This window comes from Pseudomonas sp. TE3644 (assembly GCF_056278815.1).
In genome coordinates this window covers 1,308,278-1,769,650 of sequence record NZ_JBWBQF010000001.1, presented here as the reverse complement: position 1 = coordinate 1,769,650, position 461,373 = coordinate 1,308,278, and the positions used below count along the sequence as shown (strand labels likewise).

The window sequence follows — 461,373 nt, the reverse complement described above, 5'->3', positions numbered from 1 at the left end:
TTCGCCGACTTCGGTGAGAGCATCCTGGGCGCCAAACTGTTCTTCGGCGAGCTGCTCAAGCACAGCAAACAGGGCTACCTGGCCGACCCCATCTACGGCGGCAACAAGGGCATGAAGGCCTGGATCGCCATCGGCTTCCCCGGTGCGCGTGCCAGCTACCTGGAATGGGTGGCGCAGCACAACGTCAAGTACCCCCTGGGTCCCGTCAGCCTCAGCGGCGAACGCGGCTGAACGCCCCCCTGCGCCCCACTTTATCGAGAGTTTTATGGCAACTATTACCAATGACGAAGTCGACGTCATCGTCGTCGGCATGGGCTGGGCTGGCTCGCTGATGAGCATCGAGCTGGCCCAGGCCGGCCTCAAGGTCCGCGCCCTGGAACGCGGCGAAGACCGCACCAACGCCGACTTCGGCTACCCCAAGCCTGCGGACGAATACGCCTACGGCGTGCGCAACAAAATCATGGTCACGCCCAAGGACGGCGCCCTGACCGTGCGCCACAGCATTCACGACACCGCGCTGCCGACGCGCCAATGGGGCGCCTTTGTGCCCGGCACCGGCGTGGGCGGCTCGGGGCTGCACTGGACCGGCGTGCTGATCCGGCCCACGCCCACCGACATCAAGCTCAAGACCTACGCCGACCAGGCCTACAAGCCCGGCCAACTGGGCGAAGGCATGCAGGTGCAGGACTTCCCGTTCACCTGGGAAGAGATCGAGCCGTACCTGGACCGCTTCGACAAGATCTGCGGCCTGTCCGGCAACACCGGCAACCTGCGCGGCACGATCATGCCCGGCGGCGACCCGTTCGAGGGACCACGCTCGTTCCCGCACCCGCTGCCGCCCATGGAAGACACGCTCAACAACACGATGTTCGCGGACGCGGCGCGCAAGCTGGGCTACCACCCCTTCCCCAACCCGTCGGCCAACGTCTCGCGGGCCTGGACCAACCCCTACGGCAACCAGATCGCGCCATGCAACTACTGTGGTTACTGCAGCAAGTACCCGTGCCTGAACTTCTCCAAGGCCTCGCCGCAAACGGCGGTGCTGGACTCGCTCAAGCGCATGGAAAACTTCTCCTACCGCACCAACGCCAACGTGCTGCGCGTGGACCTGCACGCCGACGGCAAGACCGCCCGTGGCGTGACCTACGCCGACGGCCAGGGCAACGAAGTGTTCCAGCCGGCCAAGATCGTCGTGCTGGCCGCCTTCCAGTTCGTCAACGTGCGGCTGATGCTGCTGTCGAAAATCGGTACGCCCTATGACCCCATCAGCGGCAAGGGCACCGTCGGCCGTAACTATGCCTTCCTGAGCAACGGCGGCACCACGCTGTTCTTCAAGGACAAACACTTCAACCCCTTCGCCACCGCCGGCGCCACCGGCCAGCTGTTCAACGACGTCTCGCCGGGCAACTTCGACGGCCCGGGCCTGGGCTTTCTAGGCGGCGCCAAGATCCAGAGCGCGCAAGCCACCGGCACGCCCATCGGCACCTCGCTGCCCAGCGGCACGCCCGAATGGGGCCAGGGCTGGAAAGACGGCATGGTCGACTGGTACGGGCACTCGATGAAGATCGGCATCACCACCAGCTGCATGTCGTACCGCGATCACTACGTGGACCTGGACCCTACCTACAAAGACCCGTGGGGCCAGCCGCTGCTGCGCATCACCTTTGACTGGAAGCAGAACGAGCTGAAGCTGCAGCAGTACCTGCGCAAGGTCGTGCTGGGCATCACCCAGGAACTGGCACCCGACAGCTACAGCGAAAGCTACTTGGGCATGGACTCGCACTGGGACATCACCAAGTACGTGTCCACCCACAACGTGGGCGGCGCGGTGATGGGCGATTCGCCTGAAACCAGCGCGCTGAACCGTTACCTGCAGAGCTGGGACGTGCACAACGTGTTCGTGCCGGGCGGCAACGCCTTCCCGCAGAACTTCCAGGCCAACCCCACCTCCATGATCGGTGCCCTGACGCTGTTCGCGGCCCAGGCCATCAAGGACCTGTACCTGAAAAACCCTGGCCCGCTGGTGAGCGCATGAGGAACGAGGTCATGAACAACACACGCCGTTTTCCCTGGCTGATGGTGGTAGCACTCCTGGTGATCCTGGCGCTGGCCGCGTGGGGGCTGAGCCTGGTGCTCAACCGCGCCGGCGATGCCCAGGCCAGCCTGTCGCAACCGGTGACGCCCGCGCTGATCCAGCAGGGCGAGTACCTGGCCCGCGCGGGCGACTGCGTGGCCTGTCACACCGCCCATGGCGGCAAGGCCTTTGCGGGCGGGCTGCCGATCGAGTCGCCGATCGGCACCATCTACTCCACCAACATCACTCCAGATCCTGATACCGGCATTGGCCACTGGAGCTACGGCCAGTTCGAGCGCGCCGTGCGCCGGGGCATCGGCCATGACGGCAACGCACTGTACCCGGCCATGCCCTTCCCCTCCTACGCCAAGGTCAGCACGGCAGACACCGAGGCGCTGTACGCCTACTTCATGAAGGGCGTGGCCCCGGTGCAGCAGGCCAACCAGGCCAATGGCATCCCGTGGCCATTGTCGATGCGCTGGCCGCTGGCGTACTGGCGCAGCCTGTTCGCCCCCGCGCCACAAGCCGACAACACCGTGGCCAACCGCGATGCCGTGATTGCCCGTGGTGCCTACCTGGTGCAGGGCCTGGGCCATTGCGGTTCGTGCCACACGCCACGGGCGCTGACCCTGCAAGAGCAAGGCCTGGACGACAGCGCCGCCAGCTACCTCAGCGGTACCGAGCTCAATGGCTGGGCCGTGCCGGCGCTGCGCGGTGTGAAGCACTGGTCCCAGGACGAGTTGGTGGCCTACCTGGCCGGCGGCCGCAACAGCACCGCTGCCGTGGCCGGCGAGATGAAGGACGTGATCGCCAACAGCACCTCGCACATGACCCCCGAGGACTTGCAGGCCATCGCGACCTACCTGCAATCGCTGCCCGCCACCGGTGAGCCGGCGTATCACGCCGACGCCGAGCGCAGCGCGGCCACCACCCGGCAATTGACGGCGGCCACCGACCTGTCCCTGGGCCAGCGTCTGTACCTGGACAACTGCGGGGCCTGTCACTTTGTCACCGGCCAGGGCGCGCCACGGGTGTTCCCGCATCTGGATGGTGCCTCGATCGTCAATGCGCAGAATCCCACGGCGTTGATCGCGGTGATACTGACGGGGGCGCAAACGCCTTCGACGGCGCAGGCGCCGTCTGTGTTGCCGATGCCGGGCTTTGGCTGGCGCATGAATGACAGCGAGGTGGCCGAGCTGGCGACGTTCCTGCGTGGCGGTTGGTCCAACCGTGCCGGGGCGGTGTCGGCGGATCAGGTGCGCAAGGTGCGGGGGCAGTTCAGCGCGGCTTCGCACTAAACGCCCGTGTGGGGGCCTTGGTGCCCCCATGCGGCGTTGATGCCAAACACACAACGCTGACAACCCAAAACCCACAGGCCATGGCACGGTGCAACAAAATGTGGGAGCGGGTTCTACCCGCGAAGCGCCGCGCGGGCGGCGCTCGATCTCAAGGCCGCTAGAAAAACATCGACTAGCCCTGGCAGCCATAACGCAATCCGCGTAGCCGCTGCCGCCAGGCTGCGCTGGCCAGTGTAAACCCCAGAGATTTTCAGTGAGGCACAGGGCCAGCGCAGCCTGTGGCAGCGGCTACAGGTCTTGCACGCCGCGCTTGTAGCCGCTGCCGCCAGGCTGCGCTGGCCGGGGTGAACCCTGGAGATTTTCAGTGAAGCACAGGGCCAGCGCAGCCTGCGGCAGCGGCTACAGGTCTTACACGCTGCGCTTGTAGCCGCTGCCGCCAGGCTGCGCTGGCCGGGGTGAACCCTGGAGATTTTCGGTGAAGCACAGGGCCAGCGCAGCCTGCGGCAGCGGCTACAGGTTTATAGCGTTCGCGGTATTGGGCGGCATGACCTCCTCCAGCAGCGCCCGTGTAAACGGATGCTCCGGCCGCTGGAACACCACCTCGCACTCGCCCTGCTCCACCACCCGCCCCCCTTGCATCACCACCACCCGATCCGAGATCTGTCGCACCACGGCCAGGTCGTGGGAGATGAACAGGTAGCTCACCCCCAAGCGCTGCTGCAATTCATCAAGCAACTGCAGAATCTGCCGCTGCACCAGCACATCCAACGCCGACAACGGCTCATCCAGCACCACCAATTCCGGCTCCAGGGCCAAGGCCCGGGCAATGGCCACCCGCTGCCGCTGGCCGCCCGAGAGGTTACCCGGGCGGCTGTCGATCAACGCGGCAGGCACCTGCACCTGGGCCAGCAGTTCAATCACACGTTCACGACGGCTGTGTGGAGTGCCCACGGCAAATGCCTGCAACGGCTCGCTGATGATCTGCGCCAGGGTCAGGCGTGGATTGAGCGAAGCGTAGGGGTTCTGGTAAACCACCTGGATCCGCCGGCGCAGGTCCCGCCATTCCCTCCGTGAAGCCGCCAGCAATTCGCGACCGTTGAAACGCACCGAACCCGCATCAGCCCGCTCCAGCCCCAGCAACAGCCGCGCTGTGGTGGACTTGCCCGAACCGGACGCCCCCACCAGGCTGGTGGTACCCCCGCGGGGCACATCGAACGCTACATCGTCCACTGCCAGGGGCCGGGGCTGGCGCCAGGTGGCGAAGCTCTTGCGCAGGCCGCTGACGCTCAGCACCGGCGCCTGCCCAACCTGGGCACCGGAACGCTGGCGCGGGCAAGCCGCCAGCGCACTGGGCGCCGCCGCCAGCAAGGCGCGGGTGTAGGGATGGCGGGGGGCGTTGAACACCTGCGCGGCGCTGCCGCTTTCCACGATGTGCCCGCGCTGCATCACCAGCACCCGGTCGGCGCGCTGCAAGGCCACGCCCAAGTCATGGGTGATGAGGATCACCGCGGCCTGCCGCTGCTGGGCAAGGCCTTGCAGGCAATCGAGCACCTGGCGCTGCACCGCCACATCCAGCGCGCTGGTGGGCTCGTCGGCGATGATCAGGGCCGGCCGATTGGCCAGGCCCATGGCCACCAACACCCGTTGGCGCATGCCGCCGGACAGCTCATGGGGATACTGCCGGGTCAGGCGCTCCACGGCCTCAAGGCCGACTTCACGCAGCAACGCCAAAGCTCGCAAGCGCGCCGGTTTGCGCGGCACGCCGTGCACGGTCATGGCCTCCGCCACTTGCTCGCCGATGCGCTTCACCGGGTCCAGGGACAAGCCCGGGTCCTGCGGCACAAAGCCGATCTGCACACCGCGCACCGACTGCCATTCACGCTCGCGCAGGCCCAGCAGTTCGCGGCCCGCCAGGCGAATGCTGCCACCGCGCACCTGGGCGCTGTCCGCCAGCAGCCCCACCAGGGCGGCCGCCGTGGTGGACTTGCCCGAACCGGACTCGCCGACTATCGCCAGCACCTCACCGGCCTGCAGGGTAAAGCTAACACCGGCTAGGCCAATGGCCGTGCCGTAGTCGATCCGCAGGTCAGTGACCTGCAGCAAGGGGACTGTACTCATGGACGAACTCCCTGTTGTGCCTGTAAGGCCCTGGCGACTTGGTTGGCCGCGACGACCACGGCGGCCACCACCAGCCCCGGCAGCCCGGTGTACCACCACGCCGTAACCATGTAATTGCGCCCCTCGGACACCAGCAGCCCCCACTCGGGCTGCGGCGGTGGCGCGCCAAAGCCCAGAAAGCTCAACGCCGACACCGCCAGCACTGCGCTGCCGAACTCCAGCGCCGCCAGCGCCAACACGGGCCCGGCCACCGGCGGCAGGATGTGCCGCGCGATCACCGTCCACGGCCGCACCCCGCAGGCGCTGGCCGCTTCAACAAAGGTACTGACCCGCCAGCGCAACACTTCGCCGCGCACCAGCCGGGCAAAACTGGCCACCGCCGACAGGCCCACCGCCAGGGCGATGTTCAGGGTGCCGAAGCCCAGCACGGTGATCACCGCCATGGCCAGCAGTAGCGCCGGGACCGCCATCAACACCTCCACCAGGCGCATCAATGCCGCGTCCAGCCAGCCGCCGAAAAAGCCGCTGAGCACGCCCAGCACGATGCCGCTGAGCAGCGCGATCAGCACCGCCAGCAAGGTCGCCCGCAACGACAGCCCGGCGCCGTGCACGGTACGGCTGTACAGGTCGCGGCCCAACTGATCGGTGCCAAACCAATGGGCCGCGCCCGGCGGCTGCAAGGCGTTGCCGGGGATCCCCAGCAACGGGTCAGCGTGGCTGAACAACCCCGGCCACAGCGCCCAACCCAAGGCCGTGGCCAACACGACCACGGCAATCACCACACGCCAGCGTTTCATCAGCGCCTCCCCAAACGTGGATCGAGCCACGGATACAGCGCATCCACCGCCAGGTTGACCACCACGAAGATCAACGCCGCCAACACCACCACGCCCTGGACCATAGGAATGTCCTGCACACTCACCGCCGCCTGAGCCAGACGGCCGATGCCCTCGCGGGAGAACACTGTTTCGGTGACCACGGAACCGGCCAGCAGCGAGCCGACAATCACCCCCGAGAGGCTGAGAATGGGCACCAGTGCGTTGTGCAGCACATGCGCGCACACCACCCGCGGCCAGCTCAAACCCTTGGCGCGCAGCGCTTCGACAAAGGGTTGGCGCTGCACCTGGGCCATCGAGCGCAACAGCACCTGGGCTATCACCGCCGAGGTGGGAATGGCCAGGGTCACCGCCGGCAGCACCAGGGCCGACACGCCACGGTTGCCCATGGCCGGAAACCAGTGCAGGCCGAACGAGAACGCCTGCAACAGCAACAGCCCCACCCAGAACGTGGGCAGCGACACCGCCAGGGCCGGCACGCCCAGCAAGGCGTCACGCAGCCACGGCACGCGGTTCAGGCTGGCCAGCAACGCCAACCCCGTACCCAGCGTCAGCGCCAGCAGCAAAGCGGCAAACGCCAATTGCGCGGTGGCCGGCAGCGCTTGCAACAAGGCCCCGGCCACCGGCTGCCCGGTCTGGATCGAGCGGCCAAAGTCCAGCTGCAGCGCCTTGCCCAACGCCAGGCCGTATTGCACCACCAATGGCTTGTCCAGGTTGTACTCCGCACGCAGGCGCGCTACCTGCGCAGCGTCGACGCTGGTCTGTTCGCCGCTCTGGTTGAGCATGATGCTCACCGGGTCGCTGGGCAGCGCGTACAGAATCACGAACGACACGCTGAACGCCGCCCACAGCACCAGCAGCGCCTGCCCGACACGGCTCAACCACGCCAGCAGCGCGGCGCTCATGGCTGCACCCAGGTGTCGAAGAACTGCAGCCGCGAGGACGCCTCATAGTGCAGGCCGTTGACGTTGGTGGCGTGGGCCAACACGGTGGCCAGTTCGACCAGGGCGATGGCATGCCCCTCCACCAGCAGACGCTGGCTGGCCTGATCGATCAGGGTTTGACGCTGGCCAGGGTCCAGGGTGGCCGCCGAGTCGGCCAGCACCCGGTCGATGTCCCCCGGCTGGCGCACGCTGACGTTGTAGCCCGGCGCCTGGAACACGGTGCGCAGTACGTCCGGGTCGGCGCGGGTCAGGTTGAGGAAACGCACGCTGTAGTCACCGCCCGCCTGGGTCGCCGTGACCTGGCTGAGGGTGGTCTTGTTCAGGCGCAGGTCGATGCCCACCTGGCGCAATTGCTGCTGCACCAGTTCCAGAATCGGCACCTGCTGCCAGTAATCGAGCTTGAACGACAGCCGCTGGCCGTCCTTGACCCGAATACCGTCACTGCCCGGCACCCACCCGGCTTCATCGAGAAGGCGCTTGGCGCCCGCATCGTCATGGGCCAGCAGGGTGGAGTAGTCGTGGTACAGCGGCGTGCTGCTGGCCAGCAACGCCGTGGCCACCTGCTGATAGCGCGAGATGATCGGCTTGAACTGCTGACGGTCGATGGCCTTGTTCAACGCCTGGCGCACGCGCACATCGCTGAACAGGGGCGTGGATTCATTGGGCGCCAGGATGAACACCACGCCGGGGTTGGCGCGGCTGAGGATCGGCAGTTTCTGCGCTTGCAGCGCCGCTTCGTCCTGGGGCGCAACGCTGGTGTTGACGTCGATCTGCCCCGACACCAGGCTGCCCAGGCGCACGCCCGATTCAGGGATGATCAGGAAGTCGAGGCCGTCCAGCCAGGCCTTGCCCTGATGCGCGGCCAGCGATGAAGGCCAGTGATAATCCTCGCGACGGGTCAGCGACACCACCTGGTTGTGCACGAACGACTTGACCACGAACGGCCCCGAGCCCACCAGTTCACCCTGGCAACGCTGGGCCGAGGGCAGCGCCAGGGTGCGGGCGGCGAACAGGCCCAGGCTCATGGTCGAGGTGGCCTGCAGGAACTGCGCATTGGGCTGGGCAAACCGCACCACCACGGTGTGGGCATCGGGGGTGTCGATGCCCTGCAGGCCGGCCAGATAGGTGGAGCCCAGAATCGCCTTGGCGCCCAGGTCGACGATGCCCTGCAGGTTGGCCTTCACCGCCGCCGCATCCAGCACCGAGCCGTCGCTGAAGGTCACGCCGTCGCGCAGGTGGAAGGTGAACCGCCGCGAGTCCGGCGACACCTCCCAGCGCTCGGCCAGCCACGGTTTGATGGCGCCGCTGGCGGGGTCCTGATCGGTCAGCGAATCCACCAGTTGCCGGCCGACGTTGAGCGCGGTGTTGTTGCCCGCCTGTTGCGGGTCGATGCACTGCGGGTCGCCGTCCAGCGCCACTTTTAATACGCCGCCACTGTGGGGCGAGCTGGAGGTTTGGGTGGCAGGTGCCTTGGCGTCGCCACAGGCGGTCAGCGCCAGCGCCAGCAAAGACAAGGCCAAGGGACGCATCAGGCTCATGAACGGCCCTCGGTTTTACGCGCATGGCGGTTGGCAATGAACGGCAGCCCCAGGTTGTCGCGCAGGGTCTGGCCTTGATACTCCTCGCGGAACAGACCACGGCGTTGCAGCTCCGGCACCACCAGTTCGGCAAAGTCACCGATGCCCTGATGCAACCCGGAGAACATCACGTTGAAACCATCGGCGGCGCCGCCCTCGAACCATTCCTGAAAGTCATCGGCGATGCTCTGCGGCGTGCCGATCAGGATGCGATGGCCGCCCGCCGTGAGCTTGTTGAACAGCTGGCGCACCGTGGGCCGTTCGCGGCGGATCAGTTCGAACACCAGCTTCTGGCGGCTCTTGTGGGTGTTGGTGTCGAACTGCTCGGGCGGCAGCGGCACCACCGCGTCGAACGGCAGTTCGGACAGGTCGAAACCCAGGCTGGTGAAGCGCGAGATGGAGCGCAGGAACGACGGTGCGTCCAGCAACGCCTGCTGCTGGTCGTAACGCGCCTGGGCCTCTTCCAGGGTGCGGCCGACGATGGGCGACACGCCCGGCAGCACTTTCAGGTGCTCGGGGTTGCGCCCCAGTTCAAGGGCCCGCTGCTTTATCTCGTCATAGAACGCCCGGCCCTGCTCCACGGTGTGCTGGGCGGTGAAGATCAGTTCACCGGCGCGCACGGCCAGGGCGCGCCCGGCATCGGAGGAACCGGCCTGGGCAATCACGGGGTAGCCCTGGGGCGAGCGCGCCGCGTTCAGTGGCCCGCGCACCTGGAAATGCTTGCCGTGGTGGTCCAGCACGTGCAGCTTGTCGGTGTCCAGGAAGCGGCCGCTGGCCTTGTCCTGGATAAAGGCATCGTCCTCCCAGCTGTCCCACAGGCCGGTGACCACGTCATAGAACTCTTCGGCGCGGTCGTAGCGGTCGGCGTGCAGCACGTGGGCGTCACGGTTGAAGTTCTCGCCGCCGCCCAGCGAAGTCACCAGGTTCCAGCCCACCCGGCCGCCGCTGAGGTGGTCGATGTTGGCGAACTTGCGCGCCAGGTTATAGGGCTCGTTGTAGGTGGTGCTGGCGGTGCCGATCAGGCCGATGCGCTGGGTGGCCAGGGCCAGCGCGGGCAGCAGGATCAGCGGGTCCCAGCGCACGCTGTTGGGGCCGTGGGCCAGCACGTCGAGGTCGGCATCGACGTTCACCGAGTCATTGAAAAACACCGCGTGGAAGCGCGCCGCCTCAAGCGTCTGCGCCACCCAGCGAAAGTGCTCGAAGTCGCGAAACGAGTCCTTGGCCGCAGAGGGATGGCGCCACGCCGCGCCCATGATGCCGGCACTGGGAATGAAGGCACCCAGGATGATTTGCTTGTGGGAAGTACCCATGTGCCGCTCCTTAGAAGTTGTAGGTCAGGCGCGTGTACCAGAAGCCGCCATAGGGGTCGAAGGGCTCGATGCTGCCGAATTTGGGGAAGCCGTTGACGTCGCCCTGGGGGTAGGCGTTGTTGTCGGCGCGCACGTCGAACAGGTTGTTGGCGCCCACCGCCACGCTGAAGTCCTTGGTGACCGCGTAGGCCACTTCCAGGTCGGTGAGCCACTTGGCGCCGTAGGTCACGTCGTACTGCGGGTTGGTGTCGCGGGCGGTGACCTTGTCGTAGCGGGTCACGGCGCCGGTCACGGTAAAGCTGCCGATGTCCCACACGCTGCTCAAAATCAGCTTGGTCTTGGGGTTGGCCACGGTCAGGTAGCCCTGGGCCACGCGGTCGAACAACACCAGGTTGCTGCCGGCGGCCGTGAGTGCCGCCGGGGTGGACTTGATGCTGTCGATCTGGGTCTTGTTCCAGTTGAAGGCCACGCCGTACTTGACCCGACCATAGGCGCCGTAGTCGACCTTGTAGTCGGTGACCAGGTCCAGGCCGCGGGTGGTGGTGTCGGCGGCGTTGGTGAAGTATTTGACCTGGTAACCGGGCTTGTAGCCGTTGGCGACCAGGATCTGGTTGACGCCGGCGCCCGAGAGGAAGCCGGTCAAGGCGATGCGGTCGTCGATCTTGATCTGGTAGGCGTCCAGGGTCACGCTGGCGGCCTGGATCGGCTGCCAGGTAAAGCCCAGGCTGATGTTCTGCGACTTCTCCGGTTTCAGGTCGGTGGCGCCCAGGGCCTGGGCCAAAGCCGAGTCGACGCGGGCGGTCTTGGCCTCGACGAACTGCGACACGCCGTTGACCGAGGTGTACTGGTTGGCGGTCTGCGCATACACCGACTGCGACAGCGATGGGGCGCGGAAGCCGTTGCTCAGGGTACCGCGCAGGGCGAAAGTCGGCGTCAGATCATAGCGCAGCGACAGCTTGCCGCTGGTGGTGGTACCCGAGCCATCGTCGTAGCCCTCGAAGCGCCCCGCCGCGCCCACGTACAGTTTCTCGAAAGGGTTGAAGCCCACGTCCAGGTAGCTGGCGTAGCTGTTGCGGCTGGCTTGCCCGGCGTCCTCCGGGGTCAGGGTGATCGCGCCCTGGGCGCCCACCGCCGCCGGCTGCCCGGCCAGCGGGCCGCTGGGGTAGATGTAGCCGCCGTTGATGTACGACAGCGGGTCATCGGACTCGGTCTTGTAGCGCTCGTGCCGGTGCTCCAGGCCCCAGGACACCTGCGCCGGTTTGCTCAGGCCAACGTCGAAGGCGCGGGTGAAGTCCAGGTTGTTGGTCCACTGGTCGAAGGTGCTGCTGTAGGTGTCGAAATGCGTGGGGCTGCTGGGGCCCAGGGAGGCGTTGAGGGTTTCGTCGGCGCCCGACTGGGCATCGTCGCGGCCGAAGGTGCTGCTCAGGTCCCAGTTCCAGCCGGCCACCTGGCCCTTGGCACCGGCGGCGGCCTGGTAGTCGTCCTCCACCAGGGTGTAGAACGGCGCGGTGCCGTCCGGGTAGATCTGCGGGATGATGTTGGTGGAGTTGGGCCGCCGGTAGTTCTGCCCGCCGCGCGCGTCGCGGTGGCTGTAGGTGGAGAACGAGTACAGGGTCACGTCCTCCAGCGGCAGCTCGGCGTTGTAGGCGACCTTGATGTCCTTGATTTTGGGCAGGCCGTTTTTCTGTACCTCGCGGTCGGCGGTGGCGTCGCGCGGGTCGGCGCTGCCGTCGGCCTGCCGGTAGTAGAAGCTGCCGGTGGCGTCGCGCGAGCGCACGGCGGTCTGCTGCGATTTGGCATCCAGCGACAGGTTGAAGAAACCGTCGTTGGGCAGTGTGAAACCCTGGTTGTAGGTTTGCCGCAGGATGGCCCCGTCACCTTTCTCCGGATAATCGCCATAGGAGGTGCTGACCGAACCGCCGTGGTCCTGCTGTTTGAGGATGATGTTGATCACCCCGGCGATGGCGTCCGAGCCGTATTGCGCCGACGCGCCGTCGCGCAGCACCTCGATGTGGTCCACGGCGCTGACCGGGATCATGTCCAGGTCCACCGGGTTGGTGCCGTAGGCGGCGGTGGAGTCGAGGTTGATCACCGCGCTGTTGTGGCGGCGCTTGCCGTTGACCAGCACCAGCACGTTGGAGCCGTTGAGGCCGCGCAGGCTGTAGGGCCGGGCAATGCTGTCGTTGGAGCTGCCCGAGGGCCGTTGCGAAAACGACGGCAGGGCTTTCTGCAGGGCGCCGCGCAGGCTGCCGCTGCCGGTGTTTTCCAGTTGTTGGCTGCTGATCACGTCGATCGGCGCCGGGCTGCTGGTCACGGTGCGCGACTCGCTGCCGCGCGAGCCGGTGACCACGACGGTGTCCAGGGTGTCATCGGCGCTGGCGGCGAAGGCCGGTTGCAGGGCGTAGCCGGCCAGCAGCAGGGGCGCGAAACGCAGCCCCGACAAAGAGGATTTCAGCTTCATGGGCATTCAACTGTTCAAAAGGTGATGGAAGTCGTCACGCCACAGCGGTCGCACGTCGACGGCCTGGCGCAGTAATTGGTTGGCGTAGAACAGGTCGGCGACCTGCTGTTGCGAAGCGATGGCCGCGTCGTCGATCGGCACCAGCTGCGCCGGTTGGCTGCGGCGCTGGAACTGCTGCAGGTACAGCTGCCGGTCGATGCCGGTGAGCTTCGCGCTGCGGGTGGCCCAGGCGTCAGGATGGTTTTGCACCCAGGCCCAGGTGGCGCGCTCGCGCTGCAGGTAGTCGGCGATGCGCGCGCGGCGCAGCGGGTCGGCCAGGGCGGCTTCGTTGGTGGCGATCAGGTAGTTGCCGGCGTAGAAACCCTCGGTGCCCGGCAACAGCTGGCCGTCCATCAGGGTCTCGGCCTGCAGGCCGCTGATGCCGCCGGCCACCAGCGCGTCGATATGGCCGCTGCGAAAGGCGAACAGCGCGTCCTGCATGGGCATCGGCACCGGCACCACGTCGGCCAGCGACAGGCCCTGGTGGGCCAGCAGGTTGAGCAGGTAGCACTGGGTGTTGGTGCCGCGCACAAAGCTCACGCGCTTGCCTTTCAGGTCGCTGACCTGGGCAATGCCGGCGTCCTTGCGCACCACCAGGCGGGTCTCGTTGGCGTCGCCCTTGACCACGGCGATCAACTTGATCGGCGCCTTGGAAGCGGCGGCGAACACCGGCGGGATCTCGCTCATGTAGGCGTAGTCCAGGTGGTCGCTGGCCAGCGCTTCGATGACAATGCTGCCACCGGCGATGTCGGCCCATTGCACCGGGTACGGCAGATCGCCCTGCCCCGCCAGGTCCATGAAGGAACTGGCCAGACCCTTGTAGCGCCACACGCGCAAGGCCGGCTCGGCGGCCCAGGCCATGCGCTGCCCGGCGCCCAGCAGCAGGCCCGCCTGCAACAGGCGTCGTCGAGAAAGATTCGGCATGGCTAAGCCTCAGTCCAGCAGGTCGGGTTGTTCCAGGCGGATGCGATCCCACAGCGGCAGGAAGTTCAGCCAGCTGAAGAATTCGTGGCGGGCTTTGTCGCCGGCGTCGCGCGGGTCGGCTTCAGGAACCACCGGCGTGCCAGCGCTGTAGGCCAACAGGTGGGCACGAGCGGTATCGTCGGCGAGGATGAAGCGCCAGGCCGCGCTTTCCACGCTGTGGCCCACGGTCCACAGGCCGTGGTTCTGCCACACCAGCAGGTTGTTGTCGGCGAAGGTCTCGACGAACGCCTGGCTGACCCGGTCGCGGTTCTGCTCCAGACGGCCGTCGGCGGCGCGCAGGGCGTGGCGATCGAAGATCACCTGGTCATCAATGAAAGCGCCGGACTCCGCGGTAATCGGCTGGAACAGTTTGCCTTGGGACGACCAGACGCGACCGTGAAAACCGTGCACATGGGCAATCCCGACCACCTCGGGGCGGGCCTGCTGCAGGTCGTAGTGCAACTCCAGGGCGCTGGTGTTGAGCACGCCCTCGCCCTCCACCACCTGGCCAGTGCCATCGACGCGCAGCAGGTGCGACACGCGGATCTGCGAGAACGGCACGCCCAGCGGGTTGATCCAGTAATGGTCGGTGTACACCGGGTCGCGCGCAGTGAAATGCCCCGCCACGCCGACCTCGAACCCCAGTTGCGCGAACAGCCGGTAGGAGGCGGCCAGGCGCTGTTTGCGGTGCAAGCGTTCGGCGATGGGGTCTTGCTGGGTGACGGGCTGGGTCAGGGTCAGGCGGTTGTCGGCATGGGGCAGGCCGTAGATGCTTTGGGGGTGTGCGTGGCTCATCGGACAGACTCGGGTTGTCTCCTGCCTGGGGGCAGGTGCTTTGAGTGGCGCAGCCGGGTTCGCTGAAGTGAGTCAGGGCGGCGGCGGTTTTCAGGGGGCTCGAAGCAGTCGGTGGGTCAGGTTTGCATGGGGTGTCCCTCACGGTTCAGGAAGCGAATAGGCTCTCCTCCACCGTGCGGGGGTCGGGATGGACGCTTGGGGTCAAGCGTGTATCAACATTATTCGTCTAAGTATCGGCTGTAAAATCACGATTGGTTATATTGTAATTATTTTTTATTAAAGTGGTTTTTGGTTATCAGGGAAATGCATTTTGTTGGGGTGAGGTGGGGGGCATGAAGGTGCTCGCCTGGAGGGTTTCTTCGTGCTTGAGATCGAGCGCCGCACGCGCGGCGCTTCGCGGGTAGAACCCGCTCCCACGTTTGTTTTGGGCCAGTTAGGTCTGGAGGATCACCTCGACCGCCTTGGTGGCACCACCACAAATCTGCAGCGAAAAAAAAAAGCGGACCAGGTGATGCCACAGACAAAATTGGCCCGAAACAAATGTAGGACCGGCCTCTGGCCGGGAAGCGCCGCGCGGGCGGCGCGCGATTGCATGAACACCCGAAAAACATCGGCATGCACCTGTCAGCCCTCATGCAATTTACCGCCTGGAGGAGCAGCTTGGCGGTGTGGCTTAAAGGTGTTCGCCTTGAGGCTTTCTTCGTCCTTGAGATCGAGCGCCGCCCGCGCGGCGCTTCGCGGGCAGAGCCCGCTCCTACATCTGTTTCGGGCCAGTTAGGTCTGGAGGATCACCTCGACCGCCTTGGTGGCACCACCACAAATCTGCAGTGAAAAAACAAAGCGGACCAGGTGATGCCACAGACAAAATTGGCCCGAAACAAATGTAGGACCGGCCTCTGGCCGGGAAGCGCCGCGCGGGCGGCGCGCGATCGCATGGACACCCAAAAAACATCGACATGCACCTGCCAGCCCCACCCCAATCCCCTGCCACCCCACCACAGCTACCCACCCCAGATATACCAGAATCGAATTACACAATACCCATTCAGTATTTAAGGTTCTAAGCCCATCCCGCTATCCTGACCCCACCCCGGCATTCGCCGCGCTGCCCCAAGGAACACACCCATGACTGCCCACACCAACGTGATCGACCTGACCCTGCACCGCAATCGAAAGAAAGCGCAGCACCTGGGCAAGCTGATGTGGGCCATGTACAGCGGCCAGACGGCTGTCATTCAGCAACAATGGGCGCAAGCGCTCAAGGCCGCCGATACCTCGCGCCAGGCTTGATCGATGGCCTTGCCCAGCGGTTTCCTCGACAGCTCGTTCGCGCTGCCCGCCGAATTCAACAGCCCCGAAAACACCGATGACGACCTGGTAGGCCAGCGCGTGGCGCTGAACCTGCAGCGCCTGCGCGCCAAGCGGCAGTTGTCGCTGGACGCCACGGCGCGGGCCAGTGGCGTGAGCCGGGCGATGCTGGCGCAGATCGAGTCGGGGCGCAGCGTGCCGTCGATCAAGGTGCTGTGCAAGATTGCCAAGGCGCTGAAGGTGTCAGTGGCGGCGTTTCTTGAGCAACGTGAGTTCGATGGCGTGGCGGTGTTGCCGGCGCGTGAGAGCAAGAGATTGGTCAGCGCCAATGGCACCTTCATCAGCCGGGCGCTGTTCCCCTTTGATGTGGCGCGGCAGGCAGAGTTTTACGAGTTGCGCTTGAGCCCCTTGGGCGAGGAAAGCTCTGAAGGGCACGGCCCCGGGGTGCAGGAGAACCTGGTGGTGTCCCAGGGGGTGCTGGAGATCAGTGTCAACGAGGAACGCTATCTGCTGTCCACCGGTGATTCGATTGTGTTCTACGCCGACCAGCCACACCGCTATCGCAACCCGGCGGACAGTGATGTGCTGGCGTACCTGGTGATGACCTATCCAGAACGCCTCGGCTGACCTGAATTATTCCAAGCGAGCAACACCTCTCCCCCAGTGCGTACCCTGTCGATCGCGTTGCCTGCATCGCGGCCAAGGCCGGCTCCTACCACGGACGGCGTAGGAGCCGACTTTAGTCGCGATGCAGACGACGCGGTTTCAAGACAGTTGCTCTACCGTGCTATCAGCAGGTGCAGCACATCATCGGCATGCCGTTGCAGCTCATCATCATCGGCATGCTGCAGTCGGTCATCATTTTCATCATCAGCATGCCGCCGTTTTTCATCATGTCCATGGTCATGCCCGGCATCGGCATCATCTTGCAGGTCATGCCGTCGGCCATCATGGTGCACTCCATCACGCACTTCATCATTGGCATCGGCATGCCCATCATCGGCATCATCATGCCCATCGGCATGGCCATGGCGGCCTGGGACATGCACATCATCGACATGTTGCCGCAATGCATCATCATCGGCATGCCGCAGTTCATCATCATCTGCATCATTTCGCAGTTGTTCTTGAACATGGCCATGTCCATGCCGGCGGCAGGCTTCATGGTGCACATCATGCAGTCTTCCATCATGTCCATGGTCATGGTGGCCATCATCATCGGCATGCCCATCATTGGCATCATCGGCATGTTGGCGCTCATGGGCATCTGCATTGCGTTCATCATGGTGAAATCCTCTTTCAATTCGATAGTGGGGTAGAAGCTGATGGGGGCGGATTCTACGGATCGATGGGCGGCGGACAATGGGCCGGTAAAGCGAAGCAAATGGCCGTTGCAGCGTTGTCTTTGGCCTGATGGCAAGCGCTATTGACGCTAGCACAGGGGAAGTGACGCTTTGGCGTCATTGGTCGGCGCCAGGCATTCAAAAGCGGCGTAATGGATATGCGATTGGACGATTAACTAATAACCCAGATGAATAATCGTTCTAAGGTGCGGCATTATTTTCTAGCAGGGGTGGCCCTGACGCAGCCTTCGGCAGCTGCTACAGGGTGTGCGCCAACCTGTAGCAGCTGCCGAAGGCTGCGTCAGGGGCCAACGCCGCATATGCCAAAACGCCAGCCCGGCGAGTTTTTGGTTCTTTTTCAAATCGATGGCCGACAGGCACAGTAGCGGGCCACCACCGCTTCTGGAACCTGCGTCACCATGCACCTGGATCTGCGCCAGCTTCGCCATTTCATCGCCCTGGTCGAATTTCGCAATTTCGGTCTGGCCGCCCAGTCGGTCAATATTTCGCAATCGGCGTTCAGCCGCAGTATCCAGGCGCTGGAGCAGAGCTTTGGCGCGCGGCTGATCGACCGAAATCGCAACCTGGAACCCACCAAGAAAGGCCTGATCGTGCTGGAGCACGCACGCCTGCTGGTGGGCAACGCGCATAACCTGATCAACGAGGTACGCCAGTTCAACGAGCGCGAGGCCGGCGAGTTGTCGTTCGGCTGCGGGCCGGCGCCCGCGGCGTGGTTGATGCCCCAGGCGATCGGCCAATTCACCCGGCAGTTGCCCAAGGTGCGGCTGCGTTTTCACGTGGACAATTGGCAGGCGCTGGGGCAGCGGCTGTTGGCCGAGGAATGCGAGTTTTTTGTCGCCGACGCACGCCATTTCGAGTTCGACCCCGACTACCGCGTGCAGCTGCTCAGCCCGCACCGCTGGGGTTTCTGCTGCCGCAGCGGGCACCCGCTGGCGCAGTTCGACGAGGTGACCGTGGAGCAGCTGTTCAGCTACCCCCTGGCCGGCACCGTGCGCCCGCCCAACCTGCGCAAGGCGCTGGTGGAGCTCAGCGGGCGGCCGGATTTCCAGACCAGTATCGAGTGCGACAACGGCTACAGCCTGGTGGCGGTGATCCAGCATTCCGACGCCATCGGCACCACCAACGTCAGCCGCAGCAACCCGTATTTGCAGCAAGGCCTGAAGCTGTTGACAGTGCGCGGGCTGGACCCGCAGGCGGCGGAGTTTTTTACCCATTACGGCATCGTCAGCCGCGCAGGCTACAAGCTATCGTTCCTGGCCCAGGCGCTGATCGACGCCTTTCTGGACGCCGACCGCGCCATGCAGGCCGTGGAAGCCGCCCTGCCCGCCACCCCGCCGGACAGCCTGCGCGACGTGCTTACAGGGCTTGCACAGTGAAGTCGCCGATGCGCTGGCGCGACCATACCGAGCGAAAGCCGAAGTAGCCCGGCGCGGGCAGGCCGTCCAGTGCCTGATGGAACACCCGCTCGCCGTCGACCCAGAAGCTGGTGCCGGTGGCCCGTACCTCGATGACGATGTGGTAATCGTGGCCGGCCTTGAGCAGGTGCCCGGCGTCCAGCCACTCGCCCAGCAACGGCCGCCGCTCGCTGCCGTCATAACGACGAAAGCGCGTGGTGGTGTTGCCGTTGCCGCCCATGCCCACGTACCAGGTGTCCAGCGAGTCGTAGCTTTCCAGCACGCCGTCGCGCGGCAGCAAATCCGTGCTGCCCGGCTCGTGGGCGGCCCAAAAGCAGTTGAGGTCCGAGAGCCGGTCGTTGGCCTGGCCCTGCACCAGCACCTGGCGCTGGAAGGCGATGCGGTAGGCGCCGCCCAGCGGCTGGTTCAGCCACAGGGTCATGCCGGCGCTGGTGTCCATTACCAGCCTGCCCTGCTCCACGCTGACCCGCGAATCCTCGCCGCGCTCCACTTCCACACGCCAGCGCTGTGGATCAAAACGTTCGAATCGGTCACGCACAATCTGCTGCATGCAAGCCTCAATGCTCATGGGGAACGGGCCGGCCGGCCAGGGCCAGCAGCGCCATGGCGGTCAGCCCCCACTGGGCAACCGCGTTGGTGGACAGGTTGGCTTCCTGAGAGGTGCCAGCGCGCTCGTCGATGATCGACACGGGCGCGGGCTCCTTGAGGTTGCGTACGTAGGCCGGCACCAGCACGTCGTGCAGCTGGCGATCGGGCTTGGGGATGCCGCCGGAGCCGGCGGCGAACTCGCGCCAGGCGCGCTGCTGCAAGCCCGAATCCTTCAGGCGCCAGCCGGCGAAGGCAGTCAGGCGCGCGTGGCCCTGGGCCAGGTTGAGGTTGCCCAGTGGCTTGCCGAGGGCCTTGCGCACCTGATCGGCGGGGGCGTTGTACAGGCGGCAGTAGTCCAGCCAGGCGCTTTCGAAACGTGCCGAGGGCAGCACTTGCAGCAGCTCGCTGCAGATTTCTGCCAGGCCAAACACGGCGGATAAATGCGACACGGTGAGCTTGCCGCTGGTGTCGATGTCGAAGCGGCCGCTGTCCAGTTCCATCTCGCCCACGCCGGTGAAAAAGCCGTGGGGCTGGGCGGCGATGCTGTCCATGCTGTTGCGCAGGCGCTGGGCCACGGCCGGGTCGCCGGTGCGCTCCCACTCGGTCAGCCAGGCGGCGGCGATGGCGCCCCAGTCGGTGCCAAAGGAGATGCTGGCATAACCCTCGCGGGCGTCGCGCTGCTGGCCCACCTTGCGGCCCGGCACCACCTCGCGCAGGGTGCGCAAGGCTTCGACCTGGGCACGCATCAGGTCACCGACGCGCTCGTCGGCGGTGAGGTAGTACAGGAAGCGGCGGTTGGCCACGGTGGAGATGCGCAGTTGCTTGGCGCTGTCGCCCCAGTGCTGCACGTTGTGCCGCGAGCCCAGCGGGGCGAAGCGCCCGATGTGGTGCACGTCGACTTCGCCAGTGTGGCGGGTCATGGCCTCGGCCATGCGGAACACGTCGTGGCGGCCGGTGCGCAGAAAGTAGAACCACAGCCACAGGTCGGTGCTCAGCTCGGAGTTGTCCCAGGCGTAGCCGCCCACGTCGTAGCGCCACACGTGGCGGTCTTCGTCGTAGGTGTGCATCACGTCGCCGTAGTCCCAGAAGCCGTACCAGCGCCGCTGCTCCACCTCATCGCGGTAGAAATCGAAGTAGAACGCCAGTTGCGCCTCCAGCGGCTTGGCGCCCTGGGCGCTGCTGTCCAACGGCGCCCAGTCGGGGCCGAACACCCCGGCACGATGCAGGCGCGTGGGGCTGGCCACCAGCAGGGCCGGGTCCTGGATGCGCGCGGCGATGTCGACCAGCGCGGTGTTGCTGGGGGTGGCGGCGACGAATTGCAGCTCGATTTCGCTGGTGCGGGCCACGCCCAATGGCGTGCCGAAGCCGGGTTCGTAGTCCTCGTAGGTGATCTCCAAGGCTTCACGCTGACGGGTGAAATCGGTCTCGCCCAGGCCGTCGTGGTAGAAGCGCAGGTCCATGGGCGCAGCCTGCGAAGCCCACAGCCATATCGTCACTTGAGCGAGGTCGGTGTGCGCGGCGCTGATGTCCAGTTGTGCCGGGTAGCTCTGCCAGAAGTTGCGCAGGCCGAACACCACACCGCCATTGGGCGAGCCCAGGTAGCCGACGCCCGCCGCGCGCTCGCCGGTGGCGCTGTTGAGCCAGCCGTGGCCCTGGGCGGTGCGTTTGGTGATCTGGTAGCCGTCGGGGTGGGCCTGCAGCAGGCGGTAGCTGCCGAAAGCCGGGATGTACTGCAGGCGCTGGCCGACTTCGGGGGCGAATTGGGCGACCGGTGGCGTCGGCCGGCCCTCGATCTGGGCCTTGCGCACCGCTTCGCCGGGGTCGCGGCGCAGCCCGGTCAGGCCGCGTACGGCTTCGGCGAACACACCGCCGTTGGCGGTGACGAAACGCACGTGACGGTCGTGCAAGGCGGCGGTTTGCGGCGTGTCGAAGCGCAGGGCGATGCCGCTGATGAAGTCGGTGTGTTCATCGGCGTCGAACACGAAGGAATGCACCAGGCGCAGGCGCTCGCTGTTGGCGTAGGCGTACAGGCGCACGGTGAAAGGCAGCAGTTTACGGCTGCCTTCCGCCGTCTGATGGCTGCCATGCACGGCGATGACCGCGCGCACCGGGCCTTTCTGCTCGACCACCACGCGTTCGATCTGGCTGCGCAGCGCTTGCACGGCAGCGCCGGGTTGATCCGGGTCGCCCTGCACGTGCAGCAACAGGTGGCCGTTGCGCAGGGTCGGTTGGCCCTGGCGCGCTACCAAGGCCAGCAGAACATCGCCTTGGCGCGGGATTTCGCAGCGCAGCAGGCCGGTGTCCAGTATCAGGCTGTCAGCCGTTTCCGTGACCAGGTCGGCGCCAGGCGCCGGGGCCTGGCTTACCGGTTGCAGTTCGTACTGCGCCGCCAGGCGTGCCTGCGGGCCCACGGCATGCCCGGTCCATTTCAGGCTGCCGTCGGGCCAATAGGCCAGCGGCCAGCTTTGCACCGGGGTGTCATGGCCGGCCAGGACGAAATGCCGATCGGCGGGCACCAGGCCCTGGGGCCATGGGGTGCCCCAGGTCACGCCTTCGAAGCTGCGCGGGGTCGCCTGCCCCAGCCAGCCCAGGGGCGTACGCAAAGGGCCAGGTTGAGGGGCGCTGTTCGCCAGAGCCGGGCCGATGAAGGGCGCAGCGCTGGCCAGCACCGCGCTGCCGCGCATGAAGCTGCGACGGTTGAACATCAGGGAAGTCATTGCCAGTCGCCCTCAGAAGTCATAGCCCAGGGTCACGCCCAGGGTGCGCGGGTCGCCCAGCACGCCGAAGGCGCTGCCGTAGTCGCCGGCGGTCATGGTCACGTAGTAGCGTTTGTTCAGCGCGTTGTTGACCCACAGCGAGGCGTTCCAGCGACCGTCGCCGTACTTGCCGCTCAGGCCGGTGGACAGGCCCAGCAGGCCGTAGCCGGGGATGCGCGTGAAGGCCGAATCGTCCACGGTGCCAAAGGCCCAGGTGCGGTACGACCAGCGCCCGGCGGCGAAGGCCTGCAGGTTGTCCAGTGCGGTCCACTGGTAGCGGGTGTTGAGGCTGTAGGTGAGTTTTGGCGAGCGGAACACCTGCTGGCCAGTCTCGTCGCAGGTGGCTGGGGCCCCGGCGGCCAGGCTGATGGCCGGCGGGCAGGTGGCGTTCTTGAAGTCCAGGTACTTGTTGTCCAGCACCGTGGCGTTGAGGTCGATGCTCAGGCCGTCGAGGGGCTTGAGGCCCAGGGTGGTTTCCACGCCACGCGAGCGCATGGTGCCGGCGTTGATCAGGTAGCTGCTCTGGCTTTCCAGGTCGTAGGCGGTGGTCTGGAACTTGGACACCTGGGACCAGAACACGGCCGTGTCGAGGGTGACGCGGTTGTCCAGCCAGTGGCTCTTGAAGCCCAGTTCGGCGCCTTTGGTGGTTTCCGGTTCGATGTACAGGCTGCCGGTGCCGGCCTTGGCGGCGGCACCGGAGGACACGTTGAGGCCGCCGGCTTTTTCGCCGTAGGCCACGGTCAGGTAGGTCTGCACATTGGGCAACAGTTGGTAGCTGAAATTGACCATGGCGGCGGGCAGGCGGCTGTACTGGTGCAACTCGCCGGAGTCGAAGTCGCTTTTGTTGACGCGGCGGAACGAGCCGGACTTCTGGTCGTAGGTTTCCCGCGCGCCGGCCGTCACGTCGAACTTGTCGGTGAGGTGCCAGGTGCCCTGGGCCCACAGCGAGAACACCTGGTCGTTGAGCTCGCCGAAGCGCTGCACCAGCTTGTTGGTGTTGGTGGTGTTGCCGTAATAAATGGTCGGGTACACCGCCGCATAGTGGTCGTGGGCGTAGGTGTCCAGGTTCTCGCCGAAGTAGCTGGCGCCCAGGGCGTAGTCAAAGAACTCGCCGCGCGGGGAGTCGAGCCGCAAGCTCTGTGACCAGGTACGGTCGTGCACGTCGGCGCCGCTGTCGCTGTACAGCGGCACGTCAAGGTTGTCGGCGGTCTTGGGCTTGAAGCCGAAGTAGCGGAATGAGGTCACCGAACGCAGGTTGTAGCCATCACCCAGGCGCCAGTTGGCCTCGGCCGACACCCCGCCCTGCTCCACCTTGGCGCTGCTTTCATCGTCCAGCGCCACCTTGCGCCCGCCCGTGACCACGTCGGCGCCCAGGGCGCTGGCGCGGTTGCGGTAGGTGTCGACGCCGTTGATGGCGTGGGTGCTGTCGAGCACCAGCACCGGGTTATTGCTGGCTTGGTTGTAATCGGCGATCAGGCGCAGGCTGAAGTCGTCGTCAGGCTTGTACAGCAGTTGCCCGCGGAAGCCGTCCTGGATGCTGCCGCCCAGTTCATGGCCGGTCTCGATGTTTTCCACGGTGCCGCCGCGCTCGGTGTGGGACAGGTTGATGCGCCCCGCCCAGCCATCGCCCAGGGAGCCGGAGAGCATGCCCTGGGTCTGGGTGAAACCGTGGCTGCCCAGCGATTGGCGCACCGAAGCTTGAGGGGTGAAGGTGGGCTGGCGGCTGTGGATGTCGATGGCACCGCCCGTGGTGTTGTAGCCGAACAGCGTGCCTTGCGGGCCGCTGAAGACGTTGGCGCTGTCGATGTCGAGCAGGTCGTTGGACAGCATGCCGGGGCGGCTGAGGTAGACGTTGTCCAGGAACAGGCCGACGCTGCTGGGCATGCCGATGTTGATCTCGCTGCCGCCGCCATCGCCCACGCCGCGAATGGTGACGCGTGTGTCATACGAATTGACCGTGGCGATGTCCAGGCCCGAGGCAACTTGCTGCAGGTCCTGCAGACGGTAGATACGCTGCTGTTCCAGGGTCTTGCCGGACAGCGTGCGGGTGGACGCTGGGGGCTGCTGGGCGTCGACGGTGCGCGCCGCCTCGACCTTGACGGTTTGCAGTTGGGTATCGCCGGGACTGGCAACCGTCTCGTCGGCCAGGGCGCTGGCGCTACTGATCATCAGGGCCAGCAACGAGGTATAGGGGTTCAGGGCAAAGTGCTTCATGGGGTGTCCATCGAATCGTGAGGCGGTTCGGTTCAGTGAGCGGCGGCGGTCTGCGCAGGTACGCCCGGTTCGGGGGAGGTTGAAAGGGGCGGTGGCACGCTGGCCAGCCAGTCGCGTACCTGTACATCGCGGCGGATCAGGCGGGCGGCCAGGGCCGTGTCGACTGACTGCTGCAGTTGCTCGATGAACGCGCTGTCCAGCGTGGGTGACAGCAGCACCGACAGGGGCGGTGCGCCCTCGAGGTCGGCGCGCAGGATGCCTTCCGGGTAGCCGGCCTGGGTGGCCAGCAACTGCAGGTAGGCATCGCGATGTTCGGGGGCGGCCGCCCAGTGCGCGGCCTGCTGTTGCACCTCAAGGATGCGCGCCAGCCAGTCCGGGTGGTCGTGGGCCAGGCCGCCGGTGACCAGCACCAGCCCGACCAGCTCGCCAGCGCCGCCCAGGGTGCGGGTGGACAGCGGCACGGCGGCCAGGCCTTTGTCGCGCAGGGCCAGCACGTTGGCGCCGCCCCAGGTAGCGTCGATCTGCCGGGCGGCCAGGGCGGCGCTGGCGGCGACGAAGTCGAGGTTGACCACGCGCACGTCCTTCTCGGTCATGCCGGCGGTTTTCAGCGCCTGGATAAACGACAGTTGCGCGGCGGTGCCACGGAACAGGCCCACGGTCTTGCCCTTGAGGTCGGCCAGGGTCTTGACGCTGGAGCCCGGCGGCACGGCCAGGTAGTGGCTGACGCCCCGGGCGGCGGCAGCGACGATCCGCGTGTCCAGGCCGTTGGCCTTGCCGACGATGCTGGCCAGGTCGCCCAGGTAGGCCATGTCCACCTGGCCGCTGGCGAAGGATTCGTTGATCAGGGGGCCGGCGCCCTTGAAGAACATCCATTTGACCTCGACCCCATCGGCCGCGAAGGCCTGCTCCAGCAGATGCCGGCTGTGGATGACGTCCACCAGCCCGCCACCCGACGGCGTGGTGCCGGCGCCGATGTCCGGCACGGCGATGCGCAATTGCGGCTGGGCCAGGGCGTGGGCGCAGCACAGGCTGAGGGCCAGTGCGCTGAACAGGGATCGATACATGGGGGCCGAGGCTCCGTGACAAGTGAACACGGCGCCGTTAAATCATGGCCAGGTTAGTAACCGTAAATACTAAAAATCGTTGCATACCAGTGGTTTTGGCATAAGCCGTGTAGTGTCTGGCTCTTATGGATTATTCGCAAAGCGCAAAAATACTTTGATGAATATGCATTGGCCGGCGGGCCATCCATTCGCGTTTACTGGCAGCCCCCTGCGTTCCCCCTCCCCTTGCCTTGCGAACCCGCCATGACCCTGCCCCTGCTGTTGCTGCTGGCCACCGCCCATGTGTTCAACGATCTGTTCCAGGCCGTGCTGCCGTCGCTGTACCCGCGCCTGAAAAACGATTTTGCCCTCAGCTATAGCCAGATCGGTTTGATCACCCTGGCCTTCCATGCCACCGGCTGCCTGTGCCAGCCGCTGGTGGGCGCACTGGCGGATCGCTTTGCCCTGCGCTGGCTGTTGCCGCTGTCGATGCTGTGCATGGCGCTGGGCATGGGCGTGCTGGGGCTGGCCCAGGGGTTTGCGGGGCTGGCCGGTGCGGCGGCGCTGGTGGGGTTGGGGTCGTCGCTGTTTCATCCCCAGGGCTCGCGGCTGGCGCGGCAGTTGAGCAATGGCCGGCCTGGGCTGGCACAGTCGGTGTTTCAGTTGGGCGGCAACGTGGGCTCGGCGTTGGGGCCCTTGTTGCTGGCGGCGTTGCTGGTGGTGTCGTTGCCGGTCGGCGCAGCGTGGCTGGTGGCCCTGGCGTTGCTGGGCGGGGTGCTGTTGGTGGTGCTGGTGAAGGCTGTGCCGCAGGCCCCGAGCGTGGCTGGTGTGGTCGGCACGCCTGCGCAGGTGCCTCGGGCGCTGATGCTGCTGGCGGTGCTGGTGATGTCCAAGTACGTGTACCTGGCGGCCATCGCCAACTTCTACACCTTCTTCCTGATGGACCGCTTTGGCCTGAGCACGGCGCAGGCGCAGGTGCAGCTGTTTATCTTCCTGGCCGCCATTGCAGCCGGGTCGCTGATCGGCGGGCCGCTGGGTGACCGCATCGGGCGCAAGCCGGTGATTGTACTGTCGATCCTGGGGGTGTGCCCGTTCACGCTGTGGCTGCCTTATGCGTCGTTGCCGGTGACCACGCTGTTGTCGGTGGTGATCGGGGTGACGCTGGCGTCGGCGTTTGCGGCGATTCTAGTCATGGCCCAGGAGCTGCTGCCGGGGCGCACGGGGTTGGTAGCGGGGCTGTTCTTCGGGCTGACGTTTGGTATCAGCGGCATGGCGGCAGCGGGGTTGGGGATGTTGGCCGATCAGGTGGGCGTGGCGATGCTGTTTCGCCTGTGCGCGGTGCTGCCGTTGCTGGGGGTGCTGGGCCTGGCGCTGCCGGGGCGGCGTCAGTCAGCGGGCTGAAGCCAGCGCTGGAAAAACGCTTCGCTGGCCTGCACGGCCTGGGTGACGGCGGCCTGCTTTTGCGCTGCGTCGGGGCTGGTGAAGCTGTGGCCTACGCCGGGGAGGATCAGCAACTGGCTGTCGTCGCTCAGTTGGCGCGCCATGGCCTGGGACTGGCGGTGCGGGATGACCTGGTCCTGGTCGCCGTGGATCAGCAGCATGGGCGGCGAGTCGGCGTTGAGCAGGCGCAGGGGGCTGGCGCTGGCGGCGTTCTGGCTGTCGCCCAGCCAGCGGCGGGCGGCGTCGGCGGTGGCGGGCGGCAGGTCGTCCAGGGTTTGCAGGTCGAAGGCGCCGTACCAGGCGACCACGGCTTGCACCGGGGCGTTGACCGCGCTCAGCGCTGCCAGATGAGCGCCGGCCGATACGCCCCACAGCCCGGTGCGCTGGGGGTCGATGGTGAGGCGTTGGGCGTTGGCGTGCAGCCAGGTCAGGGCGGCCTGGATGTCGTCGACCGCCGCCGGGTAGGGGGCCTCGGGGCTGAGGCGGTAGTTCACCGAGGCGACCACGTAGCCCAGGTTGGCCCAGCGTTGCAGTTCGGCGGGGAAGTCGCCGAAGGCGGCGTGGGTGCGGGCATCGCCGGCTTGCCAGCCGCCGCCGTGGATGAAGAGGATCAGGGGGTGGGTGGGCTGGGGGATGTGGGGGTGGTAGAGGTCGAGGGGCATGGTGGGGGATCTGGGTTGGGGGGTTACCTTTGCATGGCTTTTGGCGAACGTCCAATGATCAAAAGGCAAGATATATGGCTTGCCTGGCATAAGGGCGATGTGGATTAGGTGACCCCACAGGCATAACTGGCCTGAAACAGATGTGGGACCGAGGGAACCTCGGGAAGCGCCGCGCGGGCGGCGCGCGATCTCAAAAGCGCTGAAAAAACCAAGACATGCACCTAGGAACCCAACACAGTCCGCGTAGCCGCTGCCGCCAGGCTGCGCTGGCCCTACGCCTCGCTGGAGATCTTCAGGGTTCACACAGGCCAGCGCAGCCTGGCGGCAGCGGCTACATGGGCAGTGGTGTTTGTTGTAGGCGCATGTCTTGGGTTTTGCAGTGTTCTTGAGATCGAGCGCCGCCCGCGCGGCGCTTCCCGAGGTTCCCTCGGTCCCACATCTGTTTCGGGCCAGTTTTGCCTGTGAGATCACTTGGTCCGCCTTGTCTGCCAGGCAGGAGAGATGAAAACATCCAAAAATCTCACCCTTCGCGCGAACCCCGCCCCCCTTTCCACGGTCTGGATATTCTTCACCTGCAATCTTTGTTTAAAAATGGACGCTAAACGCCCATTCAGACTCGACTTGCGGTTAGGCTAGAATCGTCTTTCGCTGTCCCGACCCTGGAGCCCTCCATGCCCGACCTGTTGCCCGCCTTGCGCATGGCCACCCTTTCGCTGAGCCTGAGCCTGGCTACCCACGCCGCTGCCAGCGACGAGTCGCAGCTCACCGACTCGATCAACCAGTTCCGGGGCCAGGTGCAACGCTGTGACGGCCAGGCCTCCCACGAGCTGCCGCCCCTCAACCTGGACCCGCGCCTGGTGCTGCCGGCCAGTGGCGGGGGCGATTTGCGTGATGCGATGGCGCGGGCCGGGTACCCCATGGTCAGTGTGCAGGCCATCAGCCTGTCGGGGCCGCGCGATGCCCAGGCGGCCATGGCGGCGGTGCAGGAAAGCTTCTGCAAGGTGGTGCTGGACCCGCAGTTCATCGACATCGGCGTCAGCCACCAGGGCCAGGACTGGCGCATCGTGGTAGCGCGACCGCTGCTGGCCGGCGGGTTGGGTGATGCGGCGGCCGAGGGGCAGAAACTGCTGGTGCAGATCAACAGCGCCCGCGCGCAGCCGCAGACGTGTGGGGCCAAGGCGTTCAACCCGGCGCCGCCCCTGACCTGGAATGCCACCCTGGCCGGCGCCGCCCTGGCGCACTCCCAGGACATGGCCAACCACAACTATTTCGACCACCTGGACCACGACGGCCACACCCCCGGCGATCGCGCCGAACTGGCCGGCTACAGCGCCCAGGCCTTGGGCGAGAACATCGCCGCCGGCCAGGACGCGGTGCGCAAGGTAGTGGCCGGCTGGCTGGCCAGCCCGGGGCATTGCGCCAACCTGATGAACCCGCAGTTCCGCGACCTGGGCGCGGCCTACGCCACCGACCCAAAAAGCGACGCGGGCATCTACTGGACCGGGATGTTCGGCGCCCAGCAGTAAGGCCGGTTCACACCTGGCTGACCTCCACCCAGCGCTGTTCGCGCGCCGCCACACGGATGGCGGTGGCCAGGCGCTCCACCGCCACGGCTTCGGCGAAATCGGTGCCGGACTGGCCCTGCCCGGCCAGCGCCAGGATCAGCTCATGCACTTCCAGGGTCTTGAGCTCGTTGTAGCCCAGTTGATGCCCGGGCGCCGGGCTGAACGCCGCGTAGCCAGGTAGCGCAGGGCCGGCCAGCAGGCGCTGGAAGCCGCTTTCGCCCGCGCGGCACAGCCGCAGTTCATTAAGGCGTTCCTGATCGAACGACAACGTGCCCAGGGTGCCGCTGATCTCGAAACTGAGGTGGTTCTTGTAGCCGTGCTTGAGCCAGCTGGTGCTGAAGGTGCCGCGCGCGCCGTTGGCGAAGCGCAGCAGGGCCTGGGTGTGGTCGTCGACGAGGATCGCCTTGGTCTCCTTGCTGCCCGCCAGCGCCGGACGCTGGCGATGCACGGTCTGGCTGTCGGCGCACACCGCCTGCACATCGCCCACCAGGTAGCGGGCCATGGCCAGCAAGTGGCTACCCAGATCGCCCAGCGCGCCGCCGCCATGCTGCGGCTCACAGCGCCAGGCCCACGGCGAGGCGGCGTCGGCCATGAAGTCTTCGCTGAACTCGCCCTCGAAGCTGATGATCTGGCCCAGCTCGCCACTGCTGATCATCTGCCGCGCCCACTCGATCATGGGGTTGTGCTGGTAGTTGTAGCCCACGCGCGTCACCACGCCGGCCGCCTTGGCGGCCTGATTCATTTGCTCGGCCTCCTCCAGGGTGACCGTCAGCGGCTTCTCGCAGTACACCGCCTTGCCTGCGGCCAGCGCCGCCATGGCCATGGGGAAATGCAGGTGGTTGGGGGTGGTGATGGCGACCACGTTGACTGCCGGGTCGTCGATCAGGCGTTGCCAGTCGCTGTGCGCCGTCTCGAAGCCCCACGCCCGCGCGCACTGGCTGGCGCGCTGCGGATCGGCGTCGGCCAGCGCAGCCAGGCGCAGGGTGACGGGCAGCTCGAACACCGCGCTGACATGACGAAACGCCAGGGCGTGGGCACGCCCCATGAAGCCTGTACCGATGAGACCGATGCCGAGTTCGCGCATGGGGGGGAGCCTTTTGGAGTTGTTGTTGTGGGATGCACTATTTATGGAATATAAATTCTGTTTAATCAATATCGGAATTTTTTATTTTTTACCCCTGCACATCCAATGCCATGCGCCCAAGGCTGACAACCCAAATCCAACAGGCCATGGCACGTTGCAATAGATGTGGGACCGGGCTTGCGCGTGAGGCGGGGAAGCGCCGCGCGGGCGGCGCTCGATCTCCAGAACGCCACACACCCCAAGACATGCACCTCGAAAACCCAACACAATCCGCGTAGCCGCTGCCGCCAGGCTGCGCTGGCCCTATGCCTCGCTGAAGATCTTCAGGGTTCACACGGGCCAGCGCAGCCTGGCGGCAGCGGCTACGGGATTGCGTTAGGGCCTTTGGGTGCATGTCTTGGGTTTTAGGGGCTTTCTGGAGATCGAGCGCCGCCCGCGCGGCGCTTCCCGAGGTTCCCTCGGTCCCACATCTATTGCACCGTGCCATGGCCTGTGCCATTTGGGTTGCCAGCCCTGTTTGCATGGCCTGGCACCGCAGGGGCCGCCCGCTCTGGCACAATGCTTTTGACGTCCCCCCCCTCGCGAGCCCCCCCCATGCCCCCGCTCTCCCGCCTCACCACCTTCCTCGACCAGGCCCGCCGCGCCATCAGCCTGGTCTGGAGCACCTCGCGCCCTCTGTTCATCGGGCTGGTGCTGGCCACCCTCACCGCCGGCATGCTGCCGGCCCTGGCCGCCTGGATCGGCCAGCGCATTGTCGACGCGGTGCTGGCCGCCATGCAGGTGCACGCCAGCAGCGGCCAGGCGCCGGTGTGGCCGGTGTTGCGCTATGTGCTGGCCGAGGCCGGCGTGTTGGCACTGCTGGCGGCGGCGCAGCGTGGGTTGTCGGTGCAGCAGGCGCTGCTGCGGGTGCAACTGGGGCAGAAGGTCAACCTGCTGATTCTGGAGAAGGCCCAGACGCTGTCGCTGCTGCAGTTCGAGGATTCGGACTTTTACGACAAGCTGGTGCGCGTGCGTCGTGACGCGTCCACGCGACCGCTGGGGCTGGTGACCAAGGGCCTGGGGCTGGTGCAGAACCTGATTTCGCTGGTCAGCTTTGCCGTGCTGCTGGTGCACTTCTCGCCTTGGGCGCTGGCGATTCTGGTGCTGGGGGCGCTGCCGGTGTTTTTCGCCGAGGCGCATTTTTCCGGGGACGCCTTCCGCCTGTTCAAGCGCCGCGCGCCGGAGACCCGTCAGCAGGGCTACCTGGAGGCGCTGCTGTCCCAGGAGGCCCACGCCAAGGAGGTCAAGCTGTTCGGCCTGGCACCGCTGTTGCTGCAACGCTACCGCGACAACTTCGAGCGCCTGTACAGCGAAGACCGGCGCCTGACCGTGCGCCGCGACGGCTGGGGTTTCGCCCTGGGCCTGCTGGGCACCACGGCCTTTTACCTGGCCTACGCCTGGGTGGTGCTGGACACCGTGAACGGCCAGACCACCCTGGGCCAGATGACCATGTACCTGGTGCTGTTCAAGCAGGGCCAGAGCGCCATCAGCGCCAGCCTGGGCGCCATCGCCGGGTTGTATGAGGACGGCCTGTACCTGTCCGACCTGCATGACTACCTGGCCCATCCGGTGCAGATCGCGCGCGGCACGCTCACGGCCGGGGTCAAGCCGGGTGACGGCCTGCGCTGCGAACAGTTGGGCTTCCGTTACCCCGGCGCTACCCGCGACACCCTGAGCGACATCAACCTGCACCTGGCGCCCGGCCGCAGCCTGGCGCTGGTGGGGGAAAACGGTTCGGGCAAGACCACCCTGATCAAGCTGCTGACCCGGCTGTACACGCCGCATCAAGGGCGCATCCTGCTGGACGGCAGCGACCTGCAGGACTGGGAGGAACACGCCCTGCACCAGCGCATCGGAGTGATTTTCCAGGATTACATTCGCTACCAGATGACGGTGGGCGAGAACCTGGGCGTGGGCGACGTGACTGCGTTCGGCGATTCGGGGCGCTGGCGCGACGCTGCCACCCAAGGCATCGCCGCCGACTTTATCGAGCGCCTGTCCCAAGGCTACGCCACGCAGCTGGGCCGCTGGTTTGTCGGGGGCCAGGAGCTGTCCGGCGGGCAGTGGCAGAAGGTGGCGCTGTCGCGGGCGTACATGCGCCGGGATGCCGATATCCTGATCCTCGACGAGCCTACCGCCGCCCTGGACGCCGGGGCGGAAGCGGCGGTGTTCGAGCATTTTCGCGAGTATGCGCGGGGGCGGATGACGTTGTTGATTTCCCATCGCTTCAGCAGTGTGCGCAGCGCCGATCACATCATCGTGCTGGACAGCGGGCGTGTGTTGGAGCAAGGCAACCACGATCAGCTGATGGCCGCCCACGGCCGCTATGCCGAACTGTTCGACTTGCAAGCCCAGGGCTACCGCTGACCGTAGCCGCACATTTTCTTTGTGGGAGTGGGCTCTGCCCGCGAAAAGGGGTACGCGGAGCGTCTCATGTAACGCGTGATTCTTTTCGCGGGTAGAACCCGCTCCCACAAGGGCGGCGCCTACGATAGGAAGGTAATGGCAGCAGTCACGGCAATTGCATTCACACGGCGTGATTGGTTCAATGTCGCCCACCCTGCCCCAGCCTTCAGGCCCACCATGATCGAACTGAACCAGGTCACCGCCTTCCAACAGCAAACCCGCGTGTTCCACGAGTTGTCCCTGCACATCGGCTACAACGAACGCGTGGCCATCCTGGGCCCCAACGGTGCTGGCAAAAGCACCCTGCTCAAGCTGATCAACCGCGAGATCTACCCGGTGGAGCGCCCGGAAAGCTACCTGCGCCTGTTCGGCCACGAAACCTTCAACCTGTGGGACCTGCGCGCCAAGATCGGCTTTGTGTCCCAGGACATGCAGGAAGACTACACGCCCCACACCTCGGCGCTGGACGTGGTGATCTCCGGTTTCTTCGGCGCCATGGGCACCCACGCCCACCTGCAGCCCACCGCCGAGCACATCGAGCGCGCCCGTGAACTGCTGGGCCAGCTGGGCATGCAGATCGATGAGCAGCGCATGTTCCAGCGCCTGTCGACGGGGCAGAAACGCCGCCTGCTGCTGGCCCGCGCCCTGGTGCACAACCCGCGCGCGTTGATTCTGGACGAACCCACCAGCGGCCTGGACATGGGCGCCAGCCTCAGCCTGCTGAGCCTGATGCGCGACTTCTGCCACGATGACCGCGCCATGATCATCACCACCCACCACATCGACGAGATCATCCCCGAGATCGACCGTGTGATATTGATCAGCCAGGGCCAGGTTATCGCCGACGGGCCCAAGGCCCAGGTATTGACCAGCGAACGGCTGTCCGAGCTGTACCAAACCCAACTGCAGGTCAGCGAGCACGACGGCTGGTACCGTTGCTGGCACGGCTGATAGACCTCATGATCGACTCAGGACGCAGCCATGACTGACACCTCTCATACCCTGCCCATCGCCGTGACCCCGGAGCTGGATTTCAACCTCCAGGCCGCGGGCCAGCTGGGCGCCGTGCTGGCGGACCAGTACCGCCAGGCCGAACCGTTCCCGCACATTGTGATCGACAACTTCCTGCCCGATGAGCTGATTGCGCGCATCTGCCGGGAGTTCCCCGTCGAGGCCACCAACAACGAGCAGCTCTACGAGCGCGGCTACAAGGGCCAGCTCAAACGCCAGGTCGACCCCAACCACTGCGCGCCCTACCTGCGCACTGTGTTCGCCCTGTTCAACAGCGCGGCGATGCTCAATTTCATGGAGCAGATGACCGGTATCCAGGGGCTGATCCCCGACCCGTACTTTGTCGGGGGCGGCCTGCATGAAACCCGCGCGGGTGGTTTTTTGGGCGTGCACTCGGACTTCCGGCTGAACAAGAAGCTCAAGGTGCAGCGGCGCATTAACGCCATCATCTACCTCAACCCCGACTGGCAGGAAAGCTACGGCGGCCACCTGGAGCTGTGGGACAAGCCCATGACCCAGTGCCTGAAGAAAGTGCTGCCGGTGTACAACCGCTGCGTGGTGTTCAACACCGACGAGGACAGCAACCACGGCCACCCCGAGCCGCTGACCTGCCCGCCAGACCGCTCGCGGCGCTCGATTGCGTTGTATTACTACACCGCAACGCCCGCCGAGGTGGAGCCCGGCACACGCCAGAAAACCCACTACAAGCCGCGCCCCAAAGACCGCTTGAGCCTCAAGTATTATCTGGACAAGCTGTTGCGCAAAAAGCGCTGACCGTCCGGCACCTGCTGAGAAATACTGGCGTAGCCGCTGCCGCAGGCTGCGCTGGCCCTGTGCCTCACTGCAACTCTCCAGGGTTCATGCGGGCCAGCGCAGCCTGGCGGCAGCGGCTACAGGTATTCCATCCGGTGCTATGCAAGTAGCCCAATATGATTATTCGAACATAACCAGACTTGCTAAGGTGCGACCATTGCCCTGCCCCGGTCGCCTGCCATGCCTGCCTACCTCGACGCTGCCCATCAGCAGCACATCAACCAGCTTCACCGCACCTGGACCGCGCGCACCGACTGGCCCACCTGGCTGTTGCTGCTGGGCACCTACGCCGCCTGGTTCGCCCTGGTCAAAGCCAGCGCGCAGTTGGGGCAAGGCTTGAGCATCATCCTGCTGGTGCCGCTGATCACCCTGTGGATGTCGCTGCAGCACGAGCTTCTGCACGGCCACCCCACCCGCTGGCCCTGGCTGAACAAGGTGCTGGGCTACGCGCCCATCGCCATCTGGTACCCCTACACTCTCTACCGCGACGATCACCTGCGCCACCATCGCGACAGCGAGTTGACCAGCCCGCACCACGACCCCGAAAGCCGCTACAGGGGCCACCGCGACTGGGAGCAAAGCAGCCCCGTGGAGCGCGGCGTGCACTGGCTGAACAAGACCCTGTTCGGTCGCCTGCTAATAGGCCCGCTGCTGGCCCTGGGGCCGCTGATGGTGCAGCAAGGCGGTCGGTTGCGGCGTGGCCAAGGCTGGGGCATGTGGCTGTGCCATGGCGCCTGCGTAGCGCTGTTGCTCAGCTACGTGCAGGCCCAGGGCGGGTTGTCGGTGGCGGGTTACCTGCTGGCCAGCGTGCTGGCGCTGGGGTTGTCGATGGTGCGTTCCTATTACGAACATCGCCCCGCCGCCGAGCCGCAACAGCGCTCGGTGATCAACGAAGCGGGCTGGCCATGGCGCTGGCTGTTCCTCAACCTCAACCTGCACCTGGTGCACCACGACCTGCCCGGCCTGCCCTGGTACTACCTGCCCCGCGTCTATCACCAGCGCCGCGACGACTGGCTGCGGCGCAGTGGCCAGTTCCTGGTGCGCGGCTATGGTGAACTGTTCCAGCGCCACGGCTGGCGTCCCATCGACAGCCCTCGTCACCCCTGGCATTGAGGAGCACACCGTGACCGTCGCACAGATCGCCGAACTGCCCATGTACGTCGCCCCCACGGCGGTGCATGAAGCCAATGAACAATGGCTGGCCTTGACCCTGGAGTTGCTGGGCGTCGAGGTGCATGAGCGCTTTTTCGGACCGTTGGACGAACTGTGGCTGCACCCGCGCCTGTTGCTGACGCAGACCTGCGGCTACCCGCTCAAGACTCGACTGGGTGAACGGGTCCACGTGATCGGCAGGCCCTGTTTCGACCTGCCCGACGCCCGTGGCGGCGCGCATTGCAGCCTGCTGGTGGCGCATCGCGACGATGGCCGCCATACGCTGGCGCAGTGGCTGGGCAGCCACGGCGTGCTCAACAGCCGCGACTCCAATACCGGCATGAACCTGCTGTACCGCACGCTGGCACCCTACGCCGCGCCGGGACAGTTCTTCGCCCGGGAAAGCATCAGCGGCAGCCACCGTGAAAGCCTGGCCTGGGTGGCCACGGGCAAGGCCGACCTGGCCGCCATCGACAACGTCACCTTCGCCTACCTGGCCGGCCATGCGCCTGAGGAAGTGGCGAACGTGCGGGTGGTTGGCCGCACCGAACACAGCCCCACGCTGCCCTACATCACCCGCGCCTATGGCGTGGATGGCGAAGCCGTACGCGCGGCGATGAACCAGGCGCTGGCGGCACTGCCACAGGTGCGCGAGGTGCTGGCGCTGACCAGCATCCTGCCCGCCACCCTGTCCGACTACCAACACCTGTAGCCGCTGCCGAAGGCTGCGCTGGCCGGTGGTGCCCCTGAACATCTTCAGCGAGGCACAGGGCCAGCGCAGCCTGGCGGCAGCGGCTACAGGGATGCGCCAGGCTTGCAGTGGGGGGCGAGAGAGCTGAAGAACAACTCACTCCCTGAGAAAACATCTTCTATCAGATATTTCGTACTGGACAGTCAGAAATCCCGCGTCTCTTTTCGGAGTTATCCGATTCCTCGGCCCATCGATCACTATTACTCTCGGTTTATTCAGGCGGCACCCTCATCGAACTCTCCAACTGATTCCAACCAACCCCATAGCAGGATTCAAATGTTCACTATCTTGAGCGAAACTCCGCTTTGGGCTTACGCTGCATTTTGCATAATCAGCTACTACGGCATCCTAGCTTGCTTCAAAAACCAGGAAACTAAGCGCTCGCTAATTATCACACCAACGATATTCACCATTGCCTCCGTTAGCGCATTGAACTTCAGTTCTGGAATTTCAGTTCCCACTGCGTGCTATGCGTTCGGTATCCTGCTAGGCCGGATGTTTGCTGTGCGCTATTACCCTTTCCACGCAGTCATGATCGAAAAACACCGGCTGATCCTGGAGGGTTCACAGAGAATCCTTATCGCTTACTGGGGCTTCTTTGCTTTGCGGTACTGCATCGAGTACCAGACATCCATAGATCCCGGCCAACTTGATAACAGCTCATTCACGGCTTGGACTTCCTTCGCGCTCGGGATAGCAAATGGGATGGTCCTGGGGCGCAGTCTAGAACTGCTCAGCCTTCTGAAATCCTATAAAAACTAGCCGACCAACTCGATAAACACCTGTAGCCGCTGCCGAAGGCTGCGCTGGCCGGTGCTGAACCTGAACATCTTCAGCGAGGCGCAGGGCCAGCGCAGCCTGGCGGCAGCGGCTACGGATTGGGGTGTGCCCTGTGGGACCGGGCGAAGCTCGGGAAGCAGGCGACGCAGAGCGTCAGGCAGACCGCGTCGTGTTGTTCCCGAGCTTCGCCCGGTCCCACAGCCAGTCGCGGTGCAGCAAGATCCCCCCGTCTGTACGCCACCGCACAGACTCCGTCACCTCCCCCGCCCCACACTCATACCTCGCCGTTCCCCCATGGCAAGGACATTCATGGATCGCCCCTGGACCCGCCTCATTGCCGCCGCCAGGCGCCGCTGGCTGCCTGCCGCTTCCCGTGCGTTTACGTACGAGGCCATTCTGCGGGCCGAGTTGTTCAGCGCCGAGCAGATGGCCGACCACGGCATCCTGCTGGCGCGCCAGCATCAGCTCAGCCCGACCCGCCCCAACGATGCGCTGCTGTCGCGGCTGACCGACAACGCTGCCACCCTGGCCCACAGTTGCGCGATCCTGGCGCGGGCGCATCCGTCTACCCGGCGGGCTACGCCGGCAGCGGAGTGGTTGCTGGACAATTACTACCTGGTCGAAGAGCACATCCGCATCGCCCGCAGCCACTTGCCCAAGGGCTACAGCCGCGAGCTGCCGCGCCTGGCCAACGGGCCGTGCGCGGGGTTGCCGCGGGTGTATGACATTGCCCTGGAAACCATCGCCCACGGCGATGGCCGGGTGGATGAGGCCAGCCTGAGCCGCTTCGTGCAGGCGTATCAGTCGGTGACGCCGCTGGCCCTGGGCGAGCTGTGGGGCATCGCCATCATGCTGCGCCTGGCGCTGATCGAGAACCTGCGCCGCGTGGCCTCGCGGGTGATGGCTAACTGGACGGATCGCAACCTGGCCGACGACTGGGCCGACCGCCTCACCGACACCGCCGAACACAGCCCGCGCAACGTGGTGCTGGTGGTGGCCGACATGGTCCGCTCGGCGCCGCCGATGTCGCCGGCCTTCGTCGCCGAACTGACCCGCCGCCTGCAAGGCCAAAGCGCGCTGCTGGTGCAGGCGCTGACCTGGGTGGAGCAAATGCTGGCCGAGTCAGGCCTGACCATCGAGCACCTGGTGCACCTGGATGCCCAGCAGCAGGCCGCCGACCAGGTGTCCATCAGCAACAGCGTGGCCAGCCTGCGCATGCTGGCAGCCACCGACTGGCGCGAGTTCGTGGAGCGCATGAGCCACGTGGAGCGCACCCTGTGCCAGGACCCTGCCGGTGTGTACGCGGCCATGGACTTCGCCAGCCGCGACCATTACCGGCATGTGATCGAACGCCTGGCCCGCCATTGCCCCCACGATGAAGAACCCGTCGCTAGCGCTGCCCTGGCCTTGGCCACCGAGCATCGCCCGCTGGCACCAGCGCCCAGCCACATCGGTTACTACCTGATCGGCGCCGGGCTACCCCTGCTGGAGCAGCGCCTGGGCGTGCGGGCACCGCTGACAGAGCGCTGGCAGCGCCTGGTGCGGCGGGCGCCGCTGGCGTTCTTCCTGGCACCGGTGACGCTGCTGTCGGTGGCGCTGGCCTGGCCGTTGCTGGCGATGCTCAGTGGCGTGGCCCTGGCCCTGCTGGCGCTGCCCGCCGTGCTGCTGACCAGCCGCCTGGCCATGAACCTGATCAATGGCCTGGTGACGTTCACCATCGCCCCCTGCCAACTGCCGCGCCTGGACTTCAGCAGCGGCATTCCTGCAGCAGCCCGCACCCTGGTGGTGGTACCCACCCTGATCGCCGACGCGGCCGATGTGCAGGCGTTGGTCGAAGACCTGGAGGTGCGTTACCTGGCCAACCGCGACGAGCACCTGCACTTCGCGTTGCTGACCGATTTCCTCGACGCCCCGGCTGCCGAGCAACCCGCCGACGACGCCCTGTTGGCCCAGGCCACCCAACTGATCCAGGCCCTGAACCGCACCTACCCGGCGCTTGCAGGCGATCGCTTTTGCCTGCTGCACCGGCCACGCTGCTGGAACCCCGGCGAGCAGACCTGGATGGGCCTGGAACGCAAGCGCGGCAAACTGGCGGCGCTCAACGCCCTGCTGTTGGAAGGCGACCGCAGCGGCTTTGCGCTGATTGTCGGCAACCTTGAGGCCCTGGCACCGGTGCGCTACGTGATCACCCTGGACACCGACACCCAACTGCCCCGCGATGCCGCACGCCAGTTCGTCGGCGCCCTGGAACACCCGCTCAACCATGCCCGCCTGAACGACCAGGGCCAGGTGGTGGCCGGCTACGCCATCCTGCAACCGCGCATCGGCATCAGCCTGCCCAGCGCCGCCCGCTCGGCCTACGCCCGCCTGTTCGGCAGCGACGCCGGCATCGACCCCTACACCCGCGCCGTGTCGGACGTGTATCAGGACCTGTTCGACAACGGCTCGTTCATCGGCAAGGGGATCTACGACGTGGCGGCCTTCGAGGGGGCGCTGCAAGGCCGGTTCCCGGCCAACCGCATCCTCAGCCATGACCTGATCGAAGGTTGCTACGCCCATTCCGGCCTGCTCAGCGACGTGCAACTGTTCGAGCAATACCCCAGCGGCTACCCCACCGACGTCAAGCGTCGCCACCGCTGGATCCGTGGTGACTGGCAACTGCTGCCCTGGCTGCTGCCATGGGCGCGGGCCGGCGATGGCCGCTGGTGCGCCACCGGCCTGACCGCCCTGGCGCGCTGGAAACTGTTCGACAACCTGCGCCGCAGCCTGGAACCGGCGGCGCTGCTGACCCTGCTGCTGTGGGGTTGGCTGGGCAGCGCGCAGCCGCTGGCGTGGACGCTGACGGTGCTGGCGCTGATCTTGATCCAGCCAACCCTGGACAGCCTGCTGGGCATACTCCACAAGGCCCCCGAGGCCTCATGGCGCCAGCACCTGAGCGCGGCCACGCGCAGCGCGGCGCTGCATTTTGCCCGCAGCGGCCTGGCCCTGGCCTGGCTGCCGTTCGAGGCCGGCTTCAGCCTGGACGCCATCGCCCGCACCCTGTGGCGCCTGGCCGTCAGCAAGCGCCACTTGCTGCAGTGGAGCCCGTCGCGGGAAGTGGAGCGCCAGGCCACCCAGGACTTGCCGGGGCTGTACCGCACCTTCTGGCTGACCCCGGTGCTGGCCGGCGCCCTCGGCGCCCTGTTGCTCAACCGCCCGCTGAGCCTGGCCGTGGCGGCGCCGGTGCTGCTCCTGTGGCTGGCCGGCCCGGCGCTGGCCTGGTGGGTGAGCCTGCCGTCGACCCTGGCTGGCTTCGACCCCTCCGCCGAAGAGCGGCGCCTGCTGCACCGCCTGGCACGTCGCACCTGGGCGTTTTTCGATCAGTACATCGGCCCCGAAGACCACTGGCTGGTGCCGGACAATATCCAGGAAGCGCCCTACGCCCAGGTAGCCCACCGCACCTCGCCCACCAACCTGGGCATGGCCCTGCTGGCGCACCTGGCCGCCCATGATTTCGGCTACCTGGGCCGTGGCCGCCTGCTGACGCGGCTGGACCTGATGCTGACCAGCATGGAGGGCCTGGAGCGCCACCGCGGGCACCTGTACAACTGGTACGACACCCAGACCCTGGCCCCGCTGAAACCGCTGTACGTGTCGACCGTGGACAGCGGCAACCTGGCCGGCCTGCTGCTGACCCTGCGCCCCGGCCTGCTGGCCCTGGTTGACGCGCCGCCGCAACCGGCGCAGGTGGTGCGCGGCCTGCTCGACACCCTCGATGTGCTGCTGGCCGCCTGCCGCGCCGCCGACGCACAGGCGCAGGTGATCGAGGACCTGCACCGCGATGCACAGGCCTGGCAGCCAGCCGCCGAGGGTCATGTTCAGCCGTTGCTGGAGCTATTGCAGCGCGGCATCGACCTGCCCTGTCCGGCCGGTGACGATGACGTGGCGTACTGGCGGCAGGCGCTGCACGTGCAGTGCCTGGACCTGCATCAGGATCTGCTGGGCGGGAGCCCCGACATCGCCCAGCGAGCCAAGGCCCTGGCCGCCCGCGCCGCCGCCCTGGCGGTGATGGACTTCACCTTCCTGTACGACGCCCCGCGCGACCTGTTCGCCATCGGCTACAACGTCACCGACCAGCGCCTGGACAGCGCCTATTACGACCTGCTGGCCTCGGAGGTGCGGCTGACTCATTTCATCGCCATCGCCCAGGGCCAGGTGCCCCAGGCCAGCTGGTTCTCCCTGGGCCGGCTGCTGACCAGCAACGGTGGCGTGCCGGTGCTGCTGTCGTGGTCGGGGTCGATGTTCGAATACCTGATGCCGCTGCTGGTGATGCCGACCTACCCCGGCACCCTGCTGGACCAGACCTGCCGTGCGGCGGTGGCCCGGCAGGTGGAATACGGCAACCAGCTGGGGCTGCCGTGGGGGGTATCGGAGTCGGCCTACAACGCCCAGGACGCCGCCTTCACCTATCAATACCGCGCCTTCGGTGTGCCGGGGCTGGGGCTCAAGCGCGGCCTGGGCGAGGACAGCGTGGTGGCCCCCTACGCCAGCGTGCTGGCGCTACTGGTGGCGCCACAGGCCGCCAGCCGCAACCTGCAGCGCCTGGGCGAGCACGGCCTGAACGGGCGCCTGGGCCTGTACGAAGCAGTGGACTACACCCAGGCGCGCCTGCCGCCGGGCCAGCGCCTGGCCGTGGTGCGCTCGTTCATGGCCCACCACCAGGGCATGAGCCTGCTGGCCCTGACCTCGGTGCTGCTGGACCGTCCCATGCAGCGCCGGTTCGCCAGTGACCCGCAGTTTCAGGCGTGCGAGCTGTTGTTGCAGGAGCGCGTGCCGCGCAATGCCACGCGTTACCTGCCGCCCGACCAGGCCGGCGCCGACGAGGACAACGCCCGCCAGGGCGAATCCCTGCTGCGCGTGTTCAGCGACCCGGCGCACCAGCGCCCCGCCGTGCAGCTGCTCTCCAACGGCCGCTACCACGTGATGGTCAACAGCGCCGGCGCCGGCTACAGCCGCTGCAACGACCTGGCCCTGACCCGCTGGCATGAAGACAGCGTCAGCGACCAGCTGGGGATTTTCTGCTACCTGCGCGACGTCGCCAGCGGCACGTTCTGGTCCACCAGCCAGCAGCCCACACAGCATGTGCCGTTCAGCCAGGAAGCCATTTTCAGCGACGCGCGCGCCGAATTCCGCCTGCGCGAGCGGCATTTCGACTGCCACACCGAGATCGTCGTCTCGCCTGAAGACGACGTGGAACTGCGCCGTCTGCACCTGACCAATCACGGCCGCACCCGGCGCACGCTGGAACTGACCAGCTACGCCGAGGTGGTGCTGGCGCCCGCGCTGCCGGACGCACTGCACCCCGCGTTCAGCAAGCTGTTCGTGCAGACCGAACTGTTGCCGGCGCTGCAGGCCATCGTCTGTACCCGCCGCCCAGGCTCGCAGCAGCAGGCCATGCCGTGGATGTGCCATTTGCTGGCCGCCCATGGCGTGGACATCGACGCCATTTCCTACGAGACCGACCGCGCCCGTTTCATCGGTCGTGGCCGCACCCTGATGGCCCCCGCGGCCCTGGACCCGGGGGTGGAGCAGTTGAGCGGCAGCCAGGGCTCGGTGCTCGACCCCATCGTCGCGGTGCGCTGCCGCATCACCCTGGACCCGGGGCAAAGCGCGACCATCGACCTGGTGACCGGGCTGGCCGACACCCGCGACGCCTGCGTGCAGCTGATCCACAAATACCGCGACCGTCACCTGGCCGACCGGGTCTTCGACCTGGCCTGGACCCACAGCCAGGTGCTGCTGCGCCAGCTCAACGCCTCCAGCGCCGATGCCCACCTGTTCGAGCACATGGCGGCCTCGGTGATCTACCCCAGCGCCGCGCTGCGTGCTGATAACGCCGTGCTGATCAGCAACCGGCGCAGCCAGTCCGGGCTTTGGGGCCAGGCCATTTCCGGGGATTTGCCGATTGTGCTGGTGCAGATCGGCGAGGCGGCCAACCTCGACCTGGTGCGGCAGATGGTGCAGGCCCACGCCTATTGGCGGCAGAAAGGCCTGGCCGTGGACCTGGTGATCTGGAACGAAAGCCAGGCCGGTTACCGGCAGCTGCTGCAGGACCTGATCATGGGCCTGGTGACGTCCGGCAGCGAGGCCAGCCTGGTGGATCGCCCTGGCGGGATCTTCATCCGTCCGGGCCAGCAGTTGTCGGCCGAGGACCGCACCCTGCTGTTGTCGGTGGCCCGCGTGGTGGTGCGCGACAGCCTGGGCACGCTTGAAGAACAGGTGCACCGCCGCCGCGGCCAGCCACCGCTGCCGCGCTTCGACGCCAGCCTGGTGCAAACGCCTGCGCCCGCCCCGCCGCCCCCGCCTGATCCGACGCTGATGATGGCCAACACCTACGGCGGCTTCAGCGCCGACGGCAGCGAATACATCATCCACCACACCCCGGGCCGGCCGACGCCGGCGCCCTGGGTCAATGTGCTGGCCAACCCGCACTTCGGCACCCTGGTGTCGGAATCCGGCAGCGCCTACACCTGGGCCGACAACGCCCACGAATACCGCCTCACGCCCTGGCACAACGACCCGGTCAGCGACCCCAGCGGCGAGGCCCTGTACCTGCGCGACGAGGACAGCGGGCGCTTCTGGTCGCCCACGCCGCAACCCTGCCCCGGCACCGGTCGTTACCGCACCCGCCACGGCTTCGGCTACAGCGTGTTCGAGCATGAACAGGACGGCCTGCACAGCGAGTTGTGGGTGTACGTGGCGGTGGATGCGCCGGTGAAGTTTTCCCGGCTGACGGTGCGCAATACCAGCGGGCGGACCCGGCGGCTGTCGGCGACCCAGTACGTGGAGTGGGTGCTGGGCGATCTGCGCAGCAAGGCGGCCATGCACGTGGTGACCGAGGCCGACCCGTTCAGCGGCGCGCTGTTTGCGCGCAACGCCTGGTCGATGGAATTCGGGGGCCGTGTGTCCTTCCTCGACACCGACTCGCCGGGCCGCCGCATCACCGGCGACCGCGCCGAGTTTCTGGGCCGCAACGGCAGCCTGCGGGCGCCGGCGGCGCTGTCGCGCTCGCACCTGTCCGGACGCACCGGCGGCGGGCTGGACCCGTGCTCGGTGATGCAGGTCAGCCTGGAACTGGCCGACGGTGCCAGCCAGGAAGTGATCTTCCGCCTGGGCGCCGAGCAGGACGCCACCGCCGCCACCCGCCGCGTGCAGGAATACCGTGGCGCCCGTGCCGCCGGCCTGGCGCTGGAGCAGGTGCGTGCCCACTGGCGTGCCACCTTGGGCGTGCTGCGCGTGCACACGCCGGAGCCCGAGATTGATGTGCTGGTCAACGGCTGGCTGATGTACCAGGTCATCGCCAGCCGCTTCTGGGGGCGCAGCGGTTTTTATCAATCCGGTGGTGCGATCGGCTTTCGCGACCAGTTGCAAGACAGCATGGCCATGCTGCATGCCGCGCCCGAGCAGGTGCGCGCGCATTTGCTGCTGTGCGCCCGGCATCAGTTCCGTGAAGGCGATGTGCAGCATTGGTGGCACCCGCCGCTGGACCGTGGCGTGCGCACCCGCTGTTCGGACGACCTGCTGTGGCTACCGCTGGCCACCAGCCGCTACGTGCAGGTGACCGGTGACCTGACGGTATTGGACGAACGGGTCGATTATGCCCAGGGGCGCGTGCTCAACGAGGGTGAGGAGTCCTATTACGACCTGCCCACCTACGGCGGGCCGGCGGAAAGTCTGTACCAGCATTGCCAGCGCGCACTGGATCATGGCTTGCAATGCGGCAGTCATGGCTTGCCGCTGATGGGCAGCGGTGACTGGAACGATGGCATGAACCGGGTGGGCGAGCGCGGGCTGGGGGAAAGTGTGTGGTTGGGGTTCTTTGGCTATGACGTGCTGCAGCAGTTCGCCCAGGTTGCCCGGCGCCAGGGTGACAGCGCTTTCGCTGCGCGTTGCACCGAACGCGCCGCCAGCTTGCAGGTGCACTTGCAGGCCCATGCCTGGGATGGCGACTGGTACCGGCGCGCCTGGTTCGACGACGGCCAGCCGCTGGGCTCTGCCAGCAATGATGAATGCCGCATTGATTCCATCGCCCAGAGCTGGGCGGTACTGTCGCGTGCCGCACCGCCGGCACGGGCGCGCACGGCCATGGCGGCGCTGGACCGCTACCTGGTGCGCCGGGACATCGGCATCGTGCAATTGCTGACGCCGCCGTTCGACAGCGGTCAGCTGGACCCCGGCTACATCAAGGGTTACGTGCCGGGCGTGCGCGAGAACGGCGGCCAGTACACCCACGCTGCCGTATGGGCGAGCATGGCCTTTGCCGTGCTGGGCGATGGCGACAAGGCCTGGGAGCTGCTGCGCCTGATCAACCCGGTGCGCCAGGGCAATCCGGCGTTGATCGAGCGCTACAAGGTGGAGCCCTATGTGATGGCCGCCGACGTTTATGCCGCCGCGCCCCACGCTGGCCGGGGTGGCTGGACCTGGTACACCGGCTCGGCGGGGTGGATGTACCGTTTGATCGTCGAATCGCTGCTGGGCGTGCAGCGCGAAGGCGACGTGCTGCGCCTGCAACCGCTGTTGCCCAGGGACTGGCCGGGGTACCGCCTGGACTACCGCTTTGGCCACACCCAGTACCACATCACCGTCAGCCGCGGCAGCGGGCCGCCGTGTTGCCTGACGCTGATTGATGATGGCGGGGACCACAGCCTGGCGGCGTTCGTCGATCCGCTGCCCGTGCGTGGCGAGTCGGTGGCCAAGTAGCGTAGGCTAAAGCCTTCCCCTACGGTGGCTGCCATGTCCCCTGCACTTGAGCCACACCAGAACCACCTGCTGGCCGCCCTGCCCGCGCCCGTGCGCGAGCGCCTGCAGCCATACCTGAAACTCATCGACCTGCCGCTGGGCAAGGTGCTGTACGAGTCGGGCGATGCCCTGCGGCACGTGTACTTTCCCACCGATGCCATCGTGTCGTTGCTGTACGTGATGGAGAATGGCGCGTCGGCAGAGATCAGCGTGGTGGGCAACGAGGGGCTGATCGGCGTGGCAGTATTCATGGGCGGTGAAAGCACCCCCAGCCGCGCCATCGTGCAAAGCGCCGGGCAGGCCTGGCGTTTGCCGGGGCAACGGCTGAAGGACGAATTCAACCGCCACGGCGAAATGCTCTTGCTGATGCTGCGCTACACCCAGGCGCTGATCACCCAGATGGCCCAGACCGCCGTGTGCAACCGCCACCACTCCATCGACCAGCAACTGTGCCGCTGGCTGCTGCTGTCCCTGGACCGCCTGCACGGCAACGAACTGACCATGACCCAGGAACTGATCGCCAACATGCTGGGCGTACGTCGCGAAGGCGTGACCGACGCGGCGGGCAAGCTGCAGCGCTTGGGGGTGATCGAGTACAACCGCGGGCACATCAAAGTGCTGGACCGCGCGCGGTTGGAACAACTGAGTTGCGAATGCTACGCCGTGGTGCGTGCGGAGACCGAGCGGTTGTTGCCCTACATGCCAAACCGCGTGTAGCCGGTGCTGCTGTTGCGCTGGCCCTCTGCCCCCTGGAGATCTTCAGCGTACTCAGGGGCCAGCGCAGCCTGGCGGCAGCGGCTACGGCGCAGGCCTTGTGGGACCGGGCGTAGCTCGGGAAGAAGGCTACTCAGGGTGTCAGGCAGACCGCGTCGTGCTTTTCCCGAGCTTCGCCCGGTCCCACAGGGAAGGGCAGCGTTGCGGGTTGCCCAGGGCCGCGACGCAATCCGCGTAGCCTGGCGCGGACCCTGTGGGACCGGGCGTAGCTCGGGAAGAAGGCGACGCAGGGTGTCAGGAGGTCAGTGGAGTCAATGGGCGAACAGTGAGCCGCCCTGCTTGCCGGCCATTTTCTCCGGTTTGATCAGGAACCGCGCCAGCGCCGGCAGCAGCCACAGCGCGCCGAACATGTTCCACAGCAGCATGAAGGTCAGCATCAGGCCCATGTCGGCCTGGAACTTGATGGCCGAGAAGATCCAGGTACACACGCCAATCGCCAGGCACAGGCCGGTGAACAACACTGCCTTGCCGGTGGATTTCAGCGTCTGGTAATAGGCTTCCTGCAACGGTAAGCCAGCGCGGAGGAAGCTCTCCAGGCGGCTGTAGATGTAGATGCCATAGTCCACACCAATCCCCACCCCCAACGCCACCACCGGCAAGGTCGCGACCTTGACGCCAATGCCCATGAACGCCATCAGCGCGTTCCCCAGTACCGAGGTCAGCACCAGCGGCAGCACGATGCACAAGGTGGCAGCGAAGGATCGGAAGGTGATCAAACACATCACCGCCACGCACAGGTAGACCAACAGAAGGATTGCCATATCGGCCTGCTTGATCACCTCGTTGGTCGCCGCTTCGATTCCGGCATTACCCGCCGCCAGTTGGAATTGCAGGCCATCCTTGTCATGACTCGCCGCAAACTGCTTGATCACCGTCACAGCCCGGTCCAGCGTCTCGGCCTTGTGATCGTTGAGGAACACCAGCACCGGCGCCAGCGAGCAGTTGCCGTTGAACAGACCATCGGCCCGCGCCACCGAGCTATTCAGCACTTCAGGGTTGCGCGACAGGCTTTCCCATTTCAGGTTGCCTTCGTTCATGCCCTTGATCACCTGCTTGCTGACAGTGACCAGCGAGATGGTCGATTGCACCCCGGCGGTGTTGTCCAGCTGCCACATCAGGTCGTCGATCGGCTGCATGGTTTCGTAGTGCGAGCAGCCTTCGGCCGCCGTCTGCACCATCACAACCAGCACATCGGAGCTGGTGGCGTAATGGTCGATGATGAACTGGTTATCGCGGTTGTAGCGCGAGTCGGGACGCAGCTCCGGCGCGCCTTGGTCGAGGTCGCCGATCTTCAGGTTGTGGCCGTACCACAAGCCACCGCCCAGGGCGATCAGCGCCAGCACCACCGATACGCGCGCAACTTTCGGGTTGGCGAAGTTCGACAGCGCCCGCCAGAACGGGTGCTCGCGCACCGCGTCCTTCTTGCTGCGCTCGATGGCGCGTTTGCTGATGCCTACGTAGGAAATGGCCACCGGCAAAAGGATCAAGTTGGTGAAGACGATCACCGCCACGCCAATGGACGCACCAATCGCCAGCTCGCGGATCACGCCGATGTCGATGATCAGCAGGGTAATGAAGCCCACCGCGTCGGCCAGAATCGCGATCATGCCCGGCAAGAACAGCTGGCGGAACGTACGCCGCGCCGCGGTCAGGGCGTTGTCGGCATCACTGGACTGCAGCGCGATGCCGTTGATTTTCTGCACGCCGTGGGAGATGCCGATGGCGAAGATCAGGAACGGCACCAGCATCGAATACGGGTCCAGCCCAAAGCCGAATGCATGCATCAGGCCCAGCTGCCACACCACCGCGACGAGCGTGGTGCTGAGCACGGCGATGGTGCTGCGCAGGCAGTGGGTGAAGAAATACAGCAGCACCAGGGTGATGACGAAGGCGACGCCGAAGAACATCACCACCATGATCAGCCCATCGATCAGGTCGCCGACCTTCTTGGCGAAGCCGACGATGTGCACTTTGACGTTGGGGTTCTGGGCCTGGAACTTGTCGCGAATTTTCTCTTCCAGGCTGTGGGAAAACTGCTGGTAGTCGAGCTTGAGCAGGCGGCCTTGATCAGCCGGGTCAGGGTAGGACTCCAGCAACGGAATCTCGACGATGCTCGACTTGAAATCGTTGGCCACCAGCCGGCCGACCTGACCGGACTTGAGGATGTTGCTGCGCAAAAGCTCAAGGCTGTCAGCCGAGCCATTGTAGCTCTGCGGGATCACCTCGCCGCCGGCAAAGCCCTCCTCGGTTACCTCGGTCCAGCGTACGCTGGGGCTCCACAGCGACTTCATGCCCGAACGGTCGACGCCAGGGATGTAGAACGCCTCGTCGTTGATCTGCCGCAAGGTCTCCATGTAGTCCTTGTTGAAAATGTCGCCATTCACCGCCTCCACCGAGATACGCACGGTGTTGCCGAGGTTGGCCAAGTCGTTGCGGTGCTCGATCATGCGCTCGATGAACGGATGCTTGAGCGGGATCATTTTCTCGAAGCTGGTCGACGGGCGGATCTGCGTGGCTTGCCAGAACAGAAAGACGCTGACCAGCACGCAGAGGAAGATCACCGCAGGGCGGTTGTTGAAGATCAGGCGTTCAAGCAGCGTGCCCTGGGGCGCCGGGAATTTCTGGTGAATGCTCATGGCTGCTGGCCCTCGCTGCCGTTGTTGTCGGTGTGGTGCACGCCGTTCTCGCCTACCAGCAGCAGGCCGTCGCTGACCGCGATGGCGCTCGCCAGGGCCTGGCGGTCGGGGCGGGTCACGCGGCTGAAGCTTTGGCCGTCATCGACGCTGCGCAGTACGGTGCCGCCCTCGCCCACCAGCATCAACGTGCCGTCGTCGAGCAGGCGCGCGTTGGCCAGGCCGGCCTCCAGGGGGCCGCGCTCGCCTTGCACAGCGATGGGTTGCCAGCTGTCACCGAAGTCACTGGAACGGAACACATGGCCGCGCAGGCCAAACACCAGCAGGGTGCGCGACTGGGCCGTGCCGACAGCGCCGAACAGCGAGCCCTCGTAGGGGCCTTGCAGGCGCTGCCAGGTTTGCCCGGCGTCGGCGGAGCGGAACATCAGCCCCTGCTCGCCGACAATCACCAGGCCCGCGTCCTTGACCGCCGCAATGGCGTTGAGGTGCAACTGGTCGGGGTTGTCGAGGCGCTCGCTGACGTCCTGCCAGTGCTGGCCGCCGTCGTCGGTGCTCAGCAAGGCGCCGTACGCCCCCACGGCAAAACCGTGCTGGGCATCGAGGAAATGCAGCCCCAGCAGCGGTGCCTGGCGTGCCGGGTCCTGGAACTGCAGGCGCCAGGTGGCGCCGCCGTCGACGGTGGCGAGGATCTGCGTGTCGTGCCCCACCGCCCAGCCATGCTGGGCATCGGCGAAGTACACCGCCGTGAGCAGTTGTTGGCTCGGCACCTGCGCCTGCATCCAACTGCGGCCCTGATCATCGGACAGCAGCACATGCCCGCGCTCGCCCACCGCCACCTGCCGCGCCCCGGCGCTGGCGATGTCGGTCAACAGCCCCGTCACTGCCTTGGCCGGCGCCAACGGCCCCGCCTGCGCAGCGCCGCTGATCACCAGCGCCAAGATGCCCACCTTCAACCACTGCCTCGCCACCGCACACACTCCCATTTCCTGTTGCCGCCGCCTGTGGGCGCGGCCCTGGGGCCATTCTAGGGAGCCCCGCCAGCCCTGCCCTCTCGCGAGTTTTCATGGCTATACCCGGCGGGAATACCCCGCACCTTCCCAAGGCATCGCGCCCTCACTTGGGGCCTTGCGTGGGGCGCACTTCACCTTTGGCTATAGGCATAAGAATTTGCTGGAAGGCAGAACGCGGCGCGCTGCCTACCATGCGGCCTACCTGGAGCACAGGTGGTGTTACCAGCAGCCAGCGGGGCGACGACCCCGCGTCATCGACATGCAGGTTTTGGGGGAGAGCACCGTGATAACGATAAAACGCCTGGGGACACTGTATCCCCACAGCTTGGCCATCGCCGTGGCACTGGCCGGCAGCGCACCGGCCCTGGCCGTGGACTTCAACATCGGCGAGATCGAAGGGCATCTGGATTCGACCCTGTCCGTGGGCGCCAGCTTCGGCACCGCCAACCCGGACAAACAGTTCATCGGCACCGCCAACGGCGGCCACGCCGCCACCCGCACCAGCGATGACGGGCGCCTGAACTACAAGAAAGGCCAGGCCTTTTCCGAGATCTTCAAGGGCGTGCACGACCTGCAGCTCAAGTACGAAGATACCGGCGTGTTCATCCGCGCCAAGTACTGGTACGACTACGCCGTCGAGCATGGCAACACCCACCTCTACGACATCGACGACAGCGGCCGCGACGAGGCCGCCAAGGGCCAGGGCGCGGAAATCCTCGACGCCTTCGTGTACCACAATTACAGCATCGCCGACCTGCCGGGCAGCGTGCGCGCCGGCAAGCAGGTGGTCAGCTGGGGCGAAAGCACCTTCATTGGCAACTCGATCAACGCCATCAACCCGGTGGACGTCTCGGCCCTGCGCCGCCCCGGCTCCGAGGTCAAGGAAGGCCTGATCCCGGTGAACATGCTGTACGTCAGCCAAGGCCTGAGCGACAACCTGTCGGTGGAAGCCTTCTACCAGCTGACCTGGCAGAAAACCGAACTGGACAACTGCGGCACGTTCTTCGGCAGCGACGTGGCCGCCGCCGGCTGCACCCAGGGCATGACCATCAATGGCACCGACTTCGACCGCACCGGCAGCAGCTACGGTTACGTGCCGCGCCTGAGCGACGACGATGCGCGCAACAGCGGCCAGTTCGGCGTGTCGCTGCGCTGGACCGTGCCGCAACTCAACGACACCGAGTTCGGCTTCTACGCCCTGAACTATCACTCGCGTACCCCGGAGTTCAACTGGACCGTGGGCCGTGGCGCCCTGGCCGACCCGGTCGGCGGCCTGTCCGGCCAGGGCGGCGTGAGTACCGCGCGCTACTACCTGACCTACCCCGAGGACATCCGCCTGTACGGGCTGAGCTTCGCCACCAATATCGGCGCCACAGCGGTGTCGGGCGAGATCAGCTACCGGCCCAACATGCCCATGTCGCTCAACGCCAGCGACGTGTCCAACGCCGCGGTGCTGGGCTCGGCGGCCACCAACCCGCTGGTCAACGCCGGCCTGCCGATTTTCAGCACTGGCTGGGCCAGCTCGGCCTACGGTTCGACCATCCAGGGCTACAAGCGCATGCCCTACACCCAGGCGCAGACCACGGCGGTGCGCACCTTCGACCACGTGCTGGGCGGCGACCGTTTGAACCTGGTGGGCGAGATCGGCATGGGCTACATCAGCGGCCTGGGCGCCACCGACGGCTCGGACCTGCGCTTTGGCCGCAGCAGCGTGTACGGCAACGGCGAGCTGGCCGACGCCGGCACCGCGCTGTTGCTGGGCGGGCTGTCGGGCAACGACATCTGCAAGGCGCTGAACAGCTCCAACCCCAGCCAATGCAGCAGCAAGGGCTATTACACGCCGATCTCGTGGGGCTACCGCCTGCGCGCCGTGGAGGAATACAGCGACGTGTTCGCCGGGGTCAACCTCAAGCCCAACATCACCTTCTCCCACGACGTGCACGGCAACGGCCCGACCTTCACCCAGGGCAACAAGGCCATCAGCGTGGGCGTGGATGCCGATTACCTGACCAAGTACACCGCCAGCCTGAGTTACACCAACTTCTTCGGCGGCGATTACAACACCAACACTGACCGTGACTTCGTCGCCTTGAGCGTCGGCGTCAGCTTCTGATACTGCGAGGTACCCGATGAAACATCTGCATCTGTTTACCCTGAGCCTGTGCCTGCTGGCTTCCCAGGTCCACGCTGCCGTTTCCGCCGACCAGGCCGCGCGCCTGGGCACCGACCTGACGCCGGTGGGCGCGCAGAAAGCCGGCAACGCCGACGGCAGCATCCCGGCGTTCACCGGCGGCTTGCCGACCAACGCTGGCGCCATCGATGCCGACGGTTTCCTGGCCGACCCGTTCGCCAATGAAAAGCCGTTGTTCGTGATCACCCAGGCCAACGCCGCGCAGTACAAGGACAAGCTGACCCCGGGGCAACTGGCGCTGTTCGCCCGTTACCCGGACACCTATCGCATTCCCGTGTACCCCAGCCACCGCAGCGTCGGCCTGCCGGACAAGAGCCTGGCCGCCACCCGCCAGAACGCCACCGACACCCAACTGATCGCCGGCGGCAACGGCCTGGAGCACTACCACCCCGGCGCCGTGCCCTTCCCTATCCCCAAGGACGGCCTTGAGGTGATCTGGAACCTGATCGGCCGCTACCGCGGGGACACCCTCAAGCGCATCGTGATGCAGGCCTCGCCCCAGGCCAACGGTGATTTCACCCCCACGGTGCTGAAGCAGGAACTGGCGTTCCCCACCGGCCTGAGCGATTACGACGCGCAGGAGCAGGCCAACATCCTCAGCTTCTACCGCGAGGAATTCCTGGCGCCGGCGCGCATGGTCGGTGGCGTGCTGCTGGTGCACGAGACCGTCGACCAGGTGAAGGAGCCGCGCGAGGCCTGGATGTACAACGCCGGCCAGCGCCGCGTGCGCCGTGCGCCGCAGGTGGCCTACGACAGCCCGGCCGCCGAAGGCCTGCGCACCTATGACGACTTCGACCTGTTCAACGGCGCGCCGGACCGTTTCGACTGGAAGCTGGTGGGCAAGCAGGAGCTGTACATCCCGTACAACAGCTATCGCCTGGAATCACCCAAGCTCAAGTACACCGATATCGTCAAACCGGGGCACATCAACCAGGACCTGACCCGCTACGAGCTGCACCGGGTGTGGCACCTGACGGCGACCCTGAAGCCCGGCGAGCGGCATATCTACTCGCGTCGTGACGTGTACATCGACGAAGACAGCTGGCAAGGCGCCGAAACCGAGGCCTACGACGGGCATGGCGCGCTGTGGCGGGTGTCGGAGGGGCATGCGACGTTCTTCTACAACGTGAAGGCCCCGGCGTTTGCCGCCGAGGTGCATTACGACCTGCTGTCGGGGCGTTATGCGGTGAACTCGCTGCATAACGAGGAGAAGAATGGCTACACCTTCAACGTGCCGATGAGCCGCAAGGACTTTACCCCGTCGGCGCTGCGCGTAACGGGTATCCGCTAACCCCCTACCTCCCCCCTGTGGGACCGGGCGAAGCTCGGGAAAAGACCAACGCGGTGCATCAAGCCCTACGCGGTGTTCGCTTCCCGAGCTTCGCCCGGTCCCACAAAGGACTTGTGCGAAGCAGAAGGCCCGGTTTTTGCTTTATTTTCAAGAACATCTCTGACGTCCAGTGAGTTCTCATGAAGTTGCACCAACTGCGGGCCATGGTCTCCATCTGCGAAAGCGGCAGTATCCAGGAGGCCTCCCGCCTGCTGCATATCTCCCAACCGGCCCTGTCCAAGGGCATCAAGGAACTGGAAGCAGAACTGGGCGTGCCCCTGCTGATCCGCTCCAACCGCGGCATCACGGCCACCGAGTACGGTGAACGCCTGGTGCGCCGCGCCCGCCTGATCCTTGAAGAAGTACGCCGCGCCCGCGAAGAAATCGAGACGCTCAAAGGCGTGATGGACGGCAAGCTGTCGATCGGCGTGTCACCGGTGACGCCCGGGGCGCAGTTCATCAGCAGCCTCAACCGTTACCGCAAACGTTACCCAAAGGTGCACATTCAGATCCACGAGCTGCGCCCCTCGAAGTTGATGGAGGGGTTGCGCGAGGGGTTGCTGGACATGGCGCTGACGTCATTGCCACCCGCGCGCAGCACCGATGGCTTCCATTGGGTGGAGTTGTACGAGCAGCCTACCGTGCTGGCGGTGCGCAAGGGGCATCCGCAGGCCGATGCCACGTCGCTGCTGCAATTGCGCGAGCTGGACTGGTTGCTGCAGGACTCGCTGGAGCAGTCCAAGGTAGGCACCATGTTCGAGGACAACGAAATCCCGTGGCCGGAGAACGTGATCGAGTGCGCCTCGGTGGTGCTGTTTTCCGAGATGGCGACCTCGACCGATGCGGTCAGCTACTGGTCGCAGCGGGTGCTGGACCGCACGCAGAATTTGATGGATGGGTTGCAGGTGCTGAAGATTGCCGAGCCGGTGCCGCCGATGAATATATCGCTGGTGTGCCGTGATCAGGAGTTGATGACGCGCGAGGCCAAGGCGTTGGCCGATGAGTTGATCTATGTGTACAAGAGTCCGCATGCGGTGAAGGTGCCGGACCTGGTGTAGCCCATGATTTCAGGGAGGCTTCACGGGCCTCATCGCGAGCAAGCTTTGCTCCCACAGTGTCAGGCCATCCACTGTGGTCGGCTCGACACTGTGGGAGCAAAGCTTGCTCGCGATGAGGCCCTCAAGCACACCATCACCTTCAAGAAATTGAGGCGCCATAACCAGCCCTGATAAGCATGTGCAGAGGTGATTATCCAGCCGCAAAGGGCTGGGGCATGCTGTGTCCATCGTACCTCCATAGCACAAGGACACCCCATGACGCCTCCCGCGCCCCCGCGCCGCCCGCTGGTGATCGGCCTGCTGATGGCCGTGATGGTCATCAGCGTGCTGGACAAGACCATCTTCGCCTTCGCCGGGCCGCAGATTATCGATGAACTGCAATTGAGCGCCGAGCAGTTCGGCTTTGTCGGCAGTGCCTTCTTCTTTCTGTATTCGCTGTCCGGCATCACCGTGGGCTTCTTGGCCAACCGCTTCCCTACCCGCTGGATTCTCAGCCTGATGGCCCTGGTGTGGACCAGCGCGCAATTGCTGGTGACCTTCGCCAGCGGCCTGGGCGCGCTGACCGCCAGCCGCCTGCTGCTGGGCGCCGGTTGCGGACCGGGCACGGCGGTCACCCAGCACGCCAGCTTCAAGTGGTACGCCGCTGAAAAGCAGGTGCTGCCGGCCTCGCTGTTGCAGGTGGCGATCATGCTCGGCGGCCTGCTGGGGGCCATCGCCCTGCCCTTCAGCATCGCCCACTTCGGCTGGCGCTCGGCCTATCTGCTGCTGGCAGGCTTGAGCCTTGCGTGGATGCTGGCCTGGTGGCTGCTGGGGGCCGAGGGCACTCAGGGTGTGGCTACCGATGGCCAAGCGGCAACGGACAAACACGTGCCCTATCGGCACCTGCTGCTCAACCGCACCTTCGTGTGGATTTCGCTGATGTGCTTCCTGGCCTACCTGCCCAACGCGCTGTCGTTCAGCTGGTCGGCGGTGTACTTGCAGAAAGGCCTGGGGCTTAGTGCCATGCAGGCGGGCTACGTGCTGTTCGCGGCCACCTTGAGCATCATCGTCATCAACCTGCTGCTGTCGGCCTTGTCCCAGCGGCTGCTCAAAAGCGGCGCCAGTGCCCGTCGCAGCCTGGTGCTGCCGCCCATGGCCTGCTGCATGCTGGGTGGCCTGGCGTTCTGCGCGCTGGGCACCTTTACCCAGGAGCTGGCGATGAAACTGGGCTGCTACGTGCTGGGCGGCGTGTTGCTCAATGGCGTGTTTGCCTTTGGCATGACCATCACTTCGCACATCTCGCCCCAGCGCCAGCGCGGCGCCATGCTGGCCATTCACGTGGGCAGCATGACCCTGTCGGGCATGGTCGCGCCCTGGGCCGTGGGCCATCTGGTGACCCTGTTTGGTGGCGACATCGCCCAGGGCTTCGAGACCGCCTTGCATGGTATCGGCATTGCCGCCGTGCTCTGCGCGGCGCTGGGCCTGTACGTGATCACCCCGGCGCAGACCCGCCAGCGCCTGCAGGCGCGCTGGGCCAGCTAACGCCGCTCCCCCTTTCGTTTGCCTCAACCACCGCGCGCGGGCCTTGTCCGCGCGGCATGGCCGTGCGCGCGGCCGTTACCTTCATCGACCCTTCAGGACCCTTGCATGAACCTTTCCGTCTTTTCTTCCAGCTATGCCCAGGCGCGCCAACAGTTCCTGCTGGCCTGCGCCCGGCGCGGGCTGGCCGTGACCTCGCGCGTGCACCCGCTGCCCGGCAGCGACAACGAGACCCTGGCGCTGGACGTGGCCCGCGTGGGCTCGCCCACCGCGCGCAACCTGATGGTGATCAGCAGCGGCTGCCATGGGGTGGAGGGCTTTTGCGGCTCGGCGGTGCAGATCGATCTGCTCAACGATGACGCCTGGGCGGCGTCCATCGACCATCCGGACCTGGCGGTGCTGTACCTGCATGCGTTGAACCCTTACGGGTTTTCGTGGCTGCGGCGGGTGACCCATGAAAACGTCGACCTGAACCGCAACTTTCTCGACTTTTCCCAGCCGCCGGCGGCCAACCCCGGCTATGACGCGATTGCCGAGCGACTGCTGCCCGAGCAGTGGCCACCGTCGCGGCTCAATGAGCTCAAGCTGATGCTGTACGTGGCGCGCAAGGGCCGCAAGGCGTTGCAGGCAGCGGTGTCCAGCGGCCAGCAAAGCCACCCTGACGGGCTGTTTTTCGCCGGCACCGCACCCACCTGGAGCAACAAGCAGATCCGCGAAATCCTGCGCGAGCACGCCCAGCAGTGCCAGCGCATCGGCTGGATCGATGTGCACACCGGGCTTGGTCCGCAGGGCGTGGGCGAACGCATCTACAAAGGCCCGGCCAGCGCCGAAGACATCGCCCGCGCCAAGGCCTGGTGGGGGCCGCAGGTGACCAACAGCTTCGACGGCAGCTCCACCTCGGCCAACCTGAGCGGCACCCTGGACCTGGCCGTGATGGAAGAATGCCCCCAGGCCCAGTACAACGGCGTGACCCTGGAGTACGGCACCCAGCCGGGGCCCAAGGTGCTGCAGGCGTTGCGTGCCGAACAGTGGTTGCAGCGTCACCCGCGCACGGGCAGCCCGCAGCGCCAGCAGATCAAGCAGCAGATTCGCGAGGCGTTTTATGTGGAGACCGATGAGTGGAAACGGCGCGTGCTGGAGCAGTCGCGCGAGGTGTGCTGGCAGACGGTGGATGGGTTGTTGACGCGGTGATCATCATTTAGCGATCGCCCAGAGCTCATGTGGGAGTGGGCTCTGCCCACGAAAAGGACACCGCGATTGGTCTGTAAATCCGCGGCGTGCTGTTCGCGGGCAGAGCCCGCTCCCACATCAAACATCAGCGATCACGTCACCGGAGTTACCAGCTTTTTGCCCTTGTGGAACCAGCCATCAATGTTCTGCCACACCAAATCGCCCATGGCCTGGCGGGTTTCGGCGGTGCCGCTGCCCACGTGGGGCAGCAGCACCACGTTTTCCATGGCCAGCAGGCTGTCGGGCACATTGGGCTCGTCCTCGAACACATCCAGCCCGGCGCCCGCAATCACCCCCTGCTCCAAGGCCTGCACCAGCGCTGGCTGGTCCACTACCGAACCCCGGGCGATGTTGATCAGATAGCCCTTTTCACCCAGCAACTTCAGCCGACGGGCATCGATCAGCCGATCCGTGGACGCCCCACCCGGCACCGCCAGCACCAGCACGTCACAGGCACTGATCATCGCGTCCAGGTCGGCGTAGTAGCTGTAGCCCACGTCTGCCTTGGGCTTGCGGTTGTGATAAAGAATCTCCATATCGAATGCCGCCGCCCGGCGCGCGATGGCTTGGCCGATATTGCCCAGCCCGACGATACCCAGCTTCTTGCCGCCCAACTTCACCGCCACCGGGAAGCGCGCCTGGGTCCACTTGCCGGCGCGCACGTAGCGATCGGATTCGGTAAATCTCCGCAAGGTGTCCAGCACCAGGCCCATGGCGGTGTCGGCCACGCAATCGTCCAGCACCTGCGGGGTGTTGGTGACCACAATGCCCCGGTCGCGGGCCACGTCCACGGCGATGGCGTCGTAGCCCACGCCGAAACTGAAGATGGCTTCCAGGTTGGGCAACTGCGCCAGCAACTCGGCGCTGGCGCCGTAGACGCCACTGGTGACCAGGGCCTTGATGCTGGCGCCGTTGGCCTGCTGCCAGGCGTGCTTGTCGGCCAGCTCCCAGGCGCGGGTGGCGGTGAAGTGGGATTCCACGGCCGTTTGCAGGCTTGGCAGCAAGGGGCCGGCGATGAGGACCGGGGTGGGCTGTTGGGTCATGGGATGCTCCTGAGTTGTTTTTGTACTGCGAGTCAAGTCATCGTACAACTGTAGCGCAGTACTCAACAACCCTGGCGCCCCCTTCAGAAACCGATCCACCGCCTTATCAACCTGTGGGGCTGACCTCCCAGCCCCACAGTGCCCCGCATATTTCATGATCTAACAGTTACCGGACTTTAGCTCATTCCACAATCAAAGTTTTTTGTTGGGGGGTGAAGAGAAAAAACCTGAGCCTATGACAATCGTCGGCCCCATCTTTATTTCAACAACAATATCTTTTAACACCCCCTGAACGTGTTTTGACTCTCGATCAAAAACCTCCAGAATCACTTCACCACTCTTTATAAAGCAGGGATCTGGGTATCCTTCGGCGTCGCGAATCGCCAAATTCATCCAAACAGGAGGCTCATCCGATAACAGGTAACGCCCAGGTGCAAGATCACCTTCAAAATACAACTGAACCTGAGCAACTTTACTTTTCTCATTCCCTGCATTGAACCACGTGAATTCAAAAGGCTCTCGAATAGTGGTCAACGTGGCTTCAGGAACATCTAGTTGCCCGCCAAAGTAATCAGAGTTCAACCTCACCGTTGCAGGATAACTGTCTGCCTTCGCGCCGTTCGAATGTGCGATATTTTCAGCTTCAGCGCGGTCAAATTTTTTCCCAGTCATGTCAAGATCCACCGTAAGTTGGTTTCGGACTTTCGTGGCGCAGTGAAGAAAAAACACTAGGCCTAGAGCAGAGCAATGCTCTGCCGAATCAAATCCTATCGAAAGAAAAAAACATCACAACTGTCAGAAGTAACAGGGCAGAGATTGAAAAAAAGCAGACTAAAACAACAACCTCGTACAATGATCTTTAGCCACGCCGGCCTTGAAGCATTCACTTCATATCGGCCAGCGCAACCTTCAGCAGCGGCTACCTATCTCGCCTTTGCAGAATCAGCATGTTCGACCCAAGGACGTTTTTGCCGCTGTTCTTTCGCCACAAGGTAGACCTCGGTGCGTCCCGCATGACGGGTCCAGCGCAGGTTTTCAATCAAGGATTTTTCTTCGTCGTTAAGGCGCGTATAGCCCAAGCCACGAATAGTACGGAGTACGACGGTATCTAGCACGGTGTTGTCAGACATAGTGAAACCTCAACGAGAAATTTGCATGCCGTCACCCTGACGCCAATCAGGTGGACGGAGCCGTACGGGTTGGCGTACCGGTCTCGTTAGCCGGCGTGCCCGAAGGCACCCACGCACGGCTCCGCCCATAAAGGACGTTGCCATGCAGCGGGTACAGGAAAACCGCATGCGCGATTATCATGTTCCGCTTCGAGACCCAGGACGCCAATCCTGTGCCGCTGAATTTGCAGCGGCGGGGCGAACCTTAACGACATCCCGGGCGACAGACAACCCCTAGATGGTTGATGCCATTCAGCCTTGGCAACATCACACAATCACGAACTTCCTGCCCGCCCCCGAGTCGGTATTCTCATACGGCTCCCAGGAAGGTCCCCCCATGCTCACGCCCCAACCCCAGCCACAGCCCGAGCAGGCCGCGGCGGTTCATACGCTGCGGATTCTGACGGTCAACACCCACAAGGGCTTCAGCGCGCTGAACCGTACGTTCGTGCTGCCCGAACTGCGCGAGGCGGTGCGGGCGGTGTCGGCAGACGTGGTGTTTTTGCAGGAGGTGCTGGGCATGCACCGCCTCCACGGGCAGCGCTTTGCCAATTGGTCGGACGTGCCGCAGTACGAGTTCCTGGCCGACAGCATGTGGCCGGTGTACGCGTACGGTCGCAACGCGGTGTACCCGGACGGCGAGCATGGCAATGCGCTGTTGTCGAAGTTTCCGATCATCAGCCATGACAACCTCGACATCAGCGTCAGCGGCACCGAGCAGCGCGGGTTGCTGCATTCGATCCTGGCGGTACCGGGCCATCGCGAGGTGCACACGGTGTGCGTGCACCTGGGCCTGGGCGAGCGCCAGCGTCAGCAGCAGTTGCAGTTGCTGTGCGGGTTGCTGGACGGTTTGCCTATTGATGCACCGGTGATCGTGGCCGGTGATTTCAATGACTGGCGCAAGCGCGCCGACGCGGTGCTGGCCGAGTGCGGCATGAAGGAGGCGTTCGCCCACACCTACGGCGCCGTGGCCCGTACCTTCCCCGCGCGCCTGCCCATGCTGTGCCTGGACCGCGTGTACCTGCGCAACGCCACCGCCGTCACCCCCAAGGTGCTGGCGCGCAAGCCGTGGTCGCATTTGTCCGACCATGTGCCGCTGGCTGTGGAGGTGCGCCTGTGAACCGCCTGTGGCGGGACGACAACGCCGTGCAGTTGCTGATCAACGGCGAGGCGTTCTTTGACAGTGTGTTCCAGGCCATCGAGGCGGCGCGCGAGGAAGTGCTGATCGAGACCTTCATTCTGTTCGAGGATGAGGTGGGCCGGCCGCTGCAGCAGGCGTTGATTGCCGCGGCCCAGCGTGGCGTGCGCGTGGAGGTGCTGGTGGACGGTTACGGCACCGCCGACCTGAGCCGGCAGTTCTTGCATGAAATGGTCGAGGCCGGGGTACGGCTGCAAGCCTTTGATCCGCGCCCCAAGGTGATGGGCATGCGCACCAACCTGTTCCGCCGCCTGCACCGCAAGATCGTGGTGGTGGACGGCGAAACCGCGTTTATCGGCGGCATCAATTACAGCGCCGACCACCTGCTGGCCTCCGGGCCCATGGCCAAGCAGGACTATGCGGTGAAGGTGCAAGGCGCGATCGTCGCCGACCTGCACCAGGCCACCCTGACCCTGCTGGACGAAACCAGCCGCGTGCGCCGCGCCGCCCGCCCCTGGCTGACGCCGCGCCAGGCGATCGACGCCGACACGGCGAGGGCGCGCATGCTGTTGCTGATCCGCGACAACCAGCAGCACCGCACCGATATCGAGCAGCAGTACCTGCTGGCGATCCGCCGCGCGCAGGAACGCATCATCATTGCCAACGCCTATTTCTTCCCCGGCTACCGTCTGCTGCGCGAACTGCGCAACGCCGCCCGCCGTGGCGTGGCAGTCACGCTGATTCTGCAGGGCATGCCCGACATGCCCCTGGTGCGCCTGTGTTCACGGCTGTTGTACAACTACCTGCTGCGCGATGGCGTGCAGATCCGCGAATACACCCAGCGCCCGTTGCACGGCAAGGTGGCGGTGATCGACCGGCAGTGGGCCACGGTGGGCTCCAGCAACCTGGACCCGCTGAGCCTGTCGCTGAACCTGGAAGCCAACGTGATCATCGAGGACGGCGACTTCAACCAGTTGCTGCACGATCACCTGGCCGAACTGGCGGCTCAGCACTGCAAGACCGTGACCCTGCAGCGTGTGCTGCGCGGCTACTGGTGGCGGGCACCGCTGATTTTTCTGACGTTCCACTTGTTGCGGCACTTCCCGGCGATTGTCGGCATGTTCCCCGCCCACTCGCCGAAACTGGCGCCGCTTGGCCCGGTACTGCCGGAGCCGACGGAAACCGCCCAGGACAAAGCTTATGAGTAATCACGCCACCCTGTGGAAATGGCTGCGCCGGGGCTTCAACGTGCTGTTCCTGGTGCTGGTGCCCGTGTTGCTGGTGCTGCTGTTGCGCAACATGGACTGGCAGGAAGTGGGCCATGCCCTGCGAGCCTACCCCTGGCCGCTGCTGGCGGCCGGTGCGGGAATTGCCCTGGTCAGCTATGGGGTGTTCGCCAGTTACGACCTGCTGTCGCGGCGCTACACCGGGCATCGGTTGCCGGTGCGTCAGGTGCTGCCGCTGGCGTTCGTCTGTTATGCGTTCAACCTCAATCTCAGTTCGTGGGTGGGCGGAATCGCTTTGCGCTATCGGTTGTACGGCAAGCTGGGGCTGGATGTGCCGACCATCACCAAGATCCTCAGCCTGGGGCTAATCACCAATTGGTTGGGCTACCTGCTGGTGGGCGGCGTGCTGTTTGCCTCCGGGCTGCCCGATTTGCCCGACAGCGTGAAAATGGGCGAGACCGGCCTGCGCCTGATCGGCGTGGCGATGTTGGCTGTCGGCTGCGCCTATTTGCTGGCCTGCGCGTTCGCCAAACGGCGCACCTGGCAGATCCGCCAGCACAGCATCACCCTGCCCGGCATACGCCTGGCCGCAGCCCAGGCGTTGCTCAGTGCCGTGAACTGGTCGCTGATGGCGTCGATCATCTACCTGCTGCTGCCGGACAAGGTTGGCTACCCCAGCGTGCTGGCGATTCTGTTGATCAGCAGCATTGCCGGGGTCATCACCCATATCCCTGCTGGGTTGGGGGTATTGGAAACGGTGTTCATCAGCCTGTTGCAGGGCCAGTATTCACGCGGCACGCTGCTGGCGGCGCTGCTGGGCTATCGGGCGTTGTACTTCCTGCTGCCGTTGCTGATTGCCTGCGTGCTGTACCTGTACATGGAGCGCCAGGCGCGGGCTGCCGCGCAGGCGGCGCCGCAGCCCGCCAGGCGCTGACAGTCTCAGGCATCCAGCACCGCACGCACACGTTCAGTCAGAGCCTGCATGGCGAAGGGTTTGACCAGCAGGTGCATGCCCGGCTCAAGGTTGGAGCGCTCTATCACCGCCTGCTCGGCGTAGCCGGTGATGAACAGCACCTTGAGCCCCGGACGGATGCGCGCGGCGGCATCGGCCACCTGACGACCGTTGAGGCCGCCGGGCAGGCCGACGTCGGTGATCAGCAGGTCGACTTCGCCGGTCATCTGCAGCAGCGCCAACCCGGCTACGCCGTCGGCGGCTTGCAGCACCTGATAGCCCATCTCCTCCAACTGTTCGGCCACCAGCATGCGCAGGGTGGCCTCATCGTCGATCAGCACCACGGTCTCGCCCATGCGCGCCGGGCGGGCGACGGAAGCGGCGCACGGGTCGGTTGGCGCCTGGGGCGCACCCAGGTGACGTGGCAGGTACAGGCGCACCGCCGTGCCCTGCCCCAGGGTGGATTCGATGCGCACGCGCCCGCCCGACTGGCGGGCAAAGCCGTAGACCATCGACAGCCCAAGCCCCGTGCCCTGCCCCAGCGGCTTGGTGGTGAAGAACGGGTCGAAGGCGCGCTCGATGACTTCGGGGCGCATGCCGGTGCCGCTGTCGACCACGCTGAGGCACAGGTACTGGCCGGGCGGCAGGTCATCTTCGGTGAACGCACGGTGATCCTGCTCGTGATGGTGCACCTCAAGCACCAGGTGGCCGCCGTCGGGCATGGCATCGCGGGCATTGATGCACAGGTTGAGCAAAGTGCTTTCCAGCTGGTTGGGGTCCACCAGCACGGTCCACGGCGCGGCGCCTGGCTGCCAGTCCAGTACTACGGTGGGGCCCAGGGTCTGGCGGATCAGGTCGCGCAGGTCGTCGATCAGTTGCACCACGTCGGTGGGCCGCGGGTCCAGGGTTTGCCGGCGGGCAAAAGCCAGCAGCCGGTGCGTGAGGGTGGCGGCGCGGGTGGCGGCGCCGTGGGCAGCGTCGAGGTAGCGGTCCAGTTCGCTGAAGCGGCCTTGGGCGATACGCCGGCGCAGCAGTTCCAGGCTGCCGGTGATGCCGGTCAGCAGGTTGTTGAAGTCGTGGGCCAGGCCGCCGGTGAGCTGACCCACGGCTTCCATTTTCTGGCTGTGGCGCAACAGTTCTTCGGCCTGGCGCAGCGCTTCGGCACGCTCGCGGTCGACGGTGACGTCGCGGCCCACGGCGTTGAAGAAGCCGTCGCCCGGCACGGCGGCCCAGTTGATCCAGCGGTAGCCACCCTGGTTGTCGCGCAGGCGGCAGTCGAGGTCTTGCACGGGCTCGCCGCGGGTCAGCAGCGCGGCGGCGGCCAGCACCAGAGGGCGGTCGTCGACGTGCACCAGGTCAAGCACGCTGCTGCCCAGCAGCTGGCATTCGGTCCAGCCCAGCACCTGCTCCCAGGCAGGGTTGAGGGTGACCACGGCCAGGTCCGGACGGGTGACCAGGATGATGTCCGAGGACAGCTGCCACAGGCGGTTGCGGTCGGCGGTGCGTTCGGCCACCTGGCGCTCGAAGCTGGCGGCCAGCTCGTGGGTGCGCAGTTGGGCGAGGATGGACTCGGTGGTTTCCATCACGGTGTCGAGGAAGCCCACCACCTGGCCGTGCTCGTTGCGCACCGGGCTGTAGGAGAAGGTGAACCAGGCGGGTTCCGAGAAGCCGCGGCGGTTGACCATCAGCGGCAGGTCGCGGCTGAAGGTCGGCTCGCCGGCCAGCGCGCGGGCGGCGATGGGGCCTACGTCAGCCCAGATCTCGCCCCATACCTGGCGGAATGAGCGCCCCAGCGCCTCGGGCTTGTTGCCCAGCACGGGCACGAAGGCGTCGTTGTGTATGGCGATCATGTCCGGCCCCCACACCAGGCAGGTGGGGAAGGCATTGGCCAACACCAGTTCCACGGTGGTGCGCAGCACCTGGGGCCAATCCTGTATCGGCCCCAAGGGGGTGGCGGCCCAGTCGAAGTGGCGCACCTTGTCGCTCATCTCGCCGCCCGTGGCGGGAAAACTGCCCAGCGATACTTCCTGCATCGGCTGACTCACGTATGGCTAAGCCCAAGAGGATAGCGCCTGCACCTGGGGTTACGCCACCTTCAAGGGTTGTAGCCGCTGCCGCAGGCCGGTGTGAACCCCGAAGATGTTGGGCGAGGCACTGGGCCAGCGCAGCCTGGCGGCAGCGGCTACGGGGTTCGAGCTTGCGGCGCAGGTTTTTGATGTGGCTGTCGACGGTGCGGTCTGAAGGGTTGTAGCCGCTGCCGCAGGCTGCGCTGGCCGGTGTGAACCCCGAAGATGTTGAGCGAGGCACAGGGCCAGCGCAGCCTGGCGGCAGCGGCTACGGGGTTACCATTGCAGCTTGTAGCCCACGCCGTAGATCGACTGGATCGGTTCTTCGCCGGGGGCGGCCTGTTCGAGCTTGCGGCGCAGGTTTTTGATGTGGCTGTCGACGGTGCGGTCGGTGACCACGCGGTGGTCGCTGTACAGGCGGTCGATCAGTTGATCGCGGGAGAACACGCGGCCGGGGTGTTCGTTGAGGGCCTTGAGCAGCCTGAACTCCACGGGGGTCAGGTCCAGGTCGACCTGGTTGAAGCGCGCCTGCCAGGTGGCCTCGTCCAGTTGCAGGCCGGTGTCGTCGGCCTGGCGCGGGCGGCGACGCAGGATGGCGCGGGCGCGGGCCACCACCTCGCGGGGGCTGAACGGCTTGCAGATGTAGTCATCGGCCCCTAGGTCCAGGCCCAGCAGGCGGTCGACTTCCTCTACGCGGGCGGTGATCATGATGATCGGCACGTCGCTGAAACCACGCAGTTCCCGACAGATGGCCAGGCCGTCCTGGCCCGGCAGCATCAGGTCGAGCAGGATCAGGTCCGGCATGGCCGCGCGCACGGCGGGCAGCACCGCCAGGCCATCGGCCAGGCACTGCACCTGATGGCCGGCAGCCGTCAGGTAATCGCGCAGCAATGCCGCCAGCTTGGGTTCGTCTTCCACGACCAGGATGCGGGCGGGGGTATCTTCGACGCTCATGCGACCTCCAACGGCAGTTCGATGGCCAGCCACAGGCCGCCCAATGGCGAGGCCTTGGCTTCAAGGGTACCACCGTGGGCCTCGACAATGGCGTGGCTGATGGCAAGGCCCAGCCCTGCCCCGCCGCTGACGCGATTGCGCGAGGCTTCGCTGCGGTAGAAGCGCTCGAACAGGCGCGGCAGGAATTCGGCGGCTACGCCGGGGGCAGTGTCCATGAAGTCGATGTGCACACGGCCGCCGACGGCGATGGCGCTGATACGCAGCTCGCCCCCGGCGTGGGTGTAGCGCAGGCTGTTTTCCAGCAGGTTGTTGAACAGTTGCTGCAAGCGGCCTTCGTCGGCCAGCACCTGAAAGGGGCCGCGAGGCGGTTGCCATTCCAGCCGCACGTCATGGCTGGCGAAGCGTTCGCGGAACATTGCAGCGCCCTGGGCCAGCGTCTCGGCCACGTCCACCGACTGCTTGCGGTAGGACAGCGCGCCGACGTCGGCCAGGGACAGTTCGTACAAGTCGTTGATCAGCTTGCCGAGCATGCCCACCTCGCCCAGCAACGACTGCAGCGATTCGGCGTCCAGCTTGCGCACGCCGTCTTCCAGCGCCTCCAGCTCGCCGCGCAGCACCGACAGTGGCGTGCGCAGTTCATGGGAGACGTCGGCCATGAACTCGCGGCGCATGCGTTCGTTGCGTTCCAGGGTCAGCGCCAGCTGGTTGAAGTCGCGGGCCAGTTGGCCGACCTCGTCGTCACTGTCCACCCCTACCCGCTCGCTGTAGGTACCGGCGGCCAAACGGTGTGTGGCCGCCGCCACCTGCCGTACCGGGCCCAGCAGGCGCCGCGACACCCACCACACAATCAGGGCCGCCAGCGCCAGGGCCACCAGGGCGACGATCAGGCTGGAGGCCAGTTGCTGACGCATGAAACGCTCGCCGCCAGCTTCAGTGACACTTTGCAGGGGCGTGGTGGCCAGCCAGCCGACGGTCTTGCCCGCGACCACGATGGGCACGCGCAGGGCGTCTTCGCTGACGTCGTCGTAGCCCATGACGCGATGGCCGTCGGCGTCGAGCAGGCTGATGCGGAACACCGCGCCGGTGAGGTCGGAGATGGGCGTGAAGCGCACCACGTCGTCGGCGCTGGGCGCGTCGGGGCGCACCAGCTGGAACCAGACATGGGGTTCGCCGCGCACAAACTCCCAGCTGCCGTGGTCGCGGTAGGCATCGACGAACCGCGGCTGGGCGGCGCGGGTGCGTTGTTCGGCCAGTTCGTTGATGTAGCCCAAAAAGCCACGGGTGAAGCTCAGGCCGTTGGCGAAGGCCATGGCCAGCACGAGCAGGATCATGGTGCTCATCAGGGCCAGGAAGAGTTTGGTGGACAGGCGGGTTTTCATTGGCGCGGCACACGGCGGGCGGGGGATGCGGTGTATTAAGGCGCGTTGGGGGGTGGGGGGCAAGGGGTGGGGGTGGAAGTTCTTAATTGCTGCACATTTTGTTTTTTTTGGGGGGGGCAGATGTGCCAGGCGATGGTTCTGCGGTGTTCAATGTGCCAGACGAGGGTTCTGCGGTGTTCATTAAATCGCGCGCCGCCCGCGCGGCGCTTCGCGGCCGCAGGCCGCTCCTACCGTTTGTTTCGGGCCAGTTTTGTCTGTGGCATCTCCCGGGCCCGCCTTGTTGGCATTCACACAGATCTGCAGTGAACCCGCAGAGCGGTCCCGGGAGATGGCACTGACATAACTGGCCCGAAACAAACGGTAGGAGCGGACCGTGTCCGCGAAGCGCCGCGCGGGCGGCGCTCGATGGTGGCCTTGATGCAAACCCCAAGGCGGGCCCCTGGTAGCCTTGATGCAAACCTCAAGACAGGCCCATCGAAATCACCCCTTCAGCGTGGCCATGTCGATCACGAAACGGTATTTCACATCCCCCACCAACATCCGCTCAAACGCCTCATTGATATTGCGAATATCCAACATCTCGATATCACAAGTAATCCCATGCTCAGCACAGAAATCCAGCACTTCCTGGGTTTCAGCAATACCACCAATCAACGACCCAGCCAGCACCCTGCGCTGCAGCACCAGGTTGGCCGCATGCAATGGCGGCGATACCGGCTCGATCAGGCCGACCAGGATGTGCACGCCATCAAAGGTCAGGGTCTGCAGGTAGGGGTTCAGGTCATGCTGCACCGGAATGGTGTCGAGCAGGAAGTCGAAACGACCGGCTGCGGCAGCCATCTGCGCGTCGTCGGTGGAGACGATAACGTGGTCAGCACCTTGCTTGCGCGCTTCGGCAGCCTTGCTGGCCGAACGGGTGAACACGGTCACTTCGGCGCCCAGGGCCTTGGCGAACTTGATGCCCATGTGGCCCAGGCCACCCATGCCCAGGATGCCGACCTTGTGGCCCGCGCCCACGCCGTGGTGCTTGAGCGGCGAGTAGGTGGTGATGCCGGCGCACAGGATTGGCGCGGCGGCGGCCAGGTCCATGCCCTGGGGGATACGTACCACGAACTCTTCACGCACCACGATGTGGTCGGAGTAGCCGCCCATGGTGTTGGTGCCGTCGATGCGGTCCGGGGTGGCGTAGGTCATGGTCGGGCCGGCCTGGCAGTATTGCTCCAGGTCTTTGCGGCAGGCCGCGCACTGCTGGCAGGAGTCGACCATGCAGCCCACGCCCACCAGGTCGCCGACCTTGTAGTTGCGCACGGCCGGGCCCACGGCGGTCACCTTGCCGACGATCTCGTGGCCGGGCATCAGCGGGTACACGGCAATGCCCCACTCGTTGCGCGCCTGGTGCAGGTCGGAGTGGCAGACGCCGCAGTACAGGATGTCGATGCTGACATCGTTGGCGCGCGGGTCGCGACGGTCGAAGGCCAGGGGGGCCAGCGGCGTGGTGGGGGTCAGGGCGGCGTAGCCGAGTGCTTTGGACATGGGGGGTACCTGTTTTGCGATAACCGGGCAGAAGCCCTTAAAGCGGCGGCATTGTCCGGATTACAGGGTTGCCCGGCCATGGGTGATCCTGCGCGATGCATGCCTATTCCTCCGACACCTGCCGCACACGGGCAAAAATTTGCGATCATGGCACCCTGATCGTCATTACTGCGGAACCCTTCATGTCCCCCACTTGCCACCTGGACGCCAACGCGCGGCTGGTGTCCCTGCTGCAACCGCTGGCCCACAGCGATGGCTTCCTGCCGACCGCCATCGACGGCCTGCGCGTGGTCAGTTCCCACGGCAATGCCGCCCGCTGCCCGCAGATCTACGACCCCAGCCTGATGATCATCGCCCAGGGCAGCAAGATCGCCTACCTGGGCGAGCGCTCGCTGGAATATGGCGCCGGCCACTACTTGGTGCAGGCCCTGCCCGTGCCGTTCCAGTATGAAACCTTCGCCACCGAGCAATTGCCGCTGCTGGGCGTGAGCATCCCCATCGACCGCCTGGTGCTGGGTGAACTGGTGCTGGCCATGGGGCCGGGCGAGTATCAGGCGCAGACACCCTCTTCGATGGCCAGTGCCGAGCTGGACGAAGACATGCGCTGCGCCGTGGAGCGACTGCTGGAGTGCCTGCACGATCCGCTGACGTGCCGCATCCTCGGCCCGTCGCGGCTGCGTGAAGTGCTGTTCGCCGCCCTGCGTGGCCCGCAGGGTGGCGTGCTGCGCGCCCTGGTCGAGCAACAGGGGCAGTTCGCCCGCGTCGCCGCCGCCCTGACCTGGCTGCACAGCCACTACGCCCAGCCGTTGCAGGTCGATGAGCTGGCCCGCCGGGCCAACATGAGTGCCTCCACCTTCCACGAGCACTTCAAGCGCGCCACCCTCGCCTCGCCCATCCAGTACCTCAAGCAACTGCGCCTGATCAAGGCGCGCTCGATGCTGGTGGCCGAGGGCATCAGCGTCAGTCAGGTGGCCCACCGCGTGGGTTACCAGAGCAGTTCGCAGTTCAGCCGCGAGTACAAACGCTACTTTTCGCGCAGCCCGGCGCAGGAACGCCTGCCGCGGGATGCCGAGCTGGAGCTGTGAATTTTCCCCACGATTAAACGCAAGCTCCTACGCCTGACGCCGATCGCGGCTACAAAATGGCCGCACACACCCCCTTTATGCTGGATGGATGATTCATTGACTCCCCCCACTCAAGGACGTGTGCATGAAACTCTCTCCTTTCCTCTCGTCGCCGGTGCCGGGCATCCTGGCGGCGACGATCATTGGCCTGCTGCCCGTCATCAGCGGCCTGGCAGTGATGCACTGGCACGTGGAGCGCAGCCTGGCGCGAGAAGCGGACCACATTGCCGCCGAAGCGGTGCGGCAACTCGACAACATCATCGATCAGGCCGCCCAGAGCGCCATTCGCCTGTTCCCCCTGGCGGGAAAACCCTGCGATAGCGTTTTGCAACAGTTGCACACTGAAGTCACGCTGGAGCCGCTGATTCGTTCAGCCAACCTAGTGCGCGACAACCTGGGGTACTGCAGCACGTTTTATGGCCCCTACGACCGCACGGTGGACCCGGGCGATTACCTGAATGGCCACCTGTGGCTGCGCGCCAGCAATGCGGTGACCCCCGACAGGGCGTCGCTGGTGTACCGTCTGGCGGACGATGCCTTCGCGGTGCGTACCGTAATCGATGGTCGTACCCTGGCCAGGGCGCTGGAGCAGATCGAGGAAGACGCAACCCTGGTGCTGGAGGTAGGCAATGCCTTTTTGTGGAGCAATGGCAGCGTTGAAGGCGGCGAGATCCCGGATCATCCGGAACATCACACCTTGCTGGTGTCGCAGCGGCACGGGTATCGGGTCCATACCGGCTACCCGGTGGGGCACAGTTGGCGTGAGTTGAAGAAGCATGGGTTTGCGACGCTGGGGGGGCTGTTGTTGCTGGGGGTGCTGACCGGGGGCGTGTGCCATTGGTTGTATCGCCGGCCTCGGTAAACACCGCAGGCCTGATGGCGGCCCGCGCAGCCTGTAGCCGCTGCCGAAGGCTGCGCTGGTCCTGTGCCCCACTGAAGATCTGCAGGGTTCACGCCGGCCAGCGCAGCCTGGCGGCAGCGGCTACGTGGTAATCCGTAGCCGCAGCGGCGTCAGGTATCGGCCGTATGGGTATCAAGCACACCGCGCAGCACCTGGTCGCGTTCGATGGATTCGAACAGTGCCTTGAAGTTGCCCTCGCCGAAACCGTCGTCCCCTTTGCGCTGGATGAATTCGAAGAAAACCGGCCCCATCAGCGTCTGCGAGAAGATCTGCAGCAACAGGCGCTGATCACCAGGCTGCGACGAGCCATCCAGCAGGATACCGCGGGCCTGCAGTTCACCCACCGGCTCGCCGTGGCCAGGCAAGCGACCTTCCAGCATCTGGTAGTAGGTGTCGGGCGGTGCGGTCATGAAGCGCATGCCGATGGCCTTCAGGGCGTCCCAGGTCTTGATCAGGTCGTCGGTGAGGAAGGCCACGTGCTGGATGCCCTCGCCGTTGAACTGCATCAAAAACTCTTCGATCTGCCCGGCGCCGCGCGACGATTCCTCGTTGAGCGGGATGCGGATCATGCCGTCCGGGGCGGTCATGGCCTTGGAGGTCAGGCCGGTGTATTCGCCCTTGATGTCGAAGTAGCGGATTTCGCGAAAGTTGAACAGCTTCTCGTAGAAACCGGCCCAGTAGGCCATGCGGCCGCGGTAGACGTTGTGGGTCAGGTGGTCGATGATCTTCAGGCCCGCGCCTTCCGGGTGGCGGTCGACGTCAGGCAGCCAGTTGAAGTCGATGTCGTAGATGGAGCTGCCTTCGCCAAAGCGGTCGATCAGGTACAGCGGCGCGCCGCCGATGCCCTTGATGGCCGGCAGGTTGAGCTCCATGGGGCCGGTGGGGATCTCGATGGGCTGCGCGCCCAACTCCAGCGCCCGGGCGTAGGCCTTGTGGGCATTGGCCACGCGAAAGGCCATGCCGCACACCGACGGGCCGTGCTCGGCGGCAAAGTAGGACGCCACGCTGTGCGGCTCGTTGTTGAGGATCAGGTTGATGCTGCCCTGGCGGTACAGGTGCACGTCTTTGGAACGGTGCTCGGCCACGCGGGTGAAGCCCATGATCTGGAAGATCGGCTCCAGGGTGTTGGGGGTGGGCGATGCGAATTCGATGAACTCGAAGCCCATGAGGCCCATGGGGTTGTCATAGATGTCGGCCATGATTGGCTCCTCGGCAGTGCACGGATAACGAAAAGTGTCGTTGCGTCAGGCACGTGAACGAGGTGGCGCGCAGGGAATGCCGCGCACGCTGCGAGCGAGAAAATCGCCGAAAATCAGTTTGAACCCGAGTCGCTTCATGTGGACTCTTCCCCGCCGGTTTATTCTTGTATGCGTAAATTGATTCTACAACGCGTAATCGCGTTTGTCCCCCACGGCTTTTTCGCCCGCCGGTTTGGGCAAGCCGACAAATATTGCCTATGGTTGAGACTACCGCGTCCACTACAGGTGTCATGCCATGGAAATCGATACGCTCTTCGCCGATCTGCACAGCTTGCCCAGCATTCCCAAGGTGGCCCAGGACCTGATCCAGCAGTTCGACAGCCCCTCCACCAGCCTGGAAAGCGTGGCCCGCAATATCGAGAAAGACCCGGTGATTGCCGCCAAGATCCTGCGCCTGGCCAACTCGGCGCGCTTTCGCGGCGCCCGCGAGTCGGCAAGCATCGAGGATGCGGCCCTGCGCCTGGGCTTCAACACCCTGCGTACGCTGGTACTGGCGTCGGCGGTGACCGGGGCTTTCAAGGCCAGCGCCAACTTTGACCTCAAGGGGTTCTGGCTCAAGAGTTTCCAGGTGGCCGGCATCTGCCGCTTGCTGGCCAAGCAGGCCGGGGCCGACGCGGAAACCGCGTTCACCTGCGGGGTGATGCACAACATCGGCGAACTGCTGATCCAGACCGGCGCGCCGATGGTGGCCGCGCAGATCAACCATGCGCACAAGTCCGGCAACTCGGGGCGTGCGGCCAGCGAGACGCTGCACCTGGGCTTCGGTTACCCGGAAGTGGGCGCTGAACTGGCCCGGCGCTGGCAGTTGCCGGTGTCGATCCAGCAGGCCATCGCCTTCCAGGCGCGGCCCATGCAAGCGCCGCCGCCCGGTGACCTGCCGCGCCTGGTGGCCCAGGCCATCGCTATTTCCGATGCGCTGCAGGCCAATGACGACGATACCGAGGAGGCCCGCCAGGCCGTCAACGGCCCGCTGCTGGAGGGGGTGGACCTGGATGCGCTGTTCGCCGCCCTGCCGGCGGTGCTTGAGGCGGACAAGGCGTTTGCCGAGTTGTTGACCTGAAACGCCCCTTAGCCGCTGCCGCCAGGCGGCGCTGGCCCGCATGAACACTGCAGATGCATGGCGAGGCATGGGGCCAGCGCAGCCTGGCGGCAGCGGCTACGGGGGGTGCGCAATCTGCGCAAGGAATGTTTTGCCGGCCCCGGGGTCAGAACCTGTGACGACCACAATCACCGGGAGTACAGGATGAAAATCACGACATGGACCGCCATGGCGGTCGTGGTGGCAAGTCTGAGCGGCGTCGCGGGCCTGGCCCAGGCAGCGGAGCCAGCAGAACCTGCGGTGCATATACCGGGCACCGACACCGGCCAGTTCAACGTCGGCGACAAGATCCCCGACCACTTCCGCCGCGAGTCCGAAGAGGTCAAGGACTGGCACGCTCGCGGGTTGTCCGCGCCGGAGGAGAAGAAGAGCCATTGGGTACGGGTCAACGATAAATATGTGCTGGTGCAGCTAAGCAACAGCGTCATCGAGAAGATCGTACCGGTCAAACGCTAAACCAAAAGCCCCTGCGGGGGCTTTTTCGCAGACAACAAAAAACCCGCCGAAGCGGGTTTTCTTCAAGACCATCCAACTCCCTGTCGGCAGCCCTCCGGGCCAATGGTCGATCTTCCTTGATCCCGCTGCACTCCTGTGCAGCAGTTGATGGATCCAAGTTTACGCAGATGCCCGGGGTCGCCATAGAGGAGATCCACACCAGCGCGTGTAAGCTTTGGCTTACACGCCAAACCCTGCCAAGAAAGATTGGACGCTAACGATTCACTTCCCTAACCTTGCCGGCCTGGTCTGGCGTACAAGGTGTTTTGCTGCTCATGTCTTCCGTGCTCAACGTTCTGCTGCCCATTTTCGCCCTGATCCTGGTGGGGTTCATTTGCCGGCGCACCAACCGCCTGGGGCCCACAGCTGCGTCGGAAATCAACCGCATGGTGGTGTGGCTGTGCCTCCCGGCCCTGCTGTTCACTTCCACGGCCACGGCCACCTGGGAGCAGATCTGGCACCCCGGCTTCGTCGCCACCTTTACCCTGGGCACCCTGGCGATGTTCTTCATCACCCTGGCACTGCGCTGGAAGAAGGCCGGGCACTTTGCCGACGCCAGCATCGATGCGCTGAGTGCCTCCTACGCCAACACCGGTTACATCGGCATTCCGCTGTGCGTGATGGTGCTGGGCGGCAGCGGCCTGGAGCCGGCGCTGATCGCCTCGCTGCTGGTGGTGTGCGTGCTGTTCGGACTGGCGCTGGTGTGCATCGAGGTCGGGCTGCAGAGCGAAGCCCAGGTGCATCGCATCGTGTTCAAGGTGCTGGTGGCGCTGGCGAAGAACCCGTTGGTGATTTCGCCGATCCTGGGCGCCTGCTGGGCCATGACCGGTGCGCCGCTGCCGGCCCCGGCCAGCAAGTTTCTGAGCCTGCTGGGCGCGGCCACCACGCCCTGCGCGCTGATTTCCCTGGGGCTGTTTTTGGCGCAGAAACAGCAAGGCCCCCGTGAAGGGACCTCGCTGCTAGTGCTGATCAAGCTGGTGGCGCACCCGTTGCTGACCTGGTTTTTGGCCTACAAGGTGTTCCACCTGCCGCCGCTGTGGGCACATTCGGCGCTGTTGCTCAGCGCCCTGCCCACCGGCACCGGGCCGTTCATGCTGGCCGAGTACTACAAGCGCGAGGCGTCGGTGGTGTCCAGCACCATCCTGATTTCCACGCTGGGCTCGCTGGTGACCCTGTCGATCTGCCTGTACATCATCAACGGCTGACGCCTCAGCCTTTCAGGGCCACCGCCACCGCGTCGGCAAACGGCGTGGTGGGGCGACCGATCAGGCTGCTCAGGACCTTGCTGTCATCGAACAGCGCGCCCTGTGCGGCCGCCGCGTCGGAGTTGGCCAGCAGTTCGGCGATCGGCTCGGGCAGGCCCACTTGCACCAGCACCGCTTTGTATTCGGCTTCCGGCAGGTTGTTGTAGGGCACGGCCTTGCCAGCCTGACGGGAGATCTCGGCGGCCAGTTCCGTCAAGGTGTAGCTGCTGTCCCCGGCCAGCTCATAGGTCTTGCCCACGTGACCGTCAGTGGTCAGCACTACGGCAGCGGCTTCGGCGTAGTCGGCACGGGCGGCCGAGGCGATGCGGCCCTCCCCCGCGCTGCCCAGCAAGGCATCGTGGGCCACGGCTGCGGGCACGCCGGCGCTGTAGTTTTCGTGGTACCAGCCATTGCGCAGCAACACGTGCGGCACGCCGCTGGCGGCCAGCGCCTGCTCGGTCTGCTGGTGCTCGGCCGCCAGGCCCAGGGCCGAGCCGGTGGCGTGCAGCACGCTGGTGTAGGCCAGCAGCTTGACGCCGGCCTGCTTGGCCGCGTTGATCACCGCCTGATGCTGGGCGGCGCGCTTGCCCAACTCGCTGGAGGAGATCAGCAGCAGACGGTCGATACCTTGCAGGCCGATCACCATGGCTTCGGGCTGGTCGTAGTCGAACTCACGCACGGCAACGCCCAGGTCGCCGGCCTTTTCCGGGTGACGAGCCAGCGCGACGATCTGCTCGGCAGGCACGCGCTTGAGCAGGGCTTGAATGACCAGACGACCCAACTGACCGGTAGCACCAGTGATTGCGATCATGAAGATTTCCTTGGCAGGTGATGGAAGTGGAACCACCTTATCGCCTAGACTTACGAAAAGTAAGTACGTACGAAAAGGTAAGTATCGATGAGTGATTCCTTCACTGCCCAGGCGCGCCGGGGCGAATTGATGGACGCCAACTGCCCGTCGCGGGATGTGCTGAAACACATCACCAGCCGTTGGGGGGTGTTGGTGTTGGTGATTTTGTCGGGGGGCATGCACCGCTTCAGCGACCTGCGGCGCAAGATTGGTGGGGTCAGCGAGAAGATGCTGGCGCAGACGCTGCAAGGGCTTGAGGGTGACGGGCTGGTGTTGCGCACCTCGTTGCCGGTGGTGCCGCCGCATGTGGAATATCGGCTGACGCCGTGGGGGGAGGAAGCGGCGTTGCTGGTGGGGGACCTGGCGGACTGGATCGAGCGGACGTTGCCGCAGATCATGGCGCATCGGGGGGCCAGCGCTGAAATCGCGTAGCTGATCCCAGACGCTCCGGGTGTTGCTACCGGCCTCATCGCGAGCAAGCTTTGCTCCCACAGTGTCGAGGCTCGCATCGGTGGTTGCCTTGGGACCGTGGGAATTGGCTTGCCAGCGAGCTTTGAGGCCTTAAGAGCTCGCTGGCAAGCCAGCTCCCACAGTCCCAAGGCCTTGCATCGGTGGTTGGTCCAACACTGTGGGAGCAAAGCTTGCTCGCGATGAGGCCGGTACTGGGTTACGCGCCGGGGCAGGCCCAGCTGTTCGCCGCCTTGGCGATCTGGCTGGCCAGTTGACCAATGGCCTTCTGGTGGGCCAGTACCAGGTCGTCCATGGCCACGCCGCTGGCTTCACGAATGACGCTGGCGCAGGTCAGGCTGCGGCGCTTCTGGCCGTCGCTGCGCTGGCTGAGGCTCCACACCACGTCGATCAGGGCGTACTGCCCCGGCAGCGAGTCGAAGCGGCGTACGTCGGTCTGCAATGACACAATCGGCTTGTCGGTGGCCTTGGGCAGCCCCGCCAGGTCGCGGGTGCCCAGTTTCAGTTCCAGCTGCCCGGCCAGGGCGTCATGGAATTCGTCGGCCAGGGGCGCGCCCCAGCGTTCGGTTTCCAGGATCGCCAGGCCGCCGGTGCTCTGGCGCACCACCATCTGCGGCTGGTCGACCTGCACCGGCATGCGCACGCTGAGCATCTCGAACTGGAACGCCGGCGCCGGCACGGGCGCCGCAGTTTGCGGCGCAGTCGGCACCAGGGTGTAGTAATGGGTCGGCGCCGAGCTGCAGGCCGCCAGGCCCAGGGTGGCCAGCAAGGCCAGGGAACGTCGGGTCATGGCGCTCATTCCTGTTCAATTTCGCGAGAGGTCGATGTGGCCGGCTGGTAGGCGTCCGGTTTGCCGTCCTTGATGCGGCCACGGATCAGCGCCTCCGGATGACGGCCCAGGAAGTCAGTGAGCACGCGCACCGAGCGCGCCGTACGCTGCACTTCATCCAGGGCCTGGCCCAGTTGCTGACGCTGCGGCGAATCTTCGGCGAAGCTGTCGTTGGCGGTGGCCAGGGTTTTGCGGGTCTGTACCAGGGTGTCACGCATTTCCGGCAGCACTTGGCCGTTGACGTTTTCCAGGGTCTTGTTCAGCTGGCCCAGGCTGCCATTGAGGTTGTCGGCGATCTGGTCGATCGGCACCTTGCTCAGCTTGTCGACGAAGGCCTGCAGTTGCTCCTGCAGCTTGTCGAGGCTGCCTGGCACGGTTGGAATGATCATTGGCCGTGCGCTCATGTCGAAGGCCACGGGCTTGGCGTTGGGCACGAAGTTGAGCGAGATGTACAACTGGCCGGTCAGCAGGTTGGCGCTGCGGGCCTGGGCGCGCAGGCCGTGTTTGACGAACTGGCTCATCAGCAGCGCGCCCTTGGCATCATCCTCACCACCCATCTGCGCCAGCAGTTTTTCATGGGCCTTGCCCAGGCGGTTGGGGTAGATCACCGCACCGATCACGGTCGGGAAAGTCTCGGTCTTGGCGTCATAGTCCAGGTCCACCGACACCACCTTGCCCACGTTGACACCCAGGAACTCCACGGCAGCGTTCACCGCCAGGCCACGCAGGGACTGGTCGAAGCGCATCTGCACGTAGCGAGCCTCACCATCAGGCGGCGCCAGGGCGGTTTCCTGGTCGTCGAACAGGGTGAACTCGCCGCCCTCCTCGGCCTGGGTCTTGTCGGCGCTGTAGTTGGGCTCCACGAAGGCAATGCCGCCCGACAGGATCGAGGCCACCGACTGGGTGTTCACCTTCAGGCCGTTGGCGCCCAGGCTGACGTCCACGCCGCTGGCGTTCCAGAAGCGGCTGTCCTTGCGCACGTACTGATCGTTGGGGGCGTTGATGAAGACGTCGACGTCCACGCCCTTGCCGTCATCGGCCAGGTGATAGGACACCACCTGCCCCACCTGGATGCGGCGGTAATAGACGGCCGAACCGATGTCCAGCGAGCCCAGGTCGGCGGTGTGCAGGGTAAAGCGCTTGCCCTTCTGCCCGTAGGTGATGGCGGGTGGGTTTTCCAGGCCGGTGAAGTTTTTCTCGGTCTCTTCGGCGTTGCCAGGGTCGGCGCCAATGAAGGCGCCGGACAGCAAGGTATCGACACCCGACACGCCGCCGGCGCCGATGCGCGGGCGCACAACCCAGAAGCGTGCATCGCGGACGGTGAAGGCCTTGGCCGACTGGTCCAGGTCGATGGTGGCATCGATGTGGCTGCGGTCTTCGCTGAGGGTGATGGCGGTGACCTTGCCGATCACCACGTTCTTGTACTTGACCTGGGTCTTGTTGGCTTCCAGGCCTTCGGCCGTGAGGAAGCTGACCACAATCTGCGGCCCGGCCGACAGGGCCTTGTGCACCACCATCGACAGGCCGATCAGCGCGGCCACGATCGGCACCAGCCAGACCAGCGAGACGTTGAAACGTCGGCGCCGGATCTCGGGGCTCGAAGGCGTGAGGGTGGAACTCGGGTGTTCAGGCATCTTCAACCTCTGCGTCCCAGATAAGCCGGGGATCAAAACTCATGGCGGCGAACATCGTCAGCACCACCACCAAACCAAAAAACAGAATGCCCAGCCGCGGCTCGATAGTGCTCAGCGAATGGAACTGCACCAGGGCTGCCACCAGGGCCACCACCAGTACGTCGAGCATGGACCAGTAACCGATGATCTCGATAAACCGGTAAAGCTTGGAGCGCTCGCGCATGGCCCACTGGCTGCGGCGCTGGCAGGTGATGAGCAAGGTGCCCAGCACCACGAATTTCATGCACGGCACGGCGATGCTGGCGATGAAGATCAGCAGGGCGATGTCCCATGACCCGCCCTCCCAGAACTCCATCACGCCACTCATGATGGTGTTTTCGCTGCCGCTGCCGAACATGTTGGTGTACATCACCGGTAGCAGGTTAGCCGGTATGTAAAAGATCAGGCTGGCAATCAGGAACGCCCAGGTGCGCGCCAGGCTTTCGGGCTTGCGTCGGTGCACCACCGAGTCGCAACGCGGGCAATAGTGGACGCCTTCACTGCAGGCCTGGCCACAGGTATGGCACAGCACCAGCTTGAGCTCGTGGGCATAGGGCGGCAGGCTCACGGGATCACCCCTTCCAGGTCTTGCCACAACCGGCGAATACCCTTGCCCGAGATCAGGATGATCAGCACCGTGAGCATGCCCAGCGCCCACAGGCCAAGCCCCGGGTGCACATCGAGCATGCCGCCCAACTTGACGATGGCCACCAGTATGCCCAGCAGGCACACCTCCAGCATGCTCCAGGGGCGCAGGTGCTCCAGGGCGCGCATGCAGGCCTTGAAGCCAGGGGCGGCGGTGCCGACCACGGCGAAGCTGAGCACCCAGCACAGCAGGATGATCTGCATCATCGGCGCCAGGATGATGGTCAGCCCGGCGACCGCGGCGATCACACTGATACGTCCCTGGGCCAGGGCCTCAACCGACTGCCACAGGGTGGCTTCATTGCTCAGGCCCTGCAGGCTGATGGAGATGACCGGGAAGACGTTGGCGAAGCAGAAGACGATGGCGGCGCAGATCGACAGCGCCAGCAACTGCTGAGTGCTCATGTGCCCGCCCCGGTCCAGCACGGCGCCGCAGCGGGTGCAGCAGGACTTCTCGCCCTTGACCAGCGGTGTGGGCTGGTAGACGGAGTCGCAATGCTCACAGATGATCCAGTCGGGGTTGTTCATGGGTGCTTTGATACGGATAGGAGCGGCATTTTCGTTTGAATGGCAGGGCGGCGTCTAGTTCAGCGTAGGATACATATACAATTGCGCGGGTTCGGGGGTTGGGGGTGGCAGGTGCATGTCCATTGTTTTGGGGTGGCCATGGGCATGTCGATGGTTTAGGGGTGCCCATGTGCATGTCGATGGTTTTGGGGTGCCCATTAGATCGCGCGCCGCCCGCGCGGCGCTTCGCGGACACGGTCCGCTCCTACCGTTTGTTTCGGGCCAATTATGCCAGTGATATCTCCCGGGACCGCATTGGTGGTTCACTGCCGATCTGTGTAGGTGCCAACAGGGCGGTCCCGGGAGATGCCACAGACAAAACTGGCCCGAAACAAACGGTAGGAGCGGACCGTGTCCGCGAAGCGCCGCGCGGGCGGCGCGCGATCGCATGAACACCCGAAAATCATCGACATGCACCTACCTGCCCTCACACAATCCCCCCCGCCAACCTCACCCAGGCAACCTCCGATCCCCCTCCCCCAACCCCCGCTGCATCAACACCGTATCCACCCACCGCCCATGCTTGAACCCCACCGCTTCAAACACCCCCACCCGACGAAACCCCAACCGCTCGTGCAGTCTCAACGAGGCCGTATTGGCACTGTCACCCACCACCGCCACCATCTGCCGCCAGCCGCCTTTTTCGCAGTGTTCGATCACCGCGGCCAACAGCAACGCCCCCAAGCCGCGACCGCCCATGCCTTCCTTGAGGTACACCGAGTCTTCGCAAGTGAAGCGGTAGCCAGGCCTTGGCCGGTACGGGGTGGCGTAGCCGTAGCCCACTACTTCGCCATCGAGTTCGGCCACTTTGTACGGCAACCCTGCGGCGCAGACGGCGACCCACCGCTCCTGCATCTGCGCGACCGTGGGCGGCTCCAGTTCGAAGCTGGCGCTGCCGTGCAGCACGTGTTCGGCGTAAATACGTTGGATGCCCTCCATGTCGCCGGCCATGGCGTCGCGCAACCGCACTTCAGGTGTCATCGGCATCTCCTTGTGAAAGTACATGGCATATTGCCCACCCGCGCGCACTAAATAAAGCTATGATCGGCGCACCTCTGCATAAGAAATACTTTGCCATGGCCGCCCTCAATCTGGTTCACCTGCAAACGTTCTCGCATGTCATCGCCCTGGGCAGTTTTTCGGCCGCTGCGGCGCACCTGGGCTTGACCCAGCCGGCCATCAGCCTGCAGATCCGCCAGTTGGAAGCGCGGTTGCAGGTACGCCTGATCGAGCGCGTGGGCCGACGCCTGACGCCGACGGCCGCTGGCAACACCTTGCTGGAGCACGCCCGGCGCATCGACGCGCTGGTGGAAGAAGCCCTGCAGGACCTGGCCAGCCATGCCGATGGCGTGGCCGGGCGCGTGGCCATCGGCACCGGCGCCACCGCCTGCATTCACTTGCTGCCGCCGATGTTGCAACGGCTGCGCCAGCATTTCCCCGCCCTCGATGTACGGGTTGCCACCGGCCACACCGAGGCGATGCTGCGCGATGTGGAGCACAACCGCCTGGACCTGGCGCTGGTGACCTTGCCCGCCAGCGGCCGCAGCCTGGTGGTGACGCCGTTGCTGGAGGACCCGTTCGTGGCGATTTTCGCCGAGGGCGCCACCCTTCCCCCGAAATTGTCCGCAGAACACTTGGCTGATCTGCCGATGGTGGCGTTCGAATCAGGTAGCGGTACGCGCCTGGTGATTGACGACTGGTTCGCCCAGGCCGGGCTGCGCCTGCGGCCGGTGATGGAGTTGGGCAGTATCGAGGCGATCAAGGAGATGGTCGGCGCGGGGTTGGGGTTCAGCATTGTGCCGGCCATGGCGGTGCAGGCCGTGCATCACCGGCGTGGTTTGCAGATTCAGCCGGTGACGCCGATGCTCAAGCGTACCCTGGGGCTGGTGCTGCGCCAGGACAAGCCGTTGAGCCGGTCGTTGCAGACGGTGCTGGAGGCGATGCGGGCGCTGGCACCTTGAACGTCTGACAGTGCGCGGTGCCCGCATCGCGACCAAGGTCGGCTCCTACACCAAGCGTTGTAGGAGCCGGCCTTGGCCGCGATCGGACCAACCCCGATCACGCGCCAGGCGCGATGCTCAGCGCTGCTTGAGCCGGTCGATGATCACCGCGATCAGCAGGATGGTGCCGCGAATCACGTATTGGTAGAAGGTGTCGATGTTCTTCAGGTTCATCGCGTTTTCGATGATCGCCAAAATCAGCACCCCGGCAATCACGTGGCGGATCATGCCGATGCCGCCGCTCAACGACACGCCACCCAGCACGCAGGCCGAGATAACGGTCAATTCAAAGCCCTGCCCCACCATGGGCTGGCCGGAGGTCATGCGCGAGGCCAGCACCACGCCCGCCAGGGCACCCACCAGACCATGCACGGCGAAGATGATGATCTTGGTGCGGTCCACGTGCACGCCGGCCAGGCGCGCCGCTTCCTGGTTGCCGCCGATGGCCATGGTGTTGCGGCCGTAGGTGGTGTAGTTCAGCAGCCAGCCGAAGAAGATGAAGCAGACGATGGTGATCAGGATCGGCACCGGCACGCCGAACACCTGGCCGTTGCCGAACACGTAGAAGCCTTCGTTCATCACGCCCACGGCCTTGCCGTTGGAGAAGATGTAAGCCAGGCCGCGCACGATCTGCATGGTCGCCAGCGTGGCGATCAGGGCGTTGATGCGCAGCTTGGCAATGACGATGCCGTTGATCAGGCCCACGATCAGGCCCATGCCCAGGGCGGCGGAGACGCCCAGGAACACGCTGTTGGTGTCACGCATCACCACGGCGGCGATGACGCCTGCGCAGGCGATGACCGAGCCGACCGACAGGTCGAAATGCCCCGACGCCAGGCAGTAGAGCATGGTACAGGCGGCGATGCCGGTGGTGGAAATCGCCAGGCCGAGGCCACGCATGTTCATGGGCGACATGAAGTTGTCGATCACCAGGGTACAGAGCAGAAAGATGCCCAGGGCGGCCAGCAGCATCGCCCACTCATCGAGGAAACGGCGCATGTTGAGTCCTTGCCGTGGAGCCTGCAGGGTGGTGGGAGTGGTCATAAGCACCTCGTTTATTATTGTTCAGCCACGGGTGCGTGGCAGGGCCAGTTGCAGCAGACGGGATTCGTCGGCCTGTTCACGGTTCAGCTCGCCGGTCAGCGCGCCCTCGCTCATCACCAGGATGCGGTCGCTGATGCCCATAACTTCCATCAGGTCGCTGGACACCACGATTACCGCGATGCCTTTGGCCGCCAGGTTGTGGATGATCTGGTAGATCTCCGACTTGGCGCCGATGTCGATGCCGCGGGTGGGCTCGTCCAGCAGCAGCACTTTCATGGGCATCGACAGCCAGCGGCCGAGAATGGCCTTCTGCTGGTTGCCGCCGGACAGGAACATGATCTGCTGGCTGGGGCTGGGCGTTTTGACGTTCATGGCGCTGATTTGCTGGCGGGCGTTGTCACGCTCCCAGCGACCTTGCAGCAGGCAGCCCAGGTGGGCGTGGCGGCTGCGGGCGCCGATGTTGATGTTTTCGGCGACACTGGACAGCGGCACGATGCCCTCTTTCTTGCGGTCTTCGGGGCACAGCAGGATGCCGGCGTCGATGGCCTGGCGCGGGTTTTTCAGGTGCAGCGCGCGGCCTTCCAGTTCGATGTCGCCGGCGCTGTGGCGCGCCAGGCCCGAGAGCAGGCGCAGCAGTTCGGTACGCCCGGCGCCCACCAGGCCGAAGAAACCCAGCACTTCGCCTTTCTGCACGCTGAAGCTGACCGGTTCCTGCAGGCCGGGGCCCAGCAGGTTGTTTACCTGCAAGGCCACGCCGTGCTGCTGGCGGGGGCGGTAGTCGTAGATGTCCTGGATGTCGCGACCGACCATGCAGGTGACCAGTTGATCGTGGGTCAGTTGCGCCATGTCGTCGAAGGTGCGGACGAAGCGACCGTCCTTGAACACGGTGACGGCGTCGCAGATGCGGAAGATTTCTTCCATGCGGTGCGACACATAGAGGATCACCCGGCCCTCGTCGCGCAGCCGGCCGATGATGGTCATAAGGCGGTCGATCTCGCGGGCCGAGAGGCTGCTGGTGGGCTCGTCGAACGCAATGACGTGGGCGTTGCGCGACATGGCCTTGGCGATTTCCACCAACTGGCGCTGGCCCAGGGACAACTCGCCCAGGCGGGTGCTGGGGTCGATCTCGTCGGCCAGGCCCTTGAGCAGCTCACGGGCGCGGCGCAGCATGGCGCCGCGGTTGACCAGGCCGAAGCGCGCGGGCATGTGGCCCAGCAGCAGGTTTTCGGCGACGCTCATTTCCGGTACCAGGTGCAGCTCCTGGTGAATCACCGCCACGCCGTGGCCGATGCTGTCGGCGGCGGACTTGAACGCCATGGGCTGATCGCCGATCAGCACCTGGCCGGCGCTGGGCTGGTAGGCGCCACCGAGAATCTTGAGCAGGGTCGACTTGCCCGCGCCGTTCTCACCCATCAGCGCCAGCACCTGGCCCGGGTGGGCGGTGAAGCTGATGTCGGACAGCGCGCGCACGCCGGGGAAGTTCTTGCCGATGGCGTCGAAGCGCAGGCTGCCGTTGGCGGTGTGTGGTTGTGTTGCCGTGGATGCTTGCATAAAGAGCACTCTTCACCGTGACGATGTAGCCGCTGCCGAAGGCTGCGCTGGCCGGCGTGGACAGCGGAGATTTTCAGCGAGGCATAGGGCCAGCGCAGCCTGGCGGCAGCGGCTACGGGTTACCCGTGGTTATTTCCAGAGACCGATCTTGGTCAGCACGTCCTGGAAGTTGGCGCGGGTGATCAGGGTCACGTCGTCCATGGCCGTGTACTTGGCCGGCTCTTTGCCGGTGGTCACCCACTCGAACACCTGCGAGGCGGTGTTGTAGCCTTCCTTGTCGGGGCTGGGCAGCATTGAGCCGAAGAAGCCGCTTTTCGGTTTCTTCAGTTCGTCGATGGCGTCGGTGCCGTTGATGCCGATGCCGATCACGTGTTCAGGCTCGAAGCCGTTGGACGCCGTGGCCCGTACCCCACCCAGCACGGTGTTGTCGTTCATGCCGCCGATGATCAGGTTTTTCGCGCTCTGCGGCAGCTTGGGCAACGCGGAGTTGACCGCGTCCATGCCGCCGGGCACGTCGAGGGTTTTCTGCGGCGCGGTCAGGATGTGGTCAGCGGGCAGGCCGGCCTTTTTCAGCGCGTCGATCGAACCGTCGGTGCGCTTCTTGCCGGTGTCCAGCTCGTTGTAGGTGTTGATGATGGCGTAGGTTTCTTTCCAGTCCCAGTTGCGCTTCTTGGCCTCGTCGGCCATGGCGGCGCCCTGTTTCTGGCCCACTTCGAAGGCGGCCATGCCCAGATACGGCACGTCCTCCATGAACTTGCCGCTGGCATCGACGAAGCGGTCGTCCACGGCCATCACCTTGAGGTCGTTGGCCTTGGCCTTGGCGACGATGGCCGGGCCCAGGGACACGTCCGGCGGGCAGATGACGAAGCCCTTGGCGCCGTTGGCGGCCAGGCTGTCGATGGCCGACAGGGTTTTCTCACCGTCTGGCACGGCGATTTTGATCAACTCAAAGCCCTTGTCCTTGGCGGCTTTCTCGGCGAAGGCCCATTCGGTCTGGAACCAGGGCTCTTCCGCCTGCTTGACCAGGAAGCCGATCTTGACCGGATCGGCAGCATAGGCGGTGGAACCCAGGCCGAGGATGGCGGTGGATACGGCGGCACAGCACAGGGAACGAATCCCATGACGACTCAACATAGCTAACTCCTTGTTCTTATTTGATATAGCTACAGCGCCCAACGGTTTCACGTGGCGCCCTATCTGGGGCGATGTACAGTCTTAGCAGGTAATTCGATGGATCAATGTAACGTAGTGTCACCCGCCGAAACGCTGGCAGGGCTGGCCACGGATGCCGACGTCGGCCCACAGCACCGCGCCGTCGAGGGCGTTGGTGCTGCCGGCCTGGCGTGAACTGGTGACGTACAGCCGGGTCAGGTCGGGGCCGCCGAACACGCAACTGGTGGGGTGTTCCACCGGTAATTCGACCACACGGTCCAAACTGCCGTCAGGGGCGAAACGCAACAGGCAGTGGCCGCCCCAGCGGGCGTTCCACACGTAGCCTTCGGCGTCCATGGCCGAGCCGTCGGGCGCGCCGCGCGGGTGCTCAGCCGCCCATACCTGGCGTTGGCCGGGCAGGCCCTGGTGGTCGAGGGGGTAGCGATAGATCACGCCGTCGAGGGTGTCGGCGCTGAGCAATGATTGACCGTCATCGGTCCACAGCAGGGTGTTGACGATGCCCTGCCCTTCCAGCAGCGCGTCGACACGGCCCTGGTGATCAATGCGGAACAGGCCGCCGCTGCGGCGTTCCAGCGGCAGGTCGCCGCCTTCGGCATCAAGATTGTTCTGCATGCTGCCCAGCCACAGGTGCCCGTGGGGGTCGCAACGCGCCTCGTTGGCGCGGTTGCCGGGCACGGGGTCGGCCTGGCACCACAGGCTTACCTGCGGGGCATGGTCGGGGGAATCCAGGGCCAGGCGGTGCACGCCGGTGGCCAGGGTTACCAGGGCGTCACCCGCCCGGGTGGGGATGAACGCCGACACCGGCTGGTTCAACTGCCAGTGCCGCGTCTCGCCGGCCTGCAACCGGCACGCCTTGAAACCGGCGATATCCACCCAGTACAAGGCCTGGGTGGCGGCGTCCCAGAACGCCCCTTCGGCGAGCCGGTAACGCGTGGGTGAAAGTGCCTGCCAATTCATGTCACGCCCTTCTGTTTTTATTGTTGTCGCTGGTCGCCGTGGCTACCGATGGCCACAGCACCACTAAATAGTATTACCATTTATTTTTCAAGTGCTGTTTTTTCGACTATATAAGCTTGCCGCACCGAAAAAGAAGGTAAATAGTCTGACCAATAGATAGGAAATTTCCGAAAGCATCCGCCAAAACAACAAGAAGGAAGGCTTACCATGCAACCACGTCTTACCCTCGCCAGCCTGGGACTCTCGATCATGATGGCCAGCATCACTGCCCACGCCGCCGGCCTGAGCGCCGAACGCGGCAGCTTCGGCACCCTGCCCGATGGCACCGCCATCGAGAAGTACACCCTCAAGAACAGCCACGGCGTGCAAGCCACCATCATCACCTACGGCGGCATCCTGCAGTCGCTGCTGATACCCGACAAACACGGCAAGACCGCCGATGTGGTGCTGGGCTTCGATGACCTGCACGGCTACCAGTCCAACCCCACGGTGTACTTCGGCGCCACCATTGGCCGCTACGGCAACCGCCTGGCGGACGGCAAGTTCAGCCTGGATGGCAAGCCCTTCCAGATTCCGACCAACGATGGGCCGAATTCGCTGCACGGCGGTACCCAGGGCTTCGACAAGCACGTGTGGAAGGCCGAGCCCAGCAAGGCCAAGGACAGCGTCGGCGTGACCCTGACTTACGTGTCAGCCGACGGCGAGATGGGCTTCCCCGGCACCCTCAACACCCAGGTCACCTATAGCCTGAACGAGCGCAACGAGCTGCGAATCGAGTACCGCGCCACCACCGACAAGCCAACGGTACTGAACCTGACCAACCACAGCTACTTCAACCTGGCCGGCGCCGGCAATGGCGATATTCTCAAGCAGGTGGCCACGGTATACGGCTCACACTACACGCCGGTGACCGCCAAGCTGATCCCTACTGGCGAGCTGGCGCCGGTGGCGGGTACACCGATGGACTTCCTCAAGCCCACTGCGTTTGGTGCGCATATCAAGGAAGATCATCCGCAGCTCAAGTTTGCCGAGCCCAAGCAAGGCGGCTTTGACTTCAACTGGGTGCTGGACACCCATGGCGACGTAAAGCGTTTGGCTACCGAGGTGAGCGACCCTGATTCGGGGCGTGTACTGCAGCTGTATACCACCGAGCCTGGGGTGCAGTTGTACACCGCCAACTTCCTGGATGGCAGCATTCATGGCAAGGGCGGTACGGTGTATCCGCACTGGGGGGCGTTCACGCTGGAGACGCAGCATTATCCGGATTCGCCGAATCAGCCGAAATTCCCGAGCACGCGGCTGGACCCGGGGAAGGCGTATACGCAGACGACGATTTTCAGGTTTAGCGCGAAGTGACAGACCGCAGCGCCTGCATCGCGCCCAAGGGCGGCTCCTACGCCAATGGTGTAGGAGCCGCCCTTGGGCGCGATGGGCGCGACGCGGTTAGACGGGGGAATGCTTGGGATGCAGCGGCGCTGCCGCCACCGGGTCGGCCTTGGTGGCCGGCGTCGGGTTGGCGTACTCAGGTTTCAAGTGACCGTTCTGGTCCAGCAACCAGGCATCCATGATCTGCCGCACCACGGGGCCGGCGACGCGACCACCGGCCTCGCCGTTTTCGATCATCACCGACACCACGATCTTCGGATGCTCGGCCGGTGCAAAGCCGACGAACAAGGCGTTGTCGCGGTTGCGTTCCAGGGTCTTGAGGCGGTTGTAACGCTCACCCTGCTTGATCGCCACCACCTGCGCGGTACCACTCTTGCCGGCAATGCGGTACTGCGCGCCCTGGGCTGCGGCCCGGGCGATACCGCGCGGGTCGTGCATCACCATCTGCATGCCGTGGTTCACCTGTTCCCAGTACTGCGGGTTGCGCAGCACGATGTTGGGCATCGGGTTCTCGTCCACAGGGGCCACGCCGCCGACGGTTTCGGCCAGGTGCGGCCGGCGCCACACGCCCTTGGCGGCGATCAGGCTGGTGGCCTGGGCCAGTTGCAGCGGGGTGACCTGCATGTAGCCCTGGCCGATCCCCAGGATCAGCGTCTCGCCCGGGAACCAGGCCTGGCGGCGGGTAGCCCGTTTCCACGCCGGTGACGGCATCAGGCCAGGCGCTTCTTCGTACATGTCCATGGACACTTTCTGGCCCAGGCCGAAGCGGGTCATGTAGTCATGCAGGCGGTCGACGCCCAGCTTGTGCGCCAGGTCGTAGAAGTAGGTGTCGTTGGAGCGCATGATGGCCGCGTCCATGTCCACCCAGCCGTCACCGCTGTGGTTCCAGTTGCGGTACTTGTGGTCGTAGTTGGGCAGTTCATAGTAACCGGGGTCGAACACCCGCGACTGAGCGGTGGTGGCGCCACTGTCGAGGCCGGCGATGGCCACTTCCGGTTTGATGGTGGAACCCGGTGCGTACAGGCCGCGCAGGGCACGGTTGAACAGCGGCCGGTCGATGGAGTCACGCAGGCTGGCGTACTGCTTGAAGCTGATGCCGGTCACGAACAGGTTGGGGTCGAAGGCCGGCTTGCTGACCATGGCCAGCACCTCGCCGGTGTCCGGGTCGATGCACACCACCGAGCCGCGACGGTCGCCCAGGGCGTCCTCGGCGGCTTGCTGCAAGTGGGCGTCCAGGCTCAGCACAATGTTTTTGCCCGGGATCGGGTCGGTGTGCCTGAGCACCCGCATTACCCGGCCCTGGGCGTTGGTCTCCACTTCCTCGTAGCCCACGTGGCCGTGCAGCTCGGCTTCGTAGAAGCGCTCGATGCCGGTCTTGCCGACCGACTGGGTACCGCGGTACTCGGTCTGGTCCAGGGTCTTGGATTCTTTTTCGTTGATGCGGCCCACGTAGCCGACCGAGTGGGCGAAATGCGCGCCCAGCGGGTACTCGCGCACGAACTGCGCTTCCACGTCGATGCCGGGCAACAGGTACTGGTTGACGGCGATCTTGGCGATCTGGTCTTCGGTGAGCTCGTACATCAGCGTCACGGGTTCGAAGGGGTGGCGTACGCGCTTGAGTTCCTTGTCGAACTGTTTGCGGTCGTCCTCGGTCAGACTGAGCACCTGCACCACTTCGTCCAGCACGTGCTTGTAGTCCCCTGCCCGCTCGCGGGTCAGGGTCATGTTGAAGCTGGGGCGGTTGGTGGCCAGCACTACGCCGTTGCGGTCGTAGATCACGCCGCGTTCCGGCGGGATGGGCAGCACGTGAACGCGGTTGTTCTCGGAAATGGTGGAGTGATAGGCGAATTCGATGACCTGCAGGAAGTACAGGCGGCCGACCAGGGCAAAGCTCAGCGCCAGTACGAACACCGCGCAGGCCACCAGCCGGCGGTTGACCAGGCGTTTCTCTTTTTCGTGGTCTTTCAGGGGAATGGGTTGTGGCATTAAACCGCTCTAACGACAAAAAAATGAAAAAACAGCAGTCCCCGAACACCTCGACACGCCTGCCAGATTAGGGCAAACGCCGGTTTCAGGGGGTGAAACGCCCTCCGGGCGCGTAGGAAAGAGAGACAAATACCGTAGGTAATGAGCACGGCGGGCGTGATGGTAACGAATGCACCCGCCACGCCTCAAGGCTGACGTCCGACGGGCCGACGTAGCGCTTGCCGATGACGTGATTATGCCCTTTTCAGTGGATCCACTGAAGCCGTATCAATTGACAAAACATGAAACACTGACCATTAATGGATCCATACAAAAACAATAAACCTGATGTGGAGAACGTTCATGTACCCGAAAAATACCTGGTATGTCGCCTGCACCCCCGACGAAATCGCTGAAGGCCCGCTGGGCCGGCAGATCTGTGGTGAGTCCATGGTGTTCTACCGTGACGGCGCAGGCAAAGTGGTGGCCCTGGATGACTTCTGCCCACACCGCGGCGCCCCGCTGTCGCTGGGCCGTGTGGTGGATGGGCAGTTGGTGTGTGGCTACCACGGCCTGGTGATGGATTGTCAGGGCAAGGTCCAGTCCATGCCCGGGCAGCGGGTGGCCAGCTTCCCGCTGACGCGTACCTTTGCGGCCGTGCAGCGCCATGGATTCATTTGGGTGTGGCCGGGCGATCAGGCCCAGGCCGATCCCGCCTTGATCCCGCACCTGGAATGGGCCGAGAACCCCGAATGGGCCTACGGCGGCGGCCTGTATGAAATCGCCTGCGACTACCGCCTGATGATCGATAACCTCATGGACCTGACCCACGAGACCTACGTGCACGCCAGCAGCATCGGCCAGAAGGAAATCGACGAGGCGCTGCCCGTGACCACGGTCAATGGCGACGAGGTGGTGACCGCGCGGCATATGCACAACATCATGGCCCCACCCTTCTGGCGCATGGCCCTGCGCGGCAACGGCCTGGCCGATGACGTACTGGTGGACCGCTGGCAGATCTGCCGTTTCACCCCGCCCAGCCACGTGCTGATCGAAGTGGGCGTGGCCCATGCCGGGCAAGGTGGCTACGACGCCCCGGACAGCTGCAAGGCGTCGAGCATCGTGGTGGACTTCATTACCCCGCGTACCGAGACTTCGATCTGGTATTTCTGGGGCATGGCGCGGCGCTTCCGGCCGGACGATCAAGCGTTGACGAATACCATTCGCGAAGGCCAGGGGAAGATTTTCAGTGAGGACCTGGAGATGCTCGAGCGTCAGCAGCGTAACTTGAGTGCCCACCCTGAGCGTACGTTGCTCAAATTAAAGATTGATGTGGGCGGCGTGCGGGCGCGGCAGGTGATTGATCGGTGGATGGCGGCGGAGAGCAATCTGATTGCGACCAGTGCTGCCACGGCTTGATCCCCCCTGGATCGCGTCGTCTGCATCGCGGCCAAGGCCGGCTCCTACCCCGTACGGCGTAGGAGCCGGCCTTGGCCGCGATGCAGACGACGCGGTTTCAAGTCATTGCGCACGCAGCACTTTCATCCGCTCGCTGGCAGCTTCGAACACCTGGGCGTAGCGCAATGCTCGCGCCCTGGTGGCTGGCCAGGGCGCCGACAATGGAGTGATATCCGTAGCCGCTGCCGCAGGCCGCGCTGGCCCTGTGCCTCGCTGCAGATCTACAGCGTAAATGAGGGCCAGCGCAGCCTCCGGCAGCGGCTACGTTGCGGTGTAGGCGCGCAGCACTTTCATATGCTCGCTGGCAGCTTCGAACACCTGGGCGTAGCGCAATGCTCGCGCCCTGGCGGCTGGCCAGGGCGCCGACAATCGAGTGATATCCGTAGCCGCTGCCGCAGGCTGCGCTGGCCCTGTGCCTCGCTGCAGATCTACAGCGTAAATGAGGGCCAGCGCAGCCTCCGGCAGCGGCTACGGTGCGGTGTAGGCGCGCAGCACTTTCATTTGCTCGCTGGCAGCTTCGAACACCTGGGCGTAGCACAATGCTCGCGCCCTGGCGGCTGGCCAGGGCGCCGACAATCGAGTGATATCCGTAGCCGCTGCCGCAGGCTGCGCTGGCCCTGTGCCTCGCTGCAGATCTACAGCGTAAATGAGGGCCAGCGCAGCCTCCGGCAGCGGCTACGTTGCGGTTTAGGCGCGCAGCACTTTCATCCGCTCGCTGGCGGCTTCGAATACCTGGGCGTAGCGCAATGTGGCGTTGGCATGCTCGCGCATCAGCGCCTCGGCGCGCGCGCCCTGGCGGCTGGCCAGGGCGTCGACAATGGAGTGATGCTGCATGTGGGCGTAGTTGAAGCGCCGGTATTCGGACTTCAGGTCCTGGCAGTCCACGGCCAGCGCCGTCACCGACGCGAACGGCAGATGGTCGTTGCGCGCCAGTGCCTCGGCGATGGCCGGGTTGCCGCTGGCCTGCACGATGATCTGGTGAAAACGCATGTTGAGGTCATGGTACAGCTGCAGGTCGTCTTCGCTGACATGGCCCTTGTCGAACAACTCGTCACCCTCGACCAGGCACACCCGCAAGCCTTCAAGCTGTTCAGCCGACAGCCCCTGCTCCGCCGCTTGCCTGGCCGCCAGGCCTTCCAGCACGCCACGCACCTCGACCGCACCGGCAATGTCCTGGGCACTGACGCTGCGCACCTGATAGCCGCGGGCGCCATGCTGAACCAACAGGCCCTCCTGCTCCAGGGTGCGGAAGGCAATGCGGACCGGAGTGCGCGACACCCCCAGCGCTTCGGCCACCGAGGTTTCGAACACGCGCTCGCCTGCGGCGAGCTCCCCCGCCGCAATCATCTTGCGCACTGCAACCAGTACCCTTTGTCCGGGTTTACTCATGAACAGCCTTCCACCATTGGATCCTGCCCATGATAAACCAGATCAGAGCGGATCCTGCGGCAACTTCACCTGCGGTTTGGTGGCGGCGAAAATCGACCAGCTGGACATGAACAACGCGGCAATCAAGGGCCCGATCACGAAGCCGTTGAGGCCGAACACCGACAGCCCGCCCAAGGTCGACACCAGGATTAGGTAGTCGGGCATGCGCGTGTCCTTGCCCACCACGATAGGGCGCAACACGTTGTCGACCATGCCGATCACCAGCAGCCCGTAACCAGTCAGCAGTGCGCCCTGCCAGACCTGGCCATTGATGAGAAAGAACACCGCCACCGGCGCCCATACCACGCCCGCCCCCACAGCCGGCAGCAGTGACATGAAGGCCATGACCACGGCCCACAGTAGCGCGCTGGGGATGTCCAGGAACCAGAATATCGCGCCGCCCAATGCACCCTGCACCACCGCCATCAGCAGGTTGCCCTTGACCGTGGCGCGCACCACGCGATTGAACTTGAGTTGCAGGCGGCGCTTCTGGTGTTCGGCCAACGGCACGGCGCTGCGTACGCGGCGCACCAGATCCGGACCGTCGCGCAGGAAGAAAAACAGCAGGTACAGCATGATGCCGATGCTGATGATGAAGTCGAAGGTGCCCTGGCCGAAGTTGAACGCCTGGCTGGCCAGGTCCTGGCTACCCTGCATGGCCCACTTGGTAATCTTGTCCCTCAGCCCGTCCAGGTTGCCCATGCCCATGCGATCGGCCAGGTGTTGCAGGGACGCTGGCAGCGCATGTTTGAACTGGGTGATGTAGCCGGCGATGTCCAGTTGCCCGCTCTCGATGTTCTTGTACAGCGCCGCCCCTTCCTGAACCAGCAAACCGCTGACCACGATGACGGGGAGGATGGCGATGACCAGGCAGATCATCAGCGTGGCCAGTGCTCCCCAGTTGCGCCGGCGGTTGAATTTGAGGGTAAGGCGGCGCTGCAACGGCGCGAAGACGATCCCGAGGATGATCGCCCAGAATATCGCGCCATAGAACGGCAGCATGATCCAGATGAAGGCAAGGGTCACCAGGACCAGCAGCACCATCAGTGCCTTGTGTTGCAACAGGGTTTCATTCATGGGCGGTCCTTGTCATTCAATGCGTTACGGCGAGTGCCGTACAAGCATTAGGCAACACAACCCGCGCAGAGTTTAGCCGGCAGCGCGACGCGGCAGGCCAATGCGTACGCGCAGCCCGCCCTGGGGGCTGGCGAGCAGCGCCAGGGTGCCGCCCCAGGCGTCGACGATGTCACGCACGATGCCCAGGCCCAGGCCATGGCCACTGACTTGCTCGTCCAGGCGCGAGCCGCGGTTGAGCACCCCTTCACGCTGGGCCTGGGGGATACCGGGGCCATCATCGTCGACCTCCAGCACATACCCATTTGCGTGGCCGGTGACGGTCAGGCGCACTTCGCTGTCGGCCCATTTGCAGGCGTTGTCCAGCAGGTTGCCCAGCACTTCCAGCAGGTCCTCGCGGTCCCAGGGCAGCATCAGGCCCGGCGGCTGACTGCAGGTGATGGTCAGTTCTTCGCCATGGATCATCCGCAGGGTGGCCACCAGCCCCGCCAGCTCGGTTTCGCAGTCGAACAGCTCGCTGGGCAGCGCATCCCCGGCCAGCCGTGCGCGATTGAGTTCGCGACCCAGGCGCTGCTCGATCTGTTCCAGTTGCTCACGCAATGCCTTGGCCAGCTCGGGGTGGGCGGCCAGGCGCTCGCCGGCGACCAGGCTGAACAACACCGCCATGGGCGTTTTCAATGCATGGCCAAGGTTGCCCAAGGCGTGCCGGGAACGCCGCAGGCTGTCCTCGGTGTGGGCCAGCAGATGGTTGATCTGGGCCACCAGCGGTTCCAGCTCCACAGGCACTTGGGTGTCGAGCTGGGATCGTTGACCCTGCTGCAGTTGCGCGATCTGCTCGCGGGCGCGCTCCAGGGGGCGCAGCGCGCGTTTCACCGTCAGGCGCTGCAACACCAGGATCAGCAACAGCGCCGCCAGGCCCATGCCCAGGCCGATACGCTGCATGCGCTGGAAGCTGGCACGCACGGGCGTGTAGTCTTGCGCCACACTGATGGACAGTGATTGGCCGAGACGCTTGTAGTCCGAGCGCAGCACCAGCAGCAGCTGGTTTTCCGGCCCCAGGGTCAGGTTGGCGTGCAGGCCGGTGACGTCCGGTTGCGCAAACTCCTGGTCCCAGAGCGACCGTGAGCGCCAATGGCCATCAGGGAAATCAATGCGAAAGTAATGACCGGAGAACGGGCGCTCGTAGGCCGGAGAAATACGCCGGTCATCCAGTTGCAGGCCAGTAGGGCCGCGCACCAGCGCCACCAGCAGGTTCTCGCTTTCGTTACGCAGGCCAGCTTCCAGATAACGTTGCAGGCCCACCTCGAACAGCCACAGGCTCAGTTGCGCCACGGCCACGCCGACCACCACCAGCACGCTGATCAGGCCGACACTCAAGCGCCCCTGAATCGACTTCAAGGCGAGCCCGCTCCAAACAGGTAACCCTGGCCGCGACGGGTCTCGATGACCGCACGACCCAGCTTGCGCCGCAGGTGGTTGACGTGGACTTCCAGCACGTTGGAGTCGCGCTCGGTTTCACCGTCGTAGAGGTGTTCGGCCAGGTGCCCCTTGGAGAGGATCTGCCCGGGGTGCAGCATGAAGTAACGCAGCAGGCGGAACTCGGCGGCGGTGAGTTGAATATCGACACCGGCCTGGCTGACGCACTGGCGCCCTTCGTCCAGGTGCAACCCGGCCGCCTGCAGGGTGGGCTGGTTGGCCAGGCCACGGGCACGGCGCAACAGGGCCTGCACGCGCAGGTGCAGCTCCTCGGGGTGGAATGGTTTGGTCAGGTAATCGTCGGCACCGGCCTTCAGGCCCTCGATACGTTCGGCCCAGGAGCCGCGCGCGGTGAGGATCAGCACGGGCGTGGACAGGCCGCCGCTGCGCCATTGGGCCAGCACCTCCAGGCCCGGCAACCCCGGCAACCCGAGGTCGAGAATGATCAGGTCATAAGGTTCCACCGAGCCTTGATAGGCGGCGTCACGCCCATCCGCCAGCCAGTCCACGGCATAGCCCTGGGCCTTGAGCCCCGCCGTGAGTTCGTCGGCCAGGGGCACGTTGTCTTCAACCAGCAGCAGGCGCATCAATCATCTTCCTTGTCCTTGCGCAGGTGGCCGGTGGCCGCCTCCAGCTCGATTTCGCGGACCACGCCATCGGCGGTCAGCAACTCGACTTCATAGGTGTAGACGCCATCATCTTCCTCCAGCTCCGCTTCCAGCAGCTTGGCGCCCGGGTAGCGCGCCATGGCCTTGTGCAGCAATTGCTCCAAGGGCAGGATCACCCCCGCTTGACGCAGCTTGAGGGCTTCATCCTGCCCCAGGTCGTGGGCGCTGGCAAAGGTGCAGCAGGCGGCCAGGGCCAACAGCGGGCCTGGCCGTAGAGTCGGTTTCATCAGGTGTCCTGGTGGTCCTTGAGGATTTCGCCGGTGGCGGCGTCCAGTTCCAGGTCCCATTCGGTGCCCTTGGCGTCGCGCAACTCGACCTGGTACAGGTGCTTGCCGTAGCTTTCCTCAAGCTCGGTTTCCTTCACCGTGGCGCCAGGGTGACGGGCCAGCGCGGCGGCGTTGAGTTTTTCGAACGACTGGATGGTACCAGCATCGCGCAGGCGCAGTGCCTCGTCGGGGCCCAGGTCGCGGGCTTGGGCGGCGCTGGCGCCGAGGGTCAGGGTAACAGCGGTGATCAGGGCAGTGACGTGGTTCATGGCAGGCTCCATTGAGTCATCAAGTGGGTACGGAGCAAAGGCTATCCGGAACAACTTAATTGAAACTGAAATTGAAAGGCCATCATCGTAGCGGAGTGCGTTGCGGACGTCGGCCAGACTAGGGCAATGCTTCCTGTAGGAAAATTCCCAAGTTTATGAGGTGTCCCGTCGCCGCTGCCGCCAGGCGGCGCTGGCCCTGTGCCTCACTGGAGATCTCCGGGGTTCATACAGGCCAGCGCAGCCTGGCGGCAGCGGCTACGGATTCATGCGCCACGGTTGGAAATGCAGTAGATTGACCTGTCTGTTACGAGGTTTTTGCATGAGCGCCATCCATATCAAGTCCCCTTCCCTGAGCATCAAGGTCGGCCATCAGGCCATGGCGCGCATCCGCGAGCAGGGTCTGCAGGCCGCCGACGTCGGTATTTTGCCGGGGGCGGCCGGCGGGCCCAAGGCCTTGGGCATACAGGGGCTGGACTTGGCGCTGTTCGGCGAATGGCTGCCAGGGGCGGTGCGCGAGCGCTCGCTGATTGGGGCCTCGATCGGCTCCTGGCGCTTCGCCAGCGCCTGCCTGCCGGACCCGGTGCAGGGGCTGCGTCTGCTTGGCCAGCTGTATAACGAGCAGAGCTTTGCCAAGGGCGTGACCATGGCTGAAGTCAGTCAAAGCTGCCACCGCATGCTCGACGACCTGCTGGCCGGCCAGGACGCGCGCATTCTCGACAATGCGCATTACCGCCTCAACGTCATGGTGGTACGCAGTCACGGGCGCCTGGCCCAGGACCATCGCGGCCATCTGGGCCTGGGCCTGGGCGCGGTGATTGCCGACAACCTGATGGGCCGGGCGCGGCTGTCGCGGCATTTCGAGCGGGTGATCCTGCATGACCAGCGCCTGGCCCCGCCCTTGCACCCCCTCACCGACTTCCCCTCGCGCTGTCTGCCGCTGGACACCGGTAACCTGCGCCAGGCGTTGTTGGCCTCGGGCTCCATCCCCATGGTGATGGAGGGGGTGCGCGATATCCCCGGCGCGGGCGTTGGCACGTTCCGCGATGGCGGACTGCTGGACTACCACCTGGACTTGCCCTACAGCGGCGAGGACCTGGTGCTGTACCCGCACTTCACCGACAAAATCATCCCGGGCTGGTTCGACAAAACCCTGCCCTGGCGGCGCGGTGATGCCCAGCGCCTGCGCAATGTGGTGTTGCTGGCCCCCTCGGCGCACTACCTGGCCAGCCTGCCGCATGGCAAGTTGCCGGACCGCAGCGACTTCAAGCGCTTCATGGGCCAGGACAAGGCGCGCCAGGATTATTGGCGCACGGCCATGAGCGAAAGCCAGCGCATGGGCGATGAGTTCCTGGAGCTGACGCAAAGCGGCAAGCTGGCCGATGTGCTGCAGCCCCTCTGACAGCTGGGTCAGGTTACTGGTAGACTAGGCGATTGCATTGGCTTTTTCGGGTTCAAGACACGTGGAAATCTTCAAGGAATTTACTTTCGAATCGGCTCACCGGCTGCCACATGTCCCTGAAGGGCATAAATGCGGCCGCCTGCATGGCCACTCGTTCAAGGTGGCGCTGCACCTGACCGGCCCGGTCGACCCGCACACGGGCTGGATTCGCGATTTCTCGGAAATCAAGGCGATCTTCAAGCCGCTGTATGAGCAGCTTGACCATAACTACCTGAACGACATTCCTGGCCTGGAAAACCCCACCAGTGAAGTGCTGGCCAAGTGGATCTGGGAACAGGTCAAGCCGCTGTTGCCGGAGCTGTCGAAGGTCCGTATCCATGAGACGTGCACCAGCGGTTGCGAGTACTACGGCGACTGATGATCGCTGTTGTGAAAAAACCACCCTCGCGGTGGTTTTTTTATGCCTGGGAAATGTGTAGCCGCTGCCGCAGGCTGCGCTGGGCTTATGCTTCACAGGAGATCTTCAGCGTTCACACCCGCCAGCGCAGCCTGGCGGCAGCGGCTACGAGGTGGCATGCGGCAATATGTCGCAAATAAAGGTCGATTATCGCCCACTTGGCGGACTGGGGGCTAAAGCATGGCCAAAGGCTAGCGATATAGAGGAAGCGGACCAATCTGACAATAACAACCCAGATGCGCTTGATACCCCCTGCTGGAACGAGCGAAGAGTCCGCGCCCGACCTCGATCTGTGGAGTTGATCGCATGTTTCGTCACCTCAGTATTCGCACCAGCATGGGCGCGATCCTAGCCTTGTTTGTCGCTGCCCTGCTGTTTTCCACCGTCAGCGCCTGGCGCAACGCCGAACAAAGCGATGCCCAGGTGCAGGAGTTGCACCGCACGGCCCTGCAGGCGGACCGCCTGAATAACGCCTTGCTGCTGGCCATCCGCACCAGTGCCAACGTGTCGTCCGCGTTCCTGGAAAACCTGGGCGGCCAGCACGAGGCGTCGACGGCGCGGCTGGCCCGCTCGCAGGAGATCTGGCAGCAGTCGGCGCAACTGATCGACCATTTCGGCCAGACGCTGGAGCCGCATAATACCGCCCTGGGCCTGCAGCTGGAGCAATCCTTTGTGGCTTACGGCAAGACCATTGATGGTCAACGGGCTGCGGCGCGTGCCGGCGACCTGGCAGCCTACTTCACAGTCAACCAACAGGCGGCTGCGGCCATGGGCGCGTTGCAGGATCAGCGCAACGCACTGATGAAAGCCCTGAACGATCGCAGCTCTGCGTTGATGGTGCTGACCGATAGCCGCCTCAGGGAAGCCAAGACCATTGCCGTATTGCTGTTGCTGACCACGCTGTTGCTGGCGGGCTGCTGCTGGAGCTTTATCGTTGCCCGAGTGTTGCGCCCCCTTGGGTTGGCAGGCCAGCACTTCAAACGCATTGCATCGGGTGATCTGCGCGAACCTATTGAGGTGCACAGCCGCAACGAGATTGGTGAGCTGTTTGCCGAACTGGGTCGCATGCAGGACAGCCAGCGCCAGACGATCGCCCACATCAGCGCTTCGGCGCAGCAGTTGGCCGGGGCAGCGCAGCAATTGTCTGCGGTGACGGAAGAGTCCAACCGCGGTGTTCAGCAGCAAGATCAGGAGCTGGAACAAGCGGCCACCGCCGTCACCGAGATGACCACTGCCGTTGAAGAAGTCGCCCGTAACGCGGTCTCGACGTCCGAGGCGGCTGAAGCCTCCAATGCCCTTTCGCAGCAGAGTCGCCAACAGGTTCAGGACACCATCGACGGCACTCATGCCATGGCAGCCGATATCGAGGGCAGCTCACAGCTGATCCAGAAACTGGCCGGCGAGACCCGCGAGATTGGCAAGGTGCTGGACGTGATCCGCGCCGTGTCTGAACAAACCAACCTGCTGGCCCTGAACGCGGCGATCGAAGCTGCACGCGCAGGCGAGGCCGGGCGTGGGTTTGCCGTGGTGGCCGACGAAGTCCGTACCCTGGCCCACCGCACGCAGGAGTCGACTCGTGAAATCGAGCAGATGATTGTCCGCCTGCAGACCGGTACCGAGGCGGCAGTCAACTCCATGCGCTCGAGCACTGAAAAGGCCCAGGTCAACCTGACGTTGACCCAGGCGTGTGGTGATGTGCTGGAGCAGATCTATGGGGCGATCAGTGAAATCAACGAGCGTAACCTGGTGATTGCCAGCGCGGCGCAGGAGCAGTCTCATGTGGCGCGGGAGGTGGATAGCAATCTGATCAACATTCGCAATCTGTCGCTGCAGTCGGCCGAAGGGGCTGGCAGGACCAGTGCGGCGAGTCGGGAGATGACGGCGTTGGCTGGGGAGCTGACGGCGTTGGTGGCGCGGTTCAGGGCCTGATTTGTTGCTTCATGATAGCCACCCTGCGGGGTGGCTTTTTTGTGCCTGTTATTGGCGGTCTGTAGCCGCTGCCGCTAGGCTGCGCTGGCCCTGGTGTGCGCTGTAGATCTTCAGTGTGGCTTGGGGCCAGCGCAGCCTGGCGGCAGCGGCTACGATGCGGTGTGTCAGGTAGGGCCTCATCGCGAGCAAGCTTTGCTCCCACAGTGGTCACTTAACCTGAGATGTACACCTGTGGGAGCAAAGCTTGCTCGCGAGAGGCCAGCACAGCCAACCAAAATCCTGAAGCCCGGAAAAGACAAAACCCCCACCTGCTTTCGCAAGTGGGGGTTTCGGAATTTAATCTTGACGATGACCTACTCTCACATGGGGAAACCCCACACTACCATCGGCGATGCATCGTTTCACTGCTGAGTTCGGGATGGGATCAGGTGGTTCCAATGCTCTATGGTCGTCAAGAAATTCTGTAGCCAGGATGCCCTTTGGGTGGCACTCCAGCGAATCGGGTATGTGATGGTATTTGTGAATCGCAAACTTTCGGTTCGTATCATCTTCACAACACCGCAATCTGGCTTCCGCTCAAATTGCTTGGGTGTTATATGGTCAAGCCTCACGGGCAATTAGTATTGGTTAGCTCAACGCCTCACAGCGCTTACACACCCAACCTATCAACGTCGTAGTCTTCGACGGCCCTTCAGGGAACTCAAGGTTCCAGTGAGATCTCATCTTGAGGCAAGTTTCCCGCTTAGATGCTTTCAGCGGTTATCTTTTCCGAACATAGCTACCCGGCAATGCCACTGGCGTGACAACCGGAACACCAGAGGTTCGTCCACTCCGGTCCTCTCGTACTAGGAGCAGCCCCTCTCAAATCTCAAACGTCCACGGCAGATAGGGACCGAACTGTCTCACGACGTTCTAAACCCAGCTCGCGTACCACTTTAAATGGCGAACAGCCATACCCTTGGGACCGGCTTCAGCCCCAGGATGTGATGAGCCGACATCGAGGTGCCAAACACCGCCGTCGATATGAACTCTTGGGCGGTATCAGCCTGTTATCCCCGGAGTACCTTTTATCCGTTGAGCGATGGCCCTTCCATACAGAACCACCGGATCACTAAGACCTACTTTCGTACCTGCTCGACGTGTCTGTCTCGCAGTCAAGCGCGCTTTTGCCTTTATACTCTACGACCGATTTCCGACCGGTCTGAGCGCACCTTCGTACTCCTCCGTTACTCTTTAGGAGGAGACCGCCCCAGTCAAACTACCCACCATACACTGTCCTCGATCCGGATAACGGACCTGAGTTAGAACCTCAAAGTTGCCAGGGTGGTATTTCAAGGATGGCTCCACGCGAACTGGCGTCCACGCTTCAAAGCCTCCCACCTATCCTACACAAGCAAATTCAAAGTCCAGTGCAAAGCTATAGTAAAGGTTCACGGGGTCTTTCCGTCTAGCCGCGGATACACTGCATCTTCACAGCGATTTCAATTTCACTGAGTCTCGGGTGGAGACAGCGCCGCCATCGTTACGCCATTCGTGCAGGTCGGAACTTACCCGACAAGGAATTTCGCTACCTTAGGACCGTTATAGTTACGGCCGCCGTTTACCGGGGCTTCGATCAAGAGCTTCGCGTTAGCTAACCCCATCAATTAACCTTCCGGCACCGGGCAGGCGTCACACCCTATACGTCCACTTTCGTGTTTGCAGAGTGCTGTGTTTTTAATAAACAGTCGCAGCGGCCTGGTATCTTCGACCGGCATGAGCTTACGGAGCAAGTCCTTCACCCTCACCGGCGCACCTTCTCCCGAAGTTACGGTGCCATTTTGCCTAGTTCCTTCACCCGAGTTCTCTCAAGCGCCTTGGTATTCTCTACCCAACCACCTGTGTCGGTTTGGGGTACGGTTCCTGGTTACCTGAAGCTTAGAAGCTTTTCTTGGAAGCATGGCATCAACCACTTCGTCGTCTAAAGACAACTCGTCATCAGCTCTCGGCCTTAGAATCCCGGATTTACCTAAGATTCCAGCCTACCACCTTAAACTTGGACAACCAACGCCAAGCTGGCCTAGCCTTCTCCGTCCCTCCATCGCAATAACCAGAAGTACAGGAATATTAACCTGTTTTCCATCGACTACGCTTTTCAGCCTCGCCTTAGGGACCGACTAACCCTGCGTCGATTAACGTTGCGCAGGAAACCTTGGTCTTTCGGCGTGGGTGTTTTTCACACCCATTGTCGTTACTCATGTCAGCATTCGCACTTCTGATACCTCCAGCAAGCTTCTCAACTCACCTTCACAGGCTTACAGAACGCTCCTCTACCGCATCATCATAAGATGATACCCGTAGCTTCGGTGCATGGTTTGAGCCCCGTTACATCTTCCGCGCAGGCCGACTCGACTAGTGAGCTATTACGCTTTCTTTAAAGGGTGGCTGCTTCTAAGCCAACCTCCTAGCTGTCTAAGCCTTCCCACATCGTTTCCCACTTAACCATGACTTTGGGACCTTAGCTGACGGTCTGGGTTGTTTCCCTTTTCACGACGGACGTTAGCACCCGCCGTGTGTCTCCCATGCTCGGCACTTGTAGGTATTCGGAGTTTGCATCGGTTTGGTAAGTCGGGATGACCCCCTAGCCGAAACAGTGCTCTACCCCCTACAGTGATACATGAGGCGCTACCTAAATAGCTTTCGAGGAGAACCAGCTATCTCCGAGCTTGATTAGCCTTTCACTCCGATCCACAGGTCATCCGCTAACTTTTCAACGGTAGTCGGTTCGGTCCTCCAGTTAGTGTTACCCAACCTTCAACCTGCCCATGGATAGATCGCCCGGTTTCGGGTCTATACCCAGCGACTAAACGCGCTATTAACACTCGCTTTCGCTACGCCTCCCCTATTCGGTTAAGCTCGCCACTGAATATAAGTCGCTGACCCATTATACAAAAGGTACGCAGTCACAGAACAAAGTCTGCTCCCACTGCTTGTACGCATACGGTTTCAGGATCTATTTCACTCCCCTCTCCGGGGTTCTTTTCGCCTTTCCCTCACGGTACTAGTTCACTATCGGTCAGTCAGTAGTATTTAGCCTTGGAGGATGGTCCCCCCATATTCAGACAAAGTTTCTCGTGCTCCGTCCTACTCGATTTCATTGATAAGAGATTTTCGCGTACAGGGCTATCACCCACTATGGCCGCACTTTCCAGAGCGTTCCGCTAATCTCAAATCAACTTAAGGGCTGGTCCCCGTTCGCTCGCCACTACTAAGGGAATCTCGGTTGATTTCTTTTCCTCAGGGTACTTAGATGTTTCAGTTCCCCTGGTTCGCCTCTTGCACCTATGTATTCAGTACAAGATAACCATCTTATGATGGCTGGGTTCCCCCATTCAGACATCTCCGGATCACAGTCTGTTTGCCGACTCCCCGAAGCTTTTCGCAGGCTACCACGTCTTTCATCGCCTCTGACTGCCAAGGCATCCACCGTATGCGCTTCTTCACTTGACCATATAACCCCAAGCAATCTGGTTATACTATGAAGACGACATTCGCCGAAAATTTGCAATTTGAATCACAAATTTTACCTTAGCCTGAATAAACACCAGTGAAAGTGCTATCCAGTCTATCTTTCTATCACATACCCAAATTTTTAAAGAACGATTCTGATAAAGTTCAGAAATCAATATTCGATGCGAATATTCATTTCTAAGCTTTGGAAGCAGTTTATGGTGGAGCCAAGCGGGATCGAACCGCTGACCTCCTGCGTGCAAGGCAGGCGCTCTCCCAGCTGAGCTATGGCCCCATAACAAAATTGGTGGGTCTGGGCAGATTCGAACTGCCGACCTCACCCTTATCAGGGGTGCGCTCTAACCAACTGAGCTACAGACCCAATTTCGAGCGTAACTGTTAGCTAGTTCAGCTATCAGCTTGGAGCTTAAAGCTGCTTCTATCGTCTTCTTCAATGAATCAAGCAATTCGTGTGGGAGCTCATGATACAGCTGATGTCGTCGATTAAGGAGGTGATCCAGCCGCAGGTTCCCCTACGGCTACCTTGTTACGACTTCACCCCAGTCATGAATCACACCGTGGTAACCGTCCCCCCGAAGGTTAGACTAGCTACTTCTGGTGCAACCCACTCCCATGGTGTGACGGGCGGTGTGTACAAGGCCCGGGAACGTATTCACCGCGACATTCTGATTCGCGATTACTAGCGATTCCGACTTCACGCAGTCGAGTTGCAGACTGCGATCCGGACTACGATCGGTTTTGTGAGATTAGCTCCACCTCGCGGCTTGGCAACCCTCTGTACCGACCATTGTAGCACGTGTGTAGCCCAGGCCGTAAGGGCCATGATGACTTGACGTCATCCCCACCTTCCTCCGGTTTGTCACCGGCAGTCTCCTTAGAGTGCCCACCATTACGTGCTGGTAACTAAGGACAAGGGTTGCGCTCGTTACGGGACTTAACCCAACATCTCACGACACGAGCTGACGACAGCCATGCAGCACCTGTCTCAATGTTCCCGAAGGCACCAATCCATCTCTGGAAAGTTCATTGGATGTCAAGGCCTGGTAAGGTTCTTCGCGTTGCTTCGAATTAAACCACATGCTCCACCGCTTGTGCGGGCCCCCGTCAATTCATTTGAGTTTTAACCTTGCGGCCGTACTCCCCAGGCGGTCAACTTAATGCGTTAGCTGCGCCACTAAAGACTCAAGGTCCCCAACGGCTAGTTGACATCGTTTACGGCGTGGACTACCAGGGTATCTAATCCTGTTTGCTCCCCACGCTTTCGCACCTCAGTGTCAGTATCAGTCCAGGTAGTCGCCTTCGCCACTGGTGTTCCTTCCTATATCTACGCATTTCACCGCTACACAGGAAATTCCACTACCCTCTACCATACTCTAGCTTGCCAGTTTCGGATGCAGTTCCCAGGTTGAGCCCGGGGATTTCACATCCGACTTAACAAACCACCTACGCGCGCTTTACGCCCAGTAATTCCGATTAACGCTTGCACCCTCTGTATTACCGCGGCTGCTGGCACAGAGTTAGCCGGTGCTTATTCTGGCGGTAACGTCAAAATTGCAGAGTATTAATCTACAACCCTTCCTCCCACCTTAAAGTGCTTTACAATCCGAAGACCTTCTTCACACACGCGGCATGGCTGGATCAGGCTTTCGCCCATTGTCCAATATTCCCCACTGCTGCCTCCCGTAGGAGTCTGGACCGTGTCTCAGTTCCAGTGTGACTGATCATCCTCTCAGACCAGTTACGGATCGTCGCCTTGGTGAGCCATTACCTCACCAACTAGCTAATCCGACCTAGGCTCATCTGATAGCGCAAGGCCCGAAGGTCCCCTGCTTTCTCCCGTAGGACGTATGCGGTATTAGCGTTCCTTTCGAAACGTTGTCCCCCACTACCAGGCAGATTCCTAGGCATTACTCACCCGTCCGCCGCTGAATCGAAGAGCAAGCTCTTCTCATCCGCTCGACTTGCATGTGTTAGGCCTGCCGCCAGCGTTCAATCTGAGCCATGATCAAACTCTTCAGTTCAATACTGCAATTAGGTTTTGAGAAAACCTTATAAACTTGGCTCAGCAATCGTTGGTTACATCTTTGATTTCTCGCGGAGTAACTTGTGATGCTGATAATCTTGTTGACTATCAGTCTGAGTCACAAGCACCCACACGAATTGCTTGATTCAGTTGTTAAAGAGCGGTTGGTTGATTCTTTCGTCTCAACCGAGGCGCGCATTCTACGCTTTCCTCAGAGTCTGTCAAGCGTTTATTTTGAAGTTTTTCAGAATTTCTCGTTGAACTTCAAACACTTGGCTCGCTTCGATCTCTCGTTAGCGGGAGGCGAATTATAAGGAGATCTGGAAGGAGGTCAAGGGGTAATTCACATAAATGTCATGAAGATCAAAAGCATTCCTGCGGGGGGCGGTGTCAGGGCTACCAGGTGCATGCCGGAAGAGTTTCATGCCTCATGAGATCGAGCGCCGCCCGCGCGGCGCTTCGCGGCCACAGGCCGCTCCTACCGTTTGTTTCGGGCCAGTTTTGTCTGCTGGATCTCCCGGGACCGCCTGGGTGGCACCAACACAGATTTGCAGCGAACAAACAAGGCGGTCCCGGGAGATGCCACTGGCATAACTGGCCCGAAACAAACGGTAGGATCGGCGGGGCGGCCATCCGCCCGTGGCCGCGAAGCGCCGCGCGGGCGGCGCTCGATGTCACGGGGCATGCATCTCTCCAGGCATGCATTTGGTGGCCATCATGCGATGGCATGGCATGCACCTGGCGGCCCTCATGCAACCCCACGGCATGCCCCTAGCAGCCCCAACCCAATCCCCCCAAAAAAACCACCACCCATCTTTTCCATTGCGCACTATATTGCCCAATACCCACTTCCCGCGCATCATGTCCCCTGCTCCCCCCTTCCTATATATAAGACGGACCTGCCCCGCAATGACCGACCACCGCCGCAGCCTGGCCACCTCGTTGTTTCCCGTTGGCCTGCTGCTGATCGCCATGGCCTCCATTCAATCCGGCGCATCGCTGGCCAAGACCATGTTCCCCGTTATCGGCGCGCAAGGCACCACTACCCTGCGGCTGATTTTCGCTGCGGTGATCATGGTGCTGCTGCTACGCCCATGGCGCGCCACGCTCACCGCACGCTCCCTGCTGACCGTGGTGATCTACGGCATTTCCCTGGGCGGCATGAATTTCCTCTTCTATATGGCATTGCGCAGCGTGCCGCTGGGTATCGCCGTGGCGCTGGAGTTCACGGGCCCACTGGCCGTGGCACTGTACGCCTCACGTCGGCCGCTGGACTTTGTATGGATTGCCCTGGCGGTGGTCGGCCTGATCCTGTTGATCCCCATGGGCGACGCCAAGGCCGGGATCGACCTGGTGGGCGCCAGCTATGCACTGGGGGCCGGCGCCTGCTGGGCGCTGTACATCCTGTTCGGCCAGAAGGCGGGCGCTGACAACGGCATCCAGACCGCAGCGCTGGGCGTGGTCATCGCCGCACTGTTCATCGCGCCCATTGGCATCGTGCACGCGGGCACCGCGCTGCTTTCCCCCGCGCTGCTGCCGGTGGCGCTGGGGGTGGCGGTGCTGTCCACGGCCCTTCCTTATAGCCTGGAGATGGTGGCCCTGACGCGCCTGCCAGCGCGTACCTTCGGCACCTTGATGAGCATTGAGCCGGCGTTCGGCGCATTATCCGGGCTGTTGTTCCTGCATGAAGTGTTGTCGTTCTCGCAGTGGCTGGCCATTGCCTCGATCATCACGGCCTCGATCGGCGCCACGCTGACCATGCGCCGCGAGCCCCACGCCACGCCGGTGGCCGACTGAAGCAAAACCGTTACAGAAAAAGTGGCTTTGCCAATTGCGGCAAAGCGCCAGCCTGTTTAGGCTGTGCTCCTTCGTCAAACGTGAAGTTTTTCGACCGTGACAAGGATGTCCCATACGGGTCAGGTGATAAGCCGAGAATCAGACCTGGACGACAGATCCGGGCTTGCCAGTAAGGACATTAATGAAACAGTTGTTGATCATGGTGGCGGTTCTGGCGGTTGCCGGTTGCGCTGCCACTTCCAGTACCTCCATCAAGCACGGCAAGAAAGGGCTGCACATCAACTGCTCCGGCCTTTCCTCTTCGTGGGACAAGTGCTATCAGGCGGCTACCGACGCCTGCGGCGCCAAGGGATACAAGGTGCTCGCCAAGTCCGGCGACGCGGTGGAAGACCCAGGTGACTACCCTTTTGGTCTGAACCCGGCGGGTTACACCAGCCGCAGCATGATCGTGATCTGCAAGTAGCCCTGAAAAATAGCGGATTCGCCCTCCAGAAAGGGCCGGCCATCGGTTGCCGGCCCGTCGATACATCGCCTATGGTTCGTTCCATCGACACTCGAAGGAACCGCCCCCATGGCTTCTGCGCCCAATCATAAAGTCGTGCTGGTGATCGGCGCCGGTGATGCCACCGGTGGTGCCATTGCCCGACGCTTTGCCCGCGAAGGTTACATTGCCTGCGTGATCCGCCGCAGCGCCGACAAGCTGCAGCCCTTGGTGGACAGCATCGTGGCCGAAGGCGGCCAAGCGTTCGGCTTTGCCTGCGATGCACGCAAGGAAGAAGAAGTCATCGACCTGGTCGAGCACATCGAACGCGATATCGGCGCCATCGATGTCTACGTGTTCAATATCGGCGCCAACGTGCCGTGCAGCATCCTCGACGAAACCGCGCGCAAGTATTTCAAGATCTGGGAGATGGCCTGCTTTTCGGCGTTCCTCACTGCCCGGGAGGTGGCCAAGCGCATGGTCACCCGCAACCGCGGGACGCTGCTGTTCACCGGGGCTACCGCCGGCACCCGAGGCGCGGCCGGGTTTGCCGCCTTCGCCGGGGCCAAGCATGCACTGCGTGCCTTGGCCCAGAGCATGGCCCGCGAACTGGGGCCGCGGCACCTGCACGTTGCCCATGTGATCGTCGACGGTGCGATCGACACCGAATTCATCCGCACCCAATTCCCGGAAAAGTACGCCGAGAAGGACAACGACGGCATCCTCAACCCCGAACACATTGCCGACAACTATTGGTTCCTGCACTGCCAACCGCGTGATGCCTGGACCTTTGAGCTGGACCTGCGCCCCTGGGGCGAACGCTGGTAACCCCCCGACCGACTGCGAGGCACCACCATGAGCAAGACCGTGGAGTTCTATTTCGACCTGGGCAGCCCTGCCAGCTACCTGGCCTGGACCCAACTGCCGGGCATTTGCGCCGACACCGGCGGCCAGCTGGTGTACCGGCCGATGCTGCTGGGCGGCGTGTTCAAGGCGACGGGCAATGCCTCGCCCGCCAGCATTCCGGCCAAGGGGCGCTACATGAACCTGGACCTGCAACGCTATGCGACGCGCTACCAGGTGCCGTTGCGGTTCAGCGCGCACTTCCCCCTCAATACCCTGCCACTGATGCGCCTGATCACGGGTGTGCAGATGCGCCAGCCCGAACGTTTCCTCAGTCTGCTGGATTGTCTGTTCCCGGCGATGTGGGTACGCGGGTTGAATCTGGGTGACCCGGCCGTGGTGCAGGAGGTGCTGGCGGCCGATGGCTTCGATAGCCAGGCGTTGCAGGCGCTGGTACTGGATGATGAGGTGAAGGGGCAGCTCAAGGACGTGACCGAGCAGGCCTTGCAGCGCGGGGTGTTCGGTGCGCCCAGCCTGTTTGTGGATGACGAGCTGTTTTTTGGCCAGGATCGGCTGGAGTTCGTGCGCGAGGCCCTGCTGCGCGACTAAAGACCGCCCCGTAGCCGCTGCCGCCAGGCTGCGCTGGCCTTGATGTGCGCTGAAGATCTTCAGTGTACTCAGGGGCCAGCGCAGCCTGGCGGCAGCGGCTACGGGGGTGAGTGGTCAGACTGCTGCGGTGCGCGTTTGCAGCCAGGCCAGGGCCGCACCGTCAACCAGCGGTGCAACACGTTCCAGCACCTGGCGATGGTAGGCGTTGAGCCACTCGCGCTCCTCGGCCGTCAAGTGCTCCACCAACAGGCAGCGGGTGTCGATCGGGCACAGGGTCAGGGTCTCAAAGCTGAGGAACTCACCGAACTCGCTGCTGCCCGCCTCGCGGTTCATCGCCAGGTTCTCGATGCGCACGCCCCACTGCCCCGGCCGGTAGGTGCCCGGCTCGATCGAGGTGATCATGCCGGCCTGCATGGCGGTTTGCGGGCCGGGTGCGGCCTGGTAGGCGATGACCTGCGGGCCTTCGTGCACATTCATGAAATAGCCCACGCCGTGGCCGGTGCCGTGACCGTAGTCGACGTTGTCGGCCCAGATCGGCGCGCGGGCAATGGCGTCCAGCAATGGCGAAAGGATGCCGCGCGGGAACCGCGCGCGTGACAAGGCGATGACACCCTTGAGCACGCGCGTGCAATCGGCTTTCTGTGCCTGGGTCGGCGTGCCGACCGGCACCATGCGAGTGATATCGGTGGTCCCGCCCAGGTACTGGCCACCCGAGTCGATCAGCAGCAGGCCGTCACCTTCGATGCGCGCGTGGGACTCTTCAGTCGCGCGGTAATGCGGCATGGCGCCGTTGGCATTGAAGGCGGCGATGGTGGCAAAACTTGCCGACACGTAATTGGGCCGACGCTCGCGGGCAGCGGTGAGGTGCACGTCCACATCTACCTCGGTCACGGTCTCCCGGGCCAGGGCCGGCTCCAGCCAGGCGAAGAATTCGCACAGCGCCGCGCCATCCTGCTCCATGGCCTGACGGATATGCACCGCGTCGGCCTCGCTCTTGCGCGACTTGGCGAAGGTGCTCGGCGCAATGCCTTCCACCAGCACCACGCCGCTGTCCAGATTATCCAGCAGGCCGCAGGTGGCCTTCAACGGGTCGACCAGCAGGCGGGCGCCGGCCGGGACCTGGGCCAGGGCAGCGCCGACCTGATGGTAATCGCGCAGGCTCACACCTTCAGATGCCAACGTGGCGGACAGCGAAGCGTCGACCTTGCCCGGCGCCACGAACAGCAGCGCCTGGTCCTGGCTGATCAGGGCAAAGGACAGGAACACCGGGTTATAGGACACATCGCTGCCGCGCAGGTTGAACAGCCAGGCAATGTCGTCGACCGTGGCGATGAAATGCCACTCGGCGCCGCGCTCCTTGAGGGCTGCGCGAACACCGGCGAGCTTTTCCGTGCGGCTGACGGTGGCGTACGGCGGCAGGTGGGCATAGACGGGCGCATCCGGCAGCGCCGGGCGATCGCTCCAGACTTCCCCCAGCAGGTCCAGGTCGGTGCGCAGGCGTGCGCCGCGCGCACTGAGCTTTTCATCCAGGGTGCGTCGCGAGGCCAATGCCATGACGGCACCGTCCACAGCCACTACGCCATTATCGGGGGTCTGCTCGGCCAACCACTCCAGCGGGCCGGGTTTGCCAGGCCCCAGCTTGACCAGGGCGATGCCGCTGCCGGCCAGCTCTTTGTCGGCCTGCTCCCAGTAGCGGCTGTCGGCCCACAGGCCGGCGAAATCCTGGCTGACCACCAAAGTGCCTACCGAACCGTGAAAGCCCGACAACCATTGGCGCCCCTGCCAGTAACCGGGCAGGTATTCGGACAGGTGCGGGTCGGCGGACGGCACCAGCAGCGCATTGACGCCTTCGCGGGCCATGACGGCGCGGACCTGCGCCAGACGGGCCGGCACATCCTGGGGGGTTGAAGACTGCGTGCTCATGCTCACTCCTGGGCCACGGTGTAGATCGTTATAAGAATAGGAGGTGGATAATGAAGCAGCGCCGCCCAGGCGGCAACTGGGGCAGTGCTTGCGGGATGTTTCGCCGTAGCTGTCAGGCTATGGGTTTGCGGTGGGGCTTAGGGGGGCATGTCTTGGGTTTCTGTGGTGTTGTTGAGATCGCGCGCCGCCCGCGCGGCGCTTCCCGGCCACAGGCCGGTCCTACATTTGTTTCGGGCCAATTTTGCCAGTGGCATCACCAGGTCCGCCTTGTTTGCACCACCACAGATCTGCAGTGAAAAAACAAAGCGGACCAGGTAATTTCACAGACAATGGCACGTTGCAACAAATGTAGGACCGGCCTGTGGCCGGGAAGCGCCGCGCGGGCGGCGCTCGGTCTCGAGCGCGCCACAACAATCAAGGCATGCACCTGGCGGCCCTGACGCAAACCTGCTGCGGCTACGGGCGCTGCTGTCAACTGAACTATCTTCTGCCCCCGCCATTCAAACACAGCAAACACCCCACGGGAGCTGCCCATGCCCAGCACGCCACGCAAGTCCGGGGTTGTCCTGTTACCCGGCGCCAAGCCAACGCCTGAGCATGAGCACGTCGTGCACAAGCACTTGGCGATCCGTATTGCCGCGCTGCTCGGCACGCGGTTTCTGGAGGAGGACGAGCGTCAGGGCAGCAAAGGTGAAGACCTTTACTACCTGCCTGCCGACACGCTGATCGACCCGACGGCATGGCGCGAGCGCTGTGGCATCGCCTCGGTCAACGACTTCTTCGGCGGCCTGGTCAGCCAGCCGTTCATGGTGACCAAGGCCATTTCCCACCCGCGCGTGCCCGGCAGCGAGGCGCCCCAGGGGTGGACCGACGCATTTGCCACCCACGCCGGCGACGCGTTGCTCGACGGACTCACCGTGTTCAGCCTGGACGATGCCCGCACGGCCGCCGCGCTACTGTTAAAGGAGGCGCCCCTGCGCCTCAAACCCGTGCGCGCCACCGCCGGCCGCGGCCAGACCATCATTCGCGACACCCAGGAACTGGACCTGGTGCTCAACCATATGGACGAAGCCGAAATCCGCGTCTGGGGTCTGGTACTGGAACAGAACCTGACGCAAGTGCGCACCTACAGCGTCGGCCACGTGCAAGTGGGCGGCACTACGGCGTCCTATCACGGCACCCAGCAACTGACCACCGACCATCGCGGCGAGCTGGTGTACGGCGGTTCGGACCTGGTGGTGGTACGTGGCGATTACGCGCAACTACTGGCCCTGGACCTGGAGGACGACACGCGCCTGGCCATTACCCAGGCGCAGCGCTATGAACAGGCGGCGCTGTCGGCCTTCCCCGGCTTTATCGCCTCGCGCCGCAACTATGACGTGGCTCACGGCCTGGACCATCGCGGCCAGGTGCGCAGCGGCGTGCTGGAACAATCCTGGCGGGTAGGCGGCGCCAGCAGTGCGGAAATCCTGGCGCTGCAAGCCTTCGCCGCCGACCCCGCCCTGCAGTGCATTCAGGCCTCGACCCACGAGGTGTTCGACAACAGCCCGATCCCGGCCGACGCCACCCTGTTCTACCAGGGTGACGACAGCGAGCTGGGCCGACTGAGCAAATACGCAAGGATTCGTGACTATGAGCGTGCATAGCGAGACCATCGACATCCAGGTCAGCAGCGAGACCATTGCCGGCACCCTGCTGACACCCGCCAGCAAGGTGCCCGGCATTCTGTTCGTGCACGGCTGGGGCGGCAGCCAGCAGCGTGACCTGGCACGGGCCAAGAACATCACGGGCCTGGGCTGCGTGTGCCTGACGTTCGACCTGCGCGGCCACGAGAAAACCGAGTCCCAGCGCCAGAGCGTGACCCGCGAACAGAACCTGGACGATCTGCTGGCCGCCTACGACCGGCTGGTCAGCCATCCGGTGGTGGACAGCAACGCCATCACCGTGATCGGCAGCAGCTATGGCGGTTACCTGGCCGCCATCCTGACCCGCCTGCGCAAGGTGCGCTGGCTGGCATTGCGGGTGCCGGCGCTGTATTGGGACAACGAGTGGAACGTGCCCAAGTACGCCCTGGACCGCAGTGGCCTGCAGGTGTATCGACGGGAGAATCTGGGGCCGGCAGACAACCGTGCGTTGGCGGCATGCGCGGAATTCGAAGGGGATGTGTTGCTGGTGGAATCGGAGCAGGACGACTATGTGCCGCACACTACCCTGATGAGCTACCGCTCGGCGTTCGTCAACGCCCACTCGCTTACCCATCGCATTGTCGACGGGGCCGACCATGCGCTTTCAACCGATGCCAATCAAAAAGCCTACAGCTCGATCCTGACCCAGTGGGTCAGCGAAATGGTGATCGGTGCGCGGCTGGAAAAATACCCGCATCACTCACCGCGGTATTCCTGATCAACCTTCCCGCACGCCTGAAGTGGCGAGGGCGCGCTGGCCAATGACTTCCTGAGTCTGGGAGCGTTCGATGCGAGTGCGTTCGCGCTGGTATTCGTCGAACGACAGGCCGCGGCGGCTCAAGGCTTCCAGGGCCAGCTCGTGCTGTTCCTCGGCGCTGTAGGGGCGCTCTTCGGGGTGGTTGGCGGCGCAACCGGCGAGGGTGGCGGCAAGGATCACAATGCTCATGGCGATGGCGGATTTCATGGGGGGCCTCCTGCACCCTGCGGTGCGTCATATGGCTGATTCGATGGATAAAGGCTACCGCCCTGCCCCCCTGCTCGAACAATCACTGCTCTCAATAGTGGCTATGCAGTTTTTTGCGCCCGGCACCGGTCGCACCTGTGGCGCGGCTACAGGCCGCGCTACTGCCCCGGCGCTGGCGAAATCCGCGGTGCGTGGTAGGCACCTGTACGCAAGCCCCACGCAACCTTCAGCAGGTCCAGCAATACGCCAGGGGCAACCCGCAAGACGGCCCCGGCCGCCAATTTGCTGCCCTGCTCAACGTCGCACCAATCAGCAATGGGCAGCATCGACACCGGGTAGCCAAAATGCCGCGCCAGGGCCAGCAGCTCCAGATCGAAACCGAAGCCTTCGATGCGCTGCAGCGCGAACAGCTGCCGGGCCACGTCGCGACGCAGCACCTTGAACCCGCACTGCGTGTCGTCGATACCCGGCACCAGCAACCCTTGGGCAAGCCAGTTGCCAAGCCGGGAAATGCGTTGCCGCAAGCCACGATGCGCTCCCTGCAAGGGTCGTACACCGATGCCGATGGGCTCGCCGCGCTGCATCAGGGCGAACACTTGCTGCAGGTGCGGCAACGGCGTAGCCAGGTCGGCATCCATGAACAACGCATAGCGTCCACGTGCGCTCAGCATGCCCAGCGCCACCTGCCGCCCCTTGGTGAACTGGCCCGCCGGCTTGGGGCTGGCTTCGATCAGCCGCAGCATCGGGTAGCCACCCAGCAACGACCGCACCACGCCCGCCGTACCATCAGGGCTTTGTGCGTCGACCACGATGATCTCGAAGTCCAGTTCGGGCGCGTTGCCGTGCAGGTAGCCTGTGAGCTTTCTCAGCGTGCGCCAGATACGTGGCTGACCCTGGACCAGCAGCGCCTCGTTGTAGGTGGGGATGATGATGGACAAGTCGATGGCACGTGCAGTGGACATGGAACCACCCGCTCGATGTTGGCGTCGTGCAACCACATTGGCGAGCAAGGCAACGGTCTGTCCAGCGCTGTACAAAGGTATTCCCGGCAAGCGTGGGTGAGGCTTTTGGTACTTACGGGTGCAGGCGATCAGCCGGGGCGAATACCCAGTGCCGATACCCCAGATAGTTGAACAACATGACCACGGCGACGGCCACCAACCAGGCCAGATTGCGCAGCACAAATGGCTGCCCGGCCGAAGGCAGCCACTGCGCATGGCCCTGCCCCCACACCAGGACGATCGCCATCAGCCAGGGCCGAACCAGGTAGAGGCTGCCCGCCGTCAGCACCGCGAACAGCACGCAACGTCGCCATGGCGTGTGCCTGACCCTGAAGGTGAAACGCTGGTGAAGCACAAAGCCATTGATCATGGCCACGGTGCCGGACAGCACGGCGGCAGCAATCACCGGTACACCCAGCCAGTGCGCGGTCAGCAAGTTGAACAACAGGGCATCAAGCAGCGTGTTTACGACGCCGGCCAATCCGAAGCGGGCCACGCTCATGGCCGACCGGCACAGGCACTGCCGGGCGCCGCGTGGCGTACATACAGCCAGACGTTCAGCACGTCATGCGCAAATTGCTCAACCAGTTGCCACTGCTCCCGCCCCTGGATTGACTCATTGCCGTCGACGCCGGGGGCCACCCACCACAGCCTGCACGTTGCGTCGGGCACATCCTCAAGCGACGTGGCGACCGTCTGCTTGCTGTCGCGATAGAACAGCGCCTGACTGCCCAGCATTGAGGGCATGTTATCCGACGCAAACAGGCGCAATGGCACATCGGGCCGTAGATAGAAAAACAGCCGGGAGTAGTCGTAGGAGCTTGGGACGAGTACCTGGTCACCGGGTCGAAACCGCGTATTGATGGTCTGCGCCAGCGCGGCGTTGTGGTCCTCTGCCCGTTGATCGAAATCGATGCGCTCCCGGGCGCCGGAGACGTTGTACACGCCGACGGCCGACAAGCCGACCCAAAGGCCCAACCCTGTCAACGCGCACACGTTGAACCGCGGTATGCCACGGTCCACCGCCAGGGCAACCCATAAGGGCAATGCCCCGGCGGCATACATCAGATAGCGCGGATACAGCATGGGGATCTTCAGGGAAATCAAGCCTGCCACGAGCAGCGGCACCCCCACGGCCGCCAGCATCAATGCTGCCGGTTCAAGGGCCATGCGTTCCCTGGTCACCAGTGCCACCGCCAGCACGGCGGCCAACAGCGGCCACGCGAGCCACAGCCCTGTGGGCAAGGAACGGGCATCGGTGACCACGGAGAACTTCCAGATCAGCTCCGGCACCGTGCCTGGCGTCACGGCTGGCAGCCACCCCAGCGACAAGCCGGTATGCTGCAATTGCGCCAGCAGGCTGGGCAGCCAGGGCACAAACAACACGCCGATCATGCCAGTGGCCGCCCACCACGCCGGTGCCCACACCTCCGGCCGCCCACGCCGCAGGCGCAACCAGAGCAGATAGACCCAATGGGTGGCCAACGCCAGCCCGGCAAAATAATGGGTGTACAGCGCCGCAGTCATCAGGGCGGTATACAGCACCAGCCACAGCCAGCGCGCCGGCGACCGTACCCACAGCACCAGCACGAAAGTCGCCGCCCACAGCCACAGGGCCAGCCAGCTGTACATGCGCACGTCCTGGCTGTAGCGCACCGCAAACGGCGCGATGGCCATCAACAGCGCTGCCAGCAAGGCGGCACGGCGCCCGACCAGCACCTGCAGCAACAGCGCCTGGATCACCACGGTGATCACCCCGGGTATCACACTCAGCAGGCGCACCCCCGCCACACTGTGGCCCACCAGCTGCAGCCAGCCATGCAGCAACAGGTAATACAGCGGCGGATGCACATCGCGCGCGGTGAATTCGACAATGTCGCCAGGGGCGAACTGGCTGAGCATCAGGCTATAGCCTTCGTCATCCGTCAGCGAACGGAAGGAAAGATGCCAGCAGCGCACCCCGACCGCCAACAGCAGAATCAGCCAGAACCGATAATCACGCAGCAGCCCTCGCATGGCGGCACCCTTGATCGGCGATATGCCCATGACTGTGGCCGGGTGCGGCGAGGCTGTCCAGCGGTGTCGGAAAGTATTCAGCCGCAGCCAAGCGTAGGGCCGTTTTCATCCGGGGCTGCGGCTACCAGGGTTTTCGCCAATGCCTTGGCCTGCAGGGCTACGTCGGTGACAGCGGTGCTTTCCCACCACAGGCCACGCAGCGGCGGGCCCATGGCGAACAGGTGACGTGCCGCGTGACCATCGGCGTCGTGCACGGCGCCGTCGGGTTCGGCCGCAATACCCAGCGCCAGCGGCCCGGGACGGATCAGCCCGCGTGCCAGCAACTGGCGCGGCAAGGGCCGGTCCACACGGCGCCAGTCGTATTCAATGCCGGTGGAATTGATCAACGCCACTCCCGTATCGATACGCGACTGCGCCTGGCCACGGTGGCGCAGGCGGATGCTCACCTGCCCTGCTTGCGCAGGTGCCAGGCCCAGCAGCGAAGCCGCCGATATCTGCACCCGCCCCTCGGCCAGTAGCCGCTGCAACAACGCATCGCTGGGCGGCGGCGAGCGGTGGTGATGGCTCTCCCACCACGGCCGCGCGTGGCGCACAAACTGGCGCTTGTGCCAGTCGCTGGCCTGGCTCCACAGGCGGCCGACGTTGGCGCGCACGGTGTCCAGCGGCGCCTGCCAGTCGATGCCCGCCGCCATGGCCTCCCGGCACTGCTGGCGCAAGGCACGCCACACCTGCAACGGCGTGCGGATGGACGGGTCGGCGGCCAGAAAATCCGGCCAGGCCGGTGGCTGCCGGCGCACGTGGGGCAGCAGCCCGTGACGCGAGTAGACCTGGATCGGGCCGCGATGCCCGGCCTGCTCCAGGGACACCACGGCATCGACCATGGTCAGCCCCGAACCGATGATCAGCACCCGCCCCTCGGGGTCCAGCCCGCGCATGGCCTGCACGTCCCACGGGTCTACGGCCGCCGCATTGAGACCACTGGACTGCCGCTGACGCGTGCGCGCCGCCGGGAACATGCCGGTGGCCAGCACTGCCCGCGCGCCGCGCAATTGACTGCCATCGGCCAGGGTCAGCAGCACGCCGTCAGGGTCTGTCTGAAGGTCAACCACCTCACCTTGCACATGGGTCAGCGTCGAGCCCTGGGCGGCACCGACCGCCTGGGCTTCGGCCAGGCGTTGACGGGCGTAAACGCCAAACAGCCCGCGCGGCGGGAACAGTTCGGCCACCGGCACCTGCTGGGCGTCGGACTCGGGCCAGCCGCCAGCGGCGATGTGCGCGGTCAGCCATTGCGTGAGGTCATCGGGGTTGTCCGGGTCCACGCTCATGCGCGCGGCGTTGCCGTTCAGGGTATGGCCCAGTTCGGTGGCACTGTAGGCTTCGCCACGGCCCAGTTCGGCACGCGGTTCGATGACCTGGATGCTGCGCTGGCCGGGCTGGCGCAGCAGTTGCGCGGCCAGCAGGGCGCCGGACAGGCCGCCGCCGATGATCAGAATGTCGTTCATGAAGGCTCATGGTGGTCGGTGTAGTGGCCGGGACTATCTTAAACAGGTTGGCGATCTTAGGGAGCCCTCGCCATGCCGGTTGCCGGCTTGAAACGCAGCATCGCCGACAGGGCTGCAAACTGAACAAATATTCATCCACTCGATGAACCGCTCGTTGCACAGTGCGTCCCGCTCAAGCGCTGGCCCGGGCCCTGCGACGAAAATTTCACGGCCAGTGTTATACAGTTACTTTATGCGGGTAGACTGCCCGGTCGCCTGTGCGTCTGTTTTATTCAACCGTGTAACCGCAACGGCCCACGCCTGGGGCTGCGCACCTGCCTGTGCGAGCGTATGGAGATTTGATGAGAGTTGATCTGGATTCACCCGGCGCCGACCTGCACGGCCTGCCGCGCTTCGTGCGCGCCGGTTGGCAGGCACGGCGCCTGTTCGCTGTGTTCCTGGGGCTGGCCAGCCTGCTGGGGCTGGCGCTGCTGGCCGGCATCTTCATCGAGCTGTTCACCCGCGATACCCTGTGGCTGCCCCTGCTGTGCCTGGTCAGCGCTGCCAGCCTGACGCTGCTGGGCGTGACCCAGTGGGCCTGGCGCATCGCCCTGTGGCGCGAAGCGGCGCTGGCGGGCGAGCCGTTGGGTGCCCCGGTGGAGTGGGTACAGGACGAGCCCCAGGGCCTTTACGACCGCCTGTTGAACCGCGCCACCGACCACTTCGGCCTGTGGGTGGAACGCCTGGGCGTGGGCGCCCTGTGGCTGATGGGCAGCAGCGTACTGGCGCTGATCCTGGTGCGCTACGGCTGGAACCTGGCGCTGGCGCCGCAGGCCCTGGGCCAGGCCGCCTACGCCATGGCCGGTCTGGCCCTGGTCCTGGCCTTCGGCCTGCTGGTAGTGGAACGCCACCTGAGCGCGGCCGATGCCGTGGAGTGGCCGGAAGCCTCGGGCCTGGCCCTGCAGATGCGCGTGACCCTGGCCAGCCTGTTGCTGGCCGCCATTTGCCTGTTCTTTGCCGACAGCCAAGCCACCTGGCCGCTGCGCCTGGCGGTGCTGGCCGGGCTGATTCCGGCGCTGGCAGCGGTGGAATTGCTGGTGCGCGCCGCGCTCTCGGTGTTCAGCCCGCAGCGCCCCAGCCTGGAACCGCAGATCATCGCCGACAGCCTGTTCGCCGGCCTGCTGCAATGGCCGCCGCGCCCGCTTCGCCGTCTGCAGGATGAGATGCAGCAACGCTTCGGCATCGACCTGCGGCAGATCTGGGCGCTGGGCTTCATGCGCCGCGCCAGCCTGCCGGTACTGAGCCTGATCGCGGTCATCGGCTGGCTGCTGAGCGGCGTCACCCAGGTGCCTATGAACGGCCGCGGCGTGTACGAGCAGTTCGGCAAGCCTGTAACCGTCTACGCCCCCGGCCTGCACGTGGGCCTGCCCTGGCCGTTCGGCCAGGTACGCAGCGTCGAGAACGGCGTGATCCACGAACTGGCCACCAGCACCGAAGGCGGCGCGGGCGACGACACCAGCACCGCCGACGGCCCTGCCCCGGTCACCGCCAACCGCCTGTGGGACGCCTCGCACCGCGCCGAAAAGTCCCAGGTCATCGCCAGCAGCGCCGGTGACAAGCAAAGCTTCCAGGTGGTGAACATGGACGTGCGCTTCGTCTACCGCATCGGCCTCAGCGACCAGGCGGCCCTGGCGGCCACCTACAACAGCGCCGACGTACCGGCCTTGATCCGCAGCACCGCCAGCCGCGTGCTGGTGCACCAGTTGGCCGGCCGCGAACTGGATGACATGCTCGGCGAAGCCCGCGCGCAGCTGGGTGAGGAGATCGGCCAGCAGGTGCAAGCCGACCTCGATGGCTTGAACAGCGGCGTGGAGCTGCTGGCCACCGTGGTGGAAGCCATCCACCCACCGGCCGGTGCCGCCGACGCCTACCACGGCGTGCAGGCCGCGCAGATCGGCGCCCAGGCGCTGATTTCCCGCGAGCGCGGCAACGCCAGCATCACCAGCAACCAGGCGCGCACCGACGCCAGCATGGCCACCGACAATGCCCAGGCCGGCAGCGCCGAAACCCTGGGCACCGCCAAGGCCGCCGACCTGCGCTTTGGTGCCGAGCTGCAGGCGTGGCGCAGCGCCGGCCAGGCGTTCATCGACGAGCAGTATTTCAGCCAGCTCGCCAAGGGCATGGCCAATGCCAAGGCGCTGATCCTCGACCATCGCATCGCCCGAGACCAGCCGCCCACCCTGGACCTGAGAACCTTCGCCGCACCGGTTGACCCCGGTCAACCACGCCAGTAACGGCCCGCAGGAGTATTGAGTTTGAGTTCATCGCACAACCACGCGGGCCACGATCACGCCCACGACCACCATGACCACCATGGCCATGACCATCACGACCACGACGCCACGCCCTCGCGCCCGTGGAAACGCATCGGCATCGCCGCCGTGCTGGTGCTGTTCGCCGCCGCCACCGCCTGCCTGGTTCAGGTGCGCAGCGGCGAGGCGACGGTGATCACCCGTTTCGGCAACCCTTCGCGCGTGCTGTTGCAACCGGGCCTGGCCTGGCGCCTGCCCATCCCGTTCGAATCGGCCGTGCCGGTGGACCTGCGCCTGCGCACCACCTCCAGCGGCCTGCAGGACGTGGGTACCCGCGACGGCCTGCGCATCATCGTCCAGGCCTACGTGGCGTGGCAGGTGCAGGGCGACAACGCCAATGTGCAGCGCTTCATGCGCGCCGTGCAGAACCAGCCGGATGAAGCCGCGCGGCAGATCCGCACCTTCCTGGGCTCGGCGCTGGAAACCTCGGCCAGCGGCTTCGACCTGTCGGCGCTGGTGAACACCGACGCCAACAAAGTGCAGATCGCCGACTTCGAAGACCACGTGCGCCAGCAGATCGCCAAGCAGTTGCTCGACACCTACGGCGTGCGCGTGCTGCAAGTGGGCATCGAACGCCTGACCCTGCCGGCCGTGACCCTCAACGCCACCGTGGAACGCATGCGCGCCGAACGCGAAACCATCGCCACCGAGCGCACCGCCGAGGGCAAGCGCCAGGCCGCCGAGATCCGTTCCGCCGCCGAGCGCGATGCGCGCATCCTGCAAGCCGACGCCACGGTGAAAGCCGCCGATGTCGAGGCCCAGTCGCGGGTCGAGGCCGCACAGATCTACGGCAAGGCCTACGCCGGATCGCCCGAGCTGTACAACCTGCTGCGCTCGCTGGACACCCTGGGTACCATCGTCAACTCGGGCACCCGCCTGGTACTGCGCACGGACGCGGCGCCGTTCCGCGCCCTGGTGGACGGCCCGCCGCAATTGCCGGCGCCGGCGGCCGGCGGTGCCAAGCCATGAGTGGCACTGCCCCCACCCCCAGCCCGTGGATGCAGGCTGGGCGCCTGACCTTCCTGGCGCTGTACGGTGTGACCCTGCTGGCGGCGTTCGGCTGGGCCGTGTCCAACATCCGCCAGGTAGGCCCGGAAAGCCGCGCCGTGGTGCTGCGCATGGGCGCCCTGGAGCGCATCCACAGCGCCGGCCTGCTGCTGGCCTGGCCGCGACCGTTCGAGCAAGTGGTGATGCTGCCTTCGGCCGACCGGGTGATCGAACAGCGGGTGGAAACCCTGCTGCGCGAAAACCAGACCCGCGGCATCGACGCCAACACCTCGCCCAACAGCGACGCGGTGGCCGGTGCCGGCTACCTGCTGACCGGCGATGCCGGCGTGGTGCAACTGGACGTGCGCATTTTCTACAAGGTCATCGACCCGTATGAATACGTGCTGCAAAGCGCCAACATGACCGCAGCACTGGACCGACTGGTGTCGCGCAGCGCCGTGGCCGTGTCGGCCTCCCGCGACCTGGACACCATCCTGGTGGCGCGCCCGGAACTGGTGGGCAGCGACAGCCAGGCCGCCGAGCGCCGCGAGCGCCTGCGCGGCGACCTGATGCAAGGCATCAACCGCAGCCTGGAGGCCTTGCAGGCTCAGGGCGCGGGATTGGGCGTGCACATCGAACGCGTCGACCTGCAGTCGAGCCTGCCCGACGGCGCCGTCAATGCCTTCAACGCCGTGCTCACCGCCAGCCAGAAAGCCGAGCAGAACGTGGCCTCGGCGCGCAACGACTCGGCCAAGGTCACCCAGGCCGCCACCCAGGACGCCGACCGCACCCTGCAAGTGGCCCACGCCCAGGCCAGCGAGCGCCTGGCCAAGGCCCAGGCCGACACCGCCACCATCACCAGCCTGGCCGCCACCCAGCGCCAGCAGGGTGACCCCGGCCTGCTGCAACGCCTGTACCGTGAACGCGTGCCCGCCATCCTGCAAAAGGCCGGCAGCGTGACCACCGTCGATCCCCACGACGACGCCCGTCTGATTCTGCAAGGCAGCCAACCATGAGTGCGCATTCGCATCACCACCACGGCCATGCCCACCATGGCCACTCCCACGGTCATTTGACCGGCGGCATGCTCAGCGCCGACGAGCAGCGCAGCGCCGCCCGCCAACTGAGCCTGGCGATGATCGCCCTCGGCCTGCTGGCCCTGGGCCTGGGCTGGCACTGGTTCGACCCGCAGCAGGACGGTGTGGCGCAGATCCTGTTCGGCGTGGCCTCGTTGCTGGTCGCCATCCCGGTGCTGCGCTCGGCCTGGTTCAGCATTCGCCACCCCAGCCTGCACGGACTGACCGACCAGTTGGTCGCTATTGCCCTGCTGGGCGCCTGGGCCACCGGCGATTTGCTGACCGCCGCCCTGCTGCCGATCCTGATGATCTTCGGCCACGTGCTGGAAGAGCGCAGCGTGATCGGCTCGCAAGAAGCCATCGAGTCGCTGGGCAAGCTGACCCGCAGCCACGCGCGGTTGATCGACGCCGATGGCAGCATCCGCGAAGTGGACAACGCCAGCCTCAAGGCCGGCGACCAGGTGGAAGTGCGCGCCGGTGATCGCGTGCCGGCCGACGGCCGCGTGCTGGAAGGCCAGGCCAGCCTGGACACCGCGCCCATCACGGGCGAGTCGGTGCCGGTGCAGGCCGCGCCGGGCATGGACGTATTCGGCGGCGCGATCAACCTCGACGGCCTGTTGCGCATCGAAGTGTCGCGCACCGGTGATGATTCTACCCTGGGCAAGGTTATCGCCCTGATGCAGAAGGCCGAGCAGTCCAAGCCGCCGATCACCCGCCTGCTGGAGCGCTACGCCGGCCAGTACATGGTGCTGGTGCTGCTGATTGCCGCGGTCACCTGGTTCATCACCAACGACCCGCAGGCCATGCTGGCCGTGCTGGTGGCCGCCTGCCCGTGCGCGCTGGTGCTGTCGGCGCCGGCCACGGCCATCGCCGGCATTGCCGTGGCGGCGCGCCATGGCATCCTGATCCGCAGTTCGGCATTCCTTGAAGAGTTCGCTGACCTCAGCTCGCTGGTGATCGACAAGACCGGCACCCTCACCTACGGCGCCCTGCACTTGCAGCGCCTGGAGGCCGTACCGGGCAGCAGCGCCGACGAATCGACCCTGCTGCACCTGGCCGCCAGCCTGGGCGCTGCCAGCAGCCACCCGGTCAGCCGCGCGCTGGCCACCCTGGTGGCGCAGGACGCCTACCACCCGCTGGAACAACTGCGCGAGCGCCAGGGCCTGGGCGTGATCGCCCAGACGCCCCAGGGCGAAGCGGCGCTGGGCCGTGCCGAACTGTTCCAGCAACTGGGCATCGACCTGCCGCCGGTGCCGGTGCACGACGGCCCCATCGCCGGCCTGGCGCTCAACGGTCGCTTCCTGGCCTGGCTGCTGCTGGCCGACCAGGTACGCCCGGAAGCCGCCGCGGCCCTGGCCGACCTGCGCGAACTGGGCCTAGGCCGCCAACTGCTGCTGACCGGCGACCGCCGCCCTGTGGCCGACGCCCTGGCTGCGGTGGTGGGCATCAAGGACGTCGTCGCCCAGGCGCTGCCTGAAGACAAACTGCACCGCGTCACCGGCGAAATCCGCAATGGTTTCCGGCCGTTGGTGGTGGGGGATGGCATCAACGACTCGCTGGCGTTGAAGGCCGGTGTGGTGGGTGTGGCCATGGGCGCTGGCGGTTCGGACATTGCCTTGGCGTCGGCAGATATCGTGCTGATTGGCAGTGACTTGCGTCGGTTGGGCACGTGTGTGCGGTTGAGCCGGCAGTGTCGGCGGACGTTGCAGGTGAACGTGGCGATTGGGTTGGGGTGGACCCTGGCCATTGTGGCCGCGGCCGCGTTCGGTTTGCTGGGTGTGGCCGGGGCGGTGGTGGCGGCGTTGCTGCATAACCTGAGTACGTTGCTGGTGCTGGGGAATGCGGGGCGGTTGTTGAGGATTGAGGAGCCTTTGAAATAGGGGGCACTACAAATCTGCTGTCGAACAAACAAGGCGGGCCAGGCAATCCCCCAGACATAACTGGCCCGAAACAGATGTAGGACCGGCCTCTGGCCGGGAAGCGCCGCGCGGGCGGCGCTCGATTTCAAGAACGCCCTCAAAATCTCGACATGCCCCTGTAAGCCACACCGCGACCCGTAGCCGCTGCCGCCAGGCTGCGCTGGGCCCAAGCCTCACTGAAGATCTTCAGGGTTCACACCGGTCAGCGCAGCCTGGCGGCAGCGGCTACAGGATGGTGGGGGGGTCAGGAGGTGCCTGTCTCGGGAGGTGTGGGGTTCTTGAGATCGAGCGCCGCCCGCGCGGCGCTTCCCGAGCTTTGCTCGGTCCCACATCTGTTTCGGGCCAATTATGTCTGGGGGATTGCCTGGTCCGCCTTGTTTGTCTGGCTTTGGATTTTTAGGGGGCTCAAGGCCGGCCGCGCAGGGTTATTGGCCGGTAGAGGCTGCGCAGACCATACCTTTCGCGATACTCACTCAACGCGTACCCCGTCACACGCAGGAAGATCTTGCGCAGCGCCCCTACGTCCTGATACCCCACGCTCGTCGCGATCTGGTCGACATTGCGCTGGGTGGTTTCCAGTAAATGGCAGGCGCGCGCAATGCGCAGGTGCTGGCAATATTCGGTGGGCTTCAGGCCGGTGCTGGCGTGAAAGCGCCGCAGGAAGGTGCGCGGCTCAAGGCCGGCGCAGGCGGCCATGTCGTCCAGGGTGACGCCCATGGCGCGGTTGTCCTGCAGCCACAGTTGCACCTTGAGCACGGCGGTGTGGCCGTGGTCCAGGCGGGGCTGGAAGGGGCTGGGGGGCAGCGGTTCGTCGCGCAGCGGGACGTTGAGCAGGCCGTGGGTTTCCACCGCCAGCGAGGCGCCCCAGTAATGGGCCAGCACGGCCAGACCCAGTTCCTGCCAGGCCAGGGTGCCCGAGGAGGTGACCACGTCACCCTCGTCCACCGCCGGCTCATGGGGCAGCACCTTGATCTGCGGATAATGCACCGCCAGGCTCATGGCCTGGTCCCAGTGCAGGGTGGCCCTGCGCCCTTGCAGCAGTCCGGCCATGGCCAGCAGCCATGTCCCGGAGCACACCGCCATCAGCACCGCGCCTGCGGCGTGCCAACGCCTGAGCGCGGCCACCCACGGCGCCAGCGCCTGGGGGTCGGGTGTGCCCTGCCCCGTCAAGGCCGGCACGAAGATCACGCTGGGGGCAGCGTCCTGATCGTCGAGGGTCAAGGGCTCGACCTGCAGGCCTGACGTTTTCGCCATGCCCAGTTCGACCGCCACTTGCCGCGCGCGTGCGAACAGATCGGTCAGCCCGACCGTGCAGGAGGGTTCAGCGCCGGGGTACTGCAGCACGTACAGCCGCTGCGTGGAACGCTCGGGGGAATCTGTCATTTTTCACTGCCTTCTACGCGAATGCGCACATGCTACCCAAACACCCCGATGGCAGAGAAGCGCTTTAAAACACTACGTTGCGCACAAACCGCACCGCCACCTCACCCTCGTTACGATAGCCATGGGCGCGGTGGCTGGCGAACATGAAGAACTCGCCGGCCGCAATCTGTCGCAAGGTGCCATCGATTTCCAGGGTCAGGCAACCTTCGTAGACAAACAATTGCTCGCTGAAACCCTCGGCATCGCAGCTGCTTTGGTAGTGTTCGCCAGGGGCCAGGCACCACTCCCACAACTCCACCTCGCGCCGCGCCGGGGCACTGGCCAGCAACACCGCCTTGCTGCCCGGCTGGCTGCCGGCCCAGGCCACTTCGTTGATGCGGCCACGGTCGCCATTGTCAGGCGCGCGGATCAGGTCGCTGAACACCACGTCCAGCGCTTCGGCGACACGGTCGAGGGTGCCGAGGCTGACGTTTTTCTCGCCCGCTTCGATGGCCACCAGCATGCGTCGGCTGACCCCGGAGCGTTCGGCCAGGGTGCTCTGGCTCAAGCCTGCGGCGTGGCGCAAGCGGCGCACGTTGAGGCTGACGTGTTGCAGCACTGAAGCGCGAGCGGGGGAGTCTGGGGGCACGGGGAACGGCTCCGGGGGCAAATGTGCGCAGTATATTGCATCACAGCGCGCACAACACTGTAGCCGCTGCCGTAGGCTGCGCTGGCCCGCGTGAGCCCTGATGCTCTCCAGCGTGGCGTAGGGCCAGCGCAGCCTTCGGCAGCGGCTACGATGGGATCGGTCTTGTAAAATTTTGTCATGAAAAAGCTGGCAAATAGACCACTATTGTAGGGTTCTGCCACAGATTCATGGTTGGTGATGCCCGCCTGCCCCCGTATGATCCTTAATCCACTCCAGCAGATCAGACCACTATGTCATTGATAGTTCTACTGCTTCTGCCCTTTATCGGTAGCTGCCTGGCAGCCGTGCTGCCCCATGATGCGCGTAACCGCGAGTCCATTCTGGCGGGTCTTGTGGCCCTGACTGGCACTGTCGCCGTGGCCTTGATGTACCCGCAGGTAGCCCATGGCGGCGTCATCCGTGAAACCTATGCGTGGCTGCCCAGCCTGGGCCTGAACCTGACGCTGCGCATGGACGGCTTTGCCTGGTTGTTCTCGCTGCTGGTGCTGGGCATCGGCACGCTGGTGTCGCTGTATGCGCGCTATTACATGTCGCCGGACGATCCGGTGCCGCGTTTCTTTGCCTTTTTCCTGGCGTTCATGGGCGCCATGCTGGGCCTGGTGATTTCCGGCAACCTGGTGCAAATGGTGTTCTTCTGGGAACTGACCAGCCTGTTCTCGTTCCTGCTGATCGGCTACTGGCACCACCGCGCCGACGCGCGCCGCGGCGCCTACATGGCCCTGGCCGTCACCGGCGCGGGCGGCCTGTGCCTGCTGGCCGGCGTATTGCTGCTGGGCCAGGTCACGGGCAGCTACGACCTGGACACGGTGCTGGCGGCCGGCGAGCAAATCCGCGCCAGCCACCTCTACCCGGTTTTGCTGACGCTGATCCTGATCGGCGCCTTGAGCAAAAGCGCGCAGTTCCCCTTCCACTTCTGGCTGCCCCACGCCATGGCGGCGCCGACGCCGGTGTCGGCTTACCTGCACTCGGCCACCATGGTCAAGGCCGGGGTGTTCCTGCTGGCGCGGCTGTGGCCGTCACTGTCGGGCAGCGAGCAGTGGTTCTGGATTGTCAGCGGCGCCGGGGCCTGCACCCTGTTGCTGGGCGCCTACGCAGCAATGTTCCAGAACGACCTCAAGGGCCTGCTGGCTTACTCCACCATCAGCCACCTGGGGCTGATCACCCTGCTGCTGGGGCTCAACAGCCCGCTGGCCGCCGTGGCGGCGGTGTTCCACATCCTCAACCACGCCACTTTCAAGGCCTCGCTGTTCATGGCCGCGGGCATCATTGACCATGAAAGCGGCACCCGCGACATCCGTCGCCTGAGCGGGCTGTTCCGGCTGATACCGTTTACCGCCACCCTGGCCATGGTAGCCAGCGCCGCCATGGCCGGGGTGCCGTTGATGAACGGGTTCCTGTCCAAGGAAATGTTCTTCGCCGAAACCGTGTTTATCACCTCCACCGCCTGGGTCGAGGCCGCGCTGCCGGCGGTGGCCACCCTGGCCGGCACGTTCAGCGTGGTCTACGCGCTGCGCTTTACCGCCGACGTATTCTTCGGGCCGCCCGCCACCGACCTGCCCCACGTACCCCACGAACCGCCCCGCTGGATGCGCGCCCCGGTGGAACTGCTGGTGATGCTGTGCCTGGTGGTCGGTATCTTCCCCGCGCAATCGGTGGGCCCGCTGCTGGCCGCTGCCGCACTGCCGGTGGTGGGCGGCGAGTTGCCGGCCTACAGCCTGGCGATCTGGCACGGTTTCAATGCGCCGCTGATCATGAGCCTGATCGCCATGGCCGCCGGCATCGTGCTGTACCTGCTGCTGCGCGGGCAGCTGCGCCGCGGCCGCCTGCAACAGCCACCGCTGGTGGGCCGCCTGAATGGCAAACGACTGTTCGAGCGCAGCCTGGTGCTGATGATGCGTCTGGCCAAACGCTGCGAACGGCTGCTGACCACCCGGCGCCTGCAAACGCAGCTGTTCATGCTGGTACTGGTGGCCGTGGTAGCCGGCCTGCTGCCGTTGCTGCACTCCGGCCTGGCCTGGGGCACGCGCCCCAAGATCGCCGGCTCCGGGGTATTCGTCGCCCTGTGGCTGATCGCCATTGCCTGCGCCCTGGGCGCCGCCTGGCAGGCCAAGTATCACCGGCTGGCGGCGCTGACCATGGTCAGCGTCTGCGGGCTGATGACCTGCGTCACCTTCATCTGGTTCTCGGCACCGGACCTGGCCCTGACGCAACTGGTGGTAGAAGTAGTCACCACGGTGCTGATCCTGCTGGGCCTGCGCTGGCTGCCACGACGCATCGAAGACGCCCTGCCGCTGCCCGGCAGCGAAGGCCGGGCACGGCTGCGGCGCCTGCGCGACCTGCTGCTGGCGGTGGCGGTGGGCGGCGGCATGGCCGCGCTGTCCTACGCCATGCTGACCCGGCCCACGCCCAATGTGATTTCCGAGTTCTACCTGCGCCGAGCCCTGCCCGAGGGCGGCGGCAGCAACGTGGTCAACGTCATGCTGGTGGACTTCCGCGGTTTCGACACCCTGGGCGAGATCACCGTGCTGGTCGCCACCGCGCTGGCCATCTACGCCCTGCTGCGCCGCTTCCGGCCGCCCCGCGAAAGCATCCAATTGCCCGCCCAGCAACGCCTGCTGGCGCCCGACGTGGTCACCGACCTGGTCAACCCGCGCCACGCCAGCGATACCGCGCTGGGCTTCATGATGGTGCCCGCGGTGCTGGTGCGCCTGTTGCTGCCCATCGCGCTGGTGGTGTCCATGTACCTGTTCATGCGTGGCCACAACCAGCCGGGGGGCGGCTTTGTCGCCGGGCTGGTGATGGCGGTGGCGTTCATCCTGCAGTACATGGTGGCCGGCACCCAGTGGGTAGAGGCGCACATGCGCCTGCGGCCGCAGCGCTGGATGGGCGTGGGGCTGCTGTGCGCCACCCTGACCGGCATCGGTGCGATGCTGCTGGGCTACCCGTTCCTGACCACCCACACCGCCCACCTGCACCTGCCCGTGCTGGGCGAGGTGCACGTGGCCAGCGCGCTGTTCTTCGACATCGGCGTGTTCTGCGTGGTGGTGGGCTCGACATTACTGATCCTCACTGCCCTCGCGCACCAATCGGTGCGCGCCCATAAACCCACGGCGCTGCCCAAGCCCGTGACCCCAACGCCCGGGAGTGCCTGATGGAAGAAGTCATTGCAATCGCCATCGGCGTGCTCGCCGCCTCAGGGGTATGGCTGATCCTGCGGCCACGTACCTTCCAGGTGATCATGGGGCTGTGCCTGCTGTCCTACGGGGTCAACCTGTTCATCTTCAGCATGGGCAGCCTGTTTATCGGCAAGCCGCCGATCATCAAGGACGGCGTGCCCCAGGACCTGCTCAACTACACCGATCCCCTGCCCCAGGCGCTGGTGCTGACCGCGATCGTCATCAGCTTCGCCATGACGGCACTGTTCCTGGTGGTACTGCTGGCCTCCCGCGGCCTGACCGGCACGGACCATGTGGACGGCCGGGAGCGCGGCGAATGAGCCTGATGCCTGCGCTGCTGATCGCGCCCATCCTGTTGCCGCTGCTGACCGCCGCCGTGATGCTGTTGCTGGGTGAAAAACATCGCCCGCTGAAGGCGCGGATCAACCTGCTGTCCACCTTTGCCGGGCTGGGCATTGCCGCCGTGCTGCTGCACGGTGCGCAGCAGCAGGATCAGTCCACCGCCATCGGCGTGTACCTGCCCGGCAACTGGCCAGCGCCGTTCGGCATCGTGCTGGTGCTCGATCGGCTGTCGGCGCTGATGCTGGTGCTAACCGGGATTGTCGCCAGTGCTGCGCTGTTGTTTGCCACGGCGCGCTGGGACCGGGCAGGCGCCAGCTTTCACGCCTTGTTCCAGATCCAGTTGATGGGTCTGTATGGCGCCTTTCTCACTGCGGACTTGTTCAACCTGTTCGTATTCTTCGAAGTGTTGCTCGCGGCGTCCTACGGCATGCTGCTGCATGGTTCGGGGCGGGCACGGGTGTCGTCGGGTTTGCACTACATCGCCATCAACCTGCTGGCCTCGTCGCTGTTCCTGATTGGCGCGGCGATGATCTACGGGGTCACCGGCACGCTCAACCTGGCCGACCTGGCGGTGAAGATCCCGCAAGTGCCGGCTGCCGACCTGGGCCTGTTGCACGCAGGCGTGGCTATCCTGGCTACCGCCTTCCTGGCCAAGGCCGGCATGTGGCCGCTGAATTTCTGGCTGGTGCCGGCCTATGCGTCAGCCAGTGCGCCGGTGGCGGCGCTGTTCGCGATCATGACCAAGGTGGGCGTGTATACCCTGCTGCGCCTGTGGACCCTGCTGTTTTCCAGCCAGGCCGGCGCCTCGGCGCACTTTGGTGGCGACTGGCTGCTGGCCGGCGGCCTGGCCACCATCGCTGTCGCCGGCATTGCCGTGCTGGCGGCCCAGCGCCTGGAGCGCATGGCCAGCCTGAGCATCCTGGTGTCGGCGGGCACGCTGCTGGCGGCCATCGGTTTTGGAGTCACGGCCATTACAGCGGGCGCGCTGTTCTATCTGGTCAGCTCCACCCTGGCGCTGTGCGCGCTGTTCCTGCTGGCCGAACTGATCGAGCGCTCGCGCTCGGCCAACGACCTGCCCCTTGAGGATGACAGCGACCTGCTGCCGCGCCCGGTGGAGTCCCTGCACCCGCCCAAGGGCATCAACCTGGATGACGAACAGAAAGCGGTGGTCGGCCAAGTGATCCCCTGGACCATGGCCTTCCTGGGCCTGAGCTACATCGCCTGCGCCCTGCTGGTGATCGGCATGCCGCCGCTGTCGGGTTTCATCGCCAAGCTCAACCTGATCCGCGTGCTGTTCATCGATGCCAGTCCTGCGGCGTGGACCCTCGTGACGTTGTTGATCCTCTCCGGGCTGGGCACCTTGCTGGCCATGACCCGCGTCGGCATCCAGCGCTTCTGGACCCCGCAAGAGCGCCCCTCGCCGCTGCTGCGGCGGTTCGAATGCATTCCCATCGTCGTGCTGCTGGGGTTGTGCCTGCTGCTGACAGTGCAGGGCGAAGCGCTGCTGGGCTACGTGCAAGCCACGGCCGCCGGGCTGGATGACCCCAGTCACTACATCAACGCCGTGATGACGGCCCAGGTGCGCCCATGAATCGCCTGTTTCCTGCCCCGCTGCTGTCGTTGGCCTGTGCCCTGCTGTGGCTGCTGCTGAATGTGTCGCTGAGCGCCGGCAATCTGATCCTGGCGGTGCTGCTGGGGGTGCTGGCACCGCTGCTGATGCGCTCATTGCGCCCGCAGCCGGTGCGCATCCGCAAACCCTGGGTGATCCTGCGCCTGCTGGGCCGCGTCGGCATCGACGTGGTGGTGTCGAACCTGCAAGTGGCCTGGGGCGTGCTGAACCTGGGCCGCCGGCCGCCGCGCTCGACGTTCGTCAAAGTACCCCTGGACCTGCGTGATGCCAGCGGCCTGGCGGCGTTGTCGACCATCACCACGGTAGTACCGGGCACGGTCTGGTCAGAGCTGGCGCTGGACCGCAGCATCCTGCTGTTGCACGTGTTCGATTTGCAGGACGAGGCGCGCTTTATCGAGCACTTCAAGACCACCTACGAGCGTCCGCTGATGGAGATCTTCGAATGAGTGCCCTGCTCGACCACGCCATCGTCCTGAGCCTGGCCATCTTTGCCCTGGCCATGGTGCTGACCTTGTACCGACTGTTCAAGGGCCCTTCGGCCCAGGACCGGGTATTGGCACTGGACTACCTCAACCTGCTGGGCATGCTGACCATGCTGGCGCTGGGCATTCGCTACGCCAGCGAGACCTACTTCGAGGCGGCGCTGCTGATTGCCCTGTTTGGCTTTGTCGGCTCGTTTGCCCTGGCCAAATTCCTGCTGCGCGGCGAGGTGATCGAATGAACGAGATGCCGGTGTGGATTCAGCTGGCGGTCGGCCTGCTGCTATTGCTGGGCAGCCTGTTCGCCTTGCTGGGGGCCATTGGCCTGGTGCGGCTGAAGGACTACTTCCAGCGCATGCACCCGCCTGCCCTGGCCTCGACCCTGGGGGCCTGGTGCGTGGCGTTGGCGTCGGTGCTGTTCTTTTCCGGGCTTGCGCACGGGCCGGTGCTGCACGCCTGGCTGATTCCGATCCTGCTGGCGATCACCGTGCCGGTCACCACCCTGCTGCTGGCGCGTGCGGCGTTGTTCCGCAAGCGCATGGCAGGCGAGCCGGTGCCGGGTGAAGTCAGCAGCCGCGACTGAATCGCGGTTGTCTTGGGACCGTGTTGCCGGCATCGCGACTAAAGTCGGCTCCTACGCCGTGCGTGGTAGGAGCCGGCCTTGGCCGCGATGCTGACGACGCCGTCCTGTGGCAGCAACCGTCTTTGTGGGAGCGGGTTCTACCCGCGAAAAGGACACCACGGGGCGTCAGATACTACGCGGTGTTCTTTTCGCGGGTAGAACCCGCTCCCACAGTGTGTACCCCGCTTCTGTGGCAGCAACTGTCTTGAAACCGCGTTGTCTGCATCGCGACTAAAGTCCGCTCCTGCATCGTCCGTGGTAGGAGCCGGCCTTGGCCGCGATGCAGACGCCGCAATTGACAAGGCGTACGTGCCCTCGTAGCAGCTGCCGACAGGCTGCGTCACAGGCGGCGCGGTGAGTCTGCCACAGCGTGAATCCCTACAAGGCCGCCGCGACCTTGGCGGCGACAGGTTCCGGCACCCAGCTGCGCCACAGATCGGGATGGGCTTTGAGGAAGGCGGTGGCCGCCTGCCGTGGCGGCTGGTGAGCTTCGCTCATGCTGGCGAGCGCTTTGTTCAGGTCGTCGATGGGCAGTTTGACCTGCGCAAAGAACGTCGCCAACTGCGGGTAATCATGGGCGAACGCCGACGATACCCCCACCGACAGGATCGACGGAGGCGAACGCGTCGGCCGTGGCGTGGGGTTGTCGGCCTGGGTCAGGGTTTTCCAGGCCTCGGCGTCGAACGGCGGCTCCTGCAACTGCACCAGCTTGTAGCGGCCCAGCAACGGCGTGGGTGACCAGTAATAAAACAGCACCGGCTGGCCACGCTTGATCGACGAGCTGATCTCGGCATCCAGCGCCGCGCCGCTGCCGGAGCGGAAATTGGTGTAGCTGTCAGTCAGCCCGTAGGCTTTGAGCTTCTGGCCATTGACCACTTCTGACGTCCAGCCGATAGGGCTGTTGAGGAAACGGCCCTTGCCCGGCTCCTCGGGGTCACGGAACACATCCTTGTAGCGCGGCAGGTCGCTGACGCTGCTCAAGTCCGGCGCCAGGGGTTTGAGGCCCCGTGCGGGGTCGCCCTTGATCACGTATTCGGGCACCCACCAGCCTTCGGTGGCACCGTCCACCAGGTTGCCCAGGCCCTTGACCTGGCCGGCGGCCTCGGCCTTGACCCAGACCGGGCTGCGCCCCGCCCACTCTTCGGCGATGACTTGAATGTCGTTTTTCGCCAGCGCCGTCTCAAGCGTGATGGTGGTACCCGGCAGGGTATCCGTGGGCAAGTCGTAGCCCTTCTCCACCACCAGCCGCAGGATTTCGGTGATCAGGCTGCCGCTTTCCCAATTAAGGTCGGCAAAATGGATGGGGGCAGGCGCGGCGCGCACGGGAGCGGCCAGCAGCGTCAGGCACCAGAACACCACGGGGAGTATCACTTTCATCGGCAAGGCCTCTACAGTCAGCACCCACTGACTGTAGACCACCGCCCACGCGTTACTCGCTGGGTTTGAACGTCAACTCGCCCTTGCGAAACTTGGCCGCCTTGGAAGACGCTGCTTTCAAGGTTTTGGCCAGGCCGCCCTGCAATTGTTCCTTGGCGGCGAACACCATGACCACGGTCTGGCTTTCCTTGAAGACAATGCCTTCGCCGTCGGCCGTACTGACAAAGGCGTATTCGCCCAGGCCATACACCGCCAACTTGATCTCACGGAACTTGATTTCAAACTTCCCGCCTTCACGGCTGGGCAATACCGCGGCGCGGAAATGGTCGCCGACCTTGAGTTCCAGGCGGGGCTTGTCGTCCACCACCAGCGCACTCTCGGTGTCGATCTCGGCCATGTAAATACCTTCGGCCGTTTGTTCGGTGACATACACGAAACGCGATTGAAATAGTTTCACCAGTTTGGCGCGAAGATCGCCCAGCACGAACAAGGCGTGCATTTCCAGATTACTTACTGCCAATTAAAAAATCCTCGAAATGAAAACACTGTCTGGCGTGAGATAGACAGTTGAACTGAACCTGTCCACACCCGAAAACCAAGGCGCGGAACAACAAAAAACAAGTCCATGGGCAAGCCGTGCGGCGGCCCGCCGCTGCGCAAGACTAAAGGAAAGCATCCGCTGGGGACGCTCGCAGATAGCGACTGCCCTTGAAGGAAAAAACACCCGGACATGTCAGGCATTGCCCGATCACGGGAATCAGCAATACGCCGCAGACAAAAGTGCCTTTTCCTACATCGTGACGAAGTAAAAAGTGCGATAGCTATGCAACTCGCTCGACCATGGGGGTCAGCGTAGCAGGCAGTCGGTGCCCAGGGCGCCCCACGGGAAGGAACGAATATGCACGATTCAATGGAAAGCCGTCGAGAAAATATCGACACGCCGGACGCAACTATCGACTTCGGCGTTGCATTGTACCGGCTCAAGGGCCTGCGGGGCTACCGTTGTGCGCCGCGCTACCAAGTGATTCCGGCCGGGCGCGACTTCTTCCATATCCGCGAGGCTGCCACCGGGCGAATACTGGGGTTCAGGCAAAACCATCTGGCCGCATGCAACCTGGCCCGCCATCTGGAAACCTGCTAAAGGACTTTGTAGCGCCGCCGATACAATGGGCAAACTCCCAGGAAGTGGACGCCATGATGGACATCACCCCGGTCAACACGCTGTTCGGCCTGATTGGCGAAGATGCTGCCAAATTACGCGCCGATGCCGAGGCCGCCGCCAGCAAGGCTGCCGCAGCCAAGCGTCAGGCGGCCCAGCAAACGGCAGCCCGGCGCCGCACCCGCGAGCATAACCAGAAAGTCGCCCAACTCAAGAGTCAGGCGCGCCGGGAACTGCACGAGTTCATGGCCGCCCAGAGCGCCGAATATCACAGCGTGGCCGAGCGCAACCTGGCGCTGATCCGCGCCCGCGCCAGCATGATGGCGGCCAACATCGCCCGGGACCTGGCCACCACGGTGCCGGCGCGCCCGCAACAGACGGCGGATGTGCAGAACACCGATTCACGCAGCATCGATACCGACGCCTGAGGCGTCAGATCAGCTTGCGTTGCAGCGCCTCTTGCAGCGAGCTCTGCGCCAATTCCCGGATGACCGCGTCCGGGCCAGGATTGAACGGTGCCGCGAAGATCAACAGCGTCTGCATCCAGGTGGTGATCGTCTCGCTTTTGCGCACCGTGCCCAGGACCTTACCGTCGCGGTCCTTGTAAACCGTCTCCAGGGTCAGCACGTTGTCGAACTTCGACGGCACCAGGAACAGCGTGAAACCGGTGATGTAGGCCATGGCCAACACACCTTTCTCCTGGTTGAGCAGATGAGCCTGGGCATAGACGTCCGACTCGACCTTCTGCGTGGTCACCTGCTGGAACAGCCCCGAGGCGCTGTAGGTATCCACCAGCGCCTGCTGCCAGCGCACGGCATCGACGCCGCCCGCTGCTGGCGTACCGTTGAACTGATGCTCGGCGACCAAGCTGACGTAGACGCGCGGCTTGTGCGCCGAGTCAGGCGCCACCGGCGGCCACTGCCCCACCTGCGCCACATCATGATGGGCGTAGGACAGACAGCCGCCCAGTTGGGTCAGCATCAGCAGGCACAGCAGTCGCCACTTACTCATGGGCAGCGACCTCTGGCTTGGGCAGTTTGGCGGTGCCATCGGCCAACAGCTTGGCCACCAGTTCGCGCATTTGCGGCCTGCCCAGGGTCGGCGCCCAGTATTCGCGGTCGTACAGGCCAATGTTGCGTTTCAGGTCAACGCTGTCCTGCACCTTGGCCAAGGGCTTGCCGTGGGCATCTTCGATAGTGAGGGTGCCCGACAGGTCGAGCGTATCGGTATAGATCGGACCATCCACCCAGATCCAGATGGTCAGGGTCAACAGCGCGCCTGGCAGGTACGCCGGATGCATGCCGCGATGGCCGTACAGGTGGGTGAAGTCGAATTTGAGCACCACGTCGTCCCCCGCGGCCTTGGCCGGGAAGCTGACCACCTGGTGGAAGTAATCGCTCAAGCCCACGTACTGGGTAATCTGGTCAGTCAATTGCTGACCGATCACGCCACGCTTGGCGTCATTGAGCTTGGGCACGCTGACCACCACGTCGGCCACCTGGGCGCCCATGGGCAACGTGGCTGGCGCCTTGGCCAAGGGGGCGCCAATGGGTCCCGAGGGGGTGTAGGACACACAGCCCGCCAGCGATGCGATCACGGCCACAGCCAGCAGTTGAATCAGACTCTTCACAGCGAAAATCCTTATTCCATTTTTGAAGCCACCTTGTCGGCCGCTCTGGAATAAGGTTTAGAGCCCGATCGAACTCTTTTGCATGAAACTTTTCATAGCTTAAGCAGACCGCATTCAGCGTGCAGCACCGGCTGCCAAGGAGATGACATGGAAACCGAACAAACCAATCTGGGCACCCTGTTCGAGCAATTGGGACTGGACGGTGACCCCGCCAGCATCGACCGGTTCATCAGTGCCCACCCGTTGCCGGCGGACGTGAAATTGATCGATGCGCCGTTCTGGAACGAACGCCAGGCCAGCTTCCTGAAAGAAGAGTTGCGCGCCGATGGGGGCGACTGGGCCATTCCCATCGACGAATTGAACCTGCGCCTGCATCAGCAGGCGTAGCGGGTTTCCAGCAGGGTGGGATCGACGGCCAGTTGAGCCATCCAGGCAGTGCGGCATTCCTCGGCTTCAGCGCGGCTCGCGTAAGCGGTGCCGCGCCGCTCGCCGTTTACCAATACAACCCAACATACACGACTGCCAATGGCCTGGAGGCTGGCCGGTACGCCGCTGCCGATCATCACGGCAACGTCGACTTTGCTTTGCATGATTGCCCCCCGAGAGTTCATAAGCAAATTAACTGTATGGGCCATTATAGTGCCTGGCACTGCCCCACAAATACCCCATCCTGGTACAGCTGCGTTACCACAACGGTAACAAAGCGAGGTTAACCTCGCGCTTTTTGCGGCACGTAACCGAGCCGCAACCCGCCCCAATGCCGCCCTTTCACGGTGATCGGCACCGACAGGTCATGCATCAGCTCGCCCGTGTCACGGGTATAGGTTTGCAGCAGCATCGCTTGCTGATGGCTGCCGCAGCGCGACCCGGTGCGGTCATCGAAGCGGCGCTTGGTTCGGTTGTGCAGCGTGTCGTGGGCCTGGTCGCCGGTCAGCGGCTGGCTGAAGGCCTTGTTGTGCGTGGGCACGTAGCCTTGCGGCGTGCAGGCAATGGCGAACACCAGGCCCTCATGACGGCTGAGCAGCGGTTCCTGGATAGCGGGTAACACCTGGTCGGCGTAGCGATCGAAGCGGGTGTGGAACTTGGCTGGCTGCGTATTGGCGATCGGCTGGTAGGTGCGATCGAACAGGTCATCCAGGCTGACGCGCCCCTGCTCCACATCCCGCTCGAACTGGGCAGCAATCTGCACCGCGCCCTCACGAGCCAGGTCGTAGATACGCTGGTGATAATCGTCCAGGCCGACTTCGGCCAGACGCTCACTGATGCGCTCTGCCTGGGCTTCCATCTGCGCAGCGGCCTCGGCCAGGCTGCGGGTCTGGCCGTCGCTGACCGCAAGGTCCTCGCGCATCTGCTCCACCGCCTGGAACAAACTGGCCAGCTGCTCACGGTTGGTTTCGGCGCCCCGGGCGATCTCGCCCACCTGGGTTTCCACCCCCGCCGCCAAGGCCGCGATGGTCTCCAATTGCTCGCCCGTGTGCTCAACCTGCACCACGCCCTCGCCCAGGTCGGCGGCCAACTGCCGGATCTGCTCCACCACCTGGGCGGTGCGCAACTGAATATCGGCCACCATTTGCCCCACCTCCTCGGTGGCCGAGGCGGTGCGCCCTGCCAGGCCCCGCACTTCATCGGCCACCACGGCAAAGCCGCGGCCGTATTCGCCCGCCCGGGCTGCCTCGATAGCGGCGTTGAGCGCCAGCAGGTTGGTCTGGCTGGCGATGGACTGAATGACCGCGGTCACCCGCTGGATGTCCTCGCTGCGCTGGCTGAGGGCTTCGATCAACTCGCGACTGGCGGTGGCGCGTTCGCTGAGCTGATGCATGCGATGGATGGACTCGGCCAGCACTTCGCGCCCGGCCACGCCATGGCGATGCGCCTCGCTGGCGGCGCCCAGGGCTTGTTGGCTGAGCTGCGAGGTGGCCTGTTCGGTGCCGATCATCACTTCGGCGCTGCTGACGATCTGCGCTGCGGCCCCCAGTTGCGACTGCACCCGCGCCGCCAGTTGACGCACGGAGAAGGCCACGCCGGCGGCGGACAGGGCGTTGTGGCTGGTGGTGTGCGACAGGTCGCGGGTCAAGCGGGCGACGGGGTCGGGGCCAACGGCGGCAGGTATGGGGGTCGGCCTGCCCAGGCGGGGCAGCCACAGGCACAGCAAGGCGGCGGGTGCGGCCAGGTAGAACGGCAATTGGGCGAAGGCCGTGGCGGCAAGCAGGCCTAGCAGGGCCAGGCTTTGTAGGGCTGGAAGCCAGGAGAATGTGCGAGCTGGCGCTTGTGGCGGGGCAGTGTCGAGCAGAGATCCGTCTCTCGTCATGGCAGGTACTCCATAGCTATTGTCGTTGTTTTGACGTCATTAAACGTCAAGTAATGGCAATTGGCTATGATCACTTGGTAGCAAAGGACGAACGTATTATGCCGTTAGGCGCGGCAGCGAAAGCGCTCAGCGAGCGCACTGCTTTGGCTTTCGCTTTTGATCTTGCTGTTGCTCTGGCTTTTGATCTTGATCTTAGGCCCCGTTAGAGCCAAGGGCCGACCGAAGGCGTCGATCAAGCGGCCTTCAGCGCAGCTGAAGGAGACGGAACCGGAGACGCTTCTATTCCGGGCCGTCGTCCGCTTGATCGACGCCGTAGGGAGGGGACCCGGAGCGCAGCGTAGGGCCCAGGCTCGGGGCGAGCCCTTTTTGGTTACTTTTTGGGGCGACTGCCAAAAAGTGACTCGCCGTAAGGGCGAAACCGCCGGTGGTCGCACCCTAGATAATGGATATGTCCAGCATCCGCAGAAGCGGGATACAAACACCGTGAGCATATCCATTATCACCAGCGATGCTGAATCACCTTTCCGCCCTTACGGCGGGTCACTTTTTTTCAAACGCCAAAAAAAGTAACCAAAAAAGGCTTGCCCCCGAGCCCGGTCCCTACGCTTCGCTCCGGGTCCCCTCCCTCCGACGTCGATCAAGCGGACGACGGCCCGGAATAGAAGCGCCTCCGGTTCCGTCTCCTTCAGCTACGCTGAAGGCCGCTTGACCGACGTCTCCGGTCGGCCCTGGGCTCTAACGGGGGCACACAATCAAGATCAAAGGCCTCACGGAAGCAAAAGCAGTCCGCGGTACGGCAGGCATTTCTAGCCACAGCACAAACGCCTGTGGGACCGGGCGAAGCTCGGGAAGCAGCCGCCCGAATTATCGAGCCGTGCGCTTCCCCAGCTTCGCCAGGTCCCACAGAAATTGCAGCCAACAGCAGCGTAGCGTTTACGCCTGACGCTGGTGCTTGTCGATCTGCTCGTGACGTTCCTGCGCTTCAATGCAGTACTTGGTGGTCGGGCTGATCAGCAGGCGTTTCAGGCCGATCGGCTCGCCGCTGTCATCACACCAGCCAAAGCTTTCGTCAGCGATGCGACCCAGGGCCTGCTCCAGTTGCGGCAGGGAACGCTGGTCGCGGTCGATGACGTTCACCAGCCAGTGGCGCTCTTCTTCAACCGAAGCGGCGTCAGCCGGGTCGGCCGGGGTGTCCAGGCTTTCGATGGCAATGCGGCTCTGCTCAATGCGCTCGTGGGTTTCCACCTTCAGCGCCTGCAGCAGCCCGGTGAAGAATGCCAGTTGCTCGGCATTCATGTAGTCATCGGCCGGCATGGCCAGCAACTTTTCCTTTGTCATTGATTTCTCTATAAAAAATACGTGCATTAAGGCGAAGCAAGTAGTGTGACCGGGCAGCGCCCGACCTCACGGAATTCTTCAAGCGCCAACTGGCACTCAATTTATGAGGGGCGGCAGTCTAAGGCCGGTTTTCGCGCGCAGCAACTGAATTGAAGGTGGATTTGACCAATAACCGCTATATAAACGCAATCGGATGTATTAGGCAGCCGCAAAATACCTGACAAGCCGCTACCCAACCCGAAAAAAATGTTGCCATCACCTGCGAACGAGCTGGCATAAGCTTGCAAACACAAAAAAGCCCGCGCAGCACCAGGGTCGGTGCCACGCAGGCAAAAAGCCGCACGCCAATCAGCGTTTGAGTATGCGTTTATTACGGTACTGGTCGATCACCACCGCCACCACGATGATCAGGCCCTTGATGATGTCCTGCACATAGGCGTCGACACCGACAAAAGTGAAGCCAGATGCCATCACGCCAAGGATCAGCGCGCCGATCACCGTGCCACTGATGCGCCCTACCCCGCCCACCAGGCTGGTGCCGCCGATCACTGCGGCGGCGATGGCGTCCAGTTCATAGGACATGCCCATGCCCGCCTGGCCCGTGGCCGCCCGTGCCGAGGCCACCACCCCGGCCAGGCCCGCCAGCAGGCCGGCGATGCTGTAGACGATGATCAGGTGACGCTTGACGTTGATGCCGCTGGTACGTGCCGCCTGCATGTTGCCGCCGATGGCGTAGGTGTACTTGCCGTAGCGCGTATAGCGCAGGGCGATATGGAAGATCACCGCCACCACCAAAAAGATGATCACCGGCATCGCCCCGCGGCCGATGGCCGTGTAGCTGTCCGAGAGCATGCTGATGGGTTGCCCTTCGGTGTACAGCCGCGCCAGGCCACGGGCCGAGACCATCATGCCCAGGGTGGCGATGAAGGGTGGGATGCCGGTCATGGCGATGATGCTGCCGTTGATGGCCCCTGCCAACAACCCCACCCCTAGCCCCGCGATCACCGGCGCCCACACCGGCAGGTCGGTGAGATGCGGGAACACCGCCCGGGCATAGTCCGAACTCTGCGCCAGGCTGGCAGCCACCATGGCCGACAGCGCCAATACCGAGCCTGAGGACAGGTCGATACCCGTGGTGATGATCACCTGGGTAACGCCAATGGCGATCAGGCCGATGATCGACACCTGCAGAATCATCAGCACCAGGCGCTGGGAGTTCATCAGGAAGCTCTGGTCACGCACGATCCAGCCGAAGATCTCGAACACCAGGCCAATGCCGATCAGCACCAGCAGGATGCTCAGCTCGGTGGGCATGCGCCGACGCGAACGGTTGGGCGGCGCGACGACAGGTTTGTTTTCAGTCAGGGTAGTCATGGTCAGTTCCTTGTTCAGGCGTGCGCTGGCGCATCAAGGTGCGGGGCGGCTGCGGTAACGCCCGAGGCCAGGTGCATGATGCGTTCCTGGGTGGCGTCGGCGCGGTCGAGGATGCCGGTCATGTGGCCTTCGTGCATCACCATCACACGGTCGCTCATGCCCAGCACTTCAGGCAGTTCGGAGGAAATCATGATCACTGCCAGGCCTTCGTCGGCCAGTTGCGCGATCAAGCGGTAGATTTCAGCCTTGGCGCCGACGTCGACGCCACGGGTCGGCTCGTCGAGGATCAGCACGCGTGGCTTGGTCATCAGCCAGCGCGCCAGCAGGGCTTTCTGCTGGTTGCCGCCCGACAGGCTGTCAATGCACTGGTCCAGCGACGGGGTCTTGACCCGCAAACGCTTGCACATGTCCTCGCACAGCAGCCGCAAGGCTTTCTGATGCACGAAGCCATGGCCGACGTAGCTGGGCAGTACCGCCACTTCCATGTTTTCCAGCACCGACAGGCACGGAAACAGCCCGGTCAACTTGCGGTCCTCGGTGAGCAGGGCCATGCCCAGTTCGATGGCCTGGCCGGGGGCGTTCATGTGCACCGGCTGGCCGTCGACGAAGATCTCGCCCTGGGTGGCCGGGGTGATGCCAAACAGGGTCTCGGCGATGTTGGTGCGCCCAGCCCCCATCAGCCCGGCGATGCCCAGCACCTCGCCCGCACGCAGTTCGAACGACACGCCCTCGAACACACCCGCCAACCCCAGGTTGCTGGCCGCCAGCCGCACGTCGCCCAAGGGCTGGGTACGCTGGGGGAACAGTTGGGTCAGCTCGCGCCCCACCATCAAGGTGATCAGGTGGTCGCCGTCCAGGCTGCTGGCCGGGTACTGACCGATAAAGCAACCGTCGCGGAACACCGCCACCTGGTCGGCAATGGCAAACACTTCATCCATCTTGTGGGTGATGTAGACGATCGCCTTACCCTGGGCCTTAAGATCCTGGATGATGGAAAACAGGTGAGCCACTTCTTTCTCGGTGATGGCCGAGGTGGGCTCATCCATGATCAGGATGTCAGAGTTGTAACTCACCGCCTTGGCGATCTCCACCATCTGCCGCGAGGCGATGCTCAGCTCGCCCACCAGGTCGTCCGGCGACAGGTCGATGCGCAGCCGCGCCAGCAGTTGCGCGGTGGCACGGTGCATGGCCCCGTGGTCCACCAGGTGCCAGGGCGACAGCGGCTCACGGCCGATCCAGATGTTCTCGGCGATGCTCATGTGCGGCATCAGGTTGAGTTCCTGATGGATCATGGCAATGCCCGCTTCCAGCGCCGCCAGGGGGTTGTCCAGGGCAATGGCCGCACCGCGCAGACGCAGCTCGCCGCTGTCGGGCTGGTGGATGCCGGCGATGATCTTCATCAGCGTCGACTTGCCGGCGCCGTTCTCGCCCATCAGCGCCAGCACTTCACCGCGGTGAACGCTCAGGCGCACGTTGTCCAGGGCGGTCACGCCGGGGAAACGCTTGGTCACGCCCACCACTTCCAGCAGGCATTCATGTTCGGTTGGATCATTGGCATAGGCAAGCATCGAGGTGCACTCCACAGGCCGGGCGGGCAATCAGTGTTTGAACTGGTCGGCGTTGTCGGCGGTGATCAGCTGGTAAGGGACCATCAGGCGCGGCGCCACGGTTTCCTTGTGGGCCATTTTCACCGCGGCTTCCACCGAGGCGTCGGCCTGCCCCTTGGCGTCCTGGTACACCGAGACGGCCAAATCACCCTTCTTCACGGCGTTGAGGCCATCGGGAGTGCCGTCGACGCCGCCGATCAGCACCTTGCCTTTCTCGACACCGGCCTGTTTCAACGCCATGGCCGCGCCGATGGCCATCTCGTCGTTGTTGGACAGCACGGCGTTGAACTCGCGACCCTGGGTGATCCAGTCGTTGACCAGGTCCATGCCTTTCTGGCGCAGCCAGATGCCGGTCTGTTCCTGATCGATCTTGATGCCGGGGTACTTGGCCAGCACTTCCTTGACGCCCTTGGTGCGGTTCTGCGTGGAGTTGTTGGCCAGGTCGCCCAACAGGATCACCACACTGCCCTTGCCGCCCATTTTGTCGGCCAGGTACTGGGCCTGCATTTCGCCGGCCTTGATGTCATCGGAGGCCACCACGACCACGCCCTTGGGCTGGTTGGGGTCATCGGGGCTGCGGTTGACGTACACCAGCGGGATGCCGGCCTGGGTGGCCTCGTCGGTGATGCGCTTGGTGGCGGCGGTGTCCACGGGGTTGACGATGATGGCGTCGACCTTCTGGCTGATGAAGCTTTCCACCTGACTGAGCTGCTTGACCACGTCGCCACGGGCATCTTCGAACTGCAGCGAAACGCCATCGGGCAGGGATTTGGCCTTGGCCCCCATGGCCTCGCGCAGGTAGGTGAGCCAGGTGTCGTCGAACTGCGACATGGCCACCCCCACTTTGAGGTCGGCCAGGGCCGCGCCGCTGGCCAGTGACAGGGCCAGTGCAAGGCACAGGCGGCGGACGGGAGATGTGCGTGTGGAGCGCAGGCCGGAGGCATGCGGGGTAGAGGTTTGCATCGACGGCACCTTTTTATTGTTGTGCTTGGTATTTGCATGCGTCGCGCCGGGGGCGCGTTGCATGTGAAGTCGGAACCTGTAATTGACTCTAGTGGAAAATAAATTCCATATCAAATTAAATTAGAATTTAATTGCATCATCGAGTTTCACCACTTCGCGGCGCTGGGCACTGCGTCGCGCGGCGTCCAATATCACCAGGGCCTGCACCGCATCGCGGGCGTCCACGGGCAGCGCCTGGCCTTGGTCGACCGCCGCCTGCAACTGCTGGTAGAACCCCGGCCAGTTGCCGCGCTCGGAGGGGACCTTCTCGCGCTCACCGCCCTGCTCGAACCAGCCCCAGCGCCGATGCTCCTCCACGCCCCAGCTGTCGCCGGCGGTGGCCGGGGTCAGGCCGGCCTCGGCCTGCTCGCTCTGCACGTCCAGGCCTTCGACGCTGTAACTGCCATGCTCGCCGCTGACGCGAAAGCGTGGCCGTGGCGTGCTCTGCAAGCCGTTGCCGAACAAGTGGCTGACCACCCCGCTGGCGTGGGTCAGGGAGACGAAAAAGCCGTGATCCACGCTTTGCCCGGCTTGCTGTTCAAGCTCGGCATACACCTGCTGCACCGGGCCGAACAACTGCAGGGCCTGGTCCACCAGGTGGCTGCCCAGATCACGCAGCCAGCCACCGCCACTGTCGTTGCCCAGGTTGTCGGGCTCGAAGCGCTCCACTGCCGATTCGAAGCGGGACACCTTGCCCAATGCGCCGCTGTCCACCAGCTTGCGCACGGTGAGGAAGTCCGAATCCCAACGACGGTTCTGGTACACGCTGATGGGCACGCCCTGACGCTCGGCGGCCTGCACCAAGACCCGCCCCTGGTCAGCGTCGGCAGCGAACGGTTTGTCGCTGACCACCGCCACGCCGTGTTCGATGGCTTCCAGCACCAGGCCCGGGCGGCCCTTGAGCGAGGTGGAAATCACCACCGCGTCCACGCCCGCCTCCACCAGTTGTGCCAAAGTGTCGAAGGCCGGTACCCCGGGATAATCCGCCGCCAGTTGCGCGCGCCGCTCGGGCGAGCGCGTGACCACGCCGACCCAGGTGGCATCGGCCAGACTCGAGAGCATGGGGGCGTGGAACACCCGACCGCCGCGGCCGTAGCCTACAAGTCCTATACGCATGATCGTTTCCCCGTCGTCGCAAGTCAGTACTGGCGCGCCTTGGCCAGCTGTTCGTCGAGCTCGTGCCTGGCCTGGGCCGTGCGCGCGCTGGTGGAGACTTCGGCCACGCCCACCCGCCACCAGCTCAGGTAGCCGTGGACCATGGTCTTGGGCAGTACCTTGATGTCGATCAGGGTCGAGACCGTCTGCTGGCGAGCGTCCTGCAAGGCCGCGTGCAACTGTTCCAGGGTGCTGACCTTGTAGGTCTTGCAGCCATAGGCCGCCGCACTCATGGCGAAATCCACCGGCACGAAGCCGCCGTCCAGGTTGCCGGTTTCCGGGTTGCGGTAGCGGAATTCGGTGGCAAAGCTGTCCATGCCATGGCCCATCTGCAGGTTGTTGATGCAACCGAAGGTCATGTTGTCCAGCAGCAGCACGTTGATCTTGCGGCGCTCCTGGATCGAGGTGGCCAGCTCGGAGTGCAGCATCATGTAAGAGCCATCACCCACCAGCGCGTACACCTCGCGCGCCGGTTCGGCCAGCTTCACGCCTAGCGCGGCGTTGATCTCGTAGCCCATGCAGGAGTAGCCGTATTCCAGGTGGTAGCTATTGACGCTGCGGCTTTGCCACACCCGTTGCAGGTCGCCCGGCAGGCTGCCGGCGGCGGCGACAATCACCGCGTCGGGGTCGAGCTGACGGTTGATCACCCCCAGCACCTGGCTCTGGGTCAGGGCCGAGCCGGTCAGTTCGATGAACTCGCGCAGCACGGCCGGGTCCAGGTGGTCGCTGATCTCGGGGCTGAAGTCTTCGCTGCTGTACTGAGCGGCATACACCCGCTCGACCTCGGCGTGGTACTGGCTGCGCGCTTCGATCACCTGGTTGCCCCAGCCGGCCCGGTAGCCTTGGCGGGCCAGCGGCTCGGCCAATTGCTGCAAGCCCAGCTTGGCATCGGCCAGCACCTGCACGGCGTCGAGCTTGAGCACGTCGCCGCCGTTGACGTTGAGGTTGATGAACTGCACCTCGGGGTGCTGGTACAGCCACTTGGACGAGGTGGTGAAGTCGGTGTAGCGGGTGCCGATGCCGATGATCAGGTCGGCCTCGCGGGCCAGCAGGTTGGCGGCCAGGCAGCCGGTTTCGCCAATGCCGCCGACGTTGAGGGGGTGGCTGGAGACGATGGCGCTTTTGCCGGCCTGGGTTTCGGCGAAGGGGATGTCGAAGCGTTCGGCAAAGGCCTGCAACGTGTCGGCGGCGCCGGAGTACTTCACCCCACCGCCGCAGATGATCAGCGGTTTGCGTTTGCCGGCCAGCAGCGCCACCGCGTCGTCCAGCGATGCGGCACTGGGCTGACGACGGTCCAGGCGATGCACGCGGCGCGCCAGGAAGCTGTCGGGGTAGTCGTGGGCCTCGGCCTGCACATCCTGGGGCAAGGCCAGGGTCACGGCGCCGGTCTCGGCAGGGTCGGTGAGCACGCGTATGGCCTGCAGCGCGGCGCTGATCAACTGCTCGGGGCGGTTGATGCGGTCCCAGTACTTGCTGACGGCCTTGAAGGCGTCGTTGGTGCTGATGCTCAGGTCATGGAACTGTTCGATCTGTTGCAGCACCGGGTCGGGCTGGCGGCTGGCGTAGACGTCGCCGGGCAACAGCAACAACGGGATGCGGTTGGCGGTGGCGGTCGCGGCAGCGGTCAGCATGTTGGCCGCGCCCGGGCCTACCGAGGAGCTGCAGGCGTAGATCTTGCGGCGCAGGTGCTGCTTGGCGAAGCCGATGGCGGCGTGGGCCATGCCCTGTTCGTTGCGGCCCTGGTGGACCACCAATTGGCCGCGGTCCTGCTCCAGGGCCTGGCCCAGGCCCAGCACGTTGCCGTGGCCGAAAATGGTGAACACGCCTTCGACGAACTTGCTTTGCACGCCGTCGACTTCGATGTACTGATTGTCCAGGAAACGCACCAGGGCCTGGGCCATGGTCAATCGTGTCGTGCTCATGCTGTGCACCTTTTATTGTTCGGTGTGAGGGGGGGGCCTCGCTGGAATTTTTTGGCGTGTGCGCGGGCCAGCGCAGCCTTCGGCAGCGGCTACGGGTGGGGTGGCGTGGCCGACGCTAGCTGACGGCTGAGGTAAGCCATGCTCTGCCCCAATGCCTGGCGGATGTCGGTCAGGTCGTGAACGCTGTCGGCGAAGGGCTCCCACGACACGTAGCCGCCGTAGCCGGTGCTCAGCAGGCTGTCGATCTGCGCAGCATTGCCGAGGATGTCGGCGTCGCCGATCAACACCCGATGACCGTCGACAATACTGCCCAGCGGCGCCTTGGCATCCTCCACACCGCTGATGTGCACCAAGCCGGTCAGCGCCGGGAAGAACTCCTGCTCGCCGGCCAGGTGATGGTGGAAGGTGTCGTGCACCAGGCGGAACACGTCCAGGCCGCCGATGGCCTTGATGGCCTCCACCGCCGTACGTTTGCGGCGCAGGGCCGAGGTTTCGAAGCCCAGCGGTTCGACGAAGCCCAGCAGGCCATGGTCGCGCAGGATCGGTGCCAGGGCGGTCAGGGCAGTGCGCAGGCCGGCGGCGCGTTCGGCGACGCTGCGGCTGTCGGGTTCGTTGAACGGGCACATCACCAGCCCCTGGGCGCCGCAGTCGCGGGCATAGGCCGTCAGCTTCAGGGCCTGGGCGCGGCGCTCGTCGTTCCACACGTCGAAGGGGTATAGGGCGTTGATCGACAACACGGTGATGCCGTGGGCCTCACACAGTTGGCGGACGGTTTCGGGCGGTGTGCCGTTTTCGATTTCGACGCCCTTGAGGTCATTGCGAATTTCGATGGCGTCGGCCTTGAGGGCTACCGCCAGCTGGATGAACTCAGCCAGTGGCAGGCGGGGGGCGACCATGCGGTTGAGGGCGAAACGCAGGGGTTGGCGCATTGTTATTGTTCTCCTGAGTTGGAAGGGTGGTGGCCTCTTCCCGAGCTTCGCTCGGTCCCACACCGTTCGCGGCAGTGGTGTCAGGGGGGCAAAGCTCTTAGCTTTTGGCAGCTCCGCAGATGAGCCTGCAGTGCGACCAAAAGCTGAGTGCTTTGCCTGACTGATTCAACTGCCGCGAACGGTGTGGGACCGAGCGAAGCTCGGGAAACAGGCAACACACATCTATTTGGCAGTCGGCATACTGAATTCGGCACCCTTGGCGATGCTGTCCGGCCAACGCTGCATCACGCTCTTGTAACGGCTATAAAACCGCAGCCCTTCCTCACCATAGGCATGGTGATCACCAAACAGCGACCGCTTCCAGCCCCCAAACGAATGCCAGGCCATGGGCACCGGGATCGGCACGTTGATACCCACCATGCCCACCTTGATGGTGCGCGCGAACGCCCGGGCAATGCCGCCGTCACTGGTGAAGCACGACACACCGTTGCCAAACTCATGGGCGTTGATCAGTTCCACTGCCGTGGCGAAATCCGGCACGCGGATGATGCCCAGCACCGGCCCGAAGATTTCCTGGCGATAGATGCTCATCTCGGTGGAAACGCCATCGAACAGCGTGGCGCCGACGAAGAACCCTTGCTCATGGCCCGGCACTTTCAGGCCACGCCCATCCACCAGCAATTGCGCGCCCTGGGCCACGCCCTCGGCGATAAAGCCTTCAACCTTGGCCTTGTGCTCGGCAGTCACCAGCGGCCCCATTTCACTGGCCGCCTCCAGGCCGTTGCCAACCTTGAGGCGATCGATGCGCGGCAGCAGTTTCTCAATCAGCCGGTCGCCCACATCGCCCACCGCCACGGCGATGGAAATGGCCATGCAGCGCTCCCCTGCCGAACCGAAGGCGGCGCCCATCAGCGCGTCGGCGGCCTGGTCCAGGTCGGCGTCGGGCATTACGATCATGTGGTTCTTGGCCCCGCCCAGCGCCTGCACGCGCTTGCCACGGGCGCTAGCCTGCTGGTGGATGTATTCGGCAATCGGCGTGGAGCCGACAAACGAGATCGCTTCCACGTCCGGGTGCTGCAGCAGTGCATCGACGGCGGTCTTGTCGCCCTGCACCACGTTGAACACGCCGTCCGGCAGCCCCGCCTCGGTCAGCAACCGCGCCATCAGCAAGCTGGCGCTAGGGTCGCGTTCCGACGGTTTGAGCACAAAGCAGTTACCGGTGACCAGGGCCATGGGGATCATCCACAGCGGCACCATGACCGGGAAGTTGAACGGCGTGACGCCGGCGCACACGCCCAGGGGCTGGCGCAGGTTCCAGTTGTCGATGCCGCCGCCGATGTTGTCGCTGAACGAGGTTTGCAACAGGCTGGGCGCACCGCAGGCGAACTCGACGATCTCGATGCCGCGGGTCACTTCGCCACGGGCGTCGGAGAACACCTTGCCGTGCTCACGGCTTATCAAAGTAGCAAGTTCGTCCTGGTGCTGGTCCAGCAGCTCCTTGAACTTGAACAGGATGCGCGCACGGCGCAGGGCCGACTGCTCGGACCAGGCCGGGAACGCCTGCTTCGCCGACGCAATCGCCGCCTCCACGGTTTGCACACTGGCCAGGGCCACCTGGGCCTGGGGCTGGCCGGTGGCCGGGTTGAACACCGGCACGTGGCGCTCGGCTTCGGTGTTCAGGCGACCGTGCAGGTAGTGGCCGATAACGGGAACTTCGCTCATGGGGATTCTCTTGTCCGTAAAAGTCAGAGGTCCAGCAGCCATTCGTGCTGCGGGTCGTTATGGAACTGCCAAACGCGCTTGGGGCCGGCCATGACGTTGAGGTAATAGCTCTCGTAGCCGTATGGCACGCTGACCGGGTGGTAACCCTCGGGCACCACCACCAGGTCGTTGTTTTCCACGGCCATGGCCTGGTCGATGCGCCGGTCATCGGTGTACACACGCTGAAAGACAAAACCCTGGGGCGGGTTGATCTGGTGGAAGTAGGTCTCCTCCAGAAAGCTTTCCGCCGGCAATGCATCGCGGTCGTGCTTGTGCGGCGGGTAGCTGGAGCTGTGACCCGAGGGCGTGCGTACTTCCACCACCAGCAGCGAATGGGCCACCGACGTGTCCGGCAGGATGTCGCACACGTAGCGGGTGTTGGCGCCCTTGCCGCGGGTGCTGCGCTTCATGCTCTCGGGCGTGATCACCCGTGCCGCCAAGGCGCCCGACGCAGCGCCAGGGGCCGCGCACACCGCCACCTGCACCTCGCCAAGGGCCTGCAGGCGCGCCTGGCTGCCGCTGGGGAGGTACACCGCCCACGGCGACTTGTCCTCGAACACTGACTGGCGCTCGCCCAGGTTGTCCCAGCTGAAGCTGCCCTGCACGGGCGCCTCGCCCGCCAGGCTGGCGCGGCCGCTGAGCAGCACCACGCACAATTCCTGGCTGCCTGCGCTCAGGGGCAGGCTTTCGCCCAGGCTCAGGCGGTGGGCGCTGAAGCCCACGTATTCCAGGGTGCCGTCGGCCAGACGCACTACGTCCGGGCCCTGTTTCTGACTTTTGACCAGCAGGCTCATGCTGCACTCCTCCGTTGCCGGGCCTGGGCGAGCAAGGCGCTCAGGGTGTCGAAACCTTTCTTGGCGTAGACGTAGCTGGGGGCCACGGCCGGGTCCTGCTCGGCCTCCACCACCAGCCAGCCGCTGTAATCCACCGCCAGCAACTCGTCGAGCAGCGGCGCGAAATCGATGTCGCCGTCACCGGGCACGGTGAACGTGCCGTTGACGATGCAGTCGGGGAAGCTCCACAGGTTGTTGCGCGCCAGTTGCACCACCGGTTGGCGCACGTCCTTGAAATGCACGTGGCAGACGCGGCGGATATGCTTGCGCAGCACGGTCAGCGGGTCGCCGCCGCCCATGAAGCAGTGCCCGGCGTCGAACAGCAGGCCTACCTGGTCGCCGGTCAGGGCCATCAGCCTGTCGATGTCCTCGGGCGCTTCCACGTAGGCGCCCATGTGATGGTGGTAGGCCAGGCGCACGCCCTGGCTCAGGGTAAAGTTGGCCAGTTCGTCGAGCTTGGCCGCGTAGTCTTTCCAGGCGGCTTCGCTGTGAAAGCGCGGGCGCTCCACCAGGCGGATACGGCTGCCCTGAATCGAGTCGGCCACCTCGCCGTACACCAGCACCGTGGCGCCGTTGGCGGCCAGCAGCTGCACGTGGCTGGCGATGGCGTCGATCTCTTCGGCAGCCGAGCGGCTGGCCAGCCGGCCCGAATACCAGCCCGAGACCAGCGCCAGGTCATAAGGCTTGAGCACCTGGGCCACGCCCTGGGCGTCCTTGGGGAATTTACCGTTGAGTTCAAAGCCTTCGTAGCCGATGGCCTTGCCCTCGCTGAGCGCGGTGCTCAGCGGGGTTTCGCCGCCCAGGGACGGCAGGTCGTCGTTGCTCCAGGAAATCGGGTTGATGCCGATACGAATCGCGGATGGCATGGCTGCACCTGTTGTTGTTATCGGTGTGGGTGACGTTCAGCGCCCGTGACGGGCCGAGCGCCAGGCTTCGATCAATTGACTGAACCGCTGGCGCACCTGGGCCACCAGCCCGGCGTCGTCGATCTCGCCCTGGAACCAGGCGCGGCTGGGTTCGTGGAAAATCGTGCGGCCCACGGCGAAGCCGCGGCAGGTACGACTGTCGGCGGCCTGGGCGAAGCCTTCGGCCAAGTCAGCAGCCGGGGCATTGAGGCCCAGCAGCACCACGCCACGGCAATAGGGGTCGCGCTCTTCAATCAGAGCGTCCAGCGCTTGCCACTGCTCGGCGCTCTGCGCTTCGATCTTCCACCAGGCCGGGTAAATGCCCAGGTTGTAGAGGCGCTTGATGGCGCGGTACAGCACGTCGGGGTGGGCGCCGGGCAGGTCTTTGGGCGGTATCACTTCCAGCAGCAGTTCGTGGCCGCTGGTGATCGAGGCTTCGTACAGGCCGCGAATCTGCGCTTCCTGTTCCAGACGCAGCAGCGGCTCGTCGTCAGGATGGAATTGCACCAGGCACTTGATGATCTGTTCGCCAGGCCAGGCAATCAGGTTGCTGGCCACCGAGCGGCCGTGTTCGAAGGCCAGCGGCCGCGAGCCTTGCACCTCGACCGGGCGAGCGATCCACCAGCCACGGCCGGTGGCGGCGTTGAGGGCGTCCTGGCCAAAACGCTGGTCCGCCAGCAGGCCAACATCGGCAGCGATGCCGCGCTTGGCCAGGTCGCCCTCCACTTCCTCGATGGCCCGCAGGAACAACTGTTTGAGATGCGCGATAGTGTCCAGGTCACGCCCGGCCTGCTGGGCCAGCTCCACCAGTTGACCACGGTGGTCAAAGGCAAAGATGAACAGCTGCTGCCACTGTTTGCGCGGCACGGTCACGCGGTGCAGGCGCTGCAGGGTTTCGTCCTTGTCGGGCCGGGTGATGGGCACCGGGCTGTTGAACAGGTAGTCCAGCTCGGCCGGGGTGGGCATGGCCGGCGCGCAGGCATGGCGCGACACCACCAGGCCGCCGCAGGCATTGGCCAGCTGGCAGCAGCGGTCGTCATCGGCATCGTCCAGCCAGCCGCTGAGGAAGCCGGACATGAAGGCATCGCCGGCGCCCAGCACGTTGAGCACTTCGACGCGGGTGCCGGGGTGGATTTCGCCGTCTTCCAGGCGGGCCGGGATGGCGCCGTGGATCACCGTGCAGCCTTGGGCGCCCAGCTTGACCACCAGGGTGGCGGCGCTCAGTTCGCGTACGGCGCGCAGGGCAGTCAGCAAATCAGTGCTGCCACCGGCAATCAGGAATTCTTCTTCGGTGCCGACGATCAGGTCGAAGCGCGGCAGGATGCGCTGCACGTGGGCGGTGACCTTGTGGTCGGCGACAAAGCGCGTCTCGCCGTCGGCCTTGCCGGCCAGGCCCCACAGCACCGGGCGGTAATCGATATCCAGGACACGTTTGACGTTGTGCCGCTCGGCGTAATCCAGCGCCTGGCTGCTGGCCTGGAACACGCCGTCGGTGGAGAAATGCGTGCCGGTGATCAGCAGTGCCTTGCTGGAGGCGATGAAGTCCTCGCGCACGTCTTCGGCGCGCAGGGCCATGTCGGCGCAGTTTTCGCGGTAGAACACCAGTGGGAAGGTTTCACGGTCCTTGAGGCCCAGCAGCACCATGGCGGTGAGGCGCTCGGGGTCGACCTTGATGGCGTCGGTGTTGCAGCCTTCGCGCTGCAGCGACTCCACCAGGAAGCGGCCCATGTGGTCGTCGCCCACCCGCGTCAGCATCGCCGACTTGAGGCCCAGCCTGGCTGTACCGAAGGCGATGTTGGCAGACGAGCCGCCGAGGTATTTGGCGAAACTGGTAACGTCCTCCAACCTGGCGCCCACTTGCTGCGCATACAGGTCGACGCCCAGGCGTCCCAGGCAAATCAGATCCAATTGACGCCCAGTGGCAAAACGAGTCTGGCCCATGCTGGCTCCTGTTATTTTTATCAGCCTGCGCACCGGCCAAAGGTGGCCGATGTCGTTGTCTTGGCTCCAGACTAGAACGCCTTTTCTACGGAATCAACTTTTTTTCTATAAGAATTTTACTCGGAATTTATTTTCCATTTCCATTCCGTCATACTGCGCTTGAGCGCTTCTGGCGGGATTGGCCGTGGAACTGGACCTTTTGCTCAGGTTTTTTTCCTTGCCTACCCTGTAGACTGCGCCCATAACATTTAGAACAGGGACGCCCGTGCAAGGCCGGCCCTAGTGATTCCGCCAGAAGGATAAGACCATGTCCCGCCCTGATCAGCAGGCCCCCACCGAGCCGCAAGCCGACAGCGCCCCGGCCACCGCCGAGCAGCTGCTGCAACTGATCACCCGCGAATACGAAGGGCTGCCCCGTCAGCTCAAGCGCATCGCCAGTTACATGAACCAGCAGAGCGATCGCATCATGGTCGATCGCATCAGCGACATCGCCGGGGAATGCGAGGTGCACCCTTCGGCCATCGTGCGCTTCTCCCAACGCTTTGGCTTCAGCGGTTTCAGCGAAATGCAGGCGCTGTTCCGCGACGCCTATACCCACAAGGCCACGCCGGTACAGAACTACCAGCAGCGGATTCGCAACCTGATCGCCAACAAATCGCAGAAAGCCAGCGGCGCGGACCTGGCGCGCGAGTGCATCGACGCGACCTTGTCGGGTATCGAGCGTTTGGGCGGGGAACTGGATGACGTGGCCTTCGAGAAGGCCGTGGACCTGGTGGTCAATGCCGAGAACATCTACGTGGTGGGTGTGCGCCGCTCGTTCGCGGTGGCCGACTACCTGGTCTATAACCTGCAGCACACCAACAAGCGTATTCACCTGGTGTCAGGGCTGGGCGGCAGTTACCGCGAACAGATGCGCAGCGTGCGCCAGGGCGACCTGGTGATTGCCATCAGTTTCACGCCGTATGGCAAGGAGACCCAGCATTGCCTGCGCATTGCCCAGCACCATCAGGCCAAGACGCTGATCATCACCGATTCCAACCTGTCGCCGCTGGCCAAGCGGGCCAATAGCGTGTTGCTGGTGAATGAGGGGAGTTCGTTCGCGTTTCGCTCGTTGAGCGCCACGTTGTGCCTGTGCCAGGCGTTGTTCATTGCCGTGGCGTATCGGCTGGAATTGAAGGTGGATGAGATGCACGAGCAGGTGGGATTCGACGATTGAGCCCCCTCACCCCGGCAGATCGATCTGCGGTGGATGCATCGCGGCCAAGGCCGGCTCCTACACCAATCGTGGTAGGAGCCGGCCTTGGCCGCGATACGGGCGACGCAGATTAGACGGTTTTCTGCGCGCCTTCGAACCAGGCCAGCTTTTCGCGCAACTGCACCACTTCACCGACGATGACCAGTGTCGGGGCATGTACTTCATGCTCCGCCACCAACCGCGGCAGGTCGGCCAGGGTGCCGGTGAAGACACGCTGGTTGACCGTGGTGCCCTGCTGCACCAACGCCGCCGGGGTATCGGCGGCGCGGCCATGCTCGATCAGTTGCTGGCAGATGGTCGGCAAGCCCACCAGGCCCATGTAGAACACCAGGGTCTGGGCCGGCGCCACCAGGTCGCTCCACGGCAGGTCGCTGGTACCGTCCTTGAGGTGACCGGTGATGAAGCGCACCGACTGGGCATGGTCGCGGTGGGTCAGCGGGATGCCCGCATACGCCGCGCAGCCACTGGCCGCGGTAATGCCCGGCACCACCTGGAACGGGATGCCATGGGCCGCCAGCTCCTCGATTTCCTCGCCACCACGGCCAAAGATGAACGGATCGCCCCCCTTGAGCCGCACCACGCGCTTGCCTTGCTTGGCCAAGGTCACCAGTTGCTGGTTGATCTGGTCTTGCGGCACGGCATGGTCGGCGCGGCGCTTGCCCACGTAGATGCGCTCGGCATCGCGGCGGCACAACTCGATGATGGCCGGGGCCACCAGGCGGTCGTACAGCACCACATCGGCCTGCTGCATCAGGCGCAGGGCCTTGAAGGTCAGCAGGTCGGGATCACCCGGACCGGCCCCTACCAGGTAAACCTCACCCGGGGCATGGGGCGGCTGGCCGTTGATCTTTTCCACCAGCATCTTTTCCGCTTCCGCGCCCTGCCCCGCCAGTTGACGGTCGGCGATCGGGCCCTGGAACACCTCTTCCCAGAACGCGCGGCGTTGCTGCACGTTGGGGTAAAGACTTTTCACCTGGGCACGAAAGCGCGCCGCCAAACCGGCCAGCTCGCCATAGGCCGACGGAATCCAGGCCTCCATCTTGGCGCGGATCAGGCGCGCCAGCACCGGCGCGTCGCCGCCACTGGACACCGCCACCACCAACGGCGAGCGATCGACGATGGCGGGGAAGATCACGCTGCACAGGGCCGGCGCGTCCACCACGTTGACCGGCACGCAACGGCGCTTGGCATCGGCTGACACCTGAGCGTTGAGGGCTTCGTCGTCGGTGGCGGCGATGATCAGCTGGCAACCGTCCAGGTCGCTTTCCTGATAACCGCGAAGCACCGCTTCACCGCCGCTGCTGTGCACCAGTTCGTCCAACTGCGCCTCAATGGCCGGGGCCACCACGCGCAGCAGCGCGCCGGCATCGGCCAGCAGGCGCGACTTGCGCAGGGCGATTTCGCCCCCGCCCACGACCAGCACGCGGCTGCCCTTGAGCTTGTGAAACAGCGGCAGGAATTCCATTTAGCCGATAACCTCGAGGCCGCCCATGTAAGGCTTCAGCACGTCCGGCACGCGGATCGAACCGTCGGCCTGCTGGTAGTTTTCCAGCACGGCCACCAGGGTACGGCCCACGGCCAGGCCCGAACCGTTGAGGGTGTGCACCAGCTCCGGCTTGCCGGTTTCCGGGTTGCGGAAACGCGCCTGCATGCGGCGGGCCTGGAAATCACCGGTGTTGGAGCACGAGGAAATTTCGCGGTACTTGTCCTGGCTGGGGATCCACACTTCCAGGTCGTAGGTTTTCACGGCGCTGAAGCCCATGTCGCCGGTGCACAGGGCCAGCACGCGGTACGGCAGCTCCAGGGCCTGCAGCACGCGCTCCGCGTTGGCGGTCAGGCTTTCCAGGGCTTGCATGGATTTCGACGGCTCGACAACCTGCACCATCTCGACCTTGTCGAACTGGTGCTGACGGATCATGCCGCGGGTGTCACGGCCCGATGCGCCGGCTTCGCTGCGGAAGCACGGGGTGTGGGCGACCAGTTTGAGCGGCAGCTGCTTGGCGTCGAGGATTTCGCCGGCGACGATGTTGGTCAGCGACACTTCGGCGGTCGGGATCAGGTACAGATCGGCTTCGCCTTCGCGGCTGATCTTGAACAGGTCTTCCTCGAACTTGGGCAGCTGGCCGGTGCCTTTGAGCGCCGGGGCCTGGACCAGGTACGGGGTGTAGGCCTCTTCGTAACCGTGCTCGGTGACGTGCAGGTTGATCATGAACTGCGCCAGGGCGCGGTGCAGGCGGGCAATCGGGCCGCGCAGCAAGGCGAAGCGTGCGCCGGACAGCTTGGCGGCGGTCTCGAAGTCCAGCCAGCCGAACTTCTCGCCCAGGGCCACGTGGTCTTTGACTTCAAAACCGAAGTCGGCCGGGGTGCCCCAGCGGCGCACTTCGACGTTGCCGTCTTCGTCTTCGCCGACCGGTACCGATTCGTGCGGCAGGTTGGGAATGCCCAGCACGATGGAGTCCAGCTCGGCCTGCAGCTTGTCCAGCTCGGCCTTGCCTTCGGCCAGCTCGCCGGCCATGCGATCGACGTCCGCCATCAGCGGCGCGATGTCTTCGCCGCGCTGCTTGGCCTGGCCAATGGATTTGGAGCGAGCGTTACGCTCGGCCTGCAGTTGCTCGGTGCGGGTCTGTACGGTCTTGCGCTGGGCTTCCAGCGCTTCCAGGCGCGCCACGTCCAGGCTGTAGCCACGGGCTGCGAGGCGATCCGCGGTTTCGTGGAGCTTGGTACGCAAAATCAGGGGATCGAGCATGTCGGTCTCTCGTTATCAAATTAAGTCTTGGTCAGCCCTTGTTGCGGGCGGGACACCGGGCAGCCGACCATATTAACGGCCAGCGTACCGGGATAGAAGGGCTGTTTCCAGAACCCATTCATCTAAAGCGGGCAAACGGGGCTGACAACGCCGATCCATCAGGCCATGGTACGTTGCAACAAACTGTGGGAGCCGGGCTTGCCCGCGATGCGCCGCGCGGGCGGCGCTCGATCTCAAGAGCGCTGCAAAAACATCGACTAGCCCCTTGCAGCCATAATGCGATCCGCGTAGCCGCTGCCGCCAGGCTGCGCTGGCCGGTGTGAACCCTGAAAATCTCCAGTGGGGCACAGGGCCAGCGCAGCCTTCGGCAGCGGCTACGGGGTTTTGTGTGGCTGCTGGCTGCATGCCTTCAGTGAGGAGGCGGCCTTGAGATCGAGCGCCGCCCGCGCGGCGCGCGATCTCATGAGCGCTGCAAAAACATCGACTAGCCCCTTGCAGCCATAATGCGATCCGCGTAGCCGCTGCCGCCAGGCTGCGCTGGCCTGTGTGAACCCTGGAGATATCGAGTGAGGCTGAGGGCCAGCGCAGCCTGCGGCAGCGGCTACGGGGAGTTTTGTGTGGCTGCTGGGTGCATGTCTTTAGGGGTGTGGCGACCTTGAGATCGAGCGCCGCCCGCGCGGCGCTTCCCGGCCAGAGGCCGGTCCCACATCTGTTTCGGGCCTGTTTTGTCTGGGGGAGTGCCTGGTCCGCCTTGGTGGTTCGGCCTCAGGGTTTGCGGCGTTGGCGTGGGCTGAGGCGGTCGAGCTGGGATAGGTGCTTGAGCTTTTCGCCGATTTTCAGCTCCAAGCCTCGCGGCACCGGCTGGTAGTACGGGCGCGGTTCCAACTGGTCGGGGAAGTAGTCTTCACCGGCCGCATAGGCATCGGGCTCATCGTGGGCGTAGCGGTATTCTTCGCCGTAACCCAGCTGCTTCATCAGCTTGGTCGGCGCGTTGCGCAGGTGCAGCGGCACTTCCAGCGAGCCGTATTCGGCCGCTTCGCGCATGGCCTGCTTGAAGCCCATGTACACGGCGTTGCTTTTTGGCGCGCAGGCCAGGTAGATGATGGCCTGGGCCACGGCCAGTTCGCCCTCGGGGCTGCCCAGGCGCTCCTGCACATCCCACGCCGCCAGGCACAGGCTGAGGGCGCGCGGGTCGGCGTTGCCGATGTCCTCGCTGGCCATGCGCACCACGCGCCGGGCCACGTACAGCGGGTCGCAGCCGCCGTCCATCATGCGTGCGTACCAGTACAGCGCGCCGTCGGGGTTGGAGCCGCGCACTGACTTGTGCAGCGCCGAGATCTGGTCGTAGAACGCCTCGCCGCCCTTGTCGAAACGACGGCGGGTGTCACCCAGCAGGCTTTGCAGCAGTTCGGTGGCGATTTCTTCGCCGTCTTCGGCCAGGTCCGAGGCGTTTTCCAGCAGGTTGAGCATGCGCCGGCCATCACCGTCGGCAGCGGCCAGGAGCATGCCGAAGGCTTCATCGCCCAGGCGCAGCTGGCGCTTGCCCAGGCCACGCTCTTCGGTCAGGGCACGGTCCACCAGTTGCCGCAGCGCCGCCTCGTCCAGGCTCTTGAGCACGTACACCCGCGCCCTTGAGAGCAGCGCGTTGTTGAGTTCGAACGAAGGGTTTTCGGTGGTGGCGCCGATGAAAATCAGCGTGCCGTCTTCCACGTAGGGCAGGAAGGCGTCCTGCTGGGACTTGTTGAAGCGGTGCACCTCGTCCACGAACAGGATGGTGCGACGGCCGTACTGGCCCGCCTGCTGCTTGGCCACTTCAACGGCCTGGCGGATCTCCTTGACCCCGGCCAGCACCGCCGAGACCGTTTCGAAATGCGCGTCCGAGACTTCCGCCAGCAGCCGCGCCAGGGTGGTCTTGCCCACCCCCGGCGGGCCCCAGAAGATCATCGAATGCAGGGCGCCCTGCTCCAGCGCTTCACGCAGCGGCTTGCCGCGCGCCAGCAGGTGCTGCTGGCCAACGTATTCGTCCAGGTTGCGCGCCCGCAGACGCGCCGCCAGGGGCTGGGCGATGGGCTCACTGCGAAACAGGTCCATGACGGGCGGGGCTACCTCTTATTCCTGGATCACGTCGGTGCCCTTGGGCGCGACGAAGGTGAACTTGCTCTTGTCGACCGGGGCGTTGGCTTTGACACCGGTGAACAGGATATTGGTGCGCTGGCCGACACTGTCGATCAGTTGCATGTCATTGATCAGGCCCTTGCGGAACGACAGGCGCAGGGAGTCGAACAGGGTGTCCTTGGTCTTGGGCTTGAGCATGAAGTCGATCACGTCACCCGATTCCTTGGCGGTGATGTCGAAGCTCTGGTTGATCTTCGAGATATCGCCGGACAGCAGCAGCGCCGGGGTCTGGGTCAAACGCTGGTCGAGCTTCTTGATGGTCACCTGCTCAAGGTCCGGGTCGTACAGGCTGACCTTCTGGCCATCGGAGACCATGGTCTGCTCGTTAGGGGCATCGGTGTGCCAGTAGAACAGGCCAGGGCGTTGCAGGGTCATTTCACCGGCGGTTTCCTGCAACTGGGTGCCGCTGCCGTCCAGGGTCAGCTGCGAGAAGCGCGCGGTCAGGGTCTGGGAATTTTCCAGCAATTTGGTCAGGCTGGCCACGTCTTGATCGCCGGCATGGGCAGGCAGCGTGGAGAAGGCCAGGGCAGAAACCAACAGCATGCGAATCAGGCGCATGGGAATCCTCGTACAGGAGAAAAGGACCGGTCGCTGCGTGTCAGCGACCGGTGTGTCGATCAATCAATCGCGTTGCGGCCCGGGGGCGATGACTTCGCGCGAACCGTTGGTGTTCATCGGGGTGACCACGCCGGCCATTTCCATGGCCTCGATCATGCGTGCGGCGCGGTTGTAGCCAATCTTGAGCTTGCGCTGCACGGCCGAAATAGACGCGCGGCGGCTTTCCAGCACGAAGTTGACGGCCTCGTCGTACAGCGCGTCGGACTCGCTGTCCTCGTCGCCGCCACCGCCCCCGCCGCCGCCATCAAAGCCGCTGCCGGCCTCTTCGACGCCCGCCAGAATGTCTTCGTTGTAGTCCGGTACGCCACGCAGCTTCCAGGCTTCCACCACGCGGTGCACTTCTTCATCGGAGACGAACGCGCCGTGCACGCGGATCGGCAGGCTGGTGCCGGGCGGCATGTACAGCATGTCACCGTGGCCCAGCAGTTGCTCGGCGCCGCCCTGGTCGATGATGGTACGGGAGTCGATCTTGCTCGACACCTGGAACGCCATTCGGGTGGGAATGTTGGCCTTGATCAGGCCGGTGATCACGTCCACCGACGGCCGCTGGGTGGCCAGGATCAGGTGGATACCGGCAGCACGGGCCTTCTGGGCGATACGGGCGATCAGTTCTTCGACCTTCTTGCCGACGATCATCATCATGTCGGCGAATTCGTCGACGATGACCACGATGGTGGGCAGGGTTTTCAGCAGCGGCGCTTCGTCGTCCATGCTTTCGCGACGGTACAGCGGGTCGGTCAGCGGTGTGCCCTCCTCCTGCGCGTCCTTGACCTTGCGGTTGAAGCCGGCCAGGTTGCGCACGCCCATGGCCGCCATCAGCTTGTAGCGACGCTCCATCTCGGCCACGCTCCAGCGCAGCGCGTTGGCGGCGTCCTTCATGTCGGTGACCACCGGGCACAGCAGGTGCGGGATGCCTTCGTAGATCGACAGCTCGAGCATTTTCGGGTCGATCATGATCAGCTTGGCGTCTTCGGGGCTGGACTTGAACAGGATCGACAGGATCATGGCGTTCACGCCCACCGACTTACCGGAACCGGTGGTACCGGCCACCAGCAGGTGCGGCATTTTCGCAAGGTCGGTGATGACCGGCTTGCCACCGATGTCGTGGCCCAGGGCCATGGTGACCGGCGACTTGGCCTCGTCGTACTGCGGCGAGGACAGCACCTCGGAGAAACGCACGATCTGCCGGTCTTCGTTGGGGATCTCGATGCCCACGGTGGTCTTGCCCGGAATCACTTCCACCACCCGCACGCTGGTCACGGCCAGCGAGCGCGCCAGGTCCTTGGCCAGGTTGGCGATGCGGCTGACCTTGACGCCGGCCGCCGGCTGGATTTCGTAACGGGTGATCACCGGGCCCGGGTGGATGGAGTCCACCGAGACCTCGACACCGAATTCCTTGAGCTTGATTTCCAGCAGATGGCCCACGCCCGCCAGGGATTCAGGCGAGTAGTTGACCTTCTTTTTCTCCGCAGGATCAAGGATGGAGATGGGCGGCAGCGTGCCTTCCACGGCGCTGTCGACGAACAGCGGCGCCTGTTTTTCCTTCTGCACGCGCTTGCTCGGCTCCGGCGGCTTGGCCATGGCCGGGGCTGGCATGATCACCGGTGGCGCCTGTTTCTCGCGCTCGGCGGTGTGTTTGGTCAGCGACTGGTCGCGCTCGATGATGCGCTCGCGGGCCTTGGCCTGCTCACGGCGGTCCGGGGTGACCGGGGCCACCACGTCGTGCACGCGCACGTCCACCTCGCGCAGCTGCGCCACCAGTTCGCGGCGCTCGTTGCGCGCGGCCCACCAGCGGCCGGCGGCGCCCTGCACCAGTTCCAGCAGGTCGAGGGTGATCTTGCCGGTCAGGTCCATCACCTTGAACCAGGACAGGTCGGTGAACACGGTCAGGCCAAACAGGAACAGGGCGATGAACAGCAGCGTGCTGCCCTGGGCATTGAGGGCGTGATAGGCCAGGTCGCCCAGGCTTTCGCCCAGCGCGCCACCGGCCGAGGCTGGCAGGCTGGTGGTTTTGAAATGGATGTGCGCAAGCGCCGCACCCGACAGCACCAGGAACACCAGACCGATCAGTCGCCAGCTGAAAAGCCAGCCGCTCCACTGCCAGGGTTCATGACGCTGGCGGAAGATCTGCCAGGTCTTGACCGCCAGCAGCAGCGGGAAGATGTAGGCGAAGTAGCCCAGCACCATGAACAGGATATCGGCGGCGAAGGCGCCTACGCGGCCCGCGGCGTTCTGCACGTCGTGGGCGGTACTGGTGTGGCTCCAGCCCGGGTCTGCCGAGTCGTAGGTGAGCAGCGCCATCCACAGGTACAGGCACAGGGCGCCCATGGCAATCAGGGCACCTTCCTTGAGCCGGTAGTGCATTTGCTGGCGCCACAGGGGCACGGCTGGGGTGGGTATCGCGGTGGATTTCTTCAAAACAAGTCTTTTCCTGCGCCCATGGGCGCGACCAACAGATGATTGACCAAGAAATTACCAGCCTGGTATGGCCAGTCAAAAAAATAATGCAAATGATCGCTGCATTGTACGGGTTCGCCACAGCATAGCCCAGCGCCTCTGGCGTCAATCAATTGGAGCATGCATTGTCTTTTGTGACAAAGGCTTATGCAGGGTTTTCAAAGACATTATCGAAGGTTTACGACCGCGACATGGGCGTAGAGTTGCAGGGTGGGGGATTTTGCGGTTGTATGGCTTTGGTTTGGGGGTGGGGCGTTCCAGGGCAGAGCCCTGTCCTACACCGTTCGGCCCATGGGTGCCAGTAATGCAAAGCGGACCGCCTTTGAGCGCTCCGCAGGTCTATCGGGTATCCATCAAAAGCGGACCGCTTTGCGTGCCTGACACCACTGCCGCGAACGGTGTAGGACAGGGCTCTGCCCTGGAACGCCCCACCACCAAACCAAACCGCCCTCCCCTCCCCTGCCCAGATGGAACCCATGCTGACCTGGTTGAAGAAGAACGAGCTGACCTTCCCGCCCCTGGACAAGGCCTTGCGCGACCCCAACGGCCTGCTGGCCGCCGGCGGCGACCTGAGCGCCGAACGCTTGGTGCAGGCCTACCGCCATGGTTGCTTCCCCTGGTACCAGGACGGCCAGCCCATCCTGTGGTGGTCACCCGACCCGCGTACGGTGCTGTTCCCTGCCGAGCTGCACGTGTCGCGCAGCCTGGCCAAGGTGATTCGCCAGCAGCGCTACCGCGTCACCTTCGACCAGGACTTTGCCGCCGTGATCCGCGCCTGCGCCGGCCCCCGCGCCTACGCCGACGGCACCTGGATCACCGACAGCATGCAGGCCGCCTACATTGAACTGCACCAGCGCGGCCTGGCCCATTCGGTCGAGGTGTGGGACGGCGAGCAACTGGTGGGCGGCCTGTACGGCCTGGCCATGGGCCGGCTGTTTTTCGGCGAATCGATGTTCAGCCACGCCGACAACGCCTCCAAGGTCGGTTTCGCCACCCTGGTGCAGCACCTGCACGGCGCAGGCTTTGCCCTGATCGACTGCCAGATGCCCACCGAGCACCTGATGAGCCTGGGCGCACGCTCCATCAGCCGCGAGGACTTTGCCTGGCACCTGCGCACCTACCTTGACCAACCCAACAACGCGACCTGGGTTTGCTAGGCGAGTTGCTCATGCCTGGCTTACACTTATTCAAAGGTTTCGATCCGAGGGTTGATCATGACTGAGTTGGCGCGGTTGAAGTTCTATGCCACTCAACCCCATTCGTGCAGCTACCTGCCTGACGAACAGGCCACCACCCTGTTCCTGGACCCCAGCCAGCCGATGGACGTGCACGTCTACGCCGACCTGTCCGAAATGGGCTTCCGGCGCAGCGGCGATCATCTCTACCGCCCCCATTGCCAACGCTGCAACGCCTGCGTGCCGGCGCGCATCCCTGCGGCCAGCTTCAGCCCCAACCGCCAGCAGAAGCGCATCGTCAAACGCAACGCCGACCTGACAGTGACGGCCACCAAGCCGGCCTTCAGCGAAGAATATTTCGACCTGTACCAGCGCTACATCGAACAGCGCCACGCCGACGGCGACATGTTCCCGCCCAGCCGCGATCAATTCTCGACTTTCCTGGTGCGCGACCTGCCCTTCTCGCGCTTCTACGAATTCCGCCGTGAAGGCCAACTGCTGGCCGTGGCGGTCACCGACCTGCTGCCCAACGGCCTGTCGGCCGTCTACACCTTCTACGAGCCTTCGGAGGAGCGCCGCAGCCTGGGCCGCTTCGCCATTTTGTGGCAGATCGGCGAGGCGCTGCGCCTGCAACTGGACGCGGTGTACCTGGGGTATTGGATCAAAAACTGCAAAAAGATGAATTACAAGACCCAATACCGCCCCATCGAGCTGCTTATAAACCAGCGCTGGGTAACACTCAACTGAAGGGTCTTGGCGTTACGCCCCTTTTTCAGGCACAATGCACGCCGCTTTTGCCTGGCGCAGTTGCACCGGGCCATTAACTGGACACCGAGGGCTTTACTGCATGTCGAAAGAAGACAGCTTCGAAATGGAAGGCACTGTCGTCGACACCCTGCCAAACACCATGTTTCGCGTGGAGTTGGAAAATGGGCACGTCGTAACCGCGCATATCTCCGGGAAGATGCGCAAGAACTACATTCGTATTCTGACCGGCGACAAGGTGCGTGTTGAATTGACGCCCTACGATTTGAGCAAAGGGCGCATCACCTACCGCGCTCGCTAAGCGACACAAACGAAAACGCCCGGCATGTGCCGGGCGTTTTTGTGTGGGCGATACATTTGCATCGTAGCCGCTGCCGCAGGCTGCGCTGGCCCTATCTTCCACTGGAGATCTCCAGCGAACATAGGAACCAGCGCAGCCTGGCGGCAGCGGCTACAGAGCCTTACGCCATCTCCGCCGTGGTTTCGAAGTCGAAGGTCATCTCGCCGTCCTTCACATCGATATGCACCACGCCGCCATGCTCGGCCAGCTCGCCAAACAGGATCTCTTCGGCCAACGGCCGCTTGATCTTGTCCTGGATAAGCCGTGCCATCGGCCGGGCACCCATGGTGGCGTCGTAGCCGCCGGCTGCCAGCCAACTGCGGGCCGCGTCCGTAACCTCCAGCAGTACACGCTTGTCTTCCAGCTGGGCCTGCAGTTCGGTGAGGAACTTGTCGACCACGCTTTTGATCGTCTCGTGGCTGAGGCGGCCGAACTGGATGATGGTGTCCAGACGGTTGCGGAACTCCGGCGTGAAGCTTTTCTTGATCACTTCCATGGCATCGGACGAATGGTCCTGGTGCGTGAAGCCGATCGAAGCACGCGCCGCAGTCTCGGCACCGGCGTTGGTGGTCATGATCAGGATCACGTTGCGGAAGTCCGCCTTGCGCCCGTTGTTGTCGGTCAGGGTACCGTGGTCCATCACCTGCAGCAGCAGGTTGAAGACTTCCGGGTGGGCCTTCTCGATTTCATCGAGCAGCAGCACGCAGTGCGGTTGCTTGGTGATGGCCTCGGTCAACAGGCCGCCCTGGTCGAAACCGACGTAGCCCGGAGGCGCGCCGATCAGACGCGACACGGTGTGACGCTCCATGTACTCCGACATGTCGAAACGCACCAGCTCCACGCCCAGCGCCTTGGCCAACTGACGAGCGGCTTCGGTCTTGCCCACGCCGGTAGGGCCGGCGAACAGGAAGGAACCGACCGGCTTGTCCGGCGACTTCAGGCCCGCGCGCGACAGCTTGATGGCCGTGGCCAGCGAATCGATGGCTGCGTCCTGACCAAACACGGTCAGCTTGAGGTCGCGCTCCAGGTTACGCAGCAGCTCCTTGTCGGAACTGGTGACGTGTTTTGGCGGAATGCGCGCGATCTTGGCGACGATGTCTTCCACCTGCGGCACTTCGATGCGTTTGACCCGGTTTTCCACCGGCTGCAGGCGCTGGTAGGCACCGGCCTCGTCAATCACGTCGATGGCCTTGTCGGGCATGTGACGATCGTTGATGTAACGCGAGGCCAGCTCGGCGGCCGCACGCAGGGCCTCGTCGCTGTACTCGATGTTGTGGTGCTGTTCAAAGCGCCCTTTCAGGCCGCGCAGGATGCCAATGGTGTCTTCCACCGACGGCTCGCTGACGTCCACTTTCTGGAAGCGCCGCGCCAGGGCACGGTCTTTCTCGAAGATGCCGCGAAATTCCTGGAACGTGGTGCTGCCGATGCAACGGATGTCACCCGAGGACAGGAGTGGCTTGAGCAGGTTGGAGGCGTCCATCACCCCGCCCGACGCCGCACCGGCACCGATGATGGTGTGGATCTCGTCGATGAACAGGATGGCCTGCGGACGTTTTTTCAGCTCGCCGAGCAGCGCCTTGAAGCGCTTCTCGAAGTCGCCGCGGTATTTGGTACCGGCCAGCAAGGCGCCCAGGTCGAGCGAATAGACGACGCTGTTGGCCAGCAGGTCCGGCACCTGGCTGTCGACGATGCGCTTGGCCAGGCCTTCGGCAATGGCGGTCTTGCCCACGCCCGCTTCACCCACCAGCAACGGGTTGTTCTTGCGTCGACGGGCCAGGATCTGCGCCACGCGCTCCACTTCGTTCTCGCGGCCTACCAGCGGGTCGATACGGCCCTGGCGTGCGAGTTCGTTGAGGTTGCTGGCGTAGGCGTCCAGCGGGTTGCCTGACGAAGAAGACTCACCGCCCTCGTCGTCCTGCATCTCCTGCTCACCCTCGGAGTGATCACCGTGCCCTGGCACCTTGGAGATACCGTGGGCGATGTAATTGACCACATCGATACGGGCCACGCTCTGCTGTTTGAGCAGGAACACAGCCTGGCTTTCCTGTTCACTGAAGATGGCGACCAGCACGTTGGCGCCGGTGACTTCACGCTTGCCCGAGCTCTGCACGTGGAAGACAGCACGTTGCAGCACACGCTGGAAGCCCAGGGTTGGCTGGGTTTCGCGGTCCTCGTCATGGACGGGGATCAGCGGCGTGGTGGAGTCGATGAACTCCTGCAAGTCGTGCTTGAGTTTGTCGAGGTTTGCGCCACAAGCGCGCAAAACGGTGGCGGCGGCCTCATTATCCAATAATGCCAACAGGAGGTGTTCCACGGTCATGAACTCATGACGTTTGGAACGCGCCTCCTTGAAGGCGAGATTGAGGGTGACTTCGAGCTCGCGGTTTAACATAGCTTCACCTCATACCCAAGTGGTCGGCGATTAACCGTCCTTCTCGATTTCACAGAGTAGCGGATGCTGGCTTTCCCTGGCGTATTGATTGACCTGCATGGCCTTTGTCTCGGCGATGTCGCGGGTGAACAATCCACATACGGCTCGCCCTTCCGTGTGGACGGCGAGCATGACCTTGGTCGCCAGCTCGCGGTTAAGGTTGAAAAACACCTCGAGCACTTCGACGACGAAATCCATCGGTGTGTAGTCATCGTTAAACAAAACCACCTTATACATGGGTGGCGCCTTCAGGGCCGGCTTGGCTTCCTGTATGGCCACGCCCGCTGCATCGTCCTCATGCGATTGCGGGCGATCCTGATTGAATGTTAGTCGAATCTGGCTGATTGCATGCATGGAAAGAAGGTTCATGGTTGAGCGAATAGGGTTGTGTGTTGACCTTGTGACCGACTGTAAGCTCGGCCGCCGCATGACCTTGACTATCGGCAAAACGGTGTTACAAACAATAGAACCCACATTGGGGAATAAAGGTCCGCGCAGTCAACCAAATTTTTTGATCGGTCCGAATGCCGGATGAAGTGGATGATACTCCAGAGATGGAGTCCTTTGCAGAGGGATATGAGCATGGCAAACGGTAAGGTCAAGTGGTTCAACAACGCCAAAGGCTATGGCTTCATCGTTGAAGAGGGTAAAAGCGAAGACCTGTTCGCCCACTACTCGGCCATCAAGATGGATGGCTACAAGACCCTCAAGGCCGGCCAGCCCGTCAAATTCGAAATCATCCAGGGCCCCAAGGGCCTGCACGCCGTCGACATTTCCGCTGCCACTGACAGCCCTGCACAGCACGCTGCGTCGCAGCCTGCGCAGCAGTCTGCAACTGCCTGATACACTTTGTAGCCGCTGCCGAAGGCTGCGCTGGCCCTGCTCCTCGCTGAAGATCTGCAGTGAGGCATAGGGCCAGCGCAGCCTTCGGCAGCGGCTACGGTGGTTTCCAGGCGTGAAAAAACCGGCCAGGGCGGCCGGTTTTTTTGTTGCCTGCGATTACATATGCTTGATCAACGCCTCACCAAACCCTGAACTCGACACCAGGGTCGCGCCTTCCATCAGCCGCTCGAAGTCATAGGTCACGGTCTTGGCCCCGATGGCGCCGTTGGTGCCCTTGATGATCAAATCCGCCGCCTCCAGCCAGCCCAGGTGGCGCAGCATCATTTCCGCCGACAAAATCACCGACCCCGGGTTCACCTGGTCTTTGCCCGCATACTTGGGCGCGGTACCGTGGGTGGCCTCGAACATGGCCACGGTATCGGATAGGTTGGCGCCCGGCGCAATACCGATGCCGCCCACTTCCGCCGCCAGGGCATCGGACAGGTAGTCACCGTTGAGGTTGAGGGTGGCGATCACGTCGTACTCGGCCGGCCGCAACAGGATTTGTTGCAGCATGGCGTCGGCAATGGCGTCCTTGACGATGACGTTACGCCCGGTTTTCGGGTTCTTGAACTGCATCCACGGGCCGCCGTCGAGCAAGGTGGCGCCGAATTCGTCGCGGGCAATCTCGTAGCCCCAATCCTTGAAGGCGCCCTCGGTGAATTTCATGATGTTGCCCTTGTGCACCAGGGTCAGCGACTCGCGATCATTGTCGACCACGTATTGCAGGGCCTTGCGCACCAGGCGCTGGGTGCCTTCCTTGGACACGGGTTTTACGCCGATGCCGCAGTCCTGGTCGAAACGGATCTTGGTGACACCCATCTCCTCTTTAAGGAACTTGATCACCTTCTGCGCTTCGGGCGAGCCGGCCTTCCACTCGATGCCGGCATAAATGTCCTCGGAGTTTTCGCGGAAGATCACCATGTCCACGTCGCCAGGCTTTTTCACAGGGCTGGGCACGCCCTGGAACCACACCACCGGGCGCAAGCACACATAAAGGTCGAGTTGCTGACGCAGGGCCACGTTCAGCGAGCGGATGCCGCCGCCCACCGGCGTGGTCAGCGGGCCCTTGATCGACACCACATAGTCTTTCACGGCGTCCAGGGTTTCCTGGGGCAGCCAGGTGTCCTGGTCATAGACCTGGGTGGCCTTCTCGCCGGCGTACACTTCCATCCACGAAATCTTGCGTTTGCCGCCGTAGGCCTTGGCCACCGCGGCGTCCACCACTTTGATCATGACGGGCGTGACGTCCACGCCGATGCCGTCGCCTTCGATGTACGGAATGATCGGTTGGTCAGGAACATTGAGAGAATGGTCTGCATTGACGGTAATCTTTTCGCCGACGCTCGGTACCTGAATCTTCTGGTATCCCATGCTGGACTCCGTTTTTGTGGGTTGAACATCCTGGCTACCCCTGAGCGTAACCCACCTGCCCGGGACCGCAACCGGCACATGATCAGCTGAATCTGCCCAACTGCATCATTTATCGCCCATGACCAGTGGTATACTGTCGCAGTGACCATCGAGTCACCGGGGGCCGAGGCGTCTGCAACCAGACACCAAGCCTTTGAAAACGCTTGAAAAGGCCTGGTTGTACCGCAACTCGGTCGCTTGACGCTCTACTGATGCATCCAACATCATCGCGACGAATCCTCGACTTTCGGCTCATTGATCACATTGGACGAAAGCGCCTACCCTGCGCATCTCGAGATTCTGTGCACGCTTAGCAAAGAAGAGAGTTAATCCGAATATGCCCACCCGCTCAAAGATCATCTACACCTTCACCGACGAAGCTCCGGCCCTCGCCACCTATTCCCTGCTCCCTATCGTAGAGGCCTTCACCGCCTCGGCTGATATTGCCGTGGAAACCCGGGACATCTCCCTGGCTGGTCGTATCCTGTCGAGCTTCCCTGAGCAACTCAAAGCCGACCAGGTCATCGCTGACGACCTCGCCGAGCTGGGCACCCTGGCCACCACGCCGGAAGCCAACATCATCAAGCTGCCGAACATCAGCGCCTCGGTACCGCAATTGAAAGCGGCCATCGTCGAGCTGCAGGCACAAGGCTTCAACATCCCGGACTACCCGGAGAACCCGGCCACCGACGCCGAGAAAGAAGCCAAGTCGCGTTACGACAAAATCAAGGGCAGCGCCGTTAACCCGGTACTGCGCGAAGGCAACTCCGACCGCCGCGCCCCGCTGTCGGTCAAGAACTACGCGCGCAAGCACCCGCACAAAATGGGTGCCTGGGCTGCTGACTCCAAGTCCCACGTGGCCCACATGGCTTCGGGTGACTTCTACGGCAGCGAAAAAGCCGCACTGATCGAAACCGCCGACGCGGTGCGTATCGAACTGCTGGCCGCTGACGGTTCGGTTTCGGTATTGAAAGAAAAGACTTCGGTAAAGGCCGGCGAGATCATCGACTGCGCCGTGATGAGCAAAAAGGCCCTGCGTGCCTTCATCGCCGCCGAAATCGAAGACGCCAAGGCCAAGGGCGTTTTGCTGTCGCTGCACCTGAAAGCCACCATGATGAAGGTTTCCGACCCGATCATGTTCGGCCAGGTGGTTGCCGAGTTCTATAAAGAAGCACTGGCCAAGCACGCTACCGTGCTGGAGCAGATCGGCTTCAACCTGAACAACGGCATCGGCGACCTGTACGCGCGCATCCAGTCGCTGCCTGCCGAGCAGAAAGCGCAGATCGAAGCCGACATCCAGGCCGTGTACGCCACCCGTCCGGCGCTGGCCATGGTCAACTCCGACAAGGGCATCACCAACCTGCACGTGCCAAGCGACGTGATCGTCGACGCCTCGATGCCGGCCATGATCCGTGACTCGGGCAAGATGTGGAACACCGAAGGCAACCTGCAGGACACCAAGGCGGTGATCCCGGACCGTTGCTACGCCACCATCTACCAGGCCACCATCGAAGACTGCAAGAAGCACGGCGCCTTCGATCCGACCACCATGGGCAGCGTGCCAAACGTTGGCCTGATGGCGCAGAAAGCCGAAGAGTACGGCTCGCACGACAAGACCTTCCACATCAAGACCGACGGCACCGTGCGCGTGGTCGATGGCAAGGGTCGCACCCTGCTGGAACAGAAGGTTGAAGCCGGCGACATCTTCCGCATGTGCCAGACCAAGGACGCGCCGATCCAGGATTGGGTCAAGCTGGCCGTCAACCGCGCCCGCGCCTCCAACACCCCGGCGATCTTCTGGCTGGACCCGGCCCGTGCCCACGACGGCGTGATGATCGAGAAGGTCCAGGTTTACCTGAAAGATCACGACACCTCGGGCCTGGACATCCGCATCATGTCGCCGGTCGACGCCATGAAGTTCTCCCTGGAGCGCATCCGCAAGGGCCAGGACACCATCTCGGTGACCGGCAACGTACTGCGCGACTACCTGACCGACCTGTTCCCGATCATGGAACTGGGCACCAGCGCCAAGATGCTGTCCATCGTGCCGCTGATGAACGGCGGTGGCCTGTTCGAAACCGGCGCCGGCGGTTCGGCTCCGAAACACGTGCAGCAGCTGGTGGAAGAGAACTTCCTGCGCTGGGACTCGCTGGGTGAATTCCTGGCCCTGGCCGCTTCCCTGGAACACCTGGGCGTGACCACCAACAACGCCAAGGCCAAAGTACTGGCCGCCACCCTGGACCAGGCCACCGGCCAGTTCCTGGACAACAACAAGTCGCCATCGCGCAAAGTCGGCAACATCGACAACCGCGGCAGCCACTTCTACCTGGCCCTGTACTGGGCCCAGGCCCTGGCCGCGCAGACCGACGATTCGGCCCTGCAAGCCCAGTTCGCCCCGCTGGCCAAGGCACTGAGCGAGAACGAAGCGACCATCGTCGCCGAGCTCAACGCCGTGCAAGGCAAGCCGGTGGACATCGCTGGCTACTACCACGCCGACGCCGAGAAAGCCGCCAAGGTGATGCGCCCAAGCGCCACCCTGAACGCCGCCATCGCTTCGCTGAAGTAAGATAGCCTGCAACACACAAAGCCCCGGCCCATGCCGGGGCTTTGTTGTTTATGGCACTATCGATTCTTTGAACATTACCCGTAGCCGCTGCCGCCAGGCTGCGCTGGCCCCTTGGTTCACTGGAGATATTCAGTAGGGCACAGGGCCAGCGCAGCCTGTCGGCAGCGGCTACAAGGAGTTTGTCATGCGCCCATGGATCCCCCACGTCACCGTCGCCACCGTCATCGAAGACAACGGCCGCTTCCTGCTGGTGGAAGAACTCAAGGGCGGCCGCGCCGTGCTCAACCAGCCTGCCGGCCACCTGGAACCGGATGAAAGCCTGATCGAGGCCGCCATCCGCGAAACCCTGGAAGAAACCGGCTACGACGTCGAGCTGACCGGCGTGATCGGCATCTACCTGTACACCGCGCCCAGCAACGGCGTGACGTACCAGCGGGTATGTTTTGCCGGCAAGCCGCTGCACCACGACCCCGAGCGCACACTGGACCACGGCATCATCGGGCCGCAGTGGCTGACCCGCGATGAAATCATCGAGCAGAAGGCGCGCTGGCGCAGCGAGTTGTTGCTGCAGTGCATTGACGATTACCTGGAACACCCGCTGCACAGCCTCTCCCTGATTCGCAACTGACCTGTAGCCGCTGCCGCAGGCTGCGCTGGACCTGGCGTGCACTGGAGATTTCCAGCGAGGCATGGGGCCAGCGCAGCCTGCGGCAGCGGCTACAGAAGCGAGCGCAGCGCGGCGCTTGGTGGTAGAATCCCCTGCTTTTCCCAGACACACTCTCAATTCCTATGCGTGATTCAGCTGCTGCCCCTGAAACCCAGCGCGTTATCGTCGGCATGTCCGGCGGCGTTGACTCTTCCGTGTCCGCCCTCCTGCTGCTCGAACAGGGGTACCAGGTGGAAGGCCTGTTCATGAAGAACTGGGAAGAAGACGACGGCACCGATTACTGCACCGCCCGCGAAGACCTGGCCGACGCCCAGGCCGTGTGCGACCGCATCGGCATCAAGCTGCATACGGCCAACTTCGCCGCCGAATACTGGGACAACGTCTTCGAACATTTCCTGGAAGAGTACAAGGCCGGCCGCACGCCGAACCCTGACATCCTCTGCAACCGCGAAATCAAGTTCAAGGCCTTCCTGGACTACGCCCTGTCGCTGGGCGCCGACCTGATCGCCACCGGCCACTACGTGCGCCGCCGCGACATCGACGGCCGCACCGAGCTGCTCAAGGGCCTGGACCCCAACAAGGACCAGAGCTACTTCCTGCACGCCGTGGGCGGCGAGCAGATCGCCCGCACGCTGTTCCCGGTCGGCGAGCTGGAAAAGCCGGAAGTGCGCGCCATCGCCGAGAAACACGGCCTGGCCACCGCCAAGAAGAAGGATTCCACCGGTATCTGCTTCATTGGCGAGCGCCGCTTCAGCGACTTCCTCAAGCAGTACCTGCCGGCCCAGCCGGGCGAGATCCAGACCACCGAAGGCGAAGTCATCGGCCGCCACCACGGCCTGATGTACCACACCATCGGCCAGCGCCAGGGCCTGGGCATTGGCGGCCTGAAAGACGCCAGCGACGAGCCGTGGTACGTACTGGAAAAGGACCTGGACCGCAACGTGCTAGTAGTCGGCCAAGGCAACGACCACCCGTGGCTGTTCTCCCGCGCCCTGCTGGCGTCGGAAATCTGGTGGGTCAACCCCGTCGACCTGAGCAGCCCGCGGCGCCTGACCGCCAAGGTACGGTACCGCCAGGGCGACCAGGCCTGCACCCTTGAGCAGACCGCCAACGGTTACCGCGCCGTGTTCGACGAGCCGCAGCGCGCCGTCACCCCCGGCCAGTCCGTGGTGTTCTACGACGGCGAGATCTGCCTGGGCGGCGGCGTCATCGAAGTGGCCCAGCCGTGGACCAGCAAAGGCGCCGCTGCATGAACCCCATTCAGGAGCAATTGATTGCCCTGGGCGCGGTGTTCCAGGCCGCCGTGCTGGTAGACCGCATCGCCAAGACCGGCCAGAGCGCCGAGGCCACGATGGGCTGCATGCTGGGCAGCCTGCTGATTCGCGACCCCAAGGACACCCTGGAGGTGTTTGGCGGCGATGACCTGAACCTGCGTGACGGCTACCGCGCCCTGGTCAGCGCCCTTGAGCGCGACCCGGCCAGCCTGCAACGCGAACCGCTGCGCTACGCCCTGTCGATGCTCAACCTGGAGCGCCAACTGGGCAAGCGCGACGACCTGCTGGACGTGATCGGTCGGCGACTGCCGCAGATCCAGTCCCAGGTAGAACATTTCGGCATTACCCACGAGAACGTTATTGCTGCCAGTGGCGCGCTGTACCAGGACACCCTGAGCACCTTGCGCCAGCGGATCCAGGTGCAGGGCGACATGCGCAACCTGCAACAGCCCAGCAACGCCGCGAAAATCCGCGCCTTGCTGCTGGCCGGCATCCGTTCGGCGCGTTTATGGCGGCAATTGGGCGGCCACCGCTGGCAACTGGTTTTCAGCCGGCGCAAGCTGCTCAAGGAACTTTATCCGATGATGCGCGGTTAACGCTCGTCACCTCACGGGCGTGGTCGGCGCTGGGCTGCCGACCTGCATTGAATTTTCATGTATGATACGCGCCCCATTTCGTTGCCCGACTGTCCGAGAACACCCCATGCAGCTTTCTTCGCTCACTGCGGTTTCCCCTGTTGACGGCCGCTACGCCGGCAAAACCCAGGCCCTGCGCCCTATTTTCAGCGAATACGGCCTGATCCGTTTCCGCGCCCTGGTCGAGGTGCGCTGGCTCCAGCGCCTGGCCGCCCACCCGCAAATCAGCGAAGTGCCGGCGTTCTCCGCCGAAGCCAACGCTATCCTCAACGCCCTGGCCGATGATTTCGCCCTCGAGCATGCCGAGCGCGTGAAAGAGATCGAACGCACCACCAACCACGACGTGAAGGCCATCGAGTACCTGCTCAAGGAGCAGGCTGCCAAGCTGCCGGAACTGGCCAAGGTCAGCGAATTCATCCACTTTGCCTGCACCAGCGAGGACATCAACAACCTGTCCCACGCCCTGATGCTGCGCGAAGGCCGTGACACCGTGCTGCTGCCGCTGATGCGCCAGATCGCCGACAACATCCGCGAACTGGCCCACCGCTTCGCCGACGTGCCGATGCTGTCGCGCACCCACGGCCAGCCGGCTTCGCCGACCACCCTGGGCAAGGAACTGGCCAACGTCGTCTACCGTCTGGAGCGTCAGATCGCCCAGGTAGCCGCCGTGCCGCTGCTGGGCAAGATCAACGGCGCCGTGGGCAACTACAACGCCCACCTGTCGGCCTACGCCGACATCGACTGGGAAGCCAACGCGCGCGCCTTCATCGAAGACGAGCTGGGCCTGGGCTTCAACCCCTACACCACCCAGATCGAGCCGCACGACTACATCGCCGAGCTGTTCGACGCCATCGCGCGCTTCAACACTATCCTGATCGACTTCGACCGCGATATCTGGGGCTACATCTCCCTGGGCTACTTCAAGCAGCGTACCATCGCCGGCGAAATCGGTTCCTCGACCATGCCGCACAAGGTCAACCCGATCGACTTCGAAAACTCCGAAGGCAACCTGGGTATCGCCAACGCCCTGTTCCAGCACCTGGCCAGCAAACTGCCGGTTTCGCGCTGGCAGCGTGACCTGACCGACTCCACCGTGCTGCGCAACCTGGGCGTTGGTTTCGCCCACAGCGTGATCGCCTACGAGGCCACCCTCAAAGGCATCAGCAAGCTGGAACTCAACGAAGTTCGCATCGCCCAGGACCTGGACGCCTGCTGGGAAGTACTGGCCGAGCCAATCCAGACCGTGATGCGCCGCTACAACATCGAAAACCCGTACGAAAAACTGAAAGAGTTGACCCGCGGCAAGGGCATCACCCCTGAAGCGCTGCAAACTTTCATCGACGGCCTGGACATGCCAGCCGAAGCCCGTGCAGAACTGAAGAAGCTGACCCCGGCTTCCTACATCGGTAACGCCGCGGCCCAGGCCAAGCGCATCTGACGCACCGCCCCGTCGCTATGACGCCCGGCTCAGCCGGGCGTTTTTATTCGTGACTTAAAAGCGCTCTCATTCAATAGGTTACACATGAATCCTGATACTCCTCTGCAACTGCTGGGCGGCTTGACTGCACGTGAATTCCTGCGTGATTACTGGCAGAAAAAGCCCCTGCTGATCCGTCAGGCGTTCACCGATTTCGAAAACCCGATCAGCCCCGATGAGCTGGCTGGCCTGGCCCTGGAAGAAGAAGTCGAATCGCGCATCGTCATCGAAAACGGCGAGCGCCCGTGGGAAATGCGTCGCGGCCCGTTCGAGGACGACGCCTTCGGCCAACTGCCCGAGAAAGACTGGACCCTGCTGGTGCAGGCCGTTGACCAGTTCGTGCCGGAAGTGGCCGAACTGCTGCAGCCGTTCCGCTTCCTGCCAAGCTGGCGCATCGATGACGTGATGATCAGCTACGCCGCCCCGGGTGGCAGCGTGGGCGCACACTTCGACAACTACGACGTGTTCCTGCTGCAAGGCCACGGCCAGCGCAACTGGAAAATCGGCCAGATGTGCGATTCCGAGAGCCCGCTGATCGAACACAGCGACCTGCGCATCCTGGCGGACTTCCAGCAGACCGACGAGTGGGTGCTGGAGCCGGGCGACATGCTCTACCTGCCACCGCGCCTGGCCCACTACGGCATCGCCGTGGACGAGTGCATGACCTATTCGGTAGGTTTCCGCGCCCCGAGCGCCGCTGAAGTGCTGACCCACTTCACCGACTTCCTCACCCAGTTCCTGCCGGACGAAGAGCGCTACACCGACGCCGACGCCCAGCCGGTCAGCGACCCGACGCAGATCCAGCACGATGCCCTGGACCGTCTCAAGAAGCTGCTCAATGAGCACATGAACGACGAGCGCCTGCTGCTGACCTGGTTCGGCCAGTTCATGACCGAGCCGCGCTACCCGGAGCTGGTCACTGGCGACACCCTGGAAGAAGACGACCTGCTGGACGGCCTGGAAGAAGGCGCCATCCTGATCCGCAACCCGAGCGCGCGTCTGGCGTGGTCGGAAGTGGGCGACGACCTGCTGCTGTTCGCCAGCGGCCAGAGCCGCCTGCTGCCGGGCGAGATGCGCGAGCTGCTGAAGCTGATCTGCGCGGCTGACGCCCTACACATTGAGAACCTGGGCCCATGGATGATTGACGAGCAAGGTCGTACACTGATCTGTGAGCTGGTTAAACAGGGAAGTCTGGGGTTCGCTGCCGATGAATAAGATTCGCGTACGTGTGGCTGATTGGCACAAGGATATCGCCGACATTCGACGTATCCGCGAGGCTGTGTTCATTGCCGAGCAATCGGTACCCCCGGAGCTGGAGTTCGACGCCGATGACGTCGACGCCGTGCACTTCCTGGCGTGCGAGGGCGACTACCCCATCGGTACCGCCCGCCTGCTGCCCGACGGCCAGATCGGCCGGGTGTCGGTGCTCAAGGACTGGCGCGGCCTGAAAGTGGGCGACGCCCTGCTGCAAGCCGCCATCACCCAGGCCGAGAACCTGGACCTCAAGCAGCAAAGCCTGAGCGCCCAAGTGCACGCCACGGCGTTCTACGAGCGCCACGGCTTCAAGGTGGTGAGCGAAGAGTTCCTCGAAGCGGGCATCCCGCACGTGGATATGGTTCGCGACAGCTGACCCCCCTTGTAGCCGCTGCCGCCAGGCTGCGCTGGCCCTTGTGCACACTGGAGATTTTCAGTGCACGTCAGGGCCAGCGCAGCCTGGCGGCAGCGGCTACAGGCCACCATCTGCCATAATGTCCACTCCAATGATGGAGACTCCGGACATGCCGCTACGCCCCCTGCTCCCCGCCCTCGCCCTGCTGGCCAGCTTCACCGCCAGTGCCGCCACTGAAATCGTGCCGCTGAACAATCGCACCAGCGACGACCTGCTGCCCGTGGCGCAGAATTTCCTCGGCCGCGACGGCAAGGTCAGCGCCTACGGCAACCAACTGATCGTCAACGCCGACCCCGACAAGATCCAGCAGCTGCGCGCGCTCATCACCCAGCTCGACGTGGCCGCCCGGCGCCTGCTGATCAGCGTCGACACCAGCGACAGCAACAATGGCGACAACGGTGGCTACACGGTCAACGGCAATAACACCCGCATCATCACCTACGGCACCACCAACCGCACCGGCGGCGTGCAGCAAGTACAAGCCACCGAAGGCAGCCCGGCGCTGATCCAGGTTGGCCAGAGCGTGCCTTTCACCACCGCCCAGAGCGACAGCTACGGCGGCCTGCAAACCCAGACCCAGTACAAGAACGTCACCCAGGGCTTCTATGTAACCGCGAGCGTCACCGGCGAGACCGTCCACCTGAACATCAGTACCAACAATGACCGGATGAGCCAGGAGCGTCAGGATGTAGTGAACGTGCAAAGCACCGACACACAGGTCAGCGGACGCTTGGGCGAGTGGATCACGTTGGCCGGCAGCAACGAGCAAACCCAGCTCAACCAGCGCGGTTTTACCCGAAATTGGTCCACGAAGGGCCGTAGCGACATGACAGTGCAGGTAAAAGTGGATCCCCTGGACTGAAATCATGACCTATGGGTCGCAAAATCGACCCACAAGTCGTCGACCCAGGCACCCGAAACTGACTGATTAGTCGCTTACGACCAAAGATGTAGTGCTCAAAAATAATCACTACAAAACATTTGACGACACAATTTCGTCGAGGCATGATGGCCTCGCTCCCGCTAATCAGGGGCCCTGGAAAGGGCCTTCGGATCGGTCTCTAACCTACCCACCTGAGCCGATTCGTGTCTGGAACGCCCACAAGGCAGCCTGACGAGATTGCGACTGGAACGAAGAAGTTGTCCCGAGGGACGGAAGCGCATTCTGGCAACACGGCAAGACCTGTACGTTCGCACAACGGCATCCACGAGCCACGTGCGCCCGGGCAACCTTGGCCAGCCATCTGTCTTCCCCCGCCTTCAAACAACTGTTCGGTCGTCGCCTTCTCCGTCAAGCCCGTCCCAGACCTTCTAAGCTTCTGATCTGCGAGCGCCACCATGGTGTTTCTGTTAAGGACAGCGCCGGCGGAGCGAGAATTTTCATTCAAACCTATGCGACGAGGTTTATCTCCATGGCACTGACACGCGAACAACAAATAGCTGCCCTTGAAAAAGACTGGGCAGAAAACCCGCGCTGGAAAGGTGTAACGCGCAACTACTCCGCAGCCGACGTTGTGCGTCTGCGCGGCTCGGTCCAACCTGAGCACACCTTTGCCCGCCAAGGCGCGGAAAAGCTGTGGAACCTGGTGACCCAAGGCGCCAAGCCGTCCTTCCGTCCGGACAAGGACTTCGTCAACTGCATGGGCGCCCTCACCGGCGGCCAGGCCGTGCAACAGGTCAAGGCCGGCATCCAGGCCATCTACCTGTCCGGCTGGCAAGTGGCCGCCGACAACAACTCGGCCGAGTCCATGTACCCCGACCAATCGCTGTACCCGGTCGACTCGGTACCCACCGTGGTCAAGCGCATCAACAACTCGTTCCGCCGCGCCGACCAGATCCAGTGGAAAGCCGGCAAGAACCCGGGCGATGACGGCTACATCGACTACTTCGCCCCGATCGTGGCCGACGCCGAAGCCGGTTTCGGTGGCGTGCTGAACGCCTACGAGCTGATGAAAAGCATGATCGAAGCGGGCGCCGCCGGCGTGCACTTCGAAGACCAGCTGGCCTCGGTGAAAAAATGCGGCCACATGGGCGGCAAGGTACTGGTACCCACCCAGGAAGCCGTGCAGAAGCTGACCGCTGCCCGCCTGGCTGCTGACGTGGCCGGCGTGCCGACCATCATCCTGGCCCGCACCGACGCCAACGCCGCCGACCTGCTGACCTCGGACTGCGACCCGTACGACCAGCCATTCGTGACCGGTACCCGTACCCAGGAAGGCTTCTACAAAGTGCGCGCCGGTCTGGACCAGGCCATCGCCCGTGGCCTGGCCTACGCGCCGTACGCCGACCTGATCTGGTGCGAAACCGCCAAGCCGGACCTGGACGAAGCCCGTCGCTTCGCCGAGGCCATCAAGAAGGAATACCCGGACCAGCTGTTGTCGTACAACTGCTCGCCGTCCTTCAACTGGAAGAAAAACCTGGACGACGCCACCATCGCCAAGTTCCAGCGTGAACTGTCGGCCATGGGTTACAAGCACCAGTTCATCACCCTGGCGGGCATCCACAACATGTGGCACAGCATGTTCAACCTGGCGCACGACTACGCCCGCAACGACATGACCGCCTACGTGAAGCTGCAGGAACAGGAGTTCGCCGACGCCGCCAAGGGTTACACCTTCGTGGCGCACCAGCAGGAAGTGGGTACTGGGTACTTTGACGACATGACCACTGTAATTCAGGGTGGCAGCTCGTCGGTGACGGCGCTGACTGGGTCGACCGAGGAAGAGCAGTTTCATTGATGTGAGGTAGATGCTGTGATGAGAAAGGCCACCCCACGCAGGTGGCCTTTTTTTGTTGTGGGTGAGATGCGCCCGCCTTGAGTTTTTTGGCGCTCTTGAGATCGAGCGCCGCCCGCGCGGCGCTTCGCGGGCAGAGCCCGCTCCCACGTTGGTTGCAACGTGCCCCGCTGTAGATTGGTGGTGCGCCTGGTCACACCAACACAGATCTGCAGTGGACACACAAGGCGGACCAGGTGATGGCACTGGCATAACTGGCCAGAAACAAACGTGGGAGCGGGCTCTGCCCGCGAAGCGCCGCGCGGGCGGCGCTCGATCTCAAGAGCACCAAAAAACTCAAGCCATGCACCTCTCACCCCCACCCCAATCCCAACCACCCCCCCCAACCCGCCCCACATCGACTACGCTTCTACAACCAAAGTCTTGATCCACGCCAACTTATATAGAGGGAAAATAGCGTAGAACGTACGAGTTGGTTAACGCGCACCACAGGGTTGACACGAATTGGAACCCTTTAAATGATATTAATTATCATTACACATTAAAAGAACCTCCAAACGGGTGTAACAACGTTATAAATACAACGCCCTGGAACCCCCGCCCCATGGGGCCTGCAGGCACTTGCAAGGTGTGTATGTGCTTAATCCTACGAATAAATTTGCTGTAGAAAATTTACTTGCCACCGCTTTACCCATAAAATCAGCGCGATTGATTCAGCTGCGACATTTCGTCACTGCTTTACTACTTTCAAGTACCGAGACATTTGCTCTCCGTTAAGGATTCCAGCATGCCCGATTCGACAGGACTCATGGCCCACAACTGGGGCTTTGCCATCTTCCTTTTGGGTGTCGCCGGGCTGTGTGCCTTCATGCTGGGGCTGTCGGCCCTGCTGGGCAGCAAGGCCTGGGGCCGCAGCAAGAACGAACCATTCGAATCCGGCATGCTGCCGGTCGGCAGCGCCCGTCTGCGCCTTTCCGCCAAATTCTATCTGGTCGCGATGCTGTTCGTGATCTTCGATATCGAAGCCCTCTTTCTCTTTGCATGGTCTGTGTCGGTACGCGAAAGCGGCTGGGCCGGATTCGTCGAAGCACTCGTTTTCATAGCAATTCTGTTGGCAGGTCTTGTCTACCTTTGGCGAGTGGGGGCGCTCGATTGGGCTCCCGAAGGTCGCCGTAAGCGGCAAGCGAAGCTGAAACAATGAGGCTTTGGCAATGCAATACAATCTCACCAGAATCGACCCGGATGCACCCAACGACCAGTATCCGATCGGCGAACGGGAAACCGTTACCGATCCGCTAGAGGATCAGGTCCACAAGAACATTTTCATGGGCAAGCTCTCGGATGTCCTGAGCGGTGCGGTCAACTGGGGACGTAAGAACTCCCTGTGGCCGTACAACTTCGGTCTTTCGTGCTGCTACGTGGAAATGACCACCGCGTTCACCGCACCCCACGACATCGCCCGCTTCGGCGCCGAGGTTATCCGGGCATCGCCACGTCAGGCTGACTTCATGGTGGTGGCCGGCACGTGCTTCGTGAAAATGGCCCCCATCATCCAGCGCCTGTACGAACAGATGCTGGAACCCAAGTGGGTCATTTCCATGGGTTCGTGCGCCAACTCCGGCGGCATGTACGACATTTACTCGGTCGTTCAGGGGGTGGATAAATTCCTTCCCGTGGACGTTTATGTGCCCGGCTGCCCGCCGCGCCCAGAGGCCTTTCTGCAAGGCCTGATGCTGTTGCAGGAATCGATTGGCCAAGAGCGTCGCCCGCTGTCCTGGGTCGTCGGTGATCAAGGCGTGTACCGCGCCGAGATGCCGTCGCAAAAGGAACAACGCCGCGAACAGCGCATTGCGGTCACCAACCTGCGCAGCCCCGACGAAGTCTGATCCAGCTCTTTACGCGGCATCGCCACAAAGAACCCTGGCCTCATTCTGTACGTTGACGAATAGCGACCGAGAACATGACAGCGGACACCGCTCTATATATCCCGCCTTACAAGGCTGACGACCAGGACGTGGTCGTCGAACTCCAACAGCGCTTCGGCCCCGAGGCGTTCGTCGCCCAGGAAACCCGTACCGGCATGCCGGTGCTGTGGATCGCCCGTGCCAAGCTCAAGGAAGTGATGAGCTTCCTGCGCAACGTGCCCAAGCCCTACTCCATGCTGTACGACCTGCATGGCGTCGACGAGCGCCTGCGCACCCAGCGCCGCGGCCTGCCGGGCGCCGACTTCACCGTGTTCTACCACCTGCTGTCGGTGGAGCGGAACAGCGACGTGATGATCAAGGTAGCGCTGCACGAAGGCGATTTGAACCTGCCCACCCTCACCGGTATCTGGCCCAACGCCAACTGGTACGAGCGTGAAGTCTGGGACATGTTCGGCATCACCTTCCAGGGCCACCCACACCTGTCGCGCATCATGATGCCGCCCACCTGGGAAGGTCACCCGCTGCGCAAGGACTACCCGGCGCGCGCCACCGAGTTCGACCCCTACAGCCTGACCCTGGCCAAGCAGCAGCTGGAAGAGGAAGCCGCGCGCTTCCGTCCTGAAGACTGGGGCATGAAGCGTTCGGGCACCAACGAGGACTACATGTTCCTCAACCTGGGCCCCAACCACCCTTCGGCCCACGGTGCCTTCCGCATCATCCTGCAGCTGGACGGCGAAGAGATCGTCGACTGCGTGCCCGACATCGGCTACCACCACCGTGGCGCCGAGAAGATGGCCGAGCGTCAGTCGTGGCACAGCTTCATCCCCTACACCGACCGCATCGACTACCTGGGCGGGGTGATGAACAACCTGCCCTACGTGCTGGCGGTGGAGAAGCTGGCCGGCATCAAGGTGCCGCAGAAGGTCGACACCATCCGCATCATGATGGCCGAGTTCTTCCGTATCACCAGCCACCTGCTGTTCCTGGGTACCTACATCCAGGACGTGGGCGCCATGACCCCGGTGTTCTTCACCTTCACCGACCGCCAGAAGGCCTACACGGTGATCGAAGCCATCACCGGTTTCCGCCTGCACCCGGCCTGGTACCGCATCGGTGGCGTGGCCCACGACCTGCCGCGCGGCTGGGAAAAGCTGGTGAAGGACTTCGTCGAATGGCTGCCCAAGCGCCTGGACGAATACACCAAGGCTGCCCTGCAGAACAGCATCCTCAAGGGCCGTACCGTGGGCGTTGCCGCCTACAACACCAAAGAGGCCCTGGAATGGGGCGTCACCGGTGCCGGCCTGCGTTCCACCGGTTGCGACTTCGACCTGCGCAAGGCACGCCCGTACTCGGGTTACGAGAACTTCGAGTTCGAAGTACCGCTGGCCCACAACGGCGATGCCTATGACCGCTGCATGGTGCGCGTGGAAGAAATGCGCCAGAGCATCAAGATCATCGACCAGTGCATGCGCAACATGCCCGAAGGCCCGTACAAGGCGGACCACCCGCTGACCACGCCGCCGCCCAAGGAGCGCACGCTGCAGCACATCGAAACCTTGATCACGCACTTCCTGCAGGTTTCGTGGGGCCCGGTGATGCCGGCCAACGAATCCTTCCAGATGATCGAAGCGACCAAGGGCATCAACAGTTATTACCTGACGAGCGACGGCGGCACCATGAGCTACCGTACCCGGATTCGCACCCCAAGCTACCCGCACCTGCAGCAGATCCCTTCGGTGATCAAAGGCAGCATGGTCGCGGACTTGATTGCGTACCTGGGTAGTATCGACTTCGTTATGGCCGACGTGGACCGCTAAGCATGAACAGCACGCTTATCCAGACTGACCGTTTCGCCCTCAGCGAAACCGAGCGCTCGGCCATCGAGCACGAGCTGCACCACTACGAGGACCCGCGCGCGGCGTCCATCGAAGCCCTGAAAATCGTGCAGAAGGAACGCGGCTGGGTGCCGGACGGCGCCCTGTACGCCATCGGCGAGATCCTGGGCATCCCGGCCAGCGACGTCGAAGGCGTGGCCACCTTCTACAGCCAGATCTTCCGCCAGCCGGTGGGCCGCCACATTATCCGTGTGTGCGACAGCATGGTCTGCTACATCGGCGGCCACGAATCGGTGGTCAGCGAGATCCAGAGCAAGCTGGGCATCGGCCTGGGCCAGACCACGGCGGACGGGCGTTTCACCCTGCTGCCCGTGTGCTGCCTGGGCAACTGCGACAAGGCCCCGGCGCTGATGATCGACGACGACACCTTCGGTGACGTACAGCCAGCCGGCGTTGCCACACTGCTGGAGGGCTACGTATGACCCTGACTTCCTTCGGCCCGGCGAACCGTATCGCCCGCACCCCGGAAACCCATCCGCTGACCTGGCGCCTGCGTGACGACGCCGAACCCGTGTGGTTCGACGAGTACGTGGCAAAAGACGGCTACGCCGCCGCGCGCAAGGCCTTTGCCGACCTGTCCCAGGACGACATCGTCCAGACGGTGAAAGACTCCGGCCTCAAGGGCCGTGGCGGTGCGGGTTTCCCCACCGGCGTCAAATGGGGCCTGATGCCCAAAGACGAGTCCATGAACATCCGCTACCTGCTGTGCAACGCGGACGAAATGGAGCCCAACACCTGGAAAGACCGCATGCTGATGGAGCAACTGCCCCATCTGCTGGTGGAAGGCATGCTCATCAGTGCCCGCGCACTGAAAGCCTACCGTGGCTACATCTTCCTGCGTGGCGAGTACGTGACCGCCGCCAAGCACCTCAACCGTGCCGTGGAAGAAGCCAAGGCCGCCGGCCTTCTGGGCAAGAACATCCTGGGTTCGGGCTTCGACTTCGAGCTGTTCGTGCACACCGGTGCCGGCCGCTACATCTGCGGTGAAGAAACCGCCCTGATCAACTCCCTGGAAGGCCGCCGCGCCAACCCGCGCTCCAAGCCGCCGTTCCCGGCCGCCGTGGGCGTGTGGGGCAAGCCGACCTGCGTCAACAACGTCGAGACCCTGTGCAACGTGCCGGCCATCGTCGGCAACGGCGTGGACTGGTACAAGTCGCTGGCCCGCGAAGGCAGCGAAGACGCCGGCACCAAGCTGATGGGCTTCAGCGGCAAGGTCAAGAACCCCGGCCTGTGGGAGCTGCCGTTCGGCATCCCGGCCCGCGAGCTGTTCGAAGACTACGCTGGCGGCATGCGCGACGGCTTCAAGCTCAAGTGCTGGCAGCCAGGCGGCGCCGGTACCGGCTTCCTGCTGCCCGAGCACCTGGACGCGCAAATGTACGCCGGCGGCATCGGCAAGGTCGGCACCCGCATGGGTACGGGCCTGGCCATGGCCGTGGACGACAAGGTCAACATGGTCTCGCTGCTGCGCAACATGGAAGAGTTCTTTGCCCGCGAATCGTGCGGCTTCTGCACCCCGTGCCGCGACGGCCTGCCATGGAGCGTCAAGCTCTTGCGCGCCCTCGAGAATGGCCAGGGCCAGCAGGGCGACATCGAGACGCTGCTGGGCCTGGTGGGGTTCCTTGGCCCAGGCAAGACCTTCTGTGCCCACGCACCCGGTGCCGTGGAGCCCTTGGGCAGCGCGATCAAATATTTCCGCCCGGAATTCGAGGCTGGCATCGCCGCAAGCAGCGGCCTGCGCCCCGACCTGGCGCGCCCGATCCAGGTCGGCGCATAACAAGACACAAAAGCCGGTGGTCCGTGCCACCGGCTGCCCGCCCCCGGCCCTTGCATGAAGGGCCGCGGGGCGAGCACACAGCTTTCCATTAGCCACGCCCGCCCACGCGGGCCAACGAAGAACTTTGAACCATGGCCACTATCCACGTAGACGGCAAAGCGCTCGAAGTCGATGGCGCAGACAACCTGTTACAGGCCTGTCTGTCGCTTGGCCTCGACATCCCTTATTTCTGCTGGCACCCCGCACTGGGTAGCGTTGGTGCCTGTCGCCAGTGCGCGGTCAAGCAGTACACCGACGAGAACGACACCCGTGGTCGCATCGTCATGTCGTGCATGACCCCTGCCACCGACAACACCTGGATTTCCATCGACGATGACGAGTCCAAGGCGTTCCGCGCCAGTGTCGTCGAATGGCTGATGACCAACCACCCGCACGACTGCCCCGTGTGCGAGGAAGGCGGTCACTGCCACCTGCAGGACATGACCGTGATGACCGGTCACAACGAGCGTCGCTACCGCTTCACCAAGCGCACGCACCAGAACCAGGAACTGGGCCCGTTCATTGCGCACGAGATGAACCGCTGCATCGCCTGCTACCGCTGCGTGCGCTTCTATAAAGACTACGCCGGCGGTACCGACCTGGGCGTGTACGGCGCCCACGATAACGTGTACTTCGGTCGCGTTGAAGACGGCGTGCTGGAAAGCGAGTTCTCCGGCAACCTCACCGAGGTGTGCCCCACCGGTGTGTTCACCGACAAGACCCACTCCGAGCGCTACAACCGCAAGTGGGACATGCAGTTCGCCCCCAGCATCTGCCACGGTTGCAGCAGCGGCTGCAACATCAGCCCCGGCGAGCGCTACGGCGAACTGCGCCGCGTGGAGAACCGCTACAACGGTTCGGTGAACCACTACTTCCTGTGCGACCGCGGCCGTTTCGGCTACGGCTACGTGAACCGCAAGGACCGCCCGCGCCAGCCATTGCTGGGCCAGCAGAAGCTGGGCCTGGACGCTGCACTGGATAAGGCCGCCGAACTGCTGCGCGGCCGCAACATCGTCGGCATCGGTTCGCCCCGCGCCAGCCTGGAAAGCAACTACGCGCTGCTGGAACTGGTGGGCGGCGAGCACTTCTACAGCGGTATCGAAGCCGCTGAGCTGGGCCGCATCCGCCTGGTGCTGGACGTGCTGAAAAACAGCCCGCTGCCGATCCCGAGCCTGCGCGAAGTGGAAGACCACGACGCCGTGTTCGTGCTCGGTGAAGACCTGACCCAGACCGCCGCGCGCATGGCCCTGGCCCTGCGCCAGTCGGTGAAGGGCAAGGCCGTGGAAATGGCCGAAGGCATGCGCGTGCAGCCATGGCTGGACGCCGCGGTGAAAAACATCGGTCAGCACGCCCTGCACCCGCTGTTCATCGCCAGCCTCACCGACACCAAGCTCGATGACGTGGCCGAAGAATGCGTGCACGCAGCGCCTGAAGACCTGGCGCGCATCGGCTTTGCCGTGGCCCACGCCCTGGATGCCAGCGCCCCGGCCGTTACCGGCCTGGACGCCGAAGCCCTGGAACTGGCGCAACGCATCGCCGACGCCCTGCTGAAGGCCAAGCGCCCACTGATCGTGTCCGGCACTTCGCTGGGCAACAGCGCCCTGATCGAAGCCGCCGCCAACATCGCCAAGGCGCTGAACCTGGCCGGCAAGCAAGGCTCGCTGAGCCTGGTGGTGCCCGAGGCCAACAGCCTGGGCCTGGCCATGCTCGGTGGCGAGTCCGTGGACGCTGCGCTGGACGCAGTGATCGATGGCCGTGCCGACGCCCTGGTGATTCTGGAAAACGACCTGTACACCCGCCTGCCAGCCGCCAAGGTTGACGCCGCCCTGGCCGCCGCCAAGGTGGTGATCGTCGCTGACCACCAGCTGACCGCCACTGCCGAGCGCGCCCACCTGGTACTGCCAGCGGCCAGCTTCGCCGAAGGCGACGGCACCCTGATCAGCCAGGAAGGCCGCGCCCAGCGCTTCTTCCAGGTGTTCGACCCGGCGTACCTGGATGCCAGCAACATCATCCACGAAGGCTGGCGCTGGCTGCATGCCCTGCGCAGCACGCTTTTGGACCGTATGGTCGATTACACCCAGCTGGACCAGGTGACCCAGGCCGTGGCCAACAGCAAGCCGGCCCTGGCGCGCATCGTCGAGGCCGCACCGTCGGCAACGTTCCGCGTCAAGGGCCTGAAGCTGGCCCGTGAACCGCTGCGCTACAGCGGCCGTACTGCCATGCGCGCCAACATCAGCGTGCACGAGCCACGTACCTCCCAGGACAAGGACACTGCGTTCGCGTTCTCCATGGAAGGTTACTCAGGCTCCGCCGAACCGCGCCAGCAGGTACCGTTCGCCTGGTCGCCGGGCTGGAACTCGCCACAGGCCTGGAACAAGTTCCAGGACGAGGTCGGTGGTCACCTGCGTGCAGGCGACCCGGGCACCCGCCTGATCGAAACCCAGGGCGACAGCCTGAAGTGGTTCAGCGCCATCCCGGGCGCCTTCGCCCCGGCCCGTGGCACCTGGACCGCCGTGCCTGTGCACCACCTGTTCGGTTCCGAGGAAAATTCGTCGCGCGCCGCGCCTGTGCAGGAACGCATCCAGCCGGCCTACGTCAGCCTGGCCAAGTCGGAAGCCGACCGCCTGGGCGTCAACGACGGCGCGCTGCTGAGCCTGAACGTAGCCGGCGTGGCCCTGCACCTGCCGCTGCGCATCAATGAAGCACTGGGCGCAGGCCTGGTGGCCCTGCCCGCAGGTTTCGCCGGCATCCCACCCGCGTTCGCCGGCGCTACCGTCGACGCTCTGCAGGAGGCAGCACAATGACCTGGTTCACCCCTGAAGTGATCGACAGCATCATCGCTGTCGTGAAGGCCCTGGTGATCATGCTGGCCGTGGTGGTGTGCGGCGCGCTGCTCAGCTTCGTCGAGCGCCGCCTGCTGGGCTGGTGGCAGGACCGTTACGGTCCGAACCGCGTCGGCCCGTTCGGCATGTTCCAGATCGCCGCCGACATGCTGAAGATGTTCTTCAAGGAAGACTGGAACCCACCGTTCGTGGACAAGGCGATTTTCACCTTGGCCCCGGTGGTGGCCATGAGTGCCTTGCTGATCGCCTTCGCCATCATCCCGATCACCCCGACCTGGGGCGTGGCGGACCTGAACATCGGCCTGCTGTTCTTCTTCGCCATGGCCGGTCTGTCGGTATATGCGGTGCTGTTCGCCGGCTGGTCCTCGAACAACAAGTACGCCCTGCTGGGCAGCCTGCGGGCGTCGGCGCAGACCGTGTCGTACGAAGTGTTCATGGGCCTGGCGCTGATGGGCATCGTGGCGCAGGTGGGTTCGTTCAACATGCGCGACATCGTTGAATACCAGAACCAGCACCTGTGGTTCATCATTCCGCAGTTCTTCGGCTTCTGCACCTTCTTCGTCGCAGGCGTTGCGGTGACTCACCGTCACCCCTTCGACCAGCCCGAAGCGGAACAGGAACTGGCCGACGGTTACCACATTGAATACGCCGGCATGAAATGGGGCATGTTCTTCGTCGGTGAGTACATCGGCATCATCATGATCTCGGCGCTGCTGGTGACCCTGTTCTTCGGCGGCTGGCACGGCCCGTTCGATATCCTGCCGCAGCTGTCGTTCATCTGGTTCGCCCTGAAGACTGCGTTCTTCATCATGCTGTTCATCCTGCTGCGCGCCTCCATTCCGCGCCCGCGCTATGACCAGGTGATGGATTTCAGCTGGAAATTCTGCTTGCCGCTGACCCTGATCAATTTGCTGGTGACCGCTGCCGTCGTGTTGCTCAACACGCCAGCTGTTGCGGCCCAGTGAGGATTTGACCCATGTTCAAATATATTGGTGACATCGTTAAGGGTACCGGTACCCAGCTGCGCAGCCTGGTGATGGTCTTTGGCCACGGCTTCCGCAAGCGCGACACCCTGCAATACCCCGAAGAAGCCGTGTACCTGCCGCCGCGCTACCGCGGCCGCATCGTGCTGACCCGCGACCCCGACGGCGAAGAGCGCTGCGTGGCGTGCAACCTGTGCGCCGTGGCCTGCCCGGTGGGTTGCATCTCGCTGCAGAAAGCCGAGACCGAAGACGGCCGCTGGTACCCGGACTTCTTCCGCATCAACTTCTCACGCTGCATTTTCTGCGGCCTGTGCGAGGAAGCCTGCCCGACCACCGCGATCCAGCTGACCCCGGATTTCGAAATGGCCGAGTTCAAGCGTCAGGACCTGGTGTACGAGAAAGAAGATCTGCTGATCTCCGGCCCCGGCAAGAACCCTGACTACAACTTCTATCGCGTTGCAGGGATGGCCGTTGCCGGCAAGCCGAAGGGCGCTGCGCAGAACGAAGCCGAGCCGATCAACGTGAAGAGCTTGCTCCCTTAAGGAAGAAAGATGGAATTCGCTTTCTATTTCGCAGCCGGAGTCGCCGTGGTGTCCACCTTCAGGGTGATCACCAACACCAACCCCGTGCACGCGCTGCTGTACCTGATCATCTCGCTGATCGCCGTGTCCATGACCTTCTTCAGCCTGGGCGCACCGTTTGCCGGTGTGCTGGAAGTGATCGTCTACGCCGGCGCCATCATGGTGCTGTTCGTCTTCGTGGTGATGATGCTCAACCTGGGCCCGGCCTCGGTGCTGCAGGAACGTGGCTGGTTCAAGCCCGGCATCTGGGCAGGGCCGATCTTTTTGGCCGGCATGCTGCTGTTCGAACTGCTGTACGTGCTGTTTGCCGAGCCTTCGGGCGCGGCCATCGGCCAAGAGACCGTGGGCGCCAAGGCCGTGGGCGTGAGCCTGTTCGGCCCTTACCTGCTGGTGGTCGAACTGGCTTCGATGCTGCTGCTGGCCGCCGTGGTCACCGCCTTCCACCTGGGCCGCAACGAGGCGAAGGAGTAACTCATGTCATCGATTCCTCTGGAACACGGTCTCGCAGTAGCCGGTGTGCTGTTCTGCCTGGGCCTGATGGGCGTACTGGTACGCCGCAACATTCTGTTCGTATTGATGAGCCTGGAAATCATGATGAACGCCACTGCCCTGGCGTTCGTCGTGGCCGGTGCACGCTGGGCGCAGCCGGATGGACAGATCATGTTCATCCTGGTCATCACCCTGGCAGCCGCCGAGGCCAGCATTGGCCTGGCGATTCTGCTGCAGCTGTACCGCCGCTTCCACACGCTTGATATCGACGCTGCCAGTGAGATGCGCGGATGAACCTAATCTTCCTGACCTTCGTATTCCCCCTGCTCGGCTTCCTGCTGCTGTCGTTCTCGCGCGGGCGCTTCTCCGAAAACCTGTCGGCGCTGATCGGCGTCGGCTCCATCGGCCTGTCGGCGATCGTCGCCGCCTGGGTCATCTGGCAGTTCAACGTCTCGCCACCCGAAGCGGGCCACTACACCCTGGTGCTGTGGCGCTGGATGTCGGTGGACGGCTTTGAACCCAACTTCGCCCTGTACGTCGACGGCCTGTCGGTGACCATGCTGGGCGTGGTGGTGGGCGTGGGCTTCCTGATCCACCTGTTCGCGTCCTGGTACATGCGCGGTGAAGAGGGCTACTCGCGCTTCTTCTCGTACACCAACCTGTTCATCGCCAGCATGCTGTTCCTGGTACTGGCGGACAACCTGCTGTTCCTGTACTTCGGTTGGGAAGGCGTGGGCCTGTGCAGCTACCTGCTGATCGGTTTCTACTACAGCAACCGCAACAACGGTAACGCCGCGCTGAAAGCGTTCATCGTCACCCGTATCGGTGACGTGTTCATGGCCATCGGCCTGTTCATCCTGTTCCAGCAACTGGGCACGCTGAACATCCAGGAACTGATGGTGCGTGCCCCTGCGCACTTCAAGGTCGGCGACTTCTGGATTGTCTTCGCCACCCTGATGCTGCTGGGCGGTGCGGTGGGTAAATCGGCGCAACTGCCGCTGCAGACCTGGCTGGCAGACGCCATGGCCGGCCCTACCCCGGTATCGGCACTGATCCACGCCGCCACCATGGTGACCGCAGGCGTTTACCTGATTGCCCGTACCCACGGCCTGTTCGCCCTGGCGCCGGATATCCTGCACCTGGTGGGCATCGTCGGCGGCGTGACCCTGGTACTGGCCGGCTTCGCCGCCCTGGTGCAGACCGACATCAAGCGTATCCTCGCCTACTCCACCATGAGCCAGATCGGCTACATGTTCCTAGCCCTGGGCGTAGGCGCCTGGGAAGGCGCGATCTTCCACCTGATGACCCACGCCTTCTTCAAGGCGCTGCTGTTCCTGGCCTCGGGTGCGGTGATCGTTGGCTGCCACCACGAGCAGAACATCTTCAAGATGGGCGGCCTGTGGAAGAAACTGCCACTGGCCTACGCCTGCTTCATCGTCGGTGGCGCGGCGCTGTCGGCCCTGCCGATCCTGACCGTGGGCTTCTACTCCAAGGACGAAATCCTGTGGGAGGCCTTCGCCAGCGGCCACACCTACCTGCTGTACGCAGGCCTGGTGGGTGCGTTCATGACCTCGATCTACACCTTCCGCCTGATCTTCATCGCCTTCCACGGCGAAGCCAAGACCGACGCCCACCCTGGCCACGGGATTTCCCACTGGCTGCCGCTGGGCGTGCTGATCGTGCTGTCGACCTTCGTCGGCGCCTGGATTCACCCACCACTGGCCGGCGTGCTGCCGGAAAGCGTGGGCCATGCCGGCGGTGAAGCCAAGCACAGCCTGGAAATCGCCTCGGGCGCCATCGCCCTGGCCGGTATCCTGCTGTCGGCCATGCTGTTCCTGGGCAAGCGCCGCGTGGCCACCGCCATCGCCAACAGCAGCCTTGGCCGCGTGCTGTCGGCCTGGTGGTTCGCTGCCTGGGGCTTCGACTGGATCTACGACAAACTGTTCGTCAAACCGTACCTGGCTATCAGCCACCTGCTGCGCAAAGACCCCGTGGACCGCACCATCGGTCTGATCCCGCGCATGGCCAAAGGCGGCAACAGCGCCATGAGCCGTACCGAAACGGGCCAGCTGCGCTGGTACGCCGCTTCCATCGCCGCCGGTGCCGTGCTGGTACTGGGCGCCGTTGTGCTGGCGGCGGTCTGACTATGAACCTTGCGACTTTGCGAAAGGAATTGAGCCCGTCATGATTCTGCCCTGGCTGATCCTGATCCCCTTTATCGGCGGCCTTCTGTGCTGGCTGGGTGAGCGCCACGGCGCCACCCTGCCACGCTGGATCGCGTTGCTGACCATGTCCCTGGAACTTGCCATCGGCCTTTGGCTGTGGGCCCACGGTGACTACCACCTCTCCCCTGCCCCGGGCGCTACCCCGGTGTGGGCCTACGAGTTCAAGGTCCAGTGGATCGAGCGCTTCGGCATCAGCGTGCACCTGGGCCTGGATGGCCTGTCGCTGCTGATGATCTTGCTCACCGGCCTGCTGGGTGTGCTGTCGGTGCTGTGTTCCTGGAAAGAGATCCAGCGCCACGTCGGCTTCTTCCACCTCAACCTGATGTGGATCCTGGGCGGCGTGGTCGGGGTGTTCCTGGCCCTGGACCTGTTCCTGTTCTTCTTCTTCTGGGAAATGATGCTGGTGCCGATGTACTTCCTCATCGCGCTCTGGGGTCATAGCTCGTCGGACGGCAAGAAGACCCGGATCTACGCGGCGACCAAGTTCTTCATCTTCACCCAGGCCAGCGGCCTGATCATGTTGGTGGCGATCCTGGGCCTGGTGCTGTTCAACTACAACACCACCGGCGTGCTGACCTTCAACTACGCCGACCTGCTCAAGGCCAAGCTGCCCCACGGTGTGGAATACATCCTGATGCTGGGCTTCTTCATCGCCTTCGCGGTGAAGCTGCCGGTGGTGCCGTTCCACTCCTGGCTGCCGGACGCCCACGCCCAGGCGCCAACCGCCGGTTCCGTGGACCTGGCCGGTATCCTGCTGAAGACGGCGGCCTACGGCCTGCTGCGCTTTGCCCTGCCGCTGTTCCCGCACGCCTCGGCCGAGTTTGCGCCGATTGCCATGACCCTGGGCCTGATCGGTATCTTCTACGGCGCGTTCCTTGCGTTCGCGCAGACCGACATCAAGCGCCTGATCGCGTTCTCCAGCGTGTCGCACATGGGCTTCGTGCTGATCGGCATCTACTCCGGTTCGCAACAGGCGCTGCAAGGCGCGGTGATCCAGATGCTGGCTCACGGCCTGTCGGCGGCGGCGCTGTTTATCCTCAGCGGCCAGCTGTACGAGCGCCTGCACACCCGTGACATGCGCGAGATGGGTGGCCTGTGGTCGCGCATCGCCTACCTGCCGGCCATCAGCCTGTTCTTCGCAGCCGCCTCCCTGGGCCTGCCGGGCACCGGCAACTTCGTCGGCGAGTTCCTGATCCTGATCGGCAACTTCCCGGTAGCCCCGATCGTGACCATCATCGCCACCTCGGGCCTGGTGTTCGGTTCGGTGTACTCGCTGATCATGATCCACCGCGCCTACTTCGGCCCGTCGAAATCCGACGCGGTACTGGCCGGCATGGACACCCGCGAACTGATCATGGTGCTGGGCCTTGCTGGCCTGCTGATTCTGCTTGGCGTCTATCCGCAACCGTTCCTGGACACTTCGGCCGCCACCATGGCCGGTGTGCAGCAGTGGTTCGGCACCGCTTTCACTCAACTCGCTTCGGCCCGGTAAGAGCGCTATGGACCTGACCCTTCAACACTTTATCGCGCTTGCACCGCTGCTGATCACCAGCCTCACCGTTGTCGTGGTGATGCTGGCGATCGCCTGGCGGCGCAATCACTCGCAAACCTTCCTGCTGTCGGTGGCGGGGCTGAACGTGGCCCTGCTGTCGGTGTTGCCGGCCCTCAAGGTGTCGCCCATCAGCGTCACCTCGCTGATCCAGATCGACCACTTCGCCTGCCTTTACATTGCCCTGATCCTGGTCGCCACGCTTGCGTGCGTGACCCTGGCACACGCCTACCTGGGTGATGGCGGCTCGGGCTACCCGGGCAACCGCGAAGAGCTGTACCTGCTGATCCTGATGGCTGCCGCCGGCGGCATGGTATTGGTCAGCGCGCAGCACCTGTCGAGCCTGTTCATTGGCCTGGAGCTGCTGTCGGTGCCCACCTACGGCCTGATCGCCTACGCCTTCTTCAACAAGCGTTCGCTGGAAGCCGGCATCAAGTACATGGTGCTGTCGGCCGCCGGTTCCGCCTTCCTGCTGTTCGGCATGGCGCTGCTGTATGCCGACGCCGGCAGCCTGCAGTTCGGCGAAATCGGTCGCGCCCTGGCGGCCACCGGCAAGCCGAGCAGCCTGGCGGCCCTGGGCCTGGGCATGATGTTCGTGGGCCTGGCGTTCAAGCTGTCGCTGGTACCGTTCCACCTGTGGACCCCGGACGTGTACGAAGGCGCCCCGGCGCCGGTGGCGGCCTTCCTGGCCACCGCCAGCAAGGTAGCGGTGTTTGCGGTAGTGGTGCGTCTGTTCCAACTGTCGCCTGCGGCCAGCAGCGGCGTGCTGACCACCGTGCTGGAAGTGATTGCGGTGGCGTCGATCATCATCGGCAACCTGCTGGCGGTGACCCAGACCAACCTGAAACGCCTGCTGGGTTTCAGCTCGATTGCCCACTTCGGCTACCTGCTGATCGCCCTGGTGGCCAGCAAGGGCCTGGCGCTGGAAGCCATCGGCGTATACCTGGTCACCTACGTGATCACCAGCCTCGGCGCCTTTGGCGTGATTACCCTGATGTCCTCGCCGTACAACGGCCGTGACGCCGACGCCCTGTACGAATACCGCGGCCTGTTCTGGCGCCGTCCGTACCTGACCGCCGTGCTGACCGTGATGATGCTGTCCCTGGCCGGCATCCCGCTGACCGCCGGCTTCATCGGCAAGTTCTACATCATCGCCACCGGCGTCGAGTCGCACCTGTGGTGGCTGACCGGCGCCCTGGTGATTGGTAGCGCCATCGGCGTGTTCTACTACCTGCGCGTGATGGTCACCCTGTACCTGATCGAGCCGACCCTGCGTCGCCACGATGCGCCGTTCAACTGGGAACAGCGCACCGGTGGCGTGATGCTGCTGGCGATCGCGATCCTGGCGTTTGCGCTGGGAGTGTACCCACAGCCGTTGCTGGATCTGGTGCAGCATGCCGGGTTTCAGCTTGTTGGTTAATTAACCCTGCCATAACAAAACACCCCGCCGAGTGCGGGGTGTTTTGTTTTTGGCCTCCCAAAAACCCCAGCCATACAAACAAAGGCGGACCAGGTGATGCCACAGACATAACTGGCCCGAAACAGATGTGGGACCGAGGGAACCTCGGGAAGCGCCGCGCGGGCGGCGCTCGATCTCATGAACACCACAAAACCCCCGCCATGCCCCTCTCAAATCCCCCGCGATCGCGTAGCCGCTGTCGCCAGGCTGCGCTGGCCTGTGTGAACCCTGAAGATCTCCAGTGTGGTGGAGGGCCAGCGCAGCCTGGCGGCAGCGGCTACAGGATTGTGTTATGGCCACCAGGGGCATGGCTTGGGGGTTTGCAGCGGTCTTGAGATCGAGCGCCGTCCGCACGGCGCTTCCCGAGGTTCCCTCGGTCCCACATCTGTTTCGGGCCAGTTATGTCTGTGAGATCACCTGGTACGCCGTGGATTTGTGTCGCGCCCCTATGCGCCAGGCGCTACAGTTGGGGAAGTCTTTCTTTTTGTTCAAGGCGCTTTTTGATGACCAAACCCTTCCCCCTCCTGCTGCTCGCCGTCGCCCTGCTCGCCGCCTGTTCCAGCGCCCCCAAGGCCCCCACCCCCGAGCAACTGGCGCAGATCGAAGCGGCCAACCTGCGCACCGACGCCGACATGAGCCTGGTGCTGAACAAACTGGCCAGCCTCAACCCGCAGCCCATCGAAAGCCTGGACGTGGCCACCGCGCGCGTTCAACCCACGCTGGCCGATGCCGCCAAGGCGGTGCTGGCTGATCAGGGCGCCAGCGGCGACATCGCCGGCGTGCAGGCCTATGACCGCAATGTACCCGGCGCGGCAGGGCAGATTCCGGCCACGGTGTATACCCCGGACGGCGGCGGTGCCAAGCCGGTGATTCTGTATTTCCACGGCGGGGGCTGGGTGCTGGCCGACCGCAAGGTGTATGACAGCTCGGCGCGCGCCCTGGCCAAGGTCGCCGACGCAGTGGTGGTGTCCATCGACTACCGCCGTGCGCCGGAAGCCCCCTTCCCGGCGGCCGCCGACGACGGCGTGGCGGTGTACCGCTGGCTCACCCACTACGCCCGCGCTGTAGGCGGTGACCCGATGCACCTGGCTTTGGCCGGTGAAAGCGCGGGGGGCAACCTGGCGCTGGCCACCGCCATCGCCGCCCATGAACAAGGGCTGGCTGCGCCCAAGCATGTGCTGGCGATCTACCCGGTGACCCAGACCGGCAGCGACACCGAGTCCTACACCAAGTACGCCAACGCCAAGCCGTTGAACGCGGCGATGATGCCGTGGTTCTTCAACCAGTTGCTCAGCGACCCGGCGCAAAAGCAGGACCCGCGCCTGGACGTGCTGCATGCCAATTTGCAGGGCTTGCCGCCGGTAACCTTGATCAATGCCGAAGTGGACCCCTTGCGTGACGATGGCGCGCTGATGGAAACCGCGTTGAAGGCGGCCGGGGTGAACGTGGAGCGGCGGGTGTACAGCGGCGTTACCCATGAGTTCTTTGGGCTGGGCAACCTGGTGCAGAAGTCGGCGCAGGCGCAGGCCTATGCTGGCGAGCGGCTGACCGCCGACCTGCACCGCGCTATCTCGGATACCCCCGACACCCCCGCCCCATAACGACCCTGTAGCCGCTGCCGCCAGGCTGCGCTGGCCCTCGACCCCGCTGCAGATTTGCAGGGTTCACACAGTCCAGCGCAGCCTGGCGGCAGCGGCTACAGGTGTTGGGCGTTATAATCCGTCAGCGTGCACAAAGCACAGCTTGTTGCCCTCCGGGTCGCGGCAGTAGGCGCCGTAGTAGTCGGGTGAATACTGCGGTCGCAGGCCCGGGGCGCCTTCATCCGTGGCGCCCAGCGCCAACGCCGCGTGCCACGCGGCATCCACCTGTGCCCGACTGCCCGCGGCAAAACTCACTTGTACGCCATTGCCCCAGGTGGCCGGCAAGCCATTGATCGGCTGCTGCACGAAAAACTGCGGCCAACGCTGGCCAGGCCTCTGCCAGCCTTCACCCGATGGGCCGCCATCGTCCTCGACCGGCATACGCACCATCCCCAGCGCCCCCAGCACTGCGTCATAAAACGCCGCCAGTCGCGCCACGTCGCGCGCACCCAGTTGAATATGGCTGTACATGGTTGATCCTCCCTTTGCCGTCTTTATGACAAAAAACTCAGCCCCACCGCAATGGCCCAAGGCGGGTTTACACTCGCCTCATCCCTTCATCACACGAGCGCTTTCATGACCGCCTCCCTGATCCTGCGCGGGATGTTCGTCGGCATTGTCGCCGGCTTTCTCGCGTTCAGCTTCGCCAAGTATTTCGGCGAACCCCAGATCGACCAGGCCTTCGCCTTTGAAGAACACCTTGACCAAAGCGCCGCCCCGGAACTGGTGGGCCGCGAGGTGCAAAGCGGCATCGGCCTGATCAGCGGCGTGCTGATCTACAGCGCCAGCCTGGGCGCATTATTCGCCCTGGCCTTTGCTAACTGCGTGGGCCGCGTCAGTGGCCTGGGCCCGCGAGGGCTGTCGGCGCTGCTGGCGCTGGCCGGTTTCGTCGCCGTGATCGTGGTGCCGGCGCTGAAATATCCGGCCAACCCGCCGTCCATCGGCGACCCGGAGACCCTTCGCGAACGCACTCACTTGTTTGCGCTGATGGTGATGCTGTCAGTGGTGGCCATGGTCATCGCGGTCAATTTCGCCGCCAAGCTGCTGCCCCGGCATGGCGCCTGGACCGCCGCGCTGGTGGGCATCGGCCTGTACCTGCTGGTGATCAACCTGGGCGGCTCGGTGTTCCCGCCGATCAATGAGGTTCCAGAAGGCTTCCCAGCGGAAAACCTGTGGCAATTCCGCCTGGCCACCCTGGGTATTCACTTGGTAATGTGGACCGCCCTGGGGCTTGTTTTCGGCTACCTGACCGAGCGCGATTTCCGCCGCCTGCGCTGGCAATCCCAACGCTGATACAGCGCTTTCCGATGGCCGGTTTTCGCTGCACAAAACCGGCCACAACGCCACACAAATATATTTGCAAAAGCACCCCCTGCCCCCCTTCTCAACGCCTTGGCGATGCCTAGAATAGGCGCTCGGTTGTGGTCCTCGTCCTGAGGTCGCCGCCCGTATCGAATTCATCCTCAATCATGTCTGATAACAACCCTTGCGTGAGTTGCGGCGCCTGCTGCGCGTTTTTCCGTGTGTCGTTCTACTGGGGTGAATGCACCTCGGTGGGGGGCCTGGTGCCCGATGAACTGACCGTGCAGGTCAGCCCCAACCACGTGGCCATGCTGGGCACCGACAGCAAGCCGGCGCGCTGCACCAGCCTGGCCGGCGAGATTGGCTGCTCGGTGGGCTGCACCATGTACGAGCAGCGCTCCAGCACCTGCCGCGAGTTCGAAGCGTCGTGGGAAACCGGCTCGCACAACGAAGCCTGCGACCGCGCACGGGCACACCACGGCCTGCCGCCCCTGGAGCCGGGCTGGGCGCTGAGCGCCTGATTGCCAGTGAACGTTGGGTAGTGGCAAAGTGTCTAGCGTTCTAGCACGCCGCCTTTCAGGAACTGACCGTGGACCCGAAGACCCTCGACGCCTACGACCAGCGCGCCCCCGACTACGCCCGCGAGTGGGACCGCCAGGCGCCGCCCAGCGACATGTACGCCCTGCTGCTGCGTCATTTCCGCCCCGGCCCCACGGTGGACGTGGGCTGTGGCAGCGGCCGCGACCTGGCTTGGCTCAGCGCCCAGGGTTTCGACGCCCTGGGCGTTGAAGCCAGCACCGGCCTGCTGACCCAGGCCCGCACCCTGCACCCCGATCAGCGTTTTGCCCTGGCCAGCCTGCCCACCCTGCAGGGGCTGCAAGCCGGCAGTTTCCAGAACGTGCTGTGCGAAACCGTGATCATGCATTTGCCCGAAGACCAGGTCGCCGCCGCCACACGCCGGCTGCGCGAACTGCTGCGGCCTGGCGGCACCTTGTATTTGAGCTGGCGGGTTACCCCCGAGGCGTCCATCCGCGACGCGGCCGGGCGCCTGTATAGCGCGTTTGATCGACGGCTGGTGCGCGAGGCGTTGGGGAGTGTTGAGGTGCTGCTGGATGACGAGTCACTGAGCGTGTCGTCGGGCAAGCGCGTGCATCGGCTGATCGTACGGGTGTAATTCCCGTAGCCGCTGCCGAAGGCTGCGCTGGCCCTTGTGCACACTGGAGATTTCCAGCGAGGTACAGGGCCAGCGCAGCCTGCTGGCAGCGGCTACAGTGGCTTAGCCGAACCGGCCGGTGATGTAGTCTTCGGTCTGGGTCTTGGCCGGGTTGGTGAACAGCGTGTCAGTGTCGCCGTGCTCGATCAGCTCGCCCATGAACATGAACGCGGTATAGTCCGAGCAGCGCGCGGCCTGTTGCATGTTGTGGGTCACGATGATCACGGTGAACTGCTCTTTGAGCTCGGTGATCAGCTGCTCGATACGCCCGGTGGAGATCGGGTCCAGTGCCGAGGTCGGTTCGTCCAGCAGCAGTACCTGCGGCTTCAGCGCGATGGTACGGGCAATGCACAGACGCTGTTGCTGGCCACCCGACAGGCTCTGGGCGCTCTGCTTGAGCTTGTCCTTCACCTCACCCCACAACGCGGCGCCGTGCAGGGCCTGCTCGACACGGTCGTCCATTTCGCGGCGACCCAGCTTTTCATGGTGACGCACGGCGTAGGCGATGTTGTCGTAGATCGACATCGGGAACGGCACCGGCTTCTGGAACACCATGCCCACGTGGCTGCGCAGGCGGTTCATCGAGTAGCTGGGGGCCAGGATGTTCTCGCCGTTGAGCAGTACTTCGCCCTTGGCTTCCTGTTTCGGGTACATCGCGTAGATACGGTTGAACACGCGCAGCAGCGTGGACTTGCCGCAGCCGGACGGGCCAATGATGGCGGTCACGCGCTTCTCGGGGATGTCCATGTCGATGGATTTCAGCGAGCGCTGCTGGTCGTAGAAAAATTCAAGGTTGCGCACACGGATTTTGGTGCGTTCCTGGGCAAGACTTGTCATCAGTGAGACCTATTGCGCAAAAGGATCAATCGGGAAAGCAGGCTCAGACACAGCACGAACAGGGTCAGCACCAGGGCCCCGGCCCAGGCGATGGCGTGCCAGTCGTCGAACGGGCTCATTGCGTATTGGAAAATGACCACCGGGACGCTGGCGATCGGCTTGAGCAGGTTGCTGCTCCAGAACTGGTTGCCGAAGGCGGTGAACAGCAGCGGCGCGGTTTCGCCGGTGATGCGCGCCAGGGCCAGCAGCACACCGGTCACCACGCCCGCCTTGGCGGCACGCAGCACGATCTGCAGGGTCAGTTTCCACTGCGGCACGCCCAGCGCCAGCGCCGCTTCGCGCATGGTCGAGGGTTGCAGTTGCAGCATTTCATCGGTGGTGCGCACCACCACCGGGATCACCAGCAGCGCCAGGGCCAGGGCACCGGCGAATGCCGAGAAACCGACCAGGTGGTTGGTGAGGTGGTTGAGCGGCAGAATCACCGCGGTGTAGATGAACAGGCCCAGCACGATGGACGGCGCCGACAGCAGGATGTCGTTGATAAAGCGCACGGTGTTGCCCAGCTTGGAATGGCGGGCAAACTCGGCCAGCCAGATACCGGCGGCCAGACCAATCGGCGTGCCGATCAGCAAGGCCAGCACCGACATCAGCGCGCTGCCATAAAAGGCGTTGGCCAGACCGCCCTCGGTGCCCGGTGGCGGGGTCATCTGAGTGAACAGGTTCAGGTTCAGGGCCTGGAAGCCATTGATGACGGTGGTGATCAGGATCCACACCAGCCACAACAGGCCGAAGGCCGTGGCGCCACAGCTCAGCGTCATGGCGATGCGGTTTTTCAGGCGGCGAACGCGGTACAGCCGCTCGTGGTCGTTCATAGTCCCTCTTTACGCGACAAGCGCATCAACATCAGGCGGGCGGCGGCCAGCACCACGAAAGTGACGATAAACAGCAGGAAGCCCAACGCGATCAGTGCCGAACGGTGCAGGTCGGTGTAGGCCTCGCTGAACTCGTTGGCGATCACCGAGGCAATCGAGCTGCTGGGCATCAGCAAGGAAGCGGAGAACTGGTGGGCGTTGCCCAGCACGAAGGTCACCGCCATGGTTTCACCCAGTGCGCGCCCCAGGCCCAGGAAGATGCCGCCGACCACCGCCGAGCGGGTGTAAGGCAGCACGATGTCCCACACCACTTCCCACGTGGTGTTACCCAGGGCGTAGGCCGATTCCTTGAGCGTGGTCGGCACGCTGCGGAACACCTCATGCATCACCGAGGTGATGAAGGGGATAATCATGATCGCCAGCACGATACCGGCCGTCAGCATGCCGATGCCCAGTGGCGGGCCCTGGAACAGCGAACCTATCAGGGGCAAGGCGCCCAGGTGATCGTTGATCCACGGCGCCATGTGCGCGGCCATGAACGGGCCGAAGATAAACAGCCCCCACATGCCGTAAATGATGGACGGGATACCGGCCAGCAACTCGATCGCCGAGGCAATCGGCATGCGCAGCCACATGGGCGCCACTTCCGTAAGAAAAATGGCGATGCCGAAACTCACCGGAACGGCGATCAGCAACGCCAAAAGCGAGGTCACCAGGGTACCGAAAATAGGCACCACGGCGCCGAACTGGCCGTTGACCACATCCCACTGGGTGCTGGTCAGAAAGCCGAAACCAAAGGTGCGAAACGCTTCGCTGCCGCCCCACAGGGTGGAGCCGGCGATGCTCAGCAGCAACACCAGCACCAGCATCCCGGCACCCATCATGGTGCGGCGGAACCACATGTCGTGACGATGATCGCGGGCCGCACGGGCTTCGCTGGCATCCTGGCTGGTGTTGGTTGAGGTCATGTATTGGGTGTTATCTGTCATGGCAATCCACTCGCAAGGCAGACGCCCCCGCAAGACTCTTCAAGGTCCGCAGGGGCGCGCCGGTTTACTTCACATCAATGGGCGAAATCGGATTTCCAGTAACCTTCGATCTTCTGCACCAGCGAGCTTGGCAGTGCTACGTAGTCCAGGGCGCTGGCCTGTTGCTGACCGTTTTCCAGGGACCATTTGAAGAAGTCGAAGGCGGCCTTGCTTTGCTCGGCGTTCTTGGACTGCTTGTACATGATGATCCAGGTAGTGGCAGTGATCGGCCAGGCGTTGTCGCCCGGGGCGTTGGTCATGATCAGGTTGAAGTCCTTGGCGCTGCCCCAGTCGGCGGTGTCGGCGGCAGCCTGGAAGGCCTTGGCGTTAGGCTCGACGAACTTGCCGGCGGCGTTCTTCAGCTGGGCAGTGGCCATTTTGTTCTGCAGGGCGTAGGCGTATTCGACGTAGCCGATCGAACCTTTGATCTGCTTCACGTAGGCAGCCACACCTTCGTTACCCTTGCCGCCCACGCCTACTGGCCAGGCTACGGTGGTGCCGAATTTCAGGGTTTCAGCCCAGCTTGGGCTGACCTTGGCCAGGTAGTTGGTGAAGTTGAACGAAGTACCCGAGCCATCCGAACGATGCACCACGGTGATGGCGGTTTCTGGCAGCTTGACGCCAGGGTTCAGGGCCTCGATGGCCTTGTCGTTCCACTTGGTGATCTTGCCCTGGAAGATGTCAGCCAGGGTCTGGCCGTCCAGTTTCAGCTTGCCGCCTTCAACGCCTTCAACGTTGAACACTGGCACGATGCCGCCGATGACGCTGGGGAACTGGCCCAGGCCGGCTGCCTTGAGGTCTTCAGCGCTGAGGGGGGCGTCGGATGCGCCGAAGTCAACGGTGGCTGCCTTGATCTGGGCGATGCCGCCGCCCGAACCGATGGACTGGTAGTTGATGCGGTTGTCTTTCTGCTTGCTGTAGTCCTGGGACCACTTGGAAAGCACCGGGTACACAAAGCTGGAGCCCGCTCCGGTTACATCGGTCGCGTGGGCCAGGCCAGTGAGGCACATGGAGGCCAGCAAGAGCGACAGACGAGTTTTGTTCAGCAGCGTCACGGCAACACCTCGGCAAATGAGTTTGAGTGGGTCCTACCCACACGGGTTTGGCCGTGACGATTTAATGCTTTGAATATTTCGGTTTAATGACAGTTAGATGGATGGGGGGTGAAATATTCCAATGGGCCAGTATTGAGGGGGCTTGAAACGCCAGGACCGGGCTCCGCCCAACAGTCCTGCGACCCCCGCTTTGGCTTTGGCTTTGGCTTTGGCTTTGGCTTTGGCTTTGGCTTTGGCTTTGGCTTTGGCTTTTGATCTTGCTGTTGCTTTGGCTTTTGATCTTGCTTTTGATCTTGATCTTCGGCCCCGTTAGAGCCAAGGGCCGACCGGAGGCGTCGATCAAGCGGTCTTCGGCGTAGCCGAAGAAGACGGAACCGGAGGCGCTTCTATTCCGGGCCGTCGTCCGCTTGATCGACGCCGTAGGGAGGGGACCCGGAGCGCAGCGCAGGGCCCAGGCTCGGGGCCAAGACCTTTTGGTTACTTTTGGGGCGACTGCCAAAAGTGACTCGGCGTAAGGCCGAAACCGCCAGTGGCCGCACCCTCGATAATGGATATGCCCACCACCCTCAAAAGCGGGATACGGACAACGTGTACATATCCATTACCACCAGCGATGCGCAGTCACCTTTCCGCCCTTACCGCGGGTCACTTTTTTCAGTCGAAAAAAAAAACCAAAAATTCTCAGCCCCGAGCCCGGTCCCTCCGCTTCGCCCCGGGTCCCCTCCCTGTGACGTCGATCAAGCGGACGACGGCCCTGGGCTCTAACGGGGCATACAATCAAGATCAAAGGCCTCACGGGAGCAACAGCTGCCTCGCTTGGGAATTGTTTTGGATGGGGCGGCCAGCGCAGCCTGGCGGCAGCGGCTACGGGGTTCGGCGTGTTACTGGATGAATTTAACGCCCGGCCGTTCGCGTTCATCGACCACCAACTCGAACACATCCGGCCGCGAATAGTGCCCAACCACGTCGAAATCGTAGCGCGCACGCACAAGCTCCTCACTGTCGATCTCAGCCACCAACAACCCCCGCTCCCCCACCAACGGCCCAGCCAACACATCACCCAAAGGGCCAATAATGACACTGCCACCATTGATCAATGGACGTCCAGCCGGCCAGTTCGCAATGGCCTGCCCCAACACCTCAGGCGAGTCCTGCACCTGACACGCACTGACCACAAAACACCGCCCCTCACACGCCACATGCCGCATGGTCACCTGCCACATCTCACGCTCATCCACCGTGGGCGCACACCACACATCGACCCCTTTGGCATACATGGCCATGCGCAACAGCGGCATATAGTTCTCCCAACACACCGCCCCACCGATACGCCCCGCCGCCCCCTCAACCACCGGCAGGGTCGAGCCATCGCCCTTGCCCCAGATAAGCCGCTCGGTGCCGGTAGGCATCAACTTGCGGTGCTTGGCCACCAACCCCTGCTGCGGGCAGAAGTACAGCACCGTGCAGTACAACGTATGCCCACTGCGCTCGATCACCCCCAGCACCAGGTTGGCACCGGTGCGCTGGGCCAGCCCGGCCAGGGCCTCGGTTTCGGCGCCGGGCACGTCGATGGCGTTAGCGTGGTAGCGGGCGAAGGCGTCACGGCCCTCGGGCAGGCGATAGCCCAGTTGGGTGCCGAAGGTTTCGCCTTTGGGGTAGCCACCCAGCAGGGCTTCAGGCATCACCACCAGTTGCGCACCGGCCTGGCGGATGGCGTCTTCATAGCTGAGGATCTGCGCCAGGGTATCGGCCTTGCCGCCGGGCAATGAACCGATCTGCAGGGCGGCGACGATGGACGTGGGCATGCTGGCAAACTCCGTGTGCAGGAAAGATTGCACATTGTGGTGGCCTGATGAATCATGAATAAAGCCCACTGCGCTTCTGAATGATATTAACCACATGAATATCGTCGATGTTGATCTCAACCTGCTGAAAGTCTTCGAAGCCCTGCACGACGAAGTCAGCGCCAGCCGCGCGGCCCTGCGCCTGGGCGTTACCCAATCGGCGGTGAGCGCCGCGCTGCGGCGGCTGCGCGAGGTGTATGGCGACCCGCTGTTCGTGCGGACCGGGCGCGGGCTGGCCCCAACGTTGCGAGCAGATCAGCTCAAACCGCTGATCAGCGAGGCGCTGAACAAGTGCCGGCAAAGCCTGACCCTGCTGGACCCGCACGCCAGCGATTACACCGGCCGCGCGGTCAGCCTGGGGCTGTCGGACGATTTCGAGATTGCCTTCGGCCGCGCCTTGATCGACGACCTGGCCACAAGGGCGCCGGGGCTGCGACTGATTTTCCGCCAAACCCACACCCAGATCGTCGCCCAAGCCCTGAGCGAGCGTACGCTGGACCTGGCCCTCACCGCCGGCGGCTTCAATGAACGGATGTTGAGCCGCCAGGTGCTGGGCGACGGGCATTACCTGAGCCTGGTGGACCCGCAGAGCCTGGCGCCCGGGCAGGCGCAGATCAGCGTGGACGAGTTCGTCGCCCGCGAGCAGATCCTGATTTCTTCCGGCGGTTTCATCGGCATCATCGATGAGGCGCTGGCGGCGCTGGGCCGCAGCCGCCAGGTGCTGGCCTCGACCACGCACTTCGCCGCCCTGCCCTATCTGCTCAAAGGCACCCGGGCCATCGCCACGGTGCCCGCCCATGCGGCGTGGCGCCTGGCCGAGGTCAGTGGCCTGGTGCCACTGGCGTGCCCGTTGAGCCTGCCGCGCTACCCCATTGAAATGGGCTGGCGCACCCACGCCCAGATCGACCCGGCGCTGGAGCGGGTGCGCGAGGCCATCAGCGCCACGGTGGGGTCGGCGTTACTTGTTGGCAGCCATTAGCCGGTTGACTTCGGCGCGCACCATGTTGGCGTACTCGGGCGGCGACATGCCGTCCAGTTCCGCACGCACCCACTCGGCCCAGCGGCCCTTGCGCTTGGACTTTTCGCCGATCAGGCGCGCCGCATCGGCCTTGGCCTTGCCCAGGTTGGACTGCCAGAGGTCAAACAGGCGGGATTTGTCGTCCTCGATCAGTGCCCGTTCGGCGAGGCTCATGTTGGCCAGATTGAAACTCATGGGGTAACCCTGCAGCGTGAAAATTGGCGGCTATCTTACACTGTCGGGCAGGCTCACCTGAACACCGCTGCAACTTTCAAGACCGCCTGCAATCCATTGTTCATCGCCATCAACTATCAGGAGCACCGCATATGGCCCGTAAAACTGCCGCGCAAGCCGCCGATCAGATCAAGGATCAGGCCTTCAGTGAACTGCAGGCGCTGATCGAGGAATCCGAAGCCCTGCTCAAAAATGGCGCATCGCTGGTGGGCGACGAAGCCGAGACCTGGCGTGAACAGGTCGGCCTGAAGCTCAAGCAGGCACGTGAATCGGTCACCGGCGCCCGCGACCGCGCGCAACCGGTGGTGGAAGCAACCCAGGAATACATCGGTGGCCACCCTTGGCAGACCGTCGCCATTTCGGCCGGCTTCGGCCTGGTAGTGGGCCTGCTGTTGGGCCGCCGCTCCTAAATCGCTTGTAGCCGCTGCCGCCAGGCTGCGCTGGCCCTCACCCCACTGAAGATTTCCAGTGTGGACACGGGCCTGCGCAGCCGGGCGGCAGCGGCTACAAAAGGCCGCGCAAGCGATTCAGCTCTTCAGTACCCACCGTCACTCCCTCCACCTCGGCCCTTGCCCGCTCGCGATAACGTCGCTCACCCGCCCGCCGCGTAACCCCGGCATCCTCCATGCGCTCCACCAGCTCCCGACTGCGCGCGGCAAAATCATTGCCTGCTGCCTTCGACGGATCAATGACGATGATCAATTGCCCCGTCCACGGTGTCTGCGCCCCAGGGTGTTTGCTCCAATCGAAGCCGAACGAAAAATGGCCCCCCGTCAGCGCTGCCGCCAGCAGTTCGACCATCATCGACAGCGCCGAGCCCTTGTGGCCACCGAAAGGCAACAACGCGCCGCCGTCCAGGATGGCCTTGGGGTCGGTAGTAGGCTGGCCCTCACGATCAACCCCGGTACCCGCCGGCACTGGCTGCCCCTGGCGCGCAGCAATCTGCACATCGCCATGGGCCAGGGCGCTGGTGGCCATGTCGAAAACGATGGGATCATGCCCCTCGCAGGGGGCGGCGAAGGCAATCGGGTTGGTGCCAAACAGCGGTTTGCGCCCACCGTGGGGCACCACGCAGGTCATGCTGTTGACCAGGCTCAGGGCCAGCACGCCTTCGCGGGCGAACGGCTCCACGTCGGGCCACAACGCGGCGAAATGATGGGAGTTGCGGATCGCCAACACCGCAATACCGGCCTCCCGGGCTTTGTCCACCAGCAGCGGCCGGGCCGCTGCCAGCGCCGGCTGGGCAAAGCCGTTGGCGGCGTCCACACGCACAAACCCCGAGGCCACGTCCTCCACCACCGGCACCGCCTGCCCGTCTACCCAGCCGCTGGCCATGGACGACACGTAACCGGGCACGCGGAACACGCCATGGCTGTGGGCGCCGTCGCGCTGGGCGGTGGCGCAATTGTTGGCCAGCACCTGCGCCACCTGGGCAGAGGCACCGTGGCGCTGGAAGATCTGCTGCAGCAACTGCACCAGTTCGGCGTAGGGCAAGGTCTGGCTGTGGACATCCGACATCGACAAGGCTCCCGGGAGTATTCACCGATTAATCGCACCCGCTGGCGGGGGCTGTCAAGGCTGCGGGCGCCCTGCATAGCTACCACCGTGCAGGCAGCGTCGAGACCTAAGGTAGGCCTTCCATTGACCTACTCAACGGCTAATACCATGTCAGCGATCAACATCCCCTTTTTCCATCCCGCCCTGCTGCAAAGCCACTACCAGACAGACCTGGGCACCGCGGTAGCCACTGAAACCCTCAGCGAAGCGGAGCAGGCCTGGCTCTCCACGATCGATACCGCCAGCGCCAGCATCAGCGCCGCGCGCCCCACCCTGCCCGAAGGCCAGCGCCTGGACCCGCAATTGGCGCCCGCGGTAGTGCTGACCCACACCAGCAACCGCTGGACCGCGGTGTACCTGTGGACGGCCCTGGACGGCATCCAGCCGTTCGATGATCGCAGCGCCCTGCACCAGCATTTGCGCCGTGTGCAAAACGACGCCACGGCAGCATTCAGCCTGGAAAAAATCGACGGCCCCGTGTTCGAGGCACTGGCCGTGAACTACCTGCTCAGCCGCGGCGAGCACCTGGAGGAAGTTGCCCAGTGGTTTGCCCAATTGCCCAACCTGGATGATCAACTGCAGGCCCTGCTGGCGCCGCTGATGGAGCAGCATTACCCCGAGCTGCCGGGCGGCTCGCGCAGCCTGTGGCTGCAGGTGACCCGCGGCAGTGACGGCGCCGTACTGCGCACCATGACCCTGGCCCAATGGCACCTGCAGTGCTTTGCCGGCCAGTCGCTGGCCGATGGCGAACACCTGCGCTGGCTCAATCCTGATGGCACCCCGTTGAGCGAGGACGTGTGGGCGGCCTTCCAGCAGGCGATCGACAACAGTCCAGGCACCCTGCCGGACGCCTTCGTCAACAGCCTGTCGATTCAATGGGCCACCCAGCGCGACAACATCGCCCAACTGTACGGCGCAGCCTTCTATCAGGCCCTGCTGCAAGCGCGGTCCAACGGCAACATCGAGCAGGCGCACTGGCCCTGGCTGCGTGCCGCCCTGCCCCAGGGGCGCGCCGAAATGATCGGGCTGATCGATGCCAGTTCCCCAGGCCAGCCCTTGTTGCTGCCCGGCGCCCTGCTGTTCAGCGATCCGTCCGCCAGCAGCCTCTATGCCTACGACGGCTTCGGCGAACTGCAACGCCACGCCAGCCGCAGCTCACTGGCCCTGGACCTGGCCATGCAACCCGATCCTTCGCCATTGCTGGCGCTGGATGACCGGCCCGCCTGGGGCCAACTGAACATCCCGCACCTGTGGAGCACGCCCCTGGGCGCGACACCGCTGCTGGCCAGCGTCGACGCCATCCGCCAATGCCAGGCCCGCGACTTGCGCACTTGCCTGGCCGTGAAGGCCGGAACCCCGGGACGGGCCATCGTGCAGGTGGATGAAGTGCTGGATGTGCGACGCAACCTGGAACTGCGCCTGGCGGCACTGGACAGCGCCCGGCGCTGGCGTTCGGTGCCGCTGCTGAACCAAACCGTGCTGGTGCCCAAGGCAGGCGCCCAGGGACAGACCGCGCAATGGCTCAAGCAGCATCACGAACTGGGCAACCGCTTCCAGGCCTTGCGCGGTGGCACCCAGGACGCCGAGGCCACGGCGCAGGCGCTGCTGGCACCAGGGCTTGCGGTGCTGGAGCCATTGTGGACCAGCCAAAACATTGCATTTGACCTAAAGGGTACCGAACCTTCGCAGACGCGTACCGTCACCCTGGGCGACCTGCTGCTTGAACGGGGCAGCCGCAGCGGCGGCCCTCGCGCCCCGCTGCCAGCAGCCCAAGCCACCAATGGCGAGGGCGAATCGCTCTACGCCCTGCACCCGGCCCTGGTGGAAGGCCTGCTTGGCCACGCGGGCGCGCGCCTGCTCAAGCGCCTGGGTACCACGGTGGACAGTGACCGCGGCTGGCGCCTGCAGGGTGTGTGGGAGGACGCACGGCAAGCCATGCCACAACTGCGCGAGTCCTTGCTGCGGCTGGACCTGAGCATGCAGCGCACCTTCGGGAAACTGCCCGTTCCCCTGCTCGACCTGCTGCAGCAGGTGCTGGACTACCCCCTGCACTCTCAGCGCCAGGCCCGACCGATCGCGGCGCAAGTCCACGGCTTGGCGATTTCGGTCAACGGCCGCGGGCCCACCACGCTCACCAATTGCTTCGTGGTACACGCCGGCGGCGAGGCGACGGGCCCGGTACTGTTCTGGTCCTGCCTGAACGGGCTGCATGCCTTCGATTCGCTGGACCAGTTTCGCACCTGGTTGCTCGAGGATCTGCAGATCGCGCCAGGCAAATGGGAATGGCGGCGTCTGCTGCCCGCCGGCGAACAATACCTGCCCAGCAAAGACACCCAAGGCGTGCCGGGCAATACCCTGGCCATCAGCACCTGGCCAATCACCCAGCCGCTGACGCTGCAACTGCACGCCGATGAGCGCAAACGCCAGCAACGCGCGGTTCGGCAGGCCTTCCAGACAGCCATGTCCATGCGCTTCAACGGCGAACTGACCCGGCGCTACATGCACCTGAGCGCTTTGGATGATGCGCTCACCCTGCACGTGCAAGGGCTGTCCTACGCCCTGGAGTACTGTCACTTGCGCGCCGTGCTGCCCAAGTGGCTGCTGGAAGCGCCCATGCAGGATTTCGTCGCCTACACCAACCTGGTCTCCCAGTTGGCCTACCTGCAGAACCTGGGGGAAGAATACCTGTTCGACATTCCCGACCTGCAGAGCTTCAGCAAGGCGCGCGTCAGCGAACGCCTGCGCCAGGACATGGGCGAGCTTGCGCCCGACCCCGACCAGGTGCTCATTACCCTGCACCAGTACCAGTCCATGCCGGTACCGCCAGGGCAGATACCCTCCGCCGTACCCGCCGCCACCCAACTTCGACGCGAAACCCTGACGGCTGCCGCCCTGGATCAGTTGTCGTGGTTCCCCGGCACCCCCGCGACCGTGGAAATGGCTGACCTGCAGCCAATGCTCGCTGGGCTGACGCCTCAGTACCTGCGCGAACTCATCGAGACGCTGAACGTGGCCAAGGCCTACCGCGACCTGATCAGCGAAAAATTCCGCATAACCGACCCCGACTACCCCGAGCGCCTGCGCCGCTATGGCAAACGCGTGGTGCCAGAGCTGTCGACCAGCGCACGGCAGCAACAGCTGATGGGTACCCTCAGCCGAACAGCGACAGCCTTTGTCGAGCATGTACTGACCCTGCCTGACGGCCTGGCCCGTCCACCGCTGGACGGCGTGGACATCGTGCTGCGGCCCTTCCAATTGAAAGCTGCCGACTACCTGGACCCGGACCTGGTGATAGGCACCCACCTGATCGGCCCCAGGGACACCAGCCAAGGGCCACAGGTGCTGTACATGCTGTACGACAGCAAGCATCAATTCCGCGAGTTCGCCAATCTATCCGCCTTGCTGCAGGCCCTGCGCACCGACACCGACCTGCAGGACAAGATCATCGCCCACCTCCCCTCCCGGCTGCAGGATCGCTACAGTCGCGGCGGCTTCCGCCACCCGCATTTTCCCGAGGCCGTGGGCGGCGATGGCTTTGACGTGGAGCTGCGCAGCGATGGCACGCAAGTGGTCGACGCCACGCCAGTGGCCGGCAATGCCCTGAACTACCTGTTCCGCGACAACCTGGCTGTATTGCTGGACTACGCCCTGACCAACTCCGTGACCCGCGACGAGGCACGCTGGAAGCAGTGGTGGTACCTGATGACCCTGGGCCTGGAACAAGGCACCGTCCTGCTGCCCGGCCCCCTGTCCTCGGTGGTCAACGCCTGGGAAAGCCAAAGCTGGTTCCAGTCTGCGTTCAGTGCTGCGGTTGAGCAACGCTGGGGCGAAGCCCTGGGCAGGTTCGTCGCCGGCCTGGGTTTGCTGGCCGGTGCCCGCGAGGGTAGCGAAAAGATGGTCGGTGCCAGGCGCCGGTCGCTGCCCTACGCCCCCGGCAGTCCCTCCCGACCGGCGATGGGCGTGGCGAGTGCGCAACAGGCGCGGCTCAAGCCCTTCACCGTCGAGCACATGGCCCTCAACGTCATGACCCACGACGCAACCACTCACCTCTACAGTTTTTCCGGCCGCCAGTACGCACAGGTCAAGGGGCAGATCTACCAGGTGCGCCAGGACGATGGCCATTGGCATGTGTACAAGGGCCAGCGCAAAGGCCCGGCCATTGAATGGCAGGCGTCCGGCGCATGGGGCCTGAAACCTACGCCGCGGGTGGCCAATGCCGGCTTCAGCATCACGCGCATCCTGGACCTGCGCGGCACGCAAAAGGAGGTCGCGAGCTGCTTCATCCCCCAAACCCGCTCGATGGGTGAGCTGTTCACCGTCGATCCGGTCAAGGCGCAGCAGTTGGGCACCGGTTACTACCAGGCGCAGACCTACCTGCTGACCGCCCTGCAAAACCTCAACGCCCGGCACCCCGAGCGCCCCTTGCCGGCGGCGACCGAAGCCATACTGGCCAACACGTTCGGGGTCTCGGCCAGCACCCCCAAGCTGCTGGGCAAAGTGCGCACGACGTTCAAGGCGCTGCTATCGCACCTGTGCGACCGTTCACTGGAACCGCTGGACTCCCATCGCTACGTGGTGGGCGAAAATCGTGACGGTTATGAAAATACCTACGGCTTCGTCTACCCCAAAGACCCGCTCAAACGCATTTTCCTCACCGAGCGCTTTTTCCGCGTACGCACCGAAATACTCCAGCAGGTGGACCCGACGTTAACCACGGTTGACCCGCTGGTCCACCTGCAGGCCACCACGCTGATTCACGAAGTGTCGCACCTGGCCGTCGACACCACAGACATTGCCTACCTGGAAGCATCGGTGCCGCACATCGATACCCTGCTTAACCAGACACCTGACCAGAAAGCCTTCGTGACCCTGCTGACCCAGTACCGCCAGCGCCTGTCGCTGGCTACCCCCTGGGCCGATCTGTTCACCGTGCAGGACCGTGAGAGCGGTGAATTGCGTGACGTGGACGAGTCCGACGGACGAGCGCTGGGCCGGATCCTGGCCTTGGCCAGGACGAATGACCTGGACGCCGCGCGGGATCTGTTCCAGACCGATCAGGACATTCGCAGCGCGATTATCCTGGCCAACGCCGACTCCGTCAGCCTGCTGTGCTCGCAACTGGGGCGCGAACGCTGGCAGTGAAGGCTTCAGCCAATCCGGCAAGCGGGTTAGAATGGCGTACACCTGACCGAGCTGACCCGCCCAATGCCTGCTGCCCCCTCCCACCCAGACGCCATCGCCGAGGCCGCGGCCCACTGGTGCCTGCGCCTGAACAGCGATGATTGCACCGCACAGGAGCGGGCGGCCTTCGAACAGTGGGTGGCCGCAAGCCCCGAACACGCGGCAGAGTTTGCCGCCATGCAGGACCTTTGGGGCCTGTCCGCGCATCTGCCGCGCCCCCAGCCTGACCAGGCGCTGCCCACACCGCGCGCCCCCCGGTCGGTGCGCCGTTGGGCGGTGGCGGCAGCGGTCGCCCTGCTGGGCTTGCCCCTCGCCGCGTTCACCGGCTGGAACGCCGGCTGGCTGCCGGACGCCTACCAGCACGAAAGCAGCCAGGGCGCCTTGCGCCAGGTGGTGCTGGGTGATGGCTCGCGCGTGGAACTGAACCTCAACAGCGAGCTGACCTACACCCACTTCAAGGACCATCGGCAAGTGCGCCTCAGCCACGGCGAGGCGTTTTTCGAGGTCGCCCACGACGCCCAGCACCCGTTTGTGGTCAAGGCTGCCGAGGGCCGCATCAAGGTGACCGGCACGCGCTTCAACGTGTGGAAATACCAGGACCAGGTGCGCGTTACGCTGCTGGAAGGCTCGGTGCTGGTCAGCAGCATCAATGCCGACCCCGACGGCGGCTTCCGCCTGAGCCCAGGCATGCAGGCCCGCTACAAGGCCGGCGATTACGAGCCGCAGTTGAGCCAGACCTATGCGGGGGACACCAGCCTTGCGTGGCGCGACGGCAAGCTGATCCTGGACAACCTGCCGCTGGTCGACGCCCTGCCGCTGATCAATCGCTACCTGGAAAAACCCTTGGTGCTGGGCGATGACCGCAGCGCGCGGATACGCATTGGCGGCATGTACGACACCTCCCGGATCCGCTCGCTGGTGACCAGCCTGCCCAAGGTGCTGCCCATCTACCTGACCCGCAACAGCGAAGGCGATACGGTGCTCAACAGCATCCCTTCCCAGCCTTGAAGCGAACTTTTCCCATTCCATACACGGGAAAATCACAAATTTTCGACAGTCGGGGCTTCATGATTGGGTCGGTCCATTCGTCCTATAACTTAGGAGCGACAATAAACCGGACCAGCTCGGTAACAGGAGTCTTCGCATGCACAACTCGCCAATGCCCACCCCAACCTTCGCTGCCACCCGCCATCTGCCTGCAGAGCCCGTGGCGGAGCGTTGCAGCAACAGCCAGATCAAGGATGTGCTCAAGAGCTATGGCCTGCGAACCAGCCTGATCCGGCTCAAGGTGATCGACGCCTTGCTCAGCGCCGACCGCGAGGGTCGCACCATTGGCGTACGCACCGCCCATGCGCATTTGCAGGAGCTGGACATTCCGCTGTCGTTTCTCAGTGTGCGTGAAGTGCTCAAGCGCTTGTGCAGCGAAGGGGTCATCGAAGCGCGCGCCGACAAGACCTACGGCCTGAGCGAGCATGCGTTGGCGATGCTGCGGCACTAGTTGCCCCGGCAGCAACGGTCTTGAAACCGCGTCGTCTGCATCGCGGCCAAGGCCGGCTCCTACGCCATCCGCGGTAGGAGCCGGCCTTGGCCGCGATGCAGACGACGCCGTGCGTGGCGTGAACCTCAGGGCTTGACCTTGCGACGCATGATGCCGTTGAGCACGACTACAACCACGGCCACGCCGATGGCAATGTACTGGAACGGTTTCTCGCCGATCATGCCGCCCTTCTGCATCCACGACAGGCCAAGCATGATGGCCAGTACCACGAGGGAGATGATGACGGAGTAGATCAGGCGCTGCTTCTGAGTCATTGGGGTTTCCTGGTGAATATGTATCGATCTGGTGTCATTGAGCACACCAAGCGCATACCCGATAAGCGGGATGCATCCGGTTTTTCAAGGTCTCATAGTACAGTGCCCATCCTGCTTTGTGGACGGGTGCTTCACTCTATGAGGATTTACCCATGCTGCGTCGAATCACTTTGCTGATTCCCCTTCTCTTGACCGCCACGCTGAGCGGTTGCTGGATGTTCATGCCGCCAGGCGGCGGTGGCGGCGGCCACGGTGGTGGTGGCGGCGGTGGTGGTTTCGGTGGCGGCCATGGTGGCGGCCCCGGCTTCATGCAAGGACGCTGATTCTGGAAGCGAGCCCCAGGGCTCGCTTTTTTCATGCCTGGCAGGCAACAACCTTCTACCGCCCATCCACCCAATAACATGGGTCGGCCAACCATCGCGTGATAGCTCCACGCCAGTTTCCCGGAACCACAGCGCTCCAACCTTCCCTTGGGCGACTCGCACTACACAACAACATCCCTTTTCCTACCGCTGCTATCACCATTGCCGTCTGTAGCGTCCCGCGATTCCACATAGAATTTGACCCAGCACCGCCACCTTATCGGTTGCCAAGCAAATCCAATCGCCATTACAAGGACGTCAACATGGATATCAATGACCTCAAGCAAGTCGACATCAGCCAACTGCCTCATTCCCTGCAACGGCTCATCGATTGCATCGGCGTGGAACATGCCTACCATCTGACCTGCCTGTACGGCGGTCGCCCCAAGTACATCCCCAAGCACCCTCAACGCACCGCACTGGCCAAGCACCTGCCACCCGAGGCACTGGCACGTCTGATCGAACGGTTCGCCGGGCTGGCCCTGGAAATCCCCAAGGCGGATCACTTCTGCCGCCAGCTGCGTAACCGGCAGATTCAGGAGGAAAGCACCCAAGGCAGCTCGCGCAGCGAACTGGCCGACAAATACGGCCTGAGTCTGCGCCAGATCGGCAACATCAGGCGCCAGGAAGGCAGCACCTACGCAGAGCGGCCATGAGCCCTGCGGCAACAGTGGTCTTGAAATGGCGTCGCCTGCATCGCGACCAAGGTCTGCTCCTACGCCGTGCGTGGTAGGAGCCGGCCTTGGCCGCGATGCAGGCGACGCGATCGACAGCCCGTAGCAGCCCCACAAGGCAGTCAGAAATCGCGTTTGTAGAAGATATCCAGTGAGCTGGCGACCCCGCTGGCCACTTCCACATACACCTTCTTGCTCAACTTGTAGCGCAGCGCAATGGTGTTGGCCGGTTCGAACACCCCCACGCCGTAGCGCAAGGTGAGCTTCTCCGAGAGATTGCCGCTGGCCACCACGCTGGTGGTGTTGCCGCTGCCCTGGGTATCAAGTTGAAAGTCCTGGATGCCCAGGTTCTTGGCCAGGCTGTCCGTCACCTTCGAACTGCCCGCAAGCCCCAACCCCAGCGCCGCCTGGGCGAGCATGTTGTTGTCCTCGCCCGTGGTGCTCAACGGCCGGCCCAGCACCAGGTATGACAACGCCTGCTCCTGGCTCATGGTGGGTTCGGAGAACACCTCGGTGGTGGGCTGTTCGGCGCTGCCGCTCAGGCGGATGCCGGCGATCACGTCGTCGGTCTGGCGGATGGCTTCGATGTCCAGGTACGGCTGGTCGATGGGCCCGGCGAACAGCAACCGCGCCCGGCGGATAGTCAGGCGCTGACCGTAGGCGCGATAGCGACCATCGTTGAGGTTAAGCTCGCCGCGGGTGTCGAGGTTGTTACCGATGTGCACATGGCCCGCCAGATTGGCGCTCAGGCCAAAACCGGTAAAGGTCAGCTTGTCCTGGCCCACTTCGACGTTGATGTCCATGGCCATGCCCAAGGCGGGCGCGGCGGCCGGCGCCTGGTGGCCGATGATCACCGTGTCATCGGAGACCTTGACCGTCGACGGCGGCAGTTCACGCACGGTGATCGAACCGCTGGGGATCAGCACCTTGCCGGTCACCGCCAGCTTGTTGTCGGCCAATTGCACATGCAGGTCGGGCGCCGCTTCCAGTTCCGCGTAGGGCTCCACGGTGACCGGCAGGCGGGTGCCCTTGAGGGTGATGTCCGCCGCCAGCACGGGGCCCCATTGCACTTGGCCACCCAGGCTGCCCTGGCCGGCCTTGCCGCTTTTCCAGTCGCCCTGCAGGTGCAGGCTTTCGCCGGCGATCTGCGCCTTGACCTGCAAGGCTTCGAGGCTGATCGGCAACTGCCCGCCGCTGACCTCGCCGCCGGTGAGGCTGAGGTTACCGTTGACCTGGGGAGCAATCAGGGTGCCCGACAGCTGACCGCTGCCATCCAGATGCCCAGCCAGCTTCTCGACCATGGGCGCAAACGGCCGGCCGATGCCCACGTCCAGGCCTTGCAGGCGGAAATCACCGGACAGCGGCTTGTTGCGCGCCAGCGGATCGATGCGGGCGTTGACATTCAATTGGCCCAGGCGCTCGCCCATGAACTGCAACTGCGTGTCGATGCGCCGCGGGGCCAGGGTGCTGGTCAGGCGCAGGGTCTGGTAAGGGAAATCCAGCCACTGATTCTTGTCTTTCAAGCGCAAGGTGCCGCCGCTGGCGTCCACCATGACCTTGCCCTTGGGGCCGCTGGCCGGCAGGTCCAGCTGCAGATCGGCATTGAGCAGGCCCTGCCAGGCAAAGTCCTTGGGCAACCACTGGGCCAGGCTTTGCAGCGGGAACTGCTTGAGGTGGTAGCGCAGCTTGGGCTCGGGCATCAGGCGCTGGTCTTCACCACACAGGCTGGCGCTGCCGGACTGGAAGCAGTGGGCACCCAGGTTGAGCGTGCCATTGGCCAGCCGTTCGAGCTTGGCGGGCCCCGCCAGGCGCCAGTCCTGGCCGCCGGCCTGCACGTCGGCACTGGCCAGCCGGCCGCGCCAGTTGCCTTTGTCCAGGGTGCCGTCCAGGCCCATGGCCAGGATCAGTTGCGGGCCCTTGAGGTCCAGTTGCAGTTGCTGGCGGCGCAAGTCGCCCGCGCCTTTGGCGGTCAGGGTGCCCAGCGCCGTGTCGCCAGCGCGAATGCCGGCCACGTTCAGCGCGATGTCGGCCCGCTGGGCCTTGTCCAATGTAGCGGCGAGCTTGAGGCTTTGCAGGCGATTGTCCGCCAGCGCCACGCCCTGCCCGGTCAGGTCCAGCTGGCCCTGTGGAGCCTGTAGCGTGCCGGCCACGTCCACGCGCCCCTTGAGCTGGCCCTGCAACTGCGGCCACAACTGGCCCAGGCGCGGCAGGTCGAGGTCGATGCGCCCGGCCAGGCGCTGGTCCAGGCTGCCGCTGCCCTTGATATGGTTGTCGCCCAGGCTCACGTCCAGCGCGCCCAGCGTCCAGCGCTGATCGGCGCCCTGGGCCTTGACCTGCAGCACCGCAGGCTGGCCGCGCAGGCGGCCCTTGAGGTCCAGGTCGGCGTCCAGGCGCAGGGCGCCATTCACCAATTCGCCCTTGCTGCGCAGCGGGCCGCCCAGGTTGCCCGGCAGCTCGGCCACCCAAAAGGCAGGATCGAGATTGCTCAGGTCCAGCGCGGCATCCCAGCGCACGGCGTCGGCAAACTGCAATTTAAGGCTGCCGGTGGCCTTGCCCTTGCCAGCCGTCAGCTCAAGCTGGGGCAGGAACACCTGGCTCAGGTCGCCACTGAACGGCGTCACCAGGCTGAATGCTCCGGCCGGCCCAGTGAAGTCGCCACTCAGGTTGCCGAGGTAGTTGCCGTTGCGGTACGAGACTTCGGTGGTCAGCCGATGGACGCTGACCTGAGGCTCGGCGATCTCGGGGTACAGGCTGTGCCAGGGGAAGTCCAGCCAGTCGAGCTTGGCATCGGCGCTCAGGCCGTCGTGCCAACTGATCTGACCGTTGAGCTTGACCCGCTGGGCCTCGCTGCCGCCCAGTTGCAGGCCTTGGATCTGCGCGCCCTGGGCCGTGGCCACGCCGGTCAGGTTGAGGTCCATGGGCTGGCCTTCGGCGGGCAAGCGTGCCTTGCCGGTAATCTGGTAACCAGACTTGAGATCGCCCTTGGCGTTAAGGTCGACTTGTTGCAACTCCAGCGTATCGGGCAGGCTCGGCGCGCCCTTGAAGGCCTGCGAAGTAATGTGCAGTTGCGCCGGCAGGTTGTCGGCCAACGGCTGCAATTCACCGCTGAGCGTGGCCGGCAGGTAGCCGCTGCTCTGTCCTTGCAGGCGCAGGGTGTCGAGCAGGTTGCCATCAATGTCCAGCGCCAGTTGCCAGGGCTGCTCACCGACCTTGGGCAATTGCAGCTGCGCCTGAGCCTTGAGCGGCCAGCGCCCACCCGGGGCCAGCGTACCGGTCAGGTCCAGGCTCAAGTCATCGCGCTGGGCATGCAGGGTGTCGATGCGCAAACCATCGGCAGTCCACTGGGCTGCCAGCTTGAGTTTTTGTACCTGCTCGCTGCCGTCGATGGACAGGCTGCCCAGGTACACCTCGCCCAGTTGCAGGGTGATCGGCAGCTTCAGGTCGGGCAGCTGCAACGGCCCGCTGTCGCTGGTGGAGGTGCTGGGTGGCAGCGTCAGGCTGATCTGCTCCACCTCCAGGCGCTCGATGCACAGGGTCATGTGCAACAGGCACGAGGGCGACCATTCCAGCAACGGCGTCTGCAATTGCAGGCGGGTGCCGCCCTGCTCCCAGCGCACCTGGTCGGCGCTCCAGTGGCCGCCCAGGCGGCCGCGGAAATTGTCCACGGCCAGGCCCGGCACCTGGGCCAGCGCCCAACGGCTGCCGCCAGTGGTTTCCAGCACCAGCACGGCGCCCACTACCACCAGCCCTACCACGGCGGCCACGCCGCCACCGGCCCACAGCAGGCCGCGTTTCAAACGCCGATTCAAAGCTCAGGCCCTATGGAGAAGTGAATGCGGAAACCGCCCGGGTCTTCCAGGGCATGGGCCAGGTCGACGCGGATCGGCCCAACAGGCGATACCCAGCGGATGCCGACACCCACGCCGGTCTTCAGGCTAGGCAGTTGCAGATTATTGAATGAGTTGCCCTGGTCGACGAAGGTCGCGATGCGCCATTTCTCGGCAATCGAATACTGGTATTCGACGCTGCCGGCCACCAGGTAGCGGCCGCCGATCTTGTCGCCGTCGGAGTTTTCCGGCGACAGGGTCTGGTAGTCATAGCCGCGCACGCTCTGGTCGCCACCGGCGAAGAAACGCAGCGACGGCGGGATGGCCTTGTAGCCATTGGTCAGGCTGCCGCCGAACTGCACCCGGCCCAGCAGGCGATGGTTCTCGCCCAAGGTAGTCAGGCCCTTGAGCAGCACATTGCCGTGGATCAGGTTGGCGTCCGAGCCCAGCCCTTCCTTGGCCACCTGGCCGTCGAACTGCAGGCGGTAACCGTTGTGCGGGTCAACCTTGTTGTCGCTCTTGAGGTAGCCATAGCTGATGCCGGGCATCAGCAGCGTGCTCAGGCCGGCATCGTTGCCCAGGCGGTATTCTTCGCGCTGCCACTTGAGCGAGATCACCCGCTGCCAGCCGCTGGGCAGCTTGCTGTGCCATTCGGGGCCCACGGTCAGCAGTTTGCTGAGGCTGTCGGTGTCGGCGATTTCTTCGTATTGGTAACCCGCCGCCCAGCGCAGCTTGTCGGTCAGCGGCGGGTCCAGCGGACGGTCGTACCACAGGCCGATGTTCTGTCGTGGCGCGGATACTTCGGCTTCGGCGCCGTAGCTGTCGCCCTTGGCGTTGACCCAGTGACGGGTCCAGTTGGCCTTGACCCGCGGGCCCACGTCGGTGGAGTAGCCCGGGCCGATGCCGACGGTGCGCGGCTTGCGCGTCTTGAGCTGCACGTCCACCGGGATGATCTGATTTTCGGCAGAGGTAGGCGATGCATCCACGCGCAGGCTTTCAAAATAGCCACTTGATTGCAGCGCCTGGTTCAGCTCGGCCACCAGTTGCGAGTCGTAGGGCGTGCCGGCCTTGAACGGCACCATGCGTTGCAGCAGATCATCGTCAAAGGGCGTGTCACCCTCGAAATGCACGGCGCCCAGCGAGTAGCGCGGGCCGCTGTCATACACCAGTTCGATATCGGCCACCCCGGCTACCGGGTCCACCGCCAGGCGCTGTTGGGTGAAGTGGCCCTTGAAATAGCCGAACCGTGAGGCCTGGTTGACGATCAGGTGCTTGGCGTCTTCGTAGTGGCCGTGATTGAGCACGGCGCCGGCGCGCAGGTCGGGGCTGTCGGGCAGGCGGAAGCGCTTGAACTGGCTGGCCGGCCCATCGATGCGGATAGTGACGTTGCGCAGGTGAATGGGCTCGCCCGGCTCGATGCGTAGCACCAGCTGCGGGTTGGCGCCGTCCTTCACCTGGCTGGCGATGTGTGCCTGGTAGTAACCCAGCGCCTGGGCGGCCTTGGCGGCCTGCTCCTCGGCGCCATGGCTGAAGCGCTCGAGGGCCTCGGCATCACGGTTGCCCAGGCTGCCGACGTAACCTTCGACGTTGGCCTTGAGCGCGGCATTGGCCGGTTTGACTTGTACCACCAGTTCGCTCTGCGCATGGGCAGCAAAACTTGTGAACAGCAACACCAGACCGCGGGTAAATCGTCCTGAAAACTTCATGGCGCGGATGCTATCACGGTAAAGCGACGTTTTAAGAGCGAATCAGCCCTCGCAAGATTCTGATACTAGACGCGAATGTGTTCCAAATGTTGCGGGCTTGCATGAAAAAACACATGCTCGCGGACGGGGCCTACAGCGATCTCGCCGATTTCCTCGTAGCCCTGGCGCTGATAGAAGTCCAGATAACGCGGGTTGCCGGTGTCCAGCACCACGCCGTCAGAGTGCTCATCGTCGGCGCACCAGTTGTGCACGGCGGTCAGCAGCTGTTCGCCGAAATGGTGACCCTGATACTGAGGATGGATGGCCAGCAACGGCAGCACGTGCACCGCCTCGCTGGGCAGGCAGGCCAGTACCGACTGGTAATATTCCAGGTAGCGCCGGGTGCAGCGCAGCCCGGTGCTGAGCAACATGCGCAGGCGCCAGGCCCAGCTTTCGGTAATGCCCAGGCGCCGTTGCGGCGGCGCGATCAGGGCCACGCCCACCAGGCGGTCTTCGTGCAGCAGGCCGATGCCGGGCAGGTCCTGCAGAAAGTGCTGCTTCACCAGCTCGCGCACCGTGGCCCGCACGCGCTGCTCGTAGCCGGGGCGGTCCGCCTCGAATACATACGCGAAGGTCGGTTCGTGGCGGTAGGCGTGGTACAGCAAGGAGCGCACCTCACTGGCGTAACCGCCGTCCAGCAATACGATGGTGGCCGTCTGGGTCATGGTTGAACTCCTGTGCAGCACGGCGCCGCTTGATGCGACGCACTGTTGTATTGGGGTGTGGCAACGCGCGAGGGTTCCATCCAATGACGCTAGCACGAGGCTCGCCATGCTGCGGCCCATCCGTTAGCATCGCTGTTTTACTCAGGACTGCCGCCTCCATGAAGATTGTCTCGTTCAACATCAACGGCCTGCGTGCCCGGCCCCATCAGCTGGCGGCGCTGATCGAAAAACACCAGCCCGACGTGATCGGCCTGCAGGAAACCAAAGTCAGCGACGAGCAGTTCCCCCTGGCTGACGTCGAGGCCCTGGGCTACCACGTGCACTTCCACGGCCAGAAGGGCCACTACGGCGTGGCCCTGCTGTCGCGCCAGGCGCCGCTGGCCTTGCACAAGGGTTTCAGCACCGATGAAGAAGACGCCCAGCGCCGCTTCATCTGGGGCACCTTCGCCGACGCCAATGGCAACCCGGTGACCATCATGAACGGCTACTTCCCCCAGGGTGAAAGCCGCGACCACCCCACCAAATTCCCGGCCAAGCGGCGCTTCTACGAAGACCTGCAGGCGCTGCTGGAAGGCCAGTTCAGCAATGACCAGGCGCTGGTGGTGATGGGCGACGTGAACATCTCGCCCGAGGACTGCGACATCGGCATCGGCCCGGACAACGCCAAGCGCTGGCTGAAGACCGGCAAGTGCAGCTTCCTGCCCGAAGAACGCGAGTGGATGGCACGCCTGAAGAACTGGGGCCTGGTGGACAGCTTCCGGCACCTGAACCCGGACGTGGCCGACCGTTTCAGCTGGTTCGACTACCGCAGCCGTGGTTTTGAAGACGAGCCCAAGCGCGGGCTGCGCATTGACGTGATCCTGGCTTCCCAGGGGCTGTTGTCGCGGGTGGTGGATGCGGGGGTGGATTATGAGTTGCGGGGCATGGAGAAGCCTTCGGATCATGCGCCGATTTGGCTGAAACTGGCTTAATTTCGTCTGGGTTCGCTTTGGATTTGTGGGGATGTTGAGATCGAGCGCCGCCCGCGCGGCGCTTCCCGGGCACAGCCCGGTCCTACATTTGTTTCGGGCCAGTTTTGCCTGTGAGATCACCTCGACCGCTCTGTTGGTTCACTGCAGATCGGTAGTGAAAGAACAAGGCGGACCAGGTAATGGCACAGGCAAAACTGGCCCGAAACAGATGTAGGACCGGGCTGTGCCCGGGAAGCGCCGCGCGGGCGGCGCTCGATCTGAAGAACAACAAACCCCTCAAGCCTCCCCCCCCAAAAACACCCCAAAAACCCTGTAACACCCCCGTAACCCCCCTGTCTTATTCTCGTCGCACCGCCCCTAAGGCTAAACGGTCCGAGAATAATGCTCTCCCGCCTCCTCCTTATCCTCGCCCTGGTATGTGCCCCCCTCGCCGCCCAGGCCGACGTCCCCGTGCTGCGCATCCAGGGCTCCAACACCATCGGCGCCGAACTGGGCCCTGCCCTGGTCAAGGCCATGCTGCTGGACCAAGGCCTCAAACAGGTACAGATCGACACCGGGCCGCACGCCAACGAGCAACAAGTCCGCGCCCTGACGGTGGACGGCCAGCACCTGCGCATCGAGATCGACGCCCACGGGTCCAGCACCGGGTTCAGCGCACTGGAGCACGGCGAAGCCGACCTGGCTGCCGCCTCGCGACCGATCAAGGACAGCGAACTGGTGGCCCTGGACAAGCTGGGCGACCTGAAAAGCGCCGAAGCCGAACAGGTGATCGCCATCGACGGCGTGGCGGTGATCGTGCATCCCGACAACCCGCTGCGCCAGCTCAGCACCGGGCAACTGGCGCAGGTCTTTTCCGGGGAAATCCGCGACTGGGCGCAATTGGGTATCGGCCACGGGCCGATCCACCTGTTCGCCCGCGATGACCAGTCCGGCACCTGGGACACGTTCAAGGAACTGCTGCTGAGCCCGCGCGGCAAAGCCCTGGCCACCAGCGCCCGGCGCCTGGAGTCCAGCGAACAATTGTCCGATGAAGTCAGCCGCGACCCTCAGGCCATCGGTTTCATTGGCCTGCCTTATGTGCGCCACGCCCGCGCCCTGGCCATCGGCGACGGCGCCGCCCAGGCCATGCCGCCCAGCATCAGCCTGATCGCCACCGAGGACTATCCGTTGTCACGGCGCCTGTACTTCTACCTGCCACCCGCGCGCAGCAACCCCTGGGCCCAGGCGCTGGTGCGCTTCACCCAGAGCGACAAGGGCCAGGCCATCGTCGCCCAGTTCGGTTTTGTGTCACAGACCGTGCAGGCCATCCAGGTGCCGACCAGCCTGACCATGCCCGGCGACTATCGCCAGCTGGCCAGCGAAGCCCAGCGCCTGTCGGTGAACTTCCGCTTTGCCGAAGGCAGCGCCAGCCTGGACAACAAGGCCCAGGCTGACGTGCAACGGGTGCTGGAATACCTGCGGGTGCACGGCAAGACCTACAAGGACGTGACCCTGGTGGGCTTCGGCGACACCAAGGATGACGACGCCCGCGCGCTATTGCTGTCGCGGTTGCGGGCGATGGCCGTGCGCCGTGAGCTGGCGCGCAATGGCGTGGTGATGCGCGATATTCGCGGCCTGGGCGCGGAGATGCCGGTGGCGGCCAACGACCTGGATGAAGGCCGTATCAAGAATCGCCGCGTGGAGGTGTGGGTGTATTGACCTGTAGCCGCTGCCGCAGGCCGCGCTGGCCCCCGAGTACACTGAAAACCTCCAGCGAATATCAGGGCCAGCGCAGCCTGACGGCAGCGGCTACAGGGTTCAGTGCTGCTCGCGGGCGCTGCGCAGCAGCTCCTTGGGCACATATTTGCCGATTTCGTATTTGCCGATCGCCGCACGGTGCACTTCGTCCGGGCCATCGGCCAATCGCAGGGTGCGCTGCATGGCGTACATGTAGGCCAGCGGGAAATCACCGCTGACACCCGCGCCGCCGTGAATCTGAATCGCCCGGTCGATCACCCGCAACGCCACATTGGGCGCCACCACCTTGATCTGCGCGATCTCGCTCTTGGCCACCTTGTTGCCGGCGGTGTCCATCATGTACGCCGCCTTCAGGGTCAACAGGCGCGCCATGTCGATCTCCATCCGCGAGTCGGCGATCTTGTCGATATTGCCGCCCAGCCGTGCCAAAGGGCGGCCAAAGGCGGTGCGTTCCGCCGCGCGTTTGCACATCAGTTCCAGCGCCCGTTCGGCCATGCCGATGGAGCGCATGCAGTGGTGGATGCGGCCTGGGCCAAGGCGCCCCTGGGCAATCTCGAACCCGCGCCCTTCGCCCAGCAGCACGTTGTCATAAGGCACCCGCACGTTGTCGAACAGCACCTCGGCGTGGCCATGGGGCGCGTCGTCGTAGCCGAACACCGACAACGGCCGCACAATCTTCACCCCGGGCGTATCCACCGGCACCAAAATCATCGAATGCTGCTGGTGACGCGGGCCATCGGGGTTGCTCAAGCCCATGAAGATCATGATTTTGCAGCGCGGATCACAGGCGCCGGAGGTCCACCACTTGCGCCCATTGATCACCCACTCATCACCGTCACGCTCGGCACGGGCGGCCATGTTGGTGGCGTCGGACGAGGCCACGTCAGGCTCGGTCATGGCGAAGGCCGAGCGGATCTCGCCACGCAGCAAGGGTTCCAGCCAGCGGCGCTTGTGCTCCTCGCTGCCGTAGCGCACCAGCACTTCCATGTTGCCGGTGTCGGGCGCCGAGCAGTTGAACGGCTCCGGCCCCAGCAGCGAGCGGCCCATGATTTCCGCCAACGGTGCGTATTCGAGGTTGGTCAGCCCCGCGCCCAGCTCGGATTCGGGCAGGAACAGGTTCCACAGGCCCTCGGCGCGCGCCTTGGTTTTCAGCTCGTCCATGATCGCGGTCGGCTGCCAGCGATCGCCCTCGGCCACCTGGCGTTCGAACACGGCTTCGGCGGGGTACACGTACGCATCCATGAACGCGGTGACGCGCTCACGCAATTCCTGAACCTTGGGCGAATAAGCAAAATCCATGGGGCGGCTACCTGTGAGCAAGGGTTGTCGTTGGCATGAAAACGATGCTAGAACAGGCACCAAGATTTATCTAACCTATTCTCGGCGTCTATTATCATTCATCACCGATATAGGATGACGCGATGCATCGGCATAACCACAACAAGAGCGCAGCCACATGAACCTGAGCAAGGTCGACCTGAATCTGTTCATCGTTTTCGATGCCATCTACACCGAGGCCAACCTCACCCGCGCAGGCCAGATCGTCGGCATCACCCAGCCGGCGGTGTCCAACGCCCTGGCGCGCCTGCGCGAAACCTTCAACGACCCGCTGTTCGTGCGTACCGCCCAGGGCATGGTGCCCACGCCCATGGCGCAGAACATCATCGGCCCGGTGCGCAACGCCCTGTCGCTGCTGCGCGTGTCGGTGCAGGAAAGCCGCATCTTCAACCCGTTGCAGGCCAACAAGACCTTCCGCATCAGCATGACCGACCTTACCGAGGCGGTGATATTGCCGCCCATGTTCCAGCGCCTGCGCCGCCTGGCACCGGCCGTGGTGATCGAAAGTTTCCTGTGCAAACGCCGCGAGACCACCAAGGAACTGGCCGCCGGCCGCCTGGACTTTGCCGTGGACGCCCCGCTCAACACCGACCCGCAGGTGCGTCACGTCAAACTGATGGAAGACCAGTACGTGTGCGCCCTGCGCAAGGGCCACCCGCTGACCAAGGAAAAGATCAGCCTGGACGACTACCTGGCGTTGACCCACATCCACATCTCCAGCCGCCGCAACGGCCTGGGCTATGTGGACCTGGCCCTGGGCAAGATGGGCCTGCAACGCAAGATCGCCCTGCGCTCGCAGCATTATTTGATGGCCTCCCAGGTGCTGCAGCAGACCGACATGGTGATGACCGTGCCCGAGCGTTTCGCCCGCCGCCATGACCTGAACTACGTGGCCCTGCCGGTGAACGACGTGCCGCCGGTGGAAACCCACCTGTACTGGCACGAAAGCACCGACCAGGACCCGGCCAACCGCTGGATGCGCGAACAGATGATCGAACTGGGCCAGGCCGTGACCCGCGCCGACCAGAACCGCACCGCGTAACCCCGTAGCAGCGGCCGCCAGGCCGCGTCACAGGCGCTGCGGTACAACTGATACACCGCGTGTGCCAGACGCAGCCTTCGGCAGCTGCTACACCACCCCCTGTGGGAGCGGGTTCTACCCGCGAAAAGAACACCGCGTAATACCTGGCGCAACGCGGCGTCCTTTTCGCGGGTAGAACCCGCTCCCACAAAGACAGTTGCTGCTACCGGCCGGCGGTGTCTGCATCGCGGCCAAGGACGGCGTAGGAGCCGACCTTGGTCGCGATGCAGGCGACGCGGTTTCAAGCCACCCCTTACACCAACGGCTCAAAATGCCGCCGCGCCTGGGCCAGGCTGATGGGACTGCGCCATACACGCTCATTGGCGCCCTGGGCGGCTTGCTGCGCTTCCCATTGCGCGCCCAGCAGGCGCTGGTCGGCGCGCTTGAGGTGGGCGGCGCTGAAGGCGTCGAAGGCATGGCGCTGCTTCTGGTAATGGAAGTGCGCGAACCACAGGTCCTCTCCCGTAGCCAGTTCCACCACCGCATATTCCTGCAGGAAACTCTGCCCCTCAAATCCTTCCGGCACCCGCCCGCCACGGCGCTCCAGACGCACCTGGCGCTGCTCCAGCAGGTACTCCACATAGGCCATGGTCGGCTGCTGGCTGGTTTTGCTCAGACGCACCCGCACCACCGTCGCCTGGGCGATCAGGTCCTGGCCACGCGCACGCAGTTGCGTCACCAGTTCAGCGATATCATCAGCCGCCGTGGCCAGACGTTCAATCTGCCGGGCCAGTTCCTGCAGGCCGCGCCCCTCGTTCGCCAACAGGTCATCGACACTGGCCAGCGGCATGCCCCGGCGCCCGTAGCCTTCGGCGCGCAGCACCAACTGCGCGGACTTGTCCAGGCGCACGCGGGCCTGGGCCTGCAACTCCGACAACTGCTGCTGCAACAGCGCCCCTTCCTGCAGCCGCCACTTGCCATTGGCCTGACGCTGGTAACGCTGGGCACTGCCATCCTGCAAGTCCACCTGCATGATCTGGGCATCGCCACGGCCCTGCTCGACACCAATCAGCACCCGGTCATCCACCGTCTCGAACACGCGCTTGCGCGGCCCGCCCTCGGGCTGTTCGCGGCGCAGCGTGGGGTTGTCCCTGGCCAGGTCAGCCAAGGCGTGATCACGCAGTGCCTTGAGGTGGCGCAGCACACCTTTCTGATAACGCAGATCAATTTGCTCGGGGTAGGCGCCCGTCCACTCTTCCAGGCGCCAGCGGAAGTATTCCATCTCACTGGCGAACTGTTCCAGCAGGCGCTTGCGGTGGGCGCCACTGAGGTTGACCACTTCGCCCATGTCACGCCACGTGGTGAGCAAGGCGTTGAGCGCGCGCACGTCGCGGGCGAACAGGCGTGCCAGCTCGACACGCTCGGCGGTGCCGCCCACGTCATCCTTGAGCACCAGCTTGAGCAGGGTTTCGGCCTTGATCACCTGGTGCAGGCGCGGCTGGTAGCGATAGTCGCTTTCGCGCATCACCCGCTCCATGTCGGTACGGCGCTTGGGGTCCAGGGCAGCGCTGTGCCATTCCTTCTCGAAGCGGGCGCTCCAGTGGTCGATGAAGTCGGCCTGCTCCAGCAATTGAATGCGCAACTCTCGGGCCTGGCGCAAAAAGTCTTCGCTGGCGCGCACGAAGCGGTCGATGTCCACCTCGCCGCGTTCGGCCGCCGCGATTACATCGCCCTGGGCATCCTGAATACGGGCGTAGTTGGCGGACAAGGTGCGCAAGCGGTCCTTGCCCAGGCGGATCAGGTTCTGGATGCGCCCCATGGCCTGGTAGCGCGTGCCGCGCACGGTATTGCGGTAAAGGTGATCGGGCAGCCGACCACGCTGCTGGCCCAGGGTCAGCAGCAGTTGATCACAGGCCTGCACTTCTTCCAGGGCCACTTTCAACAGGGCGTTGCGCAGTGCCTCGTCATTGTTGACGTAACGCTGGCGCGCCCACTCGGTGGCCATGAAGAGACGGGACACCTCCCGTTCTTCAGTCAGCAGCCGATCATAGATGCGCCGCTGCTCGCGCGCCTGGGCATCACCCAGCCACCGCGGCAGACGACGCTGCACCGCCACAGGCAAGCGTTCCACCATCTGGTCGGCGACATGGGTCAGCACCCCACCGCCACCTTCCAGGCCACCGCTGACCAAGCGCCCATGGACCGCGCCATGAGTGTTCCAGTTGCCATCGGCGTCCCTTACCACCGGCTGGCGGTAGGTTTTCAGCGCGTTGCCGCGCAGCCGCCAAGTACGGTAGGTGGCGTCCCATTGCACCGCGTACGCCGTGCCGGCGCGCACGATGTAGTGTTGATCGGCATGGCTGAATACACCGCCCTCGGCATTGCGCAACAGCAGGGGCGACAGTTCGCTTTCATAGCCGCGAAACGCCGAGCCGTACAGCCCGTCAGTACTGCCGGGCGTCAGGCGGCGAGCGTTGGCGGCCTGCCGCGCGCGCACCACGCTGCGTACTTTCAGCGCATTGCCGGCAGCCAGCCCCGGCAGCACATCCATGGCCGCGCCCACCAGCGCGGCCAGCAGATTCTCCATCTGATCGAGGCCCTCGCCAGGGCGCCCGTTGGCCCAGGCGTCCACTACCGCCATGGCATTCTCGAAGGCGTCATACAGGCCCACCGCCGTGCCCACGAACGGCACCAGCCCGATGAACACCTTGATGATCGGGAAAATGACGGCATGGCCCTGGGCGGCCGCCTCCAGCCACAAGGTGTCCTGGGAGCGCGCCGAGGCGCGGTGCTGAGTGATGATGCGCCCCATCTGCACATTCAATTGGCGCTCGGCCAGGCTGGCCGCCGTGGCCACAGGCTCGCCGGGGAAGACAAAACCGGTGAAGTTGTTCAGCAGCGCCTGGCGCAGATAGCCCGCCTGTTGCGCGGGGTTGCCCACCACCGGCTGGGTGGCCAGGTAATCGACCATGCCGCTTTCCAGCGCCATGCCGGCCAGGGCGGCGCAGGCGGCGTCAGGGCTGGCGTGGGCCGTCAGCACCTTGCCGTTGGGGGCATCAGGCAGGTGCAGCACGGTCAACGGTTTTTCGGGATGACGTATCAGCGTCACGCTGCCCAAGGTGGTACGGGAGCCGTCCAGCGCATTCGGCCCCCGATGCAGGCCTACGGTGTGCAGCAGCGCCCCCGCATTGCCCACCAGCTCGATGGCCTCGGCATCCAGTTGCCCCCGCAGGTGCGCCAGGGTGGTGTGCAGCGCCAGGCTGGCGTGCCAGGGCGCCAGCAATACCTGGCGGCGCGCCGTTACCGCCTCTGCACTTTCAGCACGCGGGCCCATGAAGGCGTCGCGCAAGGTCTGCTCGTACAGGGCCGGCACGTCCAGTTCGGCGCACAAGGCCTTGAGCTGATCCACCGTGGGCAGCCGCGCGGTGTCGGCCAACCCTACCCCCTGAACGTGAGCGAAGTGCAGCCGCGTGGCCAATGCCTTGTCCACCCCGGCCAACGCCAGGGCGGTGAGCGTCAGGGTCTCGCGCTCGCGGCTGGGGGTGTTGACCTGGCGCGACGGCGTGCCAGGCGTACCGCCTTCACTGACCACTTCCTTGACCGCTTCCACCGACACCGGCAGGTCGATCAGCACTTGCTCCGGCTGCAGGCCGAAGTCGCGCTGCAGGGGCCCGGCCAGGCGTGTGGCGACAAACTCGTCACGCGGCGCCACATCGCGCTGCAACTGCTGGCGAGCCTTGCCCAACGCTTGCAGGTAAGCGTTGAGCCGTTGGTCAACCAGGTCACGATCGGCCTGGGCCAGGTGGGTCATCCAGGCTGGCAGGCCACGGGCCAGGTCACTGGCGGTGTGCTCCTGCAGCAAATCGGCAAAGGCCTGATCACGGGCGTCATGGCGTGCCGCGCTCAAGGACGCCACGGCTTCCTGCTGCCAGCGCTGGCGCGAGGCTTCGGGGCTTGGGGCATCGTCATACAGGCGCTCGCCGGCGTCGATGGCCAGGGCATGGGCGTGCAGCCGACGCCACTGGCGCGCCAGCCCCACTTCAAAGGCATGCCCGACGATCGGCGCCAGCGACAGGGTGGTCTGCGCCTGCGCGGCTTCATCCAGCCACATCAACAGCTCGCGCTTCACGTGGTCCAGTGAATCGAACACCGCCAGGCCACCCTCCGCGCCTGGCCAGTACACCAGCACATCGTAGGCGGCGGTCGGGTTCTGCACTGCGTCGCGATGGGTAATCAGCATCACGCCGGGCACCACCTCGTTGCCCTCGGGATTGAGCAGCGCCAGGTCCGCGACCAGCGTGTCGTCGGCGGGGCGCTGGGCATCATCGGGCGCCTCCAGCACACTCAGCAGGCGCGCGGCCTGCACGTCGGTCAGTTGGCCCAAGGCCTTGGCCATGTGGTACTCGGCGCGCAGGGCGCGAATGTGCGCCGTGCACAAGGCATCGAACAGCACCTGGCCAGGCTTGAACTGCGGCCAGGCATCGGTACGGCCTACCACGGCACGCGCCGCGGCGGCGCAGGCCCGGCGGGCGTCGCCCAAGGCGCGCTGGTGGGTTTTGAGTGTCAGCCACGCGCTCGACGTCAGGTCTGGATCATCACCGGTGGCCTGGCGAATGGCGTCCTGCTGGCGGACCACCTGCAGGTGGCGCCACAGCGGGTCGATTTCATCGGCGAAGGCGCCGAACAGCAGCGGGGGAAGCGGTTGATCGGGTAAGGCAGAGGTCATAGTGGCAGCCCTTCTAGGGGTGAATGAAGGCGCCATTGAGCCGGGTGAGGCGGTGTGGGGGGTGGTAATTACCTAGGGGCTGAATGCATGTAGCCGCTGCCGCCAGGCTGCGCTGGCCTTCGCGTACGCTGGAGATTTTCAGGGGCCACCACGGCCAGCGCAGCCTGGCGGCAGCGGCTACAGCGCGTTGAGGCGCAGGGCTTGACGTTCACGTCAAGCAAGGCTTACGTTAACGTCAACCACCCCGCCGAGCCCCACCATGACTTACAGCATCTCCGACCTGTCCCGCGAGCTGGACATCACCACGCGCGCCATCCGTTTCTACGAAGAACAAGGCATGCTCAGCCCCGAACGTCGTGGCCAGGAACGCATCTACTCCCCCCGGGACAAGGTCACCCTCAAGCTGATCCTGCGCGGCAAGCGCATCGGCTTCTCCCTGGCCGAGTGCCGCGAGCTGATCGAGCTGTACGACCCCAGCGGCAACCAGAAACAGCTGACCAGCATGCTGGCCAAAATCAGCGAACGCCGCCAACAGCTGCAACAGCAGTTGCTCGATATCCAGCAGATGCAACTGGAACTGGACACCGCCGAAGAGCGTTGCGCCCAGGCCCTGGCCGAGATCGACACCCGCCCCGTCACCGCACAGGAGTAACCCCATGGCCCTGCCCCACGCCGTCCGCCTGGTCGAGGTCGGCCCCCGCGATGGCCTGCAGAACGAGGCACGCCCCATCGACGTCGCTGCCAAGGTGCAGTTGGTTGACGAGCTGACGGCGTGCGGTTTCAGCTACATAGAAGCCGGCAGCTTTGTCTCGCCCAAATGGGTGCCGCAGATGGCCGGCTCTGGTGAAGTGTTCGCCGGTATCACCCGCCGCGCCGGTGTGACCTATGGGGCGCTGACCCCCAATCTGCAGGGTTTTGAAGCCGCCCTCGCCGCGGGCGTCAGCGAGGTGGCCGTGTTCGCCGCCGCCTCCGAAGCGTTTTCCCGGCGCAACATCAACTGCAGCATCAGCGACAGCCTGGCGCGCTTCGCCCCGGTGATGGCCGCCGCCCAGGCCGCCGGCATCCCGGTGCGCGGCTATGTGTCCTGCGTGCTGGGCTGCCCTTATGAAGGCGCCATCGCCCCCGCCCAAGTGGCTGCGGTGGCGGGCGAACTGCATGCCATGGGCTGCCGCGAAGTATCGCTGGGTGACACCATCGGCACCGGCACACCCGGCGCCACCCGCACCCTGTTCGACACCGTGGCCGCCGTGGTGCCGCGCGCACAATTGGCCGGGCACTTCCACGACACCTACGGCCAGGCCCTGGCCAATGTCTACGCAGCGCTGCTGGAAGGCATCAGCGTGTTCGACAGCTCCGTCGCCGGCCTGGGCGGCTGCCCCTACGCCAAAGGCGCCAGCGGTAACGTGGCCACCGAGGATGTGCTGTACCTGTTGCATGGCATGGGCATCCACACCGGCATCGACCTGGACGCCGTGGTCGCCGTGGGCCAGCGCATCAGCCAGCAACTGGGCCGCGCCAATGGCTCACGGGTAGCACGGGCGCGCGGGTGTGGGGACAGTGTGTTACCGCAGGGGTGACGGACGAGTATCAGGGGAACACTTTTTCCGTCATTCGGGCCGTTCCAGAGGGGCGGAAAACGGGCAAACCCTTGATTTACGGGGCTTTGCAAAAGTTGGCACGGCACCTGCTATATCTCTTGCACAACAAAAACAAAAAACTCAGTACCACCCAATAAAAACAACACGTAACGGCTCTGGCATAACAAGAACAAACGCGGCAGAGGCGAAGCTAACAGATTTTTTTGGAGAAGACGCGCCACCGGGGCTTGCCCCACACCGTACACAGAACAATAAAACTGCCCCAAGGCAGCGACGTACCGGTGACAGGCGAATCAGCGCTCAAAAAAATACGTTTGCTCTTGACCCAGGATGTGGGTCACACGAAACAGCGGTAAGGGTCACGGCCACCAAAAACAACAACAGGCCGCCCCTCAATAATAAAAAAAGAGCAAGCAACATGACCTTGAGGGGCGCTTCGGCGCCCCTCAGTGCTTTCTGCGATTCCCTCCCCCGTAGCCGCTGCCGCCAGGCTGCGCCGGCCCCATGCCACACTGAAAATCCGCAGGGTTCACACCGGCCAGCGCAGCCTGTCGGCAGCGGCTACAGGTCGGCCGGATTTGACACCACCCACAGGGGTGCGACAAAGTGTCACCTCACCCGCACTTTTCCCCACAAAACGGGTAACAGGGAAACACCTTGGGTTGTGAAAACCCGGTGAAAAATTCCTGAAAACGGCGAAAGCCCCGGATTCATTGGGTTTTGAAAAGTTGGCACGGGACCTGCTATATCTCTCGTACAACAAAAACAATAAAACAGCAGTACCCAATAAAAACAACACGTAACGGCTCTGGCATAACAAGAACAATCGCGGCAGAGGCGAAGCTAACAGATTTTTTTGGAGAGGATGCGCCACTGGGGCTTGCCCCACACCGTACACAGAACAACAAAACTGCCCCAAGGCAGCCACGTACCGGTGACAGGCGAATCAGCGCTCAAAAAAATACGTTTGCTCTTGACCCAGGATGTGGGTCACACGAAAAGCGGTAAAGGGTCACGGTCGCCAAAAACAACAACAGGCCGCCCCTCAATAATAAAAAAAGAGCAAGCAACAAGACCTTGAGGGGCGCTTCGGCGCCCCTCAGTGCTTTCTGGCGTTTGCGTAGGCCAGCCCCCCGTTAGCCGAAAGAAAAACCCCACCATCACGTAGTCCCTTTCCGATCCTTCTGTAGGAATCCGTAGCCGCTGCCGTAGGCTGCGCTGGCCCACCCGGCCACAGCCCAACCCAGCCGGGAAAACCGCCCCCGCAAGGTTTCCCTACCCACCCAAAAAGCCCCGAAATACGGGGGTTGTAGCCCTCCCTGCACCCGCCTAGTCTTCCTCCGTCGCCACACAATAGCGACCCGGTTTAGCGACCGGAATGCTTACGAAAACCGCAGCCCCACATCTCGGGAATTGGCTATCATGCCACCCCGCGTTATGGCGGCTGTGTGTGGGAGGCCCCCGGGCCTGCCGGGTTCGTAGCCTCGGTTCGCTAACCCGCACACAGCCGCCACCCTTCGTTTAGCGACGACGTCTGGCGGCTCCACCAGCTACGGAGCCACCCCATGCACATCCTGCAACCCACCCTCTTCATTCGCCACAACCGCGCCCTGCGCGCCGTCGCCCACAACCGCCAGATCTGGTTCTGCGCCCAGGACCTGGGCCGCCTGATGGGCGTGCACCTGAGCCCGCGCATCCTGGAAAAACTCGATGATGACCAACGCCTGGACGCCTGCCTGGAACACGCCGGCCGTCGGGAGGAAAAAGCCCTGATCAGCGAGTCGGGGGCCTACACCATGCTGGTGCATCACAACATTCCCGAGAACCGGGCGCTGCGGTACTGGTTGACCCATGAGGTGGTGGCGGCCATGTGGGGACGGGCCGGGGCGATGCTGGCCTGATGTAGCCGCTGCCGCCAGGCTGCGCTGGGCCTGTGCCCCGCTGGAGATCGCCGGTGCATGCCCGGGCCAGCGCAGCCTGGCGGCAGCGGCTACAGGTTTTTCGTCAGTGGCTGACTGCGGGGAGAGATTGCAAATATGGAGAACGCAAATGACTGAAACCTTTACTGACTACGACCCAGCCACGTACCTCACAAGCCCAGCGACGATCGCCGAGTTCATGAGTGATGCCTTGGAAACCGGAGACTCGGCCTATGTGGCTAAAGCGCTGGGAGTGGTAGCCCGCGCCAAGGGAATGACCGAACTGGCGGACAGACAGGGCTATCACGCGAACAGCTGTACCGCTCCTTCAGCGGCATGGCAACCCCACGTTGAAAACATTGCTGACGGTGATGAAAGCGCTGGGTGTCGATCTGGCAGTACGTGCCCATCTTCCTCACTAAGCTGCATCAAGGATGAAGATACGATGGCGCCGTTTAGACACGGCGCCTGACGGCAGCACATTATGCGCCGTATGCGATATTCCGGCGTAGTAAAGCTTGGCGCATCCCATGCAGTCCCTGCGACTTCTCTTTTCCTACAAAGCGTACGGCTCTGAAAGGGCAGCGCGGACGGCATCAAAAACATACTGAGGATCGTCAACAGCTAAACCAGCCTCGTAGATCGCCTCTGTTATCGCTGTAAATGTTTGGACGCCACCAGCATAAAACAATGCCGAAATCGCCCGAGCCTGACTAAATGTTGCCACAGCGGCGCTATCGCTATTTTCATCGCCCACCTCCTGCGAGGAAAAGTAATTTCCATCCAGGGCGTCAATCAGCCCCCGCAAGCCAGCCAATTGCTCTGGGGTAAATTTCGTGCCTGCCGTCAATTGGGCAACTAGGGCACCTATTGGCAGCGCATCAACAGACGCAATCTGCAATGCGAGTTCGCATGCAACCCTCACGGCATCCCTTCGCTTCTCACCAGTAGCGCATCCAAGCCTATCAACCAAGGCTGACTCAATGGTTCTCAGTCGCATGATTTACTTTAGTCTCTGGTGTCTATCAGATACGCGTCCATCACAAGCAGAAAGCTCCCGCTTCTCACCTCCGGACAGCATCATCCCGGTCACCAGGGCAAGGGGAAGATGCGAGAGAATTGCCGCTCTAAAATATGTGACGGCAGCACGATTCAAATCTGCCCCTTTCGCTCTTCCCACCCACGACTCCCAGTCGTCGAGAAAAGAATTTCCCCATGCAAACTCAAAGAGCTAATCCATCGTCATACCAAACGTCCTCATAATTTTCTGCTATTAGGAACCGCCAACCAGGGGGGAGGCCGAGATACGGGCGCACCAAAGGTTCCCAGTCAGCAATGTGACCCGCATGCAGTGGTTTAAAGAAATCAGCTGACTCAGAATATTCACCAGCCCAAACATACCAGCCACTCGTTCCCTGTGTAGGGTTCACTCTCATCCCATGAATTGGCCTCACGCCTTCTTTCAAACTCAACGAGACGCCTAACTTTAATTCATCCCTGCATACAGTAAACTCGGCACCATACTTCCGACATATGTCTCTTTGAGCAGCTTCAGCTTCAGTATTCATCATTGTAGACCTAAATATTTTTTCATTGCCCTGCTAAAAGCACTTAGCTGACCACCTTGGGCAGCGGAGCACGCTGGGCAGTGAGGCTGCACAGCCTCAACGCTTTTCTGGGCAGCGACGTCGACAGCCCCATCACGATAATACTGTACGACAAGCGGATCAATGTGATCTGCGACTTGGTTACTGGAAACAGCTCCGCAATCCACACAAGGCAGGCCTTGAACCGATGCCCTTTGTGCGGAGTTTGGACCTGCACCTTGAGGGCGAACATATGGAGACGTGATGTCTGGATTTGGAGTAAAGCTGGCATCTGGTACTCCAGATTTCGTACCAAAACCTAAGACCCTAGAAAGAGCACCGGCAAGAGAAATCCCACCAAGTGAAGGACCTTGCAATATTTTTGGAACATCCACTATCCCGAGGTCTTCCTCCTCCTGAAGAGTGGGGGGAAGCCCCATTTCTTTCCTGCGCTCTACGTCTTCTCGCTCTGCCTCATGGGCCTGGTTGTTATATTTCTCTGAGGCCCCCCCAATCAAACTACCGGTGGAAGCCTTACCGCCTGAGGCCGCAGCAGCGACCAGACCGATAATCTGTGCTGTAGCGACTTTGTCTTGAGATCCCTGAGTACTTAATTCGCCCGGTGCAAATTCATCACTGACATAGGTCGCCAACAAAGCGTTTACAATTGGCGTAAGCCCTTCCGCAGCTCCACCAGCGATCACACCGCTCTCGAAATCACCGCCTTTGGCTTCCGAGATCAATCCACCCAACAATGCGTGCAGCACTACCTTTTCCGAGAAGGCCGGCTTCAGGTCACCGATCGCCTTGTTAGCCTCCGCAGCCCCAAGATCAATGGCTTCGCTTGTCGCTGCACTCGCCAGGTTGCTGGTAAAGCTTCCACCACCAATGGCCGTAGTAATGCCCGCACTGATCAACGCATTGGAGCCACTGCGAAGCAGCGTTTGCTCCAAATCACTTCCATTAAGCATCGCCGTCGAATAGCCGGGGTTTTGGACCCCTGTCGTGATGACCTTCGAGCCCCCGCTCGACGCCCCATCTGCGGCGGTAAAGTACTTCGCATCGACGTAGCTGGTTGCTCCCGCTGCGAGCGATGAAATCGCCACGCTCTTGAGGTTGCTGGAGCTGAAAGTGTCCCCCAGCGTGCTTCCCAGATTTCCTTTATCGTTAATCAGGTTGACGGTTGCACTACTTGCCAAGGAAGTGATTGCCGCCGTGGCTGCGACGTTGCCCCACCCTGCCGCAGTGTAAGCAATGCCTTGCGCAAGCTCAGCGCTGGTGGTCGCAGCGGCCATCGCCGATCCACTGCCTGCTTCCGCGCCGGCCAGCATCCCAACCTCACCACTCGCCGCCCCTGCAGTGAGCACTGTGACCAAGATCACAATCGCCAGCATCGCCCCTTCACCAAGGCTCGAACTGCTGTACTTGAACGAGTCATGCAGCTCTTTAACCTGCTGCCAATTCACATCCCCCCGCGCCTCGGCATCCTTCAACCAGCTCAGGCTAGGATCCGCCTTCACCATGGTGTCGATGACCTGGCTAACCGTTTCCTTATTGATCTGTTTCACATCAATATTCAGCCCGTTGACCGCATTGATCACGGTCTTGCCCTTGGCTGTCATCTCGGTTTGCTGCAGGGTCTCGTCTGTACTGCCCTTGCCTTTCATGGTGTTCCACGAAAGGCTGGTGCTGCTCTTGGTATGCGTCTCCTGATGAAGGTCTTTAACGCCTTCAAACGTCACCGCCCCACCACTGCTGATGGTCAGGTCATTCCCGCTATTGAGCTTCGCCGCCTGATACAGCTGATCACTGTTACTGGCCAGCGTCAGATCACCCCCACTGGTAACCGCGCTCCCCACATTGGTGACCTGGGTCGTCTCGTCATGCTGGGTTTTCTTACTGCCCCAACTGCCGCTCTTCTTCATGTCATACAGCGAGTAATCGCTGTTCTGGGCAGCCAGCAATTGCAGCTTGTCCCCCGCATACACGTACGCATCAGTACCCGCCGTCACGTTGCTGGAGGTCAGCGTTACGTCCTGCCCAGCCTGCAGCGTGGCACTGCCTCCGGCCGCAACCGTTGTCCCCACCTGCGCCACATGATCCTGCTGCGACGTCACCTTATGCGTCTTGCTATAGCTATGCGTCTCATCCGCCGCCGAGCTCAAGCTCAGGTTGTCCGTGGCCGTCAGCGCCACATTCCCCCCCGCCGTCAACTGACTGGCCGTAGCCGTCAGATCCTGCCCGGCGCTGATGCTCAGGTCCGTCCCCGCCGTCACCGTGGCGCTGTTCTGCGTGGTGGTGGAGCGTGTGTGTTTACTGGTCCGCGTGCTGCTGTCCACCGCCTGCGCAGCCGTGATGTTGACGTCGCGCGTCGCCGTGATGCTGGTGGTGGTGCCGCTGCTCAGCACGCCGCCGGTGTTGTTGACGTCCTGCCCGGCATTGATGGTCAGGCTGCCCGCCGCCTCGACCCGCGCGGCGCTGTCGACGAAGTCGGTGCGTTCGGTGGCCGAGCCCAGGGCGCTTTGGTGGCTGGTGACGGTGCGCTCGTTGGTCACGTCGCCGCTGACGGCGGTCAGGCTTACGTCGCGCCCGGCGATGATGCCGCCGGCGCTGTTGGTCAGGTTGTTGCCGGCCAGCAGGTCCAGGCGGCTGTCGGCCTGCACTACGCCGGTGTTGGTCAGGTTGTTGCCGGCGATGGCCGACAGGCTGCCGGTGGCCTTGAGGGTGCCGGCGTTGCTCAGGTCGCTGCCGGCGATGACGCTGACGTCGGTGCCTTGCACCAGGGCGCCGTCCGGGGCCAGGCGGTTGTTGGCGTTGGCCAGGTACAGCACGGGCACCAGCACGGTCTGGCCGTCGACGACTTCGCTTTGCATCCAGACGATGTCGTGGGTCAGGGCGGCGACCTGTTCGCTGGTCAGGGCGGTGCCTACGGTCAGGTTCAGTGACTGCTGGGCGGCGATGCCGTTGTCCATTAGGTACTGGAACTGGCCGGCGTCGCTGGTTTGGCCGTCGATGTAGCGGGCACCGGTTTTGGCGACGATGGCCTGGTCGACCAGGGTTTGTTCGTAGAGGCCGTCACCCAGGCGCTTTTCGCTGTCGTCGGGATTGTAGCCCAGGGCGGACAGCATGTAGTCCGAGCTCATGAATTGCTTGAGGTTGGTGAGCGCGGGGTTGGTTTCGATCAGGTATTTCTGCGGTTGCGATTGGGCGCTGGTGTCGGGTACGCCCTGGACGCGGGCGATGGTGGTGTCGCCGCTGCCGCTGTTTGCCTGGGTGGTGCCGCTGATGGTCCAGTTGGTGCTGCTGCCGGTGGCGGTGCCGGTGCTGGTGCCGCTGAGGCGGAACAGGCCGTTCTGGCCGGTGGGCAGGCTGAAGCCGGGCAGGCTCAGGGGGTCGACTTCTTTTTGCGCAAGGTCAGGTGGCAGTTGGGCGTTGAGCGACACGCGGGTGGAGTAGGCGGTGCCTGCGGCCGTGGTGTCGGTGCGGGTGCCGGCGCCTACGTAGTCGTAGCCGGCGCGTACCACGCTGCTGTCGAAGTTGTTCTGGGTGGTGATGTTGACGGCGCCACCGGCCTGGATGACGGCGGCGTAGCTTTGGTCGCCGGTGGACAGTTGCGTGGTTTGCGCGTACTGCGTCAGCTCGTTTTGAGTGGAGGCGATGAAGCGGCTGAGGGCTGCGTCAAGGCCGCTGAGGTCGGCCGGATTGTAGCCGGAGCTGTCGATCCAGTACTTTTGCGTGAACTGGGCGGCTGGACCGCTCCAACGGCCATTACCGTCTTCGCGCTCGGTCTCGAATACCCTGAAGGTTTGCGTGTCAGTGGGGATAACACCTTGGTTGGTCAGGCTGTCGGCACTGACTGACAGGTTCTGGCCAGCACTGATGGTGCTGCTGGCATTGTTGACTTGGCCGGCGACGATGTTGAGGTTGCCACCGGCAGAAATCGAAGAGGCCGCGCTGCTGGCGGTCACGGCCAGCTTGTCACGCTCGGTGATTTCGTAAACGTAATTCTGTTTGCCGTCGCAGTCGGCAATTGAGTTGTTCAGGTACTTGTAGCAACTGACCTCGACGATCTCAGCGGTGTACTTGCCCGCATCATCCACCACCAACACCGCGCGCTGGTTGTCCAGCGTGCTGACGTTGAGGGTCATGTTGCCGTCGCTCTGAATCGTCGACGAGCTGTTGACGATGCTGTCGGTCAAGCCGCCCTGCCCGTCGCGGTCGATGCTCAGGTTGCCCAGGCTGTAGATGTTGGCGTAACTGTTGTTCAGCGACGCCACGCGCAGGCTCATGTCACCGCCGCTGAAGATCAGCCCCTGGTTGTTGCTCAGGGCGCCGGTGGTCAGGATCAGGCCGGTGCCGCTGCCAAAGGTACCTTCGTTGTCGACGCCGCCCGCGGTGACGGTGAGTGCAGCTGCCGAGTTCAGGCGCCCGGCGTTGCTCAGCTGGCCACTGACGTTCAGCGTCGCATCCGCGCCGCCCTCGATGCTGGCCGCGCTGCCCAGGCTGACCTGGGCAGCACTCAGGTTCAGGTCGCCGACACTGGTCAGGCGCCCGTTGCCGCCGTAAGTGCCGCCAAGGGTCAGCCCCAGGGCACCGTTACTGGCGATCAGGCCATCGTTGTTCCAGTTGCTGCCGGTGCCGGTGAAGTGGCTGCTGCCCAGTAACTGGCCGCTGCCGGTCTGGGTCAGGCCAGCGACGTTGACGGTCAGGTCGCCTGCCTGGATGACGCTGCTGTTGGTCCAGTTGTCGGCGTCGATGGTCAGGCTGCCGTTGGTGACCACGCTGCCGCCTACATCGGACAGGTTGGCCGTGGCGATGCCGAACGTCCCCGTGCCCACGTGCAGCAGGCTGCCACCCACGTTGCTGAAACTGCCCAGGTTGAGGGTGAGGTTCTGGTTGGCGGTTTCCAGGGTGCCGTTGCTGTTGTTCAGCAGGCCGCTGACGTTGAACAGCGTGCTGCCGCTGGTGCCCAGGGCGCGCAACTGGCCGGCCTGGTTGTCGATGCTGGCCGCGGTGATGCTCAGGGTGCTGTCGCTCTCAACCAGGCCGTTTTCGTTGTTGAGCGCGCCGCTGAGGCTGAGGTCGATCTGCTGGCCGCCGATCTGGCCGTCGGCCGCGCCGCTGTTGTCGAAGTCGTGGGCGGTGACCTTGACCTTGCCGGTGGCGTACAGGCCGCCGTTCTGGTTGTTGAAGTCGCCGGTGCTGATCACCGCGTCGCCGGTTTGCGCGGCGATGCGGCCGCCGTCGTTGTCCAGGCTGGCGCTGGTGATGGTCAGGCTTTGCGCCTGCACGCTGCCCTTCTGGCTGGCGTTGGTCAGGTCGTAGCCGTTTTTCAGGGCGCCGGTGAGTTGCGCGGTGAAGGCACCCTGCTGGCTGCCGAGGGTGCCACCGCGGCTGTCTAGGTTGACGGCGTTTATCGTCAGGTCGCCGGTTTGCGCCAGGAGGGTACCGCTCTGGTTGTCGATGTCGCCGCTGGTGGTGACGGTCAGCGCGGTCTGGCTTTGCAGGGTGCCGCGGCTGTTGGCCAGGCTGGCGGCGCTGAGGTTGAGGTCGGCGTTCTGACTGTAGATCAGGCCGTCGGCGTTGTTTTGCACCGCGCCGGTGGCGGTTAGGGTCAGGGCGTCGTTGGCGGCGATCGTGCCGCTGTTGCTGTTGTCCAGGCCGGCGGTCAGCAGGGTCAGCAGGGTTTGGCTGGCCAGTTGGCCGTGCTGGTTGTTGACCTGGGTGGCGCCCTGGATCAGCAGGTCGGCGCCGGTGGCGAGCTTGCCGTTGGTGTTGGTCAGCACGCCCAGCAGGTTGAGGGTGCCAGCGCCGTTGCTGGTGACGCTGCCGTTGCTGTTGTCGAAGGTGGTGCCGGTGAAGGTGAAGGCGTTTTGCGCGGCGATGGAGCCGGCGTTGTTGGTCAGGCTGATGGCTTGCAGGGTCAGGCCGGCGGCGCTGGAGAGAATGCCGGCGCTGTTGTCGAGGTTGTCGGCACTGACGTTGAGCGCGCCCTGGCTGACCAGCGCGCCATTGTTGCCGTTGAGCAGGTCGCCCTGCACCGTGACGGTAACGTCGCCGTAACGGCTGGAGACGGTACCGCTGTTGCGGTTGTCCAGGCTGCCCGCCGTGACGGTCACGCCTTGCCAGCCGGACACCAGGCCGCCGGGGTTAAGCAGGCTGTTGGCGTTAAGCACCAGCAGGTTGTCGCTGATCAGCTTGCCGCCGGTGTTGTCCAGGGTACGGCCGGCCAGGGTGAGGCTTTGGCTGCTGGACAATTCGCCGTTCTGGTTGTTGAGGTCGCGCAGGTGGCTGACGGTCAGCTGGCCAGTGGTGGTGATCAGGCCGCTGGCGTTATTGAGCTCGCCGGTGGCGGCGCCGAAGTCCAGGGCGATGGCGCTGCCCAGCAGGTTGCCGCCGGCGCTGTTGTCGATGCCAGCGGCGTTGATGGCCAGGGTGCCGTCGGCGTTGATCAGGCCCAGGTTGTTGTTGGTCAGTTGGCCGCTGACGTTCAGCGTGAGGTCGCCCTGGCTGTTCAGGGTGCCACCGGCGTTGTTCAGGCTGGCCGCTTGCACGTGCAGGCTGGCGGCGGCGATGGTGCCGTTGAGGTTGCTCAGGGCCTGGTTGACGGTGACGCTCAGGGCTTGATTGGAAAGCAGTTTGCCGTTGTCGTTGGTCAGGCTGTCGGCGCTGAAATCGAAGGTTTGGGCGCTGGAGATTTCGCCGCTGCTGTTGTCCACCGCGCCGACATTCTTCAGTACCAGCACGGGGGCGGTGATCAGGCCGCTCTGGTTGCCCAGGGTGCCGTGGTTGAGGTCCAGGGTCAGGGCGCTGTTGCTGAACAGCTTGCCGCCCTGGTTGTCGACGGTGCCCGTGGTGGTCAGGCTCAGCTGGCCAGCGCTGGACAGGCTGCCCAGGCGGTTGGACAGGCTGGCGGCGCTGGCGGTCAGCAGGCATTCGCTGCTGAACAGGCCGCTGGTGTTAGTGAGGTCGCCGGTCAGCGCCACCGTCAGGTCGCCCTGGGTTTTCAGCTGGCCGTGGCTGTTGTTCAGGCTACCGCCCTTGAGCTGCGCCTGGGCCGCGCTGATCGCGCCGCCCTGGTTGTCCAGCAGATTGGCCTGGGTAGTCAATTGGCGGCTGGCAATGACATTGCCGGTGTTGCTGACCGTCTGCGCGCTGAGGCTGACATCGCCGCTGCTGTTGCGGCTGTTATCGCTGTTGACCCCGGCTTCGATGATGCCGCTGTTGCTCAGCTGGCCGCCGCTGCTCAGGGTGATGGCGTCGCGAGCGGCCAGGTTCTGGCTGTTGTTGAGGTCGCCCGTGGTGGTCGCGTCCAGATGGCTACCGGCGTAGACCGGGCCGTGGGTGGTGATGCTTTGGGCAGTGGCTTTGACCGCCCCGCTGGCCGCCACCTGGGCCACGTTGAGCTGGCCGTTGGCGTCCAGCTCGATATCACCGGCGCTGGCCGCCAGGTTGCCGGCCAGGTTCACACCCACGCCCTGCTCGGTGCCTACCAGTTTGATGGCGCCGGCATACATGCCGCCCAGGGCGGTGGAGTCGATGGCCAGGTTGGGTTTGGCGCTGCCGTCATCGGCGCGCGCCGTGGCTTTCAAGGTGCCGGCGTCAACGTCGTTGCGACCGGCGATCACGGTCAGTTGGTTGGCATTGATCTGCGCGTTGATGCGCGCCGAACGGGTGATCACCTCGAAGCTGTCGACGTTGCCGGCGTTGATGCCCGCGCCGTCAATGGCCACGTCACCGCCGTCGACCTGGTAGTGGTCCAGCTTGCCGCTGGCGTCCAGCACCGGCTTGCCGGTGGTCAGGGTCGCCTTGGGGGTGTTGATGAAGCCGCAGCCATCGCAGGTGATGCCGTAGGGGTTGGCGACGATCACGTGGGCGGCCTGGCCGGCCACCTCGGTGTAGCCGTTGAGCTGGCTGCGGTTGTTGCCGGTGACCTCGTTGAGGATGGTGCTGGCCGCCTGGCCCTTGAGGTTGCTGTTGCCCAGGATGATGCCGCCCAGTTGGGTACTCTGGGTGCTGCTGGTGGCGTTGTTGAGGATCAGCCCTTGGCTGCCGACGTTGTAGTCGCTGAACTGATTGTGCGACAGGCCGCTGGCGTTGGGCGCGGCAATGTTGACGATGGGCACGCCGTTGGCCGCGGCCGTGGTGGTGGTGCCCTGCCCGCTGACCGCAAGGCCGCCGGCCTGCGCCCACAGTGGCTGCCAGAACAGGGCGTTGGCCAGCACGAAGGCCAGGCCGCGTTTGGAGATGCCCCAGAAACGCTCGCGAGGTTGAATGGCAGCCGAAGGCTGGCGGGCCAGGAAGGCCAGTTGGCGTACGTCCATGTTCAGGTCTCGCAAGCGTTTTAAAGGAGGAATTCGAGGCGGAAATACACGGGGGCTTCGCTGTCGCTGAACGCCGCCGGGCGCTGCAGCGAGTGGGCCAGGGTGACGCTCAGCGTCAGGTGCTGGCCGCGGGCAAACAGCTCCAGCGAATCACTGGACACCCGGCCGTGCTGGTCGCCGGCGTGTTTGCTGTCGCTGATCACACCCTGGTCATAGCCGATGTCGCTGCCGTATTCGCTGAACACCGGTTGCACCCAGGCCCACACCACCGGGCGGCTCCAGCGCAGGTCGTTGCGCCAGTAGCCCCCGTTGTCGCCGGTCAGGGTCTGGTCCTTGTAGCCGCGGATCGACGACTCGCCGCCCAGGCTCATGCGCTGGGGGCTGAACAGCACGTCTTCGCTGTGCTGCCCGGTGGCCAGGCTGGTGAAACTGAACGACTCGCCCCACAGCTTGAACGGCAGCAGGTAGCTGGCCGTGGCGGTGTACTTGCGGTAGCGCGCGGTGGGGTCGGCGGGGCCGGGGTCATGGTCGCCCTGGGCGTCGAGGGCGCCGATACCTTGCTGCAGGCCCAGGTCCAGGTTGAGGAACGCGCCGCCGATGCGCCGGCCGTGGTTGATGCCGTATTGCAGCTCGGTGATGCGGTTGCTGCTGTTGTCCAGGCGGCTGCCGGCGATGTAGTTGTTGGTGGCCAGGTGCGACAGGCCCATGCTCAGCGAGGTCTTGCTCAGGGCGTCGCGGTACACCACGCGTTCGGCCTTGAACTGGTGGGTGGCGCTGTCGCCGTTTTGCTTGAAGTCGAAGCCATTGGCCTGGGTCAGGTCGCGGTAGGTGCTGTGGTTGTAGCTGTAGGTGAAGTTCCACCAGCCCCAGGGCAGGTTGTAGCTCAGGCCTGCGTTGTGGCTGTTGTGCTGGTCGTCGGGGTGGGCGTCCTGGCCGCCGTTGAGGCTCAACTGGTCGGCCAGGCCCAAGGGGTTGTCCCAGTCCAGGCGCGTGCCCCACTGTTGCTCGCCGGTGCTCTTCTGGCCCGAGTTGCTGCTGTTCACCGACGCCCGCCAAGGCTTTTGCGGGGCGTTGTTGACCTGCACGTCGGTGCTGCCCACAGTCTGGCCGGGCACCAGGGCCATCTGCGCCTGGTTGGACGGCAGGCGGTTGAGCTGGTCGACCAATTGCTCCACTTCGCGCAGGTTGAGCACCTCGCCGGGGCGGCCGGGGAAGCCCATGTTCAGCTCGCGCTGGGACAGGCCGCTGCCCTGCCCCGGCTGGAGGCTTTGCAGGTGGCCTTCGATGACCTGCACCACCAGGTGCCCCTTGGACAGGTCCTGCGGCGGCAGGTAGGCGCGGCTGGTGACCAGGCCCAGGGCGATGTAGCGGTCGGTGATCACCTTGAGCACTTCGTTGAGCTGGGCCACACCCAGGCACTGGCCTTGATAGGGTTTGACCAGCGCGGGGCCGTCGGGCAGATGGTCGGCGCCCTTGAGCTCAATGGTGTCGATGCGGAAACAACGGGTGGTGGCAGGTGTGGCCGGGGCAGCGGGCGCAGGGGTGGGCGCGGGCAGGTTCTGCAGATCATCCAGGCGTTTGCGCTGTTCTTGCAGCAGACGGTCCTGGCGGTCGCGGATCAGGTCCTGGTCGCCGGGGTTGGGCGTGGCTGCATGGGCCAGGGGCATGGTGATGGCCAGGCACACAGAAAGCATCAGCCGGGTGAAAGGCGTCCTTGACCACATTGCAGAATCGTCCCTAAGCGGTGTATCGCAATTTTTTACAATTGCTTACATTTTCAAAGGGCGCGATGGTGATGTGCCATCATTCTGGCGTCAAATTAACAAAAACTCAGGTTTGTACACCTGTAGCCGCTGCCGCCCGGCTGCGCTGGCCGGTGGGAACCCTGAAAATCTTCAGTGAGGCACAGGGCCAGCGCAGCCTTCGGCAGCGGCTAAATGGGGACAGCGTTAACGGCCTTTGAACCGCGCCTCACGCTTGGCAATAAAGGCAGCCATGCCTTCCTTCTGATCTTCAGTGGCAAACGCCGCATGGAACACCCGGCGCTCAAACCGTACCCCCTCACTGAGGCTGACCTCAAAGGCGCGGTTGACGCTCTCCTTCACCATCATCGCCACCGGCAGCGACTTGGCAGCAATCTGCACCGCCGTGGCCAGGGCCTCTTCCAGCAGTTTGTCGGCCGGCACGATGCGCGCCACGATGCCCGCCCGCTCCGCTTCCACCGCGTCCATCAGGCGCCCGGTGAGGCACAGCTCCATGGCCTTGGCCTTGCCCACCGCGCGGGTCAGGCGCTGGGTGCCGCCCATGCCCGGCAGCACACCCAGCTTGATTTCCGGCTGGCCGAACTTGGCGGTGTCGGCGGCCAGGATGAAGTCGCACATCAGCGCCAACTCGCAGCCGCCGCCCAAGGCGAAGCCGGCCACGGCGGCGATCATTGGCTTGCGGCGGTTGGCGATGCGGTCGGTTTCGCTGAACAGGTCGTCCAGGTAGATCTGCGGGTAGGTGCGCTCGGCCATTTCCTTGATGTCGGCGCCAGCGGCAAAGGCCTTGGCCGAGCCGGTGATGACGATGCAACCTACCTCGCGGTCGGCGTCCAGGGCGTCGAGGGCCTGGTTCAGTTCACCGATCAACTGGGCGTTGAGCGCGTTGAGCGCCTCGGGCCGGTTGAGGGTGATCAGGCCGACACGGCCACGGGTTTCCAGCAGCAGGGTTTGATACGCCATCGTAGCGTTCTCCGTCTTATAAATTGCGGGCAATCACCATCCGCTGGATATCGCTGGTGCCTTCGTAGATCTGGCAAATGCGCACGTCGCGATAAATCCGTTCCAGCGGGAAGTCGTTGAGGTAACCATACCCACCCAAGGTCTGCAACGCGTCCGAACAGACCTTTTCGGCCATTTCCGAGGCGAAAAGCTTGGCCATGGACGCCTCCACCAAGGCGGGCTGCCCGGCGTCGCGCAGGGCGGCGGCGTGGTAGACCATTTGCCGCGCCACGCTGATCTGGGTGTGCATGTCGGCCAGGCGGAAGGCCACGGCCTGATGCTCGATCAGCGGCTGGCCGAAGCTGGTGCGCTCGCGGGCATAGTCACGGGCAGCCTCGAAGGCGGCGCGGGCCATGCCCACGGCCTGGGCGGCAATGCCGATGCGGCCACCTTCAAGGTTGGCCAGGGCGATCTTGTACCCCTGCCCTTCAGCGCCCAGCAGGTTGGCGGCCGGTACGCGCATGTCGTCGAACACCAGCTGGCAGGTGTCAGAGGCATGCAGACCGAGTTTTTCCTCGACGCGCACCACCTGGTAGCCGGGGGTATCGGTGGGCACGATGAAGGCGCTGATGCCGCGCTTGCCCGCCTCGGGGTCGGTGACGGCGAAAACGATGGTCATGCCGGCGTTGCTGCCCGAGGTGATGAACTGCTTGCTGCCGTTGATCACGTAATGGTCGCCGTCGCGACGCGCGCGGGTGCGCAGGTTGCTGGCGTCGGAGCCGGCCTGGGCCTCGGTGAGGGCGAAGGCGCCCAGCATGGCACCGGTGGCCAGCGGTTCAAGATACTGAGCCTTTTGCGCCTCGGTGCCGAAGGTGAGGATGGGCACGCAACCCACCGAGTTGTGCACGCTCATGATGGTAGAGCAGGCGCCGTCACCGGCGGCGATTTCCTCCAGGGCCATGGCGTAGGCCAGGTAGCCGGTGTCGCAACCGCCCCACTGCTCCGGCACCAGCATGCCGAAAAAACCCAGTTCGGCCATTTCGGCCAGGGCTTCGCGGGGGAAGGTGTGGTCGCGGTCCCACTGGGCCGAGAACGGGCGCAGGCGCTCCTGGGCGAACTGGCGCGCGGCGTCGCTGATCTGGCGTTGCTCTTGATTGGCTAGCATGGGCGCTCCTTAATCCAGGCATTCAATGGCAACGGCCGTGGCTTCGCCGCCGCCGATGCAGATGGCGGCGATGCCGCGCGAGAGGCGACGTTGGCGCAGGGCGTGAATCAGGGTCACCAGGATGCGTGCGCCCGAGGCGCCGATTGGGTGGCCCAGGGCGCAGGCGCCGCCGTGCACGTTGACCTTGGCGTGGGGCAGGTCCAGCGCCTGCATGGCAGCCAGGGTGACCACGGCGAAGGCTTCGTTGATCTCGAACAGGTCGACGCTGGGCAGCGCCCAGCCGGTGCGCTTGAGCAGTTGCTGGATGGCGCCGATGGGGGCCGTGGGGAACAGCGCCGGGGTGTCGGCGAAATCGGCGTGGCCGTGGATGATCGCCAGGGGCACGAGGCCCCGTTTCACCGCCTCACTCTGGCGCATCAGTACCAGGGCTGCGGCGCCGTCGGAGATGGAGCTCGAATTGGCTGCGGTCACGGTACCGCCATCGCGAAAGGCCGGCTTGAGGCCCGGGATCTTGTCCAGGCGCGCCTTGGGCGGCTGTTCATCGTCGCTGATCAGGCGCGACTCTTTGCCGGCCGTCACCGTCAGCGGCACGATCTCGTCCTTGAACAGGCCCTGGGTGATGGCCTGCTGGGCACGGGTCAACGAGGCGATGGCGAAGTCATCCTGCTGCTGGCGGCTGAAGCCGTTGGCCTGGGCACAGTCCTCGGCGAAGGTGCCCATCAGCCGGCCCGGTTCGTAGGCGTCTTCCAGGCCGTCGAGGAACATGTGGTCCAGCACCCGGCCATGGCCCATGCGGTAACCGCAGCGGGCCTTGTCCAGCAGGTAGGGGGCGTTGGACATGCTTTCCATGCCGCCGGCCACCACCACGCTGGTGCTGCCGGCCAGCAACTGATCGTGGCCCAGGATTACGGCCTGCATGCCCGAGCCGCACATTTTATTCAGGGTGGTGCAGGGCGTGCCTTTGGCCAGCCCGGCGCCCAACGCGGCTTGGCGCGCGGGCGCCTGGCCCAGGCCTGCGGGCAGTACGCAGCCCATCAACACCTGGTCCACCGCCTCGCCGTCCAAAGTGGCTCGGGACACGGCGGCGCGGATCGCTTCGGCGCCCAACTGCGGCGCGGTCAGGCTTTTCAAGTCGCCCTGCAGGCCGCCCATGGGCGTGCGCACGGCGCTGACGATAACGACGGGATCGTGGTTCATGACGGACTCCTTCATTTGGCGGCCATGCGCAGGGCGCCGTCCAGGCGGATGACTTCGCCGTTGAGCAGGCGGTTCTCGACGATATGGCGCACCAGCGCTGCGTATTCGGCCGGCAGCCCGAGGCGCGGCGGGAACGGCACGCCGGCGGCCAGAGAGGCGCGCACCTCGTCGCTCATGCCGGCCATCATCGGCGTTTCGAAAATGCCGGGGGCGATGGTCATCACACGGATGCCGAAGCGGGCCAGTTCGCGGGCGGCCGGCAGGGTCATGCTGACGATGGCGCCCTTGGAGGCGGCGTAGGCGGCCTGGCCGATCTGGCCATCGTAGGCGGCGATGGAGGCGGTGTTGATGATGATGCCGCGCTCGCCGTCCTCCCCCGGTTCGGTCTCGGCCATGGCAGCGGCGGCCAGGCGCATCAGGTTGAAGCTGCCAACCACGTTGATGTCCAGCAGGCGGCTGAAACTGTCCAGGGCGTGGGGGCCTTGCTTGCCCAGGATCTTCTCGCCGGTGACCACGCCTGCGCAGTTGACCAGCCCGTGCAGGCCACCGAAGGTGCTGACCGCCAGTTGCACGGCGGCCTGGGCCTGGTCCTCGCGGCGGATGTCGGCCACGGCATGGCGGGCGCGGTCGCCCAATGCGTGGGCCTGGGCGGCGACGGCGTCGGCGTTGAGGTCCACCAGCACCACATTGGCGCCGCCGTGGGCGAGCATGGTGGCGGTCGCCGCACCCAGCCCCGAGGCGGCGCCGCTGACCACGAAAATCCTGTCTGCAATGTGCATGGAGCGCGTCCTTATTGTTGTAGGCGTCTCCTTGAAATATGGCCCTGGGCGGGCCGGCCGGCAATGGTCAAAGCGCTCAGTCGCGGTGAGCGGTTTGGCCAGTGCTGCCCAGGATCAGGCTGCGGTACTGGCCGGGGCTGGCGCCGGTCCATTTGCGAAAGGCTTTATAGAACGAGCTGGCATCGGCGAAACCCAGTTGCGCGGCGATCGCCTCGAAGGAAAGCTGCGCATCGGCCAGCCAGGCGATGGCCAGTTCGCGGCGCACGCTGTCCTTGAGGCGCTGCCAGGTCTGCCCTTCTTCGGCCAGGCGACGGCGCAGGGTGGGCGCCGACAGGTGCCAGTGGCGGGCCATGTCGTCGGCCTCGGGCCAGCTGTGGGGCGGTTGCTCGCGCAGGTGCTGGCGGATACGCGTGGCCAGGCTGTCGGGGTCGCGGTATTTGACCAGGATGTTGGCCGGGGCGCGGTTGAGGAAGCGTTGCAGCTCCTGGGGCGTGCGGCGCATGGGCAGGTCCAGGCACTCGGCGGCGAAAATGATCCGCGTGCGCGGCCGCTCGAAGCGCAGGTTGTGGGAAAACATCACCCGGTAGTCGTCGCAATACTCGGGCGCCGCGCCGCGCAGCTCCACCGCCAGGATCGGGATGCGCCGCCCGGCCAGCCAGCAGGCCACGCCGTGGACGATCATCCAGTAAGTGAAATAGGTAAACGCGCGGCGTGGCGGCACGGCGCTGTCGTCGATGACGATCTCGGCCAGGCCGTGTTGGCGCACCAGCTGCGCGGGCAGGTCGGCCAGCATCAGCGACAGGAAGCCCAAAGCGGCGTCCAGCGCCGTGGCCAGGGTGGGCTGGGCCATGGCGCAGCGGCATAGAAACGCCAGGCTGCCGGAGCGCAAGGGGCGCGGGTCCATGCCGAAGAATTCGTCGTCGGTGTGGCGGGCGATCTGGCGCCACAGGCGTGCATACAACAGCACGGGGACACGGGCGTCGGGCTGCTGGAGCAGCGTGCCGTCGATGCCCACGGCCGACAGGATCGTCGCTGGATCGACGCTGCTTTGCAGCAGAGCCTCACGGACCATTTGCACGGAGATGGTGTCTTTTTGCGCCATGGAACTGCCCGGGGGTTTGTAGATCCCAATCCTACCAGTGATTGAGGCTGGGGCTACTGGCCTCATCGCGAGCAAGCTTTGCTCCCACAGTGTTAAGGCTCACATCAGTGTTTGCCTTGACACTGTGGGAGCAAAGCTTGCTCGCGATGAGGCCACCACTGACACCCCAAAACAGCTGCGGTAAAGTCCACCTCTGCTGCAAAACAACTGAAACCAAGGAGCAAACGCCGTGCGCATAGCCGTGATCGATGACTGGCAGGACGTGGCCAGCGATGTGGTGGACTGGTCGCCGTTGCAGGCGCTGGGCCAGGTGGACTTTTTGCCGGACTACCCGGCCGATACCGCAACGATGGTGGCGCGCCTTTCGCCCTATGAGGTGATTTGCGTAATGCGCGAGCGCACCGCATTCGACGCCGAACTGCTGCGCGGCCTGGGCAACCTCAAACTGCTGGTGACCGGCGGCATGCGCAACGCCGCCCTCGACCTGGCCGCCGCCAAGGCCCTGGGCGTGCAGGTGGTGGGCACCGACAGCTACAAGCACGCAGCGCCGGAACTGACCTGGGCGCTGATCATGGCCTCCACCCGCAATCTGGTGGCCGAAGCTGCGTCGCTGCAAACCGGCGGCTGGCAGATTGGCCTGGGCGGCGACCTGCATGGCAAGACCCTGGGCATTCTGGGGCTGGGCAGCATCGGCCAGAAGGTGGCCAACTTCGGCAAGGCGTTTGGGATGAACGTGATCGCCTGGAGCGAAAACCTCACCGCCGAGCGCGCCGAGAGCGCCGGCGTACAGTGGGTCAGCAAGCAGGAGCTGTTTGCCCAGGCCGATATCCTCAGCGTGCACCTGGTGCTCAGCGACCGCACCCGGGGCCTGGTGGACAGCGAGGCACTTGGCTGGATGAAGCCCCGTGCGCTGCTGGTCAACACCGCGCGCGGGCCCATCGTCGATGAAGACGCGCTGGTGGAAGCCTTGAAGGCCAACCGCCTGGGCGGCGCCGCGCTGGACGTGTTCAGCGTCGAGCCGCTGCCGGCCGGCCACCCATTCCGCACCCTGCCCAACGTGCTGGCCACGCCCCATGTGGGCTATGTCAGCGCCAACAACTACCGGCTGTTCTACAGCCAGATGATCGACGACATCCTGGCCTGGCACGCCGGCACGCCCATCCGCCTACTGACCTGACCACACCTGGGCCTCGGTCCAGCCCAGCTCGGCGAAGTCCTGGGCGCGCAAATGCGCCTCGCCTTCGCAGAAGAATTCGTCGAGCTGGGGCGGCTTGATCTCGGTTTCCGCCAGCATGGCGTGCACCTGGCCACGGTGATGAATCTGATGCTCGAACAGGTGCGCCAGCAGGCGCACGCGGGTGTCACGCTGGGTACGGTCGGGGCGCAGGATGGTCACGTAGCGGCCCATGCTGGCGTCCTTGAGCTGACGGCAGTACGCAATCAGCCGGTGGTCCACCTGCGCCTGCTCGCGGTGCAGGTCCAGGCAGGTGTGGAACGGCTCTTCGGGTTCGAAAAAACGCAGGCTGTCCAGCTCCGGGGGCTCACCGGCCTGCTCGCACTCCAGCGCCTGCAGGTAGAACCAGTCCACCGTCAGCAGGTGGTTGAGGGTGGCCTTGATTGACGGAAAAAAGCTGCTGCGCGGCGCCACGAACTCGTCCTGGCTCAGTTGCAGGCAAGCCTTGTACAGGCGGTGATTGGCCCAGCCGTTGTTGTAGGCCATGCTCAGCAGGTGATGCGACAGGGGGTTGTCCATGGGCACTCTCCTCAGCTGAAACGTTGCAATTGCATCTCCCGCAGGCGGCTCAGGGTGCGCCGGAACGGGAACGCCAGATACCCTTGAGTGTAGAGCGCCTCGAGCGGCACCTGCGCCTCGATGCACAGCGGCACCTTGCGGTCGTAGCATTCGTCGACCAGGGCGATGAAGCGCCGTACGCCGTCATCGTTGGGCGACAATTGCGGCAGTTCGCGGTCGCCAGCCAGCACCTGGGCAGCGCCGTCCTCGGTGCCGCGGGCGATCTTCGCCGGTCGTTGTCGGGCGCCCAGGGCCGGTACCTCGCCCAGCAGGATGGCGCTGTAGCGGTCGCACAACTGCATGAAATCCATCGCCGCCCAGGGCTGCTCGCACAACTGCGCGTAGGTGCACCACAACACCGTGTCGCTGGCACGCACCACCGGCAGGTGGCGATAGCCGACGGCCACCGGTTGAGTCCCGACCGGCCGATCGCCATTGAGTTGCTCGAATGCAGCCTGCAAGGCGCGGGCGTCATTGACCCAGTAACGCTGTTGCGCAGTGCCGGGGTGCAGGCGGTGATCCTGCTCGCCTTCCACCGCCACCACCTGCATGTGCGCCTCGATGGCGCGGATGGCGGGCAGGAAGCGGTCGCGGTTGAAGCCATCGGCGTACAGCTGGTCCGGCGGCTGGTTGGACGTGGCAACCACCACCACGCCGGCGTCGAACAGCTCGGTCATCAGGCCGCCGAGAATGATCGCATCGGCGATGTCGGTGACAAAGAACTCGTCGAAGCACAGCACGCGGATGTCCTTGGCCAGGCTTGCAGCCAGGGCCTTGAGCGGGTCGCGCACGTGGTCGAGCTGGAACAGGTGCTGGTGCACCCAGGCCATGAAATGGTGAAAGTGTTGGCGGCGGGCGGGCACGGTGAGGCAATGGTGGAACAGGTCCATGAGCCAGGTTTTGCCGCGCCCGACCGGGCCCCACAGGTATACGCCCTGGCCCGGTTGGCCGGCTTCGATGGCCGTGAAACAGGCCTGCAATACCTCGACGGCGTGGGCCTGGGCGGGGTCGGCGGCGTAACCGCGTTCGGTGAGGGCGGTGTGATAGGCGGTGAGTGGCGATAATGCAGCAAGCATATGACGTCCTTATCTTACGTAGCCGCTGCCGACAGGCTGCGCTGGCCTTGAGCCTCGCTTAAGATGTGCAGTGTACATCAGGGCCAGCGCAGCCTGGCGGCAGCGGCTACTGGCTACTGTTGCAAGCCGACTTTCAACAACTGCCCATCCTGGGCATCAGTCAGCACATACAGAAAACCATCCGGCCCCTGCCGCACATCACGGATGCGCGCCTTCAAATCGCCCAGCAGCCGCTCTTCATGGCTGACCTTGTCGCCCTCGAATTCCAGCCGTATCAGCTCCTGATCCGCCAGCGCCCCAATGAACAGGTCGTGCTGCCAGGCCTTGAAGCGGTCAGCGTCATAGAACGCCATGCCACTGATGGCCGGGGATTTCTCCCACACGTGGATCGGGTCCTTCGCGCCCTTGAGCGTCTTGCCCTGCGCCTCGGGGATCGGCAGCAGGCTGTAGTTGATGCCATGGGTCGCCAGTGGCCAGCCATAGTTTTGCCCGCGTTCGATCACGTTGATTTCATCACCGCCGCGCGGGCCATGTTCGTGGGTCCACAGCGTGCCGGTCCAGGGGTTCAGCGCCGCGCCCTGCTGGTTGCGATGGCCATAGGACCAGATCTCGGGGCGGGCGCCCTGCTTGCCCACGAACGGGTTGTCATCGGGGATGCGGCCATCGGGGAAAATACGCACCACCTTGCCCTGCAGCTTGCTCAGGTCTTGGGACGTGGGCCGCTGGTTGTTCTCGCCCAAGGCGATGAACAGGTAGCCGTCGCGGTCGAACACCAGCCGCGAGCCGAAATGCGCGCCCTCGGACAGCTTGGGCTGCTGGCGGAAGATGACCTGGAAGTTCTCCAGACGCGTGAGGTCATCTGACAGCCGCCCGCGCCCCACCGCCGTGCCGGCCTTGCCATCGGGCCCGGCTTCGGCGAACGACAAATAGACCAGCCGGTCTTCCTTGAACTGCGGCGACAACGCCACGTCCAGCAAACCACCCTGGTTCTGCGCCCACACCGCAGGGCCGCCGGTGATGGGCGCCGACAGCTTGCCTTCGGGGCTGATCACCCGCAGGGAGCCGGGCCGTTCGGTCACCAGAAAACCCTGCTTGCCCGGCAGGAAGGCCAGCGCCCAAGGGTGGCGCAGGCCATCGGCGACGGCGGTCACGCTCAAGGGCCCCGCTTCGCTGGGGTAGGAGGTAGCGGCATGGACCGCCAGGGGCAGGCTCAACAAGGTCGTCAACAGGATCTGACGCAGCATGGGCAATTCCTTCTGAGTGGGGAGGTTCAGCGGGTCTCGTCACGCGCAGGGCGCTGGCGATCGAAGTCCGGTTTGGTCGGCGTGGTGCGCAGGTTGTTGCCGTTGCCGATACCGCCGTTCTGCAGGGTGGGCGGGCGCGGGTTGGTCTGCTGGCGCAGGCTGGGCGAGACCGGCGTGACCGGCTGGGTGCCCTGCATGCTGTTGGGGTTGGCGCGGCGCACGGCGCTGTTGTAGGGGTTGTTGGTATCGGCCCAGGCGCTGGCGCTGGCCACCACCAATAGCAGGGCAAACACGGGCGGGAATACGCTCATAGTGGCACTCTCCCTTTCGATGAATCGTGACTATAGGCTCATTGGAACCGCTGCCAGGGTGAGTGTTCGATGAAACCTGCGGCGCAGTCGTAACATTTTGTGGCCTGGGGCCGCGCCAGGCAGCGAACGTGGGCGTGCGGGCGCTGTCTCACGCACACAACAACTGCCTCGCTTCGAGACTCGATCATGCGTTCATACCTGCTGCCCACCCTGCGTCACTACCTGCTGCTGATGCTGCTGGTGGGCCTCAGCGCCTGTGCCCTGCTGCCGCCACGCGACCCCATCAACATCAACGTGGTGGGCATCGAGCCATTGCAGGGCCAAGACCTGGAAGTGCGCTTTGCGGTGAAGATCCGCCTGCAGAACCCCAATGAAACCAGCTACACCTACAACGGCGTGGCCCTGAACCTGGACGTCAACGGCCGCCCGCTGGCCTCGGGCGTGAGCAATGAAAGCGGCACCCTGGCGCGCTTTTCCGAGACCATCGTGACCGTGCCGGTCAGCGTCACCGCCTTCAGTGTGCTGCGCCAGACACTGGGCCTTAGCCAGACGCAGTCGCTGGACAACCTGCCGTACGAGCTGCACGGCAAGCTGGCCAACGGCGTGTTCGGCACTGTGCGGTTCAGCGACCACGGCAATCTGTCGCTGGCCCCGCTGGATAGCGATACCGCGCCACAGCGTTCGGAGAACCCGTACCGCAATAGCCGTTGGCCCGCCGCCAACCCTTGATTACACTGCGGGGACTGACAAGGAGTCCCCACCATGCCCCCCTCCCTGCACACCCAACGCCTGCTGCTGACCCCGCTGCAACTGAGCGACGCCGCCGATATCCAGCGCCTGTTCCCCGTGTGGGAAGTGGTGCGCTACCTGGACAACCACGTGCCATGGCCCTACCCCGCCGACGGGGCTGAAAGCTGGGTGCGCGACTTCGTCCTGCCCGCCATGGCCGAGGGCAGGCACTGGGAATGGGCGATCCGCCTGCGCAGTGCGCCGCAGTCGCTGATTGGCTGCATTGGCCTGATGGACCAGCCTGACAACCACCGCGGCTTCTGGCTGGCGCCGGCATGGCAGGGCCAGGGCTATATGAGCGAGGCGTGCGCGGTGGTGACCCGCTACTGGTTTGAAACCCTGGACCGGGCCGTGTTACGGGTGCCCAAGGCAGTGGAAAACCTGGGATCGCGGCGGGTGTCGCAGCGTGAGGGGATGCGCCTGATCGGCGAGGCAGACGGCGAGTTTGTCAGTGGCACGCTCAAGCGTGAGCTATGGGAGCTGCGCCGCGAGGATTGGCGCAATACCGTAGCCGCTGCCGAAGGCTGCGCTGGCCCTACGCCTCGCTGAAAATTTCCAGGGTTCACACCGGCCAGCGCAGCCTGGCGGCAGCGGCTACGGGTTATTGGTCGCGGTACGGCACTTCGTCTTCCGGGCCCAGGTACACCGGCACGCGCCAGCCCACCTCACGCAGCGAATGCTGTACCTGGTCCTGCACGCCCATCAGCGTGGCGAAGATCGCCATGCGCACGGCGATGCCGTTGTCGGTCTGCTTGAAGATGGCCAGGCGCGAGTCGTTGTTCAGGTCCACGCTCAGGTCGTTGGCGCCCGGACGCGAGTCGCGTGGCAGCGGGTGCATGATCAGCGTGTGCGGGCCGCAGGTAGCATTGACCAGCGCCTGGTTGATCTGGAAATCGGCGCTGTAGCCTTCCAGGGTTTCTTCCTGGCCGAAACGCTCTTTCTGGATGCGCGTGGCGTACACCACGTCGGCGCCCTTGAGGGCCGATTGCAGGTCGTGGCTCTGCTCCACGTGGTGACCGTGGTTGGCCAGGTATTCGACCAGGTGTGGCGGCAGCATCAAGGATTCAGGCGACACCAGGGTGATGCGCAGGTTGCGGTACAGCGCCAGCAGCTTGCTCAGCGAGTGCACGGTACGACCGTACTTGAGGTCGCCGGCGAAGACGATGTGCGCGCCGTCGATCAACTTGTCCAGGCGCGAGAACTCGCGCTGGATGGTGTACAGGTCCAGCAGTGCCTGGCTGGGGTGCTCGCCCGGGCCGTCACCGGCGTTGATCACCGGCACGTGGGTGGCGCGGGCGAATTCGGCCACGGCGCCCAGGTCCGGGTGGCGCACCACGATGGCGTCCGCGTAGCCGGCGATGACGCGGCTGGTGTCGTGGATCGACTCGCCCTTGGCCATCGACGAGAAGGTGAAACCGGTGGTGTCGCACACCGAACCGCCCAGGCGGGCGAAGGCCGAGCTGAAGCTCAGGCGTGTGCGGGTGCTGGCCTCGAAGAACAGGTTGGCCAAGACCGCGCCTTCCAGCACGCGGGTGGTTTTCTGCCGGCGGGCGATGGGCTGCATGATGTCGGCCACGCGCAGCAGGTCTTCCACCGAATCACGGGTGTAGCCGTCTACCGACAGCAGGTGATGGCCCGATTCGTTGTTGCCATGATGTACACCCTGTGTATCTGCCGAGACACCCTTGAGAATTTCTAGCACAAAGCGTTGGGCGATGTCGGGCATCTTGCGCATTTCCGGCGACTCGTCCGGCAGCAACCAGCTGTCCAGGGCCCGGCGGGACACGCCAATGCGCTGCGCCAGGGCATCGCGGGTGTAGTTGAGACGGCGCATGGCATCGCGCAGGAAAACTTGCTGGGACATGGAGGGCAGACTCGGCAGGATATACACGCTGCGGATTATCCTGATGCCGAACCACGAACGCAAGCGGATCCCGTAGCCGCTGCCGAAGGCTGCGCTGGCCCTGTGCCCCACCGAGGATCTCCAGGGTTCACACAAGCCAGCGCAGCCTGGCGGCAGCGGCTACAGGCTACGGGCGGCTAAGCAATGCCAGCCGCACCGCCAACATCGTCAGCACCGTTGCCAACCCCAGCGACTGCACCTTCGCCCAACGCCCCGTCGACGCCAGGCGCCGATGAATCGCCGCACCAAACACCCCCAGAATCGAGTGAAACACCGTGGCCGTCAGCGCCAGCATCACCCCCAGCTGAATCAGCTGCCAGCCCACCTGCCCGCGCTCCGGCACCACGAACTGCGGCAAGAACACCATGAAAAACAGCAGCGCCTTGGGGTTGAGCAGGCTGTTGAGGGTGGCCGAGAACAGGATGCGCGACAGCGGCAGTTGCTCACTGCCATCGAGCGCCCCCAGGCCACCGCCGCGCAGGGTCTTGAACGCCAGCCACAGCAGGTACACCGCACCGGCATAACGGATGACGTCAAACGACGGCGGCCAACTGGCCACCAGCGCAGTCACGCCGGTGGCGGTGAGCACCGCCAGGGTCAGGTCGGCAAAGGTGATGCCCAGCGCCGCCATCAGCCCCCCGCGCCAGCCGCGTGCAATGGCCTGGCTGAGCACAAAGGCCATGTTGGGGCCTGGCGACAGCAACAACAGGATTACGGCGAGGAAGAACACCGGCAGGGTGTCGAGGGCAATCATGGCAGGCATCCGTGCAGGAAAGTGGGGGCCCAGCGTACGCGGCGGGCCAGGCGGCGTCCTGTAACAGTTGGGTAGAATTTCACGGGCGCAGTTGCGTGGCCGCTGAGGTGTCGCCTGAACACAAGGCATAAAAAATGTACTCGCAGGCCATGAAAAAACTGGCCTGCCGGGTGCACACACCGACCCTCGGGATTGGTATTGTGCCCATCAGTCTTGCGCCGTGGTACGCGACTTGCTGGTTGCTTGCCACCTGCCAATCCCGAGGTCCGTCGTGGCTGCCTACAACCTGCGTCAACTCAAATACTTCATCACCACCGTCGAGTACGGCAGCGTCGCCGAGGCGTCGCGCAAGCTGTATATCGCGCAGCCGTCGATCTCCACCGCCATCAAGGCCCTGGAGGACAGCTTTGGTGTGCAATTGCTGATCCGTCACCACGCCCAGGGCGTGTCGCTGACGCCCAGCGGTGCGCGCTTCTACCGCAAGGCCCAGGAACTGCTGCGCATGGCCCGCGAGTTCGAACAGAACGCCCTGGCCGACAACGACGTGGTGGCCGGGCAGATCGACATCGGCTGCTTCGAAACCGTGGCGCCGCTGTACCTGCCCGAACTGATCGCCGGCTTCAGCGCACTCTACCCCGGCGTGGAAATCCGCATCCGCGACGGTGAACAGCAAGAGCTGGTGCAGGGCCTGACCTCGGGCAGCTTCGACCTGGCCATCCTCTACAAGCACGACCTGGACAGCACCATCGAAACCGAACCGTTGATGCCGGCCCAGCGCCCCTATGCCCTGCTGCCCGCCGACCACCGCTTTGCTGGCCAAGCCCAGGTGTCACTGCGCGACTTGGCCAGCGAGCCGATGATTCTGCTCGACGTGCAGCCCAGCCGTACCTACTTCGTCAGCCTGTTCGAAGAACTGGGCCTGACCCCGCGCATCGCCTTCAGCTCGCCCTCTATCGAGATGGTGCGCGGCATGGTCGGCCAGGGCTTCGGTTTTTCGATCCTGGTTACCCGGCCGCATTCGGAGTGCACTTACGATGGCAAGAAGGTGGTGTGCGTGGACATTGTCGAAGAGGTGACCGGCTCGGGCCTGGTGGCGGCGTGGCTCAAGCGTGGGCAGTTGACCAAGCCTGCGCAATTGTTCGCCGATTACTGCCGCGAACAACTGACTGCCAAGGCCGAGCGCAGCAACAACTTGCAGCAGCAACTGTCTTGAAACCGCGCCGCCTGCATCGCGACTAAAGTCGGCTCCTACGCCATCCGTGGTAGGAGCCGGCCTTGGCCGCGATGCAGACGCCGCCATTTCAAGACAGTTGCTGCCACAAGGCGCCTGGCGCGAAAGCGGCTATCATGCAGGGCATGCCCCCAGGCCTTCGAAGGATCCACGCCTGCCCATGCCGTTTTTCACCACCACGCCACGCCCCTCGCGCCCGCTGCGCCTCGTCGCCCCGTGGCTGGCCGGCGCACTGCCGCTGGTGCTGGGCCTGGCCGCGCTGTACTGGCAGGCCGAACGCGACCTGGCCAACCAGGCCCACGACACCACCCGCCAGGCCCTGACCCAGTTCGAACTGATGCTGGACAATGTCGCCGAATCGGCCAATGCCCTGCTGCCCCTGGCCGGCCAGCCCTGCGCCGACGCCACCCTGGCGCTGCGCGAGCAGGTCACCCGCCGCCCCTTCGTGCGCTCCACCAACCTGGCGCTGGACGATCACCTGTACTGCAGCTCGCTGTTCGGCGACTTCAGCGAGCCGATCAACCCCGGCGATTACGTGGACGGCCGCTTGTGGCTGATGGACGGCAACCCGGTGACGCCCGGCCAGGCCCTGCTGGTGTACCGCGCCGCCAGCGACGACCAGACCGCCCTGGCCACGCTGGACGGCTACCACCTGGCCAATGCCCTGCGCATGATCGGTCGCGACCAGACAGTGCTGCTGCAGGTGGGCAATGCCTGGCTGTCCCCCGACGGTCAGGTGCACGACGCCCCACTGCCCACCTTTGCCGTCGCGCCCACGCAGTTGACCTCCAGCCGCTACCCGTTGAGCGTGGCCAGCGGCTACCCCGTTGGCACCACCTGGCACTGGGTGCTGAGCCAATATCCCTTGTTGCTGGTGCTGCTGGGCGTGCTGGCGGTGGTCGCGGGCGCTGTCTGCCACTGGCTGTTCAAGCGCGCCCAGTCGCCACGGGCTGAACTGGCCCGCGCGCTGGAAGCCGACGAGTTCATCCCCTATTACCAGCCTGTGATCCGCAGCCTCACCGGCCGCTGGTCGGGTGCCGAGGTGCTGATGCGCTGGCAGCACCCGCGCGAAGGCCTGGTGCGGCCGGACCTGTTCATCCCCTTTGCCGAGCACTCGGGCCTGATCGTGCCCATGACCCGCCAGTTGATGCGCCAGGCCGCCGAGGACCTGCGCCCGCATGCCGAACGCTTCGACGATGACTTCCACGTGGGCATCAACATCACCGCCGAGCACTGCCAGGACCTGGCCCTGCTCGACGATTGCCGCGACTTCCTGCAAGGCTTCCCGCCCGGCCGCGTGACCCTGGTGCTGGAACTGACCGAACGCGAACTGATTCGCCCCACGCCCGTCACCCACCAGCTGTTCGAGGCACTGCACAACCTGGGCGTGATGATCGCCATCGACGACTTCGGCACCGGCCATTCAAGCCTGGCGTACCTGCGTGAATTCAAGGTGGATTACCTCAAGATCGACCAGAGCTTCGTCGCCACCATCGGCAAGGACGCGCTGTCGGGGCATATCGTCGACAGCATCATCGAGCTGTCGGGCAAGCTCGACCTGGGCATCGTCGCCGAGGGCGTGGAGGATCAGGTGCAGCGCGATTACCTGACCGAGCGGCGCGTGGAGTTCCTGCAAGGCTACCTATTCGGCAAACCGATGCCGATCAACGCATTCATCGAAGCCCTGTAGCCGCTGCCGCAGGCTGCGCTGGCCGGTGTGAATCCTGGAGAACTTGAGTGTGGCCGAGGGCCTGCGCAGCCTGCGGCAGCGGCTACAGTGCACCGATACGGGTCGCAGCGCCCCATTTTGGTGACACGCCCCGCCCCACAATGCGACAATTGCCAGCTTACTTCCTGCCCGTATCACCCCGCGTTCCAGAGGCTATCTTGTCCAAAGGCATCATCTCGTCCGTCACGGCGTCCAGTCTGTTCGCCGTGATGTACTTCTATACCTCGCTGCTGACACCACTCACCGGTGAAGAAATCTTCGGCTGGCGCATCCTGCTGACCGTGCCGTGCGTGACGCTGTTCCTGCTGATCACCCGCGACTTCAAGCTGGCCGTAGGCTTGCTCAAGCGCATGGCGGCGCAGCCGATCCTGATTTTGGGCAGCATCGGCACAGCGTCCCTGCTGGGCGTGCAGTTGTGGCTGTTCCTCTGGGCACCCCTGCACGGTCGCAGCCTGCCGGTGTCGCTGGGCTACTTCCTGCTGCCGCTGACCATGGTGCTGACCGGCCGCGTGGTGTACGGCGAGCGCCTGTCGTACCTGCAAAAAGTGGCGGTGGGCTTTGCCCTGTGCGGCGTGGGGCACGAACTGTGGGTGCACGGCAGCTTCGCCTGGGAAACCCTGCTGGTGGCCTCGGGTTACCCGGCCTACTTTGTGCTGCGGCGCAAATGCCAGACAGACCACCTGGGCGGCCTGTGGACCGACATGTGCCTGATGATGATCCCGGCCACCTGGTTCGTCACCACCGGGCCACTGTCGGCGGCCGACATGCTGCAACACCCGGCGCTGTACGGTCTGATCCCGGTGCTGGGCATGATCAGCGCCCTGGCGCTGGTGACCTACGTGATGGCCAGCCGGCTGTTGCCGTTCAGCCTGTTTGGGCTGCTCAGCTATGTGGAGCCGGTGTTGCTGGTGGGCGTGGCGCTGCTGCTGGGCGAGAGCATTGCGCGCGATCAGTGGTGGACGTATCTGCCGATCTGGATGGCGGTGGTGGTGTTGATCATTGAAGGCTTCAAGCACTTGATCCGCGCCCGCCGCAAACCGATGTAGCCGGCGCGTACCCTTGTGGATCGCGTTGTCTGCATCGCGGCCAAGGCCGGCTCCTACCCCGAACGACGTAGGAGCCGACCTTGGTCGCGATGCAGACAACGCGGTTTCAAGAGGGCAGCAACAGCAACATCAGGCTCACCGTGAAAAACGACCCCAGGGTCGTCAACACCAACGCCGCCGCGCACCGCCCCTCCAGCCCGAAACGCTGCCCCATGATCGGGTACACGCTCATCATCGGCGCCCCGGCGATCACCACGCCGGCCAGCATCATCGGCACCGGCACATCACTCAGCACCCAGAACATCAGCGCCAACAACAGCGGGTGCACCAGCAGCTTGCCGCCGCCGATCAATCCCAGCTCGTTGAGCTGCCCCCGCACCGGCGTGCCGAACAGCACCCCGCCAATCACGAACAACGCCGCCGGCGCCGACGCCTGGGCCAGCATCTCGATGACCTTCAGCGGCGCCGCCGGCAGCTGCACCCCGGCCAGCGACAAGCCGCCACCAACGATAATGGCGACGATCAGCGGGTTGCGGCTCAGGCGCTTGAGGGTCTCGACGATGACCCGCCGCGCCGAGCCGCCCTGCTGCTCTCCCGCTTCGGCCAAGGCCAGCGCCAGGGGGATCATCACCAGGTTCTCGATGATCATGCCCAGCGCCAGCGCCACTACGGCCGGCGGGCCTGCGACCATGGCGGCGATGGGGTAGCCGATGAAGCCGCTGTTGGACACCGACATGCCCATGCCGGCGATGGCGCTGTTGGCCACGCTGGCGCCCCGGTAGCGGCGGAACACCGTGTAGCCCAGGGCAAAGCTGCCCAGCGAGGCCAGGCCGTAGGCCAGCAGGTAGTGGTAGTTGAAGATCTCGCCGATGGGCCGCTGGGCCAGCGCCTTGATCACCAGCGCCGGCAGGCAGAACATGATGACGAAGGTGCCTACGCCGCGCATCTGTTCGCGGCTGAGCAGCTTCAGCGCCGAGGCCAGGTAGCCCAGGCCGATGATGATGAAAATAGGCGCGGTGATGCTGAGCACATCAAGCAAATCGAATCTCCATGTGTACATCCGTAGCCGCTGCCGAAGGCTGCGCTGGCCCTGCGCCCCACTGCAGATCCTCAGGGTTCACACGGGCCAGCGCAGCCTGGCGGCAGCGGCTACGGGTCAGATAGCGTCCAGGGTGACCAACTCATGGCTGCGACACGCCTGCGCAATCGCCTCCACCACCCGCAAATTCTGCAACCCATCGCGCACACTCACCAGCGGCTGCGCCTGGCCACGGATCACCTGGCAGAAATGCGCCAGCTGGCGCGCCAACGGGTCATCGCGATCCTGGGGCAGTTGCTCCTCGAGGAACGGCTTCCACCATGAGCGATCTTCAGCCTTGCCGTAGCGCTTGAGGCGCATGGTCGGCACCGACAACTGGCCAAAGGTGCCGGTGATCACATAGCAGTCCTCATCCTGGTAGTGACTATAGGTCTTGTTCTCCTGACTGGTCTGTTCCCAACTACGCGGGCTGGCCGCCGTGTCCGACAGCAGGAAACTGCCCAGCGCGCCGCTGGCGAAACGCAGGGTGATGGCCGCCGTGTCCTCCACCTCGAAACCACGGGTGGCGTGAGAAGCCATCGCCTGCACCGCGACAATCTCGCCACACAGCGAGCGCAGGTTGCCGATTTCGTGGATCAGGTTGAGCAGGATCGGCCCGCCGCCCACTTGCGTGCGCCAAGGGCCAGCAGCGAAGTATTCGTCCGGCTTGTAGAACAGCGCCGTGCCCATCACCGCCACCAGATCCCCTACCATGCCATCGGCGATCACCTGCCTGGCCTGGGCCAGGATCGGGCTGTGGGCACGGTGATGCCCCACCAGCAGCGGGGTGATCGAGTCGCGGCTGGCGGCGTACAGGCGCTCGCCCTCTTCCAGGGTGTGGGCCAACGGCTATTCCACCAATGCCGGCACCCGCGCGGCCAGACAGGCCAGCGCCTGGGGCACGTGCAGCGCGTTCGGCGTGGCCAGGATGACGCCATCAGGCCGGGACTCGGCGAACAGCGCGTCCAGTGACGTGAACAGCGGCACCTGCAACTGCGCGGCCAGTTCAGCCGCAGCGGGCGACGGATCAACGATGGCGGCCAGTTGGCACTCGTGACTGGCCTGAATCTGCTCGATGTGGAAACGACCGATGGCACCGGCGCCGGCTACGGCAATACGAAGAAGGGACATAAGGCTCTCTGATTATTCTGGGTGAGCAATGGCCATAGCTTAATCAATCGCGATCAGGACATAATCCGCCATTATGAAGATTCAGAATGCGCAATTAGCGAACAATGAGCCCTTCCTGCGCGACCTGCAGTTGTTCTGCAGCGTGGCCCGGCATGCCAGTTTTGTCACGGCGGCGCAGGAAAGCGGTATCTCCCCGGCCCACCTGAGCAAGCGCATCGCGCTGCTGGAGGCGTCGCTGGGGGTGAAACTGTTCCAGCGCACCACGCGGCGGGTCAACATCACCGCCGACGGCGAGACCGCCTTTACCTGGGCGCAAACCCTGCTGGGCAATGTCGACGACATGCTGCAGGCCTTGTCCGGGGTACGCAACGAACCACGCGGGGCCCTGCGCATCAGCACCAGCCTGCGCCTGGGCCGCGAGTACATCGCCCCGGTGATGGCGCGCCTGCGCCAGCGCTATCCGGCGCTGGAGGTGTGGCTGGAGCTGCTGGACCGCCGCGCCGACCTGATCGCCGAGAACTTCGACATCGACATCCGCGTGGGCGAAGTACTGGAACAGCACCTGATTGCCCACCGCATCACCAGCAGTTACCGCATCCTCTGCGCTGCGCCCACCTACATTGAACGCATGGGCACCCCGCGCAGCCTGGCCGAACTGGCCCAGCACGACTGCCTGCTGTTCCGCGAACGCGATCAGCGCTTCGGCCTGTGGCGCCTGCAGGGCGCAGGCGGCGAGCAAAGCGTGAAGGTCACCGGGCCCATGGCCTCCAACCACAGCGACGTGGTGCGCCAGTGGGCCCATGAAGGCTACGGCATCATCATGGCCTCGGTGTGGGACGTGGCCGGCAGCCTGCGCGCCGGCGAACTGGTGCAGCTGCTGCCCGGTTATCGTCAGCCGGCGGACGTATGGGCGGTGACCACGGCGCGCGGCGGGGAGTCGGAAAAAATTCGCGTGTGTATCGAATTCCTCAAGCAGGCCCTGACCCAAGGCCCCCAAGCCCTGATCACCGAGATCCCGTAGCCGCACATCAGGTCTGTAGCCGCTGCCGCCAGGCTCCGCTGGCCCGCAGCCTCACTGAAAACCCACAGTGTCCACAGCGGCCAGCGCAGCCTGAAGGCAGCCGCTGCGAAAGGTTGACGCCAGAAAAATTTCAATTCTGGTACTAAAGTACAACAATTGGCACAGATCTTTCTAAAGCAATCGGCCAATGCTTTCAGGGTCCCTTTTAATTGGATCCGCCGGTGCACACAATGCACCATAAGCAATCAACGGGCAGTATCCCTGTCCATTACCAGTGCACCCACCCTGTCATAAGCGAGGGGGTGCTAGCAGTAGATCAGGAAGTTGGATCAATGTTCGAAGTGCCCTCCTCACTCAAGCTATTGCTGTCGCGATTCAATGCGGCCCATCAACAGGCCAGCCATTTCCACTCCCTGCGCTACGTCCAGCAGGACAACCTGGGCCTGTCGGTGACCCGCAATGTCGTCGACCCGCCCCGCCGCCACCGCAGTTGCGGGGTGATGCTGTGCGTGCGGGTCAACGGCAACGAAGCGTTCGCCGCCACCAGCGACCTCACCGAAAAAGGCCTGGAACAAGCCTATGACCAGGCGCTGCTGCTGGCCCACGCCATGGGCCAGCGCGCCTTGCTCAGCCTGCCGCCCTTGCAGGGCGCGGCCGTGCGCAGCGAATACCGCTCGCCGGCACTGGCCCAGGCGCTGCCTGATGCCGCCCACTGGCTGGACGTATTGCGCGGCGAATCGGCCAAGGTGCCGCAGCACGAGCGCCTGGTGAACTGGTCGGCCAGCCTCAACATCACCGACACCCAGCAACTGTACGTGGACAGCACCGGCAGCGAGATCGCCAGCCACAAGCGGCTGTTCTTCCCCGAACTGGACGTCACCGCCTTCGACGGCCAGCAAAGCCAGCGCCGCACCTGGGCCATCGCCCGCCAGGGCGGCAGCGAACTGGTGCACGCCTCAGGCTTCATCGGCCAGATCGAACAGGTGGCCGACCAGGCCCTGCAACTGCTGGCCGCGCCCAACACCCCGGAAGGCCCGCGCGACCTGCTGCTGATGCCCGACCAGATGATCCTGCAAATCCACGAGTCCATCGGCCACCCGCTGGAACTGGACCGCATCCTGGGCGATGAGCGCAACTACGCCGGCACCAGTTTCGTCACCCAGGACATGTTCGGCAGCTACCAATACGGCTCGCCGCTGCTCAACGTCAGCTTCGACCCGCAGGTGCCGGACGAGCTGGCCAGCTACAGCCACGACGACGAAGGCACGCCCGCCAGCAAGCACCTGCTGATCGAAGCCGGCGTGCTCAAGCGCCCGCTGGGCGGCGCCCTGTCCCAGTCGCGCAGCGGCCTGGACGGCGTGGCCAACAGCCGTGCCTGCGACTGGAACCGCCCGCCCATCGACCGCATGGCCAACCTCAATGTCGAGCCGGGCGACCAGAGCCTGGCGCAGATGATCGGCAACATCGAACACGGAATTCTCATGGCCACCAACCGCTCCTGGTCCATCGACCAGGCCCGCAACAAGTTCCAGTTCGGTTGCGAATGGGCGCAACTGATCGAAAACGGCGAACTGGCCGGCGTGGTCAAGAACCCCAACTACCGCGGCATTTCCTCGCAGTTCTGGCGCAACCTGAGCGCCGTGGGCGACCGCTCGACCTTCGAGGTGATGGGCACCCCCAACTGTGGCAAGGGCGAACCCAACCAGGCGGTCACGGTGGGGCATGCTTCGCCGCCCTGCGTATTCAGCCAGATCGACGTATTCGGGGGGCAGGCCTGATGAGCATCGTCATGAACCACGCCCTGTACCGCCGCAGCTTCGACACCCTGGAGCAATGGCTGCACACCCAACTGGCCGCCGGCGAGCACTTCTCGCTGTGGTACAGCGCCGAAGACTCGCAGTTCATCCGCTTCAACCACGGCCAGGTGCGCCAGGCCAGCCAGGTCAAGCAGATCGACGCCACCCTGCGCCTGATCCACGATGAACGCCACGCCAGCCACACCCTGAACCTGACCGGCGACGTCGATACCGACCGCCAGCGCCTTGCCGAGGCCCTGGCGCAACTGCGCGAACTGCTCAAGGTGCTGCCTGCCGACCCGTACCTGCAACTGGACAACCAGATGTTCGCCAGCGACCGCCTGCCCGATGGCAGCCTGCCGGCCGCTGACGAGCTGATCGAACAGGTAGGCGTCCTCAGCGCCGGGCTGGACATGGTCGGCATCTACGCCGGCGGCCCCATGTACCGGGGCTTCGCCAGCTCGTGGGGCGGCCGCGGCTGGCACGTGGCGATCAGCGCCAGCCTGGACTTCAGCCTGTTCCACGCCAACGGCGAAGCGGTGAAAATCACCTACGCCGCCAGCGAATGGGACGCTGACGCCCTGGCCGCGCAGTTTGCCCAAGGGCGCGAGCAACTGGCGCACCTGGGCAAGCCGCGCAAAACCCTGGCGCCCGGCCAATACCGCGCCTACCTGGCGCCGGCCGCCGTCGAGGAAATCATCAGCATGCTGCAATGGGGCGGCTTTTCGGCCAGCGCCCTGGCCACCCGCCATAGCCCGTTGCAAGCGTTGCAGCTGAAGACCGCCAGCCTGTCGCCGCAGATCAGCATGAGCGAAATGGCCTCCACGGGCCTGGAGCCGCTGTTCAACAGCGAAGGCAGCCTGCGCCAGGACCAGGTGTTGATCGAACAGGGCCAACTGGTCGGGCAGATGGTCAGCTCACGCTCGGCCCAGGAATACGGCCTGGCGGCCAACGGCGCCGATCAGCAGGAGATGCCCGCCTCGCTGGTCATGGCCGGGGGCGAGCTGCCCAGCGCCGAGGTACTCAAGGCACTGGGCACCGGCCTGTACATCGGCAACCTGTGGTACCTCAACTACTCGGACGTGGGCCTCGCGCGCATGACCGGCATGACCCGCTTCGCCAGCTTCTGGGTGGAAGACGGGCAGATCGTGGCGCCGATCGACACCATGCGTTTCGATGACAGCCTGTATGCCATGTTCGGCGACAACCTGCTGGGGCTGACGCGTGAGCAGAGCCTGCGGATCAGCACCAGCACCTACTCGCAGCGCGGGGCGCAGACCTTGCTGTTGCCAGGCGTATTGATCGACCGCTTCACCCTCACACTGTAAACAGTGCGGTATCCCCCGGGGCCCTATAGGGCCCTTGGGGTTTTTATTACTGTTATTTGCCCGCCGCCCTCCACGGGCAAACGGCGGGCTTTATATTCAAACACTGTAGCCGCTGCCACCAGGCTGCGCTGGCCCGCACATGCACCCCAACTTACGAGGTGCATGAACGGCCCCGTGACGCCTATTGCAATGGCAGCAAAGGAAGTTAAATGGATAAATAAAAAAACAACAACGCACCAAATAAATTCGGTCTTCCCGGATTGGTGCACGCCCTGTCAGCACCCTGCACCGTGACGATTCGATGTTTAAACCACATCGCGATCGCGGCCCCGTGCAGCCCGAAACTTACCCCATGATGGCAATCGATTTGCCGGTCAGGCCCCCGCGTGCACACGGCCCACGGCAAAGTTACAGGAATGCGACATACCCTGTCCGATGTGGTCCGCAGGGCTCTATATCAGTCGTTCTGGCACAGCGGTTGCTCTGTATCTGGCAGCGGACAAACCCGTACATTTGAGTACATATGATAAAAAGGAAGGCGTCATGAAACCGTACATCAACACAAGCCCTTAACTTAATAGACTGAATTCTGACGCACGACAGCAGACTTCAGGACCTTTAACTTTATTGCACTTTTGAACAATCGAATATCGAACCGATATTTGAGCGAACCCTCTTTGCCTTTCTATTTGTTCGAGGGAGACTTGATGAATGATGCGGTAAAAAAGAAGCCACCCCAGGTGCCAACTTCCAGCGCGGTGGTAACAACGTGGCCCCGTATTCCGTTTCAACCGAATACGTCGACACCCAGCACATTAAAGAAACACCACGTGTTGTTATTGGTCGCTGTTTCCCTGGTATTGCATGGCAGCGCCTGGTGGTGGATGCAACAGGCCAAGCCCCCGTTGCCTGAAGTGGCCGCACAAGTGCCGGAGATGACCGTGGAGCTCACCAGCCCCACGCCGCCCGCGCCCCAGCCGCCGCCTGAACCGCCACCGCCGCCGCCTCCTCCACCGCCACCAGCGCCCGAGGAAGACCCGGACGCGGTCAAGCCGCCGCCCAAGCCGGTGGAGAAGAAAGTCGAGAAGCCCAAGCCGGTGCCCAAGCCGCAGCCGGTGAAAAAGCCCGCGCCACCGACACCGCCGCCGCCCGCCCCGGCGCCTGCGCAAAGCGCGCCGCCCAGCCCGGCGCCTGCCGCGCCGGCACCGGCTGCCGCGCCCGGCCCGGTGAAGGAGTCGGCCGCGGTGTCCGGGCTGGCGAGCCTGGGCAACCCTGCGCCGGAGTACCCATCGCTGGCCCTGCGCCGCAACTGGGAAGGCACGGTGGTGCTGCGCATCAAGGTGCTGCCCAACGGCCGTGCCGGCAGCGTCGAGGTGACCAAATCCAGCGGCAAGCCGCAGCTTGATGACGCGGCAGTGGAAGCGGTGCGCAATTGGAAGTTCATACCGGCCAAGCGCGGCGACACGCCCATAGAAGGCTTCGCCAGCCAGACCATCGACTTCAAGTTGCCGCAATAAACGAACTCAACCCTTTACGTAGTGCGAGGTGAAACCATGAACGCATCCTTTTCCGCAATGATTGTCCCCGGCGTACTCTGGGCCCTGGTGTTTTTTTCGGTGCTCAGTTGGGGCTTGCTGCTGATCAAATCGGCCCAGTACCTGCGCCTCAAGTCCCAGAACAAACAATTCACCCGGGCATTCTGGGCGGCCCCCGACCTGCTCACCGCTGCCGAGCATTCCACCCAGTATCCAGGCTCGCTGGCACGCATTGCCAACAGCGGCTTCGAGGCCATGGCCAGCGAAGAGAAACCGCGCACTGCCCAGCAACTGGCCCACACCATCAACCGCCAGGATCGCCTGGAGCGCAACCTGCGCCAACAGATCCAGAAAGAACGCCGCGCCCTGGAAGCTGGCCAAGCCATTTTGGCCAGTATCGGCAGCACCGCCCCCTTCATCGGCCTGTTCGGTACCGTGTGGGGCATCATGGAAGCGCTGCAAAGCATCGGCGCCAGCGGCTCGGCCAGCCTGGAAACCGTGGCCGGCCCCATCGGCCATGCCCTGATCGCCACCGGCGTGGGCATCGCCGTGGCCGTGCCTGCGGTGCTGATCTACAACTTCTTCCTGCGCCGACTGAAACTGGCCATGGCCGACATGGACGATTTTGCCCATGACTTCGACAGCCTGGCCCAGCGCAGCGCCTTCGCCGTCAGCCGCGAACCCATCGCCCACAAGCATGCCACCGGCGTGCGGGAGGCAAGCTGATGGCTTTCTCCACACAAGACAGCGATGAAGTGCTCAGCGAAATGAACGTCACGCCCCTGGTGGACGTGATGCTGGTGCTACTGGTGGTGTTCATCGTCACCGCACCGCTGATGACCAACGCCATCAAGGTCAATTTGCCCAAGACCGACGCCGTGGCCCCCGCCGACAAGAAAGACCCGGTGGTGGTGAGCGTCGACCAGGACGGCAAATTCTTCCTGGCCAAGAGCGAAATCGCCCCCGAGCTGCTGGAAAAAAGCCTCACGGACGTCAAGGCCAAGGACCCGGAGGTGCGCGTCCAGTTGCAGGCCGACACCAGCGTCAATTACGGGCAAGTGGCCAAGGCCATGGCCTCCATCGAACGCTCGGGCATTACCAAAATCTCGGTGATGACCTCGCGTTGACGCGCGGGCCGGGCGGGGGATGAGACAGCCCGGCCCCGCGTAGCAGCACCTGCCGTTGCACACCTGTGCGGTGCCCCTTTGGGCGCTGCAGGGGGGCGGCTTGTTCGTAGCAAAGGAGTTTTGTCCGGGGCCGGCATAACCCATCCGGAAAAAGAGGGCTCACAAGGCCATTTCACAAACGTCTGAAAAAAGTCGGAAATTACCATGCTGATGAGTTTTCCACGTTTCACCCTCAAACCACTGGCAGCCACCTTGCAACGGCATCGGCTGGTGCCGCTGTATGTGATGGCCATGGGGATGGGCGCCGTGCAGGCAGCCGAAAGCACCGATGACAGCGGCACCGCCGCCGCTGCCGTGGTGGCGCCCGCCACTACCCAGTTGCAGAAAGTCGAAGTGACCGGCTCGGCCATCCGCCGCGTCGATGCCGAGACCGCCGTGCCGGTGACCATCCTGCGCACCGCGGACCTGGAGAAGCAGGGGGTGACCACCACCGCTGAACTGATGCAGCGCGTGACCGGCAACAACTCGATCGACAACGCCTCAGGTTCCGTGGGCGCAGCTACCGGCGGCGCAAGCTTTGCCGACATGCGCGGCATCGGCGCCAACAAGACCCTGGTACTGCTCAACGGCCGCCGCCTGGCCAACAACGCCATGTCCGGCACCAACAGCCAGGGCGGCGCCGTGGACCTGAACATGATCCCCTTCGCCGCCATCGACCGCGTGGAGGTGCTGCGCGACGGCGCCTCGGCCCTGTACGGCACCGACGCGATTGGCGGGGTGATCAACTTCATCACCAAAAAATCCCTCACCGACGGCACCCTCACCCTGGGCGGCAGCGACCCCACCAACAGCGGTGGCGGCGGCAGCAAAGACATGAGCGGCAGTTGGGGCTTTGGCGACCTGGACAAAGACCGCTTCAACGTGATGGGCGTGTTCAATTACCGCACCTCGCAAAACCTGGACGCCAACGACCGCAGCTTCGACCAGGACTATGTGCCCGGCCGCGGCCTGGACAACACCTCGGGCACCGCCTTCCCGGCCAACTACAGCCAGAACGGCAACGCCGCCAACCCCCTGGGCACCGCGTGCAGCGGCGCCAACCTGATCGCCAGCAACGGCGTGTGTCGCTACAGCACGCGCAACGCCATCGACATCCTGCCGCAGACCGAATCCACCTCGTTCTTCGGCAAGGCCACCGGCAAGCTGGCCGATGACCACAACGTCAACCTGGAATACTTCTGGAGCCGCAACAACAACAGCACCACTGTTGCCCCGGCGCCGTTGACCGGCCTGAGCCTGTCACCCTCCTCACCTTACTACCCTGGCAACGGCATCACCCCGCTGCCCACCAGCTTCACCCTCGACCCTACCCAGCCTGTGGGCGTGAACTGGCGCGAAACCGCTGCCGGCGACCGCGAATCCAAGGACCAGAACACCAGCCAGCGCCTGTTGCTGAGCTTCGATGGCACCGTGGGCGGCTGGGACTACAACGTGGGCGCCGGCTACAACCAGAACCAGGTACGCAACAGCGTCACCGGCGGCTACGTCAGCGATTCAGCCCTGATCTCGGGCCTGGACAGCGGCCTGATCAACCCATTCGGTGCCCAAAGCGATGCTGGCCAGGCCTTCATCGACGCCAACACCTACCATGGCGCCTACGCCGTCTCCACCGGCCGCGTGGCCTCACTGGACGGCAAGGTCACCCGTGAAATCGGCGACTGGTTCGGTGCCGGCCCCGTGGGCCTGGCGCTGGGCGGAGAGTATCGCAAGGAGAAGTACCACGAGTCGGTGGCCGACTGGGCGGGCGACTTGTCGAGCCTGGGCGTGGACCCCAACAGCTCGGTGTCGGGTGAGCGCAGCATCAGCGCCGAATACGCCGAAATCAACGTGCCGGTACTCGACAGCCTGGAACTGGGCGCTGCGGTACGCCACGACAAATACAGCGACTTCGGCAGCACCACCAACCCCAAATACACCTTCCGCTTCCAGCCGTTCAAGGAACTGGTGATGCGCGGTGCGTACAGTGAAGGCTTCCGTGCCCCGTCCCTGTATGAACTGAACAACCCGACCTACACCACGTTCACCCAGGGCAACTACAACGACCCCACCCTGTGCGCCGGCGGCGTGGTACGCCCGGGCGGCAACGGCGGGCGCGACTGCAACCAGCAATTTCTGAACAGCACCGGCGGCAACCAGGACCTCAAGCCCGAGACTGCTCGCAACGTGACCCTGGGCTTCGTCTACCAACCGGTGCGCAACCTGTCCATGGGACTGGACTTCTGGTGGATCAAAATCGCCGGGCAAATCGAGGAGTTTCCCGAGTCCGAAGTGTTTGCCCACCCCGACGAGTACGCCGACCGCATCGTGCGCGCCGCCGACGGTTCCATCGACCACATCATCACCGGCCTGGCCAACCTGGGTAACGTGAAAACCAGCGGTATCGACGTCAACCTCAACTACCGCTTCCCGCAGACCTCCATCGGCCAGTTTGGCCTGGACCTGACGGGTACGTACGTGACCCGCTACGACTACCAGCAAACCATCGGCGGTGCCTACACCGACCGCGTCGGCGACTTCCAGGGCGACAGCGTGGCCCAGCGCTGGAAGCACAACATCACCGGCAGCTGGAACTTCGGCGCCTACCGCGCCTCGGTCACCAACCGCTTCACCACCGGCTACAACGACTACGACCCCGACACCCACCAACGTGTCAGCGCCTACTCGCTGTGGGACCTGGCGGCCGGCTACACCTTCGACAAGGTGCTGGACCTGGACGTGGGCGTGAAGAACGTCTTCGATCGCGACCCACCCTTCTCCAACCAGGCCTACACCTTCCAGAGCGGCTATGACCCGCGCTACACCGACCCGCTGGGCCGCACGCTGTTCGCGCGCATGACTTACCACTTCTGACCTGGACCGACGGGCTGCGCTCCGGCCCCAATCGATCCGCCTGCGATATCGCACCCCCGGTGGTCCTCCACCCCGGGGGCTTTTTCCAGGCCTTGAGTGTTTTTGCGGTTCGAGGAATTCCAACCATGTCACAGCCCCTCACCTTTTTACTGGCCGGCCTGTTGTGCCTGGCCTGCCTGCCGGTTAGCGCCGAGCCCGTCACGGCCATGACCGTCTACGGCGACGCGCCCAAATACCCGGCCAGCTTCCAGCACTTCGACTACGTCAACCCCAACGCCCCCAAGGGCGGTTCACTGAGCCGTTCGTCCATGGAAATCGGCCAGTTCAACTACATCCTGCCGTATGTGGACCAGGGGACCGGTGTGGTACAGGCCGACACTTGGCTGTACTCGCCGCTGGCCTACCGCTCACTGGACGAGCCGTACACCGTCTACGGCCTGGTGGCCGAGAAAATGGAGCATGACCCCCAGGGTATGTGGATGCGTTTTTACCTCAACCCCAAGGCGCGTTTTGCCGACGGCGCGCCCATCACGGCCAGGGATGTGGTGTTCACCTACAACCTGCTGATGACCAAAGCCAGCCTGGGCTTCCGACTGCTGTACGACGATGTGCAGGACGTTGTGGTGGAAGGTCCGCTGCAGGTGCGCTTCAATTTCAAGAATAACCTCAACCGCACCCTGCCCCTCGACCTGGCCTCCATGCGCGTGCTGCCGGAGCACTACTGGAAGGACCACGATTTCAGCAACGGTGGCGGCTTTGAAGCGCCCCTGGGCAGCGGCCCCTACCGGGTGACCAAGGTCGACCCCGGCCGCAGCATCACCTTCGAGCGCAACCAGGACTGGTGGGCCCGCGACCTGCCCGTCAGCCGCGGCCTGTATAACTTCAATACCCTGACGGTGAACTTCTACGGCGATACCGAAATTGCCCGGCAACTGCTGCAGGCCCAGGCCTTCGATTACAACCGCGAGTTCTCGTCCAGCGGCTACGTAGTGGGCTACCAGAGCCCGGTATTGGCGGACGGCCGCCTGCAACGCAAGATCCTCGCCCCCGAGCAGCCCAAGGGCGCGCAAGGCTTTGTGTTCAACCTTGAACGGCCGCTGTTCAAGGATCGCCGCGTTCGCCAGGCGCTGACCCTGCTATGGGACTTCGATTGGGCCAATCGGCAAATCATGCGCAGCTTTTATACCCGCCAGGACAGCTACTTCCCCAAGAGCGACATGGCCGCCACCCAACTGCCTGACGCCCAGGAGCTGTCGATACTGGCGCCCCTGCGCGGCAAGATCCCCGACGAGGTGTTCACCCAGGTCTACCACTCCCCCGTCACCGACGGCAGCGGCAACATCCGGCCGCAGCAGATGGCGGCGCTCAAGCTGCTGGCCGAGGCCGGCTGGCACCCCGAGCACAATCGCCTGGTCAACGCCCAGGGCGAGCAGATGAAGTTCACCTTCCTGGATGGACAGGGGGGCTTCGACCGCCTGCTGCTGCCCATGAAACGCAGCCTGGCGCAGATCGGCATCGACCTGGAACTGCGGCGCATCGACGCCGGCCAGTACAACAACCTGATGAATGCCCGCGACTACGACTTCATCGTGGTGCAGTTCCCCCGCAGTGGCGACCCTATCGTTTCCCCCGGGCGCGAACTGTACAACCTGTACGGCAGCGCCAGCGCCACGGCGCCCGGCAGTTCCAACTTCATGGTACTGCGCGACCCGGCCGTGGATAGCCTGATCGACGGCCTGGTCAAGGCCACCACGCGCAACGACATGGTGCACTACGCCCGCGCCCTGGATCGCGTGCTGCAGTGGGGCTACTACTCGATCCAGAACTACTACAGCGAAGGCACGCCCACCGTGTACCTCAACCGCTTCGGCATGCCCAAGGTGTCGCCTGTGTATGACGTGGGCCTGGACACCTGGTGGCAGATCAGTCCACGGCCGCTGACCGACCTGCAAATGAGCGCCCTGGCGCACGCCCCCGAGGAGCACTGACATGCTGCGCTATATCTGTCGGCGGTTACTGCTGATCATTCCCACCCTGTTGTGCATCCTGGTGGTCAACTTCGTCATCGTCCAGGCCGCACCCGGCGGCCCGGTGGAACAGGCCATCGCCCGTCTGCAGGGCGCCGGTGGCCACGGGATCGGCGGCGGTGGCGGGGAAAGCGCAGGCGGCAGCGGCAGCCGCTCCAGCCGTGGCCTGGACCCGGCGCTGATCGAGGAAATCAAGCACCACTACGGGTTCGACAAGCCCACGCACGAACGCCTGTGGCTGATGCTCAAGCACTACGCCCAACTGGACTTCGGCACTAGCTTTTTCCGCGGCGCGCCGGTGACTGAACTGATCGCCCAGAAGATGCCGACCACCCTGTCCCTGGGCCTGTGGGCCACCCTGATCACCTACCTGATCTCCATCCCCCTGGGCATCCGCAAGGCAGTGCACCATGGCAGCCGCTTCGACGTGTGGAGCAGCACGGCGATTATCATCGGTTACGCCATGCCGGCGTTTCTGTTCGCCATTTTGCTGATCGTGGTGTTTGCCGGCGGCAGCTACGTCGACTGGTTCCCGGTGCAGGGCCTGGTCTCGTCTAACTTCGATCAGCTGTCGACGCTGGGCAAAATCGGCGATTACCTGTGGCACCTGGTGTTGCCGGTCAGTGCGCTGGTGATTGGCGGGTTCGCCACCCTCACCATCCTGACCAAGAACAGCTTTCTCAACGAGATCAGCCGCCAGTACGTCACCACCGCCAAGGCCAAGGGCCTCACCGAGCACCGCGTGCTCTACGGCCATGTGCTGCGCAACGCCCTGCTGCTGGTGCTGGCCGGTATACCCCAGGCGCTGATCGATGTGTTCTTTGCAGGCTCCCTGCTGATCGAGACCATTTTCAACCTCGACGGCATTGGCCGCATGAGCTACGACGCCGCCGTGTCGCGGGACTACCCGGTGGTGTTCGGCACGTTGTTCCTGTTCACCCTGTTCGGCCTGTTGATCAAGCTGGTGGGCGACCTGTGCTACACGCTGGTCGACCCGCGCATCGACTTTTCCGCGAGGACCGCCTGATGTTTCGCCTCTCCCCCCTGGGCCAGCGCCGTCTGGCCGCGTTCAAGGCCAACCGCCGTGGCTGGTGGTCGCTGTGGCTATTCATCGCGCTGCTGCTGGTGTGCCTGTGCAGCGAGCTGTTGGCCAACGACAAGCCGCTGGTGATCCAGTTCGAAGGTCGGTTGTACTACCCCATCCTGCATGAGTATCAGGAAACCGACTTCGGCGGCCAATTGCCCTTCGAGCCGGACTACAGCAGCCAGTACGTGCGCGAGCTGATCAGCGCAAAGGGCGGCTGGATGCTGTTCCCGCCTATCCCCTTCAGCGACCAGTCGGTGAACTACGACCTGACTCAGCCCTCCCCCAGCCCCCCCACCCGGCAAAACTGGCTGGGCACCGACCAACAGGCACGGGACGTGCTGGCGCGGGCCTTGTATGGCGCGCGGGTGTCGATTCTGTTTGCGTTGACGCTGACCGTGATCAGCGCCGTGATCGGTGTATTCGCAGGCGCGGTGCAAGGCTTTTATGGCGGCTGGATCGACCTGCTTGGCCAGCGCCTGCAAGAGATCTGGTCGGGATTGCCGGTGCTGTACCTGCTGATCATCCTGTCGGGGTTCGTGGCCCCCAGCTTCTGGTGGTTGCTGGGCATCATGGCGCTGTTTTCCTGGCTGGCGCTGGTGGACGTGGTGCGGGCCGAGTTCCTGCGCGGTCGCAGTCTGGAGTACGTCAAGGCAGCGCGCGCCCTGGGCGTTACCGATGGGGTACTGATGCGCCGGCACATCCTGCCCAACGCCATGACCAGCACCCTCACCTTCCTGCCCTTTATCGTGACCGGCGCCATCTCCACCCTCACCGCCCTGGATTTCCTCGGCTTCGGCATGCCAGCAGGCAGCGCCTCGCTGGGCGAGCTGGTGGGCGAAGCGAAACAGAACCTGGAAGCCCCCTGGCTGGGCCTGACGGCCTTCTTTGCACTGGCGCTGATCCTCTCGCTGCTGGTGTTTATCGGCGAGGCCTGCCGTGACGCGTTCGACCCAAGGACTTGAACATGACTGCCAACCTGATTGAAATCCGCAACCTCACTGTGGCCTTCGGCGACCGCGAAGTGGTGCACGGTATCGACCTGGACATACGCCGTGGCGAGTGCCTGGCGCTGGTCGGCGAGTCCGGCTCGGGCAAGTCGGTCACGGCCCATTCCATCCTCAACCTGCTACCGCGCAACAAGACAACCACGGCGGGCAGCATCCGCTTCAACGGCCAAGAGCTGGTGCACAGCACCGAGAAGCAACTGCGGACCCTGCGCGGCAACCGCATTGCCATGATTTTCCAGGAACCCATGACCTCGCTGAACCCGCTGCACACGGTGGAAAAACAGATCAGTGAGGTGCTGGTCGTGCACAAGGGCCTGGGCGGCCGGGCGGCGCGGGCACGGGTGCTGGAGCTGCTGGAGTTGGTGGGCATCAGCGAGCCCGGCAAACGCCTCAAGGCCTACCCGCACCAACTGTCGGGCGGGCAGCGGCAACGCGTGATGATCGCCATGGCCCTGGCCAACGAGCCGGACCTGCTGATTGCCGACGAACCCACCACGGCACTGGACGTGACCGTGCAACAGAAGATCCTCGAACTGCTGCGCTCGTTGCAGGCGCGGCTGGGCATGTCGTTGCTGCTGATCAGCCACGACCTGAACCTGGTGCGCCAGATCGCCCAGCGCGTGTGCGTGATGCGCGATGGCGAAATCGTCGAACAGGCCGACTGCGAGACGCTGTTCCAGCAGCCGAACCATTCCTACAGCAAAGTGTTGATCGAGGCCGAACCCGATGGCCGGCCGGTGCCGGTGATGTTCGACCAGTTCCTGCTGACGGTGGACGATGTGCGGGTATGGTTCCCCCTGCCTCGGCGCCTGTTTGGCCAGGAGCGCGAATACATCAAGGCAGTGGATGGCGTGAGTTTCAACCTGCTCAAGGGCAAAACGCTGGGCATCGTCGGCGAATCAGGCTCGGGGAAGTCCACCTTGGGTCAGGCTATTCTGCGCCTGGTGGACTGCCAGGGCAGCATCCGTTTGGGCAACAAGGAACTGACCCTGCACAGCCAACGGCTGATGCGACCGCTGCGCCGGCATATGCAAATTGTCTTTCAGGACCCGTTTGCGGCCCTTAGCCCGCGCCTGTCCGTACAGCAGATTATCGCCGAGGGCCTTGAAACCCATTGCATCGGCACGGCCGCGGAACAGGAAGCGGCGGTGATCCGCGTGCTTACCGAGGTGGGACTGGACCCCGACACCCGCCACCGCTACCCCCATGAATTCTCCGGCGGGCAACGCCAGCGCATCGCCATCGCCCGCGCCCTGGTGCTGGAGCCGGAGTTGATCCTGCTGGACGAGCCCACCTCGGCGCTGGACCGCACGGTGCAGAAACAGATCATCGAACTGCTGCGCAGCCTGCAACTGCGCCATGGGCTGACGTATCTTTTCATCAGCCACGACCTGGCGGTAGTGCAGGCGCTGGCCCACGACTTGATGGTGATCAAGCACGGCCGCGTGGTGGAGCAAGGTCCGGCGCGGCGGGTGTTTGCCGACCCGCAGCATGCCTATACCCGCGAGTTGATCAAGGCCTCGGGGCTGAAGCAGACAGCCCGGCGCACCCCGGCGGCAGTCAATAACCCGTAGCCGCTGCCGAAGGCTGCGCTGGCCCCCAGCCCCGCTGGAGATCTTCCGGGTTCATGCCGGCCAGCGCAGCCTCGCGGCAGCGGCTACACGGCCGAAGGCTTGGGGTGGGCAGTCGGCACCCCAAACACCCGGTCGAACCCCCACTGGAACACCAGCGCGTAGAAGAAGAAAAACGCAAACAGTCCCACATCCGTCACCAGCGCCTCCCACAGCCCGATGCCCAGCCATACCGCCACCAACGGCGTGAGCATCAGCGTCAGTCCGCCCTCGAACCCCAAGGCATGCAACAGGCGACGGCGGCCGGTACGGGTGGGATCCGGCTGGCGCCGCTCCCAGCGTTCGAACCCCAGGTTGAACACCAGGTTCCAGGCCAGCGCGACCAAACTGATCACTACCGCCAGCGCCGTGGAGTAGCCCAGCCCCTGTTCGAACAGCCCGTTGAGCAGCGGGCCGACGCACAGCACGGCGATGCCTTCGTAGAGAAGTGCCTGGGTGATTCTGCGGGATATGCCTTGCATGACCGGTCTCGTCTGTCGGTGTCGAGGGGTCAGGCTAAGGCCCCGCTTGCGCTGGCTCAAACCAGTCCTGTTGAGCCTGGCTTAGCTGATTTCACCCGAGATACAGATGACCTTGTCTGTTTTTATTGAACACCCATCCAATGCTAGCAACATCTCGATTTTTCCTAGCATAAATCAAGAGCCGCTGAAAACCGCATTCTAGACAGGTTAAGATACATTTGACCCTACGAAGAATTTCGCTAATATCGCCGCACAATTATTCAAGATGGCTTTACGGATGAACATCAAGATCGAAAAAAACAACAACGATTCCACCTGCCTGGTGTGGCTGAACGACGATCCCGTGACCTTCCGCAACGAGGAAGAAGCGCAGGCCTACGTCGATCAGTTGAAGGCCCGCCTGGAGGCGGCCCGCGCGCCGGTACCTGAACTTCAAGATTGAACCTGCCCTTCCCTTGACGAACACGCTCGGCTTGCGCTTCATAGGCTACTGCCTGCCCCTGATCGAGAGCCGACGTGTTTGCCCGACTGCCCCTGACTGCCCTGCGCACCTTCGAAGCCGCTGCCCGCCTGGGGAGTTTCAAGACTGCGGCCGATGAATTGTCGGTGACCCCTGCGGCGGTGTCGCACCAAGTCAAAACCCTTGAGCAAACCTATGGCGTGCTGCTGTTCGAGCGCACCGGCCAGGGCGTGCGCCTGACCGAAGCGGGCGAGCAATTGCAACGGCAGGTGCACGGCGCCCTGCGCGAACTGCTGGCCAGCGTGCAAGCCCTTGCCCCTGCGCCGGACGCCCAGGCCTTGACCCTGACCACCACTGCCGCCTTTGCCAGCCTGTGGCTGATCCCGCGGCTGGGGGATTTCCATCGCCGCTACCCGGATGTGCATGTGCGGGTGGAGACTGCCAATCAGGTGGTGGACCTGCAACGCGAGGGCGCCATCGACCTGGCGCTGCGCGCGGTGATCGAGCCGGACGCGGCGTTGTTTCAGTTGCCGTTGATGGAGGAGTTCATGGGGGTGTACGCGCAGCCCGGCGCGCAGATTGCCGATCATGGGCCGCTGGAGTTGATCAGTGTGCCTTGGCAGTCGCAGTTACCGCTGGTGGTGGACTGGGCGACCTGGTGCGCCCGCGCCGGCCATCAGGATTGGCCGGCGCGGGCGCGGGTGCGGCAGTATGATGATGAGCATTATGCGTTGCAGGCGGCGATTGCGGGGCATGGGTTGGTGTTGGCCAGTACGGTGTTGGTGGGTGACAGTGTGGCGCGGGGGTTGTTGAAGGCCTATCGGCCGGAGGTACGCTTGCCGGCGGCGATGTACTGCGCAGTGTGCGTGCCCGGGCATGAGCGGCGCACGCCGGTGAGGCAGTTCATTGCGTGGTTGCAGGAGCAGGTGAACAAGCAGAGCGATAGCGACCGCGTTTAACCTGCTGCTTTGGCTTTTGATCTTGATCTTGATCTTGCTTTTGATCTTGCTTTTGATCTTGCTTTTGATCTTGATCTTGATCTTAGGCCCCGTTAGAGCCAAGGGCCGACCGAAGGCGTCGATCAAGCGGCCTTCAGCGTAGCTGAAGGAGACGGAACCGGAGGCGCTTCTATTCCGGGCCGTCGTCCGCTTGATCGACGCCGTAGGGAGGGGACCCGGAGCGCAGCGCAGGGCCCAGGCTCGGGGCGAGCCCTTTTTGGTTACTTTTTGGGGCGACTGCCAAAAAGTGACTCGCCGTAAGGGCGAAACCGTCGGTGGTCGCACCCTCGATAATGGATATGCTCACAGTCCTCAAAAGCGGGATCCGCCCACCGTGAGCATATCCATTAAAGAGGGTGATGCGCAGTCACCTTTCCGCCCTTACGGCGGGTCACTTTTTGACAAACGCCTCAAAAAGTAACCAAAAAAGGCTTGCCCCCGAGCCCGGTCCCTACGCTTCGCTCCGGGTCCCCTCCCTCCGACGTCGATCAAGCGGACGACGGCCCGGAATAGAAGCGCCTCCGGTTCCGTCTCCTTCAGCTACGCTGAAGGCCGCTTGATCGACGTCTCCGGTCGGCCCTGGGCTCTAACGGGGGCACACAATCAAGATCAAAGGCCTCACGGAAGCAAAAGCAAAAGCAGTCCGTGGTGTATTCACGCTAGCGCTGACTGCTCAAAATCCAAACAACTTCCCAGGCCCATCACACAATATCGCCCTTCGCTGCGCGTCCCACGGCACCAAACTCTGAAACACCGCAAACTCCCCCGCGTAACTCACCCTATCCTCATGCTGCGTATGCGGCCAATCACTCCCCCACATCAACCGATCAGCCCCAAAATGCTCAATCAACAAAGGCACCGCATCATGGGCAAACGCCAAATTCTCGACCCGCGTGCCGCCCAACCGGTAAACACCCGACACCTTGACCCAGGTCCGCCCGTTGTCACCCAGCTCCAGCAACCGCTGAAAGGTCGCATGCTGGGTACCAAACGCCGCATGGGGCCGGCCAAAATGATCAATGGCCACCTTGCAACCATACCGTTGCAGCGCCGCGCACAAGGTGGGAATGTCCTCGATCTGCCGATGCAACTCCACATGCCAGCCCAACTCCGCCACCGCCTCCAGCAACGGCGCCCAGGTGCTCGAAGCCAGATCAGGCAACGCCTGCCCCATCAGGTTCAAGCGGATGCCACACACCCCCAGCCGCGCCATGCGCTTGAGCTGCGAGTGGCTGATGTCCGGGGCCACCACCGCCACGCCGCGCAACTGCTCGGGCGCCGCCGCCAATGCCTGGAGCATATGGCTGTTGTCAGTACCCAGGAAGCTGGGCTGCACCAGCACGCCATGGCTCAGGCCCTGGCTGCGCAAGTGCGCCAACCAGTCGGCCAGCGTGGCGTCGTAGTCCGGGGTGTATCGCCGGCCCTCGACCAGGTCCAGCTGGCGGCTGAACACGTGGGCGTGGGCGTCGATGCCGAGGATGGGCATGGGGGCGGTCATGGGCATGATGGTTGTCTGTGTAGAAGGTAAAAGGGTCAGGCCCGGGTCGGGTTGGCGCCCGGCACGCAAGGCGCAGTCGCGGGTTCGTCGGCCACCAGGTGGCGGCCGCGGGTTTCAGGCAGTGCCAGGGCGGCGATCACCGCAACGCCATAGGCGATGCCGGCGTCGATGCCGATGGCCGAGCCCAGCGACATGCTTTCACTCATGTGGCCCACCATGAACGGGAACACCGCCGACAGCACGCGGCCGAAGTTGTAGCAAAAGCCCACCCCGGCGCCGCGCACGTCGGCCGGGTACAGTTCGTTGAACAGCGAGCCCAGGCTGGCCGGGATGCCGGCGGCGAAGAAGCCCAGCGGGAAGCCCAGGAACAGCATCTGCTGGTTGGTGAGCGGCAGGAACAGGTAGGCCTGCACGGTCAGCACGCAGCACAGGGCGAAGAGGATGATGTTTTTGCGGCGGCCGATACGGTCGACCATGAAACCGCTGGCCACGCAGCCACAGAAAAACGCCACGATGATCACCGCCAGGTACCCGCCCGAGCCCAGCACCGAGAGGTTGCGCTCGGTCTTGAGGAAGGTCGGCAGCCAGGTCATCACCGCGTGATAACCGCCGTGGGCGCCCAGGCCCAGCAGGCCGCCCAGCAGGGTCACGCGCAGCAGTTGCGGGCGGAAGATGCCCGCCATGGCGGTGAACAGGCTTTGGGGTTTGGTGTTGTGTTTTTGCTCGCGCAGAAAGCTGTCGGGCTCTTGCACGCTGCGACGCACATAGATGATCAACAGCGCCGGCAGCAGGCCGACCAGGAACATCACCCGCCAGGCGTAGTCCGCCGGGACAAAGGAATAGATCAGCGTGAACACCCCCACCGCCGCACCCCAGCCCACCGCCCAGGCGCTCTGCACGGTGCCCATGACCTTGCCGCGATAGCGGGCCTGGATGGTCTCGGCCATCAGCACCGCGCCAGCCGCCCACTCACCGCCGATGCCAAAGCCTTGCAAGGCCTTGACCACCAGCAACTGGCTGTAATCGGTGACGAAGGCCGACGCGAAGGTGAACAGCGAGAACCACACAATCATCCACTGCAACGTGCGCACGCGGCCGTAGCGGTCGGACAAGGTGCCGCCCAGCCAACCGCCCAGCGCCGAGGTGATCAGGGTGATGCTGCTGATCATCCCCGCCTCGCCCTTGCTCAGGGCAAAGGCGGCGATCAGCGCGGGGATGGCCAGGCCGAACATCTGCACTTCCAGGGCGTCCAGCGCCCAGCCGCCGAAGCAGGCCCAGAAGGTCTTGCGCTCGCGCGCAGTCACGTCTCGATACCAGGTGAACATGTTTTTCTTATCCTTATCGGTCAACGGATCAGCGAATTTCGACGCTGTAGCGGAAGTGCCGGGCGTGGCCCCACGAGCGCCGCCACTCCAGCGGGTGGCCGGCGTAGTTGCGCGCCAGGCGCTCGATCACCACCACCGGGCTGCCCGCGTCGACGCGCAGCAGGCGGGCATGCACTTCGCTGACGGCTTCGGCGGTGAGGGTTTCGTCGGCAGCGGCGATCACCTGCCCGCACAGGCTTTCGTAGATGGGGTACAGCAGCGGGCCCTGGGCATTGAGGTCGTGGTCCAGGATGGCGGCGAAGGGTTCCAGCGGCAGCCAGATTTCTTCCACCAGCAGTGGCTGGCCGCTCAACAGCCGCAGGCGCAGCAGGCGGATCACCTGGGCGTCGGGCTCAAGGGCCAGCGCCTGGCTGACCTCGCCGGGCGCGGTCAGCGCTTCGTTGGAAAGAATGCGACTTTCCGGCACTTGGCGTACGCCATCGGCGTCCTGGAAGCGGAAAAAGCGGAACAGCGAAGACAGGAACTGCGGGCGCCGCACGAAGGTGCCACGGCCCTGTTGGCGCTCCAGCAAGGACTCGCTGACCAGTTGGTCGATGGCCTTGCGCACGGTGCCAACGGACAGGCCGTAGTCGGCAGCCAGCGCCGCTTCGGTGGGGATGGCTGTGCCGGCGGGCCAACGGTTGTTGGCGATCTGTTCGGCAAGCTGGTCGCGCAGGCGCTGATACAGCGGCAAGCGCTCGTCACTGGAAAGACTGTTCATGGAGGACTCGCTCTTTATAGTTATGTAGTCATCTATATGAATTTGAGCCCAGTATCATCTGCCCTTCCTCCCGCCGTCAACGTGTCCCCGACGGATCACCGCAACCTGGTAGGAGCGGGCCGTGCCCGCGAAGCAGCCGCCGCAGTATTTCAGGGCGCACGCGGTGTAGCCTTCGCGGACACGGTCCGCTCCTACAGGACAACCATGTGGACATCCACAAGCGCGGTTGTGAAAGGTGCCCCACAGCACTGGAACCGTTATACTGCTTAACGATTCCAACAATGAAAGCCGGACGCCATGGCCACACCCAGCACGCCGCACCCCTCCCCCGACACGCTGGAAACCGGCGTGCTCGACGACCTGATCGGTTATGCCCTGCGCCGCGCGCAGATTCAGGTGTTCCAGCACCTGGTGGAAAAGCTCAATGCCTATGACCTGAGGCCTGCGCAGTTTTCCGCGCTGGCGATCATCGCCCGCAACCCCGGCCCCACCCAGGCAGAACTGGCCAAGGCGCTGGCCATCGAGCCGCCGCAGGTAGTGCCAATGGTGAACAAGCTGGAAGAACGTGGGTTGGCGTTGCGGGTGCGCTGCAAGCCGGACAAGCGATCGTATGGGCTGTTCTTGAGCAAGGCCGGGGAAGCGTTGCTCAAGGAGCTGCAGGACGTGGCGGCCAGCAGTGACCAGGAGGCCACCGCGAACCTGAGTGGAGAAGAACGCGGGCAACTCTTGGGGTTGTTGCGCAAGGTGTATCAGGGCTGACGCTGTAGCCGCTGCCGCCAGGCTGCGCTGGCCAGCGTGAACCCTGAAGATTTTCAGCGAGGCACAGGGCCAGCGCAGCCTGGCGGCAGCGGCTACAGGGCCAGCACGCGTTCCTCCTCTCCCTGATACAACCCATCAATCAACGAAGCCCGGCACTGCAACACCTGCCGCTGGTTGATCGACCCCTTGTCGGTGATTTCGCCACGGTCAATCGACGGCGGCTCATGCGCCAGGCTGGCCCATTCGACCCGGCTGGCACTGCCGGTGGCCTGCAGATTCAGTCGCCCCAACAGCTCGGCCAACCAGGCTTGCACAGGGCCAGCACTCAACACCTGCGCCACGCTGGCCTGCGCCCCCAGCCCGGCGAGCTGCCGGCACTCATCCAGCCGCGGAAAAATCAGCAACCCCAGGCGCTCGCGATCCGGCCCCAGCACCACCACGTCATGCACGTAGGGCGCGCCCTCCAGCACCACGCGCGTGCGCAACGGCCCGACGCTGACGAACACCCCTGACGACAGCTTGAAGTCCTCGGCGATACGCCCATCAAACATCAAGCCCAGTTGCGGATTGCCCGGGTCTGCCAGCCGCACCGCATCCCCCGAGCAGTAGAAGCCCTGCTCGTCAAAGGCTTCCCGGCTTTGCTGTGGCGAGCGCCAGTAGCCGGGCATTACATGCGGCCCGCGAAAGCGCACTTCCAGCTTGCCGTCGCACGGCACCAGCTTGACCTCGCAGCCTGGCGCGGGCAGGCCGACGTAGCCGGCCACCGACAACGGCCCGGTGGTGAAGGTGCACGACGGTGCGGTCTCGGTCATGCCCAGGCCCGCCATCATGCGGATACGCTCGCCGCAATGCTGCACGGCCACCCGCTCCAGGCGGTCCCATACCGATTGCGAGAGGCCGGCACCGGCGAAGAAAAACAGCTTCATGCGCGCAAAGAAGCGCTCGCGCAGATCGCCATCCTGCTCCAGTTGCGTGACCAGCTCTTCCCAGCCCTTGGGCACCGTGAGGTAGGCCGTGGGCGAGATCTCGCCGAGGTTGCGCAGGGTTTCACCGAACAGCTGCGGGGTTGGCTTGCCGTCGTCGATGTACAGGGTGCCGCCGTTGTACAAGACGATGCCCACGTTGTGGCTGCCGCCGAAGGTGTGGTTCCAGGGCAGCCAGTCCACCAGCACCGGCGGCTGGTCGGCGAACTCGGGGAAAGTCTGCAGCAGCATCTGCTGGTTGGCGCATAGCATGCGCTGGGTGGTGACCACGCCCTTGGGCATCTTGGTGGAGCCGGAGGTGAACAGGAATTTGGCGATGCAGTCAGCGGTCAGCCCCTCGAAGGCCAGGTCCGCCGGGGTTGTGTCGACCTCGGCCAGCAGATCGCTGAACGCCTGCCCCGCGTGCCCTTGGGTGAACACCAACGGCACCTCGGCCGGCACCACGGCAGCAATGGCGGCGGCAAAACTGTCATCGGCGGCGAACACCAGGCCGGGGGTGAGCGTGTCGATGATGTGCCGCAGCTTGCCGTAGTCCTTCGACACCAGCGAATACGCTGGCGACACCGGGCAGTAGGGAATGCCGGCGTACAGCGCGGCGCAGGTCAGTTGCAGGTGCTCCAGGTCATTGCCGGACAGGATCACCAGCGGCCGCTCGGCGCTGAGGTCGAAGCGCAGCAAATGCGCGGCGATGACGCGCGTGCGGGCCAGCATGTCGGAATAGCTGATGCGCTGCCACTGGCCATCGGCTGCGCGTCGGGCGGCGAAAGTCTGCTGCGGGCGCACATCGGCCCAGTGCAGCAAGCGCTCCATCAAACGCTGCGGGTGGGCCTGCAGCGGCTCCAGGGCGCGCATGTGCAGCACGCCCTGCACTTCATCGACCTGCACTTGCGGGTGGCCGATGTTCACGGCGCGCCACGGCGCCGTTTGCGTTGAACGATTCACGTGATATCCCTCTGCCGGGCTGTTGTTATTGGAAGCAGGTAGATCGGATGCAGGTGTTGCACGCAGTCAGATGGGGTAGTGGCGCGCTCCGTTCTGAATCGTGACCCAGCGCAGTTGGGTGAACTGCTCGATGGCGGCGGTCGCGCCGAAGCTGCCGTAGCCGCTGGCTTTCACGCCGCCGAAAGGCATGTGCGCCTCGTCGTGCACGGTGGGGCCGTTGATGTGGCAGATGCCCGATTCCAGGCGTTGGGCCAGGGCCAGTGCGCGCGAGGTGTCACGGCTGAAGATGGCCGCCGACAGGCCGAACGCCGAGTCGTTGGCCAGCGCCAGCAGGGCCTCGTCGCCGTCGGCGCGCAACACCACGGCCACCGGGCCGAAGGACTCTTCGTGGTACAGGCGCATGGCCGGTTGCACATGGTCCAGCAGCACCGGCTGCATCAGGCTGCCCTGGGCTTGGCCGCCACACACCAGGGTGGCGCCCTGGTTCACCGCGTCGTCCACCAGCGCCTGAATACGCGTGGTGGCCGAAGGATCGACCAGCGAGCCCAGCACCGAGCTGCTGTCGGCCGGATCACCGGCCTTGAGCCCCGCCACCTTGCGCGCCAGCTTGGCGACGAAGGTGTCGGCCACCGTGGCGTCGACGATCAGGCGCTCGGTGGACATGCAGATCTGGCCCTGATTGAAATAGGCACCGAAAGCGGCCGCCTCTACCGCGGCGTCCAGGTCAGCGTCGGCCAATACCAGGAACGGGGCTTTGCCGCCCAGTTCCAGCAAGGCGGGTTTCAAGTGCTTGGCCGCAACCTGGCCGATGATGCGACCCACATGGGTGGAACCGGTGAAGTTGACCCGGCGCACGGCCGGGTGGGCGATCAGCCGTTCGACGATGGCCGCGGCATCGGCCGGCGCATTGCTGATGATGTTGACCACGCCGGCGCCGATGCCGGCGTCTTCCAGCACCTGGCCAATCAGGCGATGCACGGCGGGGCTCAGTTCCGAGGACTTGAGCACCACGGTGTTGCCGCATGCCAGCGGCAACGCGATCGCGCGGGTGGCAAGAATCACCGGGGCATTCCACGGCGCAATGCTGAGGATGACCCCGCACGGTTGGCGCAGGGCCATGGCGAAGCTGCCGGGCACATCGGAGGGGATGACCTGGCCCTGAACCTGGGTGGTCAGGGAAGCGGCTTCGCGCAGGATATTGGCGGCCAGTTGCACGTTGAAGCCATACCAGTTGGCCATGGCCCCGGTTTCGGCGGCCATGGCCATGAATTCGCTGCTGCGCGCCAGCATCAGCTCGGCGGCGCGCAGCAGGCGGTTACGGCGCTCGCCGGGGCCCAGCGCGGCCCAGGCTGGGAAGGCTGCCTGGGCCGCAGTGACCGCGGCGTCGGCGTCTTCCAGGGTAGCGGCGGCAGCCACCGACACCACCTGCCCGGTCATCGGGCAGCGGCGCTCGAACGTACGACCATCGCGGGCGCCAACGGCACGGCCTGCGATCAGCAGAGGGACTTCGAACATGGTTGCTTTCCTCATGAATGGGGGATGCCCGTGACGCGGACCGTAGGAGCCGACCTTGGTCGCGATGAAGACGCTGCCGTGTGTCAGGCATGGCGCCATCGCGCGCAAGCGCGGCTCCTACAGGGCTGTGTCACGGGCGAGGTGCCTTCAGCGTTTGTAGGCTTGCAACCCAGGCTTGATGCTCTTGTCATCCAGGAACTGCTTCAAGCCCTGCTCGCGCCCATGCTCGGGGTCGCGCAGCTGCGCCTGGTCGAGTTTGGCGTACAGGTAATCCTCGCTCTGCTCCCAGGTCAACTCGCGGCAGCGCTTGAAGCCGTTCTTGGCCGCGCGCAGCACCACCGGGTTCTTGTCCAGCAGGTCACGGGCCAGCAGGATCACTTCTTCACGCAGTTGCGCCAGCGGCACGCTCTTGTTCACCAGGCCCATTTCGGCTGCCTTGGGGCCTTCGAAGGTTTTGCCGGTCATGATGTAGTACAGCGACTGGCGATGGCCCACGGTGTCGGCCATGGCCTTGCTGACCAGGTTGCCCGGCGGGATGCCCCAGTTGATTTCCGACAGGCCGAAGGTGGCCTCGTCGGCGCAGATGGCCAGGTCGCACGCCACCAGCGGGCTGAAGCCGCCGCCAAAGCACCAGCCGTTGACCATGGCGATGGTGGGCTTGCTGTACAGGCGCAGCAGTTTCCACTGCCACTCCGAGGCGTCGCGGCGGATGCGCTCTTGCAGAATTTCGGGGCCGGCGTCCACTTCGCGGAAGTATTCCTTGAGGTCCATGCCGGCGGTCCAGGCGCTGCCGGCACCGGTCAGCACCAGCACGCGGGCGTCGGCGTCCTGCTCGACGGTTTCCAGCACGTCGCGCATTTCCCGGTTGAGGGTGGGGCTCATGGCGTTGCGTTTTTCCGGGCGGTTGAGGGTTACCCAGGCGATACCGTCTTCGACGTCGACGGTCACGGTCTGCCAGCGGTTTTCGTAGCGGCTCATCTCACACCTCTTGTTCTGGGATTGTGTGTTGCGGATGACTAGACGTTAACCGGCAAAAACAGTTACGTCAATTAATGATTAATGTTGTTAACTATATTTTGCTTCCATCGCTTGCGCCCTGCCCTCGCCGAGTAGCGCCAATGCGGCAACCGCTGCCACCACCAGCCCGGGCGCAGCCGCCAGCAGTACCCCGCTGACACCTGCGCCCGCCGCCAGAATCTGCCCGGCCGCCAGCGGCCCGGCCATGGAGCCCAGGCGCCCCACGGCCACGCAGGCGCCCACGCCGGTGGCGCGGATGTCTGCCGGGTACACGCGCGGGGCCAAGGCATACAGCACCAACTGGCCACCGATGCAGCAATAGCCGGCCACCATCCCGGCCAGGGCCATGCCGGTGAACCCGGTGGCCAGGCCCAGCCCGGCCAGCGACAGCAGCATGCCCAGGTAGGCGATGGCCACGGCCAGCCCGGTACGGCCACGGTCCATCAGCCGTCCGGTCAGCAACGAGCCCGCTGCCCCGCCGATGTTGAACAGCACCTGCACCCACCCCGCCTGGCCACGGTCAAATCCCTTGGCCATCAACAGCGACGGCAACCAGTTGAGCAGCAGGTACAACACCGTGAGGGTAAAGAAGCAGGCCAGCCACAGCAGCAGCGTGCGCCGCGCTCGGCCTTGGGTGAACAGGCGCGCGGCAGGCGAGCCCTGGCGTTGATCGCCCACCACCGCCACGGCGGCGCCAGGCAGCCACAGCATCAGCGCGACCGCCACCAACAGCGGCGCCAGGCCACCCACGTAGAACACGTTGCGCCAGTCTTCGCCCACGCCGCTGAGGCTGATCAGCGAAGCCAGCGCACCGCCCAAGGGCACACCACAGTAGGTGAGGCTGACCGCAGTGTTGCGCAGCCGCGGCGAGGCCGCGTCACTGGCCACGGCAATGATGATCGGCAGCGCCGCCCCCAGCCCCAGGCCGGTCAACAGCCGGGCCAGCAACAGGCTGGGGTAGCTGCCGGCGTGGGCGGTGAATAGCGTAAACACGCCGAACAGCAGCACCGCACCCAGCAAGGTGCGCTTGCGCCCTGCCCGATCGGCCAGCCAGCCGCCCAGGAAGGCGCCCGGCAGCAGGCCCAGTAAACCTGCGCTGAATACCCAGCCCAGCTGGGCCGGGGTCAGGCCGAAGGCCTTGGCCAGAAACGGTGCGGTGATACCGGTGGATTGCAGATCGAAGCCTTCGAGCAAGGCCACGGCACAGCAAAGCGCGACGGTGAGGACCGGTCGCGATAACGCGCGGGAAGCAGGCATGGTGTGCATCTCTTGTTGTGATTGTCGGGCACATGGGTAAATCAGTTAATGATTATATACATTAACCAATTGTTTGCTGACAACCCAACAATCGTCAGCCAGGCATCCAAGGCGGACCAGGCAATGCCACAGGCATAACTGGCCCGAAACAAATGTAGGAGCCGGGCTGCGCGTGAGGCGGCGATGCGCCGCGCGGGCGGCGCGCGGTCTAATGAACACCACCAAAACACCGGCATGCACCTTTACGCCACACCGCGGTCCGTAGCCGCTGCCGCCAGGCTGCGCTGGCCGGTGTGAACCCTGGAGATTTTCAGTGAGGCTTGGGGCCAGCGCAGCCTGGCGGCAGCGGCTACGGATTGCGGTGGGGCGTAGAAGTGCATGCCTTTAGGGTTGCGGCGTTCTCGAGATCGCGCGCCGCCCGCGCGGCGCATCGCCGCCTGGCGGCAGCTCCTACATTTGTTTCGGGCCAGTTATGTCTGTGGGATTGCCTGGGCCGCCTTGGAGGTTTGGCTGGGGATTGGTGTCGGGGCTGCAGTTTCTCTGAACCAAGCCACCACAACATCTGTCGTACAAAATAAGCCATCTATACTGGCTGTGCTTGTCCCAAACGAGATGGTTCTACCCACTGATCGAGGACGTCATCCATGAAGCGAATGTTAGGCTGTGGGCTGTTACTGCTGGCAGGCGCGCTGAGTTTCCAGGCCAGCGCTGCCAGTGACACCGAAACCTGTGACGCCAATATCCAGCGCCTGCAGGACCGCATCAACAGCGCCGCCACCACCGACCCCAAGGTGCATGAGCTGGTGGGCAAGGACATCGATTCGGCCAGCGCCGCCCGCGACAAGGGCAACGTCAAGGACTGCATCGAGATCACCGACCGGGTTAAAAGCCGGCTGGACAAGTACAACAAGTAACGGCCTCTGGTGGGCGCCCGCCGTAACGGCGCCACACTTCGTTTTCACGCCTGACAGCGCCGTTCCAGCTGCGCTGTCAGGTCACCCAGGGCATCGCGCAGTCGCGTGATCAGTGTCGGCGCCACGGGGTGCTGGCCTTGGGCGCACGCCACCTCCAGCTGTTCGCATGCCGCCATCAACGCCATCGCCTTGATGATCCGCGCGCCCCCCTTGATGCGATGCGCCAGGTCGGCCAGTACCGTGCAGTCCGCGTCATTGCCCAACGTCACCAGCCGGTCAAGATCGTCCCGGCAGCACTCGATCAAATCGCCCAGCAGGGCCTTGAGCGCATCGGTGTCCCCGGCCGTCAGTTCCTGAAGGGTGCCCAGATCGATGCCCTCCTCCGTCGACGGCAGGGAGTGCGGTTGGACCTCATCGTCCCGCTGCAATGCCATCGCCAGGTCGGTCAGGCTCAAGGGCTTGAACAGACAGTCATCCATGCCCGCCGACAGGCAGTGCTCGCGCTCTTCGGGCACCGCATTGGCGGTAAAGCCGAGCACGCGGCAGGGCCTGGTGCCGTGGCGTCGCTCATGAACGCGAATCGCCTTGACCAGCTGATAGCCGTCCAGGCCTGGCATGTTGCAGTCGCTCATGACCAGATCAAAACCGCCGGCCAGCCAGCACTTGAGGCCCTCCTCGCCATTCTCGGCCAGGGTGACGCGGTGGCCCAGGTACACCAGTTGCTGTTGCAGCAGGATGCGGTTGGCTCGGTAATCGTCCACCACCAGGATGTTCAAGCTGCGCCCCTTGGGCGGTAGCGCCGCCAGCTCAGCCTGGGGCGCGCCCACTGCCCACGGCAGGTGCACCGCCAGTGTCACGCAGGTGCCCTCGCCCAAGGTGCTGTCCAGTTGCAGGGTGCCGCCCATCATGGCGCACAGGGTGCGGCTGATGTTAAGCCCCAGGCCACAGCCCTCACGGGCCGAATGCTGGTTGTTGCTGGCCTGGGCGAACGCGGTGCCCAGCTTGGAGACCTCGGCCGGCGGGATGCCCACGCCGGTGTCCACCACCGCCAGGCGCACGCCTACCCCCAGCTCGTCGGGCGCAAGGTCGATCTGCACCCGCACCTGCCCTTGTTGGGTGAACTTGACGGCGTTGCTGACCAGGTTGGAGACAATCTGCTTGAAGCGCAGCGGGTCGATGTTCACCGCCCTGTCGAGGTTGCCTTGCACCTGCAGCAGCAGGCGCACACGCTTGTGCCGGGCCTGCACCTGGAACAGCCGCACCACGCCCTCCACCAGTTTCATCAGGTCGGTGGGCCGCGGTTCGAGGGTCAACTGCCCGGATTCGATGCGGGTGATGTCGAGAATGTCGCCGATCAACACCAGCAAGCCATTGGCGGCGTTGGCCGCGACTTCAATGGAGGCGTGGTCGTGGCAGCCCTGTTCGGACTTCTTCAGGACCAGTTCGAGCATGCCGGTGATCGCGTTCATCGGCGTGCGTATTTCATGGCTCATGGTGGCCAGGAACACGGTCTTGGCGTGGTTCGCCGCTTCAGCGGCTTCCTTGGCCTGTTGATAGGCCTGCAACAGCCGCTGGCGGTCGGTGACGTCGATCCAGCCACCGATCAGCCCGGCGATGTGGCCGCCGCCCGCCCGATACGGCAACACCCAGTGGTAGATGGTCTTGCTGTCGCCATTGCGCAAGCGCACTTCACGATCGTCCACCACCTTGGTGCCCGCTTCCATGGCCTGCAGATACGCCTGCTGGTAGGCCTCGGCCTGCTCGAAGGTGAAGGTCACGGTGTGCGCCACCGGCTTGCCGATGACCTCGTCGCGGGTGACCTGCAGCTCTTCCAGGTAACTGGTGTTGCACGTCACCAGGTTGCCGTCGCGGTCACGCACGTACAGGGGGTGCGGGGTGCCGTCGATCATCACGCGCATGAACTCCAGTTGGTCGGTCAAGGCCCGCTCGGCGAACGCACGCCGGGTGGCCTGGCGCTTGAGCTGCGTGACCCAGCCCAGCACCATCGCCCACAGCACGGCGCCCATGATCAGCGCCTGGGTGATGTGCCAGCGGTGGCGCACCCAGAAACTCTCTTCCAGCACCACCTCGCCGCGCCAGCGCGCCGCCAGGTCGTTGAATTCCTGGGGCGGGATGGCCAGCAAAGCCTTGTTGAGGATCGACAGCAGCTCGGGGGCCTGGCGCGACACCGCAAAGGCCAGGCTGGCCGGCCGCACCGGCAAGGTGGCATTGATGCGCAGACGGCCCGGGTATTGGCGGGAAATCCGGTAGCGGGCACCAATCAGCGTCAACACCGCGGCATCGGCCGCGCCATCGGCGACCAGGGTCAGGGCGTGGTCGGCACTGCGCGCCTCGAGGCGGGTGATGCCGGGGTACTGGTCCATCACCTGATCGAGCATGAAACTGCCATGGATCAGCGCCAGGCGTTTGCCATCCAATTGCTCCAGAGATGCCGGCTGCTGTTCCTTGTCCCGCGTCACCAGCACCCGCGGGCTGCTCATGTAGGCGCGGGTAAAGCCCAGCTCCTCCTCGCGGGCGCGGCTCTGCGGCAAAGCGGCGATCAGGTCGGCCTGGCCGCCCTGCACTCGTTCGCTCATCTGCGCCAGCGTCAGGCCCGATTCGACGTCGAAGGTCAGGCCGGTCATTTGCCCGATCAGCTCCAGGACCTGGGCGCTGATGCCCCGATAACGGCCTTGACCGTCGCGGTAGCTCAGGGGCAGGAACTGCTCGTCCATCAATACCTTGAGCGCAGGCGCCGCGTCCAGCCAGCGCTGCTCGGCGGCGGTCAGCTCCAGCGGGCGACGCTGGCCGATACTGAAACCGCCCACGCTCCAGCGGCCCAGGATAGCCTGACGCTCCTGCTCGGGGATCGCCTCCAGGGCGATGTTCACCAGGGTCAGCAGGCGGCTGTTGCCGGTGGCCATGGCAAAGCCGAAATAATTGCTTTGCACCGGCACGAAATGGCTCAGGTGCAGCCCGCCCAGCTGCCCCTTGTAGATTTGGTAGTAGGCCCCCAGGGCGTTGCCCAGGAACACGTCGGCCTGACCGAATGCCACCGCTCCCAGCGCCGCCAGCGTGGAGGGATATAACTGCACGTGAGCCTCGGGGTACAGGTCCTGGACCATCGCGCGCGGCAGGTAGAACTCCTGCATCGCCAGGCGCCGGTCGCGCAGGCCGCTGAGCAGCGCCGTATGATCGTCGCTGCGGGTGGCCAGCACCGACTGATCCTGGGCGTAGGCCTGGGACAGCACCAGGTTGGCGGTGGCCGCCTCGAACACGTTGGAGGTGCCCAGCAGGTCGATCTCGCCATCGCGCACTGCCGCCAGCGCCTCGGCACGGCTGGGGTAGCGCACCACCTGCACTTCCAGGTGCAACAGCCCCGCCAGCAGCCCCGCATAATCGGCGGTGATGCCCTCGTACTCGCGGCCGGTGCCCAGAATGTCGAACGGCGCGTATTCGGGCTGGCTGACGCCCAGGCGCAGCACCCGTTGCTGCCACAGCCAGCGCCGGTCGGCGTCGGTGAGATCCAGCGGCGCGATCTGCTCGGCCACCAGGGTGGAGCGCCCATACAGCCGCGGCGATGCCTCATCGGCCACTGCGGCCACCGTCCATTGACTCAACAACAACCACAGCCAGCAAAACATCCGTGCACTCATGGCCGGTCTTTCCTAGACGAGGGAATGGCGCCTGGCCAGATCCGCCAGGTCAACCAGGGATTTGACCCGCAGCTTGTCGATCAGGCGAGCCTTGTAGGTGCTGACTGTCTTGTTGCTAAGCAACATGGCGTCACCGATGGCCTTGTTGCTGTAGCCTCGCGCCAGGTGCTGCAGGATCAGCAGTTCGCGATCGGTCAGGCGTGCCAGGCATTGCGACTCACTGTCCAGGCTGTCGCCGCGATGCACCGAACTGAAGGACACGTCGGGGAAATAGGAGTAGCCGCTCTTGACGGCCTGCACCGCCTTCATCAACTCCTCCAGGTCTTCGGCCTTGGAGACGTAGCCGGCGGCACCCATTTTCATGCAGCGCAGAGAGAAGTAGTCAGGCGACTGGGAGGTCAGCACCAGGATCTTCACCCGCGCGCTGAGTGCCTTGATGCGCGAAATCGCCTCCATGCCATCAATGTTGGGCATGGAAATATCCAGCACCACCAGGTCCGGTGTGTGGTCGCGCACCAGGTGTATCGCGTCGCTGCCATTGTCGGCCTCGGCCACCACCAGGATTTTCATCTTTTCCAGCAACATCCTCACGCTGGAGCGAATGAAGGGGTGATCGTCGACAATTATCGCTCTGTACATAGCCACCTCGCGTGCGCCGCCCAAACCGTCGTTCACCCCTTGAACTCGACCTGGCGCGACTGATCACCCTCGATCACCTCGAAGCGGTATTCGCGGCCCGGGCGTTTGTCGAAGGCGCGGCGGGTACCGGGCAGCAAGTGGTGCTTGGTGGCCACCTCACAGTTCTGCCCCCCTGCTTCACAATCGTTGAAATGGTCCAGCACCACGGTGCTGTTGCCCTGGTTGGGCACCAGGAAACGGCCGCTTTGCTGCACCACCTGGGTGTCGAAGCGGGTGTGCAGCGGGCGCACGAACACCAGCGAACCGTAGCCGGCGAGGATGTTGACCCCCGCCTTGAGCGAGTCTTCGTACTGTTTGCTTTCCTCCTGGGTCAGGGCGAAGTCGTCGTTGGCCTGGGGCAATACGGGAATGAAGCGCACGCGGAAATAGCGCTCGTGCAGGCGCTCGCCGCGGTACAGCAGGCGCACGGCCTGCATGCCGTTGGCCGGCACGATCAGCCGTGCAGGGCTGGCCACCAGGGCGCGCTGGTCCGCCGGCAGGCCCTCCATGGGCACCTCGCGCGTGGTGCCGTCGGCCTCGTAAATGATCTCTGCCACGCTGACCTTGACGAAGGCGGTACTGTCACCCCCGTTGCGTATGCGCTTGAGGTGGGTGCTGCGGTTGCCGTCCAGGTAATCGTAGAGCCCGCCGATGTTGAGCTGCGGCGCCGCGTGCAGAAGGCCTGGCAGCAAACAGGCCATGGCAAGGATGAAACGCTTCATGATGATCGACCTTGAGGAAATGGATCGGCACTGCCAAATGGCCAGCCCCGACGTTTATTATTGGTAGGTAGCTCGACGGAGGATGTAGGGCATTTCCTAATCCTCACGTCGAAATTTCCGAGATGCGGCTCACGCCCCTTCGCCATCGCCCCCCTGCGCCGCTGCCAGGGTGTCGGTTGAGCACCGCTGATCGCCGACCAGCAGCACTTCGTTTTCGCGACGTGCGTGCTTGGCGTCCAGGCGCAGGAAGCACAGGCGCGCGCCCTGGTGGCGCACCTCCAGGGTGGGGGTGGACTCGCTCATCTCCACGGCGAAGAAGCCATCGGCCTCACTGACGCTGCGGCTGGCGTGGTTGATCACCAGCGCGCCCTTGAGTGGCTGGCCCTGTACATCCAGCAAGCGGCCCAGCACCGTCAGCGTGCGCATGACCCGCACGGTGCGGTATTCCACGCCGCCCTTGTTGAGGTGGTACGCAAGGCTGGACGGCTGGATGGTCGCGGCGTGGGCGTCGCTGCCAACGAAGTCCAGCTGCACGCTGCCCGACTTGTAGGCCTGTACCGGGATCACGTTGCGGCCCGGGTGCAGCAGGGCACTGGCGCCGGAAATGTCGTCACCGCGCAGCCGCAGTTGCGCCACGTCCGAATCCACGTCAACGATCAGGCCTGCTTCATACGGTGCGTACTGGCCGCTGAGGGCCACGTGCCCCGCCCCCAGCGCCAGGGTGCTTTCCAGGTTGAGACCGGCAGAGATATCGCCGTTGTAGGACGAGTTTTGCGCGTAGGCATCGCCAAACACGTAGGCGTTCTGGAACTGGGTGTTGGCCCCCAGGCCAGCCCCGTAGCGGTCAGCCGACACCGAGCCCGACACACTGCGCAGGGTGTGGTGCTGCAAGTCCTGCTGCAGGGTCAGCGTGGCGGTGTGGTCGCGCCCGCCATCGCGGGCGGCCTGGCTGCCCAGGCTGGCGGACAAGCGTCGGCCAGGCGTACCCAATGCCAGGCTCAGGCTGAGGTTGACGCCGCGGTTGCGCTGGTTGTCGGAGCTGTAGGTGCCGGGACGGTCGAACACCGACAGCCGCCAGGTGGCGTCCGAACCCTTGACCTTGCCGTAGTAGGCCCAGCCCAGGTCCAGGCTCAGGCCTTGGATGGCTCCGCTGCTGTGGGAGACGCGCGCGCTGGCCGTGTTTTCCCGACTGACGCGGTGGCTCAGTGACAGCGAACTCTGTGCAGTCTGCCCGCCCTGGGCGCTGCGGTAGCGGCGTACCGGTTCACGGCGATCCCATTTGGGCGGTTCGGTCCAGGCACGCGTGTGGCTGGCCACCAGGCTGCCGCGGTCATAGTTGAGGATACCCTGCAGGTCGAAGCCGTTGCCCTGGTCCTGGGTGTGATACAGGTTGCCGAACAACTTGAAGCGGTCGTGGGGGTCCCAGTCCAGCGAAGTGCCGTACTGCATCTGATCGTCCACCCGTTGCGCCGACAGGCCCACCACCGCGCGCGGGTGCAACAGGTAATTGGTCAGCACGCCGGCGCTGAGGCCGTGGCTCTGGTTGTCGTTTTCCCAGTTGCTGAGCAGGTCGCGCTGCTGGCCGGCAAACACGTTGTAGCGCCAGCGCTGCTCGGGGTTGGCCCAGTTGCCCGGCTTGTAGATGAATTCATTGCTGCGCGAGCTCACCTGGCCGTCTTCCACCAAACGCACTTCCACCTCATAGATACCGCCGGGCAGCACGCGGGTATCGATGGTCTGCAGGCCGGCCTGCACCGGCTGGCTGTTGATCAACTGGCCGTTGCGGTAGATCTCGACCACGCCGGGACGGTTGGGCGTGACGTAGATCGGGGTGCTGCTGGGTGCGCCGTTATTGATGGCAAGGCTGTCACTGCTGCCGTACATCACGCCTACCGTGGAGTCGGGGCTTGACCCCATCAACCGCGGCTGACGCGTCAGCCCTTGGGAGCTGGGGGTGAAATAGCCGAGCCGGAAGAAATGTTCCTGGCTGACGCGCTCGCCATACAACTGATCGATGCGATGGCGGCTTTGCGCGCCGATTTCGTTGCTGCGGTCAGCCTGGGCATTGGCCAAGCCGGTCCAGTTGCCCAGGCTGGTCTGCCCTTGCAGGGCATAACGGCCACTGGTCTGCTGGCCGTCGCGGGCCAGGTTCAACTGGTTGCGCATCAGCAGCCCGCGGCTGCCCTGCTCGGGCAACGAGTAGTAACGCAACTGGGCGGGGTCCTGCTCCACGGCGCGGGTGAGGATGGACAACTGCGAGTTGACCAGGCTGTAGTGCAGGGCCACCAGGTCCTGGGCACAGTCTTTCAGGCAATTGCCCAGGGGCCGCCCTTCCACCAGCAGGTCGCGCCAGCGCTGGCGGGTGGCGTCGGGTTCATGGCTGTCGTCCACCTGGGTGAACTCCAGCAATTGCACGGTTTCGTTGCGCGACAGAACGATCATGGCTTCGCCCAGGAAGCGTCCGTCCAGATCGACGCGCACGGCCAGCGGCACGTCGAAGAAATGTTCACTGAAATCACTGGGCAGGTTTTGTGCCTGGCTCAGGATACCCAGGGGGGTGGGCGCTGCTGTCGCCGCCTGGGCCTGAACAAACCACAGCGAGGCAACACAGCAGCCCAGTGCAAGGCGAATGGAAAAGGCTAGGGACATGACAGACGCCGTTGACAAATAACAGGCAAAGGCCTCCCCTGCCCGCGCTTGCAGCGCTGGCGGGGAAGACCGCTCAAGGTGGCTACCCGATCACGGTGCCGGTGCCGGCGGCGGGGTAACGGTTTCGAACATCATGTTGATGACGCCCTGGTAGTTGCCCGCCACGTAGCTGGCACCCGCGCCCTTGGCGGCCACCTGGAAGGCGACGGTAGTGCCCGGGGCCGCCTGGGCCGCAGTCACCACCTCGGCCGCCGTGGTGGTCAGCACTTTGCCGCCCACCGAGACGTCCAGGCCGATGTTGTTGACGCCACTGGTCATCACCGCCGGGTTCAGCAGGTAGGCGGAGATGGCGCCCGAGGTGCTCTTGACCTGCAGTTGCTTGCTGATGGGTTGCAGGCTGTTCTGGAACGAGTTCCAGGCCATTTCCTGCGGGTCGTTCATCCAGTTGCCGCCAACCGGCTCTACATAGAAGTTGTCAGTGGGGATGACAGCAGTGACGGTCACCTGTTTTTCAATGGGGTCGATGGCCATCGCGTTGCCAACAACGAACAAGCTCAAAGGCAGGGCGAGGAACAGGCTTTTCATGGTGAATCTCCGTAAAAGGTCAGTTAGGAGGCAGCGCGTTCGGATCGCCCTGCCCCGCGACCGCACACTGGACAGGTGTCCGTGCAGTCAACGGGGCGCAGTATTGGCAACGTGGCCTGTGAGAAAAATCGGACATTTCCCAAGGAAATCGCGAAATTTCCCAATCAGACATTTCCTACAAAAAACCGACGGCACCTGCGGCCCCGGATGAGGTCCACCCTGAAGACCTTCTGGAAAACTGCCCGCCATGCCCGACCTGACCGACGTGCCGTTACTGCCACCCGACCTTCATTACGTTGACGATCGCCAGCCGGGCATACGTCGGCGACGCCAGGGCGACCACTTCATTTATGTGGCCGTCGACGGCTCGACCATCAAGGACCCCGAGCAGATCAAGCGCATCAACGCCCTGGCGGTGCCGCCGGCCTACACCGATGTGTGGATTTGCAGCGACCCGCGCGGCCACTTGCAGGCCACCGGGCGCGATGCCCGCGGGCGCAAGCAGTACCGCTACCACCCACGCTGGCGTGAATGGCGTGACGAGGACAAGTACGCGCGCATGATGGATTTCGGCAAAGCCCTGCCGCGGTTGCGCCAGCAGCTGGACAGCCACCTGGCGCTGCCGGGCCTGGACCGCAACAAGGTCATGGCCACGGTGATTTCGCTGCTCGACACCACGCTGATCCGGGTGGGCAACACCCAATACGCCCGGGACAACCGCTCGTACGGCCTGACCACCCTGCGCAACCGCCACGTGGCGGTGAAAGGCAGCGCCATCCAGTTCCACTTTCGGGGCAAAAGCGGTGTGGAACACAATGTCTCGGTACGCGACAAGCGCCTGGCGCGCATCATCAAGCGCTGCCTGGACCTGCCTGGGCAGCACCTGTTCCAGTACTTGGACGAGCAAGGCGAGCGGCACACCGTCAGTTCCCATGACGTCAACGCCTACCTGCGGGAACTGACCGGCGCCGACTTCACCGCCAAGGACTACCGTACCTGGGCGGGCAGCGCGCTGGCCCTGTCGATGCTGCGCGAGCTGCACTGGCAACCGGAGCCTGAGGCCAAGCGCCAGATTGTGGAGATGGTCAAGGCGGTGGCGCGCACGTTGGGCAACACCCCGGCGGTGTGCCGGCGCTGCTATATCCACCCGGCGGTGCTGGAGCGCTATGTGCTGGGGGAGTTGGCCAAGCTGCCCAAGCCGCGCCAGCGCAAGGGGTTGCGGTTGGAGGAGGTGGCGCTGGGGACGTTTTTGCAGCGGTTGGTGGCGGCGCAAGGGGGGTAGGGGTGGGGTTTGGGAGGTTTTTCGGTGGGGGCTTGAGGGGGTACGCCTTGGTTTCTTTGGTGTTCATGAGATCGCGCGCCGCCCGCGCGGCGCTTCCCGGGCGCAGCCCGGTCCTACATCTGTTTCGGGCCAGTTATGTCTGTGCCTTTGCCTGGTCCGCCTTGTTGGTTCACTCCAGATCTGTGGTGAAAAAACAGAGCGGACCAGGTGATCCAACAGGCAAAACTGGCCCGAAACAAATGTAGGACCGGGCTGCGCCCGGGAAGCGCCGCGCGGGCGGCGCGCGATCTCATGAACACCCCAAAAACCAAGACATGCACCCAAAACACGCCCCAACTGGCGCCCCACCCCCCCGTGCGCGATAATCCCCCCTCACCAACCCGCCCCGAGCCGCCTCCATGTCCCAGCCCACCTTCCCCGCGCAGGTCGATCCCGAGAAGATCAAGATCACCCGGCTGTTCCCCACGCCGATCGCCGCCCTGCAACACCCCGATCACGAACGCCTGAACGAGCGCCTCAAGGCGGTGATCCTGGCGCGTAGCGAGTCGCACCCCGGCACGCTGCGCAGTAACGTGGGCGGCTGGCAGTCGGAGGAGAACTTTACCGAGTGGTCGGGCGAGGCTGGCGCTCAACTGCTGGCCTTCGCCCAGGAGATGGCCAACCAATTGTCGGCAGTCAGCTCGCCCGAACACGGTCTGATAGAGGCACATTTGACCTGGAACTACAGCGCCTGGGCCAATATCAACCGCCGCGGCCACGCCAACGCCCTGCACGGCCACCCCGGTTCGTTCTGGTCGGCCGTGTATTGGGTGGACGACGGCGGCCGCTCGGGTGACCCGGCAGTGGGCGGCGAGCTTGAGTTCGTCGACCCGCGCGGCATCACCCCGATGCTGCTCAACCCCGCCCTGCGCATGCGCATCGAGGGCTGCCTGGGTGCCGGTTCGTCGAGCGTGCAGACGCCGCAAAGCGGCACACTGCTGATGTTCCCGTCCTGGCTGCTGCATTCGGTACGCCGCTACGACGGCGAGCGGCCGCGCATTTCCGTGGCGTTCAATTTTTCCATCTGAGTTGGCACCCGGCAGGTATGGAACGTTCGACCTGCCGGGCAACATTTGGGAAACGTCCTACAGAAAATTCAAACTGTACGCACGAACATGGCGCCTTCTTGAGCCAACCAGGAAGGAGCACTATCGTGAAAAAGGAATACATCAGCCTGTTGTGGCTGCTGGTGGGCCTTGTGCCGTGGTCGTCCACGCACGCCAGTGAACTGGCGATTACCGCCGAGTTTGCCCCCAGGGTCAGCTCGCCCGACACCGTGAGGTTCGTCAACACCACGCCGTTGTCAGGTTATTGCTACGGCAACGCCAGCCATTGCAAACCCGGCGACTTCACCATTCAGTTCCCACTGAACATCGACCGCGAATGGGTCAGCCCTGGCCCCATCGAGGGCCACAACTACCAACGCGTGGATGGCAACTGGAAGACCGTGACCGTGACCGCCGACAATGGCGGCCAGGCCGTACCCCTGCAATTTCGCCTCAACCTGCTGTCACGACGCTATAACCGCGGATCGCTGGCACCCGGCGGCATTGATGGCAGTATTACCAACATCAGCAACTATTCAGGCGTCTATGGCGCCAGCCGTGGCGGCTGCCAGGGTCGCGTGGGTGCCGGCAATGCCGCCCTCTATGAATTTGCCTGGGGGGTGCCGAGCGGTATCGCCACCTGCTCGCGAGAACCCAACGACGTGCCCATAGGGCCCTATCTGGGCAGCGTCAACAACGTCTCGGTAGGCTACGAGCTGGAGGCGCCCAACCCTTTTGCCCTGGGCAATGGCACCTATCGCGGCAGTGTCACCTATACCCTGGGTTCAGGCCAGCAGATCGACCTGGGCACCGGCGAGTACAGCGATTCGGAACTGACCTTCAACTTTGAGCTCAAGGTGCAGCACGAGCTGCGCGTGGACTTCCCCGCAGGCAGCGACCGTGCGGTACTGGAGCCCGACGGCGGATGGCAGCGTTGGCTGCACGGTGGGCAAGTACCCACGCGGCTGCAGCGCACCCACCCGTTCCAGATATGGGCATCGGCCCCGATGAAGATGTACCTGCGTTGCGACACGCCCATGGCCGGCCAGTGCTCGATTCGTGAGCCTGGGAACGGCCATCAGGTGCCGATTGTGGTAGCGGTCACCCTGCCCGGCGAAATCCGCTATCAAGGGGCGCCCGTCCAGCAACTGCCCTTGCCGCTGGGCGAGGCCCAGGCCCTGCAGTTTCAGAGCGTGGCCATCGCCGCCGCTCGCCAGGCCCGCCTGCACTATTGGGTCGATCAGCCCCACGTGGCGGCCATGCTGGAACACCGGGGCAGCCAGTATCGAGGCGACGTGACCATCGTCTTCGACGCGCAGATTTGACCGCGCTGCGCACTTTGCCGGCATCGACAGGTCGGTTATAAGACGTGATCGCCATTGCAGGTGCAGTCGTTTATGAAACCAATCGGCCAGTCCGGGTACGTGCGTGTGCGCGGCGCCCGGGAACACAACCTCAAGAACGTCGATGTCGATATTCCCCGTGACGCCCTGGTGGTGTTCACCGGGGTGTCGGGCTCGGGCAAGTCATCGCTGGCGTTCGGCACCTTGTACGCCGAAGCCCAGCGACGCTACTTCGAATCGGTGGCGCCCTACGCGCGGCGGTTGATCGACCAGGTGGGCGTGCCGGACGTGGACGCCATCGACGGCCTGCCGCCCGCCGTAGCCCTGCAACAACAGCGCGGCACGCCCAGCACTCGGTCCTCAGTGGGCAGCGTGACCACCCTGGGCAGTCTGGTGCGCATGCTGTACTCGCGGGTAGGCGACTACCCGCCGGGCATGGGCATCCTCTACGCCGAGGACTTCTCGCCCAATACCCCCCAGGGCGCTTGCCCGGAATGCCACGGCCTGGGCCGGGTGTACGAGGTCAACGAGCAGACCATGGTGCCCGACGACTCGCTGACCATCCGCGAACGCGCCGTGGCCGCCTGGCCCACCGCCTGGCAGGGGCAGAACCTGCGCGACATTCTCGTGACCCTGGGCTATGACGTCGACATCCCCTGGCGCGACTTGTCCCGCGAGCAGCGCGACTGGATTCTGTACACCGAGGAACAACCCACGGTGCCGGTCTACGCAGGTTTTACCCCCGCCGAAACCCGCCAGGCGCTCAAGCGCAAGCTGGAACCCAGCTACCAGGGCACCTTCACCGGCGCCCGCCGCTATGTGCTGCACACGTTCACCCACTCGCAAAGCGCACTGATGAAGAAGCGCGTCAGTCAGTTCATGCGTGGCGCGCCCTGCCCCCTGTGCGAGGGCAAGCGTTTGAAGCAGGAGGCGCTGAAAGTGACCTTCGCCGGGCTGGACATCGGCCAGTTCTCGCAGATGCCGCTGGCGCGCCTGGCGCAGGTGCTCAAGCCCCTGGCCGAGCACGGCGCCCAGGACGATGGCCTGTCGGTGGAAAAGCACCTGGCCGGCCAACGCCTGGCCCACGACCTGCTGCAACGCCTGCACACCCTTACCGACCTGGGCCTGGGCTACCTGGCGCTGGAGCGCAGCACCCCGACGCTGTCCTCGGGTGAATTGCAGCGGCTGCGCCTGGCCACCCAGCTCAACTCACAGCTGTTCGGGGTGATCTATGTGCTGGATGAGCCGTCGGCCGGCCTGCACCCGGCCGATGGCGAAGCGTTGTTCGTGGCGTTGCAGCGGCTCAAGGCGGCGGGCAATTCGCTATTCGTGGTGGAGCACGACCTGGAAACCATGCGCCGCGCCGATTGGCTGGTGGACGTCGGGCCTGCGGCCGGCGAGCACGGCGGCACCGTGCTGTTCAGCGGCCCGCCCCATGGCCTGACAGATATCCTGGAGTCGCAGACACGCCTGCATTTGTACGGCGATGCGGTGCCGCTGCCTCATCCGCGGCGCCAGCCCAGGGACTGGCTGAAGCTTGCGGATGTCACCCGCAACAACCTCAAACGCTTGGCCGTGGACTTCCCCCTGCATGCCTTCACGGCCGTCACGGGTGTTTCGGGCTCGGGCAAATCCAGCCTGGTCAGCCAGGCGTTGCTGGAGCTGGTGGCAACCGCCCTGGGCCACACGCTGGCCACGGAAGACGAGCCAGCCGACAACCCACTGGAAGACGCCGCGCCGGTAACCGAGTCCGGGCACATCGTCAGCGGCATGGCCGCCATCCAACGCCTGGTGCAGGTGGACCAGAAGCCCATCGGCCGCACGCCGCGCTCCAACCTGGCCACCTACACCGGCCTGTTCGACCAGGTGCGCAAGCTGTTCGCCGCCACGCCCCAGGCCCGCGAACGCGGTTTTGATGCCGGGCAGTTTTCCTTCAACGTGGCCAAGGGCCGCTGCCCGCATTGCGAAGGCGAGGGTTTTGTCAGCATCGAGTTGCTGTTCATGCCCAGCGTCTACGCGCCCTGCCCCACCTGCCACGGCGCCCGCTACAGCCCGCAGACCCTTGAGGTGCAATGCCTGGGCTTGAACATTGCCCAGGTGCTGCAACTGACGGTGGACCAGGCCTGCACGGTATTCACCGAGCAGCCGCCGATTCAACGCGCGCTGACCGTGCTGCGCGACATTGGCCTGGGCTACTTGCGCCTGGGTCAGCCGGCCACCGAACTGTCGGGCGGCGAAGCCCAGCGCATCAAGCTGGCCACCGAGCTGCAACGCGGCCAGCGCGGCGCCACGTTGTACGTGCTGGACGAACCGACCACCGGGCTGCACCCCTGCGACGTTGACCGCTTGCTGGCGCAACTGAACGGCCTGGTCGACGCCGGCAACACGGTGATCGTGGTGGAGCACGACATGCGCGTGGTGGCGCAGAGTGACTGGGTGATCGACATGGGCCCGGGGGCCGGCGATGCCGGCGGCAAAGTGGTGGTCTGTGGCAAACCGGAAAAGGTCGCGCACAGCAAAACCAGTAAAACCGCCCCTTACCTAAGGGCCGTGCTGCCCTAAAGCCGAACCCCAAAGGCGGACCAGGCGATGCCCCAGACAACACTGGCCCGAAACAGACGGTAGGAGCCGAGCTTGCTCGCGATGCGCCGCGCGGGCGGCGCTCGATCTCAAGAGCGCCCTACCCCCCAAGACATGCACCTGCAAGCCCCAACGCGGTCCTTGTAGCCGCTGCCGCCAGGCTGCGCTGGCCGGTGTGAACCCTGGAGATCTCCAGCGTGGCGTAGGGCCAGCGCAGCCTCGCGGCAGCGGCTACAGGTGCATGCCGGTGTTTTAGTGGCGTCCTTGAGATCGAGCGTCTGTTTCAGGCCAGTTTGAGAGCGGTGCTGCCCTAAAGCCGAACCCCAAAGGCGGACCAGGCGATGCCCCAGACAACACTGGCCCGAAACAGACGGTAGGAGCCGAGCTTGCTCGCGATGCGCCGCGCGGGCGGCGCTCGATCTCAAGAGCGCCCTACTCCCCAAGACATGCACCTGCAAGCCCCACCGCGGTCCTTGTAGCCGCTGCCGCCAGGCTGCGCTGGCCGGTGTGAACCCTGGAGATCTCCAGCGTGGCGTAGGGCCAGCGCAGCCTGGCGGCAGCGGCTACAGGTGCATGCCGGGGTTTTAGTGGCGTCCTTGAGATCGAGCGTCTGTTTCAGGCCAGTTTGAGAGCGGTGCTGTCCTAAAGCCGAACCCCAAAGGCGGACCAGGCCATCCCCCAGACAACACTGGCCCGAAACAGACGGTAGGAGCCGAGCTTGCTCGCGATGCGCCGCGCGGGCGGCGCTCGATCTCAAGAGCGCCCTACCCCCCAAGACATGCACCTGCAAGCCCCACCGCGGTCCTTGTAGCCGCTGCCGCCAGGCTGCGCTGGCCGGTGTGAACCCTGGAGATCTCCAGCGTGGCGTAGGGCCAGCGCAGCCTGGCGGCAGCGGCTACGAACCGCGTTGGGGCATAAAGGTGCATGCCTGTGTTTTAGTGGCGTCCTCGAGATCGCGCGCCGCCCGCGCGGCGCATCGCGAGCAAGCTCGGCTCCTACCGTCTGTTTCGGGCCAGTTTTGTCTGGGAGAACGCCTGGTCCGCCTTTGTTTTTATAGGGTGGGAAATGCGCTGAACCCTTTGTGCACGCCGGGAGTCGACTGTGAAGGTTTGCTCTGGAGAACGGCATGCACATATCCCTCGAACATCAAGTGGCCCTGGTCACCGGCGCCAGCTCCGGCCTGGGGGCCGGGGCAGCGCTGGCGCTGGCCGAGGCCGGCGCGGCAGTGGTGGTCAACTACAACAGCCATGCCGAGCCTGCCCAAGCACTGGCCGAGCGCATTCGCGAGGGCGGCGGCAAGGCCATCGCCCTGCAGGGCGATGTGTCCAAGGAGGACCAGGTGGAGGCACTGTTCGCCCGCACCATCGAGACCTTCGGCGCGCTGGATATCCTGCTGGCCAACTCCGGCCTGCAACGCGATGCCGCCACCGTCGACATGACCCTGGCCGACTGGAACCAGGTGCTGGACGTCAACCTTACCGGCCAGTTCCTCTGCGCACGCGCTGCCCTTCGCCAGTTTGCCAAACAAGGCCCGCGCCCCTGGGTGTCCAGGGCCTTGGGCAAGATCATCCACATGAGCTCGGTGCATCAACTGATCCCCTGGGCCGGGCATGCCAACTACGCCGCCTCCAAGGGCGCGGTCGATCTGCTGATGCGCAGCATCGCCCAGGAGGTGGGCTGCCAGCGCATCCGCGTCAACGCCATCGCCCCCGGCGCGGTCAGCACCGCCATCAATCAGGACACCACCACCGGCGACAGCGCCCACAAGCTGCTGGAGCTTATCCCCTATGGTCGCCTGGGCGAGGTCCAGGACGTGGCCAATGCCGTGGTGTGGCTGGCCTCCGACGCCGCCGACTACGTGCACGGCACCACCCTGTTCATCGACGGCGGCATGAGCCTCTTCCCAGGATTCAAGGACAATGGCTGAAAAACCCCACACGCAGCAAAGCCCCATCCAGGCCCACGGCATTATCGGCGACATGCGCAGCGCGGCACTGATTGCCGACACGGGCAGTGTCGACTTCTTCTGCTGGCCGGATTTCGACAGCCCTTCGATTTTTGCTGCCGTACTGGACAGCCCCGAAGCAGGCATATTCGAGCTCTACCCGGAATTGCCCGACGCACGCCGGCAACAAATCTATTTGCCCGACAGCAACATCCTGCAGACCCGCTGGATCGACCACGGGGCCGTGGTGGAAGTCACCGACCTGATGCCCATCGGCGAAAGCGCCGAAGACACCCCGCGATTGGTGCGGCGCCTGCGCGTGGTCAACGGCAGCGCCCAGGTGCACATGCGCTGCCGCGTGCGCCACGACTACAGCCGTGCCGACACCCGGGCGCAGTTGGACGACGACACCGTGCTGTTCCAGGCCGAGGGTCAACCGAGCCTGCGCCTGGCGTCGTGCCAGGCATTGCAGGCGACCGAGGATGGCTGGGCGCTGGCGCGCTTCGAGCTGTCGCAGGGCCAGTGCGTGGAATTCATCCTGGGCGCCGAGGATGACCCGCTGGTGCGGGTCGGCCAAAGCGAGCGTTGCTTCGAGCACACCCTCAAATACTGGCGCGACTGGCTGGGCCAGTCCCACTACCGTGGCCGCTGGCGGGAAATGGTGCATCGCTCGGCCCTGGCGCTCAAGCTGCTCACCTCACGCAAACACGGCGGCATCATCGCCGCCCCCACGTTCGGCTTGCCCGAGCAGGCCGGTGGCGCGCGCAACTGGGATTACCGCTATACCTGGATCCGCGACGCCTCATTCACCGTCTACGCGTTCATGCGCCTGGGTTTCAGCGAAGAGGCCAACGCCTACGTGCGCTGGGTGCGCGAGCGGGTCAGCGATTGCTGCCAGGAGCACGTCGACCTGCACCTGATGTACGCCCTGGACGGCCGCGAGCAACTGCCCGAAAGCGAACTGCCGCACCTGACTGGCCATGGCGGCGCCACACCGGTACGCATCGGCAACGACGCCCACACCCAGAAGCAGCTGGACATCTACGGCGAGCTGCTGGACGCGGTGTACCTGGCCAACAAATACGGTGAGGCGATTTCCCACGAAGGTTGGGCCAATGTGCTGACCCTGGTGGACAAGGTGTGCGAGCGCTGGCAGGAAAAGGACGTGGGTATCTGGGAGATGCGCGACAACCCGCAGCACTTCCTGCACTCGCGGCTGATGTGCTGGGTGGCCCTGGACCGCGCCCTGCGCCTGGCCAACAAGCGCTCGCTGCCGGCGCCCTTCGCGCGCTGGGATGAAGCCCGGCAGGCGATCCATGCCGACATCTGGGACAACTTCTGGGACGCCGAGGCCGGGCATTTCGTCCAGCATCTGGGCAGCCGTGACGTCGACGCCGCGCTGCTGCTGATGCCGCTGGTGCGCTTCGTCGGCGCCAGCGACCCGCGCTGGCTGTCGACGCTGGCGGTGATCGAGCGCGAACTGGTGCGCGACGGCATGGTGTATCGGTACCGCAGTGGCGATGGCCTGGACGGCGAGGAAGGCGCCTTCACCGCCTGCAGCTTCTGGTACGTGGAATGCCTGGCGCGCGCGGGCCGGGTGGAGCAGGCGCACCTGGAGTTCGAGCAGTTGCTGCGTTACGCCAACCCGCTGGGGCTGTATGCCGAAGAGTTCGACCGCCAGGGCTGCCATCTGGGCAACACCCCGCAGGCGCTGTCGCACCTGGCGCTGATCAGCGCGGCAAGCTTCCTGGACCGCAAGCTCAGCGGCCAGCGCACTCACTGGCAACCGTGAGCCCTGGAACGCAAAACCTGTAGCCGCTGCCGCCAGGCTGCGCTGGCCGACGTGAACACTGCAATATGCAGCGAGACACAGGGCCAGCGCAGCCTTCGGCAGCGGCTACGGTTTGATCGCGTCCTGTCGATTTATTTATCTGCAATGAAGTTTTTCATTCAGGCAGGCGCAAACGCGCGGAAACAGCCATAATGGCAAGCATCACATCCTGATACTTAATTGTTTCCTATTCTGAAAAGACCGGATCAAGGCAAGTTCGGGGAATTTAATCCGGTCCTGTGCGTCTCAATTCCCGACCCGAAAGTCAAAAGTGGACTCACTGACCCAGCAAGGAGCAGCACATGCTGATACTCACCCGTAAAGTAGGCGAGACGATCGTCATCAACGACGACATCAAGATCACCATCCTCGGCGTCAAGGGGATGCAGGTTCGCATCGGTATCGATGCACCCAAAGAAGTACAGGTTCACCGCGAAGAGATCTACAAACGCATTCAGGCCGGCAGCCCTGCCCCCGAAAAAGAAGACCACAACCACTAAGGTCTCCTGCGTTCCCCGCCTTGCCGCCTGGGCCGATGGCCCAGTCGCACGTGATTGGATGATGAAGCCGGTAATGCCTGAGTCCGCTCAGGCCTGGGGTTGGCGTTCCGCGAACAGTGCCTGTTCGAGCTTGTCCGCCAGTTCGTCATCGCGAAAGGGCTTCTGCACCACCAGCGGCCCACCGTCCTGCAAGCCCCCCGCCTCGGCGTAGCCGGTGATGAACACCACGGGCAAATCCGGGTAGACCCCACGGGCTACTTGCGCCAGTTGCGCACCGTTCATGCCAGGCATGGCGTAATCGGTCAGCAGCACATCCACCTGTTCGCTGAGAATATCCAGCGCCACCTGGCCGCTGGCAGCTTCGAGCACCCGATACCCCAAGCGCTCCAGCAGCTGCGCGGTCACGGCCCGCACCTGATGGTCGTCGTCCACCAGCAACACGGTGCGGTCCTGCCCGCTGGCCGCGCGCTCGTCGCGTACCGGCGCAGGCATGGCAGGGCGTGGCGCGCTAGCGTCCTGGCTGGGCAGGTAGACCTCCACGGTGGTGCCCTGCCCCGGCGCAGTGATGATCGCCACGCCGCCGCCCGATTGCTTGGCAAAGCCGAACACCTGGGCCAGGCCCAGGCCCGAACCCTTGCCGATGTCCTTGGTGGTGAAGAACGGCTCGAAGGCCTTGGCCAGCACGTCGCTGGTCATGCCGCTGCCGGTGTCGCCGATGGACAGCACCACGTAGGCACCGGGCTCCGGGTCCTGGGGGCTGTGCGCCGCGCGGGTGACTACCTCGTTACGGGTGGCCAGGCGCAGGGTACCGCCGCCGGGCATGGCGTCGCGGGCGTTGATGGCCAGGTTGAGGATGATCATCTCGGTCTGGGTGGGGTCGACCAGCGCACTCCACAGGCCGTCATCGGTGTGGGTCTGGATCCAGATGCTGCCACCCAGGGTACGCTGCAGCAGTTCGAACATGCCGAACACGGTGTCGTTGAGGTTGACCGGGATTGGTTCCAGACGCTGACGCCGCGAAAACGCCAGTAGCTGCGCCGTCAGCTTGGCGCCACGCTCCCCGGCTTCGCGAATGTTGTGCAGACGACTTTGCACTTTTTCCATCACCCCGCGCTCCAAGTCACGGCTCAGGAACGTGGCGCTGGTGAGGATGACGGTCAGCAGGTTGTTGAAGTCGTGGGCCACGCCCGCAGTCAACTGCCCTACCGCTTCCAGGCGCTGCATCTGCTGCAACGTGGCTTCGATGCGCTCGCGTTCGTTGATCTGCTGGCGCAGTTGCTCGTTGGCGGCCGCCAGTTCATCCAGTACCGTGCGCTCGCCGGTGATGTCGCGCACGGCGGCGTACATCAGGTCTTCGTCGGGCACGATGGTCCAGGACAGCCAGCGGTAGTCACCGTCGGCATGACGCATGCGGTTGACGAAGCGCGTGGAGACGTTGCCGCTGGCGATGTTCTCGGTTTCGCGCACTGTGGCGCCGATGTCGTTGGGGTGCACCAGCTCCCACAACTGCATTTGCCCCAGCGCCTGGCGCGACCAGCCCAGGGCGCTTTCCCAGGCCGGGTTGAGGGCGATGGGCGACATGTCGAAGCGCATTACCGCCAGTAACTCGCGGGACAGCTCCCAGGTGCGGTCGCGCTCGCGGGTGCGTTTCTCCACCCTGTCGCCCAGCAGTTCGTTGAGGCGCTGCAGGGCCTCGGTGGCCTGCTTCTGTTCGCTGATGTCCTGGATCACGCCAGTGAAACGCACGCACACCAGGCCTTCGAAGAACGCCCGGCCACTGGTGGACAGCCAGCGCTCACCGCCGTCCGGCAACAGCGCGCGGTATTCGACCTGGTAGCCGACGCTGCCTTCAGGTGACATGGCCTGGGCCATGCGCGCCTCGACCAGCGAACGATCCTCGGGATGGCAATGCGCGAAGAAATAATCCATGTCGATGGGCGTGGCGTCATCGATGCCGTACAGGCTGCGGCAGCGCTCATCCCACAGCAGTTGGCCGCTGACCGGGGAAAAATCCCACACGCCCATGCGCGCCGCATCGATGGCCAGACGCGCGCGCACCTCCACCTGCTGCAGGCTTTCCTCCGCGCGCAGGCGCTGGCGGCGCTCGTTGACTTCGGCCAGGGCGCGCTTGACGGCCTTGGGCAGCAGCGGCAGGTTCTGCTTGAGCACGTAGTCGATGGCGCCCAGGCGCATCATCTCCACGGCGTTTTCCTCACCAAACACGCCGGAGAGGAAAATGAAGGGGGTTTGCGGGGCAATCTCCCGCGCCCGTTGCAGCACTTGGGCCCCGGAGGAGCCTGGCAACAGGAAATCACACAGAATCAGGTCGAACACCTGGGTGCGCAGCGCCTGCTCGGCGCCCTGGTGGTTGAAGACCAGTGTCGATTCAATCACCAGACCCGCCCGCTCCAACGTGAGCAGGCTCAGTTCGGCATCTCGCGGGCTGTCTTCGATCATCAGCAATTGCAGGGGCTTGGACAGCATACGCAGGTTTCGATCTCTCTTGGAAAGGCCCCTTTACGTGGGGCGACGTTGCAGGCGCAGCGAGCCAGGCGGTGGTTCGTTGAGCACCGCCCAGAATACCCCAAGGTCGGAAATGGCCGCGACGAATTCCTTGAATTCCACCGGTTTGACCACGTAGGCGTTGACGCCCAGTTCGTAGGCGCGCATCAGGTCCGGCTCTTCGCGCGACGAGGTCAGCATCACCGTGGGGATGCTGCGCAGCTCGGGCGATTCGCGTACCGCCTTGAGCACTTCCAGACCGTCGACCTTGGGCAGCTTGAGGTCCAGCAGCAATACGGCCGGGTTGCCTCCCAGGCGTTGGGCGTGGGCGTTGCGGCGCAGCAGGTAGTCCAGTGCTTCAGCGCCGTCACGCATGACGATCACTTCGTTGGCCAACTGGCTGCGCTCAAGCGCCACCAGGGTCAGTTCCAGGTCTCGTGGATTGTCTTCCACCAGCAGGATAGGTTTGAGCATGTAGTGCCTCGGTCAAATCATTCAGTAGTACTGGCAGGCGGGTGAGGCAGGGCGAAACTGAACGTGGCCCCCTCGCCCAGGCTGCCCTGGGCCCAGACACGGCCGTCATGGCGCTCGATGATGCGGCGCACGCTGGCCAGGCCAATGCCGGTGCCTTCGAATTCTTCCATGCGGTGCAGCCGCTGGAACACGCCAAACAGCTTATCGACGTAGGCCATGTCAAATCCGACGCCGTTGTCTCGGACATAGACCACGGTTTCCGCCATTTGCTCCACGGCGCCGATTTCGATGATGGCCGGGGTGCGATCGCGGCTGTATTTCAAGGCGTTGCTGATCAGGTTGCGCAGGGCCAGGTGCAGGAACGCGGCGTCCGCCACCACCCGTGGCAGGGGCTGGACGTGCCACTGCACCTCGCGCCCTTCGTAGTCGGGCAGCATTTCGCGGCGGATGGCCTCCACCAGGCTGCCCAGGTCCACGTCGGACAGGCGCAGTGCCGAGCGGCCCATCTGCGAGAAGCTGAGCAGGTTGTCCACCAGGCTGCCGGCGAAACGCGCCGACTCGCCGATGTGGTCAAGGAAGCGCTGGCCGCGCTCGGACAGTTTTTCACCTTCAAAATCGCCCAGCAGCTCGGCATAGCCGGCGATGTGCCGCAAGGGCGCGCGCAGGTCGTGGGAGACGCTGTAGGAGAAGGCTTCAAGTTCTTTGTTGGAGCGCTTCAATTCGCCGGCCAGTTGCGCCAGTTCTTCAGCCTTGCGCAGCACAATGCCCAGCACGGCGGTGCGCAGTTCGACCACGCCTTCGATTTCCAGGGCGTCCCAGGGCGTGGAGAAGCCCTTCACCGTCTGCTGCCAGCTGTCGAAGCTGTTGCGCGGCGAGAGTACCCCAGTGTCGCTGACGGTTTTGGTCGGCTGACCGGCCCATACCACCGTGCGGGCCTGCTCGCGCTTGAACCAGATCAGGTAGTGGGAGTGAATTTCGGAAATGGCCACGGCCAGCACACCGCCCACCTCGCCGGCCAAGGTCGGCAGGTTGGGGATGTCGCGGCCCACGTTGTCGCTATGGAACACCTCGTGGCCGCCGCGTTCGGCCAGCCACTCAGTCAAGGCCAGCACCTGCGCCTGGCTGGGCGTTTCACCCAGCAGGTCGCAGCTGGAGGCGGTGATGACCGCCGCGCCATCAGCGCGCACGAAGCCCAGCAGGGTGTCGCCCAGGGCCAGCGCGCCGTCGCGCACGCTGTCGCGGTCGGCCATGGCCGATAGTAACTGCACGATCTGACGGCGCACGCCCAGCAGCCGGGCGTTGCGCTCCTGCACTTCCATGGATTCGATTTGCAGCGACAGCACGCTGCCCAGCAGTTCACAGGCGGTGCGGCTCTGGAAACGCACCGGGCGCGGGTCGGCGTGGTGGCAGGAAATCAACCCCCACAACTTGCCGCCCACCACGATAGAGATCGACATGGACGCCAGGGTGCCCATGTTGCGCATGTACTGCAGGTGCACGGGCGAGACGCTGCGCAGGGCGGCGTGGCTCAGGTCCAGGGGTTGCCCGGTGAGCGGGTTGAACTGGGGATGCAGCGCGGCGGGCACATAGTTGGCGTCCTCGATCACGCGGATGCGGTTGGCGCAATACAGCGCCCGCGCCTGCGGCGGGATGTCGGAGGCCGGGAAGCACAGGCCCAGGTAGCTGGGGTAGCCTTCGTCGGCCTGCTCCGCCAGCACCAGGCCGTCACCGACCTGATCGAAACGGTACGCCTTGACCCGGCCGAAGCCGGTGATGCGCTTGACCTCGGCCACTGCCTGGGCACACACCTGCTCGATGCTGTCGGCGCCCTGCAACTGGCCGATGAAGGTGCGCACCAGCGGGTACAGGCTGGCGTACGCGGCCAGCACATCGCTGGCCGGCTCGAACTCGGCGATCAACACACCGTCGTATCGGTGCACCATCAGGGCAATCGGCGGCCCCTCATAAGTGCCTACGGCAAAGCGCACATCGGCCACATGGACGGGCTTGTGCTCTTCGCTGGCGCGCTCTGCCAGCAGACGCACCACCTGGTCGCCGCTGTGCAGCAGTTCGGGCAGTCGACGGCCCAGCCACCAGGCCGTGGGCTCGCCCAGCCAGCGCTGGACATTGTCGCTGACCTGCAGCACGGCCAGGCTCTCAGGGTCCAGTACCAGCATGAAGCCGTGGGGCTGGATGCTGCCAGGCAGGTGGATTCGTTCTTTCGCGCAGTTGTCCGTGGCTTGTGCCAAGGCAGCCGAAATGTCGCCGGATGTCAAAGAAGATCTCCTTATGCGTGCCGCTGCTCTACGCCGGCAGGGGCACGGATCATGGTCATCCGCTCGTCAAACAAACAGACAGTCATGACTCAGACAGCACCTTAACAAATTCTATCGATGGGCTTGAGAAAATGATGGCATTTAGAGCGTAGCAGCCTGATTGCCGGCCGCGTAGCCGTTGCCGCCAGGCTGCGCTGGCCGGTGTGAACCCTGAAAATCTCCAGCGAGGCAGAGGGCCAGCGCAGCCTGCGGCAGCGGCTACACCGGCGTGGGGAAATCATGGCAACGGGAGCGTCACAACCACAGCCCCGACATGTAGCCGCTGCCGCCAGGCTGCGCTGGCCGGTGTGAATCCTGAAAATCTCCAGCGAGGCAGAGGGCCAGCGCAGCCTGCGGCAGCGGCTACACGGGCCTGGGGAAATCATGGCAACTGGAGCGTCACAACCACAGCCCCGACATGTAGCCGCTGCCGCCAGGCTGCGCTGGCCGGTGTGAACCCTGAAAATCTCCAGCGAGGCGTAGGGCCAGCGCAGCCTGCGGCAGCGGCTACACGGGCGTGGGGAAATCATGGCAACTGGAGCGTCACAACCACAGCCCCGACATGTAGCCGCTGCCGCCAGGCTGCGCTGGCCGGTGTGAACCCTGAAAATCTCCAGCGAGGCGTAGGGCCAGCGCAGCCTGCGGCAGCGGCTACGGTGCGGGCTAAGGGGATGGCGGGTCAGCGACCCTGGGCGACCAGTTCCTTGCCATAGCTGACCAGCCAGTTGCGCACCTGCGGGGTGGTGCCCGCCTTGTCAGCCAGATGATGAGTGTTATTGGACACCCAGGTCAGCCGCGTGAAGCTGTTGCCCTGGGCGTCACGCAGGCCATACATCATGCCGTGATGGCCCGCCAGATCGACGTTGGCCAGCTCCTTGATGGTGGTCACCGACACCCCCTTGAGCACCATGTCCTGCACCAGCATGTCGCCGTCCGGGCAATGCAGATAGCGGCGCAGGCCGTTGAGGCCGTCCTGGGTGTAGATGCCCATCTTGTACGACGCCTGCACCTCGCATTGCCGGGTCAGGCCAAGGCGCGGCGGCTCGTACAGGCCGGGCGCGTTGGCCAGGCGGCGGCTGGGCCGATCGGCCTGCATCTGCGCCAGGCGCGCGGCCATGCTGGCGTTATCGACCTGCTCTACATAAGTACTGGGCTTTTTGCGCTTGCGCAGCTTTTGCTGGATCAGCGCCCGCTCCTCTGCCGACGGCCCGGTAGCACCGCCACTGCTGGCGCGCATCAGGTGCGCGCTGGTCATGGCATCTTCCAGGTGGTCCTGGTCCTTGAGCGGGATGTCGTAAATGGAGATTTCACGATTGCCCTCGGCCGCCGCTGGCCGCCCCAACGGGTCGGCGTGGCTGGGCAAAGCGCCCATCATGGGCAAAAACAACAGGGCCAAGGCCAGGGGCTTGGGTGAGGTCATGGTTTCAGTCCTTGAAACACGGGGGTTGCGGTGAAGGGGTAAGGCTGGGGAGTAGTTTTACTACAAAGAGGATAGTTGGGGAATGGAGGGCGGGGGGTGATGTGGATCAATGCGGGGGATGGGTTGGCGTGAATGGGATGGGGGTCACGTATGGAAATGATTTCCCGCAGCCTTTCCATAGGCATCGGATAGCAGCGCGGGGATCATCAGCCCCTGTGCATGCCGTCAGCAAGGGATGGCTTACCACCTATCGCTTGGCCGCATAAAGATACAGATAACCCCCGACCAACTGTCCCTTTAAAGGTACAATCAATGTATGAGGTGCACCATGCCCACACCGACAATGATGTCGACCTGTACCAGACCTGGCTCGACTCCCTTCGCGATAATCGAGCGAAAGCGCGGATCACCACTCGCGTAGAGCGTGCAGCTGTAGGCAATTTCGGTGACTGCGCCTCTGTCGGGGGCGCGGTCTACGAACTTCGTATCGATTACGGCCCCGGCTATCGGGTGTACTACGTGATATCAGGCAAAACGATTCTGCTTTTGCTGGGAGGTGGAACGAAAGACCGCCAGCAGACCGACATTCATAATGCGATAGGTATCTGGAAAAGCCAGAAGGAGTGACGCGATGAAAAGCGTGAACAACCATGAGGCAAGCGTCCTTGAGATGCTCCGCAAGGACGAGGGCTTCGCGATTGAATACCTTGCAGCGGCCTTGGAGGAAATCGACGAAGAAGGTGGAGAGGCGGTCTTCCTTACCGCCGTGCGCCGTATCGTGGAGGCCAGGGGCGGGTTCTCTGCTGTGTCCAAATCTACAGGGCTTAACAGGGGCAATCTCTACAGACAATTTGCTGCGGACGGTAATCCGGGACTTTCGACGCTACTGAAGGTGCTGTCCTCGGTGGGTCTGGGACTGTCGAAAGTGATTACCCATGGCCACGAGGAACACGGCCCTGTAGCTGGCATGTAGCCTGCGGCAGCGGGTACAGCGGGTACACGGCAGAAACAACAAGGGCTTGCCAGCACAGTGTGCGGCAAGCCCTTGATTTTATGTGGTGCCCGGAGCCGGGGTCGAACCGGCACGTCCTTACGAACGGGGGATTTTAAGTCCCATGCGTCTACCAATTTCGCCATCCGGGCGGTAGCGCGGTGTTGTCGGTGACATGGGATTTTAATTCCCCTGCCCTGCCGATGCTCGTGCTGCCTAATAACGTTTGGAACGCATTGGGCGCTAAACAGCGAGCCGTCGAATATATACATCCACCCCTGATCACGCAAGAACGTTCAGAGGCTTTCCACGACAAAATATTACATCATCGGGGAAATAAAAAAGCTCTGTAGATCAAGGATCTACAGAGCTCGTTTATAATGGAGGCCGAGGTCGGAATCGAACCGGCGTAGACGGATTTGCAATCCGGAGCATAACCACTTTGCTACTCGGCCTCAAATGTGAAGCAACTTACAACTGCTGCTCCACATGTAAAGTGGAGCGGGAAACGAGACTCGAACTCGCGACCCCGACCTTGGCAAGGTCGTGCTCTACCAACTGAGCTATTCCCGCGTCGTGTTGATGGGCGCCATTCTATCGATTTAAAAAGCGCCGTCAACCCTTTGATTCAAAAAAGTTTTATTTATTTTCAGAATGGCTGTTCAGGTGCGGCCAGGCAGCCCGCAGATAGTGCGCCATGGACCACAGGGTCAGCGCCGCCGACACCACCAGCAAGCCGTAGCCCAGCAGCACCCAGAAGGTGATGGCCGGCGGGTTGGCCAGCAGAATCACCAGTGCCAGCATTTGCGCGGCGGTTTTCCATTTGCCCAGGTTGGACACCGCCACATGGGCACGCGCGCCAATCTCCGCCATCCACTCACGCAGCGCCGACACCACGATCTCGCGACCGATGATGACCGCCGCCGGCAACGTCAGCCACACGTTGTGGTGCGCCTGCACCAACAGTACCAACGCCACCGCCACCATCAGCTTGTCGGCCACCGGGTCCAGGAAAGCGCCGAACGGGGTGCTCTGCTCCAGACGACGGGCCAGGTAGCCATCGAGCCAGTCGGTGGCCGCCGCGATGGCGAACACGGTACTGGCGGCTGCATAACTCCACTCGTAAGGGAGGTAGAACAGCAGGATGAAGAACGGAATAAGCAGGACGCGCAGAACGGTAAGCAGGTTCGGGATATTCATCGGCACAACTGGCGGCTGGGTGAGTGGGGCATTCTACTCGCTGTGCAGATTCGCATAAATCGACTCCGCGAGCTTTTTACTGATGCCGGGTGCTTTGGCAATTTCATCGATGCTTGCACGGGACAGCTCCTGCAAGCCACCAAAATGTTTCAACAAATCACGCCGACGTTTCGGCCCTACCCCAGCCACACCTTCCAGGGTGGAAGTACGACGGGTCTTGCCGCGCCGCGCCCGGTGGCCGGTGATGGCGAAGCGGTGCGCTTCGTCACGGATCTGCTGGATCAGGTGCAGGGCCGGCGAGTCGCCCTTGAGCGTGAACTCGTGGGCCACGTCATTGAGGTACAGGGTTTCGAAACCGGCCTTGCGCGTAGTGCCCTTGGCCACGCCCAGCAGGATCAGGTCGGGCACGGCCAGTTCCTGCATCACCTCGCGGGCCATGTTCAGCTGGCCCTTGCCGCCGTCTACCAGCAGCACGTCGGGCAACTTGCCCTCGCCGTCCTTGAGCTTGCTGAAGCGCCGGGTCAACGCCTGGTGCATGGCAGCATAGTCATCGCCAGCGGTCACGCCTTCGATGTTGTAGCGGCGGTAATCGGACTTGATCGGGCCTTCGGGGCCGAACACCACACAGCTGGCCACGGTGGCTTCGCCACTGGAGTGGCTGATGTCATAGCACTCCAGGCGTTGCGGTGGCTCGTCCAGGTTCAGCACCTCGGCCAGGGCGTCAAAGCGCGCAGCCACATGCTGCCGGTTGGCCAGGCGCGCGGCCAGGGCCTGTTCGGCGTTGGTCACGGCCAGTTGCTGCCAGCGCGCCCGGGTGCCACGCACGCGGTGGCTGACGCTCAGCTCACGGCCGCGCAAGCTGTCGATGGCGGCCACCAGGGCCTCGACGTCCTCGGGCACCACGTTGACGATCAGCTCGGTGGGCAGGTCGCGCTCGGAACTGGTGAGGTAGTACTGGGCCAGGAAGGCCGACATCACTTCGGCCACCTCCTCTTCTATGCCCACCTGGGGGAAGAAGTTCTTGCTGCCCAGCACCCGCCCGCCGCGCACGCTGATCAGGTGCACGCAGGCGCCGCCCGGGTTGACGAAGGCCGCCACCACGTCGACGTCGCCGCTGCCGCCTTCCATGTTCTGCTGGTCCTGCACGCGCCGCAGCAAGGCGATCTGGTCGCGCAGCAGTGCGGCGCTCTCGAAGTCCAGGGCCATGGCGGATTTCTCCATGCTGGCCGACAGTTCATCGGTCAACTGATGGCTGCGGCCTTCCAGGAACATGACGGAGTGGCGAACGTCCTCGGCATATTCCTCAGGTGCCACGAAATCCACGCACGGCGCCTTGCAGCGCTTGATCTGGTATTGCAGGCAAGGGCGCGTACGGTTCTTGTAGAAACTATCCTCGCACTGGCGTACGAAGAATGTCTTCTGCAACAGGCTCAGGCTTTCGCGAATCGCCCCGGCGCTGGGGTACGGGCCAAAGTACTTGCCCTTGGCCTTCTTGGCCCCACGATGAATGCTGAGGCGCGGAAAGGCGCCATCGGACAGGAACACATAAGGGTAGGACTTGTCGTCGCGCAACAGGATGTTGTACGGCGGCCGCCACTCCTTGATCAGTGTCTGTTCCAGCAACAGCGCTTCGGTCTCGTTGCCGGTGATGGTGGTTTCCACCTGGGCGATACGCCCCACCAACGCGGCCGTCTTGGGCGCCAGGCCCGTCTTGCGGAAATAGCTGGACAGGCGCTTCTTGAGGTTCTTGGCCTTGCCGACATACAGCAGGCGCGCCTCACTGTCGAACATGCGGTACACGCCCGGCCGGGCGCTGCAGGTGGACAGAAAGGCAGAAGGATCGAATGGGGTGTCCATGGTCAGAGGCTGGCGTCGACCATGCCGTGCCGCACCGCCAGCAAGGTCAGTTCGACGTCGCTGGTGATCGACAGTTTTTCGAAGATGCGATAGCGATAAGTGTTCACGGTTTTCGGCGACAGGCACAGTTTGTCGGAAATGATCTGCACTTTCTGGCAGTTTACGATCATCAGCGCGATCTGGATCTCGCGCTCCGACAGCAGGTCGAACGGCGAATTGGTGGTTTGCGGCTGGAACGACTTGAGCGCCAGCTGCTGGGCGATCTGCGGGCTGATGTAGCGCTGGCCGGCGAACACCAGGCGAATGGCCTGGACCATTTCATCCAGGCCTGCGCCCTTGGTCAGGTAACCGGCGGCGCCGGCCTGCAGCAGACGCGTGGGGAATGGGTCTTCCTCACACACGGTCACCGCCACCACCTTGATGTCGGGGTAGCTGCGCAGCAGTTTGCGGGTGGCTTCCAGACCGCCGATGCCAGGCATCTTGACGTCCATCAGCACCACGTCCGGCTTCAGCTCGCGGGTGAAGCTCAGGGCTTCTTCGCCCGATTCGGCCTGGCCGATCACTTGCAGCCCGTCGATGTCCGCCAGCATCCGGGTAATGCCGGTGCGTACCAGATCATGATCATCGACAACTAGGACCCTAATCAAGCAGACACCTCGTTCTTGTGGGCTTTTGCGGAATGTTAGCCACCTTAGCAAAAAATCGGATCCGGAACCTAGCGCAAAGCGTCATCAACATGGCGCCATGCGTCCGTTCCGGTGGTGCAGAACCCTTAGCCGCTGCCGCCAGGCTGCGCTAGCCCTGTACCTCACTGGAGATTTTCAGGGTTCACGCCGGCCAGCGCAGCCTGCGGCAGCGGCTACGCTAGCTACAGCTTATCGCGCCTTGGGCGAGCCACGGCGCGGCCGGTTGGTGTAGCTGGCCGCCATTTCCGCCAGGCTGACCGCCATATGGCGAATGGCATCCTGACCCTCGCGCGGCAGCACACGATAATGCCCCAGCACGTTCTCTTCGGCCTGACTTAACCGATCAGCGGGGATGGGTGCCCGGTCCCCCGTCAATACATACAGCACATCCACCCCCTCGCCGGCCACTTTGGCCAGGTAGTTGGCCTTGGGGGTGCGCTCGCCACTTTCGTACTTGCCTTGAGCGTTGGGCTCGACACCACCGATGTCGCCAAATTCCTTTTGAGTCAGGCCAAGCCTGTCCCGCTCTTCCCGCAAACGCGAACCGATTCCAGTCATTTGAATGTATAATCCCTTATTAATCACCCAAAAGGGTGAGATTTCTAACCACAATTACACCAAATAAAACGGACTTGAACTATGCACGGTATACGGACTGCCGCACAAGCCAGGGCCTGGCTCGACCAGCAGGGAAAATCGGTACAAGAGTTTGCCAGGGAGCATGGCGTGGACCCGGCCACCACCTATCAGGTGTTGTCGGGGCGCAAGAAAGGACGACGCGGGGAATCGCACCGGGTCGCCGTCTTGCTGGGGATGAAGGAAGGGGTGGTGCCCGAACGGGCACCGGGTTGACCACCGCGGTCAATCAACGGTCAGTCAGGCGCTCCATGCGCCAGAAACACTCGTCTTCACCGACCTCGGCAAAGCCCTTGCGCAGGTAGAGGTGGCGAGCCGGATTGGACTGGAACACCATCAAGCGTACGCGGGGCAGGCGTCGCTCGCGGGCCAGTTCCACAATCCGTTCCAGTGCCCAGCCGCCGATTCCCTGGTTGCGCGCCTCGGGCAGCAGGTGCAGTTCACGGATGAACAGCGCCTGCCGATCAATGCTCAGACTGAAATAGCCGCACGCCACGCCATCGGCCAGCACGATGAAATTGTCCCGCCACAACCATGCCTGATTGAACGCTTCTTCCTGCCACAGCAGGCTGTAGCGCCCGTAATAGGGCAGCATGGCGCGACGCGTCAGGTCGCGCGCGAAGGTCAGGTCCTGCTCGGTGCCCGCACGTAGCGCAAGCTCCATTCGCCCCTCCCCCGTCATGTGAGTGCCACGACTTGGCCAATCCAGGCGTTGCCCTCGCGTTCAGCGACCAGCAAGTGGTCACCGGGACCCGCCGTCTGCGCAATAGGCTCGCCGCGATCGTCCCACAACACACTGCGACCGGCTGACTGCCAGCCACCGGTAGGCCCACCATGGTTGGCCACCAATACCGCCATGCCATGGGTTTGAGCATAGCCCTGAAGAATGGCGCTATCGACCGAGTAGCCCGATTCACCGATCAGCACGCTGGCGGCGTAGAGGGTGGCGCCTTCGGCCTTGGCCTGGGCGGCGTGCGAGGCGTGGGAAAAGTCGGCGCAGATCGCCAGGGCAATCTGCTCATCACCCAAGACCAGCGCCGCACCGCCATTGCCGGGGACGAAATAGGTGCCTTCACCGGGGTGCAGGTGTTGCTTGGTGTGCACGGTCTGCTGGCCGTCGGCGTGCAATACCAGCGCGGCGATCTGCACGCCGTCCTCGCCTGACTCACGCAGGGGCAGGCCGACAACGGTGGTCATGGCCAGTTGGCGGGCGCGATCGCGCAGCGGTTGCAGCAACGGCGTGTTGGCCGGTTGCGCCAACTGCGCCGCCAGGGCGGGTTCGTAGCCGGTCAGGGACAGCTCGGGGAACAGCAGCAACTGCACGCCGTGTGCAGCGGCGAGGTCCATGAAGCGCAGATGGTGAGCGATGTTGGCGAGCAGGTTGCCGGGGATGGAGCAGGATTGGGCGGCGGCGATGCGGGGGGCAGACATGCGACTTCCTGTTCATGGTCGAGAGCAGATCCGGATGATGCAGGATAGTGGGGTGGAATTTGAAGGTGTTCGACGGTGGATTTGCAGCTGTCATGGCCGCCAAGTGCATGCCTCCAGGATTTCATGCCTCATGACATCGAGCGCCGCCCGCGCGGCGCTTCGCGGACGCAGTCCGCTCCTACCGTTTGTTTCGGGCCAATTATGCCTGTGGGATCACCCGGGCCCGCCTTGTTGGCACCCACACAGATCTGCAGCGAAAGAACAAAGCGGTCCCGGGAGATGCCACTGACAAAACTGGCCCGAAATAAACGGTAGGAGCGGACTGCGTCCGCGAAGCGCCGCGCGGGCGGCGCTCGATCTCATGAACACAACCAATCCCCCGCCAAACACCTCTACGCCCCACCGCAAAAAATCTGCTTGTATCCCCCCATCCCCTGAAGTAACCTCAGCCCACCAAAACGGAGACATTTCCATGTCGCACAGCACTCACCTCCAGGCTCAACACACTGCCAGCGCTCGTCGCCCGGTAGCGGTTGCGTCCGTGTGCGCTGCCGTTGTTGCAGATTATTACTATGGGTATTGGTTTAGCCACTGGCGCGCCTGATACCTGATATCCGGCGGCCAGCACCCAGGTCGCCCGGTTGAGAAACTCCAAAACCCCCGGTCGGCCTCCCGACCGGGGGTTTTGTTTTTTCCGGCTTCGACACACTGATTTCACACTCTATTTGACACCGAGGATTTGCCCCATGAACTACGCCACCTATTACCGCAACGACTATTACACCGCCTGGCGATTTACCAGCCTCCGTTCGGGACAGCTTGCCGCCTCCGATCGGTCGTGCCTGGGTGGCCTGCAGCTAACACATACCAATAGTCGAACATCGCGATAGGGCTGAGCGCGCGCACATGACTGCGCCGCCAGCCCAGGGAAAACACCACATGAACATCTCCATCAGCGCACTACCCCTGGCCACCGCCCTGCCCCAAGCCCTGGCCCCAGCCGCCAACGCTCCGGCGTTGCAACGCCTGCCCAGCACCACCGAACTCAAGCAACAGCTGCCCCTGAGCCGCGACCTGGCCCAACAGGTCAGCGCCCACCGCAACGCGATCCGCGCCATTCTGGAAGGCCGCGACGAACGCATGCTGGTGGTCGTCGGCCCCTGCTCCCTGCACGATCCCGAATCCGCCCTGGAATACGCCGAACGCCTGGCCGCCCTGGCCACTGACGTCAACGACCAGTTGCTGCTGGTGATGCGCGCCTACGTCGAAAAGCCGCGCACCACCGTGGGCTGGAAAGGCCTGGCGTACGACCCGCGCATGGACGGCAGCGACGACATGGTCGGCGGCCTGAAACTGTCCCGCGACCTGATGCGCGAAATGCTGCACAAGGGCCTGCCCCTGGCCACCGAACTGCTGCAGCCCATGGCCGCCGGCTACCTGGATGACCTGCTGAGCTGGGTCGCCATCGGTGCGCGCACGACCGAGTCGCAGATCCACCGGGAAATGGCCAGTGGCCTGAAAATGCCCGTGGGCTTCAAGAACGGCACCGACGGCGGCGTGGCCATTGCCTGCGACGCGATGCGCAGCGCCGCGCACCCGCACCGTCATTTCGGCGTGTCGGCCGAGGGCCACCCGGCCATCATCGAGACCGCCGGCAACCCCGACACCCACCTGGTACTGCGCGGCGGCCACCGCGGCCCCAACTACGACCAGGACAGCGTGGCGCAGGTGCACAACGCTTTGGGCAAGGCCGGCATCCCGGCGCGCATCATGGTTGACTGCAGCCATGCCAACAGCGGCAAAAACCCGCTACGCCAGCCGGAGGTGTTCAATGACGTGCTGCGCCAGCGCCTGGCGGGGGATCGCTCGCTGGTGGCGACCATGCTGGAAAGCCATCTGTTCGAAGGGTGCCAGTCGATCGGACCGGGCATGCGCTACGGCGTGTCGGTAACCGACGGCTGCCTGGGCTGGGAAGCGACCGAAGCGTTGCTGCGTAACGCGGCGCAGCAACTGCGCTAATTTGGTGGTGCGCCCTTCCCGAGCTTCGCTCGGTCCCACACCTTTCGCGGCAGTTGTGTCATGGCGGCAAAGCTTTTAGCTTTTGGATGCACCGCAGGTCTATCTGGGATGCGATCAAAAGCTGAGAGCTTGGGCTTTTTGACACAACTGCCGCGAAAGGTGTGGGACCGAGCGAAGCTCGGGAAGCAGGCGACTCAATCCCCAAAGTGCGGTACGCTGCCCTCTTTACGTTTTTATGGAGTATTCCCCCATGGCCAAAGCCACTGCCCGTCACATCCTGGTTGCCTCCGAAGCCAAATGCAACGAACTCAAAGCCCAGATCGAAGGCGGCGCCGATTTCGCCGAAGTCGCCAAGGCCAACTCCACCTGCCCATCCAGCCGCCAGGGCGGTGACCTGGGTTCGTTCGGCCCAGGCCAGATGGTCAAGGAATTCGACACCGTGGTGTTCAGCGCCCCGGTCAACACCGTTCAGGGCCCGGTCAAGACTCAGTTCGGCTACCACCTGCTGGAAGTCACCAGCCGCCAGGACTGATCCTGACCTGCTGACTGACGGCCCGCCTTGTGCGGGCCGTTTTGTTTGTGATCGGCGCACGCGTTGGTGGTAGGGTTGTAAGCGCATGTAACTCCACCCATTCGAACAAGGCAGACAATGCGCTCGGTTTTCGCCCTCTTCCTGCTGACCGCCCACTTGCTGATGGTTCCCAGCGCCTTCGCCGCCCCCCAGCACGCCCTCACCGTGTACGGCGAGCCGCCCAAGTACCCCGAAGGCTTCAAGCATTTCGACTACGTCAACCCCGATGCCCCCAAGGGCGGCAGCCTGCGCCGCTCGGCGATGGAGCTCGGCCAGTTCGATCACCTGCTGCCTTATATCGACAAGGGCACCGGCGTCAGCCAGGTCGACGGCCTGCTGTATTCGCCCCTGGCGCTGCGCTCGCTGGATGAGGCCTACACGGTATACGGCCTGATCGCCGAGAAGATGGAGCGCGCCGACGACGGCCTGTCCCTGCGCTTCTACCTCAACCCCAAGGCCCGCTTCAGCGACGACGTGCCCATTACCGCCCAGGACGTGAAGTTCACCTTCAACCTGTTGATGACCCAGGGCAGCCTGCGCTTTCGCACCCAGTTCGCGGAAGTGAAGGACGTGGTGATCGAAGGCCCGCGGCAGATCCGCTTCGACTTCAGCGCCAGCGACAACCGCAGCCTGCCCTTGGACCTGGCCTCGTTGCCGGTGCTGCCCGAGCATTGGTGGAAAGACCACGACTTCGCCAACGGCGGCGGCTTCCAGGCCCCGCCCGGCAGCGGCCCCTATACCGTGGGCAAGGTGGATAACGGCCGCAGCATCACCTTCGAGCGCAACAAAACCTGGTGGGCCAAAGACCTGCCCGTGACCCGCGGCCTGTACAACTTCGACCAGTTCGGCGTGGAGTTCTTCGGCGACACTGAAGTGGCCCGCCAGGTGCTGCTGGGCGGCGCCTTCGACTACAACCGCGAATTCTCCGCCACCGCCTACACCATCAAATACAACGGCGCCGCCCTGGACGATGGACGCCTGCAACGCGCTCACTTGGCGCCGCAAAGCCTGCAGTCGGCCCAGGGCTTTGTGTTCAACCTGCAACGCCCGGTGTTCAAGGACCGCCGCGTACGCCAGGCCCTGGCGCTGCTGTGGGATTTCGAATGGACCAACCGCCAGCTGATGCGCAGCATGTACATCCGCCAGCAAAGCTTCTTCGCCAACAGCCCGCTGGCGGCCCGCGAGTTGCCTGACGCTGCGGAGCTGAAGATTCTTGAACCGCTGCGCGGCCAGGTCCCGGATGAAGTGTTCACCACAGTGTTCCAAGCCCCGCGCACCGACGGCAGCGGCTTCATCCGCGACAAGCAATTGCAGGCCCTGGCGCTGTTGAAAGACGCCGGCTGGCACCCGGACGGCGATCGCCTGGTGAACGCCGCCGGCGAGCCGCTCAGCTTCACGTTCCTCAACGGCCAGGCGGGCCTGGAAAAACTGATCCTGCCGTGGAAGCGCAGCCTGGCGCAGATCGGCATCGACCTGCAGATCCGCCGCATCGACTCCTCCCAGTACATCAACCGCCTGATGGCCCGCGACTACGACATGATCATCACCGGCTACCCGGTGTCCGCCTCACCGGGCATGGAACTGCTCAACTATTTCGGCTCGGCCAGCGCCACCGACACCGGCTCCAACAACTACATGGTGCTCAGGAACCCCGCCGTGGACAGCCTGATCAAGGGCCTGGTCAACGCCCGCACCAAGGCCGACATGACCGAATACGCCCACGCCCTGGACCGCGTGCTGCAGTGGAACTACTACTGGATTCCCAACTACTACCCGCCGGGCACCTCCACCGTGTGGTGGAACCGCTTTGGCATCCCCGCCCACCCGGCGCCGTATGACGAAGCCCCCGAATCCTGGTGGCAAGTCAGCCCCACGCCGCTGACCACTGCGCAAATGGCCGAACTGCGCGCCAAGGAGGCCCACTGATGCTGGCCTATACCCTGCGGCGCCTGCTGCTGATCGTGCCGACCCTGCTGATCATCCTGCTGGTCAACTTCATCATCGTCCAGGCCGCGCCCGGTGGCCCGGTGGAACAGGCCATCGCCCGCTTGCAGGGCCTGGGCGGCGTCAACGTCGGCGGTGGCGGCGGCGATTCGGCCCAAGGCGCCTCGCGCGCCAGCCGGGGCCTGGACCCCAAGCTGATCAAGGACATCGAGCGCCAGTACGGCTTCGACAAACCCGCCCCCGAGCGCCTATGGCTGATGGTGAAAAATTACGCCACCCTGGACTTCGGCAACAGCTTCTTCCGCGGTGCCAAGGTGACCGACCTGATCCTGGACAAGATGCCCGTCACCCTGTCCCTGGGCTTCTGGGCCACGCTGATCACCTACCTGGTGTCGATCCCCTTGGGCATTCGCAAGGCGGTGCAGCATGGCAGCCATTTCGACATCTGGAGCAGCACGGCGATCATCATCGGCTACGCCATGCCGGCCTTCCTGTTCGCCATGCTGCTGATCGTGCTGTTCGCCGGCGGCACCGAGCTTAACTGGTTCCCGGTGCGCGGCCTGGTGTCGGACAACTTCGAGCAACTGTCCACCCTGGGCAAGGTCGCCGACTACTTCTGGCACCTGGTGTTGCCAATCACCTCGCTGGTGATCGGCGGCTTTGCCACCCTCACCATCCTGACCAAGAACTCGTTCCTCAACGAGATCACCCGCCAATACGTGATAACCGCCCGCGCCAAGGGCGTCAGCGAGCGGCGCGTGCTGTACGGCCATGTGTTCCGCAACGCCATCCTGCTGGTGGTGGCCGGCCTGCCCCAGGCGTTCATCAGCGTGTTCTTCGCCGGCTCCCTGTTGATCGAGGTGATCTTCTCCCTCGACGGCCTGGGGCGGCTGAGCTATGAGGCCGCCGTGGCCCGTGACTACCCCATCGTGTTCGGCACCCTGTTCATCTTCACGCTGTTCGGCCTGCTGATCAAACTGGCCGGGGACCTGTGCTACACCCTGGTCGACCCACGCATCGACTTCGCCGGGAGGAGCGCCTGATGAACCGTCTGTCTCCCCTGTCCCGTCGGCGCCTGGAGCGCTTCCGCAAGAACCGCCGCGGCTGGTGGTCGCTGTGGATTTTCATCGCCCTGTTCGCCCTGAGCCTGGGCGGCGAGCTGATCGCCAACGACAAGCCCCTGGCCGTGAGTTACCATGGCCAGTGGTACTTCCCGGCCTTCAAGCGCTACACCGAAACCGAGTTCGGCGGCGTGCTGCCGTTCCAGCCCGACTACCGCAGCGACTACGTGCGCAAGCTGATCAGTGACGCCGGTGGGCGGATGATCTTCGCACCCATCCCGTTCAGCGCCGACACCCCCAACTATGACCTGACCCAGCCGGCGCCCAGCCCGCCCTCGGGCACCAATTGGCTGGGCACCGACGACCAGGGCCGCGATGTACTGGCGCGGGTGATCTTCGGTGCGCGGGTGTCGATTCTGTTTGCCATTGCCCTGACGGTGATCAGCTCGCTGATCGGTATCCTGGCCGGCGCGCTGCAAGGCTATTACGGCGGCTGGGTCGACCTGTTCGGCCAGCGCCTGCTGGAGGTGTGGTCGGGGTTGCCGGTGCTCTACCTGCTGATTATTTTGTCGGGGTTCGTGGAGCCCAACTTCTGGTGGTTGCTGGGCATCATGGCGCTGTTCTCCTGGCTGGCACTGGTGGACGTGGTGCGCGCCGAATTCCTGCGCGGGCGCAATCTGGAGTACGTGAAAGCGGCGCGGGCGCTGGGGCTCAATGACGGTAAAATCATCCGCCGGCACATCCTGCCCAACGCCATGAACGCCACCCTGAGCTACCTGCCGTTCATCCTCACCGGCGCCATTTCCACCCTCACGGCGCTGGACTTCCTGGGCTTCGGCATGCCGGCGGGCAGCGCCTCGCTGGGCGAGCTGATCGCCCAGGGCAAGGAAAACCTGCAGGCGCCGTGGCTGGGTTTCACGGCGTTCTTCACCCTGGCACTGGTGCTGTCGCTGCTGGTGTTTATCGGCGAGGCGTTGCGCGACGCCTTCGACCCCCGCGCCTGAGGCCGACATGAGCGATAACCTGATCGAAATCCGCCACCTGAGCGTGGCCTTCAACGAGCACCGGGTGGTGCACGACCTCAACCTGGACATCCGTGCCGGCGAGTGCCTGGCGCTGGTGGGCGAGTCGGGCTCGGGCAAGTCGGTGACGGCCCACTCGATCCTGCAACTGCTGCCGCAGACCGGCACCCTCACCCAGGGCAGCATCCGCTACCGCGGCACCGAACTGCTGGGCGCCCCGGCCAGCACCCTGCGCGAGATTCGCGGCAACCGCGTGGCGATGATCTTCCAGGAGCCAATGACCTCGCTCAACCCGCTGCACACCGTGGAAAAGCAGATTGCCGAAACCCTGCTGGTGCACCGCGGCCTGACCGGCAAGGCGGCCCAGGCGCGCACCCTGGAGTTGTTGCACCTGGTGGCTATCCAGCACCCGGAGAAACGCCTCAAGGCCTACCCGCATCAACTGTCCGGCGGCCAGCGCCAGCGGGTGATGATCGCCATGGCTCTGGCCTGCGAGCCCGACCTGCTGATTGCCGATGAGCCAACCACGGCCCTCGACGTGACGGTGCAGCGACGCATCCTGACGCTGCTCAAATCCTTGCAGCAACGGCTGGGCATGTCGCTGCTGCTGATCAGTCACGACCTCAACCTGGTGCGCAGCATCGCCCAGCGCGTGTGCGTGATGCGTGCCGGCGAGATCGTCGAGCAGGCCGACACCGAAACGCTGTTCTGCACCCCGCAACACCCCTACAGCGGCGTGCTGCTGAACGCGGAGCCGGCCGGCGAGCCCCTGCCACGCCATGAGCGCCCGCCGTTGCTGGACGTCGACAACCTGCGGGTGTGGTACGCCACCAGTGGCGGATTCCTGCGCAAGCCCCACTACGTCAAGGCCGTGGACGGCATCAGCCTGAGCCTGCAGAAGGGCAAGACCCTGGGCATTGTCGGCGAGTCGGGTTCGGGTAAATCCACCCTGGGCCAGGCCATCCTGCGGTTGCTGGATTCCGAAGGCGGCATCCGTTTCGACGGCCAGCCGCTGGACGGCCTCAATCCCAAGCAGATGCTGCCGTGGCGCAAGCGCATGCAGGTGGTGTTCCAGGACCCGTTCGGCAGCCTCAGCCCGCGCATGTCGGTGCAGCAGATCATCAGCGAAGGCCTGGAAGTGCACGTGCAGTGCGACGTGGAAAACCGCGAGCAGCGGGTGATCAAGGTGCTGGAGGAAGTGGGCCTGGACCCGGCCAGCCGTCACCGCTACCCCCATGAGTTTTCCGGTGGCCAGCGCCAGCGCATCGCCATTGCCCGGGCGCTGGTGCTCAAGCCCGACCTGATCCTGCTGGACGAGCCCACCTCGGCGCTGGACCGCACGGTGCAGAAACAGATCGTCGCCCTGCTGCGCAAGCTGCAGGACGACCATGGGCTAACCTACCTGTTCATCAGCCACGACCTGGCGGTGATCAAGGCCCTGGCCCACGACGTGATCGTGGTCAAGGACGGCCAGGTGGTGGAGCGCGGCGCCAGTCACGACCTGTTCGAGGCGCCGCAGCACCCCTACACCCGCGAATTGCTGCTGGCCGCCCATGTGCAGCCAGAGCCCCACGCCTGACGGAGGCAGCCACATGACACTCAAGGGCAAGACGGCATTGGTCACCGGTTCCACCAGCGGCATAGGCCTGGGCATTGCTCACGGCCTGGCGGCGGCCGGGGCCAACGTGATCCTCAACGGTTTTGGTGACGCGCAAGCGGTGCTGGCCGAACTGGCCGCCCATGGCACCCAGGTGGGCCATCACCCGGCCGACGTCAGCCAGCCGGCGCAGATCGAAGCGATGTTCGCCTACGCCCAGGCCGAATTCGGTGCGGTGGATATTCTGGTCAACAACGCCGGCATTCAGCATGTGGCGGCGGTGGAGGATTTCCCGGTGGAGCGCTGGGACGCGATCATGGCGATCAACCTGTCCTCGGTGTTCCATGCCACTCGGTTGGCGCTGCCGGGCATGCGCGAGCGGGGTTGGGGACGGATCATCAACATCGCCTCGGTGCATGGCTTGGTGGGTTCCACCGGCAAAGCAGCGTACGTGGCGGCCAAGCATGGCGTGATCGGCCTGACCAAGGTGGTGGGGCTGGAGACGGCGAAAACCCAGGTGACCTGCAACGCGATCTGCCCGGGGTGGGTGCTGACGCCGCTGGTGCAGAAGCAGATTGATGACCGTGCAGCCAAGGGGATCGACCCGCAACAGGCGCGGGAGGATCTGCTGGCCGAGAAGCAGCCATCGCTGGAGTTCGTCACGCCCCAGCAGCTGGGTGAACTGGTGCTGTTCCTGTGCAGCGAAGCCGGCAGCCAGGTGCGCGGCGCGGCGTGGAACATGGACGGCGGCTGGTTGGCGCAGTAACAGACACGATGCACAATCCCCTGTAGCAGCGGCCGCCAGGCCGCGTCATTGGCGCCGCGTAGAAACTGATCCACCACAGGGCCGTGACGCAGCCTTCGGCAGTTGCTGCTATAGAGGGGCGGCGAACACTGTGGGAGCACCCGGGAGGCCCCTCGCGAGCAAGCTTTGCTCCCACAGTGGGGAAGCAACCACCGCTATAAGCCGCCCCACTGTGGAAGCAACCGGGGTCGCGCTCGACCTTGCTCGCGATGGCATCAACGCCGTCATTCAGAAAAACCGCATCGCCTGCATCGCGGCCAAGGCCGGCTCCTACCACGGGCCGTGGATGAGGCGACTTTAGTCGCGATGCAGGCGACGCGGTTCGAAGATAGCTGCTGCTACACCACTCCCGGTGGGAGCGGGTTCTACCCGCGAAGAAGGGCGCGCGGACTTCCTGACGCACCGCAGTGTGTTTTTCGTGGGCAGAGCCCACTCCCACAAAGACAGTTGCTGCTACAGGGACCCCGCACCGCCTCAATGACCGTTATCGTCATCCACCAGGTTCCAATCCGCGCTGTCCACATCCGCCGCCGGGGTCGGCGGCGCCGGCGCGGTACTCACCTCATGCGCATTCTCGCGGTGCAGCTTGAGCCGCAGCCGCAGGTTGTTCTGCGAGTCGGCATTCTTCAGCGCTTCCTCTTCATCGATCGCACCTTCCAGCGCCAACTCATACAACGCCTGGTCAAACGTCTTCATGCCCAGGTTCACCGACTTCTCCATGATGCCCTTCAGCTCACCAAACTCGTTGCGGTGAATCAGGTCTTTAATGGTCGCCGTGCCCAGCATCACCTCCACCGCCGCCCGGCGCTTGCCGTCCACGGTTTTCACCAGCCGCTGGGACACGAACGCCTGCAGGTTGTTGCCCAGGTCGTTGAGCAACTGCGGGCGGCGGTCTTCGGGGAAGAAGTTGATGATGCGGTCCAGCGCCTGGTTGGCGTTGTTGGCGTGCAGGGTGGAGATGGCCAGGTGGCCGGTGTCGGCGAACGCCAACGCATGCTCCATGGTCTCACGGTCACGAATCTCGCCGATCAGGATGACATCCGGCGCCTGGCGCAGGGTGTTCTTCAAGGCCGCCTGGAAGCTGCGGGTATCCACGCCCACTTCCCGCTGGTTGATGATCGACTTCTTGTGCCGGTGCACGTACTCCACCGGGTCTTCGATGGTGATGATGTGGCCACTGCTGTTGCGGTTACGGTAATCGATCAGCGCCGCCAGCGAGGTCGACTTACCTGAACCGGTGGCGCCGACGAACAGCACCAGGCCGCGTTTCTGCATGATGGTTTGCAGCAACACCGGCGGCAGCTTGAGGTCTTCAAACTTGGGGATGTCGAGCTTGATGTTACGCGCCACGATCGACACTTCGTTGCGCTGCTTGAAAATGTTCACCCGGAAGCGGCCGACACCTGGCAGCGACATGGCCAGGTTCATCTCCAGGTCGCGTTCAAAATCGATGCGCTGCTCGGCGTCCATGATATCGGCGGCGATGGCCGCCACTTCGCCGGGTTTCAGCGCATCACCCGACAAAGGCTTGAGCACGCCATTGAACTTGGCACAGGGCGGTGCCCCAGTGGACAGGTAAAGATCTGAACCGTCTTGGGTCGCGAGGATTTTGAGCAGGGCTTGGATTTCCATATGCGAGGGTCCACAGGGCGAAAATAGAAAGTAAGCTATAGCTTGGCGGCAGAACACCCCGCCTGGCAAATCAAAGGACACACCCATGAGCGGTACCCCTGTCGGCGGCTCCATCGTCGAACTGCTGGAACAACTGCCGTGGCGCGACAGCCCGCTGCCCGCGCCCGACCAATGGCCACAAAGCCTGCGCACTGCCGTGGATATCGTGGTGCATTCGCCCATGCCGATGTTGCTGCTGTGGGGGCCGCAACTGTGCCAGCTGTACAACGACGGTTTCGCCGTGCTGGCCGGCACCAACCACCCGCGCGCCTTCGGCCAGCCGGTGGACCTGATCTGGCCGCAGCTCAAGGATTTCACCGACCCTATCTACCGCGCAGTGCTGGACGGCGAAGTGCGCACCTACGTCGAACAGGGCTTCATCCTGCCGCGCAACGATGGCATGGCCCAGGTGTGGCTGGACCTGACCTATAGCCCCATCCGCGACGAAAGCGGCACGGTGGCCGGCATCCTGGTGACGGCCATCGAGGCCAACGAGCGGCGCCGGGTGGCCGACGAGCTGCAGCGCCGTTCCGAGGCCAGCGCCAAGGCCCAGCTGGACACCGAGGAGCGCTTGCAGCTGGCGCTTGAGGCGACCAACGGCGTGGGCACTTGGGACTGGGACATCCGCGAAGACCTGTTCCAGGCCGACGCCCGCTTCGCCCAATTGCACGGCGTGGAGCCGGGCCTGGCCGGCAAGATGCCCATCGGCGAATACCTCAAGGGTGTGCACCCCGACGACCGTGGCCGGGTGGCGCGCAGCATCAATGCCTGCGTGCACAGCGACGGCGAGTACGCCAACGAATACCGCCTGCTGCGCCCCGACGGCGAAGTGCGCTGGGTGTACGCCCGCGGTCGCAGCCACAACGATCACCACGGCCGGCCGGTGCGCTTCGTGGGCGCGTCCATCGACATCACCGAACGCCGTGAGGCGGAAAAAACCCTGCTGCGCCTCAATGAGACGCTGGAAGAACGCGTGGCCGAGCGCACCGAGGCACTGGCCGAGGCCAACCGCCGCCTGCAACAGGAAATGCAGGAGCGCGAGCGCGCCGAGGACGCCCTGCGCCACGCGCAGAAAATGGAAGCGGTGGGCCAGTTGACCGGCGGTATCGCCCACGACTTCAACAACATGCTGACCGGCATCATCGGCAGCCTGGACCTGATGCAACGCTACATCGCCGCCGGCCGTACCGACGAGATCGGCCGCTTCACCGAGGCTGCCGTCACCTCCGCCCATCGCGCCGCCGCCCTCACCCATCGCCTGCTGGCGTTCTCGCGGCGCCAGTCGCTGGACCGCAAGCGCCTGGACCCCAACCACCTGGTGCACTCGCTGGAAGAACTGCTCAGCCGCACCAAGGGCGAACACATCGAGCTCAGCATCCGCCTGGCGCCGGACGTGTGGCCGGTGAACACCGATGCCAACCAGCTGGAAAACGCCCTGCTCAACCTGGTGATCAACGCCCGCGACGCCATGCCCGACGGCGGACAGCTGCGGATCGACACGTGCAATTGCACGGTCAGCGGCCAGGAACCGGGCCTGGAAGTGCTCAAGCCTGGCGATTACGTGGTACTGAGCGTCAGCGACAACGGCGCCGGCATGAGCCCGGCCATCCAGGCCAAGGCCTTCGACCCCTTCTTCACCACCAAGCCCATTGGCCAGGGCACGGGCCTGGGGCTGTCGATGATCTACGGTTTTGCCCAGCAGTCCGGCGGCCAGGTGAGCCTGGACAGCACACCGGGCCAGGGCACCTGCGCGCGCCTGTACCTGCCCCGCCACCTGGAGCAGGCCGACCCGCGACCCAAACCCCTGGCGCCGCAGGACGTGCCCCTGGCCCAGCGCGGCGAAAGCGTGATGGTGGTGGAGGACGACCCGGCGGTGCGCATGCTGGTGCTCAACGTGTTGGACGAACTGGGCTACCACGCCCATCCGGCGGCCGATGCCAAGACCGCCCTGCCACTGCTCGAATCCAGCCTGCGAATTGATCTGCTGGTGACCGACGTCGGCTTGCCGGGCCTCAATGGCCGGCAACTGGCGGAAATTGCCCGTCAGCATCGGCCCGGGCTCAAGGTACTGTTCATGACCGGCTACGCCGAGAAGGCCGCCGAGCGCCACACCTTCCTGGCCGAGGGCATGGACATGGTGACCAAGCCGTTCTCCATCGACCTGCTGGCCAACAAGATCCGCGAAATGATCAATCAACCCGCCCCGGATGGCGGATTTGCGGCATAATCGCGCGCTTTTTTCAACGTCGTACACAGGGCCCCGCGTCATGAAAGCTCAAGCTCGCCACATTCTGGTGAAAACCGCCGAAGAGGCCGAACAACTCAAGCAGCGCATCGCCAAGGGCGAAGCGTTCGACGTGCTGGCCAAGAAGTTCTCCACCTGCCCGTCGGGCAAGCGCGGCGGCGACCTGGGCGAGATCCGCCCCGGGCAGATGGTGGGCGCGATTGATCAGGTGATCTTCAAGAAGCCGTTGCGCGTGGTGCACGGGCCGATCAAAAGCAAATTCGGCTACCACCTGGTGCAAGTCTTCTACCGCGACTGACAGCACCCCGTAGCCGCCAGGCTGCACCGGCCCTGTGCCTCGCTGAAAATCTACAGGGCTCACACTGGCCAGCGCAGCCTGGCGGCAGCGGCTACGGGTCGAGGCGCCAGGAATGCGCTCCCCCACTTTGTACCAATTGCCTACCAAATTCCCATCCCAAAAATGCCGCGACCGCGCTACTATGCGGCTCTTCGCTGGATGCACCACTTTTTCAAGGACTAGAAATGCAGTTGACTTTCCGTCGTCTCGCGCTTTTTTGCGCCATCCTCTGCTTTGCCCTGGCCATTATCTGGGGCGCCTATGCCGAACGCCTTCTGGCCTTCTGGGACATCCCCCACAGTGAAGTCTCGCCCCTGCTGGGCAGGCGCATCGCCGCCTTGCTGGTGGGCGTGGGCGTGATGTTCTTCAGCGTACGTGACTGCCCGCCCTCGCCGGCCCGGGCCGCAGTGGTGCGCGGCTTCATGGTGGGCTGCCTGGTGATGGCCATGCTGGGCCTTTACGACTGGCTGAGTGGCCACGCAGGGCCGGGCATCCTGATCTCGGTATTCGCCGAACTGGCGCTGGGGTTTGCCTTCATCGGCGTGGGCAATGGCGAACGCGCGACGCTGCGTCAGATGCACACCTCGCGCTGACTGCCGCGCACAAAAAAACCGGCCACCAGGCCGGTTTTTTCATGGCCGCAGCACGGCCGTCACAAGCTGTCGTTGACCCGACGCGGCTGGTTCAGGTGCTGGCTCTTGAGGTCTGAACGCAAACCGGCGATCAGATTGGAAATCGCGCGGCTGCTGTTGAGCTGTTGCGCGCTGATGCCGGTGACCATCAGGTCCACCCGGTCCGACGTTCGGTCAAACACCTTCACCGTCAGGGACTGATCCTGGGCCAAGGTGCATTGGCAACGCATGGGCAGAAAGCTTGATTCAATGATGTTGCGCAGTTCAAGAGTGGACAGCATGGTGACGCTCCATTTTTTTTAGTGACATCCGTGAGTTAAACAGCGGGCCTCGTGCAGCCTAGATGGCTATTTGATTGCGCGCTGCACCACCGGTCAGGTGGTGTGAGGGCCTGATGAACTTGTTGCAGTTTTCATACCGAAATCCGCCGCGTAAAAACGGTCATCAATTCAACGAGATGGCACTCAAGCCAGAAAACGCCATCATGCAAAATGCCAGCATGGCCACCATTTGCCCTGCAAATTGCACGTCCATTTCGCCTTGAAACTTTGCCCGCCCCGCCATGGTCAGCTGAAAATATCGCCACTGAAGCCCACCTCCCCGAGGTTCAGACCAGGAAAATCGATCATGGCCGAGTCGTTGAGCGAAGACCGTCGCAGCGCCGCTGGCGACACCCCCTCAGAGCCAGCCCCTATCCCCTCAAGCCTGGCACCGCAGCGGGCCACCCGCGTTCAACAGCCCCCCGAGGGCGATTGGCTGTACGAGATCAAGCACGATGGCTATCGCCTGATGAGCCGCATCAGCGGCGGCGAAGTGCGGCTGTTCAACCGTGAAGGGCTGGACTGGACCGCCCAATTGCCGCGCCAGGCTGCCGCCATCGCCGCCCTGAACCTCAACGAGTGCTGGCTGGACGGCAAGCTGGTGCAGCCCGATACCGATGGCGTGGCCGACTATCACGCCTTGCAACAGGCGTTCGAGGCAGGGCGCTGTGCGGGCCTGCATTACTACCTGTTCGACCTGCCCTTCGACGACGGCAAGGACCTGCGCAGCCAGCCCCTGGAACAGCGCCGCGCCCAGCTGAAGAAACGGCTGGCCGGTACCCGTCACCCGCTGCTGCGCTATTCCGACAGCTTCACCGCCACTACCCTGGACGTACTGGAAGGGGCCTGCACCCTCAACCACGAAGGGGTGATCGGCAAGCGTCGCGGCAGTGAGTATCGCGATGGCGAGCGCAACCTGGACTGGATCAAACTCGACTGCCAGCGTGAAGACGACCCGCTGCCACCGCTGACCGAAAGCCAGGCCCGGCACACCTACGTGCCACCCCATGACTTCAGCGACGGCCATCGCGAATCGGTGGCCGGTGTGTCTTTGAGCGACCCCTTGCGCGTGCTCGATCGCGACACCCAGATGCGCCGTGTGGACCTGGCCCAGTTGTACCAGCGCATGGCGCCGTGGTTGCTGCCGCAACTGCGCCAACGCCCGGCAGCCTTCATGCGTGCGCCCCTGGGCGTTGAGGGTGAGCTGTTTCTGCAGCGTCATGCCGAGCACCTGGCCGAACCTCACCTGACCGTGCTGCCCGCCAGCCATGCGCCCCTGATGCAGGTCGACAGCCTGCCAGCACTGATTGAAGCCGTGCAGGGCGGCACCCTGGAGTTTCACACATGGGGCGCCAGCAGTGACCGCCTCGACGCCCCCGACCGCCTGGTGCTGGACCTTGACCCCGACCCGGCCTTGCCGTGGCGCCTGGTACTGGACGCCACCCGGCGGACGCTGGACCTGCTGGACCAACTGGGCCTGCGTGGCTACCTCAAGACCAGCGGCGGCAAGGGCATGCACCTGGTAATCCCCTTGGCCCGCCATGTGCGCTGGAACCAGATGCTCGCCTTTGCCAAAGCCATGGCCCATTACCTGATGACGCAGATGCCCGAGCGTTTCACCGCCACCCAGGGCGCCAAAGGGCGCGCCGGCCGCGTGTTCGTCGACTACCTGCGCAACCAGCGGGGGGCAAGCACGGTAGCGGCCTATTCCCTGCGCGCGCGCCATGGCCTGCCTGTGTCCACCCCTATCGCCCGCCATGAACTGGACGACTTGAGCGGGCCGCAGCATTGGCACGCGGCCAATATCCTTCAGCGCCTGGAGCGGTTGGCCGAGGATCCCTGGGCAGGCTACAACTACCGCCAGCGGCTGACCGAACGCATGTGGACCCGCCTGGGGGTCGAACCGCCCCATGACTGAGCAGGATGGATCCGATTGTTGTCGAGTTTGAAAAGGTGTTTCACTAATTGTTAGCTGGCTCATCATTTGCGCGCAGGCTATCTTTATCCCCGTGGAGCCAGGACGGCTCAACGTTTGCCCTTTGAAGGGCCAGTGCCCGGAGATCCCCAACCCCGAGGGCACTGGCCTTTTTTTTCGCCTGCCGACATCTGCGTAGCCGCTGCCGCCAGGCTGCGCTGGCCGGTATGAACACTCCAGATTTCCAGCGAGGCACAGCGCCACCGCACCCTTCGGCAGCGGCTACAGGCCACCTGTCATTTCTTACAGTTGTCGAAACTGTTACATCAGGCCTATAACCGTCCCACAGCCTTCATGTCGGATGGTGCCCCATGCTTTGCCCACGACTGGTGATCTGCACCCTGCTACCCATACTGTTCCAGGAAGCCCACGCTGCCTGCATCCTGGCCCCTACCGCCGCCAACGACACCTATGTGTGCGACAGCGGCACCGCCACCGGCCTGACCGACCTGCTGGGCAACAACAGCCTCACCCTGCCTGCGGGCGGTACCGGCAGCATCACCGGCAGCGTGGCCTTCGGACCCGGCACGGATCGGGTACAGATCGACAGCGGCACTATCACCGGCAACGTCGACCAAGGCGCCGCCATCGACACCTTCATCATGACCGGCGGCAGCATCGGCTCGCTGTCCCAGGGTGATGGTCGCGACCAGTTCGTCATGAGCGGTGGTACCATCGTCGGCGCCTTCGAGGACGGCGACGTGGCCCAATTCACGGGCGGCACCATCGGCCGCGTCGACATGAAGCTGGACAACAACGTATTCGTGATGACTGGCGGCACCATCCTCGGCAATCTGGTGACCGGCCTGGGCCAGGACACCATCAGCGTCTCGGGCGGACGCATTGGCGGCAACATCAGTGTCAGCGGCGGCGCCGATGTACTGACCTTCACCGGCGGCGAGGTGGGCGGCCAGGTGCTGATGAGCGTGGGCAACGACCGATTCACCTGGGACGGCGGTGGCACCATCAGGGGCGTGATTTCCATGGGCGACGGCGACGACACCGCGCGCCTGGCCAACCTCGACGAAACCATCCTGGGCAGCACACCGGCACTGTTGGGCAACCTGGGCAACGACACGCTGATCTTCGACCACAGCGCCATCACCCGTGCCAATCGCTACCTGCTGTGGGAAAACGTCAGCCTGATCAACGGCAGCACTTTCGACCTGGCCGACACTCTGACCCTGGGCGACCCTGGCAGCCAGACCGGCCACCTGGACATCGACGCCAGCAGCCTGCTGGGCTCCACCAGCGGCCTGATCACGGCGGCCGTCGCCGGCCAGAACGTTACCGTCAACAACGCTGGCGTGCTGGACCTGACCCGCGCAGGCAGCGCCACTGCCAACCGGCTGACCATCGTTGGCAATTACAACGGCGACAACGGCCAATTGATCGTCCAGAGCGTGCTGGCCGGTGACGACGCCCCCTCGGACCGCCTGATCGTGTCCCAGGGCACGCTGTCGGGTACCACCACGTTGAACGTGAGCAACGTGGGTGGGCTGGGCGCCCTCACCACCCTCAACGGCATTCAGGTGGTGGAAGCCAACCTAGGCGCTACCAGCACTGACACTGCCTTCAGTCTGGCCAGCAGCCTTTCAGCGGGGGCTTACCAGTACTATCTGTTCAAGGGCGGGGTAACGGCGGGCAGTGAAAACAGCTGGTACCTGCGCTCCAGCGTGGTAGCACCAGCCATACCGGTGGCCGCTGCACCGGTGACGCCAACCGAGCCGAGCCAACCCAGTGGGCCCACCCCACCGACTACACCGACTACACCCACCACACCCACCACACCTACTACACCTGCTACACCTGCTACGCCTTCCACCCCGGCAGCACCCAGCGCGCCCGCTGCCAGCGCCCCCGTAGCGGCGCCCGGCACGCCGGCGTTGCCCGTGGCCACGCCCGGCGAGTCAATCGCGCTGTATCGCATCGAAGTGCCCGTCTACGCCGCCGCCCCGCCTGCCGCCGCCCTGCTGGGTCAGGCCATGCTGGGCACCTTCCATGAACGCCAGGGCGACCAGGCCATGCTGGATGAACACGGCGCCCTCGCCGCCGGTTGGGCGCGGACGTTCGGCAGCCAGCTGCGCCAGCATTGGAGCGGTGCGGCAGCGCCGTCCGTGGATGGCTCGGTGGGTGGCTATCAGGTGGGGCACGACCTGTTCGCCGCGGGCGACCCGGACGGCTACCACCAGCACTTCGGCCTGTTCGTCAGCCACGCGCGGCTGTCCGGCGATGTCAAAGGTTTCGCGTTGGGTTTCCAAGGCCAGGCCTCAGGCAACATCAGCCTGGAGGGCGACAGCCTCGGGGCCTACTGGACGCTGATTACCCCCGGCAAGGCCTACATCGATACCGTGCTGATGGGTACCCGCTTCGATGGTCAAAGCCGCTCGATACGCGGCTGGTCCCTGGACCTCAAGGGCCATGGCACCAGCGCCTCCGTGGAAACCGGCTACCCCGTGACCCTGTCCGCACACTGGTCGCTGGAACCCCAGGCCCAGCTCAGCGTCCAGAAAATCCAGCTCGACAGCGCCAGCGACCCAGTCTCCCGAATCAGCTTCGACGCCGCCCCCTGGTGGCGTGCCCGGCTGGGCGCCCGCCTGATCGGCAGCTACCAGGCCTTCGGCATGCCCATCCAGCCCTGGCTGCGCGCCAACCTGTGGCGCACCCTGGGCGGCACCGACAGCTTGATCTTCGATGACCGCGACCGCCTGACCACCGACCACCGCGCCAGCACCGTCGAGCTCGGCGGTGGCGTCAGCGCGCGGCTGAGCCGCGAGGTCAGCCTCAACCTGAGCCTGGGCTACAGCCGCAACCTGGACACCGACAGCCAGCAGGCCCTCAACGGCAGCATCGGCGTTCGTATCAGTTGGTAAACGGCCTCAACGTCGCGCTGCCAGCAGCCCCGCCCCGGCACACCCCAACAGCACCGCGCTGCCGCGGTTGAACAATCGACGCGGGCGCGGCTGGCTGAACCAGCGCTGCAGGTGGCTGCCCAGCCAGGCGTAAATGGCGATGGCCAGCCATTCCAGCAACAGGAACATCAGCCCCAGCCAGAAGAACTGCTGGCCAACCGAGGTGGGGCTACCCACCGTGACGAACTGTGGGAGGAGGCGGTAAAAATCAGGATCGCCTTCGGATTGCCGGGCGATGGTCAGTATAGTTTTTGAGCAGCAGAAAGTACGCGCGTTTAGGCTTATGGGCATTTTGGATCACTCAGGTAGGTAAACTACCTGCACTCCAAGGCTGCGAGCGAATCACTTCTCTCTGTCCATATGAACGGCTTGGGAGTCTGCGATCGACCTAGAGCCAATTTCATGCATTGGCGTTGCTCTCTATGAATAGGTTTGACAAAGATATAAGGTATGCTCCCGTACAATCCACAGTACATCGCACCTGTACATTTCATTATAGATAAGGAGATTCCAGTGGATGTAATACACGACCGCCGCACTGACTGCTATTCCGCGCTAGGCAAAATGTCGACCGGGGATTATCTCACCCTAGTTCGAGATGCCCATGCGCAGCGAGGTGGGATCAGCGGCCAACGCGAGGTGTTAAAAACTACAACAGCAAAAAGGATACGAGAGCGGATGATTGCAGATATCCGTGCCGGAGCTGTGCTACCACCTGTCGTGATAGGCATTGTCGTCAGCGACGCCGTAGTAGATGCCGTCTCATCGGGTAGCCTTGCAGGTGCTGAGGCGTTCCTAGACGCCGTTTCCCAGCACGAGTTGACGATTATCGACGGAATGCAGCGTACTGCAGCATTGTCTGCAGCCTGCGAAATTGACTCCAACATATTGGCACGCGAAATGCGGGTCGAATTCTGGGTGGCTCGATCAGTTAGGTCGCTAGTATATAGAATGCTAGTACTGAACACCGGACAAGTACCTTGGACACTAGCAAGACAACTCTCCGTAGTATATGCACCCCTGCTAGACGAAATTCAAAACAAAGTACCAAATATTGATCGCATTTTCTCACCCGACCGACCTGGCAGACGTGTAGCCAGCGCACAGTTCAGTTCAGACTCATTAGTTGAACTATACCTAGCCTTTTCTCTTAGAAAAACCAACGTAGATACCAAGGAAACCTTGTCAGAGGAGTTCTCAAGACTAGACTTTGTCGACAACTTATCTGACATAGGATTCCAAGATCACTTCTACCAAACTTTATCAACCTTAGTTGAACTCGACAAAGTGTTTGACCGGTTCGGCAACGGGAATACCGGCCGTTTCTCGCGCGGTAAAGAAGTATTCGGAAGCCAACCGGCGCGTATAGGTTTCATTGTAGCAACCGCACAGTATGTGCTCGGCCGCCCCGGTTTGGATCGAGATCCGGATGATAGAATTCGTCGAATGTCGAGCATCGTTCAGCATGCAGAGACGATGGTAAGACGACTTGAAAACCTCGACCCTATGGAGGTTGGCGAATTTTTACGCTTAGATGTACTGAGCGAAATTTTAGACAGAAAAGTCGGCCAAGTCGGGCGATACGAGCGCGGTATATTTTTCGAAGCATTCAAGGTCCTCATCGATGACAATTTCCATATCCCGAATATGGAACCTTGCTGGCGCGCAAGCTAATGGCGACGAGAAACAAGATCGAAGCGAATTCGAACATATTCAGAAACCTGGATGATTACTGCTTGGTGAATGAAGAGCCACTAGCTAATGCGGGTGAAGGCCGCTGGATCACCAGTAAAATTGGCATTGACAAACAGCGCCTAACATCCGCCGACCTAACATCAAGTATGTCTCTAGGGGCATCTTTAAAAATAGCACGCTTTGACCTAGAAGGAGAGTCCATATTCTGCACCGTTGGATTAGAGCTACCGGAGGACGTAGCAGAACTTCTTGATGAAGAAGTTTTTGGTGGAATGATGACACTGGTGCTTTCAGAGCTAAAGCCGACGCCCAGCGCAACGGCCATTGAAATCAAAAACGTTATCGGAACGGGTGTAACAACACCAGGCTATGCGGGGCATGAGCCATACGAAATTGCTCCGTTATTCCCAACCATTCGCGTATTCTCCGGCACTGACATTAGCAATGAAGAAACACCTAGAATATATTTTCTTATCTGCCTAGCAGATACCGTGCGCGCGGGCACATGGATGGATAGGAGGCTTCGTTCAAATTTAGAGTTAATTGCAGACATGAGCCCTACGGCCATCCCATACCGAATACTCTGTCGTTCGTTATTCGACACGGACCCCGCCGCCGTCTTCCTAGCTTTGTACAGATGTTTAGAGGCGCTTTACGCATACTCTCACACTTCGGACCTCATGAAAAAATTGGGCATGGACCGGGAGTGGAACCAAGTGGCACAAATCCTGGAAGAAACGTTGTCTTGGCGTCCGCGGGAAGAGCCGAGCCTAGGCATACTTTTACAAAAGGCTGTATCTGAAGACTTAAAAATGATGCTAAATGCATTAGACACCCCCTTACCAGAAAAAGCAAATCTGGTAAACTTTACAACCAAGCAAATTTACCAACTGCGGAATTCGCTTGTCCATTATCGCGCTTTCCATCACTCTTTCGACCCAGACAGAATTGACTGGAACCGACTTTGCGAAGCAACCGCCCTGACCGTATTACATATTTACAGTTCAATTAACGAAAAATAACCAGCAAAAACCCTAACCATCATGCAAAGCAGCTATTTCAAATCAGCTGCTTTATTTACAGCTCTTTCCCTAACGGCAGCCTTAACCTTGTAGCAACTTAAAACTAGCTGCCTCTCACCCCTCGACCAGCTACGGAAGATGTCATTTTCGACCGTTAGGTTCACTCCCAGTCATTGGATACCTGCTCAGGAGTTGAACCAATAACAGCTACATCTGATTGACCAGAGCATCTCCGTACACCATACCAAACACGTATCAAATGGCTGTCGTTATCCTAGGTATCTCGCTACCTGCCGCCGAATTCGGATGCGGATTTCACATAAGCCTGGCACGCTGCTAAAGCGATCAATCCCCTATCACCATCCCCGGTGATACCGACAATTCGTTGAGCATGCGCTGAGTCAAGTTGGCCTCGTGCACCTCCATGAACCACGCCGCCGGCGGAGGCGCCGGGCTGCACGCCTCGGTTACCGTGATCGGGCTTTGCATCGAGGATGACTGACAACCGCAAATCAGAAGTGGCCAGGCGATCGCGCAGGCGAGCCTGTGCTTGTTGAGCATCAGTGAGTTCCTTGTAGTGCGTTTCATCGTTGATCGCCAGCTGCCGCTCAAGGGATCGCCGTTTGCTTTGCTCCGCCCGCAGCAGTGCGGCGCCGCCAGCGGAAATGCTGGCAAGGTCAGATGCGTGATTCGCTTTGAGGTCAGCCAGTTGCTTCCCGTAGCTGTTGCCCTGCCAAGCCCACGCCCCTGCGCCACTGAAGGTCATAAGCATTAGAGCCAAGATTGTGTAGGTGGTCGTGCTTCCTTGTTCTGCGTTCATGTCAGCGCTCTACTCAGCCCCTCGGCAAACACATCGGGCGAATATGGGTTGCCACCGTTCTCGTGAACAATGATCCCGAGCATGACGGCGCTCAATGTGGCTGCCCTGCGGATATCTATGACGTCGTCCGGTCTCACGCTCAATCGGCGAGCCACGGCAGCAATGTACGCCTCGGTGTCATTCTCATTGCCGGGCGCCCATCGAGCGATGATTTCCCGCACGGTATCGATGCCTGGGCCGCCAACGCTAGGCATACCGTCCTTGCCGCGCCAATAGGGATGCGCCCATCAGCTAAAGCCAACAGAAACGCTCCTAGCGCACCTTGCTTGATGTGGTGTTGATGGTAGGCAGACAGCCCTTCATCTTTGAACGTGAGGCTTTCATCAAGGGTTATACCTCGCTCAGCAGCCCATGAAACGGCATACCGAATCTGGCGTTCGGCACTGGTCCCGAGCGCCTGCCTTGGATCAGAAAATCGAAGATAGCTGTATACCTTTACCGATTCCACTACGCAAACACCAAGATCCAAAAAACAAGCATACTGCCCCGCCTCCTCCAAGGCACCAGACCTGGTACAGAAAAACTGAAACAGAATATTTTAGCCCCTAAAAGCAGCTAATCATTATTAGATAGGAAAATGTACAAATCCTTTAATTTATGCAACAACTCATCAAAAGTAATTATTTCAACATCCCTTGAATTTCGACGAAACATCTCAAAACTTTTTTGCTCATCCGCCCCTGACGGAGTAGTACCCACAATCAGGCAACAATGTACGGAATACACTTCTAGCTCCAGACCTCGATCATTATGCTTGAGCCCGGCTACATTGGTGTTCAATCGATATTTCTGATCAAGCACTTGTACTAACGCTCCAGAAAACTCTTTAGCAGGCGAATACACGCCACCACGATAGGCAGCCTTGTTTAGCAAAGGCGTACTCGGCGTTTTAATCTCAAAAACTGCCGCATTGTTGGTACTGCTTTTTTTTGCAATAAAATCGGCGTATTTCTCACCCTCTCCACTCAAACGCCTGCCTCCGACGGCAGCTTGCTCGAGAACCACGACAATTGGATAACCAAACGCCATCGTCAAAATAAATTTGTTCGCATTAAAAAAGCGCTGCCAGTCACTTTCCACTGTTCGCTTCTCAAGCATCGCTTCAAACCGCTTGATCAAAACATCCAATGTAACTAATTCAATTTCACTCTGTAGCTTAACTAGCGCTGCAGGCTTAGCCTCTGCGATCTGTCGGCTATGCGCCTTCATCATAGCCACAACATCATCTCGATCTTTTTCACTCAACGGAGGCTTCCCTTGGGCGGCAGCCGTAATCAGTTTACGAACTGGACTACGGCCAACTGAAACTTCTCTTATATTACGACCAAGCCTTAGCGCCAACAAATTATAAGTAGTTACTTCCTTTACCTCTCCCGAAGCCTTCCCCCCTAAGCTACCTATATTTTGAATGCTTTTGCGAGCAATTTCGTAATCGTCCAAGCTCAAATAAAACACCTTTGAGATATTATCGATATGCGTATCTTTTTCCTGCGAGATAAATACCTCAACACAATCCGAATGCTCTTCAATCGCTTCAATTATAACCTTCAACTCCGAAGCAACCCCCAAACCATAATCCGGATCATGCGTAAAACCAGAAGGCACTGTCTCCCGCAACATATTCAGCATGTCCTGTATTGACGTGGCAGCGCATCGACCATAGACATTAATTACATCCTCTGGAATATCAAAGGAAACACGTTCCACCTTGGAGTATTTTTTTTGCAAAAAATCATGATGCCTAGGCAATGTAACCAGTGGGTACTCTGTCAGTACCGCACTCGCATAATCTATCGACAGCATCTTTACATCTGTACCATAAGGGACATTTGCGACGGTCGCCATTTTTTTTCCAGGGCGATAATAGCCTTCCACTACGCGAGGCGGTTTAACCCTTACGACAATATCGCCTTTCCTTTCCTGCGGCTTCGGCGCCGGTGGCATTCGCATCAATAAGCTCCATTTAGATGACTGACCATCAAACCTGCAAAGCGATAACTAGCTATGCAATACAGATTTAAATGTAGAAGAAATAACCCTTTTGACCCCACCTTAAGCGTGCGACAACGACTATAAGCTATTAGCTATTAGCTTATGACGGGCTTGTGATACCAATCAACTTCGTAGGTGAGGATAAAAGATTATATTCGGCAGCCCCCGGGTTGCCCGCCGCCACCCAGAACTCCTGTGCCGCCAACCGGAACAACCCGCGACCACCAGCCCCACCCGGCGCTTGCCCGTCCACCGGCGCGCGCCACAACTGTATCGCCAGGTAGAACAAATACAGTGCTCCCGCCACCTTGATGCCCATGAACAACAGCTCGGAGGCATGCAACACCACCGCCAGGCCCATCGCCGCCAGCGCAATCATCCCGGCAAAGGCCAGCAAGCGCCCGGCGCCGGCCAGGCACGAGGTGCCGAAGCCATAGCGGCTGGCGTTGTTGAGTGACAGCAGATTGTTGGGGCCTGGCGCCATGTTCAGGGCGAAGCAGGCAGGGATGAAGAGCAGCAAGGTCGAGAGGGTCACGGTGCCGAGTTCCATGGCAGAGGGCTGGGCAGATTAGCACCGCCCAACCGCAGCACTCAACGAGGGTCGTCCGGGCTCATTTCACCGTCGTCGGTTTCAGTGCGCACCTTGTCGGGATCAAGCTCCGGGTCTTCATCCAAGGGCAGTGGCGGCAGGTTTTCGTCGCCGGGGCGGGCCTCGGGCACAGGGTCCGGAGCCAGTGGACTGCTGGAGCGATCAAGCGGGTCGGAAGTCATGGTGCACCTGTGGTTTCAGAGCTGACTACTGTTTGATCCCCAGGCGGGCCAAGAGTTGCGTCACCCCCACGGTGGCTCTGGCCGCGAAAGCCATACCGCCTGACACACCGCAGCGCCCGGTTCGCGGGCACGGCCCGCTCCTACAGGCCGGCGCTGTCGGGTGCCATATCATGTATTGCCTGGCCCACCGCAGCTGGCTGCTGGGGCAGGCGCAGTCAGCTGCAGAAATGCACCGCCAGCAGCAACACCGTCACCGCCAGCAGTACCTCGCCGCAGATCTGCGCACTCTCGCCCATGGGCGCGTGGACCAACGCCTGACGATCACGCTGACGCACCTGCCAGCGCTTCGCCTCGCCCGCCGTCCAGGCCAACACCCCTGCTGCACCCGACGCTACTGCCACCGTCAACAACATCGACATTTTACCCGCCCCCACGGTTATGCAAAAAACCTTAGGGCGGATGCAAATGATTTCGTTCCACACCATACGTCGATTTAGCGGCAGCCTGGTCGCAACGGTTACCGCGCACCGTGCTGCTACGCTGATCTGGAAACGGAGGACTAAGCCATGTGCGGACGCTTTTCACAGGCAGCACGAATGGAGCAGTACCTGCTGGAGCTGGACTTCATCACCCGCGCCATCCACGGTGACCCGCCCGCCACCGCCCGCTACAACGTCGCCCCCACCACCCGCGTGCCGGTGCTGCGCACGGCGGACGATGGCCTGCGCATCGATGGCGTGCGCTGGGGCTGGGCGCCGCCCTGGGCCGCCGACAAGCGTCCGGCGCCTATCAACGCCCGTGTGGAAACCGTGGCCACCAGCCGCTTTTTCAAAAACCTGTGGCCAGCGGCGCGCCTGCTGGTGCCCGCTGATGGCTGGTACGAATGGGTGAAGGACCCCGAACAACCCAAGCTCAAGCAACCCTGGTTTATCCGTCTGAACACCGGCGCGCCGCTGTTTTTTGCAGCCTTGGGTCAAGCCACTGAAAGCAATGACGGCTTCATTATCATCACCGACGCCAGCGACCAAGGCATGGTCGATATCCACGACCGTCGCCCCGTGGTGCTGGGCCCCGACGCCGCCCGCGCCTGGCTGGACCCGGCCTTGAAAGCCGGCCAGGTCGAAGCCATTGCCCGCCATGAAGGCCGGCCGGTGTCGGACTTCCAGTGGTACCGCGTGGGCCGCGAAGTGGGCAACGTACGCAACGAAGGCCCGGGGCTGATTGCACCGTTGAGCACCCCGGACTCGGCACAGCCGCTGCTATTGTGAGAAAATAGCCCAAGTTTTCAAATGCTTGGAGAAATACGGTTTGGTTACCCACTACTCATCGAACGGCAGCGATATCGCTTGCGGTCGCAACACCCCCAACGTCGTCAGCTGCGCGAACCCTGAGGAAGTTTCCTGCAAATCCTGCCTGAAATCCCTGGGCAAGGCCGACGCTGCGCCCAAGGCGGCGAAGAACACCACCCCCTCCCTGGCGCAAATCCGCAAGCAGCGTATGCAAGAGCAGGCCGCCGCCAAGGCTGCCCCGGCCGCCCGGTCCGGCTTCTGCTTCCAGGCCAACTGGCGCCAGCGCCTGACCGCCCTGCCCAACCGTTGCCGCCTACCGCGCGGCAGCTTGAACGCACAGCCGTTCGTCTGACCTGCCACAGCGGCTACAGCCGCTCCTTGTGGGACCGGGCGAAGCTCGGGAAGCGAACGACTGGATGTCCATACCGTTCTCTTCCGAGCTTCGCCCGGTCCCACACACCTGGCGGCAGCGGCCACATTTGCGCACGGTGGCGCTGCGCTGGCAGCCCAGCTATGAGACAATAGGCGCAATGTCCGGTTTGACCCCCGCATTCTTCTTCCCCGCAGCTCGACCCCACGGCCTGAGCTGCTGTCGACGTTTGCGCCCCAAGTTATTGATAGGTAAGCCCTTTGATCTCCACAGCTAACATCACCATGCAGTTCGGCGCCAAGCCGCTGTTCGAGAACGTCTCGGTCAAGTTCAACGGCGGCAACCGTTACGGCCTGATCGGCGCCAACGGTTGCGGCAAGTCGACCTTCATGAAAATCCTCGGCGGCGACCTTGATCCGTCCGGCGGCCAGGTGATGCTGGAGCCGAACGTGCGCCTGGGTAAACTGCGCCAGGACCAGTTCGCCTACGAGCAGTTCACCGTGATCGATACCGTGATCATGGGCCACGAGGAGCTGTGGAAGGTCAAGGCCGAGCGCGATCGCATCTACTCGCTGCCGGAAATGAGCGAAGAAGACGGCATGGCCGTGGCAGAGCTGGAAACCGAGTTCGCCGAGATGGACGGCTACACCGCCGAATCGCGCGCCGGTGAGCTGCTGCTGGGCCTGGGTATTCCGCTGGAACAGCATTTCGGCCCGATGACCGAAGTGTCCCCAGGCTGGAAACTGCGCGTGCTGCTGGCCCAGGCGCTGTTCTCCGACCCTGAAGTGCTGTTGCTCGACGAACCGACCAACCACCTGGACATCAACACCATCCGCTGGCTGGAAAACATCCTGACCCAGCGCTCCAGCCTGATGATCATCATCTCTCACGACCGTCACTTCCTGAACAGCGTGTGCACCCACATGGCTGACCTGGACTACGGCGAGCTGCGCCTGTTCCCGGGCAACTACGACGAGTACATGACCGTGGCGACCCAGTCGCGCGAGCAACTGCTGTCGGACAACGCCAAGAAGAAGGCGCAGATTTCCGAGCTGCAATCCTTCGTCAGCCGCTTCTCGGCCAACGCCTCGAAAGCCAAGCAGGCCACTTCCCGTGCCAAGGCCATCGACAAGATCCAGCTGGCCGAGGTCAAGCCTTCGAGCCGCGTGAGCCCGTTCATCCGCTTCGAACAAACCAAGAAGCTGCACCGCCAGGCGGTCATCGTCGAGCACATGGCCAAGGCCTTCGACGGCAAGACGCTGTTCAAGGATTTCAGCTTCCAGGTTGAAGCCGGCGAGCGCGTGGCGATCATCGGCCCGAACGGTATCGGCAAGACCACCCTGCTGCGCACCCTGGTCAACGAACTGACCCCGGATGCCGGTAGCGTCAAGTGGACCGACGCGGCGGAACTGGGCTACTACGCCCAGGACCACGCCCACGACTTCGAAGACGACGTCACCCTGTTCGACTGGATGGGCCAGTGGACCCAGGGCGAGCAGATGATTCGTGGCACCCTGGGCCGCATGCTGTTCTCCAACGACGAGATCCAGAAGTCGGTGAAGGTGATCTCCGGTGGTGAGCAAGGCCGCATGCTGTTCGGCAAGCTGATCCTGCAGAAGCCGAACGTGCTGATCATGGACGAACCGACCAACCACTTGGACATGGAATCCATCGAATCGCTGAACCTGGCGCTGGAGAACTACCCGGGCACGCTGATCTTCGTCAGCCACGACCGTGAGTTCGTATCGTCCCTGGCCACCCGCATCATCGAGTTGAGCGCCACCGGCGTGATCGACTTCAGCGGTACCTACGACGACTACCTGCGCAGCCAGGGTGTGACGTTCTAAACCTGTAGCCGCTGCCGCCAGGCTGCGCCGGCCCTGATGTTCGCTGAAGATTCCCAGCGAGGTACAGAGCCAGCGCAGCCTGGCGGCAGCGGCTACGGATTCGATTGGATTCACTTCGTTAGCCTGCTTCCATTTCCCGCCCCACCCCGCCATCATGGCCTGACTCTCTAACCGCCCGCACGCGAACGAGTTGCCATGACTGCCGCCGAACGACCACCTTCCGTCAGCAACGTTACCCTGCAGATCGTCTCGATCGTCTTCTACACCTTTATCGCCTTCCTCTGCATCGGCCTGCCGATCGCGGTGCTGCCCGGCTATGTCCACGAACAATTGGGTTTCAGCGCGGTGGTGGCAGGGCTGACCATCGGCGTGCAATACCTGGCCACGCTGCTCAGCCGCCCCATGGCGGGGCGCGCCGCGGACGGGCTGGGCACTAAGCGGGCGATCGTGCTGGGGTTGAGTGGCATCGCCATCAGCGGGGCGTTGACCCTGGTGTCGACCTTGCTGCAGAGCCAGCCCTTGCCCAGCCTGTTGATCCTCATCCTGGCCCGCGTGTTGCTGGGGGTGGCCCAAGGCCTGATCGGTGTCGGCACCATCGCGTGGGGCATCGGCCAGGTCGGCCCGGAGCAGACGGCCCGGGTGATCTCCTGGAACGGCATCGCTTCCTACGGCGCCATTGCCCTGGGCGCGCCCTTGGGCGTGCTGATGGTGGGTGTCGGCGGCTTCAACACCCTGGGCATCGCCCTGTCGGCGCTGGCCGTGGTGGCGCTGCTGTGCATCCGGCGCAAGCCGTCGGTACCCGTGGTACGCGGTGAGCGCCTGCCGTTTTGGGCGGCGTTCGGCCGAGTGGCGCCCTATGGCGTCAGCCTGACCCTGGCGTCGATCGGCTACGGCACCCTGACGACCTTCATCACCTTGTATTACGTGGAGCGCGGCTGGACCGGCGCAGCTTTTTGCCTGACGGCCTTCGGGCTGAGTTTCATCGTCTCGCGGCTGCTGTTCATCAACGCCATCAACCGCCTGGGCGGGTTTACCGTGGCGGTCAGTTGCATGGCCGTGGAAACCTTGGGGCTGGCGTTGGTGTGGCTGGCGCCGACCACCACCGTCACCCTGCTGGGCGCCAGCCTGGCCGGCTTCGGCTTGTCGCTGGTGTACCCGGCATTGGGCGTATTGGCCATCAGCCAGGTGCCCAGCACCAGTCGTGGGGCGGGTTTGAGCGCATTCGCAGTGTTTTTCGACCTGGCGCTGGCCCTGGCTGGGCCGCTGATGGGCGCCATCGCCTTGCACCTGGGCTACCCGTGGATCTTTTTCTGCGCCGCCCTGCTGTCGCTGGGCGGCCTGGGCTTGGTGCTGATGCTGTCGCGACGCGCCGGCAAGGTTTACTGATCGGCGGTCTGCAGCCCGGCGTGGCTTGGCTCGCTGAGGGTCTGAGTGAAGAAATGCCCGGCCTGTTGCACCAGGTCGCGATGGATGTCGACGCGGTTGACGCCCTCGGCATCGTTGCACAGGCCCGGCATCACCGCTTTCTGCTCATCGTCGCACGGGGCCATGAACACGAAGTGGCCGGCGCCCGCCAGCAGCTTGTAGTCCGACACCATCGGCAGCTTGCGCGCCAGCGCTGCGGCGTTCTTGTCCAGGGCCAGCAGCTTGTCGTTGTCACCGCTGTAGATCAGCGTGGGCACGTGCACCTGCGACAGCGCCTGGCGGTTGAACATCAAGCCCAGCGGCGCCATCAGCAACAGTGACTTGACCCGTGGATCTGCTGCGGGGCGCAGGTCATCGCGGTCTACCAGCATTTCACCATGGGTTTGGCAGGCGTCGGCATCGTTGGGGAATTCGGCGCAGTACTTGCGCAGGCGGTCCAGGTCGGGCCGTGCACCGGACAGGATCAGCGCCGTCTCGCCGCCCGCCGAATAGCCGATCACGCCAATCTGGTCAGGGTCGATGAAGGGCGCCAGCATCGGTTCGGCCAACGCCGAGGTAATGGCTTCGGAAATCTGCAGCGGCCGGCCGTACAGGTTGCTGACCGCACCCAGACGGCTGTGATCCTTGTAGTTGTCGCCGGGGTGGTACACCGCCACCACCACAAAGCCCTTGCGGGTCAGCGAGGTGATCAGGTCGTGCAGGGCCAGGGGGGTGCCAGCGTTGCCATGGGAGAGCATCAGCATGGGGTAACGCCCCATGGCGATGCGCGCGTCTTCCGTGGCCTCGATCTTGTAATTCTCGACCTTGGTCACCTGCTCGCGCTGGTTGGACGGGTAGAACGCCAAGGCCTGCATGGGCTTGTGGTCGAGGGGGTCGAGGAAGGTCAGGCGATGAAAGCCTACGCTCCAGTGCGCCGGGGGCGCAGCCTGAGCGAGCACCGACGTCAGGCCCAAGGCCATGCATAGAAAGAGATTTGCACAAAGACGCATCATGGGATGCCCACCTTTGCTACCCGCCTGATAGGAACCTTTCGCAGTGATCACAGTGTACGTCCAGTTGCGGCCGTTCACCGAATGAAAGGTTAGTCAGCTATGCATAAGCATAACTCGGGCCAAAAGCCGCGCATCATACGCGAAATGCAGGTAAAACAAAGCGCCCGTGGTGCTTTGAGCAGCCACGGGCGCGGGGGTTCAGCGTGTTTCGATCTATCAGGCGGCGAACAATTTCGAATCGATCTTGGCCTGGGCGCCGGCCAGGGCCTTGGCGCGAACTTCTTCACCGTAGGCCAGGCCTTCGGCGCGGACGATTTCGATGTCGGTGATGCCGATGAAGCCCAGCAGCACTTTCAGGAATTCTTCGTGGGCAACGCCCGATGGCTGGCCAGCGTGGATGCCGCCGGAAGTGGAAACGATGACCACTTTCTTGCCGCCGCACAGGCCTTCAGGGCCGGCTTCGGTGTAGCGGAAGGTGGTGCCGGCCACACAGATGCGGTCGATCCAGGCTTTCAGTTGGGTCGGGATGGAGAAGTTGTACATCGGCGCGCCGATGACGACTACGTCGGCAGCCAGGAACTCGCCCAGGGTGTCGGCCGACAGCTTGGCTTCCACTTCGCCGCCCGCCAGGGTGGCCGAAGAGAAGTGAGTCAGGGCTTCAGCGGCCAGGTCACGGTAGGTGACGTCGGCACCGACGAAGGATTCCACCACGGCGCGGCTCAGTTGGCGCGAAGCAGAGTTGTCGCCGAGGATGCTGGAATCGATGTGCAACAGTTTCATGGGGAATCTCCTGTCTAGGTTGGCCGCCGTGGCAGCCGGGAATGGTGATCATCCTACCGGGATATGGAATGGATGATTAGTCTGCCTGTTTGCGTTAGATTGTCCTATGTGTGAGACAGTCAGGACAGCCAATGCAAGACCTCAACGACCTGTATTACTTCGCCAAGGTGGTGGAAGCCGGCGGTTTCGCCGCCGCCGGGCGCCAATTGGGCGTGCCCAAGTCGCGGCTGTCACGGCGCATCGCCGAGCTGGAGGAGCGCCTGGGCGCGCGCCTGCTGCAACGCACCACACGGCAACTGAGCCTGACCAGCGTGGGCGAGCGCTACCTGCGCCATTGCCAGGCCATGCTGCTGGAAGCGGAAATGGCCGACGAGGTGGTGGCCAGCCTGTCCAGCGAACCGCGTGGGCGGCTGCGGGTGTCGTGCCCGGTGGGGCTGGCCCATGAATTTCTGCCACAGGTGATCAGCAGCTTTTTGCAGGCCTATCCCCACGTGCAGCTGGACATGGTGTTGCTCAACCGCCGGGTTGACCTGATCACCGAAGGCATCGACGTCGCCCTGCGCGTGCGTGAGCCGTGGGACGAAGACCCGGGCCTGGTGACCCGGCGCCTGCGCGAAGCCCGCGCCATTCTGGTAGCCAGCCCGGCGCTGTTGCTGGGCAACACCATCGCCAGCCCCGACGACCTGGTGGCACTGCCGGTGCTGGGCGCGCTGGAAGCCGACCGCATGGTGCATTTGCGCCTGCTGGACGAACAGGGCAACAAGCGTGATCTGGTGCTGGAAGCCCGGCTGGGCATCGAGGACTTCGTGGTGCGTAAAGCCACCGCCATCGCCGGTCTGGGCTTTACCCTGCTGCCGTTGATGCACTGCGAGGCCGAGCTGGCCAGCGGCGAGCTGGTGCAATTGCTGCCAGACTGGTCGCTGACCGGTGGCTGGCTGCAGGCGGTGTACCCGCATCGGCGCGGGGTACTGCCGGCCGTGCGGGCGTGGATCGACCACCTGGTGAAGTCACTTGAGGAATGCGGGGAGCGGTTCAAATGATGGATGAGGCACAGCTGGCGCGCTATTGCCTGGGATTGCCGGGGGCGCGGGAAGACTACAAGTGGGGCGGGATACGCGTGCTGTCGGTGGCGGGCAGCAAGATGTTCGCGGTATTCGGCCTGGCGGGGGACAGCCTGTCGTTGAAAGTCGACAAGGACCTGTTCCTGGGGTACGTGGACCGCCCCGGCATCCGCCCTGCCCCGTATCTGGCGCGGGCGCATTGGGTCAGCCTGGAGCTGCCGTTGCCGGTGAGTGATGAGGAAGTGCGCGAACTGCTGCGCCGTTCGCATCAGTTGGTAGTAAGGCGCCTGCCCAAAAAGACCCAGGTAGGGTTGCTGCTAGACCTGTAGCCGCTGCCGAAGGCTGCGCTGGCACTGCCCCCCACTGCAAATGCTCAGGGTTCACGCTGGCCAGCGCAGCCTGAGTTACAGCGCGTGCTGGGTCAGCAGGTATAACCACCCCGCCTGATGCACCAGCACGATCAGCCAGAACACCACCTGGTAACTTACCTTGCGCGTCTTGTGCCGGAACACCTGCTGGGCCACCAATGCCCCCGGCCAGCCACCCAGCAGCTCGGCGGCGTGCAGCAGCTTTTCCGGTGTGCGCTGGCCTTCGCGGCGCGCCTGGTGCTTGTCGCGCCAGTACAGACCGTAGGCAACAAGGCTGGCCAACACATAAACGGCCAGCACCAGCGGCCGCCCCCCGCGCATCATTTGCATCACCACACCGCTGGCCGGCAAGGCCAGCAGCAGGCAGAACACCAGCAGCTTGAGCTTGAGGTGGCGCACCCCCGGCGCGCCATTCGACTGTGACGCCCGTGCGGCGCCGGCGTTACGGCTGGACATGGGCCCAGTCGATCCAGCCGAACCACCAGGTGGCCAAAATCAGCATGCCAAAACCGATGCGGTACCAGGCAAACAGGTCGTAGGTATGGTTGGCGATAAACTTGAGCAAGCCCTTGACCGCGATCATGGCGAACACGAACGCCGTCACGAAGCCCAGCGCGAACACCGGCAAGTCACTGGCCTGGAACAGGTGACGGTACTTGAACCCCGAGTACACCGCCGCCCCCACCATGGTGGGCATGGCCAGGAAGAACGAGAACTCCGTAGCCGCCTTGCGCGACAGCCCGAACACCAGGCCACCGATGATGGTAGAGCCCGAACGGGAGGTACCCGGGATCATCGCCAGGCACTGGGCAAAGCCGATTTTCAACGCATCGGGCCAGCGCATGTCATCCACATGCTCGATGCGCACCACGTGCTCGCGCTCCTCGGCCCACAGCATCACGATACCGCCCGCCACCAGCGCCACCGCAACGGTTATGGGGTTGAACAGGTACTCATGAATGACATCGGCGAATATCACCCCCAGCACCACGGCCGGCAGGAAGGCGATCAGCAGGTTGGCGGTGAAGCGCCGCGCCTGAGGACGGGTGGGCAACCCCGTGACGATTTCAATGATCTTGCTTCGAAACTCCCACACCACCGCCAGGATCGCCCCCAACTGGATGATGATGTTGAAGGCCATGGCCCGCTCACCGCCAAAATTGAGCAAGTCCGCGACAATGATCTGGTGTCCGGTGCTGGAAATGGGCAAAAACTCCGTGAGCCCCTCCACTATCCCTAGAATCAGTGCCTGTGCGGCGGTCCATAAATCCATCAATTCCCCCAAATGGAGCACTGCTCATGGGCAGGCTCCTGATTTTCTTTTAGTCGTAAACAACAGCGTTGCAGCAAGGCGCGCCAAAGATCGGTGGCAAACCGTGAAAAATTCGTGAATTCAACGATTTGAAACGAAGTGCCGAAAAAGCGGCGAAATGCTATCAGAAGACGGTAGCTCAACTGGGCGACAAAACGATGAAAACCGCTCTGTCCCGGCACTTTTCGTGTAACAAGCCGCCAGCACAAACGCGAGCACCGTTACAATCGTGACGTTTGTCCCACGGAATCGAGAAATGTTCCCCGCCCCCTCCCCCGGCGCCATGAAAGTCGTGGTGCTGACCGGCCCAGAATCCAGCGGTAAAAGTGTACTGGCCCACGCCCTGCAAGCACGTTTCGGCGGGCTGGTGGTGGGTGAATACGTGCGCCATTTCATCGACAGCCACGGCGGACGCGACACCTGCCTGGGCGATATCCCGGCCATCGCCCGCGGGCAATTGGCCTGGGAGGATGCGGCCCGTGCCCAGCGTCCAGGGTTGCTGATACTGGATACCCATCTGCTGAGCAATATGTTGTGGAGCCGCACGCTGTTTGGCGACTGCCCGGCGTGGCTGGAATCCGAGCTGCTGAGCCGCCGCTACGACCTGCATCTGCTGCTGTCGCCTGAAGGCGCACAGTGGGTGGATGACGGTCAGCGCTGTCAGCCACAGCTGGCGCAGCGCACGGTATTTTTCGAGCAGACCCGGCACTGGCTGGCGCAACACCGGCAACCCTTCCAGGTGGTGGAAGGCGACTACGCACAGCGCCATGCCATGGCCCGCGACTGGGTGGAGCGACTGCTGACCTGAGCCGGTGAACTGTCCGTTCCTGATACACACCTGCGGCCGCACAGGCCCGGTGTTGAGGGGCTTACCCCGGCGGAACACACAGTTGTAATGCTGGCGATACACCCACGTTTGGGGCCATTCCCGGCCACTGGCCACTGTCCAATCGAGCATCCGTTGTCTACCCGTATCACCTGCGTTACAACCATTTTCTGGCAGTCATCAACCTCATTGTTAAGTCGTTGATTCAACGCACATTCAAAAAACTGGCACAGCCCCTGCTCTCTTCCTCGCAACGCCACCAAGGCCGACGCGACAACAAGAAGAAGAGGGATAAGGGCCATGATCGGGACAACTCAAAAAGGCATTGCCTGCCTGCTGTTGCTGGGATGCTGCCATAGCCTGACGGCCGAGGCCGCCGGTGATGGCAGCGTCGTCATCCAGCGCACCGTGCAGCCGCGGATGGCCACCCGGGCACCGCTGCAACCCGACCCCAATCCCCTGACCGTCAACACCAACGTTTCCGCCCAGGTGCGTTCAGCCACCAGCATGGAACTGAGCGACGGCGACATCGCCGGCATCAGTAGCGGCAACGCCATTACCCGCCTGATTGTGCCTGACGGCAATCTGCGCGGCATGGGCGGCGGCGATCAAGCCCTGCCCGGCATGAGCGCCGGCCATGGTGGCGGCTCGGGCGGCGGCATTGCCAACACCGTCAACCAGGCCGTCAGCCAGGGCCTGTCCCCGCTGCGCATTCTGAGCGGGGGGCGCTGAGATGAAAGCCTCCCTGACCCTGATCGCGCTGCTGGTGAGCGGCAACGTACTGGCCGCTGGCGGTATCAGCGCCGACAACAGCGCTGTGATCAACGGCTCCGGCGTGGGCTACGAGGGCAACCTCAGCATCAACCAGGCCGCAGGTGATGTGCAGCAGCAGGCCAACACCCGCGCCATCGCCATCGGCACCGACGCCAGTGCCACTACCCGCATCAATCAGAAACTGCGTACCCAGGTAGACCCGGCCATGAACGCCCGGTCCTCGATCCAGGGTAACGCCTTCAGCAATGGCAACGGTGCACTGGGCGTCAACCAGTCCGCCGGCGCCGCCAATCAACAGGCCAATGCCATGCGACTGACCATCAGTGCCCAGCCGCTGAGCATGGACGACAGCGCCCTGTCGCAACAGAACGTGGCGCTGGTAAAAGGCTCCGATTCAGCAGGTCCGACACTCGGCAACCACCAGGTCAACACCGATGACCAGGCATTCACCGGTAGCCGCGGGCTGATCCAGCTGAACCAGAGCGCAGGGGTGGGAAACCGCATGGGTAACACCCTGAGCGTACGGGTCGCTGATTGACCCTCCAAGACAGAAACAACACTTAACTAGAAAACAATAATACGGAGAAACACCATGAAACCTACATTGGCACTCAAGCCACTGGTCTTCGCCCTCGCTGCCGTCATGGCTGTTGCCGCTCACGCGGACGATCGCAGAGGTGGACACGACGATCCGCACCATGGTGGTCATCAGCAACAACCCGATCCCATGGTGCAAATCCAGCTGACCGCAGGGTCTGCCGCCGTGGTTCAGGATACTCAAAGCAGCACCAACAACGCCGTGATCAACCAAGGCACCCGTAATGGCGCTGCGATCGACAACTCGGCTGGCAACTCCAACGGCAACCTGGGTGTCAACGTTGCCGCCGGCGATGCCAACCAACAAGACAACGCTGCCGCGATCGCCACCGCCGACGAGAGCTTCATCTTCGGCAGCGCCTTCGCGTCCTCTGCTGCTACCCAGACCAATACCGGTAACGCTGTAGCCAACTACTCGACCACCTCCGCCGCGTCGCTCACCAACAGCGCCAACGGCAGCTCGGGCAACATTGGCATCAACCTCACCACCGGCGACTTCAACCAACAGAAAAACAACCTGGCCATCGCCGTGTCGGGCGGCCGTGTAGCGGGCGCCTCGGCCTCGGCCAACCAGACCTCCAGCGGCACCGTGGTCAACAACGTGGCGGACCGCACCTACAGCAAAGACACCCTGTACTCGGCCTTCGCCGCCACCGGTACCTACAAAGGCACCGGTACCGGCACCGTCGGCAGCGACGACCCTCGTGGCGGTGGCCACGGTGGCTGGGACAACAAAGGCGGCAAAGACAAAGTTGAACCGCTCAAATTCAAAGAAAGCGGCAGCTTTGAACTCGGTGGCGTAGCCGCCTACCAAGTACTGACCCCTACCGGTTGGGCCAACCCTGTGACCAACACCGCCTCCATGTCCAACTCGCTTAACGGCGTATCGGGCAACGTCGGTGCCAACGTCTCGGCCGGTGTGGGCAACCAACAAAGCAACTCCCTGTCCATCGCTGCCGGTTGCAAAGCCTGCATGTAACACGCACGTCCCGAGAGCCCCCACCCGGGGGCTCTTTTTCGACACCATCAAGCAAGGCATTCAGACCATGCGAATTCGAGCACTGCTTGCGCTATTGCTGCTGTTGGCTGGCCCCACCTGGGCCGGACAGATGTCAGTCGCCGCCCTGCCTGGCGGCACCGTCATTTACAAGCCAATCCAGAGCATGCGCGAGCGCCACTTCTCCGACCTGGTCCAGCAGAAAACCGACTTCAGCTGCGGCGCCGCCGCGCTGGCCACGGTACTGCGCCAGGCGTACTGGCTGGATGTGGATGAACACCAGGTAATCGAAGGCATGCTGGCCCATTCGGACATGGACACCGTCAAGGTGCAGGGCTTCTCCATGCTCGACATGAAAAAGTACGTCGAAAGCATCGGCATGCGCGGCAGAGGCTACCGCATCCCGGCCGAAGACCTGGAAAAGATCACCATTCCGGTGGTGGTGCTGATGGACATTCGTGGCTACAAGCATTTCGTGGTGTTGCAGCGCGTCCAGCGCGACTGGGTCTATGTCGGCGACCCGGTGCTGGGGCACAAGCGCTACAGCCGCGAAGACTTTGCCAAAGGTTGGAACGGGATCATTTTCGCCGTTGTCGGCCAGGGCTATGACAAGACCAATGCCTTGCTCAAGCCCCCGCTGCCATTGACGGCCAAGGGACAGCTGGATCAGTTCAAGCCCGTACAGGATGCAGACCTGATGGACTTCGGCTTCATCCAGAGTGATTTCTTCTAATTACAAGGGGCATGACGCTCCGGGAGCATCGCATGAACACTCACACTTGGTTGCTGGCCGCGTGCCTGGCGGCCAGCCTGCCGGCGCACGCAGCGTCGGTGCTCAAACCCATCGAGATCAAAGACGCGGAACTGGCTACCCTGCGCGGCAAATACGTGATGCCGGGACGCATCATCAGCTTCGGCGTGGTGATGTCCACCACCTGGCAGAACGCCAACGGTGACGTCATCGGCGCCCGCGGCACCCTGGACGTGCAGGCCACCACCATCAAACCGCAGTTCTACGTACAAATGGTTGACCAGAAAGGCCTGCAGGCCAGCGCCAACGCACTGGCACAAGGTACCGGGACCGTCACCGGCGGCGCCGGGCTGACCACCACCCAAGGCGTGACCCAGTCGGTGCGCGCCGCAGGCGACTACAACACCGCGTACAACAACGTCGACATCAACGTGAAGGAGAGCAATTCGGCACCCGCAGCCGCCGCACCCCAAGGGCAGGCCCTGGCCGCCGGCAGCACCATCAGCGCCGCCAATGCCGCTGGCAACCTGAGCGTTTCCAGCACCGGCGGTGGCGTGCAGATGGCGATCAATGCCAACAACAACCAGGGCGCTGCCCTGCAAAGCATCAGCGGCGCAGGTTTGCTGCAAAGCGCCACCTTGCTGGGCGGTGCCAACGCCGTCAACAACCTCGCCCAGCTCAACGTGGTGCTGCGTGACAACCTGCCCACGGCCGGCGCACTGGACTGTAATTTGAGCCAGCTCAAGGGGCTGCGCAACATGGGCATGTGAACGGCGAGGCGTAAAAAAGTGAACTACGCTTCGTCTCAAAATGTTGCAGTCACAAGGGACGGCTCACCATGCACCGATCGTTTTCGTTCAATGCGGTTGTCTGCCTAAGCGCGTTGCTACCAGCGACCGTGCTGCAAGCGGCACCAGACCCCCAAGTGGAAGAACTCAAACAAGAACTCTTGCAACTCAAGCAACGTTACGAGCAACAACAGCAAGCCCTGATGGTACTGGAGCAGCGGGTCAAACAAGTGGAGGCCACGCCCGCTGCGCCACCGCCCAAACGCCTGACCAAATCCCCCGCCGAGCCCAGCCGGGCGCAGACCGTGGCCACGGGTGCGCCGGGCGCTGCGGGCAGCACGGCCGGTGGTTCGTCCTACGGGCAGTCGCTGAAGGATGATTCGGCGCCGGCCCAGAGCGTGAACAACCTGTATGACGAGAGCACCGGGTTCTTTGGCGGCGGCAAGTTCAGCCTTGAAACCGGCATCACCTATTCGCACTACGACACCCGCCAACTGGTGCTCAATGGTTTCCTGGCACTGGACTCGATCTTTCTGGGCAATATCAACATCGACCGCATCAAGTCCGACAACTGGACCCTGGACCTGACCGGGCGCTACAACGTCAACAACCGTTGGCAGTTCGACTTGAACGTGCCGGTGGTGTACCGCGACTCGACCTTCCAGTCCGCAGGTGCCGGCGGCTCTACCACGGCCATCTCCCAGGAATCGGTACGACGCGATCCCACTATCGGCGACATCAACGCCGGGGTGGCCTACAAGTTCATGGACGAAGGCCCGTACCGTCCCGATGCGGTGTTCAGCGTGCGCGTCAAGGCCCCCACCGGCCAAGACCCTTACGGCATCAAGCTGATCCAGTCGAGCACCAACAACAACCTGTCGGTGCCTGAATCACTGCCTACCGGCAACGGTGTGTGGTCCATCACCCCGGGCATCTCGCTGATCAAGAGCTTCGACCCGGCGGTGCTGTTCGGCAGCTTCTCCTACACCCACAACTTTGAGGACTCGTTCAGCGACATCAGCCCGCAGGTCAACAGCAAAATCCCCGGCAAGGTCGACCTGGGCGACAGCTTCCAGATAGGCGCCGGCGTGGCGTTCGCCCTCAACGAGAAGATGAGCATGTCGTTCTCGCTGTCGGACCTGATTCAGCGCCGCAGCAAGATCAAACAGGACGGCGGTGACTGGCAGGGCGTGCCGGCCAGCGATGCCAACGCCGGGTATTTCAACATCGGCATGACCATCGCCGCCAGCGACTCGCTGACCATCGTGCCCAACCTGTCCATTGGTTTGACGGATGATGCGCCGGACTTCACCTTCAGCCTGAAATTCCCGTATTACTTCTGATGCCACTCGCACGCAGCGCGACTGCCTCCGTGGGAGTGGGCTCTGCCCACGAAAAGACCACCGCGTAGCGTCAGCGACTATGCGGTGGCCTTTTCGCGGGTAGAACCCGCTCCCACAGGACAGTGTTCAGCGGATTTGGTGTTTGTGCAGCAGCCGATAGAACGTCGGCCGCGAGATACCCAGCACGCGCGCGGCGATGCTGAGGTTGTCGGAATGGCGGTTGAGCACGTCGCATAATGCCTGACGCTCGGCACGGTGTTTGTAGTCTTCCAGGGTGCCCATGGGCACCACGGTCGCCGCCTGGCTGATCAAGCCCAGGTCCTGGGCCTCGATCTGTCGCCCTTCGGCCAACACCAGGCCACGACGCACACGGTTGGCCAACTCGCGGACGTTGCCCGGCCAATCGTGCTTGCCCATGGCGATCAGCGCGTCTTCGCTGAAACTGCGCGGCCGGCGGCCGGTTTCCTGGCTGTAGAAATGGGCGAAATGGTTGGCCAGCATCGACAGGTCACCATGGCGCTCGCGCAGCGGCGCCGTGACCACCTGCAACACATTAAGACGGTAATAAAGATCTTCGCGGAAGCGCCCCACACTGATCGCCGACTCCAGATTAACGTGGGTGGCCGCCAGTACCCGCACATCCACGGCGATGGGCTGGCTGCCCCCTACCCGCTCGATGTGTTTTTCCTGCAGAAAGCGCAGCAGGTTAGCCTGCAACTCCAACGGCAGGTCGCCGATTTCATCGAGAAACAGCGTGCCGCCATTGGCCGCCTCGATACGCCCCACCTTGCGCTGATGCGCCCCGGTGAAAGCGCCCTTCTCATGGCCAAATAGCTCCGACTGGATCAGGTGCTCGGGAATCGCCCCGCAGTTGATCGCCACGAACGGCTTGGCATGGCGCAGGGACTGGCGGTGCAGGGTGCGCGCCACCAGTTCCTTGCCGGTGCCGCTCTCGCCGCGAATCAACACCGGCGACTCGGTGGGCGCCAGTTTGCTCAACAGCTTGCGCAAGTCACGGATCGGCCGGCTGTCGCCCAGCAATTCATGCTCGGGCTGATTGACGTGCACCGCCCCCTGCCCCCTCAGGCGCGCCATGCCAAAGGCGCGGCCCAGGGTCACCTGCACGCGGGACACATCGAACGGCAGGGTATGGAAATCGAAAAACCACTCGCACACGAAGTCGCCGACATTCTGCATGCGCAGCACGTCCTGGTTAAGCACGGCGATCCATTCGGTGTTGCTGCGGCTGATCAGCTCCTTCACCGCCTCCGGGCGTTCCAGGTGAAAGGGCTGCAGGCGCAGCAGGCCCACGTCGCAGGGGCGGTCGGCGGCCTCGTCCAGCTCGCAGCTGTCAACCTCCCAACCCACGGTGCGCAGGCCGGGCAGTAGTTGGTGGCAGTCATCGCACGGATCGACAATTAACAGGCGTCGCGTGTTCGCCATCTCGAGCATGACTGACTCCTTGGCGCCAATAATATAAAAGTTATTAGAAACAGCAGGTTGGCGACCCCGTCTGTAACAGTAGCAACTAACTTGACGCTGCCTAGGACCGTTGGTCTACAAAACCGTTACAAATTTTTGCCGTGACGGAATTTCGTTGATTTTTCAACGTCAAAACGTTCGCCTGAATGTAACGAGAAAAAAGTTTGAACATTTTTCTGCCCGCGTGTGACTTGTTGCCCGGTTGGCAGCATCAGTACAAACAAGCAGACGCAATCGGTAACGACCTTGCCGAAGCGCTGCAACCTTTTGGGCACACTAGAGAGACCAAACCCATGAACGCCCCGCTGCGTGTCAACGAAGCACTTCTGATTGCCGGCCACGCCTTTGAACCCTTCCAGTGTGTGGCCTGGGCCCCGCAGGATGGCAATGGCGAACTGAGCCTGACGGTGGTGGACCGCACCCGTAACAGCATCGGCCGCAAGCAAGTACCGAGCAGCACTTACTCGGACCCGGCCCAGTGGGCTCACTTGCTGGAAGAAGTACGTGCCGAACTGCGCCAGGAAGGTTACGACCTGCAACCCTGGAGCATGCCACAGCAATAAGTGGCACTTTGCGTTGGGCTGGAGTGGCAACTTTGGATAGTTGGGTTATTCATTAATCCTTAGTTGCCTTGCCCTGCGACATAAGAGCGCAGCTCTTATCTTTTACTATTAAACCCCCACAAAATATCTCCCCACAGGCCCCACTCCCGCCTGCGCTTAGCCGTGCTTTGGCTTTGGCTTTGGCTTTGGCTTTGGCTTTGGCTTTGGCTTTGGCTTTGGCTTTGGCTTTGGCTTTGGCTTTGGCTTTGGCTTTTGATCTTGCTGTTGCTCTGGCTTTTGATCTTGCTTTTGATCTTGCTTTTGATCTTGCTTTTGATCTTGATCTTAGGCCCCGTTAGAGCCAAGGGCCGACCGGAGGCGTCGATCAAGCGGCCTTCAGCGTAGCTGAAGGAGACGGAACCGGAGACGCTTCTATTCCGGGCCGTCGTCCGCTTGATCGACGCCGTAGGGAGGGGACCCGGAGCGCAGCGCAGGGCCCAGGCTCGGGGCGAGAATTTTTGGTTACTTTTTTTTCGACTGAAAAAAGTGACCCGGCGTAAGGCCGGAACCGCCGGTGGCCGCACCCTGGATAATGGATATGTCCACAGCCCTCAACAGCGGGATCCGCAGACCTTGAACATATCCATTACCCAGGGTGATGCAGAATCACCTTTCCGCCCTTACGGCGGGTCACTTTTTGACAAACGCCTCAAAAAGTAACCAAAAAAGGCTCGCCCCCGAGCCCGGTCCCTACGCTTCGCTCCGGGTCCCCTCCCTCCGACGTCGATCAAGCGGACGACGGCCCGGAATAGAAGCGCCTCCGGTTCCGTCTCCTTCAGCTACGCTGAAGGCCGCTTGATCGACGTCTCCGGTCGGCCCTGGGCTCTAACGGGGGCACACAATCAAGATCAAAGGCCTCACGGAAGCAAAAGCAGTCTGCGTTGTGCTTGAGGGTGGGGCATGAATCAAGATCAAGGGCCTCACGGAAGCAAAAGCTGCCTCGCTGGGGACTTGCTTTGGATGGGCCGGCCAGCGCAGCCTGGCGGCAGCGGCTACATCAGCGGCCGCCACCCAAGTCCAGGAAACTGCCCGTGGTATAGCTGGCCTGCTCGGACGCCAACCACAAAATCGCCTCCGCCACCTCATGCGGCTGCCCACCACGCCCCATCGGAATCCCCGGCTCCAGCTTACTGACCCGATCCGGATCACCGCTCAACGCGTGAAACTCGGTAAAGATATACCCCGGCCGCACTGCATTGACCCGCACGCTCTCCCCCGCCAACTCTTTGGCCAGGCCTACGGTGAAAGTATCCAGCGCACCTTTGGAAGCCGCATAGTCCACATACTCGCCAGGCGAACCCAGGCGGGCCGCGACGGAGGACACGTTGACGATGCTGCCGCCATGGCCACCATGACGCGTGGACATGCGCAGGATGGCGTGCTTGGCACACAGAATGGGACCGGCAACGTTGCTCTTGAGCAGCTTGAGCAGGCGGAATTCGGACATCTCGTCCACCCGCGAGGTGTGGCCCACCGTGGCGGCATTATTGACCAGCGTGGTCACCGGCCCCAACTCCACGTCGACCCGGTGGAACAGGTGCACCACCTCATCCTCGACACTGACGTCGGCGCGCACGGCAATGGCCTGTGCCCCCAGCTCGCGCACCTCGGCCAGGGTAGCCTGGGCCGCCTGCTCATCGGACAGGTAATTGATGCACACGCGATAACCCTGGCGGGCGGCCAGGCGCGCCGTGGCGGCACCAATGCCGCGACTGCCGCCAGTGATGACAATGACTTTATCCATGGACCTCGGTGCACTCCTCATGGGGGTTTGAATCAAGGTAGAAAGCAATGTGACATTACCGCACCAGCCCCCCGCCCCGCCAGTGCCTGATCAGGCCTGGGCGACGCGCTGGTGTGCTTCGGCGGCGTGAATATCGGCCATGAAGCGCTCGGCAGGCAGCGGATGGCCCAGATGATAGCCCTGCAGCGCATCACAACCCAGACGGGTGAGGAAATTCTGCTGGTTATCGGTTTCCACGCCCTCGGCGACGATCCGCAGCCCAAGCGCCTGCCCCAACGCGACGATGGCCGAGACAATGGCGGCATCATCGCTGTCCTGCTCAAGATCGCGGACAAAACCACGGTCGATTTTCAATTCATTGGCCGGCAGACGCTTGAGGTACATCAGGCTCGAATAGCCGGTACCGAAGTCATCGATGGACAGGTCCACACCCATGTCGGCCAGCTGGCGCAGCACACTCATGCTGGCATCGGCGTCGCTCATGGCCGTGGACTCGGTAATTTCCAGGGTCAGGTTGTTGGCCGCCAACTGGTGACGCGCCAGCGCCGCGGCAACGCTGCGCACCAGCCCCAGGTGGCAGAACTGCAGCGCCGACAGGTTGACCGCGATACGCCAGTGGCCGTAGCCCTCCAACACCCACTGGCGCATCTGCCGGCAGGCCTCGTCCAATACCCACTCGCCGATGCTGATAATCAGGCCGGTCTTTTCCGCAAGGCCAATGAAGCTGTCCGGGGCCAACAAGCCCTGCTCCGGGTGCTCCCAGCGCACCAGGGCCTCGGCGCCCACGGGCTGGCCGGTGGCGGCGTCGAACTTGGGCTGGTAGAACAGGCGGAACTCCTTGCGCTCCACCGCCAGGCGCAGGTCCTGCAGCAACTGCAACTGCTTGCGGGCGTTGGTGTTCATCGAGCCGTCGAAGAAGCTGTAGCCGTTCTTGCCCGCGCTCTTGGCGTGGTACATGGCGGCATCGGCGTTCATCAGCAGGGCGTGCTGGTCGGCGCCGTTGCCAGGGTACATGGCAATGCCGATGCTGGCGGAAATCTGCAGGCTCTGCTCGCCCACGCCGAACACCTGGCCAATCAGGGCCACCTGACGCGCGGCCACCGTGGGGGCATCGTTGGGCTCGCGCAGGGCCACCAGCAGCACGAACTCGTCGCCGCCGATGCGCGCCAGGGTGTCCTGGCCCTGCAGGTTACCGCGCAGGCGCAAGGCCACCGCGCGCAGCAACTCATCGCCCATGTGATGGCCAAAGGCATCGTTGACCGGCTTGAAGCCGTCCAGGTCGATGAACATCAGCGCAAAGCAGCCGCCGTTCTCGTCCACCATCTGCATGGCCTGGGCGATGCGGTCGGCCAGCAGCACGCGGTTGGGCAGCCCGGTGAGGTTGTCGTGCAGGGCCAGCTGGGTGAGCTCGCGGTTGGCCAGGCGCAGGGAGTTGGCCAGGTCCGCCGTACGGGCCTCCATGCGCGCGTCCAGCACCGAGGTCAGCAAGGTGATGCCCAGCACCGACAGGCTGGTGATCAGCACCATGTAGTCCAGGCCCTTGCCGTTCAGGCCGCTGGCACCGCACACGCTGCCTTCGGGGAACATGGCCGCGGCCATGCCGGTGTAATGCATGCCGACGATGGCAATGCCCATCACCACCGACGCCACGCTCCTGGCCAGCAGCACATGGGGGGTGGCATGGCGCAGGCGGAAGGCGATGTACAGCGCCGCCGCCGAAGCACCAATGGCAATGACCAGGGAGTCGATAAACAGCACCGTGTCGTACTGAATGCCCGGCGACATGCGCATGGCCGCCATGCCGGTGTAGTGCATCGTCGCGATGCCACTGCCCATGATCAGCGCCCCGAAGGCCAGTTGCAGCAACGGCAGGCGCGGCTGGCTGACCAGCCACAGGGCAAAGCCTGAGGACAGTACGGCGATCAGCAGGGACAGGCCGGTAAGCGCGAGGTCGTAGCCCAGGGGAATCGGCAAGCTGAAGGCCAGCATGCCAATAAAATGCATCGACCAGATGCCGATGCCCATGGACAGCGAACCGCCGGCCATCCAGAAATACACCGCGCGACCTTTGGCGGTGGCGATGCGGCCGACCAGGTCCAGCGCCGTATAGGACGCCAACATGGCCACGCACAAGGAAATGACGACTAAAGAAGGGGAATAACTACCAATCAGCATGCGACTCTCTACACCTGCGAATCCGACGCGTTCCCTGCTCATCAATCGCCAGGGATTGTACGCAATTAAACGTTTGTTTGCTTGCGAAGAGCGCCTGACTGCGGGGGTTTCACGAGATATCGCTTTGCCACTACCGCGCCCAGCTTCTACAAGGGTCCTGTCCCTGTACAGCCGTGTACAGGAACAGGCAGACCTTAACCTTTCAGACGAACGGCATCAAGGATTGCGACTCAGTTCCAGCTGCCCGTCCCAGCCGCCACCCAAGGCGGCGATCAACTGCACGCTGGCCACCAGGCGGCTTTGCAGCACATTGAGCACACTGCGCTCGTTGCTCAAGGCCGTGGCCTGCACCGTTACCACATCCAGGTAGGCGATCAACCCGGCCTTGTATTGATTGGTGGTCAGGCGCAGGGATTCGCGGGCTGATTCCAGTGCCTGCTGCCGCACTTGGGCCTCGTCCTCGTACACCTTGAGCTGGACCATGTAGTTTTCCACTTCCTGGAAGCCGTCCAGCACGGTCTGGCGGTATTGGGCGACGGTCTGGTCGTAGACCGCCTCGGTGCGCGCCACTTCCGCCGAACGCTGACCGCCGTCGAACAGCGTGCCGGCCAGTTGCGGCCCTACCGACCAGAAGCGGTTGGGCAAGGTCAGCCAGTTGGCGAAGGTGCTGCTGCTGTAGCCACCGGACAGGCTCAGGGTCAGGTCCGGGTAGTAGGCTGACTTGGCCACGCCGATGTTGGCGTTGGCCGCCATCACCGAGCGTTCGGCGGCGGCGATGTCGGGGCGCCGTTCCAGCCATTGCGACGGCACCTGCACCGGGATCTGTGGCAGGGCCGGAATCGACGTACTCTCGGCCAGGTTGAAGTCGGCCGGCGGCACGCCCATCAGCACGGCGATGGCGTTCTCGTACTGGGCGCGCTGCCAGGCCAGGTCCACCAGGTCAGCCTGGGTGGTGCGCAGTTGGGTTCGCGCCTGGGCCACGGCATCGGCGCCGGAGACGCCCACCTTGTACTGGTTCTGGGTCATGGTCAGCGAACGCTGGTAGGTTTCGACCGTGGCTTGCAGCAGGCGCTTCTGTTCATCGATCACCCGCAACTGCAGGTAGTTCTGCACCAGTTGCGACTGCAGGCTCAGGCGGATGGCCGCCAGGTCCGCCAGGCTGGCCTGGGCGCTGCCCTTGTCGGCTTCCAGGCCTCGGCGCAGTTTACCCCACACGTCAGCTTCCCAGCTGACGCTGGCCTGGGTGCTGTAGGTGTTGCGGATACCGCTGCTGGCGCTGCTGAGGCTCGAATTGCTGCTGCCGGTGCCTTGGCTGGAGCGGCTTTTGCTGGCGCTGAGGTCCACCGTGGGGAAGAACGCACCCTGGGCGCTTTTCACCAGCGCCTGGGCCTGACGGTACTGGGCCTCGTATTGCACCACTGTCTGGTTGGAATGGTTCAGGCGTTCCACCAGACCATTGAGCTGCGCATCACCGTACAGCTCCCACCAGGCGCCACGGGCCAGGGCGTCACTGGGCTGCGCCTGACGCCAGCCCTGGGCGGCCTTGAAGTGGGCCGGTGCGGCCACCTCGGGGCGCTTGTAGTCGGGGCCCACGGCGCAGCCGCCCAGCAGCAGGCCGCTGAGCATCAGCGCGCTCAGGCTCAGGTTGAGCCCCCGGGAACCACGGGCGGTGGCCATCTGGCAGGTCATGGGGCACGGCACGATCGGCTTGGTCATAGCGGGATTTCCAGGGATGCATCGGTACGTACGCCGCGCCAGCGGTTGACGCGGTGGCGCAGGCGGTCAAGGTAGAGGTACACCACCGGCGTGGTGTACAGGGTCAACAACTGGCTGAACACCAGCCCACCGATGATGGCCAGGCCCAGGGGCTGGCGCATCTCGGCGCCCTCGGTGCCGCCGATCAGCAGCGGCAAGGCGCCGAGGATGGCCGCCAGGGTGGTCATCAGGATCGGCCGCAGGCGTTGCAGGCAAGCCTGGCGAATCGAGTCGAACGGACCCATGCCCTGCTCGCGCTCCAACTGCAAGGCCAGGTCGATCATCAGAATCGCGTTTTTCTTCACCACGCCGATCAGCAGGAACAGCCCCAGCAGCGAGATCAGGCTGAACTCGCCACCGGTCACGTAGATGCTCAGCAGCGCGCCGACGCCGGCCGACGGCAAGGTCGAGAGGATGGTCAGCGGGTGCACGTAGCTTTCATAGAGAATGCCCAGCACCAGGTACACCAGCACCAGCGAACCGAGGATCATCCACGGTTGGCTCTTCTGCGCGGCGGCAAAGGCATCACCGGTGCCGGCGACCTTGACGATGATGTCCTCGGGCAGGCCCAGGCTGGCAATGCCGCGCTCGATGGCCGCGGTGGCACGGTCCAGGGGCACACCTTCGGCCAGGTCGAAGGCGATGCTTTCGGAGGCGAACTGGCCTTCGTGGCTGACGCTGTCGTCGGCCAGGCTGTTGTCGTAATGGGCGATGCTGGACAGCGGCACGCGCGCCCCCGCCGAGTTGATCACCTGCACCTGGTCGAGGGTGACCGGGTCCTGGGCGTATTTGGGGTTGATCTCCATCACCACCTGGTACTGGTTGAGGCTGTCGTAGATGGTGGATATCTGCCGCTGGCTGTAGGCGTTGTTGAGCACCGCGGTGACGGTGCTCATGTCGATGCCCAAGCGCTTGGCCTGGTCGCGGTCTACCACCAGGGTGACCTGCGGCGCGCCGCGGCCTTCGCGGGCGTCGATGGAGGTCAGCTCGGGCAGTTTCTTGAACGCGGCGACGATTTTCGGGTACCACAGACGCAGCGCGGCCAGGTCGCCGCTCTGGATGATGTACTGGTACTGCGAGGTGGTCTGGTCGCGGGCGCCGCCGAACTGCAGGTCCTGGTCGGCCATCAGCATCAAGCGGGCGCCGGGCACCTTGGGCAGGTTCTTGCGCAGGCGCTCGATGACCTGCTGGGCGTTGACGTCACGCTCTTTGATGGGCTTGAGGCGCACCAGGATGGTGGCGTTGTTAGTGCCGTTGTTGCCACCGATGAAGCCGGCGACGCTGGACACGGCCGGGTCGGCGATGATGGCGCGGCGGAAGGCTTCCATCTTCGGCTGCATCACGGTAAACGAGAGGCCGTCGTCGCCGCGCACGAAGCCCATCAGCTGGCCGGTGTCCTGCTGCGGCATGAAGGTCTTGGGCACCACCACGTACAGGGCAATGTTGACGCCGATGGTAATCAGCAGGCTGATCAGGGTCAGGCGTCGGTGCGCCAGGGCCCAGCCCAGGGTACGGTCGTAGCCGCGCACCAAGGCATCGTGCACGCGGTTGCTCCAGTACTGCAGGCGCGTCTCGCGGCTGTGGTCGTGGGGCTTGAGCCAGCGCGCGCAGAGCATCGGCGTCAGCGTCAGCGACACCAGCAGCGACACCACAATGGCCGCCGACAGGGTGATGGAAAATTCGCGGAACAGTTTCTCGATGATGCCGCCCATGAACAGGATCGACATGAACACCGCCACCAGCGAGGCGTTCATCGCCAGCAAGGTGAAACCCACTTCCTGGGCGCCCTTGTAGGCGGCCTTCATCGGCGCCATGCCGTCATTGATATGCCGGGCGATGTTCTCCAACACCACGATGGCGTCGTCCACCACCAGCCCCGTGGCCAGAATCAGCGCCATCAGCGACAGGTTGTTCAGCGAGAAGCCCCACAGGTACATGATGGCAAAGGTGCCCACCAGCGACACCGGCACCGCCAGGGTGGGGATCAGCGAGGCGCGCCAGTCGGCCAGGAACAGGTACACCACCAGCACCACCAGGGCCACCGCGATCAGCAGGGTGCTTTCGGCCTCGTGCAGGGTGGCGGTGATCACCGGCGAGCGGTCCATGGCGATGTTCAGCCGCACGCTGGCCGGCAGCACCGCTTGCAGCGCCGGCAGCTGCGCCTTGATCTGCGCCACGGTCTTGATGATGTTAGCGCCGGCCTGGCGGTTGATCACCAGCAGCACTGCCGCGTCGTCGTTGAAGAAACCGGCGTTGTAGCGGTCTTCCACGCCATCGGTGAGCTTGGCCACGTCGCTCAGGCGCAGGGCCGAGCCGTTCTGGTAGCGAATGATCAGCGGGCCGTAGTCCTTGGCCTTTTCCAGCTGGTCGTTGGCCTGCACCTGCCAGTTGTGTTCGTCGTCCTCGACGAAGCCCTTGGGCCGGCGCACGTTGGCGTTGGCGATGGTGGTGCGCACCTCGTCCAGGGACACGCCGTACTGGTTGAGCAGGTTGGGCTCCACCTCGATGCGCACCGCCGGCAGCGAGCTGCCGCCGATCTGCACCTCCCCTACCCCGTCCACCTGGGACAGGCTCTGGGACAGGATGGTGGACGCCAGGTCATACAGTTGGCCTTTCTCCAGCACGTCCGAGGTCAGCGACAGCACCATGATCGGCGCCTGGGCCGGGTTGACCTTTTTGTAGGTGGGCATGCTGCGCATGCCGCTGGGCAGCAGTGGCCGCGAGGCGTTGATGGCCGCCTGTACTTCGCGGGCAGCGCCGTTGATGTCGCGGTCCTGGTCGAACTGCAGAATCACCCGCGTCGAGCCTTGGCTGGAGCGGCTGTTCATGTTGCTCACCCCCGAGATACTGCCAAAGGCGCGCTCCAGCGGCGTGGCCACGGTGGAGGCCATGACTTCAGGGCTGGCGCCCGCCAGGTTGGCCGACACCACGATCACCGGGAAGTCCATCTGCGGCAGCGGCGACACCGGCAGCAGGCCGAAGCTGACGCCGCCCAGCAGCATCACCGCGACGCTGAGCAGCAGGGTCGCCACCGAGCGGCGAATGAACAACGCAGACAGGTTCATGCCGACGCCTGCGGTTCAGCGGCCGGGGCCTTGCGCCAGCGGCGCGCCAGGCGGTCGAAGTACAGGTAGATCACCGGGGTGGTGAACAGCGTCAGTACCTGGCTCACCAGCAACCCGCCCACCATCACCAAACCCAGGGGCTGGCGCAGCTCGGCGCCCGAGCCACCGGCCAGCATCAGCGGCACGGCGCCGAACAGCGCGGCCATGGTGGTCATCAGAATCGGCCGGAAGCGCAGCAGCGCCGCTTGGTAAATGGCGGTCTGCGGGTCCAGGCCCTGGGTGCGTTCGGCGTCCAGGGCGAAGTCGATCATCATGATCGCGTTCTTCTTGACGATGCCGATCAGCAGGATGATGCCGATGATGGCGATCATGCCCAAGTCATTGCCGCTCAGCAGCAGCGCCAGCAAGGCGCCCACCGCCGCCGACGGCAGCGTGGAGAGGATGGTGATGGGGTGGATATAGCTCTCGTAGAGAATGCCCAGCACGATGTACATGGTGACCACCGCCGCCAGGATCAGCAGCAAGGTGCTCGACAGCGAGGCCTGGAACGCCTGGGCGGCACCCTGGAACTGGGTCTGCACGCCAATCGGCATGCCGATGTCCTGCTGCACCTGCTCGATCAGTTCCACCGCCTGGCCCAGCGCCACGCCCGGCGCCAGGTTGAACGAGACCATCACCGCCGGGAACTGGCCGATGTGGGAAATGGCCAGCTGCGCCTGGCGCTGCTCGATGTGCGCCAGGCTCGACAGGCGCACCTGGGTGCTGTTGGTCACCGGCAGCGACGAAGAGGCACCGGTCAGGGTGCTGGACACGGTCTGGTTGATGGCGCTGTCGCTGGGCGTGCTCTTGACGTAGATCTGCTCCAGCGCCTGCGGGCCAATGACCGAAGCGTTGGCCGCCTGCAACACCACGCGGTACTGGCTGGCCTGGGTGTAGATGGTCGATATCTGCCGCTGGCCGAAGGCGTCATACAGGGCGTTGGTGATGTCGGACACGTTCACGCCCAGGCGCTTGGCCTGGTCGCGGTCGATCACCAGGTACACCTGCAGGCCCTTGTCCTGCAGGTCGCTGGCCACGTCGGTGAGTTGCGGGTGCTGACGCAGGGCGTCAACCAGCTTGCCGCTCCACTGGCCCAACAGCTCGGCGTCGGGGGACGACAGGCTGAACTGGTACTGGGTGCGGCTGACGCGGTCTTCGATGGTCAGGTCTTGCACCGGCTGCATGAACAGACGCATGCCCACCAACTGGTCAGCCTGCGGCTGAATGTTGGCAATGACTTCGCTGGCGGTGTGGCTGCGCAGGCCCAGGGGCTTGAGGTTGATCAGCATGCGGCCGCTGTTGAGGGTGGCGTTGTCGCCGTCCACGCCGATGTACGAGGACAGGCTTTCCACGTCCGGGTCCTGCAGCACGATGGCGGCCAGCTGCTGCTGACGCTGGCTCATGGCGCCGAAGGAAATCGACTGCGGTGCTTCGGTGATGCCCTGGATCACCCCGGTGTCCTGCACCGGGAAGAAACCCTTGGGCACTACCATATAAAGGAACACGGTGAGGCCCAGGGTGGCCACGGCCACCAGCAGGGTCAGCGGCTGGTGACGCAGCACCCATTGCAGCTTGCGGCCGTAGGCCTCAATCAGCCAGTCGATCCAGGCGCCGCTGGCGCGGTAGAAGCGCGTCTGCTCTTCGGGCTTGGGCTCACGCTTGAGCAGGCGCGCGCACATCATCGGCGTCAGGGTCAGGGACACCACCAGCGAAATCAGGATGGCCACCGCCAGGGTGATGGCGAACTCGCGGAACAGGCGCCCCACCACGTCGGCCATGAACAGCAGCGGGATCAGCACGGCGATCAGCGAGAAGGTCAGCGACAGCAGGGTGAAACCGATCTGGCGGGCACCCTTGAGCGCGGCCTGCAGCGGTGTCTCGCCCTCCTCGATGTGCCTTGAGATGTTCTCCAGCATGACGATGGCGTCGTCCACCACGAAACCGGTGGCGATGGTCAGGGCCATCAGCGTCAGGTTGTTGATGGAGAAACCGGCCAAATACATGATGCCGAACGTGCCGATCAGCGACAGCGGCACGGCCACCGAAGGGATGATGGTGGCGCTGAAGCGGCGCAGGAACAGGAAGGTCACCAGCACCACCAGGGCCACCGAGAACAGCAGCTCGTGCTGCACGTCCTTGACCGAGGCACGGATGGTTTGCGTGCGGTCGGTGAGCACCGTCACGTCCAGGCCGGCCGGCAGGTTGTCGGTGATCGACGGCAGCACCGCCTTGATGCGGTCCACCACGTCGATGACGTTGGCACCGGGCTGGCGCTGGATGTTCAGCAGCACCGCCTGGTTCTTGTTGGCCCAGGCCGCCAGGCGCTCGTTCTCGGCGCCGTCGACGATGGTCGAAACGTCCTTGAGGCGCAGCGGCGCGCCGTTGCGGTAGCTGAGGATCAGGTTGGCGTATTCCTCGGGCGACACCATCTGGTCGTTGGCGTCGAGCATCGACACCCGCGTGGGGCCGTCGAAGTTGCCCTTGGGCTGGTTGACGTTGGAGGCGGCAATCAGCGTGCGCACGTCGGCCAGGTTCAGGCCTGCGGCCGCCAGGGCTTCGGGGTTGACCTTGATGCGCACCGCCTGGCGCTGGCCGCCGGCAATGGAGACCATGCCCACGCCCGTGATCTGGGCGATTTTCTGCGCCATGCGTGTGTCCACCAGGTCATTGAGCTTGGGCAGCAGCATGGTTTTCGAGCTGATGGCCAGGGTCAGTACCGGGGTGTCGGCGGGGTTGACCTTGTTGTACACCGGCGGTGCCGGCAGGTCGGTGGGCAGCAGGTTGGTGGCGGCGTTGATGGCTGCCTGCACCTGCTGCTCGGCCACGTCCATGTTGATGTCGAGGCTGAAGCGCAGGGTCAGCACCGAGGCGCCGCCACTGCTGGTGGAGGCCATCTGGGTCAGGCCGGGCATCTGCCCGAACTGGCGCTCCAGCGGCGCAGTCACGGCGCTGGTCATCACTTGCGGGCTGGCGCCGGGGTACAGGGTCATGACCCGGATGGTCGGGTAGTCGACCTGTGGCAACGCCGAGACCGGCAACAGGCGGTAGGCGATCAGGCCGGCGAGGATGATCGCCAGCATGCTCAGGGTAGTGGCTACCGGACGCAGGATGAACAGCCGCGACAGATTCATACGCCCGCCTTGCTCCGGTGGCCGGTGCCGGCCTGCTTGCCCGCCGCGTCTTCACCCTTGAGGTGCTGGCCGGGGGTAGTCGGCACCTGGGCGGGGTCGTTGACCACTTCCACGGTGCTGCCGTCGCGCAGGCGGTCAGTGCCTTCCAGCACCACGCGATCGCCCTTGGCCAGGCCTTCCTCGACCACCGTGACGTTGCCGTCGGAGGCGCCGATTTTCAGGGTGCGGATGCGCACCTTGTTGTCGCCGTCCATGGCGTAGACGAAGGTGCCGTTGGTGCCGAACTGCACGGCGGCCGACGGCGCCAGCACCACGTCTTTCAGGGTGTCGGACAGCAGGTGGACGTTGACGAACTGGTTGGGGAACAGGGCCAGGTCCTTGTTATCGAAGTAGGCCTTGAACTTCAGGGTGCCGGTGGTGGTGTCGATCTGGTTGTCGATGCTGTGCAGTACGCCGCTGGCCTGCTGGGCGCGGTCGCCGCGGTCCCAGGCTTCCACCGGCAGGGTGGCGCCGCTGCGTACGCGCGCCAGCACCGGGTCCAGGGTGGTTTCCGGCAAGGTGAAGATCACACTGATGGGCTGTACCTGGGTGATCACCGCCAGGGCAGTGGTGTCGTTGGCGGCCACCAGGTTGCCCACGTCCAGTTGGCGCAAGCCCACGCGGCCGCTGATGGGCGCGCGGATCTGGGTGAATTCCAGGTTGAGCTTGGCGTTGTTGACGTTGGCCTGGTCGGTCAGCAGCGTGCCCTGGTACTGGCCTACCAGCGCCACGGCGGTGTCCAGGGTCTGCTTGGCGATGCTGTCCTGGGCGAACAGCTCTTTATAGCGCTGCTGGTCCATTTGTGCGTTTTTCAGCTGCGCCTGGTCCTGGGCCAGGGTGCCCTGGGCCTGCTGCAAAGCAATTTCGTACGGACGCGGGTCGATCACCGCCAGCAGGTCACCGGCCTTGACCATTTGCCCTTCCTGGAACGCCACCTTCACCAATTCCCCCGCCACGCGGCTGCGCACGCTGATGGTGTTGGTCGCAGTCACCGTGCCCAGCGCCTTGAAATAGACCGGGAAGTCGCCCACCGTCGCTGGCGCCACGCGCACCGGCGTGGGGCCGGTATTGGGGCCGAAGCCTGGGCGCATGGGGTTGCCGCCTGGTCGCCCGCCGTGGGGCCGCCCGCCTTCCGGTGGCCCACCCGCTGGCGGGCCTGCCTGGAGCTGAGCCGGGGCGTGCATCGACCGCCAGTAGAGCCCGGCGGCAATCAGCAGGATCAGGATCAGCAGGCCAAACAGCCAACGGGGGAATTTACGGGAACCGGCGGGTTGCATGGAATGATCGACCATTATTGGAGGTGGGTGGGAGTCGAGAGGCTGGAACGATAATCATTGTTGCTGATATTGCAAAGCGCCTTTACTGGCAATTTACCTATTGTGCGTTTATGCCGTGTTTCAGCGGCAAAAGAAAACGGCCTGGGAGGTACCAGGCCGTTTCTTTATTACCGTATGTAATTGCAATGCTCGCTGGGCATCGGCGGCGTGGCAGAGGGCCAGCGCAGCCTGGCGGCAGCGGCTACAGGTGCATGCAGATTACTTTAGTACAGCCAGTGCAGCCTCATAGTTTGGCTCTTCGGCAATCTCGCCGACCAGCTCGGTGTGCAGCACGTTGTCGTTCTCGTCCAGTACCACCACGGCGCGGGCGGTCAGGCCAGCCAGCGGGCCGTCGGCCAGGGCAACGCCGTAGGCTTCCTTGAACTCGCCGCCACGCAGGGTCGACAGGTTCTGCACGTTTTCCAGGCCTTCGGCGCCGCAGAAACGGGCCTGGGCGAATGGCAGGTCGGCGGAGATGCACAGCACCACGGTGTTGGCCAGTTCGTTGGCCTGGGCGTTGAACTTGCGTACCGAGGTAGCGCAGGTAGGGGTGTCAACGCTTGGGAAGATGTTCAGGACTTTGCGCTTGCCGGCAAAGCTTGCCAGGGTCACGTCGGCCAGGCCACCGCTGACCAGGGAGAAGGCCGGGGCCTTGGCACCGACTTTCGGCAGTTCGCCCTTGACCTGAACAGGGTTGCCTTTGAGAGTCACTTGAGCCATGAACGGAATCCTTTTGCGAGTGGGAATAAAGGAACGAAGTTAACCATGAATCCCCTCCACAGCAAATGCCAATCACCTGTGGGAGCGGGCTCTGCCCGCGAAAGCCACACCGCGGTATCCGATAGTGGCGGCGCGCCCTTCGCGGGCAGAGCCCGCTCCCACAGGCCAACAGCACTGTTACCAGAGCGGCATCACGTAGCTGACGTAGAAGCGGTTTTCGTCCTGGTGGGTCTGGCCGGTCATCTCGGGGTTGGCCTGGGCGTTCTTCCAGGTCACGCCAAGGCCCTTGAGCTTGCCGTCCGGCACCACGTAGCTGAGCGCCAGGTCGCGTTCCCATTCGCTGTCGCCACCGCTGGCCACCTTGATCTGGTCACCGTGGGCATACAGCGCCGAGAAGCCCAGGCCCTTGAGGCCCAACTGGCCGAAGTCATACTTGTACAGCGCCAGGAAGGTCCGCTCGCCGGCGTGCTGGAACTTGTTCAGTTGCAGGTTGGTGAGCGCCGGGGTGTCGGCGCCGCTGCCAGGGCCCTGCCGGGCGTCGCCGCTGTTGAGGCCCGAGTCCAGGTACGGGAAGTCGCTGTCGCCGGTGTTCTTCTGCGCGCCCAGACCGATGGTGTGGCCCATCAGGCTGTAGCTTTCCATCAGGCTGAAGGTGGACTGGTTGATGCGGCCCTTGGTGGTGGTGCCGCCGTAGTAACCGGCCGCCGCGTAGTCGCTGTCGCCATCACCGTTGCCGCCAGTGCCCAGGCTGCGGTAGGCGCGCAGGTCGGTGGCCAGGCTACCCACTGGCAACTGGTCGGTGTGCTTGAGGCCCAGGTAGAACTGTTGGTAGTAGTCGGCCAGGTTGGAGTACCAGCCGCTCAGGGTGGTGTCCTTGATGCCGGTGTAATCCGCACCGCCGTAGCTGAAGCGGTTGCTGCCCTTGGCGCCGCCGCCGGTGATCATGTCCTGGTCGCCGGTTTCGTTGCGGATCTTGGTCTGGGTGATGTTGCCCAGGGTGAACACGTAGTTGTCCAAGTCCTTGGACACCAGTTGCGCACCGGTGTTGGTCTGCTGGTACAGACGGCCGTCGGTGTTGGCCAGCATCGGGTTGTTCTGGGTCAGGGCGCCGACGCGCAATTCATCCTTGAGGAAACGCATCTTGAAGGTCGGGCTGATGACGCCGAACTGGTTGGCCGACTTGCCGTCGTCCAACGGGAACATGCTGCCCTGCTGTTCCTGGGAGTCCAGCTTGACGCCATAGAAGGCTTGCAGGTCCAGGCCGAAGCCGACGGTGCCTTCGGTATAGCCGGACTTGAAATTGAGCTCGAAGCCCTGACCCCAGTCGCGCACGCTGTTGGCCTTCTTGGTGCTGCCCACCACGTCGCTGCCCTGCTGGTTCAGGTAGCGGTTGAGCAGCGTCAGGTCAGCATGGCTGTCATCGATGAAGTCGGCGTGGGCACCCAGGGCGGCAGTGCCCAGCATGGCGCCTACCAAGGGACGGACTAGCTTCTTGATCATCACGGGTCTCGTTACGGGTCAGTTGAAAAACTGACGCCATTACGGGTCCGGCACATGACAGTTCCGAGACAAGTTCCATGAAACACCATGAAACAAAATTTAGAAAAGTAGCGAAGAGCCAGTGTTTGCCCGGCGCCGCTGAGCGGCGCCGGTGTCGCGCCTAGCCAGCCAGCGCGTGGGGGAAAGTGTGGCGATTGTGCGCAAGATCGTAGCGTAGTTCAGCGATCAAGTTGGAGATGGCCCGGCTGCTGCTAAGACGGTCGGTCGAGATGCCGGTAACCATCAGTTCCACATGCCCGGTGACGGGGTCGGTCACCTGAACGGTCAGGGATTGGTCCGGCGCCACCGTGCAAGTGCAACGGGCCGGTAGAAACGCACACTCGATGATATTGCGTAGTTCCAGTGAACAAAGTCCCAGTGTCATCATCTTCGGCATCCTCGCTCAGGCAGTTTGGCGCGCAGGTTGCGCAGTAGCTTGAGATATATACCTGGCCGGCTGGGGCGGCAATGGCGAGGCGACGAGAGAGCGAAGGGAATCGATTCAGCGCAAATCATTAAAATTTTCACATCTCATTCACCAGATGTTAACCCCTGGCTTTCTAGAGTAGCGCCACTTTCCCAGCGCCCTGGAACCTCCATGCCGGTACATTCTGTCGCCCTGCCCTCCCGCTGGTTCAGCCTGCGTCGCCGCACCCTGGCCATCGCCCTGGCGGCCGTCGCGGCGTCTGCATCGCTGGCTGGCTGGGCGCTGCACCCCACGGGCCCTGCGGACTTGAGCGACGGCAAGATCATGCGCCAATCCGGCCTCAAGGCAGCGTGGCAGGCCGGCAACGTCGCCGTGCTGGTGCGCCATGGCGAACGCTGCGACCGCTCAAACGGCGCCTGCCTGGGCGACGCCGACGGCATCACCCTGGACGGCAGCCGGGTGGCCAGTGGCGTGGGCAACGGCCTGCAGGCCATGGGCATGAACCAGGCTCAGGTGCTGACCAGCCCGCTGACCCGCACCCGCCAGACCGCGATGTTCATGTTTGGCGCGGCTGCCACGCCCCAAGACTGGCTGATGGATTGCCGGCAAAGCATCCTTGGCGATGTGGTGGCGCACAAGCATCCTGGCCACAACCTGGTGCTGGTGACCCATAGCGAATGCATCAATGCCTTGGAGAAAAAGGCCGGCATCCACGGCGGCAGCGGCCCGGGCTATGCCAGCGCGCTGTTCGTCAGCGTGGACCCGATCACGGGCGCCTCCCACGTGCTGGGCGCGGTCAACCCGTCGCAGTGGGGCCGCATGCTGCACCACCTCAAGGGCTAGATACCGTAGCCGCTGCCGCCAGGCTGCGCTGGCCCTGTGCCTCACTGGATATCTCCAAGGCTCACACTTTCCAGCGCAGCCTGGCGGCAGCGGCTACACCACCAGCCGTACTTCGAAGCAGCAACCATGGGGCTCGCGACTGGTCAGGGTGACTGACCAGCCTTCGTTCACGCAGATGCGCTGCACCAGTGACAACCCCAGCCCCAGACCTTCGCCGCGCTGTTCGTCACCCCGCACGAAGGGGCGGAACATCTCCAGGCGCTTTTCCTCAGGGATGCCGATGCCGCTGTCCTCCACCTTGAAGCCACCCGGCAACAGGGTCAGGCGAATGAAGCCCTCGTCGGTGTAGTGCCAGGCATTGCGCAGCAGGTTGCCCATCACCGCGCCCAGGAACGTTTGGTTGAACACGCCCTCCCCCGCCTGCGCTGGCAGGTAGATCAGCTCAAGCCCCTTGTCTTCGATGGGCTTGCGCCAGGTCTCGATCAACTCCTGGGCCACTTGCAGCATGCCGGCGCCCTGCCCGCGACTGCCCTCGGCATTCTCGGCGCGCGCCAGCAGCAGAAAGGTGTCCACCAACTGCCGCATGGCGCTGCTGGCCCGGGCAATGCGCGACACCTGGTCGCGCGCCCGCGGGTCCAGCGCCGGGTTTTCCAGCAACAGTTCGCTGGAGCTGGCCAGCACCATCAACGGGGTACGCAGTTCGTGGCTGACGTCGCCGGTGAACAGCTTCTCGCGCACCAGCGCCGAACGCAGGCGGCCCAGGGTGTCATCAAAGGATTTGGCCAGGGTGCCCACCTCATCGGCGGCATAGTCGGGTGCCAGCGGCGGCGCCAGGTCCAGCAACTGATCACGATGGCGCACCTGCCCCGCCAGGCGGATCACCGGCGCCATCACCTTGCGCGATAGCAACCAGCCCAGCAGGATCGAACCCAGCAGGCTCAGCACGAAACCGGTGATGACCACGCCGAACAGCAGCCGCTCGCGCTCCTCGAAGCCTTGCTGGTCGCGCAGCAGCACGTATTTACGGCCGTTGACTACCCGCACCATGGCGTACCAGCTGCGCTCCAGGCGCCGCACCTCGTGAAAGCCCTGGTCCAGGGTTGCCAGGTCAGGGGGCATCAGCATGTCGCCCTGGCCGTCGTCGGCGAAGAACAGTTCGTCCTTCTCCGGGCGATGGTTCCATTCGTCGCGGTTTTCCATCATCAACATGCGATGCAGGTTGCCGCCCAGCCCCAGGGTGGTGAGCTTTTTCTCGACCACGTGCACCGTGGCCACGATGCCCACGGCAAACACGCCTGCCACCAGGGTGGTCATCACGGCAAATACCACGATGATGCGCTGGGCCAGGCTCTGGCGGGAACGCTTGGTTCTCCAGCGCGAGAAGAGGGATTTCATGAGGGGGTGGGGCTCGATGGCATGCTGGGAGGTCCGGGGTGTTTCGCGCGGGAGTGCAGTCTACCAGTCTCGATGGAAGGGATCAGTGGCAAAGCGAAGCTTTGCAACATGAAAAAGCGTTTACGCACGCTGCTGTCGCTGTTGCTGTTGCTTTGGCTTTTGATCTTGCTTTTGATCTTGCTTTTGATCTTGCTTTTGATCTTGATCTTGGCCCCGTTAAGCTTAGGCCCGACTGGAGGCGTTGCCCACGCGGCTGCCCGCAGGGCCCTTCGGCGCAGCCGAAGGAAACGGCAGCCCGCCCGCTTCTATAGCGGGTGCCGTTTAGCCGCGTGGGCGACGCCGGAAGGAGGGGACCCGGAGCGCAGCGTAGGGGCCAAGCTGGGGCCGAGACCTTTTGGTTACTTTTGGGGCGACTGCCAAAAGTGACCCGGCGTAAGGCCGGAACCGCCAGTGGTCGCACCCTCGATAATGGATATGCCCGCAGTCCTCAAAAGCGGGATCTTCAGATCGTGAGCATATCCATTATCTAGGGTGATGCGCAGTCACCTTTCCGCCCTTACGGCGGGTCACTTTTTTCAGTCGAAAAAAAAGTAACCAAAAATTCTCGCCCCGAGCCCGGGCCCTGCGCTGCGCTCCGGGTCCCCTCCCTCCGCCGTCGATCAAGCGGACGACGGCCCGGAATAGAAGCGCCTCCGGTTCCGTCTCCTTCAGCTACGCTGAAGGCCGCTTGATCGACGGCGGAGGGAGGCCCAGGGCTCTAACGGGGCCTGAGATCAAGATCAAGATCAAGATCAAGATCAAGATCAAGATCAAGATCAAGAGCCAAAGCAACAGCAACAGCAACAGCAACAGCAACAGCAACAGCAACAGCAACAGCCCCTCTACAGGCAATCTGGGTAAAAGCCGGACGGTCCTAAAAAAGCTGGCACAGAGACAGCATTTTCATACCCTTCTCACCCTTTTTTGACACATGAAAGCGCACATTTTGCACATCAGGAAAACGAACCCATCAGGACTGCATATTCCGCCCTATATTTAAGTAATTTCCTACATACGGACCCTTTGCAAGTCGCTTTCAATGCCCGCTGGAACCTTGTGCACACCCATCGGCCCAAAGGCCTCCCAATGAATCGTTCAGCAAGCGTTCGTTCAGCTTGCAGCGGTAATAATCACCCTCTATAACGGACTGTCCTACGACTAAAGTGGGAATTGTATGACGCACGAAGCGCATAAGCCTGTCAGATTCCGAGGATGCCATGAATCAGAGTTTTCTCCCCTTTTCCCGTCCTAGCATGGGTGACCAGGAGATCGCTGCAGTAGAGCAGGTATTGCGCAGCGGTTGGATCACCACCGGCCCCAAGGCCCAGGAGCTTGAGCAGGAATTCGCTCGCCGCGTGGGCTGCGCCCATGCCGTGGCCCTGTCCTCCGCCACCGGCGCCATGCACATCGCTCTGCTGGCCCTGGGCATCGGCCCGGGTGACGAAGTCATCACCCCGTCCCAGACCTGGGTGTCCACCGCCAACATGATCTGCCTGCTGGGCGCCACCCCGGTGTTCGTCGATGTCGACCGTGACACATTGATGTGCAGCATGGCCGATATCGAAGCCGCCATCACCCCGCGCACCAAGGCAATCATCCCGGTTCACTACGCCGGCGCCGCCTTCGACCTGGACCCGCTGTACCGCCTGGCCGACCAGCACGGCATCCGCGTCATCGAAGACGCCGCCCACGCCGTAGGCACCCGTTATCGTGGCCGCGAGATCGGTGCCCAAGGCACCGCGATTTTCTCGTTCCACGCCATCAAGAACATGACCTGCGCCGAAGGCGGCATGTTCGTCAGCGATGACGAAGCCTTCGCCAACCGCGTGCGCATGCTCAAGTTCCACGGCCTGGGCGTGGACGCCTACGACCGCATGACCCACGGCCGCAAGCCGCAGGCGATGGTTCAAGAGCCAGGTTTCAAATACAACCTGGCCGACATCAACGCCGCCATTGCCCTGGTGCAACTCGAACGCGTGGACGCCATCAACGCCAAGCGCGAGCAGTTGGCCCAGGCCTATCTGGAGCGCCTCAAGCACCTGCCGGTGCTGCCGCTGACCCAACCGGCCTGGCCGCAACAGCATGCCTGGCACCTGTTCATTCTGCGCATCGACCCGGAACGTTGCGGCATGGATCGCGAAGCCTTCATGAAAGGTCTTCAAGATCAAGGCATTGGCACCGGCATCCACTTCATTGCCACGCACTTGCACACCTGGTATCGCCAGAAATTCCCGGACGTGTACCTGCCCAACACTGAATGGAACTCGGCCCGCCTGTGCTCCATCCCGCTGTTCCCCGACATGACCCTCGACGACGTCGAGCGTGTTGCCTGCGCCATTGAGAAAACCCTGGAACACCGCCCGTGAGACCTTACCCAATCAACACCGTGTCCATCGTGATACCGGTGTACAACGAAGAACAGAGCCTGCCGGAGCTGCTGCGCCGCACCGAAGCAGCCTGCGCCCAACTGACCCAGAAGTACGAAATCGTGCTGGTGGACGACGGCAGCCGCGACGCTTCGGCCGACATCCTGCAGGACGCCGCAGAACGCCCGAACAGCCCGGTGGTGGCGGTGATCCTGAACCGCAACTACGGCCAGCACGCGGCGATCATGGCCGGCTTCGAGCAGTGCATCGGCGACCTGGTGATTACCCTGGACGCCGACCTGCAGAACCCGCCCGAAGAGATCCCCAACCTGGTGGCCCAGGCGGCGCTGGGCTACGACGTGGTCGGCACCGTGCGCAACAACCGCCAGGATTCGGCCCTGCGCCGCTGGCCGTCGAAGCTGATCAACCTGGCCGTGCAGCGCTCCACCGGCGTGGCCATGAGCGACTACGGCTGCATGCTGCGTGCCTACCGCCGCAGCGTGGTCGACGCGATGCTGGCGTGCCGCGAGCGCAGCACCTTCATCCCGATCCTGGCCAACAGCTTCGCGCGCCACACCACCGAAGTCCTGGTGCAGCACGCCGAGCGCGAGCATGGCGACTCCAAGTACAGCCCCATGCGCCTGATCAGCCTGATGTTCGACCTGGTCACCTGCATGACCACCACGCCGCTGCGTCTGCTCAGCGTAGTCGGCATCGGCATGGCCGCCCTGGGCGTGCTGTTCGCCTTCGCCCTGCTGGTGCTGCGCCTCATCTACGGCGCCGCCTGGTCGGGCCACGGCACCTTCGTGCTGTTCGCCGTGCTGTTCGTGTTCACCGGCGGCCAGTTCATCGGCATGGGCCTGTTGGGTGAATACCTGGGCCGCATGTACAGCGACGTTCGTGCCCGTCCGCGTTTCTTCGTCGAAAAAGTGTTGCGCGCCAACGACCCAGCCGGCACCACCAGCGAACCTCATCCTGAAACATCGATTTCCATCTCTTCCAGCAAGGCTGCCTCATGAATCAGAAAGCTGTTGTCTTCGCCTACCACGATATCGGCTGCGCCGGCATTAACGCCCTGCTCGAGGCCGGCTACGACATCGCCGCCGTGTTCACCCACGCCGACGACCCCAAGGAAAACAATTTCTACGGTTCGGTCGCCCAGCTGTGCGCCCGCAAAGGCATCCCGGTACACGCGCCGGAAGACGCCAACCACCCGATCTGGATCGAGCGCATCGCCAAGCTCGACGCTGACTTCATCTTCTCGTTCTACTATCGCAACCTGCTGAACGAGGCCGTGCTGGCCTGTGCCAAAAAAGGCGCGTTCAACCTGCACGGCTCGCTGCTGCCACGCTACCGCGGCCGCGCCCCGGCCAACTGGGTACTGGTAAAGGGCGAAACCGAAACCGGCGTTACCCTGCACCGCATGGTCAAGCGCGCCGACGCCGGCGCCATCGTCGCCCAGCAGCGCGTGGCCATCGAGCGCGCCGACACCGGCCTGAGCCTGCACGCCAAGCTGCGTGACGCCGCCAGCACCCTGCTGCACGACACCCTGCCGCTGCTGGCCAAGGGCGAAGTCACCGAGACCGAACAGGACGAAAGCCAGGCCACCGTATTCGGTCGCCGCACCCCGGCCGATGGCCTGCTGGACTGGAGCCGCCCGGCTGAACAACTGTTCAACCTGGTACGCGCCGTGACCCAGCCCTACCCGGGCGCCTTCTGCGCCGTGGGCGAGCACAAGCTGATTGTCTGGAGCGCCGAAGTGGTCGCCGGCAACCAGGGCTTCGAGCCAGGCCACGTGATCAGCGTCGAACCGCTGCGCATCGCCTGCGGCACTGATGCCCTGCAGATCACCGCCGGCCAGCGCAACAACGACGGCCTGTACCTGAGCGGCCCGCAACTGGCCCGCGAGCTGGGCCTGGTGGACGGTTCCAAGTTGATCGGCAAAGCCGCCGGCCGCCCTGTGCGCCGCACCCGCGTGCTGATCCTGGGCGTCAACGGCTTTATCGGCAACCACCTGTCCGAGCGCCTGCTGCGTGACGACCGCTACGAAATCTACGGCCTGGACATCGGCTCGGACGCCATCGAACACCTGCGCGGCAACCCGCGTTTCCACTTCGTGGAAGGCGACATCAGCATCCACTCCGAGTGGATCGAATACCACATCAAGAAGTGCGACGTGGTGCTGCCGCTGGTGGCCATCGCCACCCCGATCGAATACACCCGCAACCCGCTGCGCGTGTTCGAACTGGACTTCGAAGAAAATCTGAAAATCGTCCGTCACTGCGTGAAATACAACAAGCGCGTGATTTTCCCGTCGACCTCGGAAGTCTACGGCATGTGCCAGGACGCACACTTCGACGAGAACACCTCGAACCTGGTGGTCGGCCCGATCAACAAGCAGCGCTGGATCTACTCGGTTTCCAAGCAACTGCTGGACCGCGTCATCTGGGCGTACGGCGACAAGGGCCTGAAGTTCACCCTGTTCCGTCCGTTCAACTGGATGGGCCCGCGCCTGGACCGCCTGGACTCGGCGCGTATCGGCAGCTCGCGCGCCATCACCCAGCTGATCCTGCACCTGGTGGAAGGCACCCCGATCCGCCTGGTAGACGGTGGTGAGCAGAAACGTACCTTCACCGACGTCGATGACGGCATCGAAGCCCTGGCACGCATCATCGAAAACCGTGATGGCAAGTGCGACGGCGAGATCATCAACATCGGCAACCCGACCAACGAAGCCAGCATCCGCCAACTGGGCGAAGAGCTGCTGCGTCAGTTCGAAGCCCACCCGCTGCGTGGCAACTTCCCGCCGTTCGCAGGCTTCCGCGAAATCGAAAGCAAGGCGTTCTACGGCAACGGCTACCAGGACGTGACCCACCGCACCCCGAGCATCGAGAACGCCCGTCGCCTGATCGACTGGACCCCGACCATCGAGCTGAGCGAAACCATCGGCAAGACCCTGGACTTCTTCCTTCGCGAAGCCATGGTCGAAATCGAGAGCAAGCGTTAATGCAGGCAGGTCTGCGCATCGACGTCGACACCTACCGAGGCACCCGTGAAGGGGTGCCGCGGTTGCTCGAACTGCTCGACGAAGCCAACGTGAAAGCGACGTTTTTCTTCAGCGTCGGGCCGGACAACATGGGGCGCCACCTGTGGCGCCTGATCCGCCCGCAATTCCTGTGGAAAATGCTGCGTTCCAACGCCGCAGGCCTGTACGGCTGGGACATCTTGCTGGCCGGCACCGCCTGGCCCGGCAAGCCGATCGGGCGCGACCTGGGGCACTTGATGCGCCAGGCCCGCGACGCGGGTCACGAGGTTGGCCTGCACGCCTGGGATCACCATGGCTGGCAGGCCAACACCGGTCGCTGGAGCGACGCACAACTGCACGAGCAGATCCGCCGGGGCGTGGAAACCCTGAACGACATCCTCGGGCAGCGCATCGATTGCTCCGCCGCCGCTGGTTGGCGCGCCGACGAGCGCGTGGTACAGGCCAAGCAGGATTTCGGTTTCCGCTACAACAGCGATTGCCGTGGCACCCACCTGTTCCAGCCACGCCTGGCCGATGGTTCGGCCGGCACCGTGCAGATACCCGTGGACCTGCCCACCTTTGACGAGGTCGTGGGGCCGACGGTCAGTGCACAAAGCTTCAACGACTACATACTGGAACGTTTCAAGCCGCAAGGATTGAACAACTACACCATTCATGCCGAGGTTGAAGGGATTCTGATGGCTGAAGATTTCCGCCGCTTGCTGGCAACGGCGCGCGAGCGACAGATACAGTTCCAACCGCTGGGTGAACTGTTGCCTCAAGACACCGGCACCCTGCCGGTGGAGCAACTGACCCGTGGCGTGCTTGAAGGACGCGAAGGCTGGCTTGGGGTTCAAACACCATGAGCCAGCGTTGGTCCCTGCCCGTCTTGCTGCTGGCATTCGGGCTTTTCTACCTGCTGCCACTGCCCTTCCACGGGCTGTGGATTCCCGATGAAACCCGCTACGCGCAAATGAGCCAGGAGATGCTGCTGACCGGCAAATGGGCCGCGCCGCATTTCATGGGCCTGCGCTATTTCGAGAAGCCTGCCGCCGGCTATTGGTTGATTGCCATCGGCCAGTGGCTGTTTGGCCAGAACCTGTTCGGCGTGCGCGTGGCCTCGGCCTTGAGCCTTGGCCTGAGCGCCCTGCTGACGTACTGGGTGGCCAACCGTCTGTGGGCCGACAAGCGCAAGGGCGTGATCTGCGCCGTGCTGTACATGAGCTTCGGGCTGGTCGCAGGCCAGGCCGGCTATGCCAACCTGGACCCGCAATTCACGCTGTGGGTCAACCTCAGCCTGGTGGCCCTGTGGTTTGCCATCGACAGCCGCACGCCCCGTGAGCGCCTGCTCAGTTGGGGCCTGCTGGGCCTGGCCTGCGGCATGGGTTTCATGACCAAGGGTTTCCTGGCGTGGGTATTCCCGGTGCTGGTCGCCCTGCCCTGGATGATCTGGCAGAAGCGCTTCGGCGAACTGGTCCGTTTCGGCCTGTTCGGCGTGCTGGTGGCCGTGCTGGTGTCGGCGCCCTGGGCACTGATGGTCAACCATCAGGAGTCCGACTTCTGGTCGTTCTTCTTCTGGCACGAGCACATCCGCCGCTTTGCCGCCGACGACGCGCAGCACGCCGAACCGATCTGGTTCTACCTGCCACTGCTGCTGCTCTCCAGCCTGCCCTGGGCGTTGCTGCTGCCGGCCACCGTGCGCCAGGCCTGGCACACCCGTGGCGAGCCGAAGGCGGTATTCGTGCTGCTGTGGCTGCTACTGCCCCTGGCGTTCTTGAGCCTGAGCCGCGGCAAGCTGCCGACCTATATCCTGCCCTGCATGCTGCCGCTGGCACTGTTGGCAGGCCACCTGTTGAGCCACAGCCTGGCGCAGGGCAAAACCTTGATGCTGCGCTGCAATGCGGCGCTGAACCTGGCCATGGGCCTGTTGGGCCTGGCCGTGATTGCCTGGCTGCAGCACAAGAAGCCGGTGTACATCGACGAGCCGCAGCACCTGACGCTGATCACCGTGGCCCTGGCCGGGGTTGCCGTGGCCAACCTGCTGGCCCTGACCCAGCCCCTGCGCCTGTGGGCCGCGCCAGCCGTGGGCATGGGCCTGTTGGTGGCGCTGCTGCCCGCCGCGCTGCCCAACAAGGTGGTTTTCAACAAGACGCCGGACGCCTTCATTGCCGACCACGCCCAGGAACTGGGCGGCACTCACACCTTGCTGAGCAACGACCTGGGCGCGGCATCGGCCCTGGCCTGGCACGTGGCACGCCCCACGGTGTACCTCTACAACACCGTGGGCGAAACCAAGTATGGGCAAAGTTATGCCGACGCCAGTGACCGCGGGGTCGACCTCGACCAGGTGCAGGCGTGGATGACCCAGGCGCGTCGCCAAGGCTCGGTGGGCGTGGTGATGCGGGTCAAGAGCAGCGACGAGAGCCACGAAGTCGACCTGCTGCCCAAAGACGGCAAGCAGTACGAACAGGGCAACATCAAGATCTTCATTTTCGACCAGACGGCGCCATGATCTTTCTCTTGTTGCTGGCCGCCTGCACGCTCACGTGCCTGGGACAGATCGCGCAAAAACTGGCGGTGGAGTCCTGGCGTGACGCGCCCGGCGGCGCCATGGCCATGCTGGCCACGCCATGGCTGTGGGCCGCCCTGCTGTGCCTGGGCCTGGGCCTGCTGCTGTGGTTATTGGTGCTGCAACACCTGGAGGTGGGCATCGCCTACCCCATGCTCAGCCTCAACTTTGTGCTGATCACCCTGGTGGCGCGGTTTGTCTTCAAGGAACACGTGGACGCCCGCCATTGGCTGGGCGTGGGCGTAGTGATGGCCGGCGTGCTGTTGCTGGGATGGCAGGCATGAGCCGCGCACAGGGTTTTGCCCTGGCCGGCGGCAGCGTGCTGCTGGTGAGCAGCGCGCAACTGGGCATGCGCTGGAGCATGACGCGCCTGCCGGTGCCGGCCCAGTGGCTGGACACCCTGCTCAACGGGCCGGTGCCATGGCTGGCGCTGGGGGTGGTGATGGCGGCGATCTTCGCCTACGCACTGTCGATGCTGTGCTGGCTGGGGGCCTTGCAACACTTGCCCCTGGGCCGCGCGTATTCGCTGCTGAGCATCAGCTACGCGCTGGTTTACCTGCTGGCAGCCAGCCTGCCAGCCTTCAATGAACATTTTTCGCTGTTGAAAAGCCTGGGGGTGACGCTGGTCGTCCTCGGTGTGCTGACCATCAATTCGCGACGTACACACGGCAACAAGCCATAGGATCTGCGCAATGAAAATCAGTGTTATCGGTAGTGGTTACGTAGGTCTGGTGCAAGCCACCGTGCTGGCAGAAGTGGGCCATGACGTGATCTGCATGGACATCGACCAGCACAAGGTCGAGCAACTGTCCAAGGGCCATGTCACTATCTTCGAGCCGGGCCTGTCAGCCCTGGTGCGCGAGAACCTGGACAGCGGTCGCCTGCATTTCACCAGCGACGAGAAGCTGGCCATCGAGCACGGCGAGGTGCTGTTCATCGCCGTGGGTACGCCCTCGGGTGACGATGGTTCGGCCGACCTCAAATACGTGTTCTCGGTGGGCGACGCCATTGCCCGTCACCGTGTGGCGCCACTGATCGTCGCAGAAAAATCCACCGTGCCGGTGGGCACCGGTGATGCCCTGCAAAAGCACATCAACGAAGCCCTGGCCAAGGCCGGTCGCACCCTGCAGTTCGATATCGTCTCCAACCCCGAATTCCTCAAGGAAGGCTCGGCGGTGCGCGACTGCCGCCGCCCCGACCGCATTGTCATCGGTTGCGAGCGCCAGGAAGTGCGCGACGTGATGCGTGACCTGTACGCGCCGTTCAACCGCAACCACGACCGTATCCTGTTCATGGATCTGCGCAGCGCCGAGCTGACCAAGTACGCCGCCAACTGCATGCTGGCCACCAAGATCAGCTTCATCAACCAGATTGCCGAGCTGGCCGAGCACCTAGGTGCTGACATCGAAGCGGTGCGCCTGGGCATGGGCGCCGACCCGCGCATTGGCTATGACTTCATCTACGCCGGCTGCGGCTATGGCGGCTCGTGCTTCCCCAAGGACATGCGCGCGCTGATCCACACCGCCGAGGCCGCCAACTGCTCCAACGACCTGCTGCAGGCCGTGGAAGCCATCAACGAGCGCCAGAAGCACAAGCTGTTCGAGCGCGTGAAGGCCTACTTCAAAGGCAATCTGGAAGGCCGTACCTTTGCCCTCTGGGGCCTGGCCTTCAAGCCCAACACCGACGACATGCGCGATGCCCCCAGCCGCGAACTGATGGAAGCCCTGTGGGCGGCAGGCGCCCAGGTGCGTGCCTTCGACCCGGAAGCCATGCAGCAAACCCAGTTGCTGTACAGCGAAGAAAGCAAGCTGATGCTGATGGGCACCCCGGAGGCCACCCTGGCCGGCGCCGACGCGCTGATCATCTGCACCGAATGGCAGCAGTTCAAGGCCCCGGACTTCGACTTGATCCACAAGCGCCTGGCCAACCCGGTGATCTTTGACGGCCGCAACCTGTACGACGTGGAGCGCCTGGCGCAGAAGGGCATTACCTACTTCCCGATCGGTCGTGGCGAGTCGTGCAACCTGCCCATCCCGCACCAGAAGTGGCAGTGATCGCCTGACGCAACATAGCGTCGCCTGTATCGCGAGCAAGCTTTGCTCCCACAGTGTGCGCCGCACCTCTGTAGCAGCTGCCGAAGGCTGCGTCACAGGCGGCGCGCTGGTTCAGTCAGTGCGCGGCGTCAGTGACGCGGCCTATCGGCCGCTGCTACAAGCAAAGCTTGCTCGCGAGAGGCCGGTGAAGGTTGCCCACAACCATCGCGCGGCGAGCGCTCAATCACGGGCGCTCAAGAAATAATACGCGCGGTCCCCCACCACGACTTTGCTCACCACCGAGAACCCGGCCCCCGGCTCGCTGGTACGCTCCATCACCGCCACATTTTGCCGCCTCTGCGCCAGGAAGTGCGTCAGCGCTTCATCGCTGGGCAATGCCGGCAGCAGGCTCTGACTGTAAAACACCCCCGCCCCCGCCAGCCGCTCGCTGGGCATGGCCAGCGCCACCGTGTGCCCCTGGGCTTGCAGCGCATGGATCTGCTCGGTCAGCGGCAGGAACGACTCACCCCGGTCCGCCTTGGGCACCACCCACACCGCCACGCCCAGATACGCCACGACCAGCACACCCATCACTGCGCTTGCCGCGCGTTGCCAGGCAATGTGGCCGCGCCAGGCCTGCAGCCGGGCGATCAACACCCTGGCGTATTCAGCCCCGATCACTGCGGCGGCAGGCGCCAGCGACATCAGGTACACCATGCGTTTGCTCGACGCCACGGTCAGCAACGCGAACTGAGCCAGTACCCACAGGCTGAAGAACATCAGATGCGGTTGCACGCGCCACTGCTTGCGAAAATGCCACAGCCCCAGGTACACCAGCAGATTCCAGGGCAGGAAAGCCTCGGGCAGTTTGCCCAGGTAGTAATCGAACGGCTCGAAATGCCCCGCCTCGGTGAACGAGCCGCTGAAGCGCCCGACACTGTTGGCCCACAGCACATCCTTGAGCGCCTGCGCGCCACCCTGCTGGTACAGAAAGCCCAGCCAGACCAGCGGTGGCAACAACCCCACCAGCGTCATCAGGGCAGGCCATAGCCACCGCGCCAGGTTCACGCGTCGTTGTTGCACGGTCTCGGCCACCAGCCAGGCGAAGATCACCACGCCGGGCAGGGCCAGGCCCAGCACACCCTTGCTCAAGGTAGCGATGGCGATGCCGACGATGAACAACCATGCGCTGCCCAGGCTGCGGCGCTGGCTGGCCTGATAGAACGCCAGCAGCACCAGGCTGACACCCAGGCTGAGCAGCGAGTCCTCGCCCACCTGGCGCACGTTGCCCCAGAAGCTGGCCGTGGTCGCCAGCATCAGGCCAGCCGTAACGGCCACGGCAACGGGGCGGGCGTTACGGCGCAAAAAGCCGTACAGCAGCATCACGCTGCACACCCCTGCCAGCGCCGATGCCAGCCGCACCGACCAGGTGCTGGGGCCGAACGCCGCCATGGCCGCGCTGTCGAGCCACAGGCTTAGCGGGGGCTTTTCCAGGAAAGGCTCGCCGTTGAGCCGTGGCGTGACCCAGTCGTGCAACAAATGCATTTCCATGGCGATGCCACCGACCCTGGGCTCGGTGGAGCCCTGCAACTGATGGTTGCCCAGGGCGACGAAGAACAGCAGCGTAGTGATGACCAGCAGTAGTACGAAGGGACGTCTCGATGTCATGTACCGATCCACAATGGTATGAAATACACAATCCGTAGCCGCCTGTAGCAGCAACTGTCTTGAAATGGCGTCGTCTGCATCGCGACTAAAGTCGGCTCCTACGCCGTCCGTGGTAGGAGCCGGCCTTGGCCGCGATGCAGACGACGCGGTCTGTAGCGGCTAAAGTGTGAAACGGCGCCGGTCAAAACGACGTGAACCCAGGGCGCCCCGCAGCAATTTCATCCAAAACGCCATCAACGGTTTTTTCTCAATTCAGTCACGCGTTCCTGACGCCGCACGCCCTAGTCTTTGGCCGCACTTCTCCAGGCCTGGCGATCATTGACTGATGAAAGAAACACTCCTGCGTTACTTCAAGAGCGAGCGCGGCGCGCTCATCCTGCTGCTGGGGGTGTCCGCTGTCGCCCTGCTACTGGGGCTGGGCCAGCGCGAGCTGTGGGGCGCCGAAACACGCTGGGCCAACATTGCCCTGCAAATGCTGCAAAGCGGTGACTACTTCGACCCCTATCTCAAGGGCGCCCCCTATTACGACAAGCCCCTGCCCTCCTACTGGCTGATCACTGCCACTGCGGGCCTGCTGGGCGGCCTGGGGCACTGGTCGTTGCGCCTGCCCTCGGTGATCGCCGCCTGGCTGAGCATCTGGCTGGTGTACCTGATCGGCGAGCAACTGTTTCGCAAAGGCACCGGGCTGATCGCCGGGTGGTTATTGGCCACCACCTTCTATTTCCTGGTGTGGTCGCGGGTGGCTACCGCTGACGTGCTCACTGTGTTCGGCGTATTGGCTGCGGTGTGGTGGTATTGGCGCGGGCCGCTGGACACACGCTTTTCTCGCTATGTGGCATTTTTCCTGATTCTGGCGCTGACGTCCCTGCTCAAGGGGCTGATCGGTTTCATCCTGCCCGGCTTGATGTTGTTGCCCCACTTGGTTGGCGAAAGCCGCTGGAAGCGTCACCTGAACCTGCGCATGGGCGCCGCCCTGATCGTGGCCGGGCTGGTGTATATGATTCCCTTCGTGTTATCGCACCTGTACGGCGAACCCACGTATGGCGAAAGCGGCCTGGCCCTGGTCATACGGGAAAACGTGGTGCGGTTTTTCAAACCGTTCGACAACTTCGGGCCCCTCTATACCTACCTGGTGTATCTACCGGTGTACACGCTGCCTTGGGCACCCTGCTGGCTCATCGGCCTGTGGCTGGCCGTGCGCAACTGGCGCAACACCGACGCCAGCACGCGGTGGCTGGTGCTGGGGCTGGGGTTGATGTTCGCTTTCTTCACCGCGTGCGGCAGCCGCCGCAGCTACTACGTGCTGCCCCTGGTGCCCTTTGCCCAGTTGCTGGGGGCCGCCTGGCTGACGCAGTACCTGGCCAGGCGGCCGGCCAGCAGCCTGCGCTGGCGCCGCGGCATCGGCATCAGCGCGGTGCTGATGATTGTGGTGGTGGGGGTTGCCTACCCGTGGACCAACGGCAACGGCGGCATCATCCGCTTTGGCCAGGACGTGCAGGCGCGCGCCAGTCGGCAGGCGCCCTGGGATCAATGGCACCTGGTGATGCTGGAGGTGGACAATAAGCTGCCCCTGTATGTGCAGAACCACGGCGCACCGTTCACTTACATCGCCGAAAGCGAAGACTACCCCCGCCAGGGCAGCAGTGCCGACTTCATGGCCTGGCTGGCCAAACGCACCGGGCAGCCATGGAACCCTGCGCGCACCATCATCTTCGCCCAGTACCCCACGCTCAAATCCCTGCCCCTGCGCTATCTGGGCGAAGACCATGACATCGTGCTGACCCAGCCCGACAACGGCGCCCGCCTGTTCCGCGCCCACGACAACCAGAGCGTTGCGTTCATTCCAAGGCCCGCCCCGGCGACGGTGGCAAGCGGCGCGCCCTGACTGCTATGGTGGGGCCCCTGCATCCCCTTTGCACCGAGGCCCCATGCTCGACCTGGAACGTCTGCGCACCGATACGCCCAACTGCGAACAGCTGATTCACCTCAACAATGCCGGCGCCTCATTGGCGCCCCGGGTGGTGCTGGAGGCCGTCAATCGTCACCAGCAACGCGAAATCGACATGGGTGGCTATGAAGCGGCTGATGCGGCCTGTGATGAACATGAAGCGGTGTACCACTCGGTGGCGCGCCTGCTCAATGCCCAGGCCAGCGAAATAGCCCTCGTCGACAATGCCACCCGCGCCTGGGACATGCTGTTTTACGCGCTGCCCTTCAAGCCGGGCGATGTGGTGTTGACCTCGCTCAGCGAATACGCCGGCAATTACATCCCCTATCTGCAACTGCGGCAGCGCTGCGGCATTGCTATTGAAGTGCTGCCCAACGATGAGCACGGGCAGGTGTGCCTCACGGCGCTGGAACAACGCTTGCAGCAACCAGGCGTGGCCCTGGTGTCGCTGCCGATGGTTGCCAGCAACGGCGGCGCCGTACAGCCGGTACACGCGATCGGCGCGCTGTGCCGGGCGGCCGGCGTGCTGTTCTTGCTCGATGCCTGCCAGGCGGCCGGGCAGATACCGTTGGACGTCAAGGCCATCGGCTGTCACATGCTGACCGCGACCAGCCGCAAATACCTGCGGGGGCCACGCGGGGTCGGTTTTTTGTACGTCGACCACCAGCTGTGCCAGCGCCTGGAGCCAACGTTCCTGGACTTGCATGCGGCGTCGCTGATTACCGCGCAACACTACGAGATTCGCACTGATGCGCGGCGCTTCGAAAGCTGGGAACACAACATGGCCGCCACCCTGGGGTTTGGGGCTGCGGTGGATTACGCGCTGGCGTGTGGCGTGGAAAACCTATGGACGCACATCCAGAAGCTGGGCAGTTACCTGCGCACCGGCCTTGCGCACATACCCGGCGTGCACTGCCATGACCAGGGCGGGCCGCTGACTGGCCTGGTGACCTTCAGCCACGAGCGGCACAGCGCCAGTGACATCCGACAGTACCTTGCCCAGCGTCCCACACGCATCAACGTCAGCGTGGCGGGGCCGGCATCGACCTGGCTGGACATGCACCAACGCGGCCTTGCCGAAATGGTGCGCGCCTCGGTGCATGCCTACAACACCGAGGCCGAACTCGATGCCCTGATCCTGGCGTTGCAGTCCCTGTAGCCGCCGGCGTGAACCCTGAGGCTCTCCAGCGGGCACAGGCCCTGCGCAGCCTTCGGCAGCGGCCACACCCCGTAGCCGCTGCCGCCAGGCTGCGCTGGCCGGTGTGAACCCTACAGATCTACAGCGGGGCACAGGCCCAGCGCAGCCTTCGGCAGCGGCTACAGCCCGTAGCCGCTGCAGCCAGGCTGCGCTGGCCGGCGTGAACCCTACAGATCTACAGCGGGGCACAGGCCCAGCGCAGCCTTCGGCAGCGGCTACAGGTCGGCGAATGAGGGACAATCAGGCCAGCTTGCGTGCCATCAGGCGTTCAAGTACGCGCAGCGGGGCGCGCTCGATGTCTTGCATGGCGTCGACCGGCAGCAGGAAGGTCTGCTCCAACGCGCATTTGCCCCGCGTCGCCGCGTGGGACACCTGGTCGGTAAACACCATCCACACGGTGCCCGCCGGAAATTGCCAGACACGCTGGGGCGCAGACTGCTGGTAGGCCAGGTCTGCCTTCATGCGGTCGTGCAGGTGCAGCATGTAGTGGTCGTAGGCGCTACGCGGCGCCTTGGTGATGCCCAAGGCGTTGAGCAGAGCCGCCGAACCCCACAGCGGCTTGGGCAACGCATTGGCATAACGCTGCGCCAGTTGCTCGAAGGGCTCGCCCAGGCGCCAGCAGCGTGGCTCGCCCTGGGGGTTGATGTTGGCGAACACGCGCAGAATGCGTTTGCCACGGGTGGGCGAGGACGGAAAGTTATCCACGTGCAGGCGGGTGTCATCCTTGCGCCATGACGTCTGGCGCCCCGCAACTTCCTCGGGCCGGAAGCTGGTACGCGCCCGCTGCAGAGCCCCGGCATAAGGCGCCAGCAGGTTGCGCACCAAGGTTTCGGCGCAGTCGGCAAAACGCCCCACCATCGCCTGCATCTGCCGCGCACGGGCCTCGTCGCCCTCCACGCCCTTGAGCGCATCGCCCTGGGGCGACAGGCTGATGTTCTTGCTCTTGCCACCCGCTTGCGGGCTCAGCAGGTCATGCTCCAGCTCACCGACCTCAAAGCGCAGGCCAGGGAAGGCCAATACGTTGCCAGCCTCAAGCGCCGCCAACCCTTGGGCCTGAACCCCTGCTTCAATCGTGTCTGTCCAAGCCGAGAGGGGCAAGCTGACAACTTCGGTCATAAATATCGCCTACGCATATCCGTGTGCCGGACATGTAAAACGCCCGCTTTCTGCGCAGCGCGTCCGTACACAAGTTACAAAATGTTTCCATTTATAACGTATCGGACATAATCGAATATGAAAATTTCGTAGAAACGTTTTAGACCGGATCTTCCTCCCCGTCAGCCTCAATCCCCTTGCACACCAACTGGTAGCCGATGCCATGGATGGTGTGAATCAACGGTACGCCAAACGGCTTGTCGACCATGCGCCGCAACAGATGCAGGTTGCTGCGCAGGCTGTCACTGTTGGGGGTGTACTCGCCCCACACCGTCTCCTCCAGCTCGCGTCGGGTGACCACCGCCGGGCTGCGGCGCATCAGCAGTTCGAGCATTTTCAGGTTGGTAGGGTTGAGGCGCAGCGGCGTGTCGGCGCGGGTGATCTGCAAGGTGTCCAGGTCGTACTCCAGGTCATGTACCTTGAGCACCCTTGAGCTCTTGCGCTTGAACCGCCACACCAGCGCCTCGATACGCGCCATCAACTCCGATAGCGCGAACGGCTTGATCAGGTAGTCGTCGGCGCCCGCCTTGAAGCCCTCCAGGCGGTCGGACAACGCATCACGGGCGGTCAGCATGATCACCGGCGTGTCGGCGCGCGAGCTTTCGCGCAGGCGCTGGCACACCTGGGTACCGGTCATGCCCGGCAGCATCACGTCCAGAATGATCATGTCAAACGACCGCGTGGCCGCCAGGTGCAGGCCGCTCAGGCCGTCCTCGGCCCGCGTGACTTCACAGCCGCGCAATTGCAGGTATTCGGTCACGTTATCGAGGATATCAATATTGTCCTCAACCACCAGAATTTGCATGTAGCCCCCACGTTCTTTCTTGTACTGGCCGGGCGCGAAGGAGCAGCGCCCAATTGTGCAAGGCGTATACCATCCTGCGCGTCAAAAACACGTGACGAATGCCTTGGGAGCAGCGACAGATGACAATCGATCGCCCTGCGGTGAATTTTCGAATTTTTCACATCGCTTTCACCGCTCCCCCACTTTGTCGCCCATAGTGTGGCAGGCTTGGATTTGATCGGTAACCGGCCATGACCTCATCTTCGCGCCCTCTGCCCCGCACCCGGTTCACAGGGCTGACGATCGGCTGCGCAGCGCTGCTTCTGCCCGCTCTGATCGCCGGTTTCATGGTGTGGCCACGCTCCCCGCTTAATCTGGGCGAAGAGGGCAACATGGCCAAGACCCAGATGCTCAAACACTGGGCGGCGGGGGACGTGATCGCGGTGGTCCGCCACACCGAACGGTGCGACCGCTCCGATGGCGCCTGCCTGGCCGTGGCCGATGGCATTACCCACGACGGCAGCCAGGTGGCCGTGCGCGTCGGTGACGGCTTCAAGACCCTGGGCATGGCCAACGCCGACGTCATGACCAGCCCCGCCGTGCGGACGATGCAGACCGGGCAATTCATGTTCGGTGCTGCCAGCCAGACCCAGCAATGGTTATGGAACTGCGATCGCAAGACCCTGATGCAGGAAGCCATCGCGCACAAGCAGCCCCATCGCAACCTGGTGCTGGTGGGACACAGCGATTGCATCAGCAAGCTGGAAGCCCAGCTCGATTACCAGCATGCCGCGGCCAGCGAATATGGCGCGGCATTCTTCATCCGCGTGCATCACCACATCAAGCCCAGCGCCCTGGGCGTCATCAACCCGCAAGACTGGGACACCGCCCTCAAGCCTTGAGGCTCACAAACTCGTCCTGTAGCCGCTGCCGTCAGGCTGCGCTGGCCCTTAGCGGCTACAGCGGGTCTGTGCCGGCAGCGGCTACGGGGTGCGCAGCAGCACGTAGTCATCCTTGTCGAAGGTGCCCCGCACTGTCGGCGGCACGCTGCCCAGGGCGGTGCCTTGCAGCACGGCATGATCCTTGGCGTCCATCATCACCCAGGTGCCGGCCGGCAACGCCGCAAGCTGTGCCGGGCTGTCGGTGAACTGCGGCAGCAGGTCGTGATCCAGGTTGACCATGAACTTGATCGCCTTGGCATCCTTGCCCATGCCATGCAGCACCAGCGGCCCCGGGGCCTGCTGCACGGCCTGGTCGACCGCCTGGCTGAAGTGCCGGGTGTCGTACATCACCTGCTCCACCGGCTCGAACACCAGGATATAACTGGACCACAGGGCCAGCACCGCACAGAAGGCCAGGCCCACGGCCCGCGCCTTGTCACGCCACAGCAGCGCCACAGCCACCAGCTGGATCACGGCCAGCAGCACCACCGGCACCGTCACGTGCGGCAACCATTGCGCGAACCGATGGTGGGCCACCAGCAGCCCTGCCATCAGCAGCGCCGGCATCACCAGCCACAGCCCCTGCATGATGCCGCGCAGCCAGGCGAACACCCGCCCGCCCAGTCGATGAAACGGGTAGCCGGCAATCACGGCAGCCATGGGCAGCATCGGCAACACGTAGCGTGCTTTCTTGGCCTGGGGCACGGACAGCCCCAGCAGCACGATCAACCCCGCTACCGCACAGCACTTGAGCAACTGCAACCCAGGCCCCTGGCGTGCCGGGCCTGCGAACCAGGCCCCGGCCAGCACCAACAGCGCCAACGGATAGGCCAGGGCATAGTTGCCCAGCGAACTGATGAAATAGTACAGCGGGCCACTGGCACCTTCGCTGCCGTCGATGCGACCGGTGACCTGCATGTGGATCACGTCCGTGACGAAGGCATCACCGCCGCTCAACCGCGCCAACCACAGCAGCAGGCCAATGCACAGCCCCAGCAACGCCAGGGCGCAGAAGCCGAAGGTGAACAGGCGCTTCCACTGGCCATTGACCAGGTAATAACCGCACAGCATGCCGGTAGGTACCACCAGGCCGATCGGGCCGCGAATGGCAAAGCCCAGCACCACCAGCGCCAGCAACGCCCACAGTCGGCGAGGGGTGTGGAAGTGATCACTGGCATAGCCCAGGTAGAACACCGCCAGGCTCACCGCCGCCAGCATCAGGTCCTGGGAGACCGCGCGGGTTTCCATGACGAATGTGCCGCTAAGTGCCAGCAACGCAATGCTGATCAGCGCCCACGACCGTGAATACGGCGCCACCAGCCGGTACAGCAGCGCCACGATCACCGCAGCGGCAATACCGCTGGGCAGCCAGGCACTGAAGCTGTTGACCTGCCCTGCCGGCAGCGAAAACAGCCAGATGAAAAACGTGGAAGTCGCCGAGTAGTCGGCGTAGGGCGCACCGTACGTGGTGGGGAAAAACGACGGCCCATGGCGCAGCATCTCCTGGGCAAACATGAAGAAGCGCGAATCGAAACCGATAGGTGCCTGGCCCCAGGCGCCGGCCATGAACAGGATCAGCGCGACAAGGCCCGCCAGGCAGGCCTGGCGGGTGATACCACGCGAAGCATTGGCAGGCAGCTCAAGCATTGGCGATGCCTGTCAGGGTCAGGAAAACAAGGCCGGTGATGGTGATGAACGACAGCAACTGGACGAATCGGGTACCCATCGAAGCAATTCCGTTTATTGTTGGGAGCGCGCACATTATCAGTGAACAGTTATCAAATTTATGTCATTGGTGATGCAGATATGGGCGGCAATCATTACAGGTTACGACAAGGAAGATCATGACAATCGCCACCTTCGACGTATTGATCGTCGGCGCCGGCCTGTCCGGCATCGGTGCCGCCTGGCGCCTGCAAACCCAGTGCCCCGGCCGGCGCTACGCGGTGCTGGAGGCGCGCGATGCGCTGGGCGGCACCTGGGACCTGTTCCGTTACCCCGGCATCCGCTCGGACTCCGACATGTTCACCCTCAGCTACCCCTTCCGGCCCTGGCAAGGCAGCGCGTCGATCGCCGATGGCGCCAGCATCAATGCCTACCTGCGCGATACCGCGCGGGCTGGTGACATTGAGCGGCATATCCGTTTCGGGCACAGAGTAACGGCCGCTTCGTGGGATTCACGACAAGCGATGTGGCAGGTCAGCGTCGAGGTCGACGGCCAGCGGCACGACCTGCAATGCGCCTTCCTCTACCTGTGCTGCGGCTACTACGATTATGCGCAGGGCTATCGCCCGACCTTCCCCGATGAGCAGTGCTTTGCAGGACGCTGGGTGCACCCGCAACAATGGCCGGCCGATCTGGATTGCAGCGACCGGAATGTGGTGGTGATCGGCAGTGGCGCCACCGCCGTTACCCTGGTGCCCGCCCTCGCGGCCACCGCGCGGCAGGTCACGCTGCTGCAGCGCTCGCCCAGCTACGTGCTGGCCTTGCCCGCCCGTGATGGCCTGGCCAACCTGCTGCGTCGCCACCTGCCGGCGCACCTGGCCGGCAGCCTGGCCCGCTGGAAGAACGCGCTGGGCGGCCAGGCCTTGTACCAGCTGTGCAAGCGGCTACCGACGCTGTCACGCCGCTTGCTGCGCCTGGGGGTCAGACGCTCGCTGCCGGCGAGCTACCCGGTGGACACCCACTTCAATCCCCGCTACGCGCCGTGGGACCAGCGCCTGTGCATCGTGCCGGACGGCGATCTGTTCAAGGCCATCGCCAGCGGCAAGGCGCGGGTCGTCACCGACACCATTGCCCGTGTCGAACCCGATGGCCTGCGCCTGAGCTCGGGCGAGCACCTGGCCGCCGACATCATCGTCACCGCCACCGGCCTGACGCTGCAGGCCTGCGGCGGCATGGCGCTGAATGTCGACGGCCAGCCCGTGGACCTGGGCCAGCGCCTGGCTTACCAGGGCCTGCTGCTGGATGGCGTGCCAAACCTGGCGTTCTGCGTTGGCTACACCAACGCGTCATGGACCCTGCGCGCCGATCTGTCCTCGCAGCATGTATGCCGCCTGCTCAACCACATGCAAAAGCACGGCTACCGCCGATGCGTCGCCCATCTGCAAGGCCCCGGTGGCGCGCGCCGACCGCTGCTGGATATCAGCGCAGGCTACGTATTGCGGGCGCTGGACGGTTTACCCAAGCAAGGCACGCGGGCGCCCTGGCTGCTGCGCCAGAACTACCTGCTGGACTACCTGGCGTTCCGCCTGGGGCGGCTGGACGACCCCGAGTTAACCTTCGACTAGGCAACCGCCCCCAACCCCAACGCGCTTACGCCACCTGGCTGCCAGGCATCGAAATGCAAGGCCACCAGGCACTCGCCCTTGACCTTGCGCGCAGGGCCCAGGCGCTGCTGCACCACGCCGTTGCGCTGGAAGTAGCGTTCCAGCGAAGCCGTGGTCACCGCCACCACGGCGCTGGCGCCCAGCTCCCAGGCCGCGTGCAAGGTGCTCCAGAATACCCGCATGGCCAACTGCGGATCCTGCTCGGCGCGGGCGGCAAAACGCGATATCTCCCAGGTCTGGCGGTTGGCCGGCGGCGGCTGGTCACACAGGTAGTCGAACACATCGCCCAACAGGTAGGGCTCCACCGTTGGCAGCAGGCGCGCGCAACCCTGCACCTGGCCGTGACGGTCCAAGGCGATGATGTAGCGGGTGCCAGGATGGTCGAACTGGTCGAACTCACGCCCTGGCAAGGGCGACGTGGAGGTGACATCCCAGCCCATCTGTTCGATGAACACGGCATGTCGATAGCGCCCCAGTGCGTCTCGCAGCGGCGCCGACAGTTCGCTGTGGCGTTGGCTGATGATCTGAATCATTCAGGGAAATTTCCTTTTCCTAGAGCAGCCCAAGCATCGCGGCGTGGGCCGCCGCAAGCGTCTTGCTGGTGGCCTTGAATTTTTTCAGGATGGCCTTGAGGTGAAAGTTGACGGTGTTGATCGAGATATCCAGGATCAGCGCGATTTCGCCGGAGCTCTTGCCATCGGCGGTCCATTGCAGCACCTGGCGCTCACGCTGGCTGAGGGTGATGGATGGCTGCGACAGCATCGGATGGCCCAGCTCGGCCAGGCGCTGCATGGCGTGTTCGATCAGGCAGCGCAGATGCAGACGCACCACGGCGCTTTCCGCACGGCTGATCCTGCCGGCCTGGCGGGCCACCGAGAGCACGCTCAGGGTCTGGTTGCTGCTGCGCAGCGGCAAGGTGGCGCCCACCCGCAGACCGTGTTCACGCGCCTCGCCCCACAGCTGGTGGCTCTCGCCAAACAGGGCATCGTCCCATATCACCATCTCGCTGGAACGCAGGCCATGCAGCAGCGCCGGATCGATACGGGCGTAGTCCTGGGACTGGTAATGGGCCAGCCAATCGTCGGGGTAGGAACCGATCACTTCGGTGATCGGCCGCGTGAACGGCACCAGGTGGCGGATGCCGCAGGCGTAGTAATCGAAGCCCAATCGACGCACCTCACGGTCCAGCACCGCCAGCACTTGTTCGGTGTGCTGCTGTGCAAGCATCTCGGCGCGCAGGTCGTCAGCCCACCGCACCAGATCGCTGTCCTTGTCCATGACTCTGCTCTCGATTGCCCATCCGTGCAGGGGAATCTAACGCACAGTCGCTGTGTGTCAACAAAACATCCACTCACATGACGCCAATAAACCGTCACACCGCACGCGACAACGCCTGACCGCTATGCCGCGCATGGCACTCCTCGATCAGTTCGACTGCCTGGGCGCAGGCGTCACTGGCCAGCGAACGCTGATGGGCCAACAGGCAGGCCTGACGCACCTCAGGGTCGGTGCGCACGTGCGTCAGCGCTTCCAGCAGGTCATGCTCGCCCAAGGGCAGTGTCAGGCGCACACCCGCCCCCAGGCGCACCAGGCGCTCGGCGTTGTCGAACTGGTCGTGGGCCACGGGCATCACCACCTGAGGGATGCCCGCCGCCAGCGCCAGGCTCATGGCCCCCACACCCGCTGGATGGACCAGCGCCGCGCAATGCGGCAATAGCGTGGACATGGGCGCGTAACTGCACTGCAGCACATTGGCCGGCAGATCGCCGATGGGCGCGCGGTCTGCGGTCAGGAAGATGCCCCGCGCGCCCAGCTTGGCCAGGGCGCTGATGGCCAGCCTGTAGAAGCGCTGGTCGAAGTGCGTGGTCGAGCCCTGGGTAAACACGATGGGCGCACTGCCCGCCGCCAGAAACGCTTGCAGTTGCGGGTCCAGCTCGCCGCCCTGGCTGCCGTCGAACAGCGGGAAGCCGACCATGCTCAACGGGCGTGGCCAGTCAGGCTGCACCGCCGCGAACCAGCCGGGGAACAGGCACAGCACCCCCTGGGGCGCGTGCAACCATTGACTGAACACCCGCTGCACAGTACCGGTCAGGCCGATCTTGTGGCGCAGGGCATCGATGGCCGGCGCACAGGTACGGTCCAGGCTCAGGTATTCAATGCCCCGCCACAGCCACTTGCGCAGCGGCAATGGCATGCGCGGCGACACGTTGAACTTGGGGTGCACCGGCGGCACATGGGCCGACAGCAGTGTGGAAGGCGACACCTGCACCGACAGGTAGGGAATGTCATAGCGCTCATGGGCGATGCGCGCCCCCAGCGCCCACAGCGACCCCACCACCACGATGTCCTCGAAACGCCGCGACACCACGTAGCGATACACCGGCTCGAGCATGCCGGCGATGGCCTGCCACAAGGTGCCGAACGAGGTCTTGGGCTCCCACAGGCGCGGGTCGTCCATGGCCTGGCGATACGTCAGCGCATCGCACACCGGGACAAACTCCAGGCCGTGCTGTTCGATCGCGGCCTGGAACGGCGGCATGCTGCACAGGGTCACAGCATGCCCCTGCTCGGCCAGCGCCTTGCCCAGGCCAATAAAGGGAAAGACATCACCGGCCGAACCGATGGCCACCAGGATTACCTGCATGGGGGAACCTCGCTGGATGCTGGCACTCAGGCGTACCGGGCCTGGGCGACCACGGGTTTCCACGGCACCGACAACAGATGCCCCATCAGTGCCCGGTGCACGCGGGCGGCGGCCAGGCGCGACTCAAGGTCCAGGAAATGCCCCGTGCCTTCCAGCACGGCGAAGCTGCAACTGGGCACGTACTTGGCGAAATTCAGGGCGTCGGCCGGGCTGGTGTATTCGTCCCACAGGCCGTTGATGAAATGCACGTGGCTGTTGATGCTTTGCAACCGGTGCAGGTAATCGCCGCCACCCAGTTGCAGCACCTGTTCGATGTGGAACTTGGCCTGATGGTATTCACCGCTGGCCAGCGAGGCCATGTGCTGGTGGTTGCTGGCCTTCAAGCGCGGCGGCAGGTAGCGGCCCACGGTGTCATTGAGCAGGTGGCCGATGTCGGACTTGCTGTCGCTTTCGATCAACAGCCGTGCCTTCTGCACGTAATCGAGCATCGCCTTGTTCAGGCTGGGTGCGAAAGCCATCACCACCGAACTGTCGATGGACTCGGGGTTGTGGCTGAGCGCCAGCAGGGTCGAAATACCGCCCCAGGACGCCGACGCCATATGGTGGATCTCAAACCGCTCGATCAGCCCCAGCAGCAGCTGCACCTCGTCATCTTTGGTCACCAGGTGTTGCTGGCAGTTGTGCTCCCGGGAGCGACCGGCGAACGGCAGGTCGAACATGTACACGTTGAAGTGCTCGGCCATCACCTTGGCCGCCCGGGCAAACGAGGTGGTGGTGGCCATGGCGCCGTTGACGCACAGCACGTTCTTCCTGCGCGGGTCATTGCCGATCCTTTCGACGTAGACCTTGTAATCCTTGAACAGCCCATCGACCACGAAATTGTCGTGTCGCATGTCACACCTCCCACATGAATCATCCATTTGCGTGCATACAGGCCGCCGATGCCCGGGTAACAGGCACGGCAGACCAAGAGATCGTCCTTGTTGTTGTGAGACGGCTGAGGGCTTTGCAAATCAGGCACGGCAGCGCAAACACTGGCTGCCAATAGGAGCGATTCTCGACGTGATGGCGCAATGGCACAACTACCTGATCTGGTAGGTGGGCGTGAAAAGATTGAACTTTGGAGGGGGGACCAGGCCGAGGCAACCCCTATCCAAAGACGGACAAACAAGGCTGACAACCTGGTGGGTCAGGCCATGGCACGTTGCAACAAATGTAGGAGCCGGCCTTGGCCGCGATGCGCCGCGCGGGCGGCGCTCGATCTCAAGGGCGCCACAGAAACATCGGCTAGCACCTGGTGTGCCATGACGCGGTCTGCTTCGGAACGGGCGGGGGGCTCCGATGTGCCTGGCTGGGGACCGCAGGGGGGCTTACAGGCGCATGTCTGGATTTTTTTTGGCGTTCTTGAGATCGAGCGCCGCCCGCGCGGCGCTTCCCGGGCAGAGCCCGGTCCCACATTTGTTGCAACGTGCCATGGCCTGACCCTCGGAGTTGTCAGCCTTGTTGGCCAGGCAGCAGATTGGGGGGCTGGGGTTAGCGGCGCATCATCAGCGCCGCCACGGCGCAGCCGGCCAGCGCCACGAAGGCGATGTAGAACGCATCGCTGTAGGCCATCAGGTACGCCTGGTGCCGGACGCTGTCCATCATCAGGGCCAGGGTCTGTTGCTGCTGCGGCAAGGACGGATCCAGCATCCCGCCCAGGCGTTCCTGCACTGGCTGGGTGAAGATGTTAAGGCCTTCGCCGATGCGCTCGCTGTGCACCCGCTCGCGCACTTCCACCGCCTGGGCCAGGGCGGCGGTCACCACCGCGCCGCCCAGGTTGCGCAGCATCGAGAACAGCGCCGACGCCGACCCCGCCTCGGCCTTGCTCAGGCCCGCCACCGCCAGCACCGACAACGCCACCATGATCAGCGGTTGGCCAATGCCGCGCACCACCACCGACGGTACGATGACGTTGGCGGCGCTGTCAGCGTCCAGGAACGCGCCCAGGTAGCAGCCCAGCGCCATGATCAAAAAGCCGCTGGCGACCATCAGTTTCGGGTTCAGGCGTTTCATCAGCGCCGGCATCAACGGCGCCAGCAACAACTGCACCACGCCATACAGGATCAAACTGACACCCACCTCGCGCGCGCTGTAGCCCTGCTGCTGAGATAAGTAGTTGGGCACCAGGAACACCAGGCCAAAGGTCATGCCGCCGAACACGAACATGGCCACGCTGGCCACGCCGAAGTTGTAACCCTTGAGCAGGCGCAGGTTGATGAACGCCCGGTTGCCATACAGCTGCGACCAGACGAAATACACCAGCGCCAGGCACGACACCCACGTCATGGCAACGATATAGCTGGAGCCGAACCAGTCTTCGCGCCCGCCCTCCTCCAGCACGATCTGCACCCCGCCCAGGCCAATGATCATGGCGGTGATGCCGGCCCAGTCGCCGCGCCTGAGTAGCTGCAATTTCATGGGGCTGGCATCGATGGCCCAGGCAATGGCCATCAGCAGCATCACCCCGGGCAGCAATTGCAGGTAGAAGATCCAGCGCCAGCTGTAGGCATCCGTCAGCCAGCCACCAATGGACGGCCCCGCCGCCTGGGCCACGCTGTTGGCCAGGCTGAACAGCGCCATGCCCATGGGCACCTTGCTGGCCGGCAATTGCGTGATGATCAGCTGGAACGACAGCGGGATCAGCACCGCCCCCGCCGCGCCCTGAACCACGCGTATGGCGATCATTACCGCCAGGTTGGGCGCCAGCGAGCAGGCCACTGACGCCAGCAAAAACACGAACGCCCCCACCAGCATCACCCGTCGCAGCGAGAACACCTCCACCAGCCAGGCGGTGAGCGGGATCATGACGATCTCTGCCACCAGGTAGGCCGTGGAAATCCACGACCCCTCCTGAAAACTGGCGCCCAGCGCCCCTTCGATTTCCGGCAGCGCAGCGCTGGTCACGTGCACGTTCATGCCGGCCATGAAGCAGCCGAACAATCCGCCGATCACCGCCACCCAGGCGCGCAGGGAGACCGGCGCTTCAACGCTCATCGCGGGTGTCCACGGTGGCGACTACCGACATGCCGGGCAGGATCGGCGCGCGCTCGTCGTGGGCATCAAGCACGATGCGCACCGGGAAACGCTGGACGATCTTGGTGAAGTTGCCGGTGGCGTTATCTGACGGCAGCAAGGCAAACACCGCGCCCGAGCCTGGCGAGAAACTGGCGACATGGCCGTGCAGGCGCTGACCGCCATAGCTGTCCACCCGCACGTCCACCGGCTGCCCCGCGTGCATGCCCTGCAACTGGGTTTCCTTGAAGTTGGCCACCACGTAGGCCTGCTGCACCGGCACCACGGCCAGCAGTGGCAACCCCGGCGCCAGGTACTGGCGCTCGCGCACCTTGCGCTGGCCAACCACGCCGTCCAGGGGCGCGCGGATCAGGGTGTCCTGCAGGGCGTTGTCGGCCAGGGTCAGCAGCGCCTGGGCCTGGGCCTGACGCGCCACCTGCCCTTGCAACGTGGCCTGGGCCAGCTGTTCGCGACCGCGGGCGATGGTCAGGGCCAGGTCCTGCTGGCGTTGCCGTGCCTGTGCGGCATCGAGGCTGGCACGGGCCTGGGCGAAGCTCGATTGCGCACTTTCCAGGCGCTGGGCACTGGCGGCCTGGTCGTGCACCAGGCCTTGATAGCGCTGGCGGTCCAGGCCGGCGCGCTGGAACTCGGCCCGCGCACCTTCAGCCTGGGCGGCGGCCTGGGCAATGGCCGCCTGCTGCGCGGCCACCCGCTGATGGGCCACGCTCAGGCTGGCCTGGCCGGCCCGCACGGCAGCGTCAGCCTCATCCAGCGCCGCGCGGGCCTGGGCCAGGCGCGCCTGACAATCACGGTCATCGATGCGCACCAGCACCTGCCCGGCCTTGACCGGCTGATCGTCATTGACCAGCACTTGCGCCACATAGCCATTGATGCGGGCACTCACCGGCACCCAGTCGGCGCGCACATAGGCGTCATCGGTGCTTTCCAGAAAGCGCCCTTCCAGCCACCAGTACGCCGCGCATCCCACGGCTGCGCAAAGCCCCAGTACTGCAGCGCTTGTCTGCAATTGACGCTTGCGCCGCAGTTGCCGGGCCTTGGCCAAGTGTTCAGTGTGTTCGATCTCATGGGCGGCAATGTTCATCGGTTACTTCCGTCGGCATGGGCAGAAAGGGTGTCGGGGCGCTGCCAGCCGCCCCCCAGGGCGGCGAACAGGTTGATCTGGCGTTGCAGCAACTGGCCGTCGGCATCGGCCAGTTGCGCCTTGAGGCGGATCAGCTCGCGTTCGCTGTCCAGCACATCGAGAAAGTCCAGGGCGCCGGCCTGGTAGTTGCGCTGGGCCAGATCGAAGGCGCGCTGGCTGTCGCTCAACGCGTCAGTCAAGGCGCCGTGGCGCTGGCGCTCGCCGTCGTACAATGCCAGCGCCTGGCGAACCTGCTGCAGGGCCAGTAGCACCTGGCCGTCGAAGCGGTTCAGGGCGCCCTGCTCCATGGCCTTGGCCTGTTCGACGCGGGCACGATTGGCGGCACGATTGGGAAACTGCCAGCTGATCAGCGGGCCGATACCGAACATCACCGCCTGGCTGCTGCCCAATTGGTTGACCGGGTGGCTGGAGGACGTCACTGAGGCGCCGAAGGTGACCTTGGGGTACAGGTCGGCCTGGGTGACGTCTACTTGCAGGCTGGCGGCCTGCAATTCACGGTTGGCCTGGCGGATGTCGGGGCGGCGGGCCAGCCACTGCCAGCCATCGCCCACGGGCAGTTCCTGCTGCAACTGCGGTACTTGGGTGCAGGTCACCGGCTGGGGCGTGGTGGTGCCGGTGAGCGTTGCCAGCTCGAACACGGCCGCCTGGCGGCGTGCCTCCAGCATGGGTAACTGCGCCTGGGTCTGGCCCAGCAAAGAGCGCATGCGCGACACCTCGAAATCGGTCACCACCCCGCCCTGCCGCTGGCGTTCGAGCAACCGCACGCTGTCGCCCAGCACGCTGAGCGACTGGCGCTGCACCACCGCGCGAGCCGCCAAGGCGCAAGCACTGACATAAGCCCGGGTGGTCTGCGCGGCCACGGTCACGCGCAGCTGATCCTCAGCGGCCGCCGCGGCCTGGGCGTCGGCCTGGGCTTGCTCGATGGCATGCTGCACCTGCCCCCACACGTCTACCTGATAGGCCAGCTCCAGGCCTGGGTTGAATTCCCATTGGGCCGGGGCGTGGCTGTCGGTGGCTTGCGCCAGGGTCTGGTCATCGGCGGTCTTGCCGTAGCTGGCGCCCAGTTGCACCTGGGTCGACGGCCAGCGTTGCGCGTCAGCCTGGTGCAGGCCGCCCAGCATTGCCTGCACATGGGCCTGGGCGACGGCCAGGTCACGGTTGTGGGCCAAGGCCTGTTGCACCATCTGGTTGAGTTGCGGGTCGCGGTACAGCTGCCACCAGTGGGCGGGCAGAGGTTGGTCGCTGACCTGGGCCGGCAGCGGTTGCAGCGCGTTGCCGGGGTTCAGGCCGGAGCGCGCGGGCTCATGGCTGGCCCACTGGCTGCAGGCTGGCAGCGTGGCGAGCAGCAGCCAGGGCAGCAGTTTTACGCGGTGGAAACGGGAGGGGGGCATTGCAGGCCTGCTTGTTATTGGGCAAGGCTTGAAGGTTATTGGATCCTATGGGTTGGGTGCGCATGCGTTCGGGACAAGTGTCGTTTTGATTGGGACATTGGGTTGGGATTGGGTTGGGATTGCGAGGTGCATGGCGGGGGTTTTGTGGTGTTGCGCAGATCGCGCGCCGCCCGCGCGGCGCTTCCCGAGCTTCGCTCGGTCCCACATCTGTTTCGGGCCAATTTTGTCTGTTAGGTCACCTGGTCCGCTCTGTTTTTCCACAGCAGATCTGAAGTGAACAAACAAGGCGGACCAGGTGATGGCACAGACATAACTGGCCCGAAATAGATGTGGGACCTAGCGAAGCTAGGGAAGCGCCGCGCGGGCGGCGCGCGATCTAAAGAGCGCCAAAAACCTCCAGCCATGCACCTCCAATAACCACCAAAGCCCCCCTCACCCCACCGTATAATGACTAGGCGCATACCCCAACTCGCGCTTGAACATCGCACTGAACGCACTGGGGCTCTGATACCCATGCTCCAGCGCCACCTCCAGGATCGTCACCCCCGACGCCAGCCGCTGCAAGCACAGCACCAGCCGCGTGCGCGTGCGCCATTCGCCAAAGGTCATGCCCAATTCACGCATGAACAGCCGCGCCAGGGTGCGCGAGCTCATGTTGCTCTGATCGGCCCAGTCCTGCAGGGTGGATTCCTGCGAGGGGTCGGCGACGAAGGCTTCGCACAGGGCCTTGAGTCGTGGCTGGCTGGGCAGCGGCACGTAGGTGGCCAGCGGCGGCGCCACCTGCAATTCGGCAAACAGCAGGCCCAGCAGATGGCGGTCGTGGGTCTCGCACTGCGCCACCCCCAGGCTGCCGATGGCCGCCAGGATCAGCTCGCGCACCAGTGCCGACACCCGTACCACTTGGCACGCCGGCACCTCGAAACCCAGGGCCGCCGGCTCGATGAACAAGGTGCGCATCTGCACATGACCGGTCATGCGAATGCCATGTTCCATCGCTGCCGGTACCCACAGGGCATGCCCCGGCGGCACCACCCAGCTACCCTGGGCGGTGGTCACGCGCATCACCCCCACCGTGGCATGGATCAGCTGGATCTGCGCATGGCAATGCGGGGCAATGAACTCGCCGCTGGCGTAGTCGTCGGCACAGGCCAGTAACGCTGGTCGCTCACCCATGCCGACTCAGCCCCGAAGCGGCCGCGGGATCAGCGCTTGCAGTTGCTGCGCCAGGTAGTCGGCGGTCAGCAGGTGCACTTCCGGCTCCTTGACGCCACGGTCCTTGCGCCACTGCCAGTCCTGGGACGGCGGCGTGCAGATCAGGCTGATGCTGCCGTAACGGTCGGAGGTCAGGCCCATCACCGCCAGCGACACCTGGCCCTTGGCACCCATCACTTCAGGCACGAACTCCACGCTGCGCAGCGCCAGGGTAATGGTCAGCTTGTGGCTGGCGAATGGCGACAGCGGCGCCGCGAAGGCAGCGTTGGCGGCCAGGAAGGGTTCGCGGGTGATCTCCAGCAGGCCGCCCTGGGTCAGCGGCTGCAGCCACTGCTCGATCTGCTCGAACAGGGCATTGATGCTCAGGGTCCAGTGGCTGCACTGGGCCTCGAACTGCTGTTTCTTGTGCTCTTCACTCAGCGCGTATTGCTTGAGCATCTCGCCCAGTTGCCCGACTTCGTCCATTGCCGCCTGTCTCCTCAAGAGGTCGATGCCAGGTGCCGGCGAAGATCGCCCACCGCCTGTTCGACCGTAGCACTGTACCCTGCCCAGCTGGCCGCCAACATCAAATTGCGCGGCAGGTTGAAATCTTCCACGGCAAAGCCCTGGGCGTCATAGCCCTGGGGGTCGTGGGGCACCTGCTCGCGCAGGCTACGGTCGAGGGCGAAGTAGGCCCACACCGGCTTGCCCAGGGCCACCGCCAGGCCCACCTCGAAGGCGGTGCCGGAGTCCGGCTCCTGGCCACGGAACATATTGAGGTTGGCCAGCACCCCATCGCAGCGCCGGATCATGGCGATGTTCTGCTCGCAGATCCAGCGCGCCGCCGCCAGCCCCTCAAGGCCGGCCGGCAGCTGATTATCAAAAGGATATACCCCTTGCAGCCCCTGTTCGGCGCACAGCGACTTGAGGTACTGCCCATACGCCACCGCATCGCGGCGGAACACATCGAAACCAGCCAGGTACACAGGCTTGCACGGGGTCATGAACATCCTCCTGAACATCAGTACACCAACCGGATCGCGTTCATGGCCTGGTAGGTGCCCGGCGCGCCGTCGCGGCCCGGCTGCATGCGCGCGTATACCGTGTAGGTACGGGTGACACTGGCGTTGGCCGCCAGGCTATAGCTGTCACTGGCGAACGCCTGCCCGGCCAGGATCGGCTGGCGACCGTTGGCCATGAACAGCTGATAATGGGCGGTACCGCTGCCACTGCGCAAGTCGTCACCGGCACCGTCCATATACAGGCCGTAGGCAACGCTGGCCGCGCTGGCACCGGCCTGGCAGGTGACCGTGACGCTGGCGGTGCTGCTGCGCACCTGCTCGGCGACCCCGGCGACACTGCCGAACATCAGCGGCGTGCTGGCCACCGAACAGCTGTAGGCCAGGGCGGCCGGGCTCAGGGACAGCGCACTCAACAATAACAACAGGCGCATGGGCAATTCCTCATTGGCAGATCAAGGGGCCGATGTCGGGAATCTGTCCCGGTTCGGCGTGGTAGTCGAAAGTGACGCTGCAGTCCGGGTGCCCGGGCGTGTGCACGCGCACGTGGTTGTGATCGGCCAGTTGCTGGAAGAAGGCTTCGCCGTCGTAACCCAGCGGTGTCTGTTCGCCGCTGCCCGCCAGGGTGGCGATGGCCCCCACCGGCAAAACGTGGTGAGTGCTATCGAGCAAGTGCAGCGTGGCGCTGTGGGCCCGGTGCACGGCGAAGTGTGCGCGCACGGCGCTGCGATCGCCTGGCGTCACATGCAGTTGATCGGTGTCCAGGTCGACGTCCATCGGCACATCGCCGGGGTCGATGGACAGGTGATTGTCTTCGAAGGCGCGCAGTTGCTCGACGAACAGCAGACCGTGACTGTCGGTGCGCCCCAGGTCGCGGTTTTCCTGGCGCACGGTGACATCGGCCAGGCCGTCGGTGTCCACCAGGGCGAAGGCGTCGTCGATGGTGTTGGAAGCGAACAGATGGCCGCCCAGCAGGGTCACGGCGCCTTGGGCGCTGGCACGCCAGTCGGTTCCCGTGCTGCTGCGCTCGGCTTCGCCGCTGACCAGGCCATAAGGCGATTTGTAACTTGTGGCGAAGTCGTCGCGTTCGATGTCGCCGGTTTCACGCGCCACTCGCCAGCCCAGGTCGCCGCGCTCCACGGCCGGCCGTTCGGCCTGCACGGTCTGGTAGGCGCTGCCGCCACTATGGCTGCTGCTGGCGCTGAGGCTGGCACCGTCGCCGAAAGGTACCGAAAGGCCGATGAACAAGCCGTTGCCGGTGGTGCCGGTGTAGTCATGCACCGCGCTGATGGAGCCGTAGGCGCCCCAGGGCAAGGGCCTCGAATAGGTCAGCGCCAGGGCCGTGGTCAGCACGCTATTGGAGGTGTCTGCGTATTCGTCATAGATGTTCACGCGCTTTTTGGTGAACACCATGCCCAGCGAGCCCAGCCCCGGCAGCGACCAGCCCAGGTTGGCGCTCAGGCTGGTGCCGGGGCGGTCGTCACCGTTGGCGGAGGCCAGGTCGTTGAAGGCATGGTCGGCACGCAGCACGCTGAAACCGGCATTGAACAGATGGCTGGCATGGCTGAAGCCCAGGCCGAACTGCTTGCCGGTCTGCCCCTGGTATTGGCTGGCGGCCAACGAAAGGTTGAACACCCCCACCTGGCCCAGCAGCCAATCGCCCCCCGCCCCGCCCATGGCCAGGGTGTCGCTGCCTTCCAGGTGCGACTCCCAAGTGAAGCGGTCGCTGGCGCCGTGGCGCCAGGTAACGGACGCTGCGCCCTGGGCGTAATCGGCCGACTGGCTGGCGTAGTGTTGACGCACGCTGCCGGCTTCCAGCGACAGCGAATCCAGCCCCGGGCTCAATAAGAGACTGCTGGTGTAGAACGGCAGCATCTGGGTGGTCTGCCGGCCGCTGGCATCCTTGACCACCACGGCAATGTCGCCGCTGCCGGTGGCCACCGGCAATTGGCTGGCCTCGAAAGGACCAGGCTCGACCTGGCCAGACAATTGGTGCAGGCCGTTGACGTAGATATCCACCGACGACGGCACCGCCACGCTGGAGCTGATGCCGGGCCGCGGGTAGGTGACCAGGTCCGGGCGCAGGCCGAAGTTGGTCGCCATCTGCACACCCGCCAGGCGTACGGGGCGGGTCCAGCCGAGGCCACCGTTGACGAAATCACCCACCTTCCACGAACGCAGATGGTCCAGGTCCGACTGGGTCCAGGTGGTGTCCAGGCGCACCGTGTTGTCCACCGTGGTGCTGCGGGTCTGCAGGCTGCTGGTTTCCAGGATGCCGGGGCCGCCCAGCAGGCGCAGCCTGGCCAGGGTGCTGGAGGTATCCTGGCCATTGGCGCGGGTGTACTGGGTGTCGTAATTGAGCACGGCGGCGCGGTCGCTGGGCAGGTTTGCGGTCGTGCTGCCCCGGGGGTCGTGGCGCAATTGCTGGGCAATCAGGTCCCGATCGGGCAAGTCCAGGTACAGGCGCGCAGCGGCTTGATCCAGGCGGTAATGGCCGCCCGGCAGGCTGGCCAGGTCCACGGGATCGCTGCGCCCCTGGGCGCGGATGCCCAGGTCGGCCAGTTGATCGGCGGCCACCATCAGCCGGCCCTGTTGCTCATCCACCTCCTGGGCGGCCACGCGGCTGCGGCCATTGACCAGCACTTCCAGCAACAGCGTGTCGGCACGGGCGCCTGCGGGAATAGCCAGGGCTGCCAGCAACAGCAGGCCCTGGTAGAGCCGGGTGTTCAACGCGGCTGATCGAGGGTCAGCCAGCGGTCCATGGCGTTGCCACGGCCAGCGGTGGTCAGGTGCAAACGGTCACCGGCGTGCAAGGCGGTTGACGAGGGCGCGATCAGCCAGCGGCCGTCCTGGCCAGCCAGCAGGTAAGGCAAGGCCGGACGGGTGAGCTTGAGGGCATGGCCATCGGCGGTGGTGAGTGTCAGGCTGGCCAGTTGCGCGTGGGCCTGCCCGGCGTTGTGGGCCACCAGGCTCCACTGGCCGTGGTCCTGCACCACCGTCCAGCTGACATCGGCCTTGGCGCGGGCAGCCGCATCGGCAAACACCGGCACGGTCAGGCGAAAGGCCAAGGCCACCTTGCTGGCGTCGGCTTCAGGCAATTGGTCGAAGAACACACGGTATGCTTGCTCATTGCCGGCGGCGGCCTGGCGCAGCAAGATACGCACGGTCTGCGACTGGCCGGGGGCAATCTGGGCGAAGGGCGGGCTGACCAGCAAGGCCTGGGTCGGCGCGAAGGTATCGGTGTTGTTGGCCTGGGTCCACTGAAAGCTGCGTACCTGCACGCGGGTGGGTTGGCTGCCGCGGTTGACGAGGGTAAAGCTGGCCGTGCGCTGGCCGGCGTCCAGGACCTGGGCAATGGGCACGATGTCCAGTGCCTGGGCGCGGGCCTGTGGCGCAAGCGCGCACAGGCCGGCCAGTGCACAGACCCCGTAAAGGCGTGTGGCGAAGTTCATGACGGGGACTCTGCGGGGCGGATCAGTAGTTGACGGTGACAACCACGGTGTCGGCGTAGCTGCCGGTGCTGGCGCTCAGTTGGCTGGCGGCGATCTTGCCGTAGACGCTGATGGTCTGCGCATCACCCGTGCCGGTGCCGGCCAGGGTGTCGGTGCCGGTGGTGTTGCCCCAGCTGGTGGCGTAGCTGCTGTCCTGGTACAGGCCGTAGCTGAGGGTGGAGGTGCTGTCGGATGAACTGGTCATCAGCCGCGCCGAGGTGGTGGCATCGGTGCCGGTGCCCGCGTCCATGGCGATGGTGTACGGGGCGTCGTTGGTGCACGTTACCGACAGGTCGGCCGAAGCCGTCACGGCGCTGCCCGAGTAGGAGCCGAAGGCCAGCGAGCCGGCCGAGACCGAGCAGGTGGCAACGACGGTGGCGCTGACGCTCATGTTGGCGGTGGCGGTGGAAGCATTGGCGCTGCCGGACAAGGCGACGCCCAGGCCGATCAGGGCAACGGCCCCGGCCTTGAACAAAGTACGAGTGGACATGTGATTTCCTGCAAACGCTGGTCAGTGTAGGTCCCGAGGGTCTGAGTGCCGCCCGGTGACCTTTTAAAGCTTACGTTGCAGGAAAAACCCAAGTGCGGCGAAACCGTGGCATTTGCGGCCATCAGTGCTGCAAATCCGGCCGGATCAGCCTTGCCAGCTGCAGATCCACAGCACGCGGCCGATCACGTTCAGTTCGGCCAGGCGATCGTGGGGCAGGTGCAGGTCACGAAACTGCTCGTTGATGGCCAGCAGGCTCAGGGAGCCATCGCATTGAAATTGCACGCGCTGCACCCGCAGCGTGCCGCCCAGTTCCAGCAGGTAGAGACCATCACCCGCCAGCCCGGATGCAGCGCGATCAATCAGCACTGTGCCGCCGTCAAACAGGGGCGCACAGGCCTGTCCGCTGTGCAGTTGCACCGCCAGCAGGGTGTGCGCAGCCAGGCCGCGCTGCCGCAGTTCGACCGGGCTGACAAGCAAAGGTTCGATGGCTGCGACGCTGCCTGGCCAGGGCAACCGCGCAACACAGGCCCGGGCCGGGTAGCGCTGAATACGCACAGTGACTTGATCCGTGATGGCCGGGGCGTCGCCGCCACGGATCAGCCAATCCAGGCTCACGCCTGCCGACTGCGCCATGGCCACGCACACCGCCAGGCTGGGCGCACTGCCACCGCGGATGTATTTGTACAGTTGGGTTTCGTGCACACCGGACTGGCGCGCCAGGTTGCGCTTGCCGCCTAGCGATTCAGCTATATCGGCGATGCGCTGCCCCAGGCCCGCCAGGGAAGCTTCGCTGGGCCCCGGTACTGTCAATCCTTTGGCATCCACGGCAGATGCGGCGCAGGCCGACTGTTCCATCTTCATGCTGTTGAACTCTCGAAGTGCATAGCTTTAAGGCTTGACCCTCTATAGCTAACTGACTATATTTTGACGTCCATCTTTTGACGGTCCGTCAATATCCCGTGTCGCAGGCAAAAGCGCGACCCGTAGATGACAGCAAATGGCCACTTTATGTCGCCGCGCGCGAAAATATTTTTCGCAGGCGGCCATGGGTCCTGAAGGTATTAACGGCACATTCGGCCGGGGCTTTATTTTTTTGCACACCGCGACGCACATTTCCCCCACCACAACCGCCGCGCCGTTGCACAAGGCGCCGGCGCTGGTGCGTGAGATCGCCATCCTGAGTTACCCCGGGTGCTACGTGGGCGACGTGATCAAGCTGCTGGAAACCCTGCACGCCCTGGATCTGCGCCCTTGCTGCAGCCTGCGGCGCGGGGCAAGTCTGCGCGCGCGGGTGTATTCGCTGGACGGCCAGCCGCTGCGTTCACCGGGCATGCCCTGGGTCAGCCTGCAGACCCAGCCATTGAGCGAGAGCGTGCCCCAGGCACCCGACACGCTGATCATTGCCCACGGCCCGGCCCAGGCGCTGGACACGGCTGCCGCGCCGCTGCTGCACTGGTTGCGCCAGGTACAGCCGCTGGCCCGGCGGGTGGTGGCCCTGGGGGCCGGGGTGTTCTGGCTGGCGGCGGCGCGGCTGCTGGAGGGCCGCCAGGTCACCACCCACAGCGGCTTGAGCGCACTGCTGGCCCAGCGCTTTCCCGGCCTGGTTGTGCAAAGCCGCGGCAGCGTGCAGATCGACGGCCCTTTCTACACCACCAACGAACGCATGAGCGCCAGCGACATGGCCCTGCTGCTGTTGCGCGACCACTGCGCCGCCGTGCGTGGCCTGCCCTGCCCGCCCGTGGGCAAACCACCGCGGGCGCCCAGCCGCGAAGGCCCGGCCTGGCGCCTGTGCCGCTGGTGGCTGCAGCGCCTGGACCAACCCCTGAATGCCGCCCAGGCGGCCGCACACCTGTACACCAGTGAACGCAACCTGCGCAGGCTGCTGCGACAGGATTGCGATTGCTCGCCCCATGGGTTGCTGTCGTTGCTGCGGGTGGACATGGCGCGCCAGGCGCTGCTGGACAGCGACCTGCCGGTGGACAAGATTGCCCGGCGTGGAGGGTTCAGTGACGGCCAGCAGTTGGCACGTTCGTTTCGCAAGTATTTGGGCATGGCGCCCGGGGAGTACCGACGCCTGCGGGCGCCGGCGCGGTTGCAGCGCGATTACGCGCAGCTGTTCGATGGGCTGCAGCGGCCGGGGTGGCTGGTGCAGCTGTGTAACACCACAACGCCTTAGCGGCAGTTGGCCATGTGGGAGCGGGTTCTACCCGCGAATGGCACGCCGCGGTGCGTCAGAAAGCACGCGGCGTCCCATTCGCGGGCAGAGCCCGCTCCCACATGGGGTATTGCGAGCTTACAGGGTGTAAACCAGCGCCGAAATCGCCACCAAACCTACCACCACCACAAACACGTTCGACAGCTTGCCGGCATACACACGCATGGCCGGCACGCGGCGGATGGCATACATCGGCATCAGGAACAGGATGGCCGCGATCACCGGGCCGCCCAGGGTTTCGATCATGCCCAGGATGCTCGGGTTCAGGGTTGCCACCAACCAGCACACCACCAGCATGAAGGCCGCCACCAGGCGGTCCATGGTCTTGGCCGCCGGGCGCTTGCCGCTCTTCACGATCAGGCCCTTGAGGCCTTCGCTGGCACCGATGTAGTGGCCCAGGAACGACTTGGCAATGGCCACGAAGGCAATCAGCGGCGCGGCGAAGGCGATGGTCGGGTTGCTGAAGTGGTTGGCCAGGTACGACAGGATCGACAGGTTCTGCGCCTTGGCTTCAGCCAGTTGTTCCGGCGACAGGGTCAGCACGCAGCTGAACACGAAGAACAGCACCATCACCACCATCAGGCCATGGGCACGCGCCAGGATCTGCGAGCTGCGCTGTTCGGCATTGGCGCCATAGCGACGCTTCTGGTCAACCGCAAAGGCCGAGATGATCGGCGAGTGGTTGAACGAGAACACCATCACCGGGATCGCCAGCCACAGCGTGTGCAGGAACGCCGACGGCTCAGGCACGTTGCTGGCCGTGGTCAGGATGCCACCGGTCCAGTGCGGCACCAGGAACAGCGCCAGCAGCAACAGCGCGACGATGAACGGGTACACCATCAGGCTCATGGCCTTGACGATCACCCGCTCACCGCACCGCACAACGCCCAGCAGGCCGACGATCAGCACCAGGGCCAGCAGCGCGCGCGGTGGCGGTTGCAGGTGCAGTTGGTGCTCGATGAAGCTGCCCACGGTGTTGGTCAGCGCGACGCTGTAGATCAGCAGGATGGGGAAGATGGCGAAGAAATACAGCAGGGTGATCAGGGCGCCGGCACGGGCGCCGAAATGCTGTTCCACCACCTCGGTGATGTCCGCGCCTTCACGCCCCGACAGCACGAAACGGGTCAAGCCGCGGTGTGCGTAATAGGTCATCGGGAAGGCCAGCAAGGCCAGGATCAGCAGGGGCCAGAAACCGCCAAGGCCCGCATTGATCGGCAGGAACAGGGTCCCCGCGCCGATGGCTGTGCCGAACAGGCCCAGCATCCAGGTGGTGTCGTGACGGTTCCAACCGCTCAGCGTCGCTTGTGGCGCCGCGTAGTGTTGGTCGAGGCTGTTGGCCTGTTCATTCATCCGGTCGAATCTCCGCTTGCCGGTTATTCATACGTGGCCGAGACGGGATGAAACATGAAGCAGGCAGCGCCCCGGCCATAAAAGGGGGGGCGATTGTCCGGGATTGTGCTTGAGAAGCAAAGACTTAGCTGAGCAACGGTCGAAAATGGGAAGGGTTTTTGGTGTGGTGGGTTGTCGCAGGGCGACCCACGGTATCTTTTAGGCTTCAACACAACAGCGACATGCTCCCCGATACATTCGTGAAATCAACGCGACACAACCCGGCGCGATGCTGCCTCATCAGAACGTTCCGGCCCAAGAGCCCTCGCATGTCCAGCCTTCGCCTGCCGCGCTTCGCCAATTCGCTGTTCGCCCGCCTGTTCGGTATTTCCGTGTTCGCCATCGTCCTGGCCCATTGCCTGGCGTTCGTGTGGTTCCAGGAGTACGGCAAGGCGCAGGAAGAAGCACGTTTCCACGCCGAGCACCTGCATGAACTGCAGACGGGCGAGCTCATCGAGCCGCCGCCGCCCAACCCGTTCAGTGGACCGATCGTGCCGTTGATTATCCAGATTGCCAGCCTGGTGGCGGGCGCCTGGTATTGCTCCAAGCTGCTGTCACGGCCCATCCAGCGCTTCAGCGCCGCCGCTGAACGGCTGAGTGAAGACCTGGACAGCCCGCCCCTGCCGGAACTGGACCATGGGTTGCTGGAGGCGCAACAGGCGACCCTGACCTTCAACCGCATGCAGTGGCGCATCCGCGAACAGCTGCGCCAGCGCGGCTACCTGCTGGGCGCGGTGTCCCATGACCTGCGCACGCCGCTGTCGCGCCTCAAGTTGCGGCTGGAGCTGTATGACGAGGCGCGCGAGCACCTGGAAATGCGCCAGGATATCGATGATATGGTCAGGTTGCTGGATGCGACGTTGGCCCTGGTGCACGAACGCCCCACGTCCTGACTGGCAACATCCGTAGCCGCTGCCGCCAGGCTGCGCTGGCCCCCGTGTGCGCTGAAGATGTTCAGCGAGGCTCTGGGCCAGTGCAGCCTGGCAGCAGCGGCTACGGCGTATTCACGCCGATCGAACTCACCGCCCCCACCACGGTCATCATAAAACCAGCCCAAGCTACACTCTTGCCTGCACCAACGTTGCCCAAGACCCAGGTCGCCCACTCACGTCGCCAACGACGAAGCCGCGGAGCCATGACTGATGAATCTTATGCCACGCCATGCCCTGGAAACCCTTCCCACCCTGGCCGATGAACGCCTGCAACGCTACCGCCAGGTGCGCCGCCATAGCGAACGCCTGGCCAGCCCCCTGAGCCCCGAGGACATGGTGGCGCAGTCGATGCCCGACGCCAGCCCCACCAAATGGCACCTGGCACACATCACCTGGTTCTTCGAAACCTTCCTGCTGGCGCCCAACCTGCCTGAATACCGGCCCTTCGATGCCGACTTTGCCTACCTGTTCAACTCCTATTACGAAGCCGTCGGGCCACGCCAGCCGCGCCCCCAGCGCGGGCTGATGACGCGCCCGGCGCTGGACCAGGTGATGGCCTACCGGCAATACGTGGACCTGCACATGGGCAGCCTGCTGGCCATGGACCTGGACGCCGCCACCCTGGCACTCGTGGACCTGGGCCTGGCCCACGAGCAGCAGCATCAGGAATTGCTGCTGATGGACATCCTGCACCTGTTCAGCCTGTCGGCGCTCAAGCCGGCCTACGACCCCACCTGGCCGGCCGACGCGCCGGGCCGCGAGGGCCAGTTCAAGACACTGGACGGCGGCCTGGTGGACATCGGCCACGACGGTGACGGCTTCGCTTTCGACAACGAGGGCCCACGACACAAGGTGTACCTGGCGCCTTTCGAGATCAGTGACCGGCTGGTGACGAACGGCCAGTGGCTGCGCTTTATGGCTGCTGGCGGCTACTCGACAGTTGGGCTGTGGCTGTCCGACGGCTGGGCCATGGCGCGCGAACAGGACTGGCAGGCCCCGCTGTACTGGCAGCAGCATGGCGAGCAATGGCAGGTCATGACCCTGGCCGGGCTGGTGCCCGTTGACCCGGACGCCCCCGTCACGCACATCAGCTATTACGAAGCCTGCGCCTTCGCCACCTGGGCCGAAGCGCGCCTGCCCACCGAGGCGGAGTGGGAGCTGGCGGCCACCACCGGCCTGCTCGAACAGGTAGACGACGTGGCCTGGCAATGGACCCAGACGGCCTACTGCGCCTACCCAGGCTTCCACCCCGCGCCCTCGGCGGTGGGCGAGTACAACGGCAAGTTCATGGTCAACCAGATGGTGCTGCGCGGCGGCGCCAGCATCAGCAGCCCGGACCACTGCCGGCCCAGCTACCGCAATTTCTTCACCCCCGGCCTGCGCTGGATGTTCGGCGGCCTGCGCCTGGCCCGCGATGCCTGCCAGCAAGGCGGGCACAACAGCGAGTTCGCCCGTGACGTGATTGCCGGCCTGTCGGCCCCGCACAAAAGCCTGTCGCCCAAGTACTTCTACGACGCCGCCGGCTCGCAGTTGTTCGAGGCCATCTGCACCGTCCCCGAGTACTACCCTACCCGCGCGGAAACCACCCTGCTGACCGATGTGGCCGCGCAGATCGGCGCGATCATCCCCGACGGTGCGGCACTGGTGGAGTTCGGCAGCGGCGCCAGTGACAAGATCGCCATGTTGCTGGATGCCGCACCGCAGATCGGCGTGTACGTGCCCATCGACATCTGCCAGGACGCCCTGGACAACGCCGCCAGCAACCTGCGTGGCCGCTACCCGCACCTTGAGATCGCGCCCCAGGTGGACGACTTCACCCGTGCCCTGCACTTGCCGGACGCTGTAAAAGGCAGGCCACGGGTCGGCTTCTTCCCAGGCTCGACCATCGGCAACTTCACCCGTCCGCAAGCCGTGCAGTTCCTGCGCTCGGCCCACACGCTGCTGGGGCGCAACGCCTGGTTCATCGTGGGCGTCGACATGGTCAAGGAGCCCGCCCTGCTGGAAGCGGCCTACGACGACGCCCAGGGCGTGACCGCCGCTTTCAATCTCAACCTGCTCAAGCGCATGAACCGAGAACTGGACGGCAACTTCGTACTCGATGACTTCCGCCACCTGGCGCTGTGGAACGCCGAACTGCAACGCATGGAGATGCACCTGGTGAGCCAGCGCGAACAGGTGGTGCAAGTGGCCGGCCAGGCTTTCCACTTTGCCGAGGGCGAACGCCTGCACACCGAGAACTCGCACAAGTTCACCGTGGAGTCATTCACTGAAATGGCCGGGCTGGGTGGCTGGCGGGTATGCCATCAGTGGATCAGCGAAGCGCCGCAGGTGGCGTTGTTCTGTCTGTGTTGAACGGATGATTTCGGGAGGCCGGGGCGACAGTCATTTTGGCACTAAATATTCAAGCCAAAAACACTAAGACCGCCCGTCTCGGCTTCCTATAATCAATAAACTTTTGGCGGCTTTGCCTTTCACAGTTAATGCACGGTCAACGGCTGTGCGAATCCGATAAAACTGAGGAAGAGAATCATGGCTAACACAGGCAAGTCGAACCCAGGAAACTTCTCCAACGATCGTGAAAAAGCATCTGACGCCGGGAAAAAAGGCGGTCAGGCATCTTCCGGCTCGACTGCAGGCAAAATGCCAAACGACCGGAGCAAAGCAACCCCCGACAGCAGTAAAAAAGGCGGTCAAGGCAGCCACGGTGGCGGCCGCAGCTAACCGCTGAGGCAGGGCCGGGGCAATGTCCCCGGCCTGCATACCCGAATACAAGGACATGACGGTGAGCCAACAACACATTGTTCATTTCCATTGCCAGATCGACCAAAGTACTCACGAACGCCTGCGTGACCGTTGCCTTGAAGCCGTGAAGGCTGGCGCCGAATCGCTGTGGCTGAACATGTCGTCCTCGGGCGGCAGCACCAACTTCGGCTTTACCATCTACACCTTCATCAAATCCCTGGGCATACCGGTGCGCACCATCAACTCCGGCAACATCGAGTCCATGGGCATCATCGTCTACCTGGCCGGCACCGAACGCATTGCCGCGCCGCAATCGCGGTTTTTGATTCATCCCATGAACTGGTACTTCAGCCAGAACTCGGTCGACCATTCGCGCCTGCGTGAGTACCTCTCCAGCCTCAACAACGATCTGGAGCGCTACGTCACCATCTTCAAGAACGAAACCGCCGACGCTGAGCAGAAGCTGGACATCTTCAAATGCCTGTCCGCCGAGGAAAAGGTGATCGCCGCCGACGACTCGCTGACCTGTGGCATCGCCCACCGCCTTGAACAGGTGGTATTCCCCAAGGATGCCGTGCACTGGACCGTCAGCGGCGAGTAACGGCTGTCCGACAATCCGACTGAATTTTTTCCCCCCGGCATGATCTGTAGCAGGTCACAGGGAGGAATTTCGGTTTTATGAACAGTGCAAAACTCTACGTCATTGATTACACCCTCAATGGCGAAGCGAAGTCGTTCATTATCCGCGCGCAAACCATGGACAACGGTGAGGCGTGGCATTGGGCAAGTTGTGATGCAGGCGTGGGCCGCATCGGCCGGTTCGGACGTGAACGGGTCAAGAAAACCAGCCGGCCCATGGCGGAAAAATTCGGCATAGAGGGGGTCAGTTGGCGACTCGCGTGAACGCCAGACCTTAAAGAAAGTCAAAATAAAGGTCGATCACACTCTATTCTTGCGAGCGTGATCGGCCTATATTTTATGGGGTTATACCCAAGCGTTGGCCTTCGATATTCAGGGAGTGTTGAGATCATGCGGATTTTGATCGTGGGGGCCGGGGCGGTGGGCGGCTATTTTGGCGGGCGACTGTTGGCGGCCGGGCGCGACGTGACCTTCCTGGTGCGCGCTGCACGCGGCCAGCAGTTGGATGAGCAGGGTTTGCAGGTGCGCAGCCCGCTGGGCGACATCAGCCTGGCCAGGGTGCCGTGGGTGCAGGCAAGCGACATCGACCGCCCATTCGACGTGATCATTCTAAGTTGCAAGGCCGGGCAACTGCAGGCGGCCATGGATGACGTGGCGGCAGCGGTAGGGCCTGAGACCCTGATCCTGCCGTTGCTCAACGGCATGCGCCACCTGGACGTGCTGGACGAGCGCTTTGGCGCCCGCCACGTGCTGGGCGGCAAGTGTTTCGTGTCGCTGGACAAGCACGCCGACGGCACCATCGTGCATTTCAACGAACGCGATGACCTCAGTTTTGGTGCCCGCATCGGCCAGGACAGCGAGCGCGTACAGGCCGTGGCGCAGGCGCTGGGCAATGCCGGTTTCGCCGCCCAGCTGAGCCCCGACATCACCCAGGAAATGTGGGAAAAATGGACCTTCATCGCCACCGGCGCCGGCATTACCTGCCTGATGCGCGCCAGCGTCGGTGACATCGTGGCGGCGGGCGGCGAAGACTTGATCTGCGACCTGTTCGAAGAGTGCTCGGCCATTGCCCGGCAGGCCGGCTACCCACCGCGCGAACCGGTGCGCGACGCGTTTGTGCAGGTGCTGACACAACCGGGCTCGGCGCTGACGGCCTCGATGTTGCGTGACGTGGAGCGCGGCGACGCCACCGAAGCCGAGCACGTGCTGGGCGACCTGCTGCGTCGACGCCTGCCTGAAGAGGTGGAAACCCCGGACCGTTCCGTGCTGCGCCTGGCCTATACGCACTTGCGTGCCTATGCCGCCCGCCGCGACCGCGAACAGCAATGACCCCCTTACCTTTTGCGCCTGTCACACCGAGACCATCATGCCCCGCGTATCCCGCCAGCAAACCGAACGCAACCGTGAAATCATTCTGCAAGTGGCCACGCGCCTGTTCCGCGAGCGTGGCCTCAAGGGCCTCAGCGTCGCCGAGGTGATGAGCGCTGCCGGGCTGACCCATGGCGGCTTCTATGGCCACTTCGAGTCCAAGGAAGCCCTCGCCGCCCAGGCCTGCCGACAGGCATTCGCGCAATCCGTGCAGCGCTGGGCCGAACGCATCGCCCCTACCCGCGACCGCAAGGGCGCACGCCGGGCGCTGGTGGACAACTACCTGGCCGACAGCAACCGTGACCTGCCGGGCGAAGGCTGCCCCACCGTGGGATTCTCCGGCGACGTATGCCGCGAGCCTGCGGACAGCCCGCTGCGCAACGCCTACCGCGAAGGCGTGGGCGCGCTGCTGGATGATTACGAAGCCGTGATGGAACAACCCCAGGCGGACGAGCGCCGCAAAGCTGCGCTGATCGAATTTACCCTGATGGTGGGCGCCATTACCCTGGCCCGCGCCACCGAGGGCGACCCGCTGTCGGATGAAATCCTGCAGGCCACCCGGGACTACCTGGCATGATCAGTTTCGTACCCATCCTGGCCACTGACGCCCTCGTTCGCGAACGCGTGCGCCAATTGCGCAACCAGCCCCAGGTACGTCGGTTCATGTACACCGATCACGAAATCAGCCCCCAGGAGCATCAGGCCTGGCTGACCAGCCTTGAAGGCAACGGGCGCCAGGCGGTGTACGTGGTGATGGTCGATGAGGTGCCCCGTGGCGTGGTGTCGCTCAACGCCATCAACAGACTGCACCAATGCGCCGATTGGGCGTTTTACCTGGACAGCGAACTGCAGGGCAAGGGGTTGGGCAGCCAGGTGGAATGCTGGTTGCTGGACCATGCCTTTGATGATGTCGGGTTGGCCAAGCTCAACTGCGAAGTGCTGGCCAGCAACCCGGCGGTGGTGCGCTTGCATCAAAAGTTCGGCTTTACCCTGGAGGGCGTGCGGCGGCAGAACGTGTGCAAGGAGGGTGAGCGGCTGGATGTGATGTTGCTGGGGATTACGGCGGATGAGTGGCGGGCGCAGCGGCCGCAGATTGTCAAGCGCTTGGCGCGGTTGGGCTGAGCGGAACCACCTGCCGGGAACGTCTTTCGTTTTTGACAACCTGCACTGGCCTCATCGCGAGCAAGCTTTGCTCCCACCAGTGAAACGCCTCACATAAGTGTTTGACTCACCACTGTGGGAGCAAAGCTTGCTCGCGAGAGGCCCTCATAAGCACCATCAATCGTGCCTGAGTGTGCAAAGCCTCACCACTCGCTGGGCGACACGCCGAACTGGCGGCGGAACATGGCGCTGAAGGCACTGGGGGTGTTGTAGCCCACCTCCAGCGCCACTTCCAGCACGCTGCGGCCCAGGGCCAGGTGCTGCAAGGCAGTCAGCAGGCGCGCTTGCTGGCGCCATTTGCCGAAGGTCATGCCGGTGTCGCGCACGAACCAGCGTTGCAGGGTCTTGGGGTTGACGGCCAATTGCGCGGCCCAGTCGTTGAGTTCCAGTTCCAGGCCCTGCCCCATCAGGATCTGCTGGCTCAAGGGCTGCAAGGCGGCATGATGCAACTGCGGCAAATGCAGCGGCAGCTCCTGCTGCCGCGCCAACTCATCCAGCATCAGCGCCACCACCCGCCCATCGCGGCTGTCCGGCAACCATGGCTGGCGGATGTCCACCGCGGCCAGTATCAGCTCACGCAGCAAGGCAGAAACGCCCAGCACTGAACAGGTATCAGGCAACTGCACCGGCACCTGCGCCGGGTCGATGTACAGGGTTCGAATGCGCACCGCACCGACCATGCGCGTCCAATGCTCCACCCCCGGCGGAATCCATAACCCGCGATTGCCCGGCACCAGCCAATGCCCCTCGGCGGTACCTACCACCAACACGCCTTGGGTTGCATAAAGCAGCTGCGCCTTGTGGTGCCGGTGATTGGCCACCCAGTGGCCGTCATCGAAATCCAGCGCCACCGCCGCCACGCTGCGGGCATCACGGGGTTCACCATGATCCACCTCGATGTCCATTTTACGCATGCCAGCGCCCTTTTATCGTTAGACGCACACTCTGCCCTATCCCTAAGCTTGTGCCCAGCCATCCCTGCACTGTGATATCACCATGTCCACGACGATTGACAGCTCTGCCCTGCTCGCCCAGCTCGAACGCATCGCCAACAGCCTGGAGCGCGCTTTCCCGCCCGAGCAGGCGCAGGTGTTCGACACTCAGGCCATCGCCTACCAATGGCACTACCGGCGCGTGCGCGGGGTGGAGCAGGCGGTGCTGCACGCGGTGAAAAACCCCAGCCTGATCAGCTTCGAGGCCTTGCAGAACATCGACCGGCAGAAACGCCTGATCGAGCAGAATACCCGCCAGTTCGTCGAAGGCCGCCCGGCCAACAACGTGCTGCTGACCGGCGCCCGTGGCACCGGCAAATCCTCGCTGGTCAAGGCGTGCCTTGAGCGTTTCCACGGCCAGGGCCTGCGCCTGATCGAGGTGGACAAGGCGCACATCGGCGACCTGCCACAGATCCTCGACTTCACCACCGGCCGTCCCGAGCGGTTCATCCTGTTCTGCGATGACCTGTCGTTTGAAGAAGGCGATATCGGCTACAAGAGCCTGAAGACCGTGCTCGACGGCTCGGTGGCCGGCCAGGCCGCCAACACGCTGATCTACGCCACCTCCAACCGCCGCCACCTGATGGCCGAGCGCGCCAGTGACAACCTCAACTGGAAGCGCGGCGAGAACGGCGACCTGCACCCGGGTGAAGAGTCGGAAGAGAAGATCTCGCTGTCGGAACGCTTCGGCCTGTGGATCTCGTTCTACCCCTTCTCCCAGGACGAATTCCTCGGCGCGGTCAACGAATGGCTAGCGGCGTGCGGGGTGCCTGAAGAAGCCTTCCCACAGGCCCATGTCGAAGCCCTGCGCTGGGCCACCCAACGCGGCTCGCGCTCAGGGCGCATTGCCGCGCAGTTCGCCCGCGACTATGCCGGGCGCTTGGCCGCCGAGGGCTGACTTTCGAGCATCTCCTGCATGCCCAGCAGGTTCGGCGATCGCGTGCCGCGGCGCCAGGTCAGCCAGGTCTGGCGCCAGCTGTATTCGCCGCCCAGCGGCCAGGCGCTGACGTTGCTGCTGCCCGGCATGCTCTCCAGCATGCTGCGCGGCACCATCGCCAGGCCCGCGCCAGCGCTGACGCAGGCGAGCATGCCGTGGTACGACTCCATCTCGAAAATGCGCCCCGGCGTGGCGCCGTCGGCGATGAACCAGCTTTCCAGGTGCCGCCGGTAGGAGCAGTTGGCGCGGAAGGCGTAGACCGTCTCGCCGCTCACGTCCAACGCGCGGGTGACCGGTGCGTGGCCCTTGGCGGTCACCAGCAGCATTTCTTCTTCAAATACCGGGATGCCGTCCAGCAACGGGTGCAGCGGGCCATCGACGAAGGCCGCGGCGAAGCGCCCGGCCAGCACGCCGTCGATCATGTCACCGGACGGCCCGGTGGACAGGTCCAGCTCCACCTTGGGATAGCGCTGGTGATAGGCGGCCAGCAACGGCGGGATGCGCACCGCCGCCGTGCTTTCCAACGAGCCCAGGGTGAACACGCCCTGAGGCTCGCCGCTGGACACCGCCAGGCGCGCCTCTTCCACCAGGTCGAGGATGCGCCGGGTGTAATCCAGAAAGCTGTGGCCGTTGGCCGACAAGCGCAATCGCAGTTTCTCGCGAATGAACAGGTCCACACCCAACTCGCTTTCCAGTTGCTTGATGCGCGTGGTCAGGTTCGACGGTACGCGGTGCACCTTGGCGGCGGCGGCAGTGATGCTGCCTTCCTCGGCCACGGCCTTGAACAGTTCAAGTTGGGTGAGATCCATAACTTTCTCGATTCGTGAGTGTTTCGCTGATTATTATTCATTATCCATGAACCAGGCAACGGCTTAAGGTATGTCCATCTACTGCCTTTGGAGGTTTGCGATGAACGCCCCTGCCGCTATCGACTACGCGATTTCCCTGAACCCGGCCACCGGTGAAGAACTGGCGCGCTACCCGTTCCAGACCGCCACCGAGCTGGACCAGGCCCTGACCCGCAGCGCTGACGCCTACCGTCAATGGCGGCGGGTATCGGTGGCCGAGCGCGCCGCCGTGCTGGTCAACGTCGCCGCTGCCCTGCGCAACAACAGCGAAGCCCTGGCCCGCAGCATGACCCTGGAAATGGGCAAGCCGATCGTGCAAGCCCGCGCCGAAGTGGAAAAGTGCGCCGGCCTGTGCGAGTGGTACGCCGCCCAGGGCCCTGAGCTGCTGGCCCCCGAGCCGACCCAGGTGCCGGGCGACAAGGCCTTCATCGAATACCGCCCGATCGGCCCGATCCTGGCCGTGATGCCGTGGAATTTCCCGGTGTGGCAAGTGCTGCGCGGCGCCGTGCCGATCCTGCTGGCCGGCAACACCTACGTGCTCAAGCACGCGCCGAACGTGATGGGCAGTGCCTTGCTGATGGCTGCCGTGCTGCGTGAAGGCGGCGTGCCGGAAGGCGCGTTCGAAGTACTGAACGTGAGCAACGACGGCGTCTCCAGCGCCATCAACGACCCGCGCATTGCCGCCGTGACCGTCACCGGCAGCGTGCGCGCCGGCGCCGCCATCGCCTCCCAGGCCGGTGCCGCGCTGAAGAAATGCGTGCTGGAACTGGGCGGTTCCGACCCGTTCATCGTGCTGGCCGACGCCGACCTGGACGAGGCGGTAAAAGCCGCCGCCATCGGCCGTTTCCAGAACGTGGGCCAGGTGTGCATCGCCGCCAAGCGCTTCATCATCGAGGACAGCGTCCTGCCGGCCTTCACCGAGAAACTGGTGGCAGCGGTCAAGGCCATGAACGTCGGCGATCCGCTGGTGGACGGCAACTACATCGGCCCGATGGCGCGCTACGACCTGCGCGACGAACTGGACGGACAGGTGCAACAGACCCTCGCCGAAGGTGCGACCCTGCTGCTGGGCGGCCACAAGGTGGAAGGCGTGGGCAACTACTACGCACCGACCATTTTGGGTGACGTGACGCCGGACATGACTTCGTTCAAGCAGGAGCTGTTCGGGCCGGTGGCCTCGATCATCGCCTGCCGCGATGCCGACCATGCCGTGCAGTTGGCCAACGACAGCGAATTCGGCCTGGCCGGCAGCGTCTGGACCGCCGACGTGGCCCTGGCCCGCCGCCTGGCCGCCGAGCTGGACACCGGTGGCGTGTTCATCAACGGCTACTGTGCCTCCGACCCCCGCGTGGCCATTGGCGGGGTGAAGAAAAGCGGCTTCGGTCGCGAACTGTCGCACTTCGGCCTGCGCGAGTTCTGCAACGCCCAGACCGTATGGGTAGATCGTCGCTAAATGAAACATGGCCGTCGGTCGCCCCGCGGGATCGACGGCCCCCACCCCGCAGCCTAAGCTGGTGAAACGACCTTATCGAGGGAACGTCACCATGTTCAGGAAAACCCTGCTTGCCTTGTCCACCGCCGGTTTATTGTGTGCCGTCTCGGCCGTTGCCGTGGCGGCGTCCGACAGCCCCATCTCGATCAACCCCGGTACTGACTCCTCCTCCCCCTCAAGCCCCGGCGCAGACCCACGGACCCAAGGCGCCGACCCAGGTCGCAATGGCGGCACCGACAACAACGGTGGCGGCTATGACGGTAAGAGTGGCATGAGCAGTGGCGGCGGTGGCGGTGGCGGGGATGACGATGATGATGACGATGGCGACGATAGCGGTGCAGCCGACAGCGCCGCGCCGCCTAACTGACCAACTGTCTTGATACCGCGTCGTCTGCATCGCGACCAAGGTCGGCTCCTACGCCGTCCGTGGTAGGAGCCGGCCTTGGCCGCGATACAGCCGACACCGTCCCGTAGTAGCAACTTCCTTTGTGGGAGCGGGTTCTAACCGCGAAGAGGACGCCACGTGCCGCCAGGTATTACGCGGCGTTCTTTTCGCGGGTAGAACCCGCTCCCACAGGGGGGTAGCAGCAACTGTCTTGGAACCGCATCGTCTGCATCGCGACTAAAGTCGGCTCCTACGCCGTCCGTGGTAGGAGCCGGCCTTGGCCGCGATGCAGGCGACACCGTCCCGTAGCAGCAACTTCCTTTGTGCGAGCGGGTTCTACCCGCGAAGAGGACGCCACGTGCCGCCAGGTATTATGCGGCGTTCTTTTCGCGGAGAACCCGCTCCCACAGGGGGGTAGCAGCAACTGTCTTGATACCGCGTCGTCTGCATCGCGACCAAGGTCGGCTCCTACGCCGTCCGTGGTAGGAGCCGGCCTTGGCCGCGATGCAGTCGACACCGTCCCGTAGCAGCAACTTCCTTTGTGCGAGCGGGTTCTACCCGCGAAAAGGACGCCACGTGCCGCCAGGTATTATGCGGCGTTCTTTTCGCGGAGAACCCGCTCCCACAGGGGGGTAGCAGCAACTGTCTTGATACCGCGTCGTCTGCATCGCGACCAAGGTCGGCTCCTACGCCGTCCGTGGTAGGAGCCGGCCTTGGCCGCGATGCAGGCGACACCGTCCCGTAGTAGCAACATCCTTTGTGGGAGCGGGTTCTACCCGCGAAGAGGACGCCACGTGCCGCCAGGTATTACGCGGCGTTCTTTTCGCGGGTAGAACCCGCTCCCACAGGGGGGTAGCAGCAACTGTCTTGATACCGCGTCGCCTGCATCGCGACTAAAGTCGGCTCCTACGCCGTCCGTGGTAGGAGCCGGCCTTGGCCGCGATGCAGCCGACGCCGTCCGTAGCTGCCGAAGGCCGCTACAGGTTCCAGCACCATAGGCTTGTACAGGGTTCAGGCGCGCATGGCGCCGGTGCGCGACTGGCCGAAGTGGCGGCAGACGATGCGGTCACCGCCCGCGCGCGTGGCTTCATCACACAGTTGCGCCACGGCATTGAAGAACGCCGAATGACCGGCTTCACTGCGGGGGATCAAAGTGCCTGCGCCGAAACTGACGGTCGCCCCGCCAATCGCCCGCACGCCTCGCTGGCAACGCTCGGCCACCGCACGCGCGCCATCGGCCGGGGTATCGGGCAACAAAATCATGAAGGCATCGGCCGAGCACCGCCCCGCCGCATCGCGGGCACGTCCCGCCGTGGTGATCAGGACCGTACCGATGCGCTGCAACTGCGCATTGACCTGCTCACGGCCATAGTGCGTGGCCAGGCTACGCCCGTGATCCACCGTCACCACCAGCAACGACAAGGGCTGCTGCAACCGCACGGCCTGGGCCCACTCCGACACCAGCAGCAATGCCACCGCACCGGAGGGCGCCAGGGGGTCATTGCAGGCAGGTTCGCGGGCAACTTCTGGGGGCAGGATCACGACCGACTCCTTGGGTGATGGGCACTGTGACGAATGGCGATCACCTTATCGCCTGCTCTTTTACCCTGTCCAGCATAGAGCCTGCCCGCCGCGTAGCCAGTCGGTAACAACGGCGGTACGTGGTTTTTACATTGCAGTCTTGAAGCGCAGGATGTTGTAGGGCGCCGTACGCAGGTCCTTCCCGCCATGTAGCCCCGGCACTCGCTGCCACTGCCCCACCGTAACGTACAGGTAGCCGCCCTGCCAGTAGAGGCCGTCGGGCCAGATCAGGCGCGAATCCTGCCCCACCAGGCTGAACTGCCCTGCGCTGTTGCGACGGATGATGGAATAGCGCGAGGCGTCGCCGAAATACAGCGTGCCCTTGTCGTCCACCGCGATGCCGCCGCTGGAGGCGGTCTGGCCTTCGAAGTGGATGTCCTTGACCAGGGCGTCCTCGGGCCGATTGAAGTCACTGAGCGCCGCCGTGTCGATGCTGTAGTAATTGGGGTTGGTGGGGATGGTCCAGTACAGCTTCGTGTGGTCCGGCGACAGCTCGATGCCGTTGACCCCGCCCTGGGGCATGCTCGGGTGGTCGAGGCTGTAGGCGTGAGGCTGGCCTTCGACGTAAGTCATGAAACCTGGCGCCGGCGAGGTTTGCGGCAGGTTGTGGAACACCTCGCGCATCTTGCCGCTGGCCAGGTCCACCACGATCAGCGAACAGTCCGAGGGGCTGGAGTAGCCGTTGTTGGAAATGTACACCGTGCCTTGGGCGCCGTGGTCGGGGTCCACGCGCAGGTCGTTGAGTTGCAGGCTGTCGCGCATGAACGGCTTGTGGAAGACGATGGTCTTGAGCACCTTGCGCGTGGTGATGTCGATGCCCACCAGCTTGGCCGAGCCGTCGGGGATGCCGTCGATGCCTGGGCGTTTGCCCTCATCCAGCACCCACAACGTGTTGCCAGCCAGCGTCAGGCCCAGCGGCGACACCAGCCAGTCCGTCAGCGGTTTGCCGGTGTCGGTGGTGGTGGCCAGGTCCGGGAAGGCCACCTGCTTGCCCTTGACCAGCTCAACCACCGAGGGGAAGGCGTGGTTGCTGCCGGCCCGCGGCAATGTCAGGAAGGTGCGGCCGCCGGGGGTGACGACGATGCCGCTGGCTTCGGTGTTGTCCAGGGCTGCGACCAGCTCGCCCTGGGTAGCCGCCTGGGCAGTACCTGCGGCGATGCAGGCCAACAGGGCCATAGTCCGTGCTTTCATTGCTACCTCCATGTCAAACCGTCCTCACTGGGGTTGTGCATCAAAGACCGGGGTGCCGTCGGTGGGCGTGCGCACCAACAGGTACGGCGGCTGGCGGGTATCGGCATGGGCGCCCAGGCGGTCCCACTGGCCCAGGGTGACGTACACCTGGTTGCCGGCCACGAAAATGCCGTCCGGCCACACTAGGCGCGGGTCGCGCAGCACCACGTCGAGGTGGCCGTCGGGCCAGCGGCGCACGATCTGATGGTGCTCGGCGTCAGTCAGGTACAGGCGGCCCTGGGCGTCGGTGGCCATGCCGTCGGTCATGACTTTCTCGCCTTCGTCGCGAATCTGCGCGGCCAGTTGCTTGTCGTCCTTGCTGAAGTCGGCCAGGGCCGCAGTCGGAATGCTCCACAAGTGGCGGCTGGTCAGCGGCGAGTAGTACAGGCGCGAGCTGTCGGTGCTCAGGGTGATGCTGTCGACGCCGCCATGGGGGAAGGCGCTGGCCTTGCCCTGGTAGCGCATGGGCACGCCGTCCAGCTGGGTAACGAAGTCTTTTTGCGGCAGCACCGACGGATCTTTACTGAGCACTCGGCGCTGGTGGCCGGTGGCGAGGTCGACGACGACCAGGGCCGGGTCTTCGCCGAATGAAGAGTCGGCCACGAAGGCGGTGCCCTTGGCGCCGTGGGTGAGGTCCACGCGCAAATCGTTCATGTGGCTGTCCTGGCGTAGGGCATCGCTGAGCACCCAGGAGGCAAACACCTTGTTGGTCGCCGGATCAATGCCCACCACTTTTGCCGCGCCCGGCTTGATGCCGTCGATGCCGGCGCGCTTGCCGTCGTCGATCAGCCACAGGCGGCCCTGGGTATCGGTGGTCATGCCGTGTACCGAGATCAGCTTCTGCGCGTCGCCGCGCTCGGACGGCAGGCTGGTGGCGGCGTCGGGGTATGGCACCAGCTTGCCGTTGACCAGTTCGCCCAGGGTCATGCCGGGGTGGTTGATGGCATGACGGGGGAAGCCGACGAACACCCGGCCCGACGGCGTGACCACGATACCGGAGGGGCCCGGCCCCTCGAACGCGGCCACTTCTTCCAGGGAACCCAGCGGGATGGCGCTACGGTCAACGGTTTCGGCCAAGGCCGGCAACGTGCTGCCCAGCAACAGGCCAGCGGTTAACAACAGGCTTGCGGACGTTCTCACAAATCATCTCCGGATTTGACTGAAACCGGTTTCAGGCCGATGCTGAAAAAAACCCGAGCGACAGCATCGGGCCGGGTCAATACATGGGAACACTGATCTGTAACGGCGTTCCCTGCGCCGGGCCAGTATAGGAACCGGCTCCGCCACGGCGGATGAAAGGATTTTCATCAACCTCGTAAAAGGAAACTGCCATGTCTGCGACCACCCTGTGGCGCACCAGCGCCGCCCTCGCCATCAGCCTTGCCGCGATGACCGCCCAGGCCGCCCCCAGCCACCTGATCAGCAGCCAGAAGCTGCCCTGGCAGGTGGCCCAGCAACTGGCCGCCGAGGCCGTGCAAACCTGCGCCGCCAAGGGCTGGTCGGTGACCGCTACGGTGGTTGACCCTTCCGGCCACGCCCAGGCGGTGATCAAGGGCGATACCGTGCCGCTGCAATCGTTGTCGGTGTCGTACCGCAAGGCCTACACCGCGTTTTCCTACGGGCAGGCGTTCGACAAGGACACCATCAGCGAACTGCTGGCGGCCAAGCTGGATGGGCCGGCCAATGGCGCGCTAAACACCGTGCCGCAGGTGCTGTTCATCCCGGGTGGGGTGACGTTGCGCAAGGCCGATCGGCAGGTGCTGGGTGGGCTTGGGGTGTCCGGTGCGCCGGGCGGCGACAAGGACGAAGGCTGCGCCTTGGCGGCAGTAAAGAAATTCCAGCCGCAGTTCGAATAACAACGCCTGTAGCCGCTGCCGCCAGGCTGCGCTGGCCCTTGAGTACACCCGAAAGTACTGGGTTGGAACACGGGCCAGCGCAGCCTGGCGGCAGCGGCTACAGGGCATTTACCGCCGCCGCGATGAAAGTATTTTCACCTTGGCGGCTTTTCACATCGCCTTCACAAACCAAGGCGCACAGTACACCTACTCCTTTGTGATGATTCATTTAGCCCGCCACGTTGCGGGCTTTCTTTTGCCTGAAAATCAGCGCGAACCACCACCACCGCCATTGCCACCCGGGCCGCCGCCCCCGCCAGGACCGCCGCCACCGGGGCCGCCCTGCATGCCCCCGCCGCCACCGCCACCGCCGTGACCACCGCCCCCGCCACCGTGGTGCGGATCGAAGATCCAGCAGCCCCCCAGGCTCGACATCAACACGGCCACCAGGGTCAGCTTCGCCAGGTACTTTTGCATAGCAGTTCTCCAGGTTGCGAACGGAAATACCGTCCTTCTCAGCTGTGACCGGCAATCCCCCGGTTTGCTCATATCGATTGGAAACAAGGCCGATACATTTACGTAAATCCCGCGCTTTTTTGACGTTTTTTTGTCACGGGGCTGCCTACCTTCGGCTACAAATAAGTATGCAAATGATTCGTATTGAATTCATTCAGCCAACAAGAAAACGGAGCCCATTCAATGAAGCCTTCCTTCCCCCTGCTGAACGTGGCGGCCTTGGCATGCGCGTTATTCAGCGCCGGCAACGCCTTGGCCCAGGACGCGGACCTGGTGGTGTACAACGCCCAGCACGAGAGCCTGACCAAGGCCTGGATCGCCGGTTTCACCCAGGACACCGGCATCAAGGTGACCTTGCGTAACGGCGATGACACCGAAATGGCCAACCAGCTGGTGCAGGAAGGCGCCAAGTCCCCGGCCGATGTGTTCCTGACCGAGAACTCGCCCGCGATGATGCTGGTGCAGAACGCCGGCCTGTTCGCCCCGGTTGCCCCCACTACGCTGGAGCAAGTGGGTGCGCCCTACCGTCCGGCGCAGGGCAAGTGGGTGGCCATCGCCGCGCGCTCCACGGTGTTCGTCTACAACAAGGACAAGCTGGCCGCCGACAAACTGCCGGCCTCGCTGCTGGACCTGGCGCAGCCGGCCTGGAAAGGCCGCTGGGGCGCATCCCCGGCCGGCGCCGACTTCCAGGCCATCGTGGCTGCCGTGCTGGCGCTGAAGGGCGAACCCGCCACGCTGGAATGGCTCAAGGGCCTGAAGGCCAACGCTACCGTTTATCGTGGCAATAGTGCGGTGCTCAAGGCGGTGAACGCCGGGCAAGTCGACGGTGGGGTGATCTACCACTACTACAGCTTCGTCGACCAGGCCAAGACCGGCGAAAACAGCAAGAACACCAACCTGCACTACTTCAAGCACCAGGACCCAGGCGCCTTTGTCAGCCAGTCCGGCGGCGGCGTGCTGGCCGCGAGCAAGCATCAGGAACAGGCCCAGGCCTTGCTGAAATGGATTACCGGGCCCAAAGGCCAGGCCATCCTGAAAACCGGCACCTCGTTTGAATACGCCGTGGGCCAGGGCGCAGCGTCCAATCCCAAGCTGGTACCCCTGGCAGAGCTGGATGCACCGACCGTCGATGTGTCGAAACTGGACAGCAAGAAGGTCGTGGAATTGATGAACCAGGCGGGGCTGCTCTGAGGTGTCCCCCCCTTCCGGACTGACCGGGGCCGCCACACAGGTGGCCCCGCTTGCATTGCGCGGGCGACAGCGGCGGGGCGGGGTCTGGCTGGTGGCGGTGTCAGTGGTGATTTCGCTGCTGGCTTTGCTGCCGCTGATCTTCGTCGCCGGCGTGTCGGTGCAACAGGGCTGGCAGAGCATCGTCACCCTGTTGGTACGGCCGCGGGCGGGCGAGTTGCTGCTCAACACCCTGCTGCTGATGCTGCTGACCTTGCCCTTGTGCATCGCCCTGGGGGTGGCGCTGGCCTGGTTCACCGAACGCACGCGCCTGCCCGGCCGACGGCTGTGGTCGTTGCTGGCCACCGCGCCACTGGCTATACCGGCGTTCGTGCACAGTTATGCCTGGGTCAGCGTGGCCCCCTCGCTGCATGGGCTGCCCGCTGCGGTGCTGATCTCGGTGATCGCCTATTTCCCCTTTCTGTACCTGCCGGTGGCCGCGACGCTTCGCCGGCTGGACCCGGCCCTGGACGACGTCGGCCAGTCCCTGGGGCTCAAGCCCTGGGCGGTGTTTTTCCGCGTGGTGCTGCCGCAACTGCGCGTGGCCATTGGCGGTGGCACGCTGCTGGTGGGCCTGCATTTGCTGGCCGAATACGGTCTGTACGCGCTGATTCGCTTCGACACCTTCACCACCGCCATCTACGACCAGTTCCAGTCCGCGTTCAACGGCCCGGCGGCGAACATGATGGCCGGGGTGCTGGCGCTGTGCTGCCTGCTGCTGTTGACCGTTGAAGCCTCGACCCGAGGCTCGGCGCGCTATGCCCGCGTGGGCTCGGGCAGCGCCCGCGCGCAGTTGCTCTGGCCCTTGCGCCCGGGCCAGCGGCTGGCGGGGCTGGGCTTGATGCTGGCCACCTGCGTCCTGACGCTGGGGGTGCCACTGTGGACCCTGGGCCACTGGCTGGCCGCAGGCGGCGTGGAGGTATGGCGCAACGACGAACTGTGGGACGCCGTGTGGCAAACCCTGGCGCTGGCCACTGCCGGCGCGCTGCTGACCACCCTGGCCGCAGTGCCGGCTGCATGGCTGTCGGTGCGCGCACCCAGCCGCCTGCAGCGGCTGCTGGAAGGCTGCAACTACCTGTCCAGTTCGCTGCCGGGCATTGTCGTGGCCCTGGCGCTGGTGACCGTGACCATCCAGTTCGCCCGCCCCCTCTACCAGACCCTTGTGACCGTGCTGCTGGCCTACCTGCTGATGTTCCTGCCCCGCGCCCTGGTCAGCCTGCGAAGCGGCATCGCCCAGGCGCCGGTGGAGCTGGAAAACATCGCCCGCAGCCTGGGCCTGGCACCGCACCAGGCGCTGTGGCGCGTCACCCTGCGCCTGGCCGCGCCCGGGGCGGCTGCCGGCGCGGCGCTGGTGTTCCTGGCGGTCTGCAACGAGCTGACCGCCACCCTGCTGCTGGCGCCCAGCGGCACCCGCACCCTGGCCACCGGCTTCTGGGCCATGAGCAGTGAAATCGACTACGCCGCAGCGGCCCCCTACGCCTTGATCATGATCATGCTGTCACTGCCGTTGACCGCCCTTCTCTACCAGCAATCGAAACGGAGCGCCGCCCGATGAGCACCCTTGAACTGAACCAACTGCACAAGCGCTTCGGCACCTTCGCCGCCCTGGACGACGTCAGCCTGAGCGTGCCCAGCGGCAGCCGCACGGCCATCGTCGGACCCTCGGGCTCCGGCAAGACCACCTTGCTGCGGCTGATCGCCGGCTTCGAATTCGCCGACCACGGCAGCATCACCCTGGGCGGTCAGGCGCTGGTCGAAGGGAAGCAGGCGGTGCCTGCCCACCAGCGACAAATCGGCTACGTGCCGCAGGACGGCGCGCTGTTTCCGCACCTGAACGTGGCCGCCAACATCGGCTTCGGCCTGCCCGGCAGCACTGCGACCAAACGTGCCGAGGTCGAGGCCCTGCTCGACCGCGTAGCCCTGGACCGCCGCCTGTTGCAGTGCTGGCCACACGAACTGTCCGGCGGCCAACAGCAACGCGTAGCGCTGGCCCGCGCCTTGGCCCAGCGACCGCGGCTGATGCTGCTGGACGAACCCTTCTCGGCCCTGGACACCGGCCTGCGCGCGTCCCTGCGCAAGGCCGTGGCGCAAGTGCTGGGCGAGGCCGGCATCACCACCGTGCTGGTCACCCATGACCAGGCTGAAGCCCTGTCGTTTGCCGATCAGTTGGCAGTGATGCGCCAGGGGCGGCTGGTGCAGGCAGGGCCGCCGCTGGAGCTGTATCGCCACCCTGAGGATGCACAGACGGCGCAGTTCCTGGGCGATGCGGTGTTGCTGCCCGCGCAATTGCATGATGGCCTGGCGAGCTGCGCATTGGGCAACCTGCCGGTGCGCGATCGCGGGTTGCGGGGCGCTGCGCAGGTCATGCTGCGGCCCGAGCAGTTGCACCTGTGCGAGCAAAGCCCGGGGGCCGTGCGGGGGGTGGTCAGCGAGACGGACTTTGTGGGTAACAGCTGGACCCTGGCGGTGCGGTTGAATGGCGCGGCGGCCACGGTGATTCGGTTGCGTAGCCAGGGGGTGGAGGTGCCGGGGGTGGGGAGTGAGGTGTATGTCAGGGCGCAGGGGGTGGCGCATGTGGTTGGGTAGGGGATAGGGTTTGTGTGGGATGGCATGAGGGCCGCCAGGTGCCAGGCTTTGTTTTTATGGCGCCCTTCAGATCGAGCGCCGTCCGCACGGCGCTTCGCGGACACGGTCCGCTCCTACCGTTTGTTTCGGGCCAATTATGCCGGTGATATCTCCCGGGGCCGCCTTGTTGGTTCACTGGAGATCTGCAGCGAAAATACAAAGCGGTCCCGGGAGATGCCACAGACAAAATTGGCCCGAAACAAACGGTAGGAGCGGACCGTGTCCGCGAAGCGCCGCGCGGGCGGCGCGCGGTCTCAAGAACACCGATGCAACAACGGCTGGCACCTGTCAGCCGCACCACCCTCCCCAGCCTGGCGACAACGCCTCTGGAATTGTGGAGTACCTTGCAAGTGCATGTCTTGAGCAATGTGGCGCTCTTTAAATCGAGCGCCGCCCGCGCGGCGCTTCGCGGGTAGAACCCGCTCCTACATTTGTTGCAACGCGCCATGGCCTGTGCCACCGAGTTGTCAGCCTTCATTGCACCCTTTGAGCATTATGTTGCCTGCGCTACGCCCTACCGCATCCCCCGTGTCGTCATTTGCGATACATACCCCGTAAACTACCCCCTCGCCCCACCACCCAGGAGTACCCCAATGCCCCACGAAGGGAGCCTGCTACAAGCCGCCGTCGTCTTCCTGTTCGCCGCCGTCATCACCGTGCCTCTGGCCAAACGCCTGCAGCTGGGCGCCGTGCTGGGTTATCTGTTCGCCGGTGTGATCATCGGCCCGCAAGTGCTGGGCCTGATCGGCAACCCGCAGAGCGTTTCGCATATTTCCGAACTTGGCGTGGTATTGCTGCTGTTCATCATCGGCCTGGAGCTGTCGCCAAAACGCTTGTGGGTGATGCGCAAATCAGTGTTCGGCGTAGGCCTGGCGCAGGTGTTGCTGACCGGCGCGGTGATCGGCGCGGTGGCCATGCTCGGCTTTGCCCAGCCGCTGCCGACCGCCGTGGTGCTGGGGCTGGGCCTGGCGTTGTCATCGACCGCTTTCGGCCTGCAAAGCCTGGCCGAGAGCAAGCAGCTGAACAGCCCCCACGGGCGCCTGGCGTTTGCGATTCTGCTGTTCCAGGACATCGCCGCCATCCCGCTGATTGCCCTGGTGCCGCTGCTGGCCGCCGGCGGCCATGACGCCAGCCCGGGTGACAATCTTAACCATGGCCTGCGCGTGCTCGGCAGCATTGCCGTGGTGGTGGTCGGTGGCCGCTACCTGCTGCGCCCGGTGTTCCGCACCGTGGCGCGTACCGGCCTGCCGGAAGTGTCCACGGCCACTGCGCTGCTGGTGGTGATCGGTACCGCGTGGCTGATGGACCTGGCCGGTGTGTCGATGGCCTTGGGCGCGTTCCTGGCTGGCTTGTTGCTGGCCGATTCGGAATACCGCCATGAACTGGAATCGCAGATAGAACCGTTCAAGGGCCTGCTGCTGGGGTTGTTTTTCATCAGCGTGGGCATGGGCGCCAACCTGCAACTGCTGGTGGAGTCGCCGGTCACGGTCATTGGCCTGATGCTGTTGCTGATCGCCATCAAGTTGCCCCTGCTGCTGTTCATCGGCCGCCTGGCGGGTGGCCTGAGCAGACTGAGTGCGGTGCGCCTGGGCGTGGTATTGGCTGCGGGCGGCGAGTTTGCCTTTGTGGTGTTCAAGATCGGCAAGGACCAGGGCCTGTTCGACCAGCACCTGTACGACACCCTGCTGCTGACCATCACCCTGTCCATGGCGGTGACGCCGCTGTTGCTGCTGGCCTGCGCGCGCTGGATCAAGTCGCGGCCCAAGCCGGTGGTGCCGGTGCCGGAGCACCTGAAGGCGATCGAAACCGATGCCCCGCGCGTGGTCATCGCCGGGATGGGGCGGATGGGCCAGATCGTCTCGCGTATCCTGCGCGCGCAGAATGTCTCGTTTGTGGCGCTGGATACGTCGGTGGACACCATCGAGCTGACCCGCAGCTTCGGCAACGTACCGGTGTTCTACGGCGACCCGCTGCGCCCCGAGATTCTCAGTGCGGCCAAGGTGGGTGAGGCGGAGTATTTCGTCATCGCCACGGACGACCCCGAAACCAACATCAAGACCGCCGAACTGGTGCACCGGCTGTACCCGCACATCAAGATCATCGCCCGCGCGCGCAACCGTCAGCACGTGCACCGGCTGGTGGAAGCCGGCGCCGTGCCGATCCGGGAGACCTACTATTCCAGCCTGGAAATGAGCCGCCGCACCCTGGTGGGCCTGGGCCTGAGCGAGGAGCAGGCCAGCTGGCGCATCCAGCGCTTCAAGCAGCACGACGAACAGGTGCTGGCCGCCCAGTACCTGGTGCGTGACGACGCTGCCAAGGTGCTGCAAACCGCCCAGGAAGCACGTGCCGAACTGGCCACGCTGTTCGAGTCCGACAGCGGCGAACAGGACCGCGCACACCTGTCCTGATGCCAACCCTGTAGCCGCTGCCGCCAGACTGCGCTGGCCCTGTGCCCCACTGTAAATCTGCAGGGTTCACACCGGCCAGCGCAGCCTGGCGGCAGCGGCTACAGGGTTTAATGAAAGTTGTGCGGCGCGGCGCTCTGCCGCCTAGGCGGCTACCGGGTTTTGACCTATATTCGCGCGCGCCTCGGCCACCGGCCGGGGGCGTTCGATTTCAACACCCAAGGCACCTGAGCACCATGTCCGAGCCCTTCGAAGTCCCCTCCCCCCACGAACACCACGTCGAGCACGCCCACCACAGCGGCGACAGCTTCGCCAGCAAGATCGCGGTGATGACGGCGGTCATGGCCACCATCGGCGCGCTGCTCAGCTACCAGGCCGGTTCTACCGAAAGCGAAGCGGCGATGAACAAGAACAACGCCGCCATCAAGAAGACCGAAGCCTCCAACCAGTGGAACTACTACCAGGCCAAGTCCAGCCGCCAGAACCTGGCCGACCTGGCCAGCCACATCCCGGGCATGGACGCGGGCCACTACCAGGCTGAGGTAGAGCGCTACAAGGTGCAGAAGGAAGAGGCGCGGCAGAAGGCCGAGGCGCTGGAGAAGGAAGCGGCCGAGTGGGACGTGAAGTCCGAGACCATCCTGCACCAGCACCACCGCTGGGCCCAGGCGATGATGGCGATCCAGATTGCCATTTCGCTGGCGGCCATGACGTTGCTGACGCGCAAGGAGTGGCTGGAGCGGTTGTCGATGGGCGCAGCGGGCTTGAGCGTAGTGCTGGGGGTGTTGGCCTGGTTTCACGTCTGAGGTTTTCGCGTCGTATGCATCGCGACCAAGGTCGGCTCCTACGCGGGTCGGGGTAGGAGCCGGCCTTGGCCGCGATGGCGTCACTACGGATACACCCTATGAGGCAACATGCACCGGATACTTGCGGAAGTAATCGCCAATCGACGCATGCAGCGCCTGCGCCAATTCCACCTGGTGGGTATGCTGGATCAACCGCCCGCAATCGTACCCATTGCTCATGAATCCATGCTCCACCAGGATCGACGGAATGTCCGGTGACTTGAGCACCGCGAACCCCGCCTGCTCCACCCGCCGCTGATGCAGGCGGGTCACCTGCTTGAAATGCCCCAACACCGTGCGCCCCAGGTCCAGGCTGGAGGCGATGGTGGCGTTCATCGACATGTCCACCAGCACCTTCGACACCATGGGGTCGTCGTTGCTCAGGGTCTTGTCGAACACCCCGGCGTAGGCGTCCGAGCTGTTCTCGCTTTCGGCGATGTAGCGGGCCATGGCCGAGGTCGCGCCATGGGGCGACAGCACGTACACCGACGCCCCGCGGGCGGAGCGCGACGGCGCTGCGTCGGCATGGATGGACACCAGCATGTCGGCCCGCCGTTGATGCGCCAGCAACACGCGCTGGTGCAGGGGCACGAAGAAATCGCTGTCGCGGCTCATGGTCGGCTGGAAGCGCGGGTCACGCGCCAGTTGCTGATGCAACGCGCTGGCGATGCCCAGCACCACGGTTTTCTCGTAATGCTTGCCGCCACCCACGGCGCCCGGGTCCTTGCCGCCATGCCCCGCGTCGATCGCGATGATGGCCGGACGCACTTTCGGTGCGTGACGTGCGAGCACGGCAGCCGCCTTGCCCACCGGCAATTCCACCACCAGGCGCTGATGCCCACCCGGCAGGTGCACCAGGTGCGCCACCGCGTGGGCGGGCTGATGCATGTCCAGCACCAGGCGCATGCCGGTCTTGGTCGGGCCACTGCGCAGGCCGCGCACCGGCGTGCCGGCGAAATTCAACGCGGCTGCGGGCATGTGGGCCGCCACGCCGTGCAGGTCGATCACCACGCGGTCGGGGCCCTTGAGGGTGAACAGCTGATAGTCCACGGTACCGGCCAGGTCCAGCACCAGGCGAGTCAACCCGCCCTGATGGGTGACCTGGCAATGGCTGACACCGCTCAGCGGCGCCGCCAGCAACCACGACGGGGACATCAGCGACACGGCGCTGATCAAGCCTAGAAATTTGCGACGGTTCACGACAATGCCAGCCTCGGTGTCACGGGGGTAGTCCATTAAACCGTCGCGCGTGCAAGGCCCTGAATTAAGTCGTTTAAATAAAAATTTAATAGAGTCCGACGCACTGCCTCCCTAGGGTAGCGATGCCATTTACAATGGCCCCCCCAAAAAACATCGGAGCCTGCAGAGGAGCAACCCATGAGCCGTGCCCTGGTCATTGAAGACGACGAGGTGACCGCCAACGTCATCATGACCGAACTGAGCCTGCACGGGTTTGCCGTGGACTGGAGCGCCAATGGCCGCGACGGCCTGGCCCGCGCCATCGCCGGGGGCTACGACGCCATCACCCTGGACCGCATGCTGCCCGACTTCGACGGCCTGACCATCGTCAGCACCCTGCGCAGCCTGGACATCCACACACCGGTGCTGATGATCAGCGCCCTGTCGGACGTGGACGAGCGCGTGCGCGGCCTGCGCTCGGGCGGTGACGACTACCTGACCAAACCCTTTTCGCCGGTGGAAATGGTGGCCCGCGTGGAAGTACTGTTACGCCGCCCCAGCGCTGCCGCCAGCCACCCGCAACTGCAGGTGGGCGACCTGTGCCTGGACCTGGTGGAACACCGCCTGAGCCGCGCCGACGAACACATCGCCCTGCTGCCCACCGAGTTCAAGATTCTCAACTACCTGATGCGCAACGCCGGCCAACTGGTGACCCGCACCATGCTGTTCCAGGAAGTGTGGGGCTACCATTTCGACCCCGGCACCAACATCATCGACGTGCACCTGGGGCGCCTGCGCAAGAAGATCGAAGGCAGCGAGCAGTCCCCCGTGATCCAGACTGTCAGGGGCACCGGCTATGTCCTCGCGCCCCGCGCTTGAGCCCTGGCGCTCGTCCAGCAGCCGCCTGATCGGTTTCTACGCGCTGTTCTTCGTGGCCTGGGGCGCGCTGTTCACCGGCGTGCTGTACTGGCAGATCTCGCAGTACCTGGGCAGCACCGCCGAGCGCACGCTGATGCAGCGCGCGCACTATTACGCCAAGGTCGACGATGAAAATCTGGTGGGCGAACTGGCCGCCAGCGAAGCCTATTCCACCCCCAACATCGACGCCTACGGCTTGTTCGACGCACAGGGCCAGCACCTGGCCGGCGACCTGCTGAAACTGCGCGCCAGCCTGCCCGACGACGGCCAGGTGCACTACCTGCAAAAAGGCCTGAGCGTGGCCCAGTCCAGTGAAGAGCCGCGCAGCAGCTACGCCCTGCTGGTGCACCGCCACGATGGCCGCATGCTGGTACTGGCCCGTGACGGTGGCTCGGTGTCGGCGGTGGGCGGCATCATCCAGCAGGCGCTGGCCTGGGGGCTGTCGCTGACGTTGATCCCCGGCCTGATTGGCTGGCGCCTGTTGCGCAGGCGCCCGATCAAGCGCGTGCAGGGCCTGCAGCGCAGCACCGAAAGCGTGGTCTCGGGCAACCTGGCCGACCGCCTGCCGCTGTCCAGCCGCCGTGACGAACTGGACATGCTGGCCAGCGCCGTGAACACCATGCTCGACCACATCGAACAGCTGATGCTGGAGGTCAAGGGCGTGTGCGACGGCATCGCCCACGACCTGCGCACGCCGCTGACGCGTCTGCGTGCCCGCCTGCATCAGCTGGACCAACTGCCGCTGGACGCGCCGCAACGGGCCACCCTGGACTTGGCGCTGGCCGACAGCGAGTCGATCATGGTGCGTTTCCAGGGCCTGCTGCGGGTGGCCGAGCTTGAAGACACCCGCCGGCGCAGCGCCTTCCAGCCCTACCTGCCGGGCGAGTTGCTGCAGCAGGCCCACGAGTTCTATGAGCCCATGGCGCTGGAGCGCCAGCAAACCCTGAACCTGGACATCGCCGGGCCCTTGCCTGCGCTGATGGGCGACGCGGCATTGATGTTCGAAGCGCTGGTGAACCTGCTGGACAACGCCATCAAATTCACTCCGGTGGGTGGTGCGATTGTGCTGCGCGCCAGCGCCACGGCTGGGCAGGTGATGCTGGAGGTGATCGACAACGGCCCCGGCATCGCCCCGGCCGAGCGTACCCAGGTCAGCCGCCGCTTGTATCGCGGGCCCAGCAGCGAGGCGCAGCCGGGGCATGGGCTGGGGTTGTCGCTGGTGGCGGCGATTGTGCGGTTGCATGGGTACAGGCTGGATATCGCCGGGGATGAAGGCGGCGCGCGGATCAGCATCCACTGCGCCTGCCACCCCGTGTAGCCGCTGCCGCAGGCTGCGCTGGCCCTGTATCCCACTGAAAACCTCCCGGGTTCACACAGGCCAGCGCAGCCTGGCGGCAGCGGCTACAGCGTGAATTAAGATTACTTAACACAGGTTAAGTTGAGCCACCCGCCCCCCACCGCCACAGTCTCGGCCCCCTTCCCCGCCGAGGCCCCGCCGCCGTGAAACGCCTGCTCCTGCGTACGCTCATCCTGTTGATCCTGCTCGCCTGCCCGTACGCCGTGTTCGCCGCCACCCTGGTACCGCGCCCACCCAGCCTCAACGCCAAGGCCTGGGTGCTGATGGACGACCAGACCGGCGCCATCATCACCGAGCACAACAGCGATCAGCGCCTGCCCCCGGCCAGCCTGACCAAACTGATGACCGCCTACCTGGCCACCCGCGAGATGCAGGCCGGCCGCCTCAAGCCCGACGACAAGGTAGTGGTCAGCGAAAACGCCTGGCGCACCGGCGGCTCGCGGATGTTCCTCGACCCTGGCACGCAGATCAGCGTCCACCAACTGCTGCAAGGCATCATCATCGATTCGGGCAACGACGCCAGCGTGGCCATGGCCGAACACATCGCCGGCAGCACCGACAGCTTCGTGCCGTTGATGAACGCGGCCGCAAGCAAGCTGGGCATGGCCAACACCCACTTCGCCAACCCCACCGGGCTGCCCATGGATGATCACTACTCCTCGGCCCACGACATGGCCGTATTGGCGCGGGCGATCATCAACGACGAGTCCGGTTACTACGAACTCTATGCCCACAAATACTTGACCTGGAACGGCATCCGCCAGCCCAACCGCAACCTGCTGCTGTGGCGCGACCCCAGCTATGACGGCCTGAAAACCGGCCACACCGAGGCAGCCGGTTATTGCATGGTGGCCTCGGCCCAGCGCAACGGCCGGCGCCTGATCAGCGTGGTGTTCGGCGCCACCAGCGAGCGCGCCCGGGCCGAAGACAGCGCCAAGCTAATGGGCTATGGCTTTCGTTTCTTTGCCACCCAGACCTACGCAAAAGCAGGGCAATCGGTGGCCACGCCACGGGTGTGGCTGGGTCAGCAGGACAGCGTGGCCGTGGGCCTGGCGCAGGACATCACCCTGACGCTGCCGGTGAATCAGCAGCGGCATACGCGTAATCAGGTCACCCTCAATGAGCCGTTGCAGGCGCCATTGGCGGCGGGTGATCAAGTCGGCACGCTGGCGTTGTATGACGGTGATCAACTGCTGAGTAGCCAGCCGCTGGTGACGTTGCAGGCGGTTGAGGCGGGCAATTGGTTCAGCCGTTGCTGGGACCGGTTGTACCTATGGATCAGCTCGATGCTGCAAAACCTGTAGCCGCTGCCGCCAGGCTGCGCTGGCCCTCGACTACACCCGAAAAATACTGGATTGCCATGCGGGCCAGCGCAGCCTAGCGGCAGCGGCTACAGTGTGGATTGGGAAAAGATTCGTAACGTAAATACTGAATTAAATCCGCGCAAAATATGTCCTGACAGCTTGACCCTGCAGCCCGCACATGCCTTTGCAGAGCCTCTCCACGCAATTGATCATTTCTTGGCCATTGCCGCCAAGGTACTGGCCCTGCTGGGTTTGGCAAAGTTATCCACAGAGATACCCACGATTTCCGGGGACAACTGTCCACGCACAAAAAATTCGAAACCATAATTCGCAGGCCACGCGCAATGGCCGCAAAAGTCCCCTTTTGGCCGCTGCGGTTCCGCATGCCCTCCCCCGCCTGGGGTAAGAATGTCGACGGCGCGTTCGCCTGACTGACGAGGGGAATCCAATGAGCAAGGTCATCCGTTCCATGGGCGCGCTGGCGTGCGGCCTAACGTTGCTGGCGGGCGCGGTGCACGCCGAGCAGCGCGAACTGAAGGTGTACAACTGGGCCGACTACATCCTGCCTTCCGCGCCTCAGGATTTTGCCAAGAGCAGCGGCATCAAGGTGACCTGGGACACCTTCGAAACCAACGAATCGCTGGAAGCCAAACTGCTCACCGGCCACTCGGGCTACGACCTGGTGGTGCCGTCCAACCAGTTCCTCGACACGCAGATCAAGGCGGGCGTGTTCCAGAAACTGGACAAGTCGAAGCTGCCCAACTGGAAGCACCTGGACCCCGACCTGCTCAAGCTGCTAGACCGCAACGACCCCGGTAACCAATACGGCGTGCCCTACATGTATGGCACCGTGCTGATCGGCTTCAACCCGGCCAAGGTCAAGGCGGCGCTGGGCGCGGATGCGCCGGTGGACAGCTGGGACCTGGTGTTCAAGCCCGAATACATGGCCAAGCTCAAATCCTGCGGCGTGGCCATGCTCGACTCACCGTCGGAGATCCTGCCCATCGCCCTGCACTACCTGGGCCTGGACCCCAACAGCCAGAACCCCGCCGACTATGAAAAAGCCAAGGCGCTGATGCTCAAGGTGCGCCCGTACGTGACCTACTTCAACTCGGCCAAGTACATGACCGACATCGCCAACGGCGACATCTGCGTGGCCATTGGTTATTCCGGCAGCTTCTACCAGTTCGGCAACCGCGCCAAGGAAGCCGGCAACGGCGTGGTAGTAGACTGGCGCCTGCCCAAGGAAGGCGCGCCGATCTGGTTCGACACCTTCGCCATCCCCAAAAGCGCCGACAACGTCGCCGAAGCCCACGAGTTCCTCAACCACCTGCTGGACCCCAGCGTCATCGCGCCGATCAGCAACTACGTGGGCTACCCCAACGTGAACAAGGACTCGATTTCGATGATCACCAAGGCGATTACTGAAAACCCAGGGCTGACGCCAACACCCGAGGAGCGCAAGAAGCTGTACGTGGTGCAGCCACTGCCGCAGAAAATCGAGCGGGTGCGCACGCGGGTGTGGAGCAGTATCAAGACCGATAGCTGAGCGGCGGCGCAAACTGTGGGAGCGACAGTCTTTGTGGGAGTGGGCTCTGCCCGCGAAAAGCACACCGCGGTGCGTCAGGAAGCCCGCGCAATCTTCTTCGCGGGTAGAACCCGCTCCCACAGTGAGTGGTGTACCAGCAACTGTCTTGACCGCGTCGTCTGCATCGCGACCAAGGTCGGCTCCTACGCCGTCCGTGGTAGGAGCCGGGCTTGGCCGCGATGCAGGCGACGCGGCCTCAGGAATACAGCCCCAGGCTGTCGTCGGTGGCGATCGGCTCATCCAGCTCGGGCAGCGGCAACGGCTCGGGGGTGAAGGCGTCGATGGCCAGGGTGCGCAAGCTCACCGGCAGGTCGGTGGTGAGGTATACCCACAGGTCCGCGGCATCGTCGGTCAAGGAGGAAGACGATGATGGGCCAGTGCTCATGTCCCAGTCCCAACTGTCATCACGCTCATCGTCTTCGACAACCGCACCGGCCGGTGGCTTGCTCAGCAACACGATCTGCCGGACCTGTTCGCGCAGCGCAGGCGACAACGGCAGGTTGTCACGCTGGGACTGGCGCAGGCGGTCGAGCAGTTGGCCGCCGTCTTCGCGGGCGGTGTCGATCAGGCGCTGCTCATTGGCCAGTTGCTGCAGCTCATCATCGAAGGCCGGCAGCTGCCCCCAGCACACTTGATCCAGGTGGCTGGCCAGGCGTGTCTGCAACACCGCCAGCGCGCGGCTGTAGTCCTGCCCGGCGAACAACCCCAGCCATTTGCGCTGCTGTTGGCAGTGCTGGCGGATGGGCGGCGTGACGAAGTCGGCGACGCGGTATTCCAGCAGGCGCAGGGCGCCGTCGGACAGGGACGGCAACAGGCTGGCGGCGGTGTCGGTCAGCCAGCGCTGGCGTTGGCCCAACAGTTCACCACGGTGCTGTTCGAGGTCGGCCAGGCGCCACTCCAGCCCGGCCGTGGCCTTTGACAAGGCGGTGATGGCGACCTTCAGGTCGCGGGACGATGCGTCGCTCATTCAAGCTCCTTGGTCGGCGAGCAGGCCGTCTTCGTGACGGCTGGCGAAATAGTTGGCGAAGTAGTCTCGCAGCCCCGGCTTGTCCATGCCGCTCGCCCATTGCAACGGTAGGCCGGGACGGGCGACGAGGTCAGTAAACGGGTCATAGCCCAGGTCGGTGATGTCGTGCATGCGCAGGAAGTAGCGGCGGTTGACTGCATCGCCGTGCCACAGGTGACGGATCTGGCCGCTGACCACGCCCAGGCTGCCTTGTACCCGCGCGTAAAAGCGCTCGCGCCAGGCCTGCAAATGCGCGATTTGCCGGGGGTCATGCTTGAGCGCGTTGCGGATGCAGAAATTGCCGTCGCCATAAATGGCGTGGGCCAT

At 64.1% G+C, this 461,373-nt stretch carries 374 protein-coding genes, 5 tRNA genes, 3 rRNA genes and 5 pseudogenes (2 of these 387 only partly in view); 196 read left to right on the top strand and 191 right to left on the bottom strand.

Annotation, left to right across the window (positions count from 1 at the left end; translation table 11 throughout):
• The 3 genes in view from ACZ9GA_RS07925 to ACZ9GA_RS07915 are tightly spaced (at most 34 nt apart) and all read left to right on the top strand, a layout consistent with a single transcriptional unit that may run on beyond the window.
• Nucleotides 1-231 carry the 3' end of a gluconate 2-dehydrogenase subunit 3 family protein gene (locus tag ACZ9GA_RS07925; protein ID WP_457363212.1) on the top strand. Its footprint begins 489 nt before the window's first position, so only the last 231 of its 720 coding nucleotides appear in the window; its start codon lies off the left edge, out of view; its stop codon occupies nt 229-231.
• Between the two features lie 34 nt (nt 232-265).
• The gene (locus ACZ9GA_RS07920) at nt 266-2,035 is read left to right on the top strand and encodes a GMC family oxidoreductase (RefSeq protein ID WP_457363213.1); all 1,770 of its coding nucleotides are present in this window, start codon (nt 266-268) and stop codon (nt 2,033-2,035) included.
• A gap of 11 nt (nt 2,036-2,046) precedes the next feature.
• A complete protein-coding gene (locus tag ACZ9GA_RS07915; RefSeq protein WP_457363214.1) occupies nt 2,047-3,372 on the top strand; it encodes a c-type cytochrome in 1,326 nt (441 codons plus the stop codon).
• 510 nt (nt 3,373-3,882) lie between these two features.
• On the opposite strand, the gene ACZ9GA_RS07910 is transcribed toward ACZ9GA_RS07915, so the two are convergent.
• The 8 genes from ACZ9GA_RS07910 to ACZ9GA_RS07875 are packed head-to-tail and all read right to left on the bottom strand — an operon-like array spanning nt 3,883 to nt 14,415.
• Nucleotides 3,883-5,490: a dipeptide ABC transporter ATP-binding protein gene (locus tag ACZ9GA_RS07910; RefSeq protein ID WP_457363215.1), complete on the bottom strand. Its 1,608-nt coding sequence runs from the start codon at nt 5,488-5,490 to the stop codon at nt 3,883-3,885.
• Entirely contained in the window at nt 5,487-6,287 is an 801-nt protein-coding gene (locus tag ACZ9GA_RS07905; protein WP_455923744.1) for an ABC transporter permease, read from the bottom strand. Before ACZ9GA_RS07905 ends, ACZ9GA_RS07910 begins: the two co-directional genes overlap by 4 nt.
• Nucleotides 6,287-7,231, bottom strand: a complete 945-nt coding sequence (locus tag ACZ9GA_RS07900; protein WP_457363216.1) for an ABC transporter permease — start codon at nt 7,229-7,231, stop codon at nt 6,287-6,289. Before ACZ9GA_RS07900 ends, ACZ9GA_RS07905 begins: the two co-directional genes overlap by 1 nt.
• On the bottom strand, nt 7,228-8,808 hold the full coding sequence (locus ACZ9GA_RS07895) for an ABC transporter substrate-binding protein (RefSeq protein WP_457363217.1): 1,581 nt from the start codon (nt 8,806-8,808) through the stop codon (nt 7,228-7,230). The genes ACZ9GA_RS07900 and ACZ9GA_RS07895 overlap by 4 nt, the downstream gene beginning before the upstream one ends.
• The gene (locus ACZ9GA_RS07890) at nt 8,805-10,157 is read right to left on the bottom strand and encodes an LLM class flavin-dependent oxidoreductase (protein ID WP_457363218.1); all 1,353 of its coding nucleotides are present in this window, start codon (nt 10,155-10,157) and stop codon (nt 8,805-8,807) included. Before ACZ9GA_RS07890 ends, ACZ9GA_RS07895 begins: the two co-directional genes overlap by 4 nt.
• 10 nt (nt 10,158-10,167) lie before the next feature.
• The gene (locus ACZ9GA_RS07885) at nt 10,168-12,618 is read right to left on the bottom strand and encodes a TonB-dependent receptor plug domain-containing protein (RefSeq protein ID WP_457363219.1); all 2,451 of its coding nucleotides are present in this window, start codon (nt 12,616-12,618) and stop codon (nt 10,168-10,170) included.
• A 6-nt stretch (nt 12,619-12,624) separates the two neighbouring features.
• Entirely contained in the window at nt 12,625-13,581 is a 957-nt protein-coding gene (locus ACZ9GA_RS07880; RefSeq protein ID WP_457363220.1) for an ABC transporter substrate-binding protein, read from the bottom strand.
• 9 nt (nt 13,582-13,590) lie between these two features.
• Entirely contained in the window at nt 13,591-14,415 is an 825-nt protein-coding gene (locus ACZ9GA_RS07875; protein ID WP_457363221.1) for a class II aldolase/adducin family protein, read from the bottom strand.
• A 1,125-nt stretch (nt 14,416-15,540) separates the two neighbouring features.
• Here ACZ9GA_RS07875 and ACZ9GA_RS07870 point away from each other — a divergent pair.
• Both ACZ9GA_RS07870 and ACZ9GA_RS07865 read left to right on the top strand, forming a co-directional pair.
• The gene (locus tag ACZ9GA_RS07870; RefSeq protein WP_457363223.1) at nt 15,541-15,705 is read left to right on the top strand and encodes a hypothetical protein; all 165 of its coding nucleotides are present in this window, start codon (nt 15,541-15,543) and stop codon (nt 15,703-15,705) included.
• Between the two features lie 3 nt (nt 15,706-15,708).
• The gene (locus ACZ9GA_RS07865) at nt 15,709-16,350 is read left to right on the top strand and encodes a helix-turn-helix domain-containing protein (protein WP_457363224.1); all 642 of its coding nucleotides are present in this window, start codon (nt 15,709-15,711) and stop codon (nt 16,348-16,350) included.
• Nucleotides 16,351-16,513: 163 nt separating this feature from the next.
• On the opposite strand, the gene ACZ9GA_RS07860 is transcribed toward ACZ9GA_RS07865, so the two are convergent.
• Nucleotides 16,514-17,008, bottom strand: a complete 495-nt coding sequence (locus tag ACZ9GA_RS07860; RefSeq protein ID WP_457363225.1) for a hypothetical protein — start codon at nt 17,006-17,008, stop codon at nt 16,514-16,516.
• 477 nt (nt 17,009-17,485) lie between these two features.
• On the opposite strand from ACZ9GA_RS07860, the gene ACZ9GA_RS07855 reads away from it, so the two are divergent.
• Nucleotides 17,486-18,463, top strand: a complete 978-nt coding sequence (locus tag ACZ9GA_RS07855; protein ID WP_457363226.1) for a LysR family transcriptional regulator — start codon at nt 17,486-17,488, stop codon at nt 18,461-18,463.
• On the opposite strand, the gene ACZ9GA_RS07850 is transcribed toward ACZ9GA_RS07855, so the two are convergent.
• The 4 genes from ACZ9GA_RS07850 to ACZ9GA_RS07835 are packed head-to-tail and all read right to left on the bottom strand — an operon-like array spanning nt 18,444 to nt 25,124.
• A complete protein-coding gene (locus ACZ9GA_RS07850) occupies nt 18,444-19,052 on the bottom strand; it encodes a DUF6250 domain-containing protein (RefSeq protein ID WP_457363227.1) in 609 nt (202 codons plus the stop codon). The two genes, ACZ9GA_RS07855 and ACZ9GA_RS07850, sit on opposite strands and share 20 nt — an antisense overlap.
• Nucleotides 19,053-19,059: 7 nt before the next feature.
• Entirely contained in the window at nt 19,060-21,807 is a 2,748-nt protein-coding gene (locus tag ACZ9GA_RS07845) for an exo-rhamnogalacturonan lyase family protein (protein ID WP_457363228.1), read from the bottom strand.
• 12 nt (nt 21,808-21,819) lie between these two features.
• The gene (locus ACZ9GA_RS07840) at nt 21,820-24,060 is read right to left on the bottom strand and encodes a TonB-dependent receptor (protein ID WP_457363229.1); all 2,241 of its coding nucleotides are present in this window, start codon (nt 24,058-24,060) and stop codon (nt 21,820-21,822) included.
• Between the two features lie 32 nt (nt 24,061-24,092).
• A complete protein-coding gene (locus tag ACZ9GA_RS07835; protein WP_457363230.1) occupies nt 24,093-25,124 on the bottom strand; it encodes an ABC transporter substrate-binding protein in 1,032 nt (343 codons plus the stop codon).
• A 243-nt stretch (nt 25,125-25,367) separates the two neighbouring features.
• Here ACZ9GA_RS07835 and ACZ9GA_RS07830 point away from each other — a divergent pair, with 243 nt between their 5' ends.
• Complete coding sequence (locus ACZ9GA_RS07830) at nt 25,368-26,504, top strand: MFS transporter (protein WP_457363231.1); 1,137 nt, start codon at nt 25,368-25,370, stop codon at nt 26,502-26,504.
• Here ACZ9GA_RS07830 and ACZ9GA_RS07825 read toward each other — a convergent pair.
• Entirely contained in the window at nt 26,489-27,205 is a 717-nt protein-coding gene (locus ACZ9GA_RS07825; RefSeq protein ID WP_457363232.1) for an alpha/beta hydrolase fold domain-containing protein, read from the bottom strand. The genes ACZ9GA_RS07830 and ACZ9GA_RS07825 overlap by 16 nt on opposite strands.
• 671 nt (nt 27,206-27,876) lie before the next feature.
• Between ACZ9GA_RS07825 and ACZ9GA_RS07820 the strand changes: the two genes are divergently transcribed.
• Nucleotides 27,877-28,731, top strand: coding sequence for a CAP domain-containing protein (locus ACZ9GA_RS07820; RefSeq protein ID WP_457363233.1), 855 nt, complete (start codon nt 27,877-27,879; stop codon nt 28,729-28,731).
• A 7-nt stretch (nt 28,732-28,738) separates the two neighbouring features.
• On the opposite strand, the gene ACZ9GA_RS07815 is transcribed toward ACZ9GA_RS07820, so the two are convergent.
• Nucleotides 28,739-29,854, bottom strand: a complete 1,116-nt coding sequence (locus ACZ9GA_RS07815) for a Gfo/Idh/MocA family protein (protein ID WP_457363234.1) — start codon at nt 29,852-29,854, stop codon at nt 28,739-28,741.
• Nucleotides 29,855-30,448: 594 nt separating this feature from the next.
• On the opposite strand from ACZ9GA_RS07815, the gene ACZ9GA_RS07810 reads away from it, so the two are divergent.
• From ACZ9GA_RS07810 to ACZ9GA_RS07775, 8 genes are all read left to right on the top strand, one after another.
• Nucleotides 30,449-32,260 (top strand): ABC transporter ATP-binding protein, encoded by a 1,812-nt coding sequence (locus ACZ9GA_RS07810; protein ID WP_457363235.1) that lies wholly within the window; start codon nt 30,449-30,451, stop codon nt 32,258-32,260.
• A 216-nt stretch (nt 32,261-32,476) separates the two neighbouring features.
• Nucleotides 32,477-33,250 (top strand): ABC transporter ATP-binding protein, encoded by a 774-nt coding sequence (locus ACZ9GA_RS07805; protein ID WP_457363236.1) that lies wholly within the window; start codon nt 32,477-32,479, stop codon nt 33,248-33,250.
• Nucleotides 33,251-33,280: 30 nt separating this feature from the next.
• Nucleotides 33,281-34,084 carry a 2OG-Fe(II) oxygenase gene (locus ACZ9GA_RS07800; protein WP_457363237.1) on the top strand — a complete coding sequence of 268 codons (804 nt, stop codon included), beginning with the start codon at nt 33,281-33,283 and terminating at the stop codon, nt 34,082-34,084.
• A gap of 219 nt (nt 34,085-34,303) precedes the next feature.
• Nucleotides 34,304-35,236, top strand: a complete 933-nt coding sequence (locus tag ACZ9GA_RS07795) for a fatty acid desaturase (protein ID WP_457363238.1) — start codon at nt 34,304-34,306, stop codon at nt 35,234-35,236.
• A gap of 40 nt (nt 35,237-35,276) precedes the next feature.
• Nucleotides 35,277-35,987 carry a phosphate/phosphite/phosphonate ABC transporter substrate-binding protein gene (locus ACZ9GA_RS07790; protein ID WP_457363777.1) on the top strand — a complete coding sequence of 237 codons (711 nt, stop codon included), beginning with the start codon at nt 35,277-35,279 and terminating at the stop codon, nt 35,985-35,987.
• Nucleotides 35,988-36,302: 315 nt separating this feature from the next.
• On the top strand, nt 36,303-36,788 hold the full coding sequence (locus ACZ9GA_RS07785) for a hypothetical protein (RefSeq protein ID WP_457363239.1): 486 nt from the start codon (nt 36,303-36,305) through the stop codon (nt 36,786-36,788).
• A gap of 327 nt (nt 36,789-37,115) precedes the next feature.
• Nucleotides 37,116-45,545, top strand: coding sequence for a glycoside hydrolase family 94 protein (locus tag ACZ9GA_RS07780; RefSeq protein WP_457363240.1), 8,430 nt, complete (start codon nt 37,116-37,118; stop codon nt 45,543-45,545).
• Nucleotides 45,546-45,578: 33 nt separating this feature from the next.
• Entirely contained in the window at nt 45,579-46,301 is a 723-nt protein-coding gene (locus tag ACZ9GA_RS07775) for a Crp/Fnr family transcriptional regulator (protein WP_457363241.1), read from the top strand.
• A 308-nt stretch (nt 46,302-46,609) separates the two neighbouring features.
• Here the strand turns inward: ACZ9GA_RS07775 and ACZ9GA_RS07770 are convergent, their stop codons facing one another.
• Nucleotides 46,610-48,994, bottom strand: coding sequence for an efflux RND transporter permease subunit (locus tag ACZ9GA_RS07770; RefSeq protein WP_457363242.1), 2,385 nt, complete (start codon nt 48,992-48,994; stop codon nt 46,610-46,612).
• A complete protein-coding gene (locus tag ACZ9GA_RS07765; RefSeq protein WP_457363243.1) occupies nt 48,991-49,974 on the bottom strand; it encodes a WD40/YVTN/BNR-like repeat-containing protein in 984 nt (327 codons plus the stop codon). Before ACZ9GA_RS07765 ends, ACZ9GA_RS07770 begins: the two co-directional genes overlap by 4 nt.
• 310 nt (nt 49,975-50,284) lie before the next feature.
• Here ACZ9GA_RS07765 and ACZ9GA_RS07760 point away from each other — a divergent pair, with 310 nt between their 5' ends.
• The 5 genes from ACZ9GA_RS07760 (at nt 50,285) to ACZ9GA_RS07740 (ending at nt 57,289) form a co-directional block, all read left to right on the top strand.
• Nucleotides 50,285-52,114 carry a DUF1302 domain-containing protein gene (locus tag ACZ9GA_RS07760; RefSeq protein WP_457363244.1) on the top strand — a complete coding sequence of 610 codons (1,830 nt, stop codon included), beginning with the start codon at nt 50,285-50,287 and terminating at the stop codon, nt 52,112-52,114.
• Nucleotides 52,115-52,130: 16 nt separating this feature from the next.
• Nucleotides 52,131-53,483, top strand: a complete 1,353-nt coding sequence (locus ACZ9GA_RS07755) for a DUF1329 domain-containing protein (RefSeq protein ID WP_457363245.1) — start codon at nt 52,131-52,133, stop codon at nt 53,481-53,483.
• A 179-nt stretch (nt 53,484-53,662) separates the two neighbouring features.
• A complete protein-coding gene (locus ACZ9GA_RS07750; RefSeq protein ID WP_457363246.1) occupies nt 53,663-54,580 on the top strand; it encodes a LysR family transcriptional regulator in 918 nt (305 codons plus the stop codon).
• Between the two features lie 255 nt (nt 54,581-54,835).
• Nucleotides 54,836-56,101, top strand: a complete 1,266-nt coding sequence (locus tag ACZ9GA_RS07745) for an MFS transporter (RefSeq protein WP_457363247.1) — start codon at nt 54,836-54,838, stop codon at nt 56,099-56,101.
• A gap of 105 nt (nt 56,102-56,206) precedes the next feature.
• On the top strand, nt 56,207-57,289 hold the full coding sequence (locus tag ACZ9GA_RS07740; protein ID WP_457363248.1) for a M14 family metallopeptidase: 1,083 nt from the start codon (nt 56,207-56,209) through the stop codon (nt 57,287-57,289).
• Nucleotides 57,290-57,420: 131 nt separating this feature from the next.
• Here ACZ9GA_RS07740 and ACZ9GA_RS07735 read toward each other — a convergent pair whose 3' ends face one another.
• The 3 genes from ACZ9GA_RS07735 to ACZ9GA_RS07725 form a co-directional block, all read right to left on the bottom strand.
• Nucleotides 57,421-58,371 (bottom strand): 2-hydroxyacid dehydrogenase, encoded by a 951-nt coding sequence (locus ACZ9GA_RS07735; RefSeq protein WP_457363249.1) that lies wholly within the window; start codon nt 58,369-58,371, stop codon nt 57,421-57,423.
• A 192-nt stretch (nt 58,372-58,563) separates the two neighbouring features.
• On the bottom strand, nt 58,564-59,043 hold the full coding sequence (locus tag ACZ9GA_RS07730) for a hypothetical protein (RefSeq protein ID WP_457363250.1): 480 nt from the start codon (nt 59,041-59,043) through the stop codon (nt 58,564-58,566).
• Between the two features lie 251 nt (nt 59,044-59,294).
• Entirely contained in the window at nt 59,295-59,501 is a 207-nt protein-coding gene (locus tag ACZ9GA_RS07725) for a hypothetical protein (RefSeq protein WP_457363251.1), read from the bottom strand.
• A 376-nt stretch (nt 59,502-59,877) separates the two neighbouring features.
• On the opposite strand from ACZ9GA_RS07725, the gene ACZ9GA_RS07720 reads away from it, so the two are divergent.
• Genes ACZ9GA_RS07720 through ACZ9GA_RS07710 form a run of 3 tightly spaced genes read left to right on the top strand, consistent with a single transcriptional unit; the run spans nt 59,878 to nt 62,838 of the window.
• A complete protein-coding gene (locus ACZ9GA_RS07720; RefSeq protein ID WP_027981379.1) occupies nt 59,878-60,660 on the top strand; it encodes an endonuclease/exonuclease/phosphatase family protein in 783 nt (260 codons plus the stop codon).
• A complete protein-coding gene (gene clsB / locus ACZ9GA_RS07715; protein ID WP_457363252.1) occupies nt 60,657-61,886 on the top strand; it encodes a cardiolipin synthase ClsB in 1,230 nt (409 codons plus the stop codon). Before ACZ9GA_RS07720 ends, clsB begins: the two co-directional genes overlap by 4 nt.
• A complete protein-coding gene (locus ACZ9GA_RS07710) occupies nt 61,879-62,838 on the top strand; it encodes a lysylphosphatidylglycerol synthase domain-containing protein (protein ID WP_457363253.1) in 960 nt (319 codons plus the stop codon). Before clsB ends, ACZ9GA_RS07710 begins: the two co-directional genes overlap by 8 nt.
• 5 nt (nt 62,839-62,843) lie before the next feature.
• Here the strand turns inward: ACZ9GA_RS07710 and ACZ9GA_RS07705 are convergent, their stop codons facing one another.
• From ACZ9GA_RS07705 to ACZ9GA_RS07690, 4 genes are all read right to left on the bottom strand, one after another.
• Nucleotides 62,844-64,889 carry a hybrid sensor histidine kinase/response regulator gene (locus ACZ9GA_RS07705; protein ID WP_457363254.1) on the bottom strand — a complete coding sequence of 682 codons (2,046 nt, stop codon included), beginning with the start codon at nt 64,887-64,889 and terminating at the stop codon, nt 62,844-62,846.
• A 309-nt stretch (nt 64,890-65,198) separates the two neighbouring features.
• Nucleotides 65,199-65,876, bottom strand: a complete 678-nt coding sequence (locus tag ACZ9GA_RS07700) for a response regulator (protein ID WP_457363255.1) — start codon at nt 65,874-65,876, stop codon at nt 65,199-65,201.
• A complete protein-coding gene (locus ACZ9GA_RS07695; protein ID WP_457363256.1) occupies nt 65,873-67,255 on the bottom strand; it encodes an ATP-binding protein in 1,383 nt (460 codons plus the stop codon). The genes ACZ9GA_RS07700 and ACZ9GA_RS07695 overlap by 4 nt, the downstream gene beginning before the upstream one ends.
• Nucleotides 67,256-67,735: 480 nt before the next feature.
• On the bottom strand, nt 67,736-68,788 hold the full coding sequence (locus ACZ9GA_RS07690; RefSeq protein ID WP_457363257.1) for an NAD(P)-dependent alcohol dehydrogenase: 1,053 nt from the start codon (nt 68,786-68,788) through the stop codon (nt 67,736-67,738).
• Between the two features lie 182 nt (nt 68,789-68,970).
• Here ACZ9GA_RS07690 and ACZ9GA_RS07685 point away from each other — a divergent pair, with 182 nt between their 5' ends.
• Both ACZ9GA_RS07685 and ACZ9GA_RS07680 read left to right on the top strand, forming a co-directional pair.
• A complete protein-coding gene (locus ACZ9GA_RS07685; protein ID WP_457363258.1) occupies nt 68,971-69,873 on the top strand; it encodes an AraC family transcriptional regulator in 903 nt (300 codons plus the stop codon).
• Nucleotides 69,874-69,997: 124 nt separating this feature from the next.
• On the top strand, nt 69,998-70,774 hold the full coding sequence (locus ACZ9GA_RS07680; RefSeq protein ID WP_457363259.1) for a CSS-motif domain-containing protein: 777 nt from the start codon (nt 69,998-70,000) through the stop codon (nt 70,772-70,774).
• Nucleotides 70,775-70,923: 149 nt separating this feature from the next.
• Here the strand turns inward: ACZ9GA_RS07680 and hppD are convergent, their stop codons facing one another.
• Nucleotides 70,924-72,012, bottom strand: a complete 1,089-nt coding sequence (hppD, locus tag ACZ9GA_RS07675) for a 4-hydroxyphenylpyruvate dioxygenase (RefSeq protein ID WP_457363260.1) — start codon at nt 72,010-72,012, stop codon at nt 70,924-70,926.
• Nucleotides 72,013-72,307: 295 nt separating this feature from the next.
• On the opposite strand from hppD, the gene ACZ9GA_RS07670 reads away from it, so the two are divergent.
• The 3 genes from ACZ9GA_RS07670 to ACZ9GA_RS07660 all read left to right on the top strand — a co-directional run bounded on the left by ACZ9GA_RS07670 (nt 72,308) and on the right by ACZ9GA_RS07660 (nt 74,871).
• Nucleotides 72,308-73,132, top strand: a complete 825-nt coding sequence (locus ACZ9GA_RS07670) for an HDOD domain-containing protein (RefSeq protein ID WP_457363261.1) — start codon at nt 72,308-72,310, stop codon at nt 73,130-73,132.
• A 183-nt stretch (nt 73,133-73,315) separates the two neighbouring features.
• Entirely contained in the window at nt 73,316-73,627 is a 312-nt protein-coding gene (locus tag ACZ9GA_RS07665) for an RcnB family protein (protein WP_457363262.1), read from the top strand.
• A gap of 314 nt (nt 73,628-73,941) precedes the next feature.
• A complete protein-coding gene (locus ACZ9GA_RS07660) occupies nt 73,942-74,871 on the top strand; it encodes an AEC family transporter (protein ID WP_457363263.1) in 930 nt (309 codons plus the stop codon).
• Nucleotides 74,872-74,875: 4 nt separating this feature from the next.
• Here ACZ9GA_RS07660 and ACZ9GA_RS07655 read toward each other — a convergent pair whose 3' ends face one another.
• Nucleotides 74,876-75,721: an SDR family oxidoreductase gene (locus tag ACZ9GA_RS07655; protein ID WP_457363264.1), complete on the bottom strand. Its 846-nt coding sequence runs from the start codon at nt 75,719-75,721 to the stop codon at nt 74,876-74,878.
• An 87-nt stretch (nt 75,722-75,808) separates the two neighbouring features.
• On the opposite strand from ACZ9GA_RS07655, the gene ACZ9GA_RS07650 reads away from it, so the two are divergent.
• Nucleotides 75,809-76,192, top strand: coding sequence for a winged helix-turn-helix transcriptional regulator (locus ACZ9GA_RS07650; protein WP_457363265.1), 384 nt, complete (start codon nt 75,809-75,811; stop codon nt 76,190-76,192).
• Between the two features lie 235 nt (nt 76,193-76,427).
• Here the strand turns inward: ACZ9GA_RS07650 and ACZ9GA_RS07645 are convergent, their stop codons facing one another.
• The 5 genes from ACZ9GA_RS07645 to ACZ9GA_RS07625 all read right to left on the bottom strand — a co-directional run bounded on the left by ACZ9GA_RS07645 (nt 76,428) and on the right by ACZ9GA_RS07625 (nt 80,923).
• Nucleotides 76,428-77,018: a PqiC family protein gene (locus tag ACZ9GA_RS07645; protein ID WP_457363266.1), complete on the bottom strand. Its 591-nt coding sequence runs from the start codon at nt 77,016-77,018 to the stop codon at nt 76,428-76,430.
• 5 nt (nt 77,019-77,023) lie between these two features.
• Nucleotides 77,024-78,691, bottom strand: coding sequence for a PqiB family protein (locus tag ACZ9GA_RS07640; protein WP_457363267.1), 1,668 nt, complete (start codon nt 78,689-78,691; stop codon nt 77,024-77,026).
• The gene (locus ACZ9GA_RS07635; protein ID WP_457363268.1) at nt 78,684-79,298 is read right to left on the bottom strand and encodes a paraquat-inducible protein A; all 615 of its coding nucleotides are present in this window, start codon (nt 79,296-79,298) and stop codon (nt 78,684-78,686) included. The genes ACZ9GA_RS07640 and ACZ9GA_RS07635 overlap by 8 nt, the downstream gene beginning before the upstream one ends.
• Nucleotides 79,295-79,903: a paraquat-inducible protein A gene (locus tag ACZ9GA_RS07630; protein WP_457363269.1), complete on the bottom strand. Its 609-nt coding sequence runs from the start codon at nt 79,901-79,903 to the stop codon at nt 79,295-79,297. The genes ACZ9GA_RS07635 and ACZ9GA_RS07630 overlap by 4 nt, the downstream gene beginning before the upstream one ends.
• Nucleotides 79,904-80,392: 489 nt before the next feature.
• Nucleotides 80,393-80,923 (bottom strand): GNAT family N-acetyltransferase, encoded by a 531-nt coding sequence (locus ACZ9GA_RS07625; protein ID WP_457363270.1) that lies wholly within the window; start codon nt 80,921-80,923, stop codon nt 80,393-80,395.
• A 95-nt stretch (nt 80,924-81,018) separates the two neighbouring features.
• On the opposite strand from ACZ9GA_RS07625, the gene ACZ9GA_RS07620 reads away from it, so the two are divergent.
• A complete protein-coding gene (locus ACZ9GA_RS07620) occupies nt 81,019-81,903 on the top strand; it encodes a LysR family transcriptional regulator (RefSeq protein ID WP_457363271.1) in 885 nt (294 codons plus the stop codon).
• Nucleotides 81,904-82,020: 117 nt separating this feature from the next.
• Here ACZ9GA_RS07620 and araH read toward each other — a convergent pair whose 3' ends face one another.
• The 4 genes from araH to ACZ9GA_RS07600 all read right to left on the bottom strand — a co-directional run bounded on the left by araH (nt 82,021) and on the right by ACZ9GA_RS07600 (nt 86,667).
• The gene (araH, locus tag ACZ9GA_RS07615; RefSeq protein ID WP_027981397.1) at nt 82,021-82,986 is read right to left on the bottom strand and encodes an L-arabinose ABC transporter permease AraH; all 966 of its coding nucleotides are present in this window, start codon (nt 82,984-82,986) and stop codon (nt 82,021-82,023) included.
• Nucleotides 82,987-83,007: 21 nt separating this feature from the next.
• On the bottom strand, nt 83,008-84,537 hold the full coding sequence (araG, locus tag ACZ9GA_RS07610; RefSeq protein WP_457363272.1) for an L-arabinose ABC transporter ATP-binding protein AraG: 1,530 nt from the start codon (nt 84,535-84,537) through the stop codon (nt 83,008-83,010).
• Between the two features lie 129 nt (nt 84,538-84,666).
• On the bottom strand, nt 84,667-85,671 hold the full coding sequence (locus ACZ9GA_RS07605) for a substrate-binding domain-containing protein (protein WP_457363273.1): 1,005 nt from the start codon (nt 85,669-85,671) through the stop codon (nt 84,667-84,669).
• 117 nt (nt 85,672-85,788) lie between these two features.
• Entirely contained in the window at nt 85,789-86,667 is an 879-nt protein-coding gene (locus tag ACZ9GA_RS07600) for an SMP-30/gluconolactonase/LRE family protein (protein WP_457363274.1), read from the bottom strand.
• Between the two features lie 207 nt (nt 86,668-86,874).
• Here ACZ9GA_RS07600 and ACZ9GA_RS07595 point away from each other — a divergent pair, with 207 nt between their 5' ends.
• Nucleotides 86,875-88,023 (top strand): aldose epimerase family protein, encoded by a 1,149-nt coding sequence (locus ACZ9GA_RS07595; RefSeq protein WP_457363275.1) that lies wholly within the window; start codon nt 86,875-86,877, stop codon nt 88,021-88,023.
• 87 nt (nt 88,024-88,110) lie between these two features.
• On the opposite strand, the gene mrdA is transcribed toward ACZ9GA_RS07595, so the two are convergent.
• Nucleotides 88,111-90,039 carry a penicillin-binding protein 2 gene (mrdA, locus tag ACZ9GA_RS07590; protein WP_457363276.1) on the bottom strand — a complete coding sequence of 643 codons (1,929 nt, stop codon included), beginning with the start codon at nt 90,037-90,039 and terminating at the stop codon, nt 88,111-88,113.
• A gap of 342 nt (nt 90,040-90,381) precedes the next feature.
• On the opposite strand from mrdA, the gene ACZ9GA_RS07585 reads away from it, so the two are divergent.
• Entirely contained in the window at nt 90,382-91,437 is a 1,056-nt protein-coding gene (locus ACZ9GA_RS07585) for a Rieske 2Fe-2S domain-containing protein (RefSeq protein WP_457363277.1), read from the top strand.
• A gap of 726 nt (nt 91,438-92,163) precedes the next feature.
• On the opposite strand, the gene ACZ9GA_RS07580 is transcribed toward ACZ9GA_RS07585, so the two are convergent.
• The 6 genes from ACZ9GA_RS07580 to ACZ9GA_RS07555 form a co-directional block, all read right to left on the bottom strand.
• On the bottom strand, nt 92,164-92,865 hold the full coding sequence (locus tag ACZ9GA_RS07580) for a GntR family transcriptional regulator (protein ID WP_457363278.1): 702 nt from the start codon (nt 92,863-92,865) through the stop codon (nt 92,164-92,166).
• 42 nt (nt 92,866-92,907) lie between these two features.
• Nucleotides 92,908-93,981, bottom strand: coding sequence for an AI-2E family transporter (locus ACZ9GA_RS07575; protein ID WP_457363279.1), 1,074 nt, complete (start codon nt 93,979-93,981; stop codon nt 92,908-92,910).
• A 72-nt stretch (nt 93,982-94,053) separates the two neighbouring features.
• Nucleotides 94,054-95,376: an ATP-binding protein gene (locus tag ACZ9GA_RS07570; protein WP_457363280.1), complete on the bottom strand. Its 1,323-nt coding sequence runs from the start codon at nt 95,374-95,376 to the stop codon at nt 94,054-94,056.
• Nucleotides 95,373-96,041, bottom strand: coding sequence for a response regulator transcription factor (locus ACZ9GA_RS07565; protein WP_457363281.1), 669 nt, complete (start codon nt 96,039-96,041; stop codon nt 95,373-95,375). Before ACZ9GA_RS07565 ends, ACZ9GA_RS07570 begins: the two co-directional genes overlap by 4 nt.
• On the bottom strand, nt 96,041-96,349 hold the full coding sequence (locus ACZ9GA_RS07560; RefSeq protein ID WP_027981408.1) for a PepSY domain-containing protein: 309 nt from the start codon (nt 96,347-96,349) through the stop codon (nt 96,041-96,043). The genes ACZ9GA_RS07565 and ACZ9GA_RS07560 overlap by 1 nt, the downstream gene beginning before the upstream one ends.
• On the bottom strand, nt 96,349-96,657 hold the full coding sequence (locus tag ACZ9GA_RS07555; RefSeq protein ID WP_457363282.1) for a PepSY domain-containing protein: 309 nt from the start codon (nt 96,655-96,657) through the stop codon (nt 96,349-96,351). Before ACZ9GA_RS07555 ends, ACZ9GA_RS07560 begins: the two co-directional genes overlap by 1 nt.
• A gap of 319 nt (nt 96,658-96,976) precedes the next feature.
• Here ACZ9GA_RS07555 and ACZ9GA_RS07550 point away from each other — a divergent pair, with 319 nt between their 5' ends.
• From ACZ9GA_RS07550 to ACZ9GA_RS07540, 3 genes are all read left to right on the top strand, one after another.
• Nucleotides 96,977-98,056 carry a patatin-like phospholipase domain-containing protein gene (locus tag ACZ9GA_RS07550; RefSeq protein ID WP_457363283.1) on the top strand — a complete coding sequence of 360 codons (1,080 nt, stop codon included), beginning with the start codon at nt 96,977-96,979 and terminating at the stop codon, nt 98,054-98,056.
• Between the two features lie 61 nt (nt 98,057-98,117).
• Nucleotides 98,118-98,474, top strand: a complete 357-nt coding sequence (gene queD, locus ACZ9GA_RS07545; protein WP_038337220.1) for a 6-carboxytetrahydropterin synthase QueD — start codon at nt 98,118-98,120, stop codon at nt 98,472-98,474.
• Between the two features lie 345 nt (nt 98,475-98,819).
• Entirely contained in the window at nt 98,820-100,442 is a 1,623-nt protein-coding gene (locus ACZ9GA_RS07540; protein ID WP_457363284.1) for a methyl-accepting chemotaxis protein, read from the top strand.
• Nucleotides 100,443-100,782: 340 nt separating this feature from the next.
• Here ACZ9GA_RS07540 and rrf read toward each other — a convergent pair.
• The 5 genes from rrf to ACZ9GA_RS07515 form a co-directional block, all read right to left on the bottom strand.
• Nucleotides 100,783-100,898 (bottom strand): 5S ribosomal RNA (gene rrf, locus ACZ9GA_RS07535).
• A gap of 140 nt (nt 100,899-101,038) precedes the next feature.
• Nucleotides 101,039-103,931 (bottom strand): 23S ribosomal RNA (locus tag ACZ9GA_RS07530).
• Nucleotides 103,932-104,150: 219 nt separating this feature from the next.
• A tRNA-Ala gene (locus ACZ9GA_RS07525) sits at nt 104,151-104,226 on the bottom strand.
• Nucleotides 104,227-104,236: 10 nt separating this feature from the next.
• Nucleotides 104,237-104,313: transfer RNA gene (locus ACZ9GA_RS07520), tRNA-Ile, on the bottom strand.
• 123 nt (nt 104,314-104,436) lie between these two features.
• A 16S ribosomal RNA gene (locus tag ACZ9GA_RS07515) occupies nt 104,437-105,973 on the bottom strand.
• The 16S, 23S and 5S rRNA genes sit together here with 2 tRNA genes alongside, the layout of an rRNA operon.
• Before the next feature lie 911 nt (nt 105,974-106,884).
• Here ACZ9GA_RS07515 and rhtA point away from each other — a divergent pair.
• From rhtA to ACZ9GA_RS07495, 4 genes are all read left to right on the top strand, one after another.
• Nucleotides 106,885-107,772: a threonine/homoserine exporter RhtA gene (gene rhtA / locus ACZ9GA_RS07510; RefSeq protein ID WP_457363285.1), complete on the top strand. Its 888-nt coding sequence runs from the start codon at nt 106,885-106,887 to the stop codon at nt 107,770-107,772.
• Nucleotides 107,773-107,953: 181 nt separating this feature from the next.
• A complete protein-coding gene (locus ACZ9GA_RS07505) occupies nt 107,954-108,235 on the top strand; it encodes a hypothetical protein (protein ID WP_457363286.1) in 282 nt (93 codons plus the stop codon).
• 108 nt (nt 108,236-108,343) lie between these two features.
• Nucleotides 108,344-109,081, top strand: a complete 738-nt coding sequence (locus ACZ9GA_RS07500; RefSeq protein ID WP_457363287.1) for an SDR family oxidoreductase — start codon at nt 108,344-108,346, stop codon at nt 109,079-109,081.
• A gap of 27 nt (nt 109,082-109,108) precedes the next feature.
• Complete coding sequence (locus tag ACZ9GA_RS07495; protein WP_457363288.1) at nt 109,109-109,705, top strand: 2-hydroxychromene-2-carboxylate isomerase; 597 nt, start codon at nt 109,109-109,111, stop codon at nt 109,703-109,705.
• Nucleotides 109,706-109,819: 114 nt separating this feature from the next.
• Here the strand turns inward: ACZ9GA_RS07495 and ACZ9GA_RS07490 are convergent, their stop codons facing one another.
• A complete protein-coding gene (locus tag ACZ9GA_RS07490) occupies nt 109,820-111,628 on the bottom strand; it encodes an aminopeptidase P family protein (protein ID WP_457363289.1) in 1,809 nt (602 codons plus the stop codon).
• Nucleotides 111,629-112,155: 527 nt separating this feature from the next.
• Between ACZ9GA_RS07490 and ACZ9GA_RS07485 the strand changes: the two genes are divergently transcribed.
• Together ACZ9GA_RS07485 and ACZ9GA_RS07480 are read left to right on the top strand one after the other, a co-directional pair.
• On the top strand, nt 112,156-113,274 hold the full coding sequence (locus ACZ9GA_RS07485; RefSeq protein ID WP_457363778.1) for a DUF3182 family protein: 1,119 nt from the start codon (nt 112,156-112,158) through the stop codon (nt 113,272-113,274).
• Complete coding sequence (locus ACZ9GA_RS07480) at nt 113,261-114,031, top strand: alpha/beta hydrolase family protein (RefSeq protein ID WP_457363290.1); 771 nt, start codon at nt 113,261-113,263, stop codon at nt 114,029-114,031. Before ACZ9GA_RS07485 ends, ACZ9GA_RS07480 begins: the two co-directional genes overlap by 14 nt.
• On the opposite strand, the gene ACZ9GA_RS07475 is transcribed toward ACZ9GA_RS07480, so the two are convergent.
• The 5 genes from ACZ9GA_RS07475 to ACZ9GA_RS07455 form a co-directional block, all read right to left on the bottom strand.
• Nucleotides 114,032-114,277: a hypothetical protein gene (locus tag ACZ9GA_RS07475; protein ID WP_457363291.1), complete on the bottom strand. Its 246-nt coding sequence runs from the start codon at nt 114,275-114,277 to the stop codon at nt 114,032-114,034. It abuts the gene before it with no gap.
• Nucleotides 114,278-114,435: 158 nt separating this feature from the next.
• The gene (locus ACZ9GA_RS07470; protein ID WP_457363292.1) at nt 114,436-115,239 is read right to left on the bottom strand and encodes a glycosyltransferase; all 804 of its coding nucleotides are present in this window, start codon (nt 115,237-115,239) and stop codon (nt 114,436-114,438) included.
• Nucleotides 115,240-115,351: 112 nt separating this feature from the next.
• Complete coding sequence (locus ACZ9GA_RS07465; protein WP_457363293.1) at nt 115,352-115,780, bottom strand: GtrA family protein; 429 nt, start codon at nt 115,778-115,780, stop codon at nt 115,352-115,354.
• Nucleotides 115,777-117,324, bottom strand: a complete 1,548-nt coding sequence (locus ACZ9GA_RS07460; protein WP_457363294.1) for a glycosyltransferase family 39 protein — start codon at nt 117,322-117,324, stop codon at nt 115,777-115,779. Before ACZ9GA_RS07460 ends, ACZ9GA_RS07465 begins: the two co-directional genes overlap by 4 nt.
• A 47-nt stretch (nt 117,325-117,371) precedes the next feature.
• Nucleotides 117,372-118,796 carry an FAD/NAD(P)-binding protein gene (locus ACZ9GA_RS07455; RefSeq protein ID WP_457363295.1) on the bottom strand — a complete coding sequence of 475 codons (1,425 nt, stop codon included), beginning with the start codon at nt 118,794-118,796 and terminating at the stop codon, nt 117,372-117,374.
• 341 nt (nt 118,797-119,137) lie between these two features.
• Between ACZ9GA_RS07455 and hflK (ACZ9GA_RS07450) the strand changes: the two genes are divergently transcribed.
• The 4 genes from hflK (ACZ9GA_RS07450) (at nt 119,138) to ACZ9GA_RS07435 (ending at nt 125,090) form a co-directional block, all read left to right on the top strand.
• Nucleotides 119,138-121,069 (top strand): protease modulator HflK, encoded by a 1,932-nt coding sequence (gene hflK / locus ACZ9GA_RS07450; protein ID WP_457363296.1) that lies wholly within the window; start codon nt 119,138-119,140, stop codon nt 121,067-121,069.
• A gap of 15 nt (nt 121,070-121,084) precedes the next feature.
• Nucleotides 121,085-122,116 carry a protease modulator HflC gene (gene hflC / locus ACZ9GA_RS07445; RefSeq protein WP_457363297.1) on the top strand — a complete coding sequence of 344 codons (1,032 nt, stop codon included), beginning with the start codon at nt 121,085-121,087 and terminating at the stop codon, nt 122,114-122,116.
• On the top strand, nt 122,113-123,150 hold the full coding sequence (gene hflK / locus ACZ9GA_RS07440) for a protease modulator HflK (protein WP_457363298.1): 1,038 nt from the start codon (nt 122,113-122,115) through the stop codon (nt 123,148-123,150). The genes hflC and hflK (ACZ9GA_RS07440) overlap by 4 nt, the downstream gene beginning before the upstream one ends.
• A 68-nt stretch (nt 123,151-123,218) precedes the next feature.
• Nucleotides 123,219-125,090, top strand: a complete 1,872-nt coding sequence (locus tag ACZ9GA_RS07435) for a cation-translocating P-type ATPase (protein WP_457363779.1) — start codon at nt 123,219-123,221, stop codon at nt 125,088-125,090.
• Between the two features lie 444 nt (nt 125,091-125,534).
• Here the strand turns inward: ACZ9GA_RS07435 and ACZ9GA_RS07430 are convergent, their stop codons facing one another.
• Nucleotides 125,535-126,512: a GlxA family transcriptional regulator gene (locus ACZ9GA_RS07430; protein ID WP_457363299.1), complete on the bottom strand. Its 978-nt coding sequence runs from the start codon at nt 126,510-126,512 to the stop codon at nt 125,535-125,537.
• Nucleotides 126,513-126,576: 64 nt separating this feature from the next.
• On the bottom strand, nt 126,577-127,140 hold the full coding sequence (locus tag ACZ9GA_RS07425) for a helix-turn-helix domain-containing protein (RefSeq protein WP_457363300.1): 564 nt from the start codon (nt 127,138-127,140) through the stop codon (nt 126,577-126,579).
• Between the two features lie 290 nt (nt 127,141-127,430).
• Here ACZ9GA_RS07425 and ACZ9GA_RS07420 point away from each other — a divergent pair, with 290 nt between their 5' ends.
• Genes ACZ9GA_RS07420 through ACZ9GA_RS07395 form a run of 6 tightly spaced genes read left to right on the top strand, consistent with a single transcriptional unit; the run spans nt 127,431 to nt 133,410 of the window.
• Complete coding sequence (locus ACZ9GA_RS07420) at nt 127,431-130,352, top strand: monovalent cation/H+ antiporter subunit A (RefSeq protein ID WP_457363301.1); 2,922 nt, start codon at nt 127,431-127,433, stop codon at nt 130,350-130,352.
• Complete coding sequence (locus ACZ9GA_RS07415; RefSeq protein WP_027979560.1) at nt 130,352-130,696, top strand: Na+/H+ antiporter subunit C; 345 nt, start codon at nt 130,352-130,354, stop codon at nt 130,694-130,696. The genes ACZ9GA_RS07420 and ACZ9GA_RS07415 overlap by 1 nt, the downstream gene beginning before the upstream one ends.
• Nucleotides 130,693-132,309 carry a monovalent cation/H+ antiporter subunit D gene (locus tag ACZ9GA_RS07410; RefSeq protein WP_457363302.1) on the top strand — a complete coding sequence of 539 codons (1,617 nt, stop codon included), beginning with the start codon at nt 130,693-130,695 and terminating at the stop codon, nt 132,307-132,309. Before ACZ9GA_RS07415 ends, ACZ9GA_RS07410 begins: the two co-directional genes overlap by 4 nt.
• Nucleotides 132,306-132,794, top strand: coding sequence for a Na+/H+ antiporter subunit E (locus ACZ9GA_RS07405; RefSeq protein ID WP_457363303.1), 489 nt, complete (start codon nt 132,306-132,308; stop codon nt 132,792-132,794). The genes ACZ9GA_RS07410 and ACZ9GA_RS07405 overlap by 4 nt, the downstream gene beginning before the upstream one ends.
• Nucleotides 132,791-133,069 (top strand): K+/H+ antiporter subunit F, encoded by a 279-nt coding sequence (locus ACZ9GA_RS07400; RefSeq protein ID WP_457363304.1) that lies wholly within the window; start codon nt 132,791-132,793, stop codon nt 133,067-133,069. Before ACZ9GA_RS07405 ends, ACZ9GA_RS07400 begins: the two co-directional genes overlap by 4 nt.
• Nucleotides 133,066-133,410, top strand: coding sequence for a Na+/H+ antiporter subunit G (locus tag ACZ9GA_RS07395; RefSeq protein WP_457363305.1), 345 nt, complete (start codon nt 133,066-133,068; stop codon nt 133,408-133,410). Before ACZ9GA_RS07400 ends, ACZ9GA_RS07395 begins: the two co-directional genes overlap by 4 nt.
• A gap of 417 nt (nt 133,411-133,827) precedes the next feature.
• Here the strand turns inward: ACZ9GA_RS07395 and ACZ9GA_RS07390 are convergent, their stop codons facing one another.
• Together ACZ9GA_RS07390 and ACZ9GA_RS07385 are read right to left on the bottom strand one after the other, a co-directional pair.
• Nucleotides 133,828-134,826, bottom strand: a complete 999-nt coding sequence (locus ACZ9GA_RS07390; RefSeq protein ID WP_457363306.1) for an ABC transporter substrate-binding protein — start codon at nt 134,824-134,826, stop codon at nt 133,828-133,830.
• Nucleotides 134,827-134,878: 52 nt separating this feature from the next.
• The gene (locus ACZ9GA_RS07385; RefSeq protein ID WP_027979554.1) at nt 134,879-135,346 is read right to left on the bottom strand and encodes a hypothetical protein; all 468 of its coding nucleotides are present in this window, start codon (nt 135,344-135,346) and stop codon (nt 134,879-134,881) included.
• A 378-nt stretch (nt 135,347-135,724) separates the two neighbouring features.
• On the opposite strand from ACZ9GA_RS07385, the gene ACZ9GA_RS07380 reads away from it, so the two are divergent.
• Together ACZ9GA_RS07380 and ACZ9GA_RS07375 are read left to right on the top strand one after the other, a co-directional pair.
• On the top strand, nt 135,725-135,967 hold the full coding sequence (locus ACZ9GA_RS07380) for a hypothetical protein (protein ID WP_457363307.1): 243 nt from the start codon (nt 135,725-135,727) through the stop codon (nt 135,965-135,967).
• Between the two features lie 53 nt (nt 135,968-136,020).
• Entirely contained in the window at nt 136,021-136,413 is a 393-nt protein-coding gene (locus ACZ9GA_RS07375) for a hypothetical protein (protein ID WP_457363308.1), read from the top strand.
• Between the two features lie 4 nt (nt 136,414-136,417).
• On the opposite strand, the gene ACZ9GA_RS07370 is transcribed toward ACZ9GA_RS07375, so the two are convergent.
• Nucleotides 136,418-136,996, bottom strand: a complete 579-nt coding sequence (locus ACZ9GA_RS07370) for a hypothetical protein (protein ID WP_457363309.1) — start codon at nt 136,994-136,996, stop codon at nt 136,418-136,420.
• On the bottom strand, nt 136,989-137,615 hold the full coding sequence (locus ACZ9GA_RS07365; RefSeq protein WP_457363310.1) for a hypothetical protein: 627 nt from the start codon (nt 137,613-137,615) through the stop codon (nt 136,989-136,991). The genes ACZ9GA_RS07370 and ACZ9GA_RS07365 overlap by 8 nt, the downstream gene beginning before the upstream one ends.
• A 147-nt stretch (nt 137,616-137,762) precedes the next feature.
• Between ACZ9GA_RS07365 and ACZ9GA_RS07360 the strand changes: the two genes are divergently transcribed.
• Nucleotides 137,763-138,002 carry a DUF2789 domain-containing protein gene (locus ACZ9GA_RS07360; protein ID WP_457363311.1) on the top strand — a complete coding sequence of 80 codons (240 nt, stop codon included), beginning with the start codon at nt 137,763-137,765 and terminating at the stop codon, nt 138,000-138,002.
• Here the strand turns inward: ACZ9GA_RS07360 and ACZ9GA_RS07355 are convergent.
• The 13 genes from ACZ9GA_RS07355 to ACZ9GA_RS07295 all read right to left on the bottom strand — a co-directional run bounded on the left by ACZ9GA_RS07355 (nt 137,990) and on the right by ACZ9GA_RS07295 (nt 154,690).
• Nucleotides 137,990-138,205: a hypothetical protein gene (locus tag ACZ9GA_RS07355; RefSeq protein ID WP_027979548.1), complete on the bottom strand. Its 216-nt coding sequence runs from the start codon at nt 138,203-138,205 to the stop codon at nt 137,990-137,992. The genes ACZ9GA_RS07360 and ACZ9GA_RS07355 overlap by 13 nt on opposite strands.
• A 119-nt stretch (nt 138,206-138,324) precedes the next feature.
• Nucleotides 138,325-139,551 (bottom strand): methyl-accepting chemotaxis protein, encoded by a 1,227-nt coding sequence (locus tag ACZ9GA_RS07350; protein ID WP_476227595.1) that lies wholly within the window; start codon nt 139,549-139,551, stop codon nt 138,325-138,327.
• 1,305 nt (nt 139,552-140,856) lie between these two features.
• Nucleotides 140,857-141,261, bottom strand: coding sequence for a TraR/DksA family transcriptional regulator (locus ACZ9GA_RS07345; RefSeq protein WP_457363313.1), 405 nt, complete (start codon nt 141,259-141,261; stop codon nt 140,857-140,859).
• A gap of 348 nt (nt 141,262-141,609) precedes the next feature.
• Nucleotides 141,610-142,635, bottom strand: coding sequence for an ABC transporter permease (locus ACZ9GA_RS07340; RefSeq protein ID WP_457363314.1), 1,026 nt, complete (start codon nt 142,633-142,635; stop codon nt 141,610-141,612).
• Between the two features lie 14 nt (nt 142,636-142,649).
• Complete coding sequence (locus ACZ9GA_RS07335; RefSeq protein ID WP_457363315.1) at nt 142,650-144,203, bottom strand: sugar ABC transporter ATP-binding protein; 1,554 nt, start codon at nt 144,201-144,203, stop codon at nt 142,650-142,652.
• 30 nt (nt 144,204-144,233) lie between these two features.
• Nucleotides 144,234-145,205: a sugar ABC transporter substrate-binding protein gene (locus ACZ9GA_RS07330; RefSeq protein WP_457363316.1), complete on the bottom strand. Its 972-nt coding sequence runs from the start codon at nt 145,203-145,205 to the stop codon at nt 144,234-144,236.
• A 120-nt stretch (nt 145,206-145,325) separates the two neighbouring features.
• Nucleotides 145,326-146,360 carry a Gfo/Idh/MocA family protein gene (locus ACZ9GA_RS07325; protein ID WP_457363317.1) on the bottom strand — a complete coding sequence of 345 codons (1,035 nt, stop codon included), beginning with the start codon at nt 146,358-146,360 and terminating at the stop codon, nt 145,326-145,328.
• Nucleotides 146,361-146,383: 23 nt separating this feature from the next.
• Entirely contained in the window at nt 146,384-148,321 is a 1,938-nt protein-coding gene (gene iolD / locus ACZ9GA_RS07320; RefSeq protein ID WP_457363318.1) for a 3D-(3,5/4)-trihydroxycyclohexane-1,2-dione acylhydrolase (decyclizing), read from the bottom strand.
• Nucleotides 148,322-148,410: 89 nt separating this feature from the next.
• Nucleotides 148,411-149,250 carry a TIM barrel protein gene (locus ACZ9GA_RS07315; protein ID WP_457363319.1) on the bottom strand — a complete coding sequence of 280 codons (840 nt, stop codon included), beginning with the start codon at nt 149,248-149,250 and terminating at the stop codon, nt 148,411-148,413.
• 222 nt (nt 149,251-149,472) lie between these two features.
• Nucleotides 149,473-150,972, bottom strand: a complete 1,500-nt coding sequence (locus ACZ9GA_RS07310) for a CoA-acylating methylmalonate-semialdehyde dehydrogenase (RefSeq protein WP_457363320.1) — start codon at nt 150,970-150,972, stop codon at nt 149,473-149,475.
• A 23-nt stretch (nt 150,973-150,995) separates the two neighbouring features.
• Entirely contained in the window at nt 150,996-151,805 is an 810-nt protein-coding gene (gene iolB, locus ACZ9GA_RS07305) for a 5-deoxy-glucuronate isomerase (protein WP_457363321.1), read from the bottom strand.
• Entirely contained in the window at nt 151,802-152,710 is a 909-nt protein-coding gene (gene iolE / locus ACZ9GA_RS07300) for a myo-inosose-2 dehydratase (protein WP_457363322.1), read from the bottom strand. Before iolE ends, iolB begins: the two co-directional genes overlap by 4 nt.
• Before the next feature lie 36 nt (nt 152,711-152,746).
• Nucleotides 152,747-154,690, bottom strand: a complete 1,944-nt coding sequence (locus tag ACZ9GA_RS07295) for a bifunctional 5-dehydro-2-deoxygluconokinase/5-dehydro-2-deoxyphosphogluconate aldolase (protein WP_457363323.1) — start codon at nt 154,688-154,690, stop codon at nt 152,747-152,749.
• A 307-nt stretch (nt 154,691-154,997) separates the two neighbouring features.
• Between ACZ9GA_RS07295 and ACZ9GA_RS07290 the strand changes: the two genes are divergently transcribed.
• On the top strand, nt 154,998-155,906 hold the full coding sequence (locus ACZ9GA_RS07290) for a MurR/RpiR family transcriptional regulator (RefSeq protein ID WP_027979537.1): 909 nt from the start codon (nt 154,998-155,000) through the stop codon (nt 155,904-155,906).
• 109 nt (nt 155,907-156,015) lie between these two features.
• Here the strand turns inward: ACZ9GA_RS07290 and cysG are convergent, their stop codons facing one another.
• From cysG to ftsK, 5 genes are all read right to left on the bottom strand, one after another.
• Nucleotides 156,016-157,410: a siroheme synthase CysG gene (gene cysG, locus ACZ9GA_RS07285; protein WP_457363324.1), complete on the bottom strand. Its 1,395-nt coding sequence runs from the start codon at nt 157,408-157,410 to the stop codon at nt 156,016-156,018.
• Complete coding sequence (serS, locus tag ACZ9GA_RS07280; protein WP_457363325.1) at nt 157,411-158,691, bottom strand: serine--tRNA ligase; 1,281 nt, start codon at nt 158,689-158,691, stop codon at nt 157,411-157,413.
• 765 nt (nt 158,692-159,456) lie between these two features.
• Entirely contained in the window at nt 159,457-160,782 is a 1,326-nt protein-coding gene (locus ACZ9GA_RS07275; protein ID WP_457363326.1) for a replication-associated recombination protein A, read from the bottom strand.
• Between the two features lie 18 nt (nt 160,783-160,800).
• Nucleotides 160,801-161,424: an outer membrane lipoprotein periplasmic chaperone LolA gene (gene lolA, locus ACZ9GA_RS07270; RefSeq protein WP_457363327.1), complete on the bottom strand. Its 624-nt coding sequence runs from the start codon at nt 161,422-161,424 to the stop codon at nt 160,801-160,803.
• A 63-nt stretch (nt 161,425-161,487) separates the two neighbouring features.
• Nucleotides 161,488-163,902, bottom strand: coding sequence for a DNA translocase FtsK (ftsK, locus tag ACZ9GA_RS07265; protein ID WP_457363328.1), 2,415 nt, complete (start codon nt 163,900-163,902; stop codon nt 161,488-161,490).
• Nucleotides 163,903-164,417: 515 nt separating this feature from the next.
• On the opposite strand from ftsK, the gene aat reads away from it, so the two are divergent.
• From aat to infA, 3 genes are all read left to right on the top strand, one after another.
• Nucleotides 164,418-165,098, top strand: a complete 681-nt coding sequence (aat, locus tag ACZ9GA_RS07260; protein WP_457363329.1) for a leucyl/phenylalanyl-tRNA--protein transferase — start codon at nt 164,418-164,420, stop codon at nt 165,096-165,098.
• A 57-nt stretch (nt 165,099-165,155) separates the two neighbouring features.
• Complete coding sequence (locus ACZ9GA_RS07255; RefSeq protein ID WP_457363330.1) at nt 165,156-165,863, top strand: arginyltransferase; 708 nt, start codon at nt 165,156-165,158, stop codon at nt 165,861-165,863.
• Between the two features lie 100 nt (nt 165,864-165,963).
• A complete protein-coding gene (infA, locus tag ACZ9GA_RS07250; protein WP_002553999.1) occupies nt 165,964-166,182 on the top strand; it encodes a translation initiation factor IF-1 in 219 nt (72 codons plus the stop codon).
• A gap of 160 nt (nt 166,183-166,342) precedes the next feature.
• Here the strand turns inward: infA and clpA are convergent, their stop codons facing one another.
• Complete coding sequence (gene clpA, locus ACZ9GA_RS07245) at nt 166,343-168,613, bottom strand: ATP-dependent Clp protease ATP-binding subunit ClpA (RefSeq protein ID WP_457363331.1); 2,271 nt, start codon at nt 168,611-168,613, stop codon at nt 166,343-166,345.
• A 30-nt stretch (nt 168,614-168,643) separates the two neighbouring features.
• Complete coding sequence (gene clpS, locus ACZ9GA_RS07240; protein ID WP_027979528.1) at nt 168,644-169,006, bottom strand: ATP-dependent Clp protease adapter ClpS; 363 nt, start codon at nt 169,004-169,006, stop codon at nt 168,644-168,646.
• 228 nt (nt 169,007-169,234) lie between these two features.
• On the opposite strand from clpS, the gene cspD reads away from it, so the two are divergent.
• On the top strand, nt 169,235-169,495 hold the full coding sequence (cspD, locus tag ACZ9GA_RS07235; RefSeq protein ID WP_455925879.1) for a cold shock domain-containing protein CspD: 261 nt from the start codon (nt 169,235-169,237) through the stop codon (nt 169,493-169,495).
• A 156-nt stretch (nt 169,496-169,651) separates the two neighbouring features.
• Here the strand turns inward: cspD and icd are convergent, their stop codons facing one another.
• Complete coding sequence (icd, locus tag ACZ9GA_RS07230; RefSeq protein ID WP_457363332.1) at nt 169,652-170,908, bottom strand: NADP-dependent isocitrate dehydrogenase; 1,257 nt, start codon at nt 170,906-170,908, stop codon at nt 169,652-169,654.
• 376 nt (nt 170,909-171,284) lie between these two features.
• Between icd and ACZ9GA_RS07225 the strand changes: the two genes are divergently transcribed.
• The 23 genes from ACZ9GA_RS07225 to ACZ9GA_RS07115 all read left to right on the top strand — a co-directional run bounded on the left by ACZ9GA_RS07225 (nt 171,285) and on the right by ACZ9GA_RS07115 (nt 199,333).
• Nucleotides 171,285-173,513 (top strand): NADP-dependent isocitrate dehydrogenase, encoded by a 2,229-nt coding sequence (locus tag ACZ9GA_RS07225; protein WP_457363333.1) that lies wholly within the window; start codon nt 171,285-171,287, stop codon nt 173,511-173,513.
• 184 nt (nt 173,514-173,697) lie between these two features.
• Nucleotides 173,698-174,141, top strand: a complete 444-nt coding sequence (locus ACZ9GA_RS07220) for an NUDIX hydrolase (RefSeq protein WP_457363334.1) — start codon at nt 173,698-173,700, stop codon at nt 174,139-174,141.
• A 161-nt stretch (nt 174,142-174,302) separates the two neighbouring features.
• The gene (gene mnmA / locus ACZ9GA_RS07215; protein ID WP_457363335.1) at nt 174,303-175,433 is read left to right on the top strand and encodes a tRNA 2-thiouridine(34) synthase MnmA; all 1,131 of its coding nucleotides are present in this window, start codon (nt 174,303-174,305) and stop codon (nt 175,431-175,433) included.
• Complete coding sequence (gene hflD, locus ACZ9GA_RS07210; RefSeq protein WP_455925875.1) at nt 175,430-176,050, top strand: high frequency lysogenization protein HflD; 621 nt, start codon at nt 175,430-175,432, stop codon at nt 176,048-176,050. The genes mnmA and hflD overlap by 4 nt, the downstream gene beginning before the upstream one ends.
• Before the next feature lie 106 nt (nt 176,051-176,156).
• Nucleotides 176,157-177,527, top strand: coding sequence for an adenylosuccinate lyase (gene purB / locus ACZ9GA_RS07205; protein ID WP_455925874.1), 1,371 nt, complete (start codon nt 176,157-176,159; stop codon nt 177,525-177,527).
• An 84-nt stretch (nt 177,528-177,611) separates the two neighbouring features.
• A complete protein-coding gene (locus tag ACZ9GA_RS07200; protein ID WP_457363336.1) occupies nt 177,612-178,781 on the top strand; it encodes a ribosomal protein uL16 3-hydroxylase in 1,170 nt (389 codons plus the stop codon).
• Nucleotides 178,774-179,196 (top strand): GNAT family N-acetyltransferase, encoded by a 423-nt coding sequence (locus tag ACZ9GA_RS07195; protein ID WP_457363337.1) that lies wholly within the window; start codon nt 178,774-178,776, stop codon nt 179,194-179,196. The genes ACZ9GA_RS07200 and ACZ9GA_RS07195 overlap by 8 nt, the downstream gene beginning before the upstream one ends.
• 148 nt (nt 179,197-179,344) lie before the next feature.
• Entirely contained in the window at nt 179,345-180,097 is a 753-nt protein-coding gene (locus ACZ9GA_RS07190; RefSeq protein ID WP_457363338.1) for a secretin N-terminal domain-containing protein, read from the top strand.
• A gap of 550 nt (nt 180,098-180,647) precedes the next feature.
• On the top strand, nt 180,648-181,973 hold the full coding sequence (gene aceA, locus ACZ9GA_RS07185; protein WP_008369062.1) for an isocitrate lyase: 1,326 nt from the start codon (nt 180,648-180,650) through the stop codon (nt 181,971-181,973).
• 784 nt (nt 181,974-182,757) lie between these two features.
• On the top strand, nt 182,758-183,171 hold the full coding sequence (locus tag ACZ9GA_RS07180; RefSeq protein WP_008369061.1) for an NADH-quinone oxidoreductase subunit A: 414 nt from the start codon (nt 182,758-182,760) through the stop codon (nt 183,169-183,171).
• Between the two features lie 10 nt (nt 183,172-183,181).
• Nucleotides 183,182-183,856, top strand: a complete 675-nt coding sequence (locus tag ACZ9GA_RS07175; RefSeq protein WP_455926205.1) for a NuoB/complex I 20 kDa subunit family protein — start codon at nt 183,182-183,184, stop codon at nt 183,854-183,856.
• A 74-nt stretch (nt 183,857-183,930) separates the two neighbouring features.
• A complete protein-coding gene (gene nuoC, locus ACZ9GA_RS07170) occupies nt 183,931-185,712 on the top strand; it encodes an NADH-quinone oxidoreductase subunit C/D (RefSeq protein ID WP_457363339.1) in 1,782 nt (593 codons plus the stop codon).
• Nucleotides 185,713-185,714: 2 nt separating this feature from the next.
• Nucleotides 185,715-186,212 (top strand): NADH-quinone oxidoreductase subunit NuoE, encoded by a 498-nt coding sequence (gene nuoE, locus ACZ9GA_RS07165; protein ID WP_457363340.1) that lies wholly within the window; start codon nt 185,715-185,717, stop codon nt 186,210-186,212.
• The gene (gene nuoF / locus ACZ9GA_RS07160; RefSeq protein ID WP_457363341.1) at nt 186,209-187,564 is read left to right on the top strand and encodes an NADH-quinone oxidoreductase subunit NuoF; all 1,356 of its coding nucleotides are present in this window, start codon (nt 186,209-186,211) and stop codon (nt 187,562-187,564) included. Before nuoE ends, nuoF begins: the two co-directional genes overlap by 4 nt.
• Before the next feature lie 131 nt (nt 187,565-187,695).
• A complete protein-coding gene (nuoG, locus tag ACZ9GA_RS07155) occupies nt 187,696-190,407 on the top strand; it encodes an NADH-quinone oxidoreductase subunit NuoG (protein ID WP_476226451.1) in 2,712 nt (903 codons plus the stop codon).
• On the top strand, nt 190,404-191,411 hold the full coding sequence (nuoH, locus tag ACZ9GA_RS07150) for an NADH-quinone oxidoreductase subunit NuoH (RefSeq protein WP_457363342.1): 1,008 nt from the start codon (nt 190,404-190,406) through the stop codon (nt 191,409-191,411). Before nuoG ends, nuoH begins: the two co-directional genes overlap by 4 nt.
• An 11-nt stretch (nt 191,412-191,422) precedes the next feature.
• A complete protein-coding gene (gene nuoI, locus ACZ9GA_RS07145) occupies nt 191,423-191,971 on the top strand; it encodes an NADH-quinone oxidoreductase subunit NuoI (protein WP_003174725.1) in 549 nt (182 codons plus the stop codon).
• Nucleotides 191,972-191,980: 9 nt separating this feature from the next.
• Nucleotides 191,981-192,481, top strand: coding sequence for an NADH-quinone oxidoreductase subunit J (nuoJ, locus tag ACZ9GA_RS07140; protein ID WP_416425239.1), 501 nt, complete (start codon nt 191,981-191,983; stop codon nt 192,479-192,481).
• A 3-nt stretch (nt 192,482-192,484) separates the two neighbouring features.
• The gene (gene nuoK, locus ACZ9GA_RS07135; RefSeq protein ID WP_008369052.1) at nt 192,485-192,793 is read left to right on the top strand and encodes an NADH-quinone oxidoreductase subunit NuoK; all 309 of its coding nucleotides are present in this window, start codon (nt 192,485-192,487) and stop codon (nt 192,791-192,793) included.
• Complete coding sequence (gene nuoL, locus ACZ9GA_RS07130; protein WP_457363343.1) at nt 192,790-194,643, top strand: NADH-quinone oxidoreductase subunit L; 1,854 nt, start codon at nt 192,790-192,792, stop codon at nt 194,641-194,643. The genes nuoK and nuoL overlap by 4 nt, the downstream gene beginning before the upstream one ends.
• Before the next feature lie 40 nt (nt 194,644-194,683).
• Nucleotides 194,684-196,216, top strand: coding sequence for an NADH-quinone oxidoreductase subunit M (nuoM, locus tag ACZ9GA_RS07125; RefSeq protein ID WP_457363344.1), 1,533 nt, complete (start codon nt 194,684-194,686; stop codon nt 196,214-196,216).
• A 7-nt stretch (nt 196,217-196,223) separates the two neighbouring features.
• The gene (nuoN, locus tag ACZ9GA_RS07120; RefSeq protein WP_027979507.1) at nt 196,224-197,693 is read left to right on the top strand and encodes an NADH-quinone oxidoreductase subunit NuoN; all 1,470 of its coding nucleotides are present in this window, start codon (nt 196,224-196,226) and stop codon (nt 197,691-197,693) included.
• Between the two features lie 542 nt (nt 197,694-198,235).
• Nucleotides 198,236-199,333, top strand: coding sequence for an alpha/beta hydrolase (locus ACZ9GA_RS07115; RefSeq protein ID WP_457363345.1), 1,098 nt, complete (start codon nt 198,236-198,238; stop codon nt 199,331-199,333).
• A 111-nt stretch (nt 199,334-199,444) separates the two neighbouring features.
• Here the strand turns inward: ACZ9GA_RS07115 and ACZ9GA_RS07110 are convergent, their stop codons facing one another.
• Nucleotides 199,445-199,843: a VOC family protein gene (locus ACZ9GA_RS07110; RefSeq protein ID WP_457363346.1), complete on the bottom strand. Its 399-nt coding sequence runs from the start codon at nt 199,841-199,843 to the stop codon at nt 199,445-199,447.
• A gap of 105 nt (nt 199,844-199,948) precedes the next feature.
• Here ACZ9GA_RS07110 and ACZ9GA_RS07105 point away from each other — a divergent pair, with 105 nt between their 5' ends.
• The 3 genes from ACZ9GA_RS07105 (at nt 199,949) to ACZ9GA_RS07095 (ending at nt 201,848) form a co-directional block, all read left to right on the top strand.
• A complete protein-coding gene (locus ACZ9GA_RS07105) occupies nt 199,949-200,665 on the top strand; it encodes a CbtA family protein (RefSeq protein WP_457363347.1) in 717 nt (238 codons plus the stop codon).
• A 176-nt stretch (nt 200,666-200,841) separates the two neighbouring features.
• On the top strand, nt 200,842-201,195 hold the full coding sequence (locus ACZ9GA_RS07100; protein WP_027979503.1) for a YkgJ family cysteine cluster protein: 354 nt from the start codon (nt 200,842-200,844) through the stop codon (nt 201,193-201,195).
• A 68-nt stretch (nt 201,196-201,263) separates the two neighbouring features.
• Nucleotides 201,264-201,848, top strand: a complete 585-nt coding sequence (locus ACZ9GA_RS07095) for a class I SAM-dependent methyltransferase (protein ID WP_457363348.1) — start codon at nt 201,264-201,266, stop codon at nt 201,846-201,848.
• A 102-nt stretch (nt 201,849-201,950) separates the two neighbouring features.
• On the opposite strand, the gene pstB is transcribed toward ACZ9GA_RS07095, so the two are convergent.
• The 4 genes from pstB to pstS all read right to left on the bottom strand — a co-directional run bounded on the left by pstB (nt 201,951) and on the right by pstS (nt 205,679).
• Complete coding sequence (gene pstB, locus ACZ9GA_RS07090) at nt 201,951-202,724, bottom strand: phosphate ABC transporter ATP-binding protein PstB (protein ID WP_027979501.1); 774 nt, start codon at nt 202,722-202,724, stop codon at nt 201,951-201,953.
• A complete protein-coding gene (gene pstA / locus ACZ9GA_RS07085; RefSeq protein ID WP_457363349.1) occupies nt 202,724-203,596 on the bottom strand; it encodes a phosphate ABC transporter permease PstA in 873 nt (290 codons plus the stop codon). Before pstA ends, pstB begins: the two co-directional genes overlap by 1 nt.
• Nucleotides 203,593-204,585 (bottom strand): phosphate ABC transporter permease subunit PstC, encoded by a 993-nt coding sequence (gene pstC / locus ACZ9GA_RS07080; RefSeq protein WP_457363350.1) that lies wholly within the window; start codon nt 204,583-204,585, stop codon nt 203,593-203,595. The genes pstA and pstC overlap by 4 nt, the downstream gene beginning before the upstream one ends.
• Before the next feature lie 74 nt (nt 204,586-204,659).
• Nucleotides 204,660-205,679 carry a phosphate ABC transporter substrate-binding protein PstS gene (gene pstS, locus ACZ9GA_RS07075; RefSeq protein WP_457363351.1) on the bottom strand — a complete coding sequence of 340 codons (1,020 nt, stop codon included), beginning with the start codon at nt 205,677-205,679 and terminating at the stop codon, nt 204,660-204,662.
• 142 nt (nt 205,680-205,821) lie between these two features.
• On the opposite strand from pstS, the gene ACZ9GA_RS07070 reads away from it, so the two are divergent.
• Nucleotides 205,822-205,992, top strand: a complete 171-nt coding sequence (locus ACZ9GA_RS07070; RefSeq protein ID WP_457363352.1) for a hypothetical protein — start codon at nt 205,822-205,824, stop codon at nt 205,990-205,992.
• A 568-nt stretch (nt 205,993-206,560) separates the two neighbouring features.
• Here ACZ9GA_RS07070 and ACZ9GA_RS07065 read toward each other — a convergent pair.
• Entirely contained in the window at nt 206,561-207,484 is a 924-nt protein-coding gene (locus tag ACZ9GA_RS07065) for a carbon-nitrogen hydrolase family protein (RefSeq protein ID WP_457363353.1), read from the bottom strand.
• An 85-nt stretch (nt 207,485-207,569) separates the two neighbouring features.
• Between ACZ9GA_RS07065 and ACZ9GA_RS07060 the strand changes: the two genes are divergently transcribed.
• Nucleotides 207,570-208,502, top strand: coding sequence for a LysR family transcriptional regulator (locus tag ACZ9GA_RS07060; protein WP_457363780.1), 933 nt, complete (start codon nt 207,570-207,572; stop codon nt 208,500-208,502).
• Here ACZ9GA_RS07060 and ACZ9GA_RS07055 read toward each other — a convergent pair.
• Nucleotides 208,482-208,736 (bottom strand): hypothetical protein, encoded by a 255-nt coding sequence (locus ACZ9GA_RS07055; RefSeq protein WP_457363354.1) that lies wholly within the window; start codon nt 208,734-208,736, stop codon nt 208,482-208,484. The genes ACZ9GA_RS07060 and ACZ9GA_RS07055 overlap by 21 nt on opposite strands.
• A 131-nt stretch (nt 208,737-208,867) precedes the next feature.
• On the opposite strand from ACZ9GA_RS07055, the gene ACZ9GA_RS07050 reads away from it, so the two are divergent.
• Nucleotides 208,868-209,185, top strand: coding sequence for an ElaB/YgaM/YqjD family protein (locus ACZ9GA_RS07050; RefSeq protein ID WP_457363355.1), 318 nt, complete (start codon nt 208,868-208,870; stop codon nt 209,183-209,185).
• Nucleotides 209,186-209,279: 94 nt separating this feature from the next.
• Here ACZ9GA_RS07050 and ACZ9GA_RS07045 read toward each other — a convergent pair whose 3' ends face one another.
• A complete protein-coding gene (locus tag ACZ9GA_RS07045; RefSeq protein WP_457363356.1) occupies nt 209,280-210,293 on the bottom strand; it encodes an Ldh family oxidoreductase in 1,014 nt (337 codons plus the stop codon).
• A gap of 147 nt (nt 210,294-210,440) precedes the next feature.
• Here ACZ9GA_RS07045 and ACZ9GA_RS07040 point away from each other — a divergent pair, with 147 nt between their 5' ends.
• The 3 genes from ACZ9GA_RS07040 (at nt 210,441) to ACZ9GA_RS07030 (ending at nt 217,011) form a co-directional block, all read left to right on the top strand.
• Nucleotides 210,441-215,474: a dermonecrotic toxin domain-containing protein gene (locus tag ACZ9GA_RS07040; protein ID WP_457363357.1), complete on the top strand. Its 5,034-nt coding sequence runs from the start codon at nt 210,441-210,443 to the stop codon at nt 215,472-215,474.
• Between the two features lie 63 nt (nt 215,475-215,537).
• Nucleotides 215,538-216,521 (top strand): FecR family protein, encoded by a 984-nt coding sequence (locus tag ACZ9GA_RS07035; RefSeq protein WP_457363358.1) that lies wholly within the window; start codon nt 215,538-215,540, stop codon nt 216,519-216,521.
• Between the two features lie 136 nt (nt 216,522-216,657).
• A complete protein-coding gene (locus ACZ9GA_RS07030; RefSeq protein ID WP_457363359.1) occupies nt 216,658-217,011 on the top strand; it encodes a fe2+ zn2+ uptake regulation protein in 354 nt (117 codons plus the stop codon).
• Nucleotides 217,012-217,136: 125 nt separating this feature from the next.
• On the opposite strand, the gene ACZ9GA_RS07025 is transcribed toward ACZ9GA_RS07030, so the two are convergent.
• Nucleotides 217,137-217,325 carry a hypothetical protein gene (locus ACZ9GA_RS07025; protein ID WP_158157875.1) on the bottom strand — a complete coding sequence of 63 codons (189 nt, stop codon included), beginning with the start codon at nt 217,323-217,325 and terminating at the stop codon, nt 217,137-217,139.
• 152 nt (nt 217,326-217,477) lie between these two features.
• Between ACZ9GA_RS07025 and ACZ9GA_RS07020 the strand changes: the two genes are divergently transcribed.
• Nucleotides 217,478-217,648 (top strand): hypothetical protein, encoded by a 171-nt coding sequence (locus ACZ9GA_RS07020; protein ID WP_457363360.1) that lies wholly within the window; start codon nt 217,478-217,480, stop codon nt 217,646-217,648.
• A 302-nt stretch (nt 217,649-217,950) separates the two neighbouring features.
• Nucleotides 217,951-218,343: a Mor transcription activator family protein gene (locus ACZ9GA_RS07015; protein ID WP_457363361.1), complete on the top strand. Its 393-nt coding sequence runs from the start codon at nt 217,951-217,953 to the stop codon at nt 218,341-218,343.
• 140 nt (nt 218,344-218,483) lie between these two features.
• Here the strand turns inward: ACZ9GA_RS07015 and ACZ9GA_RS07010 are convergent, their stop codons facing one another.
• The 3 genes from ACZ9GA_RS07010 to ACZ9GA_RS07000 all read right to left on the bottom strand — a co-directional run bounded on the left by ACZ9GA_RS07010 (nt 218,484) and on the right by ACZ9GA_RS07000 (nt 224,598).
• Nucleotides 218,484-222,158, bottom strand: a complete 3,675-nt coding sequence (locus ACZ9GA_RS07010) for a translocation/assembly module TamB domain-containing protein (protein WP_457363362.1) — start codon at nt 222,156-222,158, stop codon at nt 218,484-218,486.
• 8 nt (nt 222,159-222,166) lie between these two features.
• Complete coding sequence (locus tag ACZ9GA_RS07005; protein ID WP_457363363.1) at nt 222,167-223,894, bottom strand: autotransporter assembly complex protein TamA; 1,728 nt, start codon at nt 223,892-223,894, stop codon at nt 222,167-222,169.
• Between the two features lie 65 nt (nt 223,895-223,959).
• Nucleotides 223,960-224,598 (bottom strand): GNAT family N-acetyltransferase, encoded by a 639-nt coding sequence (locus ACZ9GA_RS07000; protein WP_457363364.1) that lies wholly within the window; start codon nt 224,596-224,598, stop codon nt 223,960-223,962.
• Nucleotides 224,599-224,756: 158 nt separating this feature from the next.
• On the opposite strand from ACZ9GA_RS07000, the gene xthA reads away from it, so the two are divergent.
• Both xthA and ACZ9GA_RS06990 read left to right on the top strand, forming a co-directional pair.
• A complete protein-coding gene (gene xthA, locus ACZ9GA_RS06995; protein WP_457363365.1) occupies nt 224,757-225,569 on the top strand; it encodes an exodeoxyribonuclease III in 813 nt (270 codons plus the stop codon).
• 381 nt (nt 225,570-225,950) lie between these two features.
• Nucleotides 225,951-227,267, top strand: a complete 1,317-nt coding sequence (locus ACZ9GA_RS06990; protein ID WP_457363366.1) for a substrate-binding domain-containing protein — start codon at nt 225,951-225,953, stop codon at nt 227,265-227,267.
• 99 nt (nt 227,268-227,366) lie between these two features.
• Here ACZ9GA_RS06990 and ACZ9GA_RS06985 read toward each other — a convergent pair whose 3' ends face one another.
• Nucleotides 227,367-228,605 carry an acyl-CoA dehydrogenase gene (locus ACZ9GA_RS06985; RefSeq protein ID WP_457363367.1) on the bottom strand — a complete coding sequence of 413 codons (1,239 nt, stop codon included), beginning with the start codon at nt 228,603-228,605 and terminating at the stop codon, nt 227,367-227,369.
• Nucleotides 228,606-228,762: 157 nt separating this feature from the next.
• Between ACZ9GA_RS06985 and ACZ9GA_RS06980 the strand changes: the two genes are divergently transcribed.
• On the top strand, nt 228,763-229,686 hold the full coding sequence (locus ACZ9GA_RS06980; protein ID WP_027979482.1) for a LysR family transcriptional regulator: 924 nt from the start codon (nt 228,763-228,765) through the stop codon (nt 229,684-229,686).
• A gap of 292 nt (nt 229,687-229,978) precedes the next feature.
• On the opposite strand, the gene ACZ9GA_RS06975 is transcribed toward ACZ9GA_RS06980, so the two are convergent.
• The gene (locus ACZ9GA_RS06975; protein ID WP_457363368.1) at nt 229,979-234,391 is read right to left on the bottom strand and encodes a hypothetical protein; all 4,413 of its coding nucleotides are present in this window, start codon (nt 234,389-234,391) and stop codon (nt 229,979-229,981) included.
• A gap of 259 nt (nt 234,392-234,650) precedes the next feature.
• On the opposite strand from ACZ9GA_RS06975, the gene ACZ9GA_RS06970 reads away from it, so the two are divergent.
• The 4 genes and pseudogenes from ACZ9GA_RS06970 to ACZ9GA_RS06955 all read left to right on the top strand — a co-directional run bounded on the left by ACZ9GA_RS06970 (nt 234,651) and on the right by ACZ9GA_RS06955 (nt 238,330).
• Nucleotides 234,651-235,043, top strand: coding sequence for a MerR family transcriptional regulator (locus tag ACZ9GA_RS06970; RefSeq protein WP_027979480.1), 393 nt, complete (start codon nt 234,651-234,653; stop codon nt 235,041-235,043).
• A gap of 4 nt (nt 235,044-235,047) precedes the next feature.
• Nucleotides 235,048-235,968, top strand: coding sequence for a hydroxymethylglutaryl-CoA lyase (locus ACZ9GA_RS06965; protein ID WP_457363369.1), 921 nt, complete (start codon nt 235,048-235,050; stop codon nt 235,966-235,968).
• Nucleotides 235,969-237,554: 1,586 nt separating this feature from the next.
• The gene (locus ACZ9GA_RS06960; RefSeq protein ID WP_457363370.1) at nt 237,555-237,890 is read left to right on the top strand and encodes a BRO-N domain-containing protein; all 336 of its coding nucleotides are present in this window, start codon (nt 237,555-237,557) and stop codon (nt 237,888-237,890) included.
• Nucleotides 237,891-238,038: 148 nt separating this feature from the next.
• Nucleotides 238,039-238,330 (top strand): annotated as a pseudogene (locus tag ACZ9GA_RS06955) (addiction module antidote protein).
• Between the two features lie 134 nt (nt 238,331-238,464).
• Here the strand turns inward: ACZ9GA_RS06955 and ACZ9GA_RS06950 are convergent.
• From ACZ9GA_RS06950 to ACZ9GA_RS06910, 9 genes are all read right to left on the bottom strand, one after another.
• Nucleotides 238,465-238,908 carry a hypothetical protein gene (locus ACZ9GA_RS06950; RefSeq protein WP_457363371.1) on the bottom strand — a complete coding sequence of 148 codons (444 nt, stop codon included), beginning with the start codon at nt 238,906-238,908 and terminating at the stop codon, nt 238,465-238,467.
• 223 nt (nt 238,909-239,131) lie between these two features.
• Complete coding sequence (locus ACZ9GA_RS06945; RefSeq protein ID WP_476226450.1) at nt 239,132-239,476, bottom strand: immunity protein Imm33 domain-containing protein; 345 nt, start codon at nt 239,474-239,476, stop codon at nt 239,132-239,134.
• A complete protein-coding gene (locus tag ACZ9GA_RS06940) occupies nt 239,476-247,818 on the bottom strand; it encodes a two-partner secretion domain-containing protein (protein WP_457363373.1) in 8,343 nt (2,780 codons plus the stop codon). The genes ACZ9GA_RS06945 and ACZ9GA_RS06940 overlap by 1 nt, the downstream gene beginning before the upstream one ends.
• Nucleotides 247,819-247,838: 20 nt before the next feature.
• A complete protein-coding gene (locus ACZ9GA_RS06935) occupies nt 247,839-249,542 on the bottom strand; it encodes a ShlB/FhaC/HecB family hemolysin secretion/activation protein (RefSeq protein WP_457363374.1) in 1,704 nt (567 codons plus the stop codon).
• 225 nt (nt 249,543-249,767) lie between these two features.
• Complete coding sequence (locus ACZ9GA_RS06930) at nt 249,768-250,541, bottom strand: enoyl-CoA hydratase (RefSeq protein ID WP_027979469.1); 774 nt, start codon at nt 250,539-250,541, stop codon at nt 249,768-249,770.
• A gap of 16 nt (nt 250,542-250,557) precedes the next feature.
• Nucleotides 250,558-251,685 (bottom strand): acyl-CoA dehydrogenase, encoded by a 1,128-nt coding sequence (locus ACZ9GA_RS06925; protein ID WP_457363375.1) that lies wholly within the window; start codon nt 251,683-251,685, stop codon nt 250,558-250,560.
• A gap of 9 nt (nt 251,686-251,694) precedes the next feature.
• On the bottom strand, nt 251,695-252,882 hold the full coding sequence (locus ACZ9GA_RS06920; protein ID WP_457363376.1) for an acetyl-CoA C-acyltransferase: 1,188 nt from the start codon (nt 252,880-252,882) through the stop codon (nt 251,695-251,697).
• Nucleotides 252,883-252,893: 11 nt separating this feature from the next.
• A complete protein-coding gene (locus tag ACZ9GA_RS06915; RefSeq protein ID WP_457363377.1) occupies nt 252,894-253,661 on the bottom strand; it encodes an SDR family NAD(P)-dependent oxidoreductase in 768 nt (255 codons plus the stop codon).
• A 76-nt stretch (nt 253,662-253,737) separates the two neighbouring features.
• Nucleotides 253,738-254,763, bottom strand: coding sequence for an AraC family transcriptional regulator (locus ACZ9GA_RS06910; RefSeq protein ID WP_457363378.1), 1,026 nt, complete (start codon nt 254,761-254,763; stop codon nt 253,738-253,740).
• Nucleotides 254,764-254,992: 229 nt separating this feature from the next.
• Between ACZ9GA_RS06910 and ACZ9GA_RS06905 the strand changes: the two genes are divergently transcribed.
• Nucleotides 254,993-255,940: a D-2-hydroxyacid dehydrogenase family protein gene (locus tag ACZ9GA_RS06905; RefSeq protein WP_457363379.1), complete on the top strand. Its 948-nt coding sequence runs from the start codon at nt 254,993-254,995 to the stop codon at nt 255,938-255,940.
• On the opposite strand, the gene ACZ9GA_RS06900 is transcribed toward ACZ9GA_RS06905, so the two are convergent.
• The 4 genes from ACZ9GA_RS06900 to ACZ9GA_RS06885 form a co-directional block, all read right to left on the bottom strand.
• Complete coding sequence (locus ACZ9GA_RS06900; protein ID WP_457363380.1) at nt 255,929-256,516, bottom strand: DinB family protein; 588 nt, start codon at nt 256,514-256,516, stop codon at nt 255,929-255,931. The genes ACZ9GA_RS06905 and ACZ9GA_RS06900 overlap by 12 nt on opposite strands.
• A gap of 11 nt (nt 256,517-256,527) precedes the next feature.
• On the bottom strand, nt 256,528-257,631 hold the full coding sequence (zapE, locus tag ACZ9GA_RS06895) for a cell division protein ZapE (protein WP_457363381.1): 1,104 nt from the start codon (nt 257,629-257,631) through the stop codon (nt 256,528-256,530).
• Nucleotides 257,632-257,744: 113 nt separating this feature from the next.
• Nucleotides 257,745-258,875, bottom strand: coding sequence for a PQQ-dependent sugar dehydrogenase (locus ACZ9GA_RS06890; protein ID WP_457363382.1), 1,131 nt, complete (start codon nt 258,873-258,875; stop codon nt 257,745-257,747).
• 26 nt (nt 258,876-258,901) lie between these two features.
• Nucleotides 258,902-259,186 carry a hypothetical protein gene (locus tag ACZ9GA_RS06885; RefSeq protein WP_457363383.1) on the bottom strand — a complete coding sequence of 95 codons (285 nt, stop codon included), beginning with the start codon at nt 259,184-259,186 and terminating at the stop codon, nt 258,902-258,904.
• A 186-nt stretch (nt 259,187-259,372) separates the two neighbouring features.
• Here ACZ9GA_RS06885 and ACZ9GA_RS06880 point away from each other — a divergent pair, with 186 nt between their 5' ends.
• Nucleotides 259,373-259,915: an LEA/WHy family protein gene (locus ACZ9GA_RS06880; RefSeq protein WP_457363384.1), complete on the top strand. Its 543-nt coding sequence runs from the start codon at nt 259,373-259,375 to the stop codon at nt 259,913-259,915.
• 33 nt (nt 259,916-259,948) lie between these two features.
• Nucleotides 259,949-260,524: a GNAT family N-acetyltransferase gene (locus ACZ9GA_RS06875; RefSeq protein WP_457363385.1), complete on the top strand. Its 576-nt coding sequence runs from the start codon at nt 259,949-259,951 to the stop codon at nt 260,522-260,524.
• A 52-nt stretch (nt 260,525-260,576) separates the two neighbouring features.
• Here the strand turns inward: ACZ9GA_RS06875 and ACZ9GA_RS06870 are convergent, their stop codons facing one another.
• On the bottom strand, nt 260,577-261,839 hold the full coding sequence (locus ACZ9GA_RS06870; RefSeq protein WP_476226449.1) for an aspartate carbamoyltransferase: 1,263 nt from the start codon (nt 261,837-261,839) through the stop codon (nt 260,577-260,579).
• 166 nt (nt 261,840-262,005) lie between these two features.
• Nucleotides 262,006-262,632, bottom strand: coding sequence for a LysE family translocator (locus tag ACZ9GA_RS06865; RefSeq protein WP_457363387.1), 627 nt, complete (start codon nt 262,630-262,632; stop codon nt 262,006-262,008).
• A gap of 271 nt (nt 262,633-262,903) precedes the next feature.
• On the opposite strand from ACZ9GA_RS06865, the gene ACZ9GA_RS06860 reads away from it, so the two are divergent.
• The 3 genes from ACZ9GA_RS06860 (at nt 262,904) to rarD (ending at nt 266,638) form a co-directional block, all read left to right on the top strand.
• The gene (locus ACZ9GA_RS06860; protein ID WP_457363388.1) at nt 262,904-263,845 is read left to right on the top strand and encodes a LysR family transcriptional regulator; all 942 of its coding nucleotides are present in this window, start codon (nt 262,904-262,906) and stop codon (nt 263,843-263,845) included.
• 178 nt (nt 263,846-264,023) lie between these two features.
• On the top strand, nt 264,024-265,553 hold the full coding sequence (locus ACZ9GA_RS06855) for an EAL domain-containing protein (protein ID WP_457363389.1): 1,530 nt from the start codon (nt 264,024-264,026) through the stop codon (nt 265,551-265,553).
• Between the two features lie 197 nt (nt 265,554-265,750).
• On the top strand, nt 265,751-266,638 hold the full coding sequence (gene rarD, locus ACZ9GA_RS06850) for an EamA family transporter RarD (RefSeq protein WP_457363390.1): 888 nt from the start codon (nt 265,751-265,753) through the stop codon (nt 266,636-266,638).
• Nucleotides 266,639-266,744: 106 nt separating this feature from the next.
• Here rarD and ACZ9GA_RS06845 read toward each other — a convergent pair whose 3' ends face one another.
• The 3 genes from ACZ9GA_RS06845 to ACZ9GA_RS06835 form a co-directional block, all read right to left on the bottom strand.
• Nucleotides 266,745-267,677 carry an AEC family transporter gene (locus tag ACZ9GA_RS06845; RefSeq protein WP_457363391.1) on the bottom strand — a complete coding sequence of 311 codons (933 nt, stop codon included), beginning with the start codon at nt 267,675-267,677 and terminating at the stop codon, nt 266,745-266,747.
• Between the two features lie 117 nt (nt 267,678-267,794).
• Nucleotides 267,795-268,562, bottom strand: a complete 768-nt coding sequence (locus tag ACZ9GA_RS06840; RefSeq protein ID WP_457363392.1) for a Gfo/Idh/MocA family protein — start codon at nt 268,560-268,562, stop codon at nt 267,795-267,797.
• 3 nt (nt 268,563-268,565) lie between these two features.
• Nucleotides 268,566-268,847 (bottom strand): Gfo/Idh/MocA family protein, encoded by a 282-nt coding sequence (locus tag ACZ9GA_RS06835; RefSeq protein ID WP_457363393.1) that lies wholly within the window; start codon nt 268,845-268,847, stop codon nt 268,566-268,568.
• A gap of 73 nt (nt 268,848-268,920) precedes the next feature.
• On the opposite strand from ACZ9GA_RS06835, the gene ACZ9GA_RS06830 reads away from it, so the two are divergent.
• The 11 genes from ACZ9GA_RS06830 (at nt 268,921) to ACZ9GA_RS06780 (ending at nt 284,259) form a co-directional block, all read left to right on the top strand.
• Complete coding sequence (locus tag ACZ9GA_RS06830; RefSeq protein WP_457363394.1) at nt 268,921-269,868, top strand: LysR family transcriptional regulator; 948 nt, start codon at nt 268,921-268,923, stop codon at nt 269,866-269,868.
• 332 nt (nt 269,869-270,200) lie between these two features.
• Nucleotides 270,201-271,646 carry a TldD/PmbA family protein gene (locus ACZ9GA_RS06825; RefSeq protein WP_457363395.1) on the top strand — a complete coding sequence of 482 codons (1,446 nt, stop codon included), beginning with the start codon at nt 270,201-270,203 and terminating at the stop codon, nt 271,644-271,646.
• Between the two features lie 11 nt (nt 271,647-271,657).
• Nucleotides 271,658-272,992, top strand: a complete 1,335-nt coding sequence (locus ACZ9GA_RS06820; RefSeq protein ID WP_457363396.1) for a TldD/PmbA family protein — start codon at nt 271,658-271,660, stop codon at nt 272,990-272,992.
• Between the two features lie 707 nt (nt 272,993-273,699).
• Entirely contained in the window at nt 273,700-274,509 is an 810-nt protein-coding gene (locus tag ACZ9GA_RS06815) for an energy transducer TonB (RefSeq protein WP_476226448.1), read from the top strand.
• Nucleotides 274,510-274,566: 57 nt separating this feature from the next.
• Nucleotides 274,567-275,253, top strand: a complete 687-nt coding sequence (locus ACZ9GA_RS06810; RefSeq protein WP_457363781.1) for a MotA/TolQ/ExbB proton channel family protein — start codon at nt 274,567-274,569, stop codon at nt 275,251-275,253.
• Nucleotides 275,253-275,654 carry an ExbD/TolR family protein gene (locus tag ACZ9GA_RS06805; RefSeq protein WP_027979446.1) on the top strand — a complete coding sequence of 134 codons (402 nt, stop codon included), beginning with the start codon at nt 275,253-275,255 and terminating at the stop codon, nt 275,652-275,654. Before ACZ9GA_RS06810 ends, ACZ9GA_RS06805 begins: the two co-directional genes overlap by 1 nt.
• A 204-nt stretch (nt 275,655-275,858) precedes the next feature.
• Nucleotides 275,859-278,564: a TonB-dependent receptor gene (locus ACZ9GA_RS06800; protein WP_457363397.1), complete on the top strand. Its 2,706-nt coding sequence runs from the start codon at nt 275,859-275,861 to the stop codon at nt 278,562-278,564.
• Nucleotides 278,565-278,689: 125 nt separating this feature from the next.
• Complete coding sequence (locus tag ACZ9GA_RS06795; RefSeq protein WP_457363398.1) at nt 278,690-280,552, top strand: extracellular solute-binding protein; 1,863 nt, start codon at nt 278,690-278,692, stop codon at nt 280,550-280,552.
• Nucleotide 280,553: 1 nt separating this feature from the next.
• Nucleotides 280,554-281,618, top strand: a complete 1,065-nt coding sequence (locus ACZ9GA_RS06790; protein WP_457363399.1) for a microcin C ABC transporter permease YejB — start codon at nt 280,554-280,556, stop codon at nt 281,616-281,618.
• Nucleotides 281,618-282,640: an ABC transporter permease gene (locus ACZ9GA_RS06785; RefSeq protein WP_457363400.1), complete on the top strand. Its 1,023-nt coding sequence runs from the start codon at nt 281,618-281,620 to the stop codon at nt 282,638-282,640. The genes ACZ9GA_RS06790 and ACZ9GA_RS06785 overlap by 1 nt, the downstream gene beginning before the upstream one ends.
• Nucleotides 282,641-282,642: 2 nt before the next feature.
• The gene (locus tag ACZ9GA_RS06780) at nt 282,643-284,259 is read left to right on the top strand and encodes an ABC transporter ATP-binding protein (RefSeq protein ID WP_457363401.1); all 1,617 of its coding nucleotides are present in this window, start codon (nt 282,643-282,645) and stop codon (nt 284,257-284,259) included.
• A gap of 83 nt (nt 284,260-284,342) precedes the next feature.
• Here ACZ9GA_RS06780 and ACZ9GA_RS06775 read toward each other — a convergent pair whose 3' ends face one another.
• On the bottom strand, nt 284,343-284,777 hold the full coding sequence (locus ACZ9GA_RS06775; RefSeq protein WP_457363402.1) for a PACE efflux transporter: 435 nt from the start codon (nt 284,775-284,777) through the stop codon (nt 284,343-284,345).
• Between the two features lie 277 nt (nt 284,778-285,054).
• Between ACZ9GA_RS06775 and ACZ9GA_RS06770 the strand changes: the two genes are divergently transcribed.
• Both ACZ9GA_RS06770 and ACZ9GA_RS06765 read left to right on the top strand, forming a co-directional pair.
• Nucleotides 285,055-285,219 carry a hypothetical protein gene (locus tag ACZ9GA_RS06770; protein WP_457363403.1) on the top strand — a complete coding sequence of 55 codons (165 nt, stop codon included), beginning with the start codon at nt 285,055-285,057 and terminating at the stop codon, nt 285,217-285,219.
• Nucleotides 285,220-285,293: 74 nt separating this feature from the next.
• Nucleotides 285,294-286,196, top strand: a complete 903-nt coding sequence (locus ACZ9GA_RS06765; protein WP_457363404.1) for a LysR substrate-binding domain-containing protein — start codon at nt 285,294-285,296, stop codon at nt 286,194-286,196.
• Nucleotides 286,197-286,908: 712 nt separating this feature from the next.
• Here ACZ9GA_RS06765 and ACZ9GA_RS06760 read toward each other — a convergent pair.
• From ACZ9GA_RS06760 to ACZ9GA_RS06750, 3 genes are read right to left on the bottom strand one after another with little or no spacing between them, the layout of a single operon-like run.
• Nucleotides 286,909-287,739, bottom strand: a complete 831-nt coding sequence (locus ACZ9GA_RS06760) for an amidohydrolase family protein (protein ID WP_457363405.1) — start codon at nt 287,737-287,739, stop codon at nt 286,909-286,911.
• 29 nt (nt 287,740-287,768) lie between these two features.
• Nucleotides 287,769-289,058, bottom strand: a complete 1,290-nt coding sequence (locus ACZ9GA_RS06755; RefSeq protein WP_457363406.1) for an MFS transporter — start codon at nt 289,056-289,058, stop codon at nt 287,769-287,771.
• Nucleotides 289,059-289,086: 28 nt separating this feature from the next.
• Entirely contained in the window at nt 289,087-289,818 is a 732-nt protein-coding gene (locus tag ACZ9GA_RS06750) for a GntR family transcriptional regulator (RefSeq protein WP_457363407.1), read from the bottom strand.
• 297 nt (nt 289,819-290,115) lie between these two features.
• Here ACZ9GA_RS06750 and ACZ9GA_RS06745 point away from each other — a divergent pair, with 297 nt between their 5' ends.
• On the top strand, nt 290,116-290,577 hold the full coding sequence (locus ACZ9GA_RS06745; RefSeq protein WP_457363408.1) for a MarR family winged helix-turn-helix transcriptional regulator: 462 nt from the start codon (nt 290,116-290,118) through the stop codon (nt 290,575-290,577).
• A gap of 92 nt (nt 290,578-290,669) precedes the next feature.
• On the opposite strand, the gene ACZ9GA_RS06740 is transcribed toward ACZ9GA_RS06745, so the two are convergent.
• The 4 genes from ACZ9GA_RS06740 to mhpT all read right to left on the bottom strand — a co-directional run bounded on the left by ACZ9GA_RS06740 (nt 290,670) and on the right by mhpT (nt 296,291).
• Entirely contained in the window at nt 290,670-292,502 is a 1,833-nt protein-coding gene (locus tag ACZ9GA_RS06740) for a feruloyl-CoA synthase (protein WP_457363409.1), read from the bottom strand.
• A gap of 66 nt (nt 292,503-292,568) precedes the next feature.
• Nucleotides 292,569-294,017 (bottom strand): aldehyde dehydrogenase, encoded by a 1,449-nt coding sequence (locus ACZ9GA_RS06735; protein ID WP_457363410.1) that lies wholly within the window; start codon nt 294,015-294,017, stop codon nt 292,569-292,571.
• Nucleotides 294,018-294,164: 147 nt separating this feature from the next.
• Nucleotides 294,165-294,995, bottom strand: coding sequence for a p-hydroxycinnamoyl CoA hydratase/lyase (locus tag ACZ9GA_RS06730; protein WP_455923210.1), 831 nt, complete (start codon nt 294,993-294,995; stop codon nt 294,165-294,167).
• 87 nt (nt 294,996-295,082) lie between these two features.
• Nucleotides 295,083-296,291 carry a 3-(3-hydroxy-phenyl)propionate transporter MhpT gene (gene mhpT, locus ACZ9GA_RS06725; RefSeq protein WP_457363411.1) on the bottom strand — a complete coding sequence of 403 codons (1,209 nt, stop codon included), beginning with the start codon at nt 296,289-296,291 and terminating at the stop codon, nt 295,083-295,085.
• A 644-nt stretch (nt 296,292-296,935) separates the two neighbouring features.
• Here mhpT and ACZ9GA_RS06720 point away from each other — a divergent pair.
• On the top strand, nt 296,936-297,205 hold the full coding sequence (locus ACZ9GA_RS06720; protein WP_457363412.1) for a hypothetical protein: 270 nt from the start codon (nt 296,936-296,938) through the stop codon (nt 297,203-297,205).
• Nucleotides 297,206-297,249: 44 nt separating this feature from the next.
• Here the strand turns inward: ACZ9GA_RS06720 and ACZ9GA_RS06715 are convergent, their stop codons facing one another.
• From ACZ9GA_RS06715 to ACZ9GA_RS06695, 5 genes are all read right to left on the bottom strand, one after another.
• Nucleotides 297,250-300,861, bottom strand: a complete 3,612-nt coding sequence (locus tag ACZ9GA_RS06715; protein ID WP_457363413.1) for a transporter substrate-binding domain-containing protein — start codon at nt 300,859-300,861, stop codon at nt 297,250-297,252.
• Nucleotides 300,862-300,873: 12 nt separating this feature from the next.
• The gene (locus ACZ9GA_RS06710; protein WP_457363414.1) at nt 300,874-301,500 is read right to left on the bottom strand and encodes a response regulator; all 627 of its coding nucleotides are present in this window, start codon (nt 301,498-301,500) and stop codon (nt 300,874-300,876) included.
• A gap of 32 nt (nt 301,501-301,532) precedes the next feature.
• Nucleotides 301,533-302,261 (bottom strand): molecular chaperone, encoded by a 729-nt coding sequence (locus ACZ9GA_RS06705; protein WP_457363415.1) that lies wholly within the window; start codon nt 302,259-302,261, stop codon nt 301,533-301,535.
• Nucleotides 302,262-302,390: 129 nt separating this feature from the next.
• Nucleotides 302,391-304,910, bottom strand: a complete 2,520-nt coding sequence (locus ACZ9GA_RS06700; protein WP_457363416.1) for a TcfC E-set like domain-containing protein — start codon at nt 304,908-304,910, stop codon at nt 302,391-302,393.
• Nucleotides 304,911-305,000: 90 nt separating this feature from the next.
• Entirely contained in the window at nt 305,001-305,495 is a 495-nt protein-coding gene (locus ACZ9GA_RS06695; RefSeq protein ID WP_457363417.1) for a CS1 type fimbrial major subunit, read from the bottom strand.
• 247 nt (nt 305,496-305,742) lie between these two features.
• Between ACZ9GA_RS06695 and ACZ9GA_RS06690 the strand changes: the two genes are divergently transcribed.
• The 7 genes from ACZ9GA_RS06690 to csrA all read left to right on the top strand — a co-directional run bounded on the left by ACZ9GA_RS06690 (nt 305,743) and on the right by csrA (nt 316,061).
• Nucleotides 305,743-306,777: a DNA topoisomerase IB gene (locus ACZ9GA_RS06690; RefSeq protein WP_457363418.1), complete on the top strand. Its 1,035-nt coding sequence runs from the start codon at nt 305,743-305,745 to the stop codon at nt 306,775-306,777.
• A 398-nt stretch (nt 306,778-307,175) separates the two neighbouring features.
• Entirely contained in the window at nt 307,176-307,844 is a 669-nt protein-coding gene (locus tag ACZ9GA_RS06685; RefSeq protein ID WP_457363419.1) for a TIGR02466 family protein, read from the top strand.
• 125 nt (nt 307,845-307,969) lie between these two features.
• Nucleotides 307,970-309,187, top strand: coding sequence for a hypothetical protein (locus tag ACZ9GA_RS06680; RefSeq protein WP_457363420.1), 1,218 nt, complete (start codon nt 307,970-307,972; stop codon nt 309,185-309,187).
• A gap of 72 nt (nt 309,188-309,259) precedes the next feature.
• The gene (locus ACZ9GA_RS06675) at nt 309,260-311,767 is read left to right on the top strand and encodes an excinuclease ABC subunit UvrA (protein WP_457363421.1); all 2,508 of its coding nucleotides are present in this window, start codon (nt 309,260-309,262) and stop codon (nt 311,765-311,767) included.
• A gap of 1,144 nt (nt 311,768-312,911) precedes the next feature.
• Nucleotides 312,912-313,712, top strand: coding sequence for a glucose 1-dehydrogenase (locus ACZ9GA_RS06670; RefSeq protein WP_457363422.1), 801 nt, complete (start codon nt 312,912-312,914; stop codon nt 313,710-313,712).
• Entirely contained in the window at nt 313,705-315,522 is a 1,818-nt protein-coding gene (locus ACZ9GA_RS06665; protein ID WP_457363423.1) for a glycoside hydrolase family 15 protein, read from the top strand. Before ACZ9GA_RS06670 ends, ACZ9GA_RS06665 begins: the two co-directional genes overlap by 8 nt.
• A 341-nt stretch (nt 315,523-315,863) precedes the next feature.
• A complete protein-coding gene (gene csrA / locus ACZ9GA_RS06660) occupies nt 315,864-316,061 on the top strand; it encodes a carbon storage regulator CsrA (RefSeq protein ID WP_027979421.1) in 198 nt (65 codons plus the stop codon).
• Between the two features lie 87 nt (nt 316,062-316,148).
• Here the strand turns inward: csrA and ACZ9GA_RS06655 are convergent, their stop codons facing one another.
• From ACZ9GA_RS06655 to ACZ9GA_RS06640, 4 genes are all read right to left on the bottom strand, one after another.
• Nucleotides 316,149-318,545 (bottom strand): hybrid sensor histidine kinase/response regulator, encoded by a 2,397-nt coding sequence (locus tag ACZ9GA_RS06655; protein ID WP_457363424.1) that lies wholly within the window; start codon nt 318,543-318,545, stop codon nt 316,149-316,151.
• Between the two features lie 33 nt (nt 318,546-318,578).
• Complete coding sequence (locus tag ACZ9GA_RS06650; RefSeq protein WP_457363425.1) at nt 318,579-319,037, bottom strand: response regulator; 459 nt, start codon at nt 319,035-319,037, stop codon at nt 318,579-318,581.
• A gap of 17 nt (nt 319,038-319,054) precedes the next feature.
• Nucleotides 319,055-321,313: an ATP-binding protein gene (locus tag ACZ9GA_RS06645; protein ID WP_457363426.1), complete on the bottom strand. Its 2,259-nt coding sequence runs from the start codon at nt 321,311-321,313 to the stop codon at nt 319,055-319,057.
• Between the two features lie 718 nt (nt 321,314-322,031).
• Nucleotides 322,032-322,772, bottom strand: coding sequence for a hypothetical protein (locus ACZ9GA_RS06640; protein ID WP_457363427.1), 741 nt, complete (start codon nt 322,770-322,772; stop codon nt 322,032-322,034).
• Between the two features lie 312 nt (nt 322,773-323,084).
• Between ACZ9GA_RS06640 and ACZ9GA_RS06635 the strand changes: the two genes are divergently transcribed.
• Nucleotides 323,085-323,399 (top strand): type II toxin-antitoxin system RelE/ParE family toxin, encoded by a 315-nt coding sequence (locus ACZ9GA_RS06635; protein ID WP_457363428.1) that lies wholly within the window; start codon nt 323,085-323,087, stop codon nt 323,397-323,399.
• A gap of 4 nt (nt 323,400-323,403) precedes the next feature.
• Nucleotides 323,404-323,745: a helix-turn-helix domain-containing transcriptional regulator gene (locus tag ACZ9GA_RS06630; RefSeq protein ID WP_457363429.1), complete on the top strand. Its 342-nt coding sequence runs from the start codon at nt 323,404-323,406 to the stop codon at nt 323,743-323,745.
• An 83-nt stretch (nt 323,746-323,828) separates the two neighbouring features.
• Here ACZ9GA_RS06630 and ACZ9GA_RS06625 read toward each other — a convergent pair.
• The 7 genes from ACZ9GA_RS06625 to ACZ9GA_RS06595 all read right to left on the bottom strand — a co-directional run bounded on the left by ACZ9GA_RS06625 (nt 323,829) and on the right by ACZ9GA_RS06595 (nt 328,064).
• Nucleotides 323,829-323,915: transfer RNA gene (locus ACZ9GA_RS06625), tRNA-Leu, on the bottom strand.
• Between the two features lie 229 nt (nt 323,916-324,144).
• Nucleotides 324,145-324,218 (bottom strand) — tRNA-Cys (locus tag ACZ9GA_RS06620).
• Nucleotides 324,219-324,260: 42 nt separating this feature from the next.
• A tRNA-Gly gene (locus tag ACZ9GA_RS06615) sits at nt 324,261-324,336 on the bottom strand.
• Nucleotides 324,337-324,402: 66 nt separating this feature from the next.
• On the bottom strand, nt 324,403-324,963 hold the full coding sequence (pgsA, locus tag ACZ9GA_RS06610) for a CDP-diacylglycerol--glycerol-3-phosphate 3-phosphatidyltransferase (protein WP_416423354.1): 561 nt from the start codon (nt 324,961-324,963) through the stop codon (nt 324,403-324,405).
• 33 nt (nt 324,964-324,996) lie between these two features.
• On the bottom strand, nt 324,997-326,820 hold the full coding sequence (uvrC, locus tag ACZ9GA_RS06605; RefSeq protein WP_457363430.1) for an excinuclease ABC subunit UvrC: 1,824 nt from the start codon (nt 326,818-326,820) through the stop codon (nt 324,997-324,999).
• Nucleotides 326,821-326,822: 2 nt separating this feature from the next.
• Entirely contained in the window at nt 326,823-327,467 is a 645-nt protein-coding gene (gacA, locus tag ACZ9GA_RS06600; protein ID WP_457363431.1) for a response regulator transcription factor GacA, read from the bottom strand.
• Between the two features lie 228 nt (nt 327,468-327,695).
• Nucleotides 327,696-328,064: a helix-turn-helix domain-containing protein gene (locus tag ACZ9GA_RS06595; protein WP_457363432.1), complete on the bottom strand. Its 369-nt coding sequence runs from the start codon at nt 328,062-328,064 to the stop codon at nt 327,696-327,698.
• An 81-nt stretch (nt 328,065-328,145) separates the two neighbouring features.
• On the opposite strand from ACZ9GA_RS06595, the gene ACZ9GA_RS06590 reads away from it, so the two are divergent.
• Complete coding sequence (locus ACZ9GA_RS06590; protein ID WP_455923234.1) at nt 328,146-328,358, top strand: DNA-binding protein; 213 nt, start codon at nt 328,146-328,148, stop codon at nt 328,356-328,358.
• Between the two features lie 13 nt (nt 328,359-328,371).
• Here ACZ9GA_RS06590 and ACZ9GA_RS06585 read toward each other — a convergent pair whose 3' ends face one another.
• Both ACZ9GA_RS06585 and ACZ9GA_RS06580 read right to left on the bottom strand, forming a co-directional pair.
• On the bottom strand, nt 328,372-328,806 hold the full coding sequence (locus ACZ9GA_RS06585) for a GNAT family N-acetyltransferase (protein ID WP_457363433.1): 435 nt from the start codon (nt 328,804-328,806) through the stop codon (nt 328,372-328,374).
• A 14-nt stretch (nt 328,807-328,820) separates the two neighbouring features.
• On the bottom strand, nt 328,821-329,573 hold the full coding sequence (locus tag ACZ9GA_RS06580) for a carbon-nitrogen hydrolase family protein (protein ID WP_457363434.1): 753 nt from the start codon (nt 329,571-329,573) through the stop codon (nt 328,821-328,823).
• Nucleotides 329,574-330,512: 939 nt separating this feature from the next.
• On the opposite strand from ACZ9GA_RS06580, the gene ACZ9GA_RS06575 reads away from it, so the two are divergent.
• From ACZ9GA_RS06575 to hbdH, 7 genes are all read left to right on the top strand, one after another.
• Nucleotides 330,513-331,592, top strand: coding sequence for a 3-deoxy-7-phosphoheptulonate synthase (locus ACZ9GA_RS06575; RefSeq protein WP_457363435.1), 1,080 nt, complete (start codon nt 330,513-330,515; stop codon nt 331,590-331,592).
• Nucleotides 331,593-331,842: 250 nt separating this feature from the next.
• Nucleotides 331,843-332,124 carry a peptidylprolyl isomerase gene (locus ACZ9GA_RS06570; RefSeq protein ID WP_008369704.1) on the top strand — a complete coding sequence of 94 codons (282 nt, stop codon included), beginning with the start codon at nt 331,843-331,845 and terminating at the stop codon, nt 332,122-332,124.
• A 117-nt stretch (nt 332,125-332,241) separates the two neighbouring features.
• Complete coding sequence (locus tag ACZ9GA_RS06565; protein WP_457363436.1) at nt 332,242-334,089, top strand: extracellular solute-binding protein; 1,848 nt, start codon at nt 332,242-332,244, stop codon at nt 334,087-334,089.
• On the top strand, nt 334,089-335,150 hold the full coding sequence (locus ACZ9GA_RS06560) for a microcin C ABC transporter permease YejB (protein WP_457363437.1): 1,062 nt from the start codon (nt 334,089-334,091) through the stop codon (nt 335,148-335,150). Before ACZ9GA_RS06565 ends, ACZ9GA_RS06560 begins: the two co-directional genes overlap by 1 nt.
• Entirely contained in the window at nt 335,150-336,172 is a 1,023-nt protein-coding gene (locus tag ACZ9GA_RS06555; protein ID WP_457363438.1) for an ABC transporter permease, read from the top strand. The genes ACZ9GA_RS06560 and ACZ9GA_RS06555 overlap by 1 nt, the downstream gene beginning before the upstream one ends.
• Before the next feature lie 7 nt (nt 336,173-336,179).
• Entirely contained in the window at nt 336,180-337,769 is a 1,590-nt protein-coding gene (locus ACZ9GA_RS06550) for an ABC transporter ATP-binding protein (RefSeq protein WP_457363439.1), read from the top strand.
• Between the two features lie 13 nt (nt 337,770-337,782).
• A complete protein-coding gene (gene hbdH / locus ACZ9GA_RS06545; protein ID WP_457363440.1) occupies nt 337,783-338,553 on the top strand; it encodes a 3-hydroxybutyrate dehydrogenase in 771 nt (256 codons plus the stop codon).
• A gap of 513 nt (nt 338,554-339,066) precedes the next feature.
• Here the strand turns inward: hbdH and ACZ9GA_RS06540 are convergent.
• Nucleotides 339,067-340,224, bottom strand: coding sequence for a PilT/PilU family type 4a pilus ATPase (locus ACZ9GA_RS06540; protein WP_457363441.1), 1,158 nt, complete (start codon nt 340,222-340,224; stop codon nt 339,067-339,069).
• An 85-nt stretch (nt 340,225-340,309) separates the two neighbouring features.
• Between ACZ9GA_RS06540 and ACZ9GA_RS06535 the strand changes: the two genes are divergently transcribed.
• The 3 genes from ACZ9GA_RS06535 to ACZ9GA_RS06525 all read left to right on the top strand — a co-directional run bounded on the left by ACZ9GA_RS06535 (nt 340,310) and on the right by ACZ9GA_RS06525 (nt 343,438).
• Complete coding sequence (locus tag ACZ9GA_RS06535; protein ID WP_457363442.1) at nt 340,310-342,490, top strand: PAS domain-containing protein; 2,181 nt, start codon at nt 340,310-340,312, stop codon at nt 342,488-342,490.
• 40 nt (nt 342,491-342,530) lie between these two features.
• Nucleotides 342,531-342,806, top strand: a complete 276-nt coding sequence (locus ACZ9GA_RS06530; protein WP_027979401.1) for a peptidylprolyl isomerase — start codon at nt 342,531-342,533, stop codon at nt 342,804-342,806.
• A gap of 224 nt (nt 342,807-343,030) precedes the next feature.
• Nucleotides 343,031-343,438, top strand: a complete 408-nt coding sequence (locus ACZ9GA_RS06525) for a hypothetical protein (RefSeq protein ID WP_457363443.1) — start codon at nt 343,031-343,033, stop codon at nt 343,436-343,438.
• A 59-nt stretch (nt 343,439-343,497) separates the two neighbouring features.
• Here ACZ9GA_RS06525 and ACZ9GA_RS06520 read toward each other — a convergent pair whose 3' ends face one another.
• Nucleotides 343,498-343,758 carry a DUF1652 domain-containing protein gene (locus ACZ9GA_RS06520; RefSeq protein WP_457363444.1) on the bottom strand — a complete coding sequence of 87 codons (261 nt, stop codon included), beginning with the start codon at nt 343,756-343,758 and terminating at the stop codon, nt 343,498-343,500.
• A gap of 346 nt (nt 343,759-344,104) precedes the next feature.
• On the opposite strand from ACZ9GA_RS06520, the gene ligD reads away from it, so the two are divergent.
• Together ligD and ACZ9GA_RS06510 are read left to right on the top strand one after the other, a co-directional pair.
• Nucleotides 344,105-345,715 carry a non-homologous end-joining DNA ligase gene (gene ligD, locus ACZ9GA_RS06515; RefSeq protein WP_457363445.1) on the top strand — a complete coding sequence of 537 codons (1,611 nt, stop codon included), beginning with the start codon at nt 344,105-344,107 and terminating at the stop codon, nt 345,713-345,715.
• A 368-nt stretch (nt 345,716-346,083) separates the two neighbouring features.
• Nucleotides 346,084-348,645 carry an autotransporter family protein gene (locus ACZ9GA_RS06510; RefSeq protein WP_457363446.1) on the top strand — a complete coding sequence of 854 codons (2,562 nt, stop codon included), beginning with the start codon at nt 346,084-346,086 and terminating at the stop codon, nt 348,643-348,645.
• Between the two features lie 6 nt (nt 348,646-348,651).
• On the opposite strand, the pseudogene ACZ9GA_RS06505 reads toward ACZ9GA_RS06510, so the two are convergent.
• Nucleotides 348,652-348,914, bottom strand: a pseudogene (locus ACZ9GA_RS06505) (LysE family translocator); the annotation flags it as partial.
• Nucleotides 348,915-349,134: 220 nt separating this feature from the next.
• Between ACZ9GA_RS06505 and ACZ9GA_RS06500 the strand changes: the two are divergent.
• Complete coding sequence (locus ACZ9GA_RS06500) at nt 349,135-350,358, top strand: hypothetical protein (RefSeq protein ID WP_457363447.1); 1,224 nt, start codon at nt 349,135-349,137, stop codon at nt 350,356-350,358.
• Nucleotides 350,340-351,401 carry a hypothetical protein gene (locus tag ACZ9GA_RS06495; protein ID WP_457363448.1) on the top strand — a complete coding sequence of 354 codons (1,062 nt, stop codon included), beginning with the start codon at nt 350,340-350,342 and terminating at the stop codon, nt 351,399-351,401. Before ACZ9GA_RS06500 ends, ACZ9GA_RS06495 begins: the two co-directional genes overlap by 19 nt.
• A gap of 286 nt (nt 351,402-351,687) precedes the next feature.
• Here ACZ9GA_RS06495 and ACZ9GA_RS06490 read toward each other — a convergent pair whose 3' ends face one another.
• From ACZ9GA_RS06490 to ACZ9GA_RS06465, 6 genes and pseudogenes are all read right to left on the bottom strand, one after another.
• Complete coding sequence (locus tag ACZ9GA_RS06490) at nt 351,688-352,221, bottom strand: lysis system spanin subunit (protein WP_457363449.1); 534 nt, start codon at nt 352,219-352,221, stop codon at nt 351,688-351,690.
• Nucleotides 352,218-352,493 (bottom strand): annotated as a pseudogene (locus ACZ9GA_RS06485) (structural protein P5); the annotation flags it as partial. The pseudogene ACZ9GA_RS06485 and the gene ACZ9GA_RS06490, both read right to left, overlap by 4 nt.
• Before the next feature lie 343 nt (nt 352,494-352,836).
• Nucleotides 352,837-354,231 (bottom strand): Shedu immune nuclease family protein, encoded by a 1,395-nt coding sequence (locus ACZ9GA_RS06480; protein ID WP_457363450.1) that lies wholly within the window; start codon nt 354,229-354,231, stop codon nt 352,837-352,839.
• 202 nt (nt 354,232-354,433) lie between these two features.
• Nucleotides 354,434-354,808: pseudogene (locus ACZ9GA_RS06475) on the bottom strand (LysE family translocator); the annotation flags it as partial.
• 56 nt (nt 354,809-354,864) lie between these two features.
• Nucleotides 354,865-355,044, bottom strand: a complete 180-nt coding sequence (locus tag ACZ9GA_RS06470; RefSeq protein ID WP_457363451.1) for a hypothetical protein — start codon at nt 355,042-355,044, stop codon at nt 354,865-354,867.
• 215 nt (nt 355,045-355,259) lie between these two features.
• Nucleotides 355,260-355,463 carry a hypothetical protein gene (locus tag ACZ9GA_RS06465; RefSeq protein WP_457363452.1) on the bottom strand — a complete coding sequence of 68 codons (204 nt, stop codon included), beginning with the start codon at nt 355,461-355,463 and terminating at the stop codon, nt 355,260-355,262.
• A gap of 147 nt (nt 355,464-355,610) precedes the next feature.
• Between ACZ9GA_RS06465 and ACZ9GA_RS06460 the strand changes: the two genes are divergently transcribed.
• The 4 genes from ACZ9GA_RS06460 (at nt 355,611) to ACZ9GA_RS06445 (ending at nt 359,936) form a co-directional block, all read left to right on the top strand.
• Entirely contained in the window at nt 355,611-356,312 is a 702-nt protein-coding gene (locus ACZ9GA_RS06460; protein WP_457363453.1) for an SOS response-associated peptidase, read from the top strand.
• Between the two features lie 40 nt (nt 356,313-356,352).
• Nucleotides 356,353-356,685 (top strand): hypothetical protein, encoded by a 333-nt coding sequence (locus ACZ9GA_RS06455; protein WP_457363454.1) that lies wholly within the window; start codon nt 356,353-356,355, stop codon nt 356,683-356,685.
• Nucleotides 356,686-356,963: 278 nt separating this feature from the next.
• A complete protein-coding gene (locus tag ACZ9GA_RS06450; RefSeq protein ID WP_455923335.1) occupies nt 356,964-358,550 on the top strand; it encodes an ABC-F family ATPase in 1,587 nt (528 codons plus the stop codon).
• A gap of 195 nt (nt 358,551-358,745) precedes the next feature.
• A complete protein-coding gene (locus ACZ9GA_RS06445) occupies nt 358,746-359,936 on the top strand; it encodes an MFS transporter (protein ID WP_457363455.1) in 1,191 nt (396 codons plus the stop codon).
• Here ACZ9GA_RS06445 and ACZ9GA_RS06440 read toward each other — a convergent pair.
• Together ACZ9GA_RS06440 and ACZ9GA_RS06435 are read right to left on the bottom strand one after the other, a co-directional pair.
• Nucleotides 359,930-360,967, bottom strand: a complete 1,038-nt coding sequence (locus tag ACZ9GA_RS06440; protein ID WP_457363456.1) for an alpha/beta hydrolase family protein — start codon at nt 360,965-360,967, stop codon at nt 359,930-359,932. The genes ACZ9GA_RS06445 and ACZ9GA_RS06440 overlap by 7 nt on opposite strands.
• 216 nt (nt 360,968-361,183) lie before the next feature.
• The gene (locus tag ACZ9GA_RS06435) at nt 361,184-361,747 is read right to left on the bottom strand and encodes an FMN-dependent NADH-azoreductase (RefSeq protein ID WP_027979388.1); all 564 of its coding nucleotides are present in this window, start codon (nt 361,745-361,747) and stop codon (nt 361,184-361,186) included.
• 131 nt (nt 361,748-361,878) lie between these two features.
• Here ACZ9GA_RS06435 and ACZ9GA_RS06430 point away from each other — a divergent pair, with 131 nt between their 5' ends.
• Nucleotides 361,879-362,787, top strand: coding sequence for a LysR substrate-binding domain-containing protein (locus tag ACZ9GA_RS06430; protein ID WP_457363457.1), 909 nt, complete (start codon nt 361,879-361,881; stop codon nt 362,785-362,787).
• Nucleotides 362,787-363,137: an MmcQ/YjbR family DNA-binding protein gene (locus tag ACZ9GA_RS06425; RefSeq protein ID WP_457363782.1), complete on the top strand. Its 351-nt coding sequence runs from the start codon at nt 362,787-362,789 to the stop codon at nt 363,135-363,137. Before ACZ9GA_RS06430 ends, ACZ9GA_RS06425 begins: the two co-directional genes overlap by 1 nt.
• Before the next feature lie 75 nt (nt 363,138-363,212).
• On the opposite strand, the gene ACZ9GA_RS06420 is transcribed toward ACZ9GA_RS06425, so the two are convergent.
• Nucleotides 363,213-363,632: a DUF1294 domain-containing protein gene (locus ACZ9GA_RS06420; RefSeq protein WP_457363458.1), complete on the bottom strand. Its 420-nt coding sequence runs from the start codon at nt 363,630-363,632 to the stop codon at nt 363,213-363,215.
• Nucleotides 363,619-364,449 (bottom strand): undecaprenyl-diphosphate phosphatase, encoded by an 831-nt coding sequence (locus ACZ9GA_RS06415; protein ID WP_457363459.1) that lies wholly within the window; start codon nt 364,447-364,449, stop codon nt 363,619-363,621. The genes ACZ9GA_RS06420 and ACZ9GA_RS06415 overlap by 14 nt, the downstream gene beginning before the upstream one ends.
• 322 nt (nt 364,450-364,771) lie before the next feature.
• On the opposite strand from ACZ9GA_RS06415, the gene ACZ9GA_RS06410 reads away from it, so the two are divergent.
• From ACZ9GA_RS06410 to ACZ9GA_RS06380, 7 genes are all read left to right on the top strand, one after another.
• Nucleotides 364,772-365,296 carry an AAA family ATPase gene (locus tag ACZ9GA_RS06410; protein ID WP_457363783.1) on the top strand — a complete coding sequence of 175 codons (525 nt, stop codon included), beginning with the start codon at nt 364,772-364,774 and terminating at the stop codon, nt 365,294-365,296.
• A gap of 318 nt (nt 365,297-365,614) precedes the next feature.
• Entirely contained in the window at nt 365,615-366,046 is a 432-nt protein-coding gene (locus tag ACZ9GA_RS06405) for a hypothetical protein (protein WP_457363460.1), read from the top strand.
• A gap of 1 nt (nt 366,047) precedes the next feature.
• Complete coding sequence (locus ACZ9GA_RS06400; RefSeq protein WP_457363461.1) at nt 366,048-366,626, top strand: adhesin; 579 nt, start codon at nt 366,048-366,050, stop codon at nt 366,624-366,626.
• Nucleotides 366,627-366,680: 54 nt separating this feature from the next.
• Complete coding sequence (locus tag ACZ9GA_RS06395; protein ID WP_457363462.1) at nt 366,681-367,664, top strand: heme utilization protein; 984 nt, start codon at nt 366,681-366,683, stop codon at nt 367,662-367,664.
• A gap of 67 nt (nt 367,665-367,731) precedes the next feature.
• Complete coding sequence (locus tag ACZ9GA_RS06390) at nt 367,732-368,415, top strand: C39 family peptidase (RefSeq protein ID WP_457363463.1); 684 nt, start codon at nt 367,732-367,734, stop codon at nt 368,413-368,415.
• Nucleotides 368,416-368,447: 32 nt separating this feature from the next.
• The gene (locus ACZ9GA_RS06385) at nt 368,448-369,203 is read left to right on the top strand and encodes a hypothetical protein (RefSeq protein ID WP_457363464.1); all 756 of its coding nucleotides are present in this window, start codon (nt 368,448-368,450) and stop codon (nt 369,201-369,203) included.
• A gap of 68 nt (nt 369,204-369,271) precedes the next feature.
• On the top strand, nt 369,272-370,564 hold the full coding sequence (locus ACZ9GA_RS06380; RefSeq protein WP_457363465.1) for a coiled-coil domain-containing protein: 1,293 nt from the start codon (nt 369,272-369,274) through the stop codon (nt 370,562-370,564).
• 126 nt (nt 370,565-370,690) lie between these two features.
• On the opposite strand, the gene ACZ9GA_RS06375 is transcribed toward ACZ9GA_RS06380, so the two are convergent.
• Nucleotides 370,691-372,016 (bottom strand): sigma-54 dependent transcriptional regulator, encoded by a 1,326-nt coding sequence (locus ACZ9GA_RS06375; RefSeq protein WP_457363466.1) that lies wholly within the window; start codon nt 372,014-372,016, stop codon nt 370,691-370,693.
• 323 nt (nt 372,017-372,339) lie between these two features.
• On the opposite strand from ACZ9GA_RS06375, the gene ACZ9GA_RS06370 reads away from it, so the two are divergent.
• Both ACZ9GA_RS06370 and ACZ9GA_RS06365 read left to right on the top strand, forming a co-directional pair.
• Nucleotides 372,340-372,609, top strand: a complete 270-nt coding sequence (locus ACZ9GA_RS06370) for a hypothetical protein (RefSeq protein WP_027979375.1) — start codon at nt 372,340-372,342, stop codon at nt 372,607-372,609.
• 179 nt (nt 372,610-372,788) lie between these two features.
• Complete coding sequence (locus ACZ9GA_RS06365; RefSeq protein ID WP_457363467.1) at nt 372,789-372,947, top strand: hypothetical protein; 159 nt, start codon at nt 372,789-372,791, stop codon at nt 372,945-372,947.
• Between the two features lie 698 nt (nt 372,948-373,645).
• Here ACZ9GA_RS06365 and ACZ9GA_RS06360 read toward each other — a convergent pair.
• The 9 genes from ACZ9GA_RS06360 to ACZ9GA_RS06320 all read right to left on the bottom strand — a co-directional run bounded on the left by ACZ9GA_RS06360 (nt 373,646) and on the right by ACZ9GA_RS06320 (nt 388,559).
• Nucleotides 373,646-374,392 (bottom strand): SDR family oxidoreductase, encoded by a 747-nt coding sequence (locus ACZ9GA_RS06360; protein ID WP_457363468.1) that lies wholly within the window; start codon nt 374,390-374,392, stop codon nt 373,646-373,648.
• Between the two features lie 90 nt (nt 374,393-374,482).
• Nucleotides 374,483-376,567 carry a putative bifunctional diguanylate cyclase/phosphodiesterase gene (locus ACZ9GA_RS06355; protein WP_457363469.1) on the bottom strand — a complete coding sequence of 695 codons (2,085 nt, stop codon included), beginning with the start codon at nt 376,565-376,567 and terminating at the stop codon, nt 374,483-374,485.
• Between the two features lie 216 nt (nt 376,568-376,783).
• Nucleotides 376,784-378,283, bottom strand: a complete 1,500-nt coding sequence (locus tag ACZ9GA_RS06350) for an efflux transporter outer membrane subunit (RefSeq protein ID WP_457363470.1) — start codon at nt 378,281-378,283, stop codon at nt 376,784-376,786.
• Nucleotides 378,280-381,387: an efflux RND transporter permease subunit gene (locus ACZ9GA_RS06345; protein WP_457363471.1), complete on the bottom strand. Its 3,108-nt coding sequence runs from the start codon at nt 381,385-381,387 to the stop codon at nt 378,280-378,282. The genes ACZ9GA_RS06350 and ACZ9GA_RS06345 overlap by 4 nt, the downstream gene beginning before the upstream one ends.
• Nucleotides 381,384-384,557, bottom strand: coding sequence for an MdtB/MuxB family multidrug efflux RND transporter permease subunit (locus tag ACZ9GA_RS06340; protein ID WP_457363472.1), 3,174 nt, complete (start codon nt 384,555-384,557; stop codon nt 381,384-381,386). Before ACZ9GA_RS06340 ends, ACZ9GA_RS06345 begins: the two co-directional genes overlap by 4 nt.
• Nucleotides 384,554-385,888, bottom strand: coding sequence for an MdtA/MuxA family multidrug efflux RND transporter periplasmic adaptor subunit (locus ACZ9GA_RS06335; RefSeq protein WP_457363473.1), 1,335 nt, complete (start codon nt 385,886-385,888; stop codon nt 384,554-384,556). Before ACZ9GA_RS06335 ends, ACZ9GA_RS06340 begins: the two co-directional genes overlap by 4 nt.
• A 243-nt stretch (nt 385,889-386,131) precedes the next feature.
• Nucleotides 386,132-386,632, bottom strand: a complete 501-nt coding sequence (tpx, locus tag ACZ9GA_RS06330; protein WP_457363474.1) for a thiol peroxidase — start codon at nt 386,630-386,632, stop codon at nt 386,132-386,134.
• A gap of 177 nt (nt 386,633-386,809) precedes the next feature.
• Complete coding sequence (locus ACZ9GA_RS06325; protein WP_457363475.1) at nt 386,810-388,132, bottom strand: OprD family outer membrane porin; 1,323 nt, start codon at nt 388,130-388,132, stop codon at nt 386,810-386,812.
• Nucleotides 388,133-388,292: 160 nt separating this feature from the next.
• Entirely contained in the window at nt 388,293-388,559 is a 267-nt protein-coding gene (locus tag ACZ9GA_RS06320) for a DUF1652 domain-containing protein (protein WP_457363476.1), read from the bottom strand.
• 210 nt (nt 388,560-388,769) lie between these two features.
• Here ACZ9GA_RS06320 and pmrG (ACZ9GA_RS06315) point away from each other — a divergent pair, with 210 nt between their 5' ends.
• Complete coding sequence (gene pmrG, locus ACZ9GA_RS06315; RefSeq protein WP_457363477.1) at nt 388,770-389,441, top strand: lipopolysaccharide core heptose(II)-phosphate phosphatase PmrG; 672 nt, start codon at nt 388,770-388,772, stop codon at nt 389,439-389,441.
• Between the two features lie 93 nt (nt 389,442-389,534).
• Here pmrG (ACZ9GA_RS06315) and ACZ9GA_RS06310 read toward each other — a convergent pair whose 3' ends face one another.
• Nucleotides 389,535-390,836: a sensor histidine kinase gene (locus ACZ9GA_RS06310; RefSeq protein WP_457363478.1), complete on the bottom strand. Its 1,302-nt coding sequence runs from the start codon at nt 390,834-390,836 to the stop codon at nt 389,535-389,537.
• A 1,256-nt stretch (nt 390,837-392,092) separates the two neighbouring features.
• Here ACZ9GA_RS06310 and arnB point away from each other — a divergent pair.
• From arnB to ACZ9GA_RS06270, 8 genes are read left to right on the top strand one after another with little or no spacing between them, the layout of a single operon-like run.
• Nucleotides 392,093-393,241, top strand: a complete 1,149-nt coding sequence (arnB, locus tag ACZ9GA_RS06305) for a UDP-4-amino-4-deoxy-L-arabinose aminotransferase (RefSeq protein WP_457363479.1) — start codon at nt 392,093-392,095, stop codon at nt 393,239-393,241.
• Entirely contained in the window at nt 393,238-394,260 is a 1,023-nt protein-coding gene (gene arnC, locus ACZ9GA_RS06300) for an undecaprenyl-phosphate 4-deoxy-4-formamido-L-arabinose transferase (RefSeq protein WP_457363480.1), read from the top strand. Before arnB ends, arnC begins: the two co-directional genes overlap by 4 nt.
• Complete coding sequence (gene arnA, locus ACZ9GA_RS06295; RefSeq protein ID WP_457363481.1) at nt 394,257-396,248, top strand: bifunctional UDP-4-amino-4-deoxy-L-arabinose formyltransferase/UDP-glucuronic acid oxidase ArnA; 1,992 nt, start codon at nt 394,257-394,259, stop codon at nt 396,246-396,248. Before arnC ends, arnA begins: the two co-directional genes overlap by 4 nt.
• The gene (gene arnD, locus ACZ9GA_RS06290; RefSeq protein ID WP_457363482.1) at nt 396,248-397,132 is read left to right on the top strand and encodes a 4-deoxy-4-formamido-L-arabinose-phosphoundecaprenol deformylase; all 885 of its coding nucleotides are present in this window, start codon (nt 396,248-396,250) and stop codon (nt 397,130-397,132) included. The genes arnA and arnD overlap by 1 nt, the downstream gene beginning before the upstream one ends.
• Nucleotides 397,129-398,778 carry a lipid IV(A) 4-amino-4-deoxy-L-arabinosyltransferase gene (gene arnT, locus ACZ9GA_RS06285; RefSeq protein ID WP_457363483.1) on the top strand — a complete coding sequence of 550 codons (1,650 nt, stop codon included), beginning with the start codon at nt 397,129-397,131 and terminating at the stop codon, nt 398,776-398,778. The genes arnD and arnT overlap by 4 nt, the downstream gene beginning before the upstream one ends.
• Nucleotides 398,775-399,119: a 4-amino-4-deoxy-L-arabinose-phosphoundecaprenol flippase subunit ArnE gene (gene arnE / locus ACZ9GA_RS06280; protein WP_457363484.1), complete on the top strand. Its 345-nt coding sequence runs from the start codon at nt 398,775-398,777 to the stop codon at nt 399,117-399,119. Before arnT ends, arnE begins: the two co-directional genes overlap by 4 nt.
• Nucleotides 399,116-399,517, top strand: coding sequence for a 4-amino-4-deoxy-L-arabinose-phosphoundecaprenol flippase subunit ArnF (arnF, locus tag ACZ9GA_RS06275; RefSeq protein ID WP_457363485.1), 402 nt, complete (start codon nt 399,116-399,118; stop codon nt 399,515-399,517). The genes arnE and arnF overlap by 4 nt, the downstream gene beginning before the upstream one ends.
• 10 nt (nt 399,518-399,527) lie before the next feature.
• Complete coding sequence (locus tag ACZ9GA_RS06270; protein WP_457363486.1) at nt 399,528-400,889, top strand: UDP-glucose dehydrogenase family protein; 1,362 nt, start codon at nt 399,528-399,530, stop codon at nt 400,887-400,889.
• A gap of 219 nt (nt 400,890-401,108) precedes the next feature.
• Here the strand turns inward: ACZ9GA_RS06270 and ACZ9GA_RS06265 are convergent, their stop codons facing one another.
• Entirely contained in the window at nt 401,109-402,536 is a 1,428-nt protein-coding gene (locus tag ACZ9GA_RS06265) for an ArnT family glycosyltransferase (RefSeq protein WP_457363487.1), read from the bottom strand.
• A 325-nt stretch (nt 402,537-402,861) separates the two neighbouring features.
• Between ACZ9GA_RS06265 and ACZ9GA_RS06260 the strand changes: the two genes are divergently transcribed.
• Together ACZ9GA_RS06260 and ACZ9GA_RS06255 are read left to right on the top strand one after the other, a co-directional pair.
• Nucleotides 402,862-404,421, top strand: a complete 1,560-nt coding sequence (locus tag ACZ9GA_RS06260; RefSeq protein WP_457363488.1) for an ArnT family glycosyltransferase — start codon at nt 402,862-402,864, stop codon at nt 404,419-404,421.
• Between the two features lie 43 nt (nt 404,422-404,464).
• Nucleotides 404,465-405,643, top strand: coding sequence for an aminotransferase class V-fold PLP-dependent enzyme (locus ACZ9GA_RS06255; RefSeq protein ID WP_457363489.1), 1,179 nt, complete (start codon nt 404,465-404,467; stop codon nt 405,641-405,643).
• 279 nt (nt 405,644-405,922) lie between these two features.
• On the opposite strand, the gene ACZ9GA_RS06250 is transcribed toward ACZ9GA_RS06255, so the two are convergent.
• Together ACZ9GA_RS06250 and ACZ9GA_RS06245 are read right to left on the bottom strand one after the other, a co-directional pair.
• Complete coding sequence (locus ACZ9GA_RS06250; protein ID WP_457363490.1) at nt 405,923-406,798, bottom strand: Kdo hydroxylase KdoO; 876 nt, start codon at nt 406,796-406,798, stop codon at nt 405,923-405,925.
• Between the two features lie 139 nt (nt 406,799-406,937).
• The gene (locus tag ACZ9GA_RS06245; protein ID WP_457363491.1) at nt 406,938-407,642 is read right to left on the bottom strand and encodes a response regulator transcription factor; all 705 of its coding nucleotides are present in this window, start codon (nt 407,640-407,642) and stop codon (nt 406,938-406,940) included.
• Nucleotides 407,643-407,872: 230 nt separating this feature from the next.
• Here ACZ9GA_RS06245 and pmrG (ACZ9GA_RS06240) point away from each other — a divergent pair, with 230 nt between their 5' ends.
• Complete coding sequence (gene pmrG / locus ACZ9GA_RS06240) at nt 407,873-408,523, top strand: lipopolysaccharide core heptose(II)-phosphate phosphatase PmrG (RefSeq protein ID WP_476226447.1); 651 nt, start codon at nt 407,873-407,875, stop codon at nt 408,521-408,523.
• An 81-nt stretch (nt 408,524-408,604) separates the two neighbouring features.
• Here the strand turns inward: pmrG (ACZ9GA_RS06240) and ACZ9GA_RS06235 are convergent, their stop codons facing one another.
• The gene (locus tag ACZ9GA_RS06235; protein ID WP_457363493.1) at nt 408,605-410,209 is read right to left on the bottom strand and encodes an ArnT family glycosyltransferase; all 1,605 of its coding nucleotides are present in this window, start codon (nt 410,207-410,209) and stop codon (nt 408,605-408,607) included.
• A 191-nt stretch (nt 410,210-410,400) separates the two neighbouring features.
• Here ACZ9GA_RS06235 and ACZ9GA_RS06230 point away from each other — a divergent pair.
• Nucleotides 410,401-411,852 (top strand): annotated as a pseudogene (locus tag ACZ9GA_RS06230) (flavin-containing monooxygenase); the annotation flags it as partial.
• Here the strand turns inward: ACZ9GA_RS06230 and ACZ9GA_RS06225 are convergent.
• From ACZ9GA_RS06225 to ACZ9GA_RS06155, 15 genes are all read right to left on the bottom strand, one after another.
• Nucleotides 411,849-412,424: an acyl-homoserine-lactone synthase gene (locus tag ACZ9GA_RS06225; RefSeq protein WP_457363494.1), complete on the bottom strand. Its 576-nt coding sequence runs from the start codon at nt 412,422-412,424 to the stop codon at nt 411,849-411,851. The pseudogene ACZ9GA_RS06230 and the gene ACZ9GA_RS06225 sit on opposite strands and share 4 nt — an antisense overlap.
• Before the next feature lie 19 nt (nt 412,425-412,443).
• Complete coding sequence (locus ACZ9GA_RS06220) at nt 412,444-413,169, bottom strand: autoinducer binding domain-containing protein (protein ID WP_457363495.1); 726 nt, start codon at nt 413,167-413,169, stop codon at nt 412,444-412,446.
• A 94-nt stretch (nt 413,170-413,263) separates the two neighbouring features.
• Nucleotides 413,264-414,535 (bottom strand): glycosyltransferase, encoded by a 1,272-nt coding sequence (locus ACZ9GA_RS06215; protein ID WP_457363496.1) that lies wholly within the window; start codon nt 414,533-414,535, stop codon nt 413,264-413,266.
• A gap of 26 nt (nt 414,536-414,561) precedes the next feature.
• Entirely contained in the window at nt 414,562-415,428 is an 867-nt protein-coding gene (locus tag ACZ9GA_RS06210; RefSeq protein WP_457363497.1) for an alpha/beta fold hydrolase, read from the bottom strand.
• Between the two features lie 640 nt (nt 415,429-416,068).
• A complete protein-coding gene (locus ACZ9GA_RS06205) occupies nt 416,069-417,571 on the bottom strand; it encodes an MDR family MFS transporter (RefSeq protein WP_457363498.1) in 1,503 nt (500 codons plus the stop codon).
• Nucleotides 417,561-418,691 carry an HlyD family secretion protein gene (locus ACZ9GA_RS06200; RefSeq protein ID WP_457363499.1) on the bottom strand — a complete coding sequence of 377 codons (1,131 nt, stop codon included), beginning with the start codon at nt 418,689-418,691 and terminating at the stop codon, nt 417,561-417,563. The genes ACZ9GA_RS06205 and ACZ9GA_RS06200 overlap by 11 nt, the downstream gene beginning before the upstream one ends.
• Nucleotides 418,688-420,142 carry an efflux transporter outer membrane subunit gene (locus tag ACZ9GA_RS06195; RefSeq protein WP_457363500.1) on the bottom strand — a complete coding sequence of 485 codons (1,455 nt, stop codon included), beginning with the start codon at nt 420,140-420,142 and terminating at the stop codon, nt 418,688-418,690. The genes ACZ9GA_RS06200 and ACZ9GA_RS06195 overlap by 4 nt, the downstream gene beginning before the upstream one ends.
• Before the next feature lie 432 nt (nt 420,143-420,574).
• Nucleotides 420,575-421,315, bottom strand: coding sequence for an AraC family transcriptional regulator (locus tag ACZ9GA_RS06190; RefSeq protein ID WP_457363501.1), 741 nt, complete (start codon nt 421,313-421,315; stop codon nt 420,575-420,577).
• Between the two features lie 6 nt (nt 421,316-421,321).
• Complete coding sequence (locus tag ACZ9GA_RS06185) at nt 421,322-421,819, bottom strand: hypothetical protein (protein WP_457363502.1); 498 nt, start codon at nt 421,817-421,819, stop codon at nt 421,322-421,324.
• Between the two features lie 14 nt (nt 421,820-421,833).
• Nucleotides 421,834-422,337, bottom strand: a complete 504-nt coding sequence (locus ACZ9GA_RS06180) for a nucleoside 2-deoxyribosyltransferase (protein WP_457363503.1) — start codon at nt 422,335-422,337, stop codon at nt 421,834-421,836.
• Between the two features lie 17 nt (nt 422,338-422,354).
• A complete protein-coding gene (locus ACZ9GA_RS06175) occupies nt 422,355-422,786 on the bottom strand; it encodes a spore coat protein U domain-containing protein (RefSeq protein WP_457363504.1) in 432 nt (143 codons plus the stop codon).
• Between the two features lie 10 nt (nt 422,787-422,796).
• Nucleotides 422,797-425,082, bottom strand: a complete 2,286-nt coding sequence (locus ACZ9GA_RS06170) for a fimbria/pilus outer membrane usher protein (protein WP_457363505.1) — start codon at nt 425,080-425,082, stop codon at nt 422,797-422,799.
• Nucleotides 425,079-425,804: a fimbrial biogenesis chaperone gene (locus ACZ9GA_RS06165; protein WP_457363506.1), complete on the bottom strand. Its 726-nt coding sequence runs from the start codon at nt 425,802-425,804 to the stop codon at nt 425,079-425,081. Before ACZ9GA_RS06165 ends, ACZ9GA_RS06170 begins: the two co-directional genes overlap by 4 nt.
• A gap of 22 nt (nt 425,805-425,826) precedes the next feature.
• On the bottom strand, nt 425,827-426,333 hold the full coding sequence (locus tag ACZ9GA_RS06160) for a Csu type fimbrial protein (protein WP_457363507.1): 507 nt from the start codon (nt 426,331-426,333) through the stop codon (nt 425,827-425,829).
• Nucleotides 426,334-426,477: 144 nt separating this feature from the next.
• Nucleotides 426,478-427,194, bottom strand: a complete 717-nt coding sequence (locus tag ACZ9GA_RS06155) for an XRE family transcriptional regulator (protein ID WP_457363508.1) — start codon at nt 427,192-427,194, stop codon at nt 426,478-426,480.
• A 232-nt stretch (nt 427,195-427,426) separates the two neighbouring features.
• Between ACZ9GA_RS06155 and ACZ9GA_RS06150 the strand changes: the two genes are divergently transcribed.
• Entirely contained in the window at nt 427,427-428,509 is a 1,083-nt protein-coding gene (locus tag ACZ9GA_RS06150) for a GlxA family transcriptional regulator (protein WP_457363509.1), read from the top strand.
• A gap of 117 nt (nt 428,510-428,626) precedes the next feature.
• Here ACZ9GA_RS06150 and ACZ9GA_RS06145 read toward each other — a convergent pair whose 3' ends face one another.
• Entirely contained in the window at nt 428,627-429,898 is a 1,272-nt protein-coding gene (locus ACZ9GA_RS06145; RefSeq protein WP_457363510.1) for a serine/threonine transporter, read from the bottom strand.
• Between the two features lie 308 nt (nt 429,899-430,206).
• Here ACZ9GA_RS06145 and ACZ9GA_RS06140 point away from each other — a divergent pair, with 308 nt between their 5' ends.
• From ACZ9GA_RS06140 to pseH, 8 genes are all read left to right on the top strand, one after another.
• On the top strand, nt 430,207-430,830 hold the full coding sequence (locus ACZ9GA_RS06140) for a histidine kinase dimerization/phospho-acceptor domain-containing protein (protein WP_457363511.1): 624 nt from the start codon (nt 430,207-430,209) through the stop codon (nt 430,828-430,830).
• Between the two features lie 249 nt (nt 430,831-431,079).
• A complete protein-coding gene (egtB, locus tag ACZ9GA_RS06135) occupies nt 431,080-433,221 on the top strand; it encodes an ergothioneine biosynthesis protein EgtB (RefSeq protein ID WP_457363512.1) in 2,142 nt (713 codons plus the stop codon).
• Between the two features lie 177 nt (nt 433,222-433,398).
• The gene (locus tag ACZ9GA_RS06130) at nt 433,399-433,590 is read left to right on the top strand and encodes a KGG domain-containing protein (protein ID WP_081719186.1); all 192 of its coding nucleotides are present in this window, start codon (nt 433,399-433,401) and stop codon (nt 433,588-433,590) included.
• A 55-nt stretch (nt 433,591-433,645) separates the two neighbouring features.
• A complete protein-coding gene (locus ACZ9GA_RS06125) occupies nt 433,646-434,212 on the top strand; it encodes an ATP-dependent Clp protease proteolytic subunit (protein WP_455923475.1) in 567 nt (188 codons plus the stop codon).
• Nucleotides 434,213-434,289: 77 nt separating this feature from the next.
• A complete protein-coding gene (locus ACZ9GA_RS06120) occupies nt 434,290-434,514 on the top strand; it encodes a DUF6555 family protein (RefSeq protein ID WP_027979193.1) in 225 nt (74 codons plus the stop codon).
• A gap of 126 nt (nt 434,515-434,640) precedes the next feature.
• Complete coding sequence (gene panE, locus ACZ9GA_RS06115) at nt 434,641-435,579, top strand: 2-dehydropantoate 2-reductase (protein ID WP_457363513.1); 939 nt, start codon at nt 434,641-434,643, stop codon at nt 435,577-435,579.
• A 37-nt stretch (nt 435,580-435,616) separates the two neighbouring features.
• Nucleotides 435,617-436,195: a TetR/AcrR family transcriptional regulator gene (locus ACZ9GA_RS06110; RefSeq protein WP_457363514.1), complete on the top strand. Its 579-nt coding sequence runs from the start codon at nt 435,617-435,619 to the stop codon at nt 436,193-436,195.
• Nucleotides 436,195-436,740, top strand: a complete 546-nt coding sequence (gene pseH, locus ACZ9GA_RS06105) for a UDP-4-amino-4,6-dideoxy-N-acetyl-beta-L-altrosamine N-acetyltransferase (RefSeq protein WP_457363784.1) — start codon at nt 436,195-436,197, stop codon at nt 436,738-436,740. The genes ACZ9GA_RS06110 and pseH overlap by 1 nt, the downstream gene beginning before the upstream one ends.
• Nucleotides 436,741-436,922: 182 nt before the next feature.
• Here the strand turns inward: pseH and ACZ9GA_RS06100 are convergent, their stop codons facing one another.
• Complete coding sequence (locus tag ACZ9GA_RS06100) at nt 436,923-437,693, bottom strand: AraC family transcriptional regulator (protein ID WP_457363515.1); 771 nt, start codon at nt 437,691-437,693, stop codon at nt 436,923-436,925.
• A gap of 82 nt (nt 437,694-437,775) precedes the next feature.
• Between ACZ9GA_RS06100 and ACZ9GA_RS06095 the strand changes: the two genes are divergently transcribed.
• Complete coding sequence (locus tag ACZ9GA_RS06095; RefSeq protein ID WP_457363516.1) at nt 437,776-438,669, top strand: ATP-binding protein; 894 nt, start codon at nt 437,776-437,778, stop codon at nt 438,667-438,669.
• Here ACZ9GA_RS06095 and ptrR read toward each other — a convergent pair.
• Nucleotides 438,639-439,517 (bottom strand): putrescine utilization regulator PtrR, encoded by an 879-nt coding sequence (gene ptrR, locus ACZ9GA_RS06090; RefSeq protein ID WP_457363517.1) that lies wholly within the window; start codon nt 439,515-439,517, stop codon nt 438,639-438,641. The genes ACZ9GA_RS06095 and ptrR overlap by 31 nt on opposite strands.
• Nucleotides 439,518-439,617: 100 nt before the next feature.
• On the opposite strand from ptrR, the gene ACZ9GA_RS06085 reads away from it, so the two are divergent.
• A complete protein-coding gene (locus ACZ9GA_RS06085) occupies nt 439,618-441,009 on the top strand; it encodes an aldehyde dehydrogenase family protein (protein WP_457363518.1) in 1,392 nt (463 codons plus the stop codon).
• Nucleotides 441,010-441,100: 91 nt separating this feature from the next.
• On the top strand, nt 441,101-441,415 hold the full coding sequence (locus tag ACZ9GA_RS06080) for a hypothetical protein (RefSeq protein ID WP_457363519.1): 315 nt from the start codon (nt 441,101-441,103) through the stop codon (nt 441,413-441,415).
• A 1,029-nt stretch (nt 441,416-442,444) separates the two neighbouring features.
• On the opposite strand, the gene ACZ9GA_RS06075 is transcribed toward ACZ9GA_RS06080, so the two are convergent.
• The 3 genes from ACZ9GA_RS06075 to ACZ9GA_RS06065 all read right to left on the bottom strand — a co-directional run bounded on the left by ACZ9GA_RS06075 (nt 442,445) and on the right by ACZ9GA_RS06065 (nt 445,384).
• The gene (locus ACZ9GA_RS06075) at nt 442,445-442,975 is read right to left on the bottom strand and encodes a diguanylate cyclase domain-containing protein (protein ID WP_457363520.1); all 531 of its coding nucleotides are present in this window, start codon (nt 442,973-442,975) and stop codon (nt 442,445-442,447) included.
• Between the two features lie 126 nt (nt 442,976-443,101).
• Nucleotides 443,102-444,205: an L-dopachrome tautomerase-related protein gene (locus ACZ9GA_RS06070; protein ID WP_457363521.1), complete on the bottom strand. Its 1,104-nt coding sequence runs from the start codon at nt 444,203-444,205 to the stop codon at nt 443,102-443,104.
• A gap of 24 nt (nt 444,206-444,229) precedes the next feature.
• Nucleotides 444,230-445,384 carry an SMP-30/gluconolactonase/LRE family protein gene (locus ACZ9GA_RS06065; protein ID WP_457363522.1) on the bottom strand — a complete coding sequence of 385 codons (1,155 nt, stop codon included), beginning with the start codon at nt 445,382-445,384 and terminating at the stop codon, nt 444,230-444,232.
• Between the two features lie 191 nt (nt 445,385-445,575).
• Between ACZ9GA_RS06065 and ACZ9GA_RS06060 the strand changes: the two genes are divergently transcribed.
• Nucleotides 445,576-446,100, top strand: a complete 525-nt coding sequence (locus tag ACZ9GA_RS06060; RefSeq protein WP_457363523.1) for a GlcG/HbpS family heme-binding protein — start codon at nt 445,576-445,578, stop codon at nt 446,098-446,100.
• A gap of 246 nt (nt 446,101-446,346) precedes the next feature.
• Here the strand turns inward: ACZ9GA_RS06060 and ACZ9GA_RS06055 are convergent, their stop codons facing one another.
• Nucleotides 446,347-446,556 (bottom strand): hypothetical protein, encoded by a 210-nt coding sequence (locus ACZ9GA_RS06055; protein WP_457363524.1) that lies wholly within the window; start codon nt 446,554-446,556, stop codon nt 446,347-446,349.
• A 222-nt stretch (nt 446,557-446,778) separates the two neighbouring features.
• Between ACZ9GA_RS06055 and ACZ9GA_RS06050 the strand changes: the two genes are divergently transcribed.
• The 5 genes from ACZ9GA_RS06050 (at nt 446,779) to ACZ9GA_RS06030 (ending at nt 453,655) form a co-directional block, all read left to right on the top strand.
• Nucleotides 446,779-447,786 carry an iron ABC transporter substrate-binding protein gene (locus ACZ9GA_RS06050; protein ID WP_457363525.1) on the top strand — a complete coding sequence of 336 codons (1,008 nt, stop codon included), beginning with the start codon at nt 446,779-446,781 and terminating at the stop codon, nt 447,784-447,786.
• Nucleotides 447,787-447,841: 55 nt separating this feature from the next.
• Nucleotides 447,842-449,377, top strand: a complete 1,536-nt coding sequence (locus ACZ9GA_RS06045) for an ABC transporter permease (RefSeq protein ID WP_457363526.1) — start codon at nt 447,842-447,844, stop codon at nt 449,375-449,377.
• On the top strand, nt 449,374-450,408 hold the full coding sequence (locus tag ACZ9GA_RS06040; RefSeq protein ID WP_457363527.1) for an ABC transporter ATP-binding protein: 1,035 nt from the start codon (nt 449,374-449,376) through the stop codon (nt 450,406-450,408). Before ACZ9GA_RS06045 ends, ACZ9GA_RS06040 begins: the two co-directional genes overlap by 4 nt.
• Before the next feature lie 632 nt (nt 450,409-451,040).
• Nucleotides 451,041-452,855 carry a monovalent cation:proton antiporter-2 (CPA2) family protein gene (locus ACZ9GA_RS06035; protein WP_457363528.1) on the top strand — a complete coding sequence of 605 codons (1,815 nt, stop codon included), beginning with the start codon at nt 451,041-451,043 and terminating at the stop codon, nt 452,853-452,855.
• A 233-nt stretch (nt 452,856-453,088) separates the two neighbouring features.
• Complete coding sequence (locus ACZ9GA_RS06030; RefSeq protein ID WP_457363529.1) at nt 453,089-453,655, top strand: DUF4337 domain-containing protein; 567 nt, start codon at nt 453,089-453,091, stop codon at nt 453,653-453,655.
• 96 nt (nt 453,656-453,751) lie between these two features.
• On the opposite strand, the gene ACZ9GA_RS06025 is transcribed toward ACZ9GA_RS06030, so the two are convergent.
• Nucleotides 453,752-454,930 (bottom strand): N-acetylmuramoyl-L-alanine amidase, encoded by a 1,179-nt coding sequence (locus ACZ9GA_RS06025; protein ID WP_457363530.1) that lies wholly within the window; start codon nt 454,928-454,930, stop codon nt 453,752-453,754.
• Nucleotides 454,931-455,071: 141 nt separating this feature from the next.
• On the opposite strand from ACZ9GA_RS06025, the gene ACZ9GA_RS06020 reads away from it, so the two are divergent.
• The 4 genes from ACZ9GA_RS06020 to ACZ9GA_RS06005 all read left to right on the top strand — a co-directional run bounded on the left by ACZ9GA_RS06020 (nt 455,072) and on the right by ACZ9GA_RS06005 (nt 460,001).
• On the top strand, nt 455,072-455,752 hold the full coding sequence (locus ACZ9GA_RS06020) for a response regulator transcription factor (RefSeq protein ID WP_457363531.1): 681 nt from the start codon (nt 455,072-455,074) through the stop codon (nt 455,750-455,752).
• On the top strand, nt 455,730-457,109 hold the full coding sequence (locus ACZ9GA_RS06015; RefSeq protein ID WP_457363532.1) for a sensor histidine kinase: 1,380 nt from the start codon (nt 455,730-455,732) through the stop codon (nt 457,107-457,109). The genes ACZ9GA_RS06020 and ACZ9GA_RS06015 overlap by 23 nt, the downstream gene beginning before the upstream one ends.
• Before the next feature lie 182 nt (nt 457,110-457,291).
• Nucleotides 457,292-458,452, top strand: a complete 1,161-nt coding sequence (locus ACZ9GA_RS06010) for a D-alanyl-D-alanine carboxypeptidase family protein (RefSeq protein ID WP_457363533.1) — start codon at nt 457,292-457,294, stop codon at nt 458,450-458,452.
• A 448-nt stretch (nt 458,453-458,900) separates the two neighbouring features.
• On the top strand, nt 458,901-460,001 hold the full coding sequence (locus ACZ9GA_RS06005) for a polyamine ABC transporter substrate-binding protein (protein WP_457363534.1): 1,101 nt from the start codon (nt 458,901-458,903) through the stop codon (nt 459,999-460,001).
• A gap of 235 nt (nt 460,002-460,236) precedes the next feature.
• Here the strand turns inward: ACZ9GA_RS06005 and ACZ9GA_RS06000 are convergent, their stop codons facing one another.
• Complete coding sequence (locus ACZ9GA_RS06000) at nt 460,237-461,007, bottom strand: hypothetical protein (RefSeq protein ID WP_457363535.1); 771 nt, start codon at nt 461,005-461,007, stop codon at nt 460,237-460,239.
• Nucleotides 461,008-461,373 carry the end of a glycosyltransferase family protein gene (locus ACZ9GA_RS05995; protein ID WP_457363536.1) on the bottom strand. 573 nt of this gene lie beyond the right edge of the window, so 366 of the gene's 939 nt are visible here — the last part of the coding sequence; its start codon lies off the right edge, out of view; it ends in the stop codon at nt 461,008-461,010.

What these genes read in the sequence shown, in the direction of transcription:
- ACZ9GA_RS06040 (WP_457363527.1), top strand. Translation starts at nt 449,374, where the DNA reads ATGAGCACCCTTGAACTGAACCAACTGCACAAGCGCTTCGGCACCTTC.
- ACZ9GA_RS06910 (WP_457363378.1), bottom strand. Translation starts at nt 254,763, where the DNA reads ATGGCGCAAAAAGACACCATCTCCGTGCAAATGGTCCGTGAGGCTCTG.
- ACZ9GA_RS06670 (WP_457363422.1), top strand. Translation starts at nt 312,912, where the DNA reads ATGCACATATCCCTCGAACATCAAGTGGCCCTGGTCACCGGCGCCAGC.
- ACZ9GA_RS06925 (WP_457363375.1), bottom strand. Translation starts at nt 251,685, where the DNA reads ATGCTAGCCAATCAAGAGCAACGCCAGATCAGCGACGCCGCGCGCCAG.
- ACZ9GA_RS06255 (WP_457363489.1), top strand. Translation starts at nt 404,465, where the DNA reads ATGCTCGACCTGGAACGTCTGCGCACCGATACGCCCAACTGCGAACAG.
- ACZ9GA_RS06810 (WP_457363781.1), top strand. Translation starts at nt 274,567, where the DNA reads ATGATTGTCCCCGGCGTACTCTGGGCCCTGGTGTTTTTTTCGGTGCTC.
- ACZ9GA_RS07825 (WP_457363232.1), bottom strand. Translation starts at nt 27,205, where the DNA reads ATGCCCCTCGACCTCTACCACCCCCACATCCCCCAGCCCACCCACCCC.
- ACZ9GA_RS06690 (WP_457363418.1), top strand. Translation starts at nt 305,743, where the DNA reads ATGCCCGACCTGACCGACGTGCCGTTACTGCCACCCGACCTTCATTAC.
- ACZ9GA_RS06560 (WP_457363437.1), top strand. Translation starts at nt 334,089, where the DNA reads ATGCTGGCCTATACCCTGCGGCGCCTGCTGCTGATCGTGCCGACCCTG.
- ACZ9GA_RS06260 (WP_457363488.1), top strand. Translation starts at nt 402,862, where the DNA reads ATGAAAGAAACACTCCTGCGTTACTTCAAGAGCGAGCGCGGCGCGCTC.
- nuoC (WP_457363339.1), top strand. Translation starts at nt 183,931, where the DNA reads ATGACAGCGGACACCGCTCTATATATCCCGCCTTACAAGGCTGACGAC.
- ACZ9GA_RS07820 (WP_457363233.1), top strand. Translation starts at nt 27,877, where the DNA reads ATGCCCGACCTGTTGCCCGCCTTGCGCATGGCCACCCTTTCGCTGAGC.
- ACZ9GA_RS06200 (WP_457363499.1), bottom strand. Translation starts at nt 418,691, where the DNA reads ATGAACATTGCCGCCCATGAGATCGAACACACTGAACACTTGGCCAAG.
- ACZ9GA_RS07335 (WP_457363315.1), bottom strand. Translation starts at nt 144,203, where the DNA reads ATGCTTGCCTATGCCAATGATCCAACCGAACATGAATGCCTGCTGGAA.
- araG (WP_457363272.1), bottom strand. Translation starts at nt 84,537, where the DNA reads ATGCAAGCATCCACGGCAACACAACCACACACCGCCAACGGCAGCCTG.
- ACZ9GA_RS06535 (WP_457363442.1), top strand. Translation starts at nt 340,310, where the DNA reads ATGAGCGGTACCCCTGTCGGCGGCTCCATCGTCGAACTGCTGGAACAA.
- ACZ9GA_RS06340 (WP_457363472.1), bottom strand. Translation starts at nt 384,557, where the DNA reads ATGAATCTGTCGCGGCTGTTCATCCTGCGTCCGGTAGCCACTACCCTG.
- ACZ9GA_RS07100 (WP_027979503.1), top strand. Translation starts at nt 200,842, where the DNA reads ATGTCTGATAACAACCCTTGCGTGAGTTGCGGCGCCTGCTGCGCGTTT.
- ACZ9GA_RS06745 (WP_457363408.1), top strand. Translation starts at nt 290,116, where the DNA reads ATGGCCACACCCAGCACGCCGCACCCCTCCCCCGACACGCTGGAAACC.
- ACZ9GA_RS07780 (WP_457363240.1), top strand. Translation starts at nt 37,116, where the DNA reads ATGGATCGCCCCTGGACCCGCCTCATTGCCGCCGCCAGGCGCCGCTGG.
- ACZ9GA_RS06675 (WP_457363421.1), top strand. Translation starts at nt 309,260, where the DNA reads ATGAAACCAATCGGCCAGTCCGGGTACGTGCGTGTGCGCGGCGCCCGG.
- ACZ9GA_RS06525 (WP_457363443.1), top strand. Translation starts at nt 343,031, where the DNA reads ATGCAGTTGACTTTCCGTCGTCTCGCGCTTTTTTGCGCCATCCTCTGC.
- ACZ9GA_RS06205 (WP_457363498.1), bottom strand. Translation starts at nt 417,571, where the DNA reads ATGAGCGTTGAAGCGCCGGTCTCCCTGCGCGCCTGGGTGGCGGTGATC.
- ACZ9GA_RS06855 (WP_457363389.1), top strand. Translation starts at nt 264,024, where the DNA reads ATGCCGTTTTTCACCACCACGCCACGCCCCTCGCGCCCGCTGCGCCTC.
- ACZ9GA_RS07845 (WP_457363228.1), bottom strand. Translation starts at nt 21,807, where the DNA reads ATGACTTCCCTGATGTTCAACCGTCGCAGCTTCATGCGCGGCAGCGCG.
- ACZ9GA_RS06595 (WP_457363432.1), bottom strand. Translation starts at nt 328,064, where the DNA reads ATGACTGGAATCGGTTCGCGTTTGCGGGAAGAGCGGGACAGGCTTGGC.
- ACZ9GA_RS06785 (WP_457363400.1), top strand. Translation starts at nt 281,618, where the DNA reads ATGTTTCGCCTCTCCCCCCTGGGCCAGCGCCGTCTGGCCGCGTTCAAG.
- ACZ9GA_RS06550 (WP_457363439.1), top strand. Translation starts at nt 336,180, where the DNA reads ATGAGCGATAACCTGATCGAAATCCGCCACCTGAGCGTGGCCTTCAAC.
- ACZ9GA_RS07890 (WP_457363218.1), bottom strand. Translation starts at nt 10,157, where the DNA reads ATGGGTACTTCCCACAAGCAAATCATCCTGGGTGCCTTCATTCCCAGT.
- ACZ9GA_RS07115 (WP_457363345.1), top strand. Translation starts at nt 198,236, where the DNA reads ATGACCAAACCCTTCCCCCTCCTGCTGCTCGCCGTCGCCCTGCTCGCC.
- ACZ9GA_RS07175 (WP_455926205.1), top strand. Translation starts at nt 183,182, where the DNA reads ATGCAATACAATCTCACCAGAATCGACCCGGATGCACCCAACGACCAG.
- ACZ9GA_RS07370 (WP_457363309.1), bottom strand. Translation starts at nt 136,996, where the DNA reads ATGAGTAAGTGGCGACTGCTGTGCCTGCTGATGCTGACCCAACTGGGC.
- ACZ9GA_RS07665 (WP_457363262.1), top strand. Translation starts at nt 73,316, where the DNA reads ATGAAAATCACGACATGGACCGCCATGGCGGTCGTGGTGGCAAGTCTG.
- arnA (WP_457363481.1), top strand. Translation starts at nt 394,257, where the DNA reads ATGAATCAGAAAGCTGTTGTCTTCGCCTACCACGATATCGGCTGCGCC.
- ACZ9GA_RS06800 (WP_457363397.1), top strand. Translation starts at nt 275,859, where the DNA reads ATGCTGATGAGTTTTCCACGTTTCACCCTCAAACCACTGGCAGCCACC.
- mnmA (WP_457363335.1), top strand. Translation starts at nt 174,303, where the DNA reads ATGCGTGATTCAGCTGCTGCCCCTGAAACCCAGCGCGTTATCGTCGGC.
- ACZ9GA_RS07500 (WP_457363287.1), top strand. Translation starts at nt 108,344, where the DNA reads ATGGCTTCTGCGCCCAATCATAAAGTCGTGCTGGTGATCGGCGCCGGT.
- ACZ9GA_RS07350 (WP_476227595.1), bottom strand. Translation starts at nt 139,551, where the DNA reads ATGATCGGCACCGAACAGGCCACCTCGCAGCTCAGCCAACAAGCCCTG.
- ACZ9GA_RS07330 (WP_457363316.1), bottom strand. Translation starts at nt 145,205, where the DNA reads ATGCAAACCTCTACCCCGCATGCCTCCGGCCTGCGCTCCACACGCACA.
- ACZ9GA_RS07700 (WP_457363255.1), bottom strand. Translation starts at nt 65,876, where the DNA reads ATGAGCGTCGAAGATACCCCCGCCCGCATCCTGGTCGTGGAAGACGAA.
- xthA (WP_457363365.1), top strand. Translation starts at nt 224,757, where the DNA reads ATGAAGATTGTCTCGTTCAACATCAACGGCCTGCGTGCCCGGCCCCAT.
- ACZ9GA_RS06385 (WP_457363464.1), top strand. Translation starts at nt 368,448, where the DNA reads ATGAACACTCACACTTGGTTGCTGGCCGCGTGCCTGGCGGCCAGCCTG.
- ACZ9GA_RS06155 (WP_457363508.1), bottom strand. Translation starts at nt 427,194, where the DNA reads ATGAAGATGGAACAGTCGGCCTGCGCCGCATCTGCCGTGGATGCCAAA.
- arnT (WP_457363483.1), top strand. Translation starts at nt 397,129, where the DNA reads ATGAGCCAGCGTTGGTCCCTGCCCGTCTTGCTGCTGGCATTCGGGCTT.
- pgsA (WP_416423354.1), bottom strand. Translation starts at nt 324,963, where the DNA reads ATGAATATCCCGAACCTGCTTACCGTTCTGCGCGTCCTGCTTATTCCG.
- hflD (WP_455925875.1), top strand. Translation starts at nt 175,430, where the DNA reads ATGAACCCCATTCAGGAGCAATTGATTGCCCTGGGCGCGGTGTTCCAG.
- pstB (WP_027979501.1), bottom strand. Translation starts at nt 202,724, where the DNA reads ATGACAAGTCTTGCCCAGGAACGCACCAAAATCCGTGTGCGCAACCTT.
- ACZ9GA_RS06760 (WP_457363405.1), bottom strand. Translation starts at nt 287,739, where the DNA reads ATGCCCATGACCGCCCCCATGCCCATCCTCGGCATCGACGCCCACGCC.
- ACZ9GA_RS06985 (WP_457363367.1), bottom strand. Translation starts at nt 228,605, where the DNA reads ATGGATTTTGCTTATTCGCCCAAGGTTCAGGAATTGCGTGAGCGCGTC.
- ACZ9GA_RS07685 (WP_457363258.1), top strand. Translation starts at nt 68,971, where the DNA reads ATGTCCCCCACTTGCCACCTGGACGCCAACGCGCGGCTGGTGTCCCTG.
- ACZ9GA_RS06730 (WP_455923210.1), bottom strand. Translation starts at nt 294,995, where the DNA reads ATGAGCCGCTACGAAAACCGCTGGCAGACCGTGACCGTCGACGTCGAA.
- csrA (WP_027979421.1), top strand. Translation starts at nt 315,864, where the DNA reads ATGCTGATACTCACCCGTAAAGTAGGCGAGACGATCGTCATCAACGAC.
- ACZ9GA_RS07020 (WP_457363360.1), top strand. Translation starts at nt 217,478, where the DNA reads ATGCTGCGTCGAATCACTTTGCTGATTCCCCTTCTCTTGACCGCCACG.
- ACZ9GA_RS07225 (WP_457363333.1), top strand. Translation starts at nt 171,285, where the DNA reads ATGCCCACCCGCTCAAAGATCATCTACACCTTCACCGACGAAGCTCCG.
- ACZ9GA_RS07840 (WP_457363229.1), bottom strand. Translation starts at nt 24,060, where the DNA reads ATGAAGCACTTTGCCCTGAACCCCTATACCTCGTTGCTGGCCCTGATG.
- ACZ9GA_RS07290 (WP_027979537.1), top strand. Translation starts at nt 154,998, where the DNA reads ATGTCCCGCCCTGATCAGCAGGCCCCCACCGAGCCGCAAGCCGACAGC.
- nuoM (WP_457363344.1), top strand. Translation starts at nt 194,684, where the DNA reads ATGATTCTGCCCTGGCTGATCCTGATCCCCTTTATCGGCGGCCTTCTG.
- ACZ9GA_RS07190 (WP_457363338.1), top strand. Translation starts at nt 179,345, where the DNA reads ATGCCGCTACGCCCCCTGCTCCCCGCCCTCGCCCTGCTGGCCAGCTTC.
- ACZ9GA_RS07200 (WP_457363336.1), top strand. Translation starts at nt 177,612, where the DNA reads ATGAATCCTGATACTCCTCTGCAACTGCTGGGCGGCTTGACTGCACGT.
- ACZ9GA_RS07355 (WP_027979548.1), bottom strand. Translation starts at nt 138,205, where the DNA reads ATGCAAAGCAAAGTCGACGTTGCCGTGATGATCGGCAGCGGCGTACCG.
- ACZ9GA_RS06015 (WP_457363532.1), top strand. Translation starts at nt 455,730, where the DNA reads ATGTCCTCGCGCCCCGCGCTTGAGCCCTGGCGCTCGTCCAGCAGCCGC.
- ACZ9GA_RS06720 (WP_457363412.1), top strand. Translation starts at nt 296,936, where the DNA reads ATGAAGCGAATGTTAGGCTGTGGGCTGTTACTGCTGGCAGGCGCGCTG.
- ACZ9GA_RS06520 (WP_457363444.1), bottom strand. Translation starts at nt 343,758, where the DNA reads ATGCTGTCCACTCTTGAACTGCGCAACATCATTGAATCAAGCTTTCTG.
- pstA (WP_457363349.1), bottom strand. Translation starts at nt 203,596, where the DNA reads ATGAACGACCACGAGCGGCTGTACCGCGTTCGCCGCCTGAAAAACCGC.
- ACZ9GA_RS07865 (WP_457363224.1), top strand. Translation starts at nt 15,709, where the DNA reads ATGGCCTTGCCCAGCGGTTTCCTCGACAGCTCGTTCGCGCTGCCCGCC.
- ACZ9GA_RS06775 (WP_457363402.1), bottom strand. Translation starts at nt 284,777, where the DNA reads ATGCAAGGCATATCCCGCAGAATCACCCAGGCACTTCTCTACGAAGGC.
- ACZ9GA_RS06390 (WP_457363463.1), top strand. Translation starts at nt 367,732, where the DNA reads ATGCGAATTCGAGCACTGCTTGCGCTATTGCTGCTGTTGGCTGGCCCC.
- ACZ9GA_RS06095 (WP_457363516.1), top strand. Translation starts at nt 437,776, where the DNA reads ATGTCCACGACGATTGACAGCTCTGCCCTGCTCGCCCAGCTCGAACGC.
- egtB (WP_457363512.1), top strand. Translation starts at nt 431,080, where the DNA reads ATGAATCTTATGCCACGCCATGCCCTGGAAACCCTTCCCACCCTGGCC.
- lolA (WP_457363327.1), bottom strand. Translation starts at nt 161,424, where the DNA reads ATGCGCCTGATTCGCATGCTGTTGGTTTCTGCCCTGGCCTTCTCCACG.
- mrdA (WP_457363276.1), bottom strand. Translation starts at nt 90,039, where the DNA reads ATGCCACAACCCATTCCCCTGAAAGACCACGAAAAAGAGAAACGCCTG.
- ACZ9GA_RS06025 (WP_457363530.1), bottom strand. Translation starts at nt 454,930, where the DNA reads ATGGACTACCCCCGTGACACCGAGGCTGGCATTGTCGTGAACCGTCGC.
- ACZ9GA_RS07680 (WP_457363259.1), top strand. Translation starts at nt 69,998, where the DNA reads ATGAAACTCTCTCCTTTCCTCTCGTCGCCGGTGCCGGGCATCCTGGCG.
- ACZ9GA_RS07475 (WP_457363291.1), bottom strand. Translation starts at nt 114,277, where the DNA reads ATGAAATCCGCCATCGCCATGAGCATTGTGATCCTTGCCGCCACCCTC.
- ACZ9GA_RS06130 (WP_081719186.1), top strand. Translation starts at nt 433,399, where the DNA reads ATGGCTAACACAGGCAAGTCGAACCCAGGAAACTTCTCCAACGATCGT.
- ACZ9GA_RS07540 (WP_457363284.1), top strand. Translation starts at nt 98,820, where the DNA reads ATGTTTCGTCACCTCAGTATTCGCACCAGCATGGGCGCGATCCTAGCC.
- ACZ9GA_RS07620 (WP_457363271.1), top strand. Translation starts at nt 81,019, where the DNA reads ATGGCCGCCCTCAATCTGGTTCACCTGCAAACGTTCTCGCATGTCATC.
- ACZ9GA_RS06980 (WP_027979482.1), top strand. Translation starts at nt 228,763, where the DNA reads ATGAACCTGAGCAAGGTCGACCTGAATCTGTTCATCGTTTTCGATGCC.
- ACZ9GA_RS07670 (WP_457363261.1), top strand. Translation starts at nt 72,308, where the DNA reads ATGGAAATCGATACGCTCTTCGCCGATCTGCACAGCTTGCCCAGCATT.
- ACZ9GA_RS06160 (WP_457363507.1), bottom strand. Translation starts at nt 426,333, where the DNA reads ATGTCCACTCGTACTTTGTTCAAGGCCGGGGCCGTTGCCCTGATCGGC.
- ACZ9GA_RS06035 (WP_457363528.1), top strand. Translation starts at nt 451,041, where the DNA reads ATGCCCCACGAAGGGAGCCTGCTACAAGCCGCCGTCGTCTTCCTGTTC.
- ACZ9GA_RS06945 (WP_476226450.1), bottom strand. Translation starts at nt 239,476, where the DNA reads ATGAATACTGAAGCTGAAGCTGCTCAAAGAGACATATGTCGGAAGTAT.
- ACZ9GA_RS07345 (WP_457363313.1), bottom strand. Translation starts at nt 141,261, where the DNA reads ATGACAAAGGAAAAGTTGCTGGCCATGCCGGCCGATGACTACATGAAT.
- ACZ9GA_RS06875 (WP_457363385.1), top strand. Translation starts at nt 259,949, where the DNA reads ATGCCCCCCTCCCTGCACACCCAACGCCTGCTGCTGACCCCGCTGCAA.
- ACZ9GA_RS06805 (WP_027979446.1), top strand. Translation starts at nt 275,253, where the DNA reads ATGGCTTTCTCCACACAAGACAGCGATGAAGTGCTCAGCGAAATGAAC.
- ACZ9GA_RS07295 (WP_457363323.1), bottom strand. Translation starts at nt 154,690, where the DNA reads ATGGGCCAGACTCGTTTTGCCACTGGGCGTCAATTGGATCTGATTTGC.
- ACZ9GA_RS07415 (WP_027979560.1), top strand. Translation starts at nt 130,352, where the DNA reads ATGGAAGAAGTCATTGCAATCGCCATCGGCGTGCTCGCCGCCTCAGGG.
- ACZ9GA_RS07315 (WP_457363319.1), bottom strand. Translation starts at nt 149,250, where the DNA reads ATGCGCCAACCCCTGCGTTTCGCCCTCAACCGCATGGTCGCCCCCCGC.
- ACZ9GA_RS06070 (WP_457363521.1), bottom strand. Translation starts at nt 444,205, where the DNA reads ATGAAAGCACGGACTATGGCCCTGTTGGCCTGCATCGCCGCAGGTACT.
- ACZ9GA_RS07105 (WP_457363347.1), top strand. Translation starts at nt 199,949, where the DNA reads ATGACCGCCTCCCTGATCCTGCGCGGGATGTTCGTCGGCATTGTCGCC.
- ACZ9GA_RS07815 (WP_457363234.1), bottom strand. Translation starts at nt 29,854, where the DNA reads ATGCGCGAACTCGGCATCGGTCTCATCGGTACAGGCTTCATGGGGCGT.
- ACZ9GA_RS07785 (WP_457363239.1), top strand. Translation starts at nt 36,303, where the DNA reads ATGTTCACTATCTTGAGCGAAACTCCGCTTTGGGCTTACGCTGCATTT.
- ACZ9GA_RS07645 (WP_457363266.1), bottom strand. Translation starts at nt 77,018, where the DNA reads ATGACCCGACGTTCCCTGGCCTTGCTGGCCACCCTGGGCCTGGCGGCC.
- ACZ9GA_RS07835 (WP_457363230.1), bottom strand. Translation starts at nt 25,124, where the DNA reads ATGTATCGATCCCTGTTCAGCGCACTGGCCCTCAGCCTGTGCTGCGCC.
- ACZ9GA_RS06795 (WP_457363398.1), top strand. Translation starts at nt 278,690, where the DNA reads ATGTCACAGCCCCTCACCTTTTTACTGGCCGGCCTGTTGTGCCTGGCC.
- ACZ9GA_RS07630 (WP_457363269.1), bottom strand. Translation starts at nt 79,903, where the DNA reads ATGAACAACCCCGACTGGATCATCTGTGAGCATTGCGACTCCGTCTAC.
- ACZ9GA_RS06060 (WP_457363523.1), top strand. Translation starts at nt 445,576, where the DNA reads ATGTCTGCGACCACCCTGTGGCGCACCAGCGCCGCCCTCGCCATCAGC.
- ACZ9GA_RS06080 (WP_457363519.1), top strand. Translation starts at nt 441,101, where the DNA reads ATGTTCAGGAAAACCCTGCTTGCCTTGTCCACCGCCGGTTTATTGTGT.
- ACZ9GA_RS07720 (WP_027981379.1), top strand. Translation starts at nt 59,878, where the DNA reads ATGCTCACGCCCCAACCCCAGCCACAGCCCGAGCAGGCCGCGGCGGTT.
- ACZ9GA_RS06440 (WP_457363456.1), bottom strand. Translation starts at nt 360,967, where the DNA reads ATGATGCGTCTTTGTGCAAATCTCTTTCTATGCATGGCCTTGGGCCTG.
- ACZ9GA_RS07000 (WP_457363364.1), bottom strand. Translation starts at nt 224,598, where the DNA reads ATGACCCAGACGGCCACCATCGTATTGCTGGACGGCGGTTACGCCAGT.
- ACZ9GA_RS07055 (WP_457363354.1), bottom strand. Translation starts at nt 208,736, where the DNA reads ATGAGTTTCAATCTGGCCAACATGAGCCTCGCCGAACGGGCACTGATC.
- ACZ9GA_RS07340 (WP_457363314.1), bottom strand. Translation starts at nt 142,635, where the DNA reads ATGACTACCCTGACTGAAAACAAACCTGTCGTCGCGCCGCCCAACCGT.
- ACZ9GA_RS06640 (WP_457363427.1), bottom strand. Translation starts at nt 322,772, where the DNA reads ATGACCTCACCCAAGCCCCTGGCCTTGGCCCTGTTGTTTTTGCCCATG.
- ACZ9GA_RS06410 (WP_457363783.1), top strand. Translation starts at nt 364,772, where the DNA reads ATGAAAGTCGTGGTGCTGACCGGCCCAGAATCCAGCGGTAAAAGTGTA.
- ACZ9GA_RS07195 (WP_457363337.1), top strand. Translation starts at nt 178,774, where the DNA reads ATGAATAAGATTCGCGTACGTGTGGCTGATTGGCACAAGGATATCGCC.
- ACZ9GA_RS07750 (WP_457363246.1), top strand. Translation starts at nt 53,663, where the DNA reads ATGAAGTTGCACCAACTGCGGGCCATGGTCTCCATCTGCGAAAGCGGC.
- ACZ9GA_RS06885 (WP_457363383.1), bottom strand. Translation starts at nt 259,186, where the DNA reads ATGAGCGTATTCCCGCCCGTGTTTGCCCTGCTATTGGTGGTGGCCAGC.
- ACZ9GA_RS06580 (WP_457363434.1), bottom strand. Translation starts at nt 329,573, where the DNA reads ATGTCTGCCCCCCGCATCGCCGCCGCCCAATCCTGCTCCATCCCCGGC.
- panE (WP_457363513.1), top strand. Translation starts at nt 434,641, where the DNA reads ATGCGGATTTTGATCGTGGGGGCCGGGGCGGTGGGCGGCTATTTTGGC.
- ACZ9GA_RS07180 (WP_008369061.1), top strand. Translation starts at nt 182,758, where the DNA reads ATGCCCGATTCGACAGGACTCATGGCCCACAACTGGGGCTTTGCCATC.
- ACZ9GA_RS07690 (WP_457363257.1), bottom strand. Translation starts at nt 68,788, where the DNA reads ATGTCCAAAGCACTCGGCTACGCCGCCCTGACCCCCACCACGCCGCTG.
- ACZ9GA_RS06320 (WP_457363476.1), bottom strand. Translation starts at nt 388,559, where the DNA reads ATGATGACACTGGGACTTTGTTCACTGGAACTACGCAATATCATCGAG.
- ACZ9GA_RS06900 (WP_457363380.1), bottom strand. Translation starts at nt 256,516, where the DNA reads ATGGACAACCCCCTGTCGCATCACCTGCTGAGCATGGCCTACAACAAC.
- ACZ9GA_RS07705 (WP_457363254.1), bottom strand. Translation starts at nt 64,889, where the DNA reads ATGCAGGAAGTATCGCTGGGCAGTTTTCCCGCCACGGGCGGCGAGATG.
- ACZ9GA_RS06225 (WP_457363494.1), bottom strand. Translation starts at nt 412,424, where the DNA reads ATGATTCAGATCATCAGCCAACGCCACAGCGAACTGTCGGCGCCGCTG.
- ACZ9GA_RS06435 (WP_027979388.1), bottom strand. Translation starts at nt 361,747, where the DNA reads ATGAAACTGTTGCACATCGATTCCAGCATCCTCGGCGACAACTCTGCT.
- ACZ9GA_RS07455 (WP_457363295.1), bottom strand. Translation starts at nt 118,796, where the DNA reads ATGAACGACATTCTGATCATCGGCGGCGGCCTGTCCGGCGCCCTGCTG.
- ACZ9GA_RS07040 (WP_457363357.1), top strand. Translation starts at nt 210,441, where the DNA reads ATGTCAGCGATCAACATCCCCTTTTTCCATCCCGCCCTGCTGCAAAGC.
- ACZ9GA_RS06250 (WP_457363490.1), bottom strand. Translation starts at nt 406,798, where the DNA reads ATGACCGAAGTTGTCAGCTTGCCCCTCTCGGCTTGGACAGACACGATT.
- uvrC (WP_457363430.1), bottom strand. Translation starts at nt 326,820, where the DNA reads ATGGACACCCCATTCGATCCTTCTGCCTTTCTGTCCACCTGCAGCGCC.
- pstC (WP_457363350.1), bottom strand. Translation starts at nt 204,585, where the DNA reads ATGACAGATAACACCCAATACATGACCTCAACCAACACCAGCCAGGAT.
- ACZ9GA_RS07870 (WP_457363223.1), top strand. Translation starts at nt 15,541, where the DNA reads ATGACTGCCCACACCAACGTGATCGACCTGACCCTGCACCGCAATCGA.
- hflK (WP_457363296.1), top strand. Translation starts at nt 119,138, where the DNA reads ATGAGAGTTGATCTGGATTCACCCGGCGCCGACCTGCACGGCCTGCCG.
- iolD (WP_457363318.1), bottom strand. Translation starts at nt 148,321, where the DNA reads ATGAGCACGACACGATTGACCATGGCCCAGGCCCTGGTGCGTTTCCTG.
- ACZ9GA_RS07375 (WP_457363308.1), top strand. Translation starts at nt 136,021, where the DNA reads ATGATGGACATCACCCCGGTCAACACGCTGTTCGGCCTGATTGGCGAA.
- ACZ9GA_RS07605 (WP_457363273.1), bottom strand. Translation starts at nt 85,671, where the DNA reads ATGTTGAGTCGTCATGGGATTCGTTCCCTGTGCTGTGCCGCCGTATCC.
- ACZ9GA_RS07220 (WP_457363334.1), top strand. Translation starts at nt 173,698, where the DNA reads ATGCGCCCATGGATCCCCCACGTCACCGTCGCCACCGTCATCGAAGAC.
- ACZ9GA_RS06395 (WP_457363462.1), top strand. Translation starts at nt 366,681, where the DNA reads ATGAAACCTACATTGGCACTCAAGCCACTGGTCTTCGCCCTCGCTGCC.
- cspD (WP_455925879.1), top strand. Translation starts at nt 169,235, where the DNA reads ATGGCAAACGGTAAGGTCAAGTGGTTCAACAACGCCAAAGGCTATGGC.
- ACZ9GA_RS06190 (WP_457363501.1), bottom strand. Translation starts at nt 421,315, where the DNA reads ATGGGTGAGCGACCAGCGTTACTGGCCTGTGCCGACGACTACGCCAGC.
- ACZ9GA_RS06540 (WP_457363441.1), bottom strand. Translation starts at nt 340,224, where the DNA reads ATGGAAATCCAAGCCCTGCTCAAAATCCTCGCGACCCAAGACGGTTCA.
- ACZ9GA_RS06865 (WP_457363387.1), bottom strand. Translation starts at nt 262,632, where the DNA reads ATGATTGCCCTCGACACCCTGCCGGTGTTCTTCCTCGCCGTAATCCTG.
- ACZ9GA_RS07360 (WP_457363311.1), top strand. Translation starts at nt 137,763, where the DNA reads ATGGAAACCGAACAAACCAATCTGGGCACCCTGTTCGAGCAATTGGGA.
- ACZ9GA_RS07480 (WP_457363290.1), top strand. Translation starts at nt 113,261, where the DNA reads ATGAGCGTGCATAGCGAGACCATCGACATCCAGGTCAGCAGCGAGACC.
- zapE (WP_457363381.1), bottom strand. Translation starts at nt 257,631, where the DNA reads ATGCTTGCTGCATTATCGCCACTCACCGCCTATCACACCGCCCTCACC.
- ACZ9GA_RS06420 (WP_457363458.1), bottom strand. Translation starts at nt 363,632, where the DNA reads ATGTCCAGCCGTAACGCCGGCGCCGCACGGGCGTCACAGTCGAATGGC.
- ACZ9GA_RS07030 (WP_457363359.1), top strand. Translation starts at nt 216,658, where the DNA reads ATGCACAACTCGCCAATGCCCACCCCAACCTTCGCTGCCACCCGCCAT.
- ACZ9GA_RS06695 (WP_457363417.1), bottom strand. Translation starts at nt 305,495, where the DNA reads ATGAAAAGCCTGTTCCTCGCCCTGCCTTTGAGCTTGTTCGTTGTTGGC.
- ACZ9GA_RS06430 (WP_457363457.1), top strand. Translation starts at nt 361,879, where the DNA reads ATGCAAGACCTCAACGACCTGTATTACTTCGCCAAGGTGGTGGAAGCC.
- iolB (WP_457363321.1), bottom strand. Translation starts at nt 151,805, where the DNA reads ATGAGCCTGCTGGTCAAAAGTCAGAAACAGGGCCCGGACGTAGTGCGT.
- ACZ9GA_RS06030 (WP_457363529.1), top strand. Translation starts at nt 453,089, where the DNA reads ATGTCCGAGCCCTTCGAAGTCCCCTCCCCCCACGAACACCACGTCGAG.
- ACZ9GA_RS06630 (WP_457363429.1), top strand. Translation starts at nt 323,404, where the DNA reads ATGAAAAGCGTGAACAACCATGAGGCAAGCGTCCTTGAGATGCTCCGC.
- nuoF (WP_457363341.1), top strand. Translation starts at nt 186,209, where the DNA reads ATGACCCTGACTTCCTTCGGCCCGGCGAACCGTATCGCCCGCACCCCG.
- aat (WP_457363329.1), top strand. Translation starts at nt 164,418, where the DNA reads ATGCTGACCTGGTTGAAGAAGAACGAGCTGACCTTCCCGCCCCTGGAC.
- ACZ9GA_RS07710 (WP_457363253.1), top strand. Translation starts at nt 61,879, where the DNA reads ATGAGTAATCACGCCACCCTGTGGAAATGGCTGCGCCGGGGCTTCAAC.
- ACZ9GA_RS06715 (WP_457363413.1), bottom strand. Translation starts at nt 300,861, where the DNA reads ATGAGTGCACGGATGTTTTGCTGGCTGTGGTTGTTGTTGAGTCAATGG.
- ACZ9GA_RS07920 (WP_457363213.1), top strand. Translation starts at nt 266, where the DNA reads ATGGCAACTATTACCAATGACGAAGTCGACGTCATCGTCGTCGGCATG.
- ACZ9GA_RS06585 (WP_457363433.1), bottom strand. Translation starts at nt 328,806, where the DNA reads ATGGAGCTTGCGCTACGTGCGGGCACCGAGCAGGACCTGACCTTCGCG.
- ACZ9GA_RS06555 (WP_457363438.1), top strand. Translation starts at nt 335,150, where the DNA reads ATGAACCGTCTGTCTCCCCTGTCCCGTCGGCGCCTGGAGCGCTTCCGC.
- ACZ9GA_RS07015 (WP_457363361.1), top strand. Translation starts at nt 217,951, where the DNA reads ATGGATATCAATGACCTCAAGCAAGTCGACATCAGCCAACTGCCTCAT.
- ACZ9GA_RS07465 (WP_457363293.1), bottom strand. Translation starts at nt 115,780, where the DNA reads ATGAGCGTGGCCCGCTTCGGATTGGCCGGCGTCGTAAACACGCTGCTT.
- aceA (WP_008369062.1), top strand. Translation starts at nt 180,648, where the DNA reads ATGGCACTGACACGCGAACAACAAATAGCTGCCCTTGAAAAAGACTGG.
- ACZ9GA_RS06140 (WP_457363511.1), top strand. Translation starts at nt 430,207, where the DNA reads ATGTCCAGCCTTCGCCTGCCGCGCTTCGCCAATTCGCTGTTCGCCCGC.
- ACZ9GA_RS07595 (WP_457363275.1), top strand. Translation starts at nt 86,875, where the DNA reads ATGCAACCACGTCTTACCCTCGCCAGCCTGGGACTCTCGATCATGATG.
- ACZ9GA_RS06335 (WP_457363473.1), bottom strand. Translation starts at nt 385,888, where the DNA reads ATGGTCGATCATTCCATGCAACCCGCCGGTTCCCGTAAATTCCCCCGT.
- ACZ9GA_RS07830 (WP_457363231.1), top strand. Translation starts at nt 25,368, where the DNA reads ATGACCCTGCCCCTGCTGTTGCTGCTGGCCACCGCCCATGTGTTCAAC.
- ACZ9GA_RS07800 (WP_457363237.1), top strand. Translation starts at nt 33,281, where the DNA reads ATGACTGACACCTCTCATACCCTGCCCATCGCCGTGACCCCGGAGCTG.
- arnB (WP_457363479.1), top strand. Translation starts at nt 392,093, where the DNA reads ATGAATCAGAGTTTTCTCCCCTTTTCCCGTCCTAGCATGGGTGACCAG.
- ACZ9GA_RS06825 (WP_457363395.1), top strand. Translation starts at nt 270,201, where the DNA reads ATGTTCGAAGTGCCCTCCTCACTCAAGCTATTGCTGTCGCGATTCAAT.
- ACZ9GA_RS06195 (WP_457363500.1), bottom strand. Translation starts at nt 420,142, where the DNA reads ATGCCCCCCTCCCGTTTCCACCGCGTAAAACTGCTGCCCTGGCTGCTG.
- ACZ9GA_RS06565 (WP_457363436.1), top strand. Translation starts at nt 332,242, where the DNA reads ATGCGCTCGGTTTTCGCCCTCTTCCTGCTGACCGCCCACTTGCTGATG.
- ACZ9GA_RS06665 (WP_457363423.1), top strand. Translation starts at nt 313,705, where the DNA reads ATGGCTGAAAAACCCCACACGCAGCAAAGCCCCATCCAGGCCCACGGC.
- ACZ9GA_RS07325 (WP_457363317.1), bottom strand. Translation starts at nt 146,360, where the DNA reads ATGCGTATAGGACTTGTAGGCTACGGCCGCGGCGGTCGGGTGTTCCAC.
- ACZ9GA_RS06650 (WP_457363425.1), bottom strand. Translation starts at nt 319,037, where the DNA reads ATGCTCAAACCTATCCTGCTGGTGGAAGACAATCCACGAGACCTGGAA.
- ACZ9GA_RS06700 (WP_457363416.1), bottom strand. Translation starts at nt 304,910, where the DNA reads ATGTCCCTAGCCTTTTCCATTCGCCTTGCACTGGGCTGCTGTGTTGCC.
- ACZ9GA_RS06755 (WP_457363406.1), bottom strand. Translation starts at nt 289,058, where the DNA reads ATGTTCACCTGGTATCGAGACGTGACTGCGCGCGAGCGCAAGACCTTC.
- ACZ9GA_RS07725 (WP_457363251.1), bottom strand. Translation starts at nt 59,501, where the DNA reads ATGTCTGACAACACCGTGCTAGATACCGTCGTACTCCGTACTATTCGT.
- ACZ9GA_RS06655 (WP_457363424.1), bottom strand. Translation starts at nt 318,545, where the DNA reads ATGCTGTCCAAGCCCCTGCAATTGCTGATGATCGAAGACAGCCCGCGA.
- nuoG (WP_476226451.1), top strand. Translation starts at nt 187,696, where the DNA reads ATGGCCACTATCCACGTAGACGGCAAAGCGCTCGAAGTCGATGGCGCA.
- ACZ9GA_RS06355 (WP_457363469.1), bottom strand. Translation starts at nt 376,567, where the DNA reads ATGCTGATTGGTAGTTATTCCCCTTCTTTAGTCGTCATTTCCTTGTGC.
- hbdH (WP_457363440.1), top strand. Translation starts at nt 337,783, where the DNA reads ATGACACTCAAGGGCAAGACGGCATTGGTCACCGGTTCCACCAGCGGC.
- ACZ9GA_RS06050 (WP_457363525.1), top strand. Translation starts at nt 446,779, where the DNA reads ATGAAGCCTTCCTTCCCCCTGCTGAACGTGGCGGCCTTGGCATGCGCG.
- ACZ9GA_RS07600 (WP_457363274.1), bottom strand. Translation starts at nt 86,667, where the DNA reads ATGAATTGGCAGGCACTTTCACCCACGCGTTACCGGCTCGCCGAAGGG.
- ACZ9GA_RS07730 (WP_457363250.1), bottom strand. Translation starts at nt 59,043, where the DNA reads ATGACTGGGAAAAAATTTGACCGCGCTGAAGCTGAAAATATCGCACAT.
- ACZ9GA_RS06870 (WP_476226449.1), bottom strand. Translation starts at nt 261,839, where the DNA reads ATGTCCCAGCAAGTTTTCCTGCGCGATGCCATGCGCCGTCTCAACTAC.
- ACZ9GA_RS06815 (WP_476226448.1), top strand. Translation starts at nt 273,700, where the DNA reads ATGAATGATGCGGTAAAAAAGAAGCCACCCCAGGTGCCAACTTCCAGC.
- ACZ9GA_RS07025 (WP_158157875.1), bottom strand. Translation starts at nt 217,325, where the DNA reads ATGACTCAGAAGCAGCGCCTGATCTACTCCGTCATCATCTCCCTCGTG.
- ACZ9GA_RS07400 (WP_457363304.1), top strand. Translation starts at nt 132,791, where the DNA reads ATGAGTGCCCTGCTCGACCACGCCATCGTCCTGAGCCTGGCCATCTTT.
- ACZ9GA_RS06360 (WP_457363468.1), bottom strand. Translation starts at nt 374,392, where the DNA reads ATGGATAAAGTCATTGTCATCACTGGCGGCAGTCGCGGCATTGGTGCC.
- ACZ9GA_RS06990 (WP_457363366.1), top strand. Translation starts at nt 225,951, where the DNA reads ATGCTCTCCCGCCTCCTCCTTATCCTCGCCCTGGTATGTGCCCCCCTC.
- ACZ9GA_RS06530 (WP_027979401.1), top strand. Translation starts at nt 342,531, where the DNA reads ATGAAAGCTCAAGCTCGCCACATTCTGGTGAAAACCGCCGAAGAGGCC.
- nuoJ (WP_416425239.1), top strand. Translation starts at nt 191,981, where the DNA reads ATGGAATTCGCTTTCTATTTCGCAGCCGGAGTCGCCGTGGTGTCCACC.
- ACZ9GA_RS07875 (WP_457363221.1), bottom strand. Translation starts at nt 14,415, where the DNA reads ATGAGCCACGCACACCCCCAAAGCATCTACGGCCTGCCCCATGCCGAC.
- ACZ9GA_RS06940 (WP_457363373.1), bottom strand. Translation starts at nt 247,818, where the DNA reads ATGGACGTACGCCAACTGGCCTTCCTGGCCCGCCAGCCTTCGGCTGCC.
- ACZ9GA_RS06920 (WP_457363376.1), bottom strand. Translation starts at nt 252,882, where the DNA reads ATGAACCACGATCCCGTCGTTATCGTCAGCGCCGTGCGCACGCCCATG.
- tpx (WP_457363474.1), bottom strand. Translation starts at nt 386,632, where the DNA reads ATGGCTCAAGTGACTCTCAAAGGCAACCCTGTTCAGGTCAAGGGCGAA.
- infA (WP_002553999.1), top strand. Translation starts at nt 165,964, where the DNA reads ATGTCGAAAGAAGACAGCTTCGAAATGGAAGGCACTGTCGTCGACACC.
- ACZ9GA_RS06165 (WP_457363506.1), bottom strand. Translation starts at nt 425,804, where the DNA reads ATGAACTTCGCCACACGCCTTTACGGGGTCTGTGCACTGGCCGGCCTG.
- ACZ9GA_RS07790 (WP_457363777.1), top strand. Translation starts at nt 35,277, where the DNA reads ATGTACGTCGCCCCCACGGCGGTGCATGAAGCCAATGAACAATGGCTG.
- ACZ9GA_RS06510 (WP_457363446.1), top strand. Translation starts at nt 346,084, where the DNA reads ATGCTTTGCCCACGACTGGTGATCTGCACCCTGCTACCCATACTGTTC.
- ACZ9GA_RS07810 (WP_457363235.1), top strand. Translation starts at nt 30,449, where the DNA reads ATGCCCCCGCTCTCCCGCCTCACCACCTTCCTCGACCAGGCCCGCCGC.
- ACZ9GA_RS06020 (WP_457363531.1), top strand. Translation starts at nt 455,072, where the DNA reads ATGAGCCGTGCCCTGGTCATTGAAGACGACGAGGTGACCGCCAACGTC.
- ACZ9GA_RS06370 (WP_027979375.1), top strand. Translation starts at nt 372,340, where the DNA reads ATGAACGCCCCGCTGCGTGTCAACGAAGCACTTCTGATTGCCGGCCAC.
- ACZ9GA_RS07625 (WP_457363270.1), bottom strand. Translation starts at nt 80,923, where the DNA reads ATGACACCTGAAGTGCGGTTGCGCGACGCCATGGCCGGCGACATGGAG.
- ACZ9GA_RS07745 (WP_457363247.1), top strand. Translation starts at nt 54,836, where the DNA reads ATGACGCCTCCCGCGCCCCCGCGCCGCCCGCTGGTGATCGGCCTGCTG.
- ACZ9GA_RS06350 (WP_457363470.1), bottom strand. Translation starts at nt 378,283, where the DNA reads ATGACCAAGCCGATCGTGCCGTGCCCCATGACCTGCCAGATGGCCACC.
- ACZ9GA_RS06685 (WP_457363419.1), top strand. Translation starts at nt 307,176, where the DNA reads ATGTCCCAGCCCACCTTCCCCGCGCAGGTCGATCCCGAGAAGATCAAG.
- cysG (WP_457363324.1), bottom strand. Translation starts at nt 157,410, where the DNA reads ATGGAATTCCTGCCGCTGTTTCACAAGCTCAAGGGCAGCCGCGTGCTG.
- ACZ9GA_RS07650 (WP_457363265.1), top strand. Translation starts at nt 75,809, where the DNA reads ATGAGTGATTCCTTCACTGCCCAGGCGCGCCGGGGCGAATTGATGGAC.
- ACZ9GA_RS06780 (WP_457363401.1), top strand. Translation starts at nt 282,643, where the DNA reads ATGACTGCCAACCTGATTGAAATCCGCAACCTCACTGTGGCCTTCGGC.
- ACZ9GA_RS07640 (WP_457363267.1), bottom strand. Translation starts at nt 78,691, where the DNA reads ATGCCTGAACACCCGAGTTCCACCCTCACGCCTTCGAGCCCCGAGATC.
- ACZ9GA_RS07660 (WP_457363263.1), top strand. Translation starts at nt 73,942, where the DNA reads ATGTCTTCCGTGCTCAACGTTCTGCTGCCCATTTTCGCCCTGATCCTG.
- ACZ9GA_RS07915 (WP_457363214.1), top strand. Translation starts at nt 2,047, where the DNA reads ATGAACAACACACGCCGTTTTCCCTGGCTGATGGTGGTAGCACTCCTG.
- ACZ9GA_RS06375 (WP_457363466.1), bottom strand. Translation starts at nt 372,016, where the DNA reads ATGCTCGAGATGGCGAACACGCGACGCCTGTTAATTGTCGATCCGTGC.
- ACZ9GA_RS07850 (WP_457363227.1), bottom strand. Translation starts at nt 19,052, where the DNA reads ATGCAGCAGATTGTGCGTGACCGATTCGAACGTTTTGATCCACAGCGC.
- ACZ9GA_RS06710 (WP_457363414.1), bottom strand. Translation starts at nt 301,500, where the DNA reads ATGTACAGAGCGATAATTGTCGACGATCACCCCTTCATTCGCTCCAGC.
- ACZ9GA_RS07505 (WP_457363286.1), top strand. Translation starts at nt 107,954, where the DNA reads ATGAAACAGTTGTTGATCATGGTGGCGGTTCTGGCGGTTGCCGGTTGC.
- ACZ9GA_RS06570 (WP_008369704.1), top strand. Translation starts at nt 331,843, where the DNA reads ATGGCCAAAGCCACTGCCCGTCACATCCTGGTTGCCTCCGAAGCCAAA.
- pmrG (WP_476226447.1), top strand. Translation starts at nt 407,873, where the DNA reads ATGACCTCATCTTCGCGCCCTCTGCCCCGCACCCGGTTCACAGGGCTG.
- ACZ9GA_RS06465 (WP_457363452.1), bottom strand. Translation starts at nt 355,463, where the DNA reads ATGTCGATGTTGTTGACGGTGGCAGTAGCGTCGGGTGCAGCAGGGGTG.
- nuoN (WP_027979507.1), top strand. Translation starts at nt 196,224, where the DNA reads ATGGACCTGACCCTTCAACACTTTATCGCGCTTGCACCGCTGCTGATC.
- ACZ9GA_RS06245 (WP_457363491.1), bottom strand. Translation starts at nt 407,642, where the DNA reads ATGCAAATTCTGGTGGTTGAGGACAATATTGATATCCTCGATAACGTG.
- ACZ9GA_RS07065 (WP_457363353.1), bottom strand. Translation starts at nt 207,484, where the DNA reads ATGCCCACGTCCATCGTCGCCGCCCTGCAGATCGGTTCATTGCCCGGC.
- ACZ9GA_RS07390 (WP_457363306.1), bottom strand. Translation starts at nt 134,826, where the DNA reads ATGAAAGTGATACTCCCCGTGGTGTTCTGGTGCCTGACGCTGCTGGCC.
- ACZ9GA_RS07775 (WP_457363241.1), top strand. Translation starts at nt 45,579, where the DNA reads ATGTCCCCTGCACTTGAGCCACACCAGAACCACCTGCTGGCCGCCCTG.
- ACZ9GA_RS06345 (WP_457363471.1), bottom strand. Translation starts at nt 381,387, where the DNA reads ATGAACCTGTCTGCGTTGTTCATTCGCCGCTCGGTGGCGACCCTGCTG.
- araH (WP_027981397.1), bottom strand. Translation starts at nt 82,986, where the DNA reads ATGACCACTCCCACCACCCTGCAGGCTCCACGGCAAGGACTCAACATG.
- ACZ9GA_RS07895 (WP_457363217.1), bottom strand. Translation starts at nt 8,808, where the DNA reads ATGAGCCTGATGCGTCCCTTGGCCTTGTCTTTGCTGGCGCTGGCGCTG.
- ACZ9GA_RS06380 (WP_457363465.1), top strand. Translation starts at nt 369,272, where the DNA reads ATGCACCGATCGTTTTCGTTCAATGCGGTTGTCTGCCTAAGCGCGTTG.
- ACZ9GA_RS06830 (WP_457363394.1), top strand. Translation starts at nt 268,921, where the DNA reads ATGAAGATTCAGAATGCGCAATTAGCGAACAATGAGCCCTTCCTGCGC.
- ACZ9GA_RS06055 (WP_457363524.1), bottom strand. Translation starts at nt 446,556, where the DNA reads ATGCAAAAGTACCTGGCGAAGCTGACCCTGGTGGCCGTGTTGATGTCG.
- iolE (WP_457363322.1), bottom strand. Translation starts at nt 152,710, where the DNA reads ATGCCATCCGCGATTCGTATCGGCATCAACCCGATTTCCTGGAGCAAC.
- ACZ9GA_RS06935 (WP_457363374.1), bottom strand. Translation starts at nt 249,542, where the DNA reads ATGTGGTCAAGGACGCCTTTCACCCGGCTGATGCTTTCTGTGTGCCTG.
- ACZ9GA_RS07575 (WP_457363279.1), bottom strand. Translation starts at nt 93,981, where the DNA reads ATGAATGAAACCCTGTTGCAACACAAGGCACTGATGGTGCTGCTGGTC.
- ACZ9GA_RS06425 (WP_457363782.1), top strand. Translation starts at nt 362,787, where the DNA reads ATGGATGAGGCACAGCTGGCGCGCTATTGCCTGGGATTGCCGGGGGCG.
- ACZ9GA_RS06835 (WP_457363393.1), bottom strand. Translation starts at nt 268,847, where the DNA reads ATGTCCCTTCTTCGTATTGCCGTAGCCGGCGCCGGTGCCATCGGTCGT.
- ACZ9GA_RS06770 (WP_457363403.1), top strand. Translation starts at nt 285,055, where the DNA reads ATGAACATCAAGATCGAAAAAAACAACAACGATTCCACCTGCCTGGTG.
- ACZ9GA_RS07435 (WP_457363779.1), top strand. Translation starts at nt 123,219, where the DNA reads ATGCTCAGCGCCGACGAGCAGCGCAGCGCCGCCCGCCAACTGAGCCTG.
- ACZ9GA_RS06110 (WP_457363514.1), top strand. Translation starts at nt 435,617, where the DNA reads ATGCCCCGCGTATCCCGCCAGCAAACCGAACGCAACCGTGAAATCATT.
- ACZ9GA_RS07795 (WP_457363238.1), top strand. Translation starts at nt 34,304, where the DNA reads ATGCCTGCCTACCTCGACGCTGCCCATCAGCAGCACATCAACCAGCTT.
- ACZ9GA_RS06590 (WP_455923234.1), top strand. Translation starts at nt 328,146, where the DNA reads ATGCACGGTATACGGACTGCCGCACAAGCCAGGGCCTGGCTCGACCAG.
- ACZ9GA_RS06705 (WP_457363415.1), bottom strand. Translation starts at nt 302,261, where the DNA reads ATGAAGCGTTTCATCCTTGCCATGGCCTGTTTGCTGCCAGGCCTTCTG.
- nuoE (WP_457363340.1), top strand. Translation starts at nt 185,715, where the DNA reads ATGAACAGCACGCTTATCCAGACTGACCGTTTCGCCCTCAGCGAAACC.
- ACZ9GA_RS07035 (WP_457363358.1), top strand. Translation starts at nt 215,538, where the DNA reads ATGCCTGCTGCCCCCTCCCACCCAGACGCCATCGCCGAGGCCGCGGCC.
- ACZ9GA_RS07910 (WP_457363215.1), bottom strand. Translation starts at nt 5,490, where the DNA reads ATGAGTACAGTCCCCTTGCTGCAGGTCACTGACCTGCGGATCGACTAC.
- ACZ9GA_RS06005 (WP_457363534.1), top strand. Translation starts at nt 458,901, where the DNA reads ATGAGCAAGGTCATCCGTTCCATGGGCGCGCTGGCGTGCGGCCTAACG.
- ACZ9GA_RS06635 (WP_457363428.1), top strand. Translation starts at nt 323,085, where the DNA reads ATGTATGAGGTGCACCATGCCCACACCGACAATGATGTCGACCTGTAC.
- ACZ9GA_RS06145 (WP_457363510.1), bottom strand. Translation starts at nt 429,898, where the DNA reads ATGAATGAACAGGCCAACAGCCTCGACCAACACTACGCGGCGCCACAA.
- ACZ9GA_RS07430 (WP_457363299.1), bottom strand. Translation starts at nt 126,512, where the DNA reads ATGACAGATTCCCCCGAGCGTTCCACGCAGCGGCTGTACGTGCTGCAG.
- ACZ9GA_RS06880 (WP_457363384.1), top strand. Translation starts at nt 259,373, where the DNA reads ATGCGTTCATACCTGCTGCCCACCCTGCGTCACTACCTGCTGCTGATG.
- ACZ9GA_RS07255 (WP_457363330.1), top strand. Translation starts at nt 165,156, where the DNA reads ATGACTGAGTTGGCGCGGTTGAAGTTCTATGCCACTCAACCCCATTCG.
- arnF (WP_457363485.1), top strand. Translation starts at nt 399,116, where the DNA reads ATGAGCCGCGCACAGGGTTTTGCCCTGGCCGGCGGCAGCGTGCTGCTG.
- ACZ9GA_RS06975 (WP_457363368.1), bottom strand. Translation starts at nt 234,391, where the DNA reads ATGACCTCTGCCTTACCCGATCAACCGCTTCCCCCGCTGCTGTTCGGC.
- ACZ9GA_RS07585 (WP_457363277.1), top strand. Translation starts at nt 90,382, where the DNA reads ATGTACCCGAAAAATACCTGGTATGTCGCCTGCACCCCCGACGAAATC.
- nuoL (WP_457363343.1), top strand. Translation starts at nt 192,790, where the DNA reads ATGAACCTAATCTTCCTGACCTTCGTATTCCCCCTGCTCGGCTTCCTG.
- ACZ9GA_RS07740 (WP_457363248.1), top strand. Translation starts at nt 56,207, where the DNA reads ATGAACCTTTCCGTCTTTTCTTCCAGCTATGCCCAGGCGCGCCAACAG.
- icd (WP_457363332.1), bottom strand. Translation starts at nt 170,908, where the DNA reads ATGGGATACCAGAAGATTCAGGTACCGAGCGTCGGCGAAAAGATTACC.
- ACZ9GA_RS06180 (WP_457363503.1), bottom strand. Translation starts at nt 422,337, where the DNA reads ATGACCCCGTGCAAGCCTGTGTACCTGGCTGGTTTCGATGTGTTCCGC.
- ACZ9GA_RS06325 (WP_457363475.1), bottom strand. Translation starts at nt 388,132, where the DNA reads ATGATCAAGAAGCTAGTCCGTCCCTTGGTAGGCGCCATGCTGGGCACT.
- ACZ9GA_RS07550 (WP_457363283.1), top strand. Translation starts at nt 96,977, where the DNA reads ATGAGCGCCATCCATATCAAGTCCCCTTCCCTGAGCATCAAGGTCGGC.
- ACZ9GA_RS06965 (WP_457363369.1), top strand. Translation starts at nt 235,048, where the DNA reads ATGGCCCTGCCCCACGCCGTCCGCCTGGTCGAGGTCGGCCCCCGCGAT.
- hflK (WP_457363298.1), top strand. Translation starts at nt 122,113, where the DNA reads ATGAGTGGCACTGCCCCCACCCCCAGCCCGTGGATGCAGGCTGGGCGC.
- ACZ9GA_RS06185 (WP_457363502.1), bottom strand. Translation starts at nt 421,819, where the DNA reads ATGGACGAAGTCGGGCAACTGGGCGAGATGCTCAAGCAATACGCGCTG.
- ACZ9GA_RS07735 (WP_457363249.1), bottom strand. Translation starts at nt 58,371, where the DNA reads ATGACCCAACAGCCCACCCCGGTCCTCATCGCCGGCCCCTTGCTGCCA.
- nuoI (WP_003174725.1), top strand. Translation starts at nt 191,423, where the DNA reads ATGTTCAAATATATTGGTGACATCGTTAAGGGTACCGGTACCCAGCTG.
- ACZ9GA_RS07880 (WP_457363220.1), bottom strand. Translation starts at nt 13,581, where the DNA reads ATGCCGAATCTTTCTCGACGACGCCTGTTGCAGGCGGGCCTGCTGCTG.
- arnD (WP_457363482.1), top strand. Translation starts at nt 396,248, where the DNA reads ATGCAGGCAGGTCTGCGCATCGACGTCGACACCTACCGAGGCACCCGT.
- ACZ9GA_RS06175 (WP_457363504.1), bottom strand. Translation starts at nt 422,786, where the DNA reads ATGCGCCTGTTGTTATTGTTGAGTGCGCTGTCCCTGAGCCCGGCCGCC.
- ACZ9GA_RS06960 (WP_457363370.1), top strand. Translation starts at nt 237,555, where the DNA reads ATGCACATCCTGCAACCCACCCTCTTCATTCGCCACAACCGCGCCCTG.
- ACZ9GA_RS06445 (WP_457363455.1), top strand. Translation starts at nt 358,746, where the DNA reads ATGACTGCCGCCGAACGACCACCTTCCGTCAGCAACGTTACCCTGCAG.
- nuoK (WP_008369052.1), top strand. Translation starts at nt 192,485, where the DNA reads ATGTCATCGATTCCTCTGGAACACGGTCTCGCAGTAGCCGGTGTGCTG.
- ACZ9GA_RS06735 (WP_457363410.1), bottom strand. Translation starts at nt 294,017, where the DNA reads ATGTTCGAAGTCCCTCTGCTGATCGCAGGCCGTGCCGTTGGCGCCCGC.
- purB (WP_455925874.1), top strand. Translation starts at nt 176,157, where the DNA reads ATGCAGCTTTCTTCGCTCACTGCGGTTTCCCCTGTTGACGGCCGCTAC.
- ACZ9GA_RS06890 (WP_457363382.1), bottom strand. Translation starts at nt 258,875, where the DNA reads ATGCTGCGTCAGATCCTGTTGACGACCTTGTTGAGCCTGCCCCTGGCG.
- ACZ9GA_RS07310 (WP_457363320.1), bottom strand. Translation starts at nt 150,972, where the DNA reads ATGAGCGAAGTTCCCGTTATCGGCCACTACCTGCACGGTCGCCTGAAC.
- ACZ9GA_RS06220 (WP_457363495.1), bottom strand. Translation starts at nt 413,169, where the DNA reads ATGGACAAGGACAGCGATCTGGTGCGGTGGGCTGACGACCTGCGCGCC.
- ACZ9GA_RS07755 (WP_457363245.1), top strand. Translation starts at nt 52,131, where the DNA reads ATGAAACATCTGCATCTGTTTACCCTGAGCCTGTGCCTGCTGGCTTCC.
- ACZ9GA_RS07110 (WP_457363346.1), bottom strand. Translation starts at nt 199,843, where the DNA reads ATGTACAGCCATATTCAACTGGGTGCGCGCGACGTGGCGCGACTGGCG.
- ACZ9GA_RS06235 (WP_457363493.1), bottom strand. Translation starts at nt 410,209, where the DNA reads ATGCTTGAGCTGCCTGCCAATGCTTCGCGTGGTATCACCCGCCAGGCC.
- ACZ9GA_RS07495 (WP_457363288.1), top strand. Translation starts at nt 109,109, where the DNA reads ATGAGCAAGACCGTGGAGTTCTATTTCGACCTGGGCAGCCCTGCCAGC.
- ACZ9GA_RS07005 (WP_457363363.1), bottom strand. Translation starts at nt 223,894, where the DNA reads ATGAAGTTTTCAGGACGATTTACCCGCGGTCTGGTGTTGCTGTTCACA.
- ACZ9GA_RS06490 (WP_457363449.1), bottom strand. Translation starts at nt 352,221, where the DNA reads ATGAACGCAGAACAAGGAAGCACGACCACCTACACAATCTTGGCTCTA.
- ACZ9GA_RS06405 (WP_457363460.1), top strand. Translation starts at nt 365,615, where the DNA reads ATGATCGGGACAACTCAAAAAGGCATTGCCTGCCTGCTGTTGCTGGGA.
- ACZ9GA_RS07900 (WP_457363216.1), bottom strand. Translation starts at nt 7,231, where the DNA reads ATGAGCGCCGCGCTGCTGGCGTGGTTGAGCCGTGTCGGGCAGGCGCTG.
- ACZ9GA_RS06270 (WP_457363486.1), top strand. Translation starts at nt 399,528, where the DNA reads ATGAAAATCAGTGTTATCGGTAGTGGTTACGTAGGTCTGGTGCAAGCC.
- rhtA (WP_457363285.1), top strand. Translation starts at nt 106,885, where the DNA reads ATGACCGACCACCGCCGCAGCCTGGCCACCTCGTTGTTTCCCGTTGGC.
- ACZ9GA_RS07905 (WP_455923744.1), bottom strand. Translation starts at nt 6,287, where the DNA reads ATGAAACGCTGGCGTGTGGTGATTGCCGTGGTCGTGTTGGCCACGGCC.
- ACZ9GA_RS06790 (WP_457363399.1), top strand. Translation starts at nt 280,554, where the DNA reads ATGCTGCGCTATATCTGTCGGCGGTTACTGCTGATCATTCCCACCCTG.
- arnE (WP_457363484.1), top strand. Translation starts at nt 398,775, where the DNA reads ATGATCTTTCTCTTGTTGCTGGCCGCCTGCACGCTCACGTGCCTGGGA.
- ACZ9GA_RS06575 (WP_457363435.1), top strand. Translation starts at nt 330,513, where the DNA reads ATGAACATCTCCATCAGCGCACTACCCCTGGCCACCGCCCTGCCCCAA.
- ACZ9GA_RS07395 (WP_457363305.1), top strand. Translation starts at nt 133,066, where the DNA reads ATGAACGAGATGCCGGTGTGGATTCAGCTGGCGGTCGGCCTGCTGCTA.
- ACZ9GA_RS06915 (WP_457363377.1), bottom strand. Translation starts at nt 253,661, where the DNA reads ATGCACATTGCAGACAGGATTTTCGTGGTCAGCGGCGCCGCCTCGGGG.
- ACZ9GA_RS07490 (WP_457363289.1), bottom strand. Translation starts at nt 111,628, where the DNA reads ATGAGCACGCAGTCTTCAACCCCCCAGGATGTGCCGGCCCGTCTGGCG.
- ACZ9GA_RS07560 (WP_027981408.1), bottom strand. Translation starts at nt 96,349, where the DNA reads ATGAAACCGACTCTACGGCCAGGCCCGCTGTTGGCCCTGGCCGCCTGC.
- ACZ9GA_RS06400 (WP_457363461.1), top strand. Translation starts at nt 366,048, where the DNA reads ATGAAAGCCTCCCTGACCCTGATCGCGCTGCTGGTGAGCGGCAACGTA.
- ACZ9GA_RS07045 (WP_457363356.1), bottom strand. Translation starts at nt 210,293, where the DNA reads ATGTCGGATGTCCACAGCCAGACCTTGCCCTACGCCGAACTGGTGCAG.
- ACZ9GA_RS06415 (WP_457363459.1), bottom strand. Translation starts at nt 364,449, where the DNA reads ATGGATTTATGGACCGCCGCACAGGCACTGATTCTAGGGATAGTGGAG.
- ACZ9GA_RS07655 (WP_457363264.1), bottom strand. Translation starts at nt 75,721, where the DNA reads ATGATCGCAATCACTGGTGCTACCGGTCAGTTGGGTCGTCTGGTCATT.
- ACZ9GA_RS07805 (WP_457363236.1), top strand. Translation starts at nt 32,477, where the DNA reads ATGATCGAACTGAACCAGGTCACCGCCTTCCAACAGCAAACCCGCGTG.
- serS (WP_457363325.1), bottom strand. Translation starts at nt 158,691, where the DNA reads ATGCTCGATCCCCTGATTTTGCGTACCAAGCTCCACGAAACCGCGGAT.
- ACZ9GA_RS06500 (WP_457363447.1), top strand. Translation starts at nt 349,135, where the DNA reads ATGCTCCCGTACAATCCACAGTACATCGCACCTGTACATTTCATTATA.
- ACZ9GA_RS07555 (WP_457363282.1), bottom strand. Translation starts at nt 96,657, where the DNA reads ATGAACCACGTCACTGCCCTGATCACCGCTGTTACCCTGACCCTCGGC.
- ACZ9GA_RS07855 (WP_457363226.1), top strand. Translation starts at nt 17,486, where the DNA reads ATGCACCTGGATCTGCGCCAGCTTCGCCATTTCATCGCCCTGGTCGAA.
- ACZ9GA_RS07380 (WP_457363307.1), top strand. Translation starts at nt 135,725, where the DNA reads ATGCACGATTCAATGGAAAGCCGTCGAGAAAATATCGACACGCCGGAC.
- ACZ9GA_RS06970 (WP_027979480.1), top strand. Translation starts at nt 234,651, where the DNA reads ATGACTTACAGCATCTCCGACCTGTCCCGCGAGCTGGACATCACCACG.
- mhpT (WP_457363411.1), bottom strand. Translation starts at nt 296,291, where the DNA reads ATGCCTGCTTCCCGCGCGTTATCGCGACCGGTCCTCACCGTCGCGCTT.
- ACZ9GA_RS07050 (WP_457363355.1), top strand. Translation starts at nt 208,868, where the DNA reads ATGGCCCGTAAAACTGCCGCGCAAGCCGCCGATCAGATCAAGGATCAG.
- ACZ9GA_RS06310 (WP_457363478.1), bottom strand. Translation starts at nt 390,836, where the DNA reads ATGAAATCCCTCTTCTCGCGCTGGAGAACCAAGCGTTCCCGCCAGAGC.
- ACZ9GA_RS06470 (WP_457363451.1), bottom strand. Translation starts at nt 355,044, where the DNA reads ATGACTTCCGACCCGCTTGATCGCTCCAGCAGTCCACTGGCTCCGGAC.
- ACZ9GA_RS07580 (WP_457363278.1), bottom strand. Translation starts at nt 92,865, where the DNA reads ATGAGTAAACCCGGACAAAGGGTACTGGTTGCAGTGCGCAAGATGATT.
- ACZ9GA_RS06480 (WP_457363450.1), bottom strand. Translation starts at nt 354,231, where the DNA reads ATGCGAATGCCACCGGCGCCGAAGCCGCAGGAAAGGAAAGGCGATATT.
- ACZ9GA_RS06930 (WP_027979469.1), bottom strand. Translation starts at nt 250,541, where the DNA reads ATGGCGTATCAAACCCTGCTGCTGGAAACCCGTGGCCGTGTCGGCCTG.
- ACZ9GA_RS07885 (WP_457363219.1), bottom strand. Translation starts at nt 12,618, where the DNA reads ATGAAGCTGAAATCCTCTTTGTCGGGGCTGCGTTTCGCGCCCCTGCTG.
- ptrR (WP_457363517.1), bottom strand. Translation starts at nt 439,517, where the DNA reads ATGGATCTCACCCAACTTGAACTGTTCAAGGCCGTGGCCGAGGAAGGC.
- ACZ9GA_RS06000 (WP_457363535.1), bottom strand. Translation starts at nt 461,007, where the DNA reads ATGAGCGACGCATCGTCCCGCGACCTGAAGGTCGCCATCACCGCCTTG.
- ACZ9GA_RS07410 (WP_457363302.1), top strand. Translation starts at nt 130,693, where the DNA reads ATGAGCCTGATGCCTGCGCTGCTGATCGCGCCCATCCTGTTGCCGCTG.
- ACZ9GA_RS07405 (WP_457363303.1), top strand. Translation starts at nt 132,306, where the DNA reads ATGAATCGCCTGTTTCCTGCCCCGCTGCTGTCGTTGGCCTGTGCCCTG.
- ACZ9GA_RS07765 (WP_457363243.1), bottom strand. Translation starts at nt 49,974, where the DNA reads ATGGGAGTGTGTGCGGTGGCGAGGCAGTGGTTGAAGGTGGGCATCTTG.
- ACZ9GA_RS06750 (WP_457363407.1), bottom strand. Translation starts at nt 289,818, where the DNA reads ATGAACAGTCTTTCCAGTGACGAGCGCTTGCCGCTGTATCAGCGCCTG.
- ACZ9GA_RS06125 (WP_455923475.1), top strand. Translation starts at nt 433,646, where the DNA reads ATGACGGTGAGCCAACAACACATTGTTCATTTCCATTGCCAGATCGAC.
- ACZ9GA_RS07470 (WP_457363292.1), bottom strand. Translation starts at nt 115,239, where the DNA reads ATGTCCACTGCACGTGCCATCGACTTGTCCATCATCATCCCCACCTAC.
- ACZ9GA_RS07420 (WP_457363301.1), top strand. Translation starts at nt 127,431, where the DNA reads ATGTCATTGATAGTTCTACTGCTTCTGCCCTTTATCGGTAGCTGCCTG.
- ligD (WP_457363445.1), top strand. Translation starts at nt 344,105, where the DNA reads ATGGCCGAGTCGTTGAGCGAAGACCGTCGCAGCGCCGCTGGCGACACC.
- hppD (WP_457363260.1), bottom strand. Translation starts at nt 72,012, where the DNA reads ATGGCCGACATCTATGACAACCCCATGGGCCTCATGGGCTTCGAGTTC.
- ACZ9GA_RS07460 (WP_457363294.1), bottom strand. Translation starts at nt 117,324, where the DNA reads ATGGGCATATCGCCGATCAAGGGTGCCGCCATGCGAGGGCTGCTGCGT.
- ACZ9GA_RS06085 (WP_457363518.1), top strand. Translation starts at nt 439,618, where the DNA reads ATGAACGCCCCTGCCGCTATCGACTACGCGATTTCCCTGAACCCGGCC.
- ACZ9GA_RS06460 (WP_457363453.1), top strand. Translation starts at nt 355,611, where the DNA reads ATGTGCGGACGCTTTTCACAGGCAGCACGAATGGAGCAGTACCTGCTG.
- ACZ9GA_RS06100 (WP_457363515.1), bottom strand. Translation starts at nt 437,693, where the DNA reads ATGCGTAAAATGGACATCGAGGTGGATCATGGTGAACCCCGTGATGCC.
- ACZ9GA_RS07275 (WP_457363326.1), bottom strand. Translation starts at nt 160,782, where the DNA reads ATGGACCTGTTTCGCAGTGAGCCCATCGCCCAGCCCCTGGCGGCGCGT.
- ACZ9GA_RS06120 (WP_027979193.1), top strand. Translation starts at nt 434,290, where the DNA reads ATGAACAGTGCAAAACTCTACGTCATTGATTACACCCTCAATGGCGAA.
- nuoH (WP_457363342.1), top strand. Translation starts at nt 190,404, where the DNA reads ATGACCTGGTTCACCCCTGAAGTGATCGACAGCATCATCGCTGTCGTG.
- clpS (WP_027979528.1), bottom strand. Translation starts at nt 169,006, where the DNA reads ATGCATGCAATCAGCCAGATTCGACTAACATTCAATCAGGATCGCCCG.
- ACZ9GA_RS06215 (WP_457363496.1), bottom strand. Translation starts at nt 414,535, where the DNA reads ATGCAGGTAATCCTGGTGGCCATCGGTTCGGCCGGTGATGTCTTTCCC.
- ACZ9GA_RS07695 (WP_457363256.1), bottom strand. Translation starts at nt 67,255, where the DNA reads ATGAAAACCCGCCTGTCCACCAAACTCTTCCTGGCCCTGATGAGCACC.
- pmrG (WP_457363477.1), top strand. Translation starts at nt 388,770, where the DNA reads ATGCCGGTACATTCTGTCGCCCTGCCCTCCCGCTGGTTCAGCCTGCGT.
- ACZ9GA_RS07565 (WP_457363281.1), bottom strand. Translation starts at nt 96,041, where the DNA reads ATGCGCCTGCTGCTGGTTGAAGACAACGTGCCCCTGGCCGACGAACTC.
- ACZ9GA_RS07860 (WP_457363225.1), bottom strand. Translation starts at nt 17,008, where the DNA reads ATGATGAACGCAATGCAGATGCCCATGAGCGCCAACATGCCGATGATG.
- ACZ9GA_RS06950 (WP_457363371.1), bottom strand. Translation starts at nt 238,908, where the DNA reads ATGCGACTGAGAACCATTGAGTCAGCCTTGGTTGATAGGCTTGGATGC.
- ACZ9GA_RS07770 (WP_457363242.1), bottom strand. Translation starts at nt 48,994, where the DNA reads ATGAGCATTCACCAGAAATTCCCGGCGCCCCAGGGCACGCTGCTTGAA.
- ACZ9GA_RS06265 (WP_457363487.1), bottom strand. Translation starts at nt 402,536, where the DNA reads ATGACATCGAGACGTCCCTTCGTACTACTGCTGGTCATCACTACGCTG.
- ACZ9GA_RS06210 (WP_457363497.1), bottom strand. Translation starts at nt 415,428, where the DNA reads ATGCGACACGACAATTTCGTGGTCGATGGGCTGTTCAAGGATTACAAG.
- clpA (WP_457363331.1), bottom strand. Translation starts at nt 168,613, where the DNA reads ATGTTAAACCGCGAGCTCGAAGTCACCCTCAATCTCGCCTTCAAGGAG.
- ACZ9GA_RS06820 (WP_457363396.1), top strand. Translation starts at nt 271,658, where the DNA reads ATGAACCACGCCCTGTACCGCCGCAGCTTCGACACCCTGGAGCAATGG.